Below are 446,885 nucleotides of genomic sequence, written 5' to 3' on the forward strand. Positions count from 1 at the left end.
ATGCAGATGAATACAATGACGGCGGATGCCCTGGATAGCGGGGACAATGAACCGCAGGCGTTTGGCTCTATTTGCGCTGGAGCGGCAGGGGAAAAGGGAGACATGAAGCATGGTGTACTTTTCGAGCGTGTCAGCGCCCGCCTGAAGGCGCAAGTCGGTCCGGATGTCTTTGCAAGCTGGTTTGCGCGGCTGAAGCTGCATTCGGTTTCCAAGAGCGTCGTGCGCCTGACGGTGCCGACAACTTTTCTGAAGTCCTGGATCAACAACCGGTATCTTGAGTTGATCACCAGCCTGTTTCAGGCCGAAGACTCCGAAATTCTGAAAGTCGAAATTCTCGTGCGCACGGCAACGCGTGGCGTTGGTAAACCGGCTGAAGCGCCGGTTTCCCCAGAGCCTGTTGCCGCCGCGCAGACGCGCCGCCCAGCGGCGCAGCATGCCGGCCAGATTGCGCAGCAAGCGGTATCGTCCGCAGCCGCTGCCCGTCCGGCGACTGCCGGCCAGCCGCTCTTCGGCTCGCCGCTGGACTCCCGCTTCACCTTCGACACCTTTGTTGAGGGCAGCTCCAACCGCGTAGCACTTGCTGCTGCCAGGACGATTGCCGAAGCCGGGCAGGGCGCTGTCCGCTTCAATCCGCTCTTCGTCCATTCCAGCGTCGGCCTCGGCAAGTCGCATCTTCTGCAGGCGATCGCCAATGCCGCGGTTCAGAACCCGCGCGCCCTGCGCGTCGTCTATCTGACGGCAGAGTATTTCATGTGGCGTTTCGCAACAGCGATCCGTGACAATGATGCTTTGACCCTGAAGGACTCGTTGCGCAACATCGACCTTCTGATCATCGACGACATGCAGTTCCTGCAGGGCAAGATGATCCAGCACGAGTTCTGCCACCTGCTGAACATGCTGCTCGACAGCGCCAAGCAGGTCGTGGTCGCTGCCGACCGCGCTCCCTGGGAGCTGGAATCGCTCGATCCACGCGTCCGCTCGCGTTTGCAGGGCGGTGTGGCCATTGAGCTCGACGCGCCGGACTACGAGATGCGTCTCGAGATCCTGAAGCGTCGCCTCACCGCTGCTCGCGTCGAGGACCCGTCTCTGGAAATCCCGACCGAACTGCTGAACCATGTTGCGCGCAACATCACGGCAAGCGGCCGCGAGCTGGAAGGTGCTTTCAACCAGCTGCTTTTCCGCCGCTCCTTCGAGCCGAACCTGACGGTCGAGCGCGTCGATGAGCTGCTTGCTCATCTCGTTGGCTCGGGCGAGCCGCGCCGTGTCCGCATCGAGGACATCCAGCGCATCGTCGCACGGCACTATAACGTGTCGCGCCAGGAGTTGGTCTCGAACCGCCGCACCCGCGTCATCGTCAAGCCGCGCCAGATCGCCATGTATCTGTCGAAGACGCTGACGCCGCGGTCCTTCCCGGAAATCGGCCGTCGCTTCGGCGGTCGCGATCATACGACCGTGCTGCACGCCGTGCGCAAGATCGAGGAGCTGATCGCCGGCGACACCAAGCTCTCGCATGAGATCGAGTTGCTGAAGCGCCTGATCAACGAATAGTCGGGCAATCTTCTGTGCACGTTTGACGGCCGGGCATTGCTCCGGCCGTTTTCTTTTGCGCACAATCTTCTGTACGCTGGAGTGGCGCAAATGTGCCGCGTGGCACGGGGGGAGCCGATGAGTTTCGACAGGATCGCTGTTCTCGGACTGGGCAAGATCGGGCGGTTGGCTGCAACGCTTCTGCATGAGGGGGGGGTCGACGTTCTAGGCGTCGACCTGCAGGCACCGACGGAAAGCCTGCCGTTCGAATGCAGGAGTGGCGACATCTCCGATCCCGCCGTCATCGGTGAACTGTTGTTGAGCGTTGAGGCCGTGCTTTCCTGCCTGCCCTATCACCTCAACATCGGCCTTGCGCGCGCCGCCCACGTCGCAGGGATCCACTACTTCGATCTGACCGAAGACGTGCCGACGACAAACTTCATCATCGAACTGTCCAAGACGGCGCGCGGCCTGATGGCGCCGCAATGTGGCTTGGCCCCCGGCTTCGTCGGCATTGTCGGATCGAGCCTTGCGGACGGCTTCGACAAATGCCGCTCCATTCGAATGCGGGTCGGCGCTCTGCCGCAGCACCCGACAGGGCTCCTCGGCTACGCTTTCAACTGGTCACCCGAAGGCGTTGTCAACGAATATCTAAACGACTGCGAAGTGATCGAGGGCGGCGTTCGCAAGCTCGTCTCGCCGATGGAATGGCATGAGACGATCTATGTCGAGGGCGTGAAGCTCGAAGCCTTCACGACGTCAGGGGGCCTCGGAACCATGTGCGATACGCTGCTCGGCAAGGTCGAGAACCTCGACTACAAGACGATGCGCTATCCCGGTCACATGGATCTGATGAACTTCTTCTTCCATGAGCTTTTGATGCGCGACAGGCGCAAGCTTGCCGGCGAAATCCTCACCAACGCCAAGCCGCCAGTGGAGGATGACGTCGTCTATGTGCATGTGGCAGCGGAGGGCATGGAGAACGGCAACCTTCGTCGCAAGGAATTTGTGCGCACCTATTATCCGATCGAGATAGCCGGCGCCCGCCGCACGGCGATCGCCTGGACGACCTCGGCCTCGGTGGTTGCCGTCATCGAGATGGTGCGCGACGACCTGCTGCCGTCCATGGGCTTCCTGCATCAGGAATACATTCCGCTGGAGATGTTCCTGAAAACTCCGACAGGCAGCCTCTTCAAGACGAGCGCGCCAGCTCGCTAAGTGGTTAGGCTGGTCCAGTAGGCGCCCTCGAAGGGAACGGCTGCGAAGCGCTCGTTGATCTCGGCGAGGCTGTCGGCCGGATCGACATCGCCAAAGAGGTCGGGCCTTACCCAGGAGGCCACGGCTTCGGCGGCCAGCACGTTCAGCGGCACGGCATTGAAGAAGTTCCACATGCCGTGCACATTTTTCTCGCGCACCGCTTTCAGCGGGGGCAGGCCGGGTGCCTTGACGGTTTCCTGGAGCGACTGCCGCGCTTCTGCGGGATCGACGCCGGGACCGATCGAAAAGACGGTGTAGGCGCCGCCCGGCGAGCCAGTGGCGATATAGACGTCCGGTTCCGCGGCGATGATATATTCTGCCGTCACGGGTCCGCCCTGTGGCGGCAGGTTCTTGTCCGCGATGTTGCGCCCGCCGGCAAGCGTGATCAATTCACCAAGGCCGGTTCGACCGACCGCCCAGCTGCCGCGCGTTATGCTTGGAAAGGCATCCATCAGCACGAGCGGCCCATCTTCGCCTTTCCCGACCGCCCTCGCGCCGATGCGGTCCACCCGCTTTTCGAAGAACTGAGCATAGTTTTCCGCTTGCTGGTCACATTCCAGAACGCGACCGAGGAGCCGAATGTCCCGCGGCGTGCTCTTCAGCGGATCGAGATTGAAATCGACAACGATCACGGGCACGCCGATCGATTCCAGATACTCGATGGCACGTTTGCCCTGCTCGCCTTCTGCCTGCCACATGCCCATGACGGCAAGGTCGGCCTCCAAGGAGAGTGCGGCTTCGAAAGACATGCCATCCGCCTGCCCATTGCTGACAAGCGGTACCTTGTCGAGGGCCGGAAATTTCTTGCGAAAAGCTTCGTAGATGAACGGGTTGTCGGTCTTCATGTCGGTCGCCCAGCCCGCCAGCAGGCTCACCGGATCCGGATGGATCAGCGACAGCGCGAAAAGATTGAAACCCGTTCCGAGGATGATCGACTTCGGCTTCTTCGCTATCGTCACCGTTCGACCGACGGCATCGGTCACGGTCAGTGGCCAGCGCGTCTCCGCCTTCAACAGAGCCGGCGCAGACGCCGCAGCGAGAAAGCTGCGTCGCGTCATCGTGGACGGGATCATTGCACGTTCCTCCGGCTGGGAAGAGCACAAAGCTTGCCACAGCTCTGGATGCCGGGCAGCATGTAGCGCAGGCAGCATATCTTCCGCCGGGCGACGCGCTCGCCGTCTTCCTCGACATATCGGACGCTGCCGCAAAGAGGGTTGACGCCCGGATCAACTACATGGTGCTGCGCGCTCGCCATCAACTCACCATGTGTAGCGCAGGCTGCCGATTACGGCGCGGCCCTGGTCGCGGTAGCAGAAGCCGGCCGAGCAGATTGGCTCGCGGCGGTCGAACAGGTTGGTGGCGTTCACCTGCAGGCTCAGGCCCTCGTATTTCTTGTCGAGCGCGGCGAAGTCATAGCTCAGGGCAGCGTCGAAGAGTACGCGGGAGCCGTTCTGCGCCGTGTTTTCGTCGCTGGTGTAGCTCTTGCCGAGGTACCGGGCACCGAGGCCGACGCCGAGACCGTCGATCGGACTACTCTCCTGAAACCTGTAGTTTGCCCAGAGCGAAGCCATGTGCCTCGGCACTGACGAGACGTAGTTACCGACTGTACCGATCGTGCCTTCCAGAATCTCGGCATCGGTGAAGGTGTAGGACGCAACCAGTGACAAGCCGTTGTCGAGACTCGTGTTCGCTTCGATCTCGAAGCCCCGGGAGCGAATCTTGCCGCGCTGCACCTGTATGTTTTCCGGCCCGGTCGGCAGGTTCACAACCTCGTAGTAGAGGCTGTTTTTCTGGTCGATATTGAACAGCGCTGCCGTGATCAGCGTATTGCTATCAGGCAGCAGGTACTTGACGCCGATCTCCTCCTGCTCGCTTTCCGTCGCCTCGAAGGGTTGGCCGGTCTCTTTGTTGATGCCAGCATTTGGTGCGAAAGCGGTCGAGTAACTGGCATAAGGTACAACGCCGAAATCCGTTTGGTAGGCTAGGCCGATGCGGCCGGAGAATGCCCTGTCCTTTTGCGAGATCGTGGTCAGCGCATTCGTGTTGAGGTCGGTATTGTCGGTGTCCGTGGAGACCCAGTCGTAGCGACCACCGACGGTCAGTATCCATGCGTCATAGCGGATCTGGTCCTGCAGATAGGTGCCGACCTGCCACTGGTCCTGGACGGAGCGCGTATCGAAGTCGATAGGAGCAACTGGAGCGCCTGCTGTCGGATTGGTGGTGTCGAGCGGCGGCGACACGCCACGGCCATCGAGCGAGCGCCAGCGCAGCCTGGTCAGGTCTAGACCTGCAAGCACTGTGTGGTCGACCGCGCCCGTTTCGACCTGAACTTCCAACTGATTGTCGATGACGAACGCCGTCAGCCGCTCGTCAAACGTGCCGGCGCTTCGGTCAATCAGGTTCGGATTGACCGCGTTCGGCGCGTAGGCGAAGGCCCAGTCGGCGTCGATGCTGAGCGTCGAAACGCGGGCGTTCTGACGGAAGACGAAGACGTCGTTCAGCCGATGCTCGAATTCGTAGCCGATACGAGCCTGGTTCTGGATCGAATCGTTGAAGGCGGGGTTGCCCGCGAAATAGTCCGTTACCTTGCCGGTTGGATCGTTGTAATAGGCCGCCGAGCCGCCGGTCTTGGTTCGGGAATATTCGCCGAGGATGGTAAGTTTCGTGTCCTCGTCCGGCTTCCACCTGAAGGCTGGCGCAATATAGACGCGGTCGTCGGGAACGCTGATCTGCTCCGTATTGGCGTCGCGATAGAGGCCTGTCAGGCGATAGTAGAAGGGGTCCTCATTGTTGACGGGGCCGGAGAGGTCGAACCGGCTCTGATAGCGCTGGTCGGTACCATACTGCAGCTGAACTTCGTGAAAAGGCTCTTCCGTCGGCCGCTTGGTGATGAGGTTGTAGAGACCGCCGGCACCTGTTGCCCCATACAGTGCCGAAGATGGGCCACGCAGGATCGAGACTCCTTCGAGGCCGTAAGGCTCGGTCTTGAAGAGTGACGAACCTGCGCCTGGCTGACGAAGGTTGTCGCGGAAGATCCCGGTATAGGTCACGTCGAAGCCGCGCACCGAGAACGAATCGAAACGCGGATCGAAGCCATAGGCGCCGACGCGTGTGCCCGGCGTGTACGCGACCGTATCCAAAAGAGTTTGCGGATTGCGATCCTTCAACTGCTGTTCGGTCACTGAGGAAATCGACTGGGGCACCTCGATGAAGGGCGTGTCGGTTTTCGTGCCCGTCGCGCTGCTCTTGCCGACATAGCCATCCGCCTGGATGACGCCACCGCTGCCGCCATTGACGATAATATCTTCAAGAACCGTCGCGCCATCCTGCTGCTGTCCAGCCGCATCCTGCGCTGCGGCCGGTGCGAGAAAATGGAGGATTGCCAAGCCAGTCAATGCCGAAGTGGACAGGATTCGCGAGGAAAATGGGAGAATATTCATTGGCTTATCATACCGGTCATGCGTATTTCAGGATTTATGTGGAGTTTAATAGTCAAGAAAAATCCCAAAGCAAACCCGTTTTTATGATTAAATTACTCCACTTTTTGATCGGCATGGCAAATCAGCCACAGTCAGGTCAGGCTTGCGCCTCCGACAGCAGCCACCGGCGGAAGGCGGCCGCCGCCGGCCGTTCGAGTGCAAGCCCGGGATAGACGAGGTGGAAGGCAAGCCGGCTTGCAATGCCAAGCGGGAAGGGTGTGACCACCGCGTCTTCCTTCAGGTCCCGCTCCAGAAACGAGCGCCGCATCAAGGCAAAGCCCAGCCCGGCTTTCATCGCGTCATAGGCTCCGTTGCCATGCATGAAGACCGGTCCACGCGACGGGTCTACCCCAGTCGCGCCGGCTGCCTCCAGCCAGAGCTGCCAGTCATGGCGATAGACGTCATGGATCAGTTGGAAGCCGGCGAGAGCGTCCGGCGAGGGATTGTCGCCTAGTTCCACGGCAAGCCTTGGCGTGCAAACCGGCACCAGCTCGTCATCCACGAGGCGTTCGCTGATCAGGCCGTCATAGCCGCCGAGTCCATGGCGGATTGCAAGGTCGATCCCGTCGCGCTGAAAGTCGAGCACGCGGTGCGACGCGCTGATGCGGACGTCGATTTCGGGATGCATCGCCTCGAAGCGTCCGAGACGCGGCACGAGCCAGTAGGTTGCAAATCCCGCGGTGCAGGTGACGTTGATCACGGCGCCGCGTCCGCGCGCCGTGATCGCCGCCGTTGCTTCCCTGACGAGGCGGAATGCTGCCCTGAGCGTCGAAAAATAGTCTGCACCCTCCACGGTCAGAGCGAGTGCGCGCGTCTTCCGCTCGAAGAGCTTGACGCCAAGCGAGGATTCCAGATCGCGGATCTGCAGACTGACGGCTCCCGGCGTCACGTTGAGCTCTTTCGCCGCCAACGTCATGCTGAGGTGTCGGGCGGCCGCTTCAAAGGCTCGAAGGGCCGAAAGGGAGGGAAGATAATCGCTCATGGTTTAGCTCAACTATATCATGGATCGAGAAAGACTCGTTTGTCGCGGGACTGGCATAGCAATAATATCAGCATGAAAGCCGCCGTAAAAGCTTCGTAGAGCTGAGCGATGAGCGAGAATAAATCAGGAAAAATGCGCCAGCACCGCGCAACAATCGGGTGGCGGCAGCCTGTACTGAGATGTAGACCGGTCGCAGGCTGACCAGGGAGAAGACGATGCAGCAGAAACAGATGGGCTTTGCCGAGTGGGGAATGTTGCTGGTGCTCTCCCTGCTGTGGGGCGGATCCTTCCTCTTCAACGGCATTCTCGTGAAGAGCCTGCCGCCCTTTACGATCGTCACGGGTCGGGTGCTGATCGCCGCGCTGGCACTGAATCTTATTGTGCGTGCGACCGGCCATGTCATGCCGCGTGACGGCAGGTCCTGGGCGGCCTTCTTCGGCATGGGCATCCTCAACAATATGATCCCGTTCTGTCTCATCGTCTGGGGCCAGACGCATATCGCAAGTGGCCTCGCCTCGATCCTGAATGCCACAACGCCGCTGTTTGGCGTCGTCGTCGCGCATTTCCTGACAGCGGATGAAAAGATGACCGGCAATCGCCTGCTCGGCGTTCTCGTCGGCTTTGCGGGCGTCGCCTATATGATCGGTTTCGACGTGTTGCGCGATCTCGGGTCGAACGTGCTGGCGCAGCTTGCGGTGCTCGGTGCTGCGCTCTCCTATTCCTTTGCCGGGATCTTCGGCCGGCGCTTCCGCCAGATGGGCATGGCGCCGCTCATTCCCGCTGCAGGACAGGTCAGCGCCTCCACCGTCCTGATGCTGCCGATCGCGCTCATCGTCGACCAGCCGTGGACATTGGCCGCTCCTTCACTGGAAACCTGGATGGCGCTGTTCGGCCTGGCCTTGCTTTCGACGGCGATCGCCTATGTGCTGTTCTTCCGCATCCTGGCGACCGCCGGGGCAACGAACCTGATGCTCGTGACCTTCCTGATTCCGGTCAGCGCCATCCTGCTTGGCGCAGCCATTCTCGGCGAGCAATTGCAGGTCAAGCATCTGATCGGCATGGCGATGATCGCAATCGGCCTCGCGGCGATTGACGGGCGATTGTTCGCTCTGGGGAGAAAGCGACCAGCCTAGCAGGCGAGATCGGCGACCACGGAATCGAGGATCAGCATGCCCGACGGCGTGCAGCGCAGGCGAGAATTGCCGATCCGCTCGATAAAGCCATGCTCCAAAAGAAACTCTTCACGCTTCGGGTCCAGGTCGCGGCCCGAAAGCTGCTGCCAGCGGGAAAGGTCCACGCCTTCCTTGAGACGCAACCCCATCAGCAGCAGTTCGTCGGCCTGCTCCTCATAACCGAGTTGCTCCGTGTCCAGCATGCCGTGTCCATCGCGCTCGACCAGATCCAGCCAGCTCTCTGGCTTCCGCTCTGTCGCAGTGGCAATCTTCATGGAGCCACGCGTCAGCCGCCCATGGGCACCGGGGCCGATGCCGGCGTAATCGCCGTAGCGCCAGTAGGTGAGGTTGTGCCGGCTCTCCGCGCCCGGACGCGCATGGTTGGAAACCTCGTAGGCGGGCAGCCCTTCGCCGGCGGTGATGTCCTGCGTCGCTTCATAGAGCAGCGCCGATTGGTCGCCGTCCGGAACGACAAGCTTGCCGGCCTTGTGAAGCCCGAAGAACGGAGTGCCTTCCTCGATCGTCAGTTGATAGAGCGAAAGGTGATCGACGGCGTAGGAGAACGCCTCCTTCAACTCGCGTTCCCATTCGTCGACGGTCTGGTTCGGGCGCGCATAGATCAGATCGAAGGACATGCGCGGGAAGATGTCGCGCGCCAGCTTGATCGCCTTCAGCGCATCGGCAACGTCGTGCAGCCGTCCGAGAAACTTCAGGTCGCGGTCGTTGAGCGCCTGGACGCCGAGCGACACGCGATTGACGCCGGCGGCACGATAGCCGCGGAAGCGTTCCGCCTCGACGCTGGAAGGGTTTGCCTCCATGGTGATCTCGATCCCATCGGGCACGTGCCAGTGCTTGGCGATACCGTCGAGAATGGCCGACACCGTGGACGGTTTCATCAACGATGGCGTGCCGCCGCCGAGGAAGATGCTGGTCACCGTCTTTGGCCCGCTCATCTGGCGCACCGTCGCCATCTCCTTCAGGAAGCCCGCGGTAAAGCGTTCCTGATCCACCGGCTGGTGGCGGACATGGCTATTGAAATCACAGTAAGGGCACTTGGCGGCACAGAACGGCCAATGCACGTAGACGCCGAAGCCGGGTTCGCCGGTATCGGGCAGAAGAGCGGCATAGCGCATCAGATCAGGCTGTTCCAAAGTGTCCACGTTTGCCCTTAGGCTTCCAGGCAGGTTTCGACGAAGATCTTGAAGGCGCGGGCGCGGTGCGACAGTGCTTCTGCGTCGCCGGGCTTCCAGCCGTGCTTTTCTTCCGCGCTCATCTCGCCAAAGGTAGTCTCATAGCCCTCGGGTTGAAAGACCGGATCGTAGCCGAAGCCCTGGCTGCCGCGCGGCGGCCAGACGACGGTACCTTCGACTTCGCCGCGGAAAAGCTCCGCGTGGCCGTCCGGCCAGGCAAGGCAGAGTACGCTGACGAAACGCGCAGCGCGCTGCGCCGGCTTCGAAGCGCCGGCCGTTTCCAAAGCCGCCTCGACCTTCTCCATCGCCATCGCGAAGTCGCGCGTACCGTCGGGTTTCTCCGCCCAGTTGGCGGTGTAGACGCCGGGATCGCCGCCGAGTGCATCGATGACGAGACCGGAATCGTCCGACAGCGCCGGCAATCCAGAGGCTTCGGCGGAGGCGCGCGCCTTGATCGTCGCGTTTTCCTCGAAGGTCGTGCCGGTCTCGTCGGGCTCCACGAAATTCAACTCGGCGGCCGATTTCGCCGTGAAGCCGAACGGACCGATGAGGTCCTGGATTTCCCGGATCTTGCCGGCATTATGGCTGGCAACGACGATGGTCTTCGTTTCGAGCTTACGCATGACTGTCCTATTCGATGCCCCAGATGCCGGCTTCGGCGCATTCGAGGCTGTTGCCCGCCGGGTCGCGGAAATAGATCGATCGGCCGCCCTGCGGCCAGGTGACTTCGGATTCGATGGCGACACCCTCGGACGTCAGCCGGGCTGCAATCGCATCGAGATTTTCCCCGGAAACGCGGAAACAGGCGTGTCCTGCACCGGTCGTGCCGTGCGGCGGAACCTGCAAGGAGGTGGGCGAGGGAGGCTTGATCGTTTCCTGCGGGTTGAAGATCAGCAACACCCCGGCGCCGCAGCGAAAGAAGACATGTCGGTCGCCGCCCCGCGAGATCTTCGAAAGGCCGAGAATGCCTTCATAAAAGGCTTCGGCCTTGTCGAGATCGTCCGCATAGAGCGCCGTCTCCAGCATGCCTTCCAGCATGTCGTTCATCCGGCGATGGCCTGCTTCTGCATCGCGACGAGCTCGGCGATGCCTACCTGGGCGAGGGCCATCAGCGAGGCGAATTCCTCGCCGGTGAAGGGCGTGCCTTCAGCGGTGCCCTGGATTTCAACGATGCCGCCGTTGCCCGTCATCACGAAGTTCGCGTCGGTCTCAGCCGAGGAGTCCTCGAGATAGTCGAGGTCAATCACCGACTGGTTGGCGAAGATGCCGCAGGAAATGGCTGCGACGTGGTCCTTGAGGACGCGCTCGACCTTGAGCATGTTGCGGCTTTCCATCCACTTCAGGCAGTCGTAGAGCGCGATCCAGGCGCCGGTAATGGACGCCGTACGCGTTCCGCCATCCGCCTGGATGACGTCGCAGTCGAGCGTGATCTGGCGCTCGCCGAGTTCCTTGAGGTCGACGACAGCGCGCAGCGAACGACCGATCAGGCGCTGGATCTCCTGTGTACGGCCGCCCTGCTTGCCGGATGCGGCTTCGCGCTTCATACGCTCGCCTGTGGCGCGCGGCAGCATGCCGTATTCGGCCGTGACCCAACCCTTGCCGGTGTTGCGCAGCCATGCCGGAGGCTTCTCCTCGATGCTCGCCGTGCACAGCACATGCGTATCGCCGAACTTCACCAGACAGGAGCCTTCCGCGTGCTTGGAGAAATTGCGCTCGAACGAGACCTTGCGCATCTGGTCGGTTTTTCTGCCTGAGGGCCGCATAGTATTCTCCTGAATCATGATGTCGAAGACCGCGAGCGGTTTTCAAAAGATCATGCGTGCTTATGTTGTTGAGAGCTTCTACGATCGGCAGCGTCCATTTGCAATTTCCCTTTTGCCGCTGCGGGGAGATTGGCTATATTTTGTCGGATCATCGTCAGCACGGGTACGCAAGGGTTCATGGAGTTCAGATCGACGTCGGTTTCAGATGCAGTGGCTGCGCTGGATGAACGCTCCAAGGAAATCTTTCGTCGCATCGTCGAGGGCTATCTGGAGACGGGTGAACCGCTCGGTTCCCGCAACCTGTCGCGTATCCTGCCGATGTCGCTGTCACCCGCCTCCGTGCGCAACGTGATGAGCGATCTGGAAGAACTTGGCCTCATCTATTCGCCGCATGTCAGTGCCGGCCGTCTGCCGACACAGGTCGGCCTGCGCTTCTTCGTCGACGCCTTCATGCAGGTCGGGGATCTCTCGGCCGAGGATCGCGCCAACATCGATCGCCAGGTGCGCGCCGAAAGCCGCGACAATCCGATGGAATTGATGATGAACGAGGCAAGCCGCATGCTCTCGGGCATTTCGCGCGGCGCCGGGCTCGTCATCACCTCGAAGAGCGATCCTGTTCTCAAGCACGTCGAGTTCATCCGCCTTGAGCCGACCAAGGCGCTTGCGGTTCTCGTCGGCGATCACGATCAGGTCGAAAACCGCATCATCGAGCTTCCGGCAGGCGTGACGTCATCGCAATTGACCGAGGCCGCCAACTTCCTCAACGCACACATGACCGGCCAGACGCTGCCGGAACTGCGCAATCAATTAAGTCGACTGAAGGACGATGTCCGCCTCGAACTCGATGCGCTATCGCAGGATCTCGTCGAGCGCGGCATCGCCGTCTGGTCGGGCAGCGCCGACGAGGGCAAACCGGCCCAACTGATCATTCGCGGCCGCGCCAATCTGCTCGCCGATCTCGCCGGCGCCGACGATCTCGACCGCCTGCGCATGCTGTTCGACGACCTCGAGAAGAAGGACAGTCTGCTGGAACTTCTCAACCTCGCCGAAAGCGGGCCGGGCGTGCGCATCTTCATCGGCTCGGAGAACAAGCTCTTCTCACTTTCCGGTTCATCGCTGATCGTCGCGCCCTATCGTGACGATGACGACCGCATTGTCGGCGCTGTCGGCGTCATCGGGCCGACGCGACTCAACTACTCGCGCATCGTGCCGATGGTCGACTATACCGCCCAGCTGATGACGCGGTTGTCACGCGGCTCGAAGTAGGAGAGCTACTCCGGGAGCAGGTCGCCCGAGCCGCCCATCTCTGCAGGCATGTCTTTGTATTTTGGCAGGCCGTCACGGATGTGCAGCACGCTTTCCTGATAGTTCACGTGCAGCGCTGGAGCGTAGTCAAGATCGGGCAGAAGTGCCGCGTAAACGTCGGTGACGCCCCAGGTCGGGTGCTCGGTGTAGAGATGCCCACCGCAAAGCTCGCAGAACTTCCGCACGCTCGTATCGGACCTCTGGTAGCCTTCCACGTGCTCTCCGCCTTTGGTGACATGGACAGCCTGCGGCTGCCACAGCGTGAAGGCGTTGACCGGTCCCGCCGACCAATGCCGACAGGAGGCGCAGTGGCAGTAACCCATAGCCACCGGGTCTCCGGTGACGACGATCTCCACGGCACCGCAGAAGCAGCGCCCCGAATACGTTTTTTGATCGCCCATGATCGTCGCTCCCTGACCTGGATGAGGTCGAAGCACTATTGATTTAGTTGCACCTAAAATGAAAGAACTTTAGCACGGCCAAGTCAAGCTAGACCCTGTGGGGTGGCCCGGCACGATTGCCTACAAGTCATGCTTTTCGGTCACGCAGACTTGATTTTTGCCCGTCAAAGCTCGATATCGGGCACATCCTAAAGGACATCAATCACCGGAGAACGTCATGACTGACGAAACGACGAAGAACGGACCTGACGCCGCCGCGGCCGAAGCCGCAGCGGATGCCGCCGCAAACGTCGAGAACGAAGCCGCCGAAGCCAGCGCAAAGCCCGATCCGCTGGAACTGCTAAAGTCCGAGAATACAGAGCTGCGCGACCGCTATCTGCGCCTTGCCGCAGAGATGGATAACCTGCGCCGCCGCACAGAGCGCGAAGTCAAGGATGCGAGGACCTACTCCGCCGCGGGCTTTGCGCGCGACATGCTGGCCGTTTCGGACAACCTGCGCCGCGCCATCGATGCGATCCCTGAGGAAGCCAGGGCTGCCGCCGATCCCGGACTGACGACGCTGATCGAAGGTGTGGAGATGACGGAGCGCTCGATGTTGTCGGCGCTTGAGCGCCACGGGGTCCGCAAACTGGAGCCGGTCGGCCAGAAGTTTGATCCGAACTTCCACCAGGCCATGTTCGAAGTGCCGAACCCCGATGTGCCGAACAACACCGTGGTTCAGGTCGTTCAGGCCGGTTACACCATTGGTGAGCGTGTTCTGCGCCCCGCCATGGTCGGCGTCGCCAAGGGCGGGCCGAAGCTCGTCGAACCCGAAACGAATTCCGTTTTCGACCAGAAGGACGCCTGATCTCTCAGGCGCCTGAAAGCCAATCTGAACCTCAGATGCGGGCGAAACGTTCGATCAGCAGATCGAAGAAGCCGTCCGCATCGACATCGCGCATGACCTGCGCATTGCGCTTGCGGTCGGTCACGTGCCACCAGTCGACGACGGTCATGCCGGCCGTCAGCTCAGACTTCACCTCGATCTCGACATTGCAGGTTCGCCCCTTGAAAAGCTCCGGCTTCAAGAGATAGGCGATAACCGTCGGGTCGTGCAACGGACCGCCGTCGGAGCCGTACTTCTCGACATCGAAGCGTTCGAAGAATTCCAGCATCTCGACCATGGCGATCGCCGGGCGCGTGCCGAGATCGGCCATGCGCTTGACGCGATCCTTTCGGGTCAGAAGCTTGTGTGTGACGTCGAGCGGCATCATCACGATGGGGATGCCAGAGCGGAAGACGATATCGGCTGCCTCGGGATCGACGTAGATGTTGAACTCGGCGGCCGGCGTGATGTTGCCGCCTTCGAAGAAGCCGCCGCCCATCATCACCAGTTCGCGGATGCGCGGGATGATGTCGGGCGCCTTCTGGAAGGCCATGCCGATGTTGGTGAGCGGCCCCAGCGTGCAGAGCGTCACCGTGCCTTCAGGCTCGTTGCGTAGCGTTTCGATGATGAAATCCACGGAATGCTGCGGCTGTAGCTGCATATTAGGCTCATCGAGAACGGGACCATCAAGCCCGGTCTTGCCATGCACGTGCTCAGCGGTCACCAGCTTTCGCGCGATCGGTTTGTCGGCGCCGGCAAAGACCTTGGTATCTGTCCGGCCACAGAGCTCGCAGACGATGCGCGCATTGCGGCTGGTGTAAGAGAGCGGCACATTGCCGGCGACCGTGGTGATGCCGAGCACTTCGAGCTCTTCCGGGCTGCCGAAGGCCAGCATGATGGCCGCGGCGTCGTCCTGGCCGGGGTCGGTGTCGATGATGATCTTTCTAGGGTCTGCCATTCCGATCGTTCCGTCCTCGTGGTGCGCGTTTTCGCGGCATGCACCATTTGTTTATATTCCCGTCGCAAATCGGCGCAGCCGGTACGGGCAGGTTTTGATGCGAGGCGGCGCTTGCTTTGTCAAGGTCGGACCCCTTGCGGGCTCCCTGCGAGCGGCGCCGATATCTGCCTTGCGTCCGCGTGAGGCAATTCCCATATTGGAAGCGTCCGGATGCTGTCTTTCAGGTCTGGCAAGGTCGCTTGAATCAAGGACTTGGAGACGATGAGCCGTATGACGCCTTTCGCGAGCCCCCTGCTTTTGGGCTTTGACGCCATGGAAAAGACGCTGGAGCGCCTTTCCAAGGCCAGCGACGGATACCCCCCCTACAATATCGAGCGCGTCGCCGCCGATCGCGCGTCCGGCGATCCGGAAAGGCTGCGCATAACTCTTGCCGTCGCCGGATTCAGCGAGGAGGAGCTCGACGTTTCTGTCGAGGAAAACCAGCTTTCGATCCATGGTCGCCAGATCGACCAGGGGGAGCGCGACTACCTCTATCGCGGCATCGCCGCGCGTCAATTCCAGCGGACTTTTGTTCTGGCCGATGGGATGCAGGTTTTGGGTGCTTGCCTCAAGAATGGGCTGCTCGCGGTGGATCTCATCCGCCCGGAGCCGAGCCGTATGGTGAAGAAAATTAACATTTCGGTCTCACAGTAGGACAACGGCGCAACTTGAGCCGTTGGTCCCTTCTCATGGAGGTACAGGAATGTTGATGAAAGAAGCCAATTCGCACCTGACCAAAACCGAACTTGCCGGTATCGGCAACGGCGAGGTCGCCTACATCCGGAAAATGCGGTCTGAGGAAGTATCCAGGTGCTTCCCCGAGGCACCGGATATCGATCCGAGCGTTGACCTCTGGGCGCTGTTCGGCGCCGATGGCACGCCGATCCTGCTTACGGACAACCGCTCCAGCACCTTCTTCAAGGCTGCCGAGGATGAGTTGAAGACAGTGAGCCTGCACTAGGGCAGGCTCAGACTCGCTTGAACGTTAGATAGGCGGAGGATCTGCCCTCGCGCCGCGCCTTGGCCTCGTAGCGTGTACTTGGCCAGCCTTCATAGGGCGTCAGCCAGTCTGCACCATTCTGTGCCAGCCATTCGAAACCGCCATGGTCTCGGCATTTCAGCAGCGTCCAGTTGACGTAAGTGTCGATGTCGGAGGCGAAGCAGAACAGCCCGCCCGGCTTCAGCACGCGGTGGAAGCGATCGAGATTGGTCTTCGACACGAAGCGGCGCTTCCAGTGCTTTCTCTTCGGCCACGGATCCGGGTAAAGCAGATCGATCTGGTCGATCGAGGCGTCAGGCAGCCAGTCCAGCAATTGCGTCGCGTCGTCGTTGTAGACACGGACGTTCTTGGCGCCCGCCTTGGCGACGCTCGTCAGCAGCTTCTGCATGGAATTGATGAAAGGCTCGACACCGATATAGCCAGTGGAGGGCATTTCCACGGCGCGATGGATCAGATGTTCGCCGCCGCCGAAACCGATTTCCAGGCTCAGCCTGTCTGTCGGCACCGGAAAGAGGGTCTTCAGCGGCTCGGGCGGAGCCGCTGAAAGATCGATGAGGAACGCCGGAAGCAGGGTGTTCAGTCGCTCTGCCTGATGCTCGCGCAGAGCCTTTCCCTTGCGGCGACCGAAGAAGGCTTCGGTCGCCCGTCCGCGGCGTTCCATGTCGGTCATGCTGCTTCCTTGACCTTGACGGCGTCCTTGAGCGCCTTGACGAGGTCCGTGCGCTCCCAGGAGAACGAGCCGTCGCGGCCAGCCTTGCGGCCGAAGTGACCGTAGGCCGAGGTTTTGGCGTAGATCGGCTTGTTGAGGTCGAGGTGACGGCGGATGCCGGTCGGCGACAGATCCATGTTCTTGCGGATCGCGGCTTCGACCTGGTCTTCCGTCACGCCCTTGCCGGTGCCGTGCAGGTCGACATAGATCGACAGCGGCTGTGCGACGCCGATGGCGTAGGAGAGCTGGATCGTGCAGCGGTCGGAAAGACCGGCGGCAACGACGTTCTTCGCAAGATAGCGGGCCGCGTAGGCAGCCGAACGGTCGACCTTGGTGGTGTCCTTGCCGGAGAACGCGCCGCCGCCGTGCGGAGCAGCGCCGCCGTAGGTGTCGACGATGATCTTGCGCCCGGTCAGACCAGCGTCGCCATCAGGGCCGCCGATCACGAACTTGCCGGTCGGATTGATGTACCACATGCAATCGTCGGCAATCGGCAGTTCGCCGAGAGCTTCGCGGATATAGGGCTCGACGACCGCGCGAACCTTCTTCGAATCCCAGCTTTCGTCGAGATGCTGGGTGGAGAGAACGATCGACGTGACTTCCGCAGGCTTGCCGTTGACGTAACGCACGGTCACCTGGCTCTTGGCATCGGGGCCGAGCTTTGCGACGTCGCCGTCGCCCTTCTTGCGGGCAGTGGCAAGCAGCTGCAGGATCTTGTGGGAGTAGTAGATCGGTGCCGGCATGAGATCCGGCGTTTCCTTGCAGGCGTAGCCGAACATGATGCCCTGGTCGCCGGCACCTTCGTCGCCCTGCTGGTCGGCGGCATTGTCGACACCCTGGGCAATGTCGGCGGACTGCGAGTGCAGGAGCACGTCGATCTTGGCCGTCTTCCAGTGGAAGCCGTCCTGCTCGTAGCCGATGTCCTTGATGGCGCGGCGGGCAGCGGCCTTGAACTTCGAAGGGTTGATGACGTCCTTGCCGTCCTTGTCCTTCTTCATCAGGCTCGGCGGCAGGCGCACTTCACCGGCGATCACGACGCGGTTGGTGGTTGCCAGCGTCTCGCAGGCAATACGCACGCCCCAGGGGTTGACGCCGGTCTTGGCGGCTTCGCGGTAGACCAGATCCACGATCTCGTCGGAGATCCGGTCACACACCTTGTCCGGGTGACCTTCGGCAACTGACTCGCTGGTGAAAAGGTAATTCGCGCGCATTCCGGGATTCCCCTCAAAGAACAAAAGCTGCGTAGTAGGTACCCAGTTCGCGCGGGAAAAACAAGCGTAGAAGGACATAAATATATCTTTATATCTACGGCAAAGTGGCAAATTATGCCCAAAAAACGCCAAAAAGCGGCCGTTGCGACCGCTTTCGTTTTTGCTCCAAATTTTGAGTGGCTATTATTCGCTGTCAGCTTCGGCAGCGAGTGCCTTCACCAGTTCGACGACTTTACGGCGAACCTTTGGGTCGGTGATCTTCACGAAGGCGCGGTTGAGTTGGAGCCCTTCGGACGACGAAAGAAAGTCGACAACGTAGTTGGAACTCGAGGCTTCCGCCATGCCCGACAGGCCGGAGGATTGGTCGCCGGGTGCGTCTTCAAAGAAGAAGGAAACCGGAACGTTCAAAATGCTGGAGATGTTCTGGAGGCGGCTGGCACCGACGCGGTTGGTGCCTTTTTCGTATTTCTGGATCTGCTGAAAGGTGATGCCGAGGCTCTCGCCGAGCTTTTCCTGGCTCATTCCGAGCATCGTTCGGCGAAGGCGGATGCGACTACCAACATGGATGTCGATGGGGTTCGGCTTCTTCTTGTTCTCAATCATGGTCCTGCCCTAACAATAATTTTCAACCTTGTTCAAACCGGCATGCCCAAACCCATCCCCAAAACGCCACGTTGCAAAGTCTCTATTAACCACCTTGAAACATACGCTAAGAACGCCGATCCCAACCACTATGCAATTTTAGGGGTTTTCGGTCAATTCTGCTTGAAAACAAAACCTAAACGCGAAACCAGCGCAATTGCAAACAGAAGTATTTCCAGCAACCAGAAGTAAGTTTGGCGTGGGTAGCCTGGATCGCGTTGCGCACCGAAGCTCTCAATGGTTGCGTCGACGAAGCCCGTTTCATTGAGGCCGAGACCGGCAATGACCTCGCCGCGGGCGTTCACGATGGCAGAAATACCGCTGTTGCCGTTGCGAATCAGCGGCAGGCCGGTCTCTACAGCGCGCAACCTGGCTTGCTGAAAGTGCTGGTAGGGCCCGGGTGTCGCACCAAACCACGCATCGTTCGTGACGTTGAGGATGGCATTGGCCACGCCGAGGTCGCCGGTCATCTCATCCGGGAAAATGATCTCGTAGCAGACGAGCGGATAGAACTTGATCCCGGTCGGCAAGGTCAGCAACTGCCGCGTGGCGGCCGGCGAAAAGCCGCCCGGCATCTCCACGACGTTCTGGATACCGAAATCGTCTAGAATGCTCTCGAACGGCACATACTCGCCAAACGGCACGAGATGCACCTTGTCCGCGGCGCCGGCGATCTGCCCACGGCCATCGATGACGTAGATCGAATTGTAGTAACGTGGCGGATTGCCGGGCCCCATATCCTCCACCCGGACGGCGCCGGCAATCAGGATCTGGTTGTCGTCGAGCGTGTCCGCGATCCGGCTGAGCGCATCCTGGTTGTCGGTCAGGATGAAGGGAATGGACGTCTCCGGCCAGACGATGATGTCGGGCTTGCGACCGCCCTCCTTCGGCGGCTCGACGGAGAGTTTCAGGTGCTTCTCGAAGATCGCGGCGCGGTCGGCGTCATTGTCCATCTTCGCCGTCTGTTCGATCATCGGCTGAACGAGGCGGATGACCGGGCTCTTGGAGTCCGGTGTCGGCGCAGGCTGTGGGCCAAAGAGGGTATAGGCGCCGTAGCCGATATGTACTGTGAAAAGCAGGGCTGCCAGTGAGAGGCCGAGCTTCGCGCCCTGGCGGGTGCCGAGGAGCGCGGGAGCCGCGAAGATGAAGACCGAGAGCGAAGTAATGCCCATGATGCCGATGACATGCGCCGACTGCATCATGAGCGGTACGGGCGCCATGCCGTAGCCGACTGCGTTCCAGGGAAAGCCGGTGAAAAGTACGCTGCGCAGCCACTCGAGCAATCCGAAGCTCGCGGCAAGCGCCGCAATCCGCCCCATGCCATCGGACCACATGGTTCGCGCCAGCGCGGCCGCAACGCCATAGAAGATGGCGAGCACGCCAGGCAGGCCGAGGATCGCCAGCGGCAGCGCCCAGGCGAAAGCCTCGGCATCGATCATCAAGGCATGGCCAAGCCACCAGAGACCGGCGACGAAATAGCCGAAGCCGAAGAGCCAGCCGACGGCGAAGGAAGGCCATAGCCGGCCGATCAACCCGCTCTCAGGAGCGGCAGCCGAGCCGTCGATCAGCCAGACGAGCAGCGTGAACGAGAAGAACATGGCAGCAAAGAAGCCGAATGGAGGCAGGGCCAGAACGCCGACAGCGCCTGCAAGGACGGCCAGTGCAGCCCTCTTGACCCCCCAGGCCAGGATAACCCTGTCTGCAAGCCGCTCCATGCACACTCCCATCAAGCTGCGAATCAACCCGACCGCAGTCTTTCAAAAAAGCCGCCGTTTGTCGTGCTTTGCGGCGGTCAGTTTGTCGTGGGAGCGTCGGTTTGCCGCTCTTCGCCGTGATCGGCGCCGGGGGTGCCGTCGCCGTCGATCTTGATGCGGCGGCGGATGGCCTGGCGCTTGCGGGTGATCCTTACGCGCTTGATACGGCGCGGGTCGGCATCGAGAATATGGAACTCGAAACCGGGCAGGGCCTGCACGACCTCGCCACGCACCGGAATGCGCCCGAGCTCGGAGAAGATCAGGCCGCCCAGCGTGTCGACTTCGTCGACCTGCTCAGTGATGTCGAAGTCCGGTCCGATCGCTTCCGCGATCTCCTCCAATTCGACGCGAGCATCCGCGACGAAGATGTCTTCGGACACGCGCTTGAACATGACTTCTTCGTCGTCGTGCTCGTCGTCGATGTCGCCGACGACCATTTCGACGATGTCCTCGTGCGACGCCAGCCCATCGGTGCCGCCGTATTCGTCGATGACGAGCGCCATTTGCGTGCGGTTCACCTGCATGCGGCGAAGGAGATCCGAAGCAAGCATCGACGGCGGAACGAACAGGATCTTGCGAATGATGCCGGCCTCTGAAAGCGTCTTCTGCAGGTCAACGCGGCTGAGGTCGAAATTCGGCTTCGCGGAGCGCGTCGGCTTCTGCAGGTGCTCGGGGGAAACCTCGACCAGAGGCTCCGCCGGCTTGAGGGTCTTGGTGCTGCCGCGGCGCTTGTTGCGCGCCTGCTTGGCAACGTAGGACAGAAGATCGCGGATATGCACCATCCCGCGCGGGTCGTCGAGCGTATCCGCATAGACCGGCATGCGCGAACGGCCGGATTCCTCGAACAGGATCATCAGTTCGCCGATGGTGATGTTCTGATCGACGGCCTCGATATCGGCGCGGGGCACCATAACGTCGGCGACACGCACCTCACGGAAGCGAAGGATATTGTGCAGCATCGCCCGTTCATCAGGCGAAAAGACGTCGCCGTCGGCCGCGTCGGTCATCAGCGCATCGGCGATGTCCTCGCGAAGACGCGAGCCCTGCTGTGGTCTCAGGATGCGCGCTGCGCGCGACCAGAAGGATTGGGATCGTCCGGACTGCCTACTACTACTGCCACCCTCGTCGGAAGAGGAGGATTGGTCGGCGTCCTTGGCCTCAGGGGCCGGTCTCGTCGTAAAGTCGCTCATGGTTCCATTTTAAGGTCTTGACCCTCGTATGGGTCAGATAGGCCGAGTACCGCCAAAATGCGAGTCTCGAGCCCCTCCATTATCTCGGCTTCAGCGTTATTATTATGATCGTAGCCGAAGAGATGCAAGAAACCATGCACCATCAGATGCGTTAGATGGTCGTCAAAGCTCTTCTCGAGTTCTGCTGCCTCTCGCTCGACGGTTTCTCTTGCGATGATGATGTCGCCTAGCATCGGCCCCGGCACCTTGCCCGGCTTCACCGGGAAGGCGGGAAACGAAAGCACATTGGTCGCCTTGTCCTTGCCGCGCCATTCCGCGTTGATGTCCTGGATCGAGGCATCGTCGGTGAAAACCAGCGAGACTTCCGGCACCATCTTGGGAAACGGCTGCTTCTGGCTCTCGCGAAGATAGGTCGCGGCCGCTTCCAATACGCGATCGACCAATGCATGCAACGCATCTTCGGAGGGCCAATTGCCCTCCTCGATGCTGATCTGGATATCGAGTTCCGCCATCAGCCCTGCCGGCTATCCTCTTCGGTATCCGTTGCATAGGTGGAATCGTAGGCCCTGACAATGCGCCCGACGAGCGGATGACGCACAACGTCCGTATCCTTGAAGCGTACGATCGAGATACCCTCGACGCCGTTCAGCAGTTGGAGCGCTTCCACGAGGCCAGATTTGACGCCCCGCGGCAAGTCGATCTGGCTCGGATCGCCGGTGACGATCATCCGCGAATTCTCGCCAAGACGTGTCAGGAACATCTTCATCTGCATCGACGTGGTATTCTGCGCCTCGTCGAGGATGACGGCGGCATTTGCGAGCGTACGGCCACGCATGAAGGCGAGCGGTGCAATTTCGATGACGCCGGCGGTAATGGCGCGATCGACCTTGTCGGCCGGCATCATGTCGTAGAGTGCGTCATAGAGCGGACGAAGATAAGGATCGACCTTTTCCTTCATGTCGCCTGGCAGGAAGCCGAGACGTTCGCCGGCTTCGACCGCCGGGCGCGAAAGGATGATCTTCTCAACGACGCCGCGTTCCAGGAGTTGAGCGGCGTGGGCGACGGCGAGATAGGTCTTGCCGGTACCGGCCGGACCGCAGCCGAATACGAGTTCAGCGCGCTCCAGTGCCCGGAGATAGGCATCCTGGGTCGGCGTGCGGGCAATGATGGTCTTCTTGCGCGTGGAAACCTGGGCCATCGTCAGCTTGGCCTTCTTCTCCATCGTCGGCAGGCTCAACTGATCGTCGGCGGCCACAGCCATACGGATCGCGCCTTCTACGTCGGAACGTTCGACGCTGCCGCCTTTCTGGAGTTTCTCGTAGAGATAATCGAGGGTGCGCCGCGCCTGGTTGGTGGCGACGATGTCTCCAGAAATAACGACGGAATTGCCCCGCGCTCGAGCGTCGATGTGCAGACGCTCTTCAAGCAGCTTGAGGTTCTGGTCGAACTGACCGAACAGTTCACTGGCGAACCGATTGTTCTCGAACGTCAGAATAAAGTGATTGGCGTCGCTCGCAATGCGTGGGTGGCGCGGTGAAGAAGAAACCAATTCTTGTCCGTTCAAGCGGTCAGGCTCCTTGGGTTAGACCTCAGCCTCTGCAATCTCGGCAAACAGGCTGTTGGTTCCGGTTCCGGTGATTCGCACATTAATAATGTCACCGATTTGCAATTCTTTTGCATCAACATTCACGGACTGAAGCCAGGGAGAACGGCCGATAAGCTGTCCTGGCATGCGACCGGGCTTTTCGAGCAACAGTTCGATCGTTTTTCCGACACAGGATTCGGCAAATTCCTGCTGCTGCTTCACAAGAAGCGCCTGCAGGCGTTCCAGCCGTTTTGCCTTGATTTCTTCCGGCACCTGGTCCTTCAGTTCCGCGCCGGGCGTGCCCGGCCGTGTCGAGTACTTGAAGGAGAAAGCCTGCGCATAGCGCACCTCCTCCACCAGACGCAGTGTATCTTCAAAATCCTGGTCTGTCTCCCCCGGAAAACCGACGATGAAGTCGCCGGAGAGGGCGATATCAGGGCGGGCAGTGCGGATGCGCTCGACCAGCGTCAGATACTCGGCGGCCGTGTGGCGTCGGTTCATCGCCTTCAGGATGCGGTCGGAGCCGGCCTGCACCGGCAGATGCAGGTACGGCATCAGCGCGCGCAGATCCCGGTGCGCCTCGATCAGCCGATCGTCCATGTCTCGCGGATGGCTGGTCGTGTAGCGCAGCCGCGCAAGCCCGGGGATCTCAGCCAACCGATAGAGCAGATCACCGAGGGTCCATTCCTGACCATTGGCGCCCACACCATGCCAGGCGTTGACGTTCTGGCCGAGCAGCGTGATCTCGCGCACGCCCCCTTCGACGAGCTTCTGCGCTTCCTCGACGATCTGGCTGACCGGACGCGACACTTCCGAACCGCGTGTATAGGGCACGACACAGAAAGTGCAGAACTTGTCGCAACCTTCCTGAACGGTGAGGAAGGAGGTTACGCCGCGCGAGCGGATTTTCTTGCTCTCGGCGATCGGCAGATGCTCGAACTTGTCTTCGAGCGCATATTCGGTATCGACGATGCGTTGCCCTTCCTTCGCCTTGCGCAGCGCTTCCGGCAGGCGATGATAGGTCTGCGGCCCGATCACGACATCGACGGCGGGCGCACGGCGCAGGATTTCCTCGCCCTCGGCCTGCGCCACGCAGCCGGCAACGCCGATCATGAACTCGCGGCCCTCCCTGTTGCGTTCCTTCTTCATATCGCGCAGACGCCCGAGCGCCGAGTAGACCTTTTCAGCAGCCTTCTCACGGATGTGACAGGTATTCAGCAGAACGAGGTCGGCCTCTTCCATGTTTTCCGTCGGCTCGTATCCGTCGCGGGCGAGGGCGTCGCTCATGCGCGTCGAGTCATAGACGTTCATCTGACAGCCGTAGGTCTTGATGAATACCTTGCGGTTGTTGCTGCCATCACGGAGATCGGTCTCCGGGGCCTGAAGAAGGGCGCTGTCCTGGGTCATGGGCGGCTATTTAGTGGTTTTTGCTGCGCTAGAAAAGGAAATCTTGTCTTACGCGGCGTCGCGGCCGCGCAGTACCGCGCCAAGCATGGCGCGGATGCGTCGTGCAATCGTCGCGCTGACGTCCTTGCGGTTGCTGTCGCCGCGATATTCGACCGCGTCGCCGAAACAGACGTCCACCTCAAACGCGCCGCATCGCAGCATATCCTTCAGGTGCGGGAGCATCTCCACGTCGCCGGGCCAGGAGGCGAGCGGGCGATGATAACGTCCCATCGGCAAACCGTGGACGCCGGTATAGGCAACCGCGACCGGTTGGATTACGACAGCGCCCGTTGGCGAAGCCGGAACCGCCATCGCGGCTGCACCGAACAACGAGGATTTGACCTCCAGAAGCCGGTTCCCGTCCGAGGTCGTGCCCTCGGGAAACAGAACGACGATCTCGCCATTTGCCATGCGGGTCGCAATCTCATTCGCCTGGTGGCCGGTCTTGCGCTTTTCCTCACGCACCACGAAGACGCTCTTCTGCAGCTTCGCCAGCGTGCCGAAAATCGGCCAGTCGCGCACTTCGATCTTGGCGATAAACGCAACGTCGGCGACAGAGGACAGGACCATGATGTCCATCCACGACGAATGGTTGGCGCAAAGCATCAACGGTCTGTGCGTTTCCATCTTGCCATGGACGCGAATGCGGATGCCAAGGCAGAAGCAGATGATGCGATGCCAGATGCGGGGCAGCCAGCGTCGCAGCTTCCAGTCGAAGCGTAGCGCCAAGAGCTGCCAGGGCATGAGCAGGATGCTAGCAAGGAGAATGACGATGCCGGCGAGGCCGACGCGCAGCCAGGCGATCAAAGCGAAGACTCCCCAGCTGTGATCATGGCCTCAGCGCTCGTCCTTCTTGAGCGGAATGCCATAAAGTTCCAGCCGATGGTCGACCAGCTTGAAGCCGTGTTCGCGGGCGATGCGTTCCTGCAATGCCTCGATCTCGGGCGAGTGAAACTCGATGACGACACCCGACTTGAGGTCGATGAGGTGGTCATGATGCTCTTCCGGCACCGTCTCGTAGCGCGAGCGGCCGTCTCGGAAGTCGTGGCGTTCGATAATGCCGGCGTCCTCGAACAGTTTCACGGTGCGATAGACCGTGGAGATCGAGATCTTGGCATCGACCTTCACCGAGCGCCGATAGAGTTCTTCCACGTCAGGGTGGTCGGCGGATTCCTCGAGAATGCGCGCGATCACCCGGCGCTGCTCGGTCATGCGCATGCCGCGTTCAGCGCAAAGCTCCTCGAGGGTCTTGGCGACGTCAGTCATGGGCTGCCTTCCGATAGTCAACGTTCAAGCAACGGACTAGCGAAGAACGCGCTTCATGACAAGCGCTGTGGAAACCGCGCCCTTGGCATCCTTGTAGTATCCCCTGCGTTCGCCAACTTTCTCGAAGCCGAGCTTGCGGTAAAGGCCGAGCGCCGCCGCATTGCCGTCATCGACCTCCAGAAAGATGCTCTCGCCGCCGCGTGCGTGTGCTTCGCGCATGGCGGCCTGCATCAGCCGCCAGCCAAGGCCGGCGCGTGCGACCTTCGTCTGCACGGCGATCGTCAGGATTTCCGCCTCGCCGGCGACCTGGCGAGCCAGCACGAAGCCGGGCAACGGCTTCTTGAGGATTGCATTGGTCTGGCGTGCCACGAAGCCGAAGACTGTGTTCTGGCTGAGCAGGCTGTAGAACTCGCCATCGCCCCACGGGCGGGCGAAACGTTCACCGTGCAGAGCGGCGACAGCGCGGCAATCATCGGCATCCATCGCGACGATTTCGAATTCCGGCTTCAGCGTCAAATAGGATTCCAACATCGTCATACTCGCGCAATTGCAAACCCGGCCTGGGGCTTGGCGTCGGGTCCGCGCAGATAAAGAGGCTTCGGCTTTCCGGCAGAAGGATCAGCGGCGGCGCCGAGGCGCGCCACGATGGAAATCGGGAAATGGTTGGCGTGATCGCCGGTCGTGTCCGGTTTCAGGAGAGGTGTGGCCGAACCGATGATTTCGCCTTCGAATGTCGCGGCGAGTGCCTGCGCTTCCTCGACGGTGACGGCACGCGCTTCATCAAGCGGCCCGCCGTCGGCATCGAAGGCCTGCAGGTAGATTTCGTTTCGCTTGGCATCCATGGCGGCGAGCACTGGGTGCCTCGGCGTCTTCAGCCGCTGCGCTTCGGCCATCACCGCAAGCGTGGTGATGCCGACGGCCGGAACGCCGAGCGACAGCGCAAAGCCGCGCGCGGCGGCAACGCCGACACGAATGCCGGTGAAGGAGCCTGGACCGATGGTGACGGCAATGCGATCGACGGCCGAAAGCGCCACGCCCGCCTGGTTCAGCGCGCGATCGACGATCCCCATCAGATGCTCTGCGTGCCCCTTGCCGATCATGTCCGATGCCTCCCCCAGCATCGTATCCCTGCCGCTGTCATAGACAGCGGCAGCGCAATCCACACCTGCGGTGTCGAGCGCCAGTATGATCATGGCATCAATTTCCGAATAAAGCGTTCCTGAGCGTCCATACATCCACCCTGCCGCGCTTGCAAATGCTGCGCCATGATGAATGCCGGAACGGGAGTGTCGTCGTCAGGCGGCGACCACTTCCTCGACCTCCGGAACGAAATGGCGAAGCAGGTTCTGCACGCCATGCTTCAGCGTCGCCGTCGACGACGGGCAGCCGGAGCAGGAGCCCTTCATGTTGAGATAGACCTTGCCGTCCTTGAAACCACGGAAGGTGATGTCGCCACCATCCTGCGCAACGGCCGGACGCACGCGCGTGTCCAGCAGCTCCTTGATCGTGAGGACAATCGCCTCGTCGGCTTCGTCGAAAAACTCGCCGCCGGCATCGAGGTCCTCGGAAAGAACCGAGGCGTCGCCCATGACAGGCTTGCCCGACATGAAATGTTCCATGATCGAACCGAGGATCGCCGGCTTCAGGTGCTGCCACTCGGCATTGTCCTTAGAGACGGAAATGAAGTCGTAGCCAAAATAGACGCCGGTCACGCCCGCAATCTCGAACAGCCGAGCAGCAAGCGGCGAAGCCTGCGCTTCGTCGGCGCTACGGAATTCGGCCGTGCCGTTTTCCATCACGACCCGGCCGGGAAGAAACTTTTGCGTGGCGGGGTTCGGCGTGGCTTCGGTCTGAATAAACATCTCGCTCTCCTGCGGCGGGCAGTGGCCCCAAGCCGTCTTTAGAATTCTTCAAAAGAGAAAATAAGCCGATTGGCAACTCTATTCAAGAGACTGGTACTCAAGAAATCGCCTTATGCGAGAGCATCCAGTTCCTCGTCGGTCAATGTATCAGGCAGGACCGTGACGGGGATGGGAAATGTCGCGCCACGCCCGGCAATCGACGACACCAGCGGTCCTGGACCTTCCTTGGCAGAGCTTGCGGCAAGCACCAGGATCGCAATATCGCGGTCTTCCTCGATGACCGCGTTGATCTGCTCGGTGGCGCTTCCCTCGCGGATGACGATCTCAGGGTCGATGCCGATCGTTTCGCGAACCACATGCGCCGCCTTGGCGACCACGGCCTCGGCCTCCTCGCGCGCCTCGACGCGCATGATCTCCTCCACCCCCAGCCACTGCTGGAAGTCGCCCTCCGGAATCACGTACATCAGCACAAGGCCGCCATTCGAGTTCTTGGCGCGCCGGCCCGCATAATGGACGGCGCGGGAGCATTCGGGCGTATCGTCAATGACCGCCATGAATTTGCGGCGATGACCTTCGAGCCGGGAGAGTCGTTTCGATACCATGGCGCGGACTCTGACACCTGAACCCGAAAATTTGCAAGCCTTCGTTTTTGATCCTGGAAGGATCGTCGGCGCGGGGCCGCGTCAGGCCGGAACCAGTCCATAGAGGCGCATGATTGCCTTCACATGTTCGATATCGGGCTTTCCCTGAACGTTGATGGCCAGGGCCATCTCCTCGAAATACCGCCTGCCGATCAGGCCGGGCGTCATGGTGATCAAAGCCTTGGCGGTTTCTCCGTGCAGGTTCTCGTGGGTGTGGACATAGCCGCGCGGAATGAACAGGGTTTTCCCCGGTGCGATCTCGTGTTTGCGCCCGTCCAGCGTCGTCGTCATCGTTCCGGACAGTCCGTAGATCACTTCGTCGACGTCGCGGTGATAATGAGCGGCCGGGACACGTGCTTGAGGCGGGACCGTGAATTCGAACATCACCAGACTGCCGGCGCTCTGATCCTCGTCGATCAGAAGCCGGATCTCCATGGCGCCGATCTGGATGAGGTTGCGATCTCGCATCGAAGCCTCCTGGCGGTCCGTTCCCAAAAGATTACGCCGCAGGTCCGGTTTCGACAAGTCCGGGGCGCCAACGCCGCCCCGGACAGGCTCGTGAGGCCGTATCTCAGTAGAGGAAGCCGACGATGTCGCGCACTTCCTTCATCGTCACCTCGGCGCGTGCCCGTGCCCGTTCGCCGCCGTTGCGCAGGATCGCGTCGATGTGGCTGGTATCCGACATCAGGCGGCGCATCTCGGCGGTGATCGGCGAGAGCACGTTGACGGCGAGATCGACGAGCGCCGGCTTGAAGACCGAGAACTGCTGGCCGCCGAATTCGGCAAGCACGTCAGCCTTCGACCTGTCAGCGAGTGCTGCATAGATGCCGACAAGATTGTCGGCTTCCGGCCGACCCTTGAGACCGTCGATCTCGCCAGGCAGGCCTTCCGGATCGGTCTTGGCCTTGCGGATCTTCTTCGAGATCGCGTCCTCGTCGTCCATCAGGTTGATGCGCGAAAGATCGGACGGATCCGACTTCGACATCTTCTTGGTGCCGTCGCGAAGCGACATGACGCGCGGCGCCGGGCCATCGATCAGCGGCTCGACCATCGGGAAATAGGCATGCACCGGCTCATTGCCGACGGTGATGTCAATGCCGTAGCCCGCCTTGCGGATGTGCTGCGCATAGTCGAGATTGAACTTCATGGCGATGTCGCGGGCGAGTTCAAGGTGCTGCTTCTGGTCGTCGCCAACCGGGACATGCGTGCCGCGGTAAACGAGAATGTCAGCGGCCATCAGGCTCGGATAGGCGTAGAGACCGAGCGAGGCCTGCTCGCGATCCTTGCCGGCCTTGTCCTTGAACTGCGTCATACGGTTCATCCAACCGAGGCGCGCGACGCAATTGAAGATCCAGGCGAGCTCGGCGTGCTGCGGCACGGCCGACTGGTTGAAAACGATGTGCCTTTGCGGATCGATGCCGGACGCGATAAAGGCGGCTGCGATCGAACGGATCTGGTTCGGCATGTCCTCATGGACGAGCTGGGCCGTCAACGCGTGCATATCCACGACACAGTAGATGCAGTCGTTGCCTTCCTGCAGCGCCACGAATTTGCGGATCGCGCCGAGATAGTTGCCGAGATGGAGATTGCCGGTCGGCTGGACGCCGGAGAAAACGACTTTCTTGAATTCGCTCATTATGTCCTCGATTAGGCTGGTGGAGGGCCCCAGGGTTTGTAACCCATGTTGCTAACGGGCGCGCTTATGCACGCGGAAGACAGGGCAATCAAGGGGTTCAGCCTGTGGCGTGTTCGATCAGGTCGAAGGTGTTGCCGTAAGGATCCGAAAACACGGCGACCGTCCCATAAACCTCGTGCCGCGGCGCCTCGAGAAAGTGCACGCCCTTGGCCAGCATCGATGCATGGTCACGGGCAAAATCGTCGCTCTTGAGAAAAAAGCCGACGCGCCCGCCGGTCTGGTTGCCGATCGCCGCCTTCTGCTGGTCGTTGGCGGCCTGCGCGAGCAAAAAGGCTGCGCCGTCGCCGCCCTTCGGCTTGACCACCACCCACCGCTTGCCCTCGGGCTGGATGTCGTCCTGAAGGCAATCGAAGCCAAGCACGCCGCAATAGAAATCCTTGGCGCGGTCGTAATCGTCGACGACAAGGGTCACGAGGAAAAGCGATTGGGACATCGTGGCTCCGATTTGTGATGTCGTGTTGTTACCAAGGGCGGGTGATCGGTCAAGGGGTGCGGTTGGAACACGTCTTTACCTTCACACGGTCATTCCGGCCGTGGTTCGATCTTGCATTTCACTCGGACGGGGCGCTGGAAATTGCGTCGCTAGAGTAAAAAGCATATGGCGCTTCCCAACCCCGCAACGCCTTGCGGTGTACCCGAAGATGGGACGGCGCCATTGTCGGAAGAGCGCCATAAGGCGGGGAAAATCGGCGACGAATTTCCTCTGTGAATATATCTCGCGAATCTACAAAAAGGAAAATTTATACTGCTTTTGAGGTATCCCTAACCTGCCAATTAGCGGTAGAATATGGCGATGTTCCGTAACGGAAGGTAGGAAATTTCACAAAAAGGCCATTTTTAGGGAGAGCGTTCCATCCGCCAAAGGCTGCGCCGGGGGCTCCGGCGTATTCGAGGGGAGGGAACCATGCAGTCCGCATTTTCCATCGCACTCGCCGGCCTGTTCTGTCTGTCGTGTTTCGACAGTGCCGACGCCCAGAATGTCAGACGAGTGGCAATACCGCCGCTCAAGCATAAGGAAACGCTCGCCTACTCTCTGCAGACCGTCAGCGTTCAGGCGAACTGCTTCCCGCCGCAACTGCGCGGCATTCTTGCCTATATCGCCACTAAGACCGGCCGCCGCCCGATGGTAACCTCAGGGCTGCGGGCGCGCGGGCGATCACACTCCCAACATCGCCATTGCGCGGCCGCCGATATCCGGATCCCCGGCGTATCGGAGCGAACGATCATTGCGATTGCTGCATCGGCGCCAGGGATCGGCGGGATCGGCCGTTACTGCAACGGCATCGTCCATGTGGACATAGGTCCCAAACGACGATGGACCTACTGCTGAGGTTGAGCGCGGAACGCTAGCCGTCCACTTTTGCGGCCGGCTTGCGGTTCAGGTTGCGCCGGATCATGCCGAGGTTTGCGCCGCCGATCAGGAACGCCGTCGCGAAATAAACGGCCATGGCGATGATGATCAGAAGGCCGAGTGTGCCGACCTTCGTCGCCAGGTGTGCGCCTGAGGCAAGCCACGGCTCCCACCGGTGCTGCAGGTACATGATCACGCCGCCCATCACGGCTGCGGATACGACGAGCAGCGCCGTGCGCCGCGCCAAGGCCCATTCCCAGGTGAGGTGACCGCGGCGCAGCAGCGTGGTGAAGAGAAGCACGGTGCTGATCCAGCCTGCCGTCGCTTCTGCAACCGCAATGCCGGGAGCGCCGAGAAATGGGAAGAGCGTCAGCGCCGTCGCGCAGTTGACGCCAACGGCAACGGCAGAAAAGCGCATTGGCGTCTTGGTGTCCTCGCGCGCATAAAAGCCCGGCTGCAACGCCTTGATCAGCACGAAGGCAGGTAGGCCGATGCCGTAAACGGCGAGGATGGAGCCGACGATCGCGGTGTTTTCCTGATGGAATGCGCCGCGCTCATAAAGCACGCGGATGATCTCATCGGAGAGAATCCAGAGTGCAAAGGCGGCCGGGATGGTCAGGAACAGCACGAATTCGATCGACCGGTTCTGCAGGTTTCCGGCCTCGCGCAGATGGCCGCCCTTCAAGGCACGCGCCAATTCCGGCAGCAGCACCACGCCGACCGCGACACCGACAACGCCGAGCGGCAGCTGGTAGATGCGGTCCGCATATTGAAGTGCGGCGATCGCCCCTTCGCGTGCGGAAGCGATCGCCTGCCCGATCATCTGGTTGATCTGGGTAATGCCGCCGGTGACGGCGGCAGGGACTGCGAGGATCAGCAGGCGCTTGACGTTTGGTGTGATGCGGGGAAAGCGAAGGCCGATGCTCATGCCGGCATGCAGGACGCCGAGATAGACGACGACGAGTTGCAGGATGCCAGCTACGAGCACGCCCCACGAGAGGTACCAGGCGGTCTGAAGCGGTTCGGCGCCGATATAGAGCGAATAGAACAGCGCGCCGATCATCACCAGGTTGAGGAAAATGGGCGCAATGGCTGCGGCGAAGAAATGATGCAGCGAGTTCAGCATCCCACTCATCATTGCCGTCAGCGACATGCACATGAGATAGGGGAACATCACCGCCGCCATGCGCACGGTGATCGAGAATTTTTCCGCATCGTCGGCAAAGCCCGGCGCGATGACGAAGCGCACGAGCAGCGGCATGCAGAGCTCCATGACGATGGTAATGAGCAGCAGCACGGAAAACAGCACGCCGAAGACTTCCTCGGAGAAGCGCTTGGCGCCGTCGATGCCGTGCGCCTCGATCTCCTTGGCAAAGAGCGGCACGAAGGCGGCGTTGAACGCGCCTTCGGCAAACAGGCGACGGAAGAGGTTCGGAAAGCGGAAGGCGGCGTAGAAGACGTCGGCCATCGGACCCGTGCCGAGTGCGGCCGCCATCAGCGTTTCACGGGCAAAGCCGAAGATGCGGCTGCCGAGCGTGGCGCCGCCGACGGTGGCGAATTTCTTGACGAGGCTCATGCGCTTGGGCTCATGCGGGCGAATCCGCCTTCTTTTCTGTTTGCGTCGCGGCGCGAGCCGTGGTCGGCGGCGCGATGATGCCGGAGGGCATGCGCTCGCGCAGCTCGTCCTGCTCCTCGGCCATCACCGCCTTGAGGCGCGCGGTGATGTTCGAGCGCTTGCTGTCGCCCGAAATCTTCTGGCCGACGAGGTCGGTCACGTAGAAGGTATCGATGACCTTCTCGCCGAAGGTGGTGATGCGGGCCGACTGAATATCGAGCGAAAGATCAGAGAGAACCGCGGTGATTTCTGACAGCAGGCCTGTCCGGTCGAGGCATTCGACCTCGATGACGGTGAATTTGTTCGACAGGCTGTTGGAGATGTTGACCGACGGGGGAATGACGAAGGCCTTGCTCTTTTTGCGGTTCTTGGTGCGCGTCGCGATCACCTCAGGCAGGCGCTTGCGGCCGGAAAGGACGTCCTCGATCATCCGCCCGATGGTGCCGGCGCGACGCAGCTCGTCGGCATCGTCCTTGAATTCGCGGCTGACATGGATTGTGTCGAGTGCGCGGCCGTCCGAGGTCGTGAAGATCTGTGCATCGACGATGTTGGCGCCGGCCGCAGCGCAAGCGCCGGCGATAACGGCGAGCAGCCGCGGATGGTCAGGCGATAGCACGGTAATCTCGGTGATCGCATGGAAGCTGTCGGTGCGCACCATGGTCGCCAGCGCCTGACCTGCCTTGTCGGCCTGGCGGATGAAGCCGGCATGACGCACCTGGTCCTCCAGGGGAACGGAGAGCAGATAGGGCTGATAGTGCAGCTTGCTGTAGATCTTGCGGTCTTTCTGGCTCCAGTCGGAGAGGGCGTTGAAGAGTGCTTCGGCTGCGAAGTTGGCGCGCTCCTTGCGAGACACCTCCGAGAAGCCGCCGGCAAGCAGCAGTTCGGTTTCATAGTAGAGTGTGCGCAGCAGCTGACCCTTCCAGCCATTCCACACGCCCGGTCCGACGGCGCGGATGTCGCAGATCGTCAGGATGAGCAGCATCTTCAGGCGTTCGAGCGACTGCACGACATCGGTAAAGTCGATAATCGTCTTGCGGTCGGTGAGGTCGCGGGTCTGGGCGACCATCGACATCGCCAGATGTTCCTGGATCAGCCAGACGACCATCTCCGTCTGCTTCTGCGACAGGCCGAACCGGGCGCAGAGCTTGCGGGCGACACGGGCGCCGGCGATCGAGTGGTCTTCCTGGCGGCCCTTGGCGATGTCGTGCAGCAGCACGGCAACATAAAGCGCCTCGCGGTCCTCGATGCCGGGCATCAGCTTGTTGGCGAGCGGATGCAGGTCGTCGGCCTTGCCCTTGTCGATCTCTGACAGCACGTCGAGGGTGCGGATCAGATGCTCGTCCACCGTATAGTGGTGGTACATATTGAACTGCATCATTGCGACGATCTTGCCGAATTCTGGGATGAAGCGGCCGAGCACGCCGGCTTCGTTCATCCGGCGAAGGATCAGCGCCGGATCGCGCTTCGAGGTCAGGATCGACATGAAGAGGCGGTTTGCCTCCTCGTTTTCGCGCAGATTGTTGTCGATCAGGCTGAGCGAGCGGGTGACGCGCTTCAGCGCATCGGGATGGAATTCCAGGCCGTTGATGTCGGCGACGTGGAAGAGGCGGATGATGCTGATCGGGTCGCGCTTGAAGATATCGGGGCTGGCAAGTGCGATGCGGCCGCGATCCTCGACGAACTCGGTGCTGCCGGCGATCTTGCGGCTGCGATGCGCAAAGCGGCTGATGACGCCGGTCAGCCCCGGCGTCGACTTCGCCTGCTGGTCTTCGAGTGCCGCGCAGAGAATACGCGTCAGATCGCCGACATCCTTGGCGACGAGGAAGTAGTGTTTCATGAAGCGCTCGACGGCCGAAAGGCCGGGCCGCGAATGATATCCGAGTGCCTCGGCAATCTCGCGCTGGATGTCGAAGGACAGCCGTTCCTCTGCTTTTCCGGTCAGGAAATGCATGTGGCAGCGCACCGCCCAAAGGAAGTCTTCCGCCTTCTGGAAGACGTGGTACTCGTGCTTCGAGAGAACGCCAAGCGGCACAAGCTCGGCGGTGTCGCGGACATGGTAGTAGTATTTCGAGATCCAGAAGAGCGTATGGAGGTCGCGCAGGCCACCCTTGCCCTCCTTGACGTTGGGCTCGACGAGATAGCGCGTGTCGCCGGCCTTGCGATGCCGTTCGTCGCGCTCTGCAAGCTTGGCGGCGATGAATTCCGGGCCGGTGCCGGTGACGATTTCCTTGTCGAAGCGCGTCTCCAGCTGCGTTTCCAGCGCGCGCAGGCCGCAGATATAGCGCATCTCGAGGATCGCCGTGCGAATCGTCATGTCGGACTTCGACAGCGCGATGCACTCCTCCAGGGTACGCGTGGCGTGGCCGACCTTGAGGCCCATGTCCCAGAGGACGTAGAGCATGAATTCGACCGCCTTGTGTGTCTCCTCCGCCGGTTTCGGCTGGAACAGGAACAGGAGGTCGATGTCGGAACCCGGCGCCAGCGTATCGCGGCCGTAGCCGCCGACGGCGGTCACGGCGAACTTGTCCTTCTGCTGTGGGAAGACATGGGTGCAGACGAATTCGTAGAGAACCGTGATGATTTGGTCCTGCAGCCAGGAGATGCGGCGGGCGCAATTGATGCCGCTGCCGTCGGCCAAGAGCAGGGTGCGTGCCTTCTGGCGACCCTCGCCGCTTGCCTTCTTGAGAATGGCCAACAGATCGGATCGCATGACGTCAGGCCGCGTTTTGTTGGCCTCGGTCACAGCGTCGCACATCTTCTGCAGATAGTCGGTGTCGAGGATATCGGAGAAATCGATGTCGTTCGTCGTCGCCATGCGCGGGGCGGCTTCCTGTTCGCGCGGCGCAGCTGCTTCTTGCTGCGTCTCTCGTTTCGTCTGCATGCGCTATAGCCTCTTTGCCCGCCGATGACACGGGCTTTCATACTGCAGAACCTTTAATTTTGGCGAAAAGGTGTTGCCACGTCCGAAACCGCCTGCATGCGGCAATCAGGCCGCCACCTGCGCCTGCACCGAATAGAGCACTTTGCGCGTCTCGCTGGCGATCTCCTCTAGCGTCTCGCGGTCACACTCTCGGTAGCCAGCCTTTGCGACACAGGAGGAAAGCTCCAGAATCCCGGCACAACAGCGGATGATCTGGAGCAGGCCGAAGGGCGAGGCCCAGCCGCGTGGATTGCCGCGCTCGTCGGCAAGCCGCAATGCTTCGAGTGCACTGAAAATCGCCGCAAGCTTCTGCGTCTCGTTGAATAGCCGGTCCATGAACATCGGCTAGCTCCGCTTCAGCTTCTTCTTGAGGTCGTAGAGTACCTCCATCGCCTCGCGCGGGGTCATGTCATCGAGGTTCATCCCCTTCAACGCTTCTTCCACCTTCGACGGGCCGCGACCAGCGTCCTCGCGACGCACCGCCACCTGAAACAGCGGCAGGTCGTCGATCAACTGGCTTGCCGGGTTCTTGCGGTCGGCGTCCTCGAGGCGTGTCAGCACGTCGCGGGCGCGCGCCACGACGGAAGCCGGCAGGCCGGCAAGCCGGGCGACCTGGATACCGTAGGAGCGATCGGCAGCACCCGGACCGACCTCGTGCAGGAAGATCACGTCGCCATCCCATTCCTTCACCCGCATCGTCGCGTTCGATAGCCGGGCAAGCTTATCGGACAGCACGGTCAGCTCATGGAAGTGGGTGGCGAAGAGGCCGCGGCAGCGATTGGCCTCATGCAGATGCTCGACGGCTGCCCAGGCGATGGAAAGACCATCGAACGTTGCCGTGCCGCGGCCGATCTCGTCGAGGATGACAAGCGAGCGGTCGGTCGCCTGATTGAGGATCGCCGCCGTTTCGACCATCTCGACCATGAAGGTCGAGCGGCCGCGGGCAAGGTCGTCGGAGGCGCCGACGCGCGAGAATAGACGGTCGACGATGCCGATATGGGCGGAGGTCGCCGGCACGAAGGAGCCCATCTGCGCTAGGATCGAAATCAACGCGTTCTGGCGCAGGAAGGTCGATTTACCGCCCATGTTCGGGCCGGTCAGCAACCAGATCGCGCCATCCTTGGCGTCGGCGACAGGCGACAGATCGCAATTATTGGCAACAAACGGGCCCGACGATTGGCGTCGCAGGGCCTGCTCGACGACCGGGTGGCGTCCGCCCTCGATCGCAAACATCTTCGAGGCATCAACCAGCGGCCGGCAATAGGCCTGCTCGTCGGCAAGGAGGGCAAGGCCGCCGGCGACGTCGATGATCGCCAGCGCCCGGGCCCCCGCCTTGATCGCTTCCGCTTCGGCGACGACGGCTGATGTCATGTGGTCGAAGGCGGCGAGCTCGATTGCGAGCGCCTTGTCGGCAGCGTTTGCAATCCGACTTTCGAGGTCGGCAAGCTCGGTCGTGGTGAACCGCATCGCATTCGCCATCGTCTGGCGGTGGATGAATCGGCCCTTGGCTTCGGCTGTGTCGATCATCGGTCCGGCATTGCCGGCGGTGACCTCGATGAAGTAGCCAAGGATGTTGTTGTGCTTGATCTTCAGCGACTTGATGCCGGTTTCCTCGGCATATTGCAGTTGCAGGCCGGCGATGACACGGCGGGACTGGTCACGCAGCGCCCTGACCTCGTCGAGCTCGGCATTGGCGCCGTCGCGCAGGAAGCCGCCGTCGCGCTTCAACAGCGGCAGCTCGTCGCCGAGCGTTTCCAAAAGCAGCGCTGCGAGACCGGAGGGGAGGGCCTGGAGGCTAGAAAGCGCAAGTCTCAGCTCTTCCGGCAGCAGCGCTTCGGCCAGCAATCGGGCGAGATCGCCCGCCGCACTCAGCCCCTGGCGGATGGCGGCGAGGTCGCGCGGCCCGCCACGGTCGAGCGCGAGGCGCGAGAGCGCGCGCGGCATGTCGGGCACATGCTTGAGGTGGTGGCGCAGGTCGCCACAGAGCGGCGGCTCTTCTATCAGGAAGCCGATCGAATCCAGTCGCTCGCTGATGCGCGCGGGGTCGGTCAGCGGCGACATCAGCCGCTCGGCAAGCAACCGCGCGCCGCCGCCGGTCACGGTGCGGTCGATTGCTTTCAACAGAGAACCATTGCGATCGCCTGACAGTGTGCGGGCAAGTTCCAGATTGGCGCGGGTCGCCGGATCGATGAAGAGCGTGGAAGCGGCGCTCTCGCGCTCCGGCCGCCCAAGCGGCGGCCGTTCGGCGATCTGCGTCTTCTCGACATAGGCGACGGCTGCAGCGGCAGCGGCAAGCTCGGCGCGCGAGAAGGTGCCGAAGCCGTCGAGCGTCGAAACACCAAAATAACGTGCAATCCGCCCTTCCGCTGTGGCGCTGTCGAACAGCACGGCCGGCTGCGGAACGGCGGTGCGGCCGAGCACGTCGAAGACCGGCTTCAGCTCGGGATCGTGAAAGATCGTGTCCGGCACGATGAGTTCGCGTGGATCGATGCGCAGGATGTCGGCAAGCAGCCGTGAACCTTCGGTCTCGGCGAGCCGGAAAATGCCCGTCGAGATATCGATCCAGGCAAGCGCCAGCAACGGCTCGGCGCTGCCGCGAATCCGGGTGAGTGCCATCAGATAGTTCGATTCCGACGGCGAAAGTAGTTTTTCCTCGGTGATCGTGCCGGGCGTGACAAGGCGAACGACGTCGCGCTTCACCACCGATTTCGAACCGCGTTTCTTGGCTTCGGCGGGGTCTTCGACCTGCTCGCAGACGGCGACGCGGAAGCCGAGGGCGATCAGCTTCTGCAGGTAGTCGTCGGCTGCATGCACCGGCACGCCGCACATCGCAATATCCTGCCCCATATGCTGGCCGCGCTTGGTGAGCGTGATGCCGAGCGCGCGGGATGCTTCCAGCGCATCCTCGAAGAACAGCTCATAGAAATCGCCCATGCGGTAAAACAGCAGCGAGTCAGGGTTGTTCGCCTTGATCTCGATGAATTGCTCCATCATCGGCGTCGCCGATGCACGGCTTTCTTCCGTAGCAAGCTCGGCGGCCGAAAAGGCTTCTCTTCCAGTGTCTATTCGTTCGTTCACGGAGATGCAGTTTTTTCCAAAAAAGAGGTGCCAACCCTAGCCGCCCGCCGCTATAGATGACAACCGCGATTGAGGAAGAGCAAGGCGTCACCCACAAGACGTTGGAGGAAAAATGCCCGATACCGAGAAGAAGCAGCGGCCGGTTACGTCAGTGACCGACAACGAGGCTCTTGAATTCCATGCCATGGGACGGCCTGGAAAGCTGGAGATCAACGCCACGAAGCCGATGGCGACCCAGCGCGATCTGTCGCTCGCCTATTCGCCGGGCGTTGCCGTTCCGGTGAAGGCGATCGCCGCCGATCCGGCCACGGCCTACGACTACACCACGCGTGGCAACATGGTCGCGGTGATCTCCAACGGTACGGCTATCCTCGGTCTCGGCAATCTCGGCGCATTGGCCTCCAAGCCGGTAATGGAGGGAAAGGCGGTGCTCTTCAAGCGCTTCGCCGACGTCGATTCCATCGATCTTGAAGTCGATACGGAAAATGTCGACGAGTTCATCAACTGCGTGCGCTTCCTCGGCCCGTCCTTTGGCGGCATCAATCTCGAAGACATCAAGGCGCCAGACTGTTTCATCATCGAGCAGCGCCTGCGCGAGCTGATGGACATCCCGGTTTTCCATGACGACCAGCACGGCACGGCGATCATTGCTGCCGCCGGTCTCATCAACGCGCTGGAGTTGACCGGTCGCGACCTGAAGACGACGAAGCTCGTCTGCAATGGCGCGGGTGCGGCCGCGATCGCCTGCGTCGAGCTCATCAAGGCCATGGGCTTCGTGCCTGAGAACATCGTCCTTTGCGACACCAAAGGCGTGATCTACCAGGGCCGCACCGAAGGCATGAACCAGTGGAAGTCGGCGCACGCGGTCAAGACCAAAGCGCGCACACTCGAAGAGGCCATGAAAGGCGCGGATGTCGTCCTCGGCCTCTCTCAGAAGGGCGCCTTCTCCGAAAAGATGATCCGCTCGATGGCGGATCGGCCGATCATTTTCGCCATGGCCAATCCGGATCCGGAGATCACCCCGGAAGAGGTCGCCCGGATCCGCGACGACGCCATCATGGCGACCGGTCGCTCCGATTATCCGAACCAGGTCAACAACGTCCTCGGCTTCCCCTACATTTTCCGTGGCGCTCTGGATGTTCGCGCCACGACGATCAACGACGCCATGAAAATCGCCGCCGTCCAGGCGCTCGCGAACCTGGCCCGCGAAGACGTGCCGGATGATGTCGTTGCCGCCTACCAGGGGAACCGCCCCCGTTTCGGCCCCCAGTACATCATTCCGGTGCCGTTCGATCCGCGCTTGATCTCTGCGATCCCGGTTGCCGTGGCACAGGCCGCGATTGACAGCGGCGTGGCCCGCAGGCCGATCGCCGACATGGCCACCTACGCCCGCGAACTTTCTGCCCGTCGCGATCCCATCGCCTCGACGCTGGCAAGCCTCTACGAGCGCGTTCGCCGCCGTCCGAAACGGGTGGTCTTTGCCGAAGCCGAAGAAGAACAGGTCATGCGTGCGGCAATGTCCTATGCCAACCAGCAGCTCGGTACGGCAATCCTGCTCGGCCGTGAGGACCTGATTCACGCGACCGCCGAACGCGCCGGCATCGATCTCAACCGGCCGGGGCTGGAAATCGTCAATGCGCGCATTTCCACCCGCGTCGACGTCTATATCGACTATCTCTATGCGCGCCTGCAGCGTAAGGGCTACCTCCATCGCGACGCCCAGCGCCTGATCCACCAGGATCGCAACCACTTCGCCGCGTGCATGGTGGCGCTTGGCGATGCCGACGGGATGGTCACCGGCATCACCCGCAACTATTCGACCGCGCTCGAAGATGTGCGCCGCTGCATCAACATGAAGCCGGGGCATCAGGTGATCGGTGTCTCGGTTGCACTCTGCCGCGGCCGCACCGTCTTCGTTGCGGATACCGCCGTCCACGACATGCCGTCAGCGGCGGAACTTGCCGACATCGCCGTGGAAGCAGCAGGCTTCGCGCGCCGCATGGGTTATCAGCCGCGCGTCGCCATGCTTGCCTATTCGACCTTCGGCCACCCCTCCGGCGAGCGCTCGGAGCGCGTGCGCGAGGCCGTGAAGATCCTCGACAAGCGCCGCGTCGATTTCGAGTATGACGGCGAAATGGCGGCCGATGTGGCGCTGAACCGCAAGGTGATGGAGCAGTATCCGTTCTGCCGCCTATCCGGCCCGGCCAACGTGCTCGTCATGCCGGCCTTCCACTCGGCCTCGATCTCCACGAAGATGCTGCAGGAACTCGGCGGTTCGACTGTCATCGGCCCGATCCTTGTCGGCCTCGACAAGGCGGTTCAGATCACCTCGATGGGTGCGAAGGATTCCGACATCGTCAATATGGCCGCGATCGCAGCCTATACGGCAGGATCGTAAACGAATGCGGAGCGGGAGGCAGCCTCTCGCTCCATCTTTCCGTCGTTGGAAAATCAGCTCGCGAACCGCCCGGCGTCGGCGCCGTAATAGTTCAGGTAGCGATCGGAAATGCTGGCGATCGGCAGGACGATCAGAACGTCCGTCGTATTGAAGGCCTTGTCGACCACGGCAGTCGAACCGACCATCGCGCCGAGGCGGAGATAACCCTTGATCAGCGGCGGCAGCGCCATCAGCGCCCGCTTCGGGTTGACCGCTTCTGCCGGCATCAGATCCATGTCACGGGCAAGGTGTGGAAGCGCGGCAACGGCCCACTCATCCTTGGCGGCAACGTTGTGATGTAGGAAGGACAGCGCCAGAGCATGGCTTTCCGGGTGGATGCCCGGGAAGGAGGCGCAGCCGAACATGGCACTCATGCCATGCTTCAGCGCATAGGCCCAGTTTCCCTGCCACAGGAGCTCGACGGTGCGCTTAGTGCGGTAGTCGGGCAGCACGCAGGAGCGGCCGAGTTCCATGAACCGCTTATCCGGGTGGCGGGCAAGCAGCTCGTCGATCGCGAATTCCGAAGCCGAGTAAAAGCCGCCGTTCGCCATCGCGACTTCCTGTCGCAGCAGGCGATAGGTGCCGACGATCTGGTCCTCGCTGTCGCCCTCGATCGAGCGATCGAGCACGAGCAGATGATCGCAGAACGCGTCGTAGGAATCGAAATCGCGCTTGCGGCGCATGGCTTCCGGCGAAAGCTGTGCACCCATTTCTTCGACGAAGACCCGGAAGCGGACGGCCTGGGCGGCATCGATCTCGCTGGCCGTGCGGGCAAGGCGGGTCTCAAGACTGCCGATGCGGCCGAGGATATCGCCTTCCTTCGGCGCAAGCGGGCTCGACGGCCGATGGACCTCGGCGACGGCACTATTGAAAGCGTCTACTGACATGGCGATTCTCCCGTTGCCGGCTTTTGACACGCCATAAAACACTTATATGCGACAGGAAAGTGACATCATACAGCCGCCGCACGCAAGAAGCGTGCCGGTTGTTTGATGGCTACCGCGCTTCCGCGCGGCGGGCCGAAAGCGCAGCAACAGCTTGGACTTCCGTCAGCAACCTTATCGGGTCAACCGGCTTTACCATGACGCGGTTTGCACCATTCAGCAAGACTTGTCTACGGGATTCGTCGCGCTTGTCGGCGGTCAGCACAATGATCGGGACGGGCGGAACATCGAGTCGGCGCTCATGGCCGCGTAGCCGGCCAAGCATATCGATACCGTCGCCGCCCGGCATGGAAAGATCGCTGATCACGATATCGGGGCGCACGCTTCCCTCTGATAGCGCACGGTCGAGAAGCGTCTCGAAATGTTCGACGTGCTCGACGGTATGGCCGGCCTTTTCGAGCATTGCCCGAATGAGCATAGCGTTGATCGGGTCATCTTCCGCGAGCAGAATGCGCAGCCCGCCCTGGAGCCCGGCTTCGGGGATGGAGACGCTGAACCCGGGCTGGTTGTCGTTCAACGCATCGCGCTTTTCCATCCCACGCATCCGCCCACGCAGCACGTCGATCAGCGACTGTTCTCGCAGCGGCCGTATCAGCCAGGCGTCGAACAGGTCGAGGGGATGGGCGTTTCGCTCTTCGGGGTTGACCAGGAAGATCTTGCGCAGACCGAGTGCCGCGATCTCGGCGCGGTCGGCGAGGTGGTCGGCGAACTCTGCCGACATGCGGTGGTCGACGATGATGTCAGTCGGCCGGCGGCCGCGCGACGCCATGGCGAGCAACATGTCATGCGCGCTCGTGCCATCTGTCACCAGGTGGCAATCGCCGCCGAGCGTTGCGATCGTCTCTGATATCGCCATGCGCGCCGCACCGGCAGGCGCCAGCAGCAGCACGACGCTGCCGGCAAGCACGGCATTGTGGCGACCATGGCTTTCCTCCGGAATGTCGATCGGAAACCGGATGCTGAATTCGCTGCCGGTTCCTCTCTCGCTGGCCACCGTAAGCGAGCCGCCGAACTCGCGCATGATGCGGGCGGAAATCGAGAGGCCAAGACCCGTCCCGGCGCTTTTCTCGATCGGCGTTCCGCCCTGCTCGAACTCGCCGAAGATGCGGTTCTGTTCCTCCTCGGTCATGCCGGGCCCGGTGTCGGTGACGCTGATCAGGACGTCGTTGCCCTTTAGCGATGCCCGCACGAAAACGCCGCCCGCCTGCGTGAATTTCACGGCGTTGCCGATGACGTTGAACAGGACCTGACGCAGGCGCGCCGGATCGAAGCTCATGAGTTCCGGCAACTCGGAGGAAACCGTCGCCCCGATCTCGATACCTTTTTCATGGGCGCGGTGGGCGAGCATTTCGACGACGCTCTCAAGCAGCTTGCGAAGCGATTCCGCCCGCGGACGCAGCTGGAAACGGCCAACCTCGATGGTCGAGAAGTCAAGGAGGTCTTCGACCAGCTGTGTCAATGCATAGCCGGATTGGCGGATGCCTGTGAGATAGTTCTGCTGTTCCTGCGTCAGTCGGGTTTCGGTCAGCAGATGCGTCATGCCGAGGATGCCCGATAGCGGCGTGCGGATCTCATGGCTGACGGTGGCAAGCAGGCGCGATTTGGCGGCGCTGTTGTATTCGGCTTTCTGCCGGGCCTCCTCGCGGGCTTGTGCCGTCAGCCGTTCTTCGGTGACATCGCGAGCGATACTTTGGAGCAGCAGCCGTCCGTCGGCCGGGTCGCGGGTAACGACGTCACGCCAGAAGTAGATGCGCTGGCCCTCGGGTGTCGAAATCTCCACCTCGAAGCGATGCGGCGCCGTGCCGGGACGAAAGGCGATGCCGATTTCCTCACAGGTTAGCCCCTCGGGATTGACCCGGCCCGTCAGCCGACGAAACGCCTCATTGGCGCCGACGATGCGCCGGTCCATGTGGCGTGTGACGGTAATGTCGCCAAGCGCGTCATGGATATCGGCAAAGAGAGCCGCACCCTGGCTCCATGCGGAGGAGACGCCGGGGGGGGACTTCCTCGAGCTTCTCTGCCTGGCGGTCGAAAGGATTGCGAGAGGGACGATAATGGCAAGTGCGGCGACGCCGAGGCCGATCGAAAGCAGCAACGGGCCCCCCGCCTGCGCCACGGCGACAAGGACAGAGCCGGCAACAAGTCCAAGGCCGCCCAACCACCATGACAGAAGCTTGCGGCCCACGCGGTTGCGCTGGACTTGCGCAGAAACGAACTCGGTTTGATAAGCAGCAGCATCCAGACCCCGCTCACCTTCGCGATGAGCGGTAGGCCGCCCGAACGCGGCGGTAAGTCTTTCGTGCAATTGACCGAGACCTTGCATGGCCGCCGGATAACATAACGGCGGTTCCAATTGCCTTCAGCAAACCGCTAAGATTTTAACGGTCTGCGTTTTTAGGTTGTATCAGCTCATCCAGAATCACGCATCCCGCGCCGATGGTGATGAAACTGTCGGCTAGGTTGAAGACGGCGAACGACCATGTCTCGGTATGAAACAAGATGTAGTCGATCACGTGACCGTAGAGGAAACGATCGATCAGGTTGCCAAGCGCGCCGGCGATGATCAGCGCATAGCCGAGATGGGCGAAGGTGCGTTGCTTGCCGGTGCGGTTCCAGAGCCAGATGACGAAAGCGACGATGATCAGGCGCATGCCGACGATAAACCAGCCATCCATGCCCGACAGCATAGAGAAGGCGACGCCGAGATTGTAGGTCCGGTAGAGGGCCAGCATCGGGATGAGTTGCACCGGCTCCTGCAGCGGCAGCGTATGGTCGACGACGATCTTGACGATCTGGTCGAGCACGATGGCGATGATGATGAAGACCAGGATCGGCAACGGGCGGGCAAACAGTGTCGGGCGTTCTAGCGTCTGTTCGGTCATTTGGCCTCGTCGAGTGAGAGGAGATGGCGCCGCGCCTCGAACAGCATGACGGCGCTCGCGACGGCAAGATTGAGCGAGTCGGCGCGGCCCTGCTGCGGAATGCGGGCAAGCGCGTCGGCTTCCTTGGCAAGATGCTCCGGCAGGCCGGACTGCTCGTTGCCCATCAGGATCACGACGGGCCTCTTCTTGTAGTCGATCGTCCGGTAGTCGACCGAGCCTGCCAGGTGCGTAGCGACGACGGAGACGCCGGCATGCTTCTTCCACGAAATGAATTCTTCCGGTGTCGCGCGGGCGACGGGAACAGCAAACACCGAGCCCATGGTGGCGCGCACCGTTTCCAGCGAGAAGGGATCGGTCGTCTCGCCGACAAGGATGACGCCGGAGGCACCGGCAGCATCGGCTGTGCGGATGATCGTGCCGAGATTGCCGGGGTCTCGCACGCGGTCGAGGGCGATCCAGGTCTCGCCCTGCTTCGGGTGGATCTCGCGGAGCGGCTTCCAGCGGCTTTCGAAGATGCCGACTACCATCTGCGGATTGTCGCGGCGGGTGATCGAGGAGATCACCTTCTCGCTGACCTCCAGCACCAGCCCGCCGGAGGCGACGGTCTTTGCCGCCATCTGCTCGACCAGCGGTTTGCCCTTGGCGGCCTTGGCGTAAACCAGCGTGCGGATCGTCCAGCCGAGCTCGATCGCATCGATCACCAGCTTCAGCCCCTCGGCCATGAAGGTGCCGCTCTCTTCGCGCGACTTCTTGTTCGTCAGCGCCTTGATGTCTTTGACGATCGGATTGGCGAGCGAAGTGACCTCTTTCACGTGCCCGACCTTATGCGGGCCGTGGCCCCGGTGTTCATGGCTCATTTCGGCACCCAGCGGGAGAAGAGGGAGGTGGAGAGTGCGCGTCCCGGCACTTTGCCGTCCAGTCCGGCCTCGCGAATGACGAGCTCGCCGGATTCGACGGCCCCGCCGGCGCCGCGCATCGTCTCGCGCATCAGTTCATGGATCGAATAGAAGCTCGCCCGGATCGAATAGGCCGTGAGCACCAGCCCAACCGCCGTCGGAGACAGGATCTCGCGGCAGATATCGAGCATCAGCGGCAGATGCTCGAAGAGATGCCAAACCTCGCCATTCGGTCCGCGGCCGAATTTCGGCGGGTCGGTGAGGATGATGTCGTAGCTGTTGCCACGGCGTTCCTCGCGCAGGATGAACTTCATCGCGTCCTCGCAGATCCAGCGGATCGGCGCCTTCTCCAGCCGGCTCAGCGCCTGGTTTTCGCGTGCCCAACCGATTGCCTTCTTGGAAGCGTCGACATGCGTGACCTCCGCGCCGGCGGCTGCCGCAACCAGGGAGGCGACACCGGTGTAGCCGAAGAGGTTCAGCACCTTCAGCGGCCGCCCGGCGGCCTCGACCTGCTGCTTCATCCAGGTCCAGTGGACGATCTGCTCGGGAAAGACGCCGACGTGGCGGAAAGACGTGAAGCGGCCGTAGAAATCCACACCGAGCAGATTGAGCGGCCAGGTCTCGCCGAGCGCTTCCTTGGGAAAGCGCCAGCGCCCCGCGCCCTCCTCGTCGGTATCGCCGGTGAAGACGGCATCGACCCTTTCCCAGACCTGCTTCGGCAACGATGGCTGCCACAGCGCCTGGCCCTCCGGACGCACGATCCGGTAGGGGCCGTATTGCTCCAGTTTTTCGCCGTTGCCGCTGTCGATCAGATGGAAGTCGCCTGCGCCAAGGGATTCGAGGATGACGGGCACGCGTTCGGCCGGACGCTCGCCCGTACGCGCCATCAACGGCCGGTCGATGGCGGCAGGCGCGGAGGCCGGTTCGCGCACCTTCTCACGGGCCGGCGCAGGCTTTTCCGCGCGTGTGCCTCGATCGTCGGCGCGGCGTCCGCCGGAGGGGCCGGCGGCGGATTTCAGGCCCGGCCGGCGTTCTTTCTGTCTCAACGTGATCTTCCGCGTGCTTCAATTCGATAGAGCTCGTGCAAATAGCATTCCGTTTCACCTTGGCAAAGCGCTTTCCGGCTGTGATAAATTGAGGCCGGTAGAAATGGGAGGATTTCGGATGGACTTGACCGGCGAAGAACGGATTACCGCTCCACGGGATGTCGTATGGGCAGCGCTCAACGACCCTGAGGTATTGAAGCAGTGCATTCCGGGCTGTCAGAGCCTGGAGATGAAATCTCCGACCGAGCTGGCAGCGGTGGTGAAGGTCAAGATCGGTCCGGTTTCTGCAACGTTCAACGGCGAGGTCTTGTTATCCAACATCAAGGAGCCGGAAAGCTATACGATCTCGGGCGAGGGCAAGGGCGGTATTGCCGGTTTCGCCAAGGGGGGCGCCGATGTGGTGCTGAAGGACGACGGCGGCGAAACGGTCCTGCAGTATGAGGCAAAAGCCCAGGTTGGCGGCAAGATCGCGCAGCTCGGCGCGCGATTGATCGACTCGACATCCACGAAGCTGGCGCAGCAGTTCTTTTCCAGTTTCAACGCTGCCGTCAGTGCCAAGGCCGCAGAATAAGGGTCCGAATTGGCAGATTTCTCCGTCCAGGCGAAGCCACAATCCGTAAAGTGGACCATCAGATCGCCACGTCAGTCGGATTTGGAGCGGCTTGCCGACATATATCTGGCTGTCCGCCGCGAGACCTTCGTGTGGGTTGATCCCGCCAGCTTCCGCCACGAGGACTTCAAAGCCCACACGCAGGGCGAACATCTGTGGCTCGCAGAGGCACCGAACGGCGAGGCCGCGGGTTTCATGACACTGTGGGCGCCGGACGATTTCATTCACATGCTTTATGTCAGCACATTCTGGCAAGGGCAGGGGATCGGCGCTGCGCTGCTTGCGGCGCTGCCGGATTGGCCACATAAGAAGTATCGGCTGAAATGCCTGGTCAAGAACGATCGCGCGAACGCCTTTTATCGCTCCAAGGGGTTCATCGTCACGGGATCGGGCACGTCAACGGAGGGCGACTATGCAGAGATGAGTTTTTATCCGTCCGTCTAGCATCGTTCTTCGGCTTGGCAGGCCTATTGCAGTTGCGGCTTCCTCAGAAAAGCGTTGCGATCGGCGGACCTGATGCGCAGCCACGCCTCACGGCCGTCGCGCAGCACCCGCATCGGGATTTCCGCCCCCGCCGGGCCGCTGCTCCAGACCTTGCGGTAGAAATCGGCAAGTCCATCGACTTCGCCATCGCGGATCTCGGAAATGATGTCGCCTCGCCGCAAGCCGGCCTGAGCCGCCGGGCTTCCGTCAGCCACGCTCATCACAACCACATCGCCGTTGCTCTCGGCGGAAAAGGCGCCGAGCCACGGTCGCGGCGGCTTGTTGACGCGGCCGCGCGTCATCAGGTCATCGAGAATTGGCGGAAGCAGGTTGATCGGCACGATCATGTTGATATCGGCAATCTCGTCGTTCTGGCTCATCTGCAGGCGCAGTGAACCGATCCCGAGCAGCTTGCCTTCGGCATCAATGAGTGCGGCGCCGCCCCAGGACGGATGGGCGGGTGTGGTAAAGATCGCCTCGTCGAGCAGATATTCCCAATAGCCGGCGAACTCCTGCTTTGCCACGATCCTGGCTTCCACGAACTGGCCGATGCCATCCGCCAGCACGACAGGGTCGCCGAGGCTGGCTCCGGCGCCATCACCGAATTCCAATGCCGGCAGGCCGATATCCCCCAGCGCCTGAAGCAGGCCGAACCCGGTCTCCTGGTCATAGGCGAGCGGATGGGCTGCGATGACGCGCCCGTCAAGTGTGGTCAGCCACACTTCCTCGGCCTCGGTGATCAGGTAGCCGATGGTGAGGACCAGTCCGGATGGCTTGATGACGACGCCGCTGCCTTCCCGGCGGGTGCCGAGCGTGCCGGCTGTAAAGGCGTCTTCGGGAATTGAGGAGCGAACGGCCACGACTGACCGCAGGATTTCGTCGATATTCATGGTCTCATCCTCGCAAGGCGCGGCGCCTGTGTCGCGACTGTGCCTAGCAGATGTGCAGTGGGTTCTATTTTATATAGCTATGAAGCTGGGTCTATGGCTGCAAGTGCTTGCTCGGCCTTATTTCAGCCTGCGCGCCACGCTCCGGTTTCTCGATGCGCTCTAACCTTTGGGCCCTGGCGAGCCCGTCACCTTAACGGCAGCTGCCCCGCAATTTCCTCGGCCCGGGTCTTGTGGCGGTCCGCCTCGGTCTGCCAGCGAACGGCTTCCTTGGCTTCGGTTCGGGCGCGCTTGCGGTATTTGCCCTGGGCGAGCCAGGTCGCAGCAGATCCGACCAACATGCCGATCATCAGCGTTATGAAAATGAACACGAAGAACGGCGCTGACAGGGAAAGGACCTGGTCATCTGGCCGGAACGGATTGAAGGCGAGCGTCACGATCTGCCTGTTGGCGACGCAGAAGATGATCAAGATGATTCCAAGTGGCAGAAAAATCAAAAGGTTGGTGATCTTCTTCGCCATGCTCGGCCTCCGTATTTCAACGCGCGCCGTCGTCGACGCGGCGCTTTGATCTGGTCAGCAGGATAGTGGGCCGAGAGCCAAGTTCAAGTGCGGGCTTGCCGCAGGCTGCCATGCAGGCGAGGATCAATCCTCTTCGTCGGCCTGTCCCGGGTTGAGGCGCTCACGCAGTTCCTTGCCGGTCTTGAAGAAGGGAACCCACTTCTCCTCGACGAAAACGGTGTCGCCGGTACGTGGGTTGCGGCCTGAGCGGGACGGGCGGTTCTTTACCGAGAACGCACCGAATCCGCGCAGCTCGACGCGGTTGCCCGCCGCAAGCGCGTCGGTGATCTCGTCGAGCACCGCGTTGACGATATTCTCGACGTCGCGATGGTAAAGATGCGGGTTGCGGGCTGCAACTATCTGCACCAGTTCGGACTTGATCACTTTCGCCCCCTTAAATTATTGATTTCTTATCAGTCATGGCCAACCTGCCAAACTGAAAGGAGCCCGTCAAGGAGCAACTTTTGCGGCAGGATTCCACCGAGATCGCGAGCCTTGGCAAGATCGTCGTAGCCAAGCAGCGTCAGGATCTGAGACGCGCTGTCTGCGAGCAGGAAGGACGTGCTGCTCTTCTTGTCCCAATCGACCTCAGGCAGGCTCTTGCTGACCTTGCGTGTCTCAAGGTAGGCCCTGATATCGTCATCCCCGCCGATCTGGTCGATCAGCTTGACCTTGAGTGCCTGGCGGCCCGTGAAAATGGTGCCATCGGCGAGCTTCTGCACTTCCTCGCGCGGCAGCTTGCGGCGCTCGGCGACCAGATCGACGAACCAGCCATAGCTGTCAACAATCATATTGTTGATCATGGCCTTGGCCTCTTCGCTCGCCGGATGGAATGGCGAGGGCTCGGCCTTCAACGGTGAGGATTTGATCTCCTCGAGTGAAACGCCGATCTTGTCGAGCAGCGGCTTGACCTGCGGATACTGGAAGATCACCCCGATCGAGCCGGTGATCGAGCTGTCTCCGGCAATAATCATGTCGCCGGCGGTGGCGATCATGTAGCCGGCGGAAGCAGCCAGCGTGCGCACGTCGGATACAACAGGCTTCTTGGCGGCAATGGCGCGGATCGCCTTGAAGACCCTCTCGCCGCCATAGGTCGTGCCGCCGGGTGAGGAAATGGAGACGACGACGGCCTTCACCGCGTCGTTCTTTTCAATCTTTTTCAGCCGCTCCAGCAGCTCGTCATCATCGGTGATCAGCCCGGAAATGGTCACATGGGCAACGTGCGGCCGGCTGGTTGCGATGTCGCCAAGGAATACCCGGTAAGCAGCGAAACCCAATGCCACGAGGAGCAATACCGCGACGACGCGCCAGAAACCGACCTTGCGGCGAAGCCTGCGGCGATCGGCGATCATCGAACTGTCCATTCATTCCTCCAGGGGGTGGCGAGCACGCGCGATCCCGTAAATCTAGGGCTTCTGCGCCGTTCGGACACGTCGATTTACCACGCGCCGGCGCCTTTGTTGCTTGTTGCAGAAAAAAATCCATATTGGCAAGTCAGTGTAATAATGCGAAACGAACTGTGATCGGGCGCCGCAATGCCTATATACGCTGCCCGATCACCGACACGGACCAGGTTTATGCTCAATACATTGAACACCAGCGGAAGGGCTGACTACGTGGGGCCGGCGCGAGGCGCCTATGGCGCTGCACGCTTCCATTCCGCGCGGGTACGCCGCCTGAAGATCATACTTCCGATCGCAGCCGTTGCGGTGTCGCTGGTCTTCATTGGTGTTTCCGTAATTCGCACCTACCTGCCGGAGAACATCAAGATCGAGGGTGCCAAGATCGAGAACGGCAAGGTGGTGATGGAGAAACCCGCGATCTCGGGCCGCAATTCGGATGGGATCAACTATTCGATGCTGGCCGAGCGGGCGCTTCAGGATATCAAGAATCCCAACCTGATGACGCTTGAGAAGATCAAGGCTGCAGTGCCGATGAAGGATGATCTGATCGCCCGGGTCGAAGCGACGGCTGCAGACTACGACCGTGCGACCGACAATCTCGATGTCAAATCCCCCTTTGTCATCCTTTTGAGCAACGGGCTGACGGCCAACTTCCAGAGCGCCAAGGTTGACATCAAGGGCGGGAAGCTCACGAGCGAGGATCCCGTAAGTATTCAGAAAGATACCGCTTCTATTGTTGCGCAGTCGATCAAGATGACGGATAAGGGTCGGACGATCACATTCGAGGGGAATGTACGCATGAATGTCGATCCCTCCACCATTCACAAACAGGGCACTTAACAGCCGGGTCACCATGACAAACGATTGTCGCATTTCTACCCGCAAGGCGGGAGCAGTATTCCTCAATGGCGCGGTGGCGCTGCTGCTGTTGGCCGGAGGCGCTTTGGCGCAGGCAACGACCAGCCAGATGGACGGCCTGAAGCTGAACAGGGACGAGCCTATCCAGATCGAGAGCGACAAGCTGGAGATCCACGATCAGGAACACACGGCCGATTTTACGGGCAATGTGAAAGTGGTGCAGGGCAAGACGACGCTGCAGGCCGGACATATGACGGTCTATTACAAGCCGAAGGGCGGCGACGCGAACGCGGCCCCGGCAGCCGGCGCCAAGGACGCTTCAGCGTCGATTTCATCGGGCAACACTGATATCGATCACATCATCGTGACGGACAAGGTGTTCCTGAACTCGGGCACGCAGACGGCCACCGCCGATGACGGCTCTTTCGACATGGCCAAGCAGCTTTTCATCCTCAAGGGCGAAAAGGTTGTCCTTACCGATGGACCGAACGTCTTTACTGGTTGCCAACTGACGGTGCACATGGAGACGGGACAGGCCCAGCTGGATAGCTGCGGGGGGCGCGTCCAGATTCAGCTTGATCCGAAGTCACAGAAACAGAACTGACCCCGGCCTTACCACGTGAAGTTATTCTCGCTATCGACCATGTTCGGCAGGTCCGGCCCCCAAGCGGCTGCTGAGACCCCCGCCGGTGATAAAAGCCGTTACCAGGGCACGCTGATTGCGCGCGGTCTGACGAAGACCTATAGCACCCGGCGTGTCGTGAACGGCGTGTCGCTGGTCGTTCGACGCGGCGAGGCCGTTGGCCTGCTGGGTCCGAACGGCGCCGGCAAGACGACCTGCTTCTATATGATCACCGGGCTTGTGCCCGTTGATGAGGGTACGATCGAGATCGACGGCAATGACGTTACGACGATGCCGATGTATCGCCGTTCGCGACTGGGCGTTGGCTACCTGCCTCAGGAAGCCTCGATCTTCCGCGGTCTGACTGTCGAAGAAAACATTCGCGCGGTTCTGGAAGTGCATATCGACAACAAGCCAGCGCGCGAAAAGAAGCTCGACGAACTGCTCGACGAGTTTCACATTCGCAAGCTGCGCAAGAGCGCGGCCGTTTCGCTTTCCGGTGGTGAGCGTCGCCGCCTTGAAATCGCCCGCGCGCTGGCGACCGATCCTACGTTCATGCTCCTCGACGAGCCGTTCGCGGGCGTCGATCCGATCTCCGTCGCGGACATCCAGCATCTCGTTCATCATCTGACAGCGCGCGGCATCGGCGTGCTGATCACCGACCACAATGTGCGCGAGACGCTGGGGCTGATCGACCGCGCTTATATCATCCATGCTGGCGAAGTCCTGACGCATGGTCGCGCCAACGACATCGTCAACAATCCAGAAGTGCGCCGCCTCTACCTGGGCGACAATTTCAGCCTTTGACGCGCTCCGGCGCCGCGGAAATTCACCTTCTGTGACGGTTCCGCTTGACCAAATAGAATAAAAAAGCAATTTTTGGGCCAACTTGGATTTCCGTGGCCTGAGCCCGTGACAGGACGCGGTTTCCCGGAGGAGATGAACGGGAGTTTCGCGTCCGCTATGGCACTGTCGGCCAATCTTTTCCTGCGCCAGAACCAGTCGCTGGTGATGACACCGCAACTGATGCAGTCCATTCAGTTGCTGCAAATGACGCATTTCGAGCTGACGCAGTTCATTGCCCAGGAAGTCGAAAAGAACCCACTGCTGGAACTTCCGTCAAATGATGCGGACGCAATTTCCGAGCGCGGAGGCGCGGAGGATGAGGCCTACGCACCGCAGGTGGAAGAACCCGGCGATGGCGGCTACGACAGCCGAACCGAGGTTTTGTCGGGCGACTGGTACGAGAGTGGCAACACCGGCGGTGCAAGCCGCCTCAGCGACGAACTCGATGCCAACTATGCCAACGTCTTTCCCGATGACGGCGTCCCGCAGCGCGCCGACGCTCCAGAGCTGATCAGCCAGTGGAAGTCGATGCCCGGCAACGGCGAAGGGGCAGAAAGCTATGATCTCGATGATTTCGTTGCTGGTCAGATCTCGCTGCGCGATCACCTTGCCCAGCAATTGCCCTTTATCCTGCCCGACATGTCCGATCGCCTGATCGCCCAGTACCACGTCGATCAGCTGGACGAGGCAGGCTATCTCCAGGGCGATGCGACGGAAGCTGCCGATAGACTGGGCGCGAGCGTCGACGATGTCGAGCGCGTGATCGCCGCCTTGCAGACGCTCGATCCGCCCGGCGTTTTCGCGCGCAACCTGGCCGAATGCCTGGCGATCCAGCTTCGGCAGAAGGACCGCTTTGACCCCGCCATGCAGGCGCTGGTCTGCAATCTCGAGCTTCTGGCGCGGCGCGACTTCGCTACGCTGAAGCGGCTTTGCGGCGTGGACGAAGAAGATCTGCTCGATATGTTGGGCGAGATCCGCCAGCTCAATCCGAAGCCGGGCGCGGGCTTCGAAGCCGGAATGTCGGAGGCGATCATGCCCGACGTCGTCGTGCGCGCAGGCTCCGACGGCGGCTGGTTGGTCGAGCTTAATCCCGACACGCTGCCGCGCGTTCTGGTCAATCAAGCGTATTTTTCCAAAGTCACGAAGAGTGGCGACGATCACGCCTTTCTGTCGGAATGTCTGCAGACCGCCAACTGGCTGACCCGGAGCCTCGATCAGCGGGCCAAGACGATCATGAAGGTCGCAAGCGAGATCGTTCGACAGCAGGATGCCTTCCTGTTGGATGGTGTCGATCACCTGCGACCGCTCAACCTTAAGACGGTGGCCGACGCCATCAAGATGCACGAATCCACTGTCAGCCGCGTGACATCGAACAAGTACATGCTCACGCCGCGGGGTCTCTTCGAGCTCAAGTATTTCTTCAGCGTCTCCATCAGTGCCGTCGAAGGCGGCGACAGCCATTCGGCCGAGGCTGTGCGCCACAAGATTCGCGCCCTTATCATGCAGGAAAGCCCGGATGCCGTGCTTTCCGATGACGATATAGTGGATATCCTGAGGAAGGGCGGGGTCGATCTTGCCCGCCGTACGGTCGCGAAGTACCGTGAGGCAATGAATATCGCGTCGTCCGTCCAGCGCAGGCGGGAGAAGCGGGCCTTAGCCAAGGTCGCGGGCTTTTGATTGTCGTGTGCGGCGACCAATGCGTGTATTTCCGAGTTCTAATGAGTGTGTCTGTTGACATTTTGGTAACTTCTGGCTAGAAGCGCGCCGCAATTGGCGCTGTGGACAGCGTTGGAAGTTATCCCCATCATCCTCAGGGCGCCTGAAGCCGGGAACTTCGGCCGATCTTGCTTGGGATCGCGCGAAGTGCTTGGATGAGGGTGAGCCTTGGCGTAAACTGGTACTCGCAAACCACTATAAGAAGGGAAACTCCATGAGTGTGCGTGTATCCGGTAAACATATGGAAATTGGTGACTCGTTCCGTCAGCGGATTGAGGACCAAATCGGTGTAGCCGTCACGAAATACTTCGACGGAGGGTATTCTGGTCAGGTGATCGTGCAAAAGGCCAACGCCCGGTTTTCCGCCGACTGCAAGCTCCATCTCGATAGCGGAGTTGTATTGCATGCCGCCGGAGAGGCGATGGACCCCCAGTTGGCCTTCGATGCCGCTTCCGAACGGATCGAGAAGCGTCTTCGCCGCTACAAGCGCAAGCTGAAGGATCACCACTCCGGAAATCACCAGAATGGTTCTGCAGAAGTCGCGTACACCGTCATGGATGGGATGTCGGACCAGGACGACGAGATTCCAGACGACTTCGCGCCGGCGATTGTCGCTGAAAGTACCAAGCAACTGAAGACAATGTCGGTAGCGACCGCCGTGATGGCGCTCGACATGACGGACGAGCCGCTGCTGCTGTTCCGTAGCCCCGGCAAGGAACAACTAAACATCGTTTATCGTCGCCATGACGGTAACATTGGCTGGATTGATGCAGCCAGCATCAAAAGCTGAGATCAGGCGATGGGCGGCAGTTAGGCTGCCGCTCTCCCTTTCTTGGCGCAGAAGGAAAATAAAATGGCTTTGGCAGATTTGCTGCAGCAGAATGCGATCATTCCCGCCCTCAGGGTAAATTCCAAGAAACAACTCCTCCAGGAATTGGCTGCAAAGGCGTCGAAAGTCACAGGACTTTCGGAGCGGGAAATTTTCGATGTTGTCCTGCAGCGCGAGCGCCTCGGCTCGACCGGCGTGGGAAACGGCATCGCCATACCGCACGGCAAACTCGCAAGCGTCCACTCCATCGTCGGCATCTTCGCACGTCTCGATCAGCCGGTGGATTTTGAGGCTCTGGACGATCAGCCCGTCGATCTGGTGTTTCTGCTCCTCGCGCCGGAAGGCGCAGGGGCCGATCACCTCAAGGCTCTGTCGCGCATCGCCCGCGTGTTGCGCGATCACGATCTCGTCGCCAAGCTGCGTGCGACCGACTCTGCTTCGGCGATCTATGCCTTCCTCAACGAGGAACAGACCTCGAACGCAGCTTGAACATTCAACATTCCAGTAAAAAGGCGCCTGATTGCTCAGGCGCCTTTTTTCGTTTCAAGCCATCTGACTCGGCTTAGAACTCTTCCCAGTTGTCCTGGGCGAGCGCGGCCGAACCGTGCGCTCGAGGAACCGCGCGGCGTGGTGCTGGTGCCGCTGCCGGGCGATAGGCTGGTGCCGCGCTCGGCGCGCGCATCTGCTGAGCCGTGGAGCGCAGCGCCGAAGCGTGGCCCATGCCGGATACTCGGAAGCGCGTCACGAGTTGCTTCAGAGTTTGGGCTTCATCGTTGAGCGTGACGCTGGCGGCCGTCGTCTCCTCGACCATGGCGGCGTTCTGCTGGGTAACCTGGTCCATCTGGTTCATGGCCTGGTTGATCTCCTTCAGGCCAATCGCCTGTTCGCTGGCTGATGCGGAGATCTGGCGGATAAGGCCATTGATGCCCATGACCTGCTCGGAGATCTTGTGCAGCGTATCGCCGGCGCGGCCGACCAGATCGACGCCTTCCTTGACCTGCACGGCCGAGGTGTTGATGAGCGTCTTGATCTCCTTGGCGGCATTGGCCGAACGCTGTGCCAGCTCACGGACTTCCTGTGCGACAACGGCGAAGCCCTTGCCGGCTTCACCGGCACGCGCTGCTTCGACGCCGGCATTCAGCGCCAGCAGGTTGGTCTGGAAGGCGATCTCGTCGATGACGCCGATGATACGCGAGACCTCGGTGGACGACTGCTCGATGCCCTGCATCGAAGCGATCGCCTTGCGCACCACTTCGCCTGATTTTTCCGCATCCGCGCAGGCGAGGTTGACATTGTCGGCAGCTGTGCGGGCGTTCTCCGCGCTGGAATTGACCTGTGCGGTGAGCTCGTTGAGGGCCGCTGCGGTCTCTTCCAGGCTTGCTGCCTGCTGCTCGGTGCGCTTGGCGAGATCGGCGGCGCTGCCACTGATTTCGCTCGTGCCCGAGCCGATGTTCACGACGCCGAGGTTCATCGTGTTGATGGTTTCCTCGAGGCTTTCCAGCGCCGCGTTGAAATCCTGTTTCAACTTGGCGTATTCGCCCGGGAAGTCCTCGGTGATGCGGTGGCCGAGATTGCCTTGTGAAAGCTCCGACAGGCCGGAGCCGACGATCGAGACGATGTGACGCTGCAACGTGATCGATTGATGCCGCTCGGTTTCCGACCGGCCGCGCTCGGCTTCGGCTGCGTCACGCTGGCTGTTTGCCTCGGCTTCAAGGCGCTGCGTGTCGGCGAGCGCAAAGCGAAAGCCTTCAAGGGCCTTGGCCACGGAGCCGATCTCGTCGGCGCGATCCTGACCGGCGACCGGCTGTTCGTAGCGGCCGTCGCTCAGCGCCTTGACGCTGGCAACGAGACCGCCGATCGGGCGCTGAACGAGGGAGCGGACGGCGAGATAGAGCGCGACCATGACGGCTGCGAGCACGAGGATGCCGGCGGCGACCATCATGAAGGTCTGATCCTGAACGGGCGCGTTGATGGCCGTGTGCGGCACGTCGACGAGGATGACCCAGCTCGTGTTCACATCGGGCAGGGCGAAGGGATAGACGACGCGGTCGAACGGCTCGTAGCCATCAAAGGTCAGATTCTTGACGACCGATGGCTGCAGCGTCGAGAGCGCGCTCTTCACCGCATCCGCGCCTTCGCCGTCATAGTCCTTCATGGAAAGCTCGGCGATTGGCGCGACGATCCATTTGCCGGTCTGTGAGAGCAGCGTGACGCGGCCGGAGCCGAAGGGATGAAGTGTCGAGAGCTTGTCCCGGAGCGACTTCAAGGAGATATCGACGCCACTGACGCCGATCAGCTTGCCGCCCGACATGACCGGGTAGGCAATCGAGGTCATGGCCGTATTCTCGCCGGTCGTCGTCTCGGCATAGGGCGGCGACAGCGCGCCCTTCTTGCTTTCCGCGGCGAGCGCGTACCAGGCAGCCTTGTAATCGGAATCGAAGGTCGAGAAGGTGAAGCCGCCGTCCTTGCTCTTCGTCCAGTACGGGTTGAAGGTGCCATCCTTGGCGGCGCCGAAATCGACCTTGCCGGCCATCGAAGGCGACTGGCCGTCGAAGGCGTTCGGCTCTTCGGCAAACCAACTGCCGAAGGCGAACTGGTTGCGCTCGACATTTGCCTTCAGCATGTCGAGAACGGCCTTTCGGTCGAGATACTTCCCTTCCTGACCGCGGCCGATCGTGCCGGCCATTGAGCGTGCCGCCCCTGCCAATTCGCCAACGGAGGAGGCAACCTCGTTGGCGATCGCCTTCGCCTCCAGATTAGCCTGATCCATGGTGAGCGTCTGGACGCGGTTGCGCGTCTCACCGATGAGGAAGAAGTTCGAAACGAGGAGGACGAGGGCGATGGCAATGCCGGTGATGAGGATAAGCTTGGCTGCAAGCGACTTCATGCGAAAGATGAACATGGATCCCTCGGGGAGCAAGGATGTGCCGAACGGGGCATTCATCGGCACAGGGGACGAAGGCGTCGCCCCCTCATGGAGCAGCCGTTACAGAGGCCGGCCCCTGAAAGAGGTCCGGTGATGGCTGGAACATCGCCGGAAATCTCTTAAATTTGAATGAAATCCAAAGAAAATCGGAGGTATCCGCACCAAGCTGCGCAAGCATGCCGCCGTGAGAATTGCTTTATAGCTTGTTTGCGACTTCGGCGCTGGACGGTATCGATGGCTGTGCACCTTGCTTGAGGCAGGCAAGCGAACCCGCTACCGCTGCTCGGCGTAGCGATGCCTCGAAATCGAGCCCCTCGTCGAGGCTCGCGGCGAAGTAGCCACAGAAGGTGTCGCCGGCGCCGACCGTATCGACCGGCTCGATCTTCAGCCCCTTGGCGCGCGAGATGACGCCATCGCGGATTGCGATGACGCCGTCTGCGCCGAGCGTCACGATCAGGGTTTGCCCGGTTTCGGCATTCAGACGTTTCAGCGCGGCCTCGCGATCGGCGGACCCCATGGTTTCCTGGCCGGCAAGGCGCTCGAACTCTGTTTCATTCGCAATCACGATGTCGGCAAGACGGCCGAGGCGTGCAGCGTCGTCGATCAGCGGCGCAAGGTTGAGCACCGTCGTGATCCCCTTCGCCCGGGCGCCAGCCAACGCGCGCTCCACGGCTGGAACCGGCACCTCGAGCTGCAGCATCAGAATATCGCCTTTGTTCATCGCTGCTATCGCTGCGTCGGCGTCGGTTGGTGTCATCGTGCCGTTCGCACCGGGCACCACCGCAATCATGTTCTCGCCGTCGCCGCCGACGAGGATCAGCGCGGTTCCGGTCGGCTCGTCGGCCTGCTTGACGGTTTCAAGCCCCGTGCCGGCCTCCTTCAGCAATGCGAGCGCCGCCTCTGCAAAGCCGTCCCGACCGACGGCCCCGGCCATGTGAACGGTGCGCCCGGCGCGTCGCGCGGCAAGCGCTTGGTTGGCGCCCTTGCCGCCCGCCGCCGTCGAGAACCCATTGCCGGCGACCGTTTCGCCGGGTTTAGGCAAGCGCGCAGTGGTGGCGATGAGGTCCATATTGATGGAGCCGAAAACTGTGATCATGGGTGTCCCGTCCGATGCTTTCTTGGGCGCGACACTGCCCGAAGGCTCTACTCGTCGTCAACCACCCTGAGCTTGAGAAGCCCACTGCGGCTGTCGACGGATTTCGGCGCGGGGTCATTGTCTCGCGCCGTGGTCTTGCTGTTGTCACCGCCCTCGAACTCCAGAGCCTCGATCTTCACTCCACGCTTGTTCAGCTTGTCGGCGGACGTGACGATCATGTCGACGTCCTTCTGTGCCATCGCGAAATGCCCCTGCAGCTTGCGGACGCGCTCGTCGAGGCGACCGAGATCGTCCATCAGGTTTGCGACTTCACCCTGGATGACGTGTGCCTGGGCCCGCATCCGCTGATCCTTCAGGACGGCCTGAATGACCTGGATGGAGAGCATCAGCAGCGAAGGTGACACGATGACGATGCGCGATCGGTGCGCCTTCTGCACGACTGCTTCGAAATTCTCGTGGATCTCGGCGAAGATCGATTCAGACGGCACGAACATGAAGGCCGTGTCCTGCGTCTCCCCCTGGATCAGGTATTTCTCGGAGATATCGCGGATATGCGTTTCCATGTCGCGACGGAACTGCTGCGAGGCGACCTTGGCTCCATCCGGTCCGCCCGCGTCTCGAATCGCGTTCCAGGCTTCAAGCGGGAATTTCGCATCGATCACCAGGGACGGCGCGGCGTTGGGCATCCGGATGGTGCAGTCGGGACGCGAGCCGTTGGACAGCGTTTGCTGGAATCCATAGGCGCCCATCGGCAGGCCATCGGCGACAATCGTCTCCATCCGCGATTGGCCGAAAGCGCCGCGTGTCTGCTTATTGGAGAGGATCGCTTGCAGGCCGACGACGTCCTTCGCCAGCGTTTGTATGTTGTTCTGGGCGGCATCGATGACGGCGAGACGCTCCTGCAGCCGTTGCAGGTTCTCGTGCGTCGACTTGGTCTGTTCGGTGATCGTCGTGCTGACGCGCTGCGACATTCCGTCCAGGCGCTGGTTGATCGCCTGGTTCAGCTCGGACTGCCTCGAGCCGAACACTTCGGCCATCGTCGACATGCGCCCGTGCATTTCCGCCTGGATCTTCAAAAGCTCGGCCATACGGGCATCCGTCTCGGCGGCGCGGAAACTCGCCACCTCTGCCTGCTCTCTTCGCACCTGCCCGCTGCGGGCGACAACGACGATCAAAAGCAGGGTCAGCGCGGCAATTGCGCCTCCAGCGAGCGCCAGCATGGCGGGGCTTGTCTGCGACAGGGCGAGGAGAAACGACTCAGAGCTGGTGTTCATGCTGGCAACAATAGCAAACTCAACCGAGATATCTAGATCAAAACGTGAACAGACCACAGGTGTGCCGACAGGCGAGATGACCGGAGAGAACAATCGACGGCTGACCGAATCGTGCGCGCATTTAACCATTGCTCAACCATATTGCGCAAAAGCTCTGCTCAAATTTCCTTTCAGCATCAATCGCAAAGCAGAGACATCATGACCAGCCAGCAGACGGACAGCGCGCTCAAGCAACGCCTTGATTTCATCGAGTTGGATGATGGTGCCCGCACGGCGCTGCGCGAGATGCGCCCGGCAATTTCGGAGCTGCTCGGCGGCGCCCTCGACAAGTTCTACGCGAAGCTGGCCAAGACATCCGAGGTTGCGAGCTTCTTTGCCGACAAGGCACATATGGGACAGGCCAAGAAGCGTCAGGAAGAGCATTGGGCCAACCTGGCGGGCGGTAACTTCGACGAAAGCTACGTGAAGGGTGTGGTCGCGGTTGGCAAGACACACGCCCGCATCGGCCTCGAGCCGCGCTGGTACATCGGCGGCTATGCCTTGCTGATGAGCGAACTCGTGAAGGGCCTGATGGCCAAGCAGTGGCCCTCGATGTTTGCCAAGAAGCAGGGCAAGGTGCTGGCCGAGAAGCTTGCCGCCGTTATCAAGGCCGCGATGTTGGATATGGATTACTCGATCTCGGTTTACCTCGAAGCGCTTGAAGAGAGGCGCCGCAAGCTGGAGGAAGAGGGGGCGAAAGCCGAACAGGATCAGGCAATTGCGCTCGACCATCTTCGCCGCGGCCTGGAGGCCCTCTCGAACGGCGACCTCGAGGCGACCCTACCTCCTGACCTCCCTGGCAACTTCAGGGGGATGGCCGACGATTATAACCGCGCGGTCGCGGCTCTTCGTACGTCCTTCGCCTCCGTGCGGGCAACCTCGGGTGAAATCCTGAGGGGCACGGACGTGATCGCCAAGGCCTCAGATGACCTTGCCTTGCGCACGGCCCAGCAAGCCGCCGGCGTCGAGGAAAGCTCGGCGGCGCTGCAGCAGCTGTCGGTCAGCGTCGGTCAGACAGCCGCAAACGCCGAAAAGGCGTCCGGCGCTGTTCGCGAGACGCAACAGAAGGCCAAGAATTCGGGCGAGCTCGTCACCAGCGCCGTTTCGGCGATGGCCGGCATCGAAAAATCGTCGACCGAGATCGCGAAGATCATCGGTGTGATCGATGAGATTGCGTTCCAAACCAATCTGCTGGCGCTGAATGCCGGCGTTGAAGCTGCGCGTGCGGGCGATGCTGGCAAGGGTTTTGCCGTCGTGGCGCAGGAGGTCCGCCAGCTCGCACAGCGCACGGCAGACGCGGCCAAGGAGATCAAGAATCTGATCTCGGAAAGCTCGGCACAGGTGAACGAAGGGGTGGACATCGTCAGCAGCACCGGAGAAGCACTAAACGACATGATCAACCGCATCGATATCATCAACCGTTTCGTTGCCGATATCGCCGCCGCCGCACGCGATCAGGCAACCGGGGTTAACGAGGTCAGCGTCGCCATCCGCAACATGGACACGATCACGCAGCAGAACTCAGGAATGGTCGAGAACACCTCTTCCGAGACCCGGCGCCTGCGCGGCGAAGTCGACAATCTAATCGCGCTGCTGCAGCGCTTCCGTACCGGCGTCGAGCATCGTTCGATGGCCGTTCCGCGCCGCGCCGCCTGATAGGAATGCGGCGAAATTCCGGGCTGGGGCGTAAAAAAGCGCTCCACCTGCCTGCCGGATAATTCCATCCTGGAAAAAGATGCGTTATGGGAACGGCATGACCATCAAGCCACTCATCATTCTTCCCGATCCGCTGCTTCGTCAGGTTTCCAAGCCGATCGAGCGCGTCGATGCCGATTTTCAGCGCCTTGCCGACGACATGCTTGAAACCATGTACGATGCGCCGGGTATCGGCCTTGCTGCCATCCAGATCGGCGTGCCGCGCCGCATGCTGGTCATCGATATCTCCCGCGAAGGCGAAGAGAAGCAACCGCTGGTTTTCGTCAACCCAGAGGTCGTCGCGTCTTCCGACGAACGTTCGGTGTATGAGGAGGGATGCCTCTCCATTCCCGACTATTACGCTGAAGTCGAGCGGCCTGCGACCGTGAAGGTCAAGTACCTCGACCGCGACGGCAAAGAGCAGACGGTGGAGGCCGACGGCCTGCTCGCCACCTGCCTGCAGCACGAGATCGACCACTTGAACGGCGTGCTTTTCATCGACCACATTTCCCGTCTGAAGCGCGACATGGTCGTCAAGAAGTTTACCAAGGCGGCGAAGTCGACGAAGGCTCTCTAGCCCGGACGTCCGTTGGTGCAGCGCTGCTTGCGAGGCGCGCCGATGCGACGAAGGCGGAAAAATGCACGGCGCCCCCCCGCGGGCCAGCAATGTCGCGGGCAGGTGCCTGAAGGGGCTTGATCTCAAGCTCGTAAACCCGTTTGAAGACGGCTGACCGGAAACATGGCGAGATAGAAATGTCGCTTCGCATCATCTTCATGGGCACGCCCGAATTTTCTGTCCCGACCCTGCGACAGCTGGTCGACGCCGGGCACACGATCCTTGCCGTCTACACCCAACCGCCAAGGCCGGGCGGACGGCGCGGGCTGGACCTGCAGAAGTCGCCCGTGCATCAGGCGGCCGAACTGCTCGGCATTCCGGTCTTTACCCCGGTGAATTTCAAGGATCCGGAAGAGCGCGAGCGCTTCAGGGCCTATGATGCAGACGTCGCTGTGGTCGTTGCCTATGGCCTGCTGCTGCCGGAGGCGATCCTGACCGGCACGCGCTACGGATGCTACAATGGTCATGCCTCGCTACTGCCGCGTTGGCGGGGAGCCGCCCCGATCCAGCGGGCAATCATGGCCGGCGACGAAAAGACCGGCATGATGGTGATGAAGATGGACAAAGGCCTGGATACCGGGCCAGTGGCTCTGACCAGCGAAGTCGAGATCGGTGCCAACATGACGGCCGGAGAGGTGCACGACAAGCTGATGCATCTCGGTGCCAAGGCGATGGCGGAGGCGATGGTCAAGCTCGAGATGGGCGATCTCCCCCTGACGCCGCAGCCGTCGGACGGCGTGCTCTACGCCGCCAAGATCGACAAGGGTGAGACGCGGATCGACTTCTCCAAGGATTCCGCGGAAGTCCATAACCACATTCGCAGTCTGGCGCCGTTTCCCGGCGCATGGTTCGAAGTTGCAATCGGCGGCAAGCCTGAGCGGGTGAAGGTGCTGGCCTCGGAGCTTGCGCAAGGCAGCGGCAGGGCCGGTGAACTGCTGACAGGCGATCTGGTCGTTGCCTGCGAAACCGGCGCCGTTCGCCTGACCAAATTGCAAAAGGCCGGTGGCAAGCCGTTGCTGGCTGCCGACTTCCTGCGTGGAACGCCACTTGCATCAGGTACGAGGCTCCCTTGATGCACCGCTACCGCATGATCGTCGAATATGACGGTAGTCCTTACGTCGGCTGGCAGCGGCAGGAAAATGGGCCGTCCGTCCAGGGTGCGATCGAGAAGGCGATCCGGTCAGCGAGCGGTGAGACGGTGTCGATCCGTGGGGCGGGCCGCACTGATTCCGGTGTTCATGCCACGGGTCAGGTGGTTCATGCCGACCTCGCCAGGGAATGGTCGGGCTTCAAGCTTCAGAACGCGCTCAACGCCCATCTCAAGCTGGCCGGCGAGCGCGTCGCGATCATCAGCGTGGAAGCGGCGAGTGAGTTCTTCGATGCACGGTTCTCGGCGCTGCGGCGCCACTATCTCTATCGCATCATCAGCCGCCGGGCGCCGCTGGCGCTTGAGGCCGGCAAGGCGTGGTGGGTGCCGAAGACCCTCGATCACGAGGCCATGCATGCCGCCGCGCAGACACTTGTCGGCAAGCACGATTTCTCCACGTTCCGCTCCGCCCATTGCCAGGCCAACAGCCCGATCCGCACACTCGATCGGCTGGACGTGACAAGAAGCGGCGAACTGATCGAGATCCGCGCGACGGCCCAAAGCTTCCTGCACAACCAGATCCGGTCATTCGCGGGAACACTGAAGCTTGTCGGTGAGGGAAAATGGACGCCGAACGATGTCCGTGTTGCGTTGGATGCCCGCGACCGCAAGGCTTGTGGCCCCGTTGCGCCGCCCGACGGGCTCTATTTCATGCAGGTCGACTATCCAGAAGTCATCACCGACCGCCACCGCAGGCTGGAGGGCAGCGATGACGGTGACGATCTATCATGACCTAGCCTAAAGGGCTTGATAGATGGCTTTGCCGATGTCGAATGGGAAGGCGCCGAACAACCCTTCGAGCGCCGTGTTCGTAAGCGCCACCACCGTCAGGCTCCTTTCCGGATCGATGAACCACGAGTGGCCGTAGACGCCGCCCCACTGGATCGCGCGCCGCGCCAGCGGCAGCCCGGCGCGGTCGGGATCGGTGACGACAGCCCAGCCGTAGCCGAAACCCAGCCCGGGTCGTTCGAGCCCGGTCAGGCCGTTCGTCTGGTCGCGGATCATCGCGGAAACGGTGCTCGCATTGAGCAGCGGCGTTCCGCCGCGTGTTATGGTTTCGAGTATGGCGAGGATATCGCCGGCTGTGCCTGCCATGCCGCCGCTGGCGGATTGATAGACGTCGGGATCGAAGATGCGCTCCGGTAAATAGCCGAACACACCGGAAGGGGTGATGATCGAATCCTCCCGTCCCATCGGCGCGGGTTGTGGCGCTGCATTCTTGTAGGGGACGGCAAGGCGACCGCGGTCGGTTACATGAAACGCAGTGTCGGAAAGTCCAAGCGGCTCCGTGACGAGCGCGGCGACTGCCTCGCCTAGCGGCGCGCTGGTCTCCTTCTCGATGATGCCACCGAGAACATCCATCGAGATCGAATAGTGCCAGCCCTTGCCGGGCTCGTAGAGCAACGGTTCGGTTGCAAGGCGGCGAAGCTTTTCTTCGAGCGCGATGCTGGGGTGTCTGCCCGCGATATCGGCGCCGTCGGGTTTCCGCTTGTTTGCATTGAAGCCGTCGCCGAGACCTGCCGTATGCGTCAACAGATGATGGATGGTGATGACGGGTGCGGATCCGTCCGCCAGCGGGGGACGGAAATAGGGCAGCCAGCGGACGACGGGATCGGCCGGATTGATGCGCCCCTGCTCGACAAGCCGCATGGCGGCGATGGCGACGATCGGCTTGGTCACAGAAGAAAGCCGGAAGATCGTGTCTGTGCTCATCGGCTGGTCGTTCTCCCGGTCCGCCATGCCGGCGGCACGGCTGTAGACAATGCGGCCCTTTCGCGCGACCAGGACGACGGTGCCGACGAGCCGCTTCTCGTCCAGCGCGGAGTCGATTGCGCTGTCGAGTAGCCGCGTCATTTTCGGGTCTGGCCTGACGATTGCGTAGGAAGACATGTTTTTCCTCTCGAAGAAACGGCGGGCGCACTCGGCCGCCTCACCACGGGTCGGTACCAGTTGGAAGATTTGGACGAGCCTTGGTGCCCGCCTCGTCGCATTGACTATGGGAGAGCCTAATGCTTGCGTCAGACTGCGATAATCGTCTCTATATCCGCAAGAGCTTTGCGTGGAGGACAAAGATGACGGGTTTCGCGGATCGGCTGGACGTCTTTCTCAGGGTTGTTGCCGGAGGGAGCTTTTCCGCCGCCGGCCGGGATATGAATATGCAGGCATCGTCGATATCGCGGCAAATCGACATGCTGGAAGGCGAGCTTGGGGTAGAGCTGTTCTACCGGTCCACACGCCGGCTCGCATTGACGTCGGCAGGTGAGACGCTTTGCCACCGCGCCCGGCAGGTACTCGGCCAGCTCGAGGAGACCCGAAGCATCGTCGCGGCGATGGCGAACGAGCCGCAGGGATGGCTGATGATCTCGGCGCCGGTCTGCTTCGGCCAGCGTCACGTCGTTCCGCTGGTGCCGGTCTATCTGGAGCGGTTCCCGAAGGTGCATCTCGAACTGTCATTGGAGGATCGGGCCGTGAATCCGCTCGAGGATGGCATCGACCTTGCCGTCCGCATTGGCAAGCTGCACGATTCCGCGCTACTCGCGACGAAGCTTGCGACAACGGAAAGCGTCGTCTGTGCCGCGCCGTCCTATCTTCAGCGGCACGGTGTTCCCGCGGTGCCGGCAGACCTCGTGCATCACGCCTGCCTGACCACGCCGAAGCCAATGAAGGCAGGGATGTGGCAGTTCGGCGAAACCAGCTCCGAAGACCGACTAGAGGTTTCGGGTCGTTTTGTTTGCGGCGACATGGACGGGCTTCTTGCAAGCGCCATCGCCGGGCTTGGGATCATCCACCTGCAGACATGGCTGGTGGCCGAGCCGTTGAGAGACGGCAGGCTGGTGCGGCTCTTCCCGACGATGATGCCGAGGCCAGATGGCAGCGGCATCTACGCACTCCGGCCGCCGGGCGCGCTGACGACGAAGGTGAAAGGGATGGTCGACCTCCTGAAGGCGCGCATGATTGCACTGTCGGAATAGGTCGATCCCGGCCGATTTATACCGGATAAATGCCGAGAAAGCGCTGCAGGTATTCCGACAGCATGAGCGATGGCACGAGCAGCACCAGGGTGAGCGCGCCGATCATCAGGCTCTGGCCGTAGAAGATCATCCTGAGAATGCGTGCGATCGCAAAGACCTGCGCCAGCATGAAGGCAAGCAGCAGCAGCGAGACGACGCCGACAAGCTGTGGCAGGAAGAAGACCAGTGCGAGCAGCAGCCCGTTGATGTAGGAGAGCGGGACGCCCAGCCAATTGACGCTGACGATGACGGGCGCGAAACGCTCGCCCTTCTTGAAGGCCAGCAGCAGCAAGCCTGCAAAGACCAGCGGCACGAACCAATTGGCGGCTTCGACGAGCCCGAGCCGGAAATAGAAAAGCGCGCCGACATCGGTATGCGGCGGCATCGTCTGCAGGAAGGCCTGGCGCCACCAGAGCCACGAGATTCCCATCGGCGGCAGGCACCATAGAATTGCCCAGAACGAGCGGTTGACGCCGCGCTCCGACATGTCGAGGAAGCGGAACCCACGCGGATCCATGCGGATCAGCAGCCAGATCCCCGCCAGATAATATTGAACTTCTCTAAAGCCCGGCATTCGCGAACCAGTGCTCGATGAAGGTTTCATAGATTACCGTGAGTCGCTCGAGGTCGGAAACAGTGACGCGTTCATCGACCATATGCATGGTCTGGCCGACAAGACCGAACTCCACGACGGGGCAGTAGTCCTTGATGAAACGGGCGTCCGACGTGCCGCCTGTGGTGGAGAGCTTCGGCGACTGGCCAGTCACACTCTCGACCGCGGAGGAGAGCGAGGCGATCAGCGCGTTGTTGCGCGTCAGGAAGACGTGGCTCGGCCGCTCTGCCCAGACGATATCGTACTTCAGCGGCGCGCGACCGGGACGGAACACGCCGTGGGCGGCGGCTGCGTCAAGGCGGCGCAGGATCTCCTGCTGCAGGCTCTGGGCCGTCCACGTGTCATTGAAACGGATGTTAAAGCTCGCCGTCGCCTTGGCCGGCACGACGTTCGTCGCAGGATTGCCGACGTCAATGGTCGTCACCTCAAGGTTGGACGGCTGGAAATTGTCGGTACCGCCGTCGAACGGCGGGTCCATCAGCGCCTGGGTCAACTGTACGATACCCCGCACGGCATTGTCGGCCAGATGTGGATAAGCGGCATGGCCCTGTACGCCGTGCACCGTGATCTTGCCGGAGAGCGAACCGCGACGGCCGATCTTGATCATGTCGCCGAGCTTGTCCGGATTGGTCGGTTCGCCGACGAGGCAGGCATCCCAGCGTTCGCCGCGCTCGGCTGCCCATTGCAGTAGTTTGATCGTGCCGTTGATCGCCGGGCCTTCCTCGTCGCCGGTGATCAGGAAGGAGACCGAACCCTGCGGCGCTCCATGCTTCTCGATATGGCGTGCGATGGCCGCAACGAAGCAGGCAACCCCGCCCTTCATGTCGACGGCACCGCGGCCGAAGAGCTCGCCACCCGATATCTCGGCGGCAAAGGGCGGGTGCGACCATGCCTGCTCGTCGCCAACCGGAACCACGTCGGTATGGCCGGCAAACATCAGATGCGGGCCGTCATCGCCAAGGCGCGCATAGAGGTTCTCGATGTCGGATGTTCCCGGTGCAGTCGCCTTCACCTTGTCCACCTTGAAGCCGAGCGGCGACAGCATGGCATCAAGCGCCGAAAGCGCGCCGCCCTCGGCTGGCGTGACAGACGGGCAGCGAATCAGGATCTGGAGATTGGCGACGGGATCGGTAGCGGTCATGGGTGTGGAATTATCCAGCGGTAGTGGCAAAGAAAAGGCAAGGCGGCGCTACCGCCTTGCTGAAATGTACCGTCCATTTTGCCGGATCGATGTCCGGCTGTCAGCGTTCGGGGGGCGCGTATCTCCCAAGACGTGCAGGCCGCCGGAACGTCACGACTTGTCAGTCGCGCAACAGTTCGTTGATGCCGGTCTTCGAGCGGGTCTTTTCATCGACGCGCTTGACGATGACGGCGCAATAGAGGTGCGGTGCCGGCAGGCCGTTGGCCATTGTGGCGTTGCCCGACGGCATCGAGCCCGCGACAACGACGGAGTAGGGCGGCACTTCGCCGTACATGACTTCGCCAGTCGCGCGGTCGACAATCTTGGTCGACTTGCCGATATAGACGCCCATGCCGAGAACCGAGCCCTCGCGGATGATGCAGCCCTCGACGACTTCCGAACGCGCGCCGATGAAACAGTTGTCTTCGATGATGGTCGGGCCTGCCTGCATAGGCTCGAGCACGCCGCCGATGCCGACGCCGCCCGACAGGTGAACGTGCTTGCCGATCTGCGCGCAGGAACCGACCGTCGCCCAGGTGTCGACCATCGTGCCCTCATCGACAAAGGCGCCGAGATTGACGAAGGACGGCATCAGCACGACGTTATTGGCGATGTAGGCCGAGCGGCGCACGACGCAGTTCGGCACGGCGCGGAAGCCCGCGGCGCGATACTGGTTCTCGCCCCATCCCTCGAACTTGGAAGGCACCTTGTCCCACCAGGTCGAGTTGCCCGAACCGCCCTTGACGACTTCCATGTCGTTCAGGCGGAACGAGAGGAGCACGGCCTTCTTCAGCCACTGATTGACCTTCCAGGCGCCGTCGCTACCGCGCTCGGCAACGCGTGCCTTGCCGCCGTCGAGGAGTTCGAGCGCTGCCTCGACGGCATCGCGGACCTCGCCCTTCGTGGACGTATTGACGTTGTCGCGGTTATCGAAAGCAGCTTCGATGGTCTTTTCGAGGGAAGAAAGGTCGGTGGCGCTCATGGGAATTCCTTAAACTTCGATCTCTATCGTGGAGACCGAAGCCTCCGGGAATTGTGATTGGCGGGATGCGATCTGCTCTATCCCATGCAAGGGTAAAATGGAATGATTTTTCGGGGCATGGTAATTCTCCCGATTCAAGCATGAAGCGACCTACCGGCAGTGTTTGCCGGCTGTACTGAAAGGCATTTCGACATGGCAAAGGCGAGAAACGGCAGGCTGCGGCGCAAGGATGGCGTCTGGGACCCGCTGAAGACGAGCGCAACCGACAAGCACCGCGCCGAGGCCGTGCCGAAGACGCCGCAGACGCTGTCGCCCGCCTACCGTCTTGCTTATGCCGATGAGGACTTTCTGTGCCGCGAGGAGCTGCGGCCGATCCGCCTGCAGCTGGAATTGATGAAGCCGGAAATGTTGCTGACGGAGCGAGGCATCAAGTCGACCGTCGTCATGTTCGGCGGTGCGCGCATTCCGGCTCCCGGCCAGAGCGCCTGGGCGGCGAGAAACGAGACGCAGCGCGCCAATCTGGAAGCAGCGTCGGTGTATTACGACGAAGCACGCAAGTTCGCGCGGCTGTGCTCGAGATATTCGGCAGGCTTCGATTTTCATGAGTATGTCGTCGTCACGGGCGGCGGTCCGGGTGTGATGGAAGCTGGCAATCGCGGCGCGGCCGACGAGGGCGCCCCCTCGATCGGTCTCAACATCGTGCTCCCGCACGAACAGGCGCCGAACGTCTACGTGACGCCGGAACTGAGCTTCAACTTCCACTATTTCGCGATCCGCAAGATGCACTTCATGGTGCGCGCCAAGGCGATTGCAGTCTTTCCCGGCGGCTTTGGCACGCTCGACGAGTTCTTCGAATGCCTGACGCTGATCCAGACGGGCCGCATGGAAAAGATGCCGCTCATCCTGTTTGGGGAAAAGTTCTGGCGCAGCATTATCGATTTCGAGGCGTTGGCCGAGTTCGGCACGATCGCGCCCGACGATGTCGATCTGATCAGCTTCGTCGACACTGCGGACGCCGCCTGGAAGATCATCGAGGATTTCTACGAGCACCCCGAATAGAAAGGCCCGCCCGAGCGGCAGGCCTCGCTATCTGTAAGTATTTACTTACGGGAGCGGCCGATCCGGCATGTCGTCGAGCGAGATCACGCCGTTCTTGTCGCGGTCCATCCAGGTGAAGAACTTGTCGAAGGCGGCTTCGGCTTCCTGCTTGGAAATCTGGCCGTTCTCGTTTGTATCGAAGCGCTGCATCATCATCATGCCGCGCATCATCCCGCCATGCATGCCGCGGCGATCGGGGCCACCGTCGGGTCCGGGCTGCGGTGGTGCCGGCTGCGCGTTGTCGGCATCGGCCGGCGGTGCCGTCGGTGCAGCATCGTCATCCGCGGCATCGTCGGCCGGCGCTTTCGCCTTGGCCATCTGGGCTTCGTGGTACTTGCGGATCTCGCCCGGCGTCAGCGAGCCGTCCTTGTCGGTATCGATGGCAACGAAGATTGCCTCCATGCCATCTTTGGCTTCCTGCTTGGAAATCTGACCGTCCTTGTTCGTGTCGAACTGCTTCAGCATCCGAACGAAGATGACTTCACGGATCGCGCCCATGCGCGGTCCCATCATCATGCCCATGCCGTGTTGCGGGCGAGGCGGATGATGCCTCTTGTCGTGTGACGCAGCAAAACTGGTGCCGGCTGCGGCACCGACGATCATGACGGAGGAGAGTGCGGCCAGTATCAGCTTGTTCCGAGACATTTCAATTCCTTTCAATCTGCAATCGCAATGGGGATTACAGATGAAAGGGTAGGGCTGGTGCGGAAAATTGCCCAATTAAAGATCGGTAAGCTGGATGAAACTTTGGTAATCTAGCCGGCAATCTTCGCAAGAAAATCAGTAAGATCGTCAGTCACGAAGTCGATGTGATCGTCCTCGCCGCTGGTCTTTTCCCACCATTCGACAACCGTATCCTCGAGGTTGTTCGGCACCAGCAGGACGGTCTGCATGCCAAGCGTCTTTGGAACTTTGAGATTGCGGGGCAGGTCCTCGAACATCGCCGCCTTGCCGGTCTCGATGCGCTTGAGCGCCGCAAACTTGTCATAGGTCGCCTGCGCTGGCTTCGGCACAAAGTCCGCCGCCACAATGTCGAAGATATCGTCGAAATGCTCGAGGATGCCGAGCGCGCCGGCCGCCATCTCGGCATGCTTGACGCTGCCGTTGGTGAAGATGAACTTGCGACCCGGCAGGGCCTTGATTGCCGCACCCAGTTCGGGCTGCGCCGTCAGGCTCGAATAGTCGATCGCATGCGCCTTCTCGAGGAAGTCATTCGGGTCGACGCCGTGGTGGATCATCAAACCCTGCAGCGTCGTGCCATGATCGCGATAGTATTGCTTCTGCAGCTTGCGCGCCTCGTCCCGCTCCATCTGCAGCAGTGTCGAGACGTAGGCCGTCATATTCTTGTCGATCTGCGCGAAAAGGTTGACGTGGTGCGGGTAGAGCGTGTTGTCGAGGTCGAAAACCCACTCGGTCACGTGCGAGAAGTCCGCCTTGGTTGGCGTGCGATCTATCTTGGTCATGGGGGCGTTATGGCATGGCCTGCGGCCTGTGCCAAAGTCTTTCGGCGCAAATCTTCGCAAAAATGCCTTCGAAAGCTCTCAACTTTAAGACGACTTCGCTGATTTTTGCCACCGTGTGGGTCTGTTCTGCAGCTTCTGCAACCGAGGGAACAGCCAAGTGAAAATCACACTGATAAATCCGCCGCATACCGCAATCGGCAGCCGTATCCCGGACGATCATCTTCCGCCGCTTGGCCTACTCTCGATCGGCGGCCCGCTGATCGATGCCGGGCATGAGGTCACTTTGATCGACGCCGAGTTCGGTCCGCTGCCTATTGCCGAGATCATCCGCCAGCTATTGCAGCAATCGCCGGACGTTGTTTTGATCGGTCACTCCGGCTCGACATCGGCACACCCGATCGCGTTCGGGATCGCCGCCGCGATCAAGGCGAATGCCGCGGGTATACCCGTCATCTACGGCGGCGTGTTTCCAACCTATCACTGGCGCGACGTTTTGGCCGAGACTGATGTCTTCGACGTCTTGGTCCGAGGTGAAGGGGAGGAGACGATCGTCAATCTCATCGACGCGATCGACAATGGTCGGTCGCTCGAACAGGTCCACGGCATTGCTTTTCGGGACCGCCGCGGCGAAGCATTCGCGACCCAACCCGCCCGAGCGATTGCATCGCTCGACAGCTACCGTGTCGCCTTCGAGCTGATCGACCACGCTCGCTACAGCTATTGGGGCGGCAAGCGCGCGGTCGTCATGCAGTTCTCGCGCGGCTGCCCGCATCTCTGCAACTATTGCGGCCAGCGTGGTTTCTGGACCCGCTGGCGCCACCGTGATCCGGCTCTCTTCGCAAGTGAGATCGCCCGCCTTTACCGCGAGCACGGGGTCGAACTGATCAATCTGGCCGATGAAAATCCGACATCCTCCCGCAAGGCCTGGGCGGCATTTCTCGAGGCGATGATTGCCGAGAATGTGCCGGTACTAATTGTCGGTTCGACACGCGCCGACGATATCGTCCGTGATGCGGATATTTTGCATCTCTACCGCAAAGCCGGCGTTGTGCGGTGGCTGATCGGCATGGAGAGTACCGACGAGGCAACGTTGGCGCTGATCAAGAAGGGTGGTGGTACTGCGACCGATCGCGAGGCGATCCGGCTACTGCGCAAGCATGACATCCTGTCGATGGCGACCTGGGTCGTCGGCTTCGAGGAGGAGCGGCTGAAAGACCTATGGCGCGGCTTCCGGCAACTGCTCTCCTACGATCCCGTCAGATACAAGCGCTCTACGTGACGCCGCATCGCTGGACACCGTTCTTCCGGATCGCGCGGGAGCGGACCGTAATCGAGACCGACATAAGAAAGTGGGACTACAAGCATCAGGTTCTGAAGACGAGGCACTTGCATCCGGCCGTTCTCATCGTTTGCGTGAAGCTTATTGAGCTGGCGATACAGGCCCGGCCGAAAGCGCTATTCCGCATTCTTTTTCACAGTGATCCTGAACAACGGCATTCGATGCGCTGGTACACGCAGATGGGAAGGCGCGTCTGGTTTCACGAGCTTGTCGAGTTCTTCTTTCGCAGACGGATGGTGAAGAATGGCCCGACGCTGGAGGCATTCTGGGGAGCACCGCAGGATGCGGAGGAGGAATCAATGCTGCTGCCTGCGCCTCCGCGCCGGCGTTCGATACCAGCCGTCATTGATGGCGCCGAATAAAAATAGACGCCCGATTTGCGGCGGACGCGGCCGGCAAGGGATGGTAGAACGCCTCATGCTTTTCGATCTTCCCAGTGACGATGCACTCTACGATGCGCTGATTGCCCGTAGCCCGGCCTACGAAGGCCTTGCCTACGCTTGCGTCAAGACAACGGGTATCTTCTGTCGGCTGACCTGCCCGGCTCGCAAGCCCAAACGGGAAAACACGCTGTTCTATGATACCGTCGCCACCTGCATGCAATCGGGATTCCGACCCTGCCAACGGTGCCGACCGCTAGAAGAGGCGGGCCGGGAGCCGCTCGTCGACGAGCTGCTCAATGCACTCGACGGCGATCCGGCAGCGCGTTGGACGGAGGACGACCTGATCGGTCGCGGCTACGATCCCTCGACCGTACGGAGGGCTTTCAAGCGGTCGCTCGGCATGACTTTTCTCGATATCGCCCGCTACCGGCGTCTCGGCGAGGCGGCAAAACAACTGGCGAACGGCGCGCGGGTCATCGATGCTCAGATCGAGGCTGGATATGAGTCGGGCAGCGGGTTCCGCGCCGCATTTCAGAGGCTGATCGGCAAAGCGCCTGTCATGTCGCAGAACCGCGATCTTCTGTTTGCCGACTGGTTTGAAACGCCGCTCGGCCCCATGGTGGCGGTGGCCGACCGGACGCATCTGCATCTTCTTGAGTTCCATGACCGCAAGGCGTTGCCAGCAGAACTGGAGAAGCTGCAGCGTAAGACGCGCTCCTCGGTTGCAGCCGGCCGTACGCCGGCGATCGAGCAGATCGATGCCCAGCTGAAAGCCTATTTCGGTGGCCGGTCCACGGCGTTCCGGACGCCGCTTGCGCTGGGATTCGGCACGGCTTTCGAGCGCCGGGTCTGGTCGAAGCTGATGGAAATACCCATTGGCGAGACACGCGCCTACGGCGACATTGCACGTGGCATGGAGAACCCGCAGATGGTGCGTGCCGTCGGCCGCGCCAACGGGGCGAACCAGATGGCGATTGTCATCCCCTGCCACCGGCTGATCGGTGCCGGCGGGTCGCTGACCGGTTATGGCGGCGGGCTCTGGCGCAAGCAATGGCTTTTGCAACACGAAGATAAGATGAAGCCCAAGAGGCTGTTTGTGGAGGAAATTCAATGAATCAAGCTGAAAAAGCAAGGGTGTTCGGCGCGCTGCACCAAAAGGGCAATCCGGTCGTCCTTTACAACATATGGGACGCTGGAACGGCGAAGGCCGTGACCGAGGCTGGCGCCAAGGCGCTGGCGACGGGGAGCTGGTCGGTTGCCGCAGCACAAGGCTATGGGGATGGCGAGAAGATTCCGCTGGACGCCTTGGTAGCCACGGCTCGCCAGATCACGGCGGTCAACGACCTGCCGCTTTCCGTCGATTTCGAAGGGGCGTACTCGACCGAGCCTGCCGCAGCGGCCGCCAATGTCGCCACGCTGATCGACGCGGGCGCCGTCGGCATCAATTTCGAAGACCAAGTGGTTGGCGGAGAGGGGCTGCATCCTGTGGATAAGCAGACCGCCCGCATCCGCTTTATTCGCGAGATGGCGCACGGCCGTGGCATTTCGTTCTTTATCAATGCGCGCACCGATCTGTTCCTGCGCGAAGGCGACCAATCCAAGCATGCGGACCTCGTCGACGAGGCAATCGAGCGCGGCAAGGCTTACGCTGCAGCCGGTGCCAGCGGCTTCTTCGTGCCTTGGCTGATTGATCCAGCGTTGATCGAGAAAATCTGTGGTGCGTCAACACTGCCGGTCAACATCATGATGAGGCCGGGGGCGCCGGATGTGAAGACGCTCGCAAGCCTCGGCGTCGCTCGCGTCAGCTACGGACCGGGACCATATCGGGCGATGATGGAGAAGCTGAAGGAAGCTGCCGCGGCGGTCTATGCCGCCGCGGGCTAAATGGGATCAGGGAACGATCAGCGTTCCGGCGCCATGCTCGGTGAAGATCTCGAGCAGCACGGAATGTGCCGTCTTGCCGTTCAGGATGACGACGCCCTGGACGCCAGCCTTGATCGCATCGATGCAGGTCTCGACCTTCGGGATCATGCCACCGGAGATCGTTCCGTCGGCGATGAGCGCGTGCGCCTGCGCAACGGAAAGTTCCTTGATCAGGTTGCCCTGCTTGTCGAGAACGCCGGGAACATCCGTCAGGAAAAGCAGGCGGGTGGCATTTAGCGCCCCGGCGATCGCCCCGGCAAAGGTGTCGGCGTTGATGTTGTAGGTTGCACCGTCGCGCCCGGGAGCCACCGGAGCGATGACAGGGATCATCTCGGAGCGGGCGAGCAGGTCGAGCAGGGTGCGGTCCACTTCGACCACCTCACCGACGAAGCCGAGGTCGAGCACGCGCTCGATGTTCGAATCCGGATCCTTGACCTTCTTCTGCGCTTTTTCGGCAAAGACCATGTTGCCGTCCTTGCCGCAAAGGCCGATCGCCCATTCGCCGGTCTGGTTGATGAGCGCGACGATCTCCTTGTTGATCGAGCCGGCGAGAACCATCTCGACGATCTCGACCGTCTTGGCGTCGGTGACGCGCAGCCCGCCTTCGAATTTCGATTCGATGCCCATCTTGGTCAGCATCGCGCCGATCTGCGGTCCGCCGCCATGGACGACGATCGGGTTGACTCCCGATTGTTTCAGCAGTGCGATATCGCTCGCGAAAGCCTTGCCGAGTTCGGGGTTGCCCATGGCATGGCCGCCGTATTTCACGACGATCGTCTTGTTTTCGTAACGCTGCATGAAGGGCAGGGCCTGCGCAAGGAGGCGTGCCTGGGTTTCGCTTTCGGACTGGTTCATGGGATACCCCGCGGAATTGATCGCGGCCTTTTATCTCAAGTTTTTGACAGATGGAATAATCTAGAGACCATTAGTTTTCCGTATGCGCTAGCGAGCGGGTTCGAAAAGGCGGGGCGTTTGGCAAGAGGCACGGGATGACCAGCGACGAAATCGCATATTTGATAAGCCTCGTTGCGATCAGCGATCGCAAGGCCTTTGCGACGCTCTATCGCGAGACGAGCCCGAAACTCTTTTCCATCTGCCTGCGTATTCTGAGGGATAGGACAGAAGCCGAGGAAGCGCTGCAGGAGGTTTACGTCAAGATCTGGCAGCGCGCCGGCGTCTTTGCCGCCGGCTCCGGGGCGCCGACCTCCTGGCTTGCGGCAATTGCCCGCAATCAGGCGATCGACATCATGCGCGCGCGAAAGCCGGTCGCCGACGAACTGGACAGCGCATACGACCTCGCGGATGACGATCCTTCCCCAGAGATACAGACTGTGATCAAGGATGAGGGAAGGCGGATTGACACCTGCATGGAAGAGTTGGAAGCTGATCGGGCAATGGCGGTGAAGAAGGCTTACGTCGAAGGACAAAGCTATCAGGAACTGGCCGATCAGTTTGGCGTCCCTTTGAACACAATGCGCACATGGCTGCGTCGCAGCCTTTTGAAACTGAGAGAGTGCATGGAACGATGACATCGCCGGATCAGAGCAAGGGAGGCCGCTCCCGCGACGAGGTACTCGCCGGTGAGTATGTTCTTGGCGTTCTTTCTTTCAAGGATCGGCGGGTCGTGGAGGAGCGGATGCGCCGCGATAGACAGTTCGCAGCCATCGTCAGCCGCTGGGAGACCAACCTCTCCGCATTCAACGATGATTACGACGTCGTCAGCCCCGGTGAGGAGACGTTCAAGCAGATCGAAGAGCGGCTGTTCGGCTCGCCAGAGGCGACCGTTCCTGCACGCGGTCTGTGGGCCTCCATCGTCTTCTGGCGCTGTCTTGCGCTCGTCTCGCTGCTGATGATGGTGGGCGCGCTGACGATTGCGACCGTCGTTGTCGCTCCGCCGCAGACTTCCGCGCCGCTTGTGGCTGAGCTGACCGCCGCCAATAGCCAGGTCAACCTCTTGGCCACCTATGAGCGGCGGAGCGGAAAATTGAAGATCGTACCCGTGGCGACCGGCAAGCCTGAGGAGAAGTCCCTGGAGCTTTGGCTCGTGCCGGCAAGCGGTGCGCCAAGATCGCTTGGCCTGTTTCCTCCAGATCAGGCAGGCGAGTTGGTCATACCCGCTGATATGCGCGGCAGTATAGACGAGGGCGCGGCCCTCGCCGTTAGCCTCGAACCCTTCGGCGGCTCGCCGACGGGGCAGGTCACGGGGCCGATCGTGGCGAGCGGCACAGCGCATCGCCGCTGATGTTTTTTCAACAAGCGCACTGAAACTCTTCCTGCGAGCCTTTCGTAGATCCTCATGTCCGCAAGGGAACGCCGGCATTCGGCCGGTCTTGTGCGCGGATGTTAGAGGAGAACAATCATGATGAAGTCCGCACTGCGCTTGAGTGTGCTTGCTGCAGCCGTTTCCGCATTTACTTTCGCTGCGCAGGCCAAGAACCCGATGGTCGGCGGCGCTGCCATGTACCCGACGAAGGACATCGTCCAAAATGCGATGAACTCGAAGGATCACACGACGCTGGTTGCTGCCGTCAAGGCAGCCGGTCTCGTATCGACGCTGGAAAGCAAGGGGCCCTTCACCGTCTTTGCTCCGACCAACGAAGCCTTCTCGGAATTGCCCGCCGGCACCGTCGACACGCTGCTGAAGCCTGAGAACAAGGCCCAGCTGACGAAGGTTCTGACTTGCCACGTCGTCGCCGCCGATGCGATGGCCAAGACGGTTGCCAAGATGATCAAGGCCGACGGCGGCGAACACGACATCAAGACGGTCGGCGGCTGCGTGCTGAAGGCCAAGGAAAGCATGGGCAAGATCACGCTCACCGATGAAAACGGCGATGTCGCCCACGTCACGATCGCCGACGTGAAACAGTCCAACGGCGTCATCCACGTCGTTGACAAGGTTCTGCTGCCGAAGATGTAAGCAGGTTCAGGTTCTGGAGGCGCCCATTTCCATCCCCGGGCGCCTCTTTCATTTCCAGTTGGCAATGCCGACCGTTTGCGCGATCGCCTCGCGCAGGTCATCAAGCCCCTCACTCTTTTCCGATGAGGTGGCAATGATTCCGGGATAAGCGGCCGGCCGCTTCTTGATCTTTTCCGTGGTCTCCGCGAGCAGCTTGGTCACCGCCGGCGGCTTGATCTTGTCCGTCTTGGTGAGAACGATCTGATAGGAGACCGCCGCCTTGTCGAGCAGATCGAGAACCTCATCGTCGTTCTTCTTCACTCCGTGGCGGCTGTCGATCAGCACGTAAACGCGCTTCAACGTCGCGCGCCCGCGCAGGTAGTCGAAGACGAGCTTCGTCCAGGCATCGACCAGATCTTTCGGCGCCTGCGCGTAGCCGTAGCCCGGCATGTCGACCAGCGCCATCGGCGGCAGGTCGCCGCCTTCACCCGAATAGCCCTCCGGCACGAAGTAGTTGAGTTCCTGCGTGCGGCCAGGCGTATTGGAGGTGCGCGCCAGCCCCTTGTGACTGACGAGCGCGTTGATCAAAGAAGACTTGCCGACGTTCGAGCGGCCGGCAAAGGCCACTTCCAGCGGTCCTTCCGGCGGCAGGAATTTCAGGGATGGAACGCCCCGGATAAAGGTCCAGGGGCGCCCGAAGAGCGGCTTGTCGTTCTTGCTGTCGGTCATTCGGCCTTTTCCAGTCCAAATCCAGTGAGCTTATGGCATTCAGGTTTCGGGCGATTTTGTCAACCGCCGGTCCGCCAGTCGCCGGGACACGGCGGCAATGTCAGCACAAATGAAAAGCCCCGCCGAAGCGGGGCTTTCGTCATTCTGTCGGTGCCGGCTTTCGTTTGAAGAGGCCCTTCAGATTGCTGAAGAGTTCGATCTTCACACCGTGGCGGCGCATGATCACCGACTGCTGGATGACCGAAAGCGTGTTGTTCCAGGCCCAGTAGATGACCAGACCGGCCGGGAAGCTCGCCAGCATGAACGTGAAGACCAGCGGCATCCAGTTGAAGATCATCGCCTGCGTCGGATCCGGCGGCGTCGGGTTCATGCGCATCTGCAGGAACATCGTCACGCCCATGATCAGCGGCCAGACGCCGAGATGCAGGAAGGTCGGAGCCGCAAACGGCAGCAGGCCGAAAAGGTTGATGAACGAGGTCGGATCGGGTGCTGAAAGATCCTGGATCCAGCCGAAGAACGGCGCGTGGCGCATCTCGATGGTGATGTAGATCACCTTGTAGAGCGAGAAGAAGATCGGGATCTGCAGCGCGATCGGCCAGCAACCGGCGATCGGGTTGATCTTCTCTTCCTTGTAGAGCTGCATCGTTGCCTGCTGCAGCGCCATGCGGTCGTCGCCCAACTTCGCTTTCAGCTCTTCCATCTTCGGCTGCACGCGCTTCATGTTCGCCATCGAAGCGTACTGCTTGCTGGCGAGCGGGAAGAACAGCGCCTTGACGACGATGGTGGTCATCAGGATGGCGACGCCGAAGTTGCCGAAGTAGCGGAAGAAGAAGTCCATCAGCCTGAACATCGGCTTCGTCAGGAAGTAGAACCAGCCCCAGTCGATGAGCCGATCAAACTTCGGAATCGAATAGGTCTTTTCGTAGCCGTCGATAACAGGAACTTCCTTGGCGCCGGCAAAGACGAGGTTCTTCAACTCGAGCGACTGGCCCGGTGCCACCGTGACGGCGTTCTGCTTGTAGTCGGCCTGGAAGCGCGGCTGGCCATCCGTGAAGTGCGTGAAGCGCGCATCGTATGGTGTCTGCTGCGGCGGAATGATCGTCGCTGCCCAGTACTTGTCGGTGATGCCGAGCCAGCCACCAGTTGCCGTTGCCGGCGTGACCGCTTCCTTCTCGACGGCTGCGTATTTGCTTTCGATCAGGCTGTCGCCGATGACGCCGATGAAGCCTTCGTGCAGAACATAGGTCGAGGCGACTGCCGGCTTGTTGTAGCGCGTGACGCGGCCATAGGATGACAATGCAGCTGCCGCCGGGCCGGCGTTGGTGATCTTGTCGGTGACGGTGAACATATAGTGTTCATCGACCGAGATCGTGCGGGCGAAGGTGATGCCCTTGTCGTTGGTGTAGGTGAGCGTGACCGGCGTCTTCTCGGTCAGTTTTGCGCCTTCCAGTGCCGTCCAGACGGTCGAGGGACCGGGGACCGCGCCGGTGGCAGCATCGCCGATGTAGCCGAGTTCTGCAAAGTAGCCGTCCTTGGTTTCAGACGGGCTGAATAGCGTGATGATCGGGCTCGAGTCGTCGACGGTCTCGTGATAGCCCTTGAGCTTAAGGTCGTCGAGACGAGCACCAACGAGATTGATCGAGCCTGCGAGAGCGGCGGTATCGATCGTAACGCGCGGCGACTTTGCCAGAGCGTCGATCAGGGACGGGGGCGTCGTTGCGGTCGGAGCCGTCCCATTCGGCTGGGCCGGATTGGCGCCGCCAGCTGCCGGCGTCTGCATCTGTTCGGTCTTCTGCTGCGCCTTTTGAGCGAGTTCTGCCTTGCGCTGCGCTTCGATGCGCGGATTCATATAGAGGAATTGCCACCCGAGAACGATCAGCACGGAGAGAGCGATCGCAATGAAGTAGTTGCGGTTGTTTTGCATCATACGTTCCTGGGGCGGCCGTCTCCGGACCGCTTGTGTTTCGGCTTGGTCTCGACGCGAGCTTTGAGCTCTGCGGCTAATTCTTTGAAGGGCGCTTTGAGCACGTCCCTTCGCGCGACAACCACATAGTCGTGTCCGGGCTGCATTGCAAACCCTGCATGAAGTCGCACCGCCTCTTTCAGGCGCCGCCGCATGCGGTTTCGCTCGACTGCATTGCCGTGTTTCTTGGTGACGGTGAAGCCGACGCGGGCTTCGGTCTCGGGTTCCTTCCGGTCGAGCACCTCGAGCAGAAAGAAGCCGCCCTTGCGTTTCTCGCCTTGGCGGACAGCAAGAAACTGCGGGCGGCTCTTGAGCCGCCCGGCAGCCATTTTCTTATTATTGGTCGTCAATTCGCCCGCCATCTCTTATCGGGCAATTCCGGCCTTAGGCCGAAAGACGCTTGCGGCCGCGTGCGCGGCGAGCAACGATAACCTTGCGGCCGCCCTTGGTGGCCATACGTGCACGGAAACCGTGGCGGCGCTTGCGAACAAGCTTGGATGGTTGGTAGGTACGCTTCATTTATTTAAACACCGCGGAGTGCGGCCCTTCTTGAATTTGCATAGTGCAAGGAGCGTTGTTTTTCGAACGGGCGAGGCTAACGAGAGCCCTAAATGACCGGACGTGCGGCGGCTTATACGGATGAAGGCCGCCAAAGTCAATTATCGCCCGGAATTTACGAATTCGCGGCTGCGATACCAGATTTAGCAAGGCTCATTAATGTTTGTGACGACGTGTTAACGCGGCGCGTGCGTAATATTTTTCTTCGATCGCAACCGTCGCGCGCATTCTTGCGGCAGTCTAGCGTTTCTGGCGCAAAAAAAGAAACGGTGACGACTAAGTACAGGTAATTTTTTGTAGTGATGCGGCCAAGCATCCGAAAGCTAGCGTTAATTTATTTCGGCCAAATTTAGCTATCGGCCGGAATGCTTTCCCGGCTTTGTGATTTAGTCTGGGGGGCTTCCTTTGAAAATTCGAGGTAAGATCAATCTGCTCGTCTCCGCCATGTGCGGCGTCGCACTGCTGATCGGGGCAGCGGCACTTTGGGCCGTGCATCAATACGATGAGAACCTGTCGGCATACGGAGATGCATCCGATCGCGCTTACGCCGGCGAGCGCCTTAACCGCTTCGTGACGGCAACAGTGATGGAGGCACGCGGAATCTATAACGCGCAATCGACAAAGGAGGCCGCAAACTTTGCCAAGGGACTGCTGGCCGACCTCGACCAGATAGACAAGGTCATTGCTTCCTGGGCTCGGCTGGTTCCGGAAAGCCAGAAAGATACCTTCGTGAAAATGACCGAACGCGCAAAGGAATTCCGGACATTCCGCGCCGAAACAGCGCGTCTTGGCACTGAAGTGAGCCCCCAGGCTGCGAACGAGCAGGGTAACAACGACGCCAACCGCGCCAACCGCAAGGCTTTCCAGGCGGAGATCGATGCGATCGTCGCCACTGACAAGGCGACGCTGGACGCCGTCAATGCGCAGGTCGAAAGCTCGCGCACCTCTGTTTTGTGGCTGGTGGTTGCGATCACTGGGGTTGGCATCATGGCGGGTGTCGGCATGGGCTTCTACATCGGCACCATTCAGCTCAGCCGCCCGATCAAGAAGGTCACGGACGCGATCAAGGAAGTCGCCGATGGCAACTTTGACGCCGAAGTGCCTTTCGCCGGCCGCAAGGATGAAATCGGCGAAATGGCTGCTGCCGTTGCCGTCTTCAAGGAAAATGGGCTTGCCGTACGCCGCATGAACGCGCAGGAGGCCGCCATGCGCGCCAAGAGCGACGATCTGCAGTCCAGCATGTCCGTTGTCGTTGCATCCGCAGCTGCAGGTGATTTCAGCCGCCGCATCGAAAAGGACTATGGCGACGACAACCTCAACCAGTTCGCCAGCAACATCAACCATCTGCTCTCCAGCATCGATACCGGGGTCGGCGAAACGCGCCGTGTGATCGCAAGCCTGGCGGAAGGCGACCTCACGCAGACGATGCGCGGCAGCTTCCAGGGCGCCTTCGCCGAACTGCAGCAGAACGTCAACAGCACCTTCGCGACGCTGCAGACGACCATGCGCGAAGTGCGCGAGACGGCAGAAGGTTTCCACGGCAACACCAACGAGTTGCGTTCAGCAAGCGACGATCTCTCCAAGCGCACCGAGCAGCAGGCCGCTGCTCTCGAGCAGACCTCGGCCGCCCTTGACGAGATCACGGCGGTGGTCAACAATTCGACCGAGCGCGCTCAGGAAGCCAGCGTCATGGTATCCGAGGCCAAGGACGACGCCGGCAAGTCTGGCGTGGTTGTCCGCAATGCCGTCGACGCCATGGGCCGGATCGAGCAGGCCTCGCGCGAAATCAGCCAGATCATCAACGTCATCGATGAGATCGCCTTCCAGACGAACCTGCTTGCTCTCAACGCCGGTGTCGAGGCCGCGCGTGCCGGCGAGGCAGGCAAGGGCTTCGCCGTCGTCGCCCAAGAGGTTCGCGAACTCGCACAGCGCTCGGCAACGGCCGCCAAGGACATCAAGGGCCTGATCACCAAGTCGGGCGACGAGGTCCAGGTCGGCGTCAAGCTGGTGCAGGCGACCGGCGAGGCGCTGTCCCAGATCGAACGCCGTGTCAACGCGATCAACGACCACATTCACTCGATCGCGACCGCCGCGAAGGAGCAGTCGACCGGCCTTAAGGAGGTCAACACGGCGGTCAACCAGATGGACCAGGTGACGCAGCAGAACGCCGCCATGGTCGAGGAGACTTCGGCCGCAACGCACAAGCTCTCCGGCGAAGCCGACGGCCTCGTCCGTCTCATCTCACGCTTCAAGGTCTCGAATGTGGCGGCTGCGGCCCCGGTTGCCGTTGCCCGCCATCAGGAACATCGGCCGGTGGCTTCTCCTGCCCGTCGCGCCATGGGCACCGTCGCCCGTGCGTTCAGCGGCAATGCCGCCGTCGCCGAACAGAATTGGGAGGAGTTCTGATCCCCCTTCATCTTTTCGATCGATTGGAAACGCCGCCGCCGGGCGGCGTTTCCTTTTGTCGCAATTGGCTTTGCTCGCAAAGATTTGAAAGCGGACCCTTATGGTCTAATATAGAAGGCGCAAAGGGCGCCCGGCGCCGAGCGGACGAAACACGATGCAAGCCCACGATCAAGGCGACAATCTTCCCCCAGGCGGTGCTGCCGGGACCGAGGCCGACAAGGCGGAACAGCGGCCGTCCGGGAAGTTTGGCGGGCTTACCGGCAAGCTGCTGTGGTTGACGGTCGTCTGCATCATGCTCGCCGAGGTGCTGATCTTCTTTCCCTCGGTGGCCACTATGCGCCTGCGATGGCTGGACGAGAGGTTGAACGCCGCGGCGGCGGCCGCGATCGTCATCGACGGACTGCAGCCGGTAGAGCTGCCGCGCGCGTTGCAGAAGGAGACGCTGGAGGCGACCGGCACCAAGGCGATCGTGCTGCGCAAAGAGGGCACCTCGCGTCTGCTGGCGACGACTGACATGCCGACCTCCGTCGACGCGCAATACGACCTGACCGATGTGCCGGCCCTGACGGCGATCAGCGATGCGCTCGATACGCTGATTTTCGGCGGCAACCGCATGATCCGCGTTTATGGCCCGGTGCAGGACACCAACACCGGCGTCGAAGTGGTGATGAAGGACAAGCACCTTCGCAATGCCATGCTTGTTTATTCCCGCAACGTCTTTCTGTTGTCCATTCTGATTTCGCTGTTCACCGCAACACTGGTGTTCTTCGCGATCAACCGCATTCTAATCCGGCCGATTCGCAAGCTGACCGGCAGCATGCAGCAATTCTCCTCCGATCCGGAAAATCCGCAGAACGTCTTTGTCGGTGATGGCGGGCGCGACGAACTCGCGGTTGCCGGCCGGCACCTGACCTCGATGCAGATGGAACTGCAAAAGACGTTGAAGCAGCAGAAGAACCTGGCCGCGCTCGGTCTTGCTGTCTCGAAGATCAATCACGACATGCGCAACATCCTGGCCTCGGCACAGTTGATGTCGGACCGTCTCGTGGATGTCGATGATCCGATGGTGAAGGCCTTTGCGCCAAAGCTGCTGCGCACCATCGACCGCGCCGTCGGTTATACGACAGAGGTGTTGTCCTATGGTCAGGCAAGCGAAGCAGCGCCTCGCCGGCGCCGCATTCGGCTTTTTGACCTGACCCAGGACGTGAAGGACATGCTGGCGATCGATGCTCAGAGCGGCATTGAGTTCATTGACCAGATGGCGCCCGAGCTCGAGGTCGATGCAGACAGCGAGCAATTGTTCCGCGTCATCCACAATCTCTGTCGCAACGCCGTGCAGGCGCTGAATGGGCAGGGTGCGGTACGCGGAACAGATGGCGGCAAGCGCATCACGGTTTCGGCCCAGCGCGTCGGCAGCGTCGTCAGCATCATCGTCGACGACACCGGCCCCGGCATGCCGCAGAAGGCCAGACAGAATCTCTTCGCGGCCTTCCGCGGCTCAGCCCGCTCCGGCGGCACGGGCCTCGGGCTGGTGATCGCCCGCGAACTGGTGCTGGCCCACGGCGGCACGATTGCGCTTGTGGAAAAGCCCTCGGTCGGAACGCAGTTTCGCATCGAGATTCCGGACCGCCCGGTATCCCTGGACGATTACCGCAGCCGCGCGCTCCACGAAAAGTGATGCATTTCTGCGCATATCGGCTCTGCACCACCAAAGTCGCGATTTTTTCAGAAAGCCTATTGCAATCCCCCAAAGGACCCTTTAGAGAACCGCCCACGCAAGCGGTTCGCCGCTTCCGGAACGCACCCGTAGCTCAGCTGGATAGAGCACCAGACTACGAATCTGGGGGTCAGGAGTTCGAATCTCTTCGGGTGCGCCATTCCATATCAAAATGCATCAAGCTGCGTTTTTGAGCGGACGAGCACGCTCACGTCTCTCGCCCATGAGCTAGCTGGATAGACACCAGCCGGCAAAGGCTCGTCTACTAAGACAAGCGAAGCATCGCTCATAGGGTGGATTACTCGGGATAAGACTCAACGCCCTCCGGCGCCGCCTTGTGGAAGAGGACGAATACCAGGGGGTTGCCGGGCTCGGACATTGCATCGCTGCGCTGGCCCGCGATTTCTCCGGCCACGCTGCTCGTATACTCCGCGACCACTTCGCCGAAGCTATTGCGCTGGATGGCCACCTTGTGTCCGGGTTCGACCTTGTCGTTGAGCTTGACCAAATGCTCGACGATCCCGCCCTGGGTTGCCAGGATCGGGAACGCACTGTTGCCGACGAAGACATTCACGTCCTTGCCTGTCCGGCCCATCGGCCCGCCAACGATGCCGTGATGCTTGAGGACGTTCATCGTACCTTCCACGAACAGCGAGATCATCTCGATGTCCAGAACGCGAGCAGCGCCGATCTCCGGCGTAAAGGACGGGATGCCAGCGTCCATAAACGCGTTGTGCAGGACACCGGGATAGACATGGTTGTCGAAAATCTGGCCGACGGGATAGAGCTCCACCATTGCCTTGACCTCGGGCACATCCATGCCGCCAAGATTAAATGCGGTGACTTCGAATCCAGTTGTTCCGGTGTGGAAGTCGATCGCGAAGTCGGCGTTCGGCCGCAGCAGCCGGTTGAACAGCAGCCCGGCGTGTCGGCTGGGCGCGGTGGCACCGTTCTCGTTCCCGGGCCATTCCCGATTCATATCGATCAGATCTTGGCCCCTGCCGTGATTGGGCCACCTGCGCTGCATGCTTTCAATGGCCGGGCGTGCCACGTCGGTGACCGCCATGACCGTGCCCGACATCTGCGCCGGATCGAGCTGGTTCATCACGGTCTGGACCGTGTGAATGTTACTCATTTCGTCGCCATGCACACCACTGGTCAGGACGCCGCGCTTACCCGGCCTTGCCCCCTTGGCGACCGTCACAGACACATACCAGTGCTGCCCCGTGGGCATCTGTGCACCCTGAAAATACAGGAAGTGCTTCTGCCCCGGCTCCAGGTCATTGACGTCGAGCGCGCTGACGACCTTTTTCCCCCCGATAACATCACCGGTATAGGCCGTTCCTGAGGCTGGATGGGCAGCGGGTGTCGCTGCGTCCGGGGCATTCGCGGCACCAGCGTTGACGGCAAGGGCAGCCGACGCGCCGACCGTGGCAATAGATGCAATCAACAGATCGCGGCGATCGATGCCTTTCTTCGATTTGTCCGACATGATGGAGGCCCTTTTTGATTGAAAAGCTACTTTGGAACAACGGCATGCACATGGGTCGCGAAAATCCCGCGCGACTTCAAACTAGGGTAAGCTGCTGAACTGGCAAGGTTGCGTGATGTCTGCGAAGCCATGCCGGGTTCACGAACTTGCGGTGTCGTTTGGCAAGATCCGGAGATAGCGCGCGAAGCAGGCCTGCCGTGTAGACGTCGACAGCGATAACAATCACATGCGAGTTCGCAGTTTCATCTCGTCCGGTGCGCCATTTCTTTCCGAGACCTGCCAAAACAGAGATCGCAGCGAGCGTCGTGTCCGATGTGCGCCTCTTGAGGTACCAGCCCGGGAGAATTAGCCGACTTTTCGGGTGGCATCGAGCCCGCGTCGGTAGGCCCCTGGAATCACAACATTACGGCCGGTGACTGAAGCGGGCGATTTGCGCATTCTTCATGAGGTTGCGAAAGTTGGGTCCGCTGACATGCACCAGCGTCGTGTGGTCGCCGCCCTCAAAATAGACGTCGCTGGCGTTGCCGAGGCTTTCGTCGAGGATGACAGGCACGTTGTAGGCCGATCCGATCGGCGGAACTGCGCCGATGTCGCAATCGGCGAAAAGCGAACTGACCTCATCTTCCGAGGCGAGGCCGAGACGCTTGTTCATCAGATCCTGCAAAGTACTGAGCTCGATCCGGTGTGTGCTCGGAACAACGGCAAGGACGTATCCCATTTCATGATGTACGACGACGGACTTAGCCAGCCGGCTGCCGGGAACATGCGCGGCTTGCGCCGATTGGCTGGTTGTCGCTGTGCGATGATGAGGGACGGTGTCGTAGGCGATACCTTCACCGTCGATATAATCCTGAAGTTTCCTTGCGATAGTCATCTTGGGCACCCCTTATATTGCGCGGGGAGGCATAGAAGGCATTCTCCTCTCATCGCCTGCGAAGTCAACGGCGAATGGCCGCGGATGCCTGCAGCAGGTTCCGTTGGCTGATGACCGCCATTGGGCGGATGGCGGTCACTTGGTCACTCCAGTGCTGCGCGGGCAGTCGACACGCGCCTGTTATCGCCGGCTTAAGCAGGGGCGCTCAGCTCGTCGCGCATGGCAAGTGCCTCGTTCGTCGAGAGTACAGAGGCGTAGGCAAAGGCGAGCGCCGCCATGAATGCCGCATGCGCCTGAGCAGCAGGGACCAGCGTGCCGTTGAATTCGAGGTCGCGCGTTGCGCAGGCATCATGGATGACGGTTACCCGATAGCCGAAATCGTTGGCGGCCCGCGTCACGGCATCGATGCACATGTGGCTCATGCTGCCGACGACCGTGACGTCCTCGATGCCATTGCGGTCGAGTGTCGCCTTCAGATCCGTTTCACGGAACGAGTTGACATGGTTCTTGACAATGACGGTCTCGCCGGGCCGGTTCAGGACCTTCGGGTGAATCTGCGCGCCCTCCGAACCGGCCAGGAAAAAGGCGGCATTCTCGCCGACGGACTCATGTCTGATGTGAACGACAAGTTCGCCTGCATCGCGGGCTGCCGCGATGATCCTGGCGGCATTGTCGGCGGCCGTTTCGGCGCCGTTCAACGGCCACTTGCCGTTCGGAAAATAATCGTTCTGAATGTCGACGACGATGAGGGCGCGCTTATGCATGTCCTTGTATCCTTTCATTCCTTCCGGGGACGATCCCAGTCCGTTGATGGACAAACTATATCTGAAGCGGCATGGTGTGGATCGGCGAAATTGACATTATCGAGGCCAAAACTGACAAATGAGCCCGACCTGCCGGCCGAGATCGGTATCCTGCTTTATCCAAACGTCCAGCTCGCAGCCGTCTACGGCCTGACGGATCTCTTCTACCTGGCCAATCGGTTCGCAACGGCCCGGCAACTGTCGGGAGGTCCCGCCCTGCGTGTAAGCCATTGGCGAGGGATGGAAACCACCTCGGCGGCAGTCGAGCGCGTATTCGATACGGCGCCCGGCATTCCGGGATCGCCCACCGCGCTTATCCTGCCTCCGAGCTTCGGAGAACCGATGACACTGGAGGAAGCCGCTCCGCTGGCGCGATGGCTGCGTGAGCGGCATGCCGAGGGAACGACGCTGAGCTCCGTCTGCGTCGGCGCCTTCCTGCTCGCCGAAACGGGCCTTCTGTCACACCGCATGGCGACGACCCATTGGGTCTATGCGGACTTGCTGGCACAGCGCTTTCCCGAGGTGCGGGTCGACACCGACAAACTGATCATCGACGACGGCGACGTGATAACCGCGGGTGGCATGATGGCCTGGACCGATCTCGGTCTCAAACTCGTCGACAGATTGCTGGGATCGACCATCATGCTCGAGACCGCGCGCCACCTCCTCGTCGATCCGCCGGGCAGGGAACAGCGCTGCTACAGCAGTTTCTCGCCGCGCCTGAACCATGGCGACGAGCAGATCCTCAAGGTGCAGCACTGGCTGCACGCGAGCGGTGCGCGTGAGGTGACGCTTGCGGCGATGGCTGAGCGTGCCCGCCTGGAGGAGCGCACCTTCCTGCGTCGTTTCCGCAAGGCGACCGGCCTTCGGCCGACCGAATATTGCCAGCACCTACGGGTCGGCAAAGCGCGCGAGCTGCTGGAGTTCTCGAACCGCACGGTCGAGCAGATCGCCATTAAGGCTGGCTACGAGGACACGGGCGCTTTCCGCAAGGTGTTCCAGAAGATCACCGGGCTGTCGCCGGGAGACTACCGCTGCCGCTTCGGATTGAGCGGGCGGACATAGTCTGAGGTCCGGTACCAGGGCCGGCTGGCTAGCTTGGCGCAATATTGCGCAGCGATGCTGAGGTCAGCGCTGCGTGCGTGCAGCGATTCATGGCGCATGGCCGGAGGGAATATGCTGAGGAGTATGGTGCGAGCGTTGGCGTTGTGCGCGGCCATTGCGATGCTTGCCGGCTGCGTCGATGCCAATGCGCCGATCCTCGTGCCCGTCGCCGCGCCCTTTGACCCACCGCTCAATCTGCCGGGCATCGCGCATCACATCTGCGTCGGCGACGGCAATTTCATGTACCGCGAAGCGAAGAAGCAATACGAACTGCGTGCAGGAATGGGCCGCTATCCAATCGATCCGGCCCAGGAGGAAGCGAATGCGACCGCTGCCGCACACCGGCAGTATGTCACATGCCTGTCGAGCCAGGGATACCGAATCTACGACAGATAAGTTCGGCTCGGTGAGTTTGCCGGGAAGGGGCACTGGATCGCTCGATGCGCCATCTCGGCGTCGAGTGCGCCGTTGCGTGCGACCAAGGACCTACACATCACGCGCAGTCGCTGTCGATCACGACGGCAGGAGGCTGCGTGTGATCGCGGAACTTTACTACGAAAGAACGCATTTTTCTCAGGTAAATCCGAAAGGAGGGTTTATCATGAAAATGTCCAGATTCGCTTCCGCCCTGTCGGCTGGAACCCTTCTCGCGCTGGCATCGATCGCTCCCGTTCAGGCAGCACCTGTGCAGCAGGTTCCTCTCCCAAGCGCCTCGAATGTCGAAATGGTGCAATACAATCAGCAGCGGGCAGGCTATTTGAACGGCTATCGTGGCTCGCGCACTGAGCGTGCCGGCACCCGCCGCGGTCCGGATGGCTATTGGTATCCGCTGGCAGCCTTCGGTGTCGAGGGCGGCACCACAGGTTCGATCGGCAGTCAGCCGGTGCGGCCGATGCAACGGCAAACCTACTGCCAAAACTCGTTCGGCGGCACCAATGGCGATGGCAGCATGCCATGCGATAACGGCTATTGATCGCATTGTGCCAAAGGGAAAGGCGGGACGATCTCCCGCCTCTCTCTTCACCGACTTCCTTCAATTTTTGGTGATATTTTTGCAGCCGCAGGGGCGCCCCGCGGCCCGGGCACCATCTGGTAGAATGTGAGCCGTCCTCCTGAGCAGATTTTGCCTGCTTCGCCTAAGAAATTGACTAACTGGTCAAAAATGCCGCAAAAAGAGGCTGCAAAGCTAGCAAAGATATGCGTAAATTGCATTGCTGCATTGCGGTAATCTCCCTATTCCTGATCGAAACAATAGGCTATCTATTATTTCGAAGGCAGCGCACTCCTCCTCCCAGCGCTCCTTCATCGGACTGACAACACTCCTCCTCCCAGTTGTCAGTCAGGATCAAGAGCCCGGTGCACCTCCTCCCGCACCGGGCTCTTTTCTATTTCAGCCCCATATATCCTCTTCGTCGGTAAAGGCTCCGACGCTTGCCGCTAGCCGATCTGCAGAGGGCTGCTGTCGACTGCCCGGATGCCGCGAGGCATGGCGGCGTCGGGAAGTTCGTGCTCGGCGAAAAATTCCCGTAGGCAATTGCCCATGATCTGATATATCAGGCTTGATCGCGCTGTATCGACAATACACGCCGAAAACGGCAGACAAGATCTGGATGAAGCGCGTCGGCAAAATGACCGCGTCGCTGCTGTCGGAGGCCTCGATACATCGCCGGACAGACTTTCGCGTTGATGGCGGCATCACGCGGCACGCTTGAGAGGAGTTGACTGATGAGATGGAAGCGCACGATCCAGCTTCTGGACGTTCACGCCGAGGGTGAAATCGGCAAGGTCGCGATCGGCGGTGTGCCGAAGATTCCCGGCAATACGGTCGCCGAGCAGCTGAACTGGCTGAACGCCGATCCGAAGGGCCAGGAACTGCGCCGCTTCCTCTGCCTCGAGCCGCGCGGCGCGCCGATCGGCTCGGTCAATCTGCTGCTGCCGCCGAAGCATCCGGATGCCGACGCGGCCTTTATCATCCTGCAGCCGGACCAGGCGCATGCAAGCTCGGGCTCGAACTCCATCTGCGTCACCACCGCATTGCTGGAATCCGGTATCGTCGAGATGAAGGAGCCGGAAACCATCATCACGCTGGAGACGGCCGCCGGCCTCGTCAAGGCGACGGCAACCTGCCGCGACGGGCGTTGCGAGAAGGTGAAGCTCACCATGGTCCCGTCTTTCGTGCACGAGCTGGATGTGGAGGTCGACACGCCGCACTGGGGCAAGATTAAGGTCGATCTCTGCTACGGCGGCATCTTCTACGCGCTGGTCGATGTGGGGCAGATCAACCTGACAATCGAGAAGGGCAATGCCGCTGCCCTGGTGCAGGCAGGCATGGTGTTGAAGGAGCTGATCAACCGCAGCATCGAGGTTGTCCATCCGGAAATCCCCGCAATCTCGGGCGTTGCCTATGTCATGTTCCGCGACCTCGAGGCGGACGGCACCGTTCGGACATGCACCACCATGTGGCCGGGCCGCGCCGATCGTTCGCCTTGCGGCACCGGCAACTCTGCCAATCTCGCGGCGCGGCATGCGCGCGGCAAGGCAAAGGTCGGCGATGTCTTCAAGTCGCGCTCGATCATCGATTCGGAGTTCGAAGTTGGACTGCTGGCGGAAACCGAGGTCGCCGGTCGTCCCGCGATCGTTCCCACCATCACAGGCCGTGGTTTCACTTTCGGCCTTTCGCAGGTCGCGCTCGATCCCTTCGATCCGCATCCGGGCGGCTTTGCCCTGACAGACGTGTGGGGGCCATTGGCCGGCGAGATCTAACGTTTAGTAGGTGAACGGGTCGACCTCTGCCTTCTCAACGGAATGATCGGTCGCCTGCTCTGGGTAGATGACGCCCTTGCGCAGAATGATATTGGCATAAAGCCGCGGTTCGCTGGTCTGGATCACGGCATGAGCGGCCCGCACGCGATTGTAAAAATCAGCGCCGACGAGCGGCACGACCTGCCGATGCGGCTCGCGCCGAGCACAGCAGTCGATCATTTCCTCATGAACCGGGTCGAGCTTGTCGCGCTCGGTCTTGACGGTTGACCGGAAGATCGCGTCCGGGACGAAGTCGTCAATCGGCAGGACGCTCAGAACAGCATCGAGAACGGGCACGATGCCGTGGCCATCGAGGCGGATTAATCGGCGGGCATGTTCGACGCCGGGATAATTGCCGTCGACGATGGCGATCTCGTCACCATGCCCCATGGCACGTAGCGTCGAAAGCAATTCCGGGCTCAGAAGCGGGTTAAGTCCCTTCAGCATTTTCGACCTCCTTGAATAGAACGTTCTGGTCAGTGAGATAGCGCGCGAAGATCGGCAGGCTGGCACCACCGATGGCGCGCGCATGGGCGCCGACCGCGCCTTCGATGATGTCGGGCATGACGACGCCCTGAAGGTCGAGCATCGCCGCCTCGTGGATCGTTGCCTGCACAATCCGTTCTCGCACCCATCCGGGAAAGCCGCCGTCAATCACGGCAGCGCTGAAGTCAATGATCGAGGCGGCTGCGACGATTGCCTGGGCGAGCGCTCGAGCAGTGTCCTGGATCCACATCTCCAGAGGCTCGCCGAAGTCGATCCAGTCGTCGGCCGAATACCACAGAGGCTGCGGGTCGAGCCCGCGCTCGCGCAGCATGTTTTCCAGAACGAAGATTGACGCGACTTCGAGCAATTGCAGCGTTTCGCCGTTCTTGCCGCGGACTGGGAGCGGGCCGATGGCACCGGCGGTACCCGTGCGCCCGGAAAAGATAGCGGAATTGAGGACAATGCCGCCGCCGATGAAGGAGCCGATGAAGAAATAGACGAAATCGGGATAGGAGGGGCCGATACCGAACACGAGTTCTGCGCCGCAGGCACTTGTCGCGTCGTTCTGCAGGTAGACGGGGTAGGGCACGCGAGCAGCAATCTCGGCGTGGAGATCGAAATCGCGCCACACATCCATCGCGCCCTTTGGCGAACCCACTTCCTCTTCCCAGTTCCAAAGCTCGAAAGGTGCTGCAATGCCGATGCCGGCAATGCGGCTGCGCTGCTTCTCGTCGAGCCGGCTTTCAAGTTCGCGGATGCCTGATGTGATAAAATCCAGGAAAGCGTCGGGCAGCGGATAGGCATAGGTCTGGTGAAGCTGCAGGCGGATCTTTCCCAGGAAATCCATCAGCACCAGGTCCGCGCTGCGTCGGCCCATCTTCACGCCGAACGAGTAAACCGCGTCGGGATTGAGCCGCATCGGGATAGACGGTTGGCCAACCCGGCCACGCACCGGCTCTCCGCGCGAGAGCAGCCCTTCCTTCTCCAACGCGCGCATGATGACGGATACCGTCTGCGCCGAAAGCCCGGTTCGGCGGGCGATATCGGCCTTCGACTGGGAGCTGTAGAGGCGCACCAGCGACAGCACAAGCCGCTCGTTATAGGCGCGCACCCTAATCTGGTTCGCGCCTCCTGCCGGACTCAAAATTGGCAGTTGAGCCGGCGTATGTACCGGACCGTCCAAAGACGACATTGGCCATCCTCCCGTCTGTTGGCCTATGCCCTATTTTCATCAAGCATGCCATATCGAATTAATAATTCAATTGGATTTATTTATTGACAAGGCAATTTCTTTCGCTCTTAATTGCCATCGTCAACGGCGCGGAACGGCTTGGAGGAGGCCGCCGGCGAGACTGCAGCGTTTCTCGCGCCTGTCAATCCGGCACCGCCAGGGGGTGGGTCGGCTAATCTCGGGAGGACTAAATGAAGAAATCAGTGCTTTCTGCCGCGCTTGGCGCGCTCGCCCTCGGTGTCGCGTTTTCGGCGCCGGCAATGGCCGCGGATGTTTCCGCCTGCCTCATCACCAAGACCGACACCAACCCCTTTTTCGTCAAGATGAAGGAAGGCGCGACGGCCAAGGCCAAGGAACTGGGTGTGACGCTCAAGTCCTACGCTGGCAAGATCGACGGTGACAGCGAAAGCCAGGTTGCCGCGATCGAAAGCTGCATTGCCGACGGCGCGAAGGGTATCCTGATCACAGCGTCGGACACGAAGGGCATCGTCTCCTCGGTCAAGAAGGCCCGTGATGCAGGTCTCCTGGTGATCGCCCTCGACACGCCGCTCGACCCGGCCGACGCTGCCGACGCAACCTTCGCAACCGATAACCTGCTCGCCGGCAAGCTGATCGGCCAATGGGCCAAGGAAACGCTCGGAGACAAGGCAAAGGATGCCAAGGTTGGCTTCCTCGACCTGACGCCGTCGCAGCCGACCGTCGACGTTCTGCGTGACCAGGGCTTCATGATGGGCTTCGGCATCGACACCAAGGACCCGAACAAGATCGGCGACGAAGACGATGCGCGCATCGTCGGTCATGACGTGACGAACGGCAACGAAGAAGGCGGCCGCAAGGCGATGGAGAACCTTCTGCAGAAGGATCCGAGCATCAACGTCATTCACACGATCAACGAGCCGGCCGCCGTCGGCGCTTACCAGGCCCTCAAGGCTGTCGGCATGGAAAAGAACGTTCTGATCGTCTCGGTTGACGGCGGTTGCCCAGGCGTCAAGTCCGTCAAGGAAGGCGTCATCGGCGCCACCTCCCAGCAGTATCCGCTGCTGATGGCTTCGCTCGGTATCGAGGCGATCAAGAAGTTCGCCGACAGCGGCGAAAAGCCGAAGCCGACCGAAGGCAAGTCCTTCTTCGATACTGGTGTTTCGCTCGTCACCGACAAGCCCGTCTCTGGCCTTGAGTCGATCGACACCAAGGTCGGCACGGACAAGTGCTGGGGCTAAGTCTTACGATATAAATCTAGCGCCGGCCGGGGCTTGATCCTCGGCCGGTTTCGACCGACCATAGCTGCTGTCTCAGAAACCGGCGAACAACGACCGGTGCGATATGGGGCACGGCTTCCGCGCGCGGTTTGGCGCGAAAGCGGAGGAGGAACAATGACCGGAGCACAGGACTTCGAACGGGTGCTTGACGGCAGCGACAAGAATGTCGCGTCGTTCGAACATCAAGCCGTACCATTTGTGAAGCGTGCGCAGCATTTTCTGCACTCGACGCCGGCCGCCGTGCCGCTGATCGTGCTGGTGCTGGCGATCATCATCTTCGGCATCGCGCTCGGCGGGCGGTTCTTCTCGTCCTACACGCTGACGCTCATCCTGCAGCAGATCGCCATCGTCGGTATTCTCGGCGCCGCGCAGACGCTGGTCATCCTGACCGCGGGCATCGATCTCTCGATCGGCGTCATCATGGTGATATCAGCCGTCATCATGGGCAATTGCGCCATCACCTATGGCATCCCGACGCCGATCGCCGTGCTTGCCGGCATGCTTGTCGGCGGTCTCTGCGGCCTCCTCAACGGTTTCCTGGTTGCTTACATGAAGCTGCCGCCGTTCATCGTCACGCTCGGCACGTGGAACATCGTGATGGCCACGAACTTCATCTACTCGGCGAACGAGACGATCCGCGACACCGACGTCGACGCGCAGGCACCGCTGCTACACTTTTTCGCGCTCAGCTTCAGGCTCGGCAGTGCGGTGTTGACGCTCGGCGTAATTGCCATGGTGCTGCTGGTGCTCGCGCTCTGGTACATCCTCAATCACACTGCCTGGGGCCGCCACGTCTATGCCGTCGGCGACGATCCGGAAGCGGCCAAGCTCTCTGGCATCCAGACCAAAAGCGTCCTGCTCACGGTCTACACCGTCTCCGGCGTCATCGCCGCCTTCGCGGCCTGGGTATCGATTGGCCGCAACGGCTCCATCTCGCCGTCGTCGGCTGTCACCGACTACAATCTTCAGGCCATCACCGCGACTGTGATCGGCGGCATCTCGCTCTTCGGCGGACGCGGCTCGATCCTTGGCACCCTGTTCGGCGCGATGATCGTCGGCGTGGTGTCGATGGGTCTCAACATGCTCGGCGCGGATCCGCAGTGGAAGGTGCTGCTCACCGGCGTACTCATCATCGCCGCCGTCGCAATCGACCAGTGGATCAGAAAGGTGTCGGTGTAACATGGCAAACGAACCCATTCTTTCGGCTCGCGGCCTCGTCAAGCGCTATGGACGCGTCACCGCGCTCGACAACGCCGACTTCGACCTCTACCCCGGCGAAATCCTTGCGGTGATCGGCGATAACGGTGCCGGCAAGTCGTCGCTGATCAAGGCGATCTCAGGCGCGGTCACCCCCGATGAGGGCGAGATCACGCTGGAGGGCAAGCATGTCCACTTCAAGTCTCCGATGGAGGCGCGCGAAGCGGGCATAGAGACCGTCTATCAGAACCTCGCGCTTTCCCCGGCGCTGTCGATTGCCGACAACATGTTCCTTGGTCGCGAGATCAGGAAGCCGGGCGTGCTCGGCAAATGGTTCCGCATGCTCGACCGTCCGGCGATGGAAAAGCGGGCCCGCGACAAGCTTACCGAACTCGGCCTGATGACCATCCAGAACATCAACCAGGCCGTCGAAACGCTTTCGGGCGGTCAGCGCCAGGGCGTGGCGGTGGCGCGTGCCGCTGCGTTCGGCTCCAAGGTCGTCATCATGGACGAGCCGACGGCTGCGCTCGGCGTCAAGGAAAGCCGCAAGGTCCTGGAACTGATCCTCGACGTGCGGTCGCGCGGCCTGCCGATCGTGCTGATCTCACACAACATGCCGCATGTTTTCGAGGTCGCCGACCGCATCCATATTCATCGGCTTGGCCGCCGCCTGACGGTGATCAATCCGAAGGAATACACGATGTCCGATGCCGTGGCCTTCATGACCGGCGCCAAGTCCGTACCGACGGAGCCGGTCGCCGCATGAGCATCACCATCGAAGATATCGCCGGCGAGGTCATCGGCCGCGCCGGCGACACCAAGCGTTTCCTGATCGCCATAGCCGGTCCGCCCGGCGCCGGCAAATCCACCATGGCGGACAATCTCGCCGAGGCGCTGAAAGCGAAGGGCGAAACTGCGGAAGTCCTGCCGATGGATGGCTTCCATATGGACAATGCCATTCTCATCGAACGCGGCCTGCTGGCCCGCAAGGGTATTCCGGAAACCTTCGATGTCCGCGGCTTTCTCGATATTATCCGGGCCGTGCGTCCTGCCGACCAGGAAGTATTGATCCCTGTCTTCGATCGGTCCCGCGAGATTGCGATCGCCTCGGCGCGCGTCGTCTCGCCGGGGCATCGTTTTATCATCGTCGAGGGAAACTACCTGCTTTTCAGCCAGGGCAAGTGGGCCGAACTCGAAGACATCTTCGACTACTCGGTCATGCTGGCGCCGCCGATCGAAGTGCTCGAGGAACGGCTGTGGGCGCGCTGGCGCGGCTACAAGCTGAGCGAGGAGGAAGCGAGCGCCAAGGTCTACGGCAACGACCTGCCCAATGGCCGGCTCATACTCGGCAATCGCCGCCGCGCGGATGTGACGTTCGAAACAGCCTGATCCGTTTGCCTTCGGTTGGAGCGCAGGACTTGCGGTTCCCGATGGAATCGTTGCAGGTTCACCTTCATGCAACTTTTGCTCGAAAGCAAACGTGTGCGGTACGGAGGGAGAGCGCATGAGCTTTACGGAAGCCGTCTTGTCAGTCTTCTCGAAATATGCCGTCTTCAGCGGCCGCGCCGGCCGACCGGAATTCTGGTGGTTTGCACTCTTCAACGTCATCACCGCCGGCAAAATGTTTGCCATGCAGCGCGTCGGGGTGATAATGCGCAGGGCTGAACCTTATAGGCCAGCCCGCGGAGTTTCAGCGCATGCAATCGATCACCATCCGTCGCCCCGATGATTGGCACCTGCACCTGCGTGACGGGGCCATGTTGGAGGGCGTGATCGGCGATACGAGCCGCGACTTCGCCCGCGCGATCATTATGCCGAACCTCGTACCGCCGGTGGTTACAACGGCCGATGCGGAGGCCTATCGCGGCCGCATCATGGCGGCGCTGCCAAAGGGCGACCAGTTCCAGCCGCTGATGACGCTCTACCTGACGGAGCATACGAATCCTGATGACGTCGAGGCGGGCAAGACGAGCGGGCTGACCACGGCGGTCAAGCTCTACCCGGCCGGCGCCACCACCAACTCCCATGGCGGCGTGCGCGATATCGAAAAGGCGATGCCAGTGCTGGAGCGTATGGCAAAGATCGGCCTGCCGCTTTGCGTCCATGGCGAGGTGACTGCGCCAGAGGTCGACATTTTCGACCGCGAGGCTGTGTTCATCGAAACCGTGCTCGATCCGCTCCGCAAGCGTCTGCCTGAACTCAAGGTAACGATGGAGCACGTCACCACCAAGGACGGCATCGACTACATCAAGTCCGCGAAGAGCAATCTCGCAGGCTCGATCACGACCCACCATCTGATCATCAATCGCAACGCCATCCTCGTTGGCGGCATCCGCCCGCACTACTACTGCCTGCCGGTCGCCAAGCGCGAGAACCACCGCCTCGCCCTCCGTGCCGCCGCAACGAGCGGCGATCCGCGCTTCTTTCTCGGCACGGATTCAGCCCCGCACGTCGACCCATTGAAGGAATGCGCCTGCGGCTGCGCCGGCATCTACACCTCGATCAATACGATGAGCTGCCTTGCGCATGTCTTCGAACAGGAAAATGCGCTCGACAGGCTCGAGGCCTTCGCATCGCTGAACGGACCTGCTTGGTATGGCCTGCCGGTCAACGAAGAAAGAATAACGCTGGTCAAGCGCGACGAACCCGTCAGTTTTCCGGCGAAAATCGAAACCGGCGCCGGCCTTGTTACCGTTTTCGATCCAATGTTCCCGCTTTACTGGGACGTCGATCGCTAAGGATCGCCTGGCATTCATGCAATTTTTACTCGCCCTCTTCTTCGAGGGCGGCGCAGCTATGCTATTCGCGTAATGATACTGAATTAGATGCATGATTTTTTAACGTAATAAGTAAGACATTCGTCATCGCAAACCCGTAGGCTTCGCACGAATGAGGGACGCGGCAGCCGTCGCGATTTTTGAAGCATGACGCTTGATTACAATTCCCTTTTGATGGCGCTTGCAGTCTCGGCCACATGCCTTGCCGTGACGCTGCTCGGCAGTTGGTTTGCGCGCCGCTCCGAGACGTTCCTATTGAGCTGCACGCTGGGGCTCGTCTTTATCGTCAGCGGCATCGTTGCGTATGGCCTGTATACCGACAATCCGGTTGTGGCGTTTGCCGTTGTCTCGTTCGTACTTTTCCATGCCGGCTTTGCAACGGTCTGGGGCGCCGGCTATCAGTTCCGTACCGGCGGGCTGCCGCGTGTTGCCGTCGTCGCCTGCGCCCTCGCGGCAATGCTCGTTTCCATTCCTCCGCTGCTGATCGGTTATGACGGGCTCGCATTTATCGCCGACAACGCGGCGATCGCTGCTATGCTCTTCGCTACCGCCTACCAGTATTGGCGGGCGCGGTCAGAGGCGCCGGCGCCTCTGACCGGAATTACCGGCCTGTATTGCCTGACGGCGATCTCCTTCGTCCTGTGTGCCGCCGTCCTGATCGCCGATGGAAAGATTGTGCTGGGCGTTGCTCCGAGCAATTGGGCCGAGGATCTCAGCCTTGCAATCTGTATCGCCAGCATGACCGGCATCGGCGCCCTGTCGCTGGCGCTTCACCAGTGGCGGCTCGCCGCACGGCACCGCTTGGATGCCATGACGGATCCGCTGACCGGGCTCGTGAACCGTCGCGCGCTTTTCGATCGCTACGGACAGGGGCTGATGGGACCGGCAACCGCGGTGCTGCTCTTCGATCTCGACCACTTCAAATCCATCAACGACACCTTCGGGCATGCTGGGGGCGACCGTGTGCTGAAGGTTTTCGCCGCCGAGCTCGCGGCGAACTGCCGAACCGGCGATACCGCCGCGCGCCTTGGCGGCGAGGAATTTGCGTTGGTTCTGAAAGAGATCATGCCGGGCCGCGCCGAAATGGTGGCCGAGCGCATTCGCAAGGCCTTCGCCAGCCGCGAGATCTACCTCGACGACGAAACCCTCGCATGCACGGTCAGTGTCGGTGTTGCGCCGGGGCGCTCCACACCGATGGATTTCGACGCCATGCTGAGTGCGGCCGACAAGGCGCTCTACGCGGCCAAGCGCGCGGGCCGGAACCGGATCGAACTCGCAAGCCATCTCCATGCCGTGGCGGCGGGTGCGGCTCGCACCGGCTCTTGATCGAAAACCTCAGCTCGCCTATCGTTGCCGTCGGCCGGATGCGGCCAGCCGCCCCGCGGCGCGAAAGCGCGATGGTGAATGCATCCAGATACATCCTTCACATCCCTTGCCGTTTGGCGAATGATGGCGAACGGGTCAGCAGACGCGGGCACTGATCATCCTGTTTTGCCGCCAACGGAAGGAATGAATCATGCGCGATTTTCGCGACGCCAAGCTGATGGCAAAAGCTCTGCGGCAGGCTCTGGCTGCCCGCGATATAGACTTCACCCATAGCGAAACCCTGGAGATCGTTGCCCGCCAGTTCGGGTTCGATCAGTGGAATATCCTCTCGGCCAAGCTTGAAGAGCAGGAAGCGCCCGCGATTGCCATTCAGCCGCCGATCCCGATTTTCCGCATCTTCGACGTCGACAAGGCGAAGGAGTTCTATTGCGGCTTTCTCGGCTTCGCGCTCGATTGGGAGCACCGCTTCGGCGATCATTTCCCGCTCTATTGCCAGGTGTCGAGAAGCGGCATGATCCTGCATCTCAGCGAACATTCCGGCGATGCTAGCCCCGGCGCTCGCGCCTTCGTGCCCGTCACGGGCGTTCGTGCCTTGCAGTCCGAGCTCGCGGCCAAGCAATATCGCTACATGAAGCCCGGCCTGCAGGAGGCGCCTTGGGGCCTCGAAATGGAGGTCATCGACCCCTTCAATAACCGGCTCACCTTCTGCGAACGGACGTAATGCCGTCAGGCGGGAGGTATCCCCTCCCGCCTGATTTCACACGAGCATCAAGGCGCGCACGAAGGCGATGGAGGCGAGCAGCGAGGCGATCGTCCTCACGTGGTTCCACCATGTCCAATCCTTGAGATAGGCCGTCCAGAGCGCGGTGGCCTCGGCGCCGCTGCCGCTGACTTTCGCCAGCGCGTCGTTCATCGGCACGTTGAAGACGATCGTCGAGAGGAACGATGCAAACACATAAAGCGCTGCTCCGGCCAGCACCCAGACGCTGACACCACCGCGCCAGTTGAAGAACGCGAAGGCAGCGATGACGAGGCACAGGACCACGGTCGGTACGAAAAGCAGCATGAAGGGCGAGCGCACAATCGTGACATTGATGGAGTTCATCGCCGCTATACCTTGCTCAGTGGGAATGCGGGCGAACGACGTCATGATAAAGGTCGAGAAGGCAAAGAAGATGCCAGCAACAAGACCGCTGCCGATCGCAGCGGCCGCCAAAAGGATACTGAGTACAAGCGTCATTATCATACCCTCCATGTTCCGTTGGCAGCAGCATCGCGTGCATAGTCGCCGAAATCCTTGGCGGGGCGGCGGAGAATTTCTGCGACCCCATTCGCAACCTGCGAATTTCTGCCATCAAGCACCTGCGTGAAGAGCTCTTCGAGCAGGTCGATCATGCCTTTCGGCAGCCCGGCGGCAGCAAGTCCCTCTTTGAACTCTGGCATGGATATCTGCTGATAGGCGATATCCCTGCCGCACGCGTCAGCGATCTCGGCGACCGCCTCGCCAAAAGTCAGCGCGCGGGGGCCGGTCAGTTCGTAGGTCTTGCCAACATGGCCAGCATCGGTCAACGCCGCAACGGCCGCATCGGCGATGTCGTCGGTATGGATGAAAGGCTCCTTCACAACACCTGCCGGAAGAGCCAGTTCGCCTGCAGCAACCTGCGCGGCAAAGGCGCCTTCGCTGAAATTCTGGCAGAACCATGATGCCCGCAGGATGGTGTAGCCGATGCCGGACGCCTTGAGCGCTTCCTCGGCGCGTTGCGCGCCTGCCTCGCCGCGGCCCGATAACAGGACGATATGAGTGAGACCGCAGTCGATGGCCGTGCAGGCGAGCGCACCGATCGCATCAGCTGCCCAGGAAACGGCAAGGTCAGGCTGGAAGCTCACATAGGCGCTCTTTGCGCCGGTAAGCGTTGCTGCCCAGTCCGCGCGCTTCTCCCAATCGAATGGGCGAGCACTGGAGCGCGAGGCAAAGCGGAAGCCAAGACCTCTCCTCGCCAGCCGGTCTGCGATGCGGCCCCCCGTCTTGCCTGAGCCGCCGATGAGGATGATTTCGGAATTCTGCATGGGACCACTCCTCCGATTGAAATACGAGAAAGTCTCTCATTTGCAAAATGAGATAAACTCTCTTATTTTATTCGTCAAGTGAAGAATGGAGGATGGAATGGGAGAAGAGATTGCCCTCAGGCGTAGAAGACAGCCGGAACCGACCGGTCAGCCGCGCCGGATTCCGCAGCAGAAGCGCGGCCGGGAGCGCTTCGAGAAGATCCTGTCGGTGGCGCTGGAGCTGATCGAGAAGAATGGCAGCGATGCGCTGAAAATGAGCGAGATCGTTGAAAAGGCTGAGCTATCCTTCGGTGCGCTCTACCAGTATTTCCCGGACAAAAGCTCGATCATCCGCACGCTTGCCGAACGCTTCAACGAGCAGGGCAGGGCTTGCGTCAAGGCCGAGCTCGCAGGGGTAACGGATGCCGCAACGCTACGGCAGGCGCTCTGCAACATTGCCGACCAGTATTACGACTTCTTCCGTCAGGAGCCCGTGATGCGTGACATATGGGTCGCCACCCAGGCCGATCGGCTGCTGCAGGAGATCGATGCCGAGGACATGGAGTTTCACGCTCAGGCGTTGTTTTCCGTTCTCGCAAGGCTGGAGCCGGAGCGAAGCAATGGCGAGCTGCTGGCCATTGTTCGGCTCACGATGCAGCTTCTGGCGGCCGCGGTCCGTTACGCGATCTCGCTCGATGATGTGGAGGGACGGGCCGCGATTGCGCTCTATCAGCGGATGCTGCCTGCCGATATCGGCCGGCTATCGTAGTCGCTGGGTCCACGCATCCTTTTCCTGGTGTTGCGTTCGCGCAATCGGCTCAGACCGGCAGAAAGCTGCGCATCGCAAAATAGCCTACGGCTGCGAGCACGACTGCCACCGCCGATGCCTCTCCGAGTGCCATCGCGTACTCCCGGCGCCCCGCGGTGAAGGCAAGCACCACCTTCGTCACCGTGTTGACCGCGACGGCGATCAGGATGACATCGGCCGCCGCCGTCACGTCGATCGTCGAGCCGACGAGGCGTGCGGTGGAAAGCGTGATGGCATCGACGTCGACGAGGCCGGAGATCGCCGCCACGACGAAGAGTGCGGATGGCCCGACATAGTCGATCGCCATCTTCGAGACGAGGCTGATGAGGCCGAGCAGCAACGCAAAGGAGATGACTGTCTTGAGCTCGAAGGGATTTTTTAGGTCGATCTCCGGTGCCTCAGTCGCGCTCTTGGAACGCCACACCGAAAACAGGCCGGCCGTCAGGAAACCGATGATTGCCGGGACGAGCGCGGAAGCGAGCGGCATCAGCATGGTGAAGGAGAGCGCGCTGGCGATGACGAGAACTCGCGCGAAGGAGAGGGCGCCGGCAATGCCTGCCCCGGCCGCAAGGTGCCGTGCGCCCTCTGGCGCTTCGGCCGAATAGCGGGCGAAGGAAAGCGTCAAGGCGGTCGACGAGACAAGTCCGCCCGCAGCCCCCGCCAGCAGAACGCCACGGCCCGTGCCCATCAATCGAATCGCGGCATAGCCGGCGAAGGACAAAGCTGCGATGGTGATCGTCAGCAGCCAGAGCGAGTGGGGATTGAGCGCGCCCCAGGGATCGAGCGCCTCGTCCGGCAGGAGCGGCAGCGCGATCACGGTCATTGCGAGCAGCACAAGGGCGGAGCGGAGTTCAACCCAGGTCAACCCTCTAAGAAAGCCATGCAGGCTGTGGCGGGCTGCAAGAATTGCCGTCGTTGCGACGCCGCCGGCGGCCGCAGTAGCGATGTCGCCGACAGCAGCCAGAACGCCGAGCCCGAACACCACAAGGGCGGCCACGACCGATGTGATGCTGTAGTCTTCGTTCTCCTTCGTCTCCTGCCACTTGCCGGCAATGTAGACGAGACCCAGAAGCACAGCGATTATGGCCGGCAGAAAGGGTCCGGTCATGGACTGAAGTGTTCCGGCTATTCCTCCGAGAAAGCCGGTCAGGCCGAAAGTACGGATACCCGCCGTCCTGCCTCCCGCGCGAATATCGCGCTCCTGCCAACCTCGCTCGACGCCGACGAGCAGGCCGATGGCAAGTGCGACGCCGAGGCGCTGGAAAACTTCCATATGGTCCATGGCATGACGATATCGCCGCCGCGCGGGCGCGCAAGCGCAAATATCTGAAAGAATTGATGCATTGCCGACCTCCGTGCCTCGAACATGGCTTTCGTCGGCGTTTCTTGGGCGGCAGCACTCCATCTTCCTCGATCACCAAGGCGTTTTTGCCGTCATTCTCGGCATGGAACCACTCGCTGTTCTGGAAACTTGCCGCACTTGCTGCTATTGGCCCCATAAATTTGACCAAAGGAGAGAGCGATGATCCAGACGACATTCACCGGCCGCGCAGTCATGGCGGAACTCGTGGCGAAGATGCTCTGGGAGATCAAGGCGGTGCATTTCAACGCGGCGCAGCCCTACAAGTTCGCCTCCGGTATGGCGAGCCCCGTCTACATCGATTGCCGCAAGCTGCTGTCCTTCCCGCGTGTCCGCTCGACCGTCATGGACTTTGCCACCAGCGTCGTGTTGCGCGAGGCCGGCTTCGAGCAGTTCGATTGCGTGGCCGGCGGCGAGACAGCTGGCATTCCCTTTGCCGCACTGCTCGCAGATCGCCTCAGCCTGCCGATGATCTATGTGCGCAAGCAGCCGAAGGGTCACGGCCGCAACGCGCAGATCGAAGGCAACATGCCGGAGGGCTCGCGCGTACTCGTCATCGAGGACCTGACGACCGCCGGCGGCAGCATGTTCAAATTCATCGATGCCGTCCGTGCTGCCGGCGGCGTAGTCGATCACGGCATAGCGCTCTTTTACTACGGCATTTTCGACGAAGGCGCGCTGCGCTTTGCCGATGGCAAGGTGAAGCTGCACTACATCGCGACTTGGCGCGATGTGCTGGCGGTCGCAAAGGCTCAGAAGCTGTTCGACGAGAAGACTTTGAGCGAAGTGGAAGCCTTCCTTGATGCGCCGCTTGCCTGGTCGGGACGCAACGGTGGCATTTCATCACTTTGAATGAAGAATTGCGTCGCGGCGCTTTGCTTTTGCCACGAAATTATCTAATCGATTTGAATATCGATGGATCGTAATGCATGGGAGGCCGGAATGATTTTGTGCTGTGGCGAAGCGCTGATTGACATGCTGCCGCGGGAGACGACTCTCGGCGAGAAGGGGTTTGCCCCTTATGCCGGCGGTGCAATCTTCAACACGGCGATCGCGCTCGGCCGCCTCGGAATTCCGACGGCTTTCTTCACCGGCCTCGCCGATGACATGATGGGCGAGATTCTGCGCGATACGCTGAAGGCGAGCAACGTCGATTTCAGCCTCTGCGCCATCACGCCGCGTCCATCCACGGTCGCTTTCGTCAAGCTGGTCAACGGCCAGGCAACCTACGCCTTCTACGACGAAGGCACGGCCGGCCGCATGATCACAACCGACGATCTGCCTGTCCTCAGCGACGATTGCGAAGCACTTCACTTTGGTGCCATCAGCCTTATCCCGAGCCCCTGCGGAGAGACCTACGAGGCGCTCCTCGACCGCGAATGCGATAAGCGCGTCATTTCGCTGGACCCCAACATTCGCCCGGGCTTCATCAAGAACAAGGAAGCCCACATGGCGCGCATCAAGCGCATGGCGTCCAAGTCGGATATCCTGAAGTTCTCAGATGAGGATCTGGATTGGTTTGGCCTCGAAGGCAGCCACGACGATCTGGCCGCCTACTGGCTGCAGCAGGGCGCCAAGCTCGTCGTCATCACCAAGGGTGCGGAAGGCGCGTCCGGTTACACCAGGGAGCGCAAGGTCACCGTGCCAAGCCAGCGCGTTACCGTCGTCGATACGGTCGGAGCGGGCGACACCTTCGATGCCGGTGTGCTTGCCTCGCTGAAGATCGACGATCTGCTGACCAAGGCGAAAGTCGCCTCGCTCAGCGAAAAAGCCTTGCACAACGCCCTCTCGCTCGGCGCGAAGGCCGCTGCGGTTACGGTCTCTCGCGCCGGCGCCAATCCTCCTTGGGCGAAAGAAATCGGCCTCTGAGACAGGCTATAGCCGGTCGAGAAAGCTGAGCACTTCGCGGTTGAAGTGCTCGGGCCGCTGCAGCGGCGCGAAATGGCTTACTTCTGGAATGAGGATCAATTCGGCATCGGGAATGCTGCGCGCAAGATAGTCGGCGTGCTCGCGCTTGATGAATTCGTCATTCTCTCCGAGAACGACCGCCACCGGCACCTTGATGCCGGCAAGGTCAGCAGCCGTGTAGTTCGGCTCGGTCTGCATCATCTGCGACACATCGCTCACGAAGCTATCGAAGGCGTCGGGTGTCGCCGACAGTGCCTGATAGTCTTTCCTGTGGCGGCTGAAGCAACGATCGATGACCGGCGTCGGCTTGAATTCGAGCGTGCCATTGGGATCCATGTTGCAGGCGAGGAAGAAGACCCCGGAGACACGGTCCGGTCGCCTGTCGGCAAGTATCAGCGCCGTGCAGGCGCCGTCGCTCCAGCCGACGAGGGCGGTCCTTGCGAGGTCCAGATGATCCATGACGGCGAGCGCGTCGTCAGCCATCTGAGCATAGTGGAACGGCCGGTCGTCGCGCGTGCTGCGGCCATGCCCGCGGCTGTCTATGACGACCGCCTGCCGGCCCGAAGCGACCAATGCCGGTACCTGATAACCCCAGTTTCCGGCATTGCCGAGCCCGCCATGCAGCAGCATCACGGCGGGGCCGGAGCCGTACGTCGCATACCAGATGCGAGCCCCGTCGTTCTCGACGAAGCCTTCATCCTTGGGTTTTGCCAACGGCGCCGCGCCATGTGCGTCGAAATTTACAAGTTCGTCGTCCGTCACGTGCATTCAACCTCTCCTGAAGCGTATACTAAGAACGCCTTCTGAGGTCGAATTTCGACACTGCCCATTAAAATATTGGTCGCAATTATCGGCGCTACTGCTTTTGGGCTGAGCAGCCTTCTGATCTTCGGCATTTAGCCCGCCCCCCAAGCAACCGAAGAGATACGACGCCCGCATTGGGCAGGAGAAGGCTGTGGCCAGGAAGACAGTCGCGGCATGTCATACTTAATAGACCGCTAATATTCATATCTGTAGGTTCGACGTTTAACGGTGGAGGAGAAAATGATTCTACGGTTGGACGGTCAAGGCTGGTCACTCGGCAGCGTCGAAGCTGGACATTGCCCGGCGGCAACCAAGGCTGCAGTCAAATGTGCACTGGAGGTGGCACCGGAGTTCGATAGCACGCAGATCATTGTTTCAATGCTTGGCGACTTCGTCGTGCTCGAAGGGTTCGTCCGGTGTCACGGCGATGACGAACTTGCGGTGGATGTCGCTGCCTCCATCGTCGGGCCTGCGCATGTTCACAATCGGCTGATATGCCGCGGCTTCCCGAAGCGGCCGAGCTAGAAGGCGGTCGAGACTGCGTTCCTGGCTTCGGCCTCGAAGCCGATTGCTGTCGGGGCCGTTGTCGGCGCGAAGCGGCCAGAGAGCCGCTTCCATGGCTACGATCGCCGCAGCGGCTCTCGCGCATAAAAGTGCTCCCGCTGGGCGAGCCGCGGGAGCACCTGATTTCGGCCGCTGTTACTTTGCGAGCTTCGCCAGCGCGGCAACGAGCCCCTGCGTCGAGGAATCGTGGCCGGAAGCGCTCTCCCTGCCTTCCACGACAGGCAGCAGGCCGGTCGCCAGTTCCTTGCCGAGCTCGACGCCCCATTGGTCGAAGGAATTGATGCGGAAGAGCACGCCTTCAACAAAGACGCGGTGTTCGTAGAGAGCGATCAGGCGGCCAAGCGCATAGGGCGTCAGCTTGTCGTAAACAAAGGTGATCGACGGACGGTTGCCTGTGAAGACGCGGTGCGGCGCGATGAAGTCAGCGTTTTTGTCGTCCATGCCCTTGTCGGTCAGCTGCTTCTTCGCTTCTTCGAAGGTGCGCCCCTTCATCAGCGCCTCGGACTGGGCGAGCACATTTGCCATCAGAAGCTGGTGCTGGTGGCGCAGATTTGGCTCGAAAGCGTTTGCCGCGATCATGAACTCGGCCGGGATGACACTCGTGCCCTGGTGGATCAGCTGGTAGAAGGCGTGCTGGCCGTTGGTGCCGGGCTCGCCCCATACCACCGGACCGGAATTGCCTTCGACCGGCGTGCCATCGATCGTCACGCCCTTGCCGTTCGATTCCATGTCGAGCTGCTGCAGGTAGGCCGGGAAGCGCGACAGGCGCTGGTCGTAGGGCAGGATCGCGCGGGTCGGATAGCCGAGCACATTGCGATGGTAGAAGCCGATCAGGCCGAGCAGCATGGGCAGGTTCTTGGCAATCGGCGCCTGACGGAAGTGATTGTCGACGGCATGCGCGCCATCGAGGAACTTGCCGAAATTCTCAGGCCCGACAGCGATCATCAGCGGCAGCCCGATCGCCGACCAGATCGAGTAGCGGCCGCCGACCCAATCCCAGAAGCCGAAGACGCGTTCGCCCCCGATGCCAAAGGCGGCGACCTTGTCGAGTGCCGTCGAAACGGCAGCGAAATGATGCTGAACGGCCGCCTCGCCGAGCGCGTCGGCAATGAACTTGCGCGCCGTCTGCGCGTTCGTCATCGTTTCCACGGTCGTGAATGTCTTGGAGGCGACGATGAAAAGCGTCGTTTCAGGCTGAACGAGCTTCAGCGTGTCGGCGATATGGGCGCCGTCGATGTTGGAAACGAAGTGCGCGCGGGGGCCATCATGGAAAGGCGCCAGCGCCAGCGTCGCCATGACGGGGCCGAGGTCGGAGCCGCCGATGCCGATGTTGATGACGTCGGTGATCGCCTTGCCGGTCGCCCCCTTCAGGCTGCCCGACCGGATGCCGTCGGCAAACTCGCCCATGGCGGCAAGCACGGCATTGACGTCAGGCATGACATCCTTGCCATCGACGATAACAGGCGTATTGGAGCGGTTGCGCAGCGCGGTGTGTAGGACGGCGCGGCTTTCCGTGAAGTTGATCGCCTTGCCGGAGAACATCAAGTCACGCTTGGCTTCGACGCCGCCCGTTTCGGCGAGCTTGACCAGCAGGGCCAGGATATCGTCGTTCACGGCCGTCTTGGAATAGTCCATCAGCAGGTCGTCGAGTGACACGCTGAAGCGCGAGAAACGCTGCGGGTCGGCGACAAAGGCGGCGCGCAGATCCGTTGCCTTGGTGGCGGTCGCCGTGCTCTTCAATTGTTCGACGATGGCATTCATTGGAGGCTCCTTTGCAGGGCGAGAGGGTCGCGGAAACTATTCGCTTTGTAGGGCGCAAATCAAGTTCGGCGACCTGTCGAAGCGCAAAAAAGCCACCCGCGGCGGCGGATGGCCCGTAATTTCACGCAACCGTCAAAATCAGCCGCGCAGATCCTTGCGCAGGATCTTTCCGACCGGCGTCTTCGGCAATTCGGTGCGGAATTCCACGAAACGCGGCCGTTTGTAGTTGGTGAGGTTTGCAGCGCAATGAGCCTTCACGTCCGCCTCCGTCAGCGCCGGGTCCTTGCGCACCACGAAGAGCTTGACCGCCTCGCCGGAATGGCCGTCGGCAATGCCGACGGCAGCCGCTTCGAGAATGCCTGGATGCATGGCCGCTACCTCCTCGATCTCGTTCGGATAGACGTTGAAGCCGGAGACGAGGATCATGTCCTTCTTTCTGTCGACGATCTTGGTGTAACCGCGCGCATCCATGAACCCCATGTCGCCGGTGCGGAAATAGCCGTCCGGCGTCATCACCCGCGCCGTCTCCTCCGGTTTGTTCCAGTAGCCGGCCATCACCTGCGGACCGCGGATGCAGATCTCTCCTATGTCGCCAAGCGGCAGCGAGTTGCCGTCCTCGTCGCGAATATCAAGTTCGGTGGACGGGATCGGCAGCCCGATCGAGCCGGTGAACTCCGCCGAATCGAAGCGGTTTGCCGTTGCCACCGGCGATGTCTCAGAGAGACCATAGCCTTCGGTAATATGCGAGCCGGTGATCTTCAGCCAGCGCTCCGCAACCGGCCGCTGTACCGCCATACCGCCGCCAAGCGACATCACCATCGAGGAGAAGTCGACCTTGGCGAAATCGGCATTGTTCATCAACGCGTTGAAGAGCGTGTTGAGGCCCGGGAATATGTGGACGTTGACCTTGCCGAACTCCTTGACCAGCGCCGGAATATCACGCGGGTTGGCGACGAGGATGTTGTGGGCGCCGAGCGACATGCCCATCAGCGAATTCACCGTCAGCGCGAAGATATGGTAGAGCGGCAACGCGCAGAGGAAATTCAGTACCTCCGGGCGCGGCTTCCCGTCAAAGGCCGATTGCAGCCAGAGTTCAAGCTGCAGCTTGTTGGACAGCAGATTCTTGTGCGTGAGCACCGCGCCCTTGGCGATGCCCGTCGTGCCACCAGTGTATTGCAGGAAGGCGATATCGTCGCCCTTGAGCCTTGCGGGCTTCAGGGCCTTACGGGCGCCTTCGCCGAGCACCTGCTTGAAGGTCTTATGCTGCGGGATGGACCAGGAGGGAACGAGCTTCTTCACCTTGCGCACGAGCAGATTGACGATCAGACCCTTGGCGCCCAGCATTTCGCCGAGTGAGGTGACGACGACATGGCGCACGTCGGTCTTGACCAGCACCTGCTCCACCGTGCGCGCGAAATTCTCCAGCACGAAGATCGCCTTGGCGCCGGAGTCCCGCAACTGATGTTCGAGTTCGCGCGGCGTGTAGAGCGGATTGACGTTCACCGCGACAAAGCCGGCACGCAGGATGCCGTAGACGGCGACGGGGTTCTGCAGCACGTTCGGCATCATGACGGCGACACGGTCGCCTTTCTCGAGGCCGAGGCCCTGAAGCCATGCCGCGATCTTGCGCGTCTGGTGTTCAAGCTCGCCGTAGGTCAGCGTCTTGCCCATGCTGGAGAAGGCGGTGCGATTGGCATAGCGCGCGCAGGATTTCTCAAGCAATTCCGCCAATGATAAGTATTCCAGCGGGGGAAGCTCCGCCGGCACGCTGTCAGGATAGGTGGCAAGCCAGGGTTTTTCGGGCTTCGCACCGCCTGGATGGACGGAAATGCTGTTCATCTTGTCTCTCTCCCTCTCGCTGCCGGCCGGTCCCACCGGCAAGCCGATTGGACGATCCTCCATCTTCCAACACGGCAGCTTATGTCATCGCCTGAATGGTTCAAGCTGAGATTAGAGTTACACTAACCTTGACGTAAACGTCAATATTGCCGTGTCGATGATGAGGTTCGTTGAATCGGGAACCTTGAGTTCAGGGCGGCGTTGTCAAACCGTGGACCAACCACGAGGAAACAAGAAGGAGGTACACGATGCTGCACCACGACGCCGACAACACCCGCCGTGACCCGAATGTGAAGGATACGCCGACGCTGATTGCCAGCGACCGCGTGGAAGGCACCCGCGTGTTTGGCGCCGATGGCAAGCATATCGGCTCGATCGAACGATTGATCCTCGGCAAGCAGGATGGCCGCGTTGCCTACGCCGTGCTCGAGTTCGGCGGCTTCATGGGCATCGGCCACGATCACTATCCGCTGCCGTGGGAAAAGCTGACCTACGATACCCAGCTTGACGGCTACCGCATCGACCTGACCAAGGAGCAGATCGAAGGCGCGCCGGGCTATGCGGATGATGACGACACCTGGTACAACGATAATGGCCGCCGAGTTTATGACTACTATGGTGTGCCGCCCTACTGGATGTAACGTCGTCCGCACACGCGCGGTCCATTGATCTCGCGTACATGCGCTGCGCCACAAGAGTCCTTTTGGGCGCGAGGCGTGGTAAAACGACCTGGATGGGCCCCGTCGCAGACGGGGCCTTTTCAGTTTGCGTTGACGAGATCGTTGGCCGACCGCAGTACCGTGCCGATGGTGATATCAGCCGCCGACAGCGGTTTTGCAGTCTGCAGCTGGAACACGTGGCTTTCGCCGGGCAGCAGCGTCACCAGCATGGAATCGACGACAGCAGTCGGGTCGAGACGATCCGCCATCAGGCAGAGATCCTTCAGGAACGTTTCGGCCGTTACCTTCACCGCATAGCCGTCCACGCTGGGGCTCATCTCGACCGACAGCTTCGGCTGCGGAAGCTTGAGATCGACATCCTCCACGAAATAGTGGAACGCGCGCCGGTCGAGCATCTGCACGACGATGACCTCGCTGTCAGCATTGCCCGGCGTTGCGATATCAGCCGGTAGCGGAAATTCCTTTGCTTCGAAGCGGTCGCAGAGCAGCCGCCAGAACTCGAATTCGGCAAGCACCGTTCCGTCCAGCCGCAGGCGCTTGCCTGATATCTTCGCCCGCCAGAACAGCGTCCGCTCGTTAACGGCTACGGCCGCCAGTCCGCCGGCGTGTGGCCGGATCGTGAGGAGCCGCGGGTCGAAAGCCTGCTGCATGGCGTACCAGAGCGGCTTGCGGCGTCCAGCCGAATCGAGTGCCGCCCAGGAGGTCACCGGCCAGCAATCATTGAACTGCCAGACGACGGCGCCCTTGCAGACGGCGCGGTGCGAGCGCATGTGCTCGATCGCGAAACGGATGGCGCGCGCCTGGTTGAGCTGCGTGGCGAAGTGCCAGTCATCCATGGTCTGTGGGACCGGAAGATGCCCGGCAAGGCCGCGGATCAGCTTGTCGTTGCCCTGGGTCGCCTTCTGATGGTGGAAGACGCCATTCGAGGTCGGCGTCAGCGGCGCGTCATGCACACTTTCCTCGATCGTCGCCCAGTTTGGCGGCGCCTGCCAGCCGAACTCCGAGCAGAAGCGCGGTATGTAGTTGCGATAGGCCTCGTAGCCGACATCGTTCCACACGTCCCAGATGTGCTTGCATCCATGCTCGTCGGCATTGGGCTCGATCTCCATCGTGCCGGAATAGGGGCTGCCGGGATAGTACGGCCGATCGGGGTCGAGCTCTGCACAGAGCTTCGGCAGAATGTCGAGATAGTAGCCGAGTCCCCAGCTCTCGCCCTCCTTGATGATCGCTCGCCAGCCCCACTCGTCGAAGCCCCAGATATTCTCGTTGTTGCCGTTCCAGACGATCAGCGACGGGTGCGGCATCAGGCGCACGACGTTGTCGCGCACCTCCGCCTCGACCTCGCTGCGCAGCGGCTCTTCTTCGGGGTAGGAGGCACAGGCGAAAAGGAAATCCTGCCAGACGAGCATGCCGGCGCGGTCGCAGGCCTCGTAGAACTCGTCGCGTTCGAAGATGCCGCCGCCCCAGACGCGCAGCAGATTGACGTTGGCTTTTTTGGCTTCCTCGATCCGGGAAGCATAGCGCTCTGCCGTCACGCGAGAGGGAAAGCAGTCGTCGGGAATCCAATTGGCGCCGCAGAGGAAGAGCGGCACATCGTTGATAACGAAAGTGAAGGCGGAGCCGTGTTCGTCGGGTGCGGTATCGAGCCTGACGGAGCGGAAGCCGATCGCCTTGGAATAGCTGTCGAGTAAGTCATCGCTTACGCTGTCGCGCAATTCGAGCTGAAGCGGATAGAGCGGTTGCGCACCAAGATGATGCGGCCACCAGATCTGCGGTGCAGGAACGGTCAGCTGGAACTCGACTTCGTCCGATCCCTCCGCAAGCTCGGCAACATGGCTGATGCCAGCAATGCTTGCTACGAGCCTTGCACCCACGCCGCCTTGCCGCGCGATGCGCGCGCGAACCGTCACACGCCCGTCGCCGCCGGCCAGCGTTGCCGAAACCCGCGTCTCCGCGAGCCTTGATTGGTCCCAGCTTTCCAGCCGCACCGGCTTCCAGATCCCTGACGTCACAAGCGTCGGCCCCCAGTCCCAGCCGAAGTTGGAGGCCATCTTGCGCATCAGATTGGCGGGGCCGGGATAGTTGTTCGGCCGGTAGCCGTAATGCGCTTCCATCTCCGCGCCATGGGCATAGGCGGAGCGGAAGGTCACAACGAGCTCGTTCGAGCCTCGTTTCAGCCGCTCCGACACATCGAAGCGATAGGTGCGGTGCATATTGGAGGTGCAGCCGAGTTCCTCGCCGTTCAGCGCGATCGTCGCGACCGTATCAAGACCGTCGAACACCAGCTCGCGGACTTTTCCGGCATCTTGCGATCCATCGAAGACGCAACGATAACTCCAGTCTTGCTTCCCGATCCAATCGTTGGTGATCTCGTTGACGTCGAGATAGGGATCTGGGATCAGCCGGTTGGACAGAAGGTCGAGATGCACGCAGCCTGGCACCTTGGCCGGAATTTCGGTTGGCAGATCGGGTCGGCCTGCAACGTTGCAGGAAAGAGTCCAGCCCCGGTTCAGTTCGGTCTTTTCGATCATGGGAAACTCTTAGAGGTAGCGGCCGTGGCGCTGCAGGACTTCGATCTTGTAGCCGTCAGGATCGGTGATGAAGAAGAACAGCGCCAAGAGCTTGCCGTCGCGATTGAGCTCGACGATCTTGCCTGGGTTCAATCCCGCTTCCGTCAGACGCTTGTGCTCGACCTCGACTTCCTGGACGGAGAGAGCAAGATGCCCATAACCGTTGCCGAGATCGTAGGGCTCGGTGCGCCCCTTGTTGACCGTCAGCTCCAGCTCGAAGCCGGTCTCGTCATTGCTCATGTAGATCAGCGTGAAGGTGTCGAAGTCGATGCGATCGGCGACTTCGAGGCCGAAGACCTTGCCGTAGAACTCGACGGAGCGCGCCTCGTCGAGAACGCGGATCATGGAGTGAATCATCTTGGCCAAGGCTGCCTCCCATTGCCGACATCAAGGCAGTCTTGGTAGCCGCCGCCTCATGCCGGGCGCAAGCCAATTCTTTGCGTGATCGCGTTTTCGATAAGCCCCAGCGCATCATAGATCAGCACCGCCATCAGGCCGACGATCAGACCGCCTTGCAGGATGAAGGCGGTGTTGTCGGAGATCAGTCCGGCAATGATGACTTCGCCAAGCCCCTTGGCCGCCACCGTCGAGCCGATCGTCGCGGTGCCGATGTTGATGACCGTCGCAACCTTTAGGCCCTCCAGAATGAGCGGCAGGGCGAGCGGCAGTTCCACCCGAAAGAGCCGCTGCGTGCCATTCATGCCCATGCCGTCGGCGGCATCCAGCACGGAGGGAGAGACTTGCTTCAGGCCGGAGACGGTATTCTCGAAGATCGGCAGCAGGCCATAGAGAAAGAGGGCGATCAATGTCGGTCCGGCACCGAAGCCGGTCGCCGGCACGGCCAAGGCGAGCACCGCGACCGGCGGGAAGGTCTGGCCGGCATTGGCGATCGCCCGCGACAACGGCAGGAAGTCTTCGCCGCTCTTGCGGGTAACGAAAATGCCGCCGAGGATCGCAAGGACCGCGCTGCCCGCGATCGAGATCGCCACAAGGAAGAGATGCGAAGCGGCAAGCTGCGGAAGGCTGTTTTGCGTGTAGACGGCCGGCGCATTGTTGCTCGTCAACGGCACGAGCAGAAAGGACAGCCACTCTGTCCTGAACAACAGGATCAGGAGCAATAGCAGTGCGGCAACACGGAAAAGGTTTGCAAATACGAGCTTCATGCCTTGCGGCCCAGCTCGAGCAGCCGTGTCATCGAGATCGAGCCGACCGGCGTCTTGTCGGCGTCCTGAACGGCGGCTTCGCCAGCCCCTTGCCAGATCATCTCGGCCAGAGCATCGCGCAGGCTGAGCGATTGCGGCAATGTGTAAGCCAGACCCGGCTTTGCCGGCTCCATGCTTTCCTTCAGCGGTAGCAGCGACATCAGTTTCAGCGCCCGGTCGGAGGTGCCGGTCAGTTGCTGCACGAAGGGGTCGGCCGGTTCGGTCAGGATTTTCTCCGGTGTCGAGCATTGCAGCAGCTTGCCGGTGCTCATCACGGCGATCTGGTTGCCGAGGTGGAAGGCCTCGTCCATGTCGTGCGTGACAAGGACCACCGTCGTGCCGAACTGTTTCTGGATTGCGAGGAGATCGTCTTGCGCCTTGCCGCGGATGACAGGATCGAGCGCGCCGAACGGCTCGTCCATCAGCAGCAGTTCCGGCTCCGCCGCCAGCGCTCGCGCAACGCCGACGCGCTGCTGCTGGCCGCCGGAAAGCTGGTGCGGATACTTTTCGGCAAAGGTCGCCGGATCGAGGTTGAAGAGGCCAAGCAGTTCTTCGACGCGGCTGTTGATCTTTGTCGTGTCCCAGCCGAGAAGCTGCGGTACCGTGGCGATGTTCTGTGCGACTGTCCGATGCGGAAAAAGACCGTGGCCTTGGATGGCGTAGCCGATCTTGCGGCGAAGGTCCGTCACCGGCACGTCCATGACGTTCTGGCCGCCGACAAAAATCTCACCCGCGGTGATCGGCACCAGACGGTTGATCATCCGCATCAGCGTCGATTTACCCGAGCCCGAGGTGCCGACAATGACGGTAATCGAGCCTTTCTCGACATCCATCGAGACATTGTCGACGACGGTTGCCGCGCCGTAGCGCTTGGTAACGTTCCTGATCTCGATCATGCTCATGCGGCGGATCCCCGTATGCTGTCGATGACCGCATCGAGGATGACGGCCGACGAGAAGGCGAAGAAAACGGTCGGCACGGCGCCGAGCAGAACGAGGTCCATGGCCGTCTGACCAAGCCCCTGGAAGATGAAGATCCCGAAGCCGCCGCCACCGATCAGCGCCGCCACCGTTACCAGGCCGATCGCCTGCACAAGCACGATGCGGATGCCCGTGAGAATGACGGGAAAGGCAAGCGGCAGGTCGATGCCGGTGAGGACCTGTCGGCGCGTTAATCCCATCCCCGCGGCGGCATCGCGCACTGAGGGATCAACACCCTGAAGGCCGACGACCGTGTTGGCAACGATCGGCAGCAGCGAATAGAGGATGAGCGCGATCAGCGCCGGCGCAGCGCCGATGCCGCGAATGCCAATGGAGGCTGCAGCAGGAACGTGGGTTGCGAGATAGCCGAGCGGCAGCATCAGGATACCGAAAAGCGCAAGGCTCGGGATCGTCTGGATCAGGCTCAGTGCCTGCAAGACGGCAGCGCGCAGTTTTGGTACCCAGAAACAGATGATGCCGAGCGGCAGGGCGATGACGACGGCGATCGCCAGCGAGCCGAGTGCCAGAAGCAGATGGGTCACCGCCTCGGTCCAGAATTGCGCGGACCGGGTCGCGAATTCCTTCATGATCGAGAGATTGTCGAGCAGACCCGAGGTGAGGAAGATGCCGAGCAGGCCGGTGTAGGCAGCAAGGGCTGCAATCCGCATCCACGGGGTAAGGCTGATCTTCACGAGCGCGTCCGAGATGATGAGCCCGATGACCGCGAACAGCACCCAGAATCCGCCGCCAGGCGTCATGCGTGCGGCATTGCTGTTCGGCGGTGTGAATGCTGCGGCCGCAAGCCCGATCGTCGCAAGCAGTGCCGCAAAGCAGAGGGTCGCAATCACCAGCCGCAGCAGCGCGTTTTGCAGGAATAGAACGGCCAGAGCGGTGACGATGAGGAGGATTGTCAGGATGACGGCGGACGGCTGGTCCAGAAGCTGCGTCAGCAGCATGGGCTTTCCGGCGGCGATGCGGTTTGCCTTTACATAGATGAAAGGCAGGAGCGCAGTTGCGACGACGCCGGCCGTCACAAGCACCACGCCGAGCCGGTCCAGCTTGCGGACCGCTAAGGTTTCTTCCATCGATCCATCCCTGTCCGGTCAGAAAGGCTGCTCCGCCCGCGGGCAGGGCGGAGCATCGGGCGACGAGATTACTTCAGGAAGCCTTTTTCCTTCAGGTAGCCCTCAGCAACGGACTTCGCCGGTTCGCCATCCACCTGGATCTTGCCGTTCAGCTTGCGCAGTTCATCGGCGCTCAGGCTCTTGAAGATTGGTGCAAGGACTTCCTCGATCTTCGGGTTTGCCTTCAGCACTTCCTCGCGAATGATGGCGGTCGGCGCATAGACCTGCTGCACGTTCTTGTCGTCTTCGAGAACCGTCAGCTCGGCGGCCTGAATCGCACCGTCGGTGCCATAGACCATGGCGGTGTTGGCACCGTTCGTCTGGTCGGCTGCGGCCTTGATGGTAGCGGCCGTGTCACCGCCCGACAGAACGATTTCCTGATCCGGCTTCAGCGCGAAGCCATAGGTCGTCTGGAACGCCGGCAGCGCGCCGGCCGAGTTGACGAACTCGGCGGAAGCCACAAGCTTGGCAGCGCCGCCACCGGCGACCCACTTGCCGAAATCGGACATGGTCTTCAGGTTGTTCGGACCGGCGACGTCGTTGCGCACGGCGAGCGCCCAGGTGTTGTTGGCCGGAGATGGAGTCAGCCAGACGATCTTGTTGGCATCGTAGTCGAGCTTCTTCGCAAGCTCGTAGCCCTGTTCGAGGTTCTTCCAGGCTGCGTCATCAGCCTTGTTGAAGAAGAAGCCGGCATTGCCGGTATATTCCGGATAGATGTCGATTTCGCCGGCGGTGATCGCCTTGCGAAGAACCGGCGTCGTGCCGAGCGCAACGCGGTCCTGCGTCTTGATGCCGTTTGCATTGAGCGCCAGCACGATCACGTTGCCGAGCAGCGTGCCCTCAGTATCGATCTTCGATGAAACGACGACGTCTGCAGCGTGGGCCGCGCCTGCCGCAAAAGCGGAGAGCGAAACGGCAAGAGCGAATTTCTTCAGCATGGATTGTCCCCTTGATTTACACCGTTTGACTGCGCGGAAAGCCCCGGCGGAAGGCTCCCACGTATAAAATCACCGGCGAAAGCAGCCCCGCTGCGATCATGCCGGAAATATGTGCGTGATGGAAATAGTGTTCGCGTTCAAAAAATCGATGCAAGCCTCTCCAGTTTTGCGGTCGCGGCGTGATTATGGCGGTGAATGCAAACGCTTGCGCGAAAATGCATTTCCTTTTCCATCCCCGCCGCGATTTGTTTTTGTTCCCTTGCGCGTTTCCGCAGATGTCCGGTGCTATTTCAGTGGTTCTACTGCCACGCCCGGTTTTGTTGTTGGCAAGAACGATAGCCTTCTGATTTCGCGACAGGGATATCTTTTTTAGCGAACACATCATATCGTTCGATTTTTCATATCGTTACGGAGAAAGCGGTTGCAGCTCGGCACGTTGTTTGTTGCTAGTCACGTGCTCTCGTCCGGCTCGGTCAGAGAGACGGCACGAAACCTTTCACTCGCGGCATCGACCGTCTCGACAGCAGTCCGCAACCTTGAGATCGAATTGGCGCTCAAACTGACCGAGCGCAGTTCCGGCGAGCTTGCGACGTTGCTTGCCAGCGACGACGTTCGTGAAAAGCTCCGGCCGATTGTGCAGTCGGCCGAGGCGCTGGCGGGATGGATGGGAACTGACAGGCCATCGCGCCTGCCGTTCAAGATCGCCACCATGGAACGTTTTCTCGAGGTCGCCGACCAGGGCAGCATCAACCGTGCGGCTCGGCGGCTGAAGCTTGGTCAGCCGCAGCTTTCGCTTCAGATCGCGACTTTGGAGAAGGCGCTGGGTCATCGCCTGTTCGAGCGGCAGGCTCAAGGCTCTGCGCTGACTGAGCAGGGCAACCAGGTCTATGCCATCTTCCAGGCAATCGCTCAGGGATGGAATGAACTGAAGGCATCCGCCGACGAGCGCTATCAGCGCACGGCGCGGGCGCTCCGCATCGGTTCGATCATTCCAACGGGATCTGAAAGTTGGGTTGCGCGATGCCTTGGCGCGCTCGTCGCCGAATGGAATGCCGGCGGCAATAAGAACGCGATCTCGCTGGTGTTGATGACCGCGGATGATTTGCGGGAAGCCCTCAAAGCCGGCCGTATCGATGTTGCAATTCTCGATTCCGTCTTCGGCCTTGAGCGTTTCCAGCACCGCGAACTGCTGCAGACGAATATGGTTCTTATCGCGCCGCCGCAGAGCCGGGAGCGGACTGTGGCCGAACTTGTCGAAAGTCACGCGATCTGCACGCCGAGTTCGCGGACCGGTCTCGGACACGCCACGATGGCGCTGAGCCATGAGCGCACCAACAATCGCCGATACCGAAACCAGGACATCACGGCGGCCGACTCGCTACCGGTCATCGTCGACCTTGTCGCCAACCACGGCTACATCTCGTTTCTCGGCCGCGTCAGCGCCATGCCTATTGCCGGCAAGGTTCGGATCGTCGAGCTCGACGAGTATATTCCGATGTCCTATCACATCGCCTTCAACCATCGGAAAGCCTCAGCAGATGCAAGCGCCATGATCATCGACGCCGTCGCCAAAATAATTGCCGAGCCCGTCGCGCAAGAGACTGCCTTCGCTTAAAGAGACAGTGGCGGAGAAGGAGATTCGAGCGTGGCCGTTTTGCTGGAAGTATGCGTGGATAGCCCACAGGGCCTTGCGGCTGCAATCTTGGGCGGCGCCGGTCGTATCGAACTCTGCTCGGCTCTGGAGCTTGGCGGACTGACGCCGCTCGCAGGTCTCATGAAGGCTGCTGCCGCAGCACCTATTCCTGTCTATGCGATGATCCGGCCGCATGCCGGGCCCTTCGTATTCGATGCGGCTGACGAGGAGGCGATGATGGCCGATATCGATGCCGTGCGCGCCTTTGGCCTCGCCGGGGTTGTCATCGGCGCCAACCGCGTGGACGGCACATTGGATATGCCTCTGATCAGCCGGCTAAAGGCTCGGGCCGAGGGACTTGGATCGACGCTCCACCGGGCCTTCGACCTCGTCCCGGATGCCGATGCGGCGCTGGAACAGGTGATCGAGCTTGGCTGTGAGCGCATCCTGACATCAGGTTGCGTGCCGAAGGCGATCGACGGCCTCGAGACGTTGAGCCGTCTTTCCAGCAAGGCGGCTGGCCGTATCTCGATCATGCCCGGCAGTGGCCTGAGACCGGGCAACGTCGCCGATATACTACGAGCCACCGGGGCGAGCGAGGTTCACGCCTCTTGCAGCTCACGGATCGACAGCATCGATCCACGGGCCGTTGCCTTCGGCTTCGAAGCAGCGACGACGAGCCGGACGGATGCTGACGTCGTCCGTCAGATGCAGGCGGCGATCGAGGCCATTTAGGCGCTGACCTTGATAACAGCTTTGATCAGGCCATTTTTTTCGTGCGCCCAGCGTGCCAAGTCGCGCGGTGCATCCGCCAGGGTCGTTCGGTGAGTGATCAACTGCTCGACGGGCACGAGGCCCTTGGCGATCGAATCCGCGACATGTTCGAAATCGACGCGGGTAGCGTTGCGGCTGCCGATCACCATCATTTCGCGCTTGTGAAACTCCGGATCGGAGAAACGGATGTCGTCCTTCACGACGCTGACCAGCACCAGCGCGCCGCCATGGGCGACGAAGCCGAAGGCCTTTTCCATCGAAGGGCCATAGCCGGTGGCATCGAAGACGACGTCGAAACCATCGCCGCTCGTCTTGGCCTTGACTGCCTCGGCAGTATTTTCGTCCGCAACGATGCCCGAGGAAAAGCCAAACCGATCTGCGGCCATCTGCAGCCGCTCCCGGCTGGTGTCGAGCAGTGTCACGTCATGCCCGGCAATCCGCGAGAAGATCGCGGCCCCGAGCCCGATCGGACCTGCACCGATGACGAGTGAGCGTGATCCGGTCGGCGCCATCGAACGGCGAACGGCATGGGCGCCGATTGCCAGGAACTCGGTCGTGGCCGCGGCCTCCAGGCTCACGCCCTTTGCAGCATAGAGATTGCCAGCCGGCACCGTGATCTCATCACAAAAGGCTCCGTCGGTATGCACGCCGAGTACCTTAATGTCTGTGCAGCAATTCGGCTTGCCCTGGCGGCAGGCGACACAGTTGCCGCACGAAAGATAGGGGTTGACGATGACAGGCGTGCCGACTGCCATGGCGACGCCGTCACCGGCTTCCAGAACCGTCGCCGAGATCTCGTGCCCCATCACGCGCGGATATTCGAGGAACGGATGCTTTCCCTCGAAGATGTGGTAGTCAGTGCCACAGATGCCGACATGACTGACCGCAAGGCGGACCCAACCGGCTGACGGCGTGCCGGGGGAGAGGCGCTCCACGAGTTCGAGGACGCCGGGTTCTTGGCAGAGCACTGCTTTCATGATGGTCTCGCATTCCTGAAATTGAAGAAGCCGGCCTCTGGGGCCGGCTTCGCGTCCCCGCGCCGCGGCTTACGCGCTGCGGCGGCGGCGCAGTTGATCGAAGTAGACGATCACGATGATCAGCAGACCGGTGATGATGCGCTGCCAGAACGAGTTGACGTTGAGCAGGTTCGCACCATTGTTGATGGTCGCCAGAATAAAGGCGCCGATGAGCGGCCCGTGAACCGAACCGACAGCGCCGAAGAGGCTCGTGCCGCCGATCACCGAGGAGGCGATCGCCTGCAGCTCCCATCCGTCCGCCTGCGTCGCATTGCCGATCGCGATGCGCGAGGCAAGCAGAACGCCGACGAACGCAGCGAAAGTCGCCGAGAGAATGTAGGCAAGGTAGATGATGCCGTTCACCCGGACGCCCGACAGGCGGGCGGCTTCGCGGTTCGAGCCGACGGCAAAGAGATAGCGCCCCCAACGGCTCAGATGCAGAAAGACAAAGGACGGAACCGCGACGAGAATGACCATCCAGAACAGGCTCGGCACGCCGAGAAAATCGGCGCGGGCAAAGTTCGTGAAAGGCTCGTTGACGATATTGATCGTCGAACCGTTGGTGATCAAAAGCCCGATACCGCGCAGCGACGTGAGCGTTGCCAGCGTGATGATGAAGGGTGGTAGCCCCATTTTTACGATGCCGAAGCCATGGAACGCGCCGATGGCGACGCCGATCAGCAGTGTTATCAGGATGGACGCCCAGACCGGCACGCCCGCCTGCAGCAGCCAGGCGAGGATGACGCTGGTGAAGCCGACGATCGCGCCGACCGAAAGGTCGATGCCGGCGGTGATGATCACGAAGGTCTGGCCGAGCGCCAGGATCGCCGTCATTGCACCTTGGCGCAACAGGTTGGAGATGTTCAGCGGCGTCCAGAAGCTGACGGTCACGAAGCCGAGAAGGATCCAGAGACAGGCCAAAAGACCGATAAGGGTCAGGCCGAAGAGGATATTCACTTTTCGACGCGGCGGCGGCGCGGCGATTTCGGTCGGGGCTACGGTCATTGGTTTTCTCTCCCTCTTTTTCTTTTAGACGCCGATCGCTTCGCTGAGCACTTCTTCGTGCGTTGCCGCGTGGAAGTCGTGGCTCGCGACGAGCTGGCCGCGGCGGAAAACGTGCAACCGGTCGGCAAGCTCGTAAACCTCCGGCAGATAGGACGAGATCAGGATGATCCCGGCCCCCTGCTTCAGAAGCTTGGCAAACAGGCGGTAAATTTCCGCCTTCGTGCCAACGTCGACGCCCACGGTCGGCTCGTCGAAGATGAAGAGGCGTGCGCCGTAGCTCAGCCACTTGCCAATGACGACCTTCTGCTGATTGCCGCCCGACATCGCGGACACGAGGACGCGCCGGCTTGGCGTCTTGATCGAAAGGTCACGGATCTGCTGGTCGGCGTTCTGCGATTCCTCCCTGTGGCTGATAACCGGGCCCTTGCTCATCCGCTTGAAGACGGGGAGATTGATGTTGAGCCCGATCGGCAGGTTGAGGCAAAGACCCTGGTCGCGGCGGCTCTCCGGCGCCAGCGCAATCCCGAGCTCCATCGCGGTGCGCTCGTTGTTGATATCGACCTTCCTGCCCATCCAGTGGATCTCACCGGCCGTCGTCTTTTCCCGGCCGAAGAGGCCCAGCGCGAATTCGCTTCGCCCCGCACCGATCAGGCCGTAGAGGCCGACGATCTGCCCGGCCTTGACCGAGAGCGACACGTTCTCGAAGCCCGGCCCGGAAAGCCCGCGCACGTCGAGGATCGTTTCTCCGATCGGGATCTCTTCCTTATGATAGATCTGCTCGATCGAGCGGTTGATCATGAGAGCGATCAGCTCGACCTCGTTCGTCTCGCCGATGGCGCGCGTGCCGACATGCGTGCCGTCGCGCAGCACTGAGACACGATCCGCGAGCTCGAATACCTCTTCCATGCGGTGGCTGATGTAGACGATCGTCACGCCTTCGCCCTGCAGGCGACGGATCAGCTTGAAAAGCTGCGCCGATTCCTGACGCGTGAGGTAAGCGGTCGGTTCGTCGAAGATCAGAAACTGGGTGCCGCGCATCGCCGCACGCGCCGTCGCGACGAGCTGCTGCTGGCCGATCGTCAGATCGGCGAGCGGGACGCCGGCTGGTAGCCCGAAGCCGAGATCGTCGAGCACGGCCTGCGCCATCTTCTCCATCTCTCTCTTGCGCATCAGGCCATATTGATTGACCTCGTCGCCAAGGAAGAGGTTGGCCGCGACCGTCAGATGCGGGCAAAGCACGACTTCCTGGTGCACGGCGTTGATGCCGCGCGCGATCGCCTCGTTGGGCGTCGCGAGGGCGACTGGATGACCGCACCATAAAATCTCGCCTGCCGTTCTGGTGATAACGCCGGTCAGCAGCTTGATCAGCGTCGACTTGCCAGCGCCATTCTCACCGACGATCGCATGAATCTCGCCGGCCAGGAACGTTACCGTCGCCGGTTTCAGCGCCTGCACGTAGCCGTAATTCTTCTGCAATCCCTTGAGTTCGAGGATCGGGGCGCCCGCGGGAATGCGGTTTGCCTCCGTCAGCGTGGCGCTGTCATCGTGGCGATGACTGACCTCTTCCAGGCTCATTGGCGCGTCTCCTCCTCGCGAATTGCCGTCTTTCCACCGGCCGTCCGCGGTCCTGATGCGGACGATAACACAGGTGAAGGAAAGGCCGCGCGGGATTTGTCTCGCGCGGCCATTGTCACATGTTTTACTTAATCTTCGGATTCAGCAGAGCGTCGATCTTCGGGTCGCTCATGTTGGCCTTCGTGACCAGGTTGGCGCCCGTATCGACCTTCTCTTCGACCTTCTCGCCCTTGGATACGGCGAGTGCCGTCTTCACGCCGTCATAGCCCATGCGGTAGGGATCCTGAACGACGAGACCGGCAAGCGAGCCGTCCTTGAGGAAGCCAACCGTCTTGCCGTCGCTATCAAAGGCGATGACCTTGATCTTGTCGCCGAGCTTGTTCTCCGCAATCGCCTGGCCGACACCCTGTCCCAAGATGAGGTTCGAGGCGAAAACACCCACAAGGTTAGGATTGGCCGTGATCAGATCGGTCATCATGTTGAGGCCGGTCGTCGCCTGGCCATCACCGTATTTGTCGGCAATGACCTTAAGGCCGGGATGCTTCGTCTTCACTTGATCCAGGAAACCTTCGCGGCGCTGCTCAAGCGAGCCGACGCCCGGAAGGTTGGTGAGGATGACGACTTCGCCCTCTTCCTTGCCGGTCATTTCCTTGATGGCCGCGGCAAGGCCGTCGGCTGCGATGCGACCGCCCTGAACGTTGTCGGTCGTCAGGAACGACTTAAACGCCTTGGAGTCGGCGCCCGAGTCGATGCCGATGATCGGAACGGACTTGGCGGCTTCATCGATCGGCTTGCCGAGCGCCTTGAACTCCGTCGGCGAGATCACGATTGCAGCCGGCTTGCCGGCAACGGCGTTCTCAAGAATGCTGATCTGGCCGTTAATGTCGGATTCGGCCTGCGCGCCGAGTTCCGGCACGTTGACGCCGAGATCCTTGCCAGCAGCGCGGGCGCCGGCCAAAACGATCTGCCAGTAGAAGGACGTCGTGTCCTTGACGATGATCGGGATCGTCACGTCAGCCGCAAACGACGTCACCGGCATTGCGGTGGCGATAACGGCAGCACCCGCGAGAGCCGTGAAGGCTCGGCGGGAGAGAATGGATTTCATGCGCATGTAGTTCTCCTCCAAGATGCGTTCTCCTCCTGACAAACCGTACCGCTGAACGCAGGCGGGCGATTTTTATCGATAAAAAACATTTACCACGAGAAGCTAGCCGAGCGAAAGTCAAATTGCAAGTGGCTCGGCAGGCTCGATTGTCGTTTCTTCGTTCGCCGCAAGTAGTTGTTTTTACAATTATTCAACCGCAATCTGAAGTTCTGTCAGCCGCGATAGACTTCATGCGGGTGAACAACGCCTTTCTTCAAAATCAAGTTGCCGTAGAGCCGGAATTCTGTCGTCGCCACGATATAGGCAGCCGTGCGAGCGCGCTCATAAAAGGCAAAGCGTTCGAGGGAGGCGATACTGAAGTCGCCAGCGCGCCTCGACACGATTTCCTGAAATTCGGCACAAACTTCGGGCACTGCCTTCGGATCGCCAACCACCTCCATGCGCCACGCCGTTTCCGGCACGAACGTATCGAGCGGAAAATGCGTCAGGATGGCCTCGGCCATGTCGGTCGCGCTGACGCCGTCGGCGCGAATGACCTCCGGTCCCATCGTGCTCGACGGGAAATTGGCGTCGGCAATGACGATGTCGTCGCCGTGCCCCATGCAGGCGATCGCGCGCAGCAGGTCGGGATTGAGGATGGGATGGATGCCTTTGAGCATGGTCGGTCCTTAAACACGCACGGCGTCGTCGCCGAGTGGCGGCGCGACGAGCGTCAGAGCTTCGAATTCCGGGAAGATGGAGTTTGGCAAGGCCGGCTCGAAAAGCTGCATGTTGCGCTGCAGGCTCGATGCCTTGGCCGTGCCGATCAGCACGGACGCGACGAGCGGATCGCGGAGCGGAAATTGCAGCGCAGGGGCGGCCAACGGAACACCGTGCTTAACGGCAATCTCTTCCATGCCCGCGACCTTGGCGAGCACTTCATCTGTCGCGGGCATGTAGTCGAAATGCGAGCCGGGCACGGGTCCGGTTGCAAGGATGCCTGAATTGAAGACGCCGCCGACCACGAGCGATGTGCCCTTCTTCCTGCAGAGCGGCAGCAGTTCAGCAACCGCCGACCGATCGAGTAGGGTGTAGCGACCGGCCATCAGGATGCAGTCGATGTCGGCATTGCGCATCACGTCGAGGCAGACCGGCACCTCGTTGACACCGAGCCCGAAGGCCTTGATCGCACCGGAGGATTTCAGCTCCTCCAACGCCTTGATGCCGCTATCCAGGAATTGCTTCTGAAGGACGGCGTTCTTCGCCGCACCATGCGTGTACCCGCCGATATCATGCACATAGAGGATATCGATCCGGTTCAGTCCAAGACGGGCGTAGCTGAACTCCACCGAACGCATGATGCCATCGTAGGAATAGTCGTAGTCGGCATCGAAGGAGAGCGGATCGACATAGCTGTAGTCTGGAACCGTCCCCGTCGGCACCGGGCGCAGCAGCCGGCCGACCTTGCTCGAGAGCACCCACTCCTTCTCCGGCTTGTCGCGCAGGAAGTCGCCGAAGCGACGCTCGGCCAGGCCGAGGCCATACCACGGCGCGACATCGAAGTAGCGAATGCCGCTGTCCCAGGCGGCTTCCAGTGTCTCCATGGCCTGCTCGCGCGGGCAGGCGCGATACAGGCCGCCGAGAGCGGCGCCACCGAAGCTCACTTCGGTCACCTCCAGCTGCGTGCTGCCGATCCTCCTCGTCTTCATTATTCCTCCTCTGAAGACCTGATGCGTGTGATTTAGAGCGTCGCTCCGAGATGCCACGGCACGAACTCATTGTCGCCGTAGCCGAATTCTTCGCTCTTCGTCTTCTTGCCCGACGCCGTGTCGATGATCAGGTCGAAGATCTCGCGGCCCTTGCCGCTGATCGTCGCATCGCCTGTCGCGATCGTGCCGCAGTCGATATCCATATCCTCTTCCATAGAGGCATACAGCGCCGAATTGCTGGAAAGCTTGATCGAAGGCGCCGGACGACAGCCGAAGCAGCTGCCGCGGCCGGTAGTGAAGGCGATCATGTTCGCGCCGCCGGCTACCTGGCCGGTTGCGGAGACCGGATCGTAGCCTGGGGTGTCCATGAAGACGAGACCCGGCGCGCTGACGCGCTCGGCATAGCCATAGACGGCCGTCAACGGGGAACGACCGCCCTTGGCAACGGCACCGAGCGATTTTTCCAGGATGGTCGTCAGGCCGCCGCGCTTGTTGCCCGGCGAGGGATTGTTGTCGAGCGATGCCCCGTGCAACGCCACGTACTTCTCCCACCACGCGATCTTGTCGTCGAGCTTCCTGGCAACCTCGTCGTTGACTGCACGGCTGCGAAGCAGGTGCTCGGCACCGTAGATCTCGGAGGTTTCGGAAAGGATTGCCGTGCCGCCGGCAGCCGCCAGCAAGTCGGCGGCAACTCCAAGCGCCGGGTTCGCGGTGATGCCGGAAAAGCCATCAGAACCGCCGCACTGCAGACCGATGACGATGTCGCTGATCGGCAGCGGCACCCGCTTTTCCTTGCCGACATCCTGTGCGATCTCGCGAAGCATGCCCATGGCGCGCTCGACTGCACGGCGTGAGCCGCCAGCATCCTGGATGTTGAAATGGCGCTTGGAATTGCCTGCGCCGCTTTGGCCGTAGAGCGTGAGCTGGTTGACTTCGCAGCCGAGGCCGATCATCAGCACGCCGCCGAAGTTCACATGCCTGGTATAGCCGGCAAGGGTCCGGTGCAGCACCGCCATGCCGTCGCCGGTGGAGCTCATGCCGCAGCCCTGGTCATGCACGATCGGCACGAAACCGTCGATGCCGTCGAAATACGGCAATATCGTCCGGTTGGCCTCGTCGGCGATTGCGCGACAGACCGTGGTGGAACAGTTCACGCTGGCAATGATGCCGATGTAGTTGCGTGTCGCCGAGCGACCGTCGGCACGACGATAGCCCATGAAAGTGCGCGCCCGGTCGGCGGCACTTGCTTCCTCGGGCGCCGAGTTGGCGGTTGCAGCGAGGCGATCGTTCTCGAAATGGAGATTGTGGCTGTGAATATGGTCGCCGGCCTTCACATCGGCCGTCGTCCGCCCGATCGCCTGCCCGTATTTGACGACGGGCTGGCCGAGCGGAATATCGGCCAGTGCGATCTTGTGGCCGGGATCGATCTTCTCGCGTGTCTGGATGCCGGCGACCGTCGTGCCGGAGGGGATTGTCGCTGTAGCGACCGCAACGTTGTCGCCGGCAGACAAGATGATCCAGGGGTCTTTGGTCAACAGTCTTCTCCCTAGGGAAACACTCGCTGCGTCGGCGAATGCTCATTGATTTTGTTTTTTATCTACAATAAACATTTTCAAGTCAACGGGATTATTGATCCTGTGGACGAGGGAGGCAAACAGCCGCATGCAATCCAAAATAAGATAAGGATTGCTAAGAGATAAGCTTCTGCCACGCTTCGCGCCGCACCCTGCGGCCGGCCGATCCGTGTTGCCGGGGCAAGAGGGCGGGTGCGCATGGCAAGGCAGAATACAGTCTTCAAGGAAGCATACAACCGCTATGCCGCCGCTTTGCGCACGGATGCGGCGCTGCCGTCGGAGCCGGACATCGCGGCCCAGCTCGGCATCAGCCGCAGCACTGCCCGGGCAATCCTGACAAGGCTCAGCGATTCCGGCATCATTCGCTGGAACAAGCGCCAGAAGGTCGTCCTGCGACTGCCGACCGAGGCCGATCTCTTCCCGTCGGAGGAGACGGATTCGCTGCACGACATTATTGAGCGCAGCTTTATGCAGCGCATCCTGTCGGATGATGCAGCACCCGGCATGCAGATCAATGAGTTGGAACTCGCGCGCGAGATCGGGACCGGCACGACCAGTGTCCGCGAGTTTCTGATCCGCTTTTCGCGGTTCGGCCTGATCGAGAAGCGCCCGAACAGCCACTGGATTCTCAAGGGATTTACACGCGATTTTGCGCTGGAGTTGGCCGACGTGCGCGAGATGTTCGAGCTGCATTCGGCGGCTGAATTCGGCAAGCTTCCACCTGAGAGCGACGCATGGCGTGCGCTGTCGGACATCAAGGCCGAGCACCAGTCGATGCTGCGCGATCTCGACGCGCGCTACAAGGAGTTTTCAACCCTCGACGAACGATTCCATCTGCTCATTCACGCAGCGTCGAAGAATCGCTTCATCGCCGATTTTTACGATGCGATCGCGATCATCTTTCACTATCACTACCAGTGGAACAAAGCTTTCGCACGCGAGCGCAACGAACGCGCCATTCACGAGCACCTGGATTATATCGCCGCACTGGAATCGCGCGATCAGGCGGCGATTGATTTCTCCTGTCGCCTGCATTTGCGCTCGGCGAGGCAGACGTTGCTACAATCGATTCCGCAGGCGCCTTCCGACGAGTTTCTGGCAGAGAGTTGATCTAAAAAGAAAACCCGGCCGAAGCCGAGTTGGTGACCTCGCCGCCATCATCGGTCATTGTTCTGACCGTCTTGGTGTTGCAGCCATCGCGATAGTGTCGGTCACGATCTCGCACGGCGCCAACTCTGATGCCCTGCTCGTTGATGGTAATTCCGGGACGCACACGACCATAATCGTCGTCGCTCCGTTTGCGCGTCACGGTCACGCTGTCAGCCATGGCAGGAGCGACGAACGAACAGAGCGCAATCGCCGCAACAGTACAGTTCATAAGGGTGGCGAGGATCTAGTGCGACGCTTCGCTGGCCGCTGACGCCACCCGCGTCCGGCCGTGTTCACGTCCCACTGGAATGAGCCAGGCCGACAGGAACGTCAGTACGGCAACCACGGTCACACCCCAGAACGTCCAGTGAAGCGAGGCATCGAAAACCGCGCGGATCGCGGGATCGGCCGCCAATTCGGAAAGCCCGGTTGGCTGGTTTAGTACATCATGCAGCGAGCTTGCTGCATCGCCGGCGGCATAATGGTTGATGCCGGCATTGAGAATGGCGCCGAGCACGGTTGCGCCGAGCGTATTGCCGAGGCTGCGGGCGAATATGATCGAGGCAGTGGCGCTGCCACGCATCGACCATTCGACGCTGTCCTGCACGAGCGCGATGCTGGTGAGGCTGATCAGCCCCATGCCGAAGCCCATGAAAAACGAGCCTGCTCCAGCAAGCGCGGGATGGCTGTCGGGCGTCAGCAGTAGCAGGAAGGACGCACCGAAGGGAAACATCAGGCTCCCGACCCGCAATGTCCGGCGGATGCCGAACGCCTTGAAGAAGCGGCTGGAGAGCATTACCGCCAGCGGCCAGCCGACAACCAGCATGGTCAAGGTAAAGCCGGCCACGATCGACGACCGCCCGAGGACGCCCTGGACGTACATGGGCAATACCGTCGACAGGCCGATCAGCGCCATTCCGGCCAACAGCGTCGCGGCGTTGCTGGTCGCAACCAGCCGGCGGCTCCAGAGAGCGATGGAAATGATCGGCTCTGCCGCTCGTTTCTCCTGCCGCAGGAAAAGGATGGCGGCAACGAAGAAGACTAGGGCGAGCGACACCAATACCCACGCCTTGGCCCCCGCGGCCTCTGTGAGGATGACGAGCAATGCGATGACGGCGATCGAAAACAGAATGGCGCCGAGATAATCGATCTTAGCTTGCTTATGTGCGACCGATTCTTTGAGGAAGAGGGCGAAGGCGGCGATCGACACGATGCCGATCGGCAGGTTGATCCAGAAGATCCAGGCCCAGGAAATGGTGTCAACGATCACACCGCCTGCGAGCGGCCCGACGACCGCCGACGTGGCCCACACAGTCGCCATGATCCCTTGCACGCGACCCCGCTCCTCCAGCGTGAAGAGGTCGCCAATGATCGTCATCGTTACCGGCTGGATCGCCCCGGCGCCGAGCCCCTGCAGCAGGCGGAAGACGATCAGCGACGCCATCGACCACGCAAGGCCGCAGAACAGGGAGCCGACGAGAAAGATCAGAATGCCGGCGATCAGCACCGGCTTGCGCCCGAAGATGTCCGAAAGCTTGCCATAGATGACGGTTGTCGTCGACTGCGCCAGAAGAAACGCCGAGAAGACCCAGCTGTAGTAGGTAAAACCGCCCAACTGCCCGACGATCTTAGGCATTGCGGTCGCGACGATCGTTGCCTCGATGGCGACCATGAAGGTCGCGAGCATGATGACGGCGACGACGAGCGCACGGTTCGAGCGCTGAGCTGTAGTGGGCATGACATCTTCTCCGGGTACTCCGCAAAGTGCCGGAAATGCTCGGCAAGTCGGCTAGGCGGAAACGCGCCGGCGCGAAGTGTTGCACCGTTCTATGCCGCCGGGCCAAAGGCGTCAATTATTATCCATTTGGCTACGAGTGCCGTTTTCCTGCGTCGCGGCGAAGGTGGCCAGTGCGCGGCATCTGGACCGGACCGTCGAGGTCGCCGCCGCCGCAACCATCCTCGATTGCGCCCCCGACCAGCTCTTCTCCTCCCGTCGCTCTCGCTTGCCGACAAAACCCTCCTCAAGGACAGCAAGCTCATCCTCGGAATGCCCGTCGAAGTCTCGTCCAACCGCCAAGCGAACCGCCCACGCATAGTTCATCAAACCATTCACCGACCAACCGATGAAGGCATTTAGAGAGGAATGAGGCATATAAAGGGGAGCGGCATGCGCATCGCGCGACACCTGCTTCAGAAGTCGCAACCTCAGCTGGATGATGGAACAGAGTTAAAATTCAATTACCGGCTGTCGGCTGCTTCTACTAGATTGCAATAATATATACCCCTATTGTTGTAAGAAGTGGATAGATGTTAGGCATTTTACAACAGGAAGGCGCATGCTATTCTTAGAAAGCTCTAGGTTTTTAGAGGTGATGTTGGGATTATTCTCGACATGGTAGCTGCTTCTATGGCTCGGTTTGGTCTTTGGCCAAATGAGCGTGTTGCTTGTTGTCGGCGTCGGCCGTACGACTTGAAGATATAAAAAACAATCTGGAGGAGACATCCGATGTTTCAAACAGAGACTTGGCTTCCCTTCGGCCTTTCCTAAAGGCCGCCGGGGCAATGGAGCCAACAGGCGAGTGGCTGGGAACCACCTTCGACCGCACGGTCGGACCGGGATGAAGGTCGTCTGAAACACTCATAGAGGTGAAAGCGCGGCAATTGTGCTGCTGTATACACTATCGGGCGGACGGCGTTATGAAACGACGCGGGCCGTACGTGAAACGCTGGAAATTCGCCACAGCATTGGAGTGGGTCCGATGATCAATAGCTTTGGTGAAGACATCTGCTTGCCCCTGGTGCAGTTGATCTACGAAACCGTTGTGAGCCCGCCTGAATGGGAAAAGGTCATAGCGGAGCTGATCGACATCACCAAGGCTGCGGCAGGTGCAGTCGTGGGCTTCAAAGGGGCGGAGGATCGGCGCGCGAGCGTGTTTGCAAAGGGCGTTCCGAAAGCCTCCCTCTGCAATCCGCCGATGATAGCCGCATTGCATGCAGCGACGCTCACCCTGGGGCAAGGGGCGTTCCTGACGATCGATTTGAAGGCCAAGCTCAATCCGCAATGGGACGTGCCTGTGCGCGAGTGTTTTGGTGCCGAGGGCAGCCTTCTTATACTCGTCCTCGTCAAGGAAGGCGGGCGCCGCATTGCACTCGTGCTTCATTTCGATCGGGGTGGTCGAAGCGAAACGGACAGAGCGGCCGAAACGCTGATGAAATTGCTGCCGCACTTTCAGACGGCCTTTGCTATACAGAAAACCACACTTCTGGAGCGGGAGAAATCCGCGCACATGGAGAGTGCCTTCTTCAGTTCCTCGGCTCCCTCTGCTATCATCACGGAAGACTATCAGGTGCGCCTCGCGAACGGGAGTTTCGAGAAATTTGTCGAAGCGTCGCATCTGCTCGTCGAATATAGCGACTCGGTGATCGATTTTGTCGATACCGCTCTTCAGGATGAGGTTGCTCGTCTGATCGGCATGGCGGCGTCGCATGGACGCGTTCGCCATGTTGCCTGGGTCGAGGACAAGGTTAAGAACATCAAATGGCTCGTCAGTGTCGATGCGCTGTCGGGACGTGTTGGCCTAGGATCGCAATTTAAAAACGTCTTTGCCACCAACGAGCGTGTTTACATGCTCACGATACGCGAACTTGGTGGAAACAGCCTGTTGGCACCAGACACCATCAAGTCCATCTTTGGCCTGACACCGACAGAGGCCGATCTCGCATATTGCCTTTTGAGGGGAGAAACGGCATCGGAGATCGCGCGGCAACGCGGGGTCTCAAAGAACACGGTACACAACCAGCTTGCCTCCGCGATGGCACGCGTCGGGGTGAACCGGCAGACGCAATTTCTCCACTGCCTGTCGATGCTCTCCGCGATGTGCTGACGTGTTGCTCAGAACCGCCAGGTAATGCTGACGGAAACGTTGTAGTCGATCGCGTGACTCATGCCGATAGTGGGCGATACGCCACCACCGGCATCCGCGACATAGTTGATCGTCGGTACTTTGTTGACGAAGTTCACGCCGGCGTCCAAGCCGACCACCAGGTTCTCGCTTGGCGCGTAGCGCAGCCCGGCGCCCACGCCGGCAAGCAGGCTGGCGTCATCGCGCGTTTCGGAGACAAAGTCGAAAGCGCCCGTCGATACACTTGGCAGAATTGCAGAATAATGGCTTCGATAGTGAGAATGGAGGTAAGCGCCCCCAAATCTCGCATCGAACGAGACGCTGAGATCCGGCTGCAGCGCCCTGCTTATGCCCAGTTCCGCGAGGGCGCCGACATAGCGCGCATCAAGTTCGTCGGTCTGCCCGACGCCGATCTCGGGGACTACCATGCCAGGAATGCTGGCCCCTATGACGAGCGTCCTGCGAAAATCCACGTCGCGATCGATGGAGCGATACATCGGGCCGAATTTGGGCGTAATCGTCCAGCCGCCTTGGAGATCGATCGGAGCGCCGAGTAGCAGCGTCTGATCGATCACTGTGGCATCCTCGCTGCGCTCATCGACGATAGCGCTGTTGCTGAGATCGCCGGTGGCGGCCAGTGTGATACCGGTATTGTCGGCATAGGCAGCATAGGCTGCGGCACTTGGGGTGCCGCCATTGGTCACGAGCGCGGTAAATACGCCGCCGGCAACCGAACTGCTCGAAGCAAATTGTGTAATCCGGCCATCAGCAAGCGACGATGACGCGTCGGAGTGGATGTGCGCCGTCCCCCCCGCGCTGTCGTTTACCGTGACATCTGCCACCGCGGCCGCAGGCAGCGTGCCCGTAGGTGATGCCGTCAGAGTATTGATGCTGCCGTTCGCCGAGTTGCCATAGCTCAGGTTTAGCGAATTTTGCCCGGCAAGGCTTGTTCGGTCCGTGGAATCGGAAGAAAGGTCTGCGATGCTGCCGTTCCACTCCAGGATAAGCGGCTGCGATCCAATCTGCCCAAGCGGCAGATCCAGGCTGATGCCGAGGTTGAGACCGTCGTCAACGACCCTGCTGTCTCCGCTTCCGAAGAAATCGGGCCGGCGCGAACCCCAGCTTGGCAGGCTCAGCCAGTTGATGCCGGTCCCGATCGTTAGGCTTGGCGCGGTTTCCTCGTTCTGCGCCGTTGGCGTCAGTTTGATGTCGTCCGCAACGGCAATGGAGGTGGTGCTTGCAAGGCTTGCCAGAGCCGCAGCAATGATCGCAGCCAGTTTGCGCGACTGAACAGCAAGGCAGATCCGCATTCTCTTGTCACCCCAATATGGCCGCCGAAGCACCCCGACACGACACACTGAGGTCTATTACTATTATAATTTAGTATACAATCAATTAGCCACGATTTCCCCTGTCGGGAAAGTTCACACGAACGGTGCATAAATGTCACGGCACCGACACGACGCAAAGCTTCTCGCCGTTCGGACCGTAGACGGTAAGCCTTGCGCTCCATCCGCTCGGCGACACCGAGACAGTCGATCGCGAAAGCGCAAGCCGTCCTGGGTCATCCTTCTGGAAATCACCGCCTTGAACATTGCTTGAGGTGTTGCCATTGGAATTCGAGAAGATCTCGAACTGGTAGCTTCCTTCACCGCGACCATCGCTTTCGATCGTCGGGACCAGGGTCATGGCGCCGCCAGTCTCCTTATGGTGCTCGATGATGCAATGTACGGGTGGGAGGGCCGCAATCATTGTAGGACTCCGTCGGGAAAGAGGTCAGCGGCATCGCCGCTGACCTTCAACTGAACTCGACTAGTGTTGAATGGTGATCGAATTGTTGCCGACGCCGGACTGATAGGTCTGAGAGTCGTTGCCATGACCAAACTGCCCGGTAAAAGACATGTTTCCTCTTCCCGTTTGTTCGGTATACGAGTCGTTACCGAAACCTCTTTGTAGGGTTACGGATTCGTTGTATTTGCCACGTTGAAAAGTTGACGCGTCATTCCAGCCGCCGCGCTGACCAGTGTAGCTGAAGTTGCCTTTGCCATGCTGGCTTGTGCCAGCGAAGTTGCCCCAGCCGCTCTGTTCCGTGATGGACTGATTATCCGCAGCGAATACGCCGGAGATCGACGAAAGCGCAAACACGGTTGCAATTACTAGGCCCTTGATTTTCATTGTATCTCTCCTCTTCCTCCCGTCGGAATTGACGGATGAGAGACACTACCGCATCGCCACTCGCGCGCGGGTTTCAAAGCTTACCTAATGGAATGGGTGAATTCCCCGTTTGCGCCAAGGAATGTGGTGTCGCTTAGTGACGAGGGGGGCGGCAAGTGCTTCTGCAACTATGCCATTAGTGACATTTGCCAGAGAAGTAGGCTGGAGATCTATAGTTCCTGAGGTCGTCGCTGCAACGATACGTTGGGCAACCGCGATGCGCCTCCACACGATTTAGAAAGAGATGGTGCCGCTTACGTGACTCGAACACGTGACCCCATCATTACGAATGATGTGCTCTACCGACTGAGCTAAAGCGGCAATCCCTGCGGCCGAACGATGCGGCCCGCGATTTGCATGGGGCTGATACAGGCATTGTTTGAAGATTTCAAGCGCCCCTGTTGCCTCTTCGGCAAAAAAGAAGGGCGCTGTGGAAATCTGCCCTAGAGTGACAGTCGCGTCCGGGCAGCCTTATATTCGGCTTCGAGCCGGTCGACGAGCTTGCCAACAGGTTCGATGGCCTTGACGGCGCCGATGCCTTGTCCGCTGCCCCAAATGTCCTTCCATGCCTTGGCGCCGCCGACGGCCTGTTCGAAATCCATTTTCGAGGGATCGGCGGCCGGCAGGTCGTCGGGGTCGAGGCCGACCGCCCTGACCGACGGCTTGAGATAATTGCCATGCACGCCGGTGAAGTAGTTGGAGTAGACGATGTCGTTCGCCATGCCGTCGACAATCGCCTGCTTGTAGGCTTCCGAGGCGCGCGCCTCTTCGGTCGCGATGAAGGGAGTGCCGATATAGGCCATGTCGGCTCCCATGGCCTGTGCCGCGAGGATCGCGCCGCCATTGGCGATCGCGCCGGCAAGCAGCAGCGGCCCGTCGAACCATTCGCGGATTTCCTGGACAAGAGCAAAGGGAGAAAGCGTGCCGGCATGGCCGCCGGCACCGGCCGCGACGGCGATCAGCCCGTCGGCGCCCTTGCGGATGGCCGAGTTCGCATGCCGGTTGTTGATGACGTCGTGGAGCACGATGCCGCCGTAGGAATGCACAGCGGCATTCACCTCCGGCACGGCGCCGAGCGACGAGATGACAACAGGCACCTTGTATTTGACGCAGAGCCTGAGATCGTGCTCCAGCCGCTTGTTCGACATATGGACTATCTGGTTGACGGCAAACGGAGCAGCCGGCCGTTCGGGGTTTGCAGCGTTGTAAGCGGCCAGGTCCTCGGTGATCATGGCAAGCCATTCGTCGAGCTGGCTCTCCGGCCGTGCGTTCAGCGCCGGAAAGGCGCCAACAACCCCAGCCTTGCACTGCGCCAGCGTCAGCGCCGGATGCGAAATGATGAAAAGCGGGGAGGCGACGATCGGCAATCTGAGATTCTGGGTCAGGATCGGGGGCAGGGCCATGAGACACCGTGAGAATTGACGTTTACGAAAACGTCAATGTGATAGCAGAGACTGTGGCAGAGGAAAAGCTCGCTCTATCGATTCCACAAATATCGGCTATTCTTGCAAGGACATAAGACGGCGTGCGGCAACCGTGCGTTATCCCCCGCCGATGCAATCCGAAGGCCGGGCGAGGCTTGCGATTTGCTGTGGCAGCGGTTACCGCATTAACGAACTGTTAGGGATAAGGCCCAGTCTCAGAGTAAAGGACCGGATGTGAGCGGATTAGAAACGGCTATCAGAACGGCGCTCAGCAAGGCCGATCGCGACAATCCCGAAGTCCGTGCAAAAATATATCAGTCCGCGCGCCAGGCGCTCGAAGCCGGTCTTCGCAAGCAGGACATCACCGACGCGGAAGCGGTTGCCTATCATCGCCACAGGCTCGAAACGACGATTCACATGATCGAAGCGGAGGAGCGCGAGCGCCTTCATCCGCGCCAGGGACCGCCGGAAATTCCTGTTCCACCAGTGGTGGAAATGCCGAACCCCGCTGCCCACGTGGCAGAGGAAGAGGTCGCGAACGTCTCGATCGGCGGCGAGACCCGCGAGCATTCCGTCACGGATCCGCGCTTCGACGACGAATCCAGCCTCGCCGGCGTGCGTGCCGGTAGCGGGGATCATCTCGGCGTTGCGCCGGTTGCTGAGGCGCCGGCTGCGGAACGAAAGCCGGCTCAGATGGACTTCCGGCCGGAGCGCGCGGCGGTTCGGCGCAAGCCGCGCAAGTTCTTCTCCCGGCTGCTCGTCGCCTGCGTGCTTCTTGCCTTCATCGGCATGGGCGCCTGGTGGGTATATTCATCGGGCTTGCTGATGACCGCCGCAGAACGAGATACAAGCGTTGCCAATCCGCCGGCGAGCACGCAACCGGAAGACTTCGACGGCGCCGACGGCAGTAGCGATAACGCTGCTGCGGGCGATAATGCGGCGCCCGTCGCGATCGACCCGCAGAATTCGTTCTCTGCCGATTGGATCGAGGTTTTCAAGCCGTCCGACGCGGATAAGATCAAGACTGGCGCACAATCTCAAACCCAGAATGTCGCGGAAAATGACGGCCCGGCCGTGCGCCTGATTTCGCAGAGCAATGGCAGTGACGGCAATGTCAGTATCAACGTGCCTGCCGATGTGCTGCAGCAGCTGGCCGGCAAGTCCTCGACGATTGCGATCACGCTGCAATCGACGTCCGACGAACCGACGCAGATTACGGTGGAATGCGATTTCCAGTCGCTCGGCGATTGCGCCCGCCATCGCTTCTCCGTCACCAGGCAGAAGTCGGACGTGCTGCTCCAGGTCCGCTTCGATCGATCGCTGGCGCCGAACTCTGCGGGAAGCCTTATGATCAACAGCGACGTCGACGGCAAGGCGCGGGGCATCAACCTCTACGCCGTGCGAATCCTGCCCGGGCAATAGTCTATTTCAGGAAATGGGGGCCCGCGCCGATGATTTTATCGTCGAGTTTGCCGATCGCGTCCTTCTCCTTGCCGTCGTAATCCATCGTCTTCAGCATGTGACGGATCAGGTTCAGGCGGGCGCGACGCTTGTCATTGGCGTGAATGACCGTCCACGGCGCAAATTCCGTATGCGTCTCCTTCAGCATGCGGTCGCGTTTCTCGCTGTAGTCGCCCCATTTCGTCAGCGCCGCGATATCCATCGATGACAGTTTCCAGACCTTGAGAGGATCGTGGCGTCGATCGTGGAAGCGCTTCAGTTGCATCTCGCGGCCGATATCGAGATAGAATTTGAAGAAGAAGATGCCCTCATGGGCGATGATCTTCTCGAGCTGAGGCGCCTGGTTCAGGAAGTCTTCATATTGTTTCGGCGTGCAGAAGCCCATGACGGGCTCGACGCCGGCACGGTTGTACCAGGACCGGTCGAAGAGCACGAACTCGCCGGCAGTCGGGAATTGCGCGACGTAGCGCTGGAAATACCACTGCCCGGCTTCGCGTTCGGTGGGTTTGGTCAAGGCAACTACGCGGGCGAGGCGAGGATTCATATGAGCCGACGAGGCGGAAATCGCGCCGCCCTTGCCCGCCGCATCTCGTCCCTCGAAAAGGGCCAATACCCGCTTGCCAGTGGCCTGCAGCCAGAACTGCACCTTGACCAGTTCGATCTGCAGCTTCTCCAGTTCCTCAAGGTATTCCTCTTCCTGGAGCTTCTTGTTGTACGGGTAGTCGCCGGATTGCAGGGCCGCCTCGTCGACCCAGTCCGGCAGCACGGGATCGTCGACGTCGAAGACACGCTTCTTTCCGCGGATGTCCAGTTCGACGGCTCTACTTTCGACATCATCGGCCATGGCTTCTCCCCCGCTGTGAGCTTCGAATGCAGGCGACCATATTTCTCGTTAAAAATCAAATGTCTTGCAGTTTGCGGTAATTCCTGTGCGTTCCCGTCACGGCTTTTCCGTCTGCTCGTTGCAGCCGAAAACTTCTGTCATGATTCACGGCTATCAGGCAGAGTTTGAAGATAGAAGTACGAGTCGAGATCGCGAGGGGCAGTTGGAAGACGAGACGCCATGGACACGAAGCCTGATTTTGCGCATTCGGCAGGAGCGCCCCGTCCTGCTCGTGGCGCTGCTGATCGCACTGCTCGCTCTTGCCGCAGGCGCGAACAAGTGGGTTGTGCTCGGTCTTTTGCTACTGATGATCACTACGGCCTTGTGGCACGCGGTTCCGATCATCCAGGAAGTCCCGCTGGAACCCGTTCCCGAGACTGTCGAAACTGCCGGCAACCGCTTGGCAGAGGTTACCGCGACGCTGGAGGCGCTCGATGTGCCGGTCATGGTGCTCTCCGGCGACGCCTCGGTGCTTTACCAGAATCGCGCTGCCGAAAAGGATTTTGGCGAGGTCACCATTGGTGCACATATTTCCGCTCGCCTGCGCTCTCCTGGCGTCCTCGACATGATCAGTGAAACGATAGCGACCAATGCCCCGAACCAGATCGAGCATTCCGAACGTCTGCCATCCGAGCGCGTCTACATCGTCCGCAGCGCGCCCGTGATCCTTGATGGGCAGCAGCCTGCGGATGAGCGGTTCTTTGTGGTTTCTTTTCGGGATATTTCCGAAGTCCGTCGCATCGACCGCATGCGCTCCGATTTTGTCGCCAATGCCAGCCATGAGTTGCGCACGCCGCTCGCGTCCCTGCGCGGTTTCATCGAGACCATCCAGGGACCGGCAAAGAATGATGTGAAAGCGCAGGAGCGCTTTCTCGGCATCATGCTCGATCAGACCACCCGCATGAGCCGTCTCGTCGACGACCTGCTGTCCCTTTCGCGCCTCGAGCTCAAGTCACATATCGCCCCGGATCAGAAGGTAGACCTCGTTCCCCTTCTCGGCCACGTCAGGGACTCGCTGGTACCGTTGGCAAATGACGTCGGCGTTGAGATCGCTCTGCATCTTCCGCAAGGCAAAGCAGAGGTGCTCGGCGACCGCGACGAGCTGGTGCAGGTCTTTGAAAACCTGATAGAAAATGCCTGCAAATACGGGCAGGAGGGAAAGGCGGTGGATGTGTTCCTGAAAAATGGTCAGGGCGAGCCGGTGGAGGTCGCCGTCGTCGACAAGGGGCCGGGTATTCCGGCCGAGCACGTGCCGCGTCTGACGGAGCGATTCTACCGCGTGAGCATCGAGGATAGTCGCTCGAAGAAGGGCACGGGGTTGGGCCTTGCCATTGTCAAGCACATCCTGACGCGGCACCGGGCGCGCCTGATCGTCAAGTCGGAAGTCGGCAAGGGAACGAGTTTCACCGTGCGCTTTTGACATAAAACTGCAGGCGTTTGTCTGTGTGCGCGAATTTTATCAAATATATTCAATAGTGTAATCTGTCACAAATGTTTCGTCAAAATGACATAAAAGCTCTGGTCATCAGGGGCTAAAGAGAGCGGGCCGCTGATGAAGACGGCACCGCCAAGGGCCGCTCAAGGCCGCACTCAGACCGCTATATGCCCGGGAGATTGTTATGAACGCTTTTAAACTTACGGTCGCTGCACTTGCTGCTTCCGCCGCTTTTGCTGGCGCGGCTGTTGCTCGCGACCAGGTTCAGGTTGCTGGTTCGTCCACCGTCCTGCCTTACGCCAAGATCGTTGCCGAAACCTTTGGCGAAACCTTCAAGGACTTCAAGACGCCGGTCGTTGAATCCGGCGGCACGGGCGCTGGCCTCAAGGAATTCTGCAAGGGCGTTGGCCCGGACACCATCGACGTTGCCAACGCTTCGCGTCCGATCAACGCCAAGGAACTGGATGCCTGCAAGGCTGCCGGCGTAACCGACATCCAGGAAGTGAAGATCGGCTATGACGGCATCGTCTTCGCAACCGACTCGTCCAACCCGGACGTTGCCTACGTTCCGGCCGACATCTACAAGGCTCTGGCCGCTCAGGTCGTCGTTGACGGCAAGCTCGTCAACAACCCGTACAAGAAATGGTCGGAAGTTAATCCGAAGCTCCCGGCTGTTGACATCGCTGCCTACATCCCAGGCGAAAAGCACGGCACCCGCGAAGTCTTCGAACAGAACGTTCTCGCAGCCGGCTGCAAGGCCTCCGGCGCCCTGGACGTCATCAAGGCTGCGATTTCCGAGGCTGCTGCTCAGACCAAGGCTTGCGTCGCAGTCCGCAAGGACGGCGCTGCTGTCGACATCGACGGCGACTATCCGGAAACGCTGGCACGCATCGCTGCCAACAAGACCGGCGTTGGCGTCTTCGGCCTTTCCTTCTATGAAAACAACGCCGACAAGCTGAAGGTCGCAACCGTCAACGGTATCGTTCCGTCGACCGAAACGATCTCCGACGGCACGTACCCGGTTTCCCGCCCGCTGTTCTTCTACGTCAAGAAGGCACACCTCGGCGTCATCCCGGGCCTGAAGGAATACGTCAACTTCTTCGTTTCGGAGCCGATGATCGGCCCGGATAGCCCGCTCGTCGAGTACGGCCTCGTTGCTGCTCCCGATGCAGAGCGCGACGCGATCCGCAAGTCGGTTGAAGACGGCAAGACCATGTAATGACCTTTGCCGGCGCGATCACCAAGATCGCGCCGGCATTGCCTTGTCCCGCCAGTTGGGACGGGGTTTGAACTTCTCCAAGTTTGAGAGCCGGATCGGTCCGCCTGCCGTTTCCGCTTTTTGGGGTCAAAGGGCCTGGGGACCTTACGAATGAGTACATCCGTCATACTCCTGTGCCTCGTGGTGCTGGGCGCCGTTGCCTTTCTGGCAGCCAGCAGCCGCGCTACGGCACTTGCGGGAGGCAAGTCCTCCGCGCTGCATTCGCGACCGGGCTATTATGGCGCCTATGCCGCTATCTGGACGATACTTCCGGCACTGCTCCTGCTGTGCGCGTGGCTGGCAATCAGCCCTTCAATTATTGAATCTTCCGTCCGTGGCGCCTTCCCGGATGACGTCAAGGCGCAGCCTGCTGCGCAGCAGAACCTGAACTACGGGATGGTCAGCGCGATCGCGCGCGGCCTGCCGCTGCTCACCTCGGAGGAGATCAGCGGTGCTGCCAGCGATCCGGCGGGCCTCCAGGCAAAGCTTGCTGCGAAGGGTGTTCCCCTTGCCGGTCAGCCGCAGCCCTACATGATCGACGCAGCGCAGAAGCTGAATGCTGAATCCGGCTCCAGCCGCCTCGTCATGACGGCGCTCGTTCTCGTCCTTGCCGTTGCCGGCGCATTCTATGCGCTTCGAAAAGTCGCTCCGCGGTTCCGTGCACGAAACCGCGTCGAACGCGTCATGCTCTGGGGCCTGCTCTTGGCGTCGTCGATCGCCATCCTGACGACGATCGGTATCGTTTTGTCGATGCTGACAGAAGCTGCACATTTCTTCGCGGCCGTTCCTGCCGCAGACTTCTTCTTTGGTACGGTCTGGGATCCGCGCTTTGCCGGTGCCGGCAGCTCGTCCTTCGGGCAATTCGGCTTGATCCCGCTTTTGCTCGGCACGCTCTACATCGGTTTCGTTGCAATGCTGGTGGCAGTGCCTGTCGGTCTCTTCGCGGCGATCTACATGGCTGAATACGCTGCCCAAAGGGTCCGGTCTATTGCAAAGCCACTGCTTGAGGTCCTCGCCGGTATTCCGACGATCGTTTACGGCTTCTTCGCGCTCGTCACCGTCGGCCCCTTCCTGCGCGACCTGTCTTCGCAGGTGAGCGGCCTCCTCTCCGGCAACTATACGAACTTCATTCAGGCGCAGAGCGTTCTGACGGCGGGTATCGTCATGGGCATCATGCTGATCCCGTACGTTTCGTCGCTGTCGGACGATATCATCACCGCAGTGCCGGGTGCCCTGCGCGACGGTTCCCTCGGGCTCGGCGCGACTCGCTCGGAAACGATCAAGAAGGTCGTGCTTCCCGCAGCGCTGCCCGGCATCGTCGGCGCGCTTCTGATGACAGCCTCGCGCGCCATCGGCGAAACCATGATCGTGGTGCTGGCGGCGGGCGTCGCAGCGCGCATCCAGCTCAATCCTTTCGAGCCGATGACGACAGTAACAGTCAAGATCGTCAACCAGCTGACCGGCGACCTAGAGTTTACCTCGCCGCAGACGCTGGTCGCCTTCGCCCTCGGCATCACGCTGTTCTTCATCACGCTTTGCCTCAACATCTACGCGCTCTACATTGTGCGCAAATACCGGGAGCAGTACGAATGACGGATATTGTTTCTCCGGTTCAAGGCGTTGTCGTTTCGAAGGCGCCTGAACGTCGCGACATCGGTCTGAAGGGCCGCTATGCCGCCGAACGCCGGTTCCGTGCCTATGGCATAGCCGCGATCTCCTTTGGCTTGATCTTCCTGGCAATCCTTCTGACAAGCGTCATCAGCAAAGGCTACACGGCCTTTCAGCAGACGGCGATCACGTTGCCGATCGAATTCAGCGAGAAAACGATCGACCCGAACAACAAGCGGGCGACCGATCCGTCCGTGCTGATTGCCGCGAACTACCCGGTTCTCATCCGCGACGCGATGATCAAGGCGCTGAACCTGAATGCATCGAGCCGTCCTGATGTGCGTGATGCGACGGCGATGATCTCCAAGGGTGCGCCGATCCAGTTGCGCGACATGGTCGCGGCCGATCCGTCGCTCATCGGCAAGACGGTCAATGTGACGCTGCTTGCCGACGCGAATATCGACTCTGCCCACAAGGGTCAGATCGACCTCAAGGTGGACGAAAAGAACCGCAAGGTGAACGACAAGCAGGTTGGCTGGATGAACCAGCTGGCCGCCAGCGGTACCCTGCACAAGCAGTTCAACACCGGCCTCTTCGTCAACGGCAACTCCAGCCGTCCGGAAGCCGCGGGCCTTGGCGTTGCGCTGATCGGTTCGCTCTACCTGATGCTGATCGTGCTCGCCCTTGCGCTGCCGATCGGCGTTGCCGCTTCGATCTACCTCGAAGAGTTCGCGCCGAAGAACAAGCTGACGGACCTGATCGAGGTGAACATCAACAACCTCGCAGCCGTTCCCTCGATCGTCTACGGTCTGCTCGGTCTTGCCGTCTTCATCAACTTCGCTGGCCTGCCGCGTTCCGCGTCGTTGGTAGGTGGCCTGGTGTTGAGCCTGATGACGCTGCCGACCATCATTATCGCAACCCGCGCGGCACTGCGAGCCGTGCCGCCGTCGATCCGGGCGGCCGCTCTCGGCCTCGGCGCCTCCAAGATGCAGATGGTCTTTCACCACGTGCTGCCGCTTGCGATGCCCGGCATCCTGACCGGCACCATCATCGGCCTGGCGCACGCGCTCGGCGAGACCGCGCCGCTCCTTTTGATCGGCATGGTCGCGTTCGTCGCCAACGCTCCGGCGACGCCCATGGATCCTTCGACGGCCCTGCCGGTGCAGGTCTATATGTGGGCCAACGAAGCCGAACGCGCGTTCGTCGAACGCACGTCGGGTGCCATCATCGTCCTGCTCCTGTTCCTGATCGTCATGAACTTCGGAGCCATCCTCTTGCGTCGTCGCTTTGAGCGCCGCTGGTAAACGGAGTAGACATTATGAACATGTTGACGGAAGCAGCAGTTGAGAAGGCGCTGGATCAGAAGATGAATACTGTTCCCTATAAGATGATCGGCCAGGACGTCTCGGTTTACTACGGCGAGAAGCGTGCGCTCTTCGACGTCAAGCTGAACATCCGCGAAAACACGGTGACGGCCCTCATCGGCCCTTCGGGCTGCGGCAAATCCACCTTCCTGCGCAGCCTGAACCGTATGAACGACACGATCGACGGTTGCCGCGTCACCGGCAAGATCACGCTCGACGGTGACGATATCTACGATCCGGATATCGACGTCGTGGAACTGCGTGCCCGTGTCGGCATGGTGTTTCAGAAGCCGAACCCATTCCCGAAGACGATCTATGAGAATGTCGCCTACGGCCCGCGCATCCACGGCCTCGCCAAGTCGAAGGCCGACATGGACCAGATCGTCGAACTCAGCTTGCAGCGCGCCGGCCTGTGGAACGAGGTGAAGGATCGCGTTCATGAAGCCGGCACCGGCCTTTCCGGTGGCCAGCAGCAGCGCCTCTGCATCGCCCGCGCCGTTGCCGTGAGCCCTGAAGTGATCCTGATGGACGAGCCGTGCTCTGCGCTCGATCCGATTGCGACGGCAAAGGTCGAGGAGCTGATCCACGAGCTTCGCGAGAACTATACGATCGTCATCGTGACGCACTCGATGCAGCAGGCGGCCCGTGTTTCGCAGCGCACCGCCATGTTCCACCTCGGCAACCTCGTCGAGGAGAACGATACCGACAAGATGTTCACCAACCCGGACGATCCGCGCACCCAGGACTACATCATGGGGCGCTTCGGTTGATCGCCGGCGTCGGTAACACTCACGATATTCAAGGATGATCCCTATGGCATCGACACATATCTTTTCTGCCTACGACGATGATTTGAAGTTCCTGTCCCGCCGTATCTCGGAAATGGGCGGCCTGGCCGAGCAGATGGTCTCGGATGCCGTTCGCGCGCTTGTAAACGGCGATACGGCCCTGGCCCAGAAGGTCATTTCTGACGACGTGATCCTCGACCACGCCGAACGCGAGATCGGTGACAAGGCAATCGTTACGATCGCCCGTCGCCAGCCGATGGCGGCCGACCTCCGCGAGATCATGGGTTCGATCCGCATTGCGGCCGATCTTGAGCGCGTCGGCGATCTCGGCAAGAACACCGCCAAGCGCGTCATTGCTGTCCAGAGTGCCGGCGTGCCGCGCAAGCTCGCCCGCGGCCTCGAGCACCTTTCCGAACTGGCGCTCGTCCAGCTCAAGGAAGTCCTCGACGTCTATACGAGCCGTGCTGCCGACAAGGCAAAGTCGATCCGCGAGCGCGACGAGGAAATCGACGCGATGTACACCTCGCTGTTCCGTGAGATGCTCACCTACATGATGGAAGATCCGCGCAACATCACCAGCTGCACGCATCTTCTGTTCTGTGCCAAGAACATCGAGCGTATCGGCGACCACGCCACCAACATTGCCGAGACCATCTATTACATGGCCACCGGTGCTCAGCCGGAAGGCGAACGTCCGAAGGACGATACCGCCAACACCGTCGGCGCTGTCACGGAATAGTCGTTCTGCGACCGCGCCCCCAGGAGACCAAAACGAATGATCCCTAAAGTAGCTGTCGTTGAAGACGAAGAAGCACTGAGCGTGCTTCTTCGCTATAACCTTGAAGCTGAAGGTTTTGAGGTCGATACCATCCTGCGTGGCGACGAGGCCGAGATCCGGCTGCAGGAACGCACGCCAGACCTTTTGATCCTGGATTGGATGCTGCCGGGTGTGTCCGGCATCGAGCTCTGCCGGCGTCTGCGGATGCGGCCGGAAACCGAGCGCCTTCCCATCATCATGCTGACGGCTCGTGGCGAGGAAAGCGAACGCGTTCGCGGTCTCTCCACCGGCGCCGACGACTACGTCGTCAAGCCGTTTTCGACGCCGGAGCTTGTCGCGCGCGTCAAGGCAATGCTTCGTCGCGCCAAGCCGGAGGTGCTCTCCACGCTGCTGAAGTGCGGCGACATCGAGCTCGACCGCGAGACGCATCGCGTTCATCGCAAGAGCCGTGAAGTCCGCCTCGGTCCAACCGAGTTCCGGCTCCTCGAGTTCCTGATGGCGTCCCCCGGACGCGTCTTCTCGCGTTCGCAGCTTCTTGACGGCGTCTGGGGTCACGATATCTATGTGGACGAACGCACCGTCGACGTCCATGTCGGTCGCCTGCGCAAGGCGCTGAACTTCTCCAACATGCAGGATGTTATCCGCACCGTGCGCGGCGCGGGATATTCCATGGAAGCATAAGGCTTCGATGGGGACTGAGCGGCTTTCATCTCAGAAACAAGAAAACGGGCCCGCGAAGGCCCGTTTTCTTTATTCCTTATCCGGCTTCCACATCAGGCGACCCGGTTAGCGGCCTTGCGGCGCTCATTGACCGGCTGGTAGGCCATGCGCTGATGGTACGTGCAGTACGGGGAAGAATCCGGGGACTCGCAGCCGCAGAAGTGGAAATCGTCCTTCAGCGGATCGCCGACCGGCCACTTGCAGGTGCGCTCGGTCAGTTCCGTCAGGCCGAGACGACGCGAAATCGGGACGACCACATTTGCGGCCGGGCGGAAGCGGACTTCCTCGACCGTGTCGATCTCGATCTCTTCCTTGAGCATCGTTGCACCCTGCTGGCGGGTGACGGTACGCGTGGTGATCCGCGATGCGTAGTTCGGTGCGCGCGGCGCCGATGTGGTGCGCTTGGGCGTTCTGACGGTGGTCGTCGAGCCGCCGGCCTTGGCACGACCGGGCAAACTCAAACGGTGAACTTTGCCAATGACGGCGTTGCGGCTTACACCGCCAAGTTGCGCTGCGATCTGGCTGGCGCTCAGGCCCTCTGACCACAGCTTCTTCAGTTTTTCAACGCGCTCGTCTGTCCAGTTCATGCCCCTGTCTCCGCCTTATTAGCGTTGGTGTAGGCAGAATCCCTCACCGTTGCCTCGGACGTATCCGAAGCAAGAAACGCTTGCTCGATTTTGGTGACTAGTTCCGCCGCATGCAGTCTAGTAATTGAGTTTTAACCTAGTGTGAGGCTGACTCCGTGACAAGAGTCGGTTGAATCTCGGCGAATCGATTCTCAGGTTTTCCCCAACTTGCTGGGCGCGAGAGTCATTTCTGCAACATTAATTGTTGATAGATCCGGAGCCTCCAGATCGCGGCTTGACGCATGCATCAAAACCTCAGTTTTGTTGACATTGCAGTGCGAAAAGTAAATAGTGCTGCTCGCCGCCGAAAGGCGGCATTTTTAATTTCCGGACCTGCATTCCTTAGCCGGAGTCCGGCTGCTGATGGTTATAGACAGGAGATCGCGCCATGGCTGAAGCCGCGCTTTACGACACCTACTCTCGTGCCCCGCTGCGGTTCGAGCGAGGAGAAGGCGTTTGGCTGATCACAGAAACGGGCGAGCGATATCTTGATTTCGGCGCCGGCGTTGCCGTTACCTCCGTCGGCCACAGCCATCCGCATGTGGTGGGTGCGCTGAAGGAGCAGGCCGACAAGGTCTGGCACCTGTCCAATATCTACGAAATCCCGGGTCAGGAAACGCTCGCGAAGCGGCTGACCGAGGCTACATTTGCCGACAAGGTGTTCTTCACGAACTCCGGCGCGGAAGCCCTGGAATGCGCGATCAAGACGGCGCGCCGCTATCAGTTTTCCAAGGGCCATCCCGAGCGGTTTCATATCATCACGTTCGAAGGTGCCTTCCATGGCCGCACGCTGGCGACGATCGCTGCGGGTGGCCAGGAGAAGTACCTCGAAGGATTCGGTCCGAAGGCGCCCGGCTTCGATCAGGTTCCTTTTGGCGATCTCGATGCCGTCCGCAGCGCCATCACAAACGAGACGGCCGCGATCCTCATCGAGCCTGTTCAGGGGGAGGGTGGCGTCCGTGCGGCGACCAACCAGTTCCTGAAGGCACTTCGTGAGATCTGCGACGAGCACGGTCTGCTGCTGGTCTTCGACGAAGTGCAGACCGGGATGGGCCGCACGGGCAAGCTGTTTGCGCATGAATGGTCCGGCGCCACCCCTGACATCATGGCAGTCGCCAAGGGCATCGGTGGCGGCTTCCCGCTCGGCGCCTGCCTTGCGACGGCAGAGGCAGCTTCCGGCATGAAGGCCGGCACGCATGGCTCCACTTATGGCGGTAATCCGCTTGCCATGGCTGTAGGCAGTGCCGTGCTCGACGTGATCCTCGCGGACGGCTTCCTGCAGCAGGTGCGCGACGTCTCGCTGGTCTTCCGCCAAGGGCTGGCCTCGCTCAAGGATCGCTATCCTGATATCATCGAGGACGTTCGCGGCGAGGGACTGCTGCTCGGCGTCAAGGCCGCCGTGCCGTCTTCCGAGCTGCTGCATGCAATCCGTGACGCCCATCTGCTCGGCGTTCCCGCTGGCGACAACGTCATCCGTCTTCTGCCGCCTCTGGTCGTCACACCGGACGAAGCCCGTGAGGGCCTCGCCCGCCTTGAGCGTGCCGCCGAAAGCGTGCGCGCTTCGAAGGTCAAGAAGACGGCTTAATGGATAATGCCGGCCGGAAGGCGGGCGTGATAGGTAAAGACAATGGCTTCCACCAAACACTTTCTCGATCTCTCCGCCGTTGCGGCATCAGACCTGCGGCTCATCATGAATGACGCCATGTCCCGCAAGCAGGCCTTCAAGGCTGGGCAAGGCGACAAGCCGCTCGCCGGCAAGATGCTCGCGATGATCTTCGAGAAGCCTTCGACCCGTACCCGCGTCTCCTTCGACGTCGGCATGCGCCAGCTGGGCGGCGAGACGCTCTTCCTCTCGGGCACCGAAATGCAGCTCGGTCGCGCCGAGACCATTGGCGACACGGCGAAGGTGCTCTCACGTTACGTCGATGCGATCATGATCCGCACCACCGATCATGCCCGCATGCTGGAGCTGGCCGAGCACGCCACGGTTCCCGTCATCAACGCGCTGACGGACGATACCCATCCGTGCCAGATCATGGCCGATATCATGACTTTCGAGGAGCATCGTGGCCCCATCAAGGGCAAGACGATCGCCTGGACCGGCGATGGCAACAACGTGCTGCATTCGCTGGTCGAAGGGGCTGCCCGTTTCGGCTATCGTATGAATATGGCGGTCCCCCTTGGTTCCGAGCCGAAGGATCACTATTTGAACTGGGCCCGCGATGAGGGCGCCGAAATCATGCTCTGCCATGATGCCGACCGTGCGGTCGCCGGCGTCGATTGCGTGGTGACCGATACCTGGGTCTCCATGAATCAGGAACATCGGGCCCGGGGTCATAACGTCTTCCAGCCTTATCAGGTCAATTCGGCTTTGATGGCACAGGCCGACAAGGATGCATTGTTCATGCATTGCCTGCCCGCCCATCGTGGTGAGGAAGTCACGGACGAGGTGATCGACGGCCCGCAATCCGTCGTCTTCGATGAAGCGGAAAACCGTCTTCATGCGCAGAAGTCGATTCTTGCTTGGTGCCTAGGCGCGATCTGAACCATACTGCACGCCACGTTTGGCCGGAAGGCCCGTTGGCCGCGCGAGCGGATGGACACTCTCGTCTGCCGCTCTCAGACTAGGAGAAGACCAATGGCAGAACCTGCAGCCGCCCTCGGCGAATTCAATTTCGCCGGCGATGATCACGTCGTTCCGTTTCAGGTTGAAGGGTTGGATGTGCGCGGTCGCGCCGTCCAACTCGGGCCGATGCTGGACGCGATCCTCGAGCGTCATCGCTATCCTGCGCCTGTCGCGAGGCTTCTTGCCGAAGTCGTCGTGTTGACGGTGCTGCTCGGCACCTCGCTGAAATTCGACGGCAAGTTCACGGTGCAGACCAAAGGCGACGGCCCGGTGGACCTGCTTGTTTGCGATTTCTCGACGCCCGAGAACGTGCGTGCTTATGCGCGCTTCGACCAGGGCCTCCTCGACACGGCCATCGCCGCTGGGCAAATCGAGCCTGAACAGCTGCTCGGCAAGGGTATGCTGGCGTTTACGATCGATCAGGGGAAGTTTAGCCAACCCTATCAGGGCATCGTTGCGCTCGACGGAGCGACCCTCGAGGAAATCGCCGGCACCTATTTCCGCCAGTCGGAGCAAATCCCGACGCAAGTGCGTCTTGCCGCTGCCGAGCTCTTCGATCGCGACGAAGTGGGCAAGCCGCGTCACCGTTGGCGGGCAGGGGGGCTCGTGGCCCAGTTCCTGCCGGAAGCGCCCGAGCGCATGCGCCAGCCGGATCTTCATGGGGGCGACGGTGACACGGCCGGTGGTTCCCACAAGGAAGACGATGCATGGATGGAAGCCCGCTCGCTCGTCGAAACGATCGACGCCGACGAGTTGACGGATCCGCAGGTGGGCACGGAGAGGCTGCTGTACCGCCTGTTCCACGAACGCGGCGTTCGCGTCTACGAACCGCGCGAGGTCTTCGATCGCTGCAGCTGTTCGCGCGAGAAGATCAAGGGCGTGCTGAAGGGGTTCTCTGCCGAGGAAATCGATGCCAGCCAGGAAGGCGGCGCGATCTCGGTGACCTGCGAGTTCTGCTCGACGACCTACCGCTTCGAAGTGGAAGAGGTGGCTCAGGCTGCCGAGTGATCAGTTCAGGACTCTGAGCAGCCCTGGCGAATCCAGCGAGAAGGCGGGAATTTCGACATCGAAAAGCTCGCCTTCATCCGTTTCCATCTGGTAGTGGCCGAACATCAGCCCTGATGGCGTATCCAGTGGGCAGCCCGAGGAATATTCATAGGTATCGCCCGGAGCAAGCCGCGGCTGTTCGCCGACAACGCCGGCGCCCGTGACCTCATCGACGATCCCGTTCTGGTCTGTGATGTTCCAGTAGCGGTTCACCAATCGTACGGTCGTGTCGGAATTGTTGCTGATGACGATCTTGTAGCCCCAGACATAACGATCGTCCTCCGGATCGGATTGCTCCTCCAGATAAAAGGGTTCGACGACGACTTCAATGTCTCGTGTAAGGGCGCGGTACATGCCTACACCATAGTCAACATACGTTACCGGTATCTTATACGACGGCCGATCCGTCAATAAACCGATAGGCGATCACGTCCCTAATGCGTGCAATGGCAAGAGGTTTCGCGCGCTAAGCCTAATTTTAGCCCGCCTCGCATGTGGCAAAAGCGCATGGCGGTCGGCCGGATCGGAGGTAATCCGGCCGTTATGGGCTGATCAGGCGTTCACCTTGGCGAGTGCCTGGGCGAAATCCTCGATCAGATCGTCCGTGTCCTCGATGCCCGCGGAGAGACGAACGGTGCCGCCGGAGATGCCGAGCTCTGCACGCGCCTCGTCGGTCAGGTTCTTGTGCGTCGTCGTCGCCGGGTGCGTGATCAGGCTCTTGGCGTCGCCCAGATTGTTGGAGATCTTGACGATATCAAGCGCGTTTTGAAGCGCGAAGGCTGCCTCCTTGCCACCCTTCAATTCGATCGCGACCAGCGTCGAGCCGCCCTTCATCTGCTTGGCGACGATGTCGGCCTGCGGATGATCCTTGCGGCCGGGATAGATGACCTTGGCGACCTTCGGCTGATCAGCCAGGAAGTCGGCGATCTTCGATGCATTTTCGGTCTGCTGCTTGACACGCAGTGGCAGTGTCTCGAGGCCCTTCAGCAGCGTCCACGCCGTGAACGGCGACATCGCCGGGCCGGTGTGGCGGTAGTAGTCCTGCAGGTTCTCCTTGACCCATTCCGTGTCGGAGAGGATCACGCCGCCGAGGCTGCGGCCCTGACCGTCAATGTGCTTGGTGGCCGAGTAGACGACGATATGGGCGCCGAGCTCGAGTGGCTTCTGGAAGATCGGGGTTGCAAAGACGTTGTCGACTACGACCTTGGCGCCGATCTGGTTGGCGAGCTTGGCAACACCGGCGATATCGATCACTTCTAGCGTCGGGTTCGTCGGGCTTTCCAGGAAGAACACCTTCGTGTTCGGGCGGATCGCCTTTTCCCAGTTCTCGAGATGGCGACCATCGACCAGCGTGCATTCGATGCCGTATTTCGGCGCAAGCGTCTCGACGACCCAGCGGCAGGAGCCGAAGAGGGCGCGGGCTGCGACGATGTGGTCGCCTGCCTTCACCTGGCAGAGGATCGCGGCGGTGACGGCTGCCATGCCCGAGGCTGTGGCACGGGCCTCCTCGGCGCCTTCGAGCGCGCACATGCGCTTCTCGAACATGTCGTTGGTCGGGCTGCCGTAGCGAGCGTAAATATAGCCTTCGGTCTCGCCCTTGAAGCGTGCTTCGGCCGCTTCCGCGCTTTCATAGACGAAGCCCTGCGTGAGGTAGATTGCTTCGGAGGTCTCGCCATATTGCGAGCGCAGCGAACCGCCGTGTACGAGTTGGGTTGCCGGGCGCCAGGTCTTGCTCATGAATCACCACTTTCAAACAACAAAAAAACCGGCCGCGAAAGCAGACCGGTTTTGCACCCGGTCCTTTTAGCCACTTGTTTAACGTGGCTGCAAGCCGACCGGCCAAATCACCACGGGATAAAGCTGCAATACTGCCGTTCTATGCTTGCGTCAATTCCTCGAGTTTGGTTTTGTCTGCGACAAATATGGATAAGGCATGATGGCTCGCGTAACAGGAATTTTGGCAGATCGTGCGATTGCCGCGCTCTTTGAGGCCGGGCGTCTCAGCTCTGAGCGCGATTTGGATCACGACCAGATCCAGCCGGCAAGCCTCGACCTGAGGCTTGGCGCCAAGGCTTTCCGCGTTCGCGCGAGTTTCATGCCGGGGCCATCCCATCTTGTGTCCGACAAGCTCGATCGCCTAAGCCTTCACGTCGTCGATCTCTCCGAAGGTGCCGTGCTGGAGACAGGCTGTGTCTATATCGTTCCGCTGATGGAGCGCCTCGACCTGCCGGCCGATATGTCGGCCTCGGCCAACCCGAAGAGCTCGACCGGGCGTTTGGATATCTTCACGCGCGTCATCACCGACTATGCGCAGGAGTTCGATAAGATCCCGACCGGCTATTCCGGCCCTCTCTACCTCGAAATTAGCCCGCGCACTTTCCCGATTGTCGTGCGCCGGGGCTCGCGCCTGTCGCAGATCCGCTTCCGTGTCGGGCATTCCCTGCTCGGCGAGCCCGAACTTCTGGCGCTGCACGATGCCGAAACGCTGGTTGCCAGCAAGCAACCGAACGTCTCGGGCGGCGGCATTGCGCTGTCGATCGATCTTGCGGGCGACAAGGACGGCCTGATCGGCTACCGCGGCAAGCACCACACCGCCGTCGTCGATGTCGACAAGAAGGCGCAGCACGACATCTATGATTTCTGGGAGCCTCTCTATAGTCGCGGCCGCAACGAACTGATCCTGGATCCTGACGAGTTCTACATCCTCGTCTCCCGCGAAGCCATCCATGTGCCGCCGCACTACGCGGCCGAGATGACCCCCTTCGATCCGCTGGTCGGCGAATTCCGCGTGCACTATGCCGGCTTCTTCGACCCTGGCTTCGGCCACGCGCCGGCTGGCGGCCGCGGCAGCCGCGCCGTGCTCGAGGTCCGCAGCCACGAGGTTCCCTTCATCCTCGAAGACGGCCAGATCGTCGGCCGCCTCGTCTACGAACATATGCGGGAGCACCCGGAAAGCCTCTACGGCTCCGGCCTCGGCTCGAACTATCAGGCCCAGGGCCTGAAGCTTTCCAAGCACTTCCGCATTTGAGCGTTCTGGTGTCCTCGATCGCTGGCTGCCGCGTTCTCGTCGGTAGCCAGAGGGCGTCGTTCGCCATCATTCGGCCAGAGGTAGGGTAGTGTTTCTGCCGTCGATTTGAAGGAGCTGTGTTCGGCGCGAGATAAGGGCCGGCCGGTAGAATCTTCTTGAGCCTTGTGGTGTTCGTGCTGTGACGGTGGTGGGTCCAGATCGCCAACAAAGACCGATGGGCGCGCAAACATACGCTTCCAAAGTTCCCATCCGGCCGCGAGCGAATGCGCGCGCCTTGGCGTGCTTCGGGCATTTCGCTGAAGATCCGCTGCATGCGCGGAGGCCGCAATATCAGAAGTGCCTTTGTTACGATTGTCGGTGTTTGGCCGCTTGACAGCGGCCATCATCTGTAGAAAGTCTCGCTCTAGTGCGGGTGTAGCTCAATGGCAGAGCAGCAGCTTCCCAAGCTGAATACGAGGGTTCGATTCCCTTCACCCGCTCCACGAAGCCAAGTGCAGTCGACAACGCAAAAAGATCCTGATCGCTACCTGACGGAGCGAAGCGGCGGAACACTCTTACGCCGCGGCCGTTTAGTCTCCAGTCCAACAAAGCAGGAGAAAGCGTTATGGATTGGAACCGCGTCGAAGGAAACTGGAAGCAGATGAAGGGCAAGATCAAGGAGCAGTGGGGCAAACTCACTGATGACGATCTTGATCAGATTGCCGGCAAGCGCGACCAGTTGGAAGGCAAAATCCAGGAACGCTACGGTATCGCGCGCGATCGCGCGCGGCGAGACATCGACGATTGGTACGGCAATCAGACTTGGCATTGACCTGACGAGCCCGGAGCCAACCCTCCGGGCATTCCGCCTCATGCCAGCTTCACGATGGGAAGTTGATCTTGGTCATGAAGCCGCGATCGATCAGTTGCTGCGGCCCGTCATAGCGAATCGACTGACCGTAGCTGAAATCGATTTCCCCTTCGCGATGAAGAACATCCATCATCTTCTGGTAGTGCTCGGAAGAATTATAGTGCTGCTTGCCCTCAGCTGCTTCGGTTATCTTGGCCTTGTAATTGGTGAAGAATTTGAAGTGCAGGATAGCGCCCCAGACAGACGGGAAATTGCGGCCATAGGGCAACGGCTGGTGGAGGCTGCTTCCGAAAAGGCACGTTCTGTCCCAGTAGATCAACGGGTATTTGATAAGCTCGTTGCCCTCTCCGAATTTTCTGCCCCGCGGCCCGCCCCTAACACTGACGCCTCGCTTCTTGATCGTTGACACATAGCTGTCACCATCAAAATAACGCGAGAACTGCCACGGCTTGTCGACAGAAGATGGGTGCGCGCCGACTTCGCTCAGCCTGGGATACATATCCAGCATAGGCGCGGCCATTCGCTTGAGGTTTTGAGCTTCAAGCGTGCGGATAAGGGATGGCAACGGTTGGCTGAAGCAATCATCGTAGACGAGGAACTCATCGGAATCGACATTCAGATACCATCGATCGAGACCATACCTGGAGAACAGGCTTTCCCTCCAATTTCGGCCCCGCCGTGCTTCGCCAAATCTTACGGGCGAGGTCCAAACGTCAACGTCCGGCTCATTTAAGAGAGCCTCTCTTGTACCGTCAGTCGAAACGTCGTCAACGCAGATGAACCGCGTCACGCCCAGCTGGCGATAGTGTTGAATGAATGCGCTTAGAAGAACAGCGTCGTTATGGGTAACAAAGACAAGGGGCACATCTGCTGACGTGAGGGGCTCGATCTCGCGAACTGGCTGGATGGTCACATCAGCTCGATTGCGCCTCTCGCGGCGTGTTACCCGAAATGTGTCATAGCCCGTCTGGAGACGATCGAGGAAAGAGCGCGCAAGATCGGGCGCGCCGGAGGAAAATGGGTAGTTCATGAGCGGGAAACAGGACTCCTAGAATATCCAAAGCAGCTTGTAGCGCGTTTTCCGGCGTGCATCGTTCCAACACATCCTGAAAAACTTCGCTTTCGTCAAAAGACCCGTCGGTGGCAGTTTGTCGACCAGGCGGTAGCAGCCAAGGGTGTATGTCAGTCGTTGGGAGAGCTTATCACGAAACCCCTTTGCCCCATACCTTTGCTCGGAACCCGATCCTTCCCTGAAGTCCAAGGTGGGGCCGGGGACATAGGTGACCAGATCGCGAACGACAAATTCCGAGAGGACATAAGAGGCGAAGCCCCAAGGATTGCCCAGTTCGTACCAGCGCGCCATCAATATATCGACTGACCGCGATCTGAACATGCCGTAGATCCACTCGGACGGAAATGTCAGGTTGCGTGGTACGCGACCTTTTGCATACGACTCCTGAAAGTTGAATATGTTGGCTGCCGGATTCTTGAGCTTGAAGCCTTTGGCATTGAAGCTCTTTGTCGAGCAGGCGGCGAGCAACTTTGCCTCGTCGGCATCGAGCGCCTCGACCAGCTTTCCCAAGAAATCTCGAGATGAAAGATCGTCGGCTGCCCGAAGGCAAAAATAGCCTGCCGCCTCAGCGCCGAGCTTCACGGCCTTGGCGAAGTTCGCTTCGGCACTCAGATGGGTTTCGTTTGAGATGACGGAAAAGCGGGCGTCTTCCTCGCAAAAGCGCTGCGCCACCTGCAATGTCTCATCTGTGGAGCAGTTATTGAGGATAATGGCGCGGAACTCGCCGAAGTCCTGATCCGCGATTGACTGCAAGCTCTCTCGCAGGGTCGTTGCGCCGTTGTAGACCGGAAACATCACCATAACTCTGGCATTCATCGGCAAGACACCACGACAGAACCATTAATCAAAAAAAGCGGCCGATATCCACGCGCGGCACCGGCTTCCCAGCTTTCAATTCCCGCTGATTTATCCCCTTGCCACGGAAATGCAACGATCACGTAGCCAGCCTGCCTTGATCGCCTTGCAACACCGCGAAAGGATGCCCTTAAGACGTAGGCTCGCAGATAATTTCGATAGTTGACAATCCTCTAATAAACATAGTTAATTTTTAACTATTCTCCGATATCACGGGAACGCAGACGACCCCTTGGTCGTTGTCGGCATGATCAGGAGGAGTGGCAGCATGCTTTTGAAGATTTTCACGGCAAAGCGCGAAATCCGGGACAATGGCGATACCGGCACCTATGCGGACGGCTACCATGCGCCGGAAGCGCCTCTTGCGTCGGCGCGCGATGACGATCGTGCTTCCTATGAGCGCGATTATGGTCGCGGCCGCAAGGTAGAACAGATTCCGCTCGGGTTTGCCTGAGTTCTCTTTTGAATTGCCTCTCGGCGCGAGCTTGCGCGCCCTGCAGCGAAGCCATGGCTTGCTGCTTGAAGTCAGAAGACGATAATTAAAAAGGGCGGCAATGAGCCGCCCTTCGTCTTTTGGGTCTTGGTTGGATCAGAATTCCGTCCAGTCGGCGTCGTCGCGCGCGCTGGAAGGAGCGCTGCCAGTACCGAAGGCGCTTGCAAGCTTCTGCCCGAGCGCGCGAGCTGGCGAGTTGGAGGGGCGCGTGATCCCTGAAGTGGCGATGCGGACCGGCGCCTTTCTGGCTGCGATCGGCGGCACGGCGGGACGTGGCGCGGAATGGATCGGAGTGCTGTGGAGTGGAACGCCGGCAACGGTCGCGCTGAACCCGCCGGTGCCGGTGAGCTTGAACTGGTCGAGCAGATTGTTCAGTGTCGCCGCTTCCGTCGCGAGCTTGTGGCTCGCCGCCGTGCTTTCCTCCACCATGGCCGCATTCTTTTGCGTTCCCTGGTCCATCGTGTTCACGGCCGTGTTGATCTCGTGCAAGCCGGTCGATTGCTCGCGGGCGGCTTCCGCGATCGCGTCGACGTGCTGGTTGATCTCCTGGACTTCATGAACGATGGCATCCAGCGCCTTGCCGGTTTCGCCGACAAGCGACACGCCCGTCTGCACATGACCGCCTGACGCGGTGATCAGCGACTTGATCTCCCTGGCGGCGTTGGCCGAGCGCTGCGCGAGTTCGCGCACCTCCTGGGCAACGACGGCAAAGCCTTTTCCGGCTTCCCCAGCGCGGGCGGCCTCGACGCCGGCGTTGAGTGCGAGAAGGTTCGTCTGGAAGGCGATGTCGTCGATGACGCCGATGATGTTGCCGATCTCGGCGGAGGACTGCTCGATCTGCTGCATGGCGTTGACTGCCTTGCGCACGACCTGGCCGGACTTTTCGGCACCCGCCCGCGTGCGCGCCACGAGGCCGCGTGCTTCGTCGGCGCGTCTGGCGGCATCCTTCACCGTGGTGGTGATCTCCTCGAGTGCCGCGGCCGTCTCCTCGACGGAGGCTGCCTGCTGCTCCGTGCGCTTTGAAAGCTCGTCTGCGGAGGCGCGGATCTCGCTTGCGCCGGCCGTGATGGCACGGGCGTTGGCGCCGACCGTCTGCATGGTGTCGTTCAGCCGCAGGATCGAGTCGTTGAAATCTTGCCGCAGCGCGTCGAGATCGCCAACAAAAGCTGTGTCGATCCGTGACGCGAGGTCCCCGGCGGCCAGTCGGCGCAAGCCGTCGCCAAGCGCGCCAACCGCGCGTGAGAGGTCTGCGGCGTCGGTCGCGCGCTGCGCCTCGCGCTCGCGGCGTTCGCTGTCGCTGAGATTGCGGTTCCTCTCGGCCTCGCTCTCGATCTGGATGCGCTCGACGGCGTTGTCGCGGAAGACCGCAACGGCGCCGGCCATTTGGCCGATTTCGTCGAAGCGATCAAGGCCGTCGATGGCGCTCTGCGTATCGCCCTGCGCGAGCTGTGTCATCCGGTCACGCAGACGGGCCATCGGGGCGGTGATCCCCGCTTGAGCGACCCATACGCTAAGGCCGAGCGCGCCAAGTGCAGCAAGGCCGATCAGCGCGAAACAGAAGGTTATGCGCTGCTTGACCGTAGAGGAGAGTGCATCGCCGCCGTCGTTCAGCAACGCCATCAGCGCGTCGTTGTTGGCGATCATTTTCGGGGTGACCGTGTTCAGTTTGGCGTTCAGCATGCTGGCCGCGAGCTGCGCGCCAGCGCTGTCCTTTGCCTTGGCGAGGTCGACGACCTTGCTGGAAAGCGCTTCCATCTCGCCAATGCCGACGAGAATGTCGTCGATTGCCTGCTTGCGGCTTGGAACCAGGGCGGCGGCCTGTTCGAGACGTTCGCGCGCCTGAGGCATCTTGCTCGGCGTTGCGAGCGCCGTATTGAAAGCGGGCGTGTCCGGCTTGAGGCCGGCGATCAGCGTCACCTGAAGCACGGCGGCGGTTGCCGAAGCGCTGGCGCGCGATGCCTGCATGGCAGCCATCGCCTCGTGGTCGATAAAGGCACTGTAGGCGGCGTCGGCACCGCGGAATTCCGTGATGACGTAAACGAGGCCCCCGAGCGCGATCGCTCCGAGAAGCGCGACGACAGATATGATTTTCGTCCGGATTTTGAAATTCTTCAGCATGGATATGTCCAGTCGCTTGATCCGGCCAGTGGCGGGCCGGCTATGAAAGCATTTTGAGAGGCAGGCATGACGCATGATACGGCATGGTGGGATGCCTTGAAGGCTCGACATGCGCATCATGCATTCGGCCCGCGAGCCGGCGTCGTCTCGGCGAATAGAATGGGACATTGTTTAATGCGCCCCTAACACTTACTGCCAGTCCCAGGAAAAACTTGGACCGTGCCGCCTAGTGCTGAGCGGCGCTAAGCGCGACGCAACGTCTCAGTTGTGGTGACGGGCGCATGAGGCTCCTGTCCCGGAGGAAGGGTCTTCTCGGCAGCTCGAATAGCGCGCGCCACGCCGCGACCGAAATCATCGGCCAATAGAGCGGGACATAGATCCAGCGCGAGGGGAAGCCGAAGCCCGCGCGCGACGCTGTCGGTATCGCTTGCAAGGAGCTTCCTGCTCGATACTGGTGCTGTTGCGGCGGGCGAGCTGCATCGCACGGGTGATTGTCGGCTTGCCGATGCCGAGTTGCAGCAGAACCTCTGCTTCCTGCTAATAGGAATCGGTCGCCACGCGCGTCGGTAACGGCGGCGCGTCATGGCGGATTGTAGGATCATCCAAGGGCGCGCGGTCGTCGATCCCGCCCGGCGCATATTCCCGGACACGCATGACTCTGATACACCGTTCCCAGAATGGCAGTGCATTCTTCCCGAGGCGGATCACAATGGTGCAATTTAAACGAGCATCCCTGAATCTTAAAGGGCTATGCAGCTTTTGGCTGTGTCTGGTTGCATTTTTTTGCCCGCTCTCGCTGTTCGCGCAGCAGGCGGCGCCGAGCTTGCCGCTGCTTTTCGATTCCAGGGAGCGTCTTGCAAAGCCGGACCTTTCGTCGCTCGTGCGCCTGCGGTTCCTGACGACGATCGATTTTCCGCCGTTCAACTTTACGGATCAGAACGGCAAGCTTGCCGGCTTCAACATCGATCTCGCCCGCGAGATCTGCAATGAACTAGAGATTGCAAGCAAATGCCAGATCCAGGCACTGCCGTTCGTTGACCTGAATGCTGCGCTGGCAGCATCGCAAGGCGATGCCGTCATCGCCGGCATTGCCGTCAGCGAAGAGTTGCGGCGGCAATTCGCCTTTTCTCGCCCGTATCTGATGCTGCCCGCCCGCTTTGTTCGAAACTTGAAGGCTCCCATCAAGGGTGAAGATGCCAGTGCTTTGGCCGACCATTCGGTCGGCGTCGTCAAGACGACGGCGCACGAGGCCATGCTGTCGGCCTATTTCCCGAAGGTGAAGGTCGTACCCTTCGACAGCAAGGATGCCCTTTTGGTGGCATTGAGAGAGGGCAAGGTGGAGGCTGCCTTCGCAGATTCCCTCCAGCTTTCGTTCTGGGTTTCGTCACAGGCTTCGGCCAAATGCTGCGCGCTGTTCGACGGGCCCTATCTCTCCGAGCAGTTTCTTGGCGAAGGCATGACGATTATGCTGCGTCAGAAGGACGATGTTCTAACCGCAGCGCTCGACCATGCGCTGGCAGCGCTGTCGCGTAGTGGCCGCCTGCAGGAAATCTACCTGCGCTATTTCCCTTACGGCTTGTACTAAAGCGCGCCGCGATCTTTCAGATTCGCCGCGCTTTAGATTTTGTTTTTGCGCATGTCTTCATCTCGAAACCGGTTCCCACTTTCGGGAGACATGCGTTAGCCCTTGCGAAAGCGGGCGATCGCGCTGCGCTCGATAGCAGCGCAGGTCAGCTTGTCGAGGCCGAGGCGGTCGCGCAGCAGGCTGAGCAGGCGCAATTCTTCCGCCTTGACCGAGAGATCGGCCGAGGCAACTTCGACAGCTAGGGCGTAGGCCGTGTCGTAGAGGCGCGAAGGCAGCGTGTCCTTGACGGTTTCAAGCACGATGTCGAGACCCTCGGGGCCGGCCAGCAGTGCTGCGCAGTCGCGCGCAACAGAAATCAGCTTCTCGTCGTCGAAATCATGGAAGACCGGCAGGAAGCCGATCAGTTGGCCGATGCGCGCCATCTCGCGATCGTTCATAGTGCTGTCGACGGCGGATGCCATCACCATCACGTAGATCAGTGCGTCGTGGGCGGAAAGCGGCTTGTTCATATCTCGATGATCCCTCTGAACCGAGCTCAGAGTCTAGGAATTGGCCAGCGACATTACAAGCCGTCAAGCGGCAGATCGGAAGGCAGATTCTCGGGGATGCTGGTTTCTGCGGCGCTGCGAGGGTCGTCACCATAGAGGCCTTTGCCTGTCTGCCTTGCCTTCTCGCCGACTTCGGCAAGCACAGATCCCTTTTCAGCCTCTGCCCAGCCGTTTTCGACGAGCCACTGCGAAATGTCCTGCGTGCCGATCCTGCAGGCGGCGGTAACCGTGCCGGTCCACTCACTGCTGTCGAGATCGCAGCGGACGGTCCTGAGGCGCACAAACAGCCGCACATTGGTTTTCGCCAGCATCCCGCATGGCCATTCCCGGCCTTTGCTGTCGGTGCATATCCTGTCTGCTGGCGTAGGATTGATGCCGGCAAGTTGCAGGCGGCGTTCTCCAAACGCCAGCACGCCCGCACTTTCTGCGACGGGGCGAACGAGGTTCACGCCCTTGTCTTCGGCGATTCTTGCCGGTTGCTCCGGCTCCGCTGCCGCAATGCGCTCCAACGGCTTGCCGTCGACCACGGCTGGGTAAAACTGGCTGACGTCGTCGACGCGCCGCGCATTCATGCTGGCTTCGGGATTTGTCGTTGGTCGCGCTGCGGCGGCGGGAGGCGGCACATGCAAATCCGTTGGAGCTGCAGTCTCCTGCGGATCAATGGCCGAGCCAAGCCGCTCTCCGCCCGCCGCTATCAGGCCGGCAACGGTTCCGATCCCTGCAACAGCCGTCAGAATTGCCGCGGGACGCATGGAATATCTTCCTACTGGCTGGCCCAGATGATGCGGGCGATCCAATCCACGTCGGAAAGCTCGATCGTCCGGTTCGGATGCTCGGGGTTGAGCGACATCAATTCGATCGATCGCGGGCTCTGGCGCAACAAAACCTTGGCCATAACCTCGCCCTCGCGCGTCTTGACGACGACGCGATCGTTGCGGCGAACCTGCGCGCCTGGCTCGACGATCAGAACGTCGCCATCGCGGTAGAGCGGCATCATGCTCTCGCCCTGAACCTCGAGCGCATAGACGCCCGCTTTCTGCGAAGGCGCCGTCGGGAATTCCACGACGTCCCACCCTTGCCCGGCCGGAAAGCCGCCATCATCGAAGAAACCGCCGGCGCCGGCCTGCGCAAAGCCGAGAAGCGGGATCGAGCTGCCCTGCGGCGGGAAGGCCCCCTCCGGAAGGCCGGAGAAGCTGCCTGCCGGGCGCATGAAGGTCAGGAATTGCTCCATGCTGGCGCCGGTTGCATCCAGCACCTTGGCGATCGATTCCGTCGACGGCCAGCGCAGCCGTCCATCGGCAGACAGTCGCTTGGACTTGTTGAAGGAGGTCGGATCGAGCCCAGCGCGTCGGGCAAGACCTGATGGCGTCAGGTCATGCCGTTCGGCAAGCCTGTCGATTGCTCCCCAGATTTGCTCGTGTGACAGCATGTCGCCCGATTCCCGCGCGTGCGCGATCCCTCAACGGCGAAATATTAACCGCAAGCCCAGCGGGAGTAAAGAGATGAAAGGAATAAAATCCTGTCCCGGGCCTCAGGCCACCATTGCCATGTTGATCTTGCCGAGCTGGATCACCGCTTGCGTGCGGCTGTCGACATTGAGCTTGAGCAGGATGGCCGAGACATGCGCCTTGATCGTCGCCTCGGAAACGCCGAGCTCGTAGGCGATCTGCTTGTTGAGAAGGCCTTCCGCCAGCATCGTCAGGACACGGCTCTGCTGTGGTGTCAGCGTATGCAGACGGTGGATCAAGTCTGCGACGTCAGGGTCCTGTTCCTGTCCGTCCCGGTAGCTCTCTGGCGTGGCGATATCGCCGGCGAGAACCGTCTGGATGCCGCGGCGGATGTCGTCGATCCCTGAGGATTTGGAGATGAAGCCGGATGCGCCGAGTTCCAGCGCGCGGCGGATCGTGGTCGCATCATCGGTCGCGGAGACGATGACGATCGGCAGCCCGGCAAATTCGGAGCGCAACGCCATTAGGCCGGAGAAGCCGCTGATGCCAGGCATCGAAAGATCGAGCAGCATCAGGTCTGCGTCCGGGTGCTCCCCGGCGGCCATCCGCGCTGCGGCGAAATCGCCGGCTTCGACGATCTCAGGATGGCCTTCCATGCCAATCACGGCCTGACGAAGCGCATCCCGGAAAAGCGGATGGTCGTCGGCAATGATGATTGTCTGTTCCTGCATCGATGACCCCCTCCCAAGAGCCCGATTGCCCGGTCATGGCTCGTGCTCCCCACACGATACATGCCTCCATTCTGATATGACTATACCAAATCATGTCTTTTGCGGAAGGGTATTGCGCTCCTCCTCGCTTTGGAATTCCTTGACTATCCCCATGAAGCTGCGCATCCAGCGCTCCATGATGCCGATCGAGCGGTCGATTTCCGCGTCTGAGGGCAGGGCCTTGTTGACGATGCTCTTGTTCTCCAGCGCCGTGACGCGGGCTGCAAGCCGGTCGAGTTCCTGCTCGTAGGCGGCGCGCTCGTCGGCAGCCATTCGGCAGACGAGAGTACTGTCCTTCTCCTCGCAGAGCGACATGGCGCCAGTCTGCCGGTCGAGGCGCACGAAGTGGTCGCCGCTGCGCTCCAGCTGGAAGCGGGACGTGTCTGTTTCTGCCGCGTGGACGCCGAGCGGCAAAAGAAGCGCGAAAAGGCCGATTGCGATATGTCTCATGATTTCCTCCGGAAATCTCGGTGGTCGCCGCATTTTTCGTGGCGAGGCGTGGACATCGCCTTCGCTTTGCGGCAAAGCCCGGGAAAGACCAGTCATTCTGAGGCCATCATGACCCTGACACCCACGCTTTACAAGATCGTGACGGAAACGCTCTGGCAGGAGACGAAGGCGGCCGGCATTTTCCGGGGTGCCGCCATCGACCTCCAGGACGGCTATATCCACTTCTCGACAGCTGCCCAGGTCAAGCAGACGGCGGCATTGTATTTCGCGGGTCAGTCGGGGCTTCTGCTCGTTGCCGTCGATGGTAGCAAGTTCGGCGAGGAGCTCGTTTTCGAACCGTCACGCGGCGGCGATCTCTTCCCGCATCTCTATGCCGATCTGCCGGTCTCGGCTGTATTGTGGGAAAAGCCGCTGCCGCTCGATGCCGCCGGCCAGCATATCTTTCCGGACCTTCAGCCATGATCGATCTCTTCAAGCACGCCGCCCGCAAGGGGCTCTTCCTCTTCGACCCAGAGACTGCGCACGGCATGTCGATCGCCGCGCTGAAGGCAGGTGCCGTTCCGGCCTGTCGGATCGCGCCCGATCCGCGCCTGCGCCAGAGTATTGCGGGCCTCGATTTCGTCAATCCGATCGGTATGGCCGCCGGTTACGACAAGAATGCCGAAGTGCCGGAAGCGCTACTGAAGATCGGCTTCGGCTTTACCGAGATCGGCACCGTGACGCCGAAGCCGCAATCCGGAAATCCGCGTCCGCGCATCTTCCGGCTGGTCGAGGATGAAGGCGTCATCAACCGCCTCGGCTTCAACAACGAGGGACACGACGCCGCCTTCGCGCGGCTGTCGGCAGTGCGCGGCAACGGCATGATCGGCGTCAACATCGGCGCCAACAAGGACAGCGAAGACCGCATCGGCGACTATGTTCTCGGCATCCGCCGTTTCTACTCCGTCGCGCGCTATTTCACCGCCAACATCTCCTCGCCGAACACGCCGGGTCTGCGCGATCTGCAGGCGCGCGAAAGCCTCGCTACGCTCTTGTCGGCGGTGCTGTCCGCCCGCGATGCCGAAGCCGCTAAGTCGGGCAGGAAGATCCCGGTCTTTCTGAAGATCGCGCCCGATCTGACGGAGGAGGGGCTGGATGACATCGCTGCCGAGGCGTTGTCGCACGCGCTGGATGGCTTGATCGTCTCGAACACCACGCTTTCCCGCGATGGCCTTAGGGATCAGCGCCAGGCGAAGGAAGCGGGCGGGCTCTCCGGCAAGCCGCTGTTCGACAAATCCACCGTCGTACTGGCAAAGATCCGCAGGCGTGTCGGCGGAGCGATGCCGATCATCGGCGTCGGCGGCGTGTCGTCGGCGGAAACGGCGCTGGAGAAGATCAAGGCAGGCGCCGATCTCGTACAGCTTTATTCCTGCATGATCTATGAAGGGCCGGGACTGCCTGGCACCATCGTCCGCGGCCTGTCGAAGCTGCTGGATCGCGAGCAGGTGAAATCGATCCGCGACCTCAGGGATAGCAGGACGGATTACTGGGCAATGCGGAACGTCTGATCCGCCCGCGGCCGGACGAGCATCGCCAGGAATACCCCGCGAACGAACAGGAAGCCGTTCATCGCCAACCACAGCCCGTGGTTGGCAAAGAGCGGCACGAAAACGGCAAGCGCGACGAGGTAGCCGGCAAACGACATCAGCATGCGGTTGCGCATGTCCGTCGACCAGGTCGCGCCGATGAACACCCCGTCCATCAGGAAGGCGAGGGCGCCGGTGAGGCCGGTGACGGCGGCCCATGGCAGGTAGGTCTCGGCCGCCTGCTGGACTTCCGGCGACGTGGTCAGCACCGAAATCAGCCAGGGACCGGCCAGCAGGAAGAACACCGAGATGATGCCGGCAAGTCCGAAAGACCAGAGCGCCGTCAGCTTCAGTCCGCGGTCGAAGGCCGGCCGGTAGCGTGCACCGATGGCACGTCCGGTGATCTGTTCGGCCGCGTTGGCAAGTCCGTCGAGATAATATCCCGAGAGCAGGAAGAAGTTCATCAGCACGGCGTTGGCAGCAAGCGTCACCGCCCCGAAGCTGGTGCCGATCCGCGTCATCAGCGTGAAGGCGGCAAGCAGCACGAAGGTGCGGACCAGGATGTCGCGGTTCAACGCGAAGAGTTCGGCCAACTGATGTCGCGAGACGATCTCCGCACGTGTCGGTCGGTCAGCACGGTCGAAGCCGCGGAGGACGATCAGCAGGCCGATGACTGCACCAGCCGTCTCGCCGACCATCGTGCCCCAGGCAACACCGGCGACACCCCAGTCGAGCCAAAGGCCCAGGTAAATCGCGAGCACGATGTTGGTGCCGTTGATGATCGTCTGCAGCAGGAGGCCGACACCGCCCTGGCCGCGGCCGAGCACGAAGCCGAGGATCGCGTAGTTGGCGAGCGCTGCCGGTCCGGCGAGAATGCGGATGGAGAAATAGGTGCTGGTCGCAGCCGCAACGGCGTTCTCCGGTCCCATCAGCTTCAGCCCCGCTGCAAGAAGCAGCGGCGACAGACAGAAAAGCGCCACGCCACAGCCGAGCGCCGAGATCAGCGCCCGCCAGAAAACGCCCTGCTCAGCATGCCGGTCGTGCCGCCCGAAGGCCTGGGCGGTCAGTCCGGTGGTGGAGGCGCGTAGGAAGTTGAAGCTGCCGAGGATCAGGTCGAATAGCATGGCCCCGATCGCAAGCCCCGCGAGCGCGTCCGGCTGGCCCATATGCCCGACGACGCCGGTGCCGACGAGACCGAGCAGCGGCGTGGTGATGAAGCCGAGCGTCATCGGAATCGCGATCGAGAGCACCAGCCGGTGCGTGACGTCGAATGCCAGCCTGTTTTCGTGACCGTGAGTATCCATGCCTGCCTCTGAAAGCTGAGGCAGAATCGCCTCAGCCGGAAAGCACCATTGCCCAGTAGGGCACGTTTCTGGAAGCGGAATTGTGGGCGACCGCAACGCCCAAACCATTATAGCGGCCGAGCATGTTCTCCAGATGGTGCGGCGAGTTGATCCAGGCGGTCACAACCGAGGGAACCGACTGCTGGCCGGCCGCGATGTTTTCAGCGGCCGGCATCTGCACGCCGCTTGCCTTGACGCGCGGGGCGAAGCCGTCACCGATGCCCATGACGTGCTTCATCTTGCCGGCAGATGCCATGCGCTTTGCCTGAAACATCGCCGCAGCCTTTGCCGCTGGATCAGCCGAGAGCGGCGGCAGCCCGTTCTTGCTGCGCAACTGGTTGACAAGCGGCAATGCGTCCGCCGTCTCGTCGTCGCCGTCAGACGGAATGGAGGACAGCTGGGGTGCCGTGGTGCAACTGGCAACGCCAGCGATCAGTACAAGCCCAGACATGTGCAGCAGGCCGCGCCGCGAAAGGATGAGAGAAGTCATGTTAGCGCCGATAGCTGAAGAGACGGATGAGAAGGAAGACGGGAATGACAATGGTCGCGCCAAGCAGCAGGTAGTCGCCGACGCGTCCGAGAGCGGAAAAGCCGCGATGCCAGACTTCCAGGACGAAATTGCGGAAGCCGTAGATGAAATCGAGCGGCGCCCAGCCGAACACGGCCATGATGAAGCCGACGATCAACGATACGACCAAAAGCTTGACCAATGTGCGGCCGACGGAATCGCCGAGAAACTTGTTCACCTGATCGGACATGCGCCATCTCCTGTTTATCCCTGAAATACGGGCGCGAATCGCTGCTCGCAAGCCTTTTTCCGGTCTGGCGTCCTCGGCTCTGAAATAGGACTTGAGTTTTTTTGTGGCCGCAGCCAAATGCGGGCCGATCCCAACAGGTCTTCACCATGCAGCCCAACCAACTCACTTCAGGCGACGTCATCGCCGACCGCCGTGCCGATTACGCCAAGATGCTCGACGAAAGCGGCGAGCCGCATGCCGCCGCCGAACTGATGGAGCAGGCGCTGGAGCTGGTACCGCGCTGGGCCGCCGGCTGGTATCGCCTTGCCGGCTACCGCGAGAAATCAGGCAACAGGGCCGGCGCGATCGAGGCCTACAGGCAGACCTTGGATGCGAGCCCGGACGATATTTTCGGTGCGCAGCTCAAGCTTGCTCTGCTCGGCGACGTCATGACACCCGACCAGCCACCGAGCAGCTATGTCGAACGCCTGTTCGACGACTATGCGGATCGCTTCGAAACGTCGCTGGTGGAGAAACTGGACTACAGCGTTCCGGGGAAGCTTGCCGCACTCGTTACCGCGACTGGCAGGCACTATACGCTGGCCGTGGATCTTGGCTGCGGCACCGGCCTGCTGGGGCTGGAGATCCGCGATCGCGTTGCGCGCCTCGAGGGCTTCGACCTGTCGCAGAACATGCTTGCCAAGGCGGCCGAAAAGCATGTCTACGATTACCTGGAACAGGCCGATCTGTCGTTGGCTCCGGAGGCCACGGGACTCTTTGCGAAGGGTGCAAGGCATCGTGCCGACCTCGTCACGGCGGCTGATGTCCTGATGTATCTCGGTAATCTGGAGAGCGTGTTCGCGGCTGTTTCAGCGCTTGTCGTGCCGGGCGCCGATTTTGCATTTTCGGTCGAGGATGCCGGCGGGGGCGACGGGTTCCATCTCGCGCCGTCGTTGCGCTACTCCCATTCCGAAGCCTACGTCCGCGCGCTCTGCGCCCGCTATGGCCTTGATGTCAGCGCCATCAGCAAGACGGCCATTCGCAAAGATGGCGCAAACATTATTTCAGGCATTCTGTTCCTTACGCACAAGGCGGCATAGCGGAACGATTCTTGCGAAGTGATAATAGGTCAGTATTGCTTACGTATTTCGCTTGATTGCAGTGCAAAATCGCCTGATAATCCGACGTCATTCGCCGCAGCACCGGGGGCGCTCGCAAGAGCCCGAAAGCGCTCGGCATCATTCATCATCCACATTTTTGTCCCGCTCGGGCCTTCCCCCGGGTGCGCTTGGACGCATCTGCCGTTTGGGGATCAACGACATGGCACAACAGCTCTTCAATGCCCTCGGCTTCTGGAACACCAGCGCCACCCGCCATACCCCGATCGAGGATGTTCAGGGCATTTTTTCGGGCAGCCTCATTGCCGCACTAGGACTCTTCATGCTGGCCAGCGCCGGCCTGCTGACCGGCAGCACCGCCGGCATCGCATTCCTGTTCCACTATGCCTTCGGCGTGAACTTCGGTCTCGCCTTCTTCCTGCTCAACCTGCCGTTCTTCTATCTGTCGTGGACGCGGCTCGGCATGGCCTTCACGGTAAAAACCTTCATCGCCATCGGCCTGACGTCCGTCATGGCCAGCCTGCAGCCGAAGGTGATGGACATTTCGGCCATTCATCCGGCTTGGGCGGCCCTGCTCGGCGGTCTTTTGCTGGGGTTCGGCCTTCTGGCCCTCTATCGCCACCGCGCCAGCCTCGGCGGCGTCGGCATTCTCGGCATCTACATGCAAGAGCGTTTCGGCATCCGCGCGGGCCTTGTGCAGATGGCGATCGACCTCTGCGTGCTGGCCGCCGCCTTCTTCGTCACCACGCCACCGGTGGTGTTTTATTCGGTTCTCGGCGCGGTGGTGTTGAACCTCTTCGTTGCCATCAACCACCGCGCCGATCGCTATATCGCGCTTTAGGCGGCCTGTGCCGGCTTATCGATCGGGTGCTGTGACCGGAAGCCGACAGCGAGCCGGTTCCAGACGTTGATCGCGCCGATCGCCACCGTGATCTTGGTGATGGCTTCTTCCGTGAACTGCGCCTTCAGGGCTTCGAAATCGGCGTCCGGTGCGCCGGTTTCGGCGATGCGGGTGACTGCATCGACCCAGCCGAGCAGGGCGCGTTCCTTGGCGTCATAGACCGGCGATTCACGCCAGACGCACATCAGGTTGATCCACTGCTCGCTCAGGCCGTCATGGCGGGCCTCCTTGACGTGCATGTCGACGCAATAGGCGCAGCCGTTGATCTGCGAGGCGCGAAGCTTGATCAGGTGGATGAAGCGGCGCTCGAGGCCCGATCCCTGAACATACTGCTCCAGTGCGGCAACAGCCTTGTAAGCTTCCGGCGATGCCTTGGCGAAGTTGAAACGTGCTTGCATGGTTCATTTTCCTTTGGGTTTTGCGGCTCAGCGAGCCGCTCTTCGTTCATTCATTTCAAGGAAGGCGCAGCCGCGGGCGGCGATCCCGCCGTCATCGTCAGCAGTCAGCTGCGCAAGGATGTCGGCGATGCTGGTCTTGGCGAGCTCGGCGCGGTAGGCGCGCTCGGCCCGGAGCATCGCCGCGCTGATCTGGCACGGCTTGGCGAAATAGCGTTGCGGTAGTTGGTTCGGTCCACGCTGGCGGATCTCGCTGCAACGGAAGGCCGGCTCCGGCCCTTCGACCGCGAGGACGATATCGAGGAGGCTGATGTCATCCGTCTGTTTCGCCAGCCGATACCCGCCCTTCGGGCCTGGAACCGTATTCAGGATGCCGGCACCGGAGAGCGCCTGCAGGTGCTTCAGAAGATAGCTCGTCGAGACGCCGTGAAACTCCGCAAGCGCGGCGGCCGAAAGCACGCCCCCTTCGGAAAGGCCGGCCAGCATAGCAACGCTGTGTATGGCCTGCTCGACGCCATCGCCCAACTTCATCGGAATGCCTCCTCAATTCGTGGATAAAATATATCCATGATTAAGCGGCGTGTCAACTCGGCATGTGAGCGAGATCAAATACAAGGGGCGCTGTGCTCGTGCGGGGTTGTGAAGCGGCAAGGATTCGCTAAAGTCGGCCCTGTTGGGCAAAAACAATTCCAATAAGGGAACAGCAATGAGAAAGACCATTTTTGTGGCGGCCGCTGCCTTGCTTGCGGCGACGCATCTCGCCTCCGCCGAGGACACGATCCGCATCGCAACGGAGGGCGCCTATCCTCCCTTCAACTACGTCGAATCCGACGGCAGCCTCAAGGGTCTCGACGTCGACATGGCCAATGCGCTCTGCGAGGAGATGAAGGCCAAGTGCACGATCGTCGCACAGGACTGGGACGGCATCATTCCGGGGCTTCTGGCCAAGAAGTATGATGCCATCATCGCGTCGATGAGCATCACCGAGGAGCGCAAGAAGCAGATCGACTTCACGAACAAGTACTACACGACGCCGCTCGCGGTCGCCGTGCCGAAGGACAGCGCGCTGAAGGGCGTCAGCGTCGAGGACATGAAGGGCAAGGTCGTCGGCGCGCAGGCTTCGACCACGCAGGCCGACTACGCCAACGACGTCTACGCGAAGGGCGGCGCCGAGGCGAAGATGTATCCGACGCAGGACGAGGCCGTCGCCGACCTCCAGAACGGCCGTATGGACGCGCTGATCTCCGACAAATTTGTGGTCGTCGATTGGCTGAACAAGGCCGGCAAGGATTGCTGCAAGCTGCTCGGCGACGTGCCCGGGACAGAAACGCAGGCCGGCATCGGTATCCGTCAGGGAGAGACCGATCTGAAGGAGCGCTTCAACAAGGCGATCGACGCGCTCGTCGCCAACGGGAAGTATCAGGAAATCACCAAGAAATACTTCCCCTTCGACATCTACTGATCGCTTGCCGATCCAATCGCGCGGAGGCCAAAAGCCTCCGCGCCCTTTGACCAAGTCCATCCGATGAAAACAGATATCCTCGTTCTCGGTGCCGGCATTGTCGGCGTCAGTGCGGCCATTCATTTGCAGGATCGCGGCCGGTCCGTCATGCTTGCCGATCGCGGCGAGCCGGGCGGCGGCACCAGCTACGGCAATGCCGGGCTGATCGAGCGCTCCTCCGTTATTCCCTACGCCTTCCCGCGGCAGCTCGGCGCCATTGCCAAATATGCATTGAACGGTTCATCGGACGTGCGTTACGATCCGGCCTATCTGCCGCGCATCGCCGCATGGCTGGCGCGCTACTGGTGGCATTCCTCGCCGACCAATCTGGAGAAGGCGACGCGGGCGTTGCTGCCCTTGATCGAGGCGAGCGTCTCCGAGCATGACAAGCTGATTACCCGCGCCGGTGCCTCCGAGCTCATCCGCGAACGCGGCTGGGTGTCGTTCTACAAGAATCCGCGCCGTTTCGAGGCCGCGCGTGCGGAGGCCGAAAGTCTGTCTGCCCATGGTCTGGCGATCCGCATTCTTGATAGAAGCGAGTTTCTGGCGCTGGAGCCCGGCTTTGCCGCGGCCGGCAGCCGCATCTCCGGCGGCGTGCACTGGCTCGACCCCAAGACCGTGACCGACCCGCAGGCGCTGACGGCTGCCTATGCGAAGCTTTTTGCGACGGCCGGCGGCCAGATCGTCCGCGCTGATGCCTCCGCATTGCGCGAGGAGAAGAACGGCTGGTCGATCACCACGGCCGAAGGCGAGATCATCGAAGCCGGCGAGATTGTCGTCGCCCTCGGCCCGCAATCCGGCCTGATCTTCCGCAAGCTCGGCTACCCCTTGCCGCTGGCGATCAAACGCGGCTATCACCGCCACTATGTGCAGCGCGAAGGTCAGCCACTCGGCCATTCGGTCGTCGACGAGGAAGCAGGCTACGTGCTGGCGCCGATGGCGCGCGGCATCCGGCTGACGACAGGCATCGAATTCGCAGCGCCCGATGCGCCGCCGAACACCATCCAGCTACGCCGCGACGAGGTTCATGCCCGCGCTCTGTTCCCGCTCGGCGAGCCGGTGGAGGCGACGCCCTGGCTCGGTCTGCGGCCATGCCTGCCCGACATGCGGCCGGTGATCGGTCCAGCGCCACGCCATCGCGGCCTCTGGTTTAATTTCGGCCACGCCCATCACGGCTTGACGCTCGGCCCCGCCTGCGGCCGGCTGCTGGCAGAGCAGATGGCCGGCAACGATACCTTCGCCGATCCCAAGCCGTTCCATCCGCATCGCTTCCTCTAGATCAGGATGATTTAGGCGGATCGGGCCGAAGATTTGAATGCTGATCTACTTCAAAGAGATAGCGCGGGATTTCGGCCGAATACCGTTTACACTTTTCGGCACCCCGCTCTAGATCCGCCATTCTATTTCGACGGTCGGTGCACTACCTTTAGCGCCGTGGACCAGATCGATTCCGAAGCCCGCGTTGTCCTGCCTCCGCCTTTCACCCGCTGGTTCGCGGAGAAGGGGTGGCGTCCACGTGCCCATCAGCTGGAATTGCTGGCCCGCGCCGAGGCCGGCGAAAGCACGCTGCTGATCGCGCCGACCGGCGCCGGCAAGACGCTCGCTGGCTTCCTGCCCTCGCTGACGGACCTGACCCGCCGGGGCAGGATCCCGCCCGGCTCCCCCTTCACCGGCATCCACACGCTCTACATCTCGCCGCTGAAGGCGCTCGCCGTCGATATCGAGCGGAACCTGATGAAGCCGGTGGAGGAGATGCGGCTGCCGGTGACGGTCGAGAACCGCACCGGCGACACACCTGTTGCCAAGCGCCAGCGCCAGAAGCTGAGCCCGCCCGATATTCTGCTGACGACGCCCGAGCAGGTGGCCTTGCTGCTTGCCAATCGCGAGGCGGAGCGCTTCTTCAAAGACCTGAAATGCGTCATCTTCGACGAGCTGCACTCGCTCGTCACCTCCAAGCGCGGCCACATGCTCTCGCTCGGCCTTGCCCGCCTGCGCCGGCTCGCCCCGGCTTTCCAGACGATCGGCCTTTCCGCCACCGTCGCCGAGCCGCTGGACCTGCAGAAATGGCTGGTCGCGCAAGAGGGGGGCGAGGAGCGGCACGCCGGGCTAGTAATCGTCGAAGGAGGCGCCAAACCTGATATATCGATCCTCTCCACAGAGGAACATATCCCCTGGTCGGGTCATTCGGCGAAATACGCGATCCCCGATGTCTACCGACAACTTCTCGAACACCGCACGACGCTGCTCTTCGTCAATACCCGCTCGCAGGCCGAGATGCTGTTTCAGGAACTCTGGACGGCGAACGAGGAAAACCTGCCGATCGCACTGCATCACGGCTCCCTCGATGTCGCCCAGAGGCGAAAGGTGGAAGCTGCGATGGCAGCCAACCGGCTGCGCGCCGTCGTCGCCACCTCCACACTCGACCTCGGCATCGACTGGGGCGATGTCGACCTCGTCGTGCATGTCGGCGCGCCGAAGGGTGCCTCTCGTCTCGCCCAGCGCATCGGTCGTGCTAACCACCGCATGGACGAGCCCTCGAAGGCGATCCTTGTACCCGCCAATCGCTTCGAGGTGATGGAATGCCAGGCCGCACTCGACGCGAACTATATCGGCGCGCAGGACACCCCACCGGTCGGCAGAGGCGCGCTTGATGCGCTCGCACAGCATGTGCTGGGTATGGCCTGCGCCGAGCCCTTCGACATGCTGGAACTTTACGACGAGATCAGGAGCGCCTCACCCTACGCCGATCTCTCTTGGGAGACCTTCGAGCGCGTCGTCGATTTCGTCGCGACGGGCGGCTATGCGTTGCGCACCTATGAGCGCTATGCCCGTATCCGCAAGACCAAGGAAGGCCGCTGGCGGGTCTCCAATCCGCAGGTCGCCCAGCAATACCGGCTGAACCTCGGCACCATTGTCGAAAGCCCGATGCTCAATCTGCGCATGGTCAGGCGCGGCGAAGGCGGCCGGCTCGGCCGCGGCGGCGCGACGCTGGGAAAGGTCGAGGAATACTTCCTCGAACAGCTCTCGCCCGGCGATACCTTCATCTTCGCCGGCAAGGTGCTGCGCTTCGAGGGCATCCGCGAGAATGAGGCGCTCGCCTCGCAGGCCTTCTCAATGGATCCGAAGATCCCGTCCTATGCCGGTGGCAAGTTTCCACTTTCCACCTATCTGGCCGATCAGGTGCGCTCGATGATCGCGGACCCGGAGCGCTGGCGTCACCTGCCGGATCAGGTGCGGGACTGGCTGGCGATCCAGCAGGAAAAGTCGATGCTGCCGAAGCGCGACGAGCTACTGATCGAAACCTTCCCGCGCGCCAGCCGCTGCTACATGGTCATCTATCCCTTCGAGGGGCGACTGGCGCACCAGACGCTCGGCATGCTGCTGACACGGCGATTGGAGCGCGCCGGCGCCAAACCGCTCGGCTTCGTCGCAACGGACTATTCGCTCGGCATCTGGGGCTTCGAGGACATGGGGCTGATGATCCGCAACGGCCGGCTCAGCCTCGCTGATCTCTTCGACGAAGACATGCTGGGCGATGATCTCGAAAGCTGGCTCGACGAATCTTTCCTTTTGAAGCGTACCTTCCGCAATTGCGCCGTGATTGCAGGCTTGATCGAGCGCCGTCACCCGGGCAAGGAAAAGACCGGGCGGCAGGTCACGGTTTCGGCCGATCTGATTTACGACGTGCTCCGGACACACGAACCGGATCATATCCTGCTGCAGGCGACGCGGCAGGATGCCGCAAGTGGTCTTTTGGATATTTCCCGGCTTGGCGATATGCTGAGGCGAATCAAGGGGCACATCACGCATCGCGCGTTGGACCATATCTCGCCGCTAGCGGTGCCCGTCATGCTGGAGATCGGCAAGGAGCCGGTGCATGGCGAGGCTCACGACGCGGTGCTGGCGGAAGCCGCCGACGACCTGATTGCCGAGGCGCTGGCCTAGAGAACGTCCCGGAAAGGTTCGCGCCGGCTTACCATCCGGAATGGCATGAGACGAAGCGATGAGCGTCTGCCTGAAGGTAGCGCTTCCATGACCAAGGACTGACGGGATTGATGAACCGCCTGGCGCTCGCACGTGAACTCAACGGACTGGCCGCACTGCCAGGCGTCGAGACGTCTGTGCATGGCGTTGCTGCCGTTTGCGATCCGCTCGGCGCGCTCTACGTGCCTGATGCCGGTATCCTCGTCGTTTCCGACCTGCACCTCGAGAAGGGCGCGGCTTTTGCCCGTCGCGGGATGCTGCTGCCGCCCTACGACACGCTGGCGACGCTGACAGTGCTTTCGGCCGTCATCAGCCGCTACGATCCGAAGCTGGTTGTGTCGCTCGGCGACAATTTCCACGACCGCGTCGGCTCGGCGCATCTCCCTGAGGCGTTCCGTAGCCTGATATCGGAAATGGCCCGCGGCCGCGAATGGATTTGGATCAACGGCAACCACGATCCCGACGGGACCGTCGATCTGCCGGGCGCTTCCGTCGATGAAATGCATTACAACGGCCTGACCTTTCGCCACGAGCCGAAGGGCGGCCTGCAGAAGGGCGAAATCGCCGGACACCTGCATCCCGCCGCGACGGTGCGCCGCCGCGAAAAGTCGGTCCGCCGTCCGTGTTTCGCCACTGACGGCGCCCGCTTGCTGATGCCGGCTTTCGGCGTGATGACCGGCGGCCTTGATCTTCGCCACAGGGCGATGAAGGGGCTGTTCGATCAGGCCTCGCTGATTGCCCACCTTCTTGGGCGCGACCGGATCTACTCCGTCAGGTTTGGCAACCTCGTGGGGTAAGCGCCACTAGGCGGCAGGCGGGGAGCTATCCAGCCGCCTTCGCCTTAGTCGCCGAAATAGTAGAGAGGCTGGCGTGTCAGCTCGCCGCGGCCGAGATGGCCGTAGACGTCCTTTCCCAGAATCCAGAACGAAATTGCCTGGGTCTTCATGCAGAAAATATAGTCGCCGGAAATCCAGTGCTCTGCCTTGCTGCCGGAGAGCGGATAGAGATAGTCGCCAACCCCATACATGACCGCCCGATGCGAGCTGTAATCGTATAAGTAGCGCTCTGCCATCTATTCTCCTGATTCTATTTCAGAAAGAATCCCATGGGCGCGAATGTATTGTCAAACAATACTGTCGCCATATGCCGACCAACCCAAATTTGTTTCGTTCTTCAGCGTTGTATATGAATTCTACTAGGTTTTTTCGTTGCCTGCGAAGAACTCAATTGCACTCCTGCAACTGCCGCTGATACGTCGTCGCCATGTTGGAAAAACGCTGCGCCGTCTTCTGTAGCTGCGCGTTCGAGCGCCAGTCGCCGCGCATGTAGCCTTTCGGGCCGGAATAGTAGGCGAGGTATAGACCGTAGGCATCGTTCAGGGGGATGCCGGTCATTTGGCTGTTTTGCGAATGGTACCAGCCGATGAAATCGATGGCATCGGAAAAGTTGGTGCGGCGCGCAGCCCAGCTGCCGGTCGCGGATTGATAGTGATCCCAGGTGCCGTCGAGCGCTTGTGAATAGCCGTATGCGGTGGACGCTCGCGTCCAGGGAATGAAGCCGAACAGCTTGGTGCGAGGCGGTCGCGCATAGGGTTGGAAGCCGGACTCGGTATACATCGTCGCCATCAGGATCGGGACCGGAACCCCATATTTGCGCTCCGTCTTTTCAGCTGCGCGCTGCCAGCTCGTAAACATCCCGTCGCGCTCCTCGAAGACGGCGCAGATGTTTCGGGTCTGTCGGGGGGCCGTGGCGCAGCCGGCAACAAGTGCCAGAAGCACGAGGGCGAGGAAGGCACGGATACGCATTACAGGGAACCTCTCGTTACCGAGAGATTACTAACTGGTAAATATTAACGAGCGGTTTTTAGTCGAATGCGAGTTGCCACCGGTGAAATGGCGACTCTGCTCGCCCGATCTATGGGAGCAATTTTCCCATCCGGAAGTTGGTCAGCGCCTGTCCCCGCTTTTCGACGCTTTGGCGCGTCAGGACGACGAAACCTCGCCGTTCGAAGAAAGGCCTGGCCGTCAGGCTTGCTTCGGTAAAGATGCCGCTGAGCCCGAGTGCCCGGGCCTCCGCTTCTATTCTCCGCAGCAGCGCAGTCGCCGCGCCGATCCCTTGATGGCCAGGATGCACGAACATCATGTCCAGATGCCCGTCGGACTCCAGATCGGCAAAGCCGATCGGCAGGTCTGCGGCCTCGGCAATCCAGGTTGGCCGGTTTGACCGGCGCTCTGCCCAGGCCTGCCGGTCGTCCACCTGGGCCCAGGCTTCTATCTGCGCCGGCGTATAGTCTTTGGACGCGACTTCGCGGATCGCCCGCAGGAAAATCTCCACCGTCGCATCGCAATCTGCCGGCACGTAGCGTTGCAAAGTCATCATGGTCGCAAGCATCCGTTTCGCTGTTTGGATGGTCTATACTCTTTGAGGCGTGCCGCAACGCGATTTACCGGTTGATAGCCAAACTGCCTGGCCCGGAAGTGCTAAGGGAGCGCGTGTCGTGTCTTTCCGCTGGGCACCGCCCCCGTTGCGCTTGGCCTCAGGGCATTTATTCTGAGAAGATGCCAGGGCAGTTCGTGGAGTATTGAATGTCGGCAGTGCCTTTCTCGAAGATCTCTTCGCCACTCAATGCGCTGCTGACCGCGATTGGTCTTTTGGCGGTGGCCACGCTCACGACGCCCGATCTCGCTGGAGAGACAAGGCTCGTCGTGGAAGCCGTCCTTGCAGCAATCTGGGTCGTCTATGTGCTGCAACTGAGTGGCACGCTTCTTATGCGGCGTCGCAGTCGCGTATCGGGTGGGAATGCCGCCCTCGTGATCGACCTGCTGGCTGTTTTCGTTCCCCTGGCGGCCTTCCTGTTGATCGCCTCGCGCGATCGCAGTCTGTATTGCGCCATCTGGCTTCTCAAGCCGCTGCGGGATTCGACGTTTTTCAGGTTGATGGCAAAGGTGGTTGCCAATGAATCGCGCAATCTGCTTGGCGTGACATCTGTCTTCGGCATCGTTCTTTTTGGCGCTGCGTTGGCTGGTTATGTCATCGAGCGTGACGTCCAGCCGGATAAGTTCGGCAGTATTCCGCAGGCGATGTGGTGGGCGGTCGTGACGCTGTCGACGACCGGCTACGGCGACGAGATCCCGCAAAGTCTGGCAGGCCGGGTGCTGGCCGGATTGGTGATGATGAGCGGCATCGGCATTTTTGCGCTTTGGGCCGGTATCCTCGCCACCGGCTTCTACGAAGAGGTCCGTCGCCGGGACTTCGTTCGCAACTGGCAGCTGGTCGCCGCCGTGCCCCTGTTCCAGAAGCTTGGCTCCGCAGCATTGATCGAGATCGTGCGGGCGCTGCGGCCGCGTATCGTGCCCGCCGGTGCAGTGATCTGCCGCAAAGGCGATGTTGGCGACCAGATGTTCTTCATCGTCGAAGGCCGGGTCAGTGTAGCGACGCCCGATCATCCGGTAGAACTTGGTACAGGAAGCTTTTTTGGCGAGATGGCGCTGATCAGCGGCGAACCGCGCTCAGCCACCGTCAGCGCAGCAACCGAGGTCTCCCTGCTGTCGCTCTATGCGGTTGACTTCCAGATGTTGTCGAGCAGCAGTCCTGAGATTGCGGAGATCATCCGCAAGACGGCACTCGAGCGACGGGGCGGCATACCAAAGAGCTAATCGCTGCTGCGGCCTCTCATCCGCTGTCTTGTGCATCCTGTTCCGGCCAGGGATTGATGCCATCGCGCAGCCAGAGCAGCGTATCCAGCCAGAATCCGGCGGCATGGCGGGTGTGAAACAGGCCGAAATGCCCGACCGATTCAAAACCGAGCCTCTCCGGCGTCATCAAGACTTCTCTCCTGACGGCATTTCTGTAATAGCCAAGCGATCGGCGAATGGCTGGCACTGTGCCCAATTCGTCGTCGGAAAGTGCGACTGCAAGGATCGGCGCCGTGACGGCATCGAAACGGCTGAGCAGGTCTGCGCGCTCCACGCGCGGATAAGACGTCTCCATCTTCTCGCGTCGGAAACTCCATTCGTTGGCGACACCGGCGGGTAAGTCCTCCAGCCACCCCAGGCGCTTGCCGGGGAAGTAGCCGAAGAGTGCAGTCAGCAGTGGCATCGCTAGGTGCCATTTAACGAAGAGCCTCGCTCGCCTATCCGGCGCATAGTCGCACCAGTAAGCATACTGCGCGCCAACCGTCAGCATCCGGCTAATCAGATGCGCGTTGGCAGACTGGCCGGGCAGGTGGCCGCCGATGCTGTGGCCCACGACCATCAGCGGTGCCTCGGGGTTGCGCCCATGCATGAAACGCAGTGCCGCGTCGAAATCCTTTTCGCCCCAATCGCGCCAGCGGTAGCCGGTGCCCCGGAGGCTTTCCGGTCGTGATTGGCCGATACCGCGGTAGTCGTAGGTGAGCACGTCGAAACCGTGCCGCGCGAGAAACTGGGCGTAGTAGTGATAGTAGTGAGCAAGGACGCCGGTCGCCGGATTGATGATGACGCTGGCCAGCGGCGCTTGCCTGTTGGCATGCCAGAGATGGCCTCCGAGCGGCACGGCATCACGAGCGACGATTACGACGGGCGTTGCATCCGTTCCTGGGTAGCGCCTTTCCGTTCGCAAATTCTGGTTGTTGATTTTATCATCAAGCATGCTGTGCCTCGATCTTCGTCTTTGCAGAAGCTACACGCGAAGCAGTGTTGTTGACACTCACTGGTCGGTATACACTCTGCTATGGCCTTATCTGTATCGAACACCCGAGAACGTCTGGTTGCTGCGGCCGCCAAGCTCTTTTACGCCGAGGGCATCAGAAGCGTCGGCGTCGACGCTGTTGCCGAGGCAGCCGGGGTTACGAAACGAACGCTTTATTATCACTTTGACAGCAAGGACGCCCTGATCGCGGCCTATCTGGAAGAGCGAGATCAGCCGACCCTGGCATTGTTTCAACGTTGGTTTGGCGAGGCCGAGGGCGACGTCGCCGTCAGAATCAAGGCAATCTTCGATAGGTTGGCAAGATCCACGCGGCATCCCAAGTGGAGAGGCTGCGGCTTTCTTCGCACGGCAGCCGAGCTTGCCAATATGCCGGGGCATCCGGCTATGAAGGCTGCTGCTTTGCACAAGCGCCGCGTGGAGGACTGGTTGGCCGGTATTTTCGAACAAGAGGGTGTGAAGGACGCTCGGCAGCTGGCTCGCCAGGTCATTCTTCTGCTCGACGGTGGCTTCACCGTCGTGCTGCTTCATCGCGATTCGACTTATCTGGAGACGGCGGGAGACGCGGCGGCAGCGCTCATCGCCGCCGCTCCTCGAAGGTAGCTTCAGCCTGCCTTGACCGGTTCGTATCGCAGGATCACCGCGCCGCCCTCAGTCGTCGTGCTGTCGAGCAGTTTCAGGGGAAGCCGCTGACTGGCCGGTTTGAAATGCGGATTGCCGCCGCCGAGGATAACCGGCACAAGGCAGATGCGGATCTCGTCCACCAGCCCTGCCTTCAGCAGCGAGTCCGCGAGCTCCGCACTGCCGAAAATGAAGATCGTCTTGCCCGCCTCGGCCTTCAGCTTCTTCAATTCGGCGAGAGGGTCGCTGACCACGCGTGTGTTGTTCCAGTCGGCCGCCGTCATCGTGTTTGATACCGCAATCTTGGCGATGTCGTTCATGTATGCCTTGATCTTCTGTTCGCTCTCGGCTGTCGGCCAGTAGGCGGCCATACCCTCATATGTCTTGCGGCCGAAGACGAGAAGGTCGCCTTCATCGCCAAACTGCTCGGCGTAGCGCTCCAGCTCGGGACCCCAGGCAAGATTGTGAAATTCGATATCCCACGGTTTCGTGCCTTCGAAATAGCCGTCAAGCGTCATCAGATTCCAAACAACAAGCTTCCTCATCGATTCGTCCTCCTCGAAACTGGTTGCAATTTGCAATTGGTTGAAAGCTAGATTGACTGGTGGCAAAATGCAAGCAGTTTTTTTGGAGGAACTAATGGACGATGCTCACCGCTCCGGCTGCCCGATCAATCTGACGCTGGAAGTGCTCGGCGATCGCTGGAGCCTGATCGTCATTCGCGACATCATGTTCGGCAATCGGCGCCACTTCCGCGAATTGCTGCAGCATTCCGAAGAGCGGATTGCGTCGAATATCCTGGCCGACCGTCTGCGCCGCCTGGTCGACAGAGGCTTGCTGACGCGTGAGGACGATCCGACGCACAAGCAGAAGGCAATCTACAGTCTGACGGAAATGGCGATTCAGCTGGTGCCGATCTTCGCGCATATGGGTGCCTGGGGCCGCAGGCATCTTCCGGCTTCCGAGGAGCTCTCCATTCGGGCCGAGCTTCTGGAGACCGGAGGTGCAAAACTCTGGGAGGAATTCATGGACGAGTTGCGCGCCAAGCACTGCGGCAAGAAGCTGCCTGCTGGAACGCCGTCCGTGCTCGCACGCCTGACCGAAGCCTATCTCGATGTCGTCGCCCGAAATCGGCCTGATCAATCCTTGCGGAACACCACGCTGGCGCCCCAGCCCGTGACGAGCGCGAGGAAGACGGAGAGCAAGCCATAGGCGATCGGCTGGGCGTGCGCCGCGTCCGTAATCATCTGCTCGATCCCTGTCTTGATGACGCGCAGCGGAACGGACTTCTCGGTGACGAAGCTGCCGCTCTTGAAGAGATAGGCGCGCACGGTATGCACGCCGTTCGGAATGTTTGCCGGCAACCGCAGGCTTGCCTTGAAAAGGCTGGAGCTTACGAAACGCACGCCGCTCGGGTCGCGATCATAGAGACCGCCGTTCTCCTGCAGCCGGCGAAAGGCCTGCCGGAACGCGCCGAGATTGCTGGCATCGCCGACGAAGCCGACCGGCGTCAGCGGAATGTGATCGATCCCGATTCCCCTGTCCGTAAGGTCGAGCGGCGTGGTGATGTCATCCAGCATGCGCGAACTCGACATGGAATAGGAGTGCGGCACCGCCTCGAAGGTCATCGAGCGCGTATTGATCCAGATGCCGAACACACGCTCCTTCCGGCGCACGGTTGCGTCTTCGCGCGGCCCCTCAAGAACGACCACCACATCATACTGGCCAATCGCCAGCAGCAGGCTGTCGGTGTTGGTCACGGCCCCGAAAATCGTCAGGTCTGCGCCGCGAAAATCCGAGGTGATGGCGATCTCGCTGGTGGACGTGCCGATCTCAAGTCCTTCAGCCGTCGTTTGGCTCGCCTGGCCCGGGAGCAGCATTTGCGCGGTTGCGACACCAGGCAGCATCGTGGCGCAAAATAGCAGAGCAGCGAGGAAGCGGCACATCAATTCGCCCCCATGACCACGGAGTAGACATCCGCTGGCGTTACGACCAGCGCAACGGCAAGGCGAAGGCCGACGGCGAGCACCAGAAGGCCGAGCAGCGCACGCAGCTGCTCGCCGCGCAGCTTTTGTCCGACGCGCACGCCATATTGTGCGCCGATCACACCGGCGATCATCAGGATAAAGGCGAGCACGATATCGACCGAGAAGTTGGTCGCGGCCTGCACGACAGTCGTGTAGGCGGTCACGAAAATGATCTGGAACAGAGACGTACCGACAACCACGTTGGTCGGGATGCGCAGGAGATAGATCATCGCCGGCACCATGATGAAACCGCCGCCGACGCCCATGACTGACGTCAGGATGCCGATGCCGAAGCCGAGCGCGATGACCGGGATCACGCTCAGAAAGATCTTCGACTTCTTGAACCGCATCTTCAGCGGCAGCTTGTGCACCCAATGGTGATGGCCGGGTCGTCGTGGTGTTGGCGGCACGTTCTTTGCCGCGCGGCGCATGGCATTGACGCTTTCGAGCAGCATGAGCCCGCCGACCGTGCCGAGGAAGACGACGTAGAGCAGCGAGATGATGAGATCGAGCTGGCCGATCTGCCTCAGCAGCGAGAAGATCCATATGCCGACGGTCGCGCCGGAAAGGCCGCCGACGAGCAGCACGGCTCCGAGCTTCACATCGAGCGTTCCACGCCGGAAGTGAGTGATGGCCCCAGAGATAGAGGAGGCAACAACCTGGTTGGCGCCGGTGGCGACGGCCACGACCGGCGGGATATTGTAGAAGATCAGGAGCGGTGTGATCAGGAAGCCGCCGCCGACACCGAACATCCCGGAGAGAAAGCCGACGGCCGCCCCCATGCCGAGAATGATGAAGATGTTCACCGACAATTCTGCGATAGGCAGATAGATTGTCACAGCAGACCCCGATCTATGAACTGCCCCCACAGGCAGGCGTTCTTACATCCTGTTCGAATGGCGCATCATACGGTGAAATCGTTGCCAGAGGATTTCGATAAGCGACATGCGATCCGCTCGATAGCGTGATCACTCTCGAATATTCAGGCTTTTTTTGGGTTTTACGACAGACCTTTAGAGGGCGACCCGGCGGATCCATCGTTATGCTCAATCCGTCGCGGTTGAACGCGACGCACCTGCCGACTAGGGTCGACACTGCATATCCGGGGGATTCGCGTGAAGGCAGGATTGGTTCGTTGGCTATTGGTTGCTTGGGTCTTGCAGCCGATTGCCGCAAAGGCGGAATGGCAGCCGGTTGAACAGGTGCGGACCTATGCGGTGACCGGCAGCTCGGGCGCAGCACTCTACTATTCAATCGGCGAGAAAGGTCCCGAGCTTGGCGGCAGTCGCGCGGTGGCGCATACGACGTTCAAACTGACCTGGACCAGAAAATATGAGCGCCGAGGAAACGCCTGCGTCCTGGCTGTGGCGCGGCCAAAGCTGATCATCACCTATACGCTGCCGAAGCCTGCGGTAGAGCTTTCCGCGGCCACTCAGGCAAGCTGGGCCACCTTCATTGCCGGCATCGAAACGCATGAGCGGGTGCATGGCGACTACATCAAGGAAATGGTCAGGGATATCGAGGCGGCGAGCGTCGGGCTGTCTGCCGACGATGATCCCGACTGCAGGAAGATCCGGATCGAGTTGACGAAGCGGCTCGGCGAACTCTCCGCACGGCAGCGACAGCGCGGCCGCGATTTCGACAAGGCCGAGATGAGCGAGGGCGGCAATATCCGCCGCCTCATCCTGCAGCTCGTGAACGGCCCTTGAGGACCGTTCGAACGCATGCCGGATCAGCCCAAAGCGGCGGCGGCGACCGGGGCCAGGTGCGGCCAGACCTCAAGCGCCCCGCGATAGATCATGCTCAGCGCCACGTAGATGATGATGGCCAGACCGAGGTAAGCGATCCAGTGGTAGCGGTTGAGCAGGCGCGCGATGAAGTTCGCGGCGATACCCATCATCGCGATCGACAGGATCAGGCCGATGACGAGGATCGTCGGATGCTCACGGGCCGCGCCGGCAACGGCGAGCACGTTGTCGAGCGACATCGACACGTCGGCGATCACGATCTGGCTGGCCGCCTGGTAGAAGGTCTTCTTTGGCGCCGCGCCGCCTTCGGCTCCGTCCGCTTCATTGCCGCTGCCGTTGCGCAGATCGCGCCACATCTTCCAGCAGACCCAGAGCAGGAGGATGCCGCCGGCCAGCAGCAGGCCGATGATCTCGAGAAGCTGGACGGTGACGCTGGCAAGCGCGATCCGCAGTACGGTGGCGGCAAGAATGCCGACGAGGATCGCCTTCTTGCGTTGGTCGGTCGGCAGCCCCGCTGCGGCAAGACCGATGACGACGGCGTTGTCGCCAGCAAGCACGAGGTCGATGAGGATGACCTGCAGAAGCGCCAGCAAGCCGGCAGAAGTGAAAATTTCCATGACGTGACAATCCCTGACATATGCGAAACGCCTGCCGGCGCGCTGTTAACGCATAAATGATCGCTGATCTGCTTATCAAGTGGCTGAAGGACATTGTGGAAAAGTTCTCAAGCCTGTTGATGTTCCGCCCCGTCGATTGAATATCCTTCATGCACCGTTGTCGGGGGCGCTTTCCGGATGCATCGAATTCTTTGCATGGCCTGGGATTGGCCATGACGTTCTGAACATGCTAGCGAGAGCCGCAAAAGGCCCCGGTACGCATGACGGAGGGGCGCCGCAACTCTTTCGGACTCCACGCAAACATGATTCGTATCGAGAATATCAGCAAGCAGAACAGCCACCGGATCCTCTTCATCGAGGCTTCCGCGGCGCTCAACAGAGGCGAGAAGATTGGCCTTGTCGGACCGAACGGCGCAGGCAAGACGACGCTCTTTCGCATGATCACCGGGCAGGAGCAGGCCGACGAAGGCCAGGTCTCCGCCGAGAAGGGCGTGACCATTGGCTACTTCAATCAGGACGTCGGCGAGATGGAGGGCCGCAGCGCGGTGGCCGAGGTCATGGAAGGCGCCGGCCCCGTCAGCGTCGTCGCCGCCGAGCTGCGCGAGCTCGAAGCGGAGATGATCGATCCCGACAAGCTCGACGAGATGGACCGGATCATCGAGCGCTACGGCGAAGTCCAGGCGCGCTACGAGGAGCTGGACGGCTACGCACTCGAGGGCCGTGCGCGTGAAGTGCTGGCCGGTCTCAGCTTCACCCAGGAGATGATGGACGGCGACGTCGGAGCGCTTTCGGGCGGGTGGAAAATGCGCGTGGCGCTTGCCCGCATCCTCCTGATGCGCCCGGACGTCATGCTGCTCGACGAACCGAGCAACCACCTGGACCTCGAGAGCCTGATCTGGCTGGAAGAATTCCTGAAGACCTACGACGGCGCGCTGCTGATGACCTCGCACGACCGCGAGTTCATGAACCGCATCGTCAGCAAGATCATCGAGATCGACGGCGGCTCGTTGAACAGCTATTCCGGCGATTACGGGTTCTATGAGCAGCAGCGGGCGCAGAATGAGAAGCAGCAGCAGGCGCAGTTCGAGCGCCAGCAGGCAATGCTGGCCAAGGAAATCAAGTTCATCGAGCGTTTCAAGGCGCGCGCCTCGCACGCTTCGCAGGTGCAGAGCCGCGTCAAGAAGCTGGAGAAAATCGACCGGGTCGAGCCGCCGAAGCGACGCCAGACCGTTGCCTTCGACTTCTTGCCGGCACCACGGTCCGGCGAAGACGTGATCAACCTGAAGAACGTCCACAAGAAGTACGGCAGCCGGGCGATCTATGAAGGCCTGGACTTCATGGTTCGCCGCAAGGAGCGTTGGTGCATCATGGGCATCAATGGCGCCGGCAAGTCGACCCTGCTGAAACTGGTGGCGGGTTCCACCGAACCGGATCAGGGCAGCGTCGCCCTCGGTGCCAGCGTCAAATTGGGCTACTTCGCCCAACACGCTATGGATCTGCTCGACGGAGATCGAACTGTGCTGGAATGGCTGGAGGACTCCTTCCCCCAGGCCGGGCAGGCACCGCTCAGGGCGCTCGCAGGATGCTTCGGTTTCTCCGGTGACGATGTCGAGAAGAAATGCCGCGTTCTTTCCGGCGGCGAAAAAGCCCGGCTCGTGATGGCCAAGATGCTCTTCGATCCGCCGAACCTGCTGGTGCTGGACGAGCCGACGAACCATCTGGATCTCGATACCAAGGAAATGCTGATCAAGGCGCTGTCGCAATACGAGGGCACCATGCTGTTCGTCTCGCACGACCGGCATTTCCTTGCCGCTCTGTCCAACCGCGTGCTGGAACTGACGCCCGACGGTATCCACCAATATGGCGGCGGATATACGGAATATGTCGCGCGCACCGGCCAGGAAGCCCCCGGTCTGCGGAGCTGACGACATCACGTCGAATGCCGTGGCCGGCCTCCGCGAGCGCCTCTCCCGGGGCGCTCGGGTTCGCCGGAGCCCGGACTTCGTTCACCATCAGCATTTCGGAAAGGCGCCTCAGACGTTAACTCAGCTACCGCTCCCGTGTCGCATGCGCCTCCTTTTGCGGCTGGATTTACCGTAACGTACTTCCACGGCATGAAGCTCGGCGTCATCCTCATGTCTCTAAAATCGGGGGATTGGCCATGAATTTGACCATAGCTGCTGTCGCGTTGATGCTCGCCGGCGTAGCCAACGCACAAACCGGCAGTGTTCCGGTAACCGTCGACAACTTTGCTCGTGCCGAGTCGGATCTTTACTTCGGCAATGCACTGGCGGACGCACATGGCGCGACCGGTAAGTTTGCCCACCACCGCGAGCCGATGTCCATTGAGCATCAAGGTGTTATCCGCTCAAATCGCGATACGCTGTATTCCGCCGCTGTGATCGATCTCGACGCCGGTCCAGTGACCATCACATTGCCCGACGCCGGGGCACGCTTCCGGTCCATGCAGGTCATAAACGAGGACCACTACGTCGTCGGTGACGTTAAGTACGACGCCGGAAGCTATACCTACGACCGAGGCATGGCGGGGACGCGTTATATTATCGTCGGGCTCAGAACCCTGGTCGATCCGAACGATCCGGAGGATCTGAACAAGGTCCGAGCCCTGCAGGACGCCTCAGCCATCAGTCCGGCCGAAGCCGGCAAGTTCGAAATGCCGAAATGGGATCAGAAAAGCCAGAAGGTGGTCCGCGATGCCCTTCTGATCTTGGGCGCTACAATTCCGGACTTCAAAGGCGCCTTCGGCACCAAGGAAGCCGTCGATCCGGTGCGTCATCTGATCGGTACGGCGACGGGATGGGGAGGAAACCCTGAAAAGGATGCAACCTATCTCAATGTGACACCCGAAAAGAACGACGGCAAGACAGTCTACAAGCTCACCGTCAAGGACGTGCCGGTGGATGGCTTCTGGTCGATCAGCGTCTACAATGCAAAAGGCTACTTCCAGAAAAACAAGCTCAACGCGTATACGCTCAACAACATCACCGCCGCGAAGGCTGCCGACCGTTCCGTCGACGTGCAATTCGGCGGCTGCGATGGGAAGGTCGCAAACTGCCTGCCCGTCGTCAAAGGCTGGAACTACACTGTTCGCCTGTATCGGCCTCGGGCGGATATACTCGACGGAAAATGGGAGTTCCCTCCGCCACGGAAAGCCGAGTAGTGTCGGCGGGTCGTTGCGAGCGTATGGCGGAAGCTCGTGGCGAGGTAATCGCGAGTGGGCGGTGGGTTTTAAAGGCAGCATCGCTTCCTTCTCCTTCTCCTTCTCCTTCTCCTTCTCCTTCGCACAAGCGCGGCGCGGCCCTAGAACGTCTCGTCCTGCGCGGCCATATCCTTCAAAACGGCCGCTGCATATCGTAGTTCGGACCAGCAAGAGACCTCCATGAGGAATGCAGAGACGATCATCATCGGGGCGGGACCGGCAGGATTGGCCTGCGCCGCGGCGCTGCGGGCACGTGGACGCTCGTTCCTGGTGCTTGAGAAAGGGCATACGCTCGCCGCCTCCTGGCATCGCCACTACGACCGCCTTCGGCTGCATACCCACAAGATGCACTCGGCCTTGCCGGGAAAGCCGATGCCGCGGCATTTTCCGAAGTATCCGTCGCGGCTGCAGGTTATCGAGTATCTCGAAGTCTATAGCTCTTCGAACGACATCGAGGTCGCATTTGGCGTGCGCGCGACGACGATCCGCAAGGACAAGACGTGGACCGTGGAGACCTCCCACGGGGTTTTCGAGGCGAGCAACGTCATTGTCGCGACCGGCCTCGCAAACGCGCCGATAAGGCCGACCTGGGAAGGACAGGAGCTGTTTGCGGGCAAGCTTCTCCACTCCTCGGAGTTCAGGAATGCCGCGACGCTTGCGGCTAGGCGCGTCCTTGTCGTCGGCTTCGGCAATTCGGCAGGCGAGATCGCGCTCGAATGCGCTGAGGCCGGCCTTGATGTCGGGATGTCCGTGCGCGGCCCGGTCAATGTCGTGCCGCTCGAACTGTTCGGACTGACGAGCGCAAGCATCGCCATAGCCCAGCGGTTCCTTCCCTATCGCCTGGTCGATGCGGTGAACGCTCCGATCCTGCGCCTGCGGTTCGGGGACCTCGGGAAGTTCGGGCTGGAAGGAGCGAGAACTGGCCCGCTGACCGGCATCATCGAAAGGGGCCGTACGCCGCTGATCAATATCGGAACGATCGAGCGGATCAGGTCAGGGGATATCCGGGTGTTCCCCGCAATCTCGACATCCGAGGATCGGCGGGTGCATTTCTCCGACGGCCGATCCGATATGTTCGACGCGATCATTCTGGCGACCGGCTACCGGCCGGGGCTTGATGCGCTTCTGCCCGATTTCGCGCAGCGATTTGGCGGCGCCGACGGTCCCGCCCGCGGACAGCTTCAACCGGCAAATGACGGCCTCTACTTTTGCGGCTTCACTGCCGTGCCGACCGGCCTTCTCCGCGAAATCGGAATTGAGGCCAAGAAGATCGCGGCCTCCATCGATAGGTAGCACCTCCGCGAGGCCGCCACCCGGTCTCGCTACGCAACCGCGTGATGCCCAGAGGCGGCTCACGCCGCCTCCTTCTCCTTCGCGTAAGGGTCGAAGCGCCCGTAGAAGGTCTCGCCCTTGGCGGCCATGTCCTTCAGCAGTGCCGTCGGCTTGAAGTGCGCCCCATAGGCTGCCGCGAGTCTATCGCAGAGCGCCACGAAGGCCTTCACGCCCATGCCGTCGATATAGGAGAGCACCCCGCCGGTGTAGGGGGCGAAGCCGAAGCCGAGGATGGAGCCGACGTCGGCTTCGCGCGGATCGGTGACGATGCCTTCCTCGATGGTGCGGGCGGCTTCCAGCGCGATGGTGACGAGGAAGCGCTGCTTCAGCACCTCGACATCGACCTCTTCGGCCTTCTTCTGCGGGTAGAAGGTCTTCAGCTCCGGCCAAAGCGACTTCTTGGCCGGTTTCGCCGGATAATCGTAGAAGCCCTTGCCGTTCTTGCGGCCGCGGCGATCGAACTCGTCGACCATTTTGTTGATCAGCGCCATGTGCTTCGGATCGACGGCGGCTTCGCCGAGATCCGCGACGGTGGCTTTCAGGATCTTCTGCGAGAGATCGATCGCCACCTCGTCGTTCAAGGACAGCGGACCGACCGGCATGCCGGCCATCTTGGCGGCATTCTCGATCATGACGGGCGGCACGCCCTCAATCAGCATGTCATAGGCTTCGTGGATATAGCGGAAGACGCAGCGGTTGACGAAGAAGCCGCGCGTGTCGTTGACGACCACAGGCGTTTTCTTGATGGCGGCAACGTAGTCGAGCGCGACGGCCAGCGCCTTGTCGCCGGTCTCCTTGCCGAGAATGACTTCCGTCAGCATCATCTTCTCGACGGGCGAGAAGAAATGCACGCCGATGAAATCGGCCGGACGCTTGGAGTTTTTGGCAAGGCCCGTGATCGGCAGGGTGGAGGTGTTGGAGGCGAAGATGGCGCCATTAGGCAACACCGCTTCAACGGCCTCGATGACGGCCTTCTTGACCTCGCGGTCCTCGAACACGGCTTCGATGACGAGATCGGCGTCCTTCAGGTCGGCATAGTCGGCGGAGGGCGTGATGCGCGAAAGCAGTGACGCGCCCTCGTCTTGCGTAAGACGTCCCTTACCGATTGAGTCTTTCACGAGGCCCTCGCCGACGCCCTTGCCCTTGGTCGCCGCTTCGATGTCGCGATCGATGAGGGTGACGGGGATGCCGGCGGCGGCGGTCACATAGGCGATCGAGGCTCCCATGAAACCGGCGCCGACGACACCCACCTTCTTCAGCTCCGCCTTTGCAACGCCGGTGGGGCGGCGGGCCCCTTTGCCGAGCTCCTGCATGGAGATGAAGAGCGAGCGGATCATCGAGAAAGCTTCGTTGGTCTGCAGTATCTCGGTGAAATAGCGCTGCTCGATCTTCAGACCGGTGTCGAAGGGCACCTGCAGGCCCTCATAGACGCATTTGAGGATGGCGAGCGCCGCCGGATAGTTGCCAGATGTCTCGCGGCGCAAGATCGCGGGCGCGGCCGGCCAGAGCTGGGCTGCCGCCGGCGTCCAGATGCCGCCGCCGGGCGCCTTGAAACCCTTCTCGTCCCAGGGTGCGACGGGCTTCAGGCCGTCCTTGATCATCTGCTTGGCGGCGGGGATCAGCTGATCCGGCTCGACCACTTGATGGACGAGGTTCATCGCCTTGGCGCGGGCGGCCGTCAGCGACTGGCCTGTCGTCATCATCTGCAGGGCCGACTGCGCATCCGCCAGTCGCGAAACGCGCTGGGTGCCGCCCGCACCCGGGAAGATGCCGACCTTGACCTCGGGCAGCGCGATCTTCACCGACTTGGCATTCGAGGCGACGCGGCCATGGCAGGCGAGCGACATCTCGAAAGCGCCGCCCATGCAGGTGCCGTTGATCGCCGAAACCCACGGCTTGCCCGATGTTTCGATCTTGCGGAACAGGCCGGTCATGCGGCCGACGAGATCGAAGAGTTTTTGCGCGGCGCCATCGGGGTTGGCGGCCTTCTCCTGCTGGTAGAGGGAAAACATCGACTTGATCATCGAGAGGTCCGCGCCACCTGAGAAGCTCGACTTGCCCGAGGTGATGACCGCACCCTTGATGGCGCTGTCGGCGACCACGGCGTCGACGATGGCATCGAGCTCGTCCATCACCTCCTCGGTGAAGACGTTCATGGATTTGCCGGGCATATCCCAGGTGACAAGGGCGATGCCGTCCGCGTCGGTTTCGACGGTGAAATTCTTGTAGGTCATCGTCTCTCTCCCTTAGACGCGTTCGATGACGGTTGCCGTGCCCATGCCGGCGCCGATGCAGAGTGTGACCAGCGCGGTGTTGAGGTCGCGGCGCTCCAGTTCGTCCAGCACCGTGCCCAATATCATCGCCCCGGTGGCGCCGAGCGGGTGGCCCATGGCGATGGCGCCGCCGTTGACGTTGATCTTGTCATGCGCGATGGCGAAAGCCTGCATGTAGCGCAGCACGACCGCGGCGAAGGCTTCGTTGAGCTCGAAGAGATCGATGTCGGCGAGCGTCATGCCCGATCGTTTCAACAGCTTTTCGGTGACGTCGACCGGGCCGGTCAGCATCAGCGCCGGATCCGAGCCGATATTGGCGACGGCCTTGATGCGACCGCGGGGCTTCAGCCCCATGCTCTCGCCGCCCGCCTTCGAGCCAAGGAGCACGGCGGCCGCGCCGTCGACGATGCCGGAAGAATTGCCGGCGTGGTGGACGTAGTTGAGGCGCTCGACCTCAGGATGAGCCTGGATCGCGACGGCCTCGAAGCCGCCCATTTCGCCCGGCATCTGGAAGGAGGGGTTGAGGCTTGCCAACGCCTGCATGTCGGTGCCGGGACGCATGTGCTCGTCATGAGCAAGGATCATCAGGCCGTTCTGGTCCTTGATCGGAATGACGGAATTCTTGAAATAGCCCTTCTCCCAGGCATTCGCCGCCCGCTTCTGGCTTTCGACCGCATAGGCGTCGACGTCGTCGCGGGAGAAGCCGTACTTGGTGGCGATGAGATCGGCGGAGACGCCCTGCGGCATGAAATAGGCCGGAAAATTCACCGACGGGTCCATGAACCAGGCGCCGCCCGACATACCGAGACCGACGCGAGACATGCTTTCGACGCCGCCGGCAATGACGATGTCGTCGGCGCCCTGTGCGATCTTCGCCGCGCCGAAGTTCACCGCGTCGAGGCCGGATGCGCAGAAGCGCGAGATCTGCATGCCGGGCGCCTTGGTGGAATAGCCGGCCTCGAAGGCCGCGCCGCGCGCGATGACCGCGCCGGCTTCCATAACAGGATCGACGCAGCCCATGATGATGTCGTCAACCGTTGCCGTATCGAGCCCGTTGCGGTCGCGGATCGCCTCGAGCGTCTTGGCGGCAAGGCGCACCGACGGCACTTCGTGCAGTGAGCCGTCCTTCTTGCCACGGCCGCGCGGGGTGCGCACGTGGTCGTAAATGAAAACCTCGGTCATTCCTCTATCTCCCTATCGGCGTCGGGCGCCGTTGAACTCAAAAGGCCTCGGCGGCCAAGGTCATCATCGTCTCTGCGCCGGTCTCGATGCGGACCTTGCGCAGGGCCGTTTCCGGCATGATACGCTCCATGAAGAAGCGGGCTGTGACGAGCTTGTTGCGAAGGTAGCTTTCGCGCGGGCTGTCGCCGTTCGCAAGGCCATCCTCGGCAGCCTTTGCCATCTTCGCCCACATGTAGCCGAGCACCACGAGGCCGAAGAGGTGCATGTAGTCGGTTGAACCGGCGCCTGCATTGTCCGGCTTGGCCATAGCGTGCTGCATGAACCACATGGTCGCCGCCTGCACGTCGTTCAACCCCTTCTTCAGGTTCTTGGTGAAGAAGGTCATCTGCTCGTCGTTGCGGTTCTCCTCGCAGAAATCACCGATTTCCTTGAAGAGGGCCATGACGGCGCGACCGCCGTTCTGGCCGAGCTTGCGGCCGACGAGATCGAGCGCCTGAATGCCATTGGCGCCTTCGTAGATCATGGCGATGCGGGCATCGCGCACATACTGGCTCATGCCGTGCTCTTCGATATAGCCGTGGCCGCCGAAGACCTGCTGGGCCATGACGGCGTGGTCGAAGCCCTTGTCGGTCAGAACACCCTTTAGGATCGGTGTGACGAGGCCGAGAATGTCATCGGCAGTCTGGCGGTCCTTCCCGTCCGCCGAGCGGTGGGCGATGTCGGATTTCAGAGCCGTCCAGAGCAGGAAGGCGCGGCCTGCCTCGTTGAAGGCGCGGATCGTCATCAGCGAGCGACGAATGTCGGGATGCACGATGATCGGGTCGGCTTTCTTGTCCGGCGCCTTCGGGCCGGAGAGCGAGCGCCCCTGGATTCGCTCGCGGGCATAGTTGACCGCGTTCTGATAGGCGATTTCAGAGATTGCCAGTCCCTGCAGGCCGACGCTCAGACGCGCCTCGTTCATCATCACGAACATGGCGCTAAGGCCCTTGTTCTCGGCGCCGATGAGGAAGCCGGTCGCCTCGTCATAGTTCATGACGCAGGTGGCGTTGCCGTGAATGCCCATCTTGTGCTCGATCGCACCGCAGGAGACAGCGTTGCGCTCGCCGGGCGTGCCGTCAGCCGTGACCATGAACTTCGGCACGATGAATAGCGAAATGCCCTTGGTACCCTCGGGCGCGCCTTCGATACGCGCAAGTACCAGATGCACGATATTGTCCGTCATATCGTGCTCGCCGGCGGAGATGAAGATCTTCTGGCCCGATAGCTTGTAGCTGCCATCCGCCTGCGGCACGGCCTTGGTGCGCAAGAGGCCGAGATCGGTGCCGCAATGGGGCTCGGTCAGGTTCATGGTGCCGGACCATTCGCCAGAAACCATCTTCGGCAGATAGGTCTGCTTTTGCTCGTCCGAGCCGTGGACAAGGATCGCGGCGATTGCACCCTGGGTTAGCCCCGGATACATCATCAGCGACATGTTGGCGGCAGAGGTATATTCGCCGACGGCAGCATGCAGTGCATATGGAAGGCCCTGGCCGCCAAATTCCTCGGGAACGGCAAGCCCGGTCCAGCCGCCCTGGCAATAGGCGTCGTAACCGTCCTTGAAGCCCTTTGGAACCGAAACCGAGCCGTCCTCATGGCGCACGCAGCCTTCTTGGTCGCCGGAGTAGTTCAGCGGGAAGAGCACTTCTTCTGCAACCTTCGCTGCCTCGCCGAGGATCGCCTCGACCATGTCAGGCGTCGCGTCGGCAAACCCCGGGAGATTGTTGTAGCGTTCCAGGCCGAGCACGTCGTTCAGCACGAAGAGCGTGTCGTTAACCGGGGCCTTGTAGACTGGCATCGTTCGAATTCCTCCAATTCGGCACGCCGGACCAGACCGGCATTTGAGAGTCTCTTACAAAATATTGACGTTTGCGTAAACGTCAAATTTCATCGGTCCTCGAATTTGTGACGATGATAATGTGACTGCAGTGTCGGGAATGGCCGGTCGGGAACGTCCTGGGGCTGTCGAACATTTCGTCAGGGCAGCAACGAGGAGGACACTCCATGCTCAAGGTCAGTTCGAATCTGTGGTTCGAGAAAGAAGTGCGCGAAGCCGTCGAATTCTACGTGGCGACGATTCCGAATTCGTCCATGGGGCGCACAACCATCCTTCCCGCCGAAACGCCGAGCGGCCCCCCGGGCAGCGTCACGATCATCGACTTCAAGCTCGGAGATCAGGATTTCGTGGCAATGGAAGCGGGACCACTCGATGCCTTCAACCACGCCTTCTCGATCTCGGTCGAATGCGAAACGCAGGCGGAGATCGACAGGATATGGAACGCGTTTCTCGATAACGGCGGGGTGGAAGAGCAGTGCGGCTGGCTGAAGGATCGCTGGGGCCTCTCCTGGCAGATCGTTCCGCGGGCGCTGATCGAGATGATTTCCGGTCCGGACCGCGAGCGCGCCAAGCGCGTCACCGAAGTCATGCTAGACATGGTGAAACTCGATATCGCGACGCTCGAGCAAGCGTATCGCTAAGATGCGGGTCGCGGGCTGAAAGGCAATGCGCAGCCGTCGCTCCGTCATCCTTGCAATCACCCGCCCTCATCCCGGGGTGCTCCGCGGGAGCCTCGAAGGATCAGGGCGGCCACTGGCCGGGCCGATGATGTCGTACAGTTGTCGCATCTGGGTTGCGTCCGAACGAAGACGCGCTAGACTTCATATGCAGACTGACGAAATGAGCCTGGGAGGAGCGATTTTATGAGACGGATGTGGCCGGAAGAGTTCAATTCCATTCTCGACGGAGCCGAGGAAGTCACGCTGGAACTGCCGGCGGTGGAGCATGAGGACGGCACGCGCAGCGAAGCGGTCAGCCGCAAGGCCCTGAAGGTCCGCATTCCGATGGAAGACTACGAGCGCATCTGGCCGCTGGCGGAAATGCGCTACCGGCTCGACGGCAGGATGGCGGGCAAGGCGATCACGCTGATCACCACCAGTCCGCACTACCATCGCTGGCACCCCGCCGATGGCGGCAGCGTCGACAATGTTTCCGAAAGTGGCCGCCACTACACGACGAAATACATCGTCGTGCATTTCCTGCTCGACGATGTGAGGGAAACGGCGGCCGCCTGAGCCGCCGCCAAATTCACGCCACGTCCAGCGCCTGTTGCAGATCGGCGACGAGATCGTCCGGATGTTCGATGCCGATTGACAGGCGGATGGTCGATTCCAGCACGCCGATCCGCTGGCGGACGTCGGCCGGCACGCCGGAGTGCGTCATCGTTGCCGGATGGCTGGCGAGTGATTCCGTGCCGCCCAGGCTGACCGCCAGCTTGAAGATCTGCAAGGCATTCAGGAATTTGAAGGACGCCGGTTGGCCGCCCACGATATCGAACGAGAAGGTCGATCCCGCACCGCTGCACTGCGCCGCGAAGGTGCGCCCGACCGGCGAATTGGCGTCGTGATAGGGCAGGTAGTGAATCCCCGCGACCTTGGGATGCTCGCGGAGGAAGTCGGCGACGACGCGGGCGTTGTTGTTGGCCCGCTCCATGCGGATCTGCAGCGTTTCCAGCGAACGGCCGAGCATCCAGCAGGAGTGCGGGTCAAGCTGCGTGCCGATGGCACCGCGCAGCGCCTTGACCTGCTTCATGACGGCCTTCGAGCCGAGGGCCGCGCCTGCGATCAGATCGGAATGGCCGCCCACATATTTGGTCAGCGAATAGAGCGAGATGTCAGCGCCGTGTTCGATTGGCCGCTGAAACACCGGGCCGAGCAGCGTGTTGTCGCAGGCGATAATGGGCGTGTGTCCCTGTTTCCTGCCGATCATATCGGCGACGCGGCGTATCATCGCGACGTCGACGAGGCTGTTTGTCGGATTGGCAGGCGTCTCGACAAGGATCACCGACACCCGGCCCTTGGCCATGGCTTCTTCTGCGGCAGCCTGGACCGATGCTTCGCTGACGCCATCGGCGAAGCCGACAGCCGCAACACCGAGATTGAGGAATGTCTTTGCCAGCAGCGTCTCCGTTCCGCCGTAGAGCGGCTGGGAATGCAGGATCGCGTCGCCCGGGCGCACGAAGGCCAGCAGCGTCGTGGCGATTGCCGACATGCCGGATGAGAAGAGGGCGCAGCTTTCAGTACGTTCATAGACGGCAAGCCGGTCTTCGACGATTTCGCTGTTGGGATGATTGAACCGGGAATAGACGAGCCCCGCACCCTTGCCGGCGGGTGGTTCCTTGCGGCCGGACACGTAGTCGAAGAAATCCCGACCGTCCTCGGCGGATTTGAAGACGAATGTCGATGTCAGGAACACCGGCGGCTTCACCGCCCCTTCCGACAGTTCCGGGTCGTAGCCATAGTTCAGCATCTGCGTTTCGGGATGCAGGGCATGGTTGCCGATATGAGTCTTGGAAGGGTGTGGTGCGGTCATTGTCGTCTCCTCAAGAGGTGCGCGTGATGCTCGCAAATTATATCAGAACCCGAGGACTGTTCTTGCTATTTGCTGCGCTCCTATGCTCTCTAAAGCAACTTATTGCGGAGAAGGTGGAATTGTGACGCAGAAAATTGCTGACGACATGGATCGGAAAATCCTCAAGGAATTGATGGGCGATGCCCGGCTTCCGAACAACGAGCTCGCCGAACGCGTCGGGCTTTCCGCATCTGCCTGTCTTCGTCGCCTGCGTCGACTGGAGGATGCCGAGATTATCCAGGGATACACGACGCTCGTCGATCCAGCCGTCGACGGCTGGACGATGACGGCGCTGGCATCCATTCGACTGAGCCGCCAGCACGAGGACGAGATTGAGATGTTCGAGAGCGCTGTTCGCGGATGGGACGAGGTGCTCGAATGCCATCTGGTGACCGGGGCGCGCGACTATGTGCTGAAGGTGATGAGTTCTGGCCTTGAGGACTATGAGCGTTTCATCAAGGAAAAGATTGCCCGGCTGAAATGCGTCGATACGATCGAGACCAGCTTCGTTATGAACACCATTAAGGCGCGGCGGGTGTAGTATCCACAGGCAAACTTGCGGGGTATTCTGCGGCTTAGGTTTCGGCGACATCGATCCGGAGGACGACAGGCATGACCCAGTTTCCTTACAGCTCGGCTCTTATCGTCGGTGCAGGCCCTGGCCTCAGCGCTTCGCTTGCACGCCAGCTGACGGCGCGTGGCGTCAAGGTCGCGCTGGCGGCGCGCAACGTCGACAAGCTGAGCGAACTCGCCGGCCAAACCGGTGCAAGGACCTTTGCCACGGATGCCGCGCAGCCGGCTTCCGTCGCAGCACTCTTTGACGACGTCGCGAGTGCCATCGGTGATCCTGAGGTCGTCGTCTATAACGCCAGTGGCCGCCTGCGCGGTCCTTTGACCGAGCTCGACCCCGGGGCTGTCGAACAGGCAATTGCAATTAGCGCCTATGGCGGCTTCCTGGTCAGCCAGCAGGCCGCAAAGCGCATGATCCCGCATGGGCGTGGCGCGATCCTGTTTACCGGGGCGACCGCGAGCATCAAGGGATATGCTCAGTCCGCCGCCTTTGCCATGGGCAAGTTCGCGCTTCGCGGCCTTGCCCAGAGCGCTGCCCGCGAGCTGGGGCCGAAGGGAATTCACGTCGCTCACTTCATCATCGACGGCGCCATCCGTTCGGAGATGCGTCGGGAAGACCCGGCCAAGCCGGATTCGACGCTCGATCCCGATGCCATTGCGCAGAGCTACATCGATGTCCTGTTGCAGCACAGGAGCGCCTGGTCGCAGGAGATCGAGGTGCGGCCGTGGACGGAATCGTTCTGATATTGGCCTAACATGCCGTTGCCGCCTACGGTTGCACGCGCAGCGGCGTCGGCCGGTTTCAGCACGGAAACCGGCTGAAAATCCCGAAAAGTTAAAAAAATCTCACACCGGTTAACGGGTTGTTTACCACGTTTCGTGAAAGGTACCGACTGAGCATTGGCGACCTGCATTCCTTTTTTCAGTCTCGCGTTTCATGGGATGCCGCTACGCCGTACAGGTTGCGGAAAGTCTAGTTGATTGTCCCTTCATGAACGGTGCTCTCGTCCGCATCCCAATGCGGCGCTGACGGAAAAGCCAATGATCGGCCCTGACGAGGGTTCGGACAGACGAAGCGAGCAAGAAGATGAACGGATCGCGATCAAATTCCCCACGGCATTCCGACAGGGCGTCGCTCGATGCGCTGAACCGCACCATCGAAGGTCTGGAGGCGAGGATCGAGGGGCTGATTGGCACTGGTGCCCGCGACCAGCGCCAGCGCCCCCTGGCGCCGGAGCGCGAGAGCTACGCTGATCCTTATGCCGCCCGCGCACCTCATGCCGCCGAAGCGCGGCCGGATCCCTTCGCTGAAATTCGCCAGCGCCAGCGCATTCTGGAAGCGAGCCGCGAACGCCCGGCGGTGCGCGAGCCCGCATCCTACACACGCGAGCAGCCGGCCCCTTCGCGTACGCCTCTCCCGGTTGCCGAACACGCGCCGCGCTCCGCCGCGCCCCAACCGGCCTACCGCGCTGGCGAAGACACCATGACAGAGATCGCGCAGGCGCTCGTCAATCTTCGCCAGGACCTGAAGCGAGACATCTCCGATGGCGTGACGCGCGAAATGAATGCGCTGCGCGAAGAGATCCGCAGCATCAAGGTCGGGGCGGAAGACCGCCGCTTCGCCGATGACATCCGCGCCGACATGAGCCGCCTTGCCAGTAGCATCGATCAGCTTGCCGGTCACTCCAATGTGCCTGAGGCACAAGGGTTGCGCGGCGAGTTCGAAGAGCTGCGCTCGCTGATGGACGGGCTCGCACGCGAAGATTCAATTCGTCACATGGAGACCCGCTGGGACGGTTTCGAGCACCAGCTGCATGCACTCGACACGGCCGGCCTGCAGGAGGAGCTCGTGGCGTTCGCCTACCGGCTCGACGACATCAAGCGCCATATCGGCGGCATGGGCGAAAGCCCGGCCGTGCGGGCGCTGGAAGACAAGCTTATCTCCATCGCGACGGCGATGGAGCAGTTCGGCAGCATGATCCAGCCGCACGACCGAGCGATGGCCGAGCAGTTTGCGGCGATGGATAGCCGCCTCGACGAAATCAGCCGCGCCATCGCCGCAACCGGTCGCACCGCCGCCAGCGGCGATCCGGCCATGATGCATCGCCTCGAAGGCCGCCTCAACGCCCTGGGCGAACAGATCGATATGATGGGCCACAGCGTCGCGAGCCGCGCGGCGCCGGCCGATGACCTGGCGGACCGGCTTGAAACCCTGACGCTGCGCGTCGAGGAACTCGCCAACGCCGAGGCCACCTCGCGCCTCGACGAGCGCCTGGAGCACCTGTCCTATCTGCTCGAGCGCAGCCACAAGGCTGCGCCGCAGCCGGAGTTGACGGGCGCGCTTGCCGACATCTCGCGCAAGATCGATGCGCTCGAGGTCGGCTCGGTCAACGACGCGCTCGCGCAGCGCCTTGACTATCTGGCGCGCCGCATCGACGAGATGGATTTCCAGCCGCTTCAGCCCGTCGCCGCTCCCGTGGACGATAGCGCTTTCCGCCGCATCGAAAGTCGGCTCGGCGATATCGTCGCGCGCCTGGAGGAAAGCACCGCCGCACCGGCGGCCGATCCATATGCGCTGAAGAACCTCGAAGATCAGATCGCAAACCTGTCGGCGCTGATGAGCGAACCGCGGCCCGCGGCCGAGCTGCCGGCGGAGTTCGACCGCCGCATGGGCGCGATCGAAGACTACATGGCGACGAGCGACGAATATATCATCGAGGCTGCCCGCCAGGCGGCCGAAGCGGTGGTTGAGGCCTATGCGAGAAGCGGCGCGCTGCAGGGCGGTGCGCTGGCTGTGGCTGATATGTCGGCACTCAATGCGCTTGCCGAAGATTTGCGCCAGCTCGAGGACCTCAGCCGCAGCAGCGACGAGCGCACGCACAGGACCTTTCAGGCGCTGCACGAAACGCTGGTCCAGATCGCCGAGCGGTTGGACACTATGGAAGACCGCGCTGTCGCAAGGCCGGCGCCGAGGATGCCGGCCGCCGATGTCGAATTCGCTGTCGATACCTACGCGATGATGCAGGCCGGCGCCGAAGACGCGCAGAAGCCGGCGGTGTTCGGAACCCGCGCCCCGGCGAGCCGTCAGCTCGAGGTCGCCGAAGAGGCGCCCGCCGTGCCGGTCATGGCCGCAACCGACACCAGTGCGATCGCGATCGAGGCCGCGACGAAGCCGGCATCTTCTGCAGCTCCCTCGAAGGGCAGCCTGCTTGCCGGCCTTGGCAAGCGTCTGCTGCCGAGCAAGAAGGCAAAGGTGGAGACCGCTGCCGCTGAACGCACGCTTATTGATCCTGCTCCTTCCATTGATCCCGTCGACGTGATGCCGCCGGAAGCCGCCAACGAGCCGCTGGAGCCGGGCTCGGGTGCGCCGGATATCAAGAAGATCCTGGAGCGTGTGCGTGCCAGCCAGAACGCTGTGCGGACGAACGTCAAGCCGGTGACGGAAAACGAGCGCGCCGACTACATTGCTGCTGCCCGCCGCGCCGCACAGGCTGCAGCGCTGGAAACCGAACCGGGCTCCAAGCCGCAGCGCGCCAGGGCCGAGAAGAAGACAAAGGACAAGGATGCGGTGAAGGGCAGTGCTTTCTCGCGCTTCCGCCGTCCGATCCTGCTTGCGGTCGGTGCCGTGCTGCTGGCGATCATGGCGTTCCCGCTGGCCCGCACGCTGACAAGCGGCCAACCGGCGCCGTCCGCCGAAGTTGCTGTACTGACGGATTCGTCCAGCAATGCCCTGCCGCCTGACAGCGAAACGGCACCCGACCAGGCAGCAGCAACCGTTCCGGAAGTCCCGGCCGCAGAAGCCCCGATCGCGCCCCTTGCAAGCGCCGATCCGATACCTGCGCCGGCAGCACCCGATCACTTGACGGCAACCGCACCACTGAATGGCGATGCGGCCGCCCCGTTCGCGCCTTCCGGCGCTTCGCAGGACGCGTCCGGCTTCGTCGCCAAGGATACGGCGCCGGTCACCGCCGCCATGGCTACCGCACCCGCCGCCCCGGCCACGGAAACAGCCGGTATTGCCATTCCCGATGTCGTGCAGCCGAAGTCGCTCGCCGATGCCGCCAAGAGCGGCGATGCGCTGGCGCTCTTTGAGATCGGCGCTCGCTACAGCGAAGGCCGCGCCGGCATCACCGTCGATCCAAAGGAGGCGGTAAGCTGGTATCAGCTCGCTGCGGGTAAGGGCTTCGCGCCGGCCGAATACCGTCTCGGTAACATTTACGAGAAGGGCACGGGTGCCGATCGCGATATCGTCAAGGCGAAGCAGTATTACGAGCAGGCGGCAAACCAGGGCAACGCCAGCGCGATGCACAATCTCGCCGTGCTCTATGCGTCCGGTGCGCTGGGCCAGCAGGACTACAAGACGGCTGCAGACTGGTTCGTCAAGGCGGCCAACCTCGGCATCACCGACAGCCAGTTCAATCTGGCGATCCTTTGCGCCCGCGGCAATGGCGTCGCGCAGGATCTGACCGAGTCCTACAAGTGGTTCGCGATTGCCGCCAAGGGCGGCGACAAGGACGCGTCACAGAAGCGTGACGAGGTCGCCAACGCCATGAAGCCGGATCAGCTGGAGAAGGCGCGCGCCAAGGCCGATCTCTGGAAGGCTGCACCGCTCGATAGCAGGGCGAATGGCGTGGACGTCCCCGATGAATGGGTCGGCAATGCCACCAAGACCTCGACCGTCGACATGAAGAAGGCGATCCGCAACATCCAGGCGATCCTCAACAACAACGGCTTCGACGCCGGCCAGCCGGACGGCGAGATGGGCGCGAAGACGGTCACGGCGATCAAGAACTTCCAGAAATCGATCGGCCAGGAGCCGAGCGGCAAGATCAACGACGTTACGGTGAAGGCGCTGCTGGAGCGCAACAAGGGACCCGCCACCAAGGTCTGATCAGAGCTTTGTCCGATCTCCGATGCAGCGCGTGGGGGATCGACGTGACAGTCCTGCAAGGGTCCGTCGGACGTCCCTTGAGGCAGCGCAAGCGACCGAAAGCCTGTTTCCGCGCGTAGGGCTCAAGCAGAATAAATTTCGCACGGGGCGCGTATTCTTCCGAAATGCTATTTGCAAAATATTGCAACTATGATTCTTCTTGCTGGGTGAGTGCTCTGCGTATCGTGATTCGTGAATGTCTTTGATGCTGAATGATTTGGCGGAGATTCCGAATGATAGGTCTGGATATTGAGAGTTGGGCGCTGACGCGAGCTCACCATATAGTCCTGAACGAGGGATTGAATCTTGCGAAGGCGGCGCAGGACCTGGATCGCAAGCGGTCGCGCACACTGGTTTACGAGCTTCAGAAAGTCATAGCCGCCGCCATCCTTGAAGCTCATGCAGCCTCGATGTCCGGCAGCCTGCAGGCAGGCCAGGAGACCTAGTTCATATTGCTTTACACGCCGTGGCCGCCGACGTGACAGCTAAAACCCGGCGACTGCCCGCGTCCTTTCCAGCAGATCTCCATACGCGACTTGCTCCAGTCCGATTGGGCGTGGAGCCGACCTATGCTTTACCGGTTTGCGCGTCGAGGGTTTCGATCAGTCGGGTCATCACGGTTCGGGCTGCCTCGAGCTCGGCGGAGGTGAAAGACTGCCCGAGCCTGTCGGCCCACTCTGCCTGCGCCATCTCGATGGCGGCGAGGCGGGTCTCGCCTTCATCGGTCAATTTCACCAGCTTGGCGCGCTGATGTTGCGGGTTGTCGACGTAGCTGATCAGCCTGTCAGCCGCCAGCGTATCCGCCAGCCGCTGCACGCCCTGCCGGGCAATCCCAAGCAGCCGGGCAATCTGTGCGACGGAATGCGTGCCGCTTCGAGCACCTGCAAGCACCTGCCAGCGGGCGCTCGTTTGCCCGGCGGGCTTCGCCAGCTCGTCGCCGGCGGCGGTCAGCCGGCCGGCGAGCCGCAATGCAGTGATAGCGAACAGCGAGAAGGCATCGCCTTCGGTGCTCCGCTTCGGGCGATTTTGTTTGACAACATGTTGTCGCTTATGTATCTCGTCAAGCATGACAACATATTGTCATGATCGGGTGGCCTTGCAAAGAGCCGGAGGAGGAATTTCCATGAAGAAAACCTACACGGGCAGCTGCCATTGCGGCAAAATCCGCTACGAGGTCGATGCCGATCTCCAAGCGGGCACCGGCCGCTGCAATTGCTCGGTCTGCGGCAAGCGACGCTATTGGGGCGCGATCGTGAAACCTGAAGACTTCCGTCTACTGTGTGAGGAGACCGCGGCGGGCGACTATCAGTTCGCATCGATGAGCGGCCATCACCGCTTCTGCACGACGTGCGGCCTGCATGCCTACGGGCACGGGCATATTCCCGAGATCGGCGGGGACTACTTTTCGATCAATATCGCTTGCCTCGACGACATATCGCCGGAGGAGCTTGCCGCGCTGCCCATCCGCTACATGGATGGGCGCCACGACAACTGGTGGAACGAGCCGGCGGTGACGAGCTACCTCTAGCCGCAGGCCGGCAATCTCGCAGCTCTGCTGGCCTCGGCGCGGAGACCCAGCAGCCCGGCGCCCGTCACTAGAATGATCGCCGTTGCATAGAGGTCGGTGGTCAGTTGGTAGCCAAGCGACTTGGCCAGGAAGCCGGCGAGGATGGCTGGGAGGCTGAAAGCCAGATAGCTCTGGATATAAAAAGCGGACAACAGACCGGCGCGCTCGTCGGTCTTGGCGAGCGGCATGATCGTGCCGATTGAACCAAGGAAGTTTGTGCCGAATCCGGCTCCCGTCAGGAACGTGCCGACGAGCAGCAACGGCACGGCGCCGAGGTGGACGCCGCCGACCACTGTCAGAATGCCAAGCGTGGTCGCGGCTGTGCCGAAACCGAGGTTTGCCGTGCCAGACTTGCTGCGCCTGAGATAGACGGCAACCGCGCCCGACACCATCAGTGCTGTCACGATTGATCCGCCCGTCAGCGGCGCCCGGCTGCCCGTCGTGCTGGCGACCAGCGAGGGAACCAGGGAGAGATAGAAGCCGCCGAGCGTCCAGTTGGCGATGTTGATCGGCGTCACCAAGGCGAGCGGGCGCTTGACCTGCGGCGGAATCGAAATCGTCGGCTTCAGGGAGTTCCAGAAGCCCGGCCGCCGGCCACCGGTCTCGCTCGTCGCCCAGATGGCGCCGGCCTGTCCGACGAAGGCAGCGAGCAGGATGGCATAGACAAGGTGAAGCGGAAAAGGTCCGTATTGGATCAAGGCGCTGGTGCCGATGGCGCCAACGGCCATGCCGGAGAGCGGCGCGATGGAGTTGACGAGCTGTCCCTTCGCCCGGTCGACGTCCACAAGTGCGGCGCCGATCGACGCGCCGGCGATGCCCGTTGCCAGGCCCTGCACGATCCGCGCTGCAATCAACCAGCCGGGACCGCTGGCAACGACGAACAGCGCCATGGCGACGATTTCCAAAACGAGCGCGGTGAAGATTACCGGCTTGCGGCCAAGGTGGTCGGAGATCGAGCCGGCAATCAGCAGCGCCACAAGAAGCGCGAAGGCATAGACCGCGAAGATCACCGTGATCAGCACCGGAGAGAGGGCGAGGTTTTCTTGATAGATCCGGTAGAGCGGCGTAGGTGCTGCCGAAGCGCCGAAGAAGGTCGCCAGCGTGATCGCGTGGAAAGGGATCGGATTGCGCGAGGTCGTTGTGGAATTGGCGGCGCGGAACATATATAAGCCTCTTAAAGCTAATTCGTTGCGTTAGCCCATGTAGGTCGATCCGACGCTAAAAGCAAATAATTTGCGTTAATGGATCGGTCAAAGATTTTGAACCATGCGCCGGGGCAGGAAGACGGGACGTTAGAAATGGCAGCAAAGGAAAATCTTCGGCCGGGTGGTCGCAGTGCCAGGGTGCAGGCTTCGGTGCACCAGGCGGTGCGCGCACTGCTTACCGGCATGGACCGTGCGGATGTCACGATCCCACTGATTGCCGCAAAGGCTGGCGTCACCCCATCGACGATCTACCGTCGCTGGGGTGACCTGCAGGAGTTGCTGGCGGACGTCGCGGTCGAGCGCCTGCGCCCCGATATGCAGCCAATCGACACCGGCAGCGGCAGGGGAGACTTGGAAGCCTGGGCGGAGCAATATGCCGAGGAGATGTCCTCCGGCGTCGGACGCGAGATGATCCGCGACGTGCTGGCCGCCCAGGACAATGCCAACGCCTGCAAGTGCTGTGCTTTCACCCGCGAGCAGATGGAACTGCTGAGCGAGCGGGCGCTTGCACGCGGCGAGATTTTTCCGCCGGTCGATGCGGTGATGGATCAGGTTGTTGCGCCGATTATCTACCGAATCCTTTTCGGCGACGTGCCGAGCGCAGAACGGGTGCGCAGCCTCGTGGCCGACGTGATGACGAAGGACATGGACGTCACTCAGCCGCCGCGCGCTTCTGCGCAGAAATCTGCGTGATATAGGCCCTCAGCGCTGCCGGACGCACCGGCTTGTGCTGGATGCCGATGCCGTGGCGCTCCGCTTCGGCACGAACCTCGGGCGTGCGGTCTGCAGTAACGATGAGAGCCGGGATAAACGCGGTGAACCGTTCCCTGAGTGTGACGATGGCCGAAATGCCGGTGCCGTCGCCAAGGTGATAATCGGCGATAATCACGTCGGGCGGTGCCTGGCGCGCATCGAGTGCGCGGACCGCCCCTAGCGAGTCCAGGCATTGCACGTCGCAGCCCCAGCCGCTGATCAGCAGTTGCATGCCTTCCAGAATATGCGGTTCGTTGTCGATGCAGAGAATCCGCAGTCCCTTGAGGCTCTGCGCCGAATGCTCCACCGGTTGGGCTGCGCCGACACGTTCGGCAAGCCGTGAGGCATCTCGTGGCATGACGATCCGGAAATCCGTGCCCTTGCCGTGTGTCGAGTGCAGTTCCACCGGATGGTTGAGGACGCGCGCGATACGATCGACGATCGAGAGACCGAGCCCCAAACCGGAGGCCGTTTTGGCGCCTTCGTCGAGCCGGGCGAATTCCTTGAAGACGATGCGGAACTTCGACGGCGGAATGCCGATCCCAGAATCCATGACCTGGATGACGACCTGACTTCCGCGCCGGCGCGCGCCGACCAGCACCTTGCCGTCGATCGTGTATTTGATTGCGTTGGAGACGAGGTTCTGTACGAGGCGGCGAAGCAAGTTGGGGTCGGAGCGGACCCGCAGCGAGGTTGGCATCACCACCAGCTTCAGCTTCTTCTCGCGGGCGATCGGCGCGAAGTCGGTCTGGATCCGCTCCAGCAGATCGGAAAGGGGCACGGAGGCGAGGCGTGGCCGCATGGCGCCGGTGTCAAGCCGCGAAATATCGAGCACCGCGCCAAGGATGGTCTCGACCGATTCCAGCGCGGAATCGATGTTGCGAACGATCGCGCTGCTTTCGGATTGGCCCATGCGCTCGACCAGCGCCGAAGAATAGAGCCGGGCGGCATTGAGAGGCTGAAGGATGTCGTGGCCGGCAGCAGCGAAGAAGCGCGTCTTCCCAAGATTGGCTTCATCTGCCGCGGCTCTCGCCTCGCCGAGTTCGTGATTGACGCGGGTCAGTTCCGCCGTCCGCTCGGCCACGCGCTGTTCCAGCGTTTCATTCGCCTGCTTCAGGGCTCGGTCGGCAGCGACCCGCTGGCTGATGTCGGTGAAGGTTGCGACGATGCCCTTGTCCGGCATGGCATTGGAGCGGACTTCGATGATGCGCTCGCCGCTGCCAAGCACCAGCGCGAAGGGCTTGTCCAGCGTCAGGAAGTGGCGAACGGTCTGGTTGACGTCGCCGGCCGGAACATCGCCGCGCTGGCTGAGGATTGCCACGATGTCGGCCAGCGGGAAGCCCACTTGTCCGGCATTCTCCGGCAGATCAAGCAACTGCCGGAAACGCCGGTTCCAGATCGTCAGGTTGTTCGAGCTGTCGAAGACCGCGATGCCCTGGTCCATCTGCGAAAGTGCCGTCTGCAGCATGTCCTGGTTATATTGCAGCGCCTCGCTTGCCTGGTCGAGCAGCCAAGCGGTATCGGCGGAGGCGTCTTCTACCTTCTGAAGGATCAGCGACAACACGAGCCTGGCGGACGAAGAGCCGATGGCGCTGCCGAGCAACTGTTCGGTAAAGTGAATAAGCGCCATGTCGGCCGGCTGGTCATCCTCCAGATTGCGGCCTGAATTTTGCTGGTAGGTCTGGAACGACCGTTCCATGCGCTCTTCGCCGAGATAGCGCGAGACCGTCGCCTTCAGGTCGCCGACGCTGATGCGGCTTTTCCAGCCGCGCGTGGCAAATTGCGAGCGGGACTGCCGTTTGATGAAGATGCCGGCCTGGATGCGTTCAAGCGGTCGTGCATTGCGGGTCACCGAACCGATGACGAAGAAGGCGGTATTGACGAGCAGGCTCATCACCGTGGCATTGACCAGCGGATCGGCAGCGTTACCCGTGAAGATCGTCGTGCCGGGAAAGATGAAGCCGAGGACCGCACTTGCGACCCCCGAATAGTCCGGTCCGCCAAGCGAGGGCAGGAACAGCAGATAGACCCAGATCACGAAGCCCGACGTCAGCCCGAGGATGGCGCCGCGGGCATTGGCCCGTCGCCAGACGAGGCCGCCGAAAAGGGCAGGGGCCATCTGCGCAATGGCGGCAAAAGAGAGGAGGCCGATCGAGGCCAGTCCCGTCGTGCTGTCGGTCGAGCGGTAATAGGCGTAGCCGAGCAGCAGCACGGCGAAGATCGCGCTGCGCCTTATGTTGAGCAGCGTCTTTGCGAAGTCGTTGCGCTGTCCTGTGCGGTCGGTCAGCTTCCGGTGCAGGAAGATCGGCATGATGATGTCGTTCGACACCATGATTGACAGCGCGACCGAAGCAACGATCACCATGGCAGTCGCCGCTGAAAAGCCGCCGATGAAGGTGATCAGCGAGACGACAGGCATCTGCCCGGCAAGCGGCAGCGACAGCATGTACAGGTCGGCATTGCCGTTGCCGCCGAACGTCAGCAGGCCGCCGATCGCCACCGGCAGGACGAAGAGATTGATGACGACGAGATAGAGCGGGAACAGGAAGCCGGCGAACCGGAGTTCCCGGGCGGTCCTGTTCTCGACAACCGTGACGTGGAATTGCCGCGGCAGCATGATGATGGCGAAGGCCGACAGCAGGATCAGCGTGATCCAGCGACTGATCGGCGTCTGGTAATGCAGCGCCGAGAGCACGAGCTGGTTCTCGCTGGCCTTTTGCCAGAGGTCGGATGGGCCGTCGAACAGGAACCAGATCACGCAGACGCCGGCCGTGAGGAAGGCGAAAAGCTTGACGACGGACTCCATGGCAATGGCGAGGATCAAGCCGTCCTGGTGTTCGGTCGCATCCGTGTGGCGCGTGCCGAACATGATCGCAAAGCAGGCGAGCACGAGCGTTACGAGTAGCGGCAGGTCGAGAAAATAAAGGTTGCCGCTGCCGATGCCGTAATCCGACGGATCGAGCATCGCGGTCACGGTGCTCGATACCGATTTGAGCTGCAACGCGATGTAGGGGATGGCGCCGACGAGCGAAATCAGCGCCACGATGGTCGCGACCGTCGAGTTCTTGCCGTAGCGCGCGGAAATGAAGTCGGCGACCGATGTCAGCTTCTCGGCCTTGGCAAGCTCGATGATCCGTCGCAGCACGGGCATGCCGAGCGTGAAGACGAGAATCGGGCCAATGTAGATGCCGAGGAACTCCAGCCCGCGCTGGGATGCAAGGCCGACGCTGCCGAAATAGGTCCAGGATGTGCAGTAGATCGCGAGGCTGAGTGCATAGACGGCCGGCCGGCCGCCAACTGGCGTTCCGTACATACGCCGCCTGCGGTCGCCATGGCTCGCAACTGCAAACAAGAGCAGCAGATAGCCGAAAGCAGATGCAAGTATGACCCAGCCTGGCAGCATCGAACCTCCACCGGCGCACCATGCAACGGTTCTCCCGGAGCACCGAGATTAGGGCAATTCCAAAGCTTTGAACATCGGGTGGGCTCTAGCAGGCTGTTGAAGAAGTCTCTGGTTTGGCTTTGAGGATAGCTTCGTCGCCATTGTGGTACGCGAACGTGACCTCGATCGAGCCATCGTCGAGTAACTCAGCATGACCATCGCCCGAGACTTCGTCCATTTCGTCAAATCCAGACCATGTGAAGGAAACGGTGGATCGGCTATAGCCGAGATCGAGGCCCGCTTGCATCGCACCGAAAGCGATTTCGCCATGACCGTCTGGCCCGATGGCGATTGCTGCAGGCTCAACCAGGTCGAGATAATCCCGATCCCATAGGTCGGCCTCGATAATCCGCCAGCGGCCGATCAGGCGGCAGGTCGAGGCGGCGCTCAAGACAGCACCGCCATCAGTTTCGGTAAGCGCACCAGATCATAGGCAGCCGCCGCGAAGGTGAAGGCCCATCCAACGCGGTCGCGGCCGCGGAACTTCGTCTTGTCCTGCCCCGCGACGGTCTTGATCCAACCGAACGCCTCCTCGATGCGCTTGCGGATGCGTAAGCTGATCCCATAGCCGGAATGGCGCGTCGTGCGCCCATCAATGGCCGAGCGGCGACCATTGACGTTCTGCGCCACATGGGGCGTCACCTTCATCGACCGCAAATCTTTGACGAAGTCCTTTGTGTCATAGGCCTTGTCGGCACCCAGCGTGATCGCTTGTGGCCGCTCAGTGAAGGGCTCGATCATGTGCAGCGCCGCTACCCGTTCAGCATATCCGCTGGCCTCTGTCAGATAGGCATCGACCAGCAGGCCATGGCGGTTTTCCATCAGCCCGTGGCCCATGAAGCACAGCTTGGCCTCCTTGCCTTTACCCTTCTTATAAAGTCTTGCATCTGGGTCGGTCGTTGAAGCATGCGTCTCGTTGGAACGCCTTTCGCCATGGAAGTCTGCTTCCACATTCCGACCGCCGCCATCCGATGGTGGTTCGCCCGAGCCGTTCTTCGGCTTGAAGCTCTTCATCGATGCCCAGGCTTCGATCAGCGTGCCATCGACAGAGAAGTGGTCCGTTGACAGCAGCCGCTTTACCTTGGGCTGCGCCAGGATCGCACCCAGGAACTTCGCGGCGATGTCGCCTTCGAGCAACCGGTCGCGGTTCTTCGAAAACACCGAATGGTCCCAGGCTGGATCGTCAATGCCAATGTCGACGAACCAGCGGAACAGAAGGTCGTATTCCAGCCGCTCCATCAAAAGCCGCTCGGAACGGATCGAATAGAAGGCTTGCAAAAGCATGGCGCGCAGAAGCTTCTCAGGCGCGATCGATGGCCGCCCGATCGGTGAATAAAGCGCTGCAAACTCCCGTTCCAGCAAAACGAGCGCGTCGTTCACGATCTGCCGGATGGCCCGCAGCGGATGATCACGACGAACACGATCCTCCAGATCGACATAGCTGAAGAGTTGCCCCGTCCTCACATCGCCGCCGCGCATCCATCAACTCCGAATCTCGACAAAGTCAGTGAATCACGACCACAGCCTCCACGCCAGGCCTCTTTTTCAACAGCCTGCTAGGCCTTAAGTCAAAGACCGTTGGAGCGGCGATAATTTGTAATTAGCAATTGAATAATTGCATCGAAGATGTAGCTAATAAAAACAATGACCTGTCGGTGAGACTGCATCAGAGGGAGACGGATCGGATGCTCAATGAGTTCAAAGCGTTTATCGCTCGCGGCAACGTCATGGACCTTGCTGTCGGTGTTATCATCGGTGGTGCCTTTGGGGGTATCGTGAGGTCATTGGTGGACGACGTCATCATGCCGATCGTCGGTGCTATCTTCGGTGGCTTCGACTTTTCGAACTATTTCATCGGCCTGTCCGCCAACGTGAACGCGCCAACACTGACTGCTGCCCGCCAGCAGGGCGCGGTTCTTGCCTATGGCAGCTTCATCACGGTTCTGATCAACTTCCTCATACTTGCATGGATCATCTTCCTGATGGTCAAGGGTGTGAATACATTGCAGGCTCAGGTGGAGCGGCAGAAGAAGGTTGCTGCCGAGGAGGCTCCTCCTCCGCCAGCCGACGTCGCGCTTCTGACCGAGATCCGTGACCTGCTCGCCAAACGCCCGGCCGTCTGATCAAATCATGAGCCTTCGCCGGCTCATCCATCACGAAAATCGTTATCGCATCACCGATTGTCATGGGATTTGCGGCCGCATTTGCTTTATGTAGGCGGAAACCGGAGTGATGCATGTCGATTGTAAGCAGCCTTAGCCCGCGCGCCGTCCAGGCGCCCGAAAGCGGGATTGTCGAAGTCGTCAACTATGCCCGTGGCCGCGATGGCCTTCTGCCGCTCTGGGTCGGCGAGGGGGATTTGCCGACGCCTGAATTCATCAGCAGGGCAGCGATGGACGCGCTCTCGGGCGGCGAGACCTTCTATACCTATCAGCGCGGCATCCCGGAGCTGCGCCAGGCGCTCTCGGACTACTATGCGAGGCATTTCGACATAACCCTGCCGGTCGAGCATTTCTATGTCACCGGTTCCGGCATGCAGGCGATCCAGATCGCCGTGCAGGCATTGACCTCGCCGGGCGACGAGCTCGTCTACCTGACACCCGCCTGGCCGAACATCGCGGCCGCCCTGGAAATTGCCGGCGCGCGTTCGGTTGGCGTCCAGCTGACTTTCGAGGGCGGCAAATGGGCGGTCGATCTCGACCTCATCGCGGCGGCGATCACGCCGAAGACGAGGGCCTTCTTCATAAACACGCCGTCCAATCCGACCGGCTGGACCGCAAGCAAGGACGACCTCGTGGCCATCCTGGCGCTAGCGCGCAAGCATGATCTCTGGATCATGGCCGACGAGATTTATGCGCGCTATTACTTCGCCGGCGGCCGCGCACCGTCCTTCCTCGATGTGATGGAGCCCGACGACAAGGTGATGTTCGTCAACTCCTTCTCGAAGAACTGGTCGATGACCGGCTGGCGCGTCGGCTGGATCGTTGCCCCGCCGCAAACCGGCCAGGTGCTCGAGAACCTCATCCAGTATTCGACCTCAGGTGTCGCACAGTTCATGCAGCGCGGAGCGGTCGCCGCCCTGAACGACGGCGACGAGTTCGTGCAATCCAACATCGACAAGGCCAAACGCTCCCGCGACATCCTTTGTGACGCGCTGATCGCAACGAACCGCGTCGAGACGCTGAAGCCGGATGGCGCTCTTTATGCATTCCTGAAGATCGACGGGTTAACCGACAGCCGCAAGGCGGCCATCGACATCGTCGACAAGACCGGTGTCGGGCTTGCGCCCGGAACGGCTTTCGGGCCGGGCGGCGAACTCTTCCTGCGGGCCTGCTTCCTGCGCGATCCGGCCCAGATCCAGACGGCCGCTGACCGGCTGTGCGACTACATCCTCAAGCTTTGACAGGATGAAAGGCCGGCTCAAGCCGGGCTTTCGCGGGATTGTGCAGCCGATACCACCGTGCGAACTGTGATGATCCGTGAGAGGCAAGTTTGCGCCGATACTGCTGAAAAACGCGCGTCTCGTCGCTCAAAATGTCATTCAATCGAATTTTCACTCCCCCCGATTTTGGAGTGTTTCAACACTATCCGCAAATTGCCGTCATACAACATGCAGAGAGCAGCCAGCCTCTTGCACGCTTCGGTCGCGAGGATTGCGTCCTGCGTTCGGGCATTCTTTTCCTTGTCGAGGCGACCCTTCCCGTAGATGCCGCCAACAATAGCCAGGACGACCAGAAGGCCAGCGAGGCGGCTATACAGCTTGGGCATGTTTGGTGTAGCAATTCCCTTAGAGGTTTAACGTGGGGGTGGTCTTGGTGAGGAAGATAATTTCCCTCGTTTTGGGTACGGTGCTGGTAGTCGCGGGAGCCTACGGCTTCCTGTACTTGCTGTTCTTCACCGTTAATCCCGTCAAAATCCTGTACTTCATGGTTCCCGGAGGGCTGTTCGCCATCGGGATAGTGATCCTGTGGGAAGACATCACGGAATTCCTTCGACGGAATTGAAGGTCTGGCGATCGTCCGTGTGGCCGACGTCCACGAATGTTCCGTAGACGGCTAGTATCAGCGTACAAAATCATAAATACGCAACCCCGAGGATTGTCGGCGTGGCTCGGGCTTTGGAATGGCTTTTAGTCTAAAAGACCTGGATCACGCATCGCTGTGTCCACCGATTTTTTCCGAAATGGCACATCGATAGAATTGTAGCAAAGCTTGAAAGCCGCATCTAACCACATCGGCAAACTTACCCGGCCGGACGCCTCCGCACCGGCCGTTTATACGAAATTCTGAAAGGAAAACGGCTTCAGATCTCCCCGCGTATGAAAACGGGGATTCAGGACATGGCAATTTTGGTCACGGGCGGGGCGGGCTATATCGGCAGCCACATGGTCTGGACATTGCTGGATGCAGGCGAGGACGTCGTTGTCCTGGACAACCTTTCGACCGGCTTTCGCTGGACGGTTTCGCCGCGCGCACGCTTCTATCTCGGCGATGTTGCCGATGCACAGGTTCTGAAGACGATCTTTATCGAGAACGACATGGAAGCCATCATCCACTTTGCCGGCTCGGCGATCGTGCCCGCATCCGTTGCCGATCCGCTTGCCTATTACGATAACAACTCCGGCAAGACGCGTGCGCTACTGAGCGCTGCGATCACCGCCGGCATTCGTCATTTCGTCTTCTCCTCCACCGCCGCCGTCTACGGGCCGCAGAAGACGTCCGAACCGGTAAAGGAGACCGCGCCGCTCAATCCGGAAAATCCTTACGGCCAATCCAAGCTGATGACGGAATTCATGCTGCGGGACGCCGCGGCCGCCTATGACTTCGATTATGTCGCGCTGCGCTATTTTAACGTTGCCGGCGCCGATCCGCTGGGACGCACAGGCCAATCGACATCCGGCGCCACCCACCTGATCAAGGTCGCCTGCGAGGCCGCGCTCGGCAAACGCGGCGGCGTTCAAGTTTACGGCATCGATTACCCGACCCATGACGGCACCGGTGTGCGCGACTATATTCATGTCAGCGACTTGACGGCGGTTCACCTGGAGGCGTTGCAGCATCTACGCCGTGGCAATGGCTCGCTGGTTGCCAATTGCGGCTACGGCACCGGCTATTCGGTTCTTGATGTCCTCAATATGGTGACGCGCCTGCACGGCCACTCCTTCAAGGTCCATATGGCACCGAGACGCCCGGGCGATGCCGCAAGCGTTGTCGCGGACTCAGCGCTTGCCCAGCGTGTTCTCGACTGGAAGCCGAAGCACGATTCGCTGGAGACGGTCGTTCAAAGTGCGCTCGACTGGGAACTGTTCCTGATGAATCGCAACGTCGACGATCTGCAGACTATCCAGAAGGCGCTCGCCGCCGCGTCGTTCTGAGGAACGAAACCAATCCTCGGCCCCGCCGGCAACCATCGACTATGCCGCCGAGTACGGTAAGGTGCCGTAAGGCGACAGCCCAGTTCGCTCCAAGGCGCGGTGCCGGGATTGCGAGAAACGATGGCTATGGGAGCGAGGAGATCGGCATGCGGGACGAGACTCAGCAGCGTGAGGTGATTGTCGAACGACGCGCCTCGGCCGGGATCATCCGCCTCAATCGACCGCGTGCGCTGAACAGTCTGACGCTTGAGATGGTCCGTGCGGTTGCGGCTGCGTTGGACGACTTTGCGGCAGACGCCACTATCGCCGCCGTGGTCGTATCGGGGGAGGGGGAACGTGGCTTCTGCGCCGGCGGCGACATCCGCGCATTGCACGAAAGCGGCCGCGCCGGCACGGATTTGGCCATGACCTTCTGGCGCGAAGAGTTCCGCCTGAACTATCGAATCGCCACCTATCCGAAGCCCTATGTGGCGCTGATGGACGGGATCACCATGGGCGGAGGCGTCGGTCTGTCTTCACATGGCCGCCATCGCGTCGTGACCGAACGGACGAGGCTTGCCATGCCGGAAACCGGGATCGGCTATTTTCCGGATGTGGGAGCGACGTGGCTACTGTCGCGCACGCCGGGCGAGGTCGGCACCTGGATGGGCCTGACGGGGCTGACCATCGACGCTGCAGACGTCATCTATGCCGGTCTGGCCGACCACCACATCGCCTCCTTTCGGCTGCCGGATCTTGTCGATACGCTGGCCGAGCTCCCGCGCAACGCCGCATCGCGCGATGTTGAAGCGGTGTTGAAGAATCTGTCCAGCGATCCGGGAACGAGCGCCGTCAAAAGCAATAGAGACCTGATCGAGCACAGCTTTCATTTCGGCGCTGTCGAGGAGATCATCCATGCGCTTGAGAATGAGCCTGATGATTTTGCCGCCGAGATGCTGCGCATTCTCCATACGCGCTCCCCGACCAGTCTGAAGCTGGCGCTTCGTTTGTTGCGCCTGGGCAGACAAAGTCGGAACCTCGCCGAATGCCTCAACCGCGAACTCGGTGCCTGCGTGCAGATATTGAAAAGCCCGGACTTCTATGAGGGCATTCGCGCCGCCATCATCGACAAAGATCGCAATCCGCGCTGGATTCCGGCGACCGTCGAAACGGTCGACCAGGCGGTCATCGATGCCTTCTTCCGGCCTGCCGAGCCGCCGCTGGCGCTCTAGTTTCCTGTTTCACGCATGTCTTTGGGCCTGAAACCGGGTCCCAGGTTCGGGAGACAGGCTCTAGCGCCACATGCCGCGCATGCGCGCCCCGACATCGACGCGTACCTGCCGCGCCTGGTGCGATGCTCCGCCATCGGCCCTGGCCTGCGGCCAGCCCACCACCTCGAAGAACTGCAGCAGCGTCGCCGGAATGAAGCGTGTGCGTGACGCATAGACATGCCGGTCGCCCTGCGCGTTCTGACCGTGCGTGAAGAAGCGCTGCGGCACGACGAGGTCGAGATTGTCCTTGGCGCGGGTCATCGCGACGTAAAGCAGTCGCCGCTCTTCCTCGATCTCGGCGCTGGTTCCGACCGCGAGGTCGGAAGGGATGCAGCCATCGACAACGTTCAGCATGAACACTCTGGTCCACTCCTGCCCCTTGGCGGAATGGATCGTGGAGAGGATCAGATAGTCCTCGTCCAGCAGCGGCACGCCGGCCTGGTCGCTGGTCGCATCCGGCGGGTCGAGCGTCAGCTCGGTCAGGAAACGCTCTCGCGAAGGATAGCCGCCGGCGATCTGCTCCAGTTGCAGCAGGTCGGCCTGGCGGGTCGAGGCGTCCTCGTGCAGGCGTTCGAGATGCGGGCAATACCATTCGCGAACGAGACCAATCTCGGCCGGCCATCCGGCCTTGCCCGTCTTGACTTCCTGCAGCATCGAAACGAAGGCGGTCCAATCCTCGCCGGAACGGGGCGGGGCCGGCAATTTAGCGAGCGCCTGCAGCGGGCTGGCATCGGCAGCCATCTGGTCGATGACGCGCTGTGCGGTCGAAGGCCCGACGCCCGGAAGCAACTGCATCAGCCGGAAGCCGGCGACGCGGTCGCGCGGGTTCTGGGCGAAGCGCAAGGCGGCCAGCATGTCCTTCACATGCGCGCTGTCAAGGAACTTCAGTCCACCGAATTTCACGAACGGAATGTTGCGGCGGGTCAGTTCGACCTCCAGCGCGCCGCTGTGATGGGAAGCGCGGAACAGCACCGACTGCTGCTTCAGCTTCACGCCCTCTTCGCGGTTTTCCAGCACCTTGTCCGCAACGTATCGCGCTTGATCGGCTTCGTCGCGCACCGTCACGAGACGTGGACGTTGGGCGGATTGCCGTTCTGTCCAGAGGTTCTTGGTGAAGCGCTCCGAGGCAAGGTCGATCACCGCGTTGGCAGCTGCGAGAATCGGCTGTGTCGAGCGATAGTTGCGATCGAGCGTGACAATATTCGCGGCCGGACTGAATGCCGCCGGGAAGTCGAGGATGTTACGCACAGTGGCGGCGCGGAAGGAATAGATCGACTGCGCGTCGTCGCCAACGACCGTCAGGCCCTGTCCGCCGGGCTTCAATGCCAAAAGGATTGATGCCTGCAGGCGGTTCGTATCCTGATACTCGTCGACGAGGACATGATCGAAACGGCTGCCGATATCTTCCGCGATGATTGGCTCGCTGACCATCTGCGCCCAGTAGAGAAGCAGATCGTCATAGTCGAGAATGTTCTGGTTCTGCTTGGCTTCGACATAGGCGCCAAAGAGCTCCCGCAGCTGATTTTCCCAAGCCGAGCACCAGGCGAAGGCGTCGCGCAGCACCAGGCTGAGCTCGCTTTCCGAATTGACCACGCGCGAATAGATCGCAAGACAGGTGCCCTTCGTCGGGAATCGGCTTTCCATTTTAGAGAAGCCCAGCTCGTGCCGGATGAGGTTCATCAGATCGGCGCTATCTTCGCGATCGTGGATGGTGAAGGCCGGGTCGATGCCGATCTGCTCCGCATAATCGCGCAAGAGCCTCGCCCCGATACCGTGAAACGTCCCGCTCCAGGCAAGCGCGTCCGCCATGATGCCGGAATTGCTACCAAGCACTTGGGCGCAGATGCGCTCGACGCGCCGCGCCATCTCGGCGGCCGCGCGACGGGAAAATGTCATCAGGAGGATACGGCGCGGATCGGCGCCTTTGACGATCAAATGCGCGACGCGGTGCGCGAGCGTGTTCGTCTTTCCCGAGCCGGCTCCGGCGATAACGAGCAGCGGACCGGCAATGTGGGCACCGTCAGCGAGCGTGCCGTATTCGACGGCCGCGCGCTGTTGGGGATTGAGCTTTTCAAGATACATTCAGCCGTCCGGTTGCTTCGGCGGAGAATCGCACCGCGGAAATGTTGAACGTTCCTTGAATGTTCTCGAACTGCGTCGCTGTCAAGCGGCAGCATGTCAGGGGAAATCGGGAACGATGACACGCCTGGTCAGCTTCAGGGTGCGATCCGGCTGAAGGATATAGGTTTCCCTAACCCTGGTGCCGGTGGAATCGTAGAAGGAATTATAGATGGCGCTGCCGGGCGGCGATTTGGTCAACTTCGTGCGCGGCTGCCCGCCGTAGGTAATGCTGCCCGGAATCGGCTGAACCTCGGTCGAACTATCCGTGGTGCAGTCCGATAGCATCACGGCCGATAGAACCGTCGGAAGCAGTATTTTCATCGTTGCAACCCCGATTAAACCCGGAGGATATATGGCTCGGCTGGTCGCAACGCCAAGTGCGAGCGCCGGCATCGGCAAGTTTCTTCGGAGTATAGATTGGTGCAGTGCAACTAAATTTGCCTTACGGCGTTAGCCGGTAGCTGGCCTGGTCATTCGGAGGCGGTCATGGTGTTTCGATTTCAGACAACGGAAGGTCACTGCGGTGCCTGCGAGCAAGGCCATAGCCTCGCATCAACCCGTGCCTCGGTCGAAAGCGCCCTCAGTGGCGCCTATGACGTTGATAGCAGCGAAATTGTCGTGTCGCTCCTCGGACCTTATGTCGTTCTTGAGGGATTCGTTCGGCAGAAGGGCCATTTCGAGCGGGCGGTTGAGATAGCTGAAGACGTGGTAGGAAAGGGCTATGTCCGTAGCCGGATGTTGCGACGTTAGTCAGGCTACCCAAATATAATACTGTAAACTCATCAGTTTTGGCGCTCACATCCAGCATATAGCTGCGCACCTGGATGCCAGTACCTACCATCATGTAAAATCACACAATTTAGCTTGATCGAAAATACGACCAATTAACTGTGCGAAAGTAGTAGCGGCGGCACTGGAACTAAAAACGCTTTTCATTAGTTAATGCTTGTAATCAAAATACGGGAGAAGCGCATGCAAAGACTTCTTCGACTGGGAGTGCCGGCTTTTGCGCTGGCAATAGGGACCTTTATCACGCCAGCTTCGGCTTCGCTGGAGATCACGAGCGACTATTCCGCTCTGCCGCAGGTTGAGACGGCGATGAACGAATATACTGGCTCGGTGTCCTGCACCGCGCCGACGACGCATTTTGTTCCATCCTTCATTCGGTCTTTTGACGGCGCCATTATCGGCGTCGGCTATCTCGAGGTGCAGAATGACGGTCGCTGTTGATCGTCTCCGTTTCGATTTGGAATTCGTGAAATAGGGTAGCCAAGATCGCGCTCTCCCACGCAGGGCCGATCAACTTTTCTGGTTGCGCGTTGTGCATTGCAACACATTGCGTTAGCTTCCGCGAAGCTGAGCCTCAACCGGAAGGATACCCGATGATCATTGAGAGCAAGCGGATCGGATGCCTTGACGGGCTGCGCGGCCTTGCTGCGCTTTGGGTCCTCTTAGGTCATAGCCTGCAACTGACAGGTTGGCATCTTCCGATCCTGTCGTCGCCGGATCTGGGCGTCGATCTTTTCATTATGCTGTCGGGCTTTCTGATGGTCTTTCACTATCGGTTACGCGAGACCGCCAATCCTTGGGAAAAGCCGTCCACTTGGTTCGGTTTCTGGCTCAAGCGCTTCTTCCGTATTGCACCGCTCTATTACGTGATGCTGTGCATCGCGCTGTTGCTGGGGCCGCAGCTCTATGAGAGCCGGATGGTCATCGACACTTTCCTGGCGCACGGCCCGCAATTGCCGGAGCGCTATCTGGACGGCAGCCTGCGCAACCTTCTCATCCACGCAAGTTTCCTCTTCGGGCTGCATCCGGCCTATGCGTTTCGCACGCCGCTGCCTGACTGGAGCCTCGGCCTGGAGATGCAGTTCTATGCGGTCTTTCCGCTCGCGATGCTGCTTTTGAGGAAAACCAGATGGTTGCCCGGCGCCGCCTTGATAGCGCTTGCCGCCTTCATCGTCGCCAAGGCTATCCAGGCCGCACATATCGATTTTCCGATGCCGTCTTTCCTGCCGCTGAAGATGCACGTCTTCCTGTGCGGCATGCTGATTGCCAATGGGTTGTTCGTGACGCAGCGGCAAACCGTGATGAACGGCTTGCTTGCCGTCATCCTGGTGATGATTCCGATCGGCGGCGACATGACCTCGACGAAGGTTGCCGTTCGCCTGCTACTCGTGGTCGGCTTCTTCGCGCTGGTGCACTATCATCTGTTGCCCGGCCTGGTCGGAAGGCTCGGCGACCGCGTCTCTTCCCTCATGGGAAATCGCTTCTGCCATTGGCTGGGCGAGCTTTCGTTCGGCGTCTACCTGATTCATCTGCTGCTGCTGCAGCCGATCGCCGCATTCATCATCAGGCATTTCGGGTCTGAGATTTCGGCGCCGGCACGCTTTGCGATCGTGGTGACCGCCCTCCTGCCGCTAGCCTATGCACTGGCTTACCTTGGTTTCACCCGCATCGAAGGGCCGGGCCAGAAGCTCGGGCGCAAAGCGTTGGACAAGATCGGGAGAAGGCGTCTGAAGCCGGCGTAAGACGGCACATTGCAATCGAGGCTCGTCTGCTTTCGCAGAGGGTGACGAGCCTCTGACCATCATCATGATGGCTGCCGATGTTTTATTGAGGGACGTGCCTGAATGGCAATGAGGTTCGTCGCGATCCCAACAGCAAGCGCCGCCGAGGGTTAAGCAAAAATAAACTATTGCCCTGTTCCAGGACAGGTTATCGACAATCTGCCGGTAGTCAGTGGACCAAATGCCCTATCAATTGACCTTCAGCTTTGCTTCTTCCGCGGCGGCAACAAATTCCGCGCGAGCCTCTTCGACCGTCTTGCGACCGTCAAGGGCAGCTCTGCAGGTGCTTCTTGCCTTCAGATAACGCAACCCGCGAGCGCTCGGCCAAAGGTCTGCCAGGCACTTCAACGCGTCCAGCGGACCGAGGATGGTGCGCGCGCCAGTATTTTCGAACCCCACACGAATTGGATCATTCCATTTCTCTATGGCCATCGGCGTATTCCTCCATTGCTTACGCCAAAATATGCGAATCAGCCTCCACGTTCCTCCAGAAGGCCGCATGCATAGGATATTTTAGCGATATTTTCGGGGCTCGCAAACGGGAAAACTTGGTGCGTTGGAAAGGCTTTCGGGATCAGCTCCGGTTGCTCCGCACCACCCCTGGAGGGAGGCGGTCACAGTTTCACGTTCGTTGTCGCTGAGGTCCAGGTTGGTGAGAAAGTTCATTGAACGCCTCCCGCCCAGGCAAGAGCACTTAAAATCTCTCAAGCGGCCCTGCCCGGAACGATGGGCCGACACTGCCATGATACATACCCGGAAAAAATGCATAGTAATCCGGAAAGCAGTGGGTCTGCCTCACAATCCGGCAAGGGTCTGATTTAGCTCAATTGCCGTACTCCGACGAAGTTCGCCCGCTAGCTTAAGAAGTCCATCGCAGATTTCCGCTTTCGTTGAACCCATCCAAGGCAGCTGGCGCGTAAGCCGCATCATTTGCTTAGCGGATCCTTACTCGCAGCCTCTAATACCTGACGGACCCACTTGGCCAGTACTGGATCTTTCGAAAGCTGGGACTGGAAATCCTGCTCGTTCATCTTCCCCATCCGGTACGCCTCAACTAGCTTTCGCTGTTGTTCGCTCAAGTCTCGTTCTTTCGCATGCTTGGTCAGGCGGCTTTTGAGTATCTTTGCGTCGATGGTCGACATGACATTCACCTCCGAAAAGAAAACAGCATAAAAGTTTCAAAGGTTCCTTCGGGAGGGTCGCCACGTCGTGGTGTTCACCAGCCCAACCCTGCAGCGCGATATTTGGTGAAATAGGCTGGACACATTCCGAAGAACGTAATTATTGCGTGGCAAACGTTGGTGTCCGGACACGCGCTAACGGTATTGTTTTCGTGGATTTTCCGTGCCTCGGCGCTGGATGAAACGCATTCGGCGAACCGTGACACGGGCCTGCGTACCGTGGGAGCCTGCGCTGGTCCCCTTTGCGCCAAAACCTGACAAGCATCACTTATCGCGTAGAGATCGCCAGTCTCACTTTCTTGGCACTATCGCCTTCCACTGATGCGGCGCATATCTACAACGCGGCCATCGCGCTGCCGTATGGCAATCTCGAACCGGCTACTGCCCCTCCAGGCACGATAAACGAAGAAACGACCACGGCAGTCGATCCGCCTGACATCCCTAAATCCGCGGTTGCGGAGCAGCCTCTCGCCCTGACTACAGCTAATCCCTCTGCCTCTATTGAGATTGGTACCAATGCTGATGGAAATATTGGTCTGTGCGCTGGCTTCGGTCGGCAAGGATATTGATGTGACGGACAGGCCGACAGACAGTGCTAGCGACAGGAACAACGATGATCTAGGCAAGGCGTCCTCCTTTCGGATAACGGACTCTGAACATACGAAGCTCGTTTTCCCGGGGAGTTATACAACCGTCGGAGTGAGAGCGATAGAAGGTCGCGGTAGAAGCCGTCTGCGCTGGCCATTGAGTCAACGCCGGGCTGGCTTGAATTGGTGTAGCCAGTTCAGCAATACGTCAGCCGCGAGAGCCACGTCCAACACACGCCAAGCCAAAATCATGAGTTCCATTTGTTGTCAGAGTTCCATGCCGTCAGGCACGTCGCGCGTGGCCGCTGTAGATGGTCGACCTATGGCAATTGCAACCTGCGGCAAGACGATACGCATGATGCCCCGATTGTCATCAGCCAGCCCAGCACTGTGATGATCACCCGCCAATCCATGTGCCACCTGTTGTGCAGGTTGACGATAGCGAGGCCGGCGAGCAGCGACAGGAAACCGGACAGATAGAACAGGGTGCCAGGGTGCAGCGCGTCCGCGATCATGCTCTCATACATGCCCAGATTGATCAGCATGCCGAGCGCGACCGCGACGAATGTCGGCCCAGGGAGTCTGGCGAGAAATAACGATCGATCCAAGAGGCACCTCCGCCTCACACTGACCAATCGGCATGTAGGTGTAGGAGTCAACGCGTCAAATTTGATAAGCGCTGAACCTAGAATTCAACCAACGCGCCAGACCACGAACTCCGCCAACGTCGGCTCTTGGGTCAAGCAGGCGATACTTCGCTCGACGCTGCTTAACGTCCGCAAACCCACCACCCATTGTGGTCCTTCTGGATCATAGAGGCGGGTTTGGGCCGAAAGCTGACCATTCATAATGTAAACCGCCATATACAGAACTGGGGGATGCGTGAAACGCGTTTTACACCCCCACTGATATTATTCGACAATCTCCGACAGAAATAGCGCTGTTTTACAGTTAAGCCTTTGAAATGACGGAAACAGGTCGAGCTTCCCAAGCTGAATTCGCCGGTTTGATCACGTGCATCACGGGGCACCCGGCGCAGCACGATCTGTTTATTTGAGGTGTTTTGAAACACCGCGTGGGCGGGTTGATCGTAGGAGGGAGGCTTTCCAAATGTGTCAAATAGGGGTACCGAGCGGCCCAATTACCAGGATCTTGGAAGTTCCTCCGTCATGTCTACATCGTCACGAATCATAGCAACCGCAACAGATCGGAACTTTGTCGAACTTGCGGGCGTGATGCTGCATTCCTTGGTAGCGACCGACGTCGGGGAGGACGTTCGGTTAGTTGTTTTCTGCGACGGCCTGCGGCCCGGCGATAAGTCCAATATTGCAAGGTGTGTCCATCCGCGGACGGTCGAGTTCATCGATCTTCAAGGGGCTCATACTGCGAGGATGGCGACGCTGCAGACCAACTCAAATTGGAGCCGCGCGATCTACACGAGGCTATTGATGCCCCAGCTGTTGGGCGTGACAACGGGCCGGATCGTGTACCTCGATGCAGACACGCTCGTGGTCGACAGTGTTAACCCGCTGTTTAAGATTGATTTGGGCATCTATGCCGTTGGAGCGATGGGTGGAAAAAGCGCGAAGGAGACCGCCCGCCTCGGATTAGCGCCCGACATCAACACCTTCAATTCGGGCGTGCTCGTTGTCGATGTTGAGAAATGGTTGAAAGAAGACATCAGCGAGAAAACGCTAGCTCTGGCAGCAGAGCGAGCGAGCAAAAACCTACCGGCTTTCGACCAAGACGTTCTAAACATAGTACTCAATGGCCGCTTCGCCGTGCTGGACTATAGGTGGAACTGTCTAGGTAAATGCGAGCATCCCAGTCCGGCAGTCATTCATTTCACCCATGCGAAGCCCAACACGACCCGATGCGTGCACCCTTGGCGACATGTCTATTTTGAGCACAGAGCCCAAACTCCTTGGGCGAGGTCCAGACTAAAGACGAAGTGGGATAGGCGCGCCCGCCGGCTTTCCAGCAGTCTTAAAAGAATTTTTGGCCGATTCTAGCGAACGTGACGAGAACAGACTGCACCGATTTTGCACGGATTATCTGTGCAGTTCGCGATGTGTTCTGCGAGTTCGCGTTGTTTTGCGCTCGGTGGCGAGTGTCGCCTAAGCGGCTTTGTCGTTGATTTTATTAAGGAAAACTGGTGCTGCCGAGTGGGATTGAACCACCGACCTCACCCTTACCAAGGGTGTGCTCTACCACTGAGCTACGGCAGCAACGACCAGACGCGCAACCGAACCGGCTGCATTGCGTGAACGGGGGGGCTATTGCCACAGCTTCATGATAAGCGCAAGCCGCAATTTCCATCTTTGTAGAGATTAAGGTCGGGCCACTTTTGAATTGGCGCAAATTCGGGTAAGCCTGCGGCATGACCGAGAACACCGAAAAAGGCCAGCACAGCCGCAAGGCGGAGATCGAACGCCAGGCGACACTGCGCCGCGAGCGCGCCGCCGAAAAGCTCCGTGAAAATTTGTCCCGCCGCAAACAGCAGACCCGTGCCCGTCGATCGGGGCAGGCGGACGAGACGAATGGGCTGCCTGCCGCAAAAATGGACGAATCGTAATGTTCGGTTCACGGCGAATTGAAGCCCCCGCTAATTTCGTCTAAACACCCGCATCTTTTTTACAGACAGCCTTTCAGAAAGGCGGGCATCGCCCGTAAGCGCACATGGATCGTATTAGAATTGTCGGCGGTAATGAGCTTAACGGCATCATTCCGATTTCCGGCGCAAAGAATGCCGCCCTGCCGCTGATGATCGCCTCGCTGCTCACCAGCGATACACTGACGCTCGAAAACGTGCCGCATCTGGCCGATGTCGAGCTTCTGATGCGCATCCTTGGCAATCACGGCGTCGATGTTGCCGTCAACGGCCGCCGCGAGCGCCAGGAAGACTCCTACTCGCGCACCATCCACTTCACCTGCCGCACCATCGTCGATACCACCGCTCCCTACGAGCTGGTATCCAAGATGCGCGCTTCCTTCTGGGTCATCGGCCCACTTCTGGCGCGCGAAGGCCAGTGCCGCGTCTCGTTGCCGGGTGGCTGCGCCATCGGCACGCGCCCCGTTGATCTGTTCCTCGATGGCCTGACCGCGCTTGGCGCGAACCTCGAGATCGACAGCGGCTATATCAATGCGACCGCTCCGAAGGGTGGCCTAATCGGCGCCCGCTACACCTTCCCGAAGGTATCGGTCGGCGCGACGCACGTGATGATGATGGCAGCGACGCTTGCCCGCGGCACAACCGTAATCGGCAACGCCGCCCGCGAGCCTGAGGTCGTCGACCTCGCCAACTGCCTGAACGCCATGGGCGCCAAGATTTCCGGCGCCGGCACGAGCACGATCACAATCGAAGGCGTCACCTCGCTCTCCGGCGCGCGTCACCGCGTCCTGCCGGACCGCATCGAGACCGGCACCTACGCCATGGCCGTTGCCATGGCCGGCGGCGATGTGACGCTTGAGAACACCGATGCCGCGCTCCTCGACACGGCGCTTGAAACGCTCCGCCGCGCCGGAGCCGAGATTTCGCCGACCAACAACGGCATGCGCATCCGCCGCAATGGCGCAGGCATCAAGCCGGTCGATATCGTCACCGATCCCTTCCCGGGCTTCCCGACCGATCTGCAGGCGCAGTTCATGGCGCTGATGACGCGCTCGACCGGCATCTCGCATGTCACCGAAACGATCTTCGAAAACCGCTTCATGCACGTGCAGGAACTGGCGCGTCTCGGCGCGAAGATTTCGCTGTCTGGCCAGACGGCGAAGATCGAGGGCGTTCCGCGGCTGAAGGGTGCGCCAGTCATGGCGACCGATCTGCGCGCTTCCGTTTCGCTCGTCATCGCCGGCCTTGCTGCCGAAGGCGAGACGATGGTGTCCCGCGTTTATCACCTCGATCGCGGCTTCGAGCGCTTGGAAGAAAAGCTCACCCGCTGCGGCGCCATCGTCGAGCGCGTCAGCGAGTAGTTAAAAGGGCGTCACTTCGCCCTTTGTGCCGGTTGCGAATTGCGTTGCCGCGCCTTATGTCCGTTGTCAGACGCATCGCCATTCCGGCGATGCATTGGCGATGGGGTATTGCCTGCATGACCGATCTGAGGCTTGTTGCGCTCGATAGCGAGGATCTTGCCGTCGTCTCTGCGCATTTGCAGGATAGCGTCTTCAAGATCGCCGATATCGCCTGGTCGCCGCGCGAGGGTCAGTTCTCGGTCGCCGTCAACCGCTTCGTGTGGGAGGAAGCCGGCAAGAAGCGCAAGGGTTTCGAACGCCGTCGCGCAGCTGTCGTCTTCAAGCGCGTGCTTGCGGTGCGTTCGACCGGCATCGATCGCAAGAACGGCGATGAAGTCTTGTCGCTGCTGGCCATCCGCTTCGAGCAGAAAGGCGAGGGGCCGGAAGGCACGGTTGAGCTGGCGCTATCGGGCACGGCAACGATTGCGCTGGATGTCGAGTGCGTCGAGGTTCAGCTTGCGGATGTCGGCGGGGCGTGGGAAACCGCATCCAAACCGCGTCATCCCGGCGCTTGAGATCTGGTTCGTCTGTTATCAAAGAGGAATATCGCATTGGCAATCTGGCTGGATCAGGCATCGGAAGGCTTCGAGCAACGGTTTGCCGCCTTCCTGACGACCAAGCGCGAAGTTTCAGAAGACGTGAACGCGGTCGTTCGCACCATCATCGATGATGTCAGGGCGCGCGGCGACGTGGCGCTTGCCGAATATTCGAAGAAGTTCGACGGGATCGATTTTGCCGTGACGCCGATGCGCGTGACGGAGGCCGAGATCGACGCCGCCATTGAGGCGGTTCCTCCCGAAGTTCTGGGTGCGTTGAAGGTCGCGGCCCTGCGCATTGAATCGCATCACCGTCGGCAGCTGCCGAAGGACGATATCTACGAGGACGACATGGGCGTCGGGCTCGGCTCCCGCTGGACGGCTATCGAGGCGGTCGGCCTCTATGTGCCGGGCGGCACTGCGAGCTATCCGAGTTCGGTGCTGATGAATGCCGTGCCGGCGAAGGTCGCCGGTGTCGATCGCATCGTTATCGCCGTTCCTGCAACAGGCGGTGCCGTCAACCCGGCCGTGCTTGCTGCCGCCAAGCTTGCGGGCGTCACCGAAATCTACCGGCTCGGAGGCGCGCAGGCCATCGCAGCACTTGCCTATGGCACAGAAACCATCACGCCTGTCGCCAAGATCACTGGTCCCGGCAATGCCTATGTTGCCGCCGCCAAGCGCCAGGTCTTCGGCACCGTCGGCATCGACATGATCGCCGGTCCCTCGGAAGTGCTGGTGATTGCCGACAAGGACAACAATCCGGATTGGATCGCCGCCGATCTCCTGGCGCAGGCCGAGCACGATGCGAGCGCACAGGCGATCCTCGCCACCGATGACGCCAAGTTCGCCAAGTCGGTAGAAGCAGCCGTCGAACGGCAGCTGAAGACGCTCAATCGCGCCGAGACCGCTGCCGCAAGCTGGCGGGACTTTGGCGCGATCATTCTCGTGAAGTCCCTGGAGGACGCTATTCCGTTGGCAAACCGGATCGCGCCTGAACACCTCGAGCTTGTCGTTGCCTATCCGGATGCGCTGCTGTCTGGTATCCGCAATGCCGGCGCGATTTTCCTCGGGGCCCACACGCCTGAAGTGATCGGCGACTATGTCGGGGGTTCGAACCACGTTCTGCCGACGGCACGTTCGGCGCGGTTCTCCTCCGGTCTTTCCGTGCTCGATTTCGTCAAGCGCACCTCGATCCTACGTCTCGGTCCCGAGCAACTCCGCACGCTGGGCCCCGCTGCCATTGCGCTCGCGGTGTCCGAAGGGCTGGACGCGCATGCGCGATCGGTTGCGATCCGCCTCAATCTGGAAAGGTGAGAGATGGCAGCGGGCGACTTCCGGCTTTGCGACGTCGTCCTTGACGACACCATCGGCCGAGCGACGCCCGACGTCGAGCACGAGCGCGCGGTCGCTATCTTCGACCTCGTCGAGGAAAACAGCTTCGCCCCCATCGGCCATCCCGGTGGCCCGTACCGACTGAATATCTCGCTGGTCGATTCCAAGCTGGTTTTCGCGATCACGACCGAGGACGGAGGTGCCGTCGCGACCCACATTCTATCGCTGACCCCGTTTCGCCGTATCGTGAAGGATTATTTCCTAATCTGCGAAAGCTACTACGAGGCAATCCGCTCGGCCTCGCCGAGCCGCATCGAGGCGATCGACATGGGACGGCGCGGCATTCACAACGAGGGGTCGCAGACGCTGAGGGACCGTCTGAATGGCAAAATCGAGGTCGATTTCGACACTGCCCGGCGCCTGTTTACGCTGGTCTGCGTGCTCTACTGGCGCGGCTGACGGCGATGGAACCCGCGGTCGAGGCAGGCGAGGGGACAAGGCCGGGCGCCATCCTGTTCATGTGCGGAATGAACGCCATCCGCTCCCCCATGGCCGAGGTGATCGCCCGCAGCATGCTACCGGCGAACGTCTACATCAAATCTGCCGGCGTCCGCGCCGGGGAGCGGGATCCCTTCGTCGACGTAGCACTGGAGGAGATCGGACTTTCTCTCGGTCGGCATCATCCGCACACGCTGGAGGAGCTCGAGGACGACTACTTCGATCTCATCATCACGCTCTCGCCGCCAGCGCACCACGCCGCGCTGGAGCTGACACGGTCAAATGCCATCGAAGTCGTTTATTGGCCGACCATGGATCCGACCGTCGTTCAGGGCACACGAGAGCAGATTCTGGACAGCTATCGGGCAGTCCGTGATCATCTGACCGAACTCATCGAGAGCCGGCTGGTTAGAAGAAATACCATCGCCGCGCAATCGGCGTGAAACAAATGACAGAAACGCGATCAATTAGGTTCACAAACCCCCGTTGATTGTGTAGTTTCCGCGCAAAATTTGGGGCGGCTGCCGCCGTCATCTCAACCGACAGGAAGAAAACCACTATATGCCTAAAGAAGAAGTCCTCGAATTTCCGGGTATCGTGACCGAGCTTTTGCCGAACGCGACTTTCCGCGTAAAGCTCGAAAACGAACACGAGATCATCGCCCACACGGCCGGCCGTATGCGCAAGAACCGCATCCGCGTTCTGGCAGGCGACAAGGTTCTCGTTGAAATGACTCCCTACGACCTCACCAAGGGCCGCATCACCTACCGCTTCAAGTAGGCCTGGCCTCAAAGGCTCGAAAGGCTATTTTCTTCGTCTTCCGGTGGTCGAGGTTCCATGGCGCTGAAATACAAGCTCATTCTGGCTTCCGGCTCGCCCCGCCGCGTCGATCTGCTCAACCAGGCAGGGATCGAGCCTTCGCGTCTGATGCCGATGGACATCGACGAGACGCCGAAGAAGTCGGAACACCCGCGCTCGCTTGCGCGGCGACTGTCAACGGAAAAGGCCGAGGCGGCGCTCGCTGCCATCAAGGGCGACATGATGTGGAAGGGCAGCTATATTCTGTCCGCCGATACCGTTGTCGCCGTCGGCCGCCGCATTTTGGGGAAGGCCGAGTTTGCGGATGAGGCATCGGCCTCGTTGTATCTCTTGTCTGGCCGCAGCCACTGGGTCTACACCGGCGTTTGCCTGGTAACACCCGACCGCAAGATCCGCCAGAAGATTGTCGAGACCAAGGTTCGCTTCAAGCGCCTCTCCGGTTTCGAGATCGAAAACTACCTCGCCTCCGGGCAGTGGCGCGGCAAGGCCGGCGCCTATGGCATCCAGGGCTTGGCCGGCACATTTGTGCAGAAGATGGTTGGTTCCTACTCCAATGTCGTCGGTCTGCCACTTTATGAAACCATCCTTTTGCTGACCGGCGAAGGCTTTGACGTGCATAGCCGGTGGCCCGAGGGCTGATCCTCGAAGGGACCGCTTATGTCTGAAGAAAAGAAAGCAGCTGCGAAGGTGGAACCGCTGCGCAAGACACACCCTTGCCCGGAATGCGGCAAGCCATCCCACCGCGAACACTACCCGTTTTGCTCGAACCGCTGCCGCGAAGTCGATCTTTCGCGCTGGCTCTCCGGCTCCTATGCCATCCCCGTTGCCGACGACGAGGCGAAGGCGGATTACGAGGACGAGGAATAGGCTCGTTTTCCACGGGCGAAGCCCTTAAAATCGTTGATGAATCTGGAAAATTCAAAGGCTTCTCAAAAAACTGTCATTTGGCGCTTGCCATGTCCGGACAAGATGCTATAACCCCGCTCGCTTCCGGGGCGAACCAAGGCCCCCGGTACTTTCTCGGGAAAGAACATCTGCGAAGCGGGTTAGCCCAGATAGCTCAGTTGGTAGAGCAGCGGATTGAAAATCCGCGTGTCGCTGGTTCGATTCCGGCTCTGGGCACCACCACTTTTCCAAGCAGATACAATCTAGTCGCGCTTCGCTTATTTCAGCCAATTCTCGTCGCGTTGCGTTGCACGGCCATGGCCGCATTTCTCAGCAAGGCGACGTGTTCAATACGCCGTTGAAGAATGCGGTGGAACATGCCACGCAACTGATCGCCGAACTGAATACTGCAGCAGCCGAACAGTTTTCGTCGAGGATAGCTACGGAGTCTCCCTGCGCGGCCGATCAGATCAGCCGGTTTTGCCCAGCCTGTCTAAGCGGTGGCGGCCATCCGTCGTAGCACATCGAGCAGCGCCTGGGCGTCGTCATTGGCGCCGATACGCCTGAGGCTGTCGTCCGCAAGCGTGATGATGGCCTCAAGCGCTTCGTGCTCGCTCCAGCCTGCTTCGACCGATGCCGCGACGAGATCGCGAAATGCGAACTGCAGGGCGTCCTGGCAGCGGATGTCCCGGTCGGGGTCATCGCTGGCGACAAAGGGTTTGTAGATGTCTCTCATCTCGCTCTCCGCGAATGTGCCGACGAGGCAGAATAGTCGAGATGAGTTTAAGGAAGTGCTTAAAAATACGCTACTGGTCAGAGGCTGTGTCGCCTCCGCGACGCGCCGGCAATGCCGCTTCGCGGATGGGGTCGCCGGATGGTAACATGATAGTTTGTCGAAGGTTAAATCTCCGAAGGCCGGCCATTCTCAATTCTATTGCGCAATGATAATACTATCGGAGCAATCGGAGGGGGATACTCTATGCCACGCATCTCGCAGTTATACTTCAAGACCGCAGTCATATTTCTGATCGTCGGCGTCGTCATGGGTCTGAACATGGCGATTTCACAGGATCATAGCGTCATCGGCGCGCATGCGCACTGTAATCTGCTGGGGTGGGTGACCATGGCGATCTTTGGCGGTTACCATGCGCTCAATCCCCAGAGGGCCGAGAAGCGCCTCGCGATGATCCAGTACTACGTGTACACGGCTGGCATCGCCTTGATGGTGCCGTCACTCTACCTCATGCTTCAGGGCAACACGGCCATGGAGCCGCTTGTCGCTCTTGCGTCGATTATCACTTTCGCAGGCGTCTTGCTCTTCGCCTTCATCATCTTCTCCAACGGGAAGGTGGTGGTCACACCGTCGGCGCCGTCTTACCGCTGATACCAGTCCAATGCGACGTTTGGCAGGGCGTGATCGCCTTGCCAGACGGTCTCCATTGGCGCAAATTTACGTGCTGGGTGCGATGCCGGTTCGTGCCAGGCCCGCGTCACCTTGCGCGGACATCGCGCAGAGCTTCAATGGATGATCTGTATGCGGATCTGTTCCTTGGCCGCATAGGTGTGGCAATCACTGGCCGCATCGCCGACGAAGATCACGTCGCCATCGGAATCGAACAGGCCCCAGCAGGCCTCGTCGTCGACGTAGACCTTTCTGACATAGCCGAACGGTTCGGCATCGATGATGACGCTGGGTGCAACAGGAACAGCCGCAAGTGCTCGCATGGATAACTCCAATGAGTCGTTTCTGTTTTAGTGCATCCTTATATTGCCATTTGAAGCTGGCGTGGGGCTATCCTCAGAAATCGGGATGGGAAACTGAGGTTGACGAGCGGGCAAATTGAGGCCGACCGAATCACCTGGGGCGGTTTGTTTTCCTCCCGCCGCTGGAACAGAAGCACGTTGCCGTGAACATTCAAAATGCCTATCTACGATCGGCTATTCATCACCAGAGGATTTTCCCATGGCCGATCTCAAGGCCCGTCCACGTCCCGTTGGCGCAACCGCCGTTCTCGGTCGTACCGGTTTTCCGCATGTCACCTCGCCCACCAAGGGTGAACTCGATATCGTCACCGGCGCCTCGCAGCCCGGCTTCAATCCGCTGGATCTCCTCTATGCGTCGCTGTCGGCCTGTCTCGTACTGAGCGCGCGCATTGCTGCGAGCCAGATGGGCATTCTCGACCGGATCACCGAGATTACCGCCGACGTCACTGGCGAGAAGGCGAATGAAGGGCCGTCTCGCGTGCAGGTATTCAACATCGCCTTCTCGATCAAGGGCGACCTCGACGAGGAAACGCGTTTGAAGATCGCGCATGCGGCGGAGGAGATCTGTACGGTCAGCAACACCATCCGTGGCACGCCGGAATTTTCGACCATCATCTCGAGCTGAGCGGCGGTGCTGCAAATTCGCATCGGCGGGCAATAAGATTGCGCTTTTGCCTGCCCTCGTCGTTCATCGGCTATACGCCCGCCACAGCGTCTGATAGGTCCGATGCTCGCCGCCAGCCTTGAGGCGGTGAGAAAGCATCGAGGGTCATGTCGCAGGCCGCTTCCACCATCGCCGAAACCCCCACGTCCAACCGATTTGCGCTTGCCGCCCTGATCCTCGGCGGCGCGGCGATCGGCGGCTCGCCAATCTTCGTGCGGCTGTCGGAAGTCGGGCCGATGGCCACGGCTTTCTGGCGGGTGGCCCTGGCCTTGATTCCGATCTTCATCTTCTCGCTTGCCAAGGGCAAGGATGCCGGGCCGAAGCCCGAAAAGCTGTCGGACTATGCCCTGCTGATCCTGCCTGGCGTCGTCCTCGCCATGGATCTTGCCGCCTGGCATCTCTCCATCACCATGACGTCGGTGGCCAATGCAACGCTGCTCGCCAATCTTGCCCCCGTCTTCGTCACGATAATCGGACTTCTCCTTTTCGGCGCAGTGGTCACCCGCGTCTTCGTTCTTGGCCTCGTATTGGCGCTCGCCGGCGTGGTCATCCTGAAGGGTGGTCCCGCAGCGCTCGGCAATGGCGATCTGCGCGGCGATGGTGTGGCGGTGATCGCAGCCGTGTTCTATGCGGGTTACATCCTGGCGATTGGCAAGCTGCGCAGCCGCTTCGATACGGTCCGGATCATGCTCTGGAGCACCGCGTCGGCCGCTGTCTGCATCTTCCCGCTCGGATTCTTCTACGAAGGCCACATGCTGCCGCCGACGGCCTATGGGTGGGCGATCGTCTTCGGCCTCGCCTTCGTCAGTCATGCGGGCGGACAGGTGGCCATCGCCTATGCGCTTGCCTACCTGCCGGCGGCCTTCTCGTCACTGACGCTGCTGCTGCAGCCCGTCGTGGCGGCAATTCTGGCCTGGGTTCTGCTCAGCGAACCGATCGGGCCAATGCAGGCGATCGGCGGCGTTGTGGTGCTCGCCGGGATTCTGGTTGCCCGGCGAGGCTGATTTCAATCAGGCGACCGCTGCCGGGGCGACCCGGCGTGCGTCGAGAATGGCGAGTGCCTCGTCGACCGTCGAGGCAAGCTCTGCCTTGTCGCTGTTGCAGGTGCCCCACGCCTCGATGAAGCTGCTCGTCTTGCCGTAGCTGTTGTCGAGAACGCAATGATCGGCGCCCAGGAGCACGCACATGATATGACCGTGCATGCGGTCGGTGATGACCTGGCGCGCCGAGCTGAGCAGGGCGACGCCGCGGTCGAAGCGCTGCTGCGCCCGTTCGCGATAGGCAAGCTCGGTCATCCGCGCCCGACCGCCGATGCGGCCGGTCAGCAGGCCTTTCAAAATGGCGGCACGCTTTGTCTGGCGCTGGAAATCGGCAGGCTCGTCGGGCCAGTCCGACTTTACCGTGCCCGGACGCAATGTTGCAGCGGTCAGGTCCTGTGCGGCTCCGACTTCCTGGTCTTCGCGCAGATTGAGCAGCAGCTCATGTTGCGCCGCCGGGCGAGCGACCGGCCCGATGCAGAAAGCCATGTCGGGGCAAAGGCGGGTTTCGCATGGGAACCAGCGCCGGGCAAATTCCAGGCTTCGCTGGTCGCGGACGAGAAGCGTGAACTGGCCGTGGCGCTCGATCGCGCGCGCGGTGCTGTCGATGTTGGCCTGCTCCTTGAAGTGGATCGTCTGCGGCATCTGCACGATCGGGCGGCCCTTGTGCTTGTTGAGCAGACCTTCACGAAACTGGCGATAGCCGGCCCAGATGTCGCCGAAATTGCCGCCGCCGTGCAGGAAGATGCGACCGCTGCCGATCGTGCCCAGCATGCGCCCTTCATCATACGTCGGAATTTCTGTCACAAAGGACGGGCGCGTGCGCTTGCCGTCGAAATAGGCAAGTTCGCCGAGCCAGATTGCGCTGTCGCCGATGTTGTAGTGATTCGGAAAGTCGAGAAGCGCAAACCGCTCGGAGGGATCAAAGAGATCGGAAAGGCAATTGGCGATCACGCCCTGAAGGCGGTTGATGATCGTAATATTGGATTCCATTAAATGCTCCTTGTTTGCGGACAAGTGGTCCATGCAAGCGGCTATGCTTCGGCCTGTTTGCGGAATGGGTTGAGGGACATGGCGAGTGCGATGTAGGGGCGGATGACCGAGCGGCCGAAGATCGGCAGGAAGGCAAGGTAGATCGCTCCGCCAAGGCCGATGCCAAGGCCGAGCGCCAGCCAGCGGTTGTGAACGTGCGCCAGGATGACGGGATGCGCAAACCAGACGCAGACGGCCATGAGTGCAGCGCCGCAGAACGGCAGGGCGACGGCCTTCAGCGTGCTCTTGGCGTCGATGTGCGCGTATCGTGCCAGGACATATTGCTGATACGGCATCGTCAGCCAGGCACGCAGCGTATAGCCCGCCGCAACTGCAACGACGCCGTAGGGGACGAGCAGCCAGGTCAGGATCAGCGTCGTCACGAGCTGCAAGGCGGCGACGGATAGGATCGATTCCGCCCGGTTGACCGCAGAGAGCGCGGATGAGGCGAAGAAGTTCATGACGAAGGGAACCGCCATCAGCACCAGCACGGTTGCGATGTCTCCGGCATTGCCCCATTTGTTGCCGAAGAGCAGCGCGATCATGTCGTTGGACAAGGCGCCGAAGCCGAGCAGCAGCGGAATGGTGCCAAGCGCGGCTGCACCGACGATCTTGTTGTAGGCATTTCGGAAGGCGGTGGCGTCATTTTGCAGGCGCGACAGCGTGACGAGCGAGACGCTGCCGATCGGCGCAAGCACCGCCTGGCCGATCAGCTCGATCAGCCGCCAGGCAATGCGATAACGGCCGACTTCGACCGGGCCGAACCAGCGCGAAATGAAGATATCCTGTACGCGGGCAAGCAACATCCACATCAGCTGGGTGACGACGAGGCTGATGCTGAAGAGGAAGACGGAGCGGAACATCGTGACGTTGAAGCGAAACTTCGGCATCCAGGGGTAGTAGAACCACCCGAGCAGCACGGTCACGGCGGCGTTGACTGCGGTCTGTGCGACGAGCGCCCATACGCCCCAGCCGAGAAAGGCGCAGACGACGGCGGTGATGCCGGACAGCAGGCTCGCGGCAATTGCCTGCCCGGCGAGGCTCTTGTGGCCAAATTCACGGGCGAGGCGAGCATTGTGGATGACCGCCAGCGAGGAAATCGGAAGCAGCGGTGCGAGCCAGCGAAGAATGCCGGAAACGGACGGATCGCGCACCAGATCGCCGTAATAGGGCGCAAAGAAGAACACCAGCGAGGCAACGATGCCGCTGAAGGCGATCGTCGCCCAGAAGGCGGTGTCGGCAAGCTCCTCGTCGAGATCGAGCTGGCGTGTAACAGCATCCCCGAGGCCAGCATAGGCAAGCACACGGCCGATTTCCACGAACAGGCTTGCAAGCGCAAAGGTGCCGAAATCGCCGGGGCCGAGAATGCGCGCAAGGATGACGAAGATCACAAAGGTTGCGATCGTGCTCCAGGCCACCCGGATGACCGACCACAAGACGGAAAGCGCGGTTTTTTTCTTAAGCTCGGCGTGGGCAATTGCCGTATCGGCCATGCATTATCCAATCGAATTTGGCTCGCAAAGGCTTGCGCGTTGGTTCTGTTGGCGGCGTTGCGGCTGCCTCAGGCGGGCTGCCTTGCCTTTGGCGCCCGCCAATAGGCGAGCATGCCGGTAAGGTTGTCACGAAGCTGGCTGCGGTAGGTCAGGCCAAGTTCCTCGTTGAGTTTTTGGCGCCCCATGGCTTCCATGACCGCTTGGCGGATTTCCCAACGCAGCATGCCGCGCATGTTTGAGCGGCGATCGAAGAGATATTTGGCGTACAGTGCCCCGTTACCGAAGGCGTAGCCGGTCTGGAGGCGCTTGATGTCCGCGAGCTCGCGACGCCCATGGAAGTGCTTGACGGCAAAATCCGGCAGATATTCGACACGCACACCGGCATTGAACGCGCGGTGTACATAGTCGGTGTCCTCGCCGGAGCGGAACGGCGACCCGGCCCCGAAGCGAGTATCGAAGAGGCCGATCTTCTCGACCAGCGCATAGGGAAACGCCATATTGGCGCCATGAACGAAGCCGCCGGCATGCAGGTCGCTGGTCAGTACCGCAGGTTCCATCTCGGGCTTGATCGTCACCGGCAGGTCGCGTGTATCGCCGAGCTCGATCCGGCCGCCGCGCATGACCATCTCCGTATCCGAGCTGAAAAGCGCCGCAAGCGTGCTGAAATAGTCGGGGAAGATCTCGCAATCGTCGTCGGTAAAGGCGAGGATGCGGCCCCTGGCGGCGTTAAGCCCCGCATTGCGTGCGACGGCAAGGCCCGGTTTGGCCTCGTAGATCAGGTTGGTCTTGATCGGCGCGGTCGACGCCCACTGGCGAACGACCTCGGACGTCTCGTCTGTGGACCCATTGTCCACGAAGACCAGTTCAAGTCTCAAATAGCCTGCCTGGCGGGCGGCATCAGAAACGGCATCCAGGCAGTTCGTCAGTCCATAGGCCCGATTTCTCGACGAGATGATCAGGCTGATGTCCACGGGCCGAGGAGGCATTCAATTTCCCCTTCTGCGATCGATGTCGAAGCGAGGATAGGGCTGGGACCCCGCTACGGCAAGGAGGATTTTTGCGGTGCAGCAAAATAGAACAGCTGGAGCAGTTCGCAGACGAATGTGGTAATTTCTTGCCTTAAGTAGATATGAAGTTAATATAAATATAGATTCTACGTTATGTTGCGGCCTTGTATGGAAAGAATAATTAAAATTAATCTATGAAAATTCTATATCATTAACTCCTAAATGTTATTTTAGTTTCTCAATGGAGAGTTTGTGTAAGATTGTTAAGATATATAGTATATATGTTAGATAGCTAGTGGCGGTCTATTTCTACAATGGACGCGTTGTAATAGATGATACAGGCTCCTTCAGATCCAGGTAGAAATAAACAGAAGTATCCTTCTGGTTGGCAATAATCGATAGCTCCAGCGCCCGGCGATCACTGTCCAGATACGAGATGAAATAGGATTTCACCCCCTGAAGGGTCGTTTGGCCTTTGTTTGCTGCCCGCTTCAGATGAATCAATAGACGGTTGTTCGCCGAGGACGTCGCGCAGTCCTAATTGCTACTCTGGGCCAACACGAAGACGTGGGTTTGCGGAAGGCCTTGAGCATCGGGGGAAGCGTACTTGAAAGGCAAGCGACCGCAGGTGCTCGCACCCGGCGACGATGCCTCCGTTGAGGCGGCCTGGCGAATCGCACGCCTTGGCCGCCTCGCTTGGAGGCACCTACAAGTCAGTTGATTTGCTGCGACAGCCATTTCTGTATGATCGCAACGTCAGCGTCGCCGAGATCGTGTCCGCCCGAGATGACGTCCGAATCGACGGTCGCTCCCGATTGCTTCAGACGCGTTTCGAGCTCGCTGGCATACTTGCCGTAAGCATCCGTCTTGCCGCTGATGACCAGAAGATCGGTGCCCTTTAGATCGGCGTGTGGAAACGTCTTCAGGACCGGCATAGAGCGCAACAGAACCGCTTTGTGCACCAGGTTCGGATGCAGATAGAGGAGCGAGTTGAGCAGGTTCGCGCCGTTGGAATAGCCGACATAGACGATCCTCTTCGGATCCAGGCCGTATGACGACACGGCGCCTTCGATGAAGGCGGCGAAGGCTTCGGCTTCGCTCTTGATATCGTCCTGATCGAAGGAGAACGGCGTGATGCGCTTGTACCAGCGCGGAATACCTTCCTCGGTCGCGCGTCCGCGCACGCCCAGCAGCGTGGCACGCGGGGCAGCCTCGTGCAGGAGGGGCATCAGCGTCGTCTCGTTCCCGCCCGAGCCGTGCAACAGCACGAAGACGCTGCCGTCAGGGTCCGGCGGCGTATAGAAGCGGTGCACGAAGGGCAGGTCGCGATAGTTGACGCGGGGCTCGCCGGGCATCGAAAACTGCGGCAGCAAGACCTTTAGGTCCTTAAGGTCGGTGATCGGATCCTTGGGAACGAAGAGCTTTGTGCCGAGCGTGGGCTGCGGCTCGTCCACCGTCATGCCGGGCTTGTCTGTCGCCAGTTCGATCAGCGTGCCTCCCGGCTCGCGGGCATAGAGCGATTCGAAGTATTTGCGATCGTGCAGGTTCGTCGCCGCTGCGCCGTCCTCCTTCAGTGCATCGTGGACCTTGTGAAGTTGCTTTTCGTCGGCGGCGCGGAACGCGACGTGATCGGCCGTCCCGGTGCCCGGCGCGCCAGACCAGAAGCCCTGGGCATTCCTGATGTCGACAATATCGCCCGATTGCGAGACAAGCCGGTCGATGTTGCCGTGGTTGGCCTGGAAACGGTAGCCGAAATGGTGCTCCACGAAGTCACGGCTTGCGGCCGGTTTCTCCGTTAGCATGGTAACGCCGCGCACCCGTTGAACCGCGTGCTCGACCGGCACGCCCGCGCCATCCCATGCGACCGGTGATTTCAGATCGCGGGCACCGGCGAGCTTGATGATGATGTTGTCGGGATCTTTCAGGCGCAGAACGGGTTCGCCAAACTCATCGGCCGGACCGTCCGAGCGAAGCCCGAAACTCATGCAGCGGGTGAGCCAATATCCGATGCTGGCAGGATCGATCGCCAGTGAAAGCTCACCGATCTGGCCGTGGCCGACGCGACCGGGTGAACCGTCCTCCCATACCAGGAAGGTCACGAGCGACCCGGGACTGCCTACGGTGTCCCCATAGAAGAGATGAAGCTGTGTAGCATCTTCAAAACCGGCGGTCTGCTTGACCAGCCGCATGCCAAGAAACCCCGCGTAGAAGTCCACGTTTGCCTGCACCTTGCGGGTAAGGAGCGTGACGTGATGGATGCCAGATACCATTGAGTACAGTCCGGATGGCTTGGAAGGCGTCGTGAGCGCCAGAATCAGTGCGAGTATAAACGTCATGCCATCATAATTGGAGTTTGCCTCGAATGTTCCGCATAAAGTACTAGGCCATCTCCGCGCGGCTGCAAATCCAAATGGTCCAGTCCGTCCAAGACCTCCCGGAATTGCTGGAGGGTTGGCGGCTTGATCATGTAGGCGCTTGCGCCGAGGCTCTTGGCGCGCTGCATGTCATCTTCGTCGCTGGAGGTGCTCAGGATGCAAACGGGGATGCTCTTCAGCTGCGTGTCTGCCGAAAGCGCATCGAGAACCTCGAAACCGTCCATGATCGGCATGTTGATGTCGAGCAGCATCAGGTCGATCCCGGGCTCGCCATCGGCGGTCGCGCGCTCCTGCAGAAGGCGCATTGCGTCGCGGCCGTTGGCGGCGACGTGAAGGTTGAAGCTGACCTTGGCGCGTTGCATCAGCTTAATCTTCAGGAGTTGGACGTCCGCCGGACTATCCTCGACGAGAAGAACCTCGGCCAGTCTGGACGATCCTTCGGCCGGGGGTACCGCCTTGGCGCCTTGCCCATCCGGCACAGTTGTCGAAGCAGTGGCAGCAGGCCGGGCAAGCGGCAGCTCGACGATGAAGGTGGATCCGACCGGCTCCTTGCCTTCGCACCAGATTGCGCCGCCGTGCAGTTGCGCAATGCGCCGGCAGATGGCAAGTCCAAGCCCGGTGCCTTCGACGCCGCGGCCCACCAGCCGTTTGAATGGCTGGAAGATGACCTCCCGGTGTTCGGGGTCGACACCGGGACCGTTGTCCTGCATGGCAAGGCGGCATATGGCACCATCGCTTTCGGCGGAGACACGGACTTCGGGACGGTCGGCGCAATAACGGATTGCATTCGAAACGAGGTTCTGCAGCAATTGCACCAGTAAGGTGGCATCGCCCATCACTTCCGGCAGATCGCCATAGGAGATCGACGCCCTCGAATTGGCGATCTGTTCGCGAAGATTGCTCTCCACCCGTTCAATCGCTGTCGAAAGCGCGACGGGCTTCATTTCGAGCTCGCCCGAAACCTCCAGTTTGGTGAAGCCGGAAACCTTGACGATGAGGTCTTCCATGTGGTCGGCGGCGCCGAGGACATAGTGCAGCAGTTCGCGGTCCTCGTCGGATAGCGTCGGGGAAACCTGCAGGATCTTGCTGAATGATTTGATCGTGCGCAGCGGCTCTTTGAGATCGTGGGCCATGGCGCGCGTGAAGATTTCGAGCGACTGGCGCTTCTGCTCCAGCTTGGCTTCGAGGTCGCCGTGCATGATGGCGTTCTGAATGCACCAGTGGAGCGCTTGCGGGGAGAGTGCGTCCTTCGTCAGATAGTCGCGGGCGCCGGCCTTCATCACCTCGACGGCGACGGTCTCGCTCCCCTGGCCGGTCAGCATGACGACATTGGCGGTCGGATCCTGCTTCAGGATTTCCTCCAGCACGCCGATGCCGTCGCGGCCGGGCAGAGAATAATCCAGCAGGATGCAGTCCGGACGTTTCTGTTCACTCAGTGCAAGGCCTTCGACGCCATTCTCGGCCTCGCGGACGCTGTAGCTGGCTTCGGGCACGCGCGCGAGCATGCGCCGATAGAATTCGCGATCGTCGACATTGTCGTCAACGATGAGTATGGCGCAGTCGTCAGCCACGGCCGTCCCCATCCGCCGGCAGGATCGCGATCTCGAACCAGTATTCCTTCAGCCGCTGTATGGCGGCGAACAGGCCGTCGAGGTCCACGGGCTTCTGCACATAGGTATTGGCGCCGAGCGCGTAGCATCCTTCGATATCCCCCTCGTCATCGGATGTCGTCAGGATCACGACCGGAATCTTGCGCCAATCCGGATTGGATTTGATCGCCTCCAGCGTCTTGCGACCGTCGAGGCCTGGCATGTTGAGGTCCAACAGGATCAGGCCCGGCCGCGGCGTCATGACCGCCAAAGCTTCCAGCGCCTCGTGGCCGGAGGCCGCCCAGCGGACGGGATTCTTCAATTTTGCGCGCTGAAAGGCCCGAAGCGTCGCCTCGAAATCGTCCTCGCTGTCTTCGACAATGAGGATCGGCTGTGTCTCACGCTGTGGCATGCTGGTCCTCTCGGTTGTGGCCCAATGTGAAATAGAAGGTCGTTCCCTGGCCGAGCTCGGATTCGAGCCAGATATCGCCCTCGTGTCGCGCAATGATCTTGCGCACAAATGTCAGGCCCGCGCCCGTTCCGTCATCGGAATCCTTAGGCTTTTCCAGCCGTTTGAAAATACGAAAAATCTCCTCGTGGAACTCCGCCGGAATGCCTTTGCCATTGTCTCTGACGAAAAAGACGTCGCGCGCCAAGGTTCCGTCCTTGCCGGTGAAGTGCTCGATATGCCCGATCGTCACGAGCGGCTCGGGCTTATCATTGTACTTCACCGCATTGGTAATCAGATTGCGGTAGACCTCGGTCAGCCGCAGCGCATCGCAGACGATCTCGGGCAGGCGACCCTCGACCTTAACCTGCGCATGCCGCTCTTCGAGATAGAGCTCCATCGTCGAAACGACGTCCCTGACGATCGCATTTACATCGCTGCGCTTGACCGCCAGCTGCTGTCGGCCGATGCGCGAGAAATAGAGCAGGTCGTTGACGAGCTTTTCCATCCGCTGGCTGAGTAGAACGAGGCGATTGAGGCGCCGCACGCCGTCCTCGTCGAGCTGCTTTTCATAGTCTTCCAGCAGAAATCGCGAGTGGTTGTGCAGGCCGCGCAGCGGCTCCTTCAGATCGTGCGAGGCAATATAGGCGAATTCATCGAGGTCGGCGTTGCTGCGCTCGAGATCCACGGTATAGGCCTGCAGTTGACGGAACATCGTTTTAAGCTGGTCTTCGTGTGCGACGCGATCGGTGATGTCACGGAGGATGCCGACGAAGGTGATGGTCGTGTCCGTGGCGAGCCTGCTGACGGAGAGATCGAGAGGAAATACCTCGCCGTTCTTGCGCCTGCCGGAAACCGACCGCGTCGTCCCGAGGATATGCTTTTCGCCGGTCCGGGCGTACCGATCGAGATAGTCGTCATGCTGGGAGTGATAGGGCTCCGGCATCAGCAGTCGCACGTTCTGGCCGATTGCCTCCTTTGAGGCATAGCCAAACATTGCCTCCGCTGCCGGATTGAACAGCGAGATCACTCCTTGCGCGTTTGTGGCGATGACGGCGTTGGGCGTGTTTCGGGTGACACTGTCGAAGCGAATGCGCTCCGCGTTCAGGCTGCTGCTCTTGCGGAGGAAATAGAAGACCAGCAGGGCCACCAACCAGAGCGTCGCTATGGTGATCGCCCGGTTGGTGGCCTCGTACCAGTAACCGACACCCTCCCGATCGACCGCAAAGAATCCCAGAGACACGAGGACGGAGCAGGCAAACGCGAAGGAGAAGGGCGCATTCTTGTTGCCGAACCACAGGGAGGCCAGCACGAGAGGCACGTAGAGAATGCCGTTTGCCACGCCAAGCGGCGTGTAGAGATCGACGAAAAGGCCGGTAAGGCAAATGACGGCCGGCAACCAGATCGGCATGCGGCCGCTGCTCTGCGGCTTCACCCACCAGGAGCGGGCGAGCATCGCGGAGCCGAGCAGCACCAGTCCGGCCGCCGTGTGGACGGCCATGCCGATACTGTTGTCCCATTGATAGCCGTGCTCGGACCGCGTCGCATAGCCGGCAAGCGCTGCCGTGCCGAGGCCGATGACGACATAGCCGACGAGCTCCTGCACGAGCTGCGCTCGTTCCTCGCGGCCAGACAGCGCGAAAGCGAGCGAGAGATTGGCAACCAAGAAGATGACCGCTGTATTCGGCGCCATGCCGCGGTCAATCCTTGCAGTGAAGGCCGGCTCGACAATCAACCCGGCGAGAAAGTGCTCGATGATCTGTGTCTGATCTCCAACGAAGACAATCTCGATCAGCCGCTGCCCGCTCATTGCTGCTGCCAGGCTGAAGAGCAGGAACGCCAGCATGTGGCTGCGCTGACCCGATTGAACGGAGCAGATGAGGCCGAGCCCGGAGAGCGCAAAGCAGAGAGCCGTATTCAAGGCCATTGCCGAAAAGCCGGGCAGCACGGAGAGAATGGGTTGGATCTGCCTGATCCATGCGACGATCACGATCATCCCGAGCGCAACGAGGAGGGCACCGATCGCCACGACGACGAACCGGTACTGCCGTTGCCGGCGAAGGATATCGGCACTCGCGGCCTGGCTCGGCTCTGGCACGCGGATCTCTCCCGTTTTTGTGCGCCCATCTAGTTCTGGAAATTGAAAACTTTCAATACGGTTCGTTGAGATCGGGAGAGCTTACCCCGTGCGCGTGCAAGGATGCATATTTGGATTTTCCCACTGCCAATCCTCGGGCATAGTGGCAGCGCGATGGTTCGAACGGATCGATATGCCGACAATATTCTATGTGGATGACAACGCAGACGACCTCTTCTACGCCGACTATGTGCGCAAGAAGCAGCAGATCGGCGTCACACTGCTGTGTTTCACCAAGGCACAGAGTGCCATGCAGGCCTTGGAGGAAGCATGCGTGAAGGGCGAAGGATTGCCGGATGCGCTGATCGTGGACCTCTACATGCCGCTTGATAGCGGCCTCGATCTGATCGCGCAGCTGCGGGCTGACTCAAGGTTTTCCCGCATGCGGCTTGGCGTCTGCACCGGTTCTGATGCAGAGGAGGATTGCAGGCGCGCGCTGGCAGCGGGCGCAGACTTCTATGTCGAGAAACCCATCGATCTCCCGGCCGTGATCGCGCAGATGAGCTGACGGTGAGAGAAAAAGCCGAGAGAGCCGAGCAACCTTAAGTTTGCCGCCACAAACACAGTCAACCCCTTGACTGAAAGGCTGGTCGGCTCTCTCCAATGCCGCGAGGGCATCGCCTTCCACATACAAGGGGTGTTGCATGCGGAAAGACAAAAGACTTGGAAGGAAATCGCGCAGCCCCTAATCCGGGAGATCGAGGTCTTGCTTCACGCTCTTCCTACAATAGTCTTGGTAGTGGTAATAATTGTGCCGGTCCAAGACGTGTATCCTTAGATCTTGGGATACAGCCAAATCCGCGAGGCAGCAGGACGTGCAATGAGTAGTGTCGCCGCCACTCCTTTCCATCTTGGACCGGAACTCGGTCGGGCGATCAATCGTACCGATTTCTTTCGCTTGCTGAAGGCTGCAGCGCAGCACTACCGCTTTGAGTGCTTTGCTCTTGCGCGTGTTTCGGAAGCTTCACCGCCATTTAGCACGCGCGAGATCATCATCACCAACGTTGCCGAAAGGCGCACCGCCCTGTTTCTCTACGGCATGCGTCAGGCTCTCGGACTTCTGAAGACAAAAGCCTCGCAGTTTCTCGCCACGCCGCTTTCCGGAAAAGGCAGTCTGCCGGAAGACTATCCGCGCGACCTCGTCCTCAACGAATTTGACAGCAACTCCTTCCTCCTCGTTCCCCTGTTCACGCCGGAGGGCAAGCGTTACTGCGTCGCTTTCAGCGGCAAGCGCGCCGAACCGGATCAGGCAGAGGTGGCCGAAGTCCTTCTCGACACGATGCGGATATTCGATAAGTTCTACGAGGAGATACTGGCGCACGAAATGTCGGGGCGCCTCACTCAACGCGAGACTGAAGTCGTGAAGTGGACGAGTGAGGGCAAAACCTCCGCGGACATTGCGATCATCCTCGGCCTGTCGGAACATACCGTCAATTCCCACATAGCGGCCGCCGTCAGGAAGCTCGACGCCGTCAACCGCGTCCACATGGTCGCGATCGCGCTCAGGATGGGGCTGGTATCGTGACTGGGGAAACCGGAATGGCAGTCGAAACCGGCCGCAAGGCCGTCAAGATCCTCTTCGTTGACGACGAGGTCATCGAGTTTCGATCGCTGAAAAAGAAGCTCGCTATGCTGAGCGAACCGCCAGTCGCCATCGAGTATGCGCAATCGATCGACGATGCTCTGGAGAAGCTTGGCGCCGACAAGTTCGATCTGATCCTGCTCGACAATCGCCTGTTGCCGAACGCCGATTTCCGGGAGACCGTTCCGAAGCTGCGCGGCAGCGGCTATACCGGGCCGATCGGCGTCGTCTCCATGGATATCTCGGACGGTTACTTCCAGCACTTCCCGGATTATGGCGTGGATTTCCGGATCGGCAAGGACGAGATGGACGTCGAAGCCCTGCAATATATCATCCGCGAATACGTCACCTACAATGTGCCAGACGTCTGGAAAGACGATTACACGAGATGAAATTTAGGTTCGCGGGGAGGGGAGGCGAATAGCAAATCGGCTTCCGCCCGCGTCCGAGCGCTCGAGACGAATGCCGCCGCCGAGCGCCCGCAACATCTCGCGCGCGGCCGTGAGGCCGAGCCCCGGACCGGCTGGCCTTCCATCCTGCGGTCGGCTCCAGAACGCGTCGAAGATCTTGTCCTGATGGGTCGGGTCGATGCCAGGGCCGTTGTCGGAAATGCGTATTGTTAGAGCAGCGGAATTCTGCTCCGCTTCGATCGTCACGACAGGAGGCGATGCGCTGCGATACGCCAGCGCATTGGCGATCACGTTCGTCAGCGCGATCCTGACGATCGCGGCATCCGAAATAATTGTCGGCAAGTCGTCGTGCTGCAATGTCGCGCCTGATGCGGCGACTTCGCTCGCCATGTCGGCCCAGATCTCGCGGACAAGGCCATCGAGATCGATCTCGGTTGCAGTCACCTGCGGCGCGCTGCTCGCAAAGCCCATCAGAGCTTTTGTCAGCCGCTGCGCCGTCTCTGCTTTATGGAGGATGGTTTGCAGGCTTTTCAACTGGTCGCCGTCGAGCCTGTCGGCCAGGTCGTCGAGCAGGATTTCCGCGTACATCGCGATGTGCCGCAGCGGCGATTGCAGATCGTGCGAAGCGATCGCCAGGAAGCGGCGAATGCGCTCCTCGTTTTCACTTGATGCAACCGGTTGTTCGGACGACATGCTGAAACCTCCCACCCCGCGAGAATAGAAAGAGGGCGCCGGCTGTGCAACCGGCGCCCTCATTTCGTTTCATCTCGGCATCGTCCTCAGCCAACGGTCTTGCGCGGCTGGCCCTCTTCCGGAGGGATGATCTCCACCGCGGCTTCCGTCGTGGCGACAGCCGCCCGGTGGCGGCGGCGCCAGTCGCCGAGGAAGAGCAGGATCGGAGCTGCAATGAAGACCGACGAGGCACCGGCAACGAGAATGCCGAAGACCATCGGAACAGCGAAGCTCTCGACCGCGCTGCCGCCCCAGATTGCCATCGGCAGCAGGGCGAGGAAGGCCGTCGCGTTGGTGTAGAGGCTTCGGGCCAGCGTCTCGTTGATCGACCGGTCGATGATCTCGCGCAGCGGCATCGACTTGTAGAGCCGCATGTTTTCGCGCATGCGGTCGTAGACCACGACCTTATCGTTCACCGAATAACCGACCAGGGTCAGGATTGCGGCGATGGCGGTGAGGTTGAAATCGAGGCCAGTCAGCGCGAAGAAGCCGATCGCCTTGGTCACGTCGAGGACGAGCGTGACGATGGCGCCGACCGCAAATGGCCATTCGAAGCGCCACCAGATGTAGAACAGCATCGCCAAGCTGGCGATGACGACCGACAGGATGCCGGCCCAGGCGAGCTCGCCGCTGACCTTCGGACCGATGACGTCGGTGCCGGTGACGGTTGCCGATGGGTCGATCTTGACGATTTCCGCCTTCAGTTTCTCGACTGCGGCTGTCTGGGCTTCTTCACCGCCGTCCTGCCTCTGCGCGCGCACCGCCATCGTGTTGTTGTCGCCGTAGGATTGGAGGGAGACTTCGCCGAGGCCAAGGCTGTTCAAGCCCTCACGGAAGCGACCGAGTTCGCTGGCTTCCTGCGTCTTCACCGACATCTGGATGCCGCCGCGGAAGTCGACGCCATAGTTGAGGCCGGGATGGATGAAGAGAACGACCGAGGCGATCGACAGGAGCGCCGAGACCGTCACGCCAAAGAATCGAGCCTTCATGAACTGGATGTGGCGGCCATAAGGGTTGAACATCATCGGTATCAGGGGACGGATGTTCAGAACCTTGAGCTTACGGCGGCGGGTGATCTCGATCATCGTCACGCGAACGAAGGCAACGGACGTGAACATCGAGATGATCAGGCCAAGCGCCATGGTCACGGCAAAGCCGCGGACTGGTCCGGAGCCGAACCAGAACAGGATCGCGGCGGCGATCAGCGCCGTCATGTTGCCGTCGATGATCGTCGAATAGGCGCGGCGGAAGCCGGTGTCGATCGCGGCAAAGGCGCTCTTGCCCTTGCGTGTTTCTTCGCGGATGCGCTCGTTGATGAGAACGTTGGCGTCGACCGCAAGGCCGATGCCGAGGACGACGCCGGCGATGCCGGGCAGCGTCAGCGTTGCTCCGACAAGCGTCAGCGCCGAGAACGTCAAGATGGTGTGGATCAGCAGCGCGAAGTTCGCGAGAAAGCCCCACGTGCCATACAGGATGAAGATGAAGGCGGCGACCAGCACGAAGCCGACGATGCCGGAATAGATGCCCTTGTTGATAGCGTCCGCGCCGAGATCGGCACCGACGGTGCGTTCTTCGATGACGGTGAGCTTGGCGGGCAGGGCACCGGCGCGCAGCATGGCGGCAAGCGTGGTTGCGCTGTCGGCAGAGAAGCTGCCGGAGATCTGGCCGGAGCCGCCGGTGATCGGCTCGCGGATGACAGGCGCGCTCAACACCGTGTCGTCGAGAACGATGGCGAACGGATTGCCGACGTTCTGGCGGGTGATGTCCGCAAAGCGGGTTGCGCCGGCGCTGTCGAAGCGGAAGCTGACGACCGGCTCATGCGTATTCGGATCGAAGCTGACGCGGGCATCCGAGAGACGGTCGCCGGAGATTTCCACGCGGTCGAGAACCGGATAGGTGTTGCCCTTCTCGTCCTTCAGCATCGTCACGCCCGGCCCCGGAGCATTGTTCGGAGACAGCATGTGGAACGACATTTTCGCGGTCGAGCCGAGAAGCTGGCGCAGACGGGACGGGTCCTGTGCGCCCGGGAGCTGCACGAGCACGCGGTTACCGCCGATGCGCTGGATCGTCGGTTCAGCAACGCCCACCTGGTCGACGCGCTGGCGAATGACCTCGAGGCTCTGCTGGACGGCAGAATCGACGTTGCTGGCGATACCGGCCGGCGAGAAGGCGACGAGGATGTTGCCGCCGTTCGTCGTGACCGAAAGATCCGACTGGCCGGCGCTGAGGCCGGTGGCGATCGCGTTACCGAGCGTCTTCAGCTGTGCTACCGCATCGTCGCTCTGAGCCGGATCGGTGAGCGTAACGACGATCTGGTTCTGGTTGCGAACGATCGACTTCGTCTGGATGTTCTTTTCACGAAGCACGCGACGGGCGTCCTGCAAGAGCGATTGCAGCCGCTCGCGGGTCAGGTCCGCTTCGTCGACTTCGAGAACGAGATGCGAGCCGCCGCGAAGGTCGAGACCGAGCGAAACACGGTTGTGCGGCAACCACGAGGGCAGACGATCGAGGGTGGATTGCGGCAGTGCGTTCGGCAAAGCGATCAGAATGCCGAGGAGAATGATCACCGTATAGGTGAACACCAGCCATGGTGAATTACGCATGTTGTTGTTTATCCTTGATAACGCTTGAGCCTGCGCTCCTCGCGCAGGCGGCGTGTCTTAAAAGCGATGGAAAGCGCCAGTCAGGCGCGCGTTCATGCCGCGGCTGCTGGCGGGCCATGTGAATCGTAAGCCTTGGCATCGGCCGCGCGGTGCGTGGCATGGAAGGCTTCCAGCCGCTGTGGCTCGCCGGCCAAGGGCAGTTCGATGCTCGCAGCCGCGCCAAGGGCCGCGACGCCGGAATCAAACGGCGCGTATTTCGGAGCCGCCTTGCGTTCGGCCGTCAGAATGGCGCGGACGGCATCTCGGGCGCTCAACTGCAGGGGCTGGCCGTCCTTGCTGGACGAGGAAATCGAATTCGCGCCGCGCGTGGGACCGATGACGAGGCTGCCGCCGAGCAGCAAGCCGAGATAGGCGAAAACGGCAACGAGCAGGGAGATCGCAACGCGACTGCTCATGCGGCGCGCGTCGAGCCTCATCTCGTGATCGTTGGGATTTTCAACCTCGTACCGGCTCAACGGCGCAAAAGTCTCTCATTCTTTGTCGGGAGAAGGCGTTTCCTCGGCTGCGATTGTAGCAGTCTCGGCTTCGCCTTCATAGGGCACACTGTCATGATGCACTTGGGCGAGCCGGTCAACCATGCCCATGGCGATTTCCCGTTCGCCCATGATGACGGTGTCTGCACCATATTCCTTCAGCTCGTCGACCTCGGCGTCCGAATGCGCGCGTGCGACGATCAGGATGGAAGGGTTGATGGCGCGACCCTGTTCGGCGACGCGGCAGGCCTCGAAGGCGTTGGGGATGGCCACGACAAGACTACGGGCGCCGGCGATGTTGGCAAGGTCGAGCACCTCGCGCGACACCGCATTGCCGCTGATCGCTTCGATGCCCTGATCCCGAAGCTCGCCAATGCGCTTGTCCGAGTCCTCGACCACAAGGAAAGGCGTGCCGGACGATTTGAGGTTCTGGCCAACGATGCTGCCCACACGGCCGTAACCGACAAGGATCGCATGCCCGCGAAGCGCCGTCGGGTGTACGTCGTCCTCGGCCACCGGCTCGTCAGCTGGTTCGGGAAGCTTCTCTGCCGTCGGTTCGGCGACAGGCTCGTCGCGCTTGGTCCGCTCCAGCATCGGGCGCAGGCGATCGCAGACGTAGAAAAGTAGCGGGTTGAGGATGATCGAGATGATCGCGCCTGCGAGGATGAGGTCGCGTCCCTCCTCGGGCAGCAGGCCAAGAGCGACGCCGAGCGTTGCCAAGATGAAGGAAAATTCGCCGATCTGCCCGAGACTCGCCGAAATCGTCAGCGCCGTGCCGACAGGCTTGCGGAACAGCAGAACGATCAGGAAGGCGGCGATCGATTTGCCGATAGCGATAATGAAAACGGTGGCGAGCAGCGGCAGCGGCTTCTCGATTAGGATGTTCGGATCGAACAGCATACCGACTGAGACGAAGAAGAGAACCGCGAAGGCATCGCGAAGCGGCAGGCTTTCTTGGGCGGCACGGTGGCTGAGCTCGCTCTCGGCCAGAACCATGCCGGCGAAGAAGGCGCCGAGCGCCAGCGACACGCCGAACATCTTGGAGGCGCCGAAGGCAACGCCAAGAGCGATCGCAAGGACGCCAAGGCGGAAGAGTTCGCGCGATCCGGTGTGCGCGATGCGGTGCATCGTCCAGGGAATGATACGCCGTCCGAAAACCAGCATCAGCCCGACGAACAGCGCGACCTTGATCAGGGTCATGACGATGATGCCGCCGATGCCGAGGTCGAGGCCGAAGAGCCGGCCCACTGCGGCCGAAAGAGGCTCGACCGTCGCGTGCTCCCCGCCGCCGATGCTGGCAGCCGCCGGGATGAGGACGAGCGCAAGAACCATGGCGAGGTCCTCGACGATCAGCCAGCCGACCGCGATCTTGCCGCGATCGGTCTCGACCAGCCGCCGCTCCTGCAGTGCCTTCAAGAGGACGACTGTCGAAGCGACGGAGAGAGCGAGTCCGAAGACGAGGCTGCCTCCCGTCGGCCATCCCATGAGCGCACCCAGTCCCCAGCCGAGCAGCGTCGCAAATGCAATCTGCGCAATGGCGCCCGGAACGGCGATGCCGCGGACGGAGAGGAGGTCTTTCAGAGAGAAGTGCAGCCCGACGCCGAACATGAGAAGGATGACGCCGATTTCGGCGAGTTCAGGTGCAAGGCTCTGATCGGCAACGTAGCCGGGCGTATGCGGACCGACGAGCACGCCAGCGACGAGGTATCCGACCAAGGGGGGCATACGAAGCCTGTTGGCGAGCGCGCCGAGGATGAACGCAAGCACGAGGCCTCCGACGATTGTCGAAATCAAAGGCGTATCATGCGGCATCACTTTCTCCCGAACTGGAAATCCCGTTTAAAATATGACATATATGACCTATATCAACCAATATGGGTGGTTTGGCAGAATGGGTCAAGGCGCAAAGGAAACAATTCTGACCCCGGCATTGTGCCGGGCCGCTCGCGGATTGCTTGACTGGACGCAGCTCGATCTCGCGGAGCATGCGGCCGTGTCGCGCAGTACCATCCGCGACTATGAAGGAAAACACCACGAAATTCATCGTGCAACCGAGGCGCAGCTGCGTCTCGCGTTCGAAAAAGGCGGTGTCGTGTTTGTGGAGGTCGAGGGGATGGGAACATGTCTTGGCCTCCCATCCGCCCCGAGGTGACGGTCTACCTACCGGCGAGGCAGGCCGGCGAAATCCTGTAGGAAAAGATCGTCTTGCCGCGGTAGTAGCCTTCCGTTGGCCGCCAGCTCTGGACTAGCTCAGGCGTTTGCGCGCAGTCTACCGGATGCGTCGTCACGAAAAGGACGTTGTTAGCAACATCGCCCGGCAGGGAAAAGATCTGCTCGTAATAGTTGTCGGGCGCGCCGGCAGGCGGCTTGGCGTAGATGCGGACCGGATCGTTTCGCAGCGTATGGAACATGTCTGCCAGGAGATCGCGGCTGTCGCTGACGATGATCGAGGTTTCCGACCGCCGTGCGAGCTCACCCACCTCGCGACTGATCGCGCTGCGACCAAGATAGCGCTTCATGATCTCGTTTCCGTTCGGCAGAACGAGCTGGTGCGCAAAGACCGCAGCCAGAGGAAACAGGAAGCTGGCCGTACCATTTATAGCAAGCGAAAGGCGCAAGCCTTTCGGCCAGAGGCGGTCAAGCAGCCACACGGCAAGAATCGTTCCCGCGATGTAAGCTGTGACGCCCCAGTTGGCATAGGCCTTGGCGACCAGCGCCTGAAGCGTGATCAGCAGAACGACGGGGATTGACAGCCAGATCAGCAGCGCTTCTCGCGCATTGGTCTTACCCTTGAAGGCGCGCGCGACGGCCCAGAGCATCGCAAAGAAGACGATTGGCCCGACGACGCCGAATTGCGCCGCGAAGAATTCGAGACCCCCGGCGACCTCGATACCGAGCTTGCTCCAATGTGCAATGTTCGTGGTGTGACGGATGGTCGTGCCGTCGTTCGCAAGATTCCACCAGACATTCGGCGCAGCGACGGCAAGCGCGACGATGACGGATACGAAAAAATCGCGCCAGGCTATGCGCGCGCTTGGAAGCAGAATGAGCGCGATCAGCCCGCCGGGGACGACGAAGAGGATCGCGTATTTCGAGAGGAACGCGCAGCCGAAGGCAAATCCCATGAGGATGGCGAGACTTAGGGAGCGCTTCGCTGTTAGGCCGAAATAGGCCCATAGCGCAACAGTCAGGAAAAGGAGAAGCACGACGTCGGTGGAAAAGAACACCGATGACAGCGCAACGCCCGGCAGCGTGATGAAGGTGACGCCGGCCCACCCTTCGATGTCAGGCCCGACAAAGCGCTTGGCCGTATTCATGAGCATGATCGAAGTCGCCATATGGATCAGCGGTCCGCCAACCCTGATCCAATAGATCGATGTCGATCCCGCGAGCTCCGTCATCGCTCGGATGACCCAGGCGATCATCGGCGGCTTTGAATAGTAGCCGAAATCAAGATTCTGCGACCAGAACCAGTATTGCGCTTCATCGACGAACAGATCGGTCGTGTCGAAATGAAGGGTGATGACTCGCCAGAGTGTCACGCCAAGAATGATGAGGAGGCCAAGTCTGGCAGACATGAACGGAAATTCCGCTGAACTCAAACGCTGTAGAGCCGAAGGTTAGCGCCCTGGCGTACCGGGCGTGTGACCTTTGCTATTGCCTGATTGCGAAGAATCAAAGAACGCGCAGGGCAACCTGGCCGCGGGTCGCTTCGATCTGGTCAAGTAGCGTAACGGCTACGAGAACAGCAACTGCGAGGAAGCACGACCCCAATCCAAGAACAATCATTGCCCAATCCTTCTGACGTCATGTCACGGTTGTTTCTGGGCGTATAACACAAAGCTTGCGTCGGACTTGTAGCAGCGCTGCAACGCAAGCCCAGTAATTCGTAGATGGTTATTAGGGCTCGCTCGAAAGTCGACATTCATAAAATACGCATTAACCTTCAGGCAAGGAATTAACCATAAACATTGCATGACACGTCGGAATGGGAAAATTCACTCGTTCCCACCAGGCATGACGCCGCACCGCCGTACCGGTCGATCCGGAATCAATCTCATCAAGCAGCTCCGAAGCAGAATCTACTGATCGGGAGGCTCCAGGCCGCCGGCTGCCGCCGGAGGCAAGCCACCAATCGGCAGCGTGCCTGCCGCGCGGAGCAACAGATTTAATGACGGGCACACGCCCGGCATGTGGTTGGGGACAGGCGTTGGGGCAGGAAATGCCATCAGATCAGGCTCGAGGAGCGCAGGCAGGCAGCTTGCGTGACCGGTTGCGCTTTGCCGGGCTCGATGCCGAACACTGTGATTTGGTCAGGCGCCACCGTGTCGATCTTCAGCAGCATCTCGCCGCCGGCCTGCGCGATCTTTTCCAGCGTTTTCAATCGTTTCCCGACGCAGCGCGCAACTTCGAGAGCGAACGTCAGGTCGAGCGGCTTCACGACTTGCAGGCCTCGCACTGGGACGTTTTGACCGATGCGCGTTTCGACAGCCTCTATGCCGAGCGCGTCAAGGTTCTCTCAGATTCCGAAAGCAAGATGGGCCTCGACCCGCGCTGGCATGTCGCGGGTCACGGCGTCGTTCTCGAGCACGTCATCGGCGGCCTTGCGAGCGAATTGGTTGGTCGCTCCTTCCTGCCGAGCAGTCGTCGTCGGGCCAAAGAAATCTCCGACCTCATGTCGGGGATCATTCGTCTCGTGATGGTGGATGTCGAGATTGCCGTCTCTTTGCGTTTCAACGCCTTGCGGGCTTCCCAGCAGCGCGCGCTCGCCGATCAGCGCAACAATGACAAGGCGGACATCGCTCACGTTTTCGCCGACGTGATCAATGGTCTTGCCGCCCGCGACCTTACTGTTCGAGCAGCCGTTGAGGAAGACGGCGCCCACCGGGACATCGCGCAGGCGCTGAACGGCGCGCTCGATGTCGTCCAGTCCGAATTTCAGGCGATCGCCGAAAAGACAGCGGCGGCTGGAACGTCTATGCAGTCGCTTGGTGATGCCTCGAAGCAATTTGCCGGCAATGCATCCATCCATGCCCAGCAGCTGCTCTCCTCCGCCGCCGCCCTTGCCGACCTCTCGGAAAGCGTCCGCCACGGTGCCGCAGGCAGCCGTGCTGCCGAGCAGGCTGCCGCCTCGACGCGCACCGCGGCGGAAGAAAGCGGCCAGGTGGTTGGACGCGCGATTGCCGCCATGGCGGATATCGAGCAGTCCGCCGAAAGAATCGGCCAAATCATCGGGGCGATCGACGAGATCGCCTTCCAGACCAATCTCCTGGCGCTCAACGCCGGCATTGAAGCCGCCCGCGCAGGTGATTCCGGACGTGGATTTGCCGTCGTGGCACAAGAGGTGCGTGCCTTGGCGCAGCGTTCCGCTGACGCCGCGCGCGAGATCAAGACGCTTGTGAGCGCCACCAAATCGCAGGTGGATGCCGGCGTGCAAATGGTTGGACGTACTCAGGATTCGATTGGTAGCATCGTTCGTCAGGTCAGTGAGATCAACACGGCGATCGCGGCGGTCGCAACTCAGGCAAGCCAGCACGCCGCGAACCTCGATGTCGTGACGACCGACGTCAAGGGCCTTGGCGTGCAGATGACCGACAACGCCGCTTCCGCAGCGCGTTCTGCCGAAGGTGCGGACGACCTGCACGCCGTCATCGTCGAACTTGGCCAGACGATCCGCGAATTTCGCGTTGCCCGGCAGAACGCCGAGCCCGCGCGCCAGGCGCCGCTGTTATCCCCGGCCGTCGATGTCAGGCGCTCTGCCGATGTCGTGGCTGACGACGAGGACTTCGGATTTGTGCTGCCCGTCGCCTCGGTCGGAGGGCGGATTGTTTACTAACAAACCAGTATATGAGCCATGCTCACATTCGTTGAGCGGGAACCAGGAGACAAGGAAGAGCTGATGGCGGCAAGGAAAACTGGGAAGACGCTGAACCTGTCATCGGTGCTTGATCTGAACGAAGCGACCGCGCTTCGCGACAAGCTTGCTTCGTTGCGCGGCAACGATCTGGCCATCGATGCCTCTGCAGTCGAACGCGTTGGTGCACTAAGCGCGCAGGTCCTTATGGCCGCGGCCAAGACTTGGGACCAAGACAAGCTCGCCTTTACGTTCAGCAAGGCTTCGGACGCATTTCAGAAAACCATGCAACTGATTGGTGTCGATATCCACCATCTGCTCGCTAAGGAGATCCGGCAATGAAGAAAAAAGTGCTTACCGTGGATGATTCACGGACCATTCGGAACATGCTTCTCGTGACGCTCAACAATGCGGGCTTCGAGACGATCCAGGCCGAAGACGGCGTCGAAGGCCTCGAGGTCCTGGAAGAATCCAATCCCGACGTCATTGTCACCGACATCAACATGCCGCGCCTCGACGGTTTTGGCTTCATCGAAGGCGTTCGCCGCAACGACAAATATCGCGCGATCCCGATCCTGGTCCTGACAACCGAAAGCGATGCGGAAAAGAAGAACCGCGCGCGCCAGGCAGGTGCCACCGGCTGGATCGTCAAGCCGTTCGACCCTGCCAAGCTGATCGATGCCATTGAGCGCGTAACCGCTTAAACCCAGGATTTTCGCCTATGGATATGAACGAAATCAAAGAGATCTTTTTCCAGGAGTGCGAGGAGCAGCTCGCCGAACTGGAATCCGGTCTTCTGAAAATGAATGATGGCGATCGCGATCCGGAAACCGTCAACGCGGTGTTCCGTGCCGTCCATTCGATCAAGGGCGGCGCTGGCGCCTTCGGTCTGGACGATCTCGTCGCTTTCGCGCATGTCTTCGAGACCACACTTGATTGCGTTCGTTCCAACAAGCTTGAGCCGACACAGGATGTCCTGAAGGTCATGCTGAAGTCGGCAGACGTACTAGCCGACCTGACCAACGCCGCCCGCGACGGCGGCAGCGTCGATGAAAGCCGCAGCCGCGGCCTGGTCAAGGAACTGGAAGCGCTCGCCAACGGCGAGCTGCCCAAGCCGTCGGCTGCCGTGGAAGCGCCGGCCGCGAAGCCGGCGACGGTCGCCGCCGCTCCAGCGCCTAAGCCCACCGATGACAGCGGCTTCCAGCCGATCCCCTTCTCCTTCGACGACTTCAGCGGCGAGGAAGAGGCCGGCTCCGATCTGCCCACATACGAAATTACCTTCAAGCCGCGCTCCGACCTCTATTCCAAGGGCAACGACGCAACGCTGCTGCTGCGCGATCTAAGCCGCCTTGGCGAGATGAGCTGCTATTGCAACATGGATGCGTTGCCCGGTCTCGACGAGGTCGATCCGGAAGCGGCGTATTTCTACTGGAACGTGACCCTCAAGACCGACAGGGGCGAGGACGCGGTCCGCACGGTCTTCGAATTTGCCGAGTGGGATTGCGACCTGGATGTCATCGCCACTGAGACAAACGCCGTCGCCTCTGCCGGCGAAGAACTGCCGATGATCCCGGTTCCTTTCGATCTGTCGATCCTCGATGACGGTGCTGCGGAAGCGCCGGCAGAGCAGCCGAAATCCGATGCGGCAGCTGCCGTTGCTGCTGCCGAAACCGCGTCCAACGTCACGCAGATGGCTGCCGCCGCTGCCCGCGTCGAAAAGAAGGAATCCGCTGCCGCCGCTGCTGCTGCGAGTGCTGCCGCTGCCGCCCAGAACAATGCCGCCGCCGGCCAGACGATCCGTGTCGATCTCGACCGCGTCGACCGCCTCATCAACCTCGTTGGCGAGCTCGTCATCAACCAAGCGATGCTGTCGCAAAGCGTCATCGAAAACGACACGACCGGCACGTCGTCGATCAACATGGGCCTCGAAGAGCTGCAGCAGCTCACCCGCGAGATCCAGGATTCGGTCATGGCGATCCGCGCGCAGCCGGTGAAGCCGGTCTTCCAGCGCATGTCGCGTATCGTTCGCGAAATCGCCGACATGACCGGCAAGACGATCCGCCTGATCACCGAAGGCGAGAACACCGAAGTCGACAAGACGGTCATCGACAAGCTGGCCGAACCGCTGACGCACATGATCCGCAACGCAGTCGACCACGGCATCGAAACGCCCGAGAAGCGCGCCGCCGCCGGCAAGAACGTCGAGGGCACGGTTCGCCTGACGGCCAAGCATCGCTCCGGCCGCATCCTGATCGAGCTGGCCGACGACGGCGCCGGCATCAACCGCGAGAAGGTGAAGCAGAAGGCGATCGCCAACGAGCTGATCCCGGCCGACGCAAATCTGACGGATGAGGAAATCGACAACCTGATCTTCCTGCCGGGCTTCTCCACAGCCGACAAGATCTCTGACATCTCCGGTCGCGGCGTCGGCATGGACGTCGTCAAGCGTTCGATCCAGGCGCTCGGCGGCCGCATCAACATCACCTCGAGGCCGGGGCAGGGCTCTGTCTTCACCATGAGCCTGCCGCTGACACTCGCCGTTCTCGATGGCATGGTCGTCACGGTCGCCGGCCAGACGCTGGTCGTGCCGTTGACGGCGATCGTCGAAACGCTGCAGCCGGAAGCTGCCGCGATCCACTCCTTCGGCGCCAGCCATCGCCTGATCTCGATCCGCAACAGCTTCTGCCCGCTGGTCGATGTCGGTCGCATCCTGAACTTCCGTGCCACCCAGGCAAACCCGGTCGAAGGCGTTGCTCTTCTCGTGGAGTCCGAGGGCGGCGGTCAGCGCGCCCTCATGGTTGATGCGATCCAGGGCCAGCGCCAGGTGGTTATCAAGAGCCTTGAGGCGAACTACACGCACGTTCCGGGTATCGCTGCGGCAACCATTCTCGGCGATGGCCGCGTGGCGCTGATCCTGGATGTCGACGCGGTCGTGGGAGCTTCCCGCGGTCAAGCGTTGAGGCAGGAAGTGTCGCTGGCGGCGGTGGGGTAAGCTATGTCATATGCCGTAAAAAGTCTGAAGGATGGGGACCGCGAGCTGATTGCGTTCCGCATCGGGGATCAGGAATTTTGCGTGAATGTCATGTCGGTGCGCGAGATCCGCGGTTGGACGCCGGCAACGGCGATGCCGCACTCGCCCGGCTACATGAAGGGCGTCATCAATCTGCGTGGTGCGGTGCTGCCGATTATCGATCTCTCGGCTCGCCTCGGCATGCCGGCAACCGTGCCGACAGCGCGACACGTCATTATCGTGGCTCAGGTGCACCGCAAGGTCGTGGGTCTGTTGGTTGATGCCGTGTCCGATATTCTCACCGTTACCGAAGATAACGTTCAGCCGACGCCGGAAATCGCATCTGAACTGCAGCGTCAGTTCGCTCGCGGCATTCTGGCGATCGATAAACGCATGATCTGCCTGCTCGAACTCGAAGCCATCTTCCCCGAAACGGAAAGCGAAGCCGCATGAATGTCCTGAGTGCAAAAGACACGCGGCAGGGAAGCCCTGACGAGGTGCTGGCGAGCGGAGAATATCCGCTAACACGCCGCGACCTCATGGAAATTGCTGCGATGATCTACTCGGATGCGGGAATCTTCCTGAACGAGACAAAGGCGTCGCTGGTCTACTCGCGTCTTTCGAAGCACATCCGCAACCTCGGCCTTTCCGGATTTCGGGAATATTGCGCGCTCGTTTCTTCACCGGCAGGCGCAGCGCCCCGCCGCGAGATGCTGTCGCATCTGACGACGAACTTCACCCGCTTCTTCCGCGAGAACCATCACTTCGAGCATCTGCGTGAGCATGTGCTGCCGGAGCTGCTGAATCGCGCCAAGATGGGCGGTCGGGTCCGCATCTGGTCTGCTGCCTCCTCGGATGGTCAGGAGCCCTATTCGATTGCGCTGACCGTTCTGTCGATGATGCCCAACGTCGCCGACTACGACTTCAAGATCCTGGCGACCGACATCGACCCGAAGATCCTGGCGATCGCCCGAGCGGGCGCCTATGAGGAAGGCGCGCTGGAGACGGTATCGCCCGCCATGCGCAAGCAGTGGTTCAGCGAAGTCGAGGTTCAAGGACGGCGGAAGTTCCAGGTCGATGATCGCGTCAAGCGTCTGATCACTTACAATGAACTGAACCTGATGGCCCAGTGGCCGTTCAAGGGCAAGTTCGACGTCATCTTCTGCCGAAATGTGGTGATCTACTTTGATGAGCCGACGCAAATGAAGATCTGGTCGCGCTTTGCCGAACTGCTGCCGGAAGGCGGTCATCTCTATATCGGCCATTCCGAGCGCGTCTCCGGCGACGCCAAGCATGTCTTCGACAATATCGGCATCACGACCTACCGCTACGCGACCAAGGGCGTGGGGAGGAAGGCATGAGCGCGGCAGCCCGAGTTCTCGTCGTCGATGACTCCGCCACCATGCGCGGCCTCATCACAGCTGTGCTGAGCGCAGATCCGGAGGTCAGTGTCATCGGTCAGGCAGGCGATGCGCTTGAGGCGCGCGAGGCCATCAAAAAGCTCAACCCCGATGTCGTGACGCTCGATATCGAGATGCCCAATATGAACGGCCTCGACTTTCTCGAGAAGATCATGCGGCTGCGTCCGATGCCTGTCATCATGGTCTCGACGCTGACCCATCGCGGCGCCGATGCCTCGCTGGCGGCGCTTGAGATCGGCGCATTTGACTGCGTCGGCAAGCCGCTTCCCGGTGATGCGCGCCCCTTCGGCGATCTTGCCGAGAAGGTAAAGGCGGCCGCCCGTTCGCAGCGGCGCCAGTACACCCAGCCTGCGCCGGCTACCCCGCCGCCTGCTGTTGCCGACTTCCGCGTCGGCCGCAAGATCGTCGCGATCGGTTCGTCGACCGGCGGCGTCGAGGCGTTGATTGCGGTGCTTCAGAAATTCCCGGCAAACTGCCCGCCGACTGTTATCACGCAGCATATGCCGCCGACGTTCACCAAGAGCTTTGCCGAACGCCTCAACCGGCTCTGTGCGCCGGTCGTGCAGGAAGCAACCGACGGCGCGCGTCTGGAGATCGGCAAGATCTACCTTGCGCCAGGTGGCGAACGCCATCTGCAGGTTGCCAACGCCCATGCGCCTTGCTGCCGTCTCATCGAACGTGATCCCGTCAACGGCCACAGGCCGTCCGTCGATGTGCTGTTCGATTCGGTGGCCGAACTCGCTGGCCGCAATGCGGTCGGCGTGATTCTGACCGGCATGGGACGTGACGGCGCCGCCGGTCTATTGAAGATGCGCCATTCCGGCGCGCGCACCCTCGGTCAGAACGAAAAGACAAGCGTGGTCTATGGCATGCCGAGAGTTGCCTACGAACTCGGTGCCGTCGAGCAACAGTTGCCGCTGAATGGCATCGGCGAAGAAATCTTGAGAATGACAGCCGCCCGAAAGGAAGGAACCGACTAATGTCAATAGCAGAGAAAATCAAAGTTCTGATCGTCGACGATCAGGTCACCAGTCGACTGCTGCTCAGCGACGCGCTGACCCAGCTCGGCTTCAAGCAGATCACCGCTGCCGGGGACGGCGAGCAGGGCTTGAAGATCATGACCCAGCAGCCGCACCATCTTGTCATCTCCGACTTCAACATGCCGAAGATGGATGGCCTCGGCTTCCTTCAGGCCGTACGTGCCAACCCGGCGACGAAGAAGGCGGCTTTCATCATCCTGACGGCCCAGGGAGATCGTGCGCTGGTCACGAAGGCGGCGCAGCTCGGGGCCAACAACGTTCTCGCCAAGCCCTTCACGATCGAGAAGATGAAGGCGGCTATCGAAGCCGTATTTGGAGCATTGAAATGAATCTCGAGGTTGCAGCCCGCCGCGTCAATATCATCCAGGGGGAATGGAAGGTCCTGAATGATCCGAATGCGGTACTGACGACCATCCTTGGATCGTGTGTGGCTGCATGCCTGCGAGATCCCGTGGCAGGCGTTGGAGGAATGAATCATTTCCTCCTGCCGGGGACAGGAAACACGCCGATGACGGGCGGAGATGCCACGCGTTACGGCGTCCACTTGATGGAACTGCTGATCAACGGTCTCCTGAAGCAGGGCGCGCGCCGCGACCGCCTGGAGGCGAAGATTTTCGGTGGGGCGAAGACGATCTCGACATTCTCGAATGTCGGTGAACAGAACGCCGCCTTTGCTGTGCAATTCCTGAAGGATGAAGGCATTCCCGTCGTCAGCTCAAGCACCGGTGGTGAGCACGGGCGTAAGCTCGAATACTGGCCGGTGTCCGGACGCGCTCGACAGTATCCGCTCACCGGTGCGGAAACGCAGAGAACTGTTGCGCTTGAGCAGCGTCCGGTCGCTCCGCAGAAACCTGTCGAAACCAGCATCGAATTCTTCTGAGGGCGAGGACCTTATTAATGACTGTGAATGCAATGACAGAGCAGCCGTCGCCCGCCGAGTCCCTGCCCGATGTCCTGATGCGCATCGTCTCGGAACTGCATGACGTTGCCTATCTGATCGAGCGGATCGAGCCACAGCTCCTCGAAGTCGGGGGCGCTGCCGAACTGCTGAACTCGCCGGAAAGCATGAAAGTCATGCAGGGAATTGATCTTGCCGTGCAGAAGACGCGCGGTCTTGCCGAGTTCATCGACACCATCACCGGCGAAATCCCGCAGGACTGGGCAGTCGATGTCGCAACGGCATTGAGCCTTGTCAAGCTCAGCGAAATGCAGCGGGCGCTCGGCGGCGCCATGCATCATGGCAACGTTCAGCCTCTGGCGAAGGCGGCCGGAGACTTCGACTTCTTCTGATCCGGGTTTCACTCGCACGTCCCACGAAACGTTCGCACAAGTTTCGGCATCTATCGTCGGAATGAGGCAATAAGCCTGCTTTGTCTGTGACGGTCGTGCGAGAACAGAATGAATCTGTTAAATCAATTAGTTCAAATTTTTAAGAACTTCAGTTCGCTAGGACGGAATCGCCTGCTGGCGCTGACTGGCGTGGGTGTCGTTTCAGTCGTGCTGATCCTGGCGGCAGCCTTTTTGGTCAACAAGCCGGCTCAGGAAACACTTTATGTCGGGCTTGATACGCCGGATCTGAACCAGATCAGCATGGCGCTCGCCGAGGCGAATATCGGATTTCAGGTCGGAAGCGACGGCACCAGCATCACTGTTCCTGCCGGCATGACCGGCAAGGCGCGGCTCCTGCTTGCCGAGCGGGGTCTCCCGAACAGCGCCAACGCAGGCTATGAACTCTTCGACAACGTGGGTTCGCTCGGCCTCACCTCGTTCATGCAGGAAGTCACGCGGGTTCGCGCGCTTGAGGGCGAAATCGGGCGCACGATCCAATCGATTTCGGGCATCACCGCTGCACGCGTCCACATCGTCATGCCCGAGGTCGGCAACTTCCGCAAAGCCGAACAGAAGCCCACTGCCTCTGTCATGATCCGCGCCAGTGCCGCGGCCGGCCGCAATGCGGCGACATCGATCCGCCACCTTGTTGCATCGGCCGTTCCCGGCCTCGACGTCGGCGACGTCACAATCCTCGATTCCGCGGGCCAGTTGCTCGCTTCGGGCGACGAGGCCAGCAATAGTTCACTGAACCGTTCGCTGAACATCGTTCAGAATGTCCAGGGCGAAGTTGAATCCAACATCGACAAGGCGCTCGCACCCTTCCTCGGCATGGACAACTTCCGCTCCAGCGTCACGGCCGAATTGAACACCGACAGCCAGCAGATCCAGGAAACGACCTACGATCCGGAATCGAAGGTCGAGCGCTCGATCCGGACGACCAAGGAAGCCTCTCAGTCGCAGCAGAAGCAGTCCGACAACGCCACGACCGTTGAGCAGAACATTCCACAGGCAGCGCCCGACTCCGGCGGCGCCACCGGTCCGGAATCGCAAGACAAGTCCGACAAGAAAGAAGAGCAGACCAACTACGAAATCAACAGCAAGACGACGGCAACGACGCGCAACAGCTACAAGATCGACAAGCTCTCTATCGCCGTTGTCGTCAACAAGGGCCGGATTGCTCAGATGGTCGGCGAACCGGCCGATCAGGCGAAGGTCGATGCCTATCTCGCCGAGATGCAGAAGATTGTCGCATCGGCAGCCGGCATCAGCACCAACCGCGGCGACGTCGTGACCGTTACGGCCATGGACTTCCTGGAGAACCAGCTTCTCGAGGAGACGGGTAGCGGCGTCCGTGTGATGGATATGCTGAGCCGCAACCTTGCAGGCATCATCAACTCGCTCGCCTTCGTCGCAGTCGCCTTCCTGGTGATCTGGATGGGCGTCCGCCCGATGATCCGCAGTGTGACGGGCAATGGTGTGGCGGCTATCGGCGACACGTCGCCAGAAAGCGCCGGTCTCGAACTTCCGGACTTCGCCCCGGCGGCAGGCGCGGGCGCAGGTGGCGCGCTCATGGATGGCTTCGGCTCCGACTTCGGCTTCGACAGCACCGAGGACCTGCTCAGCCTTGGTGACGACGACGGCAACTTCAACCGTCGCGTCAAGGAAGGCCCGGAACGCAAACTGGCGCGCATGGTCGAGATCAACGAGGAGCGCGCCGCGAAAATCCTCAGAAAATGGGCGGTCGACAACGCAGCATAGTAAGAGGCCGGGCAACCGGCCTTTTTCTTCGCCCATTTGCTGCACGGCGATCCGGTCGGATTGCTATCGCTCGGACGCGCGCATGAAGATTTCTGAGGATAGGCTTGACACGGGGCTGATATGGCCACGCGTTTTACGCGAATCGTATTGTCAGAATTCCCCGAATCACTTTAATTTAAGAATTCCTTAACAAGCGGAATTTGCGTGCGAATCAGCGCACGAAATGCAGAGTATGTAAATCCCAAGAACTCGGAGATGGTGGATTTTGCCACCTACCGTAATCTTGGGTGATTCGCGGAGAGGTCGTAGTTTGTTCAGGAGCGTGCGGATCAAGCTTCTGTCTTAGTGGTTCACAGCCGCAGGGTTTTGCCAATGGACATGCATATATTGCAGGCTCTCAAGAGCGATGCGCACAAGGCAAACTTCGTTGGCATCGCAGCGACAAACCTTTCCTCGCGTGACGAGTTGATCGCGCAGCTCTGCGAGATTGCGAACACGGGACGGTTGCAGCCGGGTCTCCGCGCGTTGACGGATTATGTCGGCGCTTCGCACTATCTGTTGGCGCGAGCGGACCTAGTGCAGGAGGCGGGCCTCGATTTCGTGGTCTCCTCGGACTGGCCGTTCGATCTCGTCACCAATCTGGCGCATGCCTTCGTCGGCGGCTTCGCCCGGGCGACGGAACTCGAAAAGTGCATGCAGCTCTTCAAGCCGCATTTCGCCCTCCTGCCGGATACGGCGGACGCCCCTGATGGCGCCAGCCGCCAATTCTGTTCGCTGATGTTCAATATCGGCCGCTCCCGCCTCGTGCTGATGTTCCTGTTTGATGATGGGTTCATCCTGTCGCAGGAGCGGTTGCGGGACGTGGGGCTTCTGGCGGCCTATTTCGCCAGCTTCCTGCAATGCGGTGCCACCAAGACTGACCGGGACTTCGAATTGACCGATCGGGAACTGGAGTGCCTTTTCTGGATCGCCGAGGGAAAGACGAGCGACGAGATTGCGATGATCCTCGGCATCTCCCGCAACACGATCAACAACTACATCACCAGTGTCATGCGAAAGACGGCTACGAAGACTCGTTCTGAAGCCATCGCATTCGCGGTGAGGAACAATCTCGTCTAAGGGGACGGCGTTATGGGGCAGCCATCCGGTAGATCGATGGGAAATTCGGAAACGATGCGCGGCGTGCGAGTCAACAAGGTGGCGAGCCGGTCTGACCTGTTCCCGCGCCTGATCGGCATGCAGAAGCTCGCCTACGCCCAGAATTTCGCGGTCTACCGTATCAGCGCCGCCGGTGTCCCGGCAAAGCAGCGCCTGGTTTGCGAACTGGAGAATTGGGGTTCTGTCAACAGTGGCTTCAGCCGGGCGTTCATCGACGCCCATGGCGAAGCGCTGCTTGATCATATCGAGAAGTCGCTTCTGCCCGTTGTGTGGGCTGGGGGCCTCGATCGCGCCCCCCCACGGCCCGCAAGCATCGCTCCCTTCATGGCGCGCCTCACGGACGGCCTGGCTCCGTTCTCCGGCATGGCGTTCCCGGTGCGCCTAGGCGCCATCGGCAACGGCTTCGTTGTCTTCACCGGCGACGATCTTGAACCGGCGAGCGATATGATCGTTGAGCTGCACGCGCGGTCCTGCCAGATCATGATCGACCTGCTCTCGCTCGACGAGCGCCGTGTGGCGGCGGCCGAAGCCCTCAGCGAACGCGAGCTTGCCTGCCTGCAGCTTGCCGGCGACGGACGCATCAGCGAAGAGATTGCAGAGAAGCTCGGCCTCTCCGTGCATACCGTCAACGCCTATCTTGGTTCGGCAACGATCAAGCTGGATTCGGTCAACCGAATCCAGGCGATCGCGAAGGCCATTCGCCTCGGATACATAAGCTGACGAGAAGGCGCGCGGGTGCTTTAGCCCGCCAATGCCCGCAATGGCTCGACGTTATAGCGTGCGTCGCGAAGGCTCTGCTCGAGAACAGCGGTGTTTTCGTCCGGGTCCGTCGACGGACTTTGGAAGGCGATGTGGTTGATCTCGATACCGGCATGCTCCTCGGCAAGCGTGAGCTGCGCATAGATCGTGACGCCGCGCGGCTTGATTTCGAGGTCGATCACCACTTCGGGCTTGCCGCCCCACTCCAGCGTATAGCTGCCGCCATGGCCGAAATTGACCGTGCCGGGATGGAAGAAAAGCTCGGCGGCTGACGATACCAGATCGGAAAGATTGCCGTAGTACTCGAAGCGCAGAAGAGAGATGAGGTCCGAAGCGTCCAGAAGCCGCAATTCCGTGGCCACAGGGCTGATTGCTTCAGCCAGGATTTTTTCACGCTGGGTAGAGTAGGGGCATTTTTTCATTCGGCTATCTTACCCGTTTGTTCTTGGCTTGCGTCGCGTAGACCCGATGGATGAGTTCTGCGACTGCCTTATAGAATACAGACGGTATGACACTATCGACCGAGACTTGCGCAAACATGGAGCGCGCGAGAGGCGGGTCTTCGAAAACGGGAATGCCGTTCTTTTCCGCGATCTCTCGGATTTTCAATGCAATTAGATCCTGACCCTTGGCGACGACGACAGGCGCGTCATTTTCCTCTCGCACGTAGCGCAGGGCGACGGCAAAGTGCGTCGGGTTGGCGATCACAAGCGTGGCGCGGTCGACGTTGGCGATCATGCGGCGGCGGGCACGATCGCGCATCACCGAGCGCTGGCGGCTCTTGACGAAGGGGTCGCCCTGCGACTGCTTGTTTTCTTCCTTGATCTCGTGTCGCGTCATCTTCAGTTCGGTGAACCAGTGATAGCGCGTCCAGAAGAAGTCGGCGATCGCCACGACCGCGGTGGCAATCAGGACGACGATGGTGATCTTCTGCATCGACGTCATCATGCGCGTGAAGATCGTCTGCGGGTCGGAGAACATCGCGTCGATTGCGCTGAAGTATTCGCTTTTCAGCACAAAGAACATGACGACGCCAACGATCACGATCTTCGTCAGCGACTTGCCGAACTCAACGAGGCCGGGCAGGCTGAACAGCCGCGACCATCCCTTGGCGATCGAAATACGCGAAAATTGTGGCCGTATGCGCTCGAGCACCGGCGTCGGCAGGTTCTGCGAGATGGACGCGACGACGCCAAACACCATGAACAGGATGAAGGCAGGTGCGAGCAATGCCGCCGAAACCCACCCCAGGTGAACGAAAAGGGAAAGCGCATCCGGCCCGGTTTCGAGCTTCCATTGGTCTGGCTGCTCGAAAATGTCCTTCAGCGCCTCGCCGACCTTGCTGAGCCCGTCCGGCAGGAAGAAGATGATGTAGACGAAGGTGGCAAGCACGGTGGCAAAAAGCGGCACCTCGCGCGAAAACGGCAGGTTGCCTTTCTCGGCAGCGTCGCTTTTCTTTTTCGCCGTCGGGTCTTCTGTTTTGCTGTCCTTGTCGTCGTCGGCCAAGGCCGAGGCCCTCCATCAAAAGAAACGGCCGCGCCAGGGCGCGGCCTTTCCGGAAGGGTATCTCCCTTTTGCAGCCGCGATCAACCACGGCGGTGGGAGGGCGCGGCTTCGTGCACAACAACAGCGGTTTAGGCCGCTGCGGAGCCTTCGCCCTCGGTCTCCTTGAGCTGGATTTGTCCGGAATTTGCCAGGCGAATCGCTTCCTGGGCAATGGCGCGCCGCGCGATGGCGATTTCGCGCGGATTGATGCCGGCCGTTCCGCTCTGCAGATCCGATTCGATCATGCGGCGCTGGCGCGGGCTGATCGAGGCGAGCACCGCCTCGCGCATTTCGGCCGCCGAGCCGCGCAACGCCATGGTGAGGATGTCGGATGAGATGTCGTTCAGCAGCATCACGCGGCTGCGCTGCGGCATGAGCATCAGGTCGTCGAAGAGGAAGATCTTCGGACGGACCTTGTTGACCGATTCGCGGCTGATCGATTCGAGCGAGGTGAGCAGGGTATCGACCTGCGGCTTGTCCATCTCGTTCATCAGCTCGGCAACCTTCGTCGAGCCGATCGAATTCTTCTCGGCGTCGATCTCGGTCAACAGGGTCATCACCTGCTTCTCGATGATCTGCGCGGCCTTGGGACTGACGGACTTGAGGTTGACGGTACGGTTCATGATGTCCGCGCGGCGACCGTCCGGAATCTGCATCAGGACCTTGGCGCCGAACGAGGATGGCATCATGGAGAGAATATAGGCAACCGTCTGCGGATGTTCGCGCAGGAGGAACTTGCCGATGAAAGCCGGGTCGCCTTCGCCGAGACGATCCCAGATCGACGTCTCGTAGGCCTGGAAGGTGGTGCGACGGCCGAGGAGGCTGTCGACTTCGTCGGGGGTCAGACCCTCTTCGAGGATGCTCTCAATTGCCTTGGCGTTGTCCATGAGACCCGCACCCTCGGTGAACAGGTCCTCGAATTCGGCCACAAGCCCAAGCAGTTCATCGGGCGGGATCGCACGCAGCGTTTGCGCCGATCCGATGATCGTCTGCAGCTCGGCCTGCGTGAAATACTTCAATAGCCTGCCGGCGACCCCTTTCCCCATAGCGAGGAGAACGGCCGCCGCCTTTTCAGCCTGGGTCAACGGTTTCTCGGCAAGAGCGCCGCCGAAATCGTCAAAGTCCATCATGGTCTAACCTCTCCGTCCCTGCACCGGGATCAGGCTTTTTTCGTACTCAAAACTTCTATCAGCTTGACGCCGAAACGCGTGTCGTCGTTTTCCAGAACGGTGATCTCGCCGCGAGCAATCTTGCGGCCGTTCACCATGATTTCGACCGGCTCACCGATCTTCTTGTCGAGCGCGATGGTTGCGCCTTCGTTCAGGTTCATCAGGCCGGCGACCTGCATGCGGCTGCTGCCGAGCATGATCTGGACGTCGATCGGGATGTCCATGATCAGGTCGAGGTTCGACTGCATGGCGCTGCCAAGCGGCGCCGGTTCGGAAGCGACCGCACCAAAGGAGGCGTCACCGAAATCGGAAGAGCCGCCAAAGTCGGAGGCCGTGCCGAAATCGCCGCCTGCGAACGCAGGCTCCTCGGCCGCGTCATCGAAATCGCCGCCAAAGGTGGATAGATCGGTGCTGCCGCTGAAAGCGTCACTCTCGTCGGCGAAGTCCGGCAGGCCGCCTTCCGCGTCGGTCTTCAGGACGCCGCGCAGGTCATCGATGGCCTGATCAAGCTCGGCCTCGTTGCCCGGGAGCTCCATTGAAAGGTCGCTGTTCTTGGGTGTCTTCTTCGTCGCCATGAAATCACTATTCCAGTTGAAACTTGCCTCAGGCTGCCGTGCGGCAGCCCGCTTGGAAAATGGGCTAATTCATCAAGTGGCGGATGAGATCGTCATCCGAGTTGATCGTATCCTTCACCCGGACGGTGTAATTCTCGCCCGAACGTCCAAACTCGCAGATGTACAATTCTTTGCTGTTGGCACTCACTTCGACGCGGACGTCGCCGCGATCGTAGAAGGGGATGACATCGCCAGCCGCAAGCTTCGAAATGGTCCGCAGCGTCAGGTCTTGCAGACGGATCTTGGCGTTGAGCGTTACCTGCGAGCGGCGCACCTGCTCGCTGAGTTGATCGCTCCATTCAGACGATTTTGCTGACTGCCCCTTGGCCTTCGGAGCCGTCACGCTCGTCTTCAGCAGAGCAGCTTGGGGAACGATCAGCGAGAAATCCGAGGTAATGCCGGAAAGCGTGATCGACATGTTGATCGCGGCCGCAAACTCGTCGGGCTTGTCTTCGGCCGGCTTGGCACGCGTTTCGAACGCGTAGGGAAATTCCAGGGCCGGCTCGAAGCCGCCAGGCGCGTTCACTGCCGAGCGAAGAACATTGGCGATCTTGTCGAAGACCATGACCGCAAGCTCGAGCTCGATCACGGACAGCAGGCGGTCGGCCGGCTGCTCGACCGTCTCGGCGGACGCACCGAGCAGATGCTCCATGAGCGTGATGACGAAGCTGTTGCCGCAGGCGAGCGTGATGTTCTGCGACCAGTTGCGGAGCGTCGCATCGACAAGCGTCGTGTTGCCGCCAAGATCGGCGACGAGGTCGTTCTTGTGTCCGCTGTCACAGCCGAGATAGGCCACGTCGACGTCGAGGTTGGTCTCGCTTTTGATGATGTCGGGCAGGAAGGCCGTATAGACATCGCCGAATGCGCTGCAGATCTTCTCGATGGTGGCCTTGTCGCCGAGTCTGCCGGTCAGCTTGGCAAGAAGGGCTTCGTCCATAAGGGGTTTCTTGAGGGTAGCGTTCATGACCGTTTACGCCGCCTTGTTCTCGCCGCCGGGGTTCATCATTTCCTGCTCGACTGCGTCGATCGAAGGACGCTCATAGGCCGAGATCGTCTTGCGACCGTACTCGAGGGCAACTTGCGGCACGGAGCCGTTCATGTAGGCAAGCAACGTCTGCTTGACGATGACATAGAGGCGATGCTGCTTGTTGCGGACGATCTTGATCTGGGAAACGATCGGCGAACACACACAATAGGACAGGAGAATGCCAAGGAAGGTGCCGACGAGCGCCGAGCCGATCAGGTGGCCGAGAACTTCAGGCGAATCGTTGATGTGTGCCATCGCCTTGATGACGCCGAGAACGGCCGCGACGATACCGATTGCGGGGAAGGCGTCGCCCATGATCTGGATGGCGTGATAGGGCTTCATCTTGTCGTGCAGGATGGTGTTGATCTCTTCGTCCATCAGCGCCTCGATCTCATGCGAACGGGCATTGCCGATGATGATCAGGCGGACGTAATCACAGATGAATGCCGTCAGTTCCTTGTTCTTGAGGATCGTCGGAGCGGATTGGAAGATCGAGGATTCGGCCGGATTGTCGATATGTGCCTCGATCTCGTTGCGCGACTTCGTACGAAGGTCGCGCATCAGGGAATAGAGAACACCAAGCGTATCGAGATAATTCCGTTCCTTCGGGACCGTGTGCTTGAAGGCTTCCCCAAGCGCCTTGCCGGAATCCTTCACGACCTTCATCGGGTTGCCCATGACGAAGCTGCCCAGGCCGGCACCGCCGATGATGACGAGCTCGAAAGGCTGCCAAAGCGCCTCCACATGGCCGCCCATCGCCATGAAGCTGCCGATGATGCAGCCGCAGGTAATCACAAATCCGATAATGATATTCATCGTCAGTCCAAACCTGATCGTTATTTTCAACCCAAGGGATAGGGCTGCTGGCTTGCGTGAGGCTGATGATTGCCCCTGCAAATCAAGCTTTTCCATGCCAGCTTCGCGCAAGCATTTGCTGTCAGCTTGACGGTGACGAATGGGCATCCGTGCCTGTTTCTGAGATGCCGCCTCAGCGAGATCCGTGGTCCAACCGACTGCAAACACCCGGATTTCGTACCGTTCATCGCCAATGCAGGAGCCTATCGGGATGCAATCTGGTCTTTATGTTTCGTTGTCGTCGCAGATCGCACTCGAACGTCGCCTCACCACCATCGCCGACAATATGGCGAACGTGAACACGACTGGCTTCCGCGCAACGGAGGTGAAGTTCGACGAGATGCTCGGTGAGACCGGCAACAAGATCAACGCCAAGATCGCCTATGTTTCGCAGGGCAACGACTATCTGTCGGGTGACAGCGGCGAGCTCGAGCACACCGGAAACATGCTCGACTTCGCGATCAAGGGCGATGCCTGGTTCTCGGTGGATACGCCGGCCGGCAAGGTTCTGACCAAGGATGGCCGCTTCACGATGAAGGAAAACGGTGAGCTGGTTTCGATCCGCGGTTATCCGGTTCTCGATGCCGGCGGAGCGCCGATCACGCTCAGCAAGGCCGCGGGCGAACCGAAAGTCGGCGCTGACGGATTGATCTATCAAGACGGCAAGCAGGTTGGTTCGCTGGGTCTTTTCGAGGCGGATATCAGCAAGGGCTATCTGCGCTATGAGAACAGCGGCATCATGACCACCGAGCAGCCGCGTGCTGTCACCGATCGCTTCAATGTCGGCGTGCAGCAGGGCTACCTCGAAAATTCCAACGTCAACGCCATGCGCGAAATCACGCAGCTGATCGAAGTCAATCGCGCCTTCGAGAGCGTGACCTCGCTCTCGAAGGACAGCGAGGCTTCGTTCAGTGAAGCGATCAAGACGCTCGGCGGCAGCCGCTAGCCGAGGTCTGACACATGGGCAACATGCCGCTCACCGAAGCCGATCTCTCGCCGAAGCTCGCGCACCTCGCCGGGCTCGTCTCGCGCTATTCCAACCCCGAGTTCCTGGTCGCCCCTGGCGGCCATGTGCAGACAATCGCCGCCGGCCACTACACCGTGACCGGCCTCTCGCGCCATGTCAGGCTCGGCGAATTCGTGGCGCACAAGTCGTCGACCGGGATCCACCTCGGCGAGGTCGTCCGCGTCGAGCCTGAATTGACCTACGTTTGCCCGATAGAGCCGGGCGAGCCGATCGGCATCCATGATACGGTCATTCGCAAGGGTGCCTTTCGCATTTCGCCGTCCGACAGCTGGTGCGGACGCACGATCAACTCGCTGTGCGAGCCGATCGATGGCCTGGGTCCCATCGTCGAAGGCCTCGGCCGCCGTTCGATTTCGAACACCGCGCCGCCATCCATGACGCGAAAGCGTGTGGAGAAAGGCTTCAAGACAGGCGTTCGCGCCATCGACATTTTCTCGCCGCTCTGCCTCGGCCAGCGCCTTGGCATTTTCGCCGGCTCAGGCGTCGGCAAATCGACGCTGCTCTCCATGCTGGCGCGCGCCGACGCCTTCGACAAGGTCGTGATCGCACTGGTCGGCGAACGCGGCCGCGAAGTCCGCGAATTCATCGAAGATACGCTTGGGGCCAACATGAGGAAGGCGATCGCCGTTGTTGCAACGAGTGATGAGAGCCCGATGCTGCGCAAGATGGCTCCGCTGACTGCCGTCACCATCGCCGAGCATTTCCGCGACCAGGGCGACAACGTGCTACTGATCGTTGATAGCGTCACCCGATTTGCCCATGCCATCCGGGAGGTCGCGACCGCGTCCGGTGAGCCGCCGATCGCGCGCGGCTATCCCGCTTCCGTTTTCACCGAGTTGCCGCGGCTGCTGGAGCGTGCGGGTCCGGGCCCCGAAGGCACGGGGACGATCACCGCGATCATCTCGATCCTGGTCGATGGCGACAACCACAACGACCCGATCGCCGATTCGACGCGCGGCATTCTGGACGGCCACATCGTCCTGCAGCGTAGTCTGGCGGAGGAGGGACGCTACCCACCGATCGATCCGCTGGCCTCGATCTCGCGCCTGGCGCGCAGGGCCTGGACCCCGGATCAGGAAAAGCTGGTGTCGCGCCTCAAGACGCTCATCCACCGCTTCGAGGAGACACGCGACCTTCGCCTGATTGGCGGTTACCGACTGGGCGCCGACCCTGATCTTGATATGGCGGTCAAGCAGGTACCGATTATTTACGATGTTTTGAAACAGTCCCCGGGCGACGTCGATTCGCAGGATGCCTTTGCCGATCTGGCTGGCGCCCTGAAGGCCGCCGCCGGCATCGGCGGCCAGCCGAATATCCGCAGGTAGAAAGGCGCGACGTGACCGATTTCGACGACGATGAGAAGATCGCCCCGCTGAAGCCTCTGCGGCGCAAAACCGTCTTTCTCGACCGCGTTCTGACGATCGCCGGCCTTATGCTGGCGGGAGCGTCCGCGTTCTTTCCGTGGTACGTCTTCTTCAACGAAGACAAGTTCGGCATCAATGTTGCGCAGGGTGACCGGACGCGCGACCTTCCGGACTGGCCGGCGCGGAACGTCTTCAGCGTCTCGCCCCTCGCGATGGCCAACAAGAACCAACACGAAAGGAAGCCTGAGATCCCGGTCGATCCGCTGACGACGGCGACGGTTTCCAGTATCGGCAGGGAAGACGACAAGGGCGCGCCGGCTGAAGACCAGCCGTTTCCCGGAAAATCGGGTTTTCGCCTTCTCCACGTCGCAAATGGCCGCGCCCTGATCGAAGACACATCAGGAATGTACGTCGTGCGTGTCGGATCGATCCTGCCGGACGAAAGCCGGCTGGCGACACTGGAGGAGCGCGATGGCAAATGGGTCATCATCACCTCCAGGGGCGATGTCTACCAGCACAATTGAGCGCGTGCCCGGCGCGCAGCGGCTCAGTCGAAGGCTCCACCGGATACGGTCGGAGCCTTCTCTGCATTCTGGGGGCAGGGCCCGACGAGGCCCGGATTTCCGGGCCGCATTCTCCGTAAGTCTGACGCAAGATTACCGCCGTAGGTTCGCCTCAGTAAAAAACGGAGAGTTCCCATGCAACCGATTCAACTTTTCGACTTGGCCTCGCGGCAGGCCGAATGGCTGACGATCCGTCAGGAGGTTGTTGCCGGCAACATCGCGAACGCGAACACGCCGAAATACCGCGCCAAGGACATCACGCCCTTCCAGGCGGCCCTCGATAAGTCGGACATTAACATGGCGCGCACCAATGCTGCGCACCTGACCGGCAACGATCTGGGCACGAAGAGTGAGATCGACGTCAAGGATGCAGCCCTCGATCAGGAGATCGGCGTCCAGGAATCCGGCAACACGGTCGGCCTTGCCGAGGAACTTTCCAAGTCCGGTGAAATCAAGCGTCAATACGATCTGAACACCTCGCTGGTGAGCTCGTTCAACCGCATGATGCTGATGACGGTGAAGAGCTAAGATCATGGATCCTTTGTCAGCGGCACTCAAAATCGCAGGATCGGGACTCGAGGCGCAATCGACGCGCCTGCGCATCGTGTCCGAAAACATTGCCAACGCCCGCTCGACCGGCGACACGCCCGGCGCCGATCCCTATCGCCGCAAGACGGTCACCTTCGGGGAAGCCGTGGATCGTGCCAATGGCGTCACCACGGTCAACGTCAAGAAGCTCGGGGAGGATGAATCCAAGTTCATCACCGAATACGACCCCAGCAATCCGGCTGCGGATGAAAAGGGCGTGGTCAAGCTTCCGAACGTCAACATGCTGGTCGAGATGGCCGACATGCGGGAAGCCAACCGCTCCTACGACGCCAACCTGCAGACCATCAAGCAATCCCGCGACCTGATCTCGGCAACGATCGATCTACTGAAGAGCCAATAACAATGATCAACAATGTCAATAGCGTCAGCTCCCTGTCGATGACCCGCGGCCTTGCCGCCATCGATCAGGACAACTCCACGGCCTCCTCCGCTGCAGAGAGCGCGGCAAATGACGGTGGCTTCGGTGCGGTTCTCAGCAACGTTGCCACCGGCGCCTTGAATACCCTGAAGAATGCGGAAGGCATGTCCTTTGCCGGCATCAAGGGCACAGCCACGACGCGTGAAGTCGTCGATGCCGTCATGCAGGCGCAGCAGACCCTTCAGACCGCAATCGCCATTCGCGACAAGGTCGTTACAGCCTTTCTCGACGTTACCCGGATGCAGATGTAATTGATTTAAGGACAAAGCCATGAGAGCGCTTGCCATTGCTGCAACGGGTATGGATGCCCAGCAGACCAATCTTGAAGTCATCGCCAACAACATCGCGAACATCAACACGACCGGCTTCAAGCGCGCTCGCGCTGAATTCACGGACCTGCTGTATCAGACCGAGCGCGCCAAGGGCGTCTCCAACCGCGCGAACCAGGCAATCGTACCGGAGGGTGCAAACATCGGTCTCGGCGTTCAGACGTCGTCAATCCGCAATCTGCACATTCAAGGCGAGCTCTCGCAAACCGGCAACGACCTCGACGTGGCACTTATCGGCCGCGGCTTCTTCCAGATCCAGGCACCGGACGGCACGACGCTCTATACGCGCGCCGGCGCATTCAACAAGAACGAGACGGGCCAGATCGTGACGGTCGACGGCTACACTGTCGCCCCGAACATCACGATTCCGACCGGCTCGACCGAATTGACGATCAGCCGCTCCGGCGAGGTGACCGCGAAGCTCCCGGGCGCGACGACGGCCACGACACTGGGCCAGCTTCAGATCGCCGACTTCGTCAACGAAGCCGGTCTTCAGCCCCTCGGCGACAACCTGTTTCAGCAGACGCCCGCTTCCGGCGATCCCGTCGTCGGCACCCCCGACGAAGAGGGCTTCGGCTACATGAAGCAAGGTTACCTCGAATCGTCGAACGTCGATCCGGTGAAGGAAATCACCGAGCTGATATCGGCGCAGCGTGCCTATGAAATGAACTCCAAGGTCATCACCACCGCCGACGAAATGGCCTCCATCGTCAGCAAGAACCTGAAGTAATCGGGAAGGGCCGAAACATGATGTTTTGCCGGGTCAAAGGTATCCTCGGACGGGCGGCAGCCGCCGCCATTGCGATCACCGCATTTGCCGCGCCGCAGGCAGCAGTCGCTGCCGGCATGGGATATGCGGTGGTTCCGACAACGACCATCTACCCCGGCGAAACCGTTTCTGGCGCCCAGCTCCAGGAAGTGGAAGTGACCAATCCCAACCTGAAGGGCGATTATGCAAAGTCGATCCGCCAGGTCGAAGGGATGATCTCCAAGCGCACGCTCCTGCCGGGACGCACGATCTCCGTTTCGGCGCTGCGGGAGCCCTTTACCGTGACGCGCGGCTCCTCGATCCGGCTGATCTTCACGCTCGGCGCGATGACGATCTCGGCAGCCGGGTCGCCACTTGAAGACGGCATGACGGGGCAGCTCATCCGCGTTCGCAACATGGATTCCGGCGTGATTGTCAGCGGCACCGTGCTCGCCGACGGCACCATACACGTGGCCGCAAAATGAAGATGTTTTTCCGCCTTTTCGTAGCCCTTGCGTTTCTGTCCCCGAACGTTGTCGCCGTCACGCCCGCTGCGGCGACGAACTCGCGCATCAAGGACATTGCCTCCCTGCAGGCGGGACGCGACAACCAGCTGATCGGCTATGGTCTTATCGTCGGCCTTCAGGGCACCGGCGACGGCTTCCGCGCTTCGCCGTTCACCGAGCAGTCGATGCGCGCGATGCTGCAAAACCTCGGCATCTCCACGCAGGGCGGCCAGTCCAACGCGAAGAATACGGCGGCTGTCATGGTTACCGCCAATCTGCCGCCTTTTGCCAGTCCCGGCAGCCGTATCGATGTCAGCGTCAGTTCGCTGGGTGATGCCACGTCGCTGCGCGGCGGAACGCTGATCATGACGTCGCTGTCGGGCGCTGACGGCCAGATTTACGCTGTCGCACAGGGCTCAGTCGTCGTCTCGGGTTTTAGCGCCCAAGGCCAGGCCGCGAGCGTGACCGAGGGTGTGACGACCGCCGGACGGGTGCCGGGCGGTGCCATCATCGAACGCGAGCTGCCGTCGCGCTTCAAGGATTCGGTCAATCTTGTTCTGCAGCTACGGAACCCGGACTTCTCGACGGCCATTCGCATCGCCGATGTCGTCAACGGCTACGCTTCCGCTCGCTTCGGTGGCCCGGTGGCAGAGGCCAAGGATGCGCAGGAAGTCATCGTCCAGAAGCCGAGAACGGCGGACCTCACGCGCCTGATGGCCGATCTGGAGAACCTTGTCGTCGAGACGGATACGCCGGCGAAGGTGGTGGTGAACGAGCGAACCGGCACGATCGTTATCGGCGCCGATGTGCGCGTGTCGCCGGTTGCCGTCAGCTATGGTACTTTGACTGTCCAGGTGACTGAGACACCGCAGATCATTCAGCCCGAGCCATTCTCGCGCGGCGTGACTGCGGTTCAGCCGCAGACCGACATCGCCGCGCAGAAGACGGGCGGCAAGGTGGCTCTGCTGGATGGGCCTGATCTAAGGACGCTCGTGGCAGGTCTGAATAATATCGGCGTCAAGCCGGATGGCATCATTGCCATCCTCCAGGGCATCAAATCAGCCGGCGCGCTGCAAGCGGAGCTCGTCCTGCAATGATGAAGAACATGACGGCATCTGACTTGCTTCGGCGACTTGCCCTCCCTGCGATGGCCGTGGTGGCGCTGTCCATCCCTGGCGCCTTTGCGCAGGAGCAGCCGGCGCCGAAGGGTGAGATGACCTCGCAGGAGGAGATCAAGCAGTTCTGCACGAACATTGCCGATCCCGCTCGCGACCAGCGCTATCTCCTGCAGAAGCAGGAGCTCGAAAAGCTCCGCGCCGACGTCGATTCCCGCATTGCGGAAATGAACAAGCGCAAGGAGGAATATCAGGACTGGCTGAAGCGCCGCGATGTTTTCCTCAAGCAGGCGGAAGCGGGTCTCACGGACATTTATAAGAAAATGAAGCCGGACGCAGCCGCATCGCAGCTGCAAGAGGTCAAGATCGAAGTGGCGGCGGCCGTCATCATGCGGCTGAACGCCACGCAATCGAGCCTGATCCTCAACGAGATGGATCCGCAGAAGGCTGCGGTCATCGCCAACATCATCGCCAGCGCGTCCGATCCCAATACGTCGAAGGACCCTTCATGAACAAGCGTTTCCCGGTCGCGATTGCAGCTGTCGCCCTTCTTGCAGGCTGCGCATCGCCGCAGGCTGTCAATGAGATCGGTCGCGCCCCGGCCATGAGCCCGATCGGCAGCGGTCTCGCTTACGGCCAGACGCCGCAGATGGCGCTCTATCCGAAGCAGCCGCGCCAGGTCGCGCAGGGCTATTCTCTCTGGAGCGACTCGCAGGCAGCCCTCTTCAAGGATGCCCGCGCTCTCAACGTCGGCGATATCCTGACCGTCAATATCCAGATCAACGATAAGGCGAAGTTCGAGAATGACACGAGCCGCAGCCGGACCAACTCGAGCGGCCTCAACTGGGACGTCGACGCCAACGTCATGGGCTGGAATCCGTCGTCGAAGACCGATGTGACCTATGGTTCCGACACCAGCACCGACGGCAAGGGCAAGATCGACCGGTCCGAAACGCTGAAGCTCATGGTCGCGGCCGTCGTCACTGGCATTCTCGAAAATGGCAACCTCGTGATCAGCGGCTCCCAGGAAGTTCGTGTCAACCAGGAGATCCGTATTCTCAACGTCGCCGGTATCGTGCGCCCGCAGGACGTCAACGCCGACAACCAGATTTCCTACGAGAAGATTGCTGAGGCCCGCATCTCCTACGGTGGTCGTGGCCGCCTGATGGAAGTGCAGCAGCCGCCGCGCGGCCAGCAGGCCGTCGATCTCTTCTCGCCCCTCTGAGGCTGAACACCATGGCAGAGACAGAAGCCGCCGAAGGCCAGCCGAAGAGAAAATCGGCCGCACTGATGACCATCGCCGGGCTTGCGATCCTGACGCTGCTCGGCGCCGGCGGCGGCTGGGTGGTCGGTGGCATGGTCGCACCCAACATCAAGGGCGCCGAACAGGCGCAACTGGCCAAGGCAGCCAAGGACGAAGCCGCGCAGAAGAAGGAAGGTGAGGCGGGCCTGCCTCACATTTCGACCGAGGCCAACAACGTCGTTCAGCTTGAGCCGATCACCTCGAATCTCGCCTATCCCTCCGAGAACTGGGTTCGTCTGGAAGTGGCGCTGCTGTTTAACGGCCCGCCCGACGTGAAACTCGCGGAGGATATCCATCAGGATATTCTCGCCTATGTGCGCACGGTTTCGCTGCAGCAGATCGAAGGGCCGCGAGGCTTCGAATATCTTAAGGATGACATCCAGGAGCGTGTTGACCTTCGCGCGCAAGGACGCGTATCGAAGGTCATGTTCAGGACCTTCGTCGTCGAATGATTCGATTTCTACTGCTGTTCGCTGCCATGATGGCGGCACCGGAGCTGGCGCATGCGCAGCAGCTCCCGACAAACCTGTTGAACTTGCCGGTCGACGGTTCGGTCGCGGCATGGATCATCAGAACGTTCGGCCTGTTGACCGTTCTTTCGGTCGCCCCGGGCATCCTGATCATGGTGACGAGCTTCCCGCGCTTCATCATTGCATTCTCGATCCTGCGGTCGGGCATGGGCTTGTCCTCCACCCCCTCGAATATGATCCTTTTGTCGCTCGCGCTGTTCATGACCTTCTACGTCATGCAACCGACCTTCGATCAGGCATGGCAGACCGGCGTTCAGCCGCTCCTGTCGAACCAGGTCGACGAGCAACAGGCAGTGGCACGCATCGCCGAGCCCTTTCGCACGTTCATGGCGAGCAACACGCGTGACAAGGACCTGGCGCTTTTCGTGGATCTGGCGCGTGAGCGGGGCCAGAGTGTCGAGACCGCCGAGAAGATCGATTACCGCGTTCTCATTCCCGCTTTCATGATCTCGGAGATCCGCCGCGGCTTCGAGATCGGCTTTCTGATCGTTCTTCCCTTCCTGGTCATCGACCTGATCGTCGCCACCATTACCATGGCGATGGGCATGATGATGCTGCCGCCGACATCGATTTCCTTGCCGTTCAAGATACTCTTCTTCGTGCTGATCGACGGCTGGAACCTTTTGGTCGGAAGTCTCGTGCGTTCCTTCCACTGAGCCGCACCTCCATTGCGCGCAGCACCGCGCAAAAAAACCGCCGGTGAAAGCCGGCGGTTCTTCATGCCTCGGAATGCCCTCTAGTCGAAGCGGAAGAACGGTTCTGTGCGGGGCGGTAGCGCCGGAACGTCGAGATGGTCCGGTTCCTGCCCCAGCTTCGCGCGCTCTACCATCATTTCGTAAGCCTTTTCGAGATGCAGCGTGAAACGCTCGGCGTCGAACAATGGCATGATGCCAGCATTTTCGCGAATCCGCCGCTTGTACCCGGCGATGCGGTCGGGGGCGTTCGCGAGTTCGACGGCCATGTTTTCATAGGCCTTGATGTCGCTAGCCACCAGTTCCCCCAGGCCTATCGCGTTGAGCAAGCTTTCGCTGACGCGGGAGGCAAAGTTGGTGCCTTTGACGGTCAGAACCGGCAGGCCGCCCCAGAGTTGCTCGGAGGTCGTTGTGTGACCGTTGACCGGAAACGTGTCGATGCCAAGATCGGCCATCTGTTGGCGATCGATGTGCTCTTCGTAGGACACGCGCGGGCAGAAGATCACTCGATCCGAATCGATGCCTTTCCTATTGATGTAGTTGAGCAGGTTCGTCTGGGTGTGGGGCGACGAAAGCATCAGCCAAAGCACGCCGTTTGGCGCGCGCTTGAGGATGTTGCACCAGACGTCAAGTATCTCTGTGTTGATCTTGCGGTTCGCATTGAACGAGGCAAAGACGAACGCGTCCTCCGGCAATCCGACCTGGGTCCGGGTCGTCGGCTTCGGCTTCGGACGATTGGCTGGGTCGTTGGGCTGGTAGCTCTCCGGCATGCGCACCAGCTTCTCGTGGTAGTGTGCTTCGCTGGTCGTCGGCAGCACGAACCGATCGCCGATGGCGTAATCAAGGTCGACGTCGGTCACGCTGCCGGGGAAACCAAGCCAGGTTGCCTGCAGCGGAGCGCCGCCATAGTTCAGGATTCTGGATCGGCCGCCGAATGTGTGTCCCTTGAGGTCGACCAGAATGTCGATCTGCCGCTCCCGGATAGCCTTGGCGGCTTCCTCGTCGGTCATGTCTCGAACGATGCACACGTCGCCCCATTGCGAGCGATCGACCGTGTCGGCTTCGTGTTGCAGGTACTTCTGCTCGGTATGGCAGAAGAGCACTATTTCGAACTTGTCGCGGTCGTGCAGCTCCAGAATACGGCGCAGCAGCTTCATGGTTGCGTGTCCGGCCCAGAAATCGGACGAAAGATATCCGATACGGATCTTCTTGCTCCAGGCGTGGGGAACGGCTCTTCGTCGCGCTGCTGCTTGCTTCAATGGAAGAGACGGATTGTGAGAAGCACGCGCATTGAGCGCTTCGTCACTGCACCAGTGGAGGTTGTAGAAGGGATTGTCGCGCTCCAGGACGCTCAGGTCGCCCTTGTCGAGCATGCGCTGTACCGGCAGAAACTCCTTGGCGACGAGGTCGAAGTCGCAGACTTCGCGGGCGAAGACGAGCTTGAGCAGCCTGAGTGGCATGATGTCGGGAAACTTCTTGAACAGATTATAGACGAGTGTCTCGTTCGTCGCGTCCAGAATGTCGTCGCTGAGGAGTCGCACTGCAAGGCGGACGTGGTCGGGATTGCTGCTCTCGGAGATCACCTTGCGGTAGGGGCTCACGAGGTCCTTTCGGCCTTGCTTGAGGTGGATAGAGGCAAGAACGCAGGCTAGGTCGGCGTCCGAGCGGGCACGTGTCATGACGCGCAAGGCCTGCAGCAAGGCCTGCTGTTCGTCGCCGCAGGCAAAATACAGGAGCGCGGCTTCACGGGTGTAGGGCGACTCCTTGTCGCTGTCGCGTTCGCCGGCAAGCGCATAGGCGCTTGCCGCTTCCGATTTGAAGCCCAACTTGAGAAGGTTTTTGGCCAGGAGAACGTAGGTCTTGACGTCCTGCTGCGTGTTGATGAGTTTGTTCAGGACTTCAAGCGACTTGAGATATTGCCCCTTTTGATAGTCCTTCGATGCCGCCGCAAACGAAATGTTGGTATTCAAGAGCCCACTCCATCCGGAACTTTTTCAACGAGCGTCGTGGCCAATCGTGCGCTGGCCTACAAGGCGCCCCAGTTTGCACCATCTAGGCACGCCAAGCTTGCTCGAAGCCGGTGTGCGCTCCTGCGACAAGGCGTTCGACGAGTGTTTGCAGACTGTTAACCACCGGCTCCATGCGACGCCGTTTCACCAGCCGTTTTAATGAGTTGGCAATGAATGGGTGCGAGATTGCCTCTCGACATGACGGGTTTGGTTGCTCAAGAGAAACGGCGCCGAGTGGCATGAAGCTGGTTCGTCATCGCCGGTATTGAAGTCCGGTATGTCCTCCTTTGGTATTTTGTTTTTGGGGACAGACTTATGACAAGCATTAACACCAATAATTCCGCAATGGCGGCACTCCAGACGCTGCGTAACGTCAACAAGGGCCTGAGTGACACGCAGAACGCCGTTTCGTCTGGTCTGCGCGTCGGCAAGGCTTCCGACAACGCCGCCTACTGGTCGATCGCCACGACGATGAAGTCCGACAACAAGGCGCTTTCGGCTGTGTCCGACGCCCTCGGCATGGGTGCCGCCAAGCTCGACACGGCCTACACCGCTGTCGACAGCGCCATCGACGTCGTCGGCGAAATCAAGGCAAAGCTCGTTGCAGCCAGCGAAGCCGGCGTCGACAAGACCAAGCTTCAGGACGAAATCACGCAGCTGCAGTCGCAGCTCTACAGCGTTGCTCAGTCCGCTTCGTTCAACGGCGAAAACTGGGTCAACAACGCCGGCGGCACGGTCAGCGTCGTTTCGTCCTTCGTTCGCGGCACCGGCGGCGCAGTCTCGATCAAGACCACTGACTACACGCTCGGCGCTACCAACACGCTGTTTGACGGCACGACCCAGGGCGGCATCCTCGGCGCTAACGGTGCGAGCTCGGGTAGCTCCATCTACGGCTTCACGATCGGCTCCAGCACGACCCAGGGCGATATCGACAACCTGCTGACGGACGTCGAAAGCGCTCTGAAGAACATGACGACGCTCGGTTCGCAGCTCGGTTCGCTCCAGACCCGCGTCGACATCCAGACCGACTTCGTCTCCTCGCTCAGCGACTCGATCGACTCCGGTATCGGCCGCCTGGTTGACGCCAACATGGAAGAAGAGTCCTCCAAGCTCAGCGCCCTGCAGACCCAGCAGCAGCTGGCGATCCAGTCGCTGTCGATTGCGAACTCTTCTTCGCAGAACATCCTCTCGCTGTTCCGCGGCTGATAGCCGTCACCAGCCATCTGAGAAGCGATTTACGGCCGGGTTTCCCGGCCGTAAATGTTTTAATCGTAAGTTAATAAGTCGAGCTAACAGAAGGATATTTTTAACTATTTTTCTTTTTTGAGTTCAGGGTTTCTTAACCATGATGCTGTCTTATGTGCCTATCGAAACGGCGAGTTGACTGAGCACAGCAAAAGCGGTCAACAGGCATGACGCTGACCGCCGTTCCCGGTAGTCCGGAATGTCCCTTCCTATCAATTCTGCCAAAGGGGCAATTAAATGACCAGCATTCTGACCAACAACTCCGCAATGGCAGCTCTCCAGACGCTGCGTAACGTCAACAGCAATCTGTCGGATACGCAGAATGCCGTTTCGTCTGGTCTGCGCGTCGGCAAGGCTTCCGACAACGCTGCCTACTGGTCGATCGCCACCACGATGAAATCGGACAACAAGGCTCTTTCGGCCGTTTCCGACGCCCTCGGCATGGGTGCCGCCAAGCTCGACACGGCTTACACGGCCGTCGATAGCGCCATCGACATCGTCGGCGACATCAAGGCAAAGCTCGTTGCAGCCAGCGAAGCTGGCGTCGACAAGTCGAAGCTGCAGGACGAAATCACGCAGCTGCAGGCACAGCTTTACAGCGTTGCTCAGTCCGCTTCGTTCAACGGCGAAAACTGGGTCAACAACGCCGGCGGCACGGTCAGCGTCGTTTCGTCCTTCGTTCGCGGCACCGGCGGCGCGGTCTCGATCAAGACCACCGACTATTCGCTCGGCGCCACCAACACGCTGTTTGACGGCACGACCCAGGGCGGCATCCTCGGCGCTAACGGTGCGAGCTCGGGTAGCTCCATCTACGGCTTCACGATCGGCTCCAGCACGACCCAGGGCGACGTCGACAACCTGCTGACGGACGTCGAAAGCGCTCTGACGAGCATGACGACGCTCGGCTCGCAGCTCGGCTCGCTCCAGCAGCGCGTCGACATCCAGAGCGACTTCGTCACTTCGCTCAGCGACTCGATCGACTCCGGTATCGGCCGTCTCGTCGACGCCGACATGGAAGAAGAGTCCTCCAAGCTCAGCGCCTTGCAGACCCAGCAGCAGCTGGCGATCCAGTCGCTGTCGATTGCAAACTCCTCCTCGCAGAACATCCTCTCGCTGTTCCGCAGCTAATAGCAGGAGCGCCTCCGGGCGTCTCGAACAGAAAGATCGCCAATGGAAAGCCGCGCTACCGAGCGCGGCTTTTTTGATGCCTGTTAACTCCGCGTTAACCAAATTCATGTTTTCTGCCGTCAACGAAACGGTATGTTAACCAAGCTTAAGAAGCGGTTAGCGGGCATGATGCTGATTGCCGTTCCCGGTGCCGGACCGGAATGTCCCTTTTCAAGATTTGCCATCAAGGGGCGATAATTTCATGACCAGCATTTTGACGAACGTCGCGGCAATGTCCGCCCTCCAGACCCTCCGCAGCATCAATGGCAATCTGGAAGATACCCAGAACCGTGTTTCGTCCGGTTACCGTGTTGCCGAAGCCAAGGACAATGCTGCCTATTGGTCGATTGCGACGACCATGCGTTCGGACAACAAGGCTCTTTCGGCTGTCTCCGACGCGCTCGGTCTGGGTGCTGCAAAGGTCGATACCGCCTATTCGGCCATGGACAGCGCCATCGATATCGTCAGCGAGATCAAGGCAAAGATCGTGGCCGCGACGGAAAAGGGCGTGGACAAGACCAAGATTCAGGACGAAATTGGACAGCTTCAGCAGCAGTTGTTGAGCGTAGCTCAGTCCGCTTCCTTTTCCGGCGAGAACTGGGTGGCAGGCAATACCACTAAAAGCGTCGTCTCCTCGTTCGTCCGCGATGCGAACGGCCAGGTTTCCGTTCAGACGACACAGTATGTGCTCGATGACTCGACGAGCGGCAACGTTCTGTTCGGTGTGACGACTACGGGAGCGATCGATACATCGACGGGTATCATTGGGACGTCGAGCGGCAGCGTCGGCTCGATCTACAGCATGGACATCACCAGCTTCGGCTCCAGCGACATCGACCTTGCGCTGACGACCGTCGAATCAGGCCTCAGTGCCCTGACAAAGGCGGCCTCGCAGCTCGGCTCGATCTCGACCCGCATCGACCTGCAGGAAAGCTTCGTTTCCAACCTCAGCGATTCGATCGACTCGGGTGTCGGGCGCCTTGTTGACGCTGACATGGAAGAGGAATCGAGCAAACTAACGGCCCTGCAGACCCAGCAGCAGCTGGCGATCCAGTCGCTGTCGATCGCGAATTCCAGCGCGCAGAACGTTCTCACCCTCTTCAAGAACTAAGCCGCCCAGCCGCATCCGAAGGAGATGGAAAGCCGCGTCCTTGACGCGGCTTTCTCTTTGTTTTTGAAGCGATAATCAAGATTGCGCGAGGCTTGCGACACTGCAGATATGGCACTTGCGCCCGTCGAAGGCCTTGGTTAACTTCGCTTAACAGTTGATTTGTTTTTAGCGACAAACCGGGCCTGGGGGACCAGCCGGGGGCATGACGCCAGGTCAGTCGCTGCCGGTTGCCGGCCTGTCCCGTTTCCCTACTCAGAGCCAGAAAAATGACATACAAAATTACCAGCTCGGCACAGGTAAACGCCCTCGCGGCGCTGCGCATTATCAACAAGGACGTCGCAACGGTTCAACAGCAGGTTTCGTCGGGCTATCGCGTCGAAACGGCTGCGGACGATGCGACCTACTGGTCCTATGCAAGTGTCATGCGCTCGGACAGCAGCTCGCTGCAAAACATTCACGACGCGCTCGGCGTCGGCGCATCGAAGGTCGATACTGCCTATACGTCGATGGACAGCCTGATCGACCAACTCGGCGAGATCCGCAAGACCCTCGTGACGGCGCAGGAAGCCGGGGTCGACAAGACGAAGCTCAACACCACGCTCACCGAGCTGAAGGGGCAACTGCAGACGACCGTCCAGGCGACGAACTTTGCGGGCGAGAATTGGCTGCTCAACCGCGACGCGACGCTTCCGACCTCACGCTCCGTGATCGGCGGTTTCGCGCGCGGTACAAACGGCGAATACCAAGCGCACACAATCGATTTCCCGGCCAACCAGACCGTCATGATCGACACGACGGACGCCAATCGCGGACTTCTTACCAAGACGATCGACGCAAATGCGCTTAATCCGGACGGTACCTCGACGGCACGCAACTACTATCTGCTCGACGCCGGATCGACGACACCCGCGAGCGGGACGGAGATAAAGCTCGATAGCAACACGACCTCCGCGCAGGTGAAGGACATGCTGGCAGTGGTCGATTCCGTCTTGTCGCAGCTGACGACGACGGCGGCCGGCCTCGGCACGATGAGCGCGCGCATCAGCGATCGCGTTGCCTACACCGCGGATATGTCTGACTTGATCGACAAGGGTGTCGGCGCGCTCGTTGACACCGACATGGACGAAGCGTCGACCCTCCAGAAGGCGTTGCAGACGCAACAGCAGATGGGTGTTCAGGCGATCTCGATCCTGAACACGGCTGCCAGCAAAGTGCTGATCCTGCTGCAATAGTGGCGCAGGTAGAGTTGAGCTTGTTCGGCTTTACCCTTCATCCTCGCGCAAGTTTGACACCATAGTTTCGGTACAAGGGCGCAGTGCGGAAACCGTGCCTGATGAGTTGTCAGTTCATGATGGGGCCAGGCATGTCGCAGTCTTCTGCAGCGAGAGGGTGGATAGGGTGAGCGCGCTGCTTTCTCGGTACCTCAAGGATTTTGGCGAGCCGGCCGTGGTTGCTCCCGTCGCGGAAGCGGACGATCTTGCGGATGATTTCGGCGGCTTTGCGGACATCGCGTCCGAACCGGTGGTGGATCTCGAAGCCGAGCGCCATAGCGCCCATGCCGAAGGCCATGCAGAGGCGACCGCTGCGCTGACCGAGAAGTATGAACTGGAAGCGCAAACGGTCGCGCTCGTTCATCAGCGCGAAATTGAAGAGCTTCGCGACCGGTACGAGGTTGAGGCCGCAGAGCTGATTGCCTCCCGGCTTGACGCGATGGCGGGTGAGATTGCCGAGCTTGTCAGCGCGACGGTCGCAAAGGCGATGGCGCCTGTTATGACCGATGTTCTGTCGCAGAAGGCTGCCGTCGATCTTGCCGGCATCCTTCGCGATGCGGTGCTGGAAGGCGATGTCGGTACCGTGACGGTCAAAGGGCCGGCGCGGCTTTTCGATGTGCTGAAGAGCACACTTGGCCAAAAGGCTGGTCTTCTGCGCCATCATGAAACGGGCGATGTCGACCTGACCGTCGAATTTGGCGACGCTGTCCTGGTCACGCGGATGTCGGCCTGGGCGACGAGCTTGAAGAAAGTTCTGGAATGAGTGAGAGCGAAAACCACCACCACGGCAAGAACGAGATCATCATCGTCAAGCGACATGGCGGCGGGGATCACGACGGAGCTCATGGTGGCGCCTGGAAGATCGCCTATGCCGACTTCATGACGGCCATGATGGCGTTCTTTCTCGTCATGTGGCTGGTCAACGCTGCGAACGAGGAAACCAAGGCCTCGGTCGCGACCTATTTCAATCCGATCAAGCTCGCCGACGAGAAGCCCACGGAAAAAGGCTTGAAGAAGCCCGTCGATCAGGCGGACGGCGACCAGAAGCAGGACAAGTCGAAGGAAAAAGAGGACGAGCCCACCAAGGGTGCATCGGCCGCAAACGGCGATGACCAGACCTCGACCTCCGGCGACCAGACCAACTACTCCGAAGCCGACTTCTTCGAGAATCCTTATTCGGTCCTGGCGGAGATTGCGCAGGAAGTCGGCCAGCAGGCAAACGTCAGCGCCAAGGGCGAGGGCGGTGCCAGCGATTCCGGTCCGGCAACCGGCGCTGACGGCGGTCAGGCCTACCGCGACCCCTTCGATCCGGATTTCTGGACGAAGCAGGTCGAAGTGACGCACGCCGACAAGACGCAGCCGGCATCGAGCGACACGCCCGCCGATGGTGCAGCAGACGCTGCCGAAGTTGCCAAGGCGGAATCCGAGAACCCGGCGGATCTGACAAAGGCCGAGGACGCCGGCAAGGCTCATGACGCGCAGGCCCAGGAAACGGCAGAGAGCAAACCGCAGCACGGTGCGGCTTCCATGGAAACGGCTGTCAGAAATGCCGAGGGCAAGGAAAAGCCGCAGACTGAGGCGCAAAAGGCCGCCGAGCAGAAACAGGCCGAGGACTTGCAAAAGGAAATCGCCCAGCAGATCAGTGGCGTGGCTGGCAAGCTCGCCGAAGGCCTCACGGTAACACCGTCGGAAGGCGGCCTTTTGGTCAGCATTTCCGATCAGAGCGATGATTCCATGTTCAACATCGGATCGGCCGTTCCGCGCAAGGAAATGGTGCTGGCGATGGAAAAGATCGGTGAGATCCTGAAGGGCAAACCAGGCGCCGTTGTCATTCGCGGCCACACGGACGGCCGTCAGTATAAGGGCGAGAACGAGAACTGGCGCTTGTCCATGGATCGCGCCCAGGCTGCCTATTACATGATCGTTCGCGGCGGGCTCGACGAAAAGCGGGTCTCGCAAGTCTCCGGCTTTGCCGACCGCAAGTTGAAGGATCAGGCGGATCCCTTCAACGCGACCAACAGGCGCATCGAAATATTGCTGCAGACGGATCAGGGATAATCCATGATCCGTCTGCACCAACGTCTTCTGCTTCTGCTTCTCGGTCTCGCGGGGAGCCCTGCTGCTGTCGCGTATGCGCAAGATCAGGAGGACATTGCACCCTACAAAATGCTGCGGTCGCTGCAGTTCGTGCAGGATTCCGTCGTGCTTGGCGATCATTCTGCCGCCGAGATGCAGCGTTTCATGCTCGGGACGATCGATCAGCGCCTGCGCAGCATCGATCCGTCGGTTTTCGATGATGACCGCAACGTCGATGCGGCGCTGATCTATGCGATGAGCGGCGGCAATCCGGAGACCCTCGAATTCCTCGTCGCCCGCGATGTAAACGGTCACTTCGACAATCGCATCAGCGACGTCTTGCGGAAATATCTGAGCGGCAAGGGATTGCTCGTCGCCAAGAGCCTTGTCGAGACGGCGAACGAATACAAGGATAAGAAAATCGGCCCCTATCTTGCGCTGGTCGGCGGCAACGTCACCATCGCCAAGAGCCCAATGGAGGCGCTGAAGCTGTATGATCAGGCGCGCCTCAATGCGCCGGGCACGATCGTCGAGGAGGCGGCGCTGCGCCGCTCTGTGTCGATCTGCGTCGAAGCCGGGATGGTGGACAAGGGGCTCGATTATTCGCAGCGCTATGTGCGCCGCTTCCTGCATTCGCCCTATGCGAGCCAGTTCGCGGATCTTTTCGTCAAGCTGCTGGTCAATCATGATCACGAGGTGAAGCCGGACGACGTTGTTGGCATCCTCTCCTTCATGGATGAGGCCAGGCAACGCGAAGTCTATCTCCGCATCGCTCGCGCGGCGGCGATCGCCGGCAAGGGTGATCTCGCACGGATGGCCGCGGCACGCGCGCAGACGCTTGCAGGCGATTCCGACAACGCCTTTGGAGCGCTCGCCGATTTCTATGGCGGCATGGCGGCGATCCCGACGGACAAGATCGATACGGCCGCCAAGAACATCGCATCGATCCCCGACCAGGAGTTGTCGCCGCGTGACCAGGCGCTTAGGGCAGCAGCAAAAGCCATTGCAGAACAAGTGCTTCGTCCGCCGGACCCGGCAAGCCTGACGCAAGCGACGACCCCTAAATTGTATAGCCAAGAAATTACTTCTGAACAGGCAGCGGCCTCACCAGAGGCGGAGCAGGGGGCGATACCCAACCTGGCTCACGGTCCTGTTGTGGGAGAAGCGGCAGGGACGCCGCCATCCAATGTTGGGGGACAGCAGGACGCCGACCCGTCATTCAGCGCATTCGTCACGTCAAGCCGATCGCAGTTGGATGAGATCGACGGCCTCTTGAACAAAGAAAGCAATTGAGATGATGGACATCAGCGTTTCGGGGGGAGCGTCTGGAGCAGGGGCTGCTTCTGCCGCAGGCATTGGCCGGCAGACCGGCAACGGTGGTGATCCGGATGCGGGCGGGTTCTCTGACGTCCTGAACAAGGCAAGCGGTGGAAAGCATGACTCGACCGATCAGCCCGCCGTGGGCCAGTACGGCACCGACGGCACCGACGGCAGTGGGTCGGCTGCGCCACGCCTCGCGAACACGAAGGCATTGATCGATCTCGGCAGCGCCTCCCTGGCGGCGCAGGCGGAGATAAATGAAAAGACGTCTGGCTCGACGGATAAAGAGACGAAGAAAACGGAGCGTGACCCGAAGGCCAAGGGCAAGCACGCCACTGACGCCGATTTGCAGGATCCGTCCGACAAGCTGGACGATGACGTGGCGAGCCATTCAGCCAAGGGTAGCAAGCAGACGAAGGCTGACGGCACCGAGGTCAAGAAGGGCGTCGAGGACGATGGCGCGATCTCCGATGTCCTCAGCTTGCTGAAGCAGGTGCCGACCGACGCAACTGCGGCCGCAGCGTTCGCCGCAATGGCCGCGGCGAACCAAAAGGTGGACAGCAAGGCAGCGACCGATCCGAAAGAAAAGCCCGTTGCCGGTATCAAGTCCAAGGATGAGACGTCTACCGATGCTGATCTGGCCAGCGTCGATACGACCGTGGACGCTCGGCTGCCCGGCACAGCGGTTGCCGGCGGTACCGACGCGGCGACATTCCGGCTGAGCCGTACCGATGGCCGCGGTCAGTCCATGGATATGCATCTTGGCATCGACAAGGATGCCACCGCCGAGTCCGGCGGCAAGGCTAACATCGAGAGCGTCTCCATTCTGGATTCGCGCCGCTACATTGGTCTGGCGCAGAACACCAATTCTGCCGCAGTGACGGCCGCGATATCTGGTGATCAGGAATGGGCGCATGCCATGCAGGCGAGCTCCGCTTTGTCGAACGCCGCTGAGTGGACCAGCACCGGCAAGGTCGTGAATACGCTCAAGATCCAGATGAACCCGATCGACCTTGGTCTCGTCACCGCTACGATGCGGCTGCACGGCGACGCGCTGAATGTCGACCTGAAGGTAGAGAGCGGCGCGGCCTATCGGCAACTGAAGGAAGACCACGGCAAGATCATCGAGGCATTGCGCAGCCAGGGCTACGCGATCGACAACGTTACGATCAGCATGGCGCCGGTCGACCGCTCGGACGCCGGCAATCAGGCGAACGGGCAGAGCCAGCAGGCCTCTGCCCAGCAAGGTCAGGGCGGCGAGGCGCGTGAACGCCAAAATCAATCAGGACAGCGAACTGGCGGAGGCTTCAATGGCTCGGGCGAAAGCAGTGTTGAAAGCACTTCTCCTGGCGCCGCTGGCAGCGGTCGCACTGGCGACGTCTATCTCTAGCGCACAGGCGTCGAACAGCGCCTGCGAGCAGGAGATTCAGGCGGCCGCACTGAAATACGGCATCCCCGAGGGCATTCTCTACTCCGTTGGCTTGACCGAGACCGGACGCAAGGGGTCGCTCTACCCTTACGCGCTGAACATCGAAGGGAAGGCCTTCTTTCCACCCTCCGAGCAGGACGCTCTGAGACAGGTTGATGTTGCGCGCAGGTCAGGCGCGAAGCTCATCGACATCGGCTGCATGCAGATCAACCAGTACTACCATGGTGAGAATTTCCGGTCTGCGGAGGAGATGTTCGACCCCCGTCACAATGTGGAATACGCCGCACGGTTCCTGCGCAATCTCCACGACCGTCACGAAACCTGGACGATGGCGGTGGCTCGCTATCACGCCGGACCCAACAATGACCCCGCCCAGAAGCAGTATGTTTGCCGGGTCATCGCCAATCTGGTCGCCACCGGCTATGGCAAATGGACTCCCAATGCGAGCAACTTCTGCCAAAATTGATTCAATCAAAACGGGTGGAAAACAGAACAAAGCAGAAATGTGTCATATTGTGGCGAGAATCTGTCTCAATATGGCAAGGCAAGTCACATTTTAGACCTTGTTAACTTTTCCACGAAATTTTTGTGTGCATAATTTCGAGATGCCACTACATCTAGATCAAATCGCGCCTCAATTCTTAATCAACTATTAATTCCTGCCAGTAAGTTCCTACAGCTTGTCCCAGAATCGCGCGATTCGTACCCATAGAGCATCGAGGTACCACAAGTGATTCGGAGGCGGACGAATGATCGTAGTGGTTGATGAGCGTGAGCTCGTGAAAGATGGTTACACTTCACTTTTCGGGCGGGAAGGCATTCCTTCCACGGGGTTTGATCCAAGTGAATTCGGTGAGTGGGTTCAGACGGCGGCGGATTCTGATATCGCCGCTGTCGAGGCGTTCCTGATCGGGCAGGGGCAGCAGAATTTCGAGCTGCCGCGCGCAATCCGCGACCGGACCATGGCGCCGGTGATCGCGGTCAGCGACCAGCCGTCGCTCGAAAACACCCTTGCACTTTTTGATTGTGGCGTCGATGATGTCGTGCGCAAGCCGGTGCATCCCCGCGAAATCCTGGCTCGAGCCGCCGCCATCCGGCGCCGCCTCAAAGCGATTTCCAGCCACACCGACATCGGAGCGATCCGTGTGTTCTCCGACGGTCGCGATCCGGAAATTCATGGCGAAGTCTTTGCGCTTCCCCGTCGCGAGCGCCGCATCCTGGAATATTTGATCGCAAACCGCGGTCGCCGTGTCACCAAGACGCAAATCTTCAACGCGATCTACGGCATCTTCGACGACGAAGTCGAAGAAAACGTCGTTGAAAGCCACATTTCCAAGCTGCGCAAGAAGCTCCGGAAGAAGCTCGGCGTCGATCCGGTCGATTCGAAGCGCTTCCTTGGCTACTGCATTGACTGGAACTGATTTTTTCAAAACGGGCCGTGTTGCCTGGCCATAGTCGCTGCATTCTCATCGATGATGGTTCAGCCCCAGACAGCTTCACGCAAGGCCCACCAAATACTCTCAAGCCTACTCAGGGAATCGAGGTTTTCAGATGAGCATTTTTGGCAGCATGAAGACGGCCGTGTCCGGCATGAACGCGCAGGCAAACCGCCTCAGCACCGTCGCCGATAACATCGCAAACGCAAACACGACGGGCTACAAGGCCGTTTCGAGCGCTTTCTCGTCGCTGGTTCTGCCTTCGACCTCGGGTAACTACAATTCAGGTGGCGTCCAGACGTCCGTTCGTCAGTCCGTTTCCGAGCAGGGCGATATCTCCTACACGACGTCGAGCTATGATCTGGCGATCTCGGGCGACGGCTTCTTCATCGTTCAGAGCCCGGATGGCGTTCCGGTTCTGACCCGCGCCGGTGACTTCACCAAGGACGACGAGGGCAACCTCGTCAACGCTGCCGGCTTCAAGCTGATGGGCTATTCCTACGATTCGGGTGCGCCCGCTGTCGTGGTCAACGGCTTCTCCGGTCTCGTGCCGGTCAACGTCAACCAATCCGGTCTGACAGCAATCGCTTCGACCACCGGTACGTTCTCGGGCAACCTGAACTCCAATGCCAACGTTGCGACCGGCAACCTTCCTGCCTCCAACACGGCTCCGATCACCGCCGACACGAAGCAGATGTCGATGGTCGGCTACGACAAGCTTGGCAACACGGTCCAGTACGATTTCTACTTCACCAAGACCGCCGTGACGACGCCCCCGCCCCCCGCTCCGGGTGTTGCGAGCACATGGCAGGTCGCAGTCTTCCGCCACGCCGATGCGGCAACAGGTGGAACGTCGTCATTTCCGTACACTCCGGCAGCGACGGCTCTCGTTGGCTCGACGAATTTGACCTTCGATGCCAACGGCAAGATGATCAGCACCGGCGCAATGACGATCAACGACCCGGTCACTACGGGTTCCATCGCCATGAACCTCAGCGGCTTCACGCAGCTCGCCGCGGATTTTGCCGGCAGCGGTACGCCGAACGGCCAGGCTGCAAGCCCGGTCAAGGACGTGACGATCGATAAGGATGGCACGGTGTACGCGAAGTATTCCGACGGCACCTCCAAGCCGATCTACCGCATTCCGCTGGCGACCGTTGCAAGCCCGGACAACATGACGCTGATGAGCGGCAACGTCTACAGCGCCAACGGCCAGTCTGGCGTTACCGTCACCGGCTTCCCGCAGACCAACGGTTTCGGCACCATCCAGGCAGGTGCGCTTGAGAGCTCGAACGTCGACCTCGCCGGCGAACTGACCGAAATGATCGAATCGCAGCGCAGCTACACCGCCAATTCCAAGGTGTTCCAGACGGGGTCCGACATCATGGACGTCCTCGTCAACCTCAAGAGATAAGTAGGGTTCGGATAAGCCATGTCGCTCACTTCCGCACTAAACACTGCGCAGAGCATATTCAGCAATACCGGCACTCAGAGCAGTGTGGTATCGAACAATATCTCAAACTCGAGCAACAGCGACTACGTGCGCCGGCAGGCGATGATCACCACGTCGCTGAATGGCGCGCAAGTCGTGAAGATCAGCCGCGCGCAGGAAGACGCGCTGCTGAAGCAGTGGTTGAAAGCGAGTGCGCAGGACAGTGGCCAGCAAACGCTACTTGGCGGCCTGACCGACCTGAAATCGATCATGGGTGGCAACGATTACGAAACGTCGCCGGCAAACTACCTGGCGACGTTTCGCGAAAAGCTGCAGGCCTTTCGCACGTCGCCGAGCAGCACGATTGCCGCGCAGAGCGCGGTCACGGCCGCGCAGGACGTCGCCAATTCACTGAACGATGCAACAAAATCCGTGCAGGCCGTCCGTCAGGGTGCGGACAAGGAAATCGCAACCCAGGTTTCGACACTGAACACCCTGCTTGCGCAGTTCAAGACGGCGAACGATGCCGTCAAGAGCGCTACCGCGACCGGCGGCAATCCAGCCGATGCACTGGATGAGCGCGACAAGCTGCTGAAGCAGATCTCCTCGATCGTCGGCGTCAACGCGGTCGATCGCGAAAACGGTGACATGGCGCTCTATACGACAGACGGCACAGTCGTTTTCGACACGATACCGCGCACAATTACGTTTGTTGCCCAGAATACCTATACCGCTCAGACGAAGGGCAACGGCATCTACATCGATGGCGTGCTACTCGGCAGCGGCAAGGGTTCGACGAGCACGGCCCAGGGAAGCCTGCAGGCGCTGTTGCAAGTGCGCGACGAAGTCGCAACGACATTCCAGTCGCAGCTCGATGAAATTGCAAAGTCGCTCGTCACCATGTTCTCGGAAACCGGCGGCGCGCCCGCCACGACGCAGCCAGGCCTATTCGTTTGGAAGACGGCGGCTGGTGCCCAAGGTGGAACGCCGACGACGACGGGCGTGATCGATGGCATCGCCGGCACCATCACCGTAAACGCCGCCGTCATCACCAGCCAGGGCGGCGACCCGATGAAGTTGCGCGATGGGTCAATCTCCGGCCTCACCAACCTCAATCCGACCGGCAAAAGCGGCTTCTCCGACAATCTCGACGCGCTCTACACGGCGATGGGCACGGCTCAGACCTTTTCAGCGACCGCCGGCCTCTCGTCGAACGTCAACATCATGGATTACGCCTCGAATTCGATCGGCTGGCTTGAGCAGTATCGAAGTGATGCGACGACGGCGTCCGAAAATACCTCGGCAGCACTCTCGCGTTCGACGGAAGCCTATTCCAACGAGACCGGCGTGAACCTCGACGAGGAACTGACGCTGCTTCTCGACATCGAGCAGTCCTACAAGGCGGCAACGAAGATCCTCAACGCTGTCGACGAAATGTTGAAGTCATTGCTGGACATAGCGAGTTAAGCCATGAAAAGTTCATTTATTTCTAGCTCAGCCATTCAGAACGCGATGCGATTGACGATCCGCCAATCGCAAAAGCAATTGGTCAGCGCTTCTCTCGAAGCAACGACGGGCATTTATGCCGACATCGGCGCCTCGCTCGGCTCCGGCGCAGCCAAGAGCGTGAACTTCACGTCCGAGGTCAGCCGAATCAAGGCTCTCAAGGGCAGCAATTCCGTCGTTTCGGCGCGCCTTGAAGCGTCGCAGCTCGGCCTCGACAGCATGAAAAAGGCCGGCGATGCACTGGTCTCCAAGCTGACCGCGCTTCAGGGCAGTCAGGACAAGACCAGCATCACAGTGGCGATGCAATCTGCCGGTGACGCGCTGTCGCAACTGATGGATACGGGCAATTCCATGCTCAACGGCGAATACCTGTTCTCTGGTATCAACACCGATGTGCAGCCGCTTACCAGCCAGCAGACCGCCGCAACGACCGCCATTCAGACGAACCTCACGGCCTATGCAAGCGGCCTCGGCAAGCCGGTCAGCTCACTGACGGGTGCCGAGATGGGAACCTTCATCACCAACTTCGTTGAGCCGATGTTCTCGCAGGACACGTTCAACGGTACCTCCACGCCGATCGCATTCCCGCCTCCGGGAGCACCAACGCCGCTCGCGCCCGCGGCCTATGTGACGCCGCCGGCATGGAGCGACTGGTCGGCCGCTTCCAACCAGAATATGACCAGTCGCATCAGCAACTCGGAGGTGGTCACGTCTTCGACCAATTCCAACTCGGATGGCATGCGTTATTTCGCGCTCGCTTCGATCACGGTTTCGGCACTGGCCAGCCAGGGCCTAAGTGCTGACGCCTTGGGCACCGTCACCTCCAAGGCGATCGGCTACGCAGCGCAGGCAACGACCGGCATAGTGACGCAGGCAAGCCAGCTCGGCCTATCGCAGGAGCGCGTCGAGAAGGCCAACGATGCCCTCGATGCACAGTCGAGCATCATTCAGAACAAGCTCGTCGATCTCCAGGGTGTGGATACCTCGGAAGCATCGACGCTGGTCAACACCCTCCAGACGCAGCTGGAGACGGCCTACACCATCGTATCGAAAATTCAGCAGTTGAGTCTCGTGAACTACCTTTGATGATCAAGGGTACGAAAGACAAAGAAGGATGCATGAATGTATCAGTTCTCTTACTCCGAGGTCATGGAGGACTCGGTGGCCGATGCGAAGGAGCGGGAGCGTCAAGTTCTCGACCGGTCCATCGACCTGCTGTCGATTGCGCGGGACAAAGAGAAATACAGCCGGGAAGCCATTGATGCATTGTTCTACACCCGGCGCGTTTGGGTGAGCTTTATCGAGGATCTCAAGCATCCGGACAACCAGCTTGAAATCCAGCTGCGGGCCAACCTCATCTCCATCGCTATCTGGATCTTGAAGGAATGCGATCGGATCAGGCGCCGGCAATCGACGAACTACCAAGGCATTATCGACGTTACCACCATCATCAGGGATGGACTAAAATGAAAAGCACACTTCGTATCTCGCTAAAAGCCGGGGAAAAGATCTTCATTAACGGTGCGGTCTTGCGCGTCGATCGCAAGGTCGCGCTGGAATTCCTGAATGATGTAACGTTCCTTCTCGAAAACCACGTTCTCCAGCCGGAAGAGGCGACAACGCCTCTGCGCCAGCTTTATTTCATTGCCCAGATGATCCTCATCAATCCCGAGGGCAAGGAGCAATCGACGGCGATGTTCCGCAAGTCGGTCACCATGCTGCTGACCTGCTTCAAGAACGAGGAGGTTCTCGCCGAGCTGAAGCGCATCGATGGTCTCGTTTCGACCGGACGCGCATTCGACGCCCTGAAGGCCATCCGAGGTCTGTACCCGATCGAAGACAGCATCCTCAACAACCACGAAATGCCGCCGACGATGGTCGAGCAGATTCGTAAGGAGATTGCACCATGGCGGTAAGTGGCGTTTCGAGCACGTCGAGCACCTCGTCGTCGTCGAGCACCTCGAGCGCGCAGCAGAAGGCGACGCTGAACTACGACAACTTCCTGCAGCTGCTCATCGCGCAGATGAAGAACCAGGATCCGACGGATCCGGTCGATGCCAGCGAGCAGATGTCGCAGCTGGCGAGCTTCTCGCAGGTCGAACAGACGATCCAGACGAACAGCAAGCTGGACACGCTGCTTGCGAGCTCCAGCCTGACGCAGGCCGGCAGCTATATCGGCAAGTACATGACCAGCGCTGACGGTTCCGTCAAAGGCACGGTCGCTTCGGTCAAGGTCTATTCCGACGGAATTGTCGCGACGACGACCGACGGGAAGAGTATCCTTGTGCAGGCGGGAATCACCCTGGCCGACAAGGCGCCGACGACGTCGAGCTAAGTGCAATTATGAGGCGGTTCGGCCATATCGGGCGAACAGCAAGGCGATATGAGGTTGCCTGACGATGAATGAAGCTGATGCTCTTGACCTTTTCCAGGCGGCGATCTGGACCGTTCTCGTTTCCGCAGGTCCGGCGGTTGCGGCAGCCATGGTGGTCGGCCTGATCATCGCGCTGTTCCAGGCGCTGACGCAGGTTCAGGAAGCAACCCTCACCTTCGTTCCGAAGATCGTGGCCGTCCTCGTCACCATCGGCATCTCGGCTCCGTTCGTCGGATCGCAGATTTCGATTTTCACCAATCTGGTGTTTTCGCGCATTCAGTCGGGTTTCTGAGCCACCTTCGCGCAAGCTTCGCCATTTAATTCTCGTTCCGAATTGGTGGGCATCATGCCCGCACCTCTCATGAAGAGACGGAATCGAAATGGCGCAACCTCCCGCACTCCCCCTTCCGAAAGCCGGACTTAGCGTACGTGATATCGGTTTTGCCATGGGCATCATCCTTATCATCTGTGTCCTCTTCCTGCCGATCCCGCCGTTTTTGATCGACATGGGTTTGGCCTTCTCGATCGCTTTCTCGGTGCTGATTCTGATGGTCGCGCTGTGGATCCAGAAGCCGCTCGACTTCTCATCATTCCCGACCATTCTTCTGATCGCGACCATGACGCGCTTGGCGCTGAACATCGCGACGACGCGCGTCATCCTTTCGCACGGCAACGAGGGTCATGATGCAGCCGGCGGCGTCATCGCAGGCTTTGCCAGCCTCGTCATGTCCGGCGACTTCGTGATCGGTCTGATCGTCTTCCTGATCCTCATCACCATCAACTTCATCGTTATCACCAAGGGCGCGACACGTATCGCGGAAGTCGGCGCGCGCTTCACCCTCGACGCGATCCCCGGAAAGCAGATGTCGATCGACGCCGACCTCTCGGCCGGCATCATCGACGAGAAGGAAGCCCAGCGTCGCCGTAAGGAACTGGAAGAGGAAAGCTCCTTCTTCGGTGCCATGGACGGCGCGTCCAAGTTCGTTCGTGGCGATGCGATTGCCGGTCTTCTGATTACCTGCATCAACATTTTTGGCGGCATCATCATCGGCTATTTCCGTCACGGCATGCCGATCGGCGAAGCCGCCGACGTCTTCGTCAAGCTCTCCGTCGGCGACGGCCTCGTCTCGCAGATGCCGGCCCTCATCGTTTCGCTCGCAGCCGGCCTTCTCGTGTCGCGTGGCGGCACCGTCGGTTCCACTGAACAGGCAGTCGTCAACCAGCTCAGCGGCTATCCGCGCGCCCTTTCCGTATCCGCGGTTCTGATGGCAATCCTCGGGCTCATGCCGGGCCTGCCGTTTTTCCCTTTCATGTTTCTTGCCGGTCTTCTGGCCTTCGGCGCCTGGTTCATTCCTCGTCAGGTCGAGGCCGAGAACAAGGCGCGGCGCGAGCAGGAAGAGAAGAAGGTCGTCCAGAACAAGGAGCTCGAAAAGGACTCCGTCAAGTCGGTGCTGCGCACCTCGGAAATCGAACTCGCGCTCGGCAAGATGGTATCGACGCGGCTGCTTGGCGCCCATCAGGAGCTCGCCTTCCGCGTCGGCAAGATGCGCAAGAAGTTCGCGACGCAGTACGGCTTCGTTGTTCCGGAAATCAAGGTCACCGACGATATCGGCATCGCCGAGAAGTCCTATCAGATCCGAATCCACGGCACGACGGTTGCTTCCAACATGCTGCGCGTGGGCGAGGTTCTGGTCGTCACCGGCTCCGGCCGTAGGCCAAGCATTCCGGGCGACGAGATTCGCGAACCAGCGTTCGGCATGCCGGCGGTTTCCATTCTTGAAGCCTTTGCCGAAGACTTGAAGCGCGAAGGTTTCCAGCCGATCGACAATGTCTCGGTCGTGCTGACGCATATGAGCGAAGTCATCCGCAACAATCTGCCGGCGCTTCTGTCCTACAAGGACGTGAAGGTGTTGATCGACAGGCTCGATCCCGAATACAAGAAGCTGGCCGACGAGATCTGCTCGTCGCACATGTCCTATTCCGGCTTGCAGGCCGTGTTGAAGCTGTTGCTTGCCGAGCGCGTGTCGATCCGCAACCTGCACCTCATCCTGGAAGCCGTCGCCGAACTCGCGCCGCATGTCCGCAAGACCGAGCAGATTGTCGAGCACGTCCGCGTTCGCATGGCACAGCAGCTATGCGGCGATCTCGCCGACAATGGTGTGCTTCGCGTACTGCGGCTCGGCAGCAAGTGGGACCTCGCTTTCCATCAGGCGCTGAAGCGTGACAACAAGGGCGAGATCGTCGAATTCGACATCGACCCGCGCATGCTGGAGGAGTTCAGCGAGCAGGCGACGAAGGTTATCCGTGAATTCATGGATCGAGGCCTGCCATTCGCCCTTGTCACCTCGCCGGAAACACGCTCCTATGTGCGTATGATCATCGAACGATTGTTCGCAACGCTCCCGGTCCTGTCGCATGTCGAGCTGGCCAAGGGCATCGAGATAAAGATTCTGGGCTCGATTTCATGATAACTGACCCGCAAGGGACCGTCCTGGCGCTGTTCCTGATCTTCTGCAGGATCGGCGGCTGTGTCCTGGCGATGCCCGGCTTTTCGTCGGCCCGCGTGCCGGCGCAAGTGCGGGTCTTTATTGCTGCCGCCCTGTCCCTGGCGATCTTGCCTGTGCTTTGGGACACAGTTTATCCGATCGTCCACACATCGAACGCCACCTATATCGGCTACATTTTCAGCGAATCGCTGATTGGCGTCATGTACGGCATGCTCGCCCGGGTCTATACGCTCGGTCTGCAATTTGCGGCCAGCGTCATTGCGATGATGGTCGGATTCACGCAGCCGGGTGCGGCGGATGTCTTTGAAGATTCGCCGGAAAGCAGCCTTTCAGGCTTCATCACCTTTGCCGGCATGATGATCCTGTTCATGATGGACTTTCATCACATCGTGTTCCGGGCATTGGTCGATTCCTACACGTCGATGCCCTTCGGCGGCATCATGCAGCTGCGTGCCACGCTCATCTCGTTCACCGACACGCTGTCATCGACGTTCATGATCATGTTGCGGCTCTCGAGCCCGTTCCTGATCTACGGCCTGATGTTCAACATCGCCATCGGCTTCATCAACAAGCTGGCGCCGCAGATTCCGGTGTATTTCATATCGACACCCTACCTGCTTCTCGGCGGCCTCTTCCTTTTCTACTTCTCCGTGGCGGCATTGGTCAGCCAATTCGGCCAATCCTTCGCCAGCGTTTTCATCGGCAGGTAGTGGCATGGCGGACAAGACACGCTCCCAGAAACTGCAACGCCTCGTAGCGGTTCAACGGCATCTGGAGCAGATGGCCGAATTCGATCTTGCCGAAACGAGCCGCCAGCGCGCGGAAGTCAACGACCAGATGGACAGCGTCATTCTGGCGCTCGGCTCCATGGACCCCGTCCATCATGCCTTTTCGCAGGGCTATGCGGATCGATTCAACCGGCTCGGGATCAAGGACAAGCAGCTGACCGGCATGCAGCAGATTCACGAAATGCGCGTCGTTCAGGAGCGCGCCAAGGGCGATCGGCTGGAAGACGGCATGCGCGAAGCGCTTGAGGCCGAGCGTCGGGAAGCCGACGACAATGCAGTCTATGATCTCATCGATCAAAAGTTCGGTACGCCAGCCTCCAGCAAGCTTCAAAAATCATAATCGTCACAATCTTAATCAAGGGGATTGTGACTTGGCTATTTCACCTCCGAGTGATCTGGTCCTGGATGTTGTCAAAGCTGCCGAACCGCTCGAGGTTCAGGCAGCCCAGGAAAAACTGAAGGCAAACCAGGCGGCTTTTGCCGCAAACAGTCTCGCCGAAGCCGGCAACGGCTTCACGTCGGCCGTCGATATTCTCGATCGCGCAGTGGGCAAGACCGGCTTGAGCGACAGCAAAAACCGCAGCACCAAGACGGAAGAGGTGCCGGAAACCTACCGCAAGTTCGAGGCGATGGTCCTGCAGAACTTCATCAAGAACATGCTGCCGAGTGACAGCGAAGAAGTCTACGGCAAGGGTGCCACCGGTGATATCTGGAAGGGAATGATGGCTGAACAGCTCGGCAACGAGATTTCGAAGGGTGACGGCATCGGCATTGCCAAGCAGCTTTATCAGGATGCGCTGAAGAAGCAGGAAGGCAAGGTCGCCAACGCTTCCACCGATCAGGACGATCGCAATATGGCGATGAGCATGATCGACGAGTTCCAGCGCAAGACCTTCGGTACAACAACTGCGGACAACAAGTCCGCCAATGACGCCTGAGAGAATCGAGGACAAAAATGGAAATAATCTCGAACGACTACCGTATCAAATCGGTTCTTGGACGCCTTGAAATGATCATCGACAATGAGAACACGAGGATCGGCAACGACCCTCAGTTCGATCTCAAAGTGTCGAATGCCCACAAGAGCCGCTGCCTTTATGAGCTGTCGATGCTCTTCCGCGACACGGATCCGAAAGAGCTTGCCGCCACGCATCTCGATCAGCTGCACGGGTTGAAGAAGAAGCTCGTGCTGAACGCCCGACGCGTCGAAGCGCATCTGGAAGCGGTCCGTACCGTTGCCGATCTCCTGAAGAATGCGGTCCAGGATGCGGATGCCGACGGCACCTATTCCCAAGAGCAATTCGTAGCACGTGGCGCTTGATGATTAAACTCGTTCTGACTGGCGTCTGGGTTTGCGCGATCACGCTGGCATCGGTCTATTTCTCGGTGCACATGGCAACGGCTCCTGCGCCGGCTCCTGATGATTCCAAGCAAAGCCAGCTCGAGCTTGTCAAGGGCGAGACGATCACCGTGCCGATCATTGCCGACGGCGCCGTCACCGGCTACTTCCTCGGCAAGGTGTCTTTCATGATGAACAAGGACACGGTGAAAAACCTGTCCTTGCCGCTGACGGAAATGACGACCGACGAGCTCTTTACGCTGCTCGTCGGCAACAAGATGGTCGACATCTCCAACATGAAATCCTTCGATGCGAAGGCTTTCCGGGAGATGATCAAGAAGGACATCAACCAGCATCTCGGTGGAGACTATATCGATCAGGTGATGCTGGAGCAGCTCGACTACCTCTCGAAGGAAGAAGTCAAGGCGAATGCTTCCGGACAGCAGAAGAAAACGGTCAAGCCCGTGAACGTCGTAGCCCCGGCACCGGTGTCGGACAAGGCTGCAACGGAGTAGACCTAGTCATTGCCCTGAAGCGGCGCCTCTGGCGCCGTTTTGCGTTTATCCCGGGGACACGATGGTTAACAATTCCTTCGCTCGAGGCGGGGAATTCAAGCGATTTTCCTAAGAGATAGTTGAAATCGCGCTGCTACAAGTCGTGCCGATGGGCTGACTGTGCACCGGCATTCCGGTTCTTGGAATTCTTTCATGCGCTCCCAGGCGAACGCTCTTGGTCGATGCTGAATCGTCTGGTGCGGCTATGTGATCTGTTTCGGGATGCATGCAGCATGAAACACTATCGTCAGGAAGCCGGCATGAACCTGATCGCGAATTTCGCGGTCCTGTCGTCACGTCGCGCGATCTTCGATCTGCCGATCTGCGATCTTGGCTGGGATGATGCGCTGGTGTTCATCAATGAACTCCTGTCGATACCGGTCGGGCAGACATCGATCTCGTTCGTCAACGCGCGCAATATGGTGATGACGTTGCGCGATAGCGACTACCGCGCCGTTCTCGCGCAAAATCTGCTGCTCCCGGATGGTCCGGGTCTCGATATTGCATCGAAGGTGGCGCACGGATCGCCGTTCCCCGCCAGCTTAAAGGCCGCCGATTTCGTACCGGCGCTGCTGACATTCATGGAGATCCCGCGGCGTATCGGCCTCATCGGCAGCACGCCTGAGGCGACTAGGAAGACTGCCGCGAAGTTCCGGCGCCACGCTCCGTGGCATGAGTTCATCATCATTTCGGACAGCTTCGCTGAGACGGAAGACAGAGCGGCGATCGTCAAAGAGATCGACCGGCAATGGCTCGACATACTCATCGTCGGAACGGACACGCCATCCCAGGAGAAATGGATCCATCAGCACATCCGGGCAGATCACGCCCGGCTTGTGCTTGCTGTCGGCGACCTATTCGGTGTCGTGGCGGGTACCGACCACCGAACACCGAAGCTTGTACGGATGATGAGAATTGCACGCGCCTATAGCTGGATGCGGCAGCCGAAGCGCGCAGGCGTGCAGTGTGGCTTTGCCTTTGCAGTTTTCCTGTACTACGTGCTCCACTACGGTGGGACGCGTCGCACACGGATACTGAACGGATCCAGGTGAGACGCTGCTCTGCAGCATGCTGCGAGTTGGCGCCAGTTAACCATTTCTTTGCCATGAACATTTAAGGTTGGTTAACCATCCGCAGTCGCGGGCGGCTCGACCGTTCATACGCATGAGATGTGGCGATGTACGACAGCAATCCGGGAAGCCAAGCCTTCCGCTCCCCGACGGCACGGCACGACCGTATCGCGAGGCCATCCGCGGCCACGGCGACGATGCCGGCGCCGGAAGCAAAATTGCTCGGCGTGATCGAGCGCGCGCTTGAGCAACAACGGGCCAGCCGCGATGCCGTGGCTGAAGTGCCGCCGCTTGTCAGCCGCATCGAAACAATCTTGGGCAAGCGGCTCGAAGCTGCAAACGATGTCGAGGCGGCTGCAGCCGACCCGCTGCCGGCCGCGCCGGCGCCCGAAGTTTGGGGTTCCACGAAAGCGGCCGCAAGCCTCAATCAGGCGACATCTGCCGTCGGCAAGGGCGCGCCGAAATCCGGGCGTTTGAAACCTCTTGCCATGGTTGGTCTCATCTGTGCGCTTGGTGCAGCGAGCGGTACTCTGATCCCCGCCGAACCGACGCGCTATAGCGCGGAAGGGATACTCGCCGTCCAAGGCGCCGGCGAAAGTCGCACTGCAGTCACGAGAGCGACCGAAAAGACGCTTTCCTCTCCCCGTACGATGGCGGCAACGGTTGCGGCATTGAAACTCGACCGCGATCCGGAGTTCTCCGGCGTCTCCTCGGATGCATTGGCGGTGGCTATCGACCTGCTATCGACCGATGGCGCAGCCGCCGACCCTGTTTCGCGCGCAGAGGCATCGCTCGTTTCCGCGATCCGCACCGTGACCGATCCTCACGCCGGCACGATCGATTTCAAGGTGACAACGGGCAGCGCGGAGAAATCCGCGCGCATCGCCGGCTACCTTGGGTCCGTCGTGACGGGCTCAGGGGCAGCAACTGGGCCGGCCGAAGGCGGATCGCTGAAAAAGGCGGACGATGCGACGCAGCTCGAGCTTGCATCTTTCACCCAGAAGAGCGGCGAAGGCAACGTCAAGGTTGCGGCTGGTCTGCAGCAGCAGATCGGAAGCATTGACGCAGAGCTGAAGGCCGCCGAGCAGCGCATCGTTGCGGCCCAAGAGAAGGCCGGCCGGCTGAGGGCGGCCAAGGTCGCTGACGTCCTTGATGGCACGCTCGATGCGGACCTCATGTCGCCAACACTCATCGACCGCCGTGACCGATATGTGGCCGCCCACCTGTCTCTGTCACAGCTGTCTGCCAATCTCGGTCCTCGCCATCCGCGGCTGCAGGCGCAGCAGGCCGAGGTTGACGGCTTGAAGGATGCGATTGGCGAGGATCTCGGTCGGCTGCTGCGCGATGCCAATGACGAGATGAAGTCAGCCACTGTCGACAAACGGCAGCTGAGTGGTCGCCGCAATGCGCTGATCGCGCAGAGCAAGGACACGGGTGTCGATCTGGCGAAGCTCACCGAGCTGCGCGACAAGGCAAGTGCGGCGCGCTTGCGCCTGGAGGATGCGATCACCACCGGAGCCGTTGCGCCAGGTATTGGCAGCGTGCAGTTGCAGAAGACCGCGCAGATCGCGGCCGTGCCTGCGGACCAGGGCTGGCTTCGGCCGCTGCTCGGCGCTCTTGCAGGGCTCGCCTTCGGCCTGGCTGTTGTCTGTGCAAGGGCGCGCTGCGCGCTTGCTGCGTCCGCAACGAAGGAGCCGTCGCTACGCACTCCGGCACCGGAGCCAAATCTCGGCACGCCATCAACGGCCGAACCCGCCAAAGGGCCGCAGGACGTCGACATCATTCGCGCGGAACTCGCCACCATGCGCGATAGGCTGCGCACCCGATCGATAGCGTCCTGACCTCGCTGCGACACGATTGTTCTTGCATTTGCCATTTTAGGCAGGATAGGGCGTGGACAGGCAAATCGCGCTGAGCGCCACCCGCTACAATGAGCGAAAGCAAGGGCAGGAGACAGTCTTGACGACAGTGATTGATGGCAAACAGGTCGCCGCTTCCGTCATCGAAACGGTGAAGGCAGCGACATCGGCGCTGGACAAGCAAAGCGGCGTCAAGACGGGCCTTGCCGTGGTGATCGTCGGCGACGACCCGGCCAGCCATGCCTATGTCAACTCCAAGGGCAAGATGGCGAAGGAATGCGGATTCAAATCCGTTCAGCACACTCTGCCGGCCGAGACCAAGCAGGAGGAACTGGCGGCACTCGTCGCTGCGCTGAACAGCGATCCGTCGATTCACGGCATTCTCGTCCAACTGCCGCTGCCGAAGCATCTAAAGTCAGAATTGATCATCCAATCAATCCTGCCCGAAAAGGATGTCGACGGTCTGCACGTCGTCAATGCCGGCAAGCTTGCGACTGGCGACCTCGAAACGGGCCTCGTGTCTTGCACCCCGGCTGGCGCGATGGTGTTTGTGCGACGCACGCATGGCGAAGATCTTTCCGGCCTGAATGCGGTGGTCATCGGCCGCTCAAACCTGTTCGGCAAGCCGATGGCGCAACTGCTGCTCAATGCAAACGCCACGGTGACCATCGCTCATTCACGCACCAAGGATCTGCCGGCCGTTTGCCGCAATGCGGATATTCTGGTGGCGGCCGTCGGCCGCCCGGAGATGGTCAGGAGTGATTGGGTGAAGCCTGGCGCCACCGTTATTGACGTTGGTATCAATCGCATTCCTGCCCCGGAAAAGGGCGAAGGCAAAACGCGCCTCGTTGGCGACGTCGCCTTTGAAGATGCCGCCAAGGTTGCCGCCGTCATCACGCCGGTTCCTGGTGGCGTGGGACCGATGACCATCGCGATGCTGATGGCCAACACCGTCATCGCCGCCCATCGCGCGGCCGGTCAGACACCGCCGACGTTCTGAGCCTGTCGCGGAACGGGGCCTGTCGAGGCCCTGACAATCAGTTCGGTTTTCCAGAGTTCCTGCTCTGGGAATGACCCGTCCTGCTTCACCGTTCCGATGAGCCGTTGGGCGATGCGCACGCCTGCGGCGCGCAGCGATGACCGCGTTGTCGTCAACGGCACGGAGAAGTTCTCGGGCTTGAGATGGGGCAAAACGTCGTCGTGCGCGATCAGCGAGATATCCTCGCCGAGCTTGAGCCCCGCCTGATTGGCGGCGCGGATGGCGCCGAGCGCCAGCACCGTACTGGAACAGAGGATCGCCGTCGGCGGTTCCGGCATCTGTAGAAATCGTTCCATCGCGGACTGGCCAAGTTCGTCTGTCATCGATGTGTGGCTCATGCAGTCTTCCGGAAGCGACAGTCCCCGCTCGGAAAGCGCAGCGACAAGTCCGTTCTTGCGACGGATCGCAAAGTCGAGATGTCCCGGCCCGTTGAGCAGGGCAAAGCGCGTATGACCGAGCTGAAGCAGCAGCCGCGCCGCATCGTAGAAGGCCGCCTCGTTGTCAATGTCGAGATACGGGTAGTCGGGTTCGGAACCGAAGGAGCGGCCATGCACGAGGAATGGCATGGAAAGCGACTTCAGCATCGGCAGCCGTGGGTCGTGGCCGCGCATATAGGCCACGAACAGCGCATCGACATTGCCGCTGATCGCAAGCCGCCGCAGTGCGCCGACTTCGTCGTTCGGATCGGCAGGCATGATCACGAAATGAAAGTCGTGGCGCACGGCTTCCTCGCCAAGACCCGTCAGGAACTCACCGAAGTGCACATCCGAATAGTGATCGGGAGCTGTCGGCATCACGAGGCCGATCGACCCGGCCTTGCCGGTCGCAAGCCGTTGTGCCGCCTTGTTCGGGCGGTAGCCTGTCTCCTTCACGGCTTGCAGGACCCGCTCGCGTGTCGCCTCATTGACTTCGGGATAGCCGTTCAATGCACGGCTTACCGTTGTCTGCGACAGGCCAAGCAATTCCGATAGCTGTTTCAGATTCACGTGCTATTCTTCCTCCGCTCGCACTGGTCGCCAGCTCCCAATGGCATCCAAAGCGCTTTCAATTATGTAGCAGTTGTGCCGCTTGACTCAAGAAAAATCGCTCCATATTCCAAGGTATGGCGTCGAAACCTTGATGTAGAAGGCCGCATCTTTTGCGCTTTTTGCGAAATGGCTTGACTCTTTTCCGCTGAAAGTGACATGAGTGCTTTTGTCAAAGCGCTTTGGAACGGCGTCAAAATAGTTTCAAAAGTGCGGTTGGGATTGTGATGGGAGGTTGATCACATGAGAAAGACGTTTTTGATGGGCGTCGCTGCGGCGGCGCTTCTTGCCGGTGCTGCGTCTGCTGCCGATCTGAAGTTTGCTCCGGGGCAGGATTCGAAGTTCAACTGGAAGAGCTACGACGATTTCAAGGCTGCGCACGCCGATCTCAAGGGCGAGCAGATGACGATCTTCGGGCCCTGGCGCGGCGAAGACGAAGCCTTCTTCCGCAGCATTCTGGCCTACTTCACCGAAGCAACCGGTGTAGACGCCAAGTACTCGTCTTCGGAGAACTACGAACAGCAGATCGTCATCGACACGCAAGCCGGTTCGCCGCCGAATATCGCGGTCCTGCCGCAACCGGGCCTTCTGGCCGATCTCGCCAGCAAGGGCTTCCTGACGCCGCTCGGCGACGAGAATTCCCAGTGGGTCAAGGACAACTACGGCGCCGGTGATAGCTGGGTCGGCTACGGCACCTACAAGGGCAAGGACGGCAAGGAAGCCTTCTATGCGTTCCCTTATAAGGCCGACGTGAAGTCGCTGGTGTGGTACGTGCCTGAGAATTTCAAGGAAGCGGGCTACAAGGTCCCGACGACCATGGAAGAGCTGCATGCCCTGACGGAGCAGATCGTCAAGGATGGCGGCGTGCCGTGGTGCATCGGCCTTGGTTCCGGTGGCGCAACAGGCTGGCCGGCAACCGACTGGATCGAAGACATCATGCTGCGTCAGCAGAAGCCTGACGTCTACGACAAGTGGACCACCAACGAAGTCAAGTTCACCGATCCGGCCGTCGTTGCCGCGATCGAGGAATTCGGCTCGTTCGCCAAGAACGAGAAGTATGTCAGTGGTGGCGTTGCCGCCGTGGCAGCAACGGACTTCCGCGATAGCCCGAAGGGTCTCTTCGGCGTGCCGCCGAAGTGCTATCTCCACCATCAGGCGTCGTTCATCCCGTCGTTCTTCCCGGAGGGCACGAAACTCGGTCAGGATGCCGACTTCTTCTATATGCCGACATACGCGGCGCATGCCGACCTCGGCAAGCCGGTTCTGGGCGCTGGCACGCTTGTTACTGTCACCAAGGACTCCAAGGCGGCTCGTGCCTTCGTAGAGTTCCTGAAGACGCCGATCGCGCACGAAGTCTGGATGGCACAGTCAAGCTTCCTGACGCCGTACAAGGGCGTCAACACGGCAGCCTATGCCAACGACCAGATGAAGAGGGAAGGCGAGATCCTGACGACCGCGACTACCTTCCGCTTTGACGGTTCCGACCTGATGCCGGGCAAGATCGGCGCGGGTGCGTTCTGGACCGGCATGGTCGATTTCGTTGGCGGCAAGTCGGCCGAAGACACCGCCAAGGAAATCCAGAGCTCCTGGGATGGCATCAAGTAATATCACCTGATGTCCGTGCCGCCGGCTGCGGCGGCATGGCTGAAATGCATGGCCGGATACTGGGAGTGTCCGGCCATCGTTGCCTGTCGCGTTGAAAGCGGTGGGCGATGTGACGACGATCAGCGCACAAACCCGTCAGGATAGACAGGGTAGCAGGGGAGGGACGAATGCTGTCGCAGATAGTTTCCGCTTTGGGGGTCGTGGTCGTGGCGGTCTTTGCCTGCTCGGCCTATTTCTATTTCTCGAACAAGATCCTGGATTGGTCGCTGCCCGTGAAGGATGGCGACATCCATTCCGCGGCGCGCAATCTGAACCGCCGGGCGATGATCCGGCCGTGGCTGTTCATCGGGCCAGCCCTTTTCCTTCTTATCGTCTACCTTGTTTATCCTGTGATCGCCACGCTGATCCTGTCCTTCTACGACCGCTCCGGCGAGCAATTCGTCGGCTTGGCGAACTATCAGTGGGCTCTCACAGACCGCGAATTCCGCCAGTCGATCTTCAACAACATCCTGTGGCTGGCCGTCGTGCCGGCGGCCTGCACCTTCTTCGGCCTCGTCATCGCCGTGATGACCGACCGCATCTGGTGGGGCAACATCGCCAAGAGCATCGTCTTCATGCCGATGGCGATCTCCTTCGTCGGCGCATCCGTCATTTGGAAGTTCATCTACGAATATCGTGGCGGCAACGATGTGCAGATCGGCCTGCTGAATGCGATCGTCCAGCTGTTCGGCGGGACGCCGCAGGTGTGGATCTCGGTGCCCTTCTGGAACAATTTCTTCCTGATGATCATCCTCATTTGGATCCAGACCGGCTTTGCGATGGTGATTCTGTCGGCGGCGCTGCGCGGCATTCCTGAGGAAACCATCGAGGCTGCCGTCATCGACGGCGCCAATGGCTGGCAGATCTTCTGGCGCATCATGGTGCCGCAGGTCTGGGGCTCGATCGCGGTCGTCTGGACGACGATCACCATTCTCGTGCTCAAGGTGTTCGACATCGTGCTGACCATGACCAACGGCCAGTGGAATTCGATGGTGCTCGCCAACCTGATGTTCAACTGGCTCTTCCGGGGAGGCGGCGATTCCGGCCGAAGCGCGGTCATCGCGCTGATCATCATGCTGGCGGTGACGCCGATCATGGTCTGGAACGTCCGCCGTGCCAATCGCGAGCTGGGAGGCCACTGAGATGACCTTGTCAGGACGTTTCTTCAAGATCGGCCCGGCCCGCCTCTTCGTTCACTTCGCGGTGCTCGTCATCGTCGTCATCTGGCTGATACCGACGCTCGGCATCTTCGTCAGTGCCCTGCGAGACAAGGATCAGCTCGTTTCTTCCGGCTGGTGGACGGCCTTCGCCGGCTCCTCCCGAACAGTGGCGGCTCGCCTTGGGCAGCCCGACCAGCAGCAGCAGGACGGGACAGTTTACCTCATCGCCGGCAATGTCCTCGAGGGACAGCAAGGCCGCTCCATCAGGGCGTTCGGCACGCGTGTCCAGCAACCGGCCGCCTACAAGGCCGGCGAAACAGCCGACCTTGGCGACGGTCTGTCCCTCACCGTCAACGATGACGGCAGCTATCGCTACACGAAGACCGCCGCCTTTGGTCCGGATGACGGCGGCCGGCGCGTCTACATTTCGGTCGCCACGCCGCCGGAATTCACCTTGCAGAACTATAAGAACGTTCTCACCAGCGAGGGGATCGGCCAGTCCTTCATCAACTCGCTGACCGTCACCATCCCGGCGACGATCATCCCGATCCTCATCGCCGCCTTTGCGGCCTACGCGCTGAGCTGGATGGAATTCCCGGGCCGGGCCCTGCTGATCGCGCTTGTCGTCGGCCTCATCGTCGTGCCGCTGCAGATGTCGCTCATCCCGCTTCTGCGGCTTTATAACGGCATTGGGTCGCTGCTCGACGCGCCGTCGAAAACCTATCCCGGCATCTGGTTTGCGCACACTGCCTTCGGCATGCCGCTCGCCATTTATCTGCTGCGGGCCTATATCGCCGGCCTCCCGAAGGAGATCATCGAATCGGCGCGCGTCGACGGGGCCAGCGACTTCGAAATCTTCACCCGTATCGTACTGCCCTTGTCCTTCCCTGCGCTCGCATCCTTCGCGATCTTCCAGTTCCTGTGGGTGTGGAACGACCTGCTTGTCGCCATGGTCTTCCTTGGCACCGATAGGGATCATCTCGTGCTCACCGGTGCGTTGAACGCGCTGCTCGGCTCGCGGGGCGGCAATTGGGAAATCCTGACGGCCTCGGCCTTCGTCACCATTGTCGTACCGCTGCTCGTGTTCTTTGGCTTGCAGCGCTACCTGGTGCGTGGTCTGCTTGCGGGCTCGGTCAAGGGCGGCTAGCAATCCAAGAGCATCCAACAGGAAACATGAGCATGGCATCCCAATCCATTTTGACGGCCGACAAGGACTGGTGGCGTGGCGCGGTGATCTATCAGATCTACCCACGCTCCTACCAGGACTCCAATGGCGACGGCATCGGCGACCTGAAGGGCATCACCGCCCGCCTGCCGCATGTCGCCGCCCTCGGCGCCGACGCGATCTGGATCTCGCCCTTCTTCACCTCGCCGATGCGCGATTTCGGCTATGACGTTTCCGACTACGAGAACGTCGATCCGATCTTCGGCACGCTGGTGGATTTCGACACGCTGATCGCTGAGGCCCATCGCCTCGGCATTCGCGTGATGATTGATCTTGTCATCTCGCACAGCTCAGACCAGCATCCCTGGTTCGTCGAAAGCCGCACCAGCAAGACAAACGCCAAGGCGGATTGGTATGTTTGGGCCGATGCCAAGCCGGATGGCACGCCGCCGAACAACTGGTTGTCGATCTTCGGCGGTTCGGCGTGGGCGTGGGACCCGACGCGCATGCAGTATTACATGCACAACTTCCTGACGTCGCAGCCTGATATGAACCTGCACAATCCCGAGGTTCAGGATCGGCTGCTTGATGTCGTCCGCTTCTGGTTGAAGCGCGGCGTCGATGGCTTCCGTCTCGATACGATCAACTTCTACTTCCACGACAAGGAACTGCGCGACAATCCGGCGCTTGTTCCCGAGCGCCGCAACGCGTCGACGGCTCCGGCGGTCAATCCCTATAACTTCCAGGAACACGTCTACGACAAGAACCGGCCGGAGAATCTGGCCTTCCTGAAGCGATTCCGCGCCGTGCTCGAAGAGTTTCCGGCAATTGCTGCCGTCGGCGAAGTGGGCGATAGCCAGCGTGGGCTCGAGATCGTCGGCGAATACACCTCCGGCAACGACAAGATGCATATGTGCTATGCCTTCGAGTTCCTGGCGCCCGATCCCTTGTCTCCCGAACGTGTCGAGGAGGTCATGGAAGACTTCGCGGCGGCCGCGCCGGATGGCTGGGCCTGCTGGGCCTTCTCCAACCATGATGTCATGCGCCATGTCAGCCGCTGGGGATCACTGGTCGCCGATCACGACGCTTTTGCCAAGCAGTATGCGTCACTGCTGATGACGCTGCGCGGTTCGGTCTGCCTCTATCAGGGCGAGGAACTGGGCCTGACGGAAGCCGATCTTGCCTATCAGGACCTGCAGGATCCCTACGGCATCCAGTTCTGGCCGGAATTCAAGGGCCGTGATGGTTGCCGCACGCCGATGGTATGGGACAGTCAGGTCGCCCAGGGCGGCTTCTCGACCGTCAAGCCATGGCTGCCGGTTCCGGTCGAGCACATCCTGCGCGCTGTCAGCGTCCAGCAGGGCGACGAGGCCTCTGTGCTAGAGCACTATCGTCGCTTCCTTGCCTTCCGCAAGCAGTACCCGGCCTTCGCCAAGGGCGAGATCGAGTTCATGGAGCCGCAGGACGACGTGCTGCTCTTCGTGCGCGAGTATGGCAACGAAAAGCTGCTCTGCGTCTTCAACATGAGCGCTGCCGAAGGCGCGGTCGTTTTGCCTGCCGGTGATTGGCAGGCGTTGACGGGCCACGGTTTCGTCAGCAATAACTACGGTGAGAAGATCGATATTCCGGCGTGGGGAGCATACTTCGCTCGTCTCGCCTGACGATTCAGGAGGAGGAATTAATGACTGGACTGACGCTCAAGGATATTCGCAAATCCTACGGTTCCGTGGATGTTCTCCACGGGATCGATCTGGAGATCAAGGAGGGCGAGTTCGTTGTGTTCGTCGGTCCTTCGGGCTGCGGAAAATCCACTCTGTTGCGCATGATCGCCGGCTTGGAGAACATTACCGGCGGCGACATGTATATCGACGGCCAGCTGGTCAACGATGTCCCGCCCTCCAAGCGCGGCATCGCCATGGTGTTCCAGTCCTATGCGCTCTATCCGCATATGACCGTCTACGACAACATGGCGTTCGGCATGAAGATCGCCGGTGAAAGCAAGCAGGAGATCGATCGCCGCGTTCGGGCCGCGGCCGAAAGCCTGCAGCTCACCAGCTATCTCGATCGCCTGCCGAAGGCGCTCTCCGGCGGTCAGCGTCAGCGCGTCGCAATCGGCCGCGCCATCTGCCGCAACCCCAAGGTTTTCCTCTTCGACGAGCCGCTGTCGAACCTCGACGCAGCGCTTCGTGTCGCGACCCGCATCGAGATCGCCCGTCTCAACGAGCAGATGGCGGACACGACGATGATCTATGTCACGCATGACCAGGTGGAGGCGATGACGCTTGCTGACCGCATCGTCGTCCTCTCCGCCGGCAATATCGAGCAGGTGGGCGCGCCGCTGGAACTCTATGAGCGTCCGGCAAACCTCTTCGTTGCCAAGTTCATCGGCTCTCCGGCCATGAATGTCATTCCCTCGACTATCACCGAGGCTGGCAACACGACGACGGTGACGCTGACAGGCGGCAAGTCGGTGACATTAGACCTTCCGACGGCCGCCTCCGAGAAGGGCAAGACCGCAAGCTTCGGCGTTCGTCCTGAAGATCTGCGCATTGCCGGTGCGACCGACGACTACCTTTTCGAAGGCGAGGTCTCGATCGTCGAAGCACTCGGCGAAGTGACGTTGCTCTATATCGAAGGCCTTGTTCCGGGCGAACCGATCATCGTCAAGCTGCCGGGCATCTACGACGTGAGGAGGGGCCAGAAGATGCACTTCTCGGCCGACCGTTCCAAGCTGCATCTCTTCGATGCGGACGGTCGCACATATCGTCGATAAAATCGCGTTGCGGCGAACAACAAGAAAACAAGCCCGGACAGCACATCATATTGCCCGGGATTGTTTATCTATTTGATCGCAAACGGAATTATTCTCGAAAATCGGCTGTATCGTTCTGCGTGCATCGCGCTCCAAATCGAAACTATTCTCACCTTCTGTTAAGCATCGCCCGCTAGTATTTCCTCATTGAGTATCGAGGGAATACTGCGGTGGCTGCATCCAATCCAATGCCTTCCGGGCACTTTCTGAACAAAGAGGAATCCTTCATGTACGACCGCGAAGTGCGGTTCAAAATGGAGGATACGATGAACGCCGCACGCATCGAGTATACCGAGAAGGGCGTCATGCACATGGCGTCCCGGCGATGCGACATCATTCGCATTTCGAAGAGCACCGCAGTCCTCGCACTGCTCACGCAATACGCCCTTCCGAAGCAGTTCTATCTCGATATCCCGGATGCCCGCATCACCAAGGTCGGCTGTATGCTGATGCGGGTGAATGCCAACAACACGATCGAAGTCCGCTTTCTGCGGCTGCTGAATGACAAGGAGCTCAACAAGATCTTTGTCTACAGCACTCACCCGGCGCACCGCGATCGCGTGCTCGACATTCGCGCCTGATTTCTCGACGCATCGAAAGACAAAGCAACGGTGTTATCCGTCAAGTATCGTTGCTCTTTGATCTCGCATTCTTGCGTTGAGAATGATGATCATTTTGCGCATGACGGCGACGAGCGCAACCTTGCCTGGCTTTCCCTTGGCTCTGAGATTTGTGTAGAAAGCCTTCATGGCGGGGTCGAAGCGGATGGCTGGTAAGGCGGCGATATAAAGGGCGTCTCGAACCGGCTTTCTTCCGCCGGCGATCATGCGTTTGCCACGCATCAGGCCACTGTCGCGGTTGAGCGGCGCGACGCCGACGAGTTTGGCGATTTGCCCTTGTCCATGAGCCCCAGTTCCGGCAGGCCGGCCATGAGGAAGCATGCGGTGCGCAAACCGATGCCCTTGAGCGACATCAGCACGTCGGCCTTGTTTGAGAGTTCTACATTCGATTCAAGGCAGGCCGTCATCTCGTCTACGACCGACTGGCGCTGCTCGAGCAGGAACTGCAGCGTCTCTTCGATCCACGCACGCGTTCTGCCATCGGTTTGACGGGTCAGCTTTTCCCGACGGTTCTTCTCCTGCACGATCATGTGGGACAACTGCCTGTAGCGCGTCACCAGATCGGTCAGGATGGCTTGTCCGGCCGAGGCCCGGGAAAGTATCTTTGTTTTCATGCGCCGAGCATAATCGGCCAGCACGAAGGCATCGATCCTGTCGGTCTTGGAGAGCTGGCCGCAGGCTCGTGCGAACTGTCTGACCTGTTTGGCATCCACCTTGGCGACAGGCAGCCGGGCTGCGAGCAAGGCCTCCACAACACATCGCTCATAGCCGCCGGTCGGCTCCAGAACCAGGCGCTCGATACCGTCCAACCGGGCAATGAAAGCGATGAACTCTGCAATGCCAGCTGCGGTATTGGCAAAGGTTGCCGACCGATCCTCGGGTAGAAGGCAGATATCAAAAGAAGATTTCGATATGTCGATGCCAACAAAATGGCTAGTATAGGTCATGAGGCGCTAGTCTCCCTTATACGCGAGCGCGAAGCTCTCTCAACGGTTCGACGAAGCCTCGAAATGCGCAAAGGGTTATGCTTTGTTACGAACGAAAGTTCAGGCCCGCTAGGACCAACCGCTTTGCGCACCGTCATCGCGGTGTTGCAACCACCTCAATGACAAACGAGGCCGGAACATCATAACAATGTTCCGGCCTCGCAATGTATAAGCCCGCGAGTTCATTTTCTCGCGGGCTTTGCAGTTTTGAGCGCCACTCGTTGCGGTTCAGTGGAACAGCACGCTTGCACCGCGATCCGAAGGGCCGACGGCGCGGCGGAAGGGAGCAAACAGCTCGCGGCCCATGCCGAATTCGTTCTCGGAAAGATCGGCGACCACGGACTCGCGCTCGGCCATGTCGGCAGCATCGACCAGAACTTCCAGGGTGCCCGCGATCGCATCGAGGCGGATGATGTCGCCATCCTTGATCCGCGCGATCGGGCCGCCATCGACAGCTTCCGGGGTGACGTGGATCGCTGCCGGTACCTTGCCTGAGGCGCCCGACATGCGGCCGTCGGTCAGCAGCGCGACGCGGAAGCCGCGGTCCTGCAGCACGCCGAGGGGCGGCGTCAGCTTGTGCAGTTCTGGCATGCCGTTCGCCTTCGGGCCCTGGAAGCGCACGACGGCGATGAAGTCCTTGTTGAGCTTGCCTTCCTTGAAGGCGTCCTGCAGCTCCTGTTGGCTATGGAAGACGACGGCCGGCGCTTCGATGACATGCCGGTCCTGCTTGACCGCCGAGATCTTGATGACGGCCTTGCCGAGATTGCCGCGGAGCATCTTCAGGCCGCCATTGGCCTGGAACGGCGTCTCGATGCTGGCAAGGACCTTTGGATCAGCGCTTTTCTCCGGCGCCGGCTCGCGCACGATCGTTCCGTCGTCACCGAGGCGGGGATCGATGGTGTAGGCCTGCAGGCCATGGCCGAAGACGGTGCGGACGTCGTCATGCACCATGCCGTGCTTGAGTAGTTCCTTGATGAGGAAGCCCATGCCGCCGGCCGCGTGGAAGTGGTTCACATCGGCAAGGCCGTTCGGATAGACGCGCGCCAGCAGCGGCACAACTTCGGAAAGTTCGGCAATATCCTGCCAGGTCAACTGGATGCCCGCTGCCCGCGCCATGGCAACGAGGTGTAGCGTGTGGTTCGTCGAGCCGCCGGTGGCATGCAGGCCGACCACGCCGTTGACGATCGAACGTTCGTCGATCATCTCACCAGCCGGGGTGAATTCGTTGCCCTGTGCGGTGATCGCCAGCGCCCGCTTGGCTGCCTCGCGCGTAAAGGCTTCGCGCAGCGGCGTGCCCGGATTGATGAAGGAGGAGCCGGGCATATGGAAGCCCATGATCTCCATCAGCATCTGGTTCGAATTGGCAGTGCCGTAGAACGTGCAGGTGCCTGGGCCGTGGTACGACTTCGATTCCGCCTGCAACAGTTCGGCGCGTCCGACTTTGCCTTCGGCATAGAGCTGTCGCACGCGCGACTTCTCGTCGTTCGGAAGGCCGGTCGTCATCGGGCCGGCAGGCACGAAGATGGCCGGCAGATGCCCGAAGGAGAGGGCCGCAATGACGAGACCCGGTACGATCTTGTCGCAGACCCCGAGGAAGAGCGCAGCATCGAACATATTATGGGAGAGGCCGACGCCGGCAGCCATGGCGATCAGGTCGCGGGAAAACAGCGAGAGCTCCATGCCCGGCTGTCCCTGGGTGACGCCGTCGCACATGGCAGGAACCCCACCGGCCACCTGCGCGATGCCGCCGGCTTCCGCCGCTGCCTCGCGAATGATCGCCGGATAGTGCTCGAACGGCTGGTGCGCGGAGAGCATATCATTGTAGGAGGTGATGATACCGAGATTGGGCACGCAGTCGCCCGCTAGTGCGTCCTTCTCGGCGGGGGAACAGACCGCGAAGCCGTGTGCGAGATTGGCGCAACCAAGGATCGAGCGGCTTACGCCCGTGGATGTCGCGTTGCGCAGGCGCTCCAGATAGAGTCCGCGCGTCGGTTTCGATCGTTCGACAATGCGGGCGGTGATCGCAGAAATGCGTGCATTAGCGGACATGGGAGGTATCCTGCCTTGGTTGCTCTTCAATTTTCGTTCGCGGCTTGCTGCCCGAAGGCCTATGGAGCCCAGTAGACTTCGACCGGGCTCGTTGCTCGCCGCAGCATGGCGCGGATCGGCATCTCTGCCTCTTCGCCGGCGCCCTCGGCCTTCGTCAGGACGCCCTTCTTGCTCTCGCCTTCGATGTGAAGCACGAGCAGCTTTGCATCCTGAAGGCTGGAGAAGGTGAAGGTGAGCCGCGGCTCGCCCGCGCCGTCCGCCTCCATGGTAATGATACCACGCGGCGTCTTAGCGTCGAGAGCGACCTTCAGATTGCTGCCACCGGGGAAGAACGAGGCCGTGTGGCCGTCGCCGCCCATCCCGAGGATCGCAACGTCAAAGGGATTACTGATCGAAGCGGTTGCCACCGTCGCAAGCTTCGCCGCATCCTCGACCGATGCTGCCGCTTGATAGAGCGGCAGGAAGCGCGCGGCCTTCGCCTTGTTCTGCAGCAGGTTTTCGACCACCAGCAGATGGTTCGAGCGCGGATTGTCCGCAGGCACGAAACGTTCGTCGACCAACGTGATGGTCACTTTGGTCCAGTCGAGATCACGCGCCGAAAGCTCCTGGAAGAAGAGCTTCGGCGTCGAGCCGCCGGAAACGGCAAACGTTGCCGCTCCGCGCGCGTCGATTGCTTCGGAAAGCGACGCAGCGACTTTGTCTGCAAGGTTGCGAGCCAGTTCCGTGCCATTGGCAAAAGCATGCATCGTCGCTGCCATCGTCTTTGATCCTACAGGTTGTCGTGCCAGGTGCGGCCGTCACGCTCGATGAGCGCGATCGATTGGCTGGGCCCCCAGGTGCCGGCGGTATAGCCCTGAACCTTCTGCCCGGTCGTTTCCCAGCCCTTGAGGATCGGGTCGACCCACTGCCATGCGGCCTCGACTTCGTCGCGGCGCATGAACAGCGTCTGGTTGGAACGGATGACGTCCATCAGCAGGCGCTCGTAGGCATCCGGGTTCCGCACCGAGAAGGACTCGGCGAAGCTCATGTCGAGCGAGACGTTGCGAAGACGCATGCCGCCCGGACCTGGATCCTTGATCATCAGTGACTGCTTGACGCCTTCGTCAGGCTGCAGGCGAATGATGAGCTGGTTCTGGTTGATACGGCCGGCGGACTGGTCGAAGACCGAGTGCGGGATCGGCTTGAAGGTGATGACGATCTCCGACATGCGACCGGCAAGACGCTTGCCGGTGCGGATGTAGAAGGGAACGCCGGCCCAGCGCCAGTTGCCGATCTCGGCCTTGATGGCAACGAAGGTTTCGGTGTTCGAAACGCCGCCTTCGAGCTCTTCCAGGTAGCCCTTGACTGGACCACTGCCCGAAGCGCCGGCGCGATACTGGCCGCGAACAGTGCTGGTCTCGACGTTCGATGCGTTGATCGGCTTCAATGCGCGCAGCACCTTCAGCTTCTCGTCGCGGACGGCTTCGGAGTCCATCGAGGAAGGAACTTCCATCGCGACCAGGCAGACGAGCTGCATGATGTGGTTCTGCACCATGTCGCGCAGTGCGCCTGCTGTGTCGTAGTAGCCAGCGCGTCCCTCAAGACCGACGGACTCGGCAACCGTGATCTGCACATGGTCGATATGGTTGGCGTTCCACAGCGGCTCGTAGAGCGCGTTGGCAAAGCGCAGCGCCATCAGGTTCTGCACCGTTTCCTTGCCGAGGTAGTGGTCGATACGGAAGATCTGTTCTTCCTTGAAGACCCTGCCGATGGTGTCGTTCAGCTGCAGGGCGGAAGCGAGATCGCGGCCGATCGGCTTCTCGACAACAATGCGCGTCGACTTGGTGATCAGCTTGTGGTCATGGATCTTCTGCGAGATGTCGCCGAAGATGCCCGGCGCGACGGCGAGGTAGAAGGCACGCACGCGATCCTTGCCCTCATCCAGAAGCTTCTTCAGTTGATCCCAGCCGGCGTCCGAACGCGCATCGACGGGCACATAGTACAGGCGCTGCAGGAATTTCGCGACCTCGGCCTCGTCGTACTCACCCTTCTTGAGATGCTCCTTCAGGGCGTCCTGGGCAAACTTGCGGTATTCCTCGTTCGTAAGCGGGCTGCGCGAAGCGCCGATGATACGAGTTGGCTCGGAGAATTGCCCCTCGATCTGACGATGGTAAAGGGCGGGCAGCAACTTGCGTTCTGCAAGGTCGCCGCTGCCGCCGAAAACGACATAATCAAAGGGTTCAACGGGGATGATTTGGCTGCTCATGAGGGTGTCTCTCAATCAGACGGGTTATTGGCTCTTTAATCTAATCGATTTAAAAAAGCCAGTGTGCGACGCAATGAATCTCTCGGAAAGAGGTTTTAGTTCGAATTGCCGCGCGATGAAATCCGCAATCTGACTAAAACTTGTCGCGCAGTGCAAACCAGGAGAGCGCCAGGAAAAGCAGCGGAGCACGCATGGCCGCACCCCCTGGAAAAGCTGGAATATCCAGCGACTTGAAGAGCTCCAAATCCGCCGATCGTCCAAGCACTGCTTCAGCATAGAGCTTTCCGCAATAATTGGACAGCATCACGCCATGCCCGGAATAGCCGCCGATGGACGTCACTCCAGGCATGACTTCGCGCACGAAGGGCTGCCGCGGCATAGTGATGCCGACCGAGCCCCCCCAGGCGTGCGTGATCTCGATATCCCGCAGCGCCGGGTAGATCTCAGCAATCTGTCGGCGGATGTGCTGCGTCATGTCGCGCGGGTTATCGGCCGTATAGGCTTCCCGGCCGCCGAAGAGCAGCCGCCCGTCCCTGGACTTGCGGAAGTAGCGCACGACGAAGCGTGAGTCGGCCACGGCTTCACCACCGGACAGTAGCTCCGGATAGCGGTCGAGCGGAGCGGTGGCGCCGATGAAGGAGCGAATGGGCATCACGTGGCTTGCCGTCACCGGCTCGAGATTGCCGATGTAGCCGTCGCAGGCAATCAGCGCCCTGTCGGCGGTGATCGTGCCCCTCGGCGTCTCGATCATCACCTTGCCGCTGGTCTGACGAATCGCTGTCGCCTTCGTCATCTCGAAAACTTGCGCGCCGGCATTGGCCGCAACGCGGGAAAGGCCGATCAGCAGTTTCAGTGGGTGGATATGGCCCGTGCCGGTGTCGCGAACGCCGCAATAGTAGCGCGTCGAGCCAAGCCGTTCCTGGGTTTCGGCTTTGTCCATGAAGCGCACATGCGGGTAGTTATAGCGCATAGCCGCGATCTCGGCGTTTTCGTAGTAGTCCGGCTTGTAGCTCTCCTTGTGCGCCACGTTCATCTGCCCCGGCATGTAGTCCATGTCGATCTGATGGTCGGAGGCAAAATCCATGAGATGTTGTTTGGCGGCTTCGGCGAGATCGAACAACGCGCGCGAACGCTCGTAGCCGATCTGTTCCTCAAGCTCTTCCGGCCACCAGCGCTGTCCGGTGCCGAGCTGGCCGCCATTGCGCCCGGAAGCGCCGTCGCCAAACCGGCACGCCTCGATGAGAACCACCGAGACGCCAGACTTGGCAAGGTTGTAGGCCGCCTGCAGCCCGGTATAGCCGCCGCCGACGATCGCGACGTCACAGGTCTTCGAGCCGTCGATTTCGGGGTAAGTCGGCCGCTCGCCGACTGTTGCTTGATACCACGAAATGCCGGGCGCAATGGGGCTCTGCCATCTCTCTTGCGTTGTCATGACGGAGCCCTTCTTACACGTTCAGCAGAAGGAATTCGCGCTCCCAGGGACTGATCACCTGCATGAAGGTCTCGAACTCTCCGCGCTTCACGCCGGCATAGATGCCGAGGAACTCCTTGCCGAATATTTCCTCGAAAGCTTCCTCGTCTTCCATCAGCGCGACTGCTTCCAGAAGACCACGCGGCAGATCGATCGAGCCTTCGTTCGCCGTATCCTCCGTCGGCGCGGTCGGCTCGATGCCCTTCATGATGCCGAGCAGGCCCGAGGCGAGCGACGCGGCGAGCGCGAGATAAGGATTGGCGTCCGAACTCGGCAGGCGGTTTTCGACACGCCTTGCCTGCGGATCAGATACCGGCACGCGGAAAGCCGTCGTCCGGTTGTCGTAGCCCCAGGCATTGTTGACGGGCGCGGACATATCGGGCGTCAGCCGGCGATAGGAGTTCACGTAAGGTGCCAGCATCACCATGGAACTCGGCACGTATTTCTGCAGGCCGCCGATGAAGTGGAAAAATTCGCGCGATGCAGAGCCGTCGGGATTGGAGAAGATGTTCTTGCCGGTTTCCTGGTTCACGACCGATTGGTGGATGTGCATGGCCGAACCCGGCTGCCCCTGCATCGGCTTGGCCATGAAGGTCGCGTAGATGCCGTGCTTCATCGCGGCTTCGCGGATCGTGCGCTTGAACAGGAAGACCTGGTCGGCAAGCTCTATAGGGTTGCCGTGGCGCAGATTGATTTCCATCTGCGCCGGTCCTTCCTCGTGGATCAGCGTATCGATCTCGAGGCCCTGCTTTTCCGAGAAGTGGTAGATGTCGTCGATCAGTTCGTCGAACTCGTTGATGCCGGCGATCGAATAGCCCTGACCGCCGAGGATCGCGCGGCCGGAGCGGCCCTTCGGCGGATGCAGCGGATAGTCCGGGTCGTCGTTCTTGGCAACGAGATAAAACTCGATCTCAGGCGCGACGATCGGCTTCCAGCCGCGGTCGCCGTAAAGCTTCAGTACGCGCTTAAGAACGTTGCGAGGCGTGTAGGGAACCTCTTCACCATCCGAACTAACGATGTCGCAGATCACCTGCGCCGTCGGATCGGTTTCCCAGGGAACGACCGAAAGCGTCGAGAGATCCGGAACCAGCTTCAGGTCGCTGTCGCGCGGCTCGTAGCGGAAGCTTTCCGTCTCATCCGGATACTCGCCGGAGATGGTATGACGGTAGATCGCCGAGGGCAGGGCAAGCGAGGTGTTCGAGGTGAATTTGGAGCTCGGCATCATCTTGCCACGCGGCACGCCGGCAAGGTCCGGGGTGATGCATTCGATGTCTTCGATGCCACGCGCCCGCAAGAACTGCGCTGCTTCCTTCCAGTTTGTCACGCCACGCTGGTGTCCGGGGTCCGGGGGTGTCTTCTTCGAGGCAGGTACGTTTCTGGCAGGCTTCAGCGTCGTCTTTTTTGGGGACATGACACACCGGTTTGCGTTGATCGTGAAGGCATCATAGCTGGAGTTTGGCAATTGGCGAGGGGGCGGGCACGTTGACTTTCGCCTCTTGATGGAAAAAGAAGACGCCTTTCGACAAGGGAAGTTGTTTTGCAGCGAAACAGCGATGTGATCGTCATCGGCGCAGGCGCCGCCGGCATGATGTGCGCCATTCGCGCCGCCCAGCGCGGCCGCACCGTCATTGTTCTGGACCATGCGAAATCGCCGGGCGAAAAGATCCGCATCTCCGGCGGCGGCCGCTGCAACTTCACCAACATAAACACCGGTCCGAAGAGCTTCCTCTCCGCCAACCCGCATTTCTGCAAATCGGCCCTGGCGCGGTTTACGCCGTCGGATCTCATCGCCATGGTCGATCGCCACCGGATCGCCTGGCACGAAAAGACGCTTGGTCAATTGTTCTGCGACGACAGCGCCAAGGACATCATCCGCATGCTGCTCGACGAGATGCAAGCCGCTGGTGCCGCCCTGCATCTGCGCACGGAGATCTTCGACGTTGAGAAGAGCGGCGAAGGCTTCCGCATCTTCACGTCGGAGGGCGCTTACGAATGCCGCTCGCTGGTCATGGCGACCGGCGGCAAGTCGATTCCGAAGATGGGAGCGACCGGCTTTGCCTATCGCGTCGCCGAGCAGTTCGGCCTTCCCGTGGTGGAGACGCGGCCCGGCCTCGTACCGCTCACCGTGGATCAAACCACGCTCGAAAGCCTTTCGGAACTATCGGGCATTTCCGCGCCTGCCGAAATCCGCCACGGCAAGACCGCATTCCGCGAAGCCCTGCTTTTCACGCACCGCGGTCTCAGCGGCCCGGCGATCCTGCAGATCTCCTCCTATTGGCGTGAGGGCGATGACATTGCCGTCGATATCGAGCCTGATATCGATCTATTGGAACACCTGAAGGCCGCGAAAAAGGCGAATGGCCGGCAATCCGCGCAGACCGCACTGGCCGAGATTCTGCCGAAGCGGCTGGCGCAATACCTGACAGAGCGGGAAGGCATCGCGGGTCACATGGCCGATCTTCCCGACAAGGTTTTGCTGCGCCTGGTCGACGCCGTGCAGAACTGGAAGATCAAGCCGTCGGGCTCGGAGGGTTATCGGACGGCCGAAGTGACGCTCGGCGGCATCGATACGGCCGCACTCGATTCCCGTACCATGGCGGCGAAGGGCGTCCCGGGTCTCTATTTCATCGGCGAATGCGTCGATGTGACCGGCTGGCTCGGCGGCTATAATTTCCAGTGGGCCTGGGCTTCCGGCTTCGTTGCCGGTGAATCTTTGTAGGCACGAAACAACCCGCTCGATTCAAGAGTTCTTAAGGAGGGTGCGCCATCCTGCCTCAATGACGGATGGAAAAGCACTTCCTAAATAGAGCTTTACCAACAAGTCGTTTTGTTGGATTGTTATGCCAGAGATGAAGTGAGGTTCTGCAGATGAACAAGAACACTCGACGCGCCCGCGCCATTGCAATCGCTCAAGCCAAGCCGGACAACAAGCTCGTCGCCGTACGCTATTTTGCCATCTCTGCCAGTGCACTGGCCGCCGTAGTCGCTCTCCTCCTTGCGCGTTTGTTCTGACATTCGCGATCTATAGGTCAGTATGAGGCGGCCCGGCCATCTCGCGGATAAATCGATTTGAACGCGGCTGTCCGTCATTTGCGCTTATCCGAAAATTAAGACATCCTCTGCAAAACTCACGCGATGATTTTTGGGCGCTTCCGTGTTGGCGTGAGGCGAGCTGGCAATGACTGCCGCCCGGACCTCGTGTCCGGGATTCCAATAGTTCCAATAAAGCAGCTCGATGCACTCGGTCGGCGCCCCGCCAGGCGGCCGGCGGGAGGAGTGGTGTATGGAAGGCCGGAACCGCCATGTTGATTGATAAGATTCTTTCCCGTTTCAAGATCAAGACCAAGGTCCTGATCTTTGTATTGCCCTTCGTCGTGAGCATCTCTGCTGTTGGCCTGACGGGCCTATATGCTTCCGGCTTGCTGCAGGGGCGTATGGAAATCTCCAACAGCGTCCTCCAGTCGCTGAGCGGGTTCAAGGATCTCTACGGCTCCATGGACGACTTCCTGCAGATCACCAGCCAGGAAGCACGTGACAAGCTTTATGGGGACATCAAGACACAGCAAAGCACGCTGAACGCCACGCTCAAGCAGATCGGTGACAATGGCGGCCGCGACAACCTTGTGGCCGCGACAGACGGCACTTCGGGGATCGCCGACACCGTGAGCAAGCTCTGGACCCTGCATGAGCAGGAGCTCGCTCTCCGCAAGTCGATCGACGACGCGCAGAAGGTGATGATCACAAGCCGCTTCAACGTGAACTACGATGCACAGCAGCTTGAAGAAAACATCCGCAAGGACGAAGGCAACGCCACGGCAACGCTGCGCGCCGCCGATCGCCTGCTGAAGGGTGGCGATACACTTGCTACCGTCATGAGCGACTTCAACAAGGCCCAGTTGCCGGCCGACAAGCTGAAGGTCGTCACCGACGCCATTCCTGCGATTACGAAGGCACAGCGGCTGATCGAGATTTCTGTGCCGCAGAACCAGAAGAGCATGACGCAGTCGCTGTCGCAGACGATCAGCGACGTGAAGGCGCAGGCAACTGCCGCCGACGCCGGCACCGATGAAGCGATCGCCAATCTCGGGCGGCTTGTCTCCCGCTTCCGTCAGATGTCGACCTACACGCAGCTGACAGCAACGCAGATGATGCGCGAGGCGACCACCACGTTCGTCGCGCTTGATAGCCGCATCGCCCAGACGAACTCAGTTCTCGAGGATACGCGTCGTTTGGAGAGCGCAATCTATTCACTGCAGCTCGTCTTGGGTGAATTCGCTGCCAAGCCGGGCAAGGAAAACCGCGTGCGCCTGCATCAGGAGATCGCGACGCTCGGCACCAACCTGAACACGCTGCTCGCCAGCGCGAAGGGTATGAACTTCGCGGAAGATATCGTCGCGGCCATGTCTCCGGCTCTTGCCTCGATGGACAAGGACGCCCAGGGCCTCGTCGATACGATTAACCAGCGCGTTGCCGACTACGCATCCGCCCGCCAGCAGCTCGATGCCGTCTGGGGTCAGCTGACGACCTTTGCCGAACTGCAGAAGCAGAGCGCGGGCGCCGAGCGCACGCAGGCGAACGGCATTTCGGTACTGACGACCGGCCTTGGCATTCTGGTTTCGATCATCGGTGGTATCGCCCTGGTTCTGACGCTGCAGCGTCCGATCGGCCAAATCACCGCCGCGATGCGTCGCATTGCCGACGGCGCGCTCGATACCAACATCTCGGGCGATCAACGCCATGATGAAATCGGCGACATTGCTCGCGCGCTCGGCATCTTCAAGGAGAATGCGATCTCCAAGATCCGCATCGAGGAACAGAGCGATGAAGAGCGCGCCGCAGCCGAGCATGAGCGCCATCGCAACGATGCCGAGAAGCGGGAGATGGATCGCCAGATCGAGTTTGCGGTCAATGCGCTTGCCTCCGGTCTCGAGCGGATGTCGCAGGGTGACATTTCGACAACGATTGATACGCCGTTCATCGGGCGTCTCGAGCAGCTCCGCCAGGACTTCAACGGTTCGATGATGCGTCTCCAGGCCACCATGAGCCAGATCCGCGACAACGTCGAGATGATCCAGGGCAACGGCAACCAGATGGCTCAGTCCGCCGAAGATCTCTCCAAGCGTACCGAGCAGCAGGCCGCGTCGCTCGAAGAGACCGCCGCCGCGGTTGAACAGATCACGGTGACGGTCCGCTCCTCCGCGGAGCGTGCCAAGGACGCCGATCAGATCGTCCGCCAGGCCAAGCGCAGCGCCGACGACTCGGCAGTGGTCGTCAGCAATGCCATCGATGCGATGGGCCGTATCGAGGATGCATCCCGCCAGATCGAGCAGATCATCGGCGTCATCGACGAGATCGCATTCCAAACCAATCTGCTGGCATTGAACGCCGGCATCGAAGCGGCGCGCGCCGGTGAAGCCGGCAAGGGCTTTGCTGTCGTCGCCATGGAGGTGCGTGAACTTGCGCAGCGCTCCGCCGCCGCCGCACAGGAGATCAAGGGCCTCATCAACAAGTCGACGACAGAGGTCAGCTCCGGCTCGCAGTTCGTGCAGGAGACCGGCACGGTGCTCGCAAAGATCAGCGCCCAGATCGTCACGATCAGCCAGCACGTCGAGACGATCGCGCGTGCAAGCCACGACCAATCGAGCGCGCTGCAGGAGGTCAATGCGACCGTCAACCAGATGGATCAGATGACGCAGCAGAATGCCGCGATGGTCGAAGAGACCACAGCCGCGAGCCGCGAGCTTGCAACAGAAGCGGATCTGCTCCGGCGACTGATCCAGCAGTTCAAGATCGACGGCGACACGCAGGGCACGATCTATCGCGCCGCATAAGACGATCAAAAGCCATCGCCGAGCAAGGCCCCGTTCACAACGACGGGGTCTTTTTGTTTTCCGCGTTCCGCGCCCTGGCGACGGCCGGAGTGGGGCCTAATTTCAATTTTTTGACGATTGTCAACATTTTGAAGATTTTCTTTAAATTTTTCGAATTAGCCTGCGAGGCTCATGTCTCGGGGGATATCTATGCTGCGCCTGTTCTCGGCTTCCATCGTTCGCCAGATCGTTGCCATCACGCTCGTACTACTCACCTTCAGCACCGCGGCGATCGTCTGTGTCACCTACTACAATCTGAGCGCTTATGTGATGACGAGCGCCGTGTCGGACGCCAAGGATGCGAGCCGGACAATGGCCGTCCTCTATGGCGCCAGCGATCCGGCGGTGAAGATCGAGGTCAGCAACAACGAGCTCGCCGGCGTAACGGAAGAGAAGCTTCCCTCGCTCGGCGATCATGTTCTGGTCGATCGCACCGCGCAGTCGATTGCAGGGGTTGCCACCGTATTTGAACGCCAGGGCAGCGACTACGTCCGCGTTTCGACGAACGTGAAGAAGGAGAACGGCGACCGCGCCGTTGGCACCAAGCTCGCCGCGGACCACCCCGCGCAGGCGGTATTGGCCAAGGGGCAAGCCTATTACGGCCCGGCAGAGCTGTTCGGTCGGAAGTTCATGACAGGTTATTTCCCGGTCAAGAACGCGACCGGTTCAAACGTCGGCATCCTCTTCATCGGCATCCCGATGGAAGTCTACTACAACAGTCTGCAGCAGCTGCTGACACTGGTGGCCGGCGCTGGTGTGGCGGTATTGCTCCTCGTCGGCTTGATCGCTTACTTCGCCATCCGGGCGTCCGTAAGGCCGCTGGAAGCGCTGACCGCTACCATCCATAGGATCTCTGCCGGACATCTCGATGGGCCAATCCCCTGTGTGGAGAAGCAGAACGAGTTCGGCGCGATCGGACGTGCTCTGGCTCTCTTCCGGGATAACGCCCGCGCTCGCCAGTCATTGGAAACGCAGGCGGCCGAACAGCGGCAGCTCAGCGACGACGAGCGCGCCCGCAACGATGCCGAGAAGCGCGCGCTCGACGGTCAGATTGACTTCGCCGTCAATCAGCTCGCGGCCGGGTTGGGGCGTCTGGCGCAGGGCGATGTCTCTCAGACGATCCAGACGCCGTTCGTCGGTCGCCTGGAGCAGCTTCGCGTCGATTTCAATGCGTCGCTCGTCCGCCTGCAGGAAACGCTGGCCCGCATTCGTGACAACACCGCTTCGATCCAGAGCAATTCCGGCGCCATGCTGGCTTCCGCCAACGAGCTTTCGAAGCGCACGGAAGCACAGGCTGCCAATCTCGAGGAAACTGCCGCCGCCGTCGAGGAAATCACCGTAACAGTCAAATCCTCTGCGGTGCGTGCGCGCGAGGCGAACGATGCCGTATCCGTGACGAAGAAGAACGCCGATGGCTCCGGCGCCGTGGTCAGCGACGCGGTCGCGGCGATGGACCGTATCGAGGAGGCCTCGAAGCAGATCGAACAAATCATCGAAGTCATCGATGAGATCGCGTTTCAGACGAACCTTCTGGCGTTGAACGCCGGCATCGAGGCGGCGCGGGCCGGTGAGGCAGGCAAGGGCTTCGCCGTCGTTGCGCAGGAGGTGCGCGAGCTTGCGCAGCGCTCCGCAGACGCCGCGCGCGAAATCAAGGGCCTGATCGAGAAGTCGACGCGGGAAGTCATGACCGGGTCCGGCCTCGTGCAGAAGACCGGCTCGGTGCTCGCCGCGATCAGCCAGGAGATCATCGCGATCAGCAGTCACGTCGAAACGATCGCAACGGCAAGCCAAGATCAATCGGCCGCTCTGCAGGAGGTCAATGGGGCCGTCAATGCGATGGACCAGATGACGCAACAGAACGCCGCGATGGTCGAGGAAACGACCGAGGCGAGCCGCCAGCTTGCCAATGAGGCCGATGCCTTGATGGCGCTGGTTCAGCAGTTCCGCTTCGAAGCCACTCCCGATTATGAGCGGGCGAGGCACGCGGCCTGATCGCTGCACTCGGATCGGCAGGACTTCGCTGTTCGGGAGCGAAGCGTTTTGGCGCTTAGACGGGGAGCCGTGAGGAGGGTCGCAAAGCGGACCAAGCGGGAGCTGCCGACGCTCTCGTAGAATTCCTTTTCGGCTCTTGGCGTATGCTTGTCGCGGCTTTCGTTCAGCAGATCTGCAATCTGTGCGATGGCGATTAGAGTAATCATGGCGATGTCCTTCTCTCTTGGGCATCGCTTTCGTTATTCCTCAACATATGCTTTATAAACGCGAATTATCTCACTATGTTTTTTGCCAATGAAAAACATGCAGTGGGACTCTTTTCAGCTTTTTCTTCAGGTAGCTCGGTTTGGTGGGCTGACCGGTGCCAGCGCATCGAGCGGGCTGAGCCCCGCTACGATCGGCCGTCGCATGCTCGATCTGGAACACGAGATCGGCAAGGCTCTCTTTGTTCGCAGTCAGACGGGCTACAGCCTCACCGTCGACGGCCAGGTGCTTTTGGATCATCTGCAGGACATGGAGGCGGTGGCGCGCAAGGTCGATGCCTGGTGGCAGGCCGGCAGCGTCGGCGCAACGGTGAGGATCGCCGCCGGCACTTGGATCGCATGGCTTCTGACGGAGAATTTCGCGGCGGTGCGCAGGCCCGGCGATGCCTTCGCCGTCTCGTTGACCATCGGTGAAGCGCGCGCCAATCTCAACTACAGGGAAAGCGACATCGGTATCCGCGCCTTCGAACCGGAGGAAGGCAATCTTGCCGCGCGCCTGCTCGGCGAGGTGGCTTATGCGGTCTATACGAAGCGCAATGCCGACGGAACCGATGAGCGCTGGGTGGCCGTCGCCGAAGAGGATGCCATCTCGAACTACCTCCGCTGGCCGCATCGCAACGCAGCCGGCTCGATCGTTGCGACCGTCAACCGGCCGCGCTCGCTGCCGGAGCTGGTGAGGGCGGGGGCCGGCAAGGCGGTGTTGCCGTGCTTCGTGGGCGACCTCGATCCCGAACTGCAGCGCCTCGGCGTTGAGCTGCCGGAGTTGCGCCACCGGCAGTGGATCGTCATGAACAACGAAGATCGGCATCGACCGGAAATCCGGACCGTTGCCGATCGAATGACGAAGTTGCTGAAGAGCTATGTCGATCTCTTTGCGGGCAAGCGCCCCAGCCGAAGCTGAGGGCGCCGACGGAACCTGTTCAGTTGCGCCCCGCGACGATGACGGGGATCAAAAGGTCTCCCCAGTTCCCGTCGCCGCCATGGTGTCTTGCCGAGCGGACAAGCTCGACCGATACGCCGGCATCGACCGCCTTCATGACCGACTGGTTCAGCCGGTGCAGGTCGTTGGCCAGCATGCGGATCGTCGTCTGCTGATCCGGCGTCATGCAGGTGGACTGTTCTTCAGCGCGTTCCTTGACGCGTGCAAGCGTAGGCATGGCATTCTCCTCCTTGGTGCAATCATTCTGCTGCTGGTTTGAACTGTGCGTGTTCGGTGGAGCCCTTCATCGCCGTGGTCGACGAACGTCCGCCGGTGATGGCCATCGAAACGGCATCGAAGTAACCGGTGCCGACCTCGCGCTGATGCTTGGTCGCGGTGTAGCCGTTGATCTCGGCCGCGAACTCGGCCTCCTGCAGTTCGGAATAGGCGGCCATCTGTCGCTCCTTGTAGCCTCGGGCGAGCTCGTACATGCCGAAGTTCAACTGGTGGAATCCGGCAAGTGTGATGAACTGGAACTTGTAGCCCATCGCACCGAGTTCGCGCTGGAACTTGGCAATCGTCGCGTCGTCCAGGTTTTTCTTCCAGTTGAACGACGGTGAGCAATTGTAGGCGAGCAGTTTGCCAGGATGCACCTTGTGCACGCCTTCGGCAAAGCGGCGGGCTTGCTCCAGATCCGGCTTTGAGGTTTCACACCAGATGAGATCGCAGTGCGGCGCATAGGCGACGGCGCGAGCGATACAGGGCTCGAGCCCATTGCGAACCTGATAGAAGCCTTCGACCGTGCGGCCGGCATCATAATCGACAAAGGGCTGGTCGCGTTCGTCGATATCAGACGTCAGCAGCTTGGCTGCCTCCGCGTCCGTGCGGGCGATGACGAGCGTTGGGACCCCCATCACATCTGCGGCGAGACGAGCCGCGTCGAGATTGCGGATATGTGCCGCAGTCGGGATCAGAACCTTGCCGCCAAGGTGGCCGCACTTCTTCTCCGACGCCAGCTGATCCTCGAAGTGAACCCCGGCCACACCCGCTTCGATATAGGCCTTCATGATCTCGAAGGCGTTCAACGGGCCGCCAAAGCCTGCCTCCGCATCGGCGACGATCGGTGCAAACCAGGTCTCGACCGACAGGCCGTTCTGCTCGGACGTTTCGATCTGATCGGCGCGCTGCAAGGTCCGGTTGATTCGCTTGGCGAGTTCCGGGCCGGCGTTTGCCGGGTAGAGCGATTGATCCGGATACATGGCCGAGGCGGTATTGCTATCGGCGGCAACCTGCCAGCCCGAGAGGTAGATTGCCTTCAATCCGGCCCGGACCATCTGCATCGCCTGATTGCCCGAAAGCGCGCCGAGCGCGTTGACGAAATCATCCTGATGTAGAAGTTGCCACAGCCGCTTGGCGCCCATTTCCGCAAGCGTGTAACGCAGTTCCACGGAGCCACGCAGCCGCCGGACGTCGTCGATCGAGTAAGGCCGCTCGATTCCGTAGAAGCGCCCTGTGGGGACGTCTCGGTGCAGCTTGTCAAATTCTGTCATGTCATGCTCCTTGCATATTGTGTGGTCGGTTTGGATGATTGACAGAATTTACAAAACGCAGAAAAAGACCAGAGATATCTATGGAAATTTGGTCAGAAACGAGTTACGATGCAAAACCGTGACAAAGGTATTCTGTAAATTTGTAAATTATTGTAAATTTCCGTCCGCGGAGTTTTGTAAAGGGTTGTCACATGGCGGAGCGCAAGATTTTTGCGGGACCGAAGGTCCGGCGCATTCGCAACGGCCTCGGCTTGACGCAGTCTGCGATGGCCGAGGAGCTTGGCATCTCTCCTTCCTATCTCAATCTCATCGAGCGGAACCAGCGGCCGCTCACGGTGCAACTGCTCCTGAAGCTGTCGTCGGTCTACAAGGTCGATTTGGAGGAGCTGAGGGATGAGAGCGGCGGCAGCCTCAATCAGCTAAGGGAGATTTTCGCGGATCCGCTCCTGGCCGGCGAACTTCCCGGCGATCAGGAGCTCGTGGAGGTGGCAGAGGCTGCGCCGAACGCGGCAAGCGGCATCATCAAACTTTACCGCGCCTATAGCGAGCAGGCGGCTCGCCTGTCGGACCTGACGTCGCTGACAGCGGGAGCAGGACAGATCCCGCTCGCCGGTGCGCGGCTTCCGGCCGACGAGGTCCGCGATGTCCTGGAGCGGCGCTCGGCCTACTTCCCCGCGCTGGAAGATGCGGCAGAGGCTTTCTCAGCACGTTTTGCCGAGACGCGCGATCTCCCGGCCGCCTTCAGGGAGTGGCTGCGGGCGGAGCGCGGCATCAGCGTGCGCGTCCTCCCGGTGCACGTCATGCCGGATCTGCGCCGTCGCTTCGATCGGCACTCGATGCGGCTCTTCGTTTCCGAACGCCTGTCGCCAGCCGATCAGGCGCACGAAATCGCCATCGAGGTTGCAACGCTTGCATTGCGTGATCCGATCCTGGCGGAACTCGATGGTCTGGCATTGTCGACGCCTGAGGCGAAGCGGATAGCGCGCTTCGAACTCTGTCGTTACGGCGCGCTGGCCCTTGCCATGCCTTGTGCGCCCTTTCTCGCTGCTGCCCAGGGCAGCCGATACGATGTCGATATCCTTCGCGCCCGCTTCGGCGTTTCCTATGCGCAGGCGGCAACCCGGCTGGTCATGCTGCAGCGACCCGGCGCATCTGGCATTCCGTTCTTCATGATTGAAATCGATGCCGCCGGTCACCGGCTGCGGCGCGCCGGAGCTCAAGGGTTCCCGCATTCGCGTTTCGGTGGCGGCTGTCCTAAGCTGAACATTCATGCCGCCTTTCTGCAGCCGGGCCAGATTCTTGCCGAAACGGTCGAAATGCCAGATGGCGCCAGCTATCTCACAGTCTCCCGGACGCTTGAGGGACCGAGCGCCGCGTTCGGCGAGCGCGTCAGGCGCACGGCCTTGCTAATAGGCTGTGAAACTGCTGCCGGCGAAGCGTCGGTCTACGGCCAGGCTGCAGCCGCCCAGCAGCCGGTCGCCATCGGACCTGCTTGCCGACTTTGCGAGCGGCGCGGTTGCCTTGCGCGCGCCGAGCCGCCTGTCACACGACCATTGGGGCTCGATGAGGTGGTTGCAGGTCTCAGCAGCTTCGATTTTCAATGACTGTGAAATGATTGAGACCGCTGGTTTTTGCGCTTGTCGGCTCCCGAAAACCTTTCTAGTCTGCCTGAAAAACCAGAGGGCAGGGCGTCCGCGGAAGCGGCGCCGAACAAGAAGAAGACAGGAGATATCATGAGGTCAACAATCGCAAGACTTGCAGCAGGCGCCGTTGTATTCGCGTTCGCCGCTGCGCCGTCCCTTGCGCAGGAGCGTGTGGTCAACGTCTACAACTGGTCGGATTACATCGACAGCTCCATCCTCGAGGACTTCACCAAGGAAACCGGCATCAAGGTCATCTACGACACCTTCGATTCCAACGAGACGGTTGAAACCAAGCTGCTTGCCGGCGGCACCGGCTACGATGTGGTCGTGCCGAGCGGCGACTTCCTGCAGCGCCAGATCCAGGCCGGCGTCTTCCAGAAACTCGACAAATCCAAGCTGCCGAACCTCTCCAATATGTGGGATATGATCCAGCAGCGCACCGCCATGTACGACCCCGGTAACGAATACGCGGTGGACTACATGTGGGGCACCAACGGGATAGGCTACAACAAGAAGAAGCTCGCCGAAATCCTCGGACCAGACGCAAAGGAACCGGGCCTTGAAGCAATCTTCGATCCGAAGGTTGCTGAAAAGTTCAAGGATTGCGGCATCTATGTCCTCGATGCACCGAAGGACGTCATGCCGTCGGCCTTGACCTATATCGGACTTGACCCCAATTCGAGCAAGCCGGCCGATCTGCAGAAGGCCGGCGAACTGCTGGAAAAGGTACGGCCCTTCGTTCGCAAGTTCCATTCCTCGGAATATATCAACGCCTTGGCGAACGGCGACATCTGCATCGCGTTCGGTTACTCCGGCGACATCTTCCAGGCGGCCAACCGTGCGACCGAAGCCAAGAACGGCGTGGAGATCGGCTATTCCATTCCGTCACAGGGCGCGCAGATGTGGTTCGACATGATGGCAATCCCTGCTGATGCCAAGCATGTTGCTGAGGCGCATGAATTCCTCAACTACATGATGAAGCCGGAAGTCATCGCTAAGGCCAGCAACTACGTCTACTATGCCAACGGCAACAAGGCGTCGCAGCAGTTCATCGACAAGGCAGTTTTCGAAGACCCGTCGGTCTATCCGAGCGAGGACGTGATGAAGAAGCTCTATAGCGTCACTCCATGGGATCCGAAAACGCAACGCACCGCGACCCGGATCTGGACGAAAGTCGTCACCGGCCAGTAATTAAAATCAGGCCCGGTCGGCAACGTCCGGGCCTTTTCTTGCGCCGATCGCAGGGGAACGTCGGCTTCCAAAATAATACTTCGGGGCACAATATGAAGTCACTCGGCAATATCCGCCGCTCCTTTGCACCGTGGGCAGACCCTGCGTCGAAGCCCTTCATCTCCTTCAACAACGTCACGAAGCGGTTCGGCGATTTCACGGCCGTCGATGACCTGTCGCTGAATATCTATCACCGCGAGTTCTTTGCCTTGCTGGGAGCCTCGGGCTGCGGAAAATCCACGCTGCTGCGCATGCTCGCAGGGTTCGAGCAGCCGAGCTCTGGCGAAATCGTCCTCGACGGTACCGACCTCGCCGGAACACCGCCTTACAAGCGGCCGGTCAACATGATGTTCCAGTCCTATGCGCTCTTTCCCCATATGACCGTCGAGAAGAACATCGCCTTCGGTCTGCGCCAGGATGGCATGCCGAAGGAGGAGATCGCCGAGCGCGTCCTGCAGATGCTCAAGATGGTGAAGCTGGACAAGTTCGCCGCGCGCAAGCCGAACCAGCTATCCGGCGGCCAGCGCCAGCGCGTGGCTCTGGCGCGTTCGCTCGCCAAGCGGCCGAAGGTTCTGCTCCTCGACGAGCCACTCGGCGCGCTCGACAAGAAGCTGCGCGAGGAAACGCAGTTCGAGCTCATGGATCTGCAGCAAAACCTCGGCCTGACCTTCGTCGTCGTGACCCACGACCAGGAAGAAGCGATGACGATGGCCGACCGTATCGCCGTCATGAGCCATGGCAAGGTCGTTCAGGTGGCAACGCCGGCCGAGATCTACGAAGCGCCGAACTCCCGCTTTGTCGCGGATTTCATCGGCGACGTGAACATCTTCGACGGCAAGGTCGCCAGTGCGAATGACAGCACCGTCGAGATCTCAGTCGATGAGGATTTCTCGATCAGTGTCATCACCCCCGAAAAGCCGCTGATGGGCTCGTCGGTCGGTTTTGCGATCCGCCCGGAAAAGCTGAAAGTCTCACGCAAGCCGCCGGCCAATCCGAAGGTGAACGCGGCATCCGGGGAGTTGTGGGACATTGGCTATCTCGGCGACATGACCGTCTTTCACGTGAAGCTGAAGAGCGGCAAGGTGGTGAAAGCCTCGCTCCTGAACGCGCGGCGCGCTGTCGACGATCCGTTCACCTACGACCAGGAAGTCTGGATCACCTTCGCCGAGGATGCCGGCGTCCTCCTCAAGGATTGAACCATGGGCAAGCTCGGTTCCGCCTTTTACAATCGCCTGGTCATCATCGTTCCCTATGTCTGGCTGCTGCTATTCTTCCTGGCGCCGTTCTTCATCGTCTTCCGCATCTCGTTGTCGACGACGGCAATCGCCATGCCTCCCTACGAGCCGGTCTTTTCCCTCGGTGACGGCTGGGCCGGGTTCTGGGACAAGGTGAGCGCCTTCTCCTTCGAGAACTACAGCTATCTGATCGACGATCCGCTCTATGTGAACGCCTACATATCGAGCCTCGTGATCGCCGGGGTATCGACGTTCTTTACACTGCTGATCGCCTATCCGATCGCCTATGGCATGGCCCAGGCGCCCCGCACCATCCGCCCGACACTGCTGATGCTCGTCATCCTGCCGTTCTGGACGAGCTTCCTGATCCGTGTCTACGCCTGGATCGCAATCCTGAAGCCAGAGGGGTTGTTCAATCAGCTGCTGCTGTCGTTGCATGTCATCGACAGTCCGTTGATCATCCTGAACACGAATGTCGCGGTCTACATCGGCATCGTCTATTCCTATCTGCCGTTCATGGTCCTGCCGCTCTATTCCTCGCTGGAGAAGATGGAGGGCACCCTGATCGAAGCCGCGCAGGATCTCGGCTGCACGCCGATCACCGCGTTCTGGCAGGTGACCTTCCCGCTGTCGCTGCCGGGGGTCGTGGCCGGCTGCATGCTGGTGTTCATCCCGGCGGTCGGCGAGTTCGTTATCCCCGACCTGCTTGGCGGATCGCAGACGCTGATGATCGGCAAGACGCTCTGGAACGAGTTCAATGCCAACCGCGATTGGCCGGTGTCCTCGGCGGTGGCGACGATCCTGCTGCTGATCCTGGTGATCCCGATCGTGTTCTTCCAGAACGCGCAGGCCAAGGCTGAGGGGAGGTAGACATGCTGCGATGGACCCGCTTCAACGTCGCCTCCGTCGCGCTCGGCTTTGCGTTTCTTTACCTGCCGATTGTCCTGTTGGTGGTGTTTTCTTTCAATGAGTCGAAGCTCGTGACTGTCTGGGGCGGCTTCTCGACCAAATGGTACGCCTCGCTCTTGCACAATCAGGCTTTGCTCGATGCCGCCTGGGTAACTGTTCGCGTCGGCATACTCTCGGCCACCGCGGCCACGATCCTTGGAACGCTCGCAGCGATCACGCTGGTGCGCTACACGCGCTTCCGGGGGCGCATGCTGTTTTCCGGCATGGTCTACGCGCCGCTGGTCATGCCTGAAGTGATCACCGGCCTGTCGCTTCTGCTGCTGTTCGTGGCGATCGGCCTCGACCGCGGCTTCTGGACGATCACACTGGCGCATACGACGCTGACCATGTGCTTCGTTGCCGTCGTCGTGCAGTCGCGACTGCTGAGCTTCGACAGTTCGATCGAGGAAGCGGCGCAGGATCTCGGCGCACCGCCGGTGCGGACCTTCTTCGAAGTGACGCTGCCGATCATTGCGCCTGCGGTGCTCTCCGGCTGGATTCTCGCCTTCACATTGTCGCTGGATGACCTCGTCATTGCGAGCTTCACCTCCGGCCCCGGGGCGACGACGCTGCCGATGAAGATCTACAGCCAGGTCCGCCTCGGGGTAACGCCCGAAATCAACGCGGTCTGCACCATTCTGATCGGGATCGTGGCGATCGGCGTCATCTGCGCCTCGTTGATCACCAAACGCCGCGAGCTGCAGCGCGAGCGCGATGAGCGTGCAGCGGCAAACGCGCCGTGATTACTTGGTCGATCCCTGCTGCGTGACGGGAGCCGGCGAGATGACCGGCTCCGGCCAGGCGCCGCCAACGAAGAACGGCAGAGGCGGGAAGCTCGTTGACGCCGTAGGGTCCGTCGCTTCGATCGTTCCCGACAATGCCAATCCATTCGATCGGTATGGAACGACGCCGGAAAGGATGAGCGTCTGCTGCGGTCCTTCGATCCGTCCGCCGTGGATTGTCGCCGCGCCATCCGCGAGATCGGCGGCGATGTCGAAATTGTCGAAGGCGAAGGCTCGGTGGGATACTGCATTCAAAGGGAAGAAGTCGGCCCGTGCGGCCTCTTCGCGTACGGCCTCCGCATCGAAGCCCGGAAGCGAGCCCGCGCGCGCGCGGAAGGCGATCCTGCCGGTCACGTCGCCCGCGCCGGCCTTCCAGAGCGGCATTGTTGTCTTGAGCGATATGTCGAGAGAGCCGGTGGCAAGGGGCAGCGGTCCCTTTAGCTGAAGCCGCTCGATCAAGCCGGCAAAGTCGGCGCCGCGGATCGACAGCTGCAGCTTGCCGCCGCCGTCGAAATCCCCGCGCATCGCCTCCAGATGAGCGGACAGCGCGCCACCTTCAAACTGGCTGTCGCCGATGTCGAACTTCGCCTCGTTGCTGGAAACGATGATGCTCGCGCCGACATCCGAAAGCGTGAAAGGCTCGATCAGGGCCTGCTTCGCGGAAAGCCGGAGGTCGAGATCCAGCTTCTGCAGCGCACCGCCATCCGGTGGCCCATTGGCTTCACCGGCTGCCAGGCGAAGTATGAACGCATCGAAGAGCGACCTGAAGTTCATCTGGTCGAAAGCCAGCGTGCCGCCGAGCTTGGCGCGTTTGCCCGGCGGAAAGGCCACATCCATGACGCCCCTCGCATTCGATCCGTTCATGCTCATGCTGACATTGTCGAAGCGAAATCCGTTCGGAACCGAAGCGACATCGGTCTCGATCGCGAAGGTCTTTAGGGTCGCGAGACCGGGAAGTGAACGGTCGGCCCATGTCAGAAGAGCAGGCAGATCGCCGATGCTGAGGGACATGTTGCCGGCAAGGTCGAAGAAGTGCGAAATGTTCGCCAATCCCTGGAACCGTGCGGTGAGCAGGCTCGAGGTCAGCGATGCGCTCATTTCGGCCTTGTTGCCGCCGAAGATGAGCAGCGGGCTTGGGGACGAGAAGTCGAGCTTGAGGTCCTGTCCGCTCGTCCGCGCGATCAGCACGGCAGTGATCGGACTCGATAATTTGCGCCAACTGACATCGGCGGTCACGCCATCGAAACGATAGGTCCTACCGCTTGCGACATCGGCGACATTGACCGTCCCGTCCTCAACGGTAATGGCGCCGACGCTGGCATCCAGTTTTTTGTCGAGGATCTCTCTCCCACCTTCGTCGCGTGCGCCTGCGATCGCCCTCGCCAGAAGCCCCTCATTGGTCCAGTCGATCACGCCGCTGCTTTCGCGGGTAAGCTGCAAGTTGGGGCGGAGAAGGTGGAACTCGTGGAAGCTCGCACGCCCCCTGATCGCATCAATCAGGCTGAACTCGGCGGATAGGCTTTCGATCGTTCCCAGGAGCTTCTTGCCGTCGCTTTGCTGATGAACCGAAATCTTGCTGAGGGTGATGCGAGGCGTCGGCCAGAATTCGATCACCGGCTTGCCGGCGATCTCGGCGCGATAGCCAGCCCAATTGGAGAGCGCATCCTCAATGCCGGAGCGAACGAGGCCGGTGGAAATCAGATAGGGGGCGGCGACGCGAAGTGCCACGAAGATCGACAGCACAACAAGCAGGGCGACCGTGGCCAGCCTCGCAAAGCTGGGCAGCCAGCGGGTCACAGGCCCGATTTTCCTCCGCCATCGCGGTTGTCGTGACGTCCCCATACAATCCGCCAGTCTCTTCGGCCACTGCCCTTAATGCTCTGAAATGCCGGATATATCAAATGCCGCCCGCTTGCAAATGCACGCCGCTGGCTGTGCTCGTCACTCCCTTTATAAGCTGATATTGCATGGTATATAGGCGAACGAACAGGAGGAGTGTCGAATGCGCGACGATAAGCCACTTTGGGTGCCCTCGCGAGCATCGATCGAGGCAAGTCCGATGTATGCCTTCATGGAGAAGTGCAATCGCGACTTTGGGCTTTCACTGGCAGGCTATGACGATTTGCACGCCTTTTCGGTCGCCGACAGGGAGCGGTTCTGGACATCCGTCTGGGAATTCTGCGGCATCAAGGGCGAGCGTGGAACTTCTGCGCTCCGCAACGGCGATGCCATGCTCGATGCACGCTTCTTCCCCGACGCGACCCTGAATTTTGCCGAGAACCTGCTTTCCGGAGAAGGCGTCGGTGATGCACTGATCTTTCGGGGGGAAGACAAGGTTGCCGATCGCTGGAGCTGGGGCCGGCTGCGTAGCCTGGTTTCCAGGCTGCAGCAAGCATTCAAGGCTATGGGTATAGGTTCCGGAGATCGAATTGCGGCGATGATGCCGAACATGCCGGAAACGGTGGCCTGCATGCTGGCGGCCGCTTCGGTCGGCGCGATCTGGTCGTCCTGTTCGCCCGACTTCGGTGAGCAGGGCGTACTCGATCGTTTTGGTCAGATCGAGCCGAAGCTTTTCATCGCCTGCGATGCTTATTGGTATGGCGGCAAGCTGCAGGACGTGAAGGGCAAGGTGGCGACCGTGACAAAGCGGCTCGGCGCACCATGTCTCGTCGTTCACTATGCCGGGGATGCGTCTGCGGTCGTCAACGAGACGCCCGGCGCGAAGACACTGGAAGACTTCATCGCTCCGTTCGAACCGCGTTCCGTCGAGTTTGTACGCCTGCCATTCTCGCACCCTCTCTATATTCTCTTCTCGTCGGGAACGACCGGCGTTCCGAAGTGCATCGTTCATTCCGCCGGCGGCACATTGTTGCAGCATCTCAAGGAACACCGGCTGCATTGCGGAATTCAGCCGGGGGAGAAGCTTTTCTATTTCACCACATGCGGCTGGATGATGTGGAACTGGCTGGTGAGCGGACTGGCAGCTGGCGCCACGCTTTGCCTGTTCGACGGTTCGCCTTTCGCACCCGACGGCAACGTGCTTTTCGACTTTGCGGCAGCCGAGAAGTTTGCCGTCTTTGGCACGTCAGCCAAATATATTGACGCAGTGCGCAAGAGCGGGCTGACCCCGCGCACCAGCCATGACCTCTCCAGTCTTCGGCTGATGACGTCGACCGGGTCGCCGCTGTCGCCCGAGGGCTTCACCTTTGTCTACGAAGGGGTCAAGGAAGACGTGCAGCTCGCCTCCATTTCCGGTGGCACCGATATCGTCTCCTGCTTCGTTCTCGGCAATCCTTTGCAACCGGTTTGGCGTGGCGAAATCCAGGGGGCCGGCCTCGGCCTTGCAATGGATGTGTGGGACGATGAGGGCAAACCGGTTCGGCAAGAAAAGGGCGAACTCGTCTGTACAAAGGCGTTTCCGTCGATGCCTGTGATGTTCTGGAACGATCCCGACGGCGCGAAGTACAAGGCGGCTTACTTCCAGCGTTTCGACAACGTGTGGTGCCACGGCGACTTCGCCGAATGGACCGAGCACGGTGGCATCGTCATCCATGGACGGTCTGACGCTACGCTCAATCCTGGCGGCGTCCGCATTGGAACCGCGGAGATCTACAACCAGGTCGAACAGATGGGCGAGGTCGCGGAGGCACTCTGCATCGGCCAGGAATGGGATGACGATGTCCGCGTGGTTCTCTTCGTGCGTCTGGCGCCCGGCGCAGCCCTTACCGACGAGTTGGTGAAGGCGATCAAGAACCGTATTCGCACCGGCGCCTCGCCACGTCACGTTCCCGCAAAGATCATCGCCGTCAGCGATATTCCCCGCACCAAGTCCGGAAAGATCGTCGAGCTTGCGGTTCGCGAGGTCGTCCACGGCCGGGCGGTGAAGAACAAGGAGGCCCTCGCCAATCCGGAGGCGTTGGAACTCTTTGCGGGGCTTGCGGAATTGCGCGTGTGACCGACGGAGCGCACCGGCCGATTACAAGCTTTCACCTTTGAGACATTGAAGTCTGCGGCAACCTTTCGTTAATAAACGTTGGTCAGAAGTAAATCTAACTTGGGGCTGCGTATGAACGAGGCAGCCGGAGCCTGTGGCTCCCGAAACATGATGTTAAATTGACTAAGCCCTTGTTGAACAGCACCCGAACTCTGAGGCAGCCTTTTGGCTGCCTTTTTTCGTTCAGCCTGCCAGGACGCGCTGCGACGGGAAAGCGATCTCGACCAGCGTGCCTTCGTTGGGTGCGGAGCTGATCGCGAAGATTGCCCGGTTCGCGTCGACCATCGCCTTTGTCAGCGGCAGGCCGAGTCCCGTGCCGTCGCCACGGTGGCGCGACTGCGCTGAAACCTGACGGAACGGCTTCATAGCTTGGTCGAGCTCGCTCCGGGTCATGCCGACGCCGGTATCGCGCAGTCGCAGTACGACGCTGCCGTTTGCCTCGTAGGAGGTGGAAACGACAATCTGCCCACCCGCCGGCGTGAACCGTATCGAGTTGGAGAGGATGTTGAGCGCGATCTGCTTAATCGAACGAAGGTCGGCAACGACATCAGGCACGGCTTGGGAGAGGGCGGTGCGGATGATCACGCGCTGGCTGTTGGCCTGCGGCTGGAGCAGCGAAACTGCCTCGGAAACTGCCTCGTTCAAGTCGATGGCACTGAAATCCAGGTCCATTTCGCCGGCCTCGATCTTCGAGATGTCGAGCAGATCGTTGACGATATCGAGAACATGGCGTCCGGACCGACCGATGTCGTTGGCATATTCGACATAGCGCGGATGCCCGATCGGACCGAAACGCTCGGTTGCCATCATGTCGGAGAAGCCGATGATCGCATTGAGCGGCGTGCGGATCTCGTGGCTGACCCGCGCGAGGAAATCGGTCTTGTGTTCGTTGGCGGTCTCGGCTGCGCTCTTGGCGCTGCGCAGTTCGTCCTCGGTGCGTTTCCACTGGGTGATGTCGCGAATGACCGCGCAATAGCCGCTGGAAGAGGTGAGCCGCCCCATCGTCATGAAGAGCGGCACGAAGCCGCCCCCGGCCTCGCGGCCGATAACTTCCCGGCCATCGTTGAGCACGCTTGCGACACCGTGATCTGACAAGCCGCCGAGGTAATCGAGCACAGCCTTTTGGCTCTCATGCGCAAAAAGCATGACGAACGGCTTCCCGCGGGTCTCTTCGTCGTCGTAGTTGAACAGTGCACTCGCCGAGCGGTTCATCGAGCGGATGTCGCCCTCGGCGCCAATTGTGACGACCCCATCGGTTGCCGTTTCCAGGATCGAACGCAGTTCTTCGACTTCCACCTGCAGCTTGGCGACCTTCTCCAGCATCCTGTCGAAGGAGCGCGGCTCTGCCGGCGGTGCAGGGCGCGCGGGAACCGCCGCGTCGATTGCTGCCGGCATCAAGGCGAGCATCAAGGCACTGGTTTCTTCCCAGCGGATGGACTGCAGCCGCGCCGTGACCGGAACGAGATTATCATCAACCGTTACCAGCATCATCGAGCCGGAACGGCCGGCACGTTCTTCAAGCTCTGAGCGCTGCAGCAGCGCATCAATGCCACCGACTTCGCTCAGCGCTTCCAGCGTCTCGTAGCCGGTCAGTCGCATGAATTCCGGGTTGGCGTGGATCAATTGGTCGCCCGCATGCACGAGGACGGCGACGGGCAACTGGTCGATCGTAGCGGCGGATAGCCCGGCGGCCATTTTTGCGCGCGGCGGGATGAAGCTCGCCAGCATGTCCATTTGGCTGACGGTTTCCTCCAGCCCTTCGGTCACACCGTCGTCGGTCGCATCGGCCGTCTCGGGTTCGTCAGCGACAGCCTGTGCCTCGTCGGTTTGTTCCACTTCGGACGAGGCGTCGATGGTGTCGTCTTGGAATGCGGTCGGTTCATCATCGTGCTTGCTGACCGTCGGCGTCTCCACCGCCGGGAGGTCGCGGTCTTCGGTCTCGCTCACCGCAGGCTCGTCGTCGCGCGGCTCCGGCTCGCGGACACCGAAGGCTTCGAGACGCTTGGCGATCTCCCGGAAATTTGCCTGCTCGGCGGAGGTGAGCTTTGGTCCGACGCCGTGGAGTTGCACGATTTTATCGGTCAGGCGACGGCTTGGATTCTCGACGATCCGCAATGGCGGAGGCTCTGCGACTGGAGGCGGATTGTTTGTCGGCTCGGTCGTCGCCTCAATATGGGTGTCAGCGGCCGCGGCCTCTTCAGCAGGAGGCTCAGAAGCAGGTGCGAGCGTCTCTTCGCTGGCAGCCGCTTCATCCGCGAGCGCCGACACCGCGTCATCTTCGGAGGCCTCGACCGGCTGACCGAGTGCTGCCACATCATTGATGATGCCGTTCGCACCAAGCGTCAGTCCGAGCGCCAGTGGATCTTCGGCGGCATCGGACAGGCGCACGACGCCGAACCCGCGAAAGCCGTCGAATTCACGGCTTCGGGTGTAGGTGGGCAGGGCTGCGAGATCGACCGGCACAGCCAGGCTGGTTCCCTCGATCGGCCAGTTGATCGTCTTGCCCGACCAGGTATCACGGCGCGCCAGGGCTTCGCTGATCTTGCCTTCGGGATCGAGGTTAAAGAGCGCCGAAATATCGGTGAACGGCGTGCCGATGATGTCAGCCGCATGCGGCCCCACCGCCTCGGCAAATTCACTCGACACTTCGCTGAACCGCCCTGCCGCGTCGATCTTCCAGACGAAACGGGTCGCGCGACTGTTCGGATTGAAAACGAAGGCGCCCGCTCTAGCGCCGGGCTCGGGCTCGGGTTGCTCTGCCTGGGCGACGACTTCGGCATCCTGATCGGCTGCCGCGACGTTTTCGGCAGCTGGTGCTTCCGCCGCACTATCTTCGACTGCGGCGGCCACTGCTTCATCGTCAAGGGCGGTCACAGCGGGTTCTTCCGTCAGGCTGTCCGGTGTGGTCTCGATTGCCGGTGCCTCCGCGTGTTCTGGCGAGGGCCGTTCGACAGCGTCCTCCGTCGCCACTGCGTGCAGCGGTTCGTCTTCCTGGCTGATCGCCTCATGCGCTGGCGCAGTGTCCACCGCTGCTTCGGCGATTGCGGCAACTTCCGTGGTCATCGCTTCGGCTGCATCGCTCTCATGGATGTCCTCTTCGGGAGGCTCTTCCATGTCTTGGATGCCGGCAATGGCATTGATTGCGTCGACGAAGCTTGCGGCTTGTGGCGCCTCGTTATGGTTAACGGCGGCTGTGGATAAGTCGTCTGCGGGCGCCGGTGCGTCGATCGGGTCGAGATGCCCGATGACGGTTTCAACGGCGAAAAGCAGATTGAGCACCGGCTCGTCACTGAGTCGTCCGACGGCCGCCGGAAGGTAGCCTTTTCCGGTCGCGACGGGTCGTTTCACCAATCGGTCGGCATGATCGCTGGCGAGCGTCGTCATGGCTTTGGCGGTCTGCTGGGTGACGCCGAGCGCGGCAAAGCCGGGCGAGGCGGCGATGATCTCGCCGCCGGCGCCAATCACGGCCATATGCGTATCGGGGTCGTCCAGTCCCTTGAGCATCTGTTCTGCAGAAGCTTTGATCGAGAGGGTGCGGGTCGTAACCGGTAAGGACAGAAGAACAGCACGCTCGCCCGAGGAAAGGCGGATCAGTTCGACTGTCGCCTGTACGGCAACGCGCTGGAAGCTCCTGGCAATACGGATCACGAAGGTGCGGCTGTCGCCGACATCTGCAAGCTGCCGTGCCGTCGCCTCGAGCTGGCGAAAGGTGATGTCGGCTCCGTCAATGCCTTGGTCAAGCAGGTCGTAGACTGCCGATTGCCCGAAGAGTTCGGCGCCGGCGCCATTCGCCCAGAGCGCGCGGCCGAGATCTGCAGACAGCAGGACCATAGCTTCGCCACGCGAAAAACGTTCCCGCACGCGTGGATGCACGGCGATGTCGATGAACGGATATTGGACTGTGGGCATGATCGAACCTTCAGCTTCGGTCATTGTGAAATTAATAGTCTATTAATAACGATAGGCCGGAATTGGGTCCAGAACAGCGCCCGGTTTTCGGCCGGAAAGGTTAACGCGTTGTGCGCCGCACAAACATGTTGCAATGCACAAATATCTGCGCTATATAATGAACATCTAACCTACGAGGCAATCACGCATGCCGAGGCAAAAGGAGCGCAAACCAATGGCTAGCATAAAGATGGACGACGTTTTTTCAATGTCGTCGTTTGATCCTTCCAAGTTCACTGAATCCTTCCGCGATTTCGCGGAAAAGGGCGCGCAGCAGTCGCGTGAAGCCTACACGAAGATGAAGACCGCTGGCGAAGAAGCGAGCAAGACGCTCGAAGCGACTGTTCAGACCGCCCAGGCAGGCGCCGTTGAGATCGGCCACAAGGCCATCGACGCTCTGCGCACCAACGCTGAAAACTCGCTGACGCACATGGAAGCGCTGCTTGCAGTCAAGTCGGTCGCCGAACTCGTCGAGCTGCAGACCACCTTCCTGCGCAAGCAGTTCGAGCTGACGATCGAGCAGGCCAAGACCATGCAGGAAACGTCCAAGCAGGTTGCCGAAAAGCTCGCGAAGCCTTCCAAGGAAGCAGCTGAAAAGGTCATGGCCTCCTTCAAGGCGGCCTGATTTTTCGACACGACACACGAAGGGGCTGGACCATTTGTCCGGCCTTTTTGTATATTGGGGAGAGATAGGGCTTGAATTAATTTCCAAGTCCTCGTATGTGACCCCCGTCGCGTCGGACGCGATTTGTGCGGTTGTAGCTCAGTTGGTTAGAGCGCAGGTTTGTGGCACCTGAGGTCGGAGGTTCGAGACCCCCCAACCGTACCATTCTTCACTCGTGATATCTGATCCCCCGCTATTCGAAGCTCAGCGCCTTTGTTCGCGCGAGCGGACCCGGCGCGTGAGCGATACGTACCCGGCCGGAACGATGGACGGCTCAGTCTGCGACCTGGATCACCAGCTCGATTTCGACGGGCAGGCCGAGCGGAATACTTGCGACGCCGAGGACCACTCGGCCGGAAAGCATTTCCGACCCGAAGACCTTGGCGAGGATGTCGGAGGCACCGTCGGCGACCTTCGGATGGTCGCGGAAATCGCCTACCGTCGCAATGTAGACGCCAAGCTTTGCCACCGCAGTCACTTTATCGAGCGATCCGAGATGCGCCCGAATCGCCGCAAGGACGCTCAGGGCGGCAATTTCGGCCGCCTTTTGTCTATCGTCTGCCGATAGCTCGGCGCCGACGCGGCCGATGACTTGCGGCTCGTTGCCGACGACGGGCAACATTCCGCTCAGATAGAGAAGATTGCCGATCTTGACGCTTTCCACGTAATTGCCAAAGGGCGTTGGCGCCGGAGGAAGCGTAATTCCGAGATCTTTCAGCCGCCGTTCTGCGCCAGCGGTGAACGCTTTGCCAGGGGTTACCATTTGCCCAAATGTGCGCCGCCGTCGACGTTCAGCACCTCCCCGGTTATGCGCGGAGCCTTCGTCAGAAACAGCACCGCATCGACGATTTCGTCGACGCTGGAGATGCCCGCCATGGGTGACAGCGTCTTCAGGAAGTCTTTTGGGTTATCCTTGTGAAGCGGCGTCTCGACAACACCGGGCGCCACCGTGTTCACGCGGATCCCATCCTTGGCATATTCCATTGCGATGTTCTTCGAGATTGCCTGGATGCCGCCCTTGGTCAGCATCGCAACCGAGGCATTCATGCCGGCAATCGGATGATCGAGCAGCGGTGTGGTGATGCTGACGATGCTGCCGCCGGTCTTCTGCGCCAGCATCTGCCGGACAACGAGCTGCGTCAGATGGAGAAAGCCTTCAAGGTTCGTTGAGCTGAGCTTTCTGTAGTCCTCGATCGTGTAGTCGACGAAGGGCTTTGTGAAGAAAATCCCGGCATTGTTGACGAGCGCGTCAATCGAATTGAACCGCTCGACGGCTTTCTCAACGACCTTCTTTGCCGTTGTCGGATCAGCGATATCGCCATCCACCCTAACCAGCCTGTCAGATCCCTGGATCTCCCTGGACTCGCTTATTCGTCGCGACGTTGCCACAACGCTGTAGCCCTGTTCTAGGAAAGCGTTGGTCAGACCGGCTCCGATGCCTTGGGAAGCGCCGGTAATCACAACCGTCTTATGCATCTGCATTTTGGTGGTCTCCTATCCTATGACAGCGTCTCCGCTGATCCTCAACCGGGGTCGATCGCTCCGGCAGGGTCAATATGATCCGGTGTGCATTTATTCATTAGATGGAAAGATATGGATTCTCTTTTTCAACTATGAGAAAATCATGGGATGGTTGACCTGAATGACGTCGCCGTATTCGTAAAGGTCGCGCAGCTTGAAAGCTTCAGCCGCGCAGCCCGTGCGCTCAGTATGCCGGTCTCCACGGTGAGCCGTAGGGTAACCGCTTTGGAGGAACAGCTGGGCGTCACTCTGCTTCAGAGGACCACGCGCAAGCTCAATCTGACTGCCCAGGGGCGCGCCTATTTCGACCAGTGCAGTGAACCGCTGAACCACCTCCACGACGCAGAAAGCGTGATAACTCGGGAGCAGAGGAGGCCCGAAGGGTTACTCCGGATTTCCGTTCCGGTGGTCGTCGGGCAGCAGCCCTTTTATGACTTCTTGTCTGAGTTTCTGAGGAAGTACCCAGAGATCAAGGTCGATGTTCTGATCACGAACATATTCCTGGACCTCATCGCCGAGAACATAGACGTCGCCGTTCGTTTCGGAGAATTGTCGGATTCGACACTCGTCGCACAACGTATCGGTAAGAGCATCCGCTACCTGGTTGCCTCGCCGGGATACTTGCAGGAACATGGCGTGCCTTCGCGACCAGAAGACCTGTCTGGTCACCGCTGCGTCCTGCTGAACGGGAGGAACAACGAAGCGGAATGGCATCTCATCAACGGCGAGAAGTCGATCAAGCTGCATGTAACCGGGCCGGTCGCCGTCCACGATGTCCAGTCCATCAGGGCCTTTGCCTGCAGGGGACACGGGATCGGGCTGCTGCCTTCAAACTATTGCGAGGATCAGATTGCCGGCGGCGATCTCGTCCGCGTCCTTCCGGAATGGTCGCCGCCGACGGTTTTCGTACACCTCGTCTATCCCACCCGACGGTTTCTTCCGTCGAAGCTGCAGGCCTTCCTGGCGGAGCTGAAGCGCTGGAAAAGTCCAGCGTGGACGCCGCTTCGATGACTGCGCTCGGGACTGACGGACGGACGCATGACCGTCCGCCAGGAGGGGTTTAGCGATCAATACTTCGATGGAACATAAAGCTGCGGCGGCAATACCTTGCGCTCGTAGTCGGGATTGAAGACGCGGTCTGGCAGCGTGATTTCCTCGTGCGGAACATCACCATAGGGGATCTGCTGCAGCAGATGATCAATGCAGTTCAGCCGCGCCCGCTTCTTGTCGTTGCCTTCCACGATATGCCAGGGCGCTTCGGGAATGTTGGTGCGCGCGAAGGTTTCTTCCTTTGCCTTGGTATAGGCCTCCCAGCGGACGCGCGATTGCAGGTCCATCGGCGACAGCTTCCACTGCTTCAGCGGGTCGTGAATGCGCACAAGGAAGCGCATCTGCTGTTCTTCGTCGGTAATGGAGAACCAGTATTTAACGAGCCGGATGCCCGAGCGGACGAGCATGCGTTCGAATTCCGGCACGTCGTTGAAGAATTGATCGACCTGATCTTCGGTCGCAAAGCCCATGACCCGCTCGACGCCGGAGCGGTTGTACCAGGAGCGGTCGAAGAGAACGATTTCGCCGCCGGCTGGCAAATGGGGGACGTAGCGCTGGAAGTACCATTGCGTCTTCTCGCGGTCGGAAGGGGCGGGCAACGCGACGGCACGAACGACGCGCGGATTGAGGCGCTGCGTGATGCGTTTGATCACGCCGCCCTTTCCCGCGGAATCGCGGCCCTCGAAGATCACGACGACCTTCTCCTTGTTGTAGACCACCCAATCCTGAAGCTTGATCAGCTCTGCCTGCAGCGACAGCAGCGCACGAAAATAGTCGAGCCGCGGAATCGATGCCGGGTGGGCGTTGCGGTAGATCTTGCGGATCGCATCGGAGAGCGCTGGCTCCGAGAGCTCCAGCTCATAGTCCTCGTCGATGGTGTCGGCCAGTTCGGCTTCGAGCCAATCGGATTGGTTGTTGTCGGATGTGTTGTTCATGGACGTTCACCCTCGATGCGTTCGTGGCAAGATTTGAAATACTGTTACCTAGCCTGCGTCACAACAATTGGCGCAAGACGACAAATAAAAGAAACGCGATCATGATCGAGGCGGGCAGCGTCAGAATCCAGGCCATCAGCATGTTTCTGACTGTCGACCACTGGAGCCCCGAACCATTCGCGGCCATCGTCCCAGCCACGCCTGATGAGAGACGTGGGTCGTGGAGACCGGCAGGCCCAGATGGTCGGCCGGCAGGGATGGTGGCATCCGTCCAGGTCTTGTTCTTGACGGCATTGCTCACTTCGGCTCGATAGTCGGGGACCTGCAGGCCGGGTCTGGTGTACTTGCCGAGGGCCGTCTCGACCTGCACGGAAGCAGACTTGTACGCCTCGAGATAGTTGACATCAGGCGTGCGGTTCAGGGCGAAGGCCGTCGGAACGAGACCGATCAGGATCAGCATGATCAGCCCCATTCCTTTCTGACCGTCGTTGGAGCCATGCGCAAAGCTGACGCCAGTGCATGTGCAGATGAGAAGGGCGCGGATCCAGAGTGGCGGCGGGTTATTGCCCTTGGGCTCCTCATAAAGGGCCTTGTTTCGGATCACGAACTTCATGACCAACAAAAGCAGCGCCGCCATACCGAAGCCGACGAGCGGAGAAATCATCAGGGAAAGACCGATATTCGTGGCCTGCGACCAGTCGACGCCGCTCGTGGCGCTGCCGGTAGGCGCGAGGAACTGATTTGCGAGCCCGACACCGATGATCGAGCCGACGAGCGTATGCGAGCTTGATGAGGGAAGGCCGAGATACCAGGTGCCGAGATTCCAGACTATCGCTGCCAGAAGCAGCGCAAAGACCATGGCAAGGCCCGATCCCGAGCCGACCTGCAGGATCAATTCCACCGGCAGAAGCGCCAGGATGCCGAAGGCGACGGCGCCGCTCGACATCAGGACGCCGAGGAAATTGAAGAAGCCGGACCAGATGACGGCCAGTTCCGCCGGCATCGAGCGGGTATAGATGACGGTGGCAACCGCGTTGGCGGTGTCATGGAAGCCGTTCACAAATTCGAAGCCAAGGGCAATTAGCAGCGCGATCCCGAGCAGGATCCAGGGAACGGCAACTGCGCTCGTCAGGTCTCGGCCGAGAGCATAGGCAACATAGCCAAGTCCTACGAGAAGCAGGACCAAGAATACAGGGACGAACCATCTTCCCGAGCTTGTCCCCTCAAGTGGATGGCTGGGACGATCATGACGATGTTCTTCACCCTGAACTATTGTCATCGTCCGGCTCGCTCCCATCTCGACTGGTCCTTAGTCGGGTCTATTCCCTTAGAATGAACCTCCTGTGACATTGGGTGCATGGCTTGTGCATGGCGTTTGAAGAATTGCTCGCTTTATACGTGCGTTCGTCAATGGATGAGACATAGATAAATCGCGATATCTCTATCTGGACGCGGTTTGGCCACGTTCTTGCCGCGCTGTGTTCATTCTTTGCTAATAAATCGATCCGCCGCGGCGGGTGATCTTCGGGCCACGCGTCCGCATGATCCTCTGGCCTGGCGGTATCGTTGGATCCGACCTATATCCGCTGCTGCCAGACTTGCTTCGGAAAATGCCTTGCGCTTTCGAAGCAAATCCGGCGACGCTTCGGCTTTCGCCGATGCGCTTGACCGAGGCCTCGTCGCCCGCCTCTTGTGGGCTCATTTGCCCAGTTTCGATCGCAATGATTCGTCCTCAAGCCCATGCGGGCGCCCTAAAAATAGGTGACAAATCGCCGCGTGCGAGACGTTTTTTAGACGCATGGCTGCCTCTACGCGCAGGACGAGGCGATCAGGCAAATGTGCTTTGCTTACAAAGGGCAAAGAAGCTTTGCGACCTTAACCGCGCTCCTGTCGCCGGGCTCTCGTCGATCACGGATTAACCATACTGCATTGCAATTCGTGATCGAGAGTGGCATTTTCCGGCCGGGGGCTAATTCAGAGTGATTTCAGAAGGAGACTTAAATGTCCATTTCGCTCAGCAATCTGGATGCATCCAAGGCTACCGCCGTTTCGGCCATGAATGTAGCCGCTGCTGTACGTGCCGCTCGAGAGGCGGTCGGCTATAGCGTCGATGACCTCGCAGTGACCTGCGGCCTGGTGGTCAATGAGATTGAGGAAATCGAGGGTGGCGAAGACGCTGATCCCGCCAAGCTCAAGCGGATCGCCGCTGCTTTGCAGGTGCCGCTCTCATCGTTGGTTCCGATGTGATCATGACCTCAGGGCCGGGCAGGCATTTGCCCGCCTGGCCTTGCCTCCCTTCAAAGTGCCTGAAACGACCTCCTTCATCTCCTTTTAACTCTCCCCTCCGAACGGGCTGAATGCTTTTGCCCGCAAAGGGTAGTTTTACCGTCGCTGATTGTGCGGTGCGTTAGCAACTTCATAGCAAATGTCCCTCGAAGAGCCGAGCGCCTGTGCGCTGCGGCGGATTCATGTATCGGGGAGGCAGAATGAGCCGGGTTCGTCGCATTGGCGCCACGCGGATTGATTTGAACGAACTTATCAAGCGCGGCGCGCTTGCCGTCCTTTCCATTCTCGCGGTCTTGCTGCCGATCCTGAAGGTCAGCTTCACGAGCGAGTCGGACGATATCGTTCTCGGGGATTTTCAGCTGCTGGGCGGGGCCGCCTATCTCTTGCCGGTGGCATTTCTCTGCGGTCTTGCGACCGTTGTCACCGATGGCATGCGGGCACACGCTCGCTTCATCGACGTGGCCGGACTGATCATTGCGTTGGTGGCTGTGTCGCGCAGCGCATATGCTCTCGGCGCAAGCCTTATGCAGGACGCGGCGCCAGTTGATGAACCTTCGCAAAGGCTGGATCAATTGGCGCAAGTCTCCTTGTCCTACGGCAGCATTCCCTTGCTGCTGGTGCTGTTCGGCGCCATTTGGCAATTGCGGAAGTCCTGGCGCAACTGAGCCGCATGCCTGGCGGATGGAACCGCTCCCGCTCCCTAGACGTTGCGTCGATAGGAGAAATGTTCATGTCTAAAACGCTTCTATATGGTGCGACCAAGGTGGACGAAGACAACAGTGCTTATTCCGCCATCGCAAGCCTCGAGCAATTCCAGTGGCGCAACCGCGTCCTAGTCGTCTTCGCCGACAAGAAAAACGCGCGAGCCGCGCGCCAGGAAAATCAGCTTCTCGCCAATCGCGATGCCTTGCAGGAACGCGATATCGTCATTCTCAAGATTACCGGCGGCAGTGTGAGGGTCCTCTTCGGAGCCGGCGAAAATCTCGATGCTGCGGCGATTGCAGGCGAAGTGGGCGATCCCACGGTCGGAGAGTTCGCGGCCTTTCTCGTTGGCAAGGACGGGACGGTGAAGCTCAACGTCAGTGAACCGATCACCAGCGGCGAACTGTTCGCCATCATCGATGGCATGCCAGTGCGCGCAGCAGAAGTTGCCGCAGAGAAGCAGCAGACGAGCGACGAGCCTGAGAAGCGCGACTGATCCTTGTGATGCTGAGCCGACTGAGCCGACATCACAGGAATATGTGGCGCTCGGCGGCGACGAGTTCCTGCAGGAAATTGGAAACGGTGCGTACCCGCACGAGTTCACGCGCACTTTCGTGAAACGTCGTCCAGTATGCCCGCCGGATCGAAATATCCGGCAGGATGCGCACCAGTTCGGGATGCTGCCGGGCAATATAATCGTGCAGGATCCCGATCCCGGCGCCCGAAAGTACAGCTTCAGTCTGCCCGGTCGCCGAGGAAATCTCGAAGGCGGCGTTCCAGTTGCGCATCACCTCGCCGGTGAAATTCAGTGATTGGGAAAAGATCAGATCCTCGACATAGCCGATCCGCCGGTGCTGCTTCAGGCCCTCTGCGTCAGCAGGCAGGCCGTTGAGCTCGGCATAGTTTCGAGAGGCGTAGAGGCCGAGCGTGTAGTCGGTGAGCTTGGCCGAGACGAGGCGGCCCTGTTCGGGCCGCTCCAGCGTGATGGCGATATCCGCCTCACGCTGCGACAGCGAGAAGGACCGCGGTACCGGCACGAGCTGCATCTTCAGTTCCGGATGGCGTTCGATCAGCCGGCCCATACGGGGCGCGAGAAAGGAAACGCCGAAACCGTCAGGCGCCCCCACACGCACCGTCCCCGCGATCGCAGTATCGGTGCGGCCGAGATTGGCCTGCACGGACAGCATTTCGGTTTCCATCCGCTCCGCAGACGCGAGGAAAACTTCGCCCTCGGCCGTCAGCTCGCAGCCGTTTGTGCGGCGGACGAAAAGGCGGCTCTTCAGCGCCTCTTCCAACGAGGTGAGCCGGCGTGAGAGCGTGGCGTGGTTGAGCCCCAACCTTTTTGACGCGGCAAGGATCTGCCCGGTACGGGCAACCGCGAGGAAGATGCGGACGTCGTCCCAGTTCATGGCTTTGCTCGCATCATGACGGGTTCGACATCGACCAATGTCAGTGACGTCACCATCCCAGCGGTTCCGCTCTTATATTTGAGGAAATGCGGCGTCTGCAGATGCACCTCGTACGCCTCCGGGCTCGCATAGACCTCAAGGATGCGGATTTTGTGCGGACTATCCTTGATGGAGACCGCATTCAGGGAAAGGACGCCGTCCTCCAATGTGACAGATGCCTCGATCTCCTCGGCCAATAGAGTGCGATAGGCTTCAAGCTGGTCCGGATCGATCTCGAGCTCCGCCATTCTGACGACAAGTTTCCCGCTCATTGAAGTACTGCCTCCTCTTGAGTTTGGCTTGCCCGCTGCATGCCGGGCCAAGCCTCGGAATAGAACTTGGGAGAAGCATAGGCTCTCGTGGTTGAGCTTCAATTCATGCACAACGGTTGCTTATCCTAGCTCATTGATTTGTGCAAATTGAAGTGCGATTGTTGGCCATCCAAAGAACAGGAGGAGCATCCCATGCGTGAGATTGGTCATTTCATCGGCGGCAAGCATGTCGCTGGCACCAGCGGCCGCACCAGCAACGTCTTTAATCCGGCAACCGGCGAAGTTCAGGCGACTGTGGCGCTGGCAAGCGTCGAGGATTTGCGCGCCGCCGTCGAGAACGCTAAGGCCGCTCAGCCGAAGTGGGCAGCCACGAACCCGCAGCGGCGCGCCCGCGTCTTCTTCAAGTTCGTCGAGCTGCTGAACAAGCACATGGATGAACTCGCGACACTTCTGTCCACCGAGCACGGCAAGACGGTCGAAGATTCCAAGGGCGACATCGTCCGTGGTCTTGAAGTCTGCGAATTCGTCTGCGGTATTCCGCATCTGCAGAAGGGTGAATTCACGGAAGGCGCCGGCCCTGCGATCGACATGTATTCGATGCGCCAGGCGGTCGGTATCGGTGCGGGCATCACCCCGTTCAACTTCCCGGCCATGATCCCGATGTGGATGTTCGCCCCGGCAATTGCCTGCGGCAACGCTTTCATCCTGAAGCCGTCCGAGCGCGACCCGTCCGTACCGCTGCGTCTTGCAGAACTGATGATTGAGGCCGGCCTCCCGGCAGGCATACTGAACGTGGTCAACGGCGACAAGGCTGCGGTCGACGCCATCCTGACGGATCCGGATATCGGCGCGGTCTCCTTCGTCGGTTCCACGCCGATTGCCCGCTACGTGTATGGAACGGCTGCCATGAACGGCAAGCGCGCACAGTGCTTTGGTGGCGCGAAGAACCACATGATCATCATGCCCGACGCCGACATGGATCAGGCCGTCAACGCCCTGATGGGCGCAGGCTACGGCTCTGCCGGCGAGCGCTGCATGGCGATCTCGGTCGCCGTCCCGGTCGGTGAGGAAACCGCCAATCGCTTGGTCGAGAAGCTGGCGCCGAAGATCGAGTCGCTTCGCATTGGTCCTTACACAGACGAGAAGGCTGACATGGGTCCGCTCGTCACCAAGGAAGCCTACACCCGTGTCAACGGGCTTATCGACCGTGGCCTCGAGCAGGGTGCAAAGCTCGTCGTCGATGGCCGCGGCTTCAAGCTACAGGGCTACGAGGACGGCTATTTCGTCGGTGGCACCCTGTTCGACCATGTCACGCCTGACATGGATATTTACAAGACCGAGATCTTCGGGCCGGTCCTCTCCGTCGTTCGCGCCAAGAACTACGAGGAAGCCCTGGATCTGCCGATGAAGCACGAATACGGCAATGGTGTCGCGATCTACACCCGCGATGGCGATGCCGCCCGTGACTTCGCCTCGCGCATCAATATCGGCATGATCGGCATCAACGTTCCGATCCCGGTTCCGCTTGCCTACCATTCCTTCGGCGGTTGGAAGGCATCGAGCTTCGGCGACCTCAACCAGCACGGTTCGGACTCGATCAAGTTCTGGACCAAGACGAAGACGATCACCGCCCGCTGGCCCTCGGGTATCAAGGACGGCGCCGAATTCGTCATGCCGACGATGAAGTAAGCGAACAACGATGTTATTGAATTGGGGGCTTAGGCCCCCGATTTGCGCTTTTAAGTTGTTGAATTCGAGCGTGCGCGCTTCTCAACCCGCGACCGAATAGCTCTTATGTTCACTTGCAAGCTCGTTAATCATTACTCTTTCTTTTCCGACCTTGAGGACGAAAGCACATGCGTGAAGCTGTTGAACACAGCAGGAGGCAGGGCATTTAGACGACGGCTGGCATACTCTTATGCGCGGGTTGGGTACCGCATTTCCGTGTGTTCGTCTGGGGCTGCCTCTGTCTAGGGTCGGGCGTGGATGTTATCCGCCACATAGCTACGACGAGGGTTCCCCACCGGAGCCCTGCCTCCAACTTTGTCCAACAGCAGATGATTTCTAATTTGGATTATGCTTCTCTCTTCAAGCTGAGCATCGGCATTAGCCTCTTGCTGTAGGAGCGACCTCCTGCCCAATCGCCCACAGGAATGCGGCCATTTCTCTGGCAATGGCGGTGACTGCGATGACTTTCGGCTTGCCTGCCGCCACCAGCCTTCGATAGCGCGCGCAAAGTCGCACTTGCCCTTTCCAGGCAATCTCTCGAACAGCCCTTGGCAGGTCCTCCAGGCGCGCCTGGATCGTCGGGCTTACACGGGCCGGGAAGCGATATGTCCAGGCCCCTTCTATGAGGACTCGACGCGCCCGTATGTTGCCCGCCTTGGTGATCCCACCACGCTTGACCCGTTCGCCCGTTGAGCTTTCCGACGGCACAAGACCCAGATACGCCATTAACTGACGAGGATTATCAAAACGCCTGACATCGCCGATCTCGACCACAAAGGTGACCGCGGTCATGAACGCGACGCCACGCATCGCTTGGTAGGCGGCCACAACCGGGGCCATCGACCAGGATGCCGCGGTCTCCACCACCAGCTGGGTCAGCCTGTCCAGACGCACGCCGGCATCCTCGATGGCCTGGCAATATTCTGCCAACAGGATTTGGTGGGCGGGATGATCGAAGGCCTGGCATGTCAGCCATCGGACATGGGCGCGCGTCCATGGCGTGCGGCCGGTATAGAGCCGGCCGTGCCGCAGGAGAAAGGACTGGAGTTGCTGACGTGCCTGCTTCAACGCGTCGTTGGTCGCTTCGCGAGCCCGCACCAGGTCGCGGATCGCCTCATGAGCTTCGTCCGGAACCCAGACCGCGGTCAGCTCGCCCGCCCGGTGCAGGCGCGCCAGGCTCATGGCATCCCGCCGGTTGGTCTTCACCCGGTCGCCAGCACGCTTGGGCACCAGCGATGGCGCCACGACCATGCAGTCATGCCCCAGTTCGACAATCTGCCGGTAGAGACCATACCCCGTGGGACCCGCCTCATAGCAAAAGTGAAGCTTGGCTGCGCGCTTGGAAAGCTTGTTGACCATCGATGCCACCGATGACGGCTCCGACGAGATGTCGCCTAAAAACCGTACCTCGCCGTTGCGTGCTCCGTCGGCAATCGCCACCGAAATCTTCAACTTCGACGTATCCAAGCCGATGAAAATTACGCTATCGTCTTTCATGGTTCGCCCTCGCTAAGCTTGGGGCTCGGCTCCGGCCAATCCGGAGCAACCCCCGAATTCAGCTTACCGCGGGGGCGGGCCACCTTCACCCCGCGAACATACGGTCTAGGGTCCGACCTCGAGCCGTCAGTGCGACTGGCCGAGGGGTAGGGAAAACACATGCTCTTTAAGAATCAAATGCTGGCGGAATCCCCAGCGAACCCATTTGTACGCGCGAAATTCACCGGCAGTGCGTCTGAATATTTCGGCATCTGGATCGTCAACGTACTTCTGACAATCGTCACGATCGGTATTTATTCCGCCTGGGCGAAAGTTCGGCGCAACCGATACTTTTACGGCAATACGGTCCTGCTCGGGCGCGCCTTCGAATACCACGCGACGGGCAAGCAGATCTTCCTTGGTCGAGCCATTGTCTTCGTAGGCCTGGTGATCATCGCTCGTTCGCTTCTTCGACGCGCTCGAAGAGAAGCTCGCGGATCATTCCAGAACAAGCATGCTATCCACCCATCCTGGAACGCCGGACCGCAAGGACGCCATTCTGAAATATGGGGCGGGTTCGCACTGAAATAGCGTCGCGGCAATCCGTCTCATATAAGGTGAATATGAATTTCATATTTTGGAATTGTTCAAAACTACCAAAGCCACTATATAGACCACTTGTAACTGACGATTCTGGAGATCGGCATGCGTTTGACCAAGCAGACCAACTATGCGGTTCGCATGTTGATGTATTGCGCTGCCAATGATGGGCAGCTGAGCCGGATTCCGGAGATTGCCAGGGCATATGGCGTTTCTGAACTCTTTCTGTTCAAGATCTTGCAGCCTCTCAACAAGGCCGGCCTGGTCGAGACGGTTCGCGGCCGCAACGGCGGTGTGCGGCTCGGCAAACCGGCGAAGGACATTAGCTTATTCGACGTGGTTCGCGTCACGGAAGATAGCTTTGCGATGGCAGAGTGCTTCGAGGACGACGGCATGGTCGAATGCCCGCTTGTCGACAGCTGCGGCCTGAACTCCGCCTTGCGCAAGGCGCTCAACGCCTTTTTCGACGTGCTGACGCAATATTCGATCGACGATCTCGTCAAGGCGCGGCCGCAGATCAACTTCCTGCTGGGCCTGACGGGCGATCGTGAATCTCGTCGCAAGCCGACGATTGCCGCTCCGGCAGCCTAACCCGCGATGACGAAATTCTGATGCGACCGTGGCAGCGTTTCGTGCCGGGTTGTTCTGTTTTAGGGGAGTTTGGGGCTAAAAATTCGCGCGTGGCGTGTGCAGCAATGCTCTTGCCGACGCGAAATTATACCAAATGCGACAGGAATCGAGTTTATCCAGTCCGTTTATTTCTAAATGCGGCCCATTTTTGGCGGAAAATTACTAAAGTTGTCCATGTGGAAAAATTTTCCACGTCGGTCGTTGATTTCAGCAAATAAATGTCGTTCCATCTGCCGTCATTCCGGAGGGTTTCCGGGATCTCAAAGAAAAGAACAAACCTGGGAAACGATATCATGAAAAAGATGTCTGTCTTGTTGGCCGCGACGGTCCTGGCTTCGGCCATGGCATCCGCAGCCTGGTCCAAAACGCTCGTTTACTGCTCCGAGGGCTCGCCGGAAGGCTTCGATCCCGGCATTTACACTGCAGGCACCACTTTCGACGCTTCCTCGCGCACGGTCTACAGCCGTCTCGTCGAGTTCCAGCACGGCAAGACCGAAATCGAGCCGGGCCTGGCCGAAAGCTGGACGGTTTCCGACGACGGTATGGTCTACACCTTCAAGCTCCGTCCGGGCGTCAAGTTCCAGACGACCGAGTTCTTCACACCAAGCCGCGATCTGAACGCTGATGACATCGTCTTCTCGTTCGAGCGCCAGTTGAAGGCTGATAGCCCGTGGGCGAAGTATGTCGCCGGCGTTTCCTACGAATATGCGGCAGGCATGGGCTTCCCCGACCTCATCAAGTCGGTCGAGAAGGTCGACGACCTGACCGTCAAGTTCACGCTGAACCATCCGGAAGCACCGTTCCTCGCTGACCTCGCAATGGACTTCGCCTCCGTTCTGTCGAAGGAATATGCCGACAAGCTGCAGGCTGACGGCAAGATGGAGCAGATGAACCAGATGCCGCTCGGCACTGGTCCGTACACCTTTGTCGCCTACCAGCCGGATGCCGTCATCCGCTACAAGGCCAACGAAACCTACTTCAAGGGCAAGGAAAAGATCGACGATCTCGTTTTCGCGATCACCCCGGACGCTTCCGTCCGTGCTCAGAAGCTGAAGGCCGGCGAATGCCACATCATGCCGTACCCGAACGCGGCTGACATCAAGGACCTGCAGACCGACTCGAGCCTGAAGGTTCTGGAACAGCCGGGCCTGAACGTCTCCTACCTCGCCTACAACACGCTTCAGGCTCCGTTCGACAAGGCCGAAGTGCGCAGGGCGCTGAACATGGCGATCAACAAGCAGGCGATCGTCGAGGCCGTCTTCCAGGGCGCCGGCCAGGTTGCCAAGAACCCGATCCCGCCGACGATGTGGTCGTATAACGACGCCATCAAGGACGACGCCTACAACCCGACCGAGGCCAAGGCTCTGCTCGAAAAGGCTGGCGTCAAGGATCTCAGCATGAAGATCTGGGCAATGCCGGTTTCGCGTCCGTACATGCTGAACGCACGTCGCGCCGCTGAGCTGATGCAGGCTGACCTCGCCAAGGTCGGCGTCAAGGTCGACATCGTTACCCACGAATGGGCTGAATACCTGAAGCTCTCCAAGGACAAGGCCCGCGACGGTGCTGCGATCCTCGGCTGGACGGGTGACAACGGCGACCCGGACAACTTCCTTGATACCCTGCTCGGCTGCGAAGCCGTCGGCGGAAACAACCGCGCGCAGTGGTGCAACAAGGAATTCGACGACCTCGTGAAGAAGGCCAAGAAGACCGCTGACGTCGCTGAGCGCACCAAGCTCTACGAACAAGCTCAGGTCGTCTTCAAGAAGGAAGCTCCGTGGGCGACGATCGATCACTCCACGGAATTCGTACCGATGAGCGCCAAGGTTTCCGGCTACGTGCAGGATCCGGTTGGTGTTCACCGCTTCGACGGCGTTGATATCGCCGAGTAATCAAAATTATGCAAAGATGCCCGGCAACGCCGGGCTTGGCCGGCGGTCAGGTTTCATACCTGACCGCCGGAACACTATGGACACTTGCCAATGTTGCGATTTCTCATCGGACGCCTCGCGATCCTGATCCCAACCTTCATCGGCGTTTCGCTCATCGCCTTCTCGTTCATCCGTCTGCTGCCCGGCGATCCGGTCATGCTGATGTCGGGCGAACGCGTGATGGCGCCGGAACGTCATGCCCAGGTCATGCATGATCTCGGCCTCGATCGTCCGGTCTACGTGCAATACCTGGATTACCTCGGCAATGTGGTGCAGGGTGATCTCGGTTCGTCGATCGTCACCAAGCGCCCGGTTCTGCAGGAGTTCGGTTCGCTGTTTCCGGCGACGCTCGAGCTCTCGCTCTGCGCCATCCTGTTTGCCATTGTGCTTGGCATCCCTGCTGGCATCTTCGCAGCCGTCAAGCGGGGAACATGGTTCGACCAGGGCGTAATGGGCGTTGCCCTTGTCGGCTATTCGATGCCGATCTTCTGGTGGGGGCTGCTGCTCATCGTTCTCTTCTCGAATACGCTGCATTGGACCCCTGTGTCCGGCCGTATCTCGCTGATGTATTTCTTCAAGCCGGTCACCGGCTTCATGCTGATCGACAGCCTGCTGTCCGGCCAGGCCGGCGCATTCAAGTCGGCGTTCGTTTCGTTGATCCTGCCGACCATCGTTCTCGGAACCATTCCGCTTGCCGTCATCGCGCGGCAGACACGCTCGGCCATGCTTGAAGTGCTGGGCGAAGACTATGTTCGCACCGCGCGCTCCAAGGGCCTCGCGCCGATACGCGTCGTCGGCCTGCATGCGCTGCGCAACGCCATGATACCGGTCGTGACTTCGATCGGTCTGCAGGTCGGCGTCCTGCTCGGCGGCGCAATCCTGACGGAAACGATCTTCTCCTGGCCGGGTATCGGCAAATGGATGGTCGATGCCGTCTTCAAGCGCGACTACACCGTCGTTCAAGGCGGGCTGCTGCTGATCGCCGGCATCATCATGATCGTCAATCTGATTGTCGACCTCATGTACGGTCTTATCAACCCACGTATTCGTCACTAGGAGCGGCTTATGAGTGTGATAACCACCAAGTCGACCCAACCGTCTGGGCTCTCTGAGTTCTGGTACTACTTTTCGCGCAACAAGGGCGCCGTCATCGGCCTCGGCATCTTTCTGCTGGTCCTTTTTATGGCGATCTTCGCGCCGTTGATTGCCCCGCATGATCCGAACGTTCCTTTCGACGGCATGCAGCGCGTGCCGCCGGTGTGGTCGGAAAAGGGAAATTCGATGTTCCTGCTCGGAACGGATGCCGTCGGTCGCGATATGCTTTCGCGTCTGATTTATGGCACGCGCTTCTCGCTGTTCATCGGCCTCGTCGTCGCATCGCTGTCTGCTGTCGCCGGCGTCCTGCTCGGCCTCGTTGCCGGCTATTTCCGCGGTCGCGTCGACACCTTCATCATGCGCGTCATGGATATCATCCTGGCCTTCCCGTCGTTGCTGCTGGCCCTCGTGCTGGTCGCCGTCCTGGGTCCCGGCCTGCTGAACGCCATGATCGCCATCTCGATCGTCAATCAGCCGCATTTCGTGCGCCTGACGCGCGCCGCGGTGATCAGCGAGCGCGAGAAGGAATATGTCGTAGCGTCACGCGTGGCGGGCGCCGGTACGTTGCGTCTCATGTTCAAGACGATTCTGCCGAATTGCTTGGCGCCGCTGATCGTCCAGGCGACGCTCGCATTCTCTGCCGCGATCCTAGATGCCGCAGCTCTTGGCTTCCTCGGCATGGGTGCCCAGCCCCCGACATCAGAGTGGGGCACAATGCTTGCCGACGCGCGTGAATTCTTCCAAAGCTCGCCATGGCTCGTTACTTTCCCGGGTCTCTGCATCCTCATCACCGTTCTCGCCATCAACCTGATGGGCGACGGTCTGCGCGATGCGCTTGATCCCAAACTGAAGAGGTCCTGAGATGGCACTTCTTGAAATTGAAAATCTCGCCGTCGAATTCCAGACGTCTACGGGTCCGTTTCGCGCCGTTGATGGTGTGTCGCTCAAGGTAGATGCCGGTGAAGTTCTTGCAATCGTTGGGGAGTCGGGCTCCGGCAAGTCGGTCTCGATGCTCGCAGCGATGGGGCTTCTGCCGTGGACGGCAAAGGTGACGGCCGACAAGATGGTCTTCGACGGCCGTAATCTGCTTGGCATGTCGGCAAGGGACCGACGCAAGATCATCGGCAAGGACATGTCGATGATCTTCCAGGAGCCGATCGCCAGCCTCAATCCCTGCTTCACGGTCGGCTTTCAGATCGAAGAGGTTCTGCGAATCCATCTGGGTCTCGACAAGGCTGCGCGGCGCAAGCGCGCGATCGAGCTGTTCGAGGCCGTTGGCATTCCCAACCCTGCCGATCGGCTCGGCCATTTCCCGCATCAGATGTCGGGTGGCCAGTGCCAGCGCGTCATGATCGCCATTGCGATCGCCTGCAATCCCAAGCTTCTGATCGCCGACGAACCGACGACTGCGCTCGACGTGACCATTCAGAAGCAGATCCTCGATCTCCTGATGCGGCTGCAGACGGAGTATCGGATGGGCCTCATCATGATTACGCACAATATGGGCGTCGTCGCCGAGACGGCCGATCGGGTGATCGTTCAATACAAGGGCCGCAAGATGGAAGAGGCCGACGTCCTGTCGCTCTTCGAGTCCCCCAAGAGCGATTATACCCGGGCACTGCTTGCCGCCCTGCCGGAGAATGCCACCGGCGACCGGCTGCCGACCATCGGCGAGATTTTCAAGGGAGCGGCCCAATGACGCCAGTCCTCGAAGCAAAGAACATTGTCCGCAACTATTATCTGCCGGGCGGCTTCTTCAAGAAGGAGAGAACCGTACATGCCGTCAAGGGCGTCAGCTTCAAGGTGGAGCAGGGCAAGACGCTGGCGATTGTCGGCGAAAGCGGTTGCGGCAAGTCTACCCTTGCCCGCATCGTCACAATGATCGATCCGGCGAGTGGCGGAGAACTGTTCATCGATGGCAAGAAGGTTGATATCGCTGCAGGCGATCTGACACCGGAAATTCGCCGCAAGGTCCAGATCGTCTTCCAGAACCCATACGGTTCGCTCAACCCGCGCAAGAAGATCGGCGACATCCTGATGGAGCCCCTGATCATCAACACCGATACGCCCGCCGCTGAGCGACGCGAATTGGCGATGGCGATGCTCAAGAAGGTCGGCCTGCAGGAGATCCATTTCAACCGCTATCCGCATATGTTCTCCGGCGGCCAGCGTCAGCGTATCGCGATCGCCCGCGCTCTGATGTTGAAGCCGAGGCTCCTGGTTCTCGACGAGCCGGTGTCCGCGCTCGATCTATCGGTCCAGGCACAGGTGCTCAATCTGCTCGCGGACCTGCAGGACGAACTGAACCTCACCTATGTCTTCATCAGCCACGACCTGTCAGTCGTCCGCTATATGGCCGACGATGTCATGGTGATGTATTTCGGAGAGGCTGTCGAATACGGCACGCGGGATCACGTTTTCAATGATCCGCAGCACAGCTACACGAAGACATTGTTTGCGGCCACGCCGCGCGCCGATGTCGAAACCATCAAGGCGCGTATTGCTCGCAAGAATGCCGCCCTGGTAGCTTCGTAGGCAGGGTTCGCCAGCCTTGGCGGCACCGGTGCCGGATTGATGAGCGAGATGAGCGATGCCAGAGACTAATGGGACCCCTTACGCCATCATCGCCATGGGGGTCAGTGGTTGCGGCAAATCCTCCATTGGCCTGAGAATTTCGGAAGCCCTCGGCACGCAATTTGTCGAGGGCGACCAGCTTCATCCGGCATCGAATGTCGAGAAGATGTCGAAGGGCATTCCGCTGACGGACGACGACCGCATGCCTTGGCTCGATCTGATCGGTCAAACGATGAAAGCGTCGCTTGATCGGGGGCAGGGCGTTGTCGTTTCCTGCTCGGCGTTGAAGCGCATTTATCGCGACCGGCTGCGCAAGGCGGTGAATGGCAATCTGTTTTTCGTCTATCTGTCGGGCTCGAAGGAGCTGTTGACGAAACGAATGGGCGAGCGCAAGGGCCACTTCATGCCCCCATCGTTGCTGGAAAGCCAGCTCGCGACACTCGAAGTGCCAACCGGTGAGCCCGGCGTCGTGACCGTCGATATCGACGACACGATCGGAAGGATCGCGAAGACGGCGCTCCGCGATCTCAAGTCTTTGGGCATCGCTTAGAGATCAGGATGATCTTAGGCCGATGGCCTAAAATCTGAATCCTGTTTTAGATACAGGAGATAGAGCGGGAATTCAGCGGAAAACCGCTCACGCTTTCGGCATCCCGCTCTAGCCGTCGGTCTGTAGCAGGCATTTCTTCTCGAAGCAGAAATACGGCCGCAGGCGAACACCGATGACGTTGCCGGCAAATGCCGCCACTGCCCAGCGGTTACCCGGTATGCAGGCGTTGCTCATGGGTTGAAGCGCTGCGGCGAATAGGCAGAAATATTGATGAACGGCGCACCGCCGGTGATCACTTCCGCTAGGACGCGGCCGGTGACCGGCCCGAGCGTCAACCCGTGATGTGCGTGGCCGAATGCGAACCATAATCCGTCGTGTCGGGGCGCCTTTCCAATGATGGGCATCATATCAGGCGTGCAGGGGCGGGCGCCCATCCATGGCTCCGGATCAAGCCTTTCGCCGAGCGGAAAGACCGTTCGTGCCACCTTCTCGGCACGGTCGAGCTGCACGGGTGTCTTCGGCGCATCCAGCGTGGCGAATTCAGCACCAGTCGTCAGCCGGATACCGCGGCTCATCGGTGCAAGGAAGTAACCCTGCTCAGCATCGAGCGTCCAGTTTTTGAGGGTCGCATTGTTTGCCGCGGCATAGTGCATGTGATAGCCGCGCTTGACGCCGAGCGGGAAGGCGTAGCCGAGCCGACGTGTCGCAACGGCGGCCCAGGGGCCGAGCGCCAGGACCACATCCTCCGCGTCCAGCGGGCCTTCGCTGGTCACCACCCGCCAGCTCGCGCCGGAGCGACCGAGGGAGTTGGCGTCGCCGGTAACACACCTGCCGCCGAGGCTCTCGAAATAGGAGCGATAGGCCATCGTCAAGCCATGCGGGTCGAGCACCGACCATGGATCACGCCACAGCAGGCCGCCGAGGAAATCTCCCTTGAGATGGGGTTCGAGCCGCGCCACGGCGGCGGCGTCCAACTGCTCGTGCATGACGCCGAACTCGGCCCGCAGCCGCTCGGCCTCGGCGAATTCGGCATCGCGCCGGCGGGCCGTGCGGAAGATCTCCATCCAGCCATCCTTGCGGATCAGGTGCTGCGCATTGGACGCCTCGATCAGATCATTGTGCTCCGAGATCGAGTGCTCGATGAGCGGGGCATAGGCGCGGGAGATCATCTCGTGGCGCTTGGGATTGGAATTCCACCAGTAGCGGGCGAGGAAGGCAAGCTGCCCGGGCAGCGCCTTGAGGTGATAGTGGGCGTCGATACGGTTGTTGAAGGCGTAGCGTATCAAAAGGCCGAGCTGCTGCGGAAAGCCATATGGCACGACGCCTTCGCGCTGAATGAGACCGGCGTTGCCGAACGAGGTTTCATTGCCTGGCGCCTTGCGGTCGATCAACGTCACCTGCAGCCCCCGGCGCTGCAGGTGAATGGCCGTCGATACGCCGACGATGCCGGCGCCAAGTACAATTGCATTCTTTGCCATTGCCGTGCAGTCCACTTATTGCAAGCAATGAAAATGCCGCTCCGACGCGCTGCAAGCAAACGAAAAATCTCGTTTCATTTCAAAAACATTGTCGTTTTCAGCGCCTCGTTTTCGGCTTTGATGCGGACATAAAGAACTACCGCGTTGAGCACCGAGAATATCGCCGCGTAGACGGGCATCCCGAAGGCCAGAGGAAGCACGGCGATCTCGCCAGCCACGACAGCATAGTTCGGATGGGCCATGAACCGGTAGGGGCCGCTGGCGACAAGTGGAGCGCCCGGCAGCACGATGATGCGTGTCGTCCATCGCCCCTTGAGCGTGCCGATCACCCAGAGCCGGCCTGCCTGTAGAACCATGAAAATGGCAAACCATATGGGGTCGACCGGGCGACCCATCGCCAGCAACCACAATCCGGCTATCCAGCAGCTATGCAGGGCCACCACGTAAGGATAGTGCTGCGGCGCGACCTCCTTCGCACCGCTGCTCAGAAGCACCTGTGTATTGTGGCGGGCAAGGGCAAGTTCCGCGAGGCGCTGCGCCGTCACGAAGGCGAGGAGTGCAACGGAGGGCCACATCATGCAACCCTCTTCAAGGTCACGCAGCTTGCGGTAAAACCCGGCCCCATGGCGACCATCGCGCTGCGCTCCGGTAGCCCTGCCTTCAGGGCACGCTCGAGCACGAAGAGAATCGTGGGCGACGACATGTTGCCATATTCGGCAAGTACCGCGCGCTCGTGATCCAGAGTTCCTGATTCAAGCGACAGCGCGCTTTCCAGGGCTGCAAGCACCCTTGTGCCGCCGGGATGGCAGATGAAGCGATCTATATCACGTCGCGAGAGGCCGTTGCGCGCCAATATCCCGTCAACGGCCGGGCCGAGTTCCGCCTCGGCAAAGGGCGGCAGCGATTGGGCAAGAACCACGCCGAAGCCGGTGTCGTCGATCTTCCAGCCCATGATGCCAAGCGTATCGGGGAAAAGATGTTCGCCCGTCGACTCGACCTCAGCCTTGCCCTCCGGTCCCGCCCGGAGAATGCAGGCGGCGGCGCCGTCGCCGAAAAGCGCCGTGGCGATGATGTTCGCGCGCGTCAGCTCGTCCAGCCGAAACGCCAGCGTGCAAAGTTCGACTGTTACGAAGAGCACTGTCTTGCCCGGCCGATCCCGGGCAAACCGCGAGGCAATGGCGAAGCCGGAAACGCCCGCGGCGCAGCCGAGCCCGAACACGGGAACGCGTTCGATGTCCGAGCGAAAGCCCATCCTCTGTGCGAGCTGTGCATCGAGGCTCGGTGTCGCAATCCCGGTGGACGAGATGGTGACGATGCAGTCGACGTCGCGTCCCTGCAGGCCCGCCTGTTTCAGTGCATTGGTGGTCGTCTCGAAAAACAGGCTGCGCGCCACCTCGCCATAGGCTTCCATCCGGTCCTGCCAGCCATGCGGCTCGATGAACCATTCCAGGGGACGCGCGGCATAGCGTTTCCGGATGCCCGCATTGTCAAAGACGCTGGCGAGATGCGAAAAATCCCTGAAGCGGGACGAGAACAGGCGAGCGGAGGTCTCCGCTGCTTCCTTTTGTGTAATGACATGCTCGGGCGTCGCGACGGCAAGACTGAGTAATTTTACGGTATCGCTCACGGAATGCTCCTTCTGGCCGGCGCGTGAGCGGCTAACACCTCAGACCTGCGTTTATTCGTTGGCGCCGGGACCGCGCGACGAGAAAAAGAAGAGCCGCCATCGAATAAAGTTCCGGGCAACAGTGTTCATTCGGCGCCAACGTCATTTTCCTAGGAGATATCCCATGACGATCGCGACTGTTCGTATTGCTTCCATCCTGGTCGGCGGCTGCATTGCCGCCTTTGCGCTTTCCGCCCCTGCTTTTGCGATAGGCGGCGGTGGCAGCGGCAGCGGCAGCAGTAGTGGCTCAAGTGGCGCCGGTAGTTCTGGCGGCAGCAGCAGCACCATGCCGACCTGCAAGAAGGGCCAGATGTACGACAAGAGGACGAAGAGGTGCGTCAAGCAGAGCAGCGCCAACGTGACGGAAGAAAACCGCACGGACTATGCCTATTCGCTGGCGAAGGCCGGACGCTATGAAGAAGCGCTTGCCATGCTCGATACGTTGAAGGACCCGAATACTGCAGAGGCCCTGAATTATCGCGGCTACGCCACCCGCAAGCTTGGCCGCACGGATGAGGGAATTTCCTACTACCTGAAGTCTGTCGAACTTGATCCCAAGTATGCGCAGGTGCGCGAATATCTGGGCGAAGCGTACGTCATCAAGGGGCGCCTCGATCTCGCCAAGGAGCAGCTCGAAACGATCAAGGCGATCTGCGGCACAGAATGCGAGGCGTATCGCGATCTCAACGAAGCGATCCTCAAGCCTTAGAAGCTGTGACCCTGACGAAAAGCGGGAATGTGCAATCTCGGTTGAACGGGAACTACCAAATGCCGGTCGCGTACACCACATTTCCTGCCTATAGTCGCGCAATACCAAAGCCGCCGGTGCAACCGACGGCTTTGGAAGGAAAACCCGTGGCGGAGGCTCTCATCGCAAGCGACGCCGATATCAGAAGCGGCCTGGCGGACAATCTGTTGCGGCTTTGGCGCTATGGCCTTGTGCTCTCGCATCGCCGCGACGTTGCCGACGATCTCGTGCAACAGACCTGCCTGCGCGCCCTCGAGCGCGTCGAGCAGTTCGAGGCAGGAACGCGGCTGGACCGCTGGCTGTTCTCCATCCTGCATTCCATCTGGCTGAATGAGATCCGGTCACAACGTGTGCGCCTCGGTCAGGGCTTCGTCGATGCAGACGAGGCCTTGGTCGTCGATGGCGCCCGCGACACGGAAATGCATGTCATGGCGAACCAGGTTCTGCGGCTGGTCAATGCGCTGCCGGATGCGCAACGGGCCGCGGTCTTCCTCGCCTATGTGGAGGGTCTTTCCTACAAGGAGGTGGCAAGCGTTTTGGATATCCCGATTGGAACCGTGATGAGCCGCCTTGCCGCCGCGCGCGCCAAGATCGCAGCCAGCGTCTCGGGAGAGGGGGCCACATGAACGACAAGAACCGAATCCCCACCGATGAGGAACTGACCGCCTATATCGACGGTGAACTGTCGGAGATCGAAGTATCGCGCATCGAAGCGCTTCTCGGTTCGAACGAGCGTGTGGCCGCAAGATTGGAGTTCCTGTCGCAGAGCAGCCTTGCGTTTAAGCAAGCCTTCGAGCCGCTGCTTGCCTCAGCACCGAAGGTAGAGCTCGATGCCATGCTTGGCATTGTGCCGGCCGCCGCAAAGCCGGCTCCCGTGCGCTCCAGTCGCCGCGGCTTCCTTGGCGCACTTGCTGCCTGCCTCGTCGCCGGTGTCGTGGCCGACCGGGCCCTCATCGGCATTCGCAATCGCGTTCATGCCCCTGATGAAAGCAGTGAATGGCGCGCTGTCGTTGCAGAATACATCGCCCTCTATACAGCGGATACTTTGGCCGGCCCGTCGCCGTCCGATGCCGCGCAGGCTGAACAACTTGCCCGCCTCGACGATAAGCTTGGGCTTTCCCTGTCACCCGAAGCCGTGTCGCTGCCGGGCATCGAGTTCAAGCGCGCCCAGCTGTTGCAGTATGACGACAAGCCGCTGGCGCAGATTGCCTATCTGGACCCGGAGACGGGCCCGTTGGCACTCTGCATCGTGCGCTCGGACGTTGGCACGAAAGAGCCTGACGTCGAAGGCCGGCACGGCATGAACGTTGTCTACTGGTCAAACGCAACGCACGCCTTCATGTTGATCGGCCGCATTCCGATCGACCACATGCAGGAACTTGCGGCGGATGTCAGTAAAAAGACTTCGGCATGAGGCGATGAGGGAGGCGGCGAAAAAGGGACTGCCCAAACCCGCCATTATTTGAGACAATTGCGTGGGGAGGATTGCCCCTACGGCTCGCTCAGCCGGTTTCGAAACGGTATCTCGTCGAAACATCCTTGGATCCTGCCCCGTCCGCAGCGGTGAGTCGGCTGTCGGCAAGCATCTAGCGAACATTTTTCGTTGTTCAGCAAACGCGAGCCAGGAGCACTGCACATGGTAACGTGGAAACCCGATCCAAGCTTTTATCCGTCACCGCGAATGGCCATGAAGGCCGCGCCGGAGACGCTCGCCTACGTCGTCGCCTTCGATCCGGCGCGAGCGGTTCCCGACGAGCTCGCGGTCGTCGATGTCGATCCGAAATCGCCCTCTTACGGACAGATCGTAAATACTCTCGCGATGCCCAATGTCGGCGACGAATTGCATCATTTCGGCTGGAACGCCTGCTCGTCCTGCCTATGCCCGAACGCACCGCACCCGCACGCCGAGCGCCGCTATCTGGTCGTGCCGGGACTGAAATCCTCGCGCATCCATATCATCGACACCAAGCCGGATGGCAGGAATCCGTCCATCGTCAAGGTGATCGAGCCCGGCGAAGTTGCCGAACGGACCGGTTACTCCAGGCCGCATACCGTTCACTGCGGACCGGAAGGGATCTATGTTGCCGCACTTGGCAATGCCGAAGGCAAAGCCCCAGGCGGCGTTTTTCTGATGGATCACGAGACCTTCGAGGTCCGCGGCCAGTGGGAAATGGATCGGGGGCCACAACAGCTTTCGTATGACGTCTGGTGGCATCTTGGCCACGATACGCTCGTCACCAGCGAGTGGGGCACGCCGGATACGTTCGAAAATGGTCTCGTCCCCGAAATCCTGCTCGGTGCGAAATACGGCCGCCGGCTGCATTTCTGGGATTTGCACAAGCGCAAGCACCTGCAGACGATCGATTTCGGCGACAAGTATCAGCTCGTATTCGAACTCAGACCCGCACACGACCCGACCAAAGCCTATGGGTTCGTCAACTGCGTGCTCAGTCTTGAGGACCTCTCCTCCTCGATCTGGGTCTGGCACCGCGACGGCGAGAAATGGGGGGTGACAAAGGTGATCGACATTCCGGCGGAGCCGGCCGATGCCGACCAATTGCCGCCGATGCTCAAGGGTTTCAATGCCGTGCCGCCGCTGGTCACCGACATCGATCTTTCAATGGATGACAGATTTCTCTACGTGTCCTGTTGGGGAACCGGCGACCTTCATCAGTACGATGTCTCCGACCCGTTCAAGCCGAAGCTGACAGGCAAGGTCCGGATCGGCGGCATCGTTTCGCGTGCGTCGCATCCAGGGGCGAAGAATGGCGCGCTAAACGGCGGTCCGCAGATGGTCGAGATCAGCCGCGACGGTCGCCGCGTCTACTTCACCAACTCGCTCTATGGCGCGATCGACGAGCAGTTCTATCCCGATGGCGTCTCTGGCTGGATGGTGAAGCTTGACGCGCAACCGGACGGCGGCATTGCCTTCGACGAGAAATTCTTCGTCGAATGGCCGAAGTCGCATCGCCCGCACCAGGTCCGTCTCCAGGGTGGAGATTGCTCCTCAGATTCCTATTGTTATCCGTAGGGAGCGAGGAGCAGGCGATGAGGCGCCCATGAACGAGCTCTGGCCCTGGATACTGCTGGCGGGACTAGGCGCCTTTCATGGTCTCAATCCGGCGATGGGATGGCTGTTCGCCGTCGCGCTTGGCGTTCACCGGCAGAGCTCCGCAGCGGTGGTTCAGGCAGTGCCAGCCATCGCTCTCGGACACGCCGTATCCATCGCACTGGTGGCCGGAGCCGTGGTCGCGGCCGGTCTTTTGGTGAACCAGGATGCGGTGCGTACGGCCACCGGAGGGGCGCTGATTGCATGGGCTATCTGGCATCATGCCTTCGGACACCGGCACCGCGTTCGCATCGGCTTGCGCACGGGGCTCGCCGGTCTTGCGTTCTGGTCGTTCCTGATGGCGACCGCCCATGGTGCGGGGCTCATGGTCCTGCCGGCCTTGATACCCCTCTGTCTCACCGAGTCACCATTGGGCGAAATCGGCAGCGTTGGGTCCGCAGCGATGACGATCGCAGCGGTCGGCGTCCACACCCTTGCGATGTTGGCGGTCACAAGCCTCGTTGCCCTGGCGGTCTATCGCTGGATCGGGCTCGAGATATTGCGCAGCGCCTGGATCAACGTGGAGCTCGTATGGACACTGGTTCTGCTTGGCACCGGTGTCGTGCTGCTGATCGTCGGGTGAAGGCGCCTCCTATCCCGTTGATGTGATCACCTCGGTCGCTGTGCGCTTCCATGCCACCTGCCCCACGCGACAAATGAGGTTCTCGACGTCGTGGCGGACCGTCATGGATAACCGCCCTCGCTCGCCACCGGCAGCGCCCGCGTGCCCATCACCGGTGGGATACAGTTCTGGCCATCAGGTCGCCATTGACGCCAAAACGGGATCCGCGCGTCCGATAAACAGGCAATTAAGGGAATTTAGCGAAAATTGGCTGGGGAACCTGGAGCCGGACGGGTATTCCTAAAACCAGTTTACTTTCAACGTGTTGCTCAATGTCGCGTCAACAATGTGGGGGTAGTTTGTGGGGGTGTCAACAATTAGATGACGCGAGAGTGCCGCGACGACAGCGAAGCCGTCCTTGAGATTTACTGGGCCTCACCGTTCCCGTGATCTTCCTCGTCATCGGGATAACCAGGATGGCTATCCCAGCCGCACTCGGCGCACGACTCAAAGTAGGCACCCTCGGGTGCGATAGCTATGTCGAAGAACGTCCGCAAATTCCGGGATGCGCACCGTGGGCACTGATCTGTCCGGTCATGGCGCTCTCGACTGAGCAGGCGCATGTAGTGTTTTACGATCGCGTCCACGGCATCCAGCGCTATCAGCGAAGAGGTCTTGTTCGCGTTCCGATGATGAGTAAGCCAGTTGACCAGAGGCCAGGCTTTCTCGACAACCGCCCTCATGTAGTTCCGAAGTTCGTCGTTCCTCTCGCCAGGGCATAGCTTGCTAGTCAGCACGCGGTTCCAGCCGACGACATCCGCGTCCTTCGGCCTCTCAACCTCGCCCTCCAGTTCCACTCTCCTTCTCACGGCACTGACCAGCGAAATCAGGCATTCGCGAAGCTGCATTCCAACAGACTGAAAATCGACGGCCTCGATTGCCCTTTCAAGTAGTTTTGCCGCTTGCACCTGGCGTCGGGCTACTTCATCGAATGGCGAGGCCTCGTCATCACCATCCTTCTCAGATCGGCTCATCACCCGCATCATGAGCCCTATGTGAAACGATAGGGTGTAGTCGAGGCTCGGGAAATGTCTTTGAGAGTAGAGGTTGGTCGGGTGAGTAATCACCCACCAACGGTCTTTGTCCGTATGAACATCCCAAATCTCGTATGCGTCACCCAGCACGTATTCGGTCTTTACGCGCTCGACGTTCAGCACCGTCTCTTCGCCACGAGCCTGGCCTTCGACATAGTCTGCAATGTCTCGCTCGGCGTGGAAGTCGCGCTCCGGACTGTATCGGCCAAGTTGGTCGGCCGGCAGCGGGTGTTCAGGCGGAAGAATGCAATCGTCGCTGTCCAGCTTGTTGTGCTCTGGTTTATCGTTCATCGGCTATTCGCCATCCGTATCGTCATCGTCTTCGAAATCATCGTCAATCACGTCGAGCAGCGTATCTCGCACGCTTGCCGAGCGTCTTCGACGCCCGTCGACGATAACGATTTCGGGCACCACAAGGCCAGCTTGAACTTGGGCATCGCGGTGTTTCTCGATCTCTGCAAGCTTTTGACCCATCTTGCCAACGTTGATCAGAAGGAAGATAGCCCGATCCGTATCGGATGCACCCTGGTATATGCCGATCTGCGTCTTGTATCCTTGGACCACTTTGCCTTTCGAGAGCTTGATCTCAACCAGCACTCGGTTTGTGTAGCCCTTAGAGAATCGAAAATCCACTGGCCCGCCGCCAGGGTTGGTTTCGGGTGCGATGTCGATGTCATTCGCCTTGCAGAAGGTGTCTGCCACGGCAAAGAAGATCAATTGCGCCGCCTTCTCTCGCTTGGGCTTATCTCCATGCCAAAGGAGTTCCCACAAGTTGTTCTTTTCAACGAGTGTCGTGAAGTGCGCAATAATCAATTTTACGAGCCGCTGGAGCTCTGCCGCTGAAGGTTGCCCTACCTTCAAGCCTGGCTGCGTGAATGCGCTAAGGTCACCGGCGATCATCTCTCGGAAGCGGTAGAGGTTGAGAGGATCCGCCTTCGGATCGTAAGAATCGCTGGATCCAAGCACTGCATCGAGGATCGCGCGGAAGTGCTCCAGCGATAGCAGCGCAGTCTTTTTTATCGCCTCCTTCTTCTCCGTCAGCGTTGCTTGAGAAATTAAGCCGACGAATTCATTGAAGGCCTTTCTGATTTTCTCGTTCTCGAACGTTACTCGTGACACGTCGGACCAATCTGTCGCCAGCGGTAGATCGCGCAAAATGTCCTGCGGAACGAGAAGAATGGGTTTGGCAGGATCGATAGGGTTCTCAGGAAGCATCGCGCCGAAGTAGTCCTTGAACTGGCGAACGGGCACCCGGTTCTGCTGACAGAACTCCTCAGTCAGCGCGCACAGCGCAGGAAGTATGGCGAAGGTTGTCAGGTCGCTGATCGTGTCTGGTCCAACCCCTTCTTCGAACATACCCATGAGAGAGATAATTTCGGGGTTGTCTTCGCCAAGCTCTATGATCTGCTTCGTGGTTGTCAGGATCCGTTCTCTCAATTCCTCAGATCTCGAATTCCCGCTGATGCTCGATCCGCCATATCCAAGACAGGTCTCGGATCTCTCCTTGAGGTCCAAAATTCCACGAGCAGCCTTCCAGGCAGGATCGTTTACGGCCTTGCTTGCTGCTAGGAGCTTCACGGCCTTCTCGAAGTGCTTCCGGAGCTGGTTGTATGCAGTCGCCATATGAGGATTGTCACTGGCTTCGATCAGCAGCGGATCAATAAAGAGCTTACTATCGGAATTGAGGACGGGGTCAAAAAGTCCGCCCTTGTCCAGGCCGCCTGCCGTCCCCTTGAATACCTGAGAAAATAGATACGGCCTTACAAGCTTTTTCGCAGCGCGTGCCATCCGACTCTCCACCCAACCTACGCGGGAAAGGTAGTGCCCGGCATGATTACGTGCAATAGACCAACGGCACCTATAGGTTTCCGGAAATCGATTTGACATTGCCTACCGACTTCCGTTCAAACATGTTCGGATTTTGTCGGCATGCGAGGGGTACAATGGCGAGAGCAGTTAAGCTTAAAGAGCCCGAGACCATGAAAGCAAGCACGGTCTGGCTTTCGTTCGACCTTGGCGTTCGCGGAGACTATGAAAGCCTGTACGGCTGGCTCGACGCGCACTCAGCTAAGGAATGCGGAGATAGCGTCGCGGTGTTCAACTATTCGTGGAAGGAAGATCTATTCAAGGAACTTCGGGCGGACTTGGAGGAGGCTGTTAAGACTGACAAGCGAACGCGGATCTATGTGATCTATCGGGATCGAGCCGCCGAAAAGAACCGCGGCAAATTCATAGTTGGCGGGCGTCGGGCCGCTGCTTGGGAAGGCTATAGCCAGCAGGCCCCCGGCGAGGTTGACGAGGAAATCTGATGCCGAGCGTGCTGGTTGACACTGGAGTGTGGATCCGCCTGTTTGACCGACGCGATGGTCCCAGAGATCGAGAGGATGTCGAAGCTCTATTCGATCTAGTCCGGGCGCACACGATCGTACTACCATGGCCCATCGCCTTCGAGACTCTCAGAACCAGGCTCGTGCGCAATAGGATTGCGACATCTCTCCTGGAGCGTGAGATGAAAGCACCCAACATTTCATTTCTCGATGATCGAGATTATCGCGATGAAGCCTTCAAGATGGCTATCGATTCTCCGAGAATCGGTCGATCCCTTTCTATGGTCGACTGCCTATTGCGCTTGGTGATGGACGATCGAAACGTTAGAATTGACTACCTCGCCACATACAATGACGCAGATTTTCACGATGTTTGCGCGCGTCGCCGCATCACGATGATTCCTGGAGAAATCTAGTTCTTGAACCCAGTGTTGCAATAAGGATGACAGACCTGTCCGTTCTCATCGTCGCCCGTGCCGCCGTCCTCCTTGCGTTCAATGTGGTCATATGAAGCGGATAGCGTAGGTTCCATACGACCGTCACAAAGGGGGCATTTCAGCGCGGCGGCCAGGGACTGCCGAATGTAGATCGACGACTTCCCTTCATCGGAGAAGTTCTTGCCGGCCACCTTTTCCCTCAGGTCCACGATGCTGCCCTTCATCCGCGCGGCATCGACCAGGCCCTCTATCGATATTCCGGTCTCCGATCCTGCTGCCGTGACCATGTATTCGAACATGTCGGCGACGCGATCAATCCTCGCCCTGCTCGATATTTGCACGAGTATCTGCGAGATGATCGCCTTATTCCTTATCAGAAAGTCCTCAAGACCCTTCCTTGATTGGGTGAACTTCTTGAAGAACCCGTCGTCATTGTTCAGTAGTTTGAGCTTAATTATATAGACGATGCCAAGGAAGAGCTCGGGAAGGTACTTTCCTCTGTCAGAGTAGAAATAAACAGCGGGATGCAGTCCAAGACTGCCGCCGTTGTTTCCAGATATTCGATCAAGAACCTTCTTGCAGCTCTGCAACGTCGCCACGGTCATGGAACCGTCCGCGTCGGGCTCGTAGTCGGCTAGCACTGGCCGCTTCTTCTGCTGCGAAGAATCGGTAATGGAGAGCAGTCGGAGAAGCATCGAGAGCGCATCGAGCGTGGATGCCGAACCTCCGAGAGGAAGCAACAACGTCTTGATCGGGGTCGAGAACTCCGGCTGGAACAGAAGTTGATTAATGTCCTCAGACAGCTTCTCGATCTGCTTCCTGTGAACCTCGTCGAACTTCGACCAGTATTTGTGCCCGGTCGCTGCGCGAACGATGGACCTAGCGGCAATTGCAGGAGATCTGTATCTGTTGCGAAGCAGCTCCTCTTCAGTCTTGTCCAAGGGCGTACCTTGGGTGTTGATCTTGAAGAATGAACTTTCCGCCACATCTGCATCACCCGTGACCCACTGAAGTTCGAGCTGGCGGGAACCCAAGTGCCTTAGTCGCTTGTTGGTGATCGGGTCATATTCGATTTCCGGATTTGCGTGACGCGCCGTCAGCTTGTCGCGGAGGGTCTGGTAACTTCCGACCTTTTCGATCTTTGCGCGCATCATCTTGGCAACACGCTTCTGCTCCTCTGGTATCTCGCCTCCGAAGAAGGCCAGCGACAGGTTGCGGTCGCCGTAGTCGTCCTCCATCCATGCCCGGAGGGCGCTTAGACGATGGGCTCCATCGATGGCGAAGATGAATCCCTCGCTAGATTGCCAGAGGATGACGGAAGGTACCAGTTCGCCGTCGATGAAACTCTGAATGAAGTTCACGGCCTGGTTCACCGACCACTGATTGGTCTCGCGCTGGAAGTCTGGCTTGCGAAGGGAGAATACGAAATTCGAATCGCTTCGCAGGTTTTCAAGAGTGATCGAAGAAGCGGGCTTCGCGCTGGCCGAGGGATCGTCCGTGCGTCGGTTGTTCTGATGCCAGAAGTCTGCGCGCTTTATCATGGCATCAAGAATCAGCCTGCTTGCCACTTTTACCCCCCGAATCATGTGGTGCCTGTTTTGGAACATCAGCCACAACCAGAAGGTTTTGCAAGCGAAGGATTCAAGCTGGCACAGTTGGCCGTCCCGGCTTGTTCGGATCGCCTAGGAAATGAACGATCCGCCGCGTCAGCGCTGAGAGATCTTTCGTCTCACACTCCCATATAATCTCGACGCGATACCCCTGTTCCTCGAGCTTGGCGATATTGATGGTATCCCGCTCGACGTTCCGACGCATTTTTGCTTCCCAGAACTCCGTCCGGGTCTTGGGAAGGACCGCATTCTTGCAGGAAGGGTGCCGATGCCAGAAGCAGCCGTGAACAAAGATGATGGCCATTCGAGACGGGAAGACGAGATCAGGCTTGCCCGGCAGTCCTGGCCGATGAAGTCGGTAGCGATATCCTAAGGAATGGACCAGACGCCGCACGACCATTTCCGGCTTCGTATCCTTGCCCCGGATACGGGCCATGTTCGCGCTGCGGCGTTCAGGTGTTAGTCGATCCATTGGGTGGTCCGATATCTCATAGAGCGAGCCGCGTCTCCTCCATCTTATGATAGAGCTTGCTCAAGTCATTATGTCGTATCCGGAACTGGCTTCGTCTCTTGGCACGCGGTCGGGCCGAATTGATGTCCTCCAGCTTGAGCCCTGGATCATAGTAGATCGCACCGGCTGCCAGCGCCTGAAGGAACATGTCGAAATCGGTTCCGACACAGAGCTCTACCAGATCGCCATATGCATACTCCATTGGCGGCCCCCTCTTTATCGAAGGGATGTATACGGTCTTGGCATGCTTCCGGTTCCAATGTTCCAGGATGCCCGAGAAGTTCCAGATCGCGGCCGGCGTGCCGTCATCGCTGAGAAGCGCGATACCCTGAGTCATGTCGGTGATGACCTTCTTCTCGTCGTCGAAGCCGAGAAGGTGAAGGCGGACGCCCGTGTTGGCGTTGATTGGCGCGCCGACCTTGTAGATGCCTCCAAAGTTGAGCCTGTCTGCACGCCCGCGCTGGTCCGGGTACCCGAAGCGACGGATGAAGACTTCGACTCCCTCGTCCCTGTAGACCCCTCCAGTAGGCTCTGGTGTCAGAAGAGTCACAGGATTCTGCGCGATGTTCGCAATGAAGTCGTTCACCGCATACTGCTTGACCTCCCATCCAAGATAGTCAGGTTCCGCGTACCCGTTCGGAGAGATCCCAAGTTCGGCTTCCAAGGTGTAGCCGCCGCCGTTTGCGGCCACGTATGGAACTGCCAGCCCGCCTGGCCCCATTCGTTGTGAGGCTATCCATGATTTTGCATGGATAGCCCGGAGTGCGGCCAGAAGCTGCCCTCTCGTGTCTCCCACGGCACGGGCATCGACGCTCAGCTCGATAAAGACACCCTCCTGTGGAGGTGAACCCAGAGCATCAAGTTCGTTCCGCAATGCGCTTCCGGGCATCACCGAATGAGCGAGAACCCGCCCATCGGGCGTCGTCGCTAGGAATAGGGTGCGTCCGTCGTCGCGTCGTCTCATGATGGCCGACGGTGCCCTCCTAGATCGCTTCAGAAATCCTGAAAGACGCACCTCCGGATACTTCGGATACAGGATCAGCTTCGCTTCAGGAGCCTCGTGGGTGCCGTTCTCGTCAAGCCAATAGAACGACAGCCATGCTTTCGCCCGGTCCCGCTTGGAACCTGCCTTGCTGTCGGCACCGGTCTCCACTTTGCCGAACGGGAGGATGTTCAGCGCGGAGTAGTCTCCACCCAGGTAGACCTGGTTCTTGGAGTTGTCGTTCGGTGCCAGCTTTTTGGCATAGAATTTGGTGGCACCATGGGCTGCCATGGCGCGGAGAAGTTTCTCTAGTGTATCGATCATAACTGCCCCGAATCGTCACTTCGAGGCAGTTTAGGTAGTTCAGCCGGCGAGGTCCATTTCGGGTTTCCGTCCGACCAGATCGAGCACGTGCGGCTTCATAATACGAGCCACCTCCGCGAAAACGGGAACGGCAACAGAATTGCCAAACTGCTTGTATGCCTGCGTGTCCGACACCGGAATTTTGAAGTCATCGCTATAGCCCATGAGGCGCGCACATTCGCGGGGAGTAAGACGCCGCGGGTTCCTGCCTGGGCCACGGCTGATCAGGATCTCGGAACCATCCTTGTAGTAACGTGCGGAAAGTGTCCGACACGTGTCGTTAGGTTCCACCAGGCCGAAACCGAACCCGTTCCCCTGCGACTTGTGTTTGGAAGCATAGTTCTGAAGATACGCCCAGAGCTTGTCGGTCAGCGTATATTTCTCGTTTACGGCAGCCTTGGATCCGACGGTGAAGTGGCCCTCGGGGTTTTCCGTCCCGTCTTCAGGGTGAAGGACATCCCGCATTACCTTCATGCCCTTCGGCGGAAGACTCAGATCCTCCCATGCGAATGAGGTCGGCTCGCGAAATCCCACGATTGCAATACGCTGACGATGCTGGGGCAGAAAATGCCGGGCATCAATGATCATCTCGTGAACCTGGTATCCGAGTTCGTTCTCAAGTACATTCCTGATGACGGCGAACGTCCGTCCTTTGTCATGGCTCTTCAGGTTCTTGACGTTCTCTATGAGAAACGCTTCCGGACGATGGTGTTTGAGGATCCGAGCCACATCAAAGAACAACGTGCCCTGAGCCTCGTCCGCGAAGCCGTGCGCTCGCCCCAGAGCGTTCTTCTTGGACACCCCGGCGATCGAAAAGGGCTGGCAGGGAATCCCTGCAACCAGAACGTTATGTTCGGGAATTTCGTCTGCGGCAATAGCCGTTATGTCGCCCGCAATCGGTCGATTGTCCCGGTGATTTGCCATGTAGGTTTGCTGGGCATACTTGTCCCATTCGGATGTGAACACACATCGCCCGCCGACGGCATCGAAAGCTGTGCGAAGACCTCCTATGCCCGCGAACAGGTCGATGAACGTGAAATCGTTCCCTGATGCCTTCGCTGCTTCTGATGGCACCAGTCGCTGCATCGCAAGCATCACAGACGGCCGAGGCTGCTGCTCGCCGGAATCCCAGCGTCGGATGTGTCGAGGATGATATCCCAGGCGCTCTGCCAGTTCATCCTCCGTCAGGCCGGATTGCAGCTTAAGGACGGAGAATTCATTGTTCATAGCCATCTCTTCGAATCAGGGAATCTTTTCGTCAAAATGTCCTGATTTGTCCCAGCGGACAATAAGAAAAGGTAAGCCTCGGATCGTGGGCCCACAGGATCGTGCATCGCTCTGGTTACCAAGGTCGTCGTCGGGAGCTGGGGGCGTAACGTGCAATCACGTTGTGCCAGTGGCTCCCCTTTGATTCAGAGCCGTAGTGGGGTTGACCTCTGCTCGCCGTCGGATGAGCATTAAAAAACCGCCATCAACGAGGTTGGCCCCTCTACGGCGGTTTTTTGGAGTTGTTCGGTAATGATGAACGATCTTGAAATTGCTGTAAAGTCGCCGTTGACGGTTGAGTGACCGCCCGGCCCGGATATATCCTGGCCGAGAACGAACCGAACCCCTTCTTTAAAAATCAAATTGTTGACAACGCTCCTCAGAGTGCGGCGGCGGCAACTTTTGGCTTCGATTACGGCGCATTCGGAGCACGCCAACATCTCGAAAATCTCCATCCGTACAACGGGCGTCCCGGCGGGATCCGGAACGGTGTCGTCAGCTTCGCTCAGCGTGTGCGCGATGGTGGAAACAAGCCGTGGAGGGAATGGACTGCTCGCGCCGGCTCGTGCGCGGTCGATGAAGCCGAACGGCTGCTCCGGCAGGACAACCGGGCCGACATCTACGTGTCCCAGGCCGCCTTCGGAAAATGGCGGTCGATCTCCGATCTGACGGCGATCGGCGCGTGCTACGCGGACCTCGACTATCACACTGTGACACGGTGGCGCGGCAAGGCTCCGGGTGACGTAGCGGGGGCGATCCTCGGCCATCTCGAAGAGGCGATGATCCCTCATCCATCCTACATCCTTTCGACGGGCCGGGGCCTCGTGTGCGTGTGGTTGACGGAGTTGCTGCCCCGTACCGTCCTGCCGCGCTGGAATGCCGTCCAGAAGCGTCTGGGGGCGGTCCTGGAGCCGTTCGGGGCAGATAAGCGGGCACAGGATGCCGCTCGCGTCTTCCGTCTCGTAGGCTCCGACAATAGCCGTGCCGATCACGATCGGCGAACTGTCGGCATGGTGTGGTGTCATGGATCGCCGGAAGCACCCACGCGGTATGTCTTCGGGACACTTGCCGACGAGACGCTGCCTGTCACCCATGCCGATCTCATTTCCCTCCGCGTCGAGCGCGCCAAGCGCAAGGCAGAGGGGAAGGACAATACAGGTCCAGTGAAGTTCCTGTCGGCGGCAACGTATTGGGAGACGGTCCTGACCGACCTCCAGAGGCTTAGGGCATACCGTTGCCCAGAAGGCGCGTTGCCGGAAGGCCAGCGAGACGCCTGGTTGTTCGTGGCTGCCTCCGCGATCGCATGGATTTCTCCGCCAGAGGTTCTTGGACGGGAAATCCTTGCACTTGGACATGAGGCGGCGGGTTGGCGCGACAGCGAGACGAAGTCCCGCATGTCCGCAGTTATCAAACGGGCGCGACAGGCCGCTACGGGGCAGACGGTGACATTCCGTGGGTTGGAAATGGATCCCCGTTATCGGATGCGCGCCTCAACGATCATCGAATGGCTAGGTATCGACCCAGCGGAGCAACGCGCCGCGGGACTCCGGGTGCTGGTGGACGAGGATCGGAAACGCGAACTAAACACCGAACGGACGAAGGCTTCCCGTCATCGGCGCGGTGGAAAGGATCGCATCGCGCAACAGGCGGCACGGCTGGAGATGGGCCGGAAGGCCCTGTATCTCCGAGCATCGCAGGGGATGACGGTTGCGGAACTGGCTACCCACCTCAGCGTGTCGGTCGGGCAAGTGCATAAGGCCATGCGGCAAGCCGAGCAGCAGTGATTTTGTATGGTGTATCGTGCTGGGGGACAAAGCCCCCCAGACCCCATGATAGGTAAACACCATACACCGCGACGAATCGTGAATATCGCCCAGATCAGGCGGTCCTATCTCGGACGAGGGGTGAATCCGGGATCTGCATCGGCGTTGCCGGAGGGGCGGAAAGACTTTGACGCTATCTGTCCTGACGGCTTCGGCTGCCGCTCGCCGAACCTGATTTTCTGGCGCACCTTGTTTACGAAACGACGAACCTCCTCGGCCAGTTCCCTGAGGCGGCCCCAGTCGAGCCGGGCGAGCTGGGGCAACAGAAGTCCGGGCATCCGAGCCCGATGGCCGTTGAGCTGGCGGATGGCAGTGTCGTCCATTTCCATCCGCATCGCCGACGTGATCGAAAACCCCTTCAGGCCAGCCGTCAGTCTCGCCTCTTCGAAGCGATGGCATCCACTTTCTGATGGAGTTCGAGCATCGACTGATGCAACAACCGCTGCCCGGTCAGGAGCGTCTCCAGAATCTCCTGGAGCTGCTCGATCGGGGACGGCCCCGCTCCCTGCGGGTCCTCCAGAAGCTGAAGCAGGGGCTCCAGCTTCTGGGCGGCCGTGGTCGCGTTGCGGGCCTCCTGATACACTGCGTTGAAGCCCTCCACGGGGTTCGTGATCTTCCTGATGTTCATTGTCATATCCTTCCATGCGGGCCGCAACCTCGCGGCGCTTGAGCTTGACGATCCGGTCAAGGGCACCGATTTCGACATCGCCGTAGCGAACGACGAAAACATCGGCCTTCTGGCCAGGGACCACATCGAGTCCCTCAGCGCGTAGCGCGGCCGCGAAGGACCTGCCTCCGTCCGAGGCGGTCCAAGCCGAACGGACGATGTCGGCGGCATCGGCCAGCTCCACGCCCCGACGGGCGAGCGCCTGCCGCTTCGACGGCGAGGCGGCAGAGCTGGGCTTGTCCGGATCGGGGCCGTGGGCGGCTTCGAGCCAGTCTGCCACGTCTTCCCGGCCATTGGCGCGGAGCCATCGGATGCCGGAAGCATGATGGCGTCCGAGGGTCGCAGGTTCGCCCATCTCGAATTCGGCGATGCGCATGGCGGTCTCCATGCGGATGATCTCGAAGCCGGCGGGCAGGACATCGCCATCGAGGCCGATGCGACCGACGACCAGATGCAAATGGCTGCCACCCTCGCCGCCTCGGCGAGGCTTGTCGTGGTAGACGAGTGCAGCCTGGTGCTCCTCCGCGCCGAAATGCCGTAGGACGAGCTCCCCGGCCTGCCGGAGCTCGTCGCGGGACATATCGCGGGAAGGCGAGATGAAGATGTGGAGGAATGCCGCATCGGCAGACGAACCGTCACGCGCGAGCTCCATGTCGGCCATCACGGCGCGAAGGTCAGGTGCGCTGCTGTTGACGATCTCGACAGCAACACTCTGCTCCTTCAGGAGGTGGGCAGCGAGGTTCCGGCTGTCCCGCCTCGTGCGTCCGTGCCGTCCGATGCCGCCGATCATCGTCCGACAAGCTCCTCCCGGACCCGGGTGAGCTCGTCGACGATCGCCAGCGAAGCCGTGACGGATGCCGCCGCCCTGGTGGCATTCGCCACCTTGGCGAGCTGATTGGCGGACGACGCGATGCGACCGAGCTGGCCGAGGACCTTCGCGAGATCGGCGGCATTCGGGTTCGGCGCGCGCTCGTTCCGCGGAGCGGGCAGCCCGGCCGCCGCGAACGTTGCGCGCCTGGCGAACGTCGTCGGCCCGAGCCCACGGGCCGACGCGGTGAGCCGGATCGTTTCATGCTCGCTCGGCATGAGACGAAACGACAGAACTGAGGTCGCCTTGCGGGATTTCGATCGCGACATGGTGTCCGTCTCCGATATGCGGGTGGCCCCGCATGAGGCGGGGGGGTTCCACAGGGAGGGCTTGTCCTCCCTTGGCCAGTGTGGGCGGTGCAACCGCCCGCTGCTGGCTTCCTTCTTCCTTCGGGAAGGATGACGCCGACTTATCTACCAGAACAATAGCCGGCAGATTTGAGCGATCCCCATTCACACCTGGACAGGCGATGAGAGCGATCTAGTTGGAAGCTCCAGGATGCTGCGGAAGCCGTCCTTAGCGGACGATGGTGTGCGCGGGCAAAGTCTCGGCGGACAAGATCGTTCCAGCATGTTAGTTGGTTTCTCAGACACCTCATGCGGCATCAGGGTTTTGGGTTGAGCTCGAATTACTTCACCGACCGCGAATACGGTCAGCGGCCAGCGGTCTCCGAAACGATCGACGAGCGTGTATGGGGAGCCATCCACGCGCTGATTGACATGCGCATCGGAAACGGGGCCTTCGGGTACCGTTTCACGGAGCAGTGCTTGGACGGCGACGGTCCCTGCGGTTGCGACGGGCGGGCCTTCGCCCAGTTCTTGCAGGCGGAAGTGCCGTGGATCGACTGGCCGCTTAGTCGCAACGAAGTCCCCGAGACCCCGGTTGTGCTCGACCTGCTGGAGTTCTGTGCTAAGGCTGTAGGCGAGCCTATCCTAGGCAGCTACCATTCGTACCAGCATCACTACCATATGCGGTGGGATCGTGATGCCGGCCTGGCAGCCTTCGTCGCAGAGGTCAACGTGCTGTTCCAGCGGAACGGTGTCGCATTCAACCTAGATACAAATGGGCACGCGCAGCGGATCCTCCCTCAGCCGATAGCACAGGCGCTTGGATGGACGATGTTTCGCACAGGTGACACTCAGACGGATTCTCTCCTGGAATATGCACGGTCTCACTTCTTGTCTCCCAAGCTCGGTGACCGCCGGGATGCGATGGAGAAGCTGTGGGATTCCTTCGAGCGGATGAAGACGCTCGAACCGGGCACCGACAAGAGGGCGCAGGCGGAAGCCCTGCTCGACCGCGCGGCCGTTCCCGGCACGCCGATGCGACATGCCCTTGCCGAGGAAGCAAAGACCCTCACGACAATCGGCAACAGCTTTAGGATCCGTCATTCGGAGGTCACCCAAGTACCGATCGATCGGTCGGAACAACTGGACTGGCTTTTCGTCCGGATGTTCAGCTTTTTACGGTTGCTGCTGCTGAGTTCCAGCCGTTCCGCCTAGAGTCGGCTGCGGAGAAGCTAGCTTCGTGACGCTGTTGCTTGATATGAGCCTTCCTTTCCTTGCGTAGCGCAGCCGGCGCGTTCACCCTGATACGACAAGGGCGAGGAGGATGCACCGATGACGACGACGGCCGATTTCAAGACCCGCGTTCAACGCCTTCCGGAACTAGCCGACACCTTCGGCGTGGGCTTCACATTCGGACGGATCGCCATGCGAGCGTTGAAGCATGCTGCCGATCCTCGTCGCGTGGACTGGGTCCAAGTGCACAAGTCGACGATCGTCGAGGGCATCGAGCAGCACGGTCAGGACCCCGACGACGTACACGATGCCCTGTCGAAGCATAGCCCCGGCGCTGTGTCCGATGACGCGCAAGCGAAGCTTCGCGGGATCATTGACGAGCTTGCCCCCGATCTCTCCCGGAAACACGACCAGGCGCGGGCTCGACAAGATGGCGAATATGCATCCCAGAAAGCCGCGAATGGCGGTCGCATTAGGTTCATCAAGTGAACGATTCAGAAAGGAAAACCCGCCCATAGTCGTACCGTGAAATCACGTTACGGCATGGCAGGGGTTTGGTGCGGGTTGTAGAGCTATTTAGTGGAGCCGGGGGAATGTCCCTCGGCCTCAAGCAAGCGGGTTTTGATATCGTTCGGGCATACGATGCGTGGCCTGTCGCTGTCGAGAACTACAATAGGAATATCGGCAGCCATGCCAAGGTCACCGACCTGGGCGATATCCTGTCCGTCGTTCCGGAGCTCCTACGGCTGGCCCCCGACCTGATATGTGGCGGGCCTCCCTGCCAGGACTATTCCAGCGCGGGCCGACGCGAGGAAGCCGACAACGCGAAACTGACGCTTGCCTTCGGGATTCTGGTCGCGACGGTTCGCCCTACCTGGTTCGTGATGGAGAACGTGACGAACGCGGCGAAGTCCTCGACATGGCAGGAGGCGAGGAAAGTTCTGAAGGCGGCAGGATACGGTCTGACGGAATCCAAGATCGACGCTTCCCGCTATGGAGTTCCACAGAGCCGCCGACGCCTATTCGTCGTCGGACGGCAAGGCGAGCGCGATGGATTCCTTGCCTCGTCGATCGCGGCAGCAGCAACCCAGCCGATGACCTTGCGGGATATGTTCGGCTCGACCGTGCCGGCCGCGATGTACTTCCCTGCAACTTCGGATGCCCGGCGTTCGATCTGGGGACCAGATGAACCTGCCCCCACGATCCGGGAGCGATCGATAAGGCCGCTTCCTGTGTCGTATCGTCCACACCCCGACGATGCTGCGCTTGTCGAAAACGGGTTCGTGTATGCGCGACCTGTAAGAGCGGGACGCGGCGTCAGATCGATCGATGAACCGTATCCCACAGTCACCCGAACTGCTTCGGAGAGACCCGGCCCGAAATATCTCTCTTCGCCGCATCCCGCGGATCCGATCGCCGCATCGTCAACAGCGGTCCTTACCATCGACCAGATTTCGAGAATTCAGGGCTTCCCGGCCTGGTGGAAATGGGAAGCGAGCTCCAAGCGGGATATTCTGCAGATGATCGCCAACGCGGTTCCCGCGCCCGTCGCGGCATCGATCGGCCGCGCCATCCTCGATCGTGAGGAAGGGAGGAGCACCCCCGAAATTCAGGGAGGATTCCTGCAATGGCTTGTCCGTCGCGGACGGTCGCGCCAGTCAGCCCGGAATACGAAATCGCTGGCCGGCCGCGCTCGGCGGCTCCTCAGTGGACGCACGTTCTCCGTTCTGGCGCTGGAACTGGCGGCGCTCGAGTCCGCCGAGGAGTTCAAGGCGATGAAGAGGAATCCGCAATCGGACTTGCGGCAAGCGTTGCGCCTACTGGCCGAGTACCAAGCCGAGGGCCACCAGCGTCGCAAGCGGCCCCGCCAGATCGACGCGCAGCCGATCGAGGAGCTTGCCAAGGCCGCATAGAAAAGCCCTCCCCGTGAGCGCGAGGAGGGCTAAGGAACACATCACCGCTTGGGATGGACGATGCCTATTCATGTTCGCCGCCGGCGGACAAGCGGTCAATCGACGCCGACGCGGGAGGCTGGTAGATGGAACCGCATGAAACGCATCTTCTCCATGTTCCGTGCCTTCTGGGCTTCCTGGATCGCAATCCGGCCATCGATCGGCAAAAGAGGATTGCCGACGAAATCGCCTCGATCCAGCCGAAACCGCTGAAAAAGCGGGGATCGCCAAAAAAAATGGGGTCCAGAAACCCCGTGGAGTGCGTTCGCGGGATCGGGATGAGTACAGATACCCCCGAAATGCAGATCGGGAGGCCGAAGCCTCCCGATCTCCAAACCCATCAAAGGGAGCGATGACGATGGAAAACCAAGTCTGAACCCGGCTATTTCCTAACCCCTCAAGGGGACCGAAATCGTGTCGAGGATCAAGTCGACAAGGAAATGCTGATGCCAATCCGAACCCATTGCAAGAAGAAAATGCGGCCCGTGGGAGCGCGGTCCCTCCGCTCACTCCTTCAGTGCGCTTTCTTCAGCCTCATTTCCCGGTGCATGGCTGGTAGATCGGTAGCATTGACCCCGATATGCCAGCCCTTGCCGTTCGCATCTTCCCAGACGACATAACGAGGATCATTCGCCCGCTTCTCAAACTCTGTCGCCCATTCATCGGGCGACATTTCCGATGGCGGCATGTACTCGTAGCCGATGCCGTGGACACGCTGGAATCCCTTCTCGACCAGGGCCAGCAGATGCCAAACGTCCGTAGCTTCGAAATCGGGCCTTTCGACCTTGGCCGATACCTGCCGCAAGAAATCGTCATAGCTCGTCAACTGAGCCCCGAAGGACGTAGGAAACCGCATGATGAGAAGGAATGCGGGATCGCCCGTCGAGAGTTCAACAAGTGTGGAATAGAGGCGAGGCCGACGCTTGTCCTGCTTCTGCATGGCCCTCATCCCCTCTTGTTCTTGACAGGTGCCGCAGCGGCATCGAGGCGGAAAGGATCGTCGTCATCATCCTTTCCCCAATCCATGTTGTCGAAATTGAATTCGCCGCGCGGCCCCTTCGCCTTGTCCCTCCAGCTCTGGGAGAGTTCATGCCGACAAGTCATTTCATGATAGAACCGTGCCGCCTCTGCAATGGTGCGGCTGTCGGTGAAATGCTGTTCGACGGCATCGAGCAAGAGACCTTCGGCAAGCCTCTTTGCGGTCAGGTTGATGTCTTCAATTCTGGTTTCGATCTCGTACATGCAAAGTCCTCCCGTTGTCCTTCAAGGATCGCCGTCGGCGGCGCATGGGACAACGGGGGGAGCAAGCGAAGGGAACGCGCTCACCAATAGCGCCGTAGTGACCAGAGCGAGCGAACGGCTGGCGCGGCGGTCAGAAATCGGTTCTATGGTCGAATGTCATCGCATGGGGGAGTAATGGAGAGCTTAGAAGAAAAGACGACAGCCGAACTGTTGACCCAGCATGCCGGGATCATGGATGAGCTACGGCGTCGAAACGTGCTCCGTAGTGCCAACAATCCCACAGGGGACCTAGCCGAATACCTGTTCTGTGCGGCCTTCGGATGGGAGCAGGCAACAAACTCGGTCAAAGGGTACGATGCCAAAGACCAGGACGGGACCAAGTTCCAGATAAAAGGGCGGCGGCTTCATCGGTTGAACAAGTCCCGTCAGCTTTCAGCCATTCGAGACCTCACAGGGTTTGACGTTCTGGCCGCTGTTCTCTTCGATGACGATTATGGGGTCCGACGCGCAGCACTCATCCCATCTGACGCGGTGAAGGCCCGTGCCGTCTATATCGGGCATACCAACTCGCATAAATTCCTGCTGAAAGATGACATCTGGAATGTGCCAGATGTCATCGACGTTACAGAGCGATTGCGGGCTGTCGAGTAGTCTTATGAGACCACTAGATTGATTTCGATCCCGGTTGACTGACCTGTGCCAGTGTCCAGGACTTCAAGGCTCACGGTGAAGGTTCCGACCGTCAGCGCGGGGCCGCTGAAACGGCCTGTCGCGGCATTGAACGTCACGCCCGTTGGAAGCCGGCCGAAATAGGAATAGACGTAGGGGCCCACGCCCTCGGCAACGATCGGCGACAAGTCGACGATCGCGAGGCGGGCGACCGATTGCGGGCCGGTCACGGTGACGCGGAATCCTGTCGGCTCTCCGGGTTGGCCGGGATCGGGATCGACGGGCGAGGGAATGGTCACGGTCTTGACCTGAAGAATTCCAGATCCCGGCGCTCGCCAGTAGAATGTCAGCTCGGCAGCACCCGCGCCGATTGGCGCGACCAGTGCGGCCACTATGGCTGCGATTATCGTTTTCCTCATGGTCTTCCCCTCCTGATGGTCGCATTGTTCGCCCCGGCGCTGTCGTCGGAGCCGTCTCCCTTCTTCCCGGCAAGTCCCCGCGTCGGGATCGCTCCGGGCGTCGAGCGGGAGGCGAGGGCGGCAGCACCCGCAGCCATCGCGCCAACGTGCCCCGCCTCGCCATATTGGGCGGTGCTCGGCACGTCGAACCAGGTTCCCACTCGGTCGGGCAAGTTGGCGATCAAGCCGAACAGCTTGATTGCCACGGTCCAGAGAATGAAAGTCTTCAGCGCCAGCGACACGATGAGGCCTGAAAGCCCCGCGATATGGCCTCCTGTCTGGCCAAAAAATGCCGTCGCCCACAGGGAATCCAGAGTGGACACCACCACGGCAAACAGGACGTAGGAGCCGCAGAGGGACAGGACGGCCAGCGCCGGCCGAAGCATGACGTTGAATAGCATCATCATGCCCGCTCTCTGGCCCTGAGCGATGAAATCGCCGTTGTCCATCTTCATGAAGGTTAGCGCCCACAGAAGGCTTGCCACCATCGCCTCTATGATGGCGAATGCCCAGGTTGCGGCGGCAATCATGACGAACAGGAAAGGGACCAAGGGGAGGACGTAGGCCCTCATGGCACCGATAAGCCATAGGGCTCCGATCGCCAGTTTCGACCAGTCGAGCAACCAGGTTGCCGCGCCGTTCGCGCCTACGGCCTCCGCAAACCAGTTGCTGGCCCCGACCATGACGGCAGCACCGCCGACAATCGCCGCGCCGGCCGCCGCGACCATGACATGACCAGAAGCGATAATGTCGCCCATAGGATCCGTTTTCGACGGATCGGAAGGGTTCGCAAGCCATTCGCCCAAGCTCCGGGACATGGGACCGAGAAGCTTGGTGAGGAAATCGGCGCTGGCATCCCCCGATGCCGCGAGATCATTGGCGGTCATGGATGCCTGAAGCTGCTCGCCGCTGATCTGATGCCGCAAGGCATCGAGCGCGTTCCGGACTGGCGCTTCGAAGCTGGCGAGCTGATCCAGCCGGGGCGCGGTTCTTTCGGCCTTCTCGGTCGCAAGCGCGATCGTCAATTGCGAGATGTCGGCCAGGCCGCGCCAGTAGGTCCCGGCATTGATCCAGCCCTTTTGACGCGCATCCTCGACCAGCTTTGAACGGCTGTCACTCTCGACCTTCGAAGCCTCTTTCGCGGCAGCTTCCGAAATCGTCTTGTCGTATGCCGCGCCAGCCGTGCGGATTTCAGCCGCGAGGCCAGCCGGGAGCATGGATTGCGAAACCGCTGTCATTGCGGCTTCGGGCGTCGGGATCGACTTGCCGTCCTGAAAGGTCGCGGCATACGTCGCGGCTTTCGCCCGGAGATTCGTCACCAGCGCCGCGACGGCTGCGCGTCGAGTTTCCGCGAATGTCGGCTGATCCTCTGGCATCGTGTACGACAGGGACCCGCAATCCCGGCCATAGGACCAGGTGACGGTTGGATTCGAGAACAAGCCTCCGCTGTGAAGCTCGCCAGATGTGGCGGGGAACGGGGTGGAATATCCCCACGGCTCGCCCGCCGCCTTCGCCACGGCAAGGCATATTTCATGCTCCGCCACATCGAACACCAGGCCAGAGCCTCCAGCGCTGGCGGTGACGATCGGAACACCATCCTTGGCGACGGTCTCGACAAAGGCAATCCATGTGGCATCGGCAAGATTGATCGCCGGCCGCAACACGATTTGCTTGATCGTCTCATGAATGGGGCTGAAACCGCCTGTGATCGGCACGAGGAGGCCAAGCCCGAAGACGACGCGTAGCGGAGCCCAAATCTGATGGAACCGCTCGCCCAAAACCTTGCCAGTATAGGCCGACTGGACGATGCCTTGAATCGTCATCCAGGCGAGGAGGTTCACGGCGATGATGGTCAGCGCCGACGAAAAGACCGCAAGGGCCTTCCCGTAGGGGGATGACGTGTCCGAAGGCAGCGCGGCGTTGACCCACTGCCACGCGATGTTTGTAGCACTCGGCTCGGCGAAGAGATCATAGAAGGTCATAGCATCGCTACCATGTGCGGCCCCGCGTCGTCGGCCTCGGCGGCATCGAGGAGCGCAGCAAGCTCCTCCTCGCTCACCGGGATGAATTCGCCCTCGCTCTCGCCTGGAGACGGCTTAGGAGTGGCATTCGCGCCACCGCCTTGACCAGCGCCCCCGCCGTTGCCGTCACCGCTCCCTGAACCGTCCTTGTCGGCTTCTGGTGTCGCGTCGGGATCGGGCATGAATTCCGCGTTCGGATTGTCGGACAGGTACCGCCCGATCGCCGACACTTCCGGCAGGATCGCGCCTATCATCGCCAGGCGCTCGCGGGCAAGGTTCCGCATCGCGTCGGGAACCGTGTAATGCGACCGCCTCGCGACGGCATGAATCTTGTCCTTCAGGTCCTTCCAGTCGCCAGTCGTTTCCATGTTCTGCAAATAGAACAGGACTCCGGGCTCGCAGAGAGCGAGCCAGCGCCGAAGGAATGGTCGCTCTTGGATCATCGTGAGGTTTCGGCGTCGAAGGCATGTGTCCAGGACAATGACGCACAGGCACTCGTGCGAAAGGAAGCGGCCAGCGAGGCGGCGGGACAGCCCTTCGCCGCGCTCGCGCCAGTGCTGCGCCTGTCCCTTCGTCTGGACTTTCGAGAACCGGGGGCGCATGTCAGAGCTCCAGCATGTCGAGGACTTCGCCGATCAAGGCTTGCATCTGGGCCTTGTCCATGGGGGCGCTGTCGAGGAGCGCGGCAAGCTCGGCATCGATCGCGGCCAGTCGGGCAATTTGGTGCTGGTTCAACCCGTCAACAAATTTTGACGCTGAAAATGCGAAGGGGCCTGAAGGCCCCTTGTCGTCATCGTATCCAGTGAAGACTTCGAATTCTATGTCTGGCGCTCGCATTGCGGCCTTCCTCCCTGTGTTCCTTTCCTATGCTCGCCTGTCGGCGTGCAAGGCTCAATCCCGTTAGCCGTAGAGGCTCGAAAGCGAAGCCATGATCTCGGAGCGGGCAACGTAGGATTCCGCTACCTGAAAGTCAGGACGATCGTGGAGCACGAAGTTATGAAAGAGGGCCGCGCCGACCGCGTTTGTTTCGGCTGCGCGACGGCATAGAGCTTCCCACTGGCCGCGATCGCCAGGAAGCTGCGCGGCATCCACGAAGGCCATGAATCGCAACACCTGTTCCTCTACTGGTCGAATTTCCACCCTCAGCCCTCCCGCTTCCGAACGTCAGCCGCAGCGTCGGCCGCGATCGTCGCCAGCATGGAATCCGCTTCCGCCCGGATCGGGGCCAGCGGGTCCGTGTGCTTCGGCGGCCCGGCATCGGGAAGGCCCGCAAGGAATATCGCGGCTTCCTCCCGCGATCCGCGGAAGATGGTCGTGCGCGGCGTCGTCGCGATCCGGGCGAGGACAATGCGGGTATCATCTTCATAGGCGATCATCAGACCCTTACGCTCGATCTCGGCTCCCGAAAAGGAAACGGGAGGTGGGGCGGGCCAGCTCGCCCGGATGATGTCATCGAGGCGGTGGGCGTGTCCGCTGTCGTCGCTGTAGTCGGTCATCATGTCCATTTCTGAATGGCCGCCAGCGCGATCATTCCAACATTTATCCCGACGAGGACCACAGCGGCGCGCCATGTCGTCTGCCCCGCGGCGGTTCGAGCATCAAGCGATTTCAGCCAGAGGAAATAGCAGAGGACGATAAGCAGGGTCGTCAGTGTGCCTGTCTTGATTGGATTGCTCCAATCGGCAAACCGCGAGACGATCAGATAGTTGTCGACGATGTATGCAGTCGCTTGAGCGAGCCAAGTAGGTTCGTTCACCTTGAGAATCTCCTATTCGATATTTTAGATGTGCGTCATGGCGGTCAGAGCCGCGAAGATTGCGGCTAGGCCAGCATAGCCGATCCCGGCCAGCGGGAGAGCGACCAGACCGCGACCAGAGCGCCAGCGGCTCGGTCCCTTCACCAAATGGGCAATGAGCAGCAGGCCGGCCGCATAAGGGGCCAGCGCGACGACAGATGCCACGCCGGGAAGCTTCGTCGCGAGCGTGTGCGCCGCGACGAAATAAAGCAACGGAACGTAGAGGACGGCCACCAGAACAATCCATTTCAAAAGTCTCTTCATCGAGAGTCTCCTAAAGCTTTGAAACCACAAGATTTGTAACAGTTTTGGGGAGGTGAGCCCAGGTTTCTGGAAGCTCTCCGCAGGATCGTCGATCGGATGGTGATCGAAGGTTTAACGGCGCTTCTGGCGGATCGGGTGGCCTTTACCCATCGACTTTGGCGGTCGTTTCCCAGTCCTCGATTTCGTAGCGGTATTCGTCGCAGAGCTGTTTCACGAGCACCACGTCTTGATCGCGGACGTATCGCCAGCAATCGAGGCGGCTGAGCGAGGTCAGGCCAGGCGGGTGACCGAGGATGAGTGCCAGCGCAGCGCACTCGGTCGTGCTGCCCGGCATCTGGTGCGGTGCGATCTTGCCGGAAAGGATTTCCTTCAGCTTCCGGCGCACCTTGTCTTCATATTCCATTTCTCAGTTCCTTTCACTCAACTGGCCTGATCGATGCTCGCCCGCGTTTCCGCAGGTGTCCAGCGGCTCGACTATCGTTCGGTTGTCGTCACGAAAATGCCGAAGTGACCGCCTTCCTCTTCGACCCAGCAGTCCTCGATGCATCCGCTACACCGCCGTTCAATATGCTGCGCGATGGCTTCCGCAATGTCGCCATCGGCCGGGAGGTGGTCCCAGTCCTGGAGGTCTTTCTCGAGATGTCGGGGCATGACGCAGGACCGGCATCTGACATCGATCGTCAGGGTGTAGGTGCAGCCGTTTGGGGACTGTTGCATGTCATGCCCCTCTCGCTGCGTTGGCAACGCGCATGGCGACAGTTGCGATCCGTCGTGCTTCCATCCAGTTCCTTTCGTCGCTCCTATGGATAGGGACGGTGTTACCGTCGCGGCGGATGAAAACTTCACATGTGGCGGCAACGTCTTCCCACTGCGGATGCCCGTCGGCGATGACGATGTCGAAGCTGTTCTCGGCAACCCGAAGTTCGGTTTTCCATGCAGAGTTAGCCTCATCCTGCGTCCAGAGGGTGCCTGGCTCTCCCTCGTTGCCGGGGTCCAATAGTACTTCTTTCGGGCGAGTTCCCCGCTCGATTGTGATGATCGGCGTGAACTCCCACGTCGAGACCATTCCGGCGAACGCGCCATCTGCTGCGTTGCAAAGCTTTGCGGCTGCACTTCCGAAGTCGGGGTTGCGGGCCAGGCGAAACAAGCCCTCAGGGCTGTCGTCAGCGTCAGGAAGAATGTCGCGGATATAGACCAGATCGACGATCGTTTCGTCCTTGATCGCCGCCAGAGCCGTCCCGCAGCCTTTATAGCGATCCGCCAATACGTCGGGGATTTTAATGACGATGGCAGGGGTCATGCTCCGCACCTCTCGACCTGCGCCAGCGTCGCGACCTGGTTGATCGCGATGCTGTTCCACCGCCTCAGAAATGGCGTGCTGTCTCTGGGGTCGGCGAGCTGATCCTGCACGGCAATCAGGAAGCGCCGCGTCAGGGCTGGAGACAGCGTTACGTGGCGGAGGGCGCGTAGAACATTGGTGGCCGTGTCGACCAGATGAACCTCGATGGCCAACCTCTGCTGGTCGTTCTCGATGTCGGGCAGCCATCGCGCATGCGCCGGGATGATCCGGGCATCAAACGGGGCATCGAAGATGAGCGTGCCGAACTGAAAGACCCACAGGATAAGTGGGCCGTCCACAACGATGTCCGCCTTCATCGGGTCCTGCCGGATCGACCTCACTTCGGTTCTCACCAGGTTCGGCATGCCGATCTGAAGGAGGTTGCCCCCATCGGTCAGGAAGTTGGCCGCCGCTCCCTCATGGGCTCGGATCGGAAGCGGGTACTCCTTGCCCCGCGAGAGTGTCACCAAGTTCATCAACATCTCCTGTTAGTTGTGTCTGCGACATGATCATTTCAAGCACATCAATTGGGAGGTGTCAACCGGATCAAAGTGAAGCATCATATTGATATTCTTCAAGGATTCGCCATGGAATCCTTGTCGGAAAATGGCTGCCAAAGGATTCGCTGGACCGAGCGCAAGGACTCGATGGCATCGAATCCTTGCAGCGTAAAGTTGAATCCTTGCTCCGGTCGGTAAAGGTTTTTAACCATGTGCGCAATCACGCTGTGAGGTGATCCAGAGCGCGGACACCCATTCGCTGGACGGCACGGGCAAGTTCCTGCCCGGAACCAGGGATACGTGTCCGTCTGACAAGCTTCTCGGTGCCCGTCATGCGTTCTCTGACGAAGATCGTGGCGACGTAGAAGAGTGTGCTGACGGCATCCGTGTGCATCGTCTCGACCACGATGACATCGATCCCGAGGCCACGAACTACGGTTGTTTTCGTCTTCATTGAAGCTCACCTAAACCGTTGACAACCCAAGTTTTATTGCAGGTTTCAGAGGTTGAGCCCAGGCATCTGGAAATCATCTTCAAGGTTTCCGGAACGAAGGCGTCCAAGTCGTTAACGCGAGTCCTAAGGGCACGACTGCAGGCGGGGTTGACGGGCAGCGCGGCGGCATAGGCTCTTGTTCCGCCTTGACCCAAAAGGGCATGGCGGTGCCCGCAGGGCATCAAGGAGCCGTCGCGCTGGCCGTCACCGAGCGAGAAGGTTCCATGTCTATGCGGGAGCGCCGGTCCGCGGGGCGGATCGACCAGAGACACGTGGCTCTGGTCGAAGGCAGTGCAGCATCGACATGGAAGAGAGTGAGGCTAACTGCCGGGGCGGATCACGAAAAGAAGCACGGCCGAAGAACGTGCCAGGGGAAAGGGAGAGCATATCGGAGCTCTGAGCATAGCGACGGCAGCGCCGTCAGAGCGGGAATTCGCGCATGCTTCAGCGGTTCCCGAGGCAGCCGTAGGAGCGTCAACATAGTGCCGCCAACGGCGGGACGCGGGATCGACTGCCTCCGATGAAGCATTCCGTGTGTCGGCCGGAAAGCTATGCCTTCCGCCCTCGAACGATCCTGCCATTCGCATCAAGGACGTGCGGTGTTAATTTCCGCTTCTTTACGGCCGCCTTCGGCGGCGGCGGCGGTGCGTTCGTTGCTGCCGCGCCGAGAAAACGAAGTTCAAGAGGGGACTTGAAGGTCTCAACGACCTCCCGAAGCACGTCGGTCGTGAATCGCTTGGTGTAGGTGCGCCCTTCACTGCCTCCACCTTCATGCCCCATGACGGCATCTATATGATCGTTCTGAAGTCGCGTCGAACCGAGAACTGTGCGAAAGCTGTGCCTGAAGGAATGAAACGAGGTCTTCGAGCTGACGCCCAGATCGATCTTCAACTTCGAGAACTGGCGACTGAACCCTGAGCTGAGCTTGCCTTTATGGAGCGTGAGCTCCGGGGAGAACAAATGCTCTGCACCCCTGGAGCGCTGTTGATCGACGAAGTTCATGAATCCGTGCTGGACCAGCCAGGAATGGATAGGAATGAGTCGAGTTCCGGACTCGGTCTTGGGGTCCCATCCGGTTCGTGCGGTAATGTTGAAGCAAGGTATGCCATCCCTCGCAATGATATCCGTACCCGGCCGCAGGCGACATATCTCCTCCAACCTCATGCCGGAGTGAAGGGAGATGAGTGGCAGCCAGTGCAGAGCGCTGGAATCCGGTGCGTCGCGGTATTCGCGGGATGTGAAGAGCCGTTGCAGGTCCTCGCGTGACCAGTCGTCGCGCGCGGACTTCTTCGATTTCGTATTCGGGAATGAGTGCCCCGAAAACGGCTGAACGGTTGCAGGGATGTGCTTCTTGTATATGAGCCATTTCCAGAGCGAATTCACTCCCGAGAAGTGGCGCTTCGCAGTTTTCATGGTTACGCGGGGCAAGGTCTTGTCGGCTTTGGCGCGGGCCAGTTCCTTCTTCGGAGACTCCGTTGCACCCTTCCCGTGGGCTGCCGGCATCTGAAGGACAAGCTCCCGAAACTCGGCGGCTGTGTCGAAGGTGACCTTTCCGACAGGAAGGTCGCCCATCAGCGCGATGAACATCTGCACGGTCTTAAGATACTGGTCCGTGGTTTCGTCGCCGAGTCCCTTGCTGTGATTGTATCCGGCGATGATATCCTTCTGCCAATCCTTGATGTAGCTGGAGAGCTTCGTCATGTTTGCGGCTGGTTCCGGCGGCGCTGCTGGTGCCGCTACGGTCGGCATGGAATTGGCGGCAACGGTTTCCTGCCCGAACACAGCCTGCATACGGCGATCGACATATTCGCGTAGTTGATCCTGGAGCGCAGCCGCCGTCCTTCGAAGACGGTCGCCACTTCGAACGTCGAAGTATTCTGAATGGTCCAGTGCTGCGTTCGCTTCCTGACTGAGATTGTCGCCATAAGAGACGCCGTCATCCGCACTCATGTTGAGGAGCGTGTTCGGCAAGGATTCATGGTATGCCCGGAGGCCTCCCGGTGACATGTCATCCACGATCTTGAGGCGTTGCTTCCAGGGGCTCGTGTCAAGCCATCTGCGCACCGCGACCCGGATGTCGTCATCCGTCAAAGGAAATTCGTCGTCTTCTTCTTCCAGCATCCGGAATAGTTTCTCCGTGGCAATGAACAGGTGCGCCGCTCGCGCTCGGGCTGTTCTTCGCACGGTGGTCTTTAAGGACCGGTATATCTCGGTCTGGCCAAGGCGATTTCGAAGAGGAGCGGGCACGCGCCGCCGGAAGAAGAAGGAATCGGCTTCGCGCCGGAGGAAGTTTGACATCGCCAAAGGCACCTTGTGGGGGTGCAGCGTGGGGGTATTCCCAGCGCTGGCGACATGAGGCTAAGTTGTTGAATTATAACAAGGAAAGTGGCTGGGGAACCTGGACTCGAACCAAGATTAACGGAGTCAGAGTCCGTCGTTCTACCATTGAACTATTCCCCAGCAGGAGCTGCCGAAGCATGGCTTGGCTGCTGTGCGGCGCTTATAACCAAAACATCACGGATTGCAAATACCCGTTTCGAAAAAAATCCACAGCGACCTGGTGATGTATTTTTGATGCGCGCCAAAAGGTCCATTCTCGCCCGTGGCAAAAAGAATTTGGCGATTTCGCCATGCGCTGGTATCTTCGCGGCAACGCAAAATCGAATGAGCGCCTGCTGCATACCTTTGGACTTGCGCGGCGCGATGGAAAAAGAACGTGGAAGACCCCGAAGGCGGCTCAAGGCCGCAAGGTAACGGGGCGTTGGCGGCAGGGCGCAAGGACGGCAAGAAGTCCAGGCGCCGCAAGGGCAAGCGTGGCGGGCAATCCCGCAATGCGAACCAGTCCGCCCAGCATGTCCTCTCCGGCGATACCGGAGAGGCGGCACGCCCAATCGAAGCCGGCAACGCGGCGCATAAGCGAAAGCGTCGCCGTCGTGGTGCGAGCGCCTCCGGCGAAGCCGGGCAGCAGCCGCAACGGACAAGCAACGAAATCTCCGCAACCGCCGGACAAGGCGTTCGCAGCGACAGCGAATCCGTGCCGAGCCGCCGCAATCGCCGCAAGCATCGCGGCAAGCGCGGCCTCCAGGGACGTCCGCTGGTGCATGAAAAGCCGGTGGGACATCCGGCCCAGCCGCAGCAGCCGGCCCCAACCGGGCGGAACGGGGTCACTGAATCGCGAACCGGCCAGAACGACAATCGTGCGGCACGCCAGTCCGACGGCGGGCAGCGCAGCCAAGGCGAACATCCTTGGCCGGATGAGCTTTATGCCGCTCTCGATCTCGGCACTAACAATTGCCGTCTGCTGATCGCCCAGCCAACGCGGCCGGGCCAGTTTCGCGTTGTTGACGCCTTCTCCCGGATCGTCCGCCTTGGCGAGGGATTGGCGGCAAGCGGTCGCCTCTCCGACGACGCCATGGATCGCGCCGTCGATGCGCTGCGTGTCTGCGCCTCCAAGCTGAAGAACCGCGAAATCCGCCGCATGCGGCTGATCGCGACCGAAGCCTGCCGGCAAGCGAGCAACGGGGCGCAATTCCTCGAGCGCGTGGTTGCAGAGACCGGTCTTGAGCTCGAGATCATCGATCGGGAAACCGAAGCGCGGCTCGCCGTTTCCGGCTGCTCGTCGCTTGTCGGACGGGAGACGCGCTCGGTCGTCCTCTTCGATATCGGCGGCGGCTCCTCTGAAATCGCGGTGATCCGCATCGGCGACAACCGTTTCAATCGCCTCGCCAATCACATCACCCACTGGACCTCGCTTCCCGTCGGCGTTGTCACGCTTTCGGAGCGCCATGGCGGACGTGATGTCACGCCGGATGTCTTTGAAGGCATGGTCGTGGAGGTGGAAGGCATGCTTGGCAGCTTCGATTGCCCTGCAATCGATATCGGTCATGCGGACGATTTCCATCTCATCGGCACCTCGGGAACCGTGACGACGCTTGCCGGCGTTCATCTCGACCTACCGCGCTACGACCGGCGCAAGGTCGACGGCATCTGGCTTTCAGATGACGAGGTCTCGGCGATGCAGGCAAAGCTGCTGTCGTGGGATTTCGCCAGCCGCGCCGCCAATCCCTGTATCGGGCCCGATCGCGCCGATCTGGTGCTGGCAGGCTGCGCCATTCTGGAGGCGATCCGCCGCCGCTGGCCGAGCCCGCGCATGCGTGTTGCCGATCGCGGCTTGAGGGAAGGCCTGCTCACAGACATGATGGCGGATGACGGCGTCTGGCGGCGCCACCGCAACCGCCGCGGGCAGCGCGGCAAATAGGGGACAAGCATGGCGAAGCCAACGATTGCGGGTAACCGCACCGGCCGCAAACTCGGCCAGCGCGTCAAGAATAAGAAGATGAAGGCGTCATCGCGGCAATGGCTGCAGCGCCACATCAACGATCCCTATGTGCAGCGTGCACAGCTGGAGGGTTATCGCGCGCGCGCCGCTTTCAAGCTGCTCGAGATCGACGAGAAGCACAGCATCCTGAAGGGCGCTCGTCGCATCATCGATCTTGGTGCTGCACCCGGAAGCTGGTCGCAGATCGCTGCCAAGGTAACAGGTTCCACCGATGAGGATATCCGCGTCGCAGCGATTGACTTTTTGGAGATGACTCAACTGCCGGGCGTGAAGATCCTGCAGCTGGACTTCCTGGATCCCTCAGCGCCGGCTCAGTTGATCGAAGCCGTCGGCGGCACCCCGGATCTGGTGATCTCAGACATGGCGGCGCCCACCACGGGCCACCATCGCACGGACCATCTGCGCACCATGCACCTCTGCGAAGTGGCGGCCCAGTTTGCCGTCGAAGTTTTGGGTGAGGGCGGTCATTTCCTTGCAAAGACCTTTCAGGGCGGCACCGAACGCGATCTGCTCAACATGCTGAAGCGGCATTTCAAGCAGGTCGTCCACGTCAAGCCGGCGTCGTCGCGCGCCGAATCCGTGGAGATGTTCCTGCTGGCGAAAGGCTTCAAGGGCCGCCAAGCGGATCCAGACGTCACGGAAGCTTGATCTTTGGGCTGGTCTTGAGTGATGATCGGCCTCCCAAGACTTGGAACGCCCCGGTACCATGCTCTTATACGTCACCCTCGGAACCAACGACATCGATCAGGCGCGGCGGTTTTACGACATCGTCCTGCCGCTGCTCGGCTACCGCCGCCAACGCTACTCCGAAGAGGAAATCGGCTATGCGGCAGATGGTGACACCCGCTGCCGGCTCTGGATCGTCACCCCATTCAACCGCCGGCGGGCCTCGAGCGGAAATGGTTCGATGGTCGCGCTTCATGCCGCGCGCCGCGTGGATGTGGATGCATTCCATGCCGCAGCGCTTGCCGCCGGCGGTGTCGATGAAGGCGCGCCGGGATTGCGGCCGTTCCATGCCAATTTCTATGCCGCCTATGTTCGCGATCCGGACGGCAACAAGCTCAGCGCCGTCTGCGAGACACCGGAATAGCCCTTACTTCACGGCCTGTTGCTCTGCCTCGATCGCCGCCGGGGCGAGGCGCTTTGCCTGGTGACCAGAGACCAGCGCGCCAGCGCTCTTGTCCATCCGGATGAAGGGGATAGTCGCCACGACGGTCAGGATCGCGATCACGTAAAAGGCGATGTGGAAGTCGGCAACCTGCAGCGCCTCGCCGCGGAAGTAGATCGACGTCTCCAGGATCGCGGCGGCAACCGCGACGCCGAGCGCCAGGCTGATCTGCTGCATGACCGAACTCATCGACGTTGCCTGGCTCGCCTGCGCATCATCGATATCGGCAAACGCCAGGGCATTGACGCCGGTAAAGAAGAACGAGCGCGAGAAGCCGCCGACCAGAAGGATGGCGATGATGACGAGGTGCGGCGTCTGTGGCGTGAACAAGCCGGTCGCGACAGTCACGATCGTCGTCACTCCCGCTGCCGAAAGCAGCGTGGCGCGGAAGCCGGCCGCGGCAAACACGCGGCGCGCCATGAACTTGGTGGTGATCGCACCGATCGCGCCGGCAAAGGTGATCAGGCCCGATTGGAACGGTGTCAGGCCGAAGCCGAGCTGCAGCATCAGCGGGGTCAGGAAGGGCATGGCGCCGATACAAATGCGAAACAGCGTGCCGCCGGTTGTCGATGCGCGGAAGGTCGGATTGCGGAACAGGTTCAGGTTGAGGATCGGTGCCGGATGTCGTTTGGCGTGGCGCACGTAGAGAAAGCCGCAGACGAGACCGATTGCGGTCGCGGTGATGCCGATAACGGGCGGCAAGGCCGGCAGGCTGACGACGGAAAGGCCGAAGACGACGCCGGCGGCCGAAAACGATGTCAGCAAAAAGCCGATGAAATCCAGCCTCGGCGGCGCCGTCGCTTCAACCTCAGGCAGGAAGATCGTTGCGAGCCAGACACCGATGATGCCAACCGGCACGTTGATCAGAAAGATCCAATGCCAGGTGAAATAGGTGGTGATGAAGCCGCCGAGCGGCGGGCCGGCCAACGGTCCGACGAGTGCCGGAATGGTCAGCAGCGCCATCGCCGAGACAAGCTCGCTTCGTTTCGTCGTTCTTAGAAGCACGAGGCGCCCGACCGGCGTCATCATCGCGCCGCCCATGCCTTGCAGGAAGCGAGCGAAGACGAACTCGATCAGCCCGGATGAGATCGCGCAGAAGATGGAGCCGATGACGAAGACGCAGATGGCTAGGCGGAAGATGCGCTTGGCGCCGAACCTGTCCGCCATCCAGCCGCTGATCGGAATGAAGACCGCGAGTGACACCATGTAGGATGTCAGCGCCAGTTTCAGCGTGATCGGCCCGACGTGGAGGTCGTTGGCGATTGCGGGCAGGGCGGTCGATATGACGGTGGAGTCCATCTGCTCCATGAAGAGAGCGACGGCGAGGATCAGCGGAACGATGCGGTTCATGCGCGAAATGCCTTGGAGGTCGTGCGAAGGCGGCTCGGGAGGACAGTGCTCTGTATTCCTAGGGAAAGGCTCTGCCAACCCCTCATTCCGCTTCTGAAACACGTTTGCATCACGTCTGTGTGAGGCTCTTGCTCAGCGATTTCAACGATCAAGATTGACCCATGTTTGTTTCGGCCGGCCGAAAGAAACGCGGCTGCGGTTCGTTATTCGGGGGCGGTGCGACAAAGATGCCGCGCGTTATCGCAAGGATGGGATATGCGAGTAGCGTCGGGGATGAAGCGGCGTGCGTTGTTTGCAGCGGGCATCGGCCTGCTGGCGACGCCGATGATTTTGAAAGAGACGGCCGCAATGGCCGCAAGTGGAGAAACGACCAAGATGGATGCGACGACGCAGCCCCAATTTAATCAATTCAAGCTCGGCTCTTATAGGTTTACGGTCTTCAAGGACGGCGCCAGCATTGGTGAAAAGCCCCATGAGACCTTCGGGGCCAACCAGAAGCCAGAGACTGTCCAGGAACTGCTCGCGAGGAATTTCCTGCCGACCGATAAATTCGTTAATTCCTATGCGCCGACACTGATCGATACCGGATCGGATGTCATCCTCGTCGATACCGGCTTTGGTGAGGGCGGCCGGGCCCGCGGCAGCGGCCAGCTTCGCGATGGGCTTAAGGCTGCCGGCTATTCGGCAGACGACATCACGCTGGTGGCGCTGACCCACCTGCATGGCGATCATATCGGCGGCCTGATGGAAGCTGGCGCTCCAGCTTTCAAGAATGCGCGGTATGTCATCGGCCAGATCGAATACGATTTCTGGACTGACAAGGCCCGCGAGGGCACGCCCGCCGAAGGCGGCCACAAAGCAGTTCTGGCCAATGTCTTGCCTCTTGCCGAGAAAGCGACCTTCATCGGTGACGGCGGCAAAGTTGCGGGCGGCATTACGGCGATGCTGGCGCCAGGACACACGCCTGGACACATGGTTTTCCATGTCGAATCGGAAGGCAAGCGCCTGGTCGCGACGGGCGATACCGCCAATCACTACATCTTGTCGCTGCAGAAGCCCGACTGGGAGGTTCGCTTCGACGCGGACAAGACGCAGGCAGCAGCAACGCGGCGGAAGGTATTCGACATGATCGCCACCGATAGGATCGCTTTCCTGGGCTACCACATGCCGTTCCCGGCGGTCGGCTTTGTCGAGACGTACGAGGATGGATATCGCTTCGTTCCGAAGACCTACCAGTTCGACCTGTGAGGTCGCTGCATGGCAGCCATACCAAGCCCGGCGGACACGTCGGGCTTTTTGCTATTCCCTTCCTGTCATAGACGTGTTACCAGCCCTCGCCAACTTCCAAAGCAACCCTTGCACACCGCCGGTGCGGACGATTCGTTCCGGGAGGCGTTGCATTTTTCTTAATTGAAGGAAATTGGCCATGGCTCGCATCATAGAAACGCCAACCGGTTTGGACGCGCTCACGTTCGATGACGTGCTCCTGCAGCCCGGTCATTCCGAGGTCTTGCCCGGTCAGACGAGCGTCGCAACGCGGATTGCGACCGATTTCGAGTTGAACATCCCGATCATCTCCTCGGCAATGGACACCGTCACGGAAAGCCGCCTTGCCATCGCCATGGCGCAGGCGGGCGGGCTTGGCGTCATCCACAAGAACCTGACGCCCGCCGAGCAGGCCGAGCAGGTCCGCCAGGTCAAGAAGTTCGAAAGCGGCATGGTGGTCAACCCGGTGACGATCGGTCCCGATGCGACGCTGGCCGATGCGCTCGGGCTGATGAAGACCTACAGTATCTCTGGCATTCCGGTCGTCGAAAAGTCCGGCCGTCTCGTCGGCATCCTGACCAACCGCGACGTCCGCTTCGCGTCGGACCCGAAGCAGAAGATCCACGAGCTGATGACCCATCAGGGCCTCATCACCGTCAAGGAGAACGTCGATCAGCAGGAAGCCAAGCGCCTGTTGCACGCGCACCGCATCGAAAAGCTGCTGGTGATCGACGGCGAAGGTCGTTGCGTCGGTCTCATCACCGTCAAGGACATTGAAAAGTCGCAGCTGAACCCGAATGCATCCAAGGATGCGCAGGGCCGCCTGCGCGCCGCTGCCGCCGTCGGCGTCGGTGATGATGGATTCGAGCGGGCTGAACGCTTGATCGAGGCAGGCGTTGATCTTCTCGTCGTCGATACCGCGCATGGCCATTCGGCCCGCGTTCTCGAGGCTGTCACCCGCGTGAAGAAGCTTTCCAACTCCGTGCGCGTCATGGCCGGCAACGTGGCAACATCGGAAGGCACCAGGGCGTTAATCGATGCCGGTGCGGATGCCGTCAAGGTCGGTATTGGTCCGGGTTCGATCTGCACGACGCGCATCGTCGCCGGTGTCGGCGTTCCCCAGCTTGCCGCCATCATGTCGGCCGTCGAGGCTGCGCAAGCGCAGGATGTTCCCGTCATCGCAGACGGCGGCATCAAGTTCTCGGGCGACGTCGCCAAGGCGATTGCATCAGGCGCCTCCGCTGTCATGATCGGTTCGCTGCTCGCCGGCACCGATGAAAGCCCCGGCGAAGTGTACCTCTACCAGGGCCGTTCCTTCAAAGCCTACCGCGGCATGGGCTCGGTCGGTGCCATGGCGCGCGGCTCGGCAGACCGCTATTTCCAGGCTGAAGTGCGCGACACGCTGAAGCTCGTGCCCGAGGGCATCGAAGGCCAGGTTCCCTACAAGGGCCCGGTCTCCGGCGTCCTGCATCAGCTTGCCGGCGGCCTCAAGGCCGCCATGGGTTATGTCGGCGGCAAGGATATCAAGGACTTCCAGGCGCGTGCGACCTTCGTGCGCATCTCCGGCGCCGGCCTTCGCGAAAGCCATCCCCACGACGTGACGATCACCCGCGAGAGCCCCAACTATCCGGGCTCCGGCGGCTGAAAATGAACGCGGGCAGCCGTATTCCGCTCTGGATTATCGCGCTGCTCGCAGCCATCTGCCTCGGCGTGCTTGCGTGGACGACATTCGGCTTTGTCGTCCCCTTTAAGCATGAGACCGGGCAGGCCGTTCTCGATGTCTATTTCTCCGGTTATGACGAATTGACCGTCGGCCGGATGCGGCAGCTCCTCGACCACAACGAGATCGCCAACAATTTGCTGCAGGCGATGTATGCCGGTCCGGAGATGATCTTCCCGGCGCTTCTGACCGCACTCCTGCTGCTGGTGTTGATGTGGTTGAGACCTAGCGGCTCCCACTTCAATCGACCGATCCGTCCTTCCCTGATCGCGCTCGTCTATGTGCTTCCCTTCATCTATGGCCTTGCCGATTACGGCGAAAACATCTCCAGCCTGATTGCCTTTGGAGACAGCGCCTGGACGGAACATGCCGCTCGCCTGTTGCCGTGGATGACGCGAGTGAAGTTCGCGAGCCTCGCCATCTGCCTGATCGTCATTGCCCGCTTCGCCATCGTTCGCGCGATGCATCGCGAAGAGGGCGACACATAGTCTCACCGCTGCCACCGCCATGCCCGGCCCGACGGAAACAACCGGCCTGGTCGAACTTGCCGGCAAGGACAAGGCGTAGCAGCAGGGCCTCCTTCACTGCCTCAGTTCGCAGGTATCGATGGGTCACGTCGGTCGCGCCGAAGAGATCGCCGCCGCATTTTTTCCAGCGTCGGACGGGTCAGGCCTCCTCACGGGTGCCGAGATCTTCGCCAATGGCGGCATCGCGCCGGTCTGATGCAGCCTTGCCCGCCGCTCGTTGCGGTGGGCATTTGCGGCGCTGACGGTTTTCCTCTACAGCACGGAAACCAAACGGAAAGCGGCAGGAAGAGACAGCATGACCGGCTACGAAATGTTCTGGCCCATCATTGCCCACGTAGGCCTAGTCTATTTCCTCTACATGCTTCTTGGCTATCGCCGCCGGAAATTGGTTCAGGCGGGAAAGGTTCGCCGATCGAATTACCGCGAAAACCGCGATGAACCGCCCGAAGGCCTCTTCGTCAAGAATTGCCTCGCCAATCAGTTCGAGTTGCCGGTGCTGTTCTACGCCTGCTGTGTCCTCCTCTACATCACGGAAGCCGACAACCTCGTTGCCGTCGTGCTTGCCTGGGTCTTCGTGGCGCTGCGCTATCTGCATGCTTTCGTGCATGTCACCAGCAACAACCTCCGTTACCGCAGCCCGCTCTTTGCAGCCGGTTATGTGGTGCTCGGTGCCATGTGGCTGTGGCTTGCCGTCTGGATGGTCTTCCCGAACGGCTGAGCGACTTGAAGTAACGCAGTTTTGTTCCTGCGTGACCGGCCACTGACCTATCTTCCCTCGCAGGTGAAAGCCGACAGGTAGGGAACGGGAGGACCTCAAATGAACAGGCCGGAAATCACGCAGGCGATGATCAACGCCTACGACGAATACACGCATCTGACACTCGACCGCCGCAGCTTCATGGACAGGCTGACAAAGTTGGCCGGTTCCGCCGGTGCCGCCGCCGTCATCGTGCCGATGCTCGCTGCCAACAAGGCAAGTGCGGAAATGATCGCCGCCGACGACCAGCGACTGGTGGGGAAGGACGTAACCTATCCCGGCGGTGCCGGTGAGATGAAAGGCTATCTGGTCGAACCGAAGGATGCCTCGGGCAGACTTGGCGCGGTGATCGTCGTCCACGAAAACCGCGGCCTCAATTCGCATATCCGTGATGTCGCGCGCCGCATGGCACTGGAGGGCTTCATCGCGCTGGCGCCGGATTTCCTTTCGCCCCAGGGCGGCACACCGCAGAACGAGGACAAGGCCCGCGAGATGTTCAGCAAGCTCGATCGGGCCGCCACCGTGGCGAACGCCGAGGCGACGCTCGCCTATCTGACCAAGCTCGACAATTCCAATGGCAAGGTCGGCGTGATCGGATTTTGCTGGGGTGGTGGGCTGGTAAACGACTTCGCCACCAAATCGCCGGAACTGAAGGCCGGCGTCGCCTATTATGGGGCGCAGCCGCAGGCGGCCGACGTGCCGAACATCAAGGCTGCACTGATGCTGCACTATGCCGGTCTCGACGACCGCATCAATTCCGGCATCGACGCCTACAAGAAGGCGCTGCAGGAGAACGGCAAGGACTTCCAGATCTTCGTCTATGACGGCGTCAATCACGCCTTCAACAACGATACCTCGTCGGCCCGCTACGACAAGAAGGCCGCCGATCTGGCCTGGAGCAGGACGGTCGCATTCCTGAAGAAGAATCTCGCCTGATCAGGCCGCCAGTTCGTGCGGGGCAGGCGCGACGGCGATGATCGCCTCTGCCAGCGCCTCCATTTCCTTGCCGCGATGATTGCTGCGCCGCCAGGCGAGGCCGATTTCGCGCGACGGCTGCGGATCGGTGAACGGGAGTATGCGAATGGAATTGCGGCTGGTTTCCGTGGGAATGGCCATTTCAGGAATGAGCGTCATACCCATGTCGTGCGACACCATCTGCAGGAGCGTTGCCATCGACGTCGCGCCGAAATTCACAAGGCTGCGCTTGCCGGCGCTGCAGACGGCGAGCGCCTGATCGCGTAGGCAATGTCCTTCTTCGAGTAACAGGAGCCGGTCCACGTTCACCTCATGCTCGGTCAGCGGCGACATCAGTACTGCCTCTCCGTTGTCGGCCACTGCCATGAAGAAGCGGTCGGTGAAGAGCGGCCGCGTCTGGATGCCTTCGATGTCGAGCGGCAACGCCGCGATCACGGCATCCAGTTTCCCTGTCAGAAGATCTGCCATCAGTCGATCGGTCACCGCCTCCCGCAGTTCTACCTCGACGCTGGGGTATGTCTTGCGCAGATGCGGAACGAACTGCGGGACGAGGTAAGGTGCGACGGTGGGAATAATTCCGATGCGGATCAGACCTTCGAGTGTTCCGCCGCCTTTTCGTGCCGTCTGCTCGAGCAGGTCGACTTGATGCAGGATGGCGCGGACGTAGTGCAGCACCTCTTCGCCCTTCGGCGTCAGAAAGGTGTTCTGCCGCGTGCGCTCGACGAGCTTGGCACCGAGATACTCTTCCATCTCCATGATCTGGGTCGACAGCGCTGGCTGGCTGATGTGGACCATTTCGGCGGCCCGCCCGAAATGGCGCGTCGTTGCCAGCGCATCGAAGTAGCGCATCTGTCGAAGTGTCAGCATGATAATTTCTTCCAATCGAATGCCTCAATAAATACGACTGGAGATTATCGAAGGTCAATGGACAACTGTTCCGGTGGTGGTGGGCGGACAATCATCAATAGCCGCCTTCAAGCGCGCCCACGCGGATGCGAGTCGCGCCTGCGTCGAGGACGGCTACAAGATCGATACGATCAGCGCTGAGCCGGAGGCAGCTGGGTAAATTCGCAGCCTGAAGATGACCAAATCGGGGCGTATCACCCCGATTTTTTTATACTTTTCCCGATTAAGACAATCCGATCTATCTCGTTTACGAGTCGTGAAGACCTGCATGTCATATCGGCCAAATGGCGCCGGCATGAACCACCTCCGTCGCTCCAAATAGAACAAATGGGAACGACATGAAGGTCGGAAGTTTGGATCGTATTGGCCTCCGCCGGAAGCCGAAGCAGGAACGCAGTATTCAGAGGCTCGACCTCATCTTGGCGGCCGCGGCGGCAATCATTGCCGAGAAGGGTGTGAGCGCCATGCGGATGACGGAACTGGCCGTCGCCGCCAAGGTGCCGATCGGCTCCGTCTATCAGTATTTTCCCGAGAAGGCCGCGATCGTCAAAGCTCTCTTCGACCGCCATGCGTTGACGATCCAGACGCGGATAGCCGATGCCTTTGCGTCCGTGCACTCCGTCGATCATGCGCTCGATGTGCTCGCCGCAACGATTGACTGGCACTATGACGACTATCGCAGAGACGCCGCCTATCTCGGTATCTGGATGGGCACCGAGACCGACCACGACCTGCTGCGGCTTAACATCGAGCACAGCAAACGGATTGCGGACATTTTCCAGGACGCCGTCCGCCGCGTGGCACCGGAACTGTCCACAGCTGACATGCAGGCCCGCACCTACCTGTTCAGCCACCTACTTGGGGCCTCGATCCGCCTTGCGGTCGTCAGCGAGGATTCCCTTGCCAGGCGCATTCTGGACGAGTGGAAGCGCGTGATCCGCACCGCCTTCCTCTCGCCTGTTGCTGCCTGAGCGCCTACCAGCTGGGTACGGCGTTGGCGATCTTGAGGCGGGGTTGCACCCGCCCATAGGCGTTCTTCACATCAGGCTCGAGATTGTCGTCGACGACGGCGGGCGTGATGTTGTCGAGGCAGGCGGTGATATGCGCGGTAATGGCATTCATCAGCGAGATCGAGACACCGGGCCGCTTCATGATGCCGATCTGAACCGGGGGCAGGGCGGGAAAACCATCCGCCTGGCTCAGTACCTTCATCCCCGTGCGCAGCGCCGATTCCGGCATGACGGAAACGGCCATGCCGGCGAGGACTGCGGCCGCGACCACGGTGCATGACCAACTGGTGAACAGGATCTGGTGCTCGCGTCCGACCGCATCGAGCGCCGAGCAGGCGAGCTGGCGCCACTGGCAGTCGCGGCGACCGACGGCAAGCGGCACCGGCGCATCGTCACGGATCGGATGGTTGGCCGAACCAACCCAGCAGAGCGGTTCGGTCCGCACGACGTCCGACATGCGCTCGCGCGGGTTATGCGTCACCAGCGCGATATCGAGCTCGCCGCGATGTATGCGCTCGGCAAGGTCCACCGAGGGCTCGCAGACGATGTAGAGCTCGACATTCGGATGCGTCTTGGCGAAGCGGCCGATGATCTCCGGCATGTAGCGGTCGGCGTAGTCATCGGGCGTGCCGATGCGCAGCGTGCCCTCGAGACGGTTGTCGTCAAAGGCTGCGATTGCCTCATTGTTCAGCCGAATCATGCGCCGCGCATAGTTCAAGAGCTTTTCGCCCTCGGCGGTCAGGCGGTTGCCGCGACCGTCCTTGATGAAAAGCTGCTTGCCGATGCGTTCTTCCAGCCGCCGCATCTGCATGGAAACGGCCGACTGCGTCTTGTAGACCCTGTCGGCAGCCTTGGTGAAGCTGCCGGAATCGACAATCGCGATAAAGGTCTGCAACTGATCAATATCAAGAGGTGCGGACATGAGTTCACCTATAACAATCTCTGATGCTAATCATTAGAAACATTCGTTGGACTGATCAATAGGTGTTTGGCATCTTCGGGGTGCAAATCAAACAAAGTGAAGGACAGACACCCTGCCTGTCCGCTCCGATTTCAACCCGATGCCTTCCCGCTCGACCTCGCGGGAGGGGTGGGTTGTTGCGCGCCAATGAAAGGATCAACCATGCGCACGACAGACCGGATACTCGAACTCGACTGCAGCCAGACTACGCTGACGTTTTCCCAGCGTCTCGCAAATGGCTTTGCAACGTTGTCATCCGTACTGCGCGTGTTCCGCAACCGTATGGAGATCAACCGGCTGCACGAGCTCGATGACAAACAATTGAAGGATATCGGCCTTAGCAGGGCCGATCTCACCTCGGCGTTCCTGGCGTCCACCTTCTTTGAAGATCCGTCGGAACATCTGACGCGTTCCGCGCACAATCGCGGACGAAAGTCGCTCTTCCGGTCCCGAAAGGATTAAGGCCGGCTCAGTTTTCCCCGCAGGGTGATAGCCAATAGCCCTGCCTCTTGCCCGGTGACCGGCCTCCCAGCCGTCTCCGGGTTTTTTTATGCCTTTGGAGGAGTGGAAGGAGGTGTCTTCGGCATATAGGTTTCAAAGATGGTTTCCATGCTTTTCTGGTAGCTCTTCTGCACCTCGAGCCCGCTGTCGAACATGCTGTTCAGCATGTCCATGTAGGTTTCAGTCTCTGCCTTTGCCTGCTCCTTCGGAGCTTCCGCGGGTTTCGGCTCAACCGGCTTTCCGAGCGAGCCCATCATTTCCTGAAAGGCTTTTGCAAAAGGGTTGTCGAAAAACGGGTTGGTGACCGTCCTCTCTGCCTCCGGTTTCTGCATGCCGAACATCAGCTGCATGGCCTGAGTAAAGGGGTTATCGAAGATGCTGGGCTCGGGAGTGGGCTTCTGCTTCGGTGCGAAGCCGGTGCTTTCGAGCCATTTCTGGATGGTTTCGCCCATCGCCGTGTTGACGAACGGGTTGACTGGGGTCGTCATCTGCCCCATCGACTGCTTGAACAGGCCGCCCATAAGCGTATTGGCCATCACCGGCAGCATCTGCTTGTAGATTTCCTGTCCGATGCCCGTCATCTGGGCCGCCTGCGCCGCCACCGCGCGCGAGACCTCCTTGGAGCCGAACAGCTGTGCAAGGATGTTGTTGCCGTCCGATATCCCCTGCGGCGTGAAGGCCTTGCTCATGTCCTCGAAATATTTGGCATAGTTGCCGGAGGCGATCGCCTGCATCAGCCCCATGAAGTCGTAAGGATTGCCGGTACTCCGCTTCAAGCCGGCGGAAAACGCCGGCATGAGCGCTGCCATCGCCTTGGCGGCCTGCTCCTGAGCAAGATTGAACTGCTTGGAGACAGCATCCATCGCCGCGCCGTTTTGGGCCTGCATCATCATGTCGAAGAGTGGCAGCATGGAAATCCCCTTCCCGGTTCGCAACGCGCAATTGCGTCACTATAGCCGGAAAAAGGAATGCGCAAACCGCTTTTTGCAGAAGCGCTTAGTATTGATATTCTTCGAAGACCGGCTCCACCGAACCGTTCCAGCGGCCGTGGTAAAGCGCCAGCAGATCCTCGGCCAAAGTCGCCTTCTTGGCCATGACTTCGTCGAGCGGGGCAAGGAAGATGGTTTCGTCCTGGCCTTCCCTGTTGAGCTTGTTGCGCGCCCTGAGACCCGCCTTCGAAACGGCGATGACTTCACGCGCGGTCTCATAGAGTTCATGCCCGCGGAACTTTGCCCTCAAGCCCTGAGCCGGCACGGCATCGCGCAAGGCGTTGACCTCCTCGAACGTCCAGTCCTTGGTCAGCATATCCGCATCTTCGAGCGCCGCGTCGTCATAGAGAAGCCCGACCCAGAAGGCTGGCAACCCGCAGATGCGCCGCCAGGGTCCGCCATCCGCGCCACGCATCTCGAGGAAGCGCTTCAGCCGCACATCCGGGAAGAGCGTCGAGAGATGGTTGGTCCAGTCTCCCATCGTCGGCTCCCAGGCGGCGATTTCGCCCTTCAGTGCGCCATTCATGAACTGCCGGAAGGTAACATGCGTACAGTCGTGATAATGCCCGTCGCGCACCACGAAATACATCGGCACGTCGAGGGCCCATTCGGCATAGTCGTGAAAACCGAAGTCGTCGCGGAAGGTGAAGTCCAGCAGACCGGAGCGATTGTTGTCGGTATCGCGCCAGATATCGCCGCGCCATGAAAGCAGGCCGTTGAGCCTGCCTTCGGTAAAGGGCGAGGAGGCAAAGAGGGCGGTTGCCAGAGATTGAAGCTTCATCGAGACGCGCATCTTCTTGCGCATGTCGGCTTCCGAGGAGAAGTCGAGGTTCACCTGGATGGTGCAGGTGCGGTACATCATGTCGAGACCCTTGGATCCGACCTTCGGCATGTAGCGGGTCATGATCTCGTAGCGTGATTTCGGCATCGCGGGCGTTTCGGCCAGCGTCCATTTGGGACTGCCGCCGATGCCGAGGAAGCGGATGCCCATGGGCTCTGCGATTTCGCGCAGCGTTGCCAGGTGCGCGTTCGATTCCTTGCAGGTCTCATGGATCGTTTCCAGCGGTGCGCCGGACAGTTCGAACTGGCCGCCGGGCTCGATCGATATCGCGCCCATTCCCTTCGGCTCGCCAAGGCCGATGATGTTGTCGCCGTCCGTGATCGGGTCCCAGCCGGATTTCTTCTGGAGGCCTTGCAGCAGCGCCGAAATGCTGGCCTCGCCGAAGTACGGCACGGGGCTGTTGTCGGCCCGGAAGAAGGCGAACTTCTCATGCTCGGTGCCGATGCGGAATTTTCCCCTCGGCTTGTTTCCCGCCGCGAGATAATCGGTCAGCTCCTGAACCGAAGAGAGCGGGGTCTGGTCGGTGGTATCGCGAGCCATTCAAGTCTACCTGCAATGGGAGAGCGCCTGGGAAAACCCGGGCAATTGGAAGGGTGATTAGGACCGCTCCCACGTATGTTGCAAGTGAAATTGTTTCAACGGCCCATCAAAAAAATAGCAGCATATTTCGGCCGCAAGCGATCCTAGGGTTAATTCCAGTCGCCGATCGACGCCTGAATGACTGCCATGGCAGCAACCGCAGCTGTATCCGCCCGCAGGATCCGCGGTCCGAGCGGGATTGCAGTGATGAAATCGAGGCTGCGCAGCCGCGCGCGTTCCTCCTCGGAAAAACCGCCCTCGGGGCCGACGAGCAGCGCCAGCTTGCGTTCGCTGATTCCGGATAGCAAAGGCAGCGGGTTCTGCCCTGCGTCGCCCTCGTCGCAATAGATGATGCGGCGCTCGCCCGGCCAGGTATCCAGGAGGTCGAACAGCTTCACAGGCTCGGCAACATCAGGGATGTCAAGTATGCCGCATTGCTCCGCCGCCTCGATGACATTTGCCTTCAGCTTGTCGCGATTGGTGATCTTGCCCTGCACATGCTGGGTCATCACCGGGCGCAGAACGCCTGCTCCCATCTCCACCGCCTTCTGCACAAGGTAGTCGAGGCGCCCGACCTTCAGGGGGGCAAAGAGATAGTGCAGATCGGACGGCGCAGGTTGCGGCCGCGTCTGCTCCTCGGCAATCAGCACAATGCGCTTTCGCGTCGGAAAGGAGAGACGCGCCTTCCACTCGCCGTCGCGGCCGTTGAAGACAAGCAGCTCGGCGCCCTCGGCCATACGCAGCACGTTGGCGAGATAGTTGAAGTGATCTGCCGTCGTCTCGACCGTCGCCCCGGCGGCGAGGGCAGCCTCCACGAACAGCCTTTGCATCCGAAAATTGGCGCGCATTGAGAAGTCCTGCTCAAACAAAGAGCGCGAACATAACCCAATAGATGACGGCTGCAAGCGCTGCGGAGGCCGGCACGGTGATGATCCAGGCGGCGATGATCGTCATGAAATGCGACCGGCGGACGAGATAGCGCCGGCGAACTTCGTGCGTGTTCGGATCTTCCGGTTCGTCGAGCGCCCAGCTCTCCGCCCTGCGGTGCATGTATTCGATACGGCGCTTTGAATGCCGCGTATACCACTCACGGAAGAAGCCGACACCAAACACGGAACCTACAGCGATATGCGTCGTGCTGACCGGCATGCCAAGCCATGAGGCAACGATAACGGTGAAGGCCGTTGACAGCGCCACGCAATAGGCGCGCATGGGGTTGAGCTTGGTAATCTGCTCACCGACAAGCCGGATCAGGCGCGGCCCGAAAAGCAGAAGGCCGACGGAGATACCGAAGGCACCGATCAAGAGCACCCAGACAGGGGGTTTGCCGTGCGCATCTCCGGCGGACGCGCCGACCGCACGCACGATTGCCGAGAGCGGGCCGACGGCATTGGATACGTCGTTCGCGCCGTGCGCAAAGGAAAGCAGTGCTGCCGAACCGATCAAGGGGATTTGAAAGAGAACGCGCAGCGAGCTGTTGCGGTTTTCCAGTCCCACAGCCTGCCTGCGGACGAACGATCGTGCAGCAAGCCATCCGAGGCAGCCGACCGCGATGCCGAAGAGAATGATTGTGAACGGAGAAAACGCGTTGGTCGCTTCGATCTGCAGGACCATGTACGACGCAAAGCCGCCGATCATCATAGCGATCAGCACGGGCACCCAACGCCGCGCGGCAGCGATCTTGTCATGACGGTAGATGATGAAGGTCTTGACGATGAAAAGCAGACCAGCCGCGATCACGCCGCCAAGCAGCGGCGATGTCACCCAGGCCGACGTGATCTCGATCATGACGCGCCAGTTCACCGGTTCGGGGCCGACCGCGCCGACACCCGCTCCTATCACCGCTCCGACGATCGCATGCGTTGTCGAGACCGGCGCATTCAGCCAGGTGGCGAGGTTGATCCACAAGGCGGCGGCCATCAGCGCCGCCATCATGATCCAGCTGAGCGTCCCCGGCGGCACCTGCACCGTATCGACGATGCTTGAGGAAATCGTCTTGACGACCTCGCCGCCGGCAACCGTCGCACCGAGAATTTCGAAGATTGCGGCGATGACAAGCGCTTGGCCCATGGTCATCGCGCGCGCACCGACCGCGGCGCCCACATTGTTGGTGACGTCGTTTGCGCCGATATTCATGGCCATGTAGGCGGCAAGTGCTGCAGCGGCGATCACGAGGACGGCGCTTGGCCGGTCGAAGACGTACACGCCCGCAAAAAGCATGGCCAGTCCGAGGAAGATCAGCCCGAGGCCCGGGGCCACCAGTTTGCGCGAGACAAACTTCGTCGCGTCCTCAACATGCGTAAGCTTGTCGAGATCCTTGTCGAGAGTTCGTTTCGTGAGGACGGCTGGTCGGTCGGGCATGCTGTTCCTTGGCGTTCAGTCCCTTTAACGTCGCCAAGGTTAGCAGCGCAAGATGGCAGTATCATTCCGCTGGAATTTGCTTCGGCATCCTTGCCGCGAGCTGCTCCGTCAGACGGCGCTTGAAGAGCAAAAAGATCTCCCGCAACTCGGGCTCGTAAACCCGTTTCGCGGCTTCGTCACAGGAAACCCACTCGGTCTTGCGCTCGCCTTTCTCCTTGAAATTCTTGGCGATGTTGACGACCTCAAGGGCATAGACCTGAACCTTGCAAGTTACGCTGAGCCCATTCTTCAAAGCCTTCGGATACGAGTAAGTGCCAAGGATTTCGTTCTCGACCGTCCCGCGCACACCCGCCTCCTCAAAGGCTTCGCGGGCAGCAACCTCGTAGGCTGTACGCCCATCCATCGGCCATCCCTTGGGAATGACCCACCGGCCGGTATCGCGGCTCGTCAGCAAAAGCACCTCAAGCTCGCTTGTCTTCTTCTTCACCCGATAGCAAAGCGCAGCATATTGTTGACGCGGTGGGCGTCTGAACATCAGCTGCACGTCTGAAGCGAGGCGGGCAAGAAGAGTCAACGGTCGGGTCACCTTTTTAGTTCAGCTCCTTGAAGCGACTATATTAGTATCCACTGGAAAGCTTGCGCAATCCATACGTGTTTGACGTTTTCCAGTGGGATTTGATACTTATCAATAGGCGGCTTCCGTTTCGCCACGGTTCGGAAAACCCGCCAAATACTATCCTGATTCCGCCATTGCACAGGCGTTCAATATGGGCCTGTCTTGCATTTCAATCAATGTCGGCGTCATGTCGTGCACTGTTATGTCAATACTATGGTAACCATGCGTCTTCCTCCCTTAAAAGCGGTCCGGGCCTTCGAAGCCGTCTGCCGCCATGGCAGCATTCTCGGCGCTGCCGCAGAACTTGGTGTCGTGCGCGGCGCCGTGCGCCAGCAGCTTGCCATCCTGGAGAGCTATTTCTGCGAGAAACTGTTCGAGCGCGATGGACGGAAATTGGCTGCTACGGCGAAAGCGGCACGGTTCGCGGAGGCAGCCAACGCGGCCTTGGTTGTGCTCGAGCGCGCCGCGGCCGAATTTGCGGGCGGTGAGCGTCGCCGCATCCGCCTCGGCGTGCCCTCGGCCTTCGCTATATGGTGGCTTATGCCGCGACTTGCAAATATGCAGGCTGCACTCGGCAGCGTCGATGTCGATATCGTGCCGGTGTCGATCGTCGAGCCGTTGTCGCTGCATCCGGAGCTTGATGCGGTCATCATGGGCGGCGAATACCGACCGGCGGCGGGCGTGACGGCGGTCAAATTCATGGAGGATGAATTCGGACCCGTTGCCACGCCGGATCTTGCGGACAGGATCGCCGAAGATCCCGCGCACATGGCGGAGATCACCGCTCTCGTCAGCCGTAGCGCGCTAACTCTCTGGCAGGAATGGTTTGCAGAAAGCGGCACTCAGGCCGTGACGTTCCGGCGCAAGCAGGAGTTCGAGGATTTGCCGCTCGCACTCGGGGCGGCACGATCGGGTGTGGGTGTCGTGCTCGCCCCCCGCGCCGCCATTGAGGATGATTTGCAGCGCAATCTGCTTGCGGCGCCCTATGGCTTCGTTCGCCGCCCGGCGGGCTATAGCCTGTCCTGTCGAAACGCCGACGCGAAGAAGCCCGCGTTCACCGCTCTTCGCGACTGGCTGCTCCGTTCCGGCGTGTCGACGCAATAGGGCAGATTTCCTGCCCTATTGCGAAGAATTATCTCCATGGCCGAAAGCCGCTGCCGGGTCTAACACTGCGTTGAGAGCAGAAGGACACGGATATGCACAGAGACGCAACCCGCATCGAATGGATCAACAACAGCTGCCGTTTGCTGAAGGCAACGGCGGCAGAGTTTGAGAAAACCCAGCCGTTCGGCGGCTTGACCATCGGCACGGGTATCCATCTGGAGCCGAAGACCGTGGCGCTTCTGATGACGCTGAGGGCCGGCGGTGCACGGCTCGTCTGCACCGGCAATCTGAACAGCACGCAGCCGTCGACCGTCGAGTTCCTCCGTTCGCAGCGGATCACCGTGTTTGCAACCCAGACGACGGACCGCGTCGCGCATCACAAGAGCCTGGAGGCCGTTGTTGCCGAAAGGCCGGATCTGCTGCTCGACAATGGCGGCGACCTCTTTACCATCGCGGCCGCGTCTCCTTACGCCGGCCTTCTCGGGGGCACCGAGGAGACGACATCAGGCCGCACACGCCTGTTGCCGCTGCGCGAGAAGCTTGGCATGCCGATCTTGATCATCAATGATAGCCCCATCAAGCAGTTCGCTGAAAACAGGCATGCGGTGGGGCAGAGCCTTTTCGAAAGCTACATGCGCTTCACCAACCGCTCCACCAACGGCAAGCGCGTGACCGTCTTCGGCTACGGCGCCTGTGGGAAGGGGACCGCAGCCTGCTTCCGCAACGCGTTTTCAAGCGTCAGCGTCGTCGATATCGATCCCGTGACAGCGCTGGAAGCCCATCTCGACGGCTTCTCCACGCCGCTGCGCAACGAGGCGATCTCCTGCGCCGACGTGCTCGTCACGGTTACGGGCTTCCCAGGCATCGTCACTGCAGCGGACCTTCCTTTGATCAAGGATGGTGCCATCCTGATGAATGGCGGGCATTTCCCGCATGAAATCGACGTTGCCGCTTTCCGCCAGCACGCCGACGTGGTGCGGATCGATCGATACGAGACCGACCATATGGAGACCTTGCACCTGAAGGACGGTCGCTGCTTCCATATTCTCGGCGGCGGACATATGGCAAACCTTGCTGGTCCGCGCCCGCTTGGCAATTCCGTAGAGTCGATGGACCTCGGCTTCACGCTGCAGGCGCGCTGCCTCGAGCGTATCGCCAGGCGCGAGGTCGGCGCCGAGAGCTGCATTGTGCCGGTGCCGAAGGATATCGATGCCATGGTGGCAAGCGCCTATCTCGATCTGGCGCGGTAGGAATGTGCGGCAAGCTTACGCCGCACCTTGTGAATTCAAGCGATCTCAACCACCAGCTTGCCGTTAGCCTTGCGGTTTTCGATCAGCGCATGTGCCTCGGCCACATCGCAAAGTCCGAAGCGGTGCGCGTCCAGCCTCGGCATCACCTTTCCCGCCTCGACGAGCTTGCTCACCTCCCGCAGGATTTCGCCGTGATGGCTGCGCCCTTCGCCGGTCAGAAGCGGCAGCAGCGTGAACACGCCCGAATAGGTCGCCGCCTTGAACGACAGAGGGGCGAGGGCATGGGTCCCCCATCCGAGCGCGCTGACGACGTGACCGAACCGACCGACAGCCTGGAAGGCTGTATCGAGGCCGGTGCCGCCGACGGTGTCGTAGACGACATCGAAGCCTTTGTCGCCCGCATGATTGCGGACATAGTCCCCCGCGGTCTCTGCCTTGTAGTCGATCGGCGTTGCTCCAAGGCTTGCAAGGTAGTCAGCCTTGGAGGCGCTGTCGACCGCAAAGACATCGGCGCCTGCGGCTTTTGCGATCTGTACGGCAATGTGCCCCACACCGCCGCCGGCGCCGAGGACAAGAACCTGCCGGCCATTCCGGACATTGGCGCGATCGACCAGCCCTTCCCAAGCTGTAATTGCGATGAGCGGCAAGGCTGCTGCCTCGCGCATCGAGAGATTGGGGGGCTTCGGCGCGATCAGTCGAGCGTCGACGGCCGCGAATTCAGCCAGCGAGCCCTGGATGCCGCCGACTCCACCGGTCATCCCGTAGACGTCATCGCCGCGGTGGAACCTGGTGACGCCGGGGCCAACTTGCTCAACGACGCCAGCCATATCTATCCCGAGAACTGCCGGAAACGGATGGCGCGCATGGGCGGCATTGCCGGCGCGGATCTTCGTATCCAGCGGATTGACGCCGCTCGCCTTGATCCGGACGAGCACTTCACCCTCACGCGGCATCGGCCTGGCGATCTCTGCTGAACGGAAATCGGCTTTCGGCGCATCAATCAAAAGCGTCTTCATCGTTGTAGTCGCTGACATGCAACTCTCCTTTCGTCTGTACGGGAAGGAGAATGCGCCGTTGAAATGCGAATGGGAATGAAAGAGATTGCATGAAGTCCATGCGCTTGTGTTTGGGAGTTGGATCGTGGAATGGAGCGATCTCAAGCTGTTCCTGGCGATTGCGCGCCAGGGTACTTTGGGTGCGGCTGCTCGCAGCCTTGGCCTGACGCAGCCGACGATGGGCCGCCGTCTGCGCGCTTTGGAAGTCTCGCTCGGCCAGACCCTGTTTCAGCGGACGGCGGACGGCTTCGTGCTGACGGATGAGGGCGCAGCCGTCTTTGCGCACGCCGAGCGCATGGAAGAAGAAGCACTCGGCCTTGAGCGGGAACTCGCCGGGCAGAACCGGCAACTGAGCGGCTTTCTGCGCTTGTCCTCTTCGGATTGGTTCGGTGCGCATGTGCTTGCGCCAGTGCTTGCGGAATTCTCGCTGAGCTATCCGAAGATCGTCGTCGAATTGCTCACAGATAGCCGCCTGCTGAGCCTTTCCCGGCGAGAGGCGGATATCGTTTTTCGGATCGCGCCCTTCACCGAGCCGGAGGTGATATCGCGCAGGCTGCTCCACATCGACTATCGGCTCTATACCAGCCGTGGCGAGGAGCATCCGAAAGCAGGCGATGGTACAGGCGCGCGTCTGGTAACGATGGACGAGGCTTTTGGCGGCATGCCGGATTTCGCATGGCTGATGCGCCTGCTGCCAAAGGCAGAGATTGCCATGCGTAGCAACAATCGCGATGTGCAGGCGACGCTTTGCAGGAATGGCGCCGGCTTGGCCGTTCTGCCGCGCCCTCTTGGCGATTCAATCGCTGACATCGAGCCGGTCGACCTCGGCGAGGCTCCGCCCGGGCGCGACACCTGGGTCGGCTATCACCGGGACATGAAGCGGCAGGCGCGCTTGCGGGCGCTTCTCGATCTTGTAATCTTGAGGCTGGCGAGAGCGTCTAGCGCTCCCAATAGGGAACCGGTCCGTAAACTTCGGCGAGATAGTCGATGAACAGCCGCACCTTTGCCGGCAGGAACTGGCGGCTCGGGTAAACCGCGGAAAGCGCCACGTTGCGCGATCCTTCGTAGGCCGTAAGGATGTGTACGAGCCGGCCATCCTTCAGTTCCCGGCTGATGTCCCAGGTGGACCGCAGCGCGATGCCAAGCCCCGATATGACAGCCTCCCGGACCACCTCGCTTGAATTCGTGACGAGCATCCCTTCCGGCCGCAGGGAAAGCAGGCCCTCGGGCCCTTCCAGCCGCCAGGCATCGTTGTTGTGCGCAGGCAGGCAACGATGTTGCTTCAGGTCTTCGATCGCCTGCGGTGTACCGTTGGCTGCGAGATAGTCCGGCGAAGCGCAAAGCAGGCGCCGCACAGGCGCAAGTCGTCGCGCGACAAGGCTCGAGTCCGTCAGTTCCGCGATGCGGATCGCAAGGTCGAAGCCTTCGCCCACGATGTCGGTGAATTCGTCACTGAGCACGAGATGAATCGCAAGCCCAGGATGCATATCCATGAAGGACTTCAAGTGCGGGGCGACATGGGTGCGTCCGAACGAGGTCGGTGCCGTCACCTTCAGCGTTCCCTGCATCTGCGCCGAGCGTCCGGAAATGTAGTATTCTGCCTCCTCGATGCCGGAAAGAATGCCGAGCACGCGGTCGTAGAAGCCCTGGCCCGCCTCGGTCAGCGAAATCTGCCGGGTCGTGCGCTGCAGAAGCCGCGTGCCCAGCCGATCCTCAAGCCTTTTGATCCGCTTCGAGACGACTGCCGGCGAAAAGCCGAGGGCCCGGCCGGCGAGCGACATGCTTCCCGTCGAAACGACTTTTGCGAAAATTTCGAGGTCACCGAGATTGGTCATGCGTCTGATTGTTTATCCTTTTGGAATAAGTGCTTAGCATTTGCGCCACAATCGGGAAAGTGCTAAGCCCGTTTGAACCGGCAGCGTGGAGGATGCGTCCGGTTTCGCTGTCGCGAGCGAAGGGAGAGAGCCATGTCCAACACCATTTCGTTTCTCGCCCCGCGTGCCGATGTGCTTGCCCGCCGCCGGCAGATCGTTGCTGATCTCATCGACCTATTACCGCCGGAATGCCTTGTGCACGAGGCTCGCGAACTGATGCCGTTCGAGACGGATGCCTTCGTTTCCTATCGGCGGATGCCGCTGGCGGTTGCCTTGCCGCGGACGACCGCCGAGGTGGCCGCAGTCATGAAGTACTGTCATCGCTATGGGGTTCCAGTTGTCCCTCGCGGCGCGGGGACCTCGCTCTCGGGCGGAGCGATCCCGCAGGAAGATGCAGTCGTGCTTTGCGTTTCCAAGATGAACCGCATTCTCGAAATCGATCTCCTCAACCGTGCGGCGGTCGTCGAAGCCGGCGTCACCAATCTGAATATTTCCGAATCCGTCTCTGCGGACGGTTTTTTCTACGCTCCTGACCCGAGCTCGCAGCTGGCTTGCACGATCGGCGGCAATATCGGCATGAATTCGGGCGGCGCGCATTGCCTGAAATATGGGGTGACAACCAACAATCTGCTCGGCGTAAAGATGGTCCTCATGGACGGCACCGTGATCGATCTCGGAGGCAAGGCACTGGATGCCGCAGGCTACGATCTGCTTGGCCTCGTGTGCGGGCACGAAGGCCAGCTCGGGATCGTCACGGAGGCAACGGTCCGTCTGATCGCCAAGCCGGAGGGCGCGCGACCGGTCCTTTTCGGCTTCGATACGTCGGAAGAGGCGGGATCCTGTGTCGCCGATATCATTGCATCAGGTATCATCCCCGTCGCCATCGAATTCATGGACAAGCCGGCGATCGAAATCTGCGAAGCCTTTGCCAAGGCCGGCTATCCCCTTGATGTCGGCGCGCTGCTGATCGTGGAGGTCGAAGGGTCGGAAGCGGAAATGGACGACATGCTGAAGAGCATCGTCGAAATCTCGCGCAGGCATGGCGTGAAAACTGTCCGTGAGTGCCAGTCGGCAACCGAGGCGGCGTTGATCTGGAAGGGCCGGAAATCTGCCTTCGGTGCAACCGGCCGCATTGCCGACTATATCTGCATGGATGGAACCGTGCCGCTCAGCCAGCTTTCGTATGTACTGAGGAAGACGTCCGAGATCGTCGATCGCTATGGGCTTCGCGTCGCAAATGTTTTCCATGCCGGCGATGGCAACATGCATCCGCTCATCCTCTTCAATGCCAACGATCCTGACGATGCCGCCCGCGCGGAAGCTGCGGGGATGGAAATCCTGAAGCTCTGTGTCGATGCTGGCGGATGCCTGACAGGCGAACATGGCGTCGGCATCGAAAAGCGCGATCTGATGCGCCACCAGTATTCCGAGGCGGATCTCGCACAGCAGATGGCCGCACGCGCTGCATTCGATCCGGACTGGCTCCTTAATCCGTCCAAGGTCTTCCCGCTCGAGGGACGTCCGGCCGCATGATCGATCTATCGCCTATGACGGACGAAGAGGCTGCGGCAATCGTCCGCAGTCATGCGCGGGAAGGCAAGCCGCTTGCGGTCTGCGGCGGCAACACCCGCTCCGGTTTCGGAAATGTCGTCGCCGCGGAAAACCGCCTGCGTTCGTCCAATCTCAGCGGCATCACTGCCTACAATCCCGGAGAGATGGTTTTGACCGCCCGTTCCGGGACGCCGCTCGCTGAAATCGAGGCTGCCCTGGCGGAGAATGGTCAGATGATGGCCTTCGAGCCCATGGACCATCGTCCGATCATGGACACATCAGGTGAGCCGACGATCGGCGGTGTCTTTGCCGCCAATGTCTCCGGCCCGCGCCGTTTCGTGGCCGGGGCCGCGCGCGATAGCTTGCTTGGCGTGAGCTTCATCAATGGCAAGGGCGAGGTGATCAAGGCCGGCGGCCGCGTCATGAAGAACGTCACCGGGCTGGACCTCGTCAAGCTGATGGCCGGCTCGCATGGCACGCTGGGCTTCCTCACCGAAGTGACCTTTCGCGTGCCGCCGCGCCCGAGAACCGAAGCAACGATCGTCATCTCCGGCCTGAACGACGCCGAGGCTGCGAACGCCATGGCGGCGGCGATGGCACTGCCCGCTGAAGTCTCCGGTGCCGCGCATTTGCCGATGACCGTCGCCTGGAAATTTCTCGACAGCACGCTCTCCGAAGGCGAGGGGACCTGTCTGCGGATCGAAGGCCTACCCGGCTCCGTCGATGCCAGGGCAACCAAACTCGCTGCCGCCATGGGGGCGTTCGGATCCGTCACGCGCCTCGAGCAAAGAGAGAGTGTCCGTCTCTGGAGAGATATCCGGGATGTCGCTCCCTATGCCGACCGTACGCCGCGACCGGTCTGGTGCGTCTCCGTCGCCCCAGGCACCGGCCATCAACTGGTCGCCGCACTTCGCCTCGAAGCCGGGGTCGATGCATTCTACGACTGGCAGGGCGGCCTGATCTGGATGCGGATGGAGGCCGACGCGGATGCTGACCTCCTGCGCCGTTTCATCAAGGCGTTGGGCGGCGGCCACGCCACGCTCATCCGTGCCCCTGAACAGATGCGGGCAATGACCGCCGCCTTTCAGCCACAGCAGGAGGCGGTGGCCTTGCTGTCGCAGCGGCTGAAACTGAAATTCGATCCAGCCGGCATCTTCAATCCCGGGAAGATGGCAGGAGCCTGAGGCAATGCAGACCAATTTCACGCCGGCCCAGCTTGCCGATCCGCACGTCGCCGAATCTGAGAAAATCCTGCGCAAATGTGTGCATTGCGGCTTCTGCACTGCGACCTGTCCGACCTATGTGACGCTCGGCAATGAGCTCGACAGCCCACGCGGGCGCATTTACCTGATCAAGGATATGCTGGAAAATGGGCGCCCGGCAGACACCGAAGTCGTCACGCATATCGACCGCTGCCTCTCATGTCTGGCCTGCGTAACGACCTGTCCCTCCGGCGTCGACTACATGCACCTCGTCGACCATGCGCGGGCGCATATCGAGAAAACCTACAAGCGTCCTTTCATGAACAGGCTCGTGCGCGCCATCCTCGCTGCTGTTCTGCCTTATCCCGATCGATTTCGCCTGGCGCTGAAGCTGTCGTCGGCGGGCCGTCCGTTCGCAGGCCTTCTGCGACGCACGCCCGCATTGAAACCATTTGCCGCGATGTTGGCGCTCGCGCCGCGTCGCATTCCTCCGGCTTCCGTCTATGCCGTGCCGGCGAGCCACCCGGCGGTCGGTGAGAAGCGTGGCCGTGTGGCGATCCTGACCGGTTGCGCGCAGCCGGTGCTGGATCCCGGCATAAACGAAGCGACGATCAGCCTCCTCACGCGGTTCGGAGTCGAAGTCGTTGTTCCCGAGGGAGAGGTTTGCTGCGGCTCGCTCGTCCATCACATGGGACGCGAGGAGCAGGCGTTGGCGAGCGCCCGCGCCAACGTTGACGTGTGGACGCGGGAAATCGAGAGGGGTGGGCTCGATGCGATCATTATCACCGCCTCCGGCTGCGGCACGACGATCAAGGACTACGGCCATATGCTGCGGCTGGATGCGGCCTATGCCGAAAAGGCGGCGCGCGTCTCGTGCCTGGCGAAGGACATCACCGAATATCTCGTATCGCTCGAGTTGCCCGCGCAGATGCCGAAGGGCATCACCGTGGCCTATCATTCGGCTTGTTCGATGCAGCACGGCCAGAAGATCACAATGGCGCCGAAGCAACTGTTGAAGGCTGCGGGCTTCAATGTCCGTGACCCTTCCGAAGGTCACCTCTGTTGTGGCTCCGCCGGCACCTACAACATCCTGCAATCGGATATTTCCGATACGCTCAAGGCCCGCAAGGTAAAGAACCTCGAAGCGACGAAACCGCATGTGATCGCAACCGGCAATATCGGCTGCATGATGCAGATTGCGACGGGGACGGCCGTCCCGATCGTTCACACAGTTCAACTGCTGGATTGGGCTTATGGCGGGGATGTATCGGAAAAATTAAAGGGTTTGCCCCTAGCTTAGCGGCGCCGGATCGTCCGGCGATCTCGGGAGCTCGATATGCATCGCACAATCCTCGCGCTTACGGCTTTCTGCAGCGCGGCTGGAGCCGCCCACGCAGACACTCGCTTTTTCTGCTCGGCGGATGACAAGGATGTGCGCTTCACGGTGGAAAGCGGCTTCGAGGCTGGTGGCGGCCACAAGCTCAATCATTTTCGCGGCGCACTGGTGATGAAGAGCGGCGACATCCCGCAAGCGCTCAAGAAGATTGCCGTCAATTCGGAAAACCTGACGCACCATTGGTCACATGATGGCGAACTGCGGCTGGAGGTGTTCTATGACGGCGGCGACGACGCGAAAGGTCAAGGTCTCAGCCTGATCGTGACCGCCGGCCAGCGCGGCAAATCCATGACCGCGTTCTCAGGGACCTATGAACTGGCTATCGAGGGCGATGCGAAGCCGCTTGCGGCCAGCGGCAAGGTTAGCTGCGGATCGAAATAGGCGACCGGTTGCCCGGCCGCCTTGTAGCTTGCCTCAGCCGCCGAACAGCGTCCGCAGCACGTCGATGCCGCGATCCTCGAAGCTGACCTCGCCCTGCTTGTTGCCGGGGCCGATGACGATGACCTTCGTGCCGACAGGCGCACGATCGTAGAGATCGATGACATCCTTGTTCATCATGCGGATGCAGCCGGACGACATGTTGAGGCCGATCGTCCAGGGTTGGGTCGTGCCGTGAATGCGAAAGATCGTATCGCGGCCGCCCTTGTAGAGGTACATGGCGCGAGCGCCGAGCGGATTGTCCTCGCCGCCTTCCTGGAAGGCCGGGATGATATGGCCCTTCGCTGCCTCGCGAACGCGCATCTCAGCCGGCGGCGTCCAGGTCGGCCACTCTGCCTTGCGGCCGATCTTAACCACACCGGACCAGCCGAAGCCCTCTCGGCCGACGCCGATGCCGTAGCGGGTCGCGCGGTTCTTGCTTTCGACCAGGTACAGGAACTTGTTGTTGGTATCGATGATGATCGTTCCGGGCGCTTCATTCGTGACGAGGTGCACGCGCTGGCGCTTGAACTGCGGCTTGACCGATTTCGGCGGCGAGGCGACCCGCACGACAGGGGCGCCATCGTGAGCAGGCGTGGTCGGCTGCGCCGAAACCGAGGCGGACATGGAAGAGACCAGAAGGCCGGCGGCTGCGAAAGCCGTCGCGAATTTCAGCATGGTTGATTCCCTCAAAGCAAAACCGGACCGAAGCTACCCGAACTTCGATCCGATTCAAGATATTCGACGTCGAATGAAGCAGGGGCGATGTTTAATTGCAACTGTGCTTGGCGACGCGCCGGTATTGATGAGCCTTTACATGACGATGACGCGGGTTCCGACGTTTACGCGTTCGTAAAGGTCAACGATGTCTTCATTGCGCAGCCGGATGCAGCCGGAGGAAACGGCGTTACCGATCGTCCAGGGCGCATTGGTTCCATGAATGCGATAGAGCGTCGAACCGAGATACATGGCGCGCGCGCCAAGCGGGTTCCCAGGACCACCGTCCATGCGCGCCGGGAGATAATGGCCCTTGGCGGCTTCGCGGCCGACCATTTCCGACGGCGGCGTCCAGTCCGGCCATTCGGACTTGCGGGTGATCTTGTGCACGCCGGCCCATTCGAAGCCCGGCTTGCCGACGCCGACGCCGTAACGGCGCGCTTTGCCGCCGTCCATCACCAGATAGAGAAAGCGGTTGTTGGTATCGATGACGATCGTACCGGGCCGCTCCTTGGTCTCGTAGGCAACGGTCTGGGGCAGGTATTGTGGCTCAAGCTGGCGGCGGATGACGGGAACGCCAGGATTGATGGCGGACACCGGCTGCGCCGTGGCGGCGGGAGTGCGGCGGAAGGCGCCGGACGTGAACAGACCGCGCTGCGCAACAACCGGCCGCTGGTAGACGACGGGGCGAACCTTGCCGCCGAGCTGCATGATCCACGGCGCTGCAAGGTCTGGGCTCAAGACGACCGGCGGGCGCGTCGCGTAACGGTCGTCGCCAAGCGCGGCCGTGGAAAAGACGCCGAGCATCGCGGCGGCGAGCAGAAGGGATTTGATCATCGGACGGACTCTCTACAAATGGCCGAAAATGTGCGGACGGCAGCGGCCGCCTGCCTTCAAGCTGCCATCGTTCCCGCCAGCGAATGGTAAATTTGAATTCATTCAAGTCAGAAGCGAGAGATAAACTTTTCGTCAGGGTTATCGTTCGGTTTGGAAACAGAGTTTGCAAATGGTAAAGCCGGATTCGCAGCAAGAAAGCGAAGCGGGATCATGAGCGATACGGGCATCATCATCGGCGAAGACGGCAGGGGCCGCTGTCACTGGCACGCCAACCTGCCGGATTATCTCAGATATCACGACGAGGAATGGGGACGGCCGGTAACGGATGATCTCCGCCTCTTCGAGAAGATCTGCCTGGAAGGGTTCCAGTCCGGCTTGTCCTGGCTCACCATCTTGCGCAAGCGCGACAATTTCCGCGCTGCCTTTGCCAGCTTCGATTTCGAGAAGGTTGCGCTCTTCGAAGACAAAGATATCGACCGTTGCCTTGCTGATCCCGGCATCGTCCGGCATCGCGGCAAGATCGTCTCGACGATCAACAACGCCCGGCGTGCGATCGAACTCCGCGCGGAATTCGGGTCGCTGGCGCATTATTTCTGGAGCTTCGAACCCGGTTACAACGAACGGCCGAAGGTGGTCGATCGTGCCGCTGTCATGGCGAACCCGACGACACCGACATCGGTCGTCATTTCCAAGAATTTGAAGAAACGCGGCTGGACGTTTGTCGGCCCGACCACAGTTTATGCCTTCATGCAGGCAATGGGACTCGTCAACGATCACGTCGAAGGTTGCTTCTGCCGCGCCGAGGTTGAGGCGATGCGCGACGCGTTGGTGCGCCCATGAAGCGGCTCGCGGCCACCGTTGCCTTCTGCGCCCTTATGGCGTCAGTGTCATTTGCTCAACAACAACCAGAGCTGCAGCCAGGAGAGCGACTGGAGAAGCTGCAATTCCCGGCCGCGACCATGGAACTCAAGGGCTGGACAAAGTTCGGCAACGGCCGCGTCTACACGCTGCCCGTCAAGGCGGGCCAGCATGTGAAGGTTAGCTTTGCGACGAAGAGCAAGTTTGCCTTTCTCTCGATATTCGATCTCGCGATGCCTGATGAGGAGGCGATCTTCGGTACCGACGAGGATGGCAGCAGCTACACTATCACTGTGAAGGACAGCACCACCTGGCTGCTGCGGCCTTACTATTCCAAGGTATCGCCGCGCCGCGGCCTCGGCGCACCCTACAGCATTCTCGTCGAGCCGCAGGCAACGGCGCCGCAACCCACCGCTCCGACCGAAGAGCAATCGCCGTCGCCGCTCTTTCCCTCAAGGCAGTGACAACGGGTTAGTCTAGCCCCTCGATCAGGCCGCGCAGCTCTCCGAGATGTTCGATCTTGCGAAAGCGCGGTGCGTCCTTCGGTTCCTCGACATGCTCGACGACCCAGGTGAGGTCATGCGGCACGAAGACCCCGTAGCTGCCGGCGGCGATTGCCGGGACAATGTCTGATTTCAGCGAGTTGCCGACCATCATGGCCCGTTCCGGACCGCCGCCGACTTTGGCGAAGATCCGCCGGTACGTTACCGCGGTCTTGTCGGAGACAATCTCGACGGCGTGAAAGAAGTCGCCGAGCCCGGATTGCGCCAGCTTGCGCTCCTGATCGAACAGGTCACCCTTGGTGATCATCACCAGCAGGTAGCTTTCCGAGAGCGCCGCCAGCGTCTCCTGTACGTGCGGTAGGGTCTCGACCGGGTGGGAAAGCAGGTCGCGGCCGGTATCGAGAATACCGGCAATGACGCTGGCAGGTACCTTGCCCTCGGTGATCTCGATCGCAGTCTCGATCATCGACAGGGTAAATCCCTTGATGCCGAAGCCGTAGTGGCGGAGATTGCGCTTCTCTGCCTCCAGCAAGCGCTCCGAGATCCTAGGGCCGTCTGCAAAATCGGCCAGCAATTCGGTGAAATGCGCCTCGGTAAGCCGATAGTATTGCTCATTCTGCCAGAGCGTGTCGTCGGCATCGAAGCCGATGGTCGTCAGCGTGCGGGTCGTCATCGCCCATCTCCGAGTGATCTGGTTGGAATCTATTGAAAGATGGCCGCGAAACAAGGGGATCGCAAAGCCTTGAGGCGAGTACACGGCCTGTTGAAATGCCGCTGTCTCGCCTTACATCGATAGTGCCTCCCGCGCAGCCGCATTCCGGCTTCCTGTCATGGGCAGGCCAATAACCAAAAAATGAATTCATCTGTCCGTGGACAAGCCCGCGGCCGTCACAGGGAAATGTTCGATCATGCGTTACAACCAACTTGGAAATACGGGCCTATTCGTCTCGGAAATCTGCCTCGGCACGATGACGTTCGGTGCCGCAGGCGAAGGCAATATCTGGGGCGCCATTGCCGACGTCGATCAGAAGGCAGCCGACCAGATCGTCGAAAGATCGCTTGCCGCCGGCGTGAATTTCATCGACACGGCTGACGTCTATTCCTTCGGGGAATCCGAAAAGCTGCTCGGCCAAGCCCTGAAGAACCTGGGCGTTCCTCGCAAGGACGTCGTCATTGCCACGAAAGTCTACGGTGTCATCGGCGACAAGCCGAACGACCGCGGCGCCTCGCGTGGCCACATCATGGATTCGATCGAAGCAAGCCTGGAGCGGCTGCAGACCGATCATATCGATCTCTATCAGATCCACGCCACTGATACGGTTACGCCGATCGACGAGACGTTGCGCGCGCTCGACGATCTCGTGTCCCGCGGTCTCGTGCGCTATGTCGGCGTCTCGAACTGGCAGGCATGGCGCATCGCCAAGGCGCTCGGTATTTCCGACCGCCGCGGCTTCGCGCGGTTCGAAACCGTGCAGGCCTACTATTCGATTGCCGGCCGCGACCTCGAGCGCGACATCGTGCCGATGATGCAGGAAGAAAAACTTGGTCTGATGGTCTGGTCGCCGCTGGCTGGGGGCCTTCTCTCCGGCAAATACGGGCCGGGAGCACCCGGCAACGAGGAAGGTCGCCGTGCCTCGTTCGACTTTCCGCCGGTCGACAAGGATCGCGCTTGGGCCTGCGTTGCAGTCATGCGCGAGATTGCCGAGAAGCAGGGAACGAGCGTCGCGACCGTGGCGCTTGCGTATATTCTGGCCAAGCCGTTTGTGACAACGGTGATCATCGGGGCCAAGCGCGTCGAGCAGCTCGACCAGAACCTGGCGGCCGTCGATCTGAAACTCGATGCCGCTGACCTGAAGAAGCTGGACGAGGTCAGCGCGCTGGCGCCTGAATATCCGGGCTGGATGCTTGCGCGGCAGGAAGCCGGCCGCCGGCCAGAGCCGTTCCAGCCGACGGCCTGAGCTGCCGTCTTGTGGAGGCGGACGCCGGGGCTCGCTGCTCCGGCGTCCTTCGCATGCTATTTGCCGTGTGCCTTCAGCCAGGCCAGCATGTCGGCGATCTCCGCCTCCTGTGCCTTGATCACGGCTTCTGCGAGCTTGCGAATTTCAGGATCCTTGCCGTATTGCAGCTCGATCTTCGCCATGTCGATTGCGCCCTGATGGTGCGGGATCATGCCGCGGACGAAGTCGACGTCGGTGTCGCCGGTATACTCCAGCGTCATGTCCTTGTGCATCTTCGCGTTCGCCTCCGCAAAGGCGTGGCTTACTGCGCTGTGGTCGCCCATCGGCTTGCTCATGTCCATCTGCATATCTTCCGCGAAGGCAGACGCGGTGGAGAGTGCAAGAGTTGCAGCAATGGCGAGAACTTTCAGAGACATGAGATTTCCTTCCTCTGTCTGATATTGGAATTCAATGCGCGGCCGGGGGGCAGCGGCTGTTCATGAAAACCCGTCAGACAAGCCGGGGAGGCGGCGCCAGCGGCGCAGGGCGTGCATCCCGCATGGCATGAGCCGGTCCGGGAGCAGGATATGAAAACACGTGCTTGCCGGCCGCTGCGACAACGCTCGACGGCGGGATAACAAGACAGGCCGAACAAAAGGGCATGTGCACCATGCCGCTGGCTGAGCAGGGATCCTGTTGTGGGGCCGGCGATTTGGCTTTCTCGCCCACATCCATCCCGGTCAAGTGCAGATGCTCGCCGCTGGCATTCGAAGCGACCGTCTGCATGGATAGGCATGTCGGACAGCCAGCCCAGGCTGACATGGTGCCGTAAGCGAGCCAGGCGAATACCATCGCTATGATTGCAAGAAAGCGCATGCGGTCAAGATAGGAACACGACGCGAAGAAGCCAAGGTGCTTTTGCGGATTTGGCACACGCTACCAGCGCGGCGGCGGCATTCGGCCCCCAAGCGGACCTCGGCCGCCGATAAGCCACCGTATCACACCGTATTTTACTATACAGACAGACGGTATTCAGGCACCCTTAACGGGTTGCATGCGTCTTGGGATGGAAGCGCTGCCAACGATTGCTCCCGTTCATTCTGGCCAGACGCCTTCTGGTTTCCGACCGTTGTGCTCGCACGAGCGAATTGGTTCTGTACTTCTTGGTAGACGCAGCTCCTTAGCCAAGAGGAGGGATTCCATGCGTCGCTACAGCGTATTGCACATCTCTCGCGGCGTACTTGCCGCGCTGGGTTTCACGGCCTTGACCGCGTTTGGCTGCCCGGCAGCATTCGCCCAGTCAGCAGCGGGCGCACCGGGGGCCACGACGACCCTCGACGGCAAGCAGCTTCCGCCGCCCACACCGAATTTTGGCGGTGTGATCAAGGAGAAGGCCTCGGAGTCACAGCCTTGGTGGGCTCCCCGCATCGTGCCGCCGAAGGGTGCGCCCAACGTGCTGCTGATCATGACTGACGACCAGGGATTTGGCGCGCCAAGCACATTCGGCGGAGTCATTCCCACCCCCGCTATGGATCGCATCGCGAACCAGGGGCTGCGCTTCACCAATTTCCACTCGACGTCGCTCTGCTCGCCGACAAGGGCTGCGTTGATCACGGGGCGAAACCACCATTCGGTGGGTGCAGGCGTCGTCGGTGAAATAGCGACGGGCTATCCGGGTTACGATTCGATCATCCCGATCGAGAAAGGAACCATCGGCACGATCCTCAAGGAGAATGGCTACGCAACGTCGTGGTTCGGCAAGGATCACAACACAGCCTCCTATCAGTCGAGCCAGGCAGGGCCGTTCAATCAATGGCCAATAGGGATGGGCTTTGAATATTTCTACGGCTTCGTCGGTGGCGACGCCAGTCAATGGCAACCCAACCTGTACCGTAATACGACAGCCATCTATCCGTTCGAGGGCAATCCCGGCTGGAACATGGAAACGGCGATGGCCGACGAAGCCATCCACTACATGAAGCAGTTGAAGGAGATCGCACCCGGCAAACCCTGGCTTGTCTACTATGTACCGGGCGCGACCCATGCGCCGCATCATCCCACGCCGGAATGGGTCAAGAAGATTAGCGACATGCACCTCTTCGACGAGGGGTGGAACAAGCTGCGCGAGACGATCTTCGCCAACCAGAAACGGCTGGGCATCATGCCGGAGAACGCCCAACTGACGCCGTGGCCCAAGGACCTACCGGAATGGGATACCTTGAGCCTGGAAGAGAAAAAACTCTTCATCAAGCAGGCGGATGTCTACGGCGCTTACCTTGCCTATGCCGACAATGAGATCGGCCGAGTCATTCAGGCCGTCGACGACCTCGGCGAACACGACAATACCCTGATCATCTATATCGGCGGCGACAACGGTGCGAGCGCCGAAGGCATGCTCAACGGAACGCCGAACGAGTTCACCACCTTCAATGGCATCCCGGTGCCTGTGAAGGACCAACTGCTCTGGTATCCATTCTGGGGATCGGAACGGACGTTCCCGCATTTTGCGGCAGCCTGGGCCTGGACGATGGACACGCCGTTCAAGTGGGTGAAGCAGGTGCCGTCCCACTTCGGCGGAACCTCGCAAGGGGTGGCCATGTCCTGGCCCGGCCACATCACTGACGTGGGCGGCATCCGCCGCCAGTTCTCACATGTGATCGACATCGTGCCTACCATCCTCGAAGCGACCAGCATTGCGGTGCCCGAGACAATCAACGGCATCGAACAGAAGCCGGTCGAAGGGGTTAGCATGATGTATACGTGGGACAAGGCAAACGCCAACGCCCCCACCCGACACACGACGCAATACTTCGAGATGCTGGGCAATCGCGCCATTTACGACAATGGCTGGGTGGCAGCGACGACGCCAGCAACCCGACCATGGGAACTGAGTACCGCGACGCCGCCTGACGTCATCACCGGCTACAACTGGGAGCTCTACGACGTCAACGATGACCCCACACAGTTCAACGACCTTGCCGTCAAGATGCCTGACAAGCTCAAGCAAATGCAGGACCTCTTCTATTCAGAGGCGAAGAAATACAACGTGTTGCCGCTGGATAATTCGACGCTTGCTCGCTGGAACACGCCGCGCCCCAACCTTACGGCAGGACGAACCGAGTTCACCTATTCGGGCGAATTGAGCGGTGTGCCGCCCAGCGCTGCACCGAGCGTTTTGAACAAGTCCTATACGATCACGGCTGACGTCGAGATACCCGAAGGCGGGGCGGACGGCATGATCGTGACCGAGGGCGGACGGTTCGGCGGCTACGGCCTGTTCCTCAGCAAAGGCGACTTCGGCGTCGGGCGAGGCAGGGTCGTGTTTCTCTACAACCTTCTCGACCTCAAGCGCACGATGTGGGAAGGACCGGAACTGGAGCCTGGCAAGCATCAAATCGTCTTCGAGTTCAAGTCCGATGGTCCCGGCCTCGGCAAGGGCGGTAGCGGCGTCCTGTCGGTGGATGGCAAGGAGGTGGCGACAAACTCGCTGGACCATACTATCCCGGTTACCTTTCCGGAGGACGAAAGCTTCGATGTCGGACAGGACACCCGCACAGGGGTCGCCATGGTCGAGTATCGTTACGACGCTCCGTTCAAGTTCTCCGGCAAAATTGACAAGCTGACCTTCAAGTTCGGGCAGTAGAAGCAACGAGGCCCACGCCGTCGGGCTTGCGACGCATGTGCCGAAGCGTTCAAGGAGCCGAAATGCCAGGAAACCTGGGAGCCAATTCCAAGCTGCTGCTTTCGGTAACGGGCGTGATTGAAGCCGCGACGGGCTTGGCGTTGCTGCTGGCGCCCGCTTTCCTGGTTCAAGTGCTGCTCGGGGCCGCGCCGGATACGCCTGTCGGTACGACTGCCGCCCGTGTCGCTGGTGCTGCAGTGCTCAGCCTGGCCGTTGCTTGCTGGCTTGCGCGGGACGACGTGGCAGGCAAGGCGGCAAAGGGATTGGTGACAGCGATGCTGTTCTACAACTTCGCCGTGGTCGCAACACTTGTTCTTGAGTGGCTTCGTCACGGTACCTCCGGTATCGCTTTCTGGCCTGTTGTCGCCGGGCACATCGCGCTGGGCGTCTGGTGTTTGGCGTGCGGGTTGGCGTCGAACCGGATCGCAGACCGTTAGCGATATCGTCCGGCTCGACGTCCGCTATTGGCGCGCAAAGCGGAAGCAGCGTCGCTTAGATCAGCCGCGCGCTTTCCAGCTCTCGCCAGTCGACGCCTTCCAACGATCGCCTCCCATCGTTGGTGCATGCTCAGCCCTAACCGCCACTGCCGGGGTTGATGTCGGTCCGTTCTAACGGGGCCAGCCAGATAGCAGCTTCGGGAACTGGTAGTTCAGTGGAGGGTGCGGACGTACGGTGTTGTCGTTGGAGCTCATTGGGGAGTATTATTAAAAGGCTAAAATAGAAGATCGTGAGCGGGATACGCGCGAAGAGCTGCAGAACCCTTTTCCGCATCTCGCCCATAAGGGCGAGGAAGCCCATGCTTGGCGAGGAAAAGATGAAACATACGGAGACCAGAAGGAGACCGTCGCGTCGCAAATTTCTAAGCGGGGCAGCCATGGCCGGTGCGGCGATGATCGCGGCACCAAGCGTCGTCAAGGCGCAGGGGCCGGTCAACATGCGTTGGCAGAGCACATGGCCATCCAAGGACATCTTTCACGAATTCGCGCTTGATTTCGCAAAAAAGGTCACCGACATGACCGGCGGCGATCTCAAAATTGAAGTGCTGCCGGCCGGTGCCGTGGTGCCCGCCTTCGGCCTGCTCGACGCGGTCTCCCAGGGGACGCTCGACGGAGGGCACGGCGTGGTCGCATATCACTACGGCAAACAAGCGGCGCTGGCGTTGTGGGGCTCGGGACCGGGATTTGCCATGGATGCCAACATGTTGCTCGCCTGGCACAAATACGGCGGCGGCAGGGAGCTCCTCGTAAAGCTCTATGAATCGATCGGGGCCAATGTGGTTTCGTTCCTCTATGGGCCGATGCCGACACAGCCGCTCGGCTGGTTCAAGAGGCCGGTCGCCAAGGTCGAGGATATTCAGGGACTCAAATTCCGCACCGTCGGCATTTCCATTGATGTGTTCACCGGCCTCGGTGCCGCGGTCAATGCGCTGCCGGGCGGCGAGATCGTGGCGGCATTGGACCGCGGCCTGATTGACGCGGCCGAGTTCAACAACGCGTCGTCCGACCGGGCTCTCGGTTTCCCGGACGTCTCCAAGATCTGCATGCTGCAAAGCTATCACCAGAATGCCGAGCAGTTCGAGGTGCTGTTCAACAAGGCGAAATATGATGCATTGCCTGACCAGATGAAGGCGATCATCTCCAACGCCGCGGAGGCGGCCTCCCAGGACATGGCCTGGAAGGCGATCGACCGCTATTCGACCGACTACGCCCAGATGCAGACCACCGAAAAGGTCAAGTTCTACAAAACGCCGGAAGCGATCCTCAAAAGGCAACTGGAAGTCTACGACGAGGTCGTGAAGAAGAAGGCGGCGGAAAACCCGCTGTTCAAGGAAGTCATCCAGTCGCAAATCGCTTTTGCGGCGCGGGCAACGCGGTGGGAACAGGATACCGTCGTCAACCGCCGGCTGGCCTTCGACCACTACTTCGGCCCGAACGGGGTTGCGAAGGAACTATAGCGTCATCACCGGACAACGATGCTTCTGACGAAGGTATGGGCTATCTCGGGGGGCAGCCGTGGACGTTCAGCAGTTTCTCATCAGGATCGATGCGATCAGCGTGTGGGTCGGCAAGGCTGCGGCGTGGCTGATCATCGGCCTGATGACGCTCGTCTGCATCGAAGTCTTCAAGCGCTACATCATGAACATGCCGACGGCGTGGATTTTCGACGTCAGCAACATGTTCTATGGCACCCTGTTCATGCTCGCCGGAGCCTACGCGCTGGCGCAGAATGCCCATGTACGCGGCGACTTTCTCTACAGCTCGCTGCGGCCTCGCATACAGGCGGCGCTCGATCTCCTCCTTTATGTCCTATTCTTCCTGCCGGGCGTCGCCGCGCTCATCTATGCCGGTTACCACTATGCGGCGCTATCCTGGCGGATCGGCGAGCATTCGACTGTCACGGCGGAAGGCCCGCCGATCTACTACTTCAAGACCGTCATTCCCGCAGCGGGCGTGCTCGTCATGCTTCAGGGGCTTGCCGAGATAGCGCGCTGCATCATCTGCCTCAAGACCGGAGAATGGCCGCGCCGGCTCAAGGATGTGGAGGAAATCGACGTTGTCGCCGAGCAGCTTGCGCATAGCGAGCACATAGACGCGCAGACGCGCGAGGACGCGATCGAGCGCGCCCAGGATATCGACAGGGCGGCGCGGCAACGGCGCCGGGGGGGAGACATCGAGACGTGAGCGATCCGTTCCTCGGACTGACGATGCTAATTCTCATCGTGGTCGTCATCGTCATGGGGTTCCCGACAGCCTTCACGCTAATGGGGCTCGGCATGCTGTTCGGGTTCTACGCATTCTACAGCCCGGCCGAGCACTGGATCGACAACCGCGTCTTCGACCTGATGGTTCAGCGCACCTATGGGGCGATGACCAACGATGTCCTGATCTCCATCCCGCTGTTCGTGCTGATGGGCTACGTCATGGAGCGCGGTGCGCTGGTGGACAAGATGTTCTACAGCATCCAGCTTTCCTTCCGGCGGGTCCCCGCCTCGCTTGCCGTTGCAACACTGATCGTCTGCACCTTCTGGGGCATTGCCAGCGGCCTTGTCGGCGCCGTGGTGGTGCTGATGGGTGTCATTGCAATGAACCCGATGCTGCGCGCCGGCTATGACGTCAGGCTTGCCTCCGGGGTGATTACCGCCGGCGGCACGCTGGGCATTCTGATCCCGCCATCCGTGATGATCATCGTCTATGCGGCGGTTGCTGGACAATCGGTCGTCAAACTCTATGCCGCCGCGATGTTTCCCGGCTTCTTCCTCGCGCTTCTCTATCTTGCCTACATCCTGGGCTGGGCGGCGATCAGTCCGAAGATCGCGCCCGCCTTGCCCGAGCAACAGACGAGAGTCCCCGTGCCCACCTGGATGAAGAGCTTTCAAGCGCTCTATTCCCACAACATGCTGGTCGGGCTTCTCCGCGCATTGGTCTCGCCATCAAAGGCGATGGCGCTCGAGACGGGCGAGGGGCGGCTCAGCTACTGGAAGCTGGTCAAGAATGCTTGCGCCGCGCTCGTGCCCTTCTCGCTGACGGCATTCACACTGACGCTCGTGTGGTGGTATGTCGTCATCTATCCTCAGGCATCGGCGGAGGCGGAAGCACCGGAAGGGCTGGAACAACTCGGCGCACCCGCATCTGACGCCGCGCCGGTGGCGGTGAACGGGCCACCAACCACTTTCTACGTGGCCTTCGGGATCATCTCCGCAATCGCAGCGGCGGTGCTCGTGCGCTACTACAGGAATATGAGTGCGGAGCGACTGCAGGTTGTGAAACTGCTGGTTTCGTCGGTCATGCCGCTCGGGATCCTGACCGTCGTCGTGCTCGCCGTCATTCTGTTCGGCATCACGACGGCGACCGAGTCCGCCGCGGTCGGTGCCGCCGGTGCCTTTCTGCTGGCGTTCCAGGCCCGGACGCTCAACTGGAAACGCACGAAGGAGGCGGTCTTCCTGACAGCGAAGACCACGGCCATGGTTTGCTGGCTCTTCGTCGGTTCGGCGCTCTTCTCCGCTGTCTTTGCCATCCTCGGCGGCCAGGCGCTGGTTGAAGAGTGGGTGCTGGCGCTCGATCTCACGCCTGTGCA

At 60.6% G+C, this 446,885-nt stretch carries 434 protein-coding genes, 7 tRNA genes, 7 pseudogenes and 1 riboswitch (1 of these 449 running past the window's edge); of the genes and pseudogenes, 240 read left to right on the plus strand and 208 right to left on the minus strand.

All coding sequences use genetic code 11. The annotated features are described in order from the left end of the window. Positions 1-1,548 (plus strand): chromosomal replication initiator protein DnaA (gene dnaA, locus ACSQ9D_RS00005; protein ID WP_436280661.1); only part of this gene is annotated, 1,548 nt, incomplete at its 5' end. A gap of 117 nt (positions 1,549-1,665) precedes the next feature. Further along, complete coding sequence (locus ACSQ9D_RS00010) at positions 1,666-2,745, plus strand: saccharopine dehydrogenase C-terminal domain-containing protein (RefSeq protein ID WP_436280662.1); 1,080 nt, start codon at positions 1,666-1,668, stop codon at positions 2,743-2,745. Here ACSQ9D_RS00010 and ACSQ9D_RS00015 read toward each other — a convergent pair. From ACSQ9D_RS00015 to gcvA, 4 genes and pseudogenes are all read right to left on the minus strand, one after another. Further along, positions 2,742-3,857, minus strand: a complete 1,116-nt coding sequence (locus ACSQ9D_RS00015) for an ABC transporter substrate-binding protein (protein WP_436280663.1) — start codon at positions 3,855-3,857, stop codon at positions 2,742-2,744. The genes ACSQ9D_RS00010 and ACSQ9D_RS00015 overlap by 4 nt on opposite strands. Beyond that, a pseudogene (locus ACSQ9D_RS00020) lies at positions 3,854-3,979 on the minus strand (siderophore-iron reductase FhuF); the annotation flags it as partial. The pseudogene ACSQ9D_RS00020 and the gene ACSQ9D_RS00015, both read right to left, overlap by 4 nt. A gap of 64 nt (positions 3,980-4,043) precedes the next feature. Further along, positions 4,044-6,224 carry a TonB-dependent siderophore receptor gene (locus tag ACSQ9D_RS00025; RefSeq protein ID WP_436280664.1) on the minus strand — a complete coding sequence of 727 codons (2,181 nt, stop codon included), beginning with the start codon at positions 6,222-6,224 and terminating at the stop codon, positions 4,044-4,046. Positions 6,225-6,360: 136 nt separating this feature from the next. Next, a complete protein-coding gene (gene gcvA, locus ACSQ9D_RS00030; protein WP_436280665.1) occupies positions 6,361-7,245 on the minus strand; it encodes a transcriptional regulator GcvA in 885 nt (294 codons plus the stop codon). A gap of 215 nt (positions 7,246-7,460) precedes the next feature. On the opposite strand from gcvA, the gene ACSQ9D_RS00035 reads away from it, so the two are divergent. Beyond that, positions 7,461-8,378, plus strand: coding sequence for a DMT family transporter (locus tag ACSQ9D_RS00035; protein WP_436280666.1), 918 nt, complete (start codon positions 7,461-7,463; stop codon positions 8,376-8,378). Here the strand turns inward: ACSQ9D_RS00035 and hemW are convergent. Genes hemW through rph form a run of 4 tightly spaced genes read right to left on the minus strand, consistent with a single transcriptional unit; the run spans position 8,375 to position 11,370 of the window. Next, positions 8,375-9,550, minus strand: coding sequence for a radical SAM family heme chaperone HemW (gene hemW, locus ACSQ9D_RS00040; protein ID WP_436283738.1), 1,176 nt, complete (start codon positions 9,548-9,550; stop codon positions 8,375-8,377). The genes ACSQ9D_RS00035 and hemW overlap by 4 nt on opposite strands. A 35-nt stretch (positions 9,551-9,585) precedes the next feature. Continuing rightward, positions 9,586-10,230, minus strand: coding sequence for an RdgB/HAM1 family non-canonical purine NTP pyrophosphatase (gene rdgB / locus ACSQ9D_RS00045; protein WP_436280667.1), 645 nt, complete (start codon positions 10,228-10,230; stop codon positions 9,586-9,588). A gap of 7 nt (positions 10,231-10,237) precedes the next feature. After that, on the minus strand, positions 10,238-10,654 hold the full coding sequence (locus ACSQ9D_RS00050) for a VOC family protein (RefSeq protein ID WP_037114772.1): 417 nt from the start codon (positions 10,652-10,654) through the stop codon (positions 10,238-10,240). Continuing rightward, positions 10,651-11,370, minus strand: coding sequence for a ribonuclease PH (gene rph, locus ACSQ9D_RS00055; RefSeq protein WP_436280668.1), 720 nt, complete (start codon positions 11,368-11,370; stop codon positions 10,651-10,653). The genes ACSQ9D_RS00050 and rph overlap by 4 nt, the downstream gene beginning before the upstream one ends. Before the next feature lie 177 nt (positions 11,371-11,547). Between rph and hrcA the strand changes: the two genes are divergently transcribed. Further along, positions 11,548-12,636, plus strand: a complete 1,089-nt coding sequence (gene hrcA, locus ACSQ9D_RS00060) for a heat-inducible transcriptional repressor HrcA (protein ID WP_072371525.1) — start codon at positions 11,548-11,550, stop codon at positions 12,634-12,636. 5 nt (positions 12,637-12,641) lie between these two features. Here hrcA and ACSQ9D_RS00065 read toward each other — a convergent pair whose 3' ends face one another. Continuing rightward, complete coding sequence (locus ACSQ9D_RS00065) at positions 12,642-13,076, minus strand: GFA family protein (protein ID WP_436280669.1); 435 nt, start codon at positions 13,074-13,076, stop codon at positions 12,642-12,644. A 217-nt stretch (positions 13,077-13,293) separates the two neighbouring features. Here ACSQ9D_RS00065 and grpE point away from each other — a divergent pair, with 217 nt between their 5' ends. Continuing rightward, positions 13,294-13,923: a nucleotide exchange factor GrpE gene (gene grpE / locus ACSQ9D_RS00070; RefSeq protein ID WP_436280670.1), complete on the plus strand. Its 630-nt coding sequence runs from the start codon at positions 13,294-13,296 to the stop codon at positions 13,921-13,923. Between the two features lie 31 nt (positions 13,924-13,954). Here the strand turns inward: grpE and ACSQ9D_RS00075 are convergent, their stop codons facing one another. Beyond that, positions 13,955-14,899 carry a nucleoside hydrolase gene (locus ACSQ9D_RS00075; protein ID WP_436280671.1) on the minus strand — a complete coding sequence of 315 codons (945 nt, stop codon included), beginning with the start codon at positions 14,897-14,899 and terminating at the stop codon, positions 13,955-13,957. Between the two features lie 261 nt (positions 14,900-15,160). Here ACSQ9D_RS00075 and ACSQ9D_RS00080 point away from each other — a divergent pair, with 261 nt between their 5' ends. Further along, entirely contained in the window at positions 15,161-15,592 is a 432-nt protein-coding gene (locus ACSQ9D_RS00080; RefSeq protein WP_072371517.1) for an Hsp20 family protein, read from the plus strand. A gap of 49 nt (positions 15,593-15,641) precedes the next feature. Beyond that, positions 15,642-15,899: a DUF1150 family protein gene (locus ACSQ9D_RS00085; protein ID WP_024314508.1), complete on the plus strand. Its 258-nt coding sequence runs from the start codon at positions 15,642-15,644 to the stop codon at positions 15,897-15,899. 7 nt (positions 15,900-15,906) lie between these two features. Here the strand turns inward: ACSQ9D_RS00085 and trmB are convergent, their stop codons facing one another. The 17 genes from trmB to ACSQ9D_RS00170 all read right to left on the minus strand — a co-directional run bounded on the left by trmB (position 15,907) and on the right by ACSQ9D_RS00170 (position 30,373). Continuing rightward, positions 15,907-16,608, minus strand: coding sequence for a tRNA (guanine(46)-N(7))-methyltransferase TrmB (trmB, locus tag ACSQ9D_RS00090; RefSeq protein ID WP_436280672.1), 702 nt, complete (start codon positions 16,606-16,608; stop codon positions 15,907-15,909). Further along, entirely contained in the window at positions 16,605-17,858 is a 1,254-nt protein-coding gene (metK, locus tag ACSQ9D_RS00095; protein ID WP_024314510.1) for a methionine adenosyltransferase, read from the minus strand. Before metK ends, trmB begins: the two co-directional genes overlap by 4 nt. A gap of 183 nt (positions 17,859-18,041) precedes the next feature. Next, a complete protein-coding gene (locus ACSQ9D_RS00100; protein ID WP_037114753.1) occupies positions 18,042-18,461 on the minus strand; it encodes a helix-turn-helix domain-containing protein in 420 nt (139 codons plus the stop codon). 152 nt (positions 18,462-18,613) lie between these two features. Beyond that, entirely contained in the window at positions 18,614-20,215 is a 1,602-nt protein-coding gene (gene lnt / locus ACSQ9D_RS00105; RefSeq protein ID WP_436280673.1) for an apolipoprotein N-acyltransferase, read from the minus strand. Between the two features lie 77 nt (positions 20,216-20,292). Continuing rightward, entirely contained in the window at positions 20,293-21,444 is a 1,152-nt protein-coding gene (locus tag ACSQ9D_RS00110) for a hemolysin family protein (RefSeq protein WP_037114747.1), read from the minus strand. Continuing rightward, positions 21,441-21,956 (minus strand): rRNA maturation RNase YbeY, encoded by a 516-nt coding sequence (gene ybeY, locus ACSQ9D_RS00115; RefSeq protein WP_436280674.1) that lies wholly within the window; start codon positions 21,954-21,956, stop codon positions 21,441-21,443. The genes ACSQ9D_RS00110 and ybeY overlap by 4 nt, the downstream gene beginning before the upstream one ends. Then, the gene (locus ACSQ9D_RS00120) at positions 21,956-23,008 is read right to left on the minus strand and encodes a PhoH family protein (protein WP_024314514.1); all 1,053 of its coding nucleotides are present in this window, start codon (positions 23,006-23,008) and stop codon (positions 21,956-21,958) included. Before ACSQ9D_RS00120 ends, ybeY begins: the two co-directional genes overlap by 1 nt. An 18-nt stretch (positions 23,009-23,026) precedes the next feature. Then, the gene (miaB, locus tag ACSQ9D_RS00125; RefSeq protein WP_436280675.1) at positions 23,027-24,436 is read right to left on the minus strand and encodes a tRNA (N6-isopentenyl adenosine(37)-C2)-methylthiotransferase MiaB; all 1,410 of its coding nucleotides are present in this window, start codon (positions 24,434-24,436) and stop codon (positions 23,027-23,029) included. A gap of 48 nt (positions 24,437-24,484) precedes the next feature. Further along, a complete protein-coding gene (locus ACSQ9D_RS00130) occupies positions 24,485-25,282 on the minus strand; it encodes a lysophospholipid acyltransferase family protein (protein WP_436280676.1) in 798 nt (265 codons plus the stop codon). Between the two features lie 30 nt (positions 25,283-25,312). Further along, positions 25,313-25,741, minus strand: coding sequence for a Fur family transcriptional regulator (locus tag ACSQ9D_RS00135; RefSeq protein WP_024314517.1), 429 nt, complete (start codon positions 25,739-25,741; stop codon positions 25,313-25,315). Positions 25,742-25,777: 36 nt separating this feature from the next. Then, a complete protein-coding gene (locus ACSQ9D_RS00140) occupies positions 25,778-26,278 on the minus strand; it encodes a GNAT family N-acetyltransferase (protein WP_436280677.1) in 501 nt (166 codons plus the stop codon). Next, entirely contained in the window at positions 26,275-26,934 is a 660-nt protein-coding gene (gene tsaB / locus ACSQ9D_RS00145; protein ID WP_436280678.1) for a tRNA (adenosine(37)-N6)-threonylcarbamoyltransferase complex dimerization subunit type 1 TsaB, read from the minus strand. Before tsaB ends, ACSQ9D_RS00140 begins: the two co-directional genes overlap by 4 nt. A 102-nt stretch (positions 26,935-27,036) precedes the next feature. Then, positions 27,037-27,603: a NifU family protein gene (locus ACSQ9D_RS00150; protein WP_436280679.1), complete on the minus strand. Its 567-nt coding sequence runs from the start codon at positions 27,601-27,603 to the stop codon at positions 27,037-27,039. A gap of 110 nt (positions 27,604-27,713) precedes the next feature. Continuing rightward, positions 27,714-28,205: a universal stress protein gene (locus ACSQ9D_RS00155; RefSeq protein ID WP_436280680.1), complete on the minus strand. Its 492-nt coding sequence runs from the start codon at positions 28,203-28,205 to the stop codon at positions 27,714-27,716. Between the two features lie 81 nt (positions 28,206-28,286). Further along, complete coding sequence (locus ACSQ9D_RS00160) at positions 28,287-28,712, minus strand: cupin domain-containing protein (protein ID WP_436280681.1); 426 nt, start codon at positions 28,710-28,712, stop codon at positions 28,287-28,289. A 103-nt stretch (positions 28,713-28,815) separates the two neighbouring features. Then, positions 28,816-29,880 carry a tryptophan--tRNA ligase gene (gene trpS, locus ACSQ9D_RS00165; protein WP_436280682.1) on the minus strand — a complete coding sequence of 355 codons (1,065 nt, stop codon included), beginning with the start codon at positions 29,878-29,880 and terminating at the stop codon, positions 28,816-28,818. Between the two features lie 97 nt (positions 29,881-29,977). Further along, positions 29,978-30,373, minus strand: a complete 396-nt coding sequence (locus tag ACSQ9D_RS00170) for a VOC family protein (protein ID WP_037114723.1) — start codon at positions 30,371-30,373, stop codon at positions 29,978-29,980. A gap of 471 nt (positions 30,374-30,844) precedes the next feature. Between ACSQ9D_RS00170 and ACSQ9D_RS00175 the strand changes: the two genes are divergently transcribed. Next, positions 30,845-31,270, plus strand: coding sequence for a YcbK family protein (locus tag ACSQ9D_RS00175; protein WP_436280683.1), 426 nt, complete (start codon positions 30,845-30,847; stop codon positions 31,268-31,270). Positions 31,271-31,286: 16 nt separating this feature from the next. On the opposite strand, the gene murJ is transcribed toward ACSQ9D_RS00175, so the two are convergent. The 4 genes from murJ to mutS form a co-directional block, all read right to left on the minus strand. Next, complete coding sequence (gene murJ / locus ACSQ9D_RS00180; RefSeq protein ID WP_436280684.1) at positions 31,287-32,867, minus strand: murein biosynthesis integral membrane protein MurJ; 1,581 nt, start codon at positions 32,865-32,867, stop codon at positions 31,287-31,289. 10 nt (positions 32,868-32,877) lie between these two features. Next, a complete protein-coding gene (locus ACSQ9D_RS00185) occupies positions 32,878-35,787 on the minus strand; it encodes a [protein-PII] uridylyltransferase (protein ID WP_436280685.1) in 2,910 nt (969 codons plus the stop codon). A gap of 105 nt (positions 35,788-35,892) precedes the next feature. Beyond that, a complete protein-coding gene (locus ACSQ9D_RS00190) occupies positions 35,893-36,168 on the minus strand; it encodes a hypothetical protein (protein ID WP_436280686.1) in 276 nt (91 codons plus the stop codon). 3 nt (positions 36,169-36,171) lie between these two features. Further along, positions 36,172-38,904: a DNA mismatch repair protein MutS gene (mutS, locus tag ACSQ9D_RS00195; protein WP_436280687.1), complete on the minus strand. Its 2,733-nt coding sequence runs from the start codon at positions 38,902-38,904 to the stop codon at positions 36,172-36,174. A gap of 112 nt (positions 38,905-39,016) precedes the next feature. Here mutS and ACSQ9D_RS00200 point away from each other — a divergent pair, with 112 nt between their 5' ends. Further along, complete coding sequence (locus tag ACSQ9D_RS00200) at positions 39,017-41,302, plus strand: NADP-dependent malic enzyme (RefSeq protein WP_436280688.1); 2,286 nt, start codon at positions 39,017-39,019, stop codon at positions 41,300-41,302. Positions 41,303-41,355: 53 nt separating this feature from the next. Here ACSQ9D_RS00200 and ACSQ9D_RS00205 read toward each other — a convergent pair whose 3' ends face one another. From ACSQ9D_RS00205 to ACSQ9D_RS00225, 5 genes are all read right to left on the minus strand, one after another. Beyond that, on the minus strand, positions 41,356-42,228 hold the full coding sequence (locus ACSQ9D_RS00205; RefSeq protein ID WP_436280689.1) for a GNAT family N-acetyltransferase: 873 nt from the start codon (positions 42,226-42,228) through the stop codon (positions 41,356-41,358). A gap of 109 nt (positions 42,229-42,337) precedes the next feature. After that, on the minus strand, positions 42,338-44,608 hold the full coding sequence (locus ACSQ9D_RS00210; protein ID WP_436280690.1) for an ATP-binding protein: 2,271 nt from the start codon (positions 44,606-44,608) through the stop codon (positions 42,338-42,340). 55 nt (positions 44,609-44,663) lie between these two features. Next, positions 44,664-45,167 (minus strand): signal peptidase II, encoded by a 504-nt coding sequence (gene lspA / locus ACSQ9D_RS00215; protein WP_436280691.1) that lies wholly within the window; start codon positions 45,165-45,167, stop codon positions 44,664-44,666. Beyond that, on the minus strand, positions 45,164-46,024 hold the full coding sequence (locus ACSQ9D_RS00220) for a TrmH family RNA methyltransferase (RefSeq protein ID WP_037114690.1): 861 nt from the start codon (positions 46,022-46,024) through the stop codon (positions 45,164-45,166). Before ACSQ9D_RS00220 ends, lspA begins: the two co-directional genes overlap by 4 nt. Continuing rightward, entirely contained in the window at positions 46,021-47,109 is a 1,089-nt protein-coding gene (locus tag ACSQ9D_RS00225; protein ID WP_436280692.1) for a class I SAM-dependent methyltransferase, read from the minus strand. Before ACSQ9D_RS00225 ends, ACSQ9D_RS00220 begins: the two co-directional genes overlap by 4 nt. 118 nt (positions 47,110-47,227) lie before the next feature. Between ACSQ9D_RS00225 and ACSQ9D_RS00230 the strand changes: the two genes are divergently transcribed. Together ACSQ9D_RS00230 and ACSQ9D_RS00235 are read left to right on the plus strand one after the other, a co-directional pair. Continuing rightward, entirely contained in the window at positions 47,228-47,680 is a 453-nt protein-coding gene (locus ACSQ9D_RS00230; protein WP_436280693.1) for an SRPBCC family protein, read from the plus strand. 9 nt (positions 47,681-47,689) lie between these two features. Then, positions 47,690-48,163: an N-acetyltransferase family protein gene (locus ACSQ9D_RS00235; protein WP_436280694.1), complete on the plus strand. Its 474-nt coding sequence runs from the start codon at positions 47,690-47,692 to the stop codon at positions 48,161-48,163. A 23-nt stretch (positions 48,164-48,186) separates the two neighbouring features. On the opposite strand, the gene ACSQ9D_RS00240 is transcribed toward ACSQ9D_RS00235, so the two are convergent. From ACSQ9D_RS00240 to sppA, 4 genes are all read right to left on the minus strand, one after another. Then, a complete protein-coding gene (locus tag ACSQ9D_RS00240; protein ID WP_024314536.1) occupies positions 48,187-49,092 on the minus strand; it encodes a S1C family serine protease in 906 nt (301 codons plus the stop codon). A 185-nt stretch (positions 49,093-49,277) separates the two neighbouring features. Beyond that, the gene (locus tag ACSQ9D_RS00245; protein WP_436280695.1) at positions 49,278-49,610 is read right to left on the minus strand and encodes a DUF1049 domain-containing protein; all 333 of its coding nucleotides are present in this window, start codon (positions 49,608-49,610) and stop codon (positions 49,278-49,280) included. A gap of 123 nt (positions 49,611-49,733) precedes the next feature. Continuing rightward, positions 49,734-50,033 carry an integration host factor subunit beta gene (locus tag ACSQ9D_RS00250; RefSeq protein WP_003544934.1) on the minus strand — a complete coding sequence of 100 codons (300 nt, stop codon included), beginning with the start codon at positions 50,031-50,033 and terminating at the stop codon, positions 49,734-49,736. 29 nt (positions 50,034-50,062) lie between these two features. Beyond that, a complete protein-coding gene (gene sppA, locus ACSQ9D_RS00255) occupies positions 50,063-51,013 on the minus strand; it encodes a signal peptide peptidase SppA (protein ID WP_436280696.1) in 951 nt (316 codons plus the stop codon). Positions 51,014-51,226: 213 nt separating this feature from the next. On the opposite strand from sppA, the gene lptC reads away from it, so the two are divergent. The 6 genes from lptC to ptsN all read left to right on the plus strand — a co-directional run bounded on the left by lptC (position 51,227) and on the right by ptsN (position 56,412). After that, the gene (lptC, locus tag ACSQ9D_RS00260) at positions 51,227-51,892 is read left to right on the plus strand and encodes an LPS export ABC transporter periplasmic protein LptC (RefSeq protein WP_436280697.1); all 666 of its coding nucleotides are present in this window, start codon (positions 51,227-51,229) and stop codon (positions 51,890-51,892) included. Between the two features lie 13 nt (positions 51,893-51,905). Beyond that, positions 51,906-52,514 carry an LptA/OstA family protein gene (locus ACSQ9D_RS00265; protein WP_436280698.1) on the plus strand — a complete coding sequence of 203 codons (609 nt, stop codon included), beginning with the start codon at positions 51,906-51,908 and terminating at the stop codon, positions 52,512-52,514. Between the two features lie 39 nt (positions 52,515-52,553). Further along, a complete protein-coding gene (gene lptB, locus ACSQ9D_RS00270) occupies positions 52,554-53,339 on the plus strand; it encodes an LPS export ABC transporter ATP-binding protein (protein ID WP_436283739.1) in 786 nt (261 codons plus the stop codon). Between the two features lie 156 nt (positions 53,340-53,495). After that, positions 53,496-55,055: an RNA polymerase factor sigma-54 gene (gene rpoN / locus ACSQ9D_RS00275; RefSeq protein ID WP_436283740.1), complete on the plus strand. Its 1,560-nt coding sequence runs from the start codon at positions 53,496-53,498 to the stop codon at positions 55,053-55,055. Between the two features lie 253 nt (positions 55,056-55,308). After that, positions 55,309-55,884, plus strand: a complete 576-nt coding sequence (gene hpf, locus ACSQ9D_RS00280; protein WP_024314543.1) for a ribosome hibernation-promoting factor, HPF/YfiA family — start codon at positions 55,309-55,311, stop codon at positions 55,882-55,884. Positions 55,885-55,947: 63 nt separating this feature from the next. Continuing rightward, positions 55,948-56,412: a PTS IIA-like nitrogen regulatory protein PtsN gene (gene ptsN, locus ACSQ9D_RS00285; RefSeq protein ID WP_007529605.1), complete on the plus strand. Its 465-nt coding sequence runs from the start codon at positions 55,948-55,950 to the stop codon at positions 56,410-56,412. 73 nt (positions 56,413-56,485) lie between these two features. Here ptsN and ACSQ9D_RS00290 read toward each other — a convergent pair whose 3' ends face one another. The 3 genes from ACSQ9D_RS00290 to ACSQ9D_RS00300 form a co-directional block, all read right to left on the minus strand. Beyond that, a complete protein-coding gene (locus tag ACSQ9D_RS00290) occupies positions 56,486-58,825 on the minus strand; it encodes a methyl-accepting chemotaxis protein (protein WP_436280699.1) in 2,340 nt (779 codons plus the stop codon). Between the two features lie 220 nt (positions 58,826-59,045). After that, complete coding sequence (locus tag ACSQ9D_RS00295; RefSeq protein ID WP_436280700.1) at positions 59,046-59,945, minus strand: ribokinase; 900 nt, start codon at positions 59,943-59,945, stop codon at positions 59,046-59,048. A 47-nt stretch (positions 59,946-59,992) separates the two neighbouring features. After that, the gene (locus ACSQ9D_RS00300) at positions 59,993-61,219 is read right to left on the minus strand and encodes a DNA recombination protein RmuC (protein ID WP_436280701.1); all 1,227 of its coding nucleotides are present in this window, start codon (positions 61,217-61,219) and stop codon (positions 59,993-59,995) included. A 198-nt stretch (positions 61,220-61,417) separates the two neighbouring features. Here ACSQ9D_RS00300 and ACSQ9D_RS00305 point away from each other — a divergent pair, with 198 nt between their 5' ends. The 4 genes from ACSQ9D_RS00305 (at position 61,418) to truA (ending at position 65,448) form a co-directional block, all read left to right on the plus strand. After that, positions 61,418-62,914: a methyl-accepting chemotaxis protein gene (locus ACSQ9D_RS00305; protein ID WP_436280702.1), complete on the plus strand. Its 1,497-nt coding sequence runs from the start codon at positions 61,418-61,420 to the stop codon at positions 62,912-62,914. A gap of 97 nt (positions 62,915-63,011) precedes the next feature. After that, entirely contained in the window at positions 63,012-63,530 is a 519-nt protein-coding gene (gene def / locus ACSQ9D_RS00310) for a peptide deformylase (RefSeq protein WP_368515994.1), read from the plus strand. A 176-nt stretch (positions 63,531-63,706) separates the two neighbouring features. Then, the gene (gene fmt / locus ACSQ9D_RS00315) at positions 63,707-64,642 is read left to right on the plus strand and encodes a methionyl-tRNA formyltransferase (protein WP_436280703.1); all 936 of its coding nucleotides are present in this window, start codon (positions 63,707-63,709) and stop codon (positions 64,640-64,642) included. Continuing rightward, the gene (gene truA, locus ACSQ9D_RS00320) at positions 64,642-65,448 is read left to right on the plus strand and encodes a tRNA pseudouridine(38-40) synthase TruA (RefSeq protein ID WP_436280704.1); all 807 of its coding nucleotides are present in this window, start codon (positions 64,642-64,644) and stop codon (positions 65,446-65,448) included. The genes fmt and truA overlap by 1 nt, the downstream gene beginning before the upstream one ends. A 6-nt stretch (positions 65,449-65,454) precedes the next feature. On the opposite strand, the gene ACSQ9D_RS00325 is transcribed toward truA, so the two are convergent. Continuing rightward, on the minus strand, positions 65,455-66,606 hold the full coding sequence (locus tag ACSQ9D_RS00325) for a serine hydrolase domain-containing protein (RefSeq protein ID WP_436280705.1): 1,152 nt from the start codon (positions 66,604-66,606) through the stop codon (positions 65,455-65,457). A 182-nt stretch (positions 66,607-66,788) separates the two neighbouring features. Between ACSQ9D_RS00325 and ACSQ9D_RS00330 the strand changes: the two genes are divergently transcribed. Then, the gene (locus ACSQ9D_RS00330) at positions 66,789-67,688 is read left to right on the plus strand and encodes a LysR family transcriptional regulator (protein ID WP_436280706.1); all 900 of its coding nucleotides are present in this window, start codon (positions 66,789-66,791) and stop codon (positions 67,686-67,688) included. Between the two features lie 16 nt (positions 67,689-67,704). Here the strand turns inward: ACSQ9D_RS00330 and ACSQ9D_RS00335 are convergent, their stop codons facing one another. From ACSQ9D_RS00335 to dapD, 3 genes are all read right to left on the minus strand, one after another. Beyond that, a complete protein-coding gene (locus ACSQ9D_RS00335) occupies positions 67,705-68,301 on the minus strand; it encodes a hypothetical protein (protein WP_037114656.1) in 597 nt (198 codons plus the stop codon). Beyond that, a complete protein-coding gene (gene dapE / locus ACSQ9D_RS00340; RefSeq protein WP_436280707.1) occupies positions 68,288-69,481 on the minus strand; it encodes a succinyl-diaminopimelate desuccinylase in 1,194 nt (397 codons plus the stop codon). Before dapE ends, ACSQ9D_RS00335 begins: the two co-directional genes overlap by 14 nt. A 160-nt stretch (positions 69,482-69,641) precedes the next feature. After that, complete coding sequence (gene dapD, locus ACSQ9D_RS00345) at positions 69,642-70,502, minus strand: 2,3,4,5-tetrahydropyridine-2,6-dicarboxylate N-succinyltransferase (protein ID WP_436280708.1); 861 nt, start codon at positions 70,500-70,502, stop codon at positions 69,642-69,644. Between the two features lie 192 nt (positions 70,503-70,694). On the opposite strand from dapD, the gene ACSQ9D_RS00350 reads away from it, so the two are divergent. Further along, a complete protein-coding gene (locus ACSQ9D_RS00350; RefSeq protein ID WP_436280709.1) occupies positions 70,695-71,561 on the plus strand; it encodes an LOG family protein in 867 nt (288 codons plus the stop codon). A 45-nt stretch (positions 71,562-71,606) separates the two neighbouring features. On the opposite strand, the gene ACSQ9D_RS00355 is transcribed toward ACSQ9D_RS00350, so the two are convergent. After that, complete coding sequence (locus ACSQ9D_RS00355; protein WP_436280710.1) at positions 71,607-72,245, minus strand: calcium-binding protein; 639 nt, start codon at positions 72,243-72,245, stop codon at positions 71,607-71,609. Positions 72,246-72,355: 110 nt separating this feature from the next. Beyond that, positions 72,356-73,063, minus strand: coding sequence for a pyrimidine 5'-nucleotidase (locus ACSQ9D_RS00360; RefSeq protein ID WP_436280711.1), 708 nt, complete (start codon positions 73,061-73,063; stop codon positions 72,356-72,358). Positions 73,064-73,220: 157 nt separating this feature from the next. Here ACSQ9D_RS00360 and bchE point away from each other — a divergent pair. The 3 genes and pseudogenes from bchE (at position 73,221) to ACSQ9D_RS00375 (ending at position 76,669) form a co-directional block, all read left to right on the plus strand. Beyond that, positions 73,221-74,764, plus strand: a pseudogene (gene bchE, locus ACSQ9D_RS00365) (magnesium-protoporphyrin IX monomethyl ester anaerobic oxidative cyclase). A gap of 55 nt (positions 74,765-74,819) precedes the next feature. Then, positions 74,820-75,899 carry a bifunctional transcriptional activator/DNA repair enzyme AdaA gene (locus tag ACSQ9D_RS00370; protein WP_436280712.1) on the plus strand — a complete coding sequence of 360 codons (1,080 nt, stop codon included), beginning with the start codon at positions 74,820-74,822 and terminating at the stop codon, positions 75,897-75,899. Further along, positions 75,896-76,669 (plus strand): isocitrate lyase/PEP mutase family protein, encoded by a 774-nt coding sequence (locus ACSQ9D_RS00375; protein ID WP_436280713.1) that lies wholly within the window; start codon positions 75,896-75,898, stop codon positions 76,667-76,669. Before ACSQ9D_RS00370 ends, ACSQ9D_RS00375 begins: the two co-directional genes overlap by 4 nt. Positions 76,670-76,675: 6 nt before the next feature. Here ACSQ9D_RS00375 and argB read toward each other — a convergent pair whose 3' ends face one another. Beyond that, positions 76,676-77,563 carry an acetylglutamate kinase gene (gene argB, locus ACSQ9D_RS00380; RefSeq protein ID WP_007529633.1) on the minus strand — a complete coding sequence of 296 codons (888 nt, stop codon included), beginning with the start codon at positions 77,561-77,563 and terminating at the stop codon, positions 76,676-76,678. Between the two features lie 134 nt (positions 77,564-77,697). On the opposite strand from argB, the gene ACSQ9D_RS00385 reads away from it, so the two are divergent. The 3 genes from ACSQ9D_RS00385 to ACSQ9D_RS00395 all read left to right on the plus strand — a co-directional run bounded on the left by ACSQ9D_RS00385 (position 77,698) and on the right by ACSQ9D_RS00395 (position 79,625). Then, on the plus strand, positions 77,698-78,237 hold the full coding sequence (locus tag ACSQ9D_RS00385; protein ID WP_436280714.1) for a sigma-70 family RNA polymerase sigma factor: 540 nt from the start codon (positions 77,698-77,700) through the stop codon (positions 78,235-78,237). Further along, positions 78,234-78,950, plus strand: a complete 717-nt coding sequence (locus tag ACSQ9D_RS00390; protein ID WP_436280715.1) for an anti-sigma factor — start codon at positions 78,234-78,236, stop codon at positions 78,948-78,950. The genes ACSQ9D_RS00385 and ACSQ9D_RS00390 overlap by 4 nt, the downstream gene beginning before the upstream one ends. A gap of 117 nt (positions 78,951-79,067) precedes the next feature. Then, positions 79,068-79,625 (plus strand): fasciclin domain-containing protein, encoded by a 558-nt coding sequence (locus ACSQ9D_RS00395; protein WP_436280716.1) that lies wholly within the window; start codon positions 79,068-79,070, stop codon positions 79,623-79,625. A gap of 48 nt (positions 79,626-79,673) precedes the next feature. On the opposite strand, the gene yihA is transcribed toward ACSQ9D_RS00395, so the two are convergent. From yihA to rpmH, 4 genes are all read right to left on the minus strand, one after another. Next, complete coding sequence (yihA, locus tag ACSQ9D_RS00400; RefSeq protein ID WP_436280717.1) at positions 79,674-80,333, minus strand: ribosome biogenesis GTP-binding protein YihA/YsxC; 660 nt, start codon at positions 80,331-80,333, stop codon at positions 79,674-79,676. 139 nt (positions 80,334-80,472) lie between these two features. Beyond that, positions 80,473-82,257, minus strand: coding sequence for a membrane protein insertase YidC (yidC, locus tag ACSQ9D_RS00405; protein ID WP_436280718.1), 1,785 nt, complete (start codon positions 82,255-82,257; stop codon positions 80,473-80,475). After that, the gene (gene rnpA / locus ACSQ9D_RS00410; RefSeq protein WP_436280719.1) at positions 82,257-82,658 is read right to left on the minus strand and encodes a ribonuclease P protein component; all 402 of its coding nucleotides are present in this window, start codon (positions 82,656-82,658) and stop codon (positions 82,257-82,259) included. Before rnpA ends, yidC begins: the two co-directional genes overlap by 1 nt. Positions 82,659-82,680: 22 nt before the next feature. Further along, positions 82,681-82,815 carry a 50S ribosomal protein L34 gene (rpmH, locus tag ACSQ9D_RS00415; protein ID WP_016552555.1) on the minus strand — a complete coding sequence of 45 codons (135 nt, stop codon included), beginning with the start codon at positions 82,813-82,815 and terminating at the stop codon, positions 82,681-82,683. Between the two features lie 444 nt (positions 82,816-83,259). On the opposite strand from rpmH, the gene ACSQ9D_RS00420 reads away from it, so the two are divergent. From ACSQ9D_RS00420 to ACSQ9D_RS00430, 3 genes are all read left to right on the plus strand, one after another. Continuing rightward, positions 83,260-85,260, plus strand: coding sequence for a methyl-accepting chemotaxis protein (locus ACSQ9D_RS00420; protein ID WP_436280720.1), 2,001 nt, complete (start codon positions 83,260-83,262; stop codon positions 85,258-85,260). 154 nt (positions 85,261-85,414) lie between these two features. Continuing rightward, complete coding sequence (locus ACSQ9D_RS00425) at positions 85,415-86,938, plus strand: sensor histidine kinase (RefSeq protein WP_436280721.1); 1,524 nt, start codon at positions 85,415-85,417, stop codon at positions 86,936-86,938. Positions 86,939-87,060: 122 nt separating this feature from the next. Then, positions 87,061-87,137 (plus strand) — tRNA-Arg (locus tag ACSQ9D_RS00430). A 138-nt stretch (positions 87,138-87,275) separates the two neighbouring features. Here ACSQ9D_RS00430 and ACSQ9D_RS00435 read toward each other — a convergent pair. The 3 genes from ACSQ9D_RS00435 to ACSQ9D_RS00445 form a co-directional block, all read right to left on the minus strand. Then, positions 87,276-88,469, minus strand: coding sequence for a M14 family metallopeptidase (locus tag ACSQ9D_RS00435; RefSeq protein WP_436280722.1), 1,194 nt, complete (start codon positions 88,467-88,469; stop codon positions 87,276-87,278). A 403-nt stretch (positions 88,470-88,872) separates the two neighbouring features. Continuing rightward, a complete protein-coding gene (locus ACSQ9D_RS00440) occupies positions 88,873-89,343 on the minus strand; it encodes an aminoacyl-tRNA deacylase (protein ID WP_024316738.1) in 471 nt (156 codons plus the stop codon). 191 nt (positions 89,344-89,534) lie between these two features. Then, positions 89,535-90,107, minus strand: a complete 573-nt coding sequence (locus ACSQ9D_RS00445) for a cysteine hydrolase family protein (RefSeq protein WP_436280723.1) — start codon at positions 90,105-90,107, stop codon at positions 89,535-89,537. A gap of 90 nt (positions 90,108-90,197) precedes the next feature. Here ACSQ9D_RS00445 and ACSQ9D_RS00450 point away from each other — a divergent pair, with 90 nt between their 5' ends. From ACSQ9D_RS00450 to ACSQ9D_RS00465, 4 genes are all read left to right on the plus strand, one after another. Beyond that, positions 90,198-91,211, plus strand: coding sequence for a GlxA family transcriptional regulator (locus tag ACSQ9D_RS00450; RefSeq protein WP_436280724.1), 1,014 nt, complete (start codon positions 90,198-90,200; stop codon positions 91,209-91,211). A gap of 111 nt (positions 91,212-91,322) precedes the next feature. Beyond that, a complete protein-coding gene (locus ACSQ9D_RS00455) occupies positions 91,323-91,646 on the plus strand; it encodes a hypothetical protein (protein WP_436280725.1) in 324 nt (107 codons plus the stop codon). A 205-nt stretch (positions 91,647-91,851) separates the two neighbouring features. After that, on the plus strand, positions 91,852-92,223 hold the full coding sequence (locus ACSQ9D_RS00460) for a surface protein (protein ID WP_436280726.1): 372 nt from the start codon (positions 91,852-91,854) through the stop codon (positions 92,221-92,223). A gap of 752 nt (positions 92,224-92,975) precedes the next feature. Beyond that, positions 92,976-94,013, plus strand: a complete 1,038-nt coding sequence (locus ACSQ9D_RS00465) for a 4-hydroxyproline epimerase (protein WP_436280727.1) — start codon at positions 92,976-92,978, stop codon at positions 94,011-94,013. Between the two features lie 3 nt (positions 94,014-94,016). On the opposite strand, the gene ACSQ9D_RS00470 is transcribed toward ACSQ9D_RS00465, so the two are convergent. Then, complete coding sequence (locus ACSQ9D_RS00470; RefSeq protein WP_436280728.1) at positions 94,017-94,499, minus strand: RbsD/FucU family protein; 483 nt, start codon at positions 94,497-94,499, stop codon at positions 94,017-94,019. Continuing rightward, positions 94,483-95,730, minus strand: coding sequence for an ROK family transcriptional regulator (locus tag ACSQ9D_RS00475; protein ID WP_436280729.1), 1,248 nt, complete (start codon positions 95,728-95,730; stop codon positions 94,483-94,485). The genes ACSQ9D_RS00470 and ACSQ9D_RS00475 overlap by 17 nt, the downstream gene beginning before the upstream one ends. Before the next feature lie 230 nt (positions 95,731-95,960). Here ACSQ9D_RS00475 and ACSQ9D_RS00480 point away from each other — a divergent pair, with 230 nt between their 5' ends. The 8 genes from ACSQ9D_RS00480 to ACSQ9D_RS00515 all read left to right on the plus strand — a co-directional run bounded on the left by ACSQ9D_RS00480 (position 95,961) and on the right by ACSQ9D_RS00515 (position 103,046). Then, complete coding sequence (locus tag ACSQ9D_RS00480) at positions 95,961-96,986, plus strand: sugar ABC transporter substrate-binding protein (RefSeq protein WP_114711124.1); 1,026 nt, start codon at positions 95,961-95,963, stop codon at positions 96,984-96,986. Between the two features lie 153 nt (positions 96,987-97,139). After that, positions 97,140-98,204 carry an ABC transporter permease gene (locus tag ACSQ9D_RS00485; RefSeq protein WP_436280730.1) on the plus strand — a complete coding sequence of 355 codons (1,065 nt, stop codon included), beginning with the start codon at positions 97,140-97,142 and terminating at the stop codon, positions 98,202-98,204. Position 98,205: 1 nt separating this feature from the next. Continuing rightward, positions 98,206-98,988 (plus strand): ATP-binding cassette domain-containing protein, encoded by a 783-nt coding sequence (locus ACSQ9D_RS00490; protein WP_037114609.1) that lies wholly within the window; start codon positions 98,206-98,208, stop codon positions 98,986-98,988. Beyond that, positions 98,985-99,611: a nucleoside triphosphate hydrolase gene (locus ACSQ9D_RS00495; RefSeq protein WP_436280731.1), complete on the plus strand. Its 627-nt coding sequence runs from the start codon at positions 98,985-98,987 to the stop codon at positions 99,609-99,611. The genes ACSQ9D_RS00490 and ACSQ9D_RS00495 overlap by 4 nt, the downstream gene beginning before the upstream one ends. Positions 99,612-99,726: 115 nt before the next feature. Then, positions 99,727-99,951: a DUF805 domain-containing protein gene (locus tag ACSQ9D_RS00500; RefSeq protein WP_436280732.1), complete on the plus strand. Its 225-nt coding sequence runs from the start codon at positions 99,727-99,729 to the stop codon at positions 99,949-99,951. Beyond that, positions 99,920-100,960 (plus strand): dihydroorotase, encoded by a 1,041-nt coding sequence (gene pyrC / locus ACSQ9D_RS00505; RefSeq protein WP_436280733.1) that lies wholly within the window; start codon positions 99,920-99,922, stop codon positions 100,958-100,960. The genes ACSQ9D_RS00500 and pyrC overlap by 32 nt, the downstream gene beginning before the upstream one ends. A gap of 186 nt (positions 100,961-101,146) precedes the next feature. Beyond that, on the plus strand, positions 101,147-102,325 hold the full coding sequence (locus ACSQ9D_RS00510; RefSeq protein WP_436280734.1) for a GGDEF domain-containing protein: 1,179 nt from the start codon (positions 101,147-101,149) through the stop codon (positions 102,323-102,325). A 190-nt stretch (positions 102,326-102,515) separates the two neighbouring features. Further along, the gene (locus ACSQ9D_RS00515) at positions 102,516-103,046 is read left to right on the plus strand and encodes a glyoxalase superfamily protein (protein WP_436280735.1); all 531 of its coding nucleotides are present in this window, start codon (positions 102,516-102,518) and stop codon (positions 103,044-103,046) included. A gap of 36 nt (positions 103,047-103,082) precedes the next feature. Here ACSQ9D_RS00515 and ACSQ9D_RS00520 read toward each other — a convergent pair whose 3' ends face one another. Next, positions 103,083-103,565, minus strand: a complete 483-nt coding sequence (locus tag ACSQ9D_RS00520) for a DUF1772 domain-containing protein (protein ID WP_436280736.1) — start codon at positions 103,563-103,565, stop codon at positions 103,083-103,085. Between the two features lie 2 nt (positions 103,566-103,567). Then, a complete protein-coding gene (locus ACSQ9D_RS00525) occupies positions 103,568-104,392 on the minus strand; it encodes an NmrA family NAD(P)-binding protein (RefSeq protein WP_436280737.1) in 825 nt (274 codons plus the stop codon). A 97-nt stretch (positions 104,393-104,489) separates the two neighbouring features. Here ACSQ9D_RS00525 and ACSQ9D_RS00530 point away from each other — a divergent pair, with 97 nt between their 5' ends. Beyond that, positions 104,490-105,140: a TetR family transcriptional regulator gene (locus tag ACSQ9D_RS00530; protein ID WP_436280738.1), complete on the plus strand. Its 651-nt coding sequence runs from the start codon at positions 104,490-104,492 to the stop codon at positions 105,138-105,140. 49 nt (positions 105,141-105,189) lie between these two features. Here the strand turns inward: ACSQ9D_RS00530 and ACSQ9D_RS00535 are convergent, their stop codons facing one another. Then, a complete protein-coding gene (locus tag ACSQ9D_RS00535) occupies positions 105,190-106,461 on the minus strand; it encodes an MgtC/SapB family protein (RefSeq protein WP_436280739.1) in 1,272 nt (423 codons plus the stop codon). A gap of 240 nt (positions 106,462-106,701) precedes the next feature. Between ACSQ9D_RS00535 and ACSQ9D_RS00540 the strand changes: the two genes are divergently transcribed. Together ACSQ9D_RS00540 and ACSQ9D_RS00545 are read left to right on the plus strand one after the other, a co-directional pair. After that, the gene (locus ACSQ9D_RS00540; protein WP_037114599.1) at positions 106,702-107,391 is read left to right on the plus strand and encodes an orotate phosphoribosyltransferase; all 690 of its coding nucleotides are present in this window, start codon (positions 106,702-106,704) and stop codon (positions 107,389-107,391) included. Between the two features lie 90 nt (positions 107,392-107,481). Further along, a complete protein-coding gene (locus tag ACSQ9D_RS00545; RefSeq protein WP_436280740.1) occupies positions 107,482-108,408 on the plus strand; it encodes a carbohydrate kinase family protein in 927 nt (308 codons plus the stop codon). Positions 108,409-108,414: 6 nt separating this feature from the next. On the opposite strand, the gene ACSQ9D_RS00550 is transcribed toward ACSQ9D_RS00545, so the two are convergent. Continuing rightward, the gene (locus tag ACSQ9D_RS00550; RefSeq protein ID WP_436280741.1) at positions 108,415-109,215 is read right to left on the minus strand and encodes an alpha/beta fold hydrolase; all 801 of its coding nucleotides are present in this window, start codon (positions 109,213-109,215) and stop codon (positions 108,415-108,417) included. A 276-nt stretch (positions 109,216-109,491) separates the two neighbouring features. Here ACSQ9D_RS00550 and ACSQ9D_RS00555 point away from each other — a divergent pair, with 276 nt between their 5' ends. Further along, entirely contained in the window at positions 109,492-109,776 is a 285-nt protein-coding gene (locus ACSQ9D_RS00555; protein WP_436280742.1) for a BON domain-containing protein, read from the plus strand. A gap of 174 nt (positions 109,777-109,950) precedes the next feature. Here the strand turns inward: ACSQ9D_RS00555 and pgi are convergent, their stop codons facing one another. Both pgi and ACSQ9D_RS00565 read right to left on the minus strand, forming a co-directional pair. After that, positions 109,951-111,576, minus strand: a complete 1,626-nt coding sequence (pgi, locus tag ACSQ9D_RS00560) for a glucose-6-phosphate isomerase (RefSeq protein ID WP_436280743.1) — start codon at positions 111,574-111,576, stop codon at positions 109,951-109,953. 138 nt (positions 111,577-111,714) lie between these two features. Next, positions 111,715-113,415 carry a long-chain fatty acid--CoA ligase gene (locus tag ACSQ9D_RS00565; protein WP_436280744.1) on the minus strand — a complete coding sequence of 567 codons (1,701 nt, stop codon included), beginning with the start codon at positions 113,413-113,415 and terminating at the stop codon, positions 111,715-111,717. A gap of 248 nt (positions 113,416-113,663) precedes the next feature. Here ACSQ9D_RS00565 and ACSQ9D_RS00570 point away from each other — a divergent pair, with 248 nt between their 5' ends. Then, on the plus strand, positions 113,664-114,056 hold the full coding sequence (locus ACSQ9D_RS00570; protein ID WP_436280745.1) for a PRC-barrel domain-containing protein: 393 nt from the start codon (positions 113,664-113,666) through the stop codon (positions 114,054-114,056). Between the two features lie 119 nt (positions 114,057-114,175). On the opposite strand, the gene ACSQ9D_RS00575 is transcribed toward ACSQ9D_RS00570, so the two are convergent. The 6 genes from ACSQ9D_RS00575 to osmF all read right to left on the minus strand — a co-directional run bounded on the left by ACSQ9D_RS00575 (position 114,176) and on the right by osmF (position 120,909). Next, entirely contained in the window at positions 114,176-116,626 is a 2,451-nt protein-coding gene (locus tag ACSQ9D_RS00575; RefSeq protein WP_436280746.1) for a glycoside hydrolase family 2 protein, read from the minus strand. 9 nt (positions 116,627-116,635) lie between these two features. After that, positions 116,636-117,031 (minus strand): VOC family protein, encoded by a 396-nt coding sequence (locus tag ACSQ9D_RS00580; RefSeq protein ID WP_436280747.1) that lies wholly within the window; start codon positions 117,029-117,031, stop codon positions 116,636-116,638. Positions 117,032-117,078: 47 nt separating this feature from the next. After that, on the minus strand, positions 117,079-117,828 hold the full coding sequence (locus ACSQ9D_RS00585) for an ABC transporter permease (protein ID WP_037114586.1): 750 nt from the start codon (positions 117,826-117,828) through the stop codon (positions 117,079-117,081). Continuing rightward, a complete protein-coding gene (locus ACSQ9D_RS00590) occupies positions 117,825-118,769 on the minus strand; it encodes an ABC transporter ATP-binding protein (RefSeq protein ID WP_436280748.1) in 945 nt (314 codons plus the stop codon). The genes ACSQ9D_RS00585 and ACSQ9D_RS00590 overlap by 4 nt, the downstream gene beginning before the upstream one ends. After that, positions 118,766-119,932 carry an ABC transporter permease gene (locus ACSQ9D_RS00595; protein ID WP_436280749.1) on the minus strand — a complete coding sequence of 389 codons (1,167 nt, stop codon included), beginning with the start codon at positions 119,930-119,932 and terminating at the stop codon, positions 118,766-118,768. Before ACSQ9D_RS00595 ends, ACSQ9D_RS00590 begins: the two co-directional genes overlap by 4 nt. Before the next feature lie 68 nt (positions 119,933-120,000). Further along, a complete protein-coding gene (gene osmF / locus ACSQ9D_RS00600) occupies positions 120,001-120,909 on the minus strand; it encodes a glycine betaine ABC transporter substrate-binding protein OsmF (protein WP_037114578.1) in 909 nt (302 codons plus the stop codon). A 421-nt stretch (positions 120,910-121,330) separates the two neighbouring features. Here osmF and ACSQ9D_RS00605 point away from each other — a divergent pair, with 421 nt between their 5' ends. Together ACSQ9D_RS00605 and ACSQ9D_RS00610 are read left to right on the plus strand one after the other, a co-directional pair. Next, positions 121,331-122,524, plus strand: a complete 1,194-nt coding sequence (locus ACSQ9D_RS00605; protein ID WP_436280750.1) for a LysR family transcriptional regulator — start codon at positions 121,331-121,333, stop codon at positions 122,522-122,524. 30 nt (positions 122,525-122,554) lie between these two features. Beyond that, on the plus strand, positions 122,555-123,277 hold the full coding sequence (locus ACSQ9D_RS00610; RefSeq protein ID WP_436280751.1) for a copper homeostasis protein CutC: 723 nt from the start codon (positions 122,555-122,557) through the stop codon (positions 123,275-123,277). Here the strand turns inward: ACSQ9D_RS00610 and ACSQ9D_RS00615 are convergent. The 7 genes from ACSQ9D_RS00615 to ACSQ9D_RS00645 all read right to left on the minus strand — a co-directional run bounded on the left by ACSQ9D_RS00615 (position 123,274) and on the right by ACSQ9D_RS00645 (position 131,240). Beyond that, a complete protein-coding gene (locus ACSQ9D_RS00615) occupies positions 123,274-124,293 on the minus strand; it encodes a zinc-binding alcohol dehydrogenase family protein (protein WP_436280752.1) in 1,020 nt (339 codons plus the stop codon). The two genes, ACSQ9D_RS00610 and ACSQ9D_RS00615, sit on opposite strands and share 4 nt — an antisense overlap. Positions 124,294-124,362: 69 nt before the next feature. After that, positions 124,363-125,337 carry an ABC transporter permease gene (locus tag ACSQ9D_RS00620; protein WP_436280753.1) on the minus strand — a complete coding sequence of 325 codons (975 nt, stop codon included), beginning with the start codon at positions 125,335-125,337 and terminating at the stop codon, positions 124,363-124,365. A gap of 24 nt (positions 125,338-125,361) precedes the next feature. Further along, positions 125,362-126,912: a sugar ABC transporter ATP-binding protein gene (locus ACSQ9D_RS00625; protein ID WP_436280754.1), complete on the minus strand. Its 1,551-nt coding sequence runs from the start codon at positions 126,910-126,912 to the stop codon at positions 125,362-125,364. A 124-nt stretch (positions 126,913-127,036) separates the two neighbouring features. Further along, entirely contained in the window at positions 127,037-128,023 is a 987-nt protein-coding gene (locus ACSQ9D_RS00630; RefSeq protein ID WP_436280755.1) for an ABC transporter substrate-binding protein, read from the minus strand. Between the two features lie 206 nt (positions 128,024-128,229). Beyond that, entirely contained in the window at positions 128,230-128,676 is a 447-nt protein-coding gene (locus ACSQ9D_RS00635; protein ID WP_436280756.1) for an RbsD/FucU family protein, read from the minus strand. Between the two features lie 9 nt (positions 128,677-128,685). Continuing rightward, complete coding sequence (locus ACSQ9D_RS00640) at positions 128,686-129,705, minus strand: aldo/keto reductase (RefSeq protein ID WP_436280757.1); 1,020 nt, start codon at positions 129,703-129,705, stop codon at positions 128,686-128,688. Between the two features lie 32 nt (positions 129,706-129,737). Then, on the minus strand, positions 129,738-131,240 hold the full coding sequence (locus ACSQ9D_RS00645; protein ID WP_436280758.1) for a UxaA family hydrolase: 1,503 nt from the start codon (positions 131,238-131,240) through the stop codon (positions 129,738-129,740). A 237-nt stretch (positions 131,241-131,477) separates the two neighbouring features. Here ACSQ9D_RS00645 and ACSQ9D_RS00650 point away from each other — a divergent pair, with 237 nt between their 5' ends. After that, on the plus strand, positions 131,478-132,389 hold the full coding sequence (locus tag ACSQ9D_RS00650; protein ID WP_436280759.1) for an FCD domain-containing protein: 912 nt from the start codon (positions 131,478-131,480) through the stop codon (positions 132,387-132,389). Position 132,390: 1 nt separating this feature from the next. Here ACSQ9D_RS00650 and ACSQ9D_RS00655 read toward each other — a convergent pair whose 3' ends face one another. Both ACSQ9D_RS00655 and ACSQ9D_RS00660 read right to left on the minus strand, forming a co-directional pair. Further along, on the minus strand, positions 132,391-132,657 hold the full coding sequence (locus ACSQ9D_RS00655) for a hypothetical protein (RefSeq protein WP_436280760.1): 267 nt from the start codon (positions 132,655-132,657) through the stop codon (positions 132,391-132,393). 15 nt (positions 132,658-132,672) lie between these two features. Then, entirely contained in the window at positions 132,673-134,166 is a 1,494-nt protein-coding gene (locus ACSQ9D_RS00660) for an MDR family MFS transporter (protein ID WP_436280761.1), read from the minus strand. 1,021 nt (positions 134,167-135,187) lie between these two features. On the opposite strand from ACSQ9D_RS00660, the gene ACSQ9D_RS00665 reads away from it, so the two are divergent. Then, entirely contained in the window at positions 135,188-136,312 is a 1,125-nt protein-coding gene (locus ACSQ9D_RS00665; protein ID WP_436280762.1) for a helix-turn-helix transcriptional regulator, read from the plus strand. A gap of 8 nt (positions 136,313-136,320) precedes the next feature. Here ACSQ9D_RS00665 and ACSQ9D_RS00670 read toward each other — a convergent pair whose 3' ends face one another. The 5 genes from ACSQ9D_RS00670 to ACSQ9D_RS00690 all read right to left on the minus strand — a co-directional run bounded on the left by ACSQ9D_RS00670 (position 136,321) and on the right by ACSQ9D_RS00690 (position 139,947). Further along, the gene (locus tag ACSQ9D_RS00670) at positions 136,321-137,640 is read right to left on the minus strand and encodes a hypothetical protein (protein ID WP_436280763.1); all 1,320 of its coding nucleotides are present in this window, start codon (positions 137,638-137,640) and stop codon (positions 136,321-136,323) included. A 136-nt stretch (positions 137,641-137,776) separates the two neighbouring features. Beyond that, on the minus strand, positions 137,777-138,082 hold the full coding sequence (csgH, locus tag ACSQ9D_RS00675) for a curli-like amyloid fiber formation chaperone CsgH (RefSeq protein ID WP_436280764.1): 306 nt from the start codon (positions 138,080-138,082) through the stop codon (positions 137,777-137,779). A 60-nt stretch (positions 138,083-138,142) separates the two neighbouring features. Beyond that, positions 138,143-138,505, minus strand: a complete 363-nt coding sequence (locus tag ACSQ9D_RS00680) for a hypothetical protein (protein WP_436280765.1) — start codon at positions 138,503-138,505, stop codon at positions 138,143-138,145. Between the two features lie 284 nt (positions 138,506-138,789). Beyond that, positions 138,790-138,865, minus strand: a tRNA-Thr gene (locus ACSQ9D_RS00685). Between the two features lie 122 nt (positions 138,866-138,987). Beyond that, positions 138,988-139,947, minus strand: a complete 960-nt coding sequence (locus tag ACSQ9D_RS00690; protein WP_436280766.1) for an NAD(P)H-dependent flavin oxidoreductase — start codon at positions 139,945-139,947, stop codon at positions 138,988-138,990. Between the two features lie 255 nt (positions 139,948-140,202). On the opposite strand from ACSQ9D_RS00690, the gene ACSQ9D_RS00695 reads away from it, so the two are divergent. Next, complete coding sequence (locus ACSQ9D_RS00695) at positions 140,203-141,390, plus strand: hypothetical protein (protein ID WP_436280767.1); 1,188 nt, start codon at positions 140,203-140,205, stop codon at positions 141,388-141,390. Position 141,391: 1 nt separating this feature from the next. Here ACSQ9D_RS00695 and ppk2 (ACSQ9D_RS00700) read toward each other — a convergent pair whose 3' ends face one another. Then, positions 141,392-142,273 (minus strand): polyphosphate kinase 2, encoded by an 882-nt coding sequence (gene ppk2 / locus ACSQ9D_RS00700; RefSeq protein WP_037114546.1) that lies wholly within the window; start codon positions 142,271-142,273, stop codon positions 141,392-141,394. Positions 142,274-142,508: 235 nt separating this feature from the next. On the opposite strand from ppk2 (ACSQ9D_RS00700), the gene phoR reads away from it, so the two are divergent. The 7 genes from phoR (at position 142,509) to phoB (ending at position 150,224) form a co-directional block, all read left to right on the plus strand. Continuing rightward, positions 142,509-143,732: a phosphate regulon sensor histidine kinase PhoR gene (gene phoR / locus ACSQ9D_RS00705; protein WP_436283741.1), complete on the plus strand. Its 1,224-nt coding sequence runs from the start codon at positions 142,509-142,511 to the stop codon at positions 143,730-143,732. 199 nt (positions 143,733-143,931) lie between these two features. Continuing rightward, positions 143,932-144,966 (plus strand): substrate-binding domain-containing protein, encoded by a 1,035-nt coding sequence (locus ACSQ9D_RS00710; RefSeq protein WP_436280768.1) that lies wholly within the window; start codon positions 143,932-143,934, stop codon positions 144,964-144,966. A gap of 150 nt (positions 144,967-145,116) precedes the next feature. Beyond that, positions 145,117-146,598 carry a phosphate ABC transporter permease subunit PstC gene (gene pstC / locus ACSQ9D_RS00715; RefSeq protein ID WP_436280769.1) on the plus strand — a complete coding sequence of 494 codons (1,482 nt, stop codon included), beginning with the start codon at positions 145,117-145,119 and terminating at the stop codon, positions 146,596-146,598. Next, a complete protein-coding gene (gene pstA, locus ACSQ9D_RS00720; protein ID WP_436280770.1) occupies positions 146,595-147,917 on the plus strand; it encodes a phosphate ABC transporter permease PstA in 1,323 nt (440 codons plus the stop codon). Before pstC ends, pstA begins: the two co-directional genes overlap by 4 nt. A 14-nt stretch (positions 147,918-147,931) precedes the next feature. Beyond that, positions 147,932-148,747: a phosphate ABC transporter ATP-binding protein PstB gene (gene pstB, locus ACSQ9D_RS00725; RefSeq protein ID WP_007796217.1), complete on the plus strand. Its 816-nt coding sequence runs from the start codon at positions 147,932-147,934 to the stop codon at positions 148,745-148,747. 43 nt (positions 148,748-148,790) lie between these two features. Then, on the plus strand, positions 148,791-149,504 hold the full coding sequence (gene phoU / locus ACSQ9D_RS00730) for a phosphate signaling complex protein PhoU (protein ID WP_007796220.1): 714 nt from the start codon (positions 148,791-148,793) through the stop codon (positions 149,502-149,504). 36 nt (positions 149,505-149,540) lie between these two features. Continuing rightward, positions 149,541-150,224, plus strand: a complete 684-nt coding sequence (gene phoB / locus ACSQ9D_RS00735; protein ID WP_007529789.1) for a phosphate regulon transcriptional regulator PhoB — start codon at positions 149,541-149,543, stop codon at positions 150,222-150,224. A 92-nt stretch (positions 150,225-150,316) separates the two neighbouring features. On the opposite strand, the gene ACSQ9D_RS00740 is transcribed toward phoB, so the two are convergent. After that, positions 150,317-150,850, minus strand: coding sequence for a GcrA family cell cycle regulator (locus ACSQ9D_RS00740; protein WP_024313157.1), 534 nt, complete (start codon positions 150,848-150,850; stop codon positions 150,317-150,319). Positions 150,851-151,277: 427 nt separating this feature from the next. Here ACSQ9D_RS00740 and ACSQ9D_RS00745 point away from each other — a divergent pair, with 427 nt between their 5' ends. The 3 genes from ACSQ9D_RS00745 to ACSQ9D_RS00755 all read left to right on the plus strand — a co-directional run bounded on the left by ACSQ9D_RS00745 (position 151,278) and on the right by ACSQ9D_RS00755 (position 154,523). Continuing rightward, positions 151,278-152,474 (plus strand): aspartate aminotransferase family protein, encoded by a 1,197-nt coding sequence (locus ACSQ9D_RS00745; RefSeq protein ID WP_436280771.1) that lies wholly within the window; start codon positions 151,278-151,280, stop codon positions 152,472-152,474. A gap of 42 nt (positions 152,475-152,516) precedes the next feature. Then, a complete protein-coding gene (gene argF / locus ACSQ9D_RS00750) occupies positions 152,517-153,434 on the plus strand; it encodes an ornithine carbamoyltransferase (RefSeq protein WP_436280772.1) in 918 nt (305 codons plus the stop codon). A 93-nt stretch (positions 153,435-153,527) separates the two neighbouring features. Then, on the plus strand, positions 153,528-154,523 hold the full coding sequence (locus ACSQ9D_RS00755; RefSeq protein ID WP_436280773.1) for an Hsp33 family molecular chaperone: 996 nt from the start codon (positions 153,528-153,530) through the stop codon (positions 154,521-154,523). Here the strand turns inward: ACSQ9D_RS00755 and apaG are convergent, their stop codons facing one another. Both apaG and ACSQ9D_RS00765 read right to left on the minus strand, forming a co-directional pair. Continuing rightward, positions 154,524-154,916, minus strand: coding sequence for a Co2+/Mg2+ efflux protein ApaG (gene apaG / locus ACSQ9D_RS00760; protein ID WP_024313153.1), 393 nt, complete (start codon positions 154,914-154,916; stop codon positions 154,524-154,526). Between the two features lie 198 nt (positions 154,917-155,114). After that, positions 155,115-156,299: an O-succinylhomoserine sulfhydrylase gene (locus tag ACSQ9D_RS00765; RefSeq protein ID WP_436280774.1), complete on the minus strand. Its 1,185-nt coding sequence runs from the start codon at positions 156,297-156,299 to the stop codon at positions 155,115-155,117. A 45-nt stretch (positions 156,300-156,344) separates the two neighbouring features. Then, positions 156,345-156,423, minus strand: a riboswitch (SAM riboswitch). A gap of 72 nt (positions 156,424-156,495) precedes the next feature. Between ACSQ9D_RS00765 and ACSQ9D_RS00770 the strand changes: the two genes are divergently transcribed. The 3 genes from ACSQ9D_RS00770 to ACSQ9D_RS00780 all read left to right on the plus strand — a co-directional run bounded on the left by ACSQ9D_RS00770 (position 156,496) and on the right by ACSQ9D_RS00780 (position 158,401). Further along, the gene (locus ACSQ9D_RS00770; RefSeq protein ID WP_436280775.1) at positions 156,496-157,590 is read left to right on the plus strand and encodes a 2'-deoxycytidine 5'-triphosphate deaminase; all 1,095 of its coding nucleotides are present in this window, start codon (positions 156,496-156,498) and stop codon (positions 157,588-157,590) included. Between the two features lie 408 nt (positions 157,591-157,998). Further along, positions 157,999-158,072, plus strand: a tRNA-Gly gene (locus ACSQ9D_RS00775). A gap of 122 nt (positions 158,073-158,194) precedes the next feature. After that, on the plus strand, positions 158,195-158,401 hold the full coding sequence (locus ACSQ9D_RS00780; RefSeq protein ID WP_024313142.1) for a CsbD family protein: 207 nt from the start codon (positions 158,195-158,197) through the stop codon (positions 158,399-158,401). Positions 158,402-158,450: 49 nt separating this feature from the next. Here ACSQ9D_RS00780 and ACSQ9D_RS00785 read toward each other — a convergent pair whose 3' ends face one another. After that, entirely contained in the window at positions 158,451-159,470 is a 1,020-nt protein-coding gene (locus ACSQ9D_RS00785) for a glycosyltransferase family 2 protein (RefSeq protein WP_436280776.1), read from the minus strand. A gap of 18 nt (positions 159,471-159,488) precedes the next feature. After that, complete coding sequence (locus ACSQ9D_RS00790) at positions 159,489-160,328, minus strand: glycosyltransferase family 2 protein (protein WP_436280777.1); 840 nt, start codon at positions 160,326-160,328, stop codon at positions 159,489-159,491. A 307-nt stretch (positions 160,329-160,635) separates the two neighbouring features. Here ACSQ9D_RS00790 and ACSQ9D_RS00795 point away from each other — a divergent pair, with 307 nt between their 5' ends. Next, on the plus strand, positions 160,636-160,821 hold the full coding sequence (locus ACSQ9D_RS00795) for a hypothetical protein (RefSeq protein ID WP_024313139.1): 186 nt from the start codon (positions 160,636-160,638) through the stop codon (positions 160,819-160,821). A 135-nt stretch (positions 160,822-160,956) separates the two neighbouring features. Here the strand turns inward: ACSQ9D_RS00795 and ACSQ9D_RS00800 are convergent, their stop codons facing one another. Further along, positions 160,957-162,978 carry a methyl-accepting chemotaxis protein gene (locus tag ACSQ9D_RS00800; protein WP_436280778.1) on the minus strand — a complete coding sequence of 674 codons (2,022 nt, stop codon included), beginning with the start codon at positions 162,976-162,978 and terminating at the stop codon, positions 160,957-160,959. A gap of 709 nt (positions 162,979-163,687) precedes the next feature. On the opposite strand from ACSQ9D_RS00800, the gene ACSQ9D_RS00805 reads away from it, so the two are divergent. Further along, positions 163,688-164,563: a transporter substrate-binding domain-containing protein gene (locus ACSQ9D_RS00805; RefSeq protein ID WP_436280779.1), complete on the plus strand. Its 876-nt coding sequence runs from the start codon at positions 163,688-163,690 to the stop codon at positions 164,561-164,563. A 95-nt stretch (positions 164,564-164,658) separates the two neighbouring features. Here ACSQ9D_RS00805 and ACSQ9D_RS00810 read toward each other — a convergent pair whose 3' ends face one another. From ACSQ9D_RS00810 to ACSQ9D_RS00830, 5 genes are all read right to left on the minus strand, one after another. Further along, positions 164,659-165,072, minus strand: coding sequence for a tellurite resistance TerB family protein (locus ACSQ9D_RS00810; RefSeq protein WP_436280780.1), 414 nt, complete (start codon positions 165,070-165,072; stop codon positions 164,659-164,661). Positions 165,073-165,125: 53 nt separating this feature from the next. Continuing rightward, positions 165,126-165,863: a thermonuclease family protein gene (locus tag ACSQ9D_RS00815; RefSeq protein ID WP_436280781.1), complete on the minus strand. Its 738-nt coding sequence runs from the start codon at positions 165,861-165,863 to the stop codon at positions 165,126-165,128. An 11-nt stretch (positions 165,864-165,874) separates the two neighbouring features. Continuing rightward, positions 165,875-166,540, minus strand: a complete 666-nt coding sequence (locus tag ACSQ9D_RS00820) for a S24 family peptidase (RefSeq protein WP_436280782.1) — start codon at positions 166,538-166,540, stop codon at positions 165,875-165,877. A gap of 102 nt (positions 166,541-166,642) precedes the next feature. Further along, complete coding sequence (locus tag ACSQ9D_RS00825) at positions 166,643-167,290, minus strand: response regulator (RefSeq protein WP_436280783.1); 648 nt, start codon at positions 167,288-167,290, stop codon at positions 166,643-166,645. A gap of 90 nt (positions 167,291-167,380) precedes the next feature. Beyond that, complete coding sequence (locus ACSQ9D_RS00830; protein ID WP_436280784.1) at positions 167,381-167,779, minus strand: hypothetical protein; 399 nt, start codon at positions 167,777-167,779, stop codon at positions 167,381-167,383. 108 nt (positions 167,780-167,887) lie between these two features. Between ACSQ9D_RS00830 and ACSQ9D_RS00835 the strand changes: the two genes are divergently transcribed. Then, on the plus strand, positions 167,888-168,241 hold the full coding sequence (locus ACSQ9D_RS00835; RefSeq protein WP_436280785.1) for a DUF952 domain-containing protein: 354 nt from the start codon (positions 167,888-167,890) through the stop codon (positions 168,239-168,241). Beyond that, positions 168,238-169,326: a quinone-dependent dihydroorotate dehydrogenase gene (locus ACSQ9D_RS00840; RefSeq protein ID WP_436280786.1), complete on the plus strand. Its 1,089-nt coding sequence runs from the start codon at positions 168,238-168,240 to the stop codon at positions 169,324-169,326. The genes ACSQ9D_RS00835 and ACSQ9D_RS00840 overlap by 4 nt, the downstream gene beginning before the upstream one ends. Here the strand turns inward: ACSQ9D_RS00840 and ACSQ9D_RS00845 are convergent. The 3 genes from ACSQ9D_RS00845 to ACSQ9D_RS00855 are packed head-to-tail and all read right to left on the minus strand — an operon-like array spanning position 169,302 to position 171,445. Then, positions 169,302-170,648, minus strand: a complete 1,347-nt coding sequence (locus ACSQ9D_RS00845; protein WP_436280787.1) for an MATE family efflux transporter — start codon at positions 170,646-170,648, stop codon at positions 169,302-169,304. The two genes, ACSQ9D_RS00840 and ACSQ9D_RS00845, sit on opposite strands and share 25 nt — an antisense overlap. A 31-nt stretch (positions 170,649-170,679) precedes the next feature. Then, positions 170,680-171,177, minus strand: a complete 498-nt coding sequence (locus ACSQ9D_RS00850; RefSeq protein WP_037114508.1) for a CAP domain-containing protein — start codon at positions 171,175-171,177, stop codon at positions 170,680-170,682. 1 nt (position 171,178) lies between these two features. Beyond that, positions 171,179-171,445: a DUF6460 domain-containing protein gene (locus ACSQ9D_RS00855; RefSeq protein WP_024313127.1), complete on the minus strand. Its 267-nt coding sequence runs from the start codon at positions 171,443-171,445 to the stop codon at positions 171,179-171,181. A gap of 146 nt (positions 171,446-171,591) precedes the next feature. Here ACSQ9D_RS00855 and ACSQ9D_RS00860 point away from each other — a divergent pair, with 146 nt between their 5' ends. Together ACSQ9D_RS00860 and ACSQ9D_RS00865 are read left to right on the plus strand one after the other, a co-directional pair. Beyond that, complete coding sequence (locus ACSQ9D_RS00860) at positions 171,592-172,524, plus strand: methyltransferase (RefSeq protein WP_436280788.1); 933 nt, start codon at positions 171,592-171,594, stop codon at positions 172,522-172,524. Between the two features lie 220 nt (positions 172,525-172,744). Next, entirely contained in the window at positions 172,745-173,383 is a 639-nt protein-coding gene (locus ACSQ9D_RS00865; protein ID WP_436280789.1) for a YitT family protein, read from the plus strand. Here ACSQ9D_RS00865 and ACSQ9D_RS00870 read toward each other — a convergent pair. Then, positions 173,380-173,841, minus strand: coding sequence for a carboxymuconolactone decarboxylase family protein (locus ACSQ9D_RS00870; RefSeq protein ID WP_024313124.1), 462 nt, complete (start codon positions 173,839-173,841; stop codon positions 173,380-173,382). The two genes, ACSQ9D_RS00865 and ACSQ9D_RS00870, sit on opposite strands and share 4 nt — an antisense overlap. A gap of 27 nt (positions 173,842-173,868) precedes the next feature. After that, positions 173,869-174,369, minus strand: a complete 501-nt coding sequence (locus tag ACSQ9D_RS00875; RefSeq protein WP_436280790.1) for an RrF2 family transcriptional regulator — start codon at positions 174,367-174,369, stop codon at positions 173,869-173,871. Between the two features lie 175 nt (positions 174,370-174,544). On the opposite strand from ACSQ9D_RS00875, the gene ACSQ9D_RS00880 reads away from it, so the two are divergent. The 4 genes from ACSQ9D_RS00880 to pdeM all read left to right on the plus strand — a co-directional run bounded on the left by ACSQ9D_RS00880 (position 174,545) and on the right by pdeM (position 180,120). Next, entirely contained in the window at positions 174,545-175,300 is a 756-nt protein-coding gene (locus tag ACSQ9D_RS00880; RefSeq protein WP_436280791.1) for an ABC transporter substrate-binding protein, read from the plus strand. Between the two features lie 63 nt (positions 175,301-175,363). Continuing rightward, complete coding sequence (locus ACSQ9D_RS00885; RefSeq protein ID WP_436280792.1) at positions 175,364-176,617, plus strand: NAD(P)/FAD-dependent oxidoreductase; 1,254 nt, start codon at positions 175,364-175,366, stop codon at positions 176,615-176,617. Between the two features lie 156 nt (positions 176,618-176,773). Continuing rightward, a complete protein-coding gene (locus ACSQ9D_RS00890; RefSeq protein ID WP_436280793.1) occupies positions 176,774-179,284 on the plus strand; it encodes a ligase-associated DNA damage response DEXH box helicase in 2,511 nt (836 codons plus the stop codon). A 107-nt stretch (positions 179,285-179,391) separates the two neighbouring features. Next, the gene (pdeM, locus tag ACSQ9D_RS00895; protein WP_436280794.1) at positions 179,392-180,120 is read left to right on the plus strand and encodes a ligase-associated DNA damage response endonuclease PdeM; all 729 of its coding nucleotides are present in this window, start codon (positions 179,392-179,394) and stop codon (positions 180,118-180,120) included. Between the two features lie 44 nt (positions 180,121-180,164). Here the strand turns inward: pdeM and ACSQ9D_RS00900 are convergent, their stop codons facing one another. The 3 genes from ACSQ9D_RS00900 to ACSQ9D_RS00910 form a co-directional block, all read right to left on the minus strand. After that, positions 180,165-180,395: a hypothetical protein gene (locus ACSQ9D_RS00900; RefSeq protein ID WP_436280795.1), complete on the minus strand. Its 231-nt coding sequence runs from the start codon at positions 180,393-180,395 to the stop codon at positions 180,165-180,167. A gap of 151 nt (positions 180,396-180,546) precedes the next feature. Beyond that, complete coding sequence (locus tag ACSQ9D_RS00905; protein ID WP_436280796.1) at positions 180,547-181,128, minus strand: transglycosylase SLT domain-containing protein; 582 nt, start codon at positions 181,126-181,128, stop codon at positions 180,547-180,549. A 109-nt stretch (positions 181,129-181,237) separates the two neighbouring features. Further along, a complete protein-coding gene (locus ACSQ9D_RS00910) occupies positions 181,238-181,702 on the minus strand; it encodes a GNAT family N-acetyltransferase (RefSeq protein WP_436280797.1) in 465 nt (154 codons plus the stop codon). Between the two features lie 206 nt (positions 181,703-181,908). Here ACSQ9D_RS00910 and ACSQ9D_RS00915 point away from each other — a divergent pair, with 206 nt between their 5' ends. Beyond that, a complete protein-coding gene (locus ACSQ9D_RS00915; RefSeq protein ID WP_436280798.1) occupies positions 181,909-182,979 on the plus strand; it encodes a cyclic nucleotide-gated ion channel in 1,071 nt (356 codons plus the stop codon). 16 nt (positions 182,980-182,995) lie between these two features. Here the strand turns inward: ACSQ9D_RS00915 and ACSQ9D_RS00920 are convergent, their stop codons facing one another. Beyond that, positions 182,996-183,952 carry an alpha/beta hydrolase family protein gene (locus ACSQ9D_RS00920; RefSeq protein WP_436280799.1) on the minus strand — a complete coding sequence of 319 codons (957 nt, stop codon included), beginning with the start codon at positions 183,950-183,952 and terminating at the stop codon, positions 182,996-182,998. 81 nt (positions 183,953-184,033) lie between these two features. On the opposite strand from ACSQ9D_RS00920, the gene ACSQ9D_RS00925 reads away from it, so the two are divergent. Next, positions 184,034-184,612 (plus strand): TetR/AcrR family transcriptional regulator, encoded by a 579-nt coding sequence (locus ACSQ9D_RS00925; RefSeq protein WP_436280800.1) that lies wholly within the window; start codon positions 184,034-184,036, stop codon positions 184,610-184,612. Between the two features lie 2 nt (positions 184,613-184,614). Here the strand turns inward: ACSQ9D_RS00925 and ACSQ9D_RS00930 are convergent, their stop codons facing one another. Continuing rightward, a complete protein-coding gene (locus tag ACSQ9D_RS00930) occupies positions 184,615-185,175 on the minus strand; it encodes a dihydrofolate reductase family protein (RefSeq protein WP_436280801.1) in 561 nt (186 codons plus the stop codon). A 94-nt stretch (positions 185,176-185,269) separates the two neighbouring features. Between ACSQ9D_RS00930 and ACSQ9D_RS00935 the strand changes: the two genes are divergently transcribed. Next, positions 185,270-185,842, plus strand: a complete 573-nt coding sequence (locus ACSQ9D_RS00935; RefSeq protein WP_368515571.1) for a winged helix-turn-helix transcriptional regulator — start codon at positions 185,270-185,272, stop codon at positions 185,840-185,842. On the opposite strand, the gene ACSQ9D_RS00940 is transcribed toward ACSQ9D_RS00935, so the two are convergent. Further along, the gene (locus ACSQ9D_RS00940) at positions 185,770-186,576 is read right to left on the minus strand and encodes a TIGR02186 family protein (RefSeq protein ID WP_436280802.1); all 807 of its coding nucleotides are present in this window, start codon (positions 186,574-186,576) and stop codon (positions 185,770-185,772) included. The two genes, ACSQ9D_RS00935 and ACSQ9D_RS00940, sit on opposite strands and share 73 nt — an antisense overlap. Beyond that, a complete protein-coding gene (locus tag ACSQ9D_RS00945) occupies positions 186,576-187,496 on the minus strand; it encodes a sulfite exporter TauE/SafE family protein (RefSeq protein WP_436280803.1) in 921 nt (306 codons plus the stop codon). The genes ACSQ9D_RS00940 and ACSQ9D_RS00945 overlap by 1 nt, the downstream gene beginning before the upstream one ends. Before the next feature lie 276 nt (positions 187,497-187,772). On the opposite strand from ACSQ9D_RS00945, the gene ACSQ9D_RS00950 reads away from it, so the two are divergent. Beyond that, complete coding sequence (locus ACSQ9D_RS00950) at positions 187,773-188,366, plus strand: DUF922 domain-containing Zn-dependent protease (protein WP_436280804.1); 594 nt, start codon at positions 187,773-187,775, stop codon at positions 188,364-188,366. A 23-nt stretch (positions 188,367-188,389) separates the two neighbouring features. Here ACSQ9D_RS00950 and ACSQ9D_RS00955 read toward each other — a convergent pair whose 3' ends face one another. Then, a complete protein-coding gene (locus tag ACSQ9D_RS00955; RefSeq protein WP_436280805.1) occupies positions 188,390-189,022 on the minus strand; it encodes a TerC family protein in 633 nt (210 codons plus the stop codon). A 302-nt stretch (positions 189,023-189,324) separates the two neighbouring features. Between ACSQ9D_RS00955 and ACSQ9D_RS00960 the strand changes: the two genes are divergently transcribed. The 3 genes from ACSQ9D_RS00960 (at position 189,325) to ACSQ9D_RS00970 (ending at position 193,535) form a co-directional block, all read left to right on the plus strand. Then, positions 189,325-190,947 carry an ABC-F family ATP-binding cassette domain-containing protein gene (locus tag ACSQ9D_RS00960; protein WP_024313107.1) on the plus strand — a complete coding sequence of 541 codons (1,623 nt, stop codon included), beginning with the start codon at positions 189,325-189,327 and terminating at the stop codon, positions 190,945-190,947. A gap of 236 nt (positions 190,948-191,183) precedes the next feature. Continuing rightward, positions 191,184-192,203: a DUF1254 domain-containing protein gene (locus ACSQ9D_RS00965; RefSeq protein WP_436280806.1), complete on the plus strand. Its 1,020-nt coding sequence runs from the start codon at positions 191,184-191,186 to the stop codon at positions 192,201-192,203. A gap of 219 nt (positions 192,204-192,422) precedes the next feature. After that, complete coding sequence (locus tag ACSQ9D_RS00970) at positions 192,423-193,535, plus strand: flavin-containing monooxygenase (protein ID WP_436280807.1); 1,113 nt, start codon at positions 192,423-192,425, stop codon at positions 193,533-193,535. A 59-nt stretch (positions 193,536-193,594) separates the two neighbouring features. Here the strand turns inward: ACSQ9D_RS00970 and ACSQ9D_RS00975 are convergent, their stop codons facing one another. Genes ACSQ9D_RS00975 through ACSQ9D_RS00985 form a run of 3 tightly spaced genes read right to left on the minus strand, consistent with a single transcriptional unit; the run spans position 193,595 to position 198,863 of the window. Beyond that, positions 193,595-195,808 carry a 3-hydroxyacyl-CoA dehydrogenase NAD-binding domain-containing protein gene (locus ACSQ9D_RS00975; RefSeq protein WP_436280808.1) on the minus strand — a complete coding sequence of 738 codons (2,214 nt, stop codon included), beginning with the start codon at positions 195,806-195,808 and terminating at the stop codon, positions 193,595-193,597. Positions 195,809-195,820: 12 nt separating this feature from the next. Next, positions 195,821-197,029, minus strand: a complete 1,209-nt coding sequence (locus ACSQ9D_RS00980; RefSeq protein ID WP_436280809.1) for an acetyl-CoA C-acetyltransferase — start codon at positions 197,027-197,029, stop codon at positions 195,821-195,823. Between the two features lie 37 nt (positions 197,030-197,066). Beyond that, positions 197,067-198,863 carry an acyl-CoA dehydrogenase C-terminal domain-containing protein gene (locus tag ACSQ9D_RS00985; protein ID WP_436280810.1) on the minus strand — a complete coding sequence of 599 codons (1,797 nt, stop codon included), beginning with the start codon at positions 198,861-198,863 and terminating at the stop codon, positions 197,067-197,069. A 206-nt stretch (positions 198,864-199,069) separates the two neighbouring features. Here ACSQ9D_RS00985 and ACSQ9D_RS00990 point away from each other — a divergent pair, with 206 nt between their 5' ends. Both ACSQ9D_RS00990 and ACSQ9D_RS00995 read left to right on the plus strand, forming a co-directional pair. After that, the gene (locus ACSQ9D_RS00990; protein WP_436280811.1) at positions 199,070-199,543 is read left to right on the plus strand and encodes a VOC family protein; all 474 of its coding nucleotides are present in this window, start codon (positions 199,070-199,072) and stop codon (positions 199,541-199,543) included. 222 nt (positions 199,544-199,765) lie between these two features. After that, positions 199,766-200,137 (plus strand): hypothetical protein, encoded by a 372-nt coding sequence (locus tag ACSQ9D_RS00995; RefSeq protein ID WP_037114472.1) that lies wholly within the window; start codon positions 199,766-199,768, stop codon positions 200,135-200,137. A gap of 13 nt (positions 200,138-200,150) precedes the next feature. Here ACSQ9D_RS00995 and ACSQ9D_RS01000 read toward each other — a convergent pair whose 3' ends face one another. Beyond that, positions 200,151-201,434 carry a cystathionine gamma-synthase family protein gene (locus ACSQ9D_RS01000; protein WP_037114470.1) on the minus strand — a complete coding sequence of 428 codons (1,284 nt, stop codon included), beginning with the start codon at positions 201,432-201,434 and terminating at the stop codon, positions 200,151-200,153. A 121-nt stretch (positions 201,435-201,555) separates the two neighbouring features. Between ACSQ9D_RS01000 and ACSQ9D_RS01005 the strand changes: the two genes are divergently transcribed. The 4 genes from ACSQ9D_RS01005 to ACSQ9D_RS01020 all read left to right on the plus strand — a co-directional run bounded on the left by ACSQ9D_RS01005 (position 201,556) and on the right by ACSQ9D_RS01020 (position 207,419). Beyond that, complete coding sequence (locus ACSQ9D_RS01005; protein ID WP_436280812.1) at positions 201,556-202,014, plus strand: Lrp/AsnC family transcriptional regulator; 459 nt, start codon at positions 201,556-201,558, stop codon at positions 202,012-202,014. A gap of 71 nt (positions 202,015-202,085) precedes the next feature. Next, positions 202,086-202,787 (plus strand): SDR family NAD(P)-dependent oxidoreductase, encoded by a 702-nt coding sequence (locus tag ACSQ9D_RS01010; RefSeq protein WP_436280813.1) that lies wholly within the window; start codon positions 202,086-202,088, stop codon positions 202,785-202,787. A gap of 343 nt (positions 202,788-203,130) precedes the next feature. Further along, positions 203,131-206,934, plus strand: a complete 3,804-nt coding sequence (locus tag ACSQ9D_RS01015) for a peptidoglycan-binding protein (protein WP_436280814.1) — start codon at positions 203,131-203,133, stop codon at positions 206,932-206,934. A gap of 272 nt (positions 206,935-207,206) precedes the next feature. Continuing rightward, the gene (locus ACSQ9D_RS01020) at positions 207,207-207,419 is read left to right on the plus strand and encodes a hypothetical protein (RefSeq protein ID WP_436280815.1); all 213 of its coding nucleotides are present in this window, start codon (positions 207,207-207,209) and stop codon (positions 207,417-207,419) included. 121 nt (positions 207,420-207,540) lie between these two features. Here ACSQ9D_RS01020 and ACSQ9D_RS01025 read toward each other — a convergent pair whose 3' ends face one another. Next, positions 207,541-208,041: a MarR family winged helix-turn-helix transcriptional regulator gene (locus ACSQ9D_RS01025; protein ID WP_436280816.1), complete on the minus strand. Its 501-nt coding sequence runs from the start codon at positions 208,039-208,041 to the stop codon at positions 207,541-207,543. Positions 208,042-208,096: 55 nt separating this feature from the next. On the opposite strand from ACSQ9D_RS01025, the gene ACSQ9D_RS01030 reads away from it, so the two are divergent. Beyond that, positions 208,097-208,501 carry a GFA family protein gene (locus tag ACSQ9D_RS01030; RefSeq protein WP_037114461.1) on the plus strand — a complete coding sequence of 135 codons (405 nt, stop codon included), beginning with the start codon at positions 208,097-208,099 and terminating at the stop codon, positions 208,499-208,501. Here the strand turns inward: ACSQ9D_RS01030 and ACSQ9D_RS01035 are convergent. Beyond that, positions 208,498-209,703, minus strand: a complete 1,206-nt coding sequence (locus ACSQ9D_RS01035; protein WP_436280817.1) for an MFS transporter — start codon at positions 209,701-209,703, stop codon at positions 208,498-208,500. The two genes, ACSQ9D_RS01030 and ACSQ9D_RS01035, sit on opposite strands and share 4 nt — an antisense overlap. Positions 209,704-209,838: 135 nt before the next feature. On the opposite strand from ACSQ9D_RS01035, the gene ACSQ9D_RS01040 reads away from it, so the two are divergent. Beyond that, positions 209,839-210,438 carry a TetR/AcrR family transcriptional regulator gene (locus tag ACSQ9D_RS01040; protein WP_436280818.1) on the plus strand — a complete coding sequence of 200 codons (600 nt, stop codon included), beginning with the start codon at positions 209,839-209,841 and terminating at the stop codon, positions 210,436-210,438. On the opposite strand, the gene ACSQ9D_RS01045 is transcribed toward ACSQ9D_RS01040, so the two are convergent. From ACSQ9D_RS01045 to ACSQ9D_RS01055, 3 genes are all read right to left on the minus strand, one after another. Then, entirely contained in the window at positions 210,398-213,901 is a 3,504-nt protein-coding gene (locus ACSQ9D_RS01045) for a PAS domain-containing hybrid sensor histidine kinase/response regulator (RefSeq protein ID WP_436280819.1), read from the minus strand. The genes ACSQ9D_RS01040 and ACSQ9D_RS01045 overlap by 41 nt on opposite strands. A gap of 85 nt (positions 213,902-213,986) precedes the next feature. Further along, a complete protein-coding gene (locus ACSQ9D_RS01050; protein ID WP_072382315.1) occupies positions 213,987-214,331 on the minus strand; it encodes a hypothetical protein in 345 nt (114 codons plus the stop codon). Then, positions 214,328-215,419, minus strand: coding sequence for an IS5 family transposase (locus ACSQ9D_RS01055; protein WP_436280820.1), 1,092 nt, complete (start codon positions 215,417-215,419; stop codon positions 214,328-214,330). Before ACSQ9D_RS01055 ends, ACSQ9D_RS01050 begins: the two co-directional genes overlap by 4 nt. A 206-nt stretch (positions 215,420-215,625) precedes the next feature. Here ACSQ9D_RS01055 and mscL point away from each other — a divergent pair, with 206 nt between their 5' ends. The 5 genes from mscL (at position 215,626) to ACSQ9D_RS01080 (ending at position 220,525) form a co-directional block, all read left to right on the plus strand. Then, the gene (mscL, locus tag ACSQ9D_RS01060) at positions 215,626-216,063 is read left to right on the plus strand and encodes a large conductance mechanosensitive channel protein MscL (RefSeq protein WP_037114456.1); all 438 of its coding nucleotides are present in this window, start codon (positions 215,626-215,628) and stop codon (positions 216,061-216,063) included. 113 nt (positions 216,064-216,176) lie between these two features. Then, positions 216,177-217,343 carry a pyridoxal phosphate-dependent aminotransferase gene (locus tag ACSQ9D_RS01065; protein WP_436280821.1) on the plus strand — a complete coding sequence of 389 codons (1,167 nt, stop codon included), beginning with the start codon at positions 216,177-216,179 and terminating at the stop codon, positions 217,341-217,343. A 412-nt stretch (positions 217,344-217,755) separates the two neighbouring features. Beyond that, positions 217,756-217,944 carry a hypothetical protein gene (locus ACSQ9D_RS01070; RefSeq protein ID WP_436283742.1) on the plus strand — a complete coding sequence of 63 codons (189 nt, stop codon included), beginning with the start codon at positions 217,756-217,758 and terminating at the stop codon, positions 217,942-217,944. Between the two features lie 335 nt (positions 217,945-218,279). Beyond that, complete coding sequence (gene galE, locus ACSQ9D_RS01075; RefSeq protein ID WP_436280822.1) at positions 218,280-219,314, plus strand: UDP-glucose 4-epimerase GalE; 1,035 nt, start codon at positions 218,280-218,282, stop codon at positions 219,312-219,314. A gap of 146 nt (positions 219,315-219,460) precedes the next feature. Further along, positions 219,461-220,525, plus strand: coding sequence for an enoyl-CoA hydratase/isomerase family protein (locus tag ACSQ9D_RS01080; protein WP_436280823.1), 1,065 nt, complete (start codon positions 219,461-219,463; stop codon positions 220,523-220,525). A 60-nt stretch (positions 220,526-220,585) separates the two neighbouring features. On the opposite strand, the gene ACSQ9D_RS01085 is transcribed toward ACSQ9D_RS01080, so the two are convergent. Together ACSQ9D_RS01085 and ACSQ9D_RS01090 are read right to left on the minus strand one after the other, a co-directional pair. Next, on the minus strand, positions 220,586-222,646 hold the full coding sequence (locus ACSQ9D_RS01085; protein ID WP_368514749.1) for an ATP-dependent helicase: 2,061 nt from the start codon (positions 222,644-222,646) through the stop codon (positions 220,586-220,588). A 96-nt stretch (positions 222,647-222,742) separates the two neighbouring features. After that, positions 222,743-223,006, minus strand: a complete 264-nt coding sequence (locus tag ACSQ9D_RS01090; protein WP_436280824.1) for a hypothetical protein — start codon at positions 223,004-223,006, stop codon at positions 222,743-222,745. 165 nt (positions 223,007-223,171) lie between these two features. Here ACSQ9D_RS01090 and ACSQ9D_RS01095 point away from each other — a divergent pair, with 165 nt between their 5' ends. From ACSQ9D_RS01095 to ACSQ9D_RS01105, 3 genes are all read left to right on the plus strand, one after another. Continuing rightward, positions 223,172-223,435, plus strand: a complete 264-nt coding sequence (locus ACSQ9D_RS01095) for a hypothetical protein (RefSeq protein WP_436280825.1) — start codon at positions 223,172-223,174, stop codon at positions 223,433-223,435. Positions 223,436-223,657: 222 nt separating this feature from the next. After that, a complete protein-coding gene (locus tag ACSQ9D_RS01100) occupies positions 223,658-223,915 on the plus strand; it encodes a hypothetical protein (RefSeq protein WP_436280826.1) in 258 nt (85 codons plus the stop codon). A gap of 152 nt (positions 223,916-224,067) precedes the next feature. Then, on the plus strand, positions 224,068-225,216 hold the full coding sequence (locus tag ACSQ9D_RS01105; RefSeq protein ID WP_436280827.1) for an acyltransferase family protein: 1,149 nt from the start codon (positions 224,068-224,070) through the stop codon (positions 225,214-225,216). Positions 225,217-225,444: 228 nt separating this feature from the next. On the opposite strand, the gene ACSQ9D_RS01110 is transcribed toward ACSQ9D_RS01105, so the two are convergent. The 3 genes from ACSQ9D_RS01110 to ACSQ9D_RS01120 all read right to left on the minus strand — a co-directional run bounded on the left by ACSQ9D_RS01110 (position 225,445) and on the right by ACSQ9D_RS01120 (position 227,631). Next, positions 225,445-225,687 carry a DUF982 domain-containing protein gene (locus ACSQ9D_RS01110; protein ID WP_436280828.1) on the minus strand — a complete coding sequence of 81 codons (243 nt, stop codon included), beginning with the start codon at positions 225,685-225,687 and terminating at the stop codon, positions 225,445-225,447. 494 nt (positions 225,688-226,181) lie between these two features. Continuing rightward, the gene (locus ACSQ9D_RS01115; RefSeq protein ID WP_436280829.1) at positions 226,182-226,397 is read right to left on the minus strand and encodes a hypothetical protein; all 216 of its coding nucleotides are present in this window, start codon (positions 226,395-226,397) and stop codon (positions 226,182-226,184) included. 946 nt (positions 226,398-227,343) lie between these two features. Next, complete coding sequence (locus tag ACSQ9D_RS01120) at positions 227,344-227,631, minus strand: hypothetical protein (protein ID WP_436280830.1); 288 nt, start codon at positions 227,629-227,631, stop codon at positions 227,344-227,346. Between the two features lie 561 nt (positions 227,632-228,192). Here ACSQ9D_RS01120 and ACSQ9D_RS01125 point away from each other — a divergent pair. Then, a complete protein-coding gene (locus ACSQ9D_RS01125) occupies positions 228,193-229,035 on the plus strand; it encodes a glycosyltransferase family 8 protein (protein WP_436280831.1) in 843 nt (280 codons plus the stop codon). 141 nt (positions 229,036-229,176) lie between these two features. On the opposite strand, the gene ACSQ9D_RS01130 is transcribed toward ACSQ9D_RS01125, so the two are convergent. Further along, positions 229,177-229,251 (minus strand) — tRNA-Thr (locus ACSQ9D_RS01130). 152 nt (positions 229,252-229,403) lie between these two features. Between ACSQ9D_RS01130 and ACSQ9D_RS01135 the strand changes: the two genes are divergently transcribed. The 10 genes from ACSQ9D_RS01135 (at position 229,404) to ACSQ9D_RS01180 (ending at position 235,344) form a co-directional block, all read left to right on the plus strand. Next, positions 229,404-229,598: a hypothetical protein gene (locus tag ACSQ9D_RS01135; RefSeq protein WP_024313076.1), complete on the plus strand. Its 195-nt coding sequence runs from the start codon at positions 229,404-229,406 to the stop codon at positions 229,596-229,598. A 104-nt stretch (positions 229,599-229,702) separates the two neighbouring features. After that, the gene (gene murA, locus ACSQ9D_RS01140; protein ID WP_024313075.1) at positions 229,703-230,995 is read left to right on the plus strand and encodes a UDP-N-acetylglucosamine 1-carboxyvinyltransferase; all 1,293 of its coding nucleotides are present in this window, start codon (positions 229,703-229,705) and stop codon (positions 230,993-230,995) included. Positions 230,996-231,111: 116 nt separating this feature from the next. Next, entirely contained in the window at positions 231,112-231,549 is a 438-nt protein-coding gene (locus ACSQ9D_RS01145) for a DUF2948 family protein (RefSeq protein WP_436283743.1), read from the plus strand. A 36-nt stretch (positions 231,550-231,585) separates the two neighbouring features. Next, entirely contained in the window at positions 231,586-232,884 is a 1,299-nt protein-coding gene (hisD, locus tag ACSQ9D_RS01150; RefSeq protein WP_436280832.1) for a histidinol dehydrogenase, read from the plus strand. 3 nt (positions 232,885-232,887) lie between these two features. Continuing rightward, positions 232,888-233,361, plus strand: coding sequence for a UPF0262 family protein (locus ACSQ9D_RS01155; protein WP_037114444.1), 474 nt, complete (start codon positions 232,888-232,890; stop codon positions 233,359-233,361). 5 nt (positions 233,362-233,366) lie between these two features. Then, a complete protein-coding gene (locus ACSQ9D_RS01160) occupies positions 233,367-233,843 on the plus strand; it encodes a low molecular weight phosphatase family protein (RefSeq protein WP_037114442.1) in 477 nt (158 codons plus the stop codon). 118 nt (positions 233,844-233,961) lie between these two features. Beyond that, positions 233,962-234,180, plus strand: coding sequence for a translation initiation factor IF-1 (gene infA, locus ACSQ9D_RS01165; protein ID WP_003545338.1), 219 nt, complete (start codon positions 233,962-233,964; stop codon positions 234,178-234,180). Between the two features lie 57 nt (positions 234,181-234,237). Then, on the plus strand, positions 234,238-234,858 hold the full coding sequence (locus ACSQ9D_RS01170) for a Maf-like protein (protein WP_024313070.1): 621 nt from the start codon (positions 234,238-234,240) through the stop codon (positions 234,856-234,858). Between the two features lie 18 nt (positions 234,859-234,876). Beyond that, complete coding sequence (gene yacG, locus ACSQ9D_RS01175; RefSeq protein ID WP_037114440.1) at positions 234,877-235,086, plus strand: DNA gyrase inhibitor YacG; 210 nt, start codon at positions 234,877-234,879, stop codon at positions 235,084-235,086. 182 nt (positions 235,087-235,268) lie between these two features. Next, positions 235,269-235,344: transfer RNA gene (locus ACSQ9D_RS01180), tRNA-Phe, on the plus strand. Positions 235,345-235,597: 253 nt separating this feature from the next. On the opposite strand, the gene ACSQ9D_RS01185 is transcribed toward ACSQ9D_RS01180, so the two are convergent. Continuing rightward, a complete protein-coding gene (locus ACSQ9D_RS01185; protein ID WP_368514657.1) occupies positions 235,598-235,840 on the minus strand; it encodes a hypothetical protein in 243 nt (80 codons plus the stop codon). Positions 235,841-236,083: 243 nt separating this feature from the next. On the opposite strand from ACSQ9D_RS01185, the gene ACSQ9D_RS01190 reads away from it, so the two are divergent. After that, the gene (locus tag ACSQ9D_RS01190; RefSeq protein WP_037114373.1) at positions 236,084-236,488 is read left to right on the plus strand and encodes a hypothetical protein; all 405 of its coding nucleotides are present in this window, start codon (positions 236,084-236,086) and stop codon (positions 236,486-236,488) included. 134 nt (positions 236,489-236,622) lie between these two features. Here the strand turns inward: ACSQ9D_RS01190 and ACSQ9D_RS01195 are convergent, their stop codons facing one another. Further along, a complete protein-coding gene (locus ACSQ9D_RS01195) occupies positions 236,623-236,829 on the minus strand; it encodes a hypothetical protein (protein ID WP_037114370.1) in 207 nt (68 codons plus the stop codon). Between the two features lie 238 nt (positions 236,830-237,067). On the opposite strand from ACSQ9D_RS01195, the gene ACSQ9D_RS01200 reads away from it, so the two are divergent. Both ACSQ9D_RS01200 and ACSQ9D_RS01205 read left to right on the plus strand, forming a co-directional pair. After that, positions 237,068-237,493, plus strand: coding sequence for an OsmC family protein (locus tag ACSQ9D_RS01200; RefSeq protein WP_436280833.1), 426 nt, complete (start codon positions 237,068-237,070; stop codon positions 237,491-237,493). A 146-nt stretch (positions 237,494-237,639) separates the two neighbouring features. Then, positions 237,640-238,536 (plus strand): DMT family transporter, encoded by an 897-nt coding sequence (locus ACSQ9D_RS01205; protein ID WP_436280834.1) that lies wholly within the window; start codon positions 237,640-237,642, stop codon positions 238,534-238,536. 6 nt (positions 238,537-238,542) lie between these two features. On the opposite strand, the gene ACSQ9D_RS01210 is transcribed toward ACSQ9D_RS01205, so the two are convergent. The 7 genes from ACSQ9D_RS01210 to ACSQ9D_RS01240 form a co-directional block, all read right to left on the minus strand. Then, the gene (locus ACSQ9D_RS01210; RefSeq protein WP_024313059.1) at positions 238,543-239,562 is read right to left on the minus strand and encodes a polysaccharide pyruvyl transferase family protein; all 1,020 of its coding nucleotides are present in this window, start codon (positions 239,560-239,562) and stop codon (positions 238,543-238,545) included. A 41-nt stretch (positions 239,563-239,603) separates the two neighbouring features. Continuing rightward, complete coding sequence (locus ACSQ9D_RS01215; RefSeq protein WP_436280835.1) at positions 239,604-241,094, minus strand: lipopolysaccharide biosynthesis protein; 1,491 nt, start codon at positions 241,092-241,094, stop codon at positions 239,604-239,606. A gap of 68 nt (positions 241,095-241,162) precedes the next feature. Beyond that, a complete protein-coding gene (locus tag ACSQ9D_RS01220; protein WP_368514819.1) occupies positions 241,163-242,080 on the minus strand; it encodes a glycosyltransferase family 2 protein in 918 nt (305 codons plus the stop codon). Between the two features lie 734 nt (positions 242,081-242,814). Next, the gene (locus tag ACSQ9D_RS01225; protein WP_436280836.1) at positions 242,815-244,437 is read right to left on the minus strand and encodes a VOC family protein; all 1,623 of its coding nucleotides are present in this window, start codon (positions 244,435-244,437) and stop codon (positions 242,815-242,817) included. Further along, a complete protein-coding gene (locus tag ACSQ9D_RS01230; protein ID WP_436280837.1) occupies positions 244,434-246,047 on the minus strand; it encodes a response regulator in 1,614 nt (537 codons plus the stop codon). Before ACSQ9D_RS01230 ends, ACSQ9D_RS01225 begins: the two co-directional genes overlap by 4 nt. Continuing rightward, the gene (locus tag ACSQ9D_RS01235) at positions 246,040-246,477 is read right to left on the minus strand and encodes a response regulator (protein ID WP_037114352.1); all 438 of its coding nucleotides are present in this window, start codon (positions 246,475-246,477) and stop codon (positions 246,040-246,042) included. Before ACSQ9D_RS01235 ends, ACSQ9D_RS01230 begins: the two co-directional genes overlap by 8 nt. Then, entirely contained in the window at positions 246,464-248,611 is a 2,148-nt protein-coding gene (locus ACSQ9D_RS01240; protein ID WP_436280838.1) for a PAS domain S-box protein, read from the minus strand. Before ACSQ9D_RS01240 ends, ACSQ9D_RS01235 begins: the two co-directional genes overlap by 14 nt. A 172-nt stretch (positions 248,612-248,783) precedes the next feature. Here ACSQ9D_RS01240 and ACSQ9D_RS01245 point away from each other — a divergent pair, with 172 nt between their 5' ends. The 3 genes from ACSQ9D_RS01245 (at position 248,784) to ACSQ9D_RS01255 (ending at position 250,624) form a co-directional block, all read left to right on the plus strand. After that, complete coding sequence (locus ACSQ9D_RS01245) at positions 248,784-249,158, plus strand: response regulator (RefSeq protein WP_436280839.1); 375 nt, start codon at positions 248,784-248,786, stop codon at positions 249,156-249,158. A 312-nt stretch (positions 249,159-249,470) separates the two neighbouring features. After that, a complete protein-coding gene (locus ACSQ9D_RS01250; RefSeq protein WP_436280840.1) occupies positions 249,471-250,175 on the plus strand; it encodes a response regulator transcription factor in 705 nt (234 codons plus the stop codon). Positions 250,176-250,189: 14 nt separating this feature from the next. Continuing rightward, positions 250,190-250,624, plus strand: a complete 435-nt coding sequence (locus ACSQ9D_RS01255; protein WP_436280841.1) for a response regulator — start codon at positions 250,190-250,192, stop codon at positions 250,622-250,624. Positions 250,625-250,627: 3 nt separating this feature from the next. Here the strand turns inward: ACSQ9D_RS01255 and ACSQ9D_RS01260 are convergent, their stop codons facing one another. The 4 genes from ACSQ9D_RS01260 to ybaL form a co-directional block, all read right to left on the minus strand. Continuing rightward, a complete protein-coding gene (locus tag ACSQ9D_RS01260; protein WP_436280842.1) occupies positions 250,628-251,335 on the minus strand; it encodes a sensor histidine kinase in 708 nt (235 codons plus the stop codon). 86 nt (positions 251,336-251,421) lie between these two features. Further along, positions 251,422-253,977, minus strand: coding sequence for a protein translocase subunit SecD (secD, locus tag ACSQ9D_RS01265; protein WP_436280843.1), 2,556 nt, complete (start codon positions 253,975-253,977; stop codon positions 251,422-251,424). 92 nt (positions 253,978-254,069) lie between these two features. Beyond that, positions 254,070-254,453, minus strand: a complete 384-nt coding sequence (locus tag ACSQ9D_RS01270; RefSeq protein WP_436280844.1) for a hypothetical protein — start codon at positions 254,451-254,453, stop codon at positions 254,070-254,072. 54 nt (positions 254,454-254,507) lie between these two features. After that, the gene (ybaL, locus tag ACSQ9D_RS01275; RefSeq protein ID WP_436280845.1) at positions 254,508-256,322 is read right to left on the minus strand and encodes a YbaL family putative K(+) efflux transporter; all 1,815 of its coding nucleotides are present in this window, start codon (positions 256,320-256,322) and stop codon (positions 254,508-254,510) included. 34 nt (positions 256,323-256,356) lie between these two features. On the opposite strand from ybaL, the gene ACSQ9D_RS01280 reads away from it, so the two are divergent. Next, a complete protein-coding gene (locus ACSQ9D_RS01280) occupies positions 256,357-256,662 on the plus strand; it encodes a transcriptional regulator (RefSeq protein ID WP_047516584.1) in 306 nt (101 codons plus the stop codon). A 4-nt stretch (positions 256,663-256,666) separates the two neighbouring features. Here the strand turns inward: ACSQ9D_RS01280 and ACSQ9D_RS01285 are convergent, their stop codons facing one another. Then, positions 256,667-258,088 (minus strand): glycosyltransferase family 39 protein, encoded by a 1,422-nt coding sequence (locus ACSQ9D_RS01285; protein WP_436280846.1) that lies wholly within the window; start codon positions 258,086-258,088, stop codon positions 256,667-256,669. Positions 258,089-258,732: 644 nt separating this feature from the next. Between ACSQ9D_RS01285 and ACSQ9D_RS01290 the strand changes: the two genes are divergently transcribed. The 13 genes from ACSQ9D_RS01290 to visR all read left to right on the plus strand — a co-directional run bounded on the left by ACSQ9D_RS01290 (position 258,733) and on the right by visR (position 270,803). Continuing rightward, the gene (locus ACSQ9D_RS01290) at positions 258,733-260,346 is read left to right on the plus strand and encodes a globin-coupled sensor protein (protein ID WP_436280847.1); all 1,614 of its coding nucleotides are present in this window, start codon (positions 258,733-258,735) and stop codon (positions 260,344-260,346) included. 63 nt (positions 260,347-260,409) lie between these two features. Beyond that, complete coding sequence (locus tag ACSQ9D_RS01295) at positions 260,410-260,706, plus strand: STAS domain-containing protein (protein WP_436283744.1); 297 nt, start codon at positions 260,410-260,412, stop codon at positions 260,704-260,706. Continuing rightward, complete coding sequence (gene cheY1 / locus ACSQ9D_RS01300) at positions 260,703-261,068, plus strand: chemotaxis response regulator CheY1 (protein ID WP_007530053.1); 366 nt, start codon at positions 260,703-260,705, stop codon at positions 261,066-261,068. Before ACSQ9D_RS01295 ends, cheY1 begins: the two co-directional genes overlap by 4 nt. A gap of 17 nt (positions 261,069-261,085) precedes the next feature. Further along, positions 261,086-263,356 carry a chemotaxis protein CheA gene (locus ACSQ9D_RS01305; RefSeq protein ID WP_436280848.1) on the plus strand — a complete coding sequence of 757 codons (2,271 nt, stop codon included), beginning with the start codon at positions 261,086-261,088 and terminating at the stop codon, positions 263,354-263,356. Positions 263,357-263,359: 3 nt separating this feature from the next. Further along, the gene (locus tag ACSQ9D_RS01310; RefSeq protein WP_018117028.1) at positions 263,360-263,827 is read left to right on the plus strand and encodes a chemotaxis protein CheW; all 468 of its coding nucleotides are present in this window, start codon (positions 263,360-263,362) and stop codon (positions 263,825-263,827) included. Beyond that, a complete protein-coding gene (cheR, locus tag ACSQ9D_RS01315; RefSeq protein WP_037114304.1) occupies positions 263,824-264,735 on the plus strand; it encodes a protein-glutamate O-methyltransferase CheR in 912 nt (303 codons plus the stop codon). The genes ACSQ9D_RS01310 and cheR overlap by 4 nt, the downstream gene beginning before the upstream one ends. Continuing rightward, positions 264,732-265,775 (plus strand): protein-glutamate O-methylesterase CheB, encoded by a 1,044-nt coding sequence (cheB, locus tag ACSQ9D_RS01320; protein ID WP_436280849.1) that lies wholly within the window; start codon positions 264,732-264,734, stop codon positions 265,773-265,775. Before cheR ends, cheB begins: the two co-directional genes overlap by 4 nt. Beyond that, positions 265,775-266,164, plus strand: a complete 390-nt coding sequence (locus ACSQ9D_RS01325) for a response regulator (RefSeq protein ID WP_007530058.1) — start codon at positions 265,775-265,777, stop codon at positions 266,162-266,164. Before cheB ends, ACSQ9D_RS01325 begins: the two co-directional genes overlap by 1 nt. Then, the gene (gene cheD, locus ACSQ9D_RS01330; RefSeq protein ID WP_037114299.1) at positions 266,161-266,715 is read left to right on the plus strand and encodes a chemoreceptor glutamine deamidase CheD; all 555 of its coding nucleotides are present in this window, start codon (positions 266,161-266,163) and stop codon (positions 266,713-266,715) included. Before ACSQ9D_RS01325 ends, cheD begins: the two co-directional genes overlap by 4 nt. Positions 266,716-266,732: 17 nt before the next feature. After that, positions 266,733-267,125, plus strand: a complete 393-nt coding sequence (gene cheT / locus ACSQ9D_RS01335) for a chemotaxis protein CheT (protein ID WP_436280850.1) — start codon at positions 266,733-266,735, stop codon at positions 267,123-267,125. Between the two features lie 108 nt (positions 267,126-267,233). Further along, complete coding sequence (gene fliF / locus ACSQ9D_RS01340) at positions 267,234-268,925, plus strand: flagellar basal-body MS-ring/collar protein FliF (protein ID WP_436280851.1); 1,692 nt, start codon at positions 267,234-267,236, stop codon at positions 268,923-268,925. Between the two features lie 372 nt (positions 268,926-269,297). Continuing rightward, complete coding sequence (gene visN, locus ACSQ9D_RS01345) at positions 269,298-270,044, plus strand: transcriptional regulator VisN (protein ID WP_436280852.1); 747 nt, start codon at positions 269,298-269,300, stop codon at positions 270,042-270,044. A 12-nt stretch (positions 270,045-270,056) separates the two neighbouring features. Next, entirely contained in the window at positions 270,057-270,803 is a 747-nt protein-coding gene (visR, locus tag ACSQ9D_RS01350; protein WP_436280853.1) for a transcriptional regulator VisR, read from the plus strand. Between the two features lie 20 nt (positions 270,804-270,823). Here the strand turns inward: visR and ACSQ9D_RS01355 are convergent, their stop codons facing one another. From ACSQ9D_RS01355 to motA, 6 genes are all read right to left on the minus strand, one after another. Then, positions 270,824-271,264, minus strand: a complete 441-nt coding sequence (locus tag ACSQ9D_RS01355) for a hypothetical protein (RefSeq protein WP_072371011.1) — start codon at positions 271,262-271,264, stop codon at positions 270,824-270,826. A 4-nt stretch (positions 271,265-271,268) separates the two neighbouring features. Then, positions 271,269-272,348 (minus strand): flagellar biosynthesis protein FlhB, encoded by a 1,080-nt coding sequence (gene flhB / locus ACSQ9D_RS01360; protein WP_436280854.1) that lies wholly within the window; start codon positions 272,346-272,348, stop codon positions 271,269-271,271. Positions 272,349-272,476: 128 nt separating this feature from the next. Then, a complete protein-coding gene (fliG, locus tag ACSQ9D_RS01365; protein WP_024313031.1) occupies positions 272,477-273,517 on the minus strand; it encodes a flagellar motor switch protein FliG in 1,041 nt (346 codons plus the stop codon). Between the two features lie 29 nt (positions 273,518-273,546). After that, a complete protein-coding gene (fliN, locus tag ACSQ9D_RS01370) occupies positions 273,547-274,131 on the minus strand; it encodes a flagellar motor switch protein FliN (protein WP_436280855.1) in 585 nt (194 codons plus the stop codon). A gap of 64 nt (positions 274,132-274,195) precedes the next feature. Further along, positions 274,196-275,134, minus strand: a complete 939-nt coding sequence (locus tag ACSQ9D_RS01375) for a FliM/FliN family flagellar motor switch protein (RefSeq protein WP_436280856.1) — start codon at positions 275,132-275,134, stop codon at positions 274,196-274,198. Positions 275,135-275,140: 6 nt separating this feature from the next. Further along, positions 275,141-276,013, minus strand: a complete 873-nt coding sequence (gene motA, locus ACSQ9D_RS01380; RefSeq protein ID WP_024313028.1) for a flagellar motor stator protein MotA — start codon at positions 276,011-276,013, stop codon at positions 275,141-275,143. Between the two features lie 250 nt (positions 276,014-276,263). Between motA and flgF the strand changes: the two genes are divergently transcribed. From flgF to fliP, 13 genes are all read left to right on the plus strand, one after another. Then, entirely contained in the window at positions 276,264-276,998 is a 735-nt protein-coding gene (gene flgF, locus ACSQ9D_RS01385) for a flagellar basal-body rod protein FlgF (protein ID WP_436280857.1), read from the plus strand. Positions 276,999-277,012: 14 nt separating this feature from the next. Next, positions 277,013-278,404 carry a flagellar protein export ATPase FliI gene (fliI, locus tag ACSQ9D_RS01390; protein ID WP_436280858.1) on the plus strand — a complete coding sequence of 464 codons (1,392 nt, stop codon included), beginning with the start codon at positions 277,013-277,015 and terminating at the stop codon, positions 278,402-278,404. Positions 278,405-278,415: 11 nt separating this feature from the next. Continuing rightward, on the plus strand, positions 278,416-278,967 hold the full coding sequence (locus ACSQ9D_RS01395) for a flagellar protein (protein ID WP_436280859.1): 552 nt from the start codon (positions 278,416-278,418) through the stop codon (positions 278,965-278,967). Positions 278,968-279,141: 174 nt separating this feature from the next. Beyond that, positions 279,142-279,534: a flagellar basal body rod protein FlgB gene (gene flgB, locus ACSQ9D_RS01400; RefSeq protein ID WP_024313024.1), complete on the plus strand. Its 393-nt coding sequence runs from the start codon at positions 279,142-279,144 to the stop codon at positions 279,532-279,534. Positions 279,535-279,538: 4 nt separating this feature from the next. Next, entirely contained in the window at positions 279,539-279,955 is a 417-nt protein-coding gene (gene flgC, locus ACSQ9D_RS01405; protein WP_037114251.1) for a flagellar basal body rod protein FlgC, read from the plus strand. 2 nt (positions 279,956-279,957) lie between these two features. Further along, the gene (locus ACSQ9D_RS01410) at positions 279,958-280,284 is read left to right on the plus strand and encodes a flagellar hook-basal body complex protein FliE (protein ID WP_047516605.1); all 327 of its coding nucleotides are present in this window, start codon (positions 279,958-279,960) and stop codon (positions 280,282-280,284) included. Positions 280,285-280,303: 19 nt separating this feature from the next. After that, positions 280,304-281,092, plus strand: coding sequence for a flagellar basal-body rod protein FlgG (gene flgG / locus ACSQ9D_RS01415; protein WP_037114246.1), 789 nt, complete (start codon positions 280,304-280,306; stop codon positions 281,090-281,092). A gap of 17 nt (positions 281,093-281,109) precedes the next feature. Then, entirely contained in the window at positions 281,110-281,595 is a 486-nt protein-coding gene (gene flgA / locus ACSQ9D_RS01420; RefSeq protein ID WP_436280860.1) for a flagellar basal body P-ring formation chaperone FlgA, read from the plus strand. After that, positions 281,592-282,713, plus strand: a complete 1,122-nt coding sequence (locus tag ACSQ9D_RS01425) for a flagellar basal body P-ring protein FlgI (RefSeq protein ID WP_436280861.1) — start codon at positions 281,592-281,594, stop codon at positions 282,711-282,713. The genes flgA and ACSQ9D_RS01425 overlap by 4 nt, the downstream gene beginning before the upstream one ends. Continuing rightward, on the plus strand, positions 282,710-283,243 hold the full coding sequence (locus ACSQ9D_RS01430; RefSeq protein WP_037114236.1) for a MotE family protein: 534 nt from the start codon (positions 282,710-282,712) through the stop codon (positions 283,241-283,243). Before ACSQ9D_RS01425 ends, ACSQ9D_RS01430 begins: the two co-directional genes overlap by 4 nt. Then, positions 283,240-283,956: a flagellar basal body L-ring protein FlgH gene (gene flgH, locus ACSQ9D_RS01435; protein WP_024313017.1), complete on the plus strand. Its 717-nt coding sequence runs from the start codon at positions 283,240-283,242 to the stop codon at positions 283,954-283,956. Before ACSQ9D_RS01430 ends, flgH begins: the two co-directional genes overlap by 4 nt. Before the next feature lie 11 nt (positions 283,957-283,967). Then, a complete protein-coding gene (locus tag ACSQ9D_RS01440; protein ID WP_436280862.1) occupies positions 283,968-284,486 on the plus strand; it encodes a flagellar basal body-associated FliL family protein in 519 nt (172 codons plus the stop codon). Next, a complete protein-coding gene (gene fliP, locus ACSQ9D_RS01445; protein WP_037114230.1) occupies positions 284,483-285,220 on the plus strand; it encodes a flagellar type III secretion system pore protein FliP in 738 nt (245 codons plus the stop codon). The genes ACSQ9D_RS01440 and fliP overlap by 4 nt, the downstream gene beginning before the upstream one ends. 80 nt (positions 285,221-285,300) lie before the next feature. Here the strand turns inward: fliP and ACSQ9D_RS01450 are convergent, their stop codons facing one another. After that, positions 285,301-287,226: an O-linked N-acetylglucosamine transferase family protein gene (locus ACSQ9D_RS01450; protein ID WP_436280863.1), complete on the minus strand. Its 1,926-nt coding sequence runs from the start codon at positions 287,224-287,226 to the stop codon at positions 285,301-285,303. A 354-nt stretch (positions 287,227-287,580) separates the two neighbouring features. On the opposite strand from ACSQ9D_RS01450, the gene ACSQ9D_RS01455 reads away from it, so the two are divergent. The 26 genes from ACSQ9D_RS01455 to folD all read left to right on the plus strand — a co-directional run bounded on the left by ACSQ9D_RS01455 (position 287,581) and on the right by folD (position 312,749). Next, positions 287,581-288,471: a flagellin gene (locus ACSQ9D_RS01455; protein ID WP_436280864.1), complete on the plus strand. Its 891-nt coding sequence runs from the start codon at positions 287,581-287,583 to the stop codon at positions 288,469-288,471. 276 nt (positions 288,472-288,747) lie between these two features. Continuing rightward, on the plus strand, positions 288,748-289,638 hold the full coding sequence (locus ACSQ9D_RS01460) for a flagellin (protein WP_436280865.1): 891 nt from the start codon (positions 288,748-288,750) through the stop codon (positions 289,636-289,638). A 241-nt stretch (positions 289,639-289,879) separates the two neighbouring features. Continuing rightward, on the plus strand, positions 289,880-290,788 hold the full coding sequence (locus ACSQ9D_RS01465; RefSeq protein WP_436280866.1) for a flagellin: 909 nt from the start codon (positions 289,880-289,882) through the stop codon (positions 290,786-290,788). A 266-nt stretch (positions 290,789-291,054) separates the two neighbouring features. Next, positions 291,055-292,020 carry a flagellin gene (locus ACSQ9D_RS01470; protein ID WP_436280867.1) on the plus strand — a complete coding sequence of 322 codons (966 nt, stop codon included), beginning with the start codon at positions 291,055-291,057 and terminating at the stop codon, positions 292,018-292,020. Positions 292,021-292,186: 166 nt separating this feature from the next. Then, entirely contained in the window at positions 292,187-292,822 is a 636-nt protein-coding gene (locus ACSQ9D_RS01475; RefSeq protein ID WP_436280868.1) for a hypothetical protein, read from the plus strand. Continuing rightward, positions 292,819-294,117 carry a MotB family protein gene (locus tag ACSQ9D_RS01480; protein ID WP_436280869.1) on the plus strand — a complete coding sequence of 433 codons (1,299 nt, stop codon included), beginning with the start codon at positions 292,819-292,821 and terminating at the stop codon, positions 294,115-294,117. Before ACSQ9D_RS01475 ends, ACSQ9D_RS01480 begins: the two co-directional genes overlap by 4 nt. A gap of 3 nt (positions 294,118-294,120) precedes the next feature. Beyond that, positions 294,121-295,428 carry a chemotaxis protein MotC gene (gene motC, locus ACSQ9D_RS01485; protein WP_436280870.1) on the plus strand — a complete coding sequence of 436 codons (1,308 nt, stop codon included), beginning with the start codon at positions 294,121-294,123 and terminating at the stop codon, positions 295,426-295,428. A 1-nt stretch (position 295,429) separates the two neighbouring features. Then, positions 295,430-296,845 (plus strand): flagellar hook-length control protein FliK, encoded by a 1,416-nt coding sequence (fliK, locus tag ACSQ9D_RS01490; protein WP_436280871.1) that lies wholly within the window; start codon positions 295,430-295,432, stop codon positions 296,843-296,845. Beyond that, complete coding sequence (locus ACSQ9D_RS01495) at positions 296,787-297,350, plus strand: transglycosylase SLT domain-containing protein (protein WP_436280872.1); 564 nt, start codon at positions 296,787-296,789, stop codon at positions 297,348-297,350. The genes fliK and ACSQ9D_RS01495 overlap by 59 nt, the downstream gene beginning before the upstream one ends. A 283-nt stretch (positions 297,351-297,633) precedes the next feature. After that, on the plus strand, positions 297,634-298,305 hold the full coding sequence (gene rem / locus ACSQ9D_RS01500) for a transcriptional activator Rem (RefSeq protein WP_436280873.1): 672 nt from the start codon (positions 297,634-297,636) through the stop codon (positions 298,303-298,305). 130 nt (positions 298,306-298,435) lie between these two features. Further along, positions 298,436-299,734 carry a flagellar hook protein FlgE gene (locus ACSQ9D_RS01505; RefSeq protein WP_436280874.1) on the plus strand — a complete coding sequence of 433 codons (1,299 nt, stop codon included), beginning with the start codon at positions 298,436-298,438 and terminating at the stop codon, positions 299,732-299,734. 18 nt (positions 299,735-299,752) lie between these two features. Then, complete coding sequence (gene flgK, locus ACSQ9D_RS01510; protein ID WP_436280875.1) at positions 299,753-301,219, plus strand: flagellar hook-associated protein FlgK; 1,467 nt, start codon at positions 299,753-299,755, stop codon at positions 301,217-301,219. Between the two features lie 3 nt (positions 301,220-301,222). Next, positions 301,223-302,344, plus strand: coding sequence for a flagellar hook-associated family protein (locus ACSQ9D_RS01515; protein ID WP_436280876.1), 1,122 nt, complete (start codon positions 301,223-301,225; stop codon positions 302,342-302,344). A gap of 36 nt (positions 302,345-302,380) precedes the next feature. Then, on the plus strand, positions 302,381-302,728 hold the full coding sequence (gene flaF, locus ACSQ9D_RS01520; RefSeq protein ID WP_037114182.1) for a flagellar biosynthesis regulator FlaF: 348 nt from the start codon (positions 302,381-302,383) through the stop codon (positions 302,726-302,728). Beyond that, positions 302,725-303,174, plus strand: coding sequence for a flagellar biosynthesis repressor FlbT (gene flbT, locus ACSQ9D_RS01525; RefSeq protein WP_436280877.1), 450 nt, complete (start codon positions 302,725-302,727; stop codon positions 303,172-303,174). Before flaF ends, flbT begins: the two co-directional genes overlap by 4 nt. After that, a complete protein-coding gene (gene flgD / locus ACSQ9D_RS01530) occupies positions 303,165-303,593 on the plus strand; it encodes a flagellar hook assembly protein FlgD (RefSeq protein WP_007796653.1) in 429 nt (142 codons plus the stop codon). Before flbT ends, flgD begins: the two co-directional genes overlap by 10 nt. Positions 303,594-303,657: 64 nt before the next feature. Then, positions 303,658-303,924 (plus strand): flagellar biosynthesis protein FliQ, encoded by a 267-nt coding sequence (fliQ, locus tag ACSQ9D_RS01535; protein ID WP_016552783.1) that lies wholly within the window; start codon positions 303,658-303,660, stop codon positions 303,922-303,924. An 88-nt stretch (positions 303,925-304,012) separates the two neighbouring features. After that, on the plus strand, positions 304,013-306,100 hold the full coding sequence (flhA, locus tag ACSQ9D_RS01540) for a flagellar biosynthesis protein FlhA (protein WP_436280878.1): 2,088 nt from the start codon (positions 304,013-304,015) through the stop codon (positions 306,098-306,100). Next, positions 306,097-306,849: a flagellar biosynthetic protein FliR gene (gene fliR / locus ACSQ9D_RS01545; protein ID WP_436280879.1), complete on the plus strand. Its 753-nt coding sequence runs from the start codon at positions 306,097-306,099 to the stop codon at positions 306,847-306,849. The genes flhA and fliR overlap by 4 nt, the downstream gene beginning before the upstream one ends. A 4-nt stretch (positions 306,850-306,853) precedes the next feature. Beyond that, on the plus strand, positions 306,854-307,267 hold the full coding sequence (locus ACSQ9D_RS01550; RefSeq protein ID WP_436280880.1) for a hypothetical protein: 414 nt from the start codon (positions 306,854-306,856) through the stop codon (positions 307,265-307,267). Between the two features lie 31 nt (positions 307,268-307,298). After that, on the plus strand, positions 307,299-307,865 hold the full coding sequence (locus tag ACSQ9D_RS01555; RefSeq protein WP_436280881.1) for a rod-binding protein: 567 nt from the start codon (positions 307,299-307,301) through the stop codon (positions 307,863-307,865). Positions 307,866-307,882: 17 nt separating this feature from the next. Continuing rightward, a complete protein-coding gene (locus tag ACSQ9D_RS01560) occupies positions 307,883-308,248 on the plus strand; it encodes a hypothetical protein (RefSeq protein WP_037114163.1) in 366 nt (121 codons plus the stop codon). Beyond that, positions 308,248-308,781 carry a hypothetical protein gene (locus ACSQ9D_RS01565; protein WP_436280882.1) on the plus strand — a complete coding sequence of 178 codons (534 nt, stop codon included), beginning with the start codon at positions 308,248-308,250 and terminating at the stop codon, positions 308,779-308,781. Before ACSQ9D_RS01560 ends, ACSQ9D_RS01565 begins: the two co-directional genes overlap by 1 nt. 299 nt (positions 308,782-309,080) lie before the next feature. Beyond that, entirely contained in the window at positions 309,081-309,872 is a 792-nt protein-coding gene (locus tag ACSQ9D_RS01570; RefSeq protein ID WP_436283745.1) for a WecB/TagA/CpsF family glycosyltransferase, read from the plus strand. Between the two features lie 125 nt (positions 309,873-309,997). Further along, positions 309,998-311,731 carry a succinoglycan biosynthesis protein gene (locus ACSQ9D_RS01575; RefSeq protein WP_436280883.1) on the plus strand — a complete coding sequence of 578 codons (1,734 nt, stop codon included), beginning with the start codon at positions 309,998-310,000 and terminating at the stop codon, positions 311,729-311,731. A gap of 118 nt (positions 311,732-311,849) precedes the next feature. Beyond that, entirely contained in the window at positions 311,850-312,749 is a 900-nt protein-coding gene (gene folD, locus ACSQ9D_RS01580; protein ID WP_436280884.1) for a bifunctional methylenetetrahydrofolate dehydrogenase/methenyltetrahydrofolate cyclohydrolase FolD, read from the plus strand. Here folD and ACSQ9D_RS01585 read toward each other — a convergent pair. Then, positions 312,728-313,774 carry a LacI family DNA-binding transcriptional regulator gene (locus ACSQ9D_RS01585; protein ID WP_037114150.1) on the minus strand — a complete coding sequence of 349 codons (1,047 nt, stop codon included), beginning with the start codon at positions 313,772-313,774 and terminating at the stop codon, positions 312,728-312,730. The genes folD and ACSQ9D_RS01585 overlap by 22 nt on opposite strands. A 282-nt stretch (positions 313,775-314,056) precedes the next feature. On the opposite strand from ACSQ9D_RS01585, the gene ACSQ9D_RS01590 reads away from it, so the two are divergent. The 6 genes from ACSQ9D_RS01590 (at position 314,057) to ACSQ9D_RS01615 (ending at position 321,175) form a co-directional block, all read left to right on the plus strand. Continuing rightward, positions 314,057-315,418: an ABC transporter substrate-binding protein gene (locus ACSQ9D_RS01590; RefSeq protein ID WP_436280885.1), complete on the plus strand. Its 1,362-nt coding sequence runs from the start codon at positions 314,057-314,059 to the stop codon at positions 315,416-315,418. Between the two features lie 167 nt (positions 315,419-315,585). Further along, positions 315,586-316,599, plus strand: a complete 1,014-nt coding sequence (locus ACSQ9D_RS01595; RefSeq protein WP_436280886.1) for a carbohydrate ABC transporter permease — start codon at positions 315,586-315,588, stop codon at positions 316,597-316,599. 1 nt (position 316,600) lies between these two features. Then, positions 316,601-317,764: a carbohydrate ABC transporter permease gene (locus ACSQ9D_RS01600; RefSeq protein ID WP_436280887.1), complete on the plus strand. Its 1,164-nt coding sequence runs from the start codon at positions 316,601-316,603 to the stop codon at positions 317,762-317,764. A 26-nt stretch (positions 317,765-317,790) separates the two neighbouring features. After that, complete coding sequence (bglA, locus tag ACSQ9D_RS01605) at positions 317,791-319,443, plus strand: beta-galactosidase BglA (protein ID WP_037114137.1); 1,653 nt, start codon at positions 317,791-317,793, stop codon at positions 319,441-319,443. 20 nt (positions 319,444-319,463) lie between these two features. Further along, positions 319,464-320,555 carry an ABC transporter ATP-binding protein gene (locus ACSQ9D_RS01610; protein WP_436280888.1) on the plus strand — a complete coding sequence of 364 codons (1,092 nt, stop codon included), beginning with the start codon at positions 319,464-319,466 and terminating at the stop codon, positions 320,553-320,555. 266 nt (positions 320,556-320,821) lie between these two features. Next, positions 320,822-321,175 carry a hypothetical protein gene (locus ACSQ9D_RS01615; RefSeq protein WP_436280889.1) on the plus strand — a complete coding sequence of 118 codons (354 nt, stop codon included), beginning with the start codon at positions 320,822-320,824 and terminating at the stop codon, positions 321,173-321,175. 33 nt (positions 321,176-321,208) lie between these two features. On the opposite strand, the pseudogene ACSQ9D_RS01620 reads toward ACSQ9D_RS01615, so the two are convergent. The 6 genes and pseudogenes from ACSQ9D_RS01620 to ACSQ9D_RS01645 all read right to left on the minus strand — a co-directional run bounded on the left by ACSQ9D_RS01620 (position 321,209) and on the right by ACSQ9D_RS01645 (position 329,376). Next, positions 321,209-322,161, minus strand: a pseudogene (locus ACSQ9D_RS01620) (IS110 family transposase). Positions 322,162-322,428: 267 nt separating this feature from the next. Continuing rightward, a complete protein-coding gene (gene edd / locus ACSQ9D_RS01625; RefSeq protein WP_436280890.1) occupies positions 322,429-324,249 on the minus strand; it encodes a phosphogluconate dehydratase in 1,821 nt (606 codons plus the stop codon). Positions 324,250-324,308: 59 nt separating this feature from the next. After that, positions 324,309-325,007 carry a 6-phosphogluconolactonase gene (gene pgl / locus ACSQ9D_RS01630; protein WP_436280891.1) on the minus strand — a complete coding sequence of 233 codons (699 nt, stop codon included), beginning with the start codon at positions 325,005-325,007 and terminating at the stop codon, positions 324,309-324,311. Between the two features lie 11 nt (positions 325,008-325,018). After that, positions 325,019-326,494, minus strand: a complete 1,476-nt coding sequence (gene zwf, locus ACSQ9D_RS01635; RefSeq protein WP_436280892.1) for a glucose-6-phosphate dehydrogenase — start codon at positions 326,492-326,494, stop codon at positions 325,019-325,021. 133 nt (positions 326,495-326,627) lie between these two features. After that, positions 326,628-327,926, minus strand: coding sequence for an NAD(P)/FAD-dependent oxidoreductase (locus tag ACSQ9D_RS01640; RefSeq protein ID WP_436280893.1), 1,299 nt, complete (start codon positions 327,924-327,926; stop codon positions 326,628-326,630). Between the two features lie 13 nt (positions 327,927-327,939). Continuing rightward, on the minus strand, positions 327,940-329,376 hold the full coding sequence (locus tag ACSQ9D_RS01645; RefSeq protein ID WP_436280894.1) for a glutamine synthetase family protein: 1,437 nt from the start codon (positions 329,374-329,376) through the stop codon (positions 327,940-327,942). 126 nt (positions 329,377-329,502) lie between these two features. On the opposite strand from ACSQ9D_RS01645, the gene ACSQ9D_RS01650 reads away from it, so the two are divergent. The 5 genes from ACSQ9D_RS01650 (at position 329,503) to ACSQ9D_RS01670 (ending at position 336,991) form a co-directional block, all read left to right on the plus strand. Beyond that, positions 329,503-330,684: an NAD(P)/FAD-dependent oxidoreductase gene (locus ACSQ9D_RS01650; RefSeq protein ID WP_436280895.1), complete on the plus strand. Its 1,182-nt coding sequence runs from the start codon at positions 329,503-329,505 to the stop codon at positions 330,682-330,684. Positions 330,685-330,833: 149 nt separating this feature from the next. After that, a complete protein-coding gene (locus ACSQ9D_RS01655) occupies positions 330,834-330,977 on the plus strand; it encodes a hypothetical protein (protein ID WP_197065892.1) in 144 nt (47 codons plus the stop codon). A 290-nt stretch (positions 330,978-331,267) separates the two neighbouring features. Then, the gene (locus ACSQ9D_RS01660; RefSeq protein ID WP_436280896.1) at positions 331,268-333,796 is read left to right on the plus strand and encodes a methyl-accepting chemotaxis protein; all 2,529 of its coding nucleotides are present in this window, start codon (positions 331,268-331,270) and stop codon (positions 333,794-333,796) included. A 189-nt stretch (positions 333,797-333,985) separates the two neighbouring features. Further along, positions 333,986-335,827 carry a methyl-accepting chemotaxis protein gene (locus ACSQ9D_RS01665; protein ID WP_436280897.1) on the plus strand — a complete coding sequence of 614 codons (1,842 nt, stop codon included), beginning with the start codon at positions 333,986-333,988 and terminating at the stop codon, positions 335,825-335,827. A 294-nt stretch (positions 335,828-336,121) separates the two neighbouring features. Further along, positions 336,122-336,991, plus strand: a complete 870-nt coding sequence (locus ACSQ9D_RS01670) for a LysR family transcriptional regulator (RefSeq protein ID WP_436280898.1) — start codon at positions 336,122-336,124, stop codon at positions 336,989-336,991. A gap of 19 nt (positions 336,992-337,010) precedes the next feature. On the opposite strand, the gene ACSQ9D_RS01675 is transcribed toward ACSQ9D_RS01670, so the two are convergent. Both ACSQ9D_RS01675 and aceA read right to left on the minus strand, forming a co-directional pair. Continuing rightward, positions 337,011-337,247 carry an SMc00767 family acetate metabolism repressor gene (locus tag ACSQ9D_RS01675; RefSeq protein WP_007530190.1) on the minus strand — a complete coding sequence of 79 codons (237 nt, stop codon included), beginning with the start codon at positions 337,245-337,247 and terminating at the stop codon, positions 337,011-337,013. A gap of 22 nt (positions 337,248-337,269) precedes the next feature. Continuing rightward, positions 337,270-338,559, minus strand: coding sequence for an isocitrate lyase (aceA, locus tag ACSQ9D_RS01680; protein WP_436280899.1), 1,290 nt, complete (start codon positions 338,557-338,559; stop codon positions 337,270-337,272). Positions 338,560-338,750: 191 nt separating this feature from the next. Between aceA and ACSQ9D_RS01685 the strand changes: the two genes are divergently transcribed. From ACSQ9D_RS01685 to ACSQ9D_RS01705, 5 genes are all read left to right on the plus strand, one after another. Further along, positions 338,751-340,163 (plus strand): helix-turn-helix domain-containing protein, encoded by a 1,413-nt coding sequence (locus tag ACSQ9D_RS01685; RefSeq protein ID WP_436280900.1) that lies wholly within the window; start codon positions 338,751-338,753, stop codon positions 340,161-340,163. A gap of 129 nt (positions 340,164-340,292) precedes the next feature. After that, positions 340,293-341,393: a polyamine ABC transporter substrate-binding protein gene (locus ACSQ9D_RS01690; RefSeq protein ID WP_368515904.1), complete on the plus strand. Its 1,101-nt coding sequence runs from the start codon at positions 340,293-340,295 to the stop codon at positions 341,391-341,393. Positions 341,394-341,485: 92 nt separating this feature from the next. Continuing rightward, a complete protein-coding gene (locus ACSQ9D_RS01695; protein ID WP_436280901.1) occupies positions 341,486-342,628 on the plus strand; it encodes an ABC transporter ATP-binding protein in 1,143 nt (380 codons plus the stop codon). A gap of 3 nt (positions 342,629-342,631) precedes the next feature. Further along, on the plus strand, positions 342,632-343,537 hold the full coding sequence (locus ACSQ9D_RS01700) for an ABC transporter permease subunit (RefSeq protein ID WP_436280902.1): 906 nt from the start codon (positions 342,632-342,634) through the stop codon (positions 343,535-343,537). A 2-nt stretch (positions 343,538-343,539) separates the two neighbouring features. Next, positions 343,540-344,358, plus strand: a complete 819-nt coding sequence (locus ACSQ9D_RS01705; protein ID WP_037114085.1) for an ABC transporter permease — start codon at positions 343,540-343,542, stop codon at positions 344,356-344,358. Here ACSQ9D_RS01705 and ACSQ9D_RS01710 read toward each other — a convergent pair whose 3' ends face one another. Further along, a complete protein-coding gene (locus ACSQ9D_RS01710) occupies positions 344,359-346,239 on the minus strand; it encodes an AsmA family protein (protein ID WP_436280903.1) in 1,881 nt (626 codons plus the stop codon). It abuts the gene before it with no gap. A gap of 160 nt (positions 346,240-346,399) precedes the next feature. Here ACSQ9D_RS01710 and ACSQ9D_RS01715 point away from each other — a divergent pair, with 160 nt between their 5' ends. Continuing rightward, positions 346,400-348,352 carry an acetoacetate--CoA ligase gene (locus tag ACSQ9D_RS01715; protein ID WP_436280904.1) on the plus strand — a complete coding sequence of 651 codons (1,953 nt, stop codon included), beginning with the start codon at positions 346,400-346,402 and terminating at the stop codon, positions 348,350-348,352. A 222-nt stretch (positions 348,353-348,574) separates the two neighbouring features. Here ACSQ9D_RS01715 and ACSQ9D_RS01720 read toward each other — a convergent pair whose 3' ends face one another. Next, positions 348,575-352,300, minus strand: coding sequence for a PAS domain S-box protein (locus ACSQ9D_RS01720; RefSeq protein WP_436280905.1), 3,726 nt, complete (start codon positions 352,298-352,300; stop codon positions 348,575-348,577). Between the two features lie 214 nt (positions 352,301-352,514). Here ACSQ9D_RS01720 and ACSQ9D_RS01725 point away from each other — a divergent pair, with 214 nt between their 5' ends. Further along, positions 352,515-352,964, plus strand: a complete 450-nt coding sequence (locus tag ACSQ9D_RS01725; protein ID WP_037114068.1) for a phasin — start codon at positions 352,515-352,517, stop codon at positions 352,962-352,964. Positions 352,965-353,091: 127 nt separating this feature from the next. Further along, positions 353,092-353,168 (plus strand) — tRNA-His (locus ACSQ9D_RS01730). A 109-nt stretch (positions 353,169-353,277) separates the two neighbouring features. Here the strand turns inward: ACSQ9D_RS01730 and ACSQ9D_RS01735 are convergent. Next, the gene (locus ACSQ9D_RS01735) at positions 353,278-353,766 is read right to left on the minus strand and encodes a RidA family protein (RefSeq protein ID WP_436280906.1); all 489 of its coding nucleotides are present in this window, start codon (positions 353,764-353,766) and stop codon (positions 353,278-353,280) included. Further along, a complete protein-coding gene (locus ACSQ9D_RS01740) occupies positions 353,760-354,485 on the minus strand; it encodes an SDR family NAD(P)-dependent oxidoreductase (protein ID WP_436280907.1) in 726 nt (241 codons plus the stop codon). The genes ACSQ9D_RS01735 and ACSQ9D_RS01740 overlap by 7 nt, the downstream gene beginning before the upstream one ends. Positions 354,486-354,632: 147 nt before the next feature. Between ACSQ9D_RS01740 and ACSQ9D_RS01745 the strand changes: the two genes are divergently transcribed. Continuing rightward, the gene (locus ACSQ9D_RS01745) at positions 354,633-355,535 is read left to right on the plus strand and encodes a LysR substrate-binding domain-containing protein (RefSeq protein WP_436280908.1); all 903 of its coding nucleotides are present in this window, start codon (positions 354,633-354,635) and stop codon (positions 355,533-355,535) included. A 56-nt stretch (positions 355,536-355,591) separates the two neighbouring features. Here ACSQ9D_RS01745 and ppk2 (ACSQ9D_RS01750) read toward each other — a convergent pair whose 3' ends face one another. Beyond that, the gene (gene ppk2, locus ACSQ9D_RS01750) at positions 355,592-356,509 is read right to left on the minus strand and encodes a polyphosphate kinase 2 (RefSeq protein WP_436280909.1); all 918 of its coding nucleotides are present in this window, start codon (positions 356,507-356,509) and stop codon (positions 355,592-355,594) included. 58 nt (positions 356,510-356,567) lie between these two features. Beyond that, positions 356,568-357,788 (minus strand): annotated as a pseudogene (locus ACSQ9D_RS01755) (inorganic phosphate transporter). Positions 357,789-358,510: 722 nt separating this feature from the next. On the opposite strand from ACSQ9D_RS01755, the gene ACSQ9D_RS01760 reads away from it, so the two are divergent. The 3 genes from ACSQ9D_RS01760 (at position 358,511) to ACSQ9D_RS01770 (ending at position 359,993) form a co-directional block, all read left to right on the plus strand. Next, entirely contained in the window at positions 358,511-358,756 is a 246-nt protein-coding gene (locus tag ACSQ9D_RS01760) for a helix-turn-helix domain-containing protein (protein WP_024312958.1), read from the plus strand. A 239-nt stretch (positions 358,757-358,995) separates the two neighbouring features. Next, positions 358,996-359,460, plus strand: a complete 465-nt coding sequence (locus ACSQ9D_RS01765; protein ID WP_436280910.1) for a hypothetical protein — start codon at positions 358,996-358,998, stop codon at positions 359,458-359,460. A gap of 65 nt (positions 359,461-359,525) precedes the next feature. Then, complete coding sequence (locus ACSQ9D_RS01770) at positions 359,526-359,993, plus strand: DUF4174 domain-containing protein (RefSeq protein ID WP_436280911.1); 468 nt, start codon at positions 359,526-359,528, stop codon at positions 359,991-359,993. A 31-nt stretch (positions 359,994-360,024) separates the two neighbouring features. Here ACSQ9D_RS01770 and ACSQ9D_RS01775 read toward each other — a convergent pair whose 3' ends face one another. Together ACSQ9D_RS01775 and ACSQ9D_RS01780 are read right to left on the minus strand one after the other, a co-directional pair. Beyond that, positions 360,025-360,906: a LysR family transcriptional regulator gene (locus ACSQ9D_RS01775; protein ID WP_436280912.1), complete on the minus strand. Its 882-nt coding sequence runs from the start codon at positions 360,904-360,906 to the stop codon at positions 360,025-360,027. Beyond that, on the minus strand, positions 360,903-361,217 hold the full coding sequence (locus ACSQ9D_RS01780) for a putative quinol monooxygenase (protein WP_436280913.1): 315 nt from the start codon (positions 361,215-361,217) through the stop codon (positions 360,903-360,905). Before ACSQ9D_RS01780 ends, ACSQ9D_RS01775 begins: the two co-directional genes overlap by 4 nt. 192 nt (positions 361,218-361,409) lie before the next feature. Between ACSQ9D_RS01780 and ACSQ9D_RS01785 the strand changes: the two genes are divergently transcribed. Further along, complete coding sequence (locus tag ACSQ9D_RS01785; RefSeq protein ID WP_436280914.1) at positions 361,410-362,906, plus strand: CoA-acylating methylmalonate-semialdehyde dehydrogenase; 1,497 nt, start codon at positions 361,410-361,412, stop codon at positions 362,904-362,906. 417 nt (positions 362,907-363,323) lie between these two features. Here the strand turns inward: ACSQ9D_RS01785 and ACSQ9D_RS01790 are convergent, their stop codons facing one another. After that, positions 363,324-364,442, minus strand: a complete 1,119-nt coding sequence (locus ACSQ9D_RS01790; RefSeq protein WP_436280915.1) for an IS110 family transposase — start codon at positions 364,440-364,442, stop codon at positions 363,324-363,326. A gap of 159 nt (positions 364,443-364,601) precedes the next feature. On the opposite strand from ACSQ9D_RS01790, the pseudogene ACSQ9D_RS01795 reads away from it, so the two are divergent. The 9 genes and pseudogenes from ACSQ9D_RS01795 to ACSQ9D_RS01835 form a co-directional block, all read left to right on the plus strand. Continuing rightward, positions 364,602-364,874 (plus strand): annotated as a pseudogene (locus ACSQ9D_RS01795) (DUF898 family protein); the annotation flags it as partial. A gap of 1 nt (position 364,875) precedes the next feature. Beyond that, positions 364,876-365,007, plus strand: a pseudogene (locus tag ACSQ9D_RS01800) (metalloprotease); the annotation flags it as partial. A gap of 119 nt (positions 365,008-365,126) precedes the next feature. Next, a complete protein-coding gene (gene rirA / locus ACSQ9D_RS01805) occupies positions 365,127-365,612 on the plus strand; it encodes an iron-responsive transcriptional regulator RirA (protein WP_047516678.1) in 486 nt (161 codons plus the stop codon). A gap of 332 nt (positions 365,613-365,944) precedes the next feature. Then, the gene (locus ACSQ9D_RS01810; protein ID WP_436280916.1) at positions 365,945-367,540 is read left to right on the plus strand and encodes an ABC transporter substrate-binding protein; all 1,596 of its coding nucleotides are present in this window, start codon (positions 365,945-365,947) and stop codon (positions 367,538-367,540) included. Between the two features lie 90 nt (positions 367,541-367,630). Next, positions 367,631-368,635 (plus strand): ABC transporter permease subunit, encoded by a 1,005-nt coding sequence (locus ACSQ9D_RS01815; RefSeq protein WP_037114015.1) that lies wholly within the window; start codon positions 367,631-367,633, stop codon positions 368,633-368,635. Positions 368,636-368,644: 9 nt separating this feature from the next. Next, positions 368,645-369,535, plus strand: a complete 891-nt coding sequence (locus ACSQ9D_RS01820; RefSeq protein WP_436280917.1) for an ABC transporter permease subunit — start codon at positions 368,645-368,647, stop codon at positions 369,533-369,535. A gap of 1 nt (position 369,536) precedes the next feature. Next, complete coding sequence (locus ACSQ9D_RS01825) at positions 369,537-370,373, plus strand: ABC transporter ATP-binding protein (protein ID WP_436280918.1); 837 nt, start codon at positions 369,537-369,539, stop codon at positions 370,371-370,373. Next, positions 370,370-371,209, plus strand: a complete 840-nt coding sequence (locus ACSQ9D_RS01830) for a dipeptide ABC transporter ATP-binding protein (protein ID WP_436280919.1) — start codon at positions 370,370-370,372, stop codon at positions 371,207-371,209. The genes ACSQ9D_RS01825 and ACSQ9D_RS01830 overlap by 4 nt, the downstream gene beginning before the upstream one ends. Positions 371,210-371,264: 55 nt before the next feature. Continuing rightward, positions 371,265-371,798, plus strand: coding sequence for a gluconokinase (locus ACSQ9D_RS01835; protein ID WP_436280920.1), 534 nt, complete (start codon positions 371,265-371,267; stop codon positions 371,796-371,798). Between the two features lie 108 nt (positions 371,799-371,906). Here ACSQ9D_RS01835 and ACSQ9D_RS01840 read toward each other — a convergent pair whose 3' ends face one another. The 4 genes from ACSQ9D_RS01840 to ACSQ9D_RS01855 all read right to left on the minus strand — a co-directional run bounded on the left by ACSQ9D_RS01840 (position 371,907) and on the right by ACSQ9D_RS01855 (position 374,903). After that, positions 371,907-372,032 carry a hypothetical protein gene (locus ACSQ9D_RS01840; protein WP_436280921.1) on the minus strand — a complete coding sequence of 42 codons (126 nt, stop codon included), beginning with the start codon at positions 372,030-372,032 and terminating at the stop codon, positions 371,907-371,909. Continuing rightward, positions 372,029-373,276, minus strand: a complete 1,248-nt coding sequence (locus tag ACSQ9D_RS01845) for an NAD(P)/FAD-dependent oxidoreductase (RefSeq protein ID WP_436280922.1) — start codon at positions 373,274-373,276, stop codon at positions 372,029-372,031. Before ACSQ9D_RS01845 ends, ACSQ9D_RS01840 begins: the two co-directional genes overlap by 4 nt. 74 nt (positions 373,277-373,350) lie before the next feature. Continuing rightward, the gene (locus tag ACSQ9D_RS01850) at positions 373,351-373,854 is read right to left on the minus strand and encodes an isoprenylcysteine carboxyl methyltransferase family protein (RefSeq protein WP_436280923.1); all 504 of its coding nucleotides are present in this window, start codon (positions 373,852-373,854) and stop codon (positions 373,351-373,353) included. Then, positions 373,851-374,903, minus strand: a complete 1,053-nt coding sequence (locus ACSQ9D_RS01855) for a type III polyketide synthase (RefSeq protein ID WP_072370788.1) — start codon at positions 374,901-374,903, stop codon at positions 373,851-373,853. Before ACSQ9D_RS01855 ends, ACSQ9D_RS01850 begins: the two co-directional genes overlap by 4 nt. A 163-nt stretch (positions 374,904-375,066) precedes the next feature. On the opposite strand from ACSQ9D_RS01855, the gene ACSQ9D_RS01860 reads away from it, so the two are divergent. The 5 genes from ACSQ9D_RS01860 (at position 375,067) to ACSQ9D_RS01880 (ending at position 379,382) form a co-directional block, all read left to right on the plus strand. Beyond that, on the plus strand, positions 375,067-375,651 hold the full coding sequence (locus tag ACSQ9D_RS01860; protein WP_047516686.1) for a tetratricopeptide repeat protein: 585 nt from the start codon (positions 375,067-375,069) through the stop codon (positions 375,649-375,651). A 59-nt stretch (positions 375,652-375,710) separates the two neighbouring features. Then, a complete protein-coding gene (locus ACSQ9D_RS01865; protein WP_436280924.1) occupies positions 375,711-376,316 on the plus strand; it encodes an RNA polymerase sigma factor in 606 nt (201 codons plus the stop codon). Continuing rightward, positions 376,313-377,104, plus strand: coding sequence for an anti-sigma factor family protein (locus ACSQ9D_RS01870; protein WP_436280925.1), 792 nt, complete (start codon positions 376,313-376,315; stop codon positions 377,102-377,104). The genes ACSQ9D_RS01865 and ACSQ9D_RS01870 overlap by 4 nt, the downstream gene beginning before the upstream one ends. 222 nt (positions 377,105-377,326) lie before the next feature. Further along, a complete protein-coding gene (locus ACSQ9D_RS01875; RefSeq protein ID WP_436280926.1) occupies positions 377,327-378,721 on the plus strand; it encodes a selenium-binding family protein in 1,395 nt (464 codons plus the stop codon). Positions 378,722-378,749: 28 nt separating this feature from the next. Further along, entirely contained in the window at positions 378,750-379,382 is a 633-nt protein-coding gene (locus tag ACSQ9D_RS01880) for a hypothetical protein (RefSeq protein WP_436280927.1), read from the plus strand. A gap of 404 nt (positions 379,383-379,786) precedes the next feature. On the opposite strand, the gene ACSQ9D_RS01885 is transcribed toward ACSQ9D_RS01880, so the two are convergent. Both ACSQ9D_RS01885 and ACSQ9D_RS01890 read right to left on the minus strand, forming a co-directional pair. After that, the gene (locus ACSQ9D_RS01885; protein WP_436280928.1) at positions 379,787-380,746 is read right to left on the minus strand and encodes a hypothetical protein; all 960 of its coding nucleotides are present in this window, start codon (positions 380,744-380,746) and stop codon (positions 379,787-379,789) included. A gap of 3 nt (positions 380,747-380,749) precedes the next feature. Next, entirely contained in the window at positions 380,750-382,243 is a 1,494-nt protein-coding gene (locus ACSQ9D_RS01890; RefSeq protein ID WP_436280929.1) for a hypothetical protein, read from the minus strand. A 191-nt stretch (positions 382,244-382,434) separates the two neighbouring features. Here ACSQ9D_RS01890 and ACSQ9D_RS01895 point away from each other — a divergent pair, with 191 nt between their 5' ends. Both ACSQ9D_RS01895 and ACSQ9D_RS01900 read left to right on the plus strand, forming a co-directional pair. Then, positions 382,435-382,764 carry a hypothetical protein gene (locus ACSQ9D_RS01895; protein WP_436280930.1) on the plus strand — a complete coding sequence of 110 codons (330 nt, stop codon included), beginning with the start codon at positions 382,435-382,437 and terminating at the stop codon, positions 382,762-382,764. Beyond that, entirely contained in the window at positions 382,764-383,198 is a 435-nt protein-coding gene (locus ACSQ9D_RS01900; protein ID WP_436280931.1) for a PIN domain-containing protein, read from the plus strand. The genes ACSQ9D_RS01895 and ACSQ9D_RS01900 overlap by 1 nt, the downstream gene beginning before the upstream one ends. Here the strand turns inward: ACSQ9D_RS01900 and ACSQ9D_RS01905 are convergent. Genes ACSQ9D_RS01905 through dcm form a run of 4 tightly spaced genes read right to left on the minus strand, consistent with a single transcriptional unit; the run spans position 383,195 to position 387,918 of the window. Beyond that, positions 383,195-384,826 carry an HNH endonuclease family protein gene (locus tag ACSQ9D_RS01905; protein ID WP_436280932.1) on the minus strand — a complete coding sequence of 544 codons (1,632 nt, stop codon included), beginning with the start codon at positions 384,824-384,826 and terminating at the stop codon, positions 383,195-383,197. The two genes, ACSQ9D_RS01900 and ACSQ9D_RS01905, sit on opposite strands and share 4 nt — an antisense overlap. A gap of 34 nt (positions 384,827-384,860) precedes the next feature. Continuing rightward, entirely contained in the window at positions 384,861-385,301 is a 441-nt protein-coding gene (locus ACSQ9D_RS01910; protein WP_436280933.1) for a very short patch repair endonuclease, read from the minus strand. Positions 385,302-385,317: 16 nt separating this feature from the next. After that, a complete protein-coding gene (locus tag ACSQ9D_RS01915; RefSeq protein ID WP_436280934.1) occupies positions 385,318-386,646 on the minus strand; it encodes an MvaI/BcnI family restriction endonuclease in 1,329 nt (442 codons plus the stop codon). Positions 386,647-386,685: 39 nt separating this feature from the next. Beyond that, positions 386,686-387,918, minus strand: coding sequence for a DNA (cytosine-5-)-methyltransferase (gene dcm / locus ACSQ9D_RS01920; protein ID WP_436280935.1), 1,233 nt, complete (start codon positions 387,916-387,918; stop codon positions 386,686-386,688). Between the two features lie 332 nt (positions 387,919-388,250). Here dcm and ACSQ9D_RS01925 point away from each other — a divergent pair, with 332 nt between their 5' ends. Beyond that, the gene (locus ACSQ9D_RS01925) at positions 388,251-389,735 is read left to right on the plus strand and encodes a hypothetical protein (RefSeq protein WP_436280936.1); all 1,485 of its coding nucleotides are present in this window, start codon (positions 388,251-388,253) and stop codon (positions 389,733-389,735) included. A 104-nt stretch (positions 389,736-389,839) separates the two neighbouring features. Here the strand turns inward: ACSQ9D_RS01925 and ACSQ9D_RS01930 are convergent, their stop codons facing one another. Further along, entirely contained in the window at positions 389,840-391,231 is a 1,392-nt protein-coding gene (locus tag ACSQ9D_RS01930; RefSeq protein ID WP_436280937.1) for a relaxase/mobilization nuclease domain-containing protein, read from the minus strand. After that, the gene (locus ACSQ9D_RS01935) at positions 391,228-391,578 is read right to left on the minus strand and encodes a plasmid mobilization protein (RefSeq protein WP_436280938.1); all 351 of its coding nucleotides are present in this window, start codon (positions 391,576-391,578) and stop codon (positions 391,228-391,230) included. The genes ACSQ9D_RS01930 and ACSQ9D_RS01935 overlap by 4 nt, the downstream gene beginning before the upstream one ends. A 327-nt stretch (positions 391,579-391,905) precedes the next feature. On the opposite strand from ACSQ9D_RS01935, the gene ACSQ9D_RS01940 reads away from it, so the two are divergent. The 3 genes from ACSQ9D_RS01940 (at position 391,906) to ACSQ9D_RS01950 (ending at position 394,742) form a co-directional block, all read left to right on the plus strand. Further along, positions 391,906-392,811: a hypothetical protein gene (locus ACSQ9D_RS01940; RefSeq protein ID WP_436280939.1), complete on the plus strand. Its 906-nt coding sequence runs from the start codon at positions 391,906-391,908 to the stop codon at positions 392,809-392,811. A gap of 117 nt (positions 392,812-392,928) precedes the next feature. Beyond that, a complete protein-coding gene (locus ACSQ9D_RS01945) occupies positions 392,929-393,318 on the plus strand; it encodes a hypothetical protein (RefSeq protein WP_436280940.1) in 390 nt (129 codons plus the stop codon). Between the two features lie 68 nt (positions 393,319-393,386). Next, a complete protein-coding gene (locus ACSQ9D_RS01950) occupies positions 393,387-394,742 on the plus strand; it encodes a DNA cytosine methyltransferase (protein WP_436280941.1) in 1,356 nt (451 codons plus the stop codon). A 553-nt stretch (positions 394,743-395,295) separates the two neighbouring features. Here the strand turns inward: ACSQ9D_RS01950 and ACSQ9D_RS01955 are convergent. Together ACSQ9D_RS01955 and ACSQ9D_RS01960 are read right to left on the minus strand one after the other, a co-directional pair. Further along, complete coding sequence (locus ACSQ9D_RS01955) at positions 395,296-395,721, minus strand: hypothetical protein (RefSeq protein ID WP_436280942.1); 426 nt, start codon at positions 395,719-395,721, stop codon at positions 395,296-395,298. Positions 395,722-395,726: 5 nt separating this feature from the next. Continuing rightward, a complete protein-coding gene (locus ACSQ9D_RS01960; protein WP_436280943.1) occupies positions 395,727-396,023 on the minus strand; it encodes a hypothetical protein in 297 nt (98 codons plus the stop codon). A gap of 174 nt (positions 396,024-396,197) precedes the next feature. Here ACSQ9D_RS01960 and ACSQ9D_RS01965 point away from each other — a divergent pair, with 174 nt between their 5' ends. Then, on the plus strand, positions 396,198-396,674 hold the full coding sequence (locus ACSQ9D_RS01965; RefSeq protein WP_436280944.1) for a hypothetical protein: 477 nt from the start codon (positions 396,198-396,200) through the stop codon (positions 396,672-396,674). 2 nt (positions 396,675-396,676) lie between these two features. On the opposite strand, the gene ACSQ9D_RS01970 is transcribed toward ACSQ9D_RS01965, so the two are convergent. From ACSQ9D_RS01970 to ACSQ9D_RS02045, 16 genes and pseudogenes are all read right to left on the minus strand, one after another. Then, on the minus strand, positions 396,677-397,111 hold the full coding sequence (locus ACSQ9D_RS01970; protein WP_436280945.1) for a putative Ig domain-containing protein: 435 nt from the start codon (positions 397,109-397,111) through the stop codon (positions 396,677-396,679). After that, positions 397,108-399,132 carry a DotA/TraY family protein gene (locus tag ACSQ9D_RS01975; protein ID WP_436280946.1) on the minus strand — a complete coding sequence of 675 codons (2,025 nt, stop codon included), beginning with the start codon at positions 399,130-399,132 and terminating at the stop codon, positions 397,108-397,110. Before ACSQ9D_RS01975 ends, ACSQ9D_RS01970 begins: the two co-directional genes overlap by 4 nt. Continuing rightward, entirely contained in the window at positions 399,129-399,773 is a 645-nt protein-coding gene (locus ACSQ9D_RS01980) for a hypothetical protein (RefSeq protein ID WP_436280947.1), read from the minus strand. Before ACSQ9D_RS01980 ends, ACSQ9D_RS01975 begins: the two co-directional genes overlap by 4 nt. A gap of 1 nt (position 399,774) precedes the next feature. Then, a complete protein-coding gene (locus ACSQ9D_RS01985; RefSeq protein ID WP_436280948.1) occupies positions 399,775-400,008 on the minus strand; it encodes a hypothetical protein in 234 nt (77 codons plus the stop codon). A gap of 63 nt (positions 400,009-400,071) precedes the next feature. Beyond that, a complete protein-coding gene (locus tag ACSQ9D_RS01990; protein WP_436280949.1) occupies positions 400,072-400,311 on the minus strand; it encodes a hypothetical protein in 240 nt (79 codons plus the stop codon). Positions 400,312-400,313: 2 nt separating this feature from the next. After that, a complete protein-coding gene (locus ACSQ9D_RS01995; protein WP_436280950.1) occupies positions 400,314-400,670 on the minus strand; it encodes a hypothetical protein in 357 nt (118 codons plus the stop codon). Next, positions 400,667-400,927, minus strand: coding sequence for a hypothetical protein (locus tag ACSQ9D_RS02000; protein ID WP_436280951.1), 261 nt, complete (start codon positions 400,925-400,927; stop codon positions 400,667-400,669). The genes ACSQ9D_RS01995 and ACSQ9D_RS02000 overlap by 4 nt, the downstream gene beginning before the upstream one ends. 24 nt (positions 400,928-400,951) lie before the next feature. Next, positions 400,952-401,230 carry a hypothetical protein gene (locus tag ACSQ9D_RS02005; RefSeq protein WP_436280952.1) on the minus strand — a complete coding sequence of 93 codons (279 nt, stop codon included), beginning with the start codon at positions 401,228-401,230 and terminating at the stop codon, positions 400,952-400,954. 142 nt (positions 401,231-401,372) lie between these two features. Then, positions 401,373-401,633 (minus strand): hypothetical protein, encoded by a 261-nt coding sequence (locus tag ACSQ9D_RS02010; RefSeq protein ID WP_436280953.1) that lies wholly within the window; start codon positions 401,631-401,633, stop codon positions 401,373-401,375. A gap of 71 nt (positions 401,634-401,704) precedes the next feature. Further along, positions 401,705-401,947, minus strand: coding sequence for a hypothetical protein (locus ACSQ9D_RS02015; protein ID WP_436280954.1), 243 nt, complete (start codon positions 401,945-401,947; stop codon positions 401,705-401,707). Position 401,948: 1 nt separating this feature from the next. Beyond that, on the minus strand, positions 401,949-402,530 hold the full coding sequence (locus ACSQ9D_RS02020; RefSeq protein WP_436280955.1) for a hypothetical protein: 582 nt from the start codon (positions 402,528-402,530) through the stop codon (positions 401,949-401,951). Further along, on the minus strand, positions 402,527-403,045 hold the full coding sequence (locus ACSQ9D_RS02025; RefSeq protein ID WP_436280956.1) for a hypothetical protein: 519 nt from the start codon (positions 403,043-403,045) through the stop codon (positions 402,527-402,529). Before ACSQ9D_RS02025 ends, ACSQ9D_RS02020 begins: the two co-directional genes overlap by 4 nt. 244 nt (positions 403,046-403,289) lie before the next feature. Next, positions 403,290-403,523, minus strand: coding sequence for a hypothetical protein (locus tag ACSQ9D_RS02030; protein WP_436280957.1), 234 nt, complete (start codon positions 403,521-403,523; stop codon positions 403,290-403,292). Between the two features lie 588 nt (positions 403,524-404,111). Continuing rightward, positions 404,112-405,683 carry a site-specific integrase gene (locus ACSQ9D_RS02035; protein WP_436283746.1) on the minus strand — a complete coding sequence of 524 codons (1,572 nt, stop codon included), beginning with the start codon at positions 405,681-405,683 and terminating at the stop codon, positions 404,112-404,114. A 3-nt stretch (positions 405,684-405,686) separates the two neighbouring features. Continuing rightward, a pseudogene (locus tag ACSQ9D_RS02040) lies at positions 405,687-405,860 on the minus strand (DUF6538 domain-containing protein); the annotation flags it as partial. 88 nt (positions 405,861-405,948) lie between these two features. After that, a tRNA-Gln gene (locus ACSQ9D_RS02045) sits at positions 405,949-406,022 on the minus strand. A 256-nt stretch (positions 406,023-406,278) separates the two neighbouring features. Here ACSQ9D_RS02045 and ACSQ9D_RS02050 point away from each other — a divergent pair. Genes ACSQ9D_RS02050 through ACSQ9D_RS02060 form a run of 3 tightly spaced genes read left to right on the plus strand, consistent with a single transcriptional unit; the run spans position 406,279 to position 408,991 of the window. After that, positions 406,279-407,820 (plus strand): Ppx/GppA phosphatase family protein, encoded by a 1,542-nt coding sequence (locus ACSQ9D_RS02050; RefSeq protein ID WP_436280958.1) that lies wholly within the window; start codon positions 406,279-406,281, stop codon positions 407,818-407,820. Positions 407,821-407,829: 9 nt separating this feature from the next. Then, a complete protein-coding gene (locus tag ACSQ9D_RS02055) occupies positions 407,830-408,549 on the plus strand; it encodes an RlmE family RNA methyltransferase (RefSeq protein ID WP_436280959.1) in 720 nt (239 codons plus the stop codon). Positions 408,550-408,607: 58 nt separating this feature from the next. After that, complete coding sequence (locus ACSQ9D_RS02060) at positions 408,608-408,991, plus strand: VOC family protein (RefSeq protein WP_436280960.1); 384 nt, start codon at positions 408,608-408,610, stop codon at positions 408,989-408,991. 3 nt (positions 408,992-408,994) lie between these two features. Here ACSQ9D_RS02060 and ACSQ9D_RS02065 read toward each other — a convergent pair whose 3' ends face one another. Then, positions 408,995-410,419, minus strand: a complete 1,425-nt coding sequence (locus ACSQ9D_RS02065; protein WP_436280961.1) for a DHA2 family efflux MFS transporter permease subunit — start codon at positions 410,417-410,419, stop codon at positions 408,995-408,997. A 255-nt stretch (positions 410,420-410,674) separates the two neighbouring features. Here ACSQ9D_RS02065 and ACSQ9D_RS02070 point away from each other — a divergent pair, with 255 nt between their 5' ends. The 5 genes from ACSQ9D_RS02070 to ACSQ9D_RS02090 all read left to right on the plus strand — a co-directional run bounded on the left by ACSQ9D_RS02070 (position 410,675) and on the right by ACSQ9D_RS02090 (position 415,625). Beyond that, positions 410,675-411,667 (plus strand): MBL fold metallo-hydrolase, encoded by a 993-nt coding sequence (locus tag ACSQ9D_RS02070; protein ID WP_436280962.1) that lies wholly within the window; start codon positions 410,675-410,677, stop codon positions 411,665-411,667. Positions 411,668-411,845: 178 nt separating this feature from the next. After that, positions 411,846-413,330 (plus strand): IMP dehydrogenase, encoded by a 1,485-nt coding sequence (guaB, locus tag ACSQ9D_RS02075; RefSeq protein WP_037113972.1) that lies wholly within the window; start codon positions 411,846-411,848, stop codon positions 413,328-413,330. Positions 413,331-413,332: 2 nt separating this feature from the next. Next, on the plus strand, positions 413,333-413,893 hold the full coding sequence (locus tag ACSQ9D_RS02080) for a hypothetical protein (protein WP_436280963.1): 561 nt from the start codon (positions 413,333-413,335) through the stop codon (positions 413,891-413,893). A 334-nt stretch (positions 413,894-414,227) separates the two neighbouring features. After that, a complete protein-coding gene (locus ACSQ9D_RS02085; protein WP_436280964.1) occupies positions 414,228-414,650 on the plus strand; it encodes an MAPEG family protein in 423 nt (140 codons plus the stop codon). 99 nt (positions 414,651-414,749) lie between these two features. Continuing rightward, entirely contained in the window at positions 414,750-415,625 is an 876-nt protein-coding gene (locus ACSQ9D_RS02090; RefSeq protein WP_436280965.1) for a dienelactone hydrolase family protein, read from the plus strand. Here ACSQ9D_RS02090 and ACSQ9D_RS02095 read toward each other — a convergent pair whose 3' ends face one another. After that, positions 415,626-416,531, minus strand: coding sequence for a hydrogen peroxide-inducible genes activator (locus tag ACSQ9D_RS02095; RefSeq protein ID WP_037113965.1), 906 nt, complete (start codon positions 416,529-416,531; stop codon positions 415,626-415,628). 377 nt (positions 416,532-416,908) lie between these two features. On the opposite strand from ACSQ9D_RS02095, the gene ACSQ9D_RS02100 reads away from it, so the two are divergent. Further along, positions 416,909-417,541 carry a TetR family transcriptional regulator gene (locus ACSQ9D_RS02100; RefSeq protein ID WP_072370679.1) on the plus strand — a complete coding sequence of 211 codons (633 nt, stop codon included), beginning with the start codon at positions 416,909-416,911 and terminating at the stop codon, positions 417,539-417,541. A gap of 4 nt (positions 417,542-417,545) precedes the next feature. Here ACSQ9D_RS02100 and ACSQ9D_RS02105 read toward each other — a convergent pair whose 3' ends face one another. Continuing rightward, positions 417,546-418,502: a LysR substrate-binding domain-containing protein gene (locus tag ACSQ9D_RS02105; RefSeq protein WP_029710342.1), complete on the minus strand. Its 957-nt coding sequence runs from the start codon at positions 418,500-418,502 to the stop codon at positions 417,546-417,548. Positions 418,503-418,703: 201 nt separating this feature from the next. Between ACSQ9D_RS02105 and ACSQ9D_RS02110 the strand changes: the two genes are divergently transcribed. Further along, positions 418,704-419,003 carry a DUF1127 domain-containing protein gene (locus ACSQ9D_RS02110; protein ID WP_436280966.1) on the plus strand — a complete coding sequence of 100 codons (300 nt, stop codon included), beginning with the start codon at positions 418,704-418,706 and terminating at the stop codon, positions 419,001-419,003. Between the two features lie 86 nt (positions 419,004-419,089). Here the strand turns inward: ACSQ9D_RS02110 and ACSQ9D_RS02115 are convergent, their stop codons facing one another. From ACSQ9D_RS02115 to ACSQ9D_RS02135, 5 genes are all read right to left on the minus strand, one after another. Then, the gene (locus ACSQ9D_RS02115) at positions 419,090-419,953 is read right to left on the minus strand and encodes a DUF937 domain-containing protein (protein WP_436280967.1); all 864 of its coding nucleotides are present in this window, start codon (positions 419,951-419,953) and stop codon (positions 419,090-419,092) included. Between the two features lie 85 nt (positions 419,954-420,038). Continuing rightward, positions 420,039-421,412: a glutamate--cysteine ligase gene (locus tag ACSQ9D_RS02120; RefSeq protein WP_436280968.1), complete on the minus strand. Its 1,374-nt coding sequence runs from the start codon at positions 421,410-421,412 to the stop codon at positions 420,039-420,041. A gap of 149 nt (positions 421,413-421,561) precedes the next feature. Beyond that, the gene (locus ACSQ9D_RS02125; RefSeq protein ID WP_436280969.1) at positions 421,562-422,299 is read right to left on the minus strand and encodes a 16S rRNA (uracil(1498)-N(3))-methyltransferase; all 738 of its coding nucleotides are present in this window, start codon (positions 422,297-422,299) and stop codon (positions 421,562-421,564) included. A gap of 13 nt (positions 422,300-422,312) precedes the next feature. After that, positions 422,313-423,812, minus strand: a complete 1,500-nt coding sequence (locus ACSQ9D_RS02130; RefSeq protein WP_436280970.1) for an inorganic phosphate transporter — start codon at positions 423,810-423,812, stop codon at positions 422,313-422,315. 61 nt (positions 423,813-423,873) lie between these two features. Then, a complete protein-coding gene (locus ACSQ9D_RS02135; protein WP_436283747.1) occupies positions 423,874-424,386 on the minus strand; it encodes an NUDIX hydrolase in 513 nt (170 codons plus the stop codon). Between the two features lie 255 nt (positions 424,387-424,641). Between ACSQ9D_RS02135 and ACSQ9D_RS02140 the strand changes: the two genes are divergently transcribed. Together ACSQ9D_RS02140 and ACSQ9D_RS02145 are read left to right on the plus strand one after the other, a co-directional pair. Further along, a complete protein-coding gene (locus ACSQ9D_RS02140; RefSeq protein ID WP_436280971.1) occupies positions 424,642-425,532 on the plus strand; it encodes a LysR substrate-binding domain-containing protein in 891 nt (296 codons plus the stop codon). A 92-nt stretch (positions 425,533-425,624) separates the two neighbouring features. Next, complete coding sequence (locus ACSQ9D_RS02145; RefSeq protein ID WP_436280972.1) at positions 425,625-426,782, plus strand: adenosylhomocysteinase; 1,158 nt, start codon at positions 425,625-425,627, stop codon at positions 426,780-426,782. 35 nt (positions 426,783-426,817) lie between these two features. Here ACSQ9D_RS02145 and ACSQ9D_RS02150 read toward each other — a convergent pair whose 3' ends face one another. Beyond that, entirely contained in the window at positions 426,818-427,816 is a 999-nt protein-coding gene (locus ACSQ9D_RS02150) for a zinc-dependent alcohol dehydrogenase family protein (RefSeq protein WP_436280973.1), read from the minus strand. Between the two features lie 106 nt (positions 427,817-427,922). Between ACSQ9D_RS02150 and ACSQ9D_RS02155 the strand changes: the two genes are divergently transcribed. Then, on the plus strand, positions 427,923-428,828 hold the full coding sequence (locus ACSQ9D_RS02155) for a LysR family transcriptional regulator (protein ID WP_436280974.1): 906 nt from the start codon (positions 427,923-427,925) through the stop codon (positions 428,826-428,828). Here ACSQ9D_RS02155 and ACSQ9D_RS02160 read toward each other — a convergent pair. Further along, entirely contained in the window at positions 428,776-429,672 is an 897-nt protein-coding gene (locus ACSQ9D_RS02160) for a LysR family transcriptional regulator (RefSeq protein ID WP_436280975.1), read from the minus strand. The genes ACSQ9D_RS02155 and ACSQ9D_RS02160 overlap by 53 nt on opposite strands. A 132-nt stretch (positions 429,673-429,804) precedes the next feature. On the opposite strand from ACSQ9D_RS02160, the gene ACSQ9D_RS02165 reads away from it, so the two are divergent. From ACSQ9D_RS02165 to ACSQ9D_RS02180, 4 genes are read left to right on the plus strand one after another with little or no spacing between them, the layout of a single operon-like run. Further along, positions 429,805-431,244 carry an FAD-linked oxidase C-terminal domain-containing protein gene (locus ACSQ9D_RS02165; RefSeq protein ID WP_436280976.1) on the plus strand — a complete coding sequence of 480 codons (1,440 nt, stop codon included), beginning with the start codon at positions 429,805-429,807 and terminating at the stop codon, positions 431,242-431,244. Continuing rightward, the gene (locus tag ACSQ9D_RS02170) at positions 431,241-432,446 is read left to right on the plus strand and encodes an FAD-binding protein (RefSeq protein ID WP_436280977.1); all 1,206 of its coding nucleotides are present in this window, start codon (positions 431,241-431,243) and stop codon (positions 432,444-432,446) included. Before ACSQ9D_RS02165 ends, ACSQ9D_RS02170 begins: the two co-directional genes overlap by 4 nt. A 4-nt stretch (positions 432,447-432,450) precedes the next feature. Next, complete coding sequence (glcF, locus tag ACSQ9D_RS02175) at positions 432,451-433,764, plus strand: glycolate oxidase subunit GlcF (RefSeq protein WP_436280978.1); 1,314 nt, start codon at positions 432,451-432,453, stop codon at positions 433,762-433,764. 36 nt (positions 433,765-433,800) lie between these two features. Continuing rightward, positions 433,801-434,241, plus strand: coding sequence for a hypothetical protein (locus tag ACSQ9D_RS02180; RefSeq protein WP_436280979.1), 441 nt, complete (start codon positions 433,801-433,803; stop codon positions 434,239-434,241). A 33-nt stretch (positions 434,242-434,274) separates the two neighbouring features. On the opposite strand, the gene ACSQ9D_RS02185 is transcribed toward ACSQ9D_RS02180, so the two are convergent. Both ACSQ9D_RS02185 and ACSQ9D_RS02190 read right to left on the minus strand, forming a co-directional pair. Continuing rightward, positions 434,275-434,955 (minus strand): L,D-transpeptidase, encoded by a 681-nt coding sequence (locus ACSQ9D_RS02185; RefSeq protein ID WP_436280980.1) that lies wholly within the window; start codon positions 434,953-434,955, stop codon positions 434,275-434,277. 135 nt (positions 434,956-435,090) lie between these two features. Beyond that, complete coding sequence (locus ACSQ9D_RS02190; protein WP_436280981.1) at positions 435,091-435,831, minus strand: L,D-transpeptidase; 741 nt, start codon at positions 435,829-435,831, stop codon at positions 435,091-435,093. 210 nt (positions 435,832-436,041) lie between these two features. On the opposite strand from ACSQ9D_RS02190, the gene ACSQ9D_RS02195 reads away from it, so the two are divergent. Further along, positions 436,042-436,671: a DNA-3-methyladenine glycosylase I gene (locus ACSQ9D_RS02195; protein ID WP_436280982.1), complete on the plus strand. Its 630-nt coding sequence runs from the start codon at positions 436,042-436,044 to the stop codon at positions 436,669-436,671. Further along, positions 436,668-437,153, plus strand: a complete 486-nt coding sequence (locus ACSQ9D_RS02200; protein WP_436280983.1) for a hypothetical protein — start codon at positions 436,668-436,670, stop codon at positions 437,151-437,153. Before ACSQ9D_RS02195 ends, ACSQ9D_RS02200 begins: the two co-directional genes overlap by 4 nt. 7 nt (positions 437,154-437,160) lie before the next feature. On the opposite strand, the gene ACSQ9D_RS02205 is transcribed toward ACSQ9D_RS02200, so the two are convergent. Further along, on the minus strand, positions 437,161-437,865 hold the full coding sequence (locus ACSQ9D_RS02205; RefSeq protein ID WP_436280984.1) for an HAD family hydrolase: 705 nt from the start codon (positions 437,863-437,865) through the stop codon (positions 437,161-437,163). A 235-nt stretch (positions 437,866-438,100) separates the two neighbouring features. Here ACSQ9D_RS02205 and ACSQ9D_RS02210 point away from each other — a divergent pair, with 235 nt between their 5' ends. Further along, positions 438,101-439,150, plus strand: a complete 1,050-nt coding sequence (locus tag ACSQ9D_RS02210; RefSeq protein WP_436280985.1) for an aldo/keto reductase — start codon at positions 438,101-438,103, stop codon at positions 439,148-439,150. Positions 439,151-439,206: 56 nt separating this feature from the next. On the opposite strand, the gene copM is transcribed toward ACSQ9D_RS02210, so the two are convergent. After that, complete coding sequence (gene copM / locus ACSQ9D_RS02215) at positions 439,207-439,566, minus strand: CopM family metallochaperone (RefSeq protein WP_436280986.1); 360 nt, start codon at positions 439,564-439,566, stop codon at positions 439,207-439,209. A gap of 764 nt (positions 439,567-440,330) precedes the next feature. Between copM and ACSQ9D_RS02220 the strand changes: the two genes are divergently transcribed. The 5 genes from ACSQ9D_RS02220 to ACSQ9D_RS02240 form a co-directional block, all read left to right on the plus strand. Further along, positions 440,331-442,772 carry an arylsulfatase gene (locus tag ACSQ9D_RS02220; protein WP_436280987.1) on the plus strand — a complete coding sequence of 814 codons (2,442 nt, stop codon included), beginning with the start codon at positions 440,331-440,333 and terminating at the stop codon, positions 442,770-442,772. Positions 442,773-442,834: 62 nt separating this feature from the next. Continuing rightward, positions 442,835-443,248: a hypothetical protein gene (locus ACSQ9D_RS02225; RefSeq protein WP_436280988.1), complete on the plus strand. Its 414-nt coding sequence runs from the start codon at positions 442,835-442,837 to the stop codon at positions 443,246-443,248. Between the two features lie 377 nt (positions 443,249-443,625). Continuing rightward, complete coding sequence (locus ACSQ9D_RS02230; protein WP_436280989.1) at positions 443,626-444,765, plus strand: TRAP transporter substrate-binding protein; 1,140 nt, start codon at positions 443,626-443,628, stop codon at positions 444,763-444,765. Between the two features lie 58 nt (positions 444,766-444,823). Beyond that, positions 444,824-445,492, plus strand: a complete 669-nt coding sequence (locus ACSQ9D_RS02235; protein ID WP_436280990.1) for a TRAP transporter small permease subunit — start codon at positions 444,824-444,826, stop codon at positions 445,490-445,492. Continuing rightward, a protein-coding gene (locus ACSQ9D_RS02240; RefSeq protein WP_436280991.1) for a TRAP transporter large permease crosses the window boundary here: on the plus strand, positions 445,489-446,885 show its 5' portion. Its footprint extends 346 nt past the window's final position; the window shows 1,397 of its 1,743 coding nt (coding positions 1-1,397); the start codon lies at positions 445,489-445,491; its stop codon lies beyond the right edge, outside the window. The genes ACSQ9D_RS02235 and ACSQ9D_RS02240 overlap by 4 nt, the downstream gene beginning before the upstream one ends.

Origin of the sequence: Rhizobium sp. LjRoot258, assembly GCF_964254185.1 — a bacterium.
Taxonomy (GTDB): domain Bacteria; phylum Pseudomonadota; class Alphaproteobacteria; order Rhizobiales; family Rhizobiaceae; genus Rhizobium.

What these genes read in the sequence shown, in the direction of transcription:
- ACSQ9D_RS00010 (WP_436280662.1), top strand. Translation starts at nt 1,666, where the DNA reads ATGAGTTTCGACAGGATCGCTGTTCTCGGACTGGGCAAGATCGGGCGG.
- ACSQ9D_RS00015 (WP_436280663.1), bottom strand. Translation starts at nt 3,857, where the DNA reads ATGATCCCGTCCACGATGACGCGACGCAGCTTTCTCGCTGCGGCGTCT.
- ACSQ9D_RS00025 (WP_436280664.1), bottom strand. Translation starts at nt 6,224, where the DNA reads ATGAATATTCTCCCATTTTCCTCGCGAATCCTGTCCACTTCGGCATTG.
- gcvA (WP_436280665.1), bottom strand. Translation starts at nt 7,245, where the DNA reads ATGAGCGATTATCTTCCCTCCCTTTCGGCCCTTCGAGCCTTTGAAGCG.
- ACSQ9D_RS00035 (WP_436280666.1), top strand. Translation starts at nt 7,461, where the DNA reads ATGCAGCAGAAACAGATGGGCTTTGCCGAGTGGGGAATGTTGCTGGTG.
- hemW (WP_436283738.1), bottom strand. Translation starts at nt 9,550, where the DNA reads ATGCGCTATGCCGCTCTTCTGCCCGATACCGGCGAACCCGGCTTCGGC.
- rdgB (WP_436280667.1), bottom strand. Translation starts at nt 10,230, where the DNA reads ATGCGTAAGCTCGAAACGAAGACCATCGTCGTTGCCAGCCATAATGCC.
- ACSQ9D_RS00050 (WP_037114772.1), bottom strand. Translation starts at nt 10,654, where the DNA reads ATGAACGACATGCTGGAAGGCATGCTGGAGACGGCGCTCTATGCGGAC.
- rph (WP_436280668.1), bottom strand. Translation starts at nt 11,370, where the DNA reads ATGCGGCCCTCAGGCAGAAAAACCGACCAGATGCGCAAGGTCTCGTTC.
- hrcA (WP_072371525.1), top strand. Translation starts at nt 11,548, where the DNA reads ATGGAGTTCAGATCGACGTCGGTTTCAGATGCAGTGGCTGCGCTGGAT.
- ACSQ9D_RS00065 (WP_436280669.1), bottom strand. Translation starts at nt 13,076, where the DNA reads ATGGGCGATCAAAAAACGTATTCGGGGCGCTGCTTCTGCGGTGCCGTG.
- grpE (WP_436280670.1), top strand. Translation starts at nt 13,294, where the DNA reads ATGACTGACGAAACGACGAAGAACGGACCTGACGCCGCCGCGGCCGAA.
- ACSQ9D_RS00075 (WP_436280671.1), bottom strand. Translation starts at nt 14,899, where the DNA reads ATGGCAGACCCTAGAAAGATCATCATCGACACCGACCCCGGCCAGGAC.
- ACSQ9D_RS00080 (WP_072371517.1), top strand. Translation starts at nt 15,161, where the DNA reads ATGAGCCGTATGACGCCTTTCGCGAGCCCCCTGCTTTTGGGCTTTGAC.
- ACSQ9D_RS00085 (WP_024314508.1), top strand. Translation starts at nt 15,642, where the DNA reads ATGTTGATGAAAGAAGCCAATTCGCACCTGACCAAAACCGAACTTGCC.
- trmB (WP_436280672.1), bottom strand. Translation starts at nt 16,608, where the DNA reads ATGACCGACATGGAACGCCGCGGACGGGCGACCGAAGCCTTCTTCGGT.
- metK (WP_024314510.1), bottom strand. Translation starts at nt 17,858, where the DNA reads ATGCGCGCGAATTACCTTTTCACCAGCGAGTCAGTTGCCGAAGGTCAC.
- ACSQ9D_RS00100 (WP_037114753.1), bottom strand. Translation starts at nt 18,461, where the DNA reads ATGATTGAGAACAAGAAGAAGCCGAACCCCATCGACATCCATGTTGGT.
- lnt (WP_436280673.1), bottom strand. Translation starts at nt 20,215, where the DNA reads ATGGAGCGGCTTGCAGACAGGGTTATCCTGGCCTGGGGGGTCAAGAGG.
- ACSQ9D_RS00110 (WP_037114747.1), bottom strand. Translation starts at nt 21,444, where the DNA reads ATGAGCGACTTTACGACGAGACCGGCCCCTGAGGCCAAGGACGCCGAC.
- ybeY (WP_436280674.1), bottom strand. Translation starts at nt 21,956, where the DNA reads ATGGCGGAACTCGATATCCAGATCAGCATCGAGGAGGGCAATTGGCCC.
- miaB (WP_436280675.1), bottom strand. Translation starts at nt 24,436, where the DNA reads ATGACCCAGGACAGCGCCCTTCTTCAGGCCCCGGAGACCGATCTCCGT.
- ACSQ9D_RS00135 (WP_024314517.1), bottom strand. Translation starts at nt 25,741, where the DNA reads ATGACTGACGTCGCCAAGACCCTCGAGGAGCTTTGCGCTGAACGCGGC.
- ACSQ9D_RS00140 (WP_436280677.1), bottom strand. Translation starts at nt 26,278, where the DNA reads ATGACGATGTTGGAATCCTATTTGACGCTGAAGCCGGAATTCGAAATC.
- tsaB (WP_436280678.1), bottom strand. Translation starts at nt 26,934, where the DNA reads ATGATCATACTGGCGCTCGACACCGCAGGTGTGGATTGCGCTGCCGCT.
- ACSQ9D_RS00150 (WP_436280679.1), bottom strand. Translation starts at nt 27,603, where the DNA reads ATGTTTATTCAGACCGAAGCCACGCCGAACCCCGCCACGCAAAAGTTT.
- ACSQ9D_RS00155 (WP_436280680.1), bottom strand. Translation starts at nt 28,205, where the DNA reads ATGGTATCGAAACGACTCTCCCGGCTCGAAGGTCATCGCCGCAAATTC.
- ACSQ9D_RS00160 (WP_436280681.1), bottom strand. Translation starts at nt 28,712, where the DNA reads ATGCGAGATCGCAACCTCATCCAGATCGGCGCCATGGAGATCCGGCTT.
- trpS (WP_436280682.1), bottom strand. Translation starts at nt 29,880, where the DNA reads ATGAGCGAATTCAAGAAAGTCGTTTTCTCCGGCGTCCAGCCGACCGGC.
- ACSQ9D_RS00170 (WP_037114723.1), bottom strand. Translation starts at nt 30,373, where the DNA reads ATGTCCCAATCGCTTTTCCTCGTGACCCTTGTCGTCGACGATTACGAC.
- ACSQ9D_RS00175 (WP_436280683.1), top strand. Translation starts at nt 30,845, where the DNA reads ATGCAGTCCGCATTTTCCATCGCACTCGCCGGCCTGTTCTGTCTGTCG.
- murJ (WP_436280684.1), bottom strand. Translation starts at nt 32,867, where the DNA reads ATGAGCCTCGTCAAGAAATTCGCCACCGTCGGCGGCGCCACGCTCGGC.
- ACSQ9D_RS00185 (WP_436280685.1), bottom strand. Translation starts at nt 35,787, where the DNA reads ATGCAGACGAAACGAGAGACGCAGCAAGAAGCAGCTGCGCCGCGCGAA.
- ACSQ9D_RS00190 (WP_436280686.1), bottom strand. Translation starts at nt 36,168, where the DNA reads ATGTTCATGGACCGGCTATTCAACGAGACGCAGAAGCTTGCGGCGATT.
- ACSQ9D_RS00200 (WP_436280688.1), top strand. Translation starts at nt 39,017, where the DNA reads ATGCCCGATACCGAGAAGAAGCAGCGGCCGGTTACGTCAGTGACCGAC.
- ACSQ9D_RS00205 (WP_436280689.1), bottom strand. Translation starts at nt 42,228, where the DNA reads ATGTCAGTAGACGCTTTCAATAGTGCCGTCGCCGAGGTCCATCGGCCG.
- ACSQ9D_RS00210 (WP_436280690.1), bottom strand. Translation starts at nt 44,608, where the DNA reads ATGCAAGGTCTCGGTCAATTGCACGAAAGACTTACCGCCGCGTTCGGG.
- lspA (WP_436280691.1), bottom strand. Translation starts at nt 45,167, where the DNA reads ATGACCGAACAGACGCTAGAACGCCCGACACTGTTTGCCCGCCCGTTG.
- ACSQ9D_RS00220 (WP_037114690.1), bottom strand. Translation starts at nt 46,024, where the DNA reads ATGAGCCATGAACACCGGGGCCACGGCCCGCATAAGGTCGGGCACGTG.
- ACSQ9D_RS00230 (WP_436280693.1), top strand. Translation starts at nt 47,228, where the DNA reads ATGGACTTGACCGGCGAAGAACGGATTACCGCTCCACGGGATGTCGTA.
- ACSQ9D_RS00240 (WP_024314536.1), bottom strand. Translation starts at nt 49,092, where the DNA reads ATGAATATCGACGAAATCCTGCGGTCAGTCGTGGCCGTTCGCTCCTCA.
- ACSQ9D_RS00245 (WP_436280695.1), bottom strand. Translation starts at nt 49,610, where the DNA reads ATGGCGAAGAAGATCACCAACCTTTTGATTTTTCTGCCACTTGGAATC.
- sppA (WP_436280696.1), bottom strand. Translation starts at nt 51,013, where the DNA reads ATGGACAGTTCGATGATCGCCGATCGCCGCAGGCTTCGCCGCAAGGTC.
- lptC (WP_436280697.1), top strand. Translation starts at nt 51,227, where the DNA reads ATGCTCAATACATTGAACACCAGCGGAAGGGCTGACTACGTGGGGCCG.
- ACSQ9D_RS00265 (WP_436280698.1), top strand. Translation starts at nt 51,906, where the DNA reads ATGACAAACGATTGTCGCATTTCTACCCGCAAGGCGGGAGCAGTATTC.
- lptB (WP_436283739.1), top strand. Translation starts at nt 52,554, where the DNA reads ATGTTCGGCAGGTCCGGCCCCCAAGCGGCTGCTGAGACCCCCGCCGGT.
- rpoN (WP_436283740.1), top strand. Translation starts at nt 53,496, where the DNA reads ATGGCACTGTCGGCCAATCTTTTCCTGCGCCAGAACCAGTCGCTGGTG.
- hpf (WP_024314543.1), top strand. Translation starts at nt 55,309, where the DNA reads ATGAGTGTGCGTGTATCCGGTAAACATATGGAAATTGGTGACTCGTTC.
- ptsN (WP_007529605.1), top strand. Translation starts at nt 55,948, where the DNA reads ATGGCTTTGGCAGATTTGCTGCAGCAGAATGCGATCATTCCCGCCCTC.
- ACSQ9D_RS00290 (WP_436280699.1), bottom strand. Translation starts at nt 58,825, where the DNA reads ATGTTCATCTTTCGCATGAAGTCGCTTGCAGCCAAGCTTATCCTCATC.
- ACSQ9D_RS00295 (WP_436280700.1), bottom strand. Translation starts at nt 59,945, where the DNA reads ATGATCACAGTTTTCGGCTCCATCAATATGGACCTCATCGCCACCACT.
- ACSQ9D_RS00300 (WP_436280701.1), bottom strand. Translation starts at nt 61,219, where the DNA reads ATGAACACCAGCTCTGAGTCGTTTCTCCTCGCCCTGTCGCAGACAAGC.
- ACSQ9D_RS00305 (WP_436280702.1), top strand. Translation starts at nt 61,418, where the DNA reads ATGACCAGCCAGCAGACGGACAGCGCGCTCAAGCAACGCCTTGATTTC.
- def (WP_368515994.1), top strand. Translation starts at nt 63,012, where the DNA reads ATGACCATCAAGCCACTCATCATTCTTCCCGATCCGCTGCTTCGTCAG.
- fmt (WP_436280703.1), top strand. Translation starts at nt 63,707, where the DNA reads ATGTCGCTTCGCATCATCTTCATGGGCACGCCCGAATTTTCTGTCCCG.
- truA (WP_436280704.1), top strand. Translation starts at nt 64,642, where the DNA reads ATGCACCGCTACCGCATGATCGTCGAATATGACGGTAGTCCTTACGTC.
- ACSQ9D_RS00325 (WP_436280705.1), bottom strand. Translation starts at nt 66,606, where the DNA reads ATGTCTTCCTACGCAATCGTCAGGCCAGACCCGAAAATGACGCGGCTA.
- ACSQ9D_RS00330 (WP_436280706.1), top strand. Translation starts at nt 66,789, where the DNA reads ATGACGGGTTTCGCGGATCGGCTGGACGTCTTTCTCAGGGTTGTTGCC.
- ACSQ9D_RS00335 (WP_037114656.1), bottom strand. Translation starts at nt 68,301, where the DNA reads ATGCCGGGCTTTAGAGAAGTTCAATATTATCTGGCGGGGATCTGGCTG.
- dapE (WP_436280707.1), bottom strand. Translation starts at nt 69,481, where the DNA reads ATGACCGCTACCGATCCCGTCGCCAATCTCCAGATCCTGATTCGCTGC.
- dapD (WP_436280708.1), bottom strand. Translation starts at nt 70,502, where the DNA reads ATGAGCGCCACCGACCTTTCTTCCCTCGAAAAGACCATCGAAGCTGCT.
- ACSQ9D_RS00350 (WP_436280709.1), top strand. Translation starts at nt 70,695, where the DNA reads ATGGCAAAGGCGAGAAACGGCAGGCTGCGGCGCAAGGATGGCGTCTGG.
- ACSQ9D_RS00355 (WP_436280710.1), bottom strand. Translation starts at nt 72,245, where the DNA reads ATGTCTCGGAACAAGCTGATACTGGCCGCACTCTCCTCCGTCATGATC.
- ACSQ9D_RS00360 (WP_436280711.1), bottom strand. Translation starts at nt 73,063, where the DNA reads ATGACCAAGATAGATCGCACGCCAACCAAGGCGGACTTCTCGCACGTG.
- ACSQ9D_RS00370 (WP_436280712.1), top strand. Translation starts at nt 74,820, where the DNA reads ATGCTTTTCGATCTTCCCAGTGACGATGCACTCTACGATGCGCTGATT.
- ACSQ9D_RS00375 (WP_436280713.1), top strand. Translation starts at nt 75,896, where the DNA reads ATGAATCAAGCTGAAAAAGCAAGGGTGTTCGGCGCGCTGCACCAAAAG.
- argB (WP_007529633.1), bottom strand. Translation starts at nt 77,563, where the DNA reads ATGAACCAGTCCGAAAGCGAAACCCAGGCACGCCTCCTTGCGCAGGCC.
- ACSQ9D_RS00385 (WP_436280714.1), top strand. Translation starts at nt 77,698, where the DNA reads ATGACCAGCGACGAAATCGCATATTTGATAAGCCTCGTTGCGATCAGC.
- ACSQ9D_RS00390 (WP_436280715.1), top strand. Translation starts at nt 78,234, where the DNA reads ATGACATCGCCGGATCAGAGCAAGGGAGGCCGCTCCCGCGACGAGGTA.
- ACSQ9D_RS00395 (WP_436280716.1), top strand. Translation starts at nt 79,068, where the DNA reads ATGATGAAGTCCGCACTGCGCTTGAGTGTGCTTGCTGCAGCCGTTTCC.
- yihA (WP_436280717.1), bottom strand. Translation starts at nt 80,333, where the DNA reads ATGACCGACAGCAAGAACGACAAGCCGCTCTTCGGGCGCCCCTGGACC.
- yidC (WP_436280718.1), bottom strand. Translation starts at nt 82,257, where the DNA reads ATGCAAAACAACCGCAACTACTTCATTGCGATCGCTCTCTCCGTGCTG.
- rnpA (WP_436280719.1), bottom strand. Translation starts at nt 82,658, where the DNA reads ATGGCGGGCGAATTGACGACCAATAATAAGAAAATGGCTGCCGGGCGG.
- rpmH (WP_016552555.1), bottom strand. Translation starts at nt 82,815, where the DNA reads ATGAAGCGTACCTACCAACCATCCAAGCTTGTTCGCAAGCGCCGCCAC.
- ACSQ9D_RS00425 (WP_436280721.1), top strand. Translation starts at nt 85,415, where the DNA reads ATGCAAGCCCACGATCAAGGCGACAATCTTCCCCCAGGCGGTGCTGCC.
- ACSQ9D_RS00435 (WP_436280722.1), bottom strand. Translation starts at nt 88,469, where the DNA reads ATGTCGGACAAATCGAAGAAAGGCATCGATCGCCGCGATCTGTTGATT.
- ACSQ9D_RS00440 (WP_024316738.1), bottom strand. Translation starts at nt 89,343, where the DNA reads ATGACTATCGCAAGGAAACTTCAGGATTATATCGACGGTGAAGGTATC.
- ACSQ9D_RS00445 (WP_436280723.1), bottom strand. Translation starts at nt 90,107, where the DNA reads ATGCATAAGCGCGCCCTCATCGTCGTCGACATTCAGAACGATTATTTT.
- ACSQ9D_RS00455 (WP_436280725.1), top strand. Translation starts at nt 91,323, where the DNA reads ATGCTGAGGAGTATGGTGCGAGCGTTGGCGTTGTGCGCGGCCATTGCG.
- ACSQ9D_RS00460 (WP_436280726.1), top strand. Translation starts at nt 91,852, where the DNA reads ATGAAAATGTCCAGATTCGCTTCCGCCCTGTCGGCTGGAACCCTTCTC.
- ACSQ9D_RS00465 (WP_436280727.1), top strand. Translation starts at nt 92,976, where the DNA reads ATGAGATGGAAGCGCACGATCCAGCTTCTGGACGTTCACGCCGAGGGT.
- ACSQ9D_RS00470 (WP_436280728.1), bottom strand. Translation starts at nt 94,499, where the DNA reads ATGCTGAAGGGACTTAACCCGCTTCTGAGCCCGGAATTGCTTTCGACG.
- ACSQ9D_RS00475 (WP_436280729.1), bottom strand. Translation starts at nt 95,730, where the DNA reads ATGTCGTCTTTGGACGGTCCGGTACATACGCCGGCTCAACTGCCAATT.
- ACSQ9D_RS00480 (WP_114711124.1), top strand. Translation starts at nt 95,961, where the DNA reads ATGAAGAAATCAGTGCTTTCTGCCGCGCTTGGCGCGCTCGCCCTCGGT.
- ACSQ9D_RS00485 (WP_436280730.1), top strand. Translation starts at nt 97,140, where the DNA reads ATGACCGGAGCACAGGACTTCGAACGGGTGCTTGACGGCAGCGACAAG.
- ACSQ9D_RS00490 (WP_037114609.1), top strand. Translation starts at nt 98,206, where the DNA reads ATGGCAAACGAACCCATTCTTTCGGCTCGCGGCCTCGTCAAGCGCTAT.
- ACSQ9D_RS00495 (WP_436280731.1), top strand. Translation starts at nt 98,985, where the DNA reads ATGAGCATCACCATCGAAGATATCGCCGGCGAGGTCATCGGCCGCGCC.
- ACSQ9D_RS00500 (WP_436280732.1), top strand. Translation starts at nt 99,727, where the DNA reads ATGAGCTTTACGGAAGCCGTCTTGTCAGTCTTCTCGAAATATGCCGTC.
- pyrC (WP_436280733.1), top strand. Translation starts at nt 99,920, where the DNA reads ATGCAATCGATCACCATCCGTCGCCCCGATGATTGGCACCTGCACCTG.
- ACSQ9D_RS00510 (WP_436280734.1), top strand. Translation starts at nt 101,147, where the DNA reads ATGACGCTTGATTACAATTCCCTTTTGATGGCGCTTGCAGTCTCGGCC.
- ACSQ9D_RS00515 (WP_436280735.1), top strand. Translation starts at nt 102,516, where the DNA reads ATGCGCGATTTTCGCGACGCCAAGCTGATGGCAAAAGCTCTGCGGCAG.
- ACSQ9D_RS00520 (WP_436280736.1), bottom strand. Translation starts at nt 103,565, where the DNA reads ATGACGCTTGTACTCAGTATCCTTTTGGCGGCCGCTGCGATCGGCAGC.
- ACSQ9D_RS00525 (WP_436280737.1), bottom strand. Translation starts at nt 104,392, where the DNA reads ATGCAGAATTCCGAAATCATCCTCATCGGCGGCTCAGGCAAGACGGGG.
- ACSQ9D_RS00530 (WP_436280738.1), top strand. Translation starts at nt 104,490, where the DNA reads ATGGGAGAAGAGATTGCCCTCAGGCGTAGAAGACAGCCGGAACCGACC.
- ACSQ9D_RS00535 (WP_436280739.1), bottom strand. Translation starts at nt 106,461, where the DNA reads ATGGACCATATGGAAGTTTTCCAGCGCCTCGGCGTCGCACTTGCCATC.
- ACSQ9D_RS00540 (WP_037114599.1), top strand. Translation starts at nt 106,702, where the DNA reads ATGATCCAGACGACATTCACCGGCCGCGCAGTCATGGCGGAACTCGTG.
- ACSQ9D_RS00545 (WP_436280740.1), top strand. Translation starts at nt 107,482, where the DNA reads ATGATTTTGTGCTGTGGCGAAGCGCTGATTGACATGCTGCCGCGGGAG.
- ACSQ9D_RS00550 (WP_436280741.1), bottom strand. Translation starts at nt 109,215, where the DNA reads ATGCACGTGACGGACGACGAACTTGTAAATTTCGACGCACATGGCGCG.
- ACSQ9D_RS00555 (WP_436280742.1), top strand. Translation starts at nt 109,492, where the DNA reads ATGATTCTACGGTTGGACGGTCAAGGCTGGTCACTCGGCAGCGTCGAA.
- pgi (WP_436280743.1), bottom strand. Translation starts at nt 111,576, where the DNA reads ATGAATGCCATCGTCGAACAATTGAAGAGCACGGCGACCGCCACCAAG.
- ACSQ9D_RS00565 (WP_436280744.1), bottom strand. Translation starts at nt 113,415, where the DNA reads ATGAACAGCATTTCCGTCCATCCAGGCGGTGCGAAGCCCGAAAAACCC.
- ACSQ9D_RS00570 (WP_436280745.1), top strand. Translation starts at nt 113,664, where the DNA reads ATGCTGCACCACGACGCCGACAACACCCGCCGTGACCCGAATGTGAAG.
- ACSQ9D_RS00575 (WP_436280746.1), bottom strand. Translation starts at nt 116,626, where the DNA reads ATGATCGAAAAGACCGAACTGAACCGGGGCTGGACTCTTTCCTGCAAC.
- ACSQ9D_RS00585 (WP_037114586.1), bottom strand. Translation starts at nt 117,828, where the DNA reads ATGAAGCTCGTATTTGCAAACCTTTTCCGTGTTGCCGCACTGCTATTG.
- ACSQ9D_RS00590 (WP_436280748.1), bottom strand. Translation starts at nt 118,769, where the DNA reads ATGAGCATGATCGAGATCAGGAACGTTACCAAGCGCTACGGCGCGGCA.
- ACSQ9D_RS00595 (WP_436280749.1), bottom strand. Translation starts at nt 119,932, where the DNA reads ATGGAAGAAACCTTAGCGGTCCGCAAGCTGGACCGGCTCGGCGTGGTG.
- osmF (WP_037114578.1), bottom strand. Translation starts at nt 120,909, where the DNA reads ATGCTGAAGAAATTCGCTCTTGCCGTTTCGCTCTCCGCTTTTGCGGCA.
- ACSQ9D_RS00615 (WP_436280752.1), bottom strand. Translation starts at nt 124,293, where the DNA reads ATGAAAGCAGTGCTCTGCCAAGAACCCGGCGTCCTCGAACTCGTGGAG.
- ACSQ9D_RS00620 (WP_436280753.1), bottom strand. Translation starts at nt 125,337, where the DNA reads ATGACCGTAGCCCCGACCGAAATCGCCGCGCCGCCGCCGCGTCGAAAA.
- ACSQ9D_RS00625 (WP_436280754.1), bottom strand. Translation starts at nt 126,912, where the DNA reads ATGAGCCTGGAAGAGGTCAGTCATCGCCACGATGACAGCGCCACGCTG.
- ACSQ9D_RS00630 (WP_436280755.1), bottom strand. Translation starts at nt 128,023, where the DNA reads ATGCGCATGAAATCCATTCTCTCCCGCCGAGCCTTCACGGCTCTCGCG.
- ACSQ9D_RS00635 (WP_436280756.1), bottom strand. Translation starts at nt 128,676, where the DNA reads ATGCTCAAAGGCATCCATCCCATCCTCAATCCCGACCTGCTGCGCGCG.
- ACSQ9D_RS00640 (WP_436280757.1), bottom strand. Translation starts at nt 129,705, where the DNA reads ATGAAGACGAGGAGGATCGGCAGCACGCAGCTGGAGGTGACCGAAGTG.
- ACSQ9D_RS00650 (WP_436280759.1), top strand. Translation starts at nt 131,478, where the DNA reads ATGGCAAGGCAGAATACAGTCTTCAAGGAAGCATACAACCGCTATGCC.
- ACSQ9D_RS00655 (WP_436280760.1), bottom strand. Translation starts at nt 132,657, where the DNA reads ATGAACTGTACTGTTGCGGCGATTGCGCTCTGTTCGTTCGTCGCTCCT.
- ACSQ9D_RS00660 (WP_436280761.1), bottom strand. Translation starts at nt 134,166, where the DNA reads ATGCCCACTACAGCTCAGCGCTCGAACCGTGCGCTCGTCGTCGCCGTC.
- ACSQ9D_RS00665 (WP_436280762.1), top strand. Translation starts at nt 135,188, where the DNA reads ATGATCAATAGCTTTGGTGAAGACATCTGCTTGCCCCTGGTGCAGTTG.
- ACSQ9D_RS00670 (WP_436280763.1), bottom strand. Translation starts at nt 137,640, where the DNA reads ATGCGGATCTGCCTTGCTGTTCAGTCGCGCAAACTGGCTGCGATCATT.
- csgH (WP_436280764.1), bottom strand. Translation starts at nt 138,082, where the DNA reads ATGATTGCGGCCCTCCCACCCGTACATTGCATCATCGAGCACCATAAG.
- ACSQ9D_RS00680 (WP_436280765.1), bottom strand. Translation starts at nt 138,505, where the DNA reads ATGAAAATCAAGGGCCTAGTAATTGCAACCGTGTTTGCGCTTTCGTCG.
- ACSQ9D_RS00690 (WP_436280766.1), bottom strand. Translation starts at nt 139,947, where the DNA reads ATGGCCCTGCCCCCGATCCTGACCCAGAATCTCAGATTGCCGATCGTC.
- ppk2 (WP_037114546.1), bottom strand. Translation starts at nt 142,273, where the DNA reads ATGGCCGATGATGTCGAAAGTAGAGCCGTCGAACTGGACATCCGCGGA.
- ACSQ9D_RS00710 (WP_436280768.1), top strand. Translation starts at nt 143,932, where the DNA reads ATGAACGCTTTTAAACTTACGGTCGCTGCACTTGCTGCTTCCGCCGCT.
- pstC (WP_436280769.1), top strand. Translation starts at nt 145,117, where the DNA reads ATGAGTACATCCGTCATACTCCTGTGCCTCGTGGTGCTGGGCGCCGTT.
- pstA (WP_436280770.1), top strand. Translation starts at nt 146,595, where the DNA reads ATGACGGATATTGTTTCTCCGGTTCAAGGCGTTGTCGTTTCGAAGGCG.
- pstB (WP_007796217.1), top strand. Translation starts at nt 147,932, where the DNA reads ATGAACATGTTGACGGAAGCAGCAGTTGAGAAGGCGCTGGATCAGAAG.
- phoU (WP_007796220.1), top strand. Translation starts at nt 148,791, where the DNA reads ATGGCATCGACACATATCTTTTCTGCCTACGACGATGATTTGAAGTTC.
- phoB (WP_007529789.1), top strand. Translation starts at nt 149,541, where the DNA reads ATGATCCCTAAAGTAGCTGTCGTTGAAGACGAAGAAGCACTGAGCGTG.
- ACSQ9D_RS00740 (WP_024313157.1), bottom strand. Translation starts at nt 150,850, where the DNA reads ATGAACTGGACAGACGAGCGCGTTGAAAAACTGAAGAAGCTGTGGTCA.
- ACSQ9D_RS00745 (WP_436280771.1), top strand. Translation starts at nt 151,278, where the DNA reads ATGGCTGAAGCCGCGCTTTACGACACCTACTCTCGTGCCCCGCTGCGG.
- argF (WP_436280772.1), top strand. Translation starts at nt 152,517, where the DNA reads ATGGCTTCCACCAAACACTTTCTCGATCTCTCCGCCGTTGCGGCATCA.
- ACSQ9D_RS00755 (WP_436280773.1), top strand. Translation starts at nt 153,528, where the DNA reads ATGGCAGAACCTGCAGCCGCCCTCGGCGAATTCAATTTCGCCGGCGAT.
- apaG (WP_024313153.1), bottom strand. Translation starts at nt 154,916, where the DNA reads ATGTACCGCGCCCTTACACGAGACATTGAAGTCGTCGTCGAACCCTTT.
- ACSQ9D_RS00765 (WP_436280774.1), bottom strand. Translation starts at nt 156,299, where the DNA reads ATGAGCAAGACCTGGCGCCCGGCAACCCAACTCGTACACGGCGGTTCG.
- ACSQ9D_RS00770 (WP_436280775.1), top strand. Translation starts at nt 156,496, where the DNA reads ATGATGGCTCGCGTAACAGGAATTTTGGCAGATCGTGCGATTGCCGCG.
- ACSQ9D_RS00780 (WP_024313142.1), top strand. Translation starts at nt 158,195, where the DNA reads ATGGATTGGAACCGCGTCGAAGGAAACTGGAAGCAGATGAAGGGCAAG.
- ACSQ9D_RS00785 (WP_436280776.1), bottom strand. Translation starts at nt 159,470, where the DNA reads ATGAACTACCCATTTTCCTCCGGCGCGCCCGATCTTGCGCGCTCTTTC.
- ACSQ9D_RS00790 (WP_436280777.1), bottom strand. Translation starts at nt 160,328, where the DNA reads ATGAATGCCAGAGTTATGGTGATGTTTCCGGTCTACAACGGCGCAACG.
- ACSQ9D_RS00795 (WP_024313139.1), top strand. Translation starts at nt 160,636, where the DNA reads ATGCTTTTGAAGATTTTCACGGCAAAGCGCGAAATCCGGGACAATGGC.
- ACSQ9D_RS00800 (WP_436280778.1), bottom strand. Translation starts at nt 162,978, where the DNA reads ATGCTGAAGAATTTCAAAATCCGGACGAAAATCATATCTGTCGTCGCG.
- ACSQ9D_RS00805 (WP_436280779.1), top strand. Translation starts at nt 163,688, where the DNA reads ATGGTGCAATTTAAACGAGCATCCCTGAATCTTAAAGGGCTATGCAGC.
- ACSQ9D_RS00810 (WP_436280780.1), bottom strand. Translation starts at nt 165,072, where the DNA reads ATGAACAAGCCGCTTTCCGCCCACGACGCACTGATCTACGTGATGGTG.
- ACSQ9D_RS00815 (WP_436280781.1), bottom strand. Translation starts at nt 165,863, where the DNA reads ATGCGTCCCGCGGCAATTCTGACGGCTGTTGCAGGGATCGGAACCGTT.
- ACSQ9D_RS00820 (WP_436280782.1), bottom strand. Translation starts at nt 166,540, where the DNA reads ATGCTGTCACACGAGCAAATCTGGGGAGCAATCGACAGGCTTGCCGAA.
- ACSQ9D_RS00825 (WP_436280783.1), bottom strand. Translation starts at nt 167,290, where the DNA reads ATGCAGGAACAGACAATCATCATTGCCGACGACCATCCGCTTTTCCGG.
- ACSQ9D_RS00830 (WP_436280784.1), bottom strand. Translation starts at nt 167,779, where the DNA reads ATGAGACATATCGCAATCGGCCTTTTCGCGCTTCTTTTGCCGCTCGGC.
- ACSQ9D_RS00835 (WP_436280785.1), top strand. Translation starts at nt 167,888, where the DNA reads ATGACCCTGACACCCACGCTTTACAAGATCGTGACGGAAACGCTCTGG.
- ACSQ9D_RS00840 (WP_436280786.1), top strand. Translation starts at nt 168,238, where the DNA reads ATGATCGATCTCTTCAAGCACGCCGCCCGCAAGGGGCTCTTCCTCTTC.
- ACSQ9D_RS00845 (WP_436280787.1), bottom strand. Translation starts at nt 170,648, where the DNA reads ATGGATACTCACGGTCACGAAAACAGGCTGGCATTCGACGTCACGCAC.
- ACSQ9D_RS00850 (WP_037114508.1), bottom strand. Translation starts at nt 171,177, where the DNA reads ATGACTTCTCTCATCCTTTCGCGGCGCGGCCTGCTGCACATGTCTGGG.
- ACSQ9D_RS00855 (WP_024313127.1), bottom strand. Translation starts at nt 171,445, where the DNA reads ATGTCCGATCAGGTGAACAAGTTTCTCGGCGATTCCGTCGGCCGCACA.
- ACSQ9D_RS00860 (WP_436280788.1), top strand. Translation starts at nt 171,592, where the DNA reads ATGCAGCCCAACCAACTCACTTCAGGCGACGTCATCGCCGACCGCCGT.
- ACSQ9D_RS00865 (WP_436280789.1), top strand. Translation starts at nt 172,745, where the DNA reads ATGGCACAACAGCTCTTCAATGCCCTCGGCTTCTGGAACACCAGCGCC.
- ACSQ9D_RS00870 (WP_024313124.1), bottom strand. Translation starts at nt 173,841, where the DNA reads ATGCAAGCACGTTTCAACTTCGCCAAGGCATCGCCGGAAGCTTACAAG.
- ACSQ9D_RS00875 (WP_436280790.1), bottom strand. Translation starts at nt 174,369, where the DNA reads ATGAAGTTGGGCGATGGCGTCGAGCAGGCCATACACAGCGTTGCTATG.
- ACSQ9D_RS00880 (WP_436280791.1), top strand. Translation starts at nt 174,545, where the DNA reads ATGAGAAAGACCATTTTTGTGGCGGCCGCTGCCTTGCTTGCGGCGACG.
- ACSQ9D_RS00885 (WP_436280792.1), top strand. Translation starts at nt 175,364, where the DNA reads ATGAAAACAGATATCCTCGTTCTCGGTGCCGGCATTGTCGGCGTCAGT.
- ACSQ9D_RS00900 (WP_436280795.1), bottom strand. Translation starts at nt 180,395, where the DNA reads ATGGCAGAGCGCTACTTATACGATTACAGCTCGCATCGGGCGGTCATG.
- ACSQ9D_RS00905 (WP_436280796.1), bottom strand. Translation starts at nt 181,128, where the DNA reads ATGCGTATCCGTGCCTTCCTCGCCCTCGTGCTTCTGGCACTTGTTGCC.
- ACSQ9D_RS00910 (WP_436280797.1), bottom strand. Translation starts at nt 181,702, where the DNA reads ATGATGACTTTGCAACGCTACGTGCCGGCAGATTGCGATGCGACGGTG.
- ACSQ9D_RS00915 (WP_436280798.1), top strand. Translation starts at nt 181,909, where the DNA reads ATGTCGGCAGTGCCTTTCTCGAAGATCTCTTCGCCACTCAATGCGCTG.
- ACSQ9D_RS00920 (WP_436280799.1), bottom strand. Translation starts at nt 183,952, where the DNA reads ATGCTTGATGATAAAATCAACAACCAGAATTTGCGAACGGAAAGGCGC.
- ACSQ9D_RS00925 (WP_436280800.1), top strand. Translation starts at nt 184,034, where the DNA reads ATGGCCTTATCTGTATCGAACACCCGAGAACGTCTGGTTGCTGCGGCC.
- ACSQ9D_RS00930 (WP_436280801.1), bottom strand. Translation starts at nt 185,175, where the DNA reads ATGAGGAAGCTTGTTGTTTGGAATCTGATGACGCTTGACGGCTATTTC.
- ACSQ9D_RS00935 (WP_368515571.1), top strand. Translation starts at nt 185,270, where the DNA reads ATGGACGATGCTCACCGCTCCGGCTGCCCGATCAATCTGACGCTGGAA.
- ACSQ9D_RS00940 (WP_436280802.1), bottom strand. Translation starts at nt 186,576, where the DNA reads ATGTGCCGCTTCCTCGCTGCTCTGCTATTTTGCGCCACGATGCTGCCT.
- ACSQ9D_RS00955 (WP_436280805.1), bottom strand. Translation starts at nt 189,022, where the DNA reads ATGGAAATTTTCACTTCTGCCGGCTTGCTGGCGCTTCTGCAGGTCATC.
- ACSQ9D_RS00960 (WP_024313107.1), top strand. Translation starts at nt 189,325, where the DNA reads ATGATTCGTATCGAGAATATCAGCAAGCAGAACAGCCACCGGATCCTC.
- ACSQ9D_RS00965 (WP_436280806.1), top strand. Translation starts at nt 191,184, where the DNA reads ATGAATTTGACCATAGCTGCTGTCGCGTTGATGCTCGCCGGCGTAGCC.
- ACSQ9D_RS00970 (WP_436280807.1), top strand. Translation starts at nt 192,423, where the DNA reads ATGAGGAATGCAGAGACGATCATCATCGGGGCGGGACCGGCAGGATTG.
- ACSQ9D_RS00975 (WP_436280808.1), bottom strand. Translation starts at nt 195,808, where the DNA reads ATGACCTACAAGAATTTCACCGTCGAAACCGACGCGGACGGCATCGCC.
- ACSQ9D_RS00980 (WP_436280809.1), bottom strand. Translation starts at nt 197,029, where the DNA reads ATGACCGAGGTTTTCATTTACGACCACGTGCGCACCCCGCGCGGCCGT.
- ACSQ9D_RS00985 (WP_436280810.1), bottom strand. Translation starts at nt 198,863, where the DNA reads ATGCCAGTCTACAAGGCCCCGGTTAACGACACGCTCTTCGTGCTGAAC.
- ACSQ9D_RS00990 (WP_436280811.1), top strand. Translation starts at nt 199,070, where the DNA reads ATGCTCAAGGTCAGTTCGAATCTGTGGTTCGAGAAAGAAGTGCGCGAA.
- ACSQ9D_RS00995 (WP_037114472.1), top strand. Translation starts at nt 199,766, where the DNA reads ATGAGACGGATGTGGCCGGAAGAGTTCAATTCCATTCTCGACGGAGCC.
- ACSQ9D_RS01000 (WP_037114470.1), bottom strand. Translation starts at nt 201,434, where the DNA reads ATGACCGCACCACACCCTTCCAAGACTCATATCGGCAACCATGCCCTG.
- ACSQ9D_RS01010 (WP_436280813.1), top strand. Translation starts at nt 202,086, where the DNA reads ATGACCCAGTTTCCTTACAGCTCGGCTCTTATCGTCGGTGCAGGCCCT.
- ACSQ9D_RS01015 (WP_436280814.1), top strand. Translation starts at nt 203,131, where the DNA reads ATGAACGGATCGCGATCAAATTCCCCACGGCATTCCGACAGGGCGTCG.
- ACSQ9D_RS01020 (WP_436280815.1), top strand. Translation starts at nt 207,207, where the DNA reads ATGATAGGTCTGGATATTGAGAGTTGGGCGCTGACGCGAGCTCACCAT.
- ACSQ9D_RS01025 (WP_436280816.1), bottom strand. Translation starts at nt 208,041, where the DNA reads ATGCTTGACGAGATACATAAGCGACAACATGTTGTCAAACAAAATCGC.
- ACSQ9D_RS01030 (WP_037114461.1), top strand. Translation starts at nt 208,097, where the DNA reads ATGAAGAAAACCTACACGGGCAGCTGCCATTGCGGCAAAATCCGCTAC.
- ACSQ9D_RS01035 (WP_436280817.1), bottom strand. Translation starts at nt 209,703, where the DNA reads ATGTTCCGCGCCGCCAATTCCACAACGACCTCGCGCAATCCGATCCCT.
- ACSQ9D_RS01040 (WP_436280818.1), top strand. Translation starts at nt 209,839, where the DNA reads ATGGCAGCAAAGGAAAATCTTCGGCCGGGTGGTCGCAGTGCCAGGGTG.
- ACSQ9D_RS01045 (WP_436280819.1), bottom strand. Translation starts at nt 213,901, where the DNA reads ATGCTGCCAGGCTGGGTCATACTTGCATCTGCTTTCGGCTATCTGCTG.
- ACSQ9D_RS01055 (WP_436280820.1), bottom strand. Translation starts at nt 215,419, where the DNA reads ATGCGCGGCGGCGATGTGAGGACGGGGCAACTCTTCAGCTATGTCGAT.
- mscL (WP_037114456.1), top strand. Translation starts at nt 215,626, where the DNA reads ATGCTCAATGAGTTCAAAGCGTTTATCGCTCGCGGCAACGTCATGGAC.
- ACSQ9D_RS01065 (WP_436280821.1), top strand. Translation starts at nt 216,177, where the DNA reads ATGTCGATTGTAAGCAGCCTTAGCCCGCGCGCCGTCCAGGCGCCCGAA.
- galE (WP_436280822.1), top strand. Translation starts at nt 218,280, where the DNA reads ATGGCAATTTTGGTCACGGGCGGGGCGGGCTATATCGGCAGCCACATG.
- ACSQ9D_RS01080 (WP_436280823.1), top strand. Translation starts at nt 219,461, where the DNA reads ATGCGGGACGAGACTCAGCAGCGTGAGGTGATTGTCGAACGACGCGCC.
- ACSQ9D_RS01085 (WP_368514749.1), bottom strand. Translation starts at nt 222,646, where the DNA reads ATGTATCTTGAAAAGCTCAATCCCCAACAGCGCGCGGCCGTCGAATAC.
- ACSQ9D_RS01090 (WP_436280824.1), bottom strand. Translation starts at nt 223,006, where the DNA reads ATGAAAATACTGCTTCCGACGGTTCTATCGGCCGTGATGCTATCGGAC.
- ACSQ9D_RS01095 (WP_436280825.1), top strand. Translation starts at nt 223,172, where the DNA reads ATGGTGTTTCGATTTCAGACAACGGAAGGTCACTGCGGTGCCTGCGAG.
- ACSQ9D_RS01100 (WP_436280826.1), top strand. Translation starts at nt 223,658, where the DNA reads ATGCAAAGACTTCTTCGACTGGGAGTGCCGGCTTTTGCGCTGGCAATA.
- ACSQ9D_RS01105 (WP_436280827.1), top strand. Translation starts at nt 224,068, where the DNA reads ATGATCATTGAGAGCAAGCGGATCGGATGCCTTGACGGGCTGCGCGGC.
- ACSQ9D_RS01110 (WP_436280828.1), bottom strand. Translation starts at nt 225,687, where the DNA reads ATGGCCATAGAGAAATGGAATGATCCAATTCGTGTGGGGTTCGAAAAT.
- ACSQ9D_RS01115 (WP_436280829.1), bottom strand. Translation starts at nt 226,397, where the DNA reads ATGTCGACCATCGACGCAAAGATACTCAAAAGCCGCCTGACCAAGCAT.
- ACSQ9D_RS01125 (WP_436280831.1), top strand. Translation starts at nt 228,193, where the DNA reads ATGTCTACATCGTCACGAATCATAGCAACCGCAACAGATCGGAACTTT.
- ACSQ9D_RS01135 (WP_024313076.1), top strand. Translation starts at nt 229,404, where the DNA reads ATGACCGAGAACACCGAAAAAGGCCAGCACAGCCGCAAGGCGGAGATC.
- murA (WP_024313075.1), top strand. Translation starts at nt 229,703, where the DNA reads ATGGATCGTATTAGAATTGTCGGCGGTAATGAGCTTAACGGCATCATT.
- ACSQ9D_RS01145 (WP_436283743.1), top strand. Translation starts at nt 231,112, where the DNA reads ATGACCGATCTGAGGCTTGTTGCGCTCGATAGCGAGGATCTTGCCGTC.
- ACSQ9D_RS01155 (WP_037114444.1), top strand. Translation starts at nt 232,888, where the DNA reads ATGGCAGCGGGCGACTTCCGGCTTTGCGACGTCGTCCTTGACGACACC.
- ACSQ9D_RS01160 (WP_037114442.1), top strand. Translation starts at nt 233,367, where the DNA reads ATGGAACCCGCGGTCGAGGCAGGCGAGGGGACAAGGCCGGGCGCCATC.
- infA (WP_003545338.1), top strand. Translation starts at nt 233,962, where the DNA reads ATGCCTAAAGAAGAAGTCCTCGAATTTCCGGGTATCGTGACCGAGCTT.
- ACSQ9D_RS01170 (WP_024313070.1), top strand. Translation starts at nt 234,238, where the DNA reads ATGGCGCTGAAATACAAGCTCATTCTGGCTTCCGGCTCGCCCCGCCGC.
- yacG (WP_037114440.1), top strand. Translation starts at nt 234,877, where the DNA reads ATGTCTGAAGAAAAGAAAGCAGCTGCGAAGGTGGAACCGCTGCGCAAG.
- ACSQ9D_RS01185 (WP_368514657.1), bottom strand. Translation starts at nt 235,840, where the DNA reads ATGAGAGACATCTACAAACCCTTTGTCGCCAGCGATGACCCCGACCGG.
- ACSQ9D_RS01190 (WP_037114373.1), top strand. Translation starts at nt 236,084, where the DNA reads ATGCCACGCATCTCGCAGTTATACTTCAAGACCGCAGTCATATTTCTG.
- ACSQ9D_RS01195 (WP_037114370.1), bottom strand. Translation starts at nt 236,829, where the DNA reads ATGCGAGCACTTGCGGCTGTTCCTGTTGCACCCAGCGTCATCATCGAT.
- ACSQ9D_RS01200 (WP_436280833.1), top strand. Translation starts at nt 237,068, where the DNA reads ATGGCCGATCTCAAGGCCCGTCCACGTCCCGTTGGCGCAACCGCCGTT.
- ACSQ9D_RS01205 (WP_436280834.1), top strand. Translation starts at nt 237,640, where the DNA reads ATGTCGCAGGCCGCTTCCACCATCGCCGAAACCCCCACGTCCAACCGA.
- ACSQ9D_RS01210 (WP_024313059.1), bottom strand. Translation starts at nt 239,562, where the DNA reads ATGGAATCCAATATTACGATCATCAACCGCCTTCAGGGCGTGATCGCC.
- ACSQ9D_RS01215 (WP_436280835.1), bottom strand. Translation starts at nt 241,094, where the DNA reads ATGGCCGATACGGCAATTGCCCACGCCGAGCTTAAGAAAAAAACCGCG.
- ACSQ9D_RS01220 (WP_368514819.1), bottom strand. Translation starts at nt 242,080, where the DNA reads ATGCCTCCTCGGCCCGTGGACATCAGCCTGATCATCTCGTCGAGAAAT.
- ACSQ9D_RS01225 (WP_436280836.1), bottom strand. Translation starts at nt 244,437, where the DNA reads ATGACGTTTATACTCGCACTGATTCTGGCGCTCACGACGCCTTCCAAG.
- ACSQ9D_RS01235 (WP_037114352.1), bottom strand. Translation starts at nt 246,477, where the DNA reads ATGCCACAGCGTGAGACACAGCCGATCCTCATTGTCGAAGACAGCGAG.
- ACSQ9D_RS01245 (WP_436280839.1), top strand. Translation starts at nt 248,784, where the DNA reads ATGCCGACAATATTCTATGTGGATGACAACGCAGACGACCTCTTCTAC.
- ACSQ9D_RS01250 (WP_436280840.1), top strand. Translation starts at nt 249,471, where the DNA reads ATGAGTAGTGTCGCCGCCACTCCTTTCCATCTTGGACCGGAACTCGGT.
- ACSQ9D_RS01255 (WP_436280841.1), top strand. Translation starts at nt 250,190, where the DNA reads ATGGCAGTCGAAACCGGCCGCAAGGCCGTCAAGATCCTCTTCGTTGAC.
- ACSQ9D_RS01260 (WP_436280842.1), bottom strand. Translation starts at nt 251,335, where the DNA reads ATGTCGTCCGAACAACCGGTTGCATCAAGTGAAAACGAGGAGCGCATT.
- secD (WP_436280843.1), bottom strand. Translation starts at nt 253,977, where the DNA reads ATGCGTAATTCACCATGGCTGGTGTTCACCTATACGGTGATCATTCTC.
- ACSQ9D_RS01270 (WP_436280844.1), bottom strand. Translation starts at nt 254,453, where the DNA reads ATGAGGCTCGACGCGCGCCGCATGAGCAGTCGCGTTGCGATCTCCCTG.
- ybaL (WP_436280845.1), bottom strand. Translation starts at nt 256,322, where the DNA reads ATGCCGCATGATACGCCTTTGATTTCGACAATCGTCGGAGGCCTCGTG.
- ACSQ9D_RS01280 (WP_047516584.1), top strand. Translation starts at nt 256,357, where the DNA reads ATGACATATATGACCTATATCAACCAATATGGGTGGTTTGGCAGAATG.
- ACSQ9D_RS01285 (WP_436280846.1), bottom strand. Translation starts at nt 258,088, where the DNA reads ATGTCTGCCAGACTTGGCCTCCTCATCATTCTTGGCGTGACACTCTGG.
- ACSQ9D_RS01290 (WP_436280847.1), top strand. Translation starts at nt 258,733, where the DNA reads ATGCCATCAGATCAGGCTCGAGGAGCGCAGGCAGGCAGCTTGCGTGAC.
- ACSQ9D_RS01295 (WP_436283744.1), top strand. Translation starts at nt 260,410, where the DNA reads ATGGCGGCAAGGAAAACTGGGAAGACGCTGAACCTGTCATCGGTGCTT.
- cheY1 (WP_007530053.1), top strand. Translation starts at nt 260,703, where the DNA reads ATGAAGAAAAAAGTGCTTACCGTGGATGATTCACGGACCATTCGGAAC.
- ACSQ9D_RS01305 (WP_436280848.1), top strand. Translation starts at nt 261,086, where the DNA reads ATGGATATGAACGAAATCAAAGAGATCTTTTTCCAGGAGTGCGAGGAG.
- ACSQ9D_RS01310 (WP_018117028.1), top strand. Translation starts at nt 263,360, where the DNA reads ATGTCATATGCCGTAAAAAGTCTGAAGGATGGGGACCGCGAGCTGATT.
- cheR (WP_037114304.1), top strand. Translation starts at nt 263,824, where the DNA reads ATGAATGTCCTGAGTGCAAAAGACACGCGGCAGGGAAGCCCTGACGAG.
- cheB (WP_436280849.1), top strand. Translation starts at nt 264,732, where the DNA reads ATGAGCGCGGCAGCCCGAGTTCTCGTCGTCGATGACTCCGCCACCATG.
- ACSQ9D_RS01325 (WP_007530058.1), top strand. Translation starts at nt 265,775, where the DNA reads ATGTCAATAGCAGAGAAAATCAAAGTTCTGATCGTCGACGATCAGGTC.
- cheD (WP_037114299.1), top strand. Translation starts at nt 266,161, where the DNA reads ATGAATCTCGAGGTTGCAGCCCGCCGCGTCAATATCATCCAGGGGGAA.
- cheT (WP_436280850.1), top strand. Translation starts at nt 266,733, where the DNA reads ATGACTGTGAATGCAATGACAGAGCAGCCGTCGCCCGCCGAGTCCCTG.
- fliF (WP_436280851.1), top strand. Translation starts at nt 267,234, where the DNA reads ATGAATCTGTTAAATCAATTAGTTCAAATTTTTAAGAACTTCAGTTCG.
- visN (WP_436280852.1), top strand. Translation starts at nt 269,298, where the DNA reads ATGGACATGCATATATTGCAGGCTCTCAAGAGCGATGCGCACAAGGCA.
- visR (WP_436280853.1), top strand. Translation starts at nt 270,057, where the DNA reads ATGGGGCAGCCATCCGGTAGATCGATGGGAAATTCGGAAACGATGCGC.
- ACSQ9D_RS01355 (WP_072371011.1), bottom strand. Translation starts at nt 271,264, where the DNA reads ATGAAAAAATGCCCCTACTCTACCCAGCGTGAAAAAATCCTGGCTGAA.
- fliG (WP_024313031.1), bottom strand. Translation starts at nt 273,517, where the DNA reads ATGATGGACTTTGACGATTTCGGCGGCGCTCTTGCCGAGAAACCGTTG.
- fliN (WP_436280855.1), bottom strand. Translation starts at nt 274,131, where the DNA reads ATGGCGACGAAGAAGACACCCAAGAACAGCGACCTTTCAATGGAGCTC.
- ACSQ9D_RS01375 (WP_436280856.1), bottom strand. Translation starts at nt 275,134, where the DNA reads ATGAACGCTACCCTCAAGAAACCCCTTATGGACGAAGCCCTTCTTGCC.
- motA (WP_024313028.1), bottom strand. Translation starts at nt 276,013, where the DNA reads ATGAATATCATTATCGGATTTGTGATTACCTGCGGCTGCATCATCGGC.
- flgF (WP_436280857.1), top strand. Translation starts at nt 276,264, where the DNA reads ATGCAATCTGGTCTTTATGTTTCGTTGTCGTCGCAGATCGCACTCGAA.
- fliI (WP_436280858.1), top strand. Translation starts at nt 277,013, where the DNA reads ATGGGCAACATGCCGCTCACCGAAGCCGATCTCTCGCCGAAGCTCGCG.
- flgB (WP_024313024.1), top strand. Translation starts at nt 279,142, where the DNA reads ATGCAACCGATTCAACTTTTCGACTTGGCCTCGCGGCAGGCCGAATGG.
- flgC (WP_037114251.1), top strand. Translation starts at nt 279,539, where the DNA reads ATGGATCCTTTGTCAGCGGCACTCAAAATCGCAGGATCGGGACTCGAG.
- ACSQ9D_RS01410 (WP_047516605.1), top strand. Translation starts at nt 279,958, where the DNA reads ATGATCAACAATGTCAATAGCGTCAGCTCCCTGTCGATGACCCGCGGC.
- flgG (WP_037114246.1), top strand. Translation starts at nt 280,304, where the DNA reads ATGAGAGCGCTTGCCATTGCTGCAACGGGTATGGATGCCCAGCAGACC.
- flgA (WP_436280860.1), top strand. Translation starts at nt 281,110, where the DNA reads ATGATGTTTTGCCGGGTCAAAGGTATCCTCGGACGGGCGGCAGCCGCC.
- ACSQ9D_RS01425 (WP_436280861.1), top strand. Translation starts at nt 281,592, where the DNA reads ATGAAGATGTTTTTCCGCCTTTTCGTAGCCCTTGCGTTTCTGTCCCCG.
- ACSQ9D_RS01430 (WP_037114236.1), top strand. Translation starts at nt 282,710, where the DNA reads ATGATGAAGAACATGACGGCATCTGACTTGCTTCGGCGACTTGCCCTC.
- flgH (WP_024313017.1), top strand. Translation starts at nt 283,240, where the DNA reads ATGAACAAGCGTTTCCCGGTCGCGATTGCAGCTGTCGCCCTTCTTGCA.
- ACSQ9D_RS01440 (WP_436280862.1), top strand. Translation starts at nt 283,968, where the DNA reads ATGGCAGAGACAGAAGCCGCCGAAGGCCAGCCGAAGAGAAAATCGGCC.
- fliP (WP_037114230.1), top strand. Translation starts at nt 284,483, where the DNA reads ATGATTCGATTTCTACTGCTGTTCGCTGCCATGATGGCGGCACCGGAG.
- ACSQ9D_RS01455 (WP_436280864.1), top strand. Translation starts at nt 287,581, where the DNA reads ATGACAAGCATTAACACCAATAATTCCGCAATGGCGGCACTCCAGACG.
- ACSQ9D_RS01460 (WP_436280865.1), top strand. Translation starts at nt 288,748, where the DNA reads ATGACCAGCATTCTGACCAACAACTCCGCAATGGCAGCTCTCCAGACG.
- ACSQ9D_RS01465 (WP_436280866.1), top strand. Translation starts at nt 289,880, where the DNA reads ATGACCAGCATTTTGACGAACGTCGCGGCAATGTCCGCCCTCCAGACC.
- ACSQ9D_RS01470 (WP_436280867.1), top strand. Translation starts at nt 291,055, where the DNA reads ATGACATACAAAATTACCAGCTCGGCACAGGTAAACGCCCTCGCGGCG.
- ACSQ9D_RS01480 (WP_436280869.1), top strand. Translation starts at nt 292,819, where the DNA reads ATGAGTGAGAGCGAAAACCACCACCACGGCAAGAACGAGATCATCATC.
- motC (WP_436280870.1), top strand. Translation starts at nt 294,121, where the DNA reads ATGATCCGTCTGCACCAACGTCTTCTGCTTCTGCTTCTCGGTCTCGCG.
- fliK (WP_436280871.1), top strand. Translation starts at nt 295,430, where the DNA reads ATGATGGACATCAGCGTTTCGGGGGGAGCGTCTGGAGCAGGGGCTGCT.
- rem (WP_436280873.1), top strand. Translation starts at nt 297,634, where the DNA reads ATGATCGTAGTGGTTGATGAGCGTGAGCTCGTGAAAGATGGTTACACT.
- ACSQ9D_RS01505 (WP_436280874.1), top strand. Translation starts at nt 298,436, where the DNA reads ATGAGCATTTTTGGCAGCATGAAGACGGCCGTGTCCGGCATGAACGCG.
- flgK (WP_436280875.1), top strand. Translation starts at nt 299,753, where the DNA reads ATGTCGCTCACTTCCGCACTAAACACTGCGCAGAGCATATTCAGCAAT.
- ACSQ9D_RS01515 (WP_436280876.1), top strand. Translation starts at nt 301,223, where the DNA reads ATGAAAAGTTCATTTATTTCTAGCTCAGCCATTCAGAACGCGATGCGA.
- flaF (WP_037114182.1), top strand. Translation starts at nt 302,381, where the DNA reads ATGTATCAGTTCTCTTACTCCGAGGTCATGGAGGACTCGGTGGCCGAT.
- flbT (WP_436280877.1), top strand. Translation starts at nt 302,725, where the DNA reads ATGAAAAGCACACTTCGTATCTCGCTAAAAGCCGGGGAAAAGATCTTC.
- flgD (WP_007796653.1), top strand. Translation starts at nt 303,165, where the DNA reads ATGGCGGTAAGTGGCGTTTCGAGCACGTCGAGCACCTCGTCGTCGTCG.
- fliQ (WP_016552783.1), top strand. Translation starts at nt 303,658, where the DNA reads ATGAATGAAGCTGATGCTCTTGACCTTTTCCAGGCGGCGATCTGGACC.
- flhA (WP_436280878.1), top strand. Translation starts at nt 304,013, where the DNA reads ATGGCGCAACCTCCCGCACTCCCCCTTCCGAAAGCCGGACTTAGCGTA.
- fliR (WP_436280879.1), top strand. Translation starts at nt 306,097, where the DNA reads ATGATAACTGACCCGCAAGGGACCGTCCTGGCGCTGTTCCTGATCTTC.
- ACSQ9D_RS01550 (WP_436280880.1), top strand. Translation starts at nt 306,854, where the DNA reads ATGGCGGACAAGACACGCTCCCAGAAACTGCAACGCCTCGTAGCGGTT.
- ACSQ9D_RS01560 (WP_037114163.1), top strand. Translation starts at nt 307,883, where the DNA reads ATGGAAATAATCTCGAACGACTACCGTATCAAATCGGTTCTTGGACGC.
- ACSQ9D_RS01565 (WP_436280882.1), top strand. Translation starts at nt 308,248, where the DNA reads ATGATTAAACTCGTTCTGACTGGCGTCTGGGTTTGCGCGATCACGCTG.
- ACSQ9D_RS01570 (WP_436283745.1), top strand. Translation starts at nt 309,081, where the DNA reads ATGAACCTGATCGCGAATTTCGCGGTCCTGTCGTCACGTCGCGCGATC.
- ACSQ9D_RS01575 (WP_436280883.1), top strand. Translation starts at nt 309,998, where the DNA reads ATGTACGACAGCAATCCGGGAAGCCAAGCCTTCCGCTCCCCGACGGCA.
- ACSQ9D_RS01590 (WP_436280885.1), top strand. Translation starts at nt 314,057, where the DNA reads ATGAGAAAGACGTTTTTGATGGGCGTCGCTGCGGCGGCGCTTCTTGCC.
- ACSQ9D_RS01595 (WP_436280886.1), top strand. Translation starts at nt 315,586, where the DNA reads ATGCTGTCGCAGATAGTTTCCGCTTTGGGGGTCGTGGTCGTGGCGGTC.
- ACSQ9D_RS01600 (WP_436280887.1), top strand. Translation starts at nt 316,601, where the DNA reads ATGACCTTGTCAGGACGTTTCTTCAAGATCGGCCCGGCCCGCCTCTTC.
- bglA (WP_037114137.1), top strand. Translation starts at nt 317,791, where the DNA reads ATGAGCATGGCATCCCAATCCATTTTGACGGCCGACAAGGACTGGTGG.
- ACSQ9D_RS01610 (WP_436280888.1), top strand. Translation starts at nt 319,464, where the DNA reads ATGACTGGACTGACGCTCAAGGATATTCGCAAATCCTACGGTTCCGTG.
- ACSQ9D_RS01615 (WP_436280889.1), top strand. Translation starts at nt 320,822, where the DNA reads ATGTACGACCGCGAAGTGCGGTTCAAAATGGAGGATACGATGAACGCC.
- edd (WP_436280890.1), bottom strand. Translation starts at nt 324,249, where the DNA reads ATGTCCGCTAATGCACGCATTTCTGCGATCACCGCCCGCATTGTCGAA.
- pgl (WP_436280891.1), bottom strand. Translation starts at nt 325,007, where the DNA reads ATGGCAGCGACGATGCATGCTTTTGCCAATGGCACGGAACTGGCTCGC.
- zwf (WP_436280892.1), bottom strand. Translation starts at nt 326,494, where the DNA reads ATGAGCAGCCAAATCATCCCCGTTGAACCCTTTGATTATGTCGTTTTC.
- ACSQ9D_RS01640 (WP_436280893.1), bottom strand. Translation starts at nt 327,926, where the DNA reads ATGACAACGCAAGAGAGATGGCAGAGCCCCATTGCGCCCGGCATTTCG.
- ACSQ9D_RS01645 (WP_436280894.1), bottom strand. Translation starts at nt 329,376, where the DNA reads ATGTCCCCAAAAAAGACGACGCTGAAGCCTGCCAGAAACGTACCTGCC.
- ACSQ9D_RS01655 (WP_197065892.1), top strand. Translation starts at nt 330,834, where the DNA reads ATGAACAAGAACACTCGACGCGCCCGCGCCATTGCAATCGCTCAAGCC.
- ACSQ9D_RS01660 (WP_436280896.1), top strand. Translation starts at nt 331,268, where the DNA reads ATGTTGATTGATAAGATTCTTTCCCGTTTCAAGATCAAGACCAAGGTC.
- ACSQ9D_RS01665 (WP_436280897.1), top strand. Translation starts at nt 333,986, where the DNA reads ATGCTGCGCCTGTTCTCGGCTTCCATCGTTCGCCAGATCGTTGCCATC.
- ACSQ9D_RS01670 (WP_436280898.1), top strand. Translation starts at nt 336,122, where the DNA reads ATGAAAAACATGCAGTGGGACTCTTTTCAGCTTTTTCTTCAGGTAGCT.
- ACSQ9D_RS01675 (WP_007530190.1), bottom strand. Translation starts at nt 337,247, where the DNA reads ATGCCTACGCTTGCACGCGTCAAGGAACGCGCTGAAGAACAGTCCACC.
- aceA (WP_436280899.1), bottom strand. Translation starts at nt 338,559, where the DNA reads ATGACAGAATTTGACAAGCTGCACCGAGACGTCCCCACAGGGCGCTTC.
- ACSQ9D_RS01685 (WP_436280900.1), top strand. Translation starts at nt 338,751, where the DNA reads ATGGCGGAGCGCAAGATTTTTGCGGGACCGAAGGTCCGGCGCATTCGC.
- ACSQ9D_RS01690 (WP_368515904.1), top strand. Translation starts at nt 340,293, where the DNA reads ATGAGGTCAACAATCGCAAGACTTGCAGCAGGCGCCGTTGTATTCGCG.
- ACSQ9D_RS01695 (WP_436280901.1), top strand. Translation starts at nt 341,486, where the DNA reads ATGAAGTCACTCGGCAATATCCGCCGCTCCTTTGCACCGTGGGCAGAC.
- ACSQ9D_RS01700 (WP_436280902.1), top strand. Translation starts at nt 342,632, where the DNA reads ATGGGCAAGCTCGGTTCCGCCTTTTACAATCGCCTGGTCATCATCGTT.
- ACSQ9D_RS01705 (WP_037114085.1), top strand. Translation starts at nt 343,540, where the DNA reads ATGCTGCGATGGACCCGCTTCAACGTCGCCTCCGTCGCGCTCGGCTTT.
- ACSQ9D_RS01710 (WP_436280903.1), bottom strand. Translation starts at nt 346,239, where the DNA reads ATGGGGACGTCACGACAACCGCGATGGCGGAGGAAAATCGGGCCTGTG.
- ACSQ9D_RS01715 (WP_436280904.1), top strand. Translation starts at nt 346,400, where the DNA reads ATGCGCGACGATAAGCCACTTTGGGTGCCCTCGCGAGCATCGATCGAG.
- ACSQ9D_RS01720 (WP_436280905.1), bottom strand. Translation starts at nt 352,300, where the DNA reads ATGCCCACAGTCCAATATCCGTTCATCGACATCGCCGTGCATCCACGC.
- ACSQ9D_RS01725 (WP_037114068.1), top strand. Translation starts at nt 352,515, where the DNA reads ATGGCTAGCATAAAGATGGACGACGTTTTTTCAATGTCGTCGTTTGAT.
- ACSQ9D_RS01735 (WP_436280906.1), bottom strand. Translation starts at nt 353,766, where the DNA reads ATGGTAACCCCTGGCAAAGCGTTCACCGCTGGCGCAGAACGGCGGCTG.
- ACSQ9D_RS01740 (WP_436280907.1), bottom strand. Translation starts at nt 354,485, where the DNA reads ATGCAGATGCATAAGACGGTTGTGATTACCGGCGCTTCCCAAGGCATC.
- ACSQ9D_RS01745 (WP_436280908.1), top strand. Translation starts at nt 354,633, where the DNA reads ATGGTTGACCTGAATGACGTCGCCGTATTCGTAAAGGTCGCGCAGCTT.
- ppk2 (WP_436280909.1), bottom strand. Translation starts at nt 356,509, where the DNA reads ATGAACAACACATCCGACAACAACCAATCCGATTGGCTCGAAGCCGAA.
- ACSQ9D_RS01760 (WP_024312958.1), top strand. Translation starts at nt 358,511, where the DNA reads ATGTCCATTTCGCTCAGCAATCTGGATGCATCCAAGGCTACCGCCGTT.
- ACSQ9D_RS01765 (WP_436280910.1), top strand. Translation starts at nt 358,996, where the DNA reads ATGAGCCGGGTTCGTCGCATTGGCGCCACGCGGATTGATTTGAACGAA.
- ACSQ9D_RS01770 (WP_436280911.1), top strand. Translation starts at nt 359,526, where the DNA reads ATGTCTAAAACGCTTCTATATGGTGCGACCAAGGTGGACGAAGACAAC.
- ACSQ9D_RS01775 (WP_436280912.1), bottom strand. Translation starts at nt 360,906, where the DNA reads ATGAACTGGGACGACGTCCGCATCTTCCTCGCGGTTGCCCGTACCGGG.
- ACSQ9D_RS01780 (WP_436280913.1), bottom strand. Translation starts at nt 361,217, where the DNA reads ATGAGCGGGAAACTTGTCGTCAGAATGGCGGAGCTCGAGATCGATCCG.
- ACSQ9D_RS01785 (WP_436280914.1), top strand. Translation starts at nt 361,410, where the DNA reads ATGCGTGAGATTGGTCATTTCATCGGCGGCAAGCATGTCGCTGGCACC.
- ACSQ9D_RS01790 (WP_436280915.1), bottom strand. Translation starts at nt 364,442, where the DNA reads ATGAAAGACGATAGCGTAATTTTCATCGGCTTGGATACGTCGAAGTTG.
- rirA (WP_047516678.1), top strand. Translation starts at nt 365,127, where the DNA reads ATGCGTTTGACCAAGCAGACCAACTATGCGGTTCGCATGTTGATGTAT.
- ACSQ9D_RS01810 (WP_436280916.1), top strand. Translation starts at nt 365,945, where the DNA reads ATGAAAAAGATGTCTGTCTTGTTGGCCGCGACGGTCCTGGCTTCGGCC.
- ACSQ9D_RS01815 (WP_037114015.1), top strand. Translation starts at nt 367,631, where the DNA reads ATGTTGCGATTTCTCATCGGACGCCTCGCGATCCTGATCCCAACCTTC.
- ACSQ9D_RS01820 (WP_436280917.1), top strand. Translation starts at nt 368,645, where the DNA reads ATGAGTGTGATAACCACCAAGTCGACCCAACCGTCTGGGCTCTCTGAG.
- ACSQ9D_RS01825 (WP_436280918.1), top strand. Translation starts at nt 369,537, where the DNA reads ATGGCACTTCTTGAAATTGAAAATCTCGCCGTCGAATTCCAGACGTCT.
- ACSQ9D_RS01830 (WP_436280919.1), top strand. Translation starts at nt 370,370, where the DNA reads ATGACGCCAGTCCTCGAAGCAAAGAACATTGTCCGCAACTATTATCTG.
- ACSQ9D_RS01835 (WP_436280920.1), top strand. Translation starts at nt 371,265, where the DNA reads ATGCCAGAGACTAATGGGACCCCTTACGCCATCATCGCCATGGGGGTC.
- ACSQ9D_RS01840 (WP_436280921.1), bottom strand. Translation starts at nt 372,032, where the DNA reads ATGAGCAACGCCTGCATACCGGGTAACCGCTGGGCAGTGGCGGCATTT.
- ACSQ9D_RS01845 (WP_436280922.1), bottom strand. Translation starts at nt 373,276, where the DNA reads ATGGCAAAGAATGCAATTGTACTTGGCGCCGGCATCGTCGGCGTATCG.
- ACSQ9D_RS01850 (WP_436280923.1), bottom strand. Translation starts at nt 373,854, where the DNA reads ATGATGTGGCCCTCCGTTGCACTCCTCGCCTTCGTGACGGCGCAGCGC.
- ACSQ9D_RS01860 (WP_047516686.1), top strand. Translation starts at nt 375,067, where the DNA reads ATGACGATCGCGACTGTTCGTATTGCTTCCATCCTGGTCGGCGGCTGC.
- ACSQ9D_RS01865 (WP_436280924.1), top strand. Translation starts at nt 375,711, where the DNA reads ATGCCGGTCGCGTACACCACATTTCCTGCCTATAGTCGCGCAATACCA.
- ACSQ9D_RS01870 (WP_436280925.1), top strand. Translation starts at nt 376,313, where the DNA reads ATGAACGACAAGAACCGAATCCCCACCGATGAGGAACTGACCGCCTAT.
- ACSQ9D_RS01875 (WP_436280926.1), top strand. Translation starts at nt 377,327, where the DNA reads ATGGTAACGTGGAAACCCGATCCAAGCTTTTATCCGTCACCGCGAATG.
- ACSQ9D_RS01880 (WP_436280927.1), top strand. Translation starts at nt 378,750, where the DNA reads ATGAACGAGCTCTGGCCCTGGATACTGCTGGCGGGACTAGGCGCCTTT.
- ACSQ9D_RS01885 (WP_436280928.1), bottom strand. Translation starts at nt 380,746, where the DNA reads ATGAACGATAAACCAGAGCACAACAAGCTGGACAGCGACGATTGCATT.
- ACSQ9D_RS01890 (WP_436280929.1), bottom strand. Translation starts at nt 382,243, where the DNA reads ATGGCACGCGCTGCGAAAAAGCTTGTAAGGCCGTATCTATTTTCTCAG.
- ACSQ9D_RS01895 (WP_436280930.1), top strand. Translation starts at nt 382,435, where the DNA reads ATGAAAGCAAGCACGGTCTGGCTTTCGTTCGACCTTGGCGTTCGCGGA.
- ACSQ9D_RS01900 (WP_436280931.1), top strand. Translation starts at nt 382,764, where the DNA reads ATGCCGAGCGTGCTGGTTGACACTGGAGTGTGGATCCGCCTGTTTGAC.
- ACSQ9D_RS01905 (WP_436280932.1), bottom strand. Translation starts at nt 384,826, where the DNA reads ATGTTCCAAAACAGGCACCACATGATTCGGGGGGTAAAAGTGGCAAGC.
- ACSQ9D_RS01910 (WP_436280933.1), bottom strand. Translation starts at nt 385,301, where the DNA reads ATGGATCGACTAACACCTGAACGCCGCAGCGCGAACATGGCCCGTATC.
- ACSQ9D_RS01915 (WP_436280934.1), bottom strand. Translation starts at nt 386,646, where the DNA reads ATGATCGATACACTAGAGAAACTTCTCCGCGCCATGGCAGCCCATGGT.
- dcm (WP_436280935.1), bottom strand. Translation starts at nt 387,918, where the DNA reads ATGGCTATGAACAATGAATTCTCCGTCCTTAAGCTGCAATCCGGCCTG.
- ACSQ9D_RS01930 (WP_436280937.1), bottom strand. Translation starts at nt 391,231, where the DNA reads ATGATCGGCGGCATCGGACGGCACGGACGCACGAGGCGGGACAGCCGG.
- ACSQ9D_RS01935 (WP_436280938.1), bottom strand. Translation starts at nt 391,578, where the DNA reads ATGTCGCGATCGAAATCCCGCAAGGCGACCTCAGTTCTGTCGTTTCGT.
- ACSQ9D_RS01940 (WP_436280939.1), top strand. Translation starts at nt 391,906, where the DNA reads ATGCGGCATCAGGGTTTTGGGTTGAGCTCGAATTACTTCACCGACCGC.
- ACSQ9D_RS01945 (WP_436280940.1), top strand. Translation starts at nt 392,929, where the DNA reads ATGACGACGACGGCCGATTTCAAGACCCGCGTTCAACGCCTTCCGGAA.
- ACSQ9D_RS01955 (WP_436280942.1), bottom strand. Translation starts at nt 395,721, where the DNA reads ATGCAGAAGCAGGACAAGCGTCGGCCTCGCCTCTATTCCACACTTGTT.
- ACSQ9D_RS01960 (WP_436280943.1), bottom strand. Translation starts at nt 396,023, where the DNA reads ATGTACGAGATCGAAACCAGAATTGAAGACATCAACCTGACCGCAAAG.
- ACSQ9D_RS01965 (WP_436280944.1), top strand. Translation starts at nt 396,198, where the DNA reads ATGGAGAGCTTAGAAGAAAAGACGACAGCCGAACTGTTGACCCAGCAT.
- ACSQ9D_RS01970 (WP_436280945.1), bottom strand. Translation starts at nt 397,111, where the DNA reads ATGAGGAAAACGATAATCGCAGCCATAGTGGCCGCACTGGTCGCGCCA.
- ACSQ9D_RS01975 (WP_436280946.1), bottom strand. Translation starts at nt 399,132, where the DNA reads ATGACCTTCTATGATCTCTTCGCCGAGCCGAGTGCTACAAACATCGCG.
- ACSQ9D_RS01980 (WP_436280947.1), bottom strand. Translation starts at nt 399,773, where the DNA reads ATGCGCCCCCGGTTCTCGAAAGTCCAGACGAAGGGACAGGCGCAGCAC.
- ACSQ9D_RS01985 (WP_436280948.1), bottom strand. Translation starts at nt 400,008, where the DNA reads ATGCGAGCGCCAGACATAGAATTCGAAGTCTTCACTGGATACGATGAC.
- ACSQ9D_RS01995 (WP_436280950.1), bottom strand. Translation starts at nt 400,670, where the DNA reads ATGATGACCGACTACAGCGACGACAGCGGACACGCCCACCGCCTCGAT.
- ACSQ9D_RS02005 (WP_436280952.1), bottom strand. Translation starts at nt 401,230, where the DNA reads ATGAAGAGACTTTTGAAATGGATTGTTCTGGTGGCCGTCCTCTACGTT.
- ACSQ9D_RS02010 (WP_436280953.1), bottom strand. Translation starts at nt 401,633, where the DNA reads ATGGAATATGAAGACAAGGTGCGCCGGAAGCTGAAGGAAATCCTTTCC.
- ACSQ9D_RS02015 (WP_436280954.1), bottom strand. Translation starts at nt 401,947, where the DNA reads ATGCAACAGTCCCCAAACGGCTGCACCTACACCCTGACGATCGATGTC.
- ACSQ9D_RS02020 (WP_436280955.1), bottom strand. Translation starts at nt 402,530, where the DNA reads ATGACCCCTGCCATCGTCATTAAAATCCCCGACGTATTGGCGGATCGC.
- ACSQ9D_RS02025 (WP_436280956.1), bottom strand. Translation starts at nt 403,045, where the DNA reads ATGAACTTGGTGACACTCTCGCGGGGCAAGGAGTACCCGCTTCCGATC.
- ACSQ9D_RS02030 (WP_436280957.1), bottom strand. Translation starts at nt 403,523, where the DNA reads ATGAAGACGAAAACAACCGTAGTTCGTGGCCTCGGGATCGATGTCATC.
- ACSQ9D_RS02035 (WP_436283746.1), bottom strand. Translation starts at nt 405,683, where the DNA reads ATGCTGGAAGAAGAAGACGACGAATTTCCTTTGACGGATGACGACATC.
- ACSQ9D_RS02055 (WP_436280959.1), top strand. Translation starts at nt 407,830, where the DNA reads ATGGCGAAGCCAACGATTGCGGGTAACCGCACCGGCCGCAAACTCGGC.
- ACSQ9D_RS02060 (WP_436280960.1), top strand. Translation starts at nt 408,608, where the DNA reads ATGCTCTTATACGTCACCCTCGGAACCAACGACATCGATCAGGCGCGG.
- ACSQ9D_RS02065 (WP_436280961.1), bottom strand. Translation starts at nt 410,419, where the DNA reads ATGAACCGCATCGTTCCGCTGATCCTCGCCGTCGCTCTCTTCATGGAG.
- ACSQ9D_RS02070 (WP_436280962.1), top strand. Translation starts at nt 410,675, where the DNA reads ATGCGAGTAGCGTCGGGGATGAAGCGGCGTGCGTTGTTTGCAGCGGGC.
- guaB (WP_037113972.1), top strand. Translation starts at nt 411,846, where the DNA reads ATGGCTCGCATCATAGAAACGCCAACCGGTTTGGACGCGCTCACGTTC.
- ACSQ9D_RS02080 (WP_436280963.1), top strand. Translation starts at nt 413,333, where the DNA reads ATGAACGCGGGCAGCCGTATTCCGCTCTGGATTATCGCGCTGCTCGCA.
- ACSQ9D_RS02085 (WP_436280964.1), top strand. Translation starts at nt 414,228, where the DNA reads ATGACCGGCTACGAAATGTTCTGGCCCATCATTGCCCACGTAGGCCTA.
- ACSQ9D_RS02090 (WP_436280965.1), top strand. Translation starts at nt 414,750, where the DNA reads ATGAACAGGCCGGAAATCACGCAGGCGATGATCAACGCCTACGACGAA.
- ACSQ9D_RS02095 (WP_037113965.1), bottom strand. Translation starts at nt 416,531, where the DNA reads ATGCTGACACTTCGACAGATGCGCTACTTCGATGCGCTGGCAACGACG.
- ACSQ9D_RS02100 (WP_072370679.1), top strand. Translation starts at nt 416,909, where the DNA reads ATGAAGGTCGGAAGTTTGGATCGTATTGGCCTCCGCCGGAAGCCGAAG.
- ACSQ9D_RS02105 (WP_029710342.1), bottom strand. Translation starts at nt 418,502, where the DNA reads ATGTCCGCACCTCTTGATATTGATCAGTTGCAGACCTTTATCGCGATT.
- ACSQ9D_RS02110 (WP_436280966.1), top strand. Translation starts at nt 418,704, where the DNA reads ATGCGCACGACAGACCGGATACTCGAACTCGACTGCAGCCAGACTACG.
- ACSQ9D_RS02115 (WP_436280967.1), bottom strand. Translation starts at nt 419,953, where the DNA reads ATGCTGCCACTCTTCGACATGATGATGCAGGCCCAAAACGGCGCGGCG.
- ACSQ9D_RS02120 (WP_436280968.1), bottom strand. Translation starts at nt 421,412, where the DNA reads ATGGCTCGCGATACCACCGACCAGACCCCGCTCTCTTCGGTTCAGGAG.
- ACSQ9D_RS02125 (WP_436280969.1), bottom strand. Translation starts at nt 422,299, where the DNA reads ATGCGCGCCAATTTTCGGATGCAAAGGCTGTTCGTGGAGGCTGCCCTC.
- ACSQ9D_RS02130 (WP_436280970.1), bottom strand. Translation starts at nt 423,812, where the DNA reads ATGCCCGACCGACCAGCCGTCCTCACGAAACGAACTCTCGACAAGGAT.
- ACSQ9D_RS02140 (WP_436280971.1), top strand. Translation starts at nt 424,642, where the DNA reads ATGGTAACCATGCGTCTTCCTCCCTTAAAAGCGGTCCGGGCCTTCGAA.
- ACSQ9D_RS02145 (WP_436280972.1), top strand. Translation starts at nt 425,625, where the DNA reads ATGCACAGAGACGCAACCCGCATCGAATGGATCAACAACAGCTGCCGT.
- ACSQ9D_RS02150 (WP_436280973.1), bottom strand. Translation starts at nt 427,816, where the DNA reads ATGTCAGCGACTACAACGATGAAGACGCTTTTGATTGATGCGCCGAAA.
- ACSQ9D_RS02160 (WP_436280975.1), bottom strand. Translation starts at nt 429,672, where the DNA reads ATGACCAATCTCGGTGACCTCGAAATTTTCGCAAAAGTCGTTTCGACG.
- ACSQ9D_RS02165 (WP_436280976.1), top strand. Translation starts at nt 429,805, where the DNA reads ATGTCCAACACCATTTCGTTTCTCGCCCCGCGTGCCGATGTGCTTGCC.
- ACSQ9D_RS02170 (WP_436280977.1), top strand. Translation starts at nt 431,241, where the DNA reads ATGATCGATCTATCGCCTATGACGGACGAAGAGGCTGCGGCAATCGTC.
- glcF (WP_436280978.1), top strand. Translation starts at nt 432,451, where the DNA reads ATGCAGACCAATTTCACGCCGGCCCAGCTTGCCGATCCGCACGTCGCC.
- ACSQ9D_RS02180 (WP_436280979.1), top strand. Translation starts at nt 433,801, where the DNA reads ATGCATCGCACAATCCTCGCGCTTACGGCTTTCTGCAGCGCGGCTGGA.
- ACSQ9D_RS02185 (WP_436280980.1), bottom strand. Translation starts at nt 434,955, where the DNA reads ATGCTGAAATTCGCGACGGCTTTCGCAGCCGCCGGCCTTCTGGTCTCT.
- ACSQ9D_RS02190 (WP_436280981.1), bottom strand. Translation starts at nt 435,831, where the DNA reads ATGATCAAATCCCTTCTGCTCGCCGCCGCGATGCTCGGCGTCTTTTCC.
- ACSQ9D_RS02195 (WP_436280982.1), top strand. Translation starts at nt 436,042, where the DNA reads ATGAGCGATACGGGCATCATCATCGGCGAAGACGGCAGGGGCCGCTGT.
- ACSQ9D_RS02200 (WP_436280983.1), top strand. Translation starts at nt 436,668, where the DNA reads ATGAAGCGGCTCGCGGCCACCGTTGCCTTCTGCGCCCTTATGGCGTCA.
- ACSQ9D_RS02205 (WP_436280984.1), bottom strand. Translation starts at nt 437,865, where the DNA reads ATGACGACCCGCACGCTGACGACCATCGGCTTCGATGCCGACGACACG.
- ACSQ9D_RS02210 (WP_436280985.1), top strand. Translation starts at nt 438,101, where the DNA reads ATGCGTTACAACCAACTTGGAAATACGGGCCTATTCGTCTCGGAAATC.
- copM (WP_436280986.1), bottom strand. Translation starts at nt 439,566, where the DNA reads ATGTCTCTGAAAGTTCTCGCCATTGCTGCAACTCTTGCACTCTCCACC.
- ACSQ9D_RS02220 (WP_436280987.1), top strand. Translation starts at nt 440,331, where the DNA reads ATGCGTCGCTACAGCGTATTGCACATCTCTCGCGGCGTACTTGCCGCG.
- ACSQ9D_RS02225 (WP_436280988.1), top strand. Translation starts at nt 442,835, where the DNA reads ATGCCAGGAAACCTGGGAGCCAATTCCAAGCTGCTGCTTTCGGTAACG.
- ACSQ9D_RS02230 (WP_436280989.1), top strand. Translation starts at nt 443,626, where the DNA reads ATGAAACATACGGAGACCAGAAGGAGACCGTCGCGTCGCAAATTTCTA.